This is a genomic window from Rhodanobacter sp. Root627, assembly GCF_001427835.1.
GTDB lineage: Bacteria > Pseudomonadota > Gammaproteobacteria > Xanthomonadales > Rhodanobacteraceae > Rhodanobacter > Rhodanobacter ginsenosidimutans.
Genome location: NZ_LMGW01000002.1, coordinates 284,055 through 745,427 on the forward strand (window position 1 = coordinate 284,055; position 461,373 = coordinate 745,427).

The following is a 461,373-nucleotide window of genomic DNA, read 5'->3' on the forward strand; positions in this document are numbered from 1 at the left end:
TCGTAGCCGGCGGCGATGCAGGCGCTGGAAAACGCGCAGGTGCCGCAGAAATGCGTCTCGTCACCGTCGTCGGCGATCGGGCTGGGCGGCTCAGGCAGGCGGCCTGCCGGGTACTTGGATGACATGATGTCGGGGACGCCGGTTCTGGAGCGCGGATCAGATCGCGCGTGAATAACGCGGTGTGTGCGACTGCCCATCGAGATAGGCATCGAAGCACATGGCGATGATACGCAACAGCAGGCGCCCCGGCGAGGTCACCTGTAGCGATGTGGAGTCTTCGAGCAGCAGGCCGTCGGCGATCAACGGTTGCAGCCGCTGGCGTGCGGCGGCGAAATATTCGTCGAAAATCAGCCGGTGGCGCTCGCCGAAACGCGGCTTGTCCACGCAACCGTGGCACATCAACTCGCCGATCAGCTCGCGCCGGATCACGTCGTCCTCGTCCAGCAGCAGGCCGCGGGCCACCGGCAGGCGGCCGGCATCCAGCGTGGCGTAGTAGCCGGTAAGGTCGCGCGCGCTCTGGCTGTAGCTGTCGCCGATGCGGCTGATGGCGCTGACGCCCAGGCCGATGATGTCGCAGTCGCCGTGGGTCGAGTAGCCCTGGAAATTGCGCTGCAGGGTGCCAGCGCGCTGGGCCACGGCCAGCTCGTCGTCGGCGCGGGCGAAGTGGTCCATGCCGATGTAGACGTAGCCGGCGGCGGACAACTGCGCCAGCGCGCGGCCGAACAAGGCCAGCCGCGTGCCGGCATCCGGCAGCTCCTCCGCGACGATTTGCCGCTGCGCCTTGAACATCTCCGGCAGGTGCGCGTAACCGTAAACGGCCACCCGGTCCGGGTGCAGCGCCACGACCTGGTCCAGCGTGCGGCTGAAACCATCCAGGTTCTGTTTCGGCAGCCCGTAGATCAGATCCACGCTGACCGAGCGAAAGCCCGACTCGCGCGCGGCCACGATGGCTTCCTGCGTCTGCTCGAAACTCTGGATGCGGTTGACCGCCTCCTGCACCGCCGGATCGAAATCCTGGATGCCGACCGACATCCGGTTGAAGCCCAGCTCGCCCAGCGCATGCACGTACTCACCATCGGCAAAGCGCGGGTCCAGCTCGATGCCGTACTCTCGCTCGGCCTGCTGGCTGAAACTGAAATGGCGCGCCAGCGACTCCATCAGCTCGCGCATGCGCGGCACGTCGAGGAAGTTGGGCGTGCCTCCGCCGAAATGCAGCTGGCGCACCGGCCGGTCGCGGTCGAACAGCGGTGCCGCCAGCTCGATCTCACGGTACAGGCGCTCCAGGTAGCGATCCGCCTGGCCGATGTCGCGGGTGATCACCCGGTTGCAGCCGCAGTAGAAACACGGGCTCATGCAGAACGGCACGTGCACGTACAGCGACAGCGGCCGCGGGATCGGCTCCTCGTTGGAGGCGCGGATCACCTGCCGCAACGCCGCCTCGTCGAACGAGGGCGTGAACTGCGGCGCGGTGGGATAACTGGTGTAGCGCGGGCCCGCCACGTCATAGCGGGCAACCAGCGCAGGATCGAATTCGGGAGGGATGATGGGAGTGGCCATGGAGCAAGTCTGTCGGGGTGCCCGCCGCGGCACCTTGATTCGGATCAATTCCCGCCATGATCGCGACAACCCACCGCAGGCTTTTCGCAGGAGTGCACCCTGTGCGCTATGTCTTTGTCGCAACGTGCTGAAGAGCTTCGCGCACAGGGTGCGCTCCTACAAAAACATACTGGACCCTCAGCGCGCCAGCGGCTCGACCCGCTGCTCGATCGAACCAAAGATCGAGCGGCCGTCGGCATCGGTGATGTCGATCTTCAAGCGATCGCCGAATTTCAGGAACGGCGTGCTGGGCTGGCCGTCGCGCAGGGTTTCCACCGTGCGCTGCTCGGCCAGGCAGGACGCGCCCTTGCCGGTGTCCTGGTTGGCGATGGTGCCCGAGCCGATGATGGTGCCGGCGGTGAGCGGGCGCGTGCGCGCCACGTGCGCCACCAGTTCGGCAAAGCTGAACTGCATGTCGACGCCGCACTCGGCCTCGCCGAACCACGCGTCGTTGAGCCAAGTACGCATCGGCAGGTGCAGCTTGTCGCCCTGCCATGCCTCGCCCAATTCATCGGGCGTCACCAGCACCGGCGACAACGCCGAACGCGGCTTGCTCTGCAGGAAGCCGAAACCCTTGGCCAGTTCGCCGGGTATCAGGCCGCGCAGGCTCACGTCGTTGATCAGGCCCACCAGCTGGATGTGTGCCGAGGCCTGCGCCGGCGTGGCCGCCATCGGCACATCGTCGGTGACCACCACCACCTCGGCCTCCAGGTCGATGCCGACATCCTCGGCGGGCACGACCACCGGATCGCGCGGCGCCAGAAAACCCGCACTGGTGGCCTGGTACATCAGCGGGTCGGTATAGAACGACGCCGGCACCTCGGCGCCGCGGGCGCGACGCACGCGCTCGACGTGCGGCAGGTAGGCGCTGCCATCCACGAATTCGTAGGCGCGCGGCAAGGGCGATGCCAGCGCGTGCATGTCCAGCGCGAACGCGCCCGTCGCGGTGCCCGCATTCAGATCCTCGGACAGCGCGTTGAGCCGTGGCGCGGTGTTGGACCAGTCGTCCAGCGCGGCCTGCAGCGTCGCGGCGATGCCGCTGGCGCGAACCGCGCGGGTGAGATCGCGGCTGGCCACCACCAGCGTGCCGTCGCGGCCGCCTTCCTTGAGAGTTGCAAGTTTCATCGGGACTCCGGATTCATCTAACCACAACCTTCCACGTAATCGATTTGTGGTGGCACACCGACGCGCCACCGCGTGATCCTGCCCTGCGCATCGGTCTCGAACACCAGCACCTCGTCGCCGTGCGGCACGGCGATGCGCAGGTAGTTTGCGCCGCTGACGTACTTGTGTGGCTGCGTCACGACGCGCGCACCGTACAGCGCGCGAATCTGCGCCTCGTCCATGCCGACCTTGCCGCCACCCGGTGCCGCCTCCTTCGCGGTACCGACGTCGTAGCGCACGAAACGGCCGCCCTCGAACATGAAGGCGATATCCGCCGGCGGCGTCACCCCTTTCGGGGTCTTGTAGAAACAGCCCGACCCCAGTGACGGTGCGCCCTTCAACTCACCACGCCAAGCCTCGGCGAACGCCGCTTCGTCCATGCCGAAACGCACATCACCGTAGCCGTCGTAGCGCGCCAATGAGGCAGGTGCGGTGTTCGCCACCGCTGGCTTGACGGCCGAGCTGACCGATGCCACCGGCACGGCCGCCGGCTGGTCGGGGCTGCTGCAGGCGGCCAGCAGCAGCGCGCCGGCGACGACGAAAGCCGTACGCATCACGGTTTGTTTCCACCATCGAAATGCTTCGCGATGCCCTGCCAGCAGGTGTAGTAATCGCCCTGCAATTGCGGCGAGGCCAGCGCCTGCGCGGTGGGGCGGATCACCTTGCGCGTCTCGAACATGAAAGCCATGGTGCCGCCGATCACGTCCGCTTTCGACAGGTCGGCGTTCGACGCCTTCTCGAACGTGGCCGCGTCCGGCCCGTGCCCGCTCATGCAATTGTGCAACGACGCGCCGCCGGGCACGAAACCCTCGGCCTTGGCGTCGTAGACGCCGGCGATCAGCCCCATGAATTCGCTGGCCACGTTGCGATGGAACCACGGCGGACGGAACGTGTGCTGCGCCACCAGCCAACGCGGCGGGAAGATCGCAAAGTCCACATTGGCCGTGCCCGCGGTATCGCTGGGCGAGGTAAGCACGGTAAAGATGGACGGATCGGGATGGTCGTAGCTGATCGAACCGATCGTGTTGAAGCGGCGCAGGTCATATTTGTACGGCGCGTAATTGCCGTGCCAGGCGACCACGTCCAGCGGCGAGTGATCGATCTTCGCCGACCACAGCGCACCCTGGAATTTCGCCACCAGCTCGAACGCGCCATCGACGTCTTCATAGGCAGCGCATGGGGTGAGGAAGTCGCGCGTGTTGGCCAGGCAATTGGAACCGATCGGCCCCAGCTCGGGCAGGCGCAGCAGCGCGCCGAAGTTCTCGCAAACATAGCCGCGCGCCTCGCCGTCGATCACGTCCACGCGGAAACGCACGCCGCGGGGAATCACCGCAATTTCCTGCGGCTCGATCTCGATCACGCCCAACTCGGTCGCCAGCCGCAAGCGCCCCTGCTGCGGCACGATCAGCAGCTCGCCGTCGGCATCGTAGAAAAACCGGCCCTGCATGGAACGGTTCGCCGCATACAGATGGATGCCAACGCCCGCCTGCTCGGCCGGCCCGCCGTTGCCGGCCAGCGTGGTGAGGCCGTCGATGAAATCGGTGGGCACGTCGGGCAGCGGCAACGGATCCCAGCGCAACTGGTTGGGCGTGGCCGGCGCTTCATCGAACCGGTTGTGGAAGGTGGCGTGCGCCAGCGGCCGGAACGGCTCGTGCACCGCGGCCGGCCGAATCCGGTACAGCCAGCTGCGCCGGTTGGCGTGGCGCGGCGCGGTGAACGCGGTGCCGGAGAGCTGCTCGGCGTAGAGACCGTGGGCTACGCGCTGCGGGGAATTCTGACCGACCGGGAGCGTGCCTTCGATGGCTTCGGTGGCGAACTCGTTGGTGAAACCGGATTGGTAGTGCGATGGCACGTTCACTGCTGATTCTCCGAATAGGCTGTTCGCTGGCTTGCCCTTCGACTTCGGCCCTGCGGGCCTACGCTCAGGGTGATCGGTGTGGTGCGGCTGTTGCTTTTCTGCCGTTCTCCCTGAGCGTAGGCCCGTAGGGCCGAAGTCGAAGGGCCGCCACCTAACGCTGATGCCTGTGTTTACCCTTGCCAAGGGCACCGATCTCCTTCCAGTCACCCGCCATGTACGCCAGCTTCTTCGCCCGACTCCAGCCTTTCAGCTTGCGCTCCATGGTCAGGGCTTCATAGCGCGTCTCGAAACCCTCAGCATGGATCAACTTCAATGGACGCCGAGTCGAGGTGTATGCGCAACCCTTGCCCTGATCGTGCTGCGACATCCGTTGATCGAGATTGTCGGTGTGACCGATGTAGAAGCTGCCGTCGGCGCATTCGAGGATATAGAGGGTGAATTCCATCTCTTTGGCTTCCTTGCCGTGTCAGTGATTCGCCAGCTTGCCCTTCGACTTCGCTGCTGAGCAGCTACGCTCAGGGGGATCGGTTTCTGGGACAACGGAATGTCTCCACACCGATCACCCTGAGCGTAGGCCCGCAGGGCCGAAGTCGAAGGGCCACGCGCCCCCGACCCTACAGCACCCCCCGCTTCATCTGATCCCGTTCGATGCTCTCGAACAGCGCCTGGAAATTGCCCTCGCCGAAACCCTCGTTGCCCTTGCGCTGGATGATCTCGAAGAAGATCGGGCCGATGCAGTTCTGGGTGAAGATCTGCAGCAATTTGCGCTGGTGCGTTTCCGGGTCGGCGTCGATGAGGATCTTGTTGCGCGCCAGCCGCGGCACATCCTCGCCATGGTTCGGCACCCGCTCGTCGATCACCTCGAAATACGCATCGGGCGTGTCGAGGAAGGCCACGCCGGCGGCGCGCATCTTTTCCACCGTGGCGTAGATATCGTCGGTGAAGCAGGCGATGTGCTGGATGCCCTCGCCCTTGTACGCATCGAGGTATTCGTTGATCTGGCTTTTCGGGTCGTCCGATTCGTTGAGCGGGATGCGCACGATGCCGTCGGGTGCGGTCATCGCCTTCGATACCAGGCCGGTCTTGGCGCCCTTGATGTCGAAGTAGCGGATCTCGCGGAAGTTGAACAGGCGCTCGTAGTAATCCGACCACTTCTGCATGTTGCCGAAATACAGGTTGTGGGTCAGGTGGTCGATGAAGGTGAGGCCGAAGCCGGCCGGTTTCTGCGCCGCGCCCTCGATGGGTTGGTAATCACCGTCGTAGATGCTGCCCGCGTCGCCGTAGCGGTCCACCAGGTACAGCATGCAATCGCCGATGCCCTTCACCACCGGTGTGTTCACCGCTCGGCTGTCGGCCTTCTCGGTGAACGCTTCGCCGCCATTGCCCAGCACGGCACGCAGCACCTCGGAGGCCGGTTTGCGGAAGCGGATGGCGAAGCCGCAGGCGCTGGGGCCATGCGCCTGCGCGAAGGCCACGGCGAAGGAGTCGGGGTCCTCGTTGACGAGGAAGTTCACGTCGTTCTGGCGATAGACGATAATCGGGCGGTGCTTGTGCCTGAGCACGGCGACGAAACCCATGCGCTGGAAAAGGGTATGCAGTTCGGCGGCGCGCCCGGGCGGGGCGGCAAATTCGACGAATTCGAAGCCGTCGATACCCATCGGATTCTCGAACGTGGCGACCTGCATGCCGGGATCGGGCTTGGTGTTCATGGCACTCTCCGGTTCAACACGGGCGAATTGACTCTGAGCGCCGCAAGGATGCGCTGCCGCCCGCGAAAGGATTTGCATGCCAATGTTATAGTTACAACTGAAACCAGTTGCAAGGAGCACTGCCGCAGTGTCGACCGACCGCAAACGCATTCCCGCCAGCGCCGAGCACGCGCCGCTCGAACTGGAACACTTCCTGCCGTACCGGTTGTCGATCCTGTCCAACGCGATCAGCCAGTCGATTGCCGACGACTACCAGCGCCGCTACGACCTCAGCATGACCGAGTGGCGGGTGATGGCCGTACTGGCCCGCTTCGATGGTTTGTCCGCCCGCGAAGTGGCCGAGCGCACCCTGATGGACAAGGTGGCGGTGAGCCGCGCGCTGGCACGATTGGTGGAAGCGGGCCGCGTCACCCGCGCCACCCATGCGGGCGACAAGCGCCGCTCCGTGCTCGGCCTGTCCGAAGCCGGCTGGGCCTTGCACGATGAAGTGGCGCCGATGGCGCGTGCGCGCGAGCGCGAAGTGCTGGCGAAACTGGATTTCGAGGAGCAGCACTGGCTGACGCGGATCATCGACAAGCTGATGGTCTGACCACCGCTCACGTCCCGGCCGCGGCCGGCGCAGGGTCCAGCAGTTGGCGCAGCATGTAGGGCAGGATGCCGCCGTGGCGGTAATAGGCCGCCTCGGCGGGCGTGTCGATGCGCACGATGGCGTCGAACGCGACCTCCCTGCCCTGCGGATCGATGGCTTTCACCCGCACCTCGCGCGCCGGCGCCTCGCGGCCGGCCAGGCCGGCGATCTCGAACGTCTCTTCGCCGGACAAACCCAGCGTGTCCGCGTTCTGGCCGTCATGGAACTGCAGCGGCAGCACGCCCATGCCGATCAGGTTGGAGCGGTGGATGCGCTCGTACGATTGCGCGATCACCGCACGCACGCCAAGCAACGCCGTGCCCTTCGCCGCCCAGTCGCGTGACGAGCCGGAGCCGTATTCCTTGCCCGCCAGGATCACCAGCGGCGTGCCGGCGGCGATGTAGTTGACCGACGCGTCGAAGATCGCGCTCACCGGTGCGCCCGCCCGGGTGAAGTCGCGGGTGACGCCGCCCTCGGTGCCCGGCGCCAGCTGATTGCGCAGGCGGATGTTGGCGAAGGTGCCGCGGATCATCACCTCGTGGTTGCCGCGGCGCGAGCCGTAGGAGTTGAAATCCTTGCGCTCCACGCCGTGCGCGACGAGGTACTGCCCCGCCGGTGAATCGAGCTTGATCGCACCGGCCGGGCTGATGTGGTCGGTGGTCACCGAATCACCCAGCCGGGCCAGCACGCGCGCGCCGCGGATGTCGGTCAACGGCACCGGCTCGCGACCCACGCCATCGAAATACGGCGGTTGCCGCACGTAGGTGGAATCGGCATTCCACTGGAAGGCATTCCCTCCGGGCAGCGGCAGGCTGCGCCAGTTGTCGTCGCCGGCGAACACGTCGGCATAGCCACGGGCGAACATGTCCGCCTTCACGCAGCTGTCGATCACATCCTGGATCTCGCGGTTCGAAGGCCAGATGTCGCGCAGGTACACCGGCTTGCCATCACTGCCGGTACCCAGCGCATCCCGCAGCAGGTTGACGTGCATCGTGCCGACCAGCGCGTAGGCCACCACCAGCATGGGTGACATGAGGAAATTCATCTGCGTCTGCGGATGGATGCGGCCCTCGAAATTGCGATTGCCGGAAAGCACCGAACACACATTGAGATCGTGCTCGGTCACCGCCGCCGCCACTTCGGGAATAAGCGGGCCGGAGTTGCCGATGCAGGTGGTGCAGCCGTAGCCGACCAGGTTGAAGCCGAGCTGGTCCAGGTACGGCGTGAGCCCCGCGCGGTCGTAGTAATCGGTCACCACGCGCGAACCCGGCGCCAGCGAGGTTTTCACCCAGGGCTTGCGGCGCAGGCCCTTCTCGACCGCGCGTCTGGCCAGCAGGCCGGCACCGATCATCACCAGCGGGTTGGAGGTGTTGGTGCACGAGGTGATGGCGGCGATGACCACGTGACCGTTGTCGAGCCGCGCGCTGCCGCCGTTGGCCAGGGCCACGTCGACCGGTGCGTGTGGCCAGTCGTGCTTTAGGTCGCAATGGCCGGGCGAATGCGGCGCGTCGCTGGCGCTGCTGCGCACGATCGACACCGGGTCGCTGGCGGGAAACGATTCATCGATCGCTTCGTCCAGGCGGCCCTGAATGGCATTTTCGTATGTCTGCCCCGCCAGCAACGCGCCGACGGCGCCGGGCGCCACCCGCACGGGGATGCGGTCCTGCGGCCGCTTGGGGCCGGCAATGGACGGCTCCAGCGTGCCCAGATCCAGCTCCAGCGTCTGCGAATAGTCGGCTTCCTGCCCGAGGTCGTGCCACAACCCCTGTGCCTTGGCGTAGGCCTCGACCAGGCGGACTTGCTGCTCCGAACGACCGGTCAGGCGCAGGTAGGCAAGCGTCTCGTCGTCGATCGGGAAGATCGCGCAGGTGGCGCCGTATTCCGGGCTCATGTTGCCCAGCGTGGCGCGGTTGGCCAGCGGGATGCGGGCCACGCCCGGCCCGTAGAAATCGACGAACTTGCCCACCACACCGGTCTTGCGCAGCAGTTCGGCGACGGTCAGCACCAGGTCGGTGGCGGTGGTGCCGGGCGGAAACTCGCCGGTGAGCTTGATGCCGACCACCTGCGGAATCAGCATGCTCATCGGCTGGCCCAGCATGGCTGCCTCGGCCTCGATGCCACCCACGCCCCAGCCCAGCACGCCCAGCCCGTTGACCATCGGCGTGTGCGAGTCGGTGCCCACCAGCGTATCGGGATAGGCCTGCAGGCCGTCGGGCCCTTCGCGGGTGAACACCACGCGCGACAGGTATTCCAGGTTCACCTGGTGGCAGATGCCGGTGTCCGGCGGCACCACCTTGAAATTGTCGAACGCCTGCTGCGCCCAGCGCAGCATCTGGTAGCGCTCCACGTTGCGCTCGAACTCAAGCTGCGCATTGGCGGAAAAGGCGCCGTCGTGGCCGAAGGCATCGACGATGACGGAGTGATCGATCACCAGCTCGCTGGGTACCAACGGGTTGATCCGCTGCGGGTCGCCACCCAGCGCGATGATCGCGTCGCGCATCGCCACCAGATCCACCACGCACGGCACGCCGGTGAAGTCCTGCATCAGCACGCGCGCCGGCGTGTACTGCACTTCCTTTTGATCGGTCGCCCCGGGTTGCCAATCCGCCAGCGACTGGATCTGCTCGCGCGTCACCAGACGGCCATCTTCGTTGCGCAGCAGGTTTTCCAGCAGCACCTTGAGACTGTAGGGAAGTCGATGCGCCGTCTCGACCCGATCAAGCCGGTAGATCTCGTAACTGGTACCGTCGACGACCCACTGGTCGCGCGCGCCGAAGCTGTCGCTGCTCATCGAAATCTCCTCATCGGGCTTGAACCAACCACTGCCACCCGCCTGCGGCGCCCCTGCCACAAGCGGGGTCAGCGAAATATCGGATGCATGCGGGTGAACACACCGATGGCCAGCAGTGCCACGCAGATAAGGACGACCGCGACCAGCGCCGCAAACTTCAGGACGCGCAGGCCCGGTTTCATGTGCCGAACAACGCCGCCAGCGGCACCGCCATGGTCGCGGTCACCGCGGATCGCCCAGTTCAGGCAGCGCTGTCTACCCGGCCATCGTGGTCTGGGGAGGGTGAAACCGCGGTCAAGAAGCGCGGTTCCGGCATCGTCGACAATGCACCGGCCGGTCGCGCGCCCGAACCGGCGACAGGCCGCGTCACGCGCCACCCTCGCGCGCAATCACCAGTGATCGGTTACCGGGGAGAACTGCGGCGCGCTCAGCGCACCCCGTGCATCAGCTTGTTGATCAGCGGGGCGATCAGGAACAACACCACGCCGCCGCCCAGCAGGATCCAGAAGCCCATGGTGTAACCGGACAGCGCCGATTCCACCGTCATGCCGGTCTCGCCGCTGACGTGGCCGGCAAACAGCCCGGCCAGGTTGTTGCCGATGGCGGTGGAGAGAAACCAGCCGCCCATCCCCAGGCCCACCAGCCGCAACGGCGCCAGCTTGGTCACCATCGACAGGCCGATCGGCGACAGGCACAACTCGCCGGCGGTCTGCAGCACGTAGCACAGCACCAGCGTCCATAGAGGGATCATGCCGTCGCTGCCGACCAGGTTGGACAACGCATACATCAGCACCGCAAAACCCAATGCGTTGCCGATCAGCCCCAGGCCGAACTTGCGCGGAATGGAGGGCTCGGCGCGACGCTTGTCCAACCATGCCCACACCAGCGTCACCAGCGGCGCCAGCAGCACGATGGCCACCGGGTTCACCGACTGGAACCAGCCGATGGGGAAGTCCCAGCCGCCAAGGTTGCGGTCGACGATGTGCTGGGCCAGGAAGTTGAACGAACTGCCGGCCTGCTCGAAGAACATCCAGAACAGTACGTTGAAGGTGAAGATGATCAGCATCGCGATCACCCGCTGGATCTGCACGCGGCCGGTGCGGATCGCCTCGGCCACCAGCATCACCGCCACGCCCAGGAACAGCACCGTCAACAACCACTGCAGCACCACCGCGCCGGCACGATCCATCAGCAGGTACACCAGCGGAATGGCCACCAGCACGCCCAGCGCCACCCACACCACGCGCACGCGGCTGGCGATTTCCGGTGCCGGGCGGCCCACCATGCCGAGCTGGCGGCGACCAAACCAGAACCACACCAGGCTGATCAGCATGCCCACGCCGGAGGCGGCGAACACCACGTGGTAGTTCTGGTGCCCCGGCGTGCCGAACACGCGCGTCGCCAGCAGGCTGGTCAGCACCGGCGCAATCAGCGCGCCCGCGTTGATGCCCATGTAGAACAACGTGAAGCCGCGGTCGCGGCGCGAATCACCCGGCGCATACAGCTGGCCCACCATCGAGGAAATATTCGGCTTGAACAGGCCGTTGCCCACGATGACCGTGGCCAGGCCGAACATGAACACCTGATGGTTCGGCACCATCACCATGAACAACCCCGCCGACATCACCACCGCGCCCAGCAGGATCGAACGCTGGTAGCCGATGATCTTGTCCGCCACGTAACCACCGAACACCGCGGTGGCATACACCAGCGCCAGATAGGCGCCGTAAGTGCGACTGGCGGATGCCTGGCCCGCATCGTCACCGCCGTAGAACTGCGCCACGATGTACAGCGTGAGCGCCCAGCGCATGCCGTAGAACGCAAAGCGCTCCCAGAACTCGGACATGAACAGCATCCACAGCGGCCGTGGATGGCCGAGCATCTGTGGGTAGGCGGGATCGCGCGGCGTGTTGTCGCTCTGAGTCATGGGTGTCCCCGTCATGTCGTCGGCCGCACCAGGGTGCAAGCGCAGGAAATCGTGCCCGACATGTACCCGAGCCGCGTCGTTGCCGTCAAATGCAACAAGTCATTCCGCCGGCGACCAGACTGCCTCCCAGGAGAAAAAGGAAAGGCAACCCGGAACGGGCATTACGCGCCAGGTCCACCTGCGCCTGCGCCGCCCAGCTCGCGATAGAGTATTTCCGCGGCTTGCTTGTCATCAAAAGCCGCAGCGGATTTCTGCAGCGATTCGAGCGTGGTCCGGGCGCCTGCCTTGTCGCCGGTGCGTGCCTGTGCCACGGCCAGGTGATAGTGGATTGCGGCCGCCTTGGGCGCCGCCTTGGCGGCCTTGACGAGGATCGGCAATGCCGCCAAGGCTTGGTCGCCCGCAATCAGAGCCCAGGCATACGTGTCCTGGACGCTCGGTGACGTCGGTGCCAGCTTGTAGGCGCGCTCCGCAATTGCCAGCGCCTTGCCATTGCCTTGCTGCGTGTAGACCCAGGCGAGGTTGTTGAGCGCATTGATGTCGGAAGGGTTGGCCTTCAACAGTTGTTCGTACTGGGCGGCTGCCGGCGCGTTTTGTTTGTGGGTCAGGTAGTGCTGGGCCAACAACATGCGCGTGGCAGCGTCGTCCGGATGCTTGGCCAGCCAGTCGCTCAGCACCGCCTCCGGCTTCTCGGCGCCATCCTCGCTGAGTGCCAGAAAGGTCTTGACCACCAACGAGCGGTCATAGCTGATCTTCAGGCCCTGCTGATAAGCCTTGGCGGCATCGCCATAAGCCTTGTTTGCCATGTACAGATCGCCTTCCAGGGCAAAACCGGCGGCCTTGGTGTCAGCTTGTGCCTGTAATGCCCGCGCCAGCGAAAGCGCGCCGGGAAGATCGTGGGCCTGCAACTTCACGGACGCTAGCAAGGCCACCGCCTGCAGCTGGCCCGGATCGGCCTTGATCACCTGTTCGAGATTGCTTTGGGCATCCTTGGTGTTCTTGTTGATGAGCTGCGCGCGCGCCAGATTGGTGCGATACAAGGGCGCCTCGGGTGCCAGCTTCACGGCCTGCTGCAGCGGCTTCAACGCCTCGCTGGCATGGCCCGCATTCATTTGCGCTGCACCCAGCGCATTGAGGGCCCCCGGATTGTCGGGGACGGCCTCCACCAAACGCGTGGCGGTGCCTACGGCTTCGTCGAACTGACCGCTCTGGCTGTACAGCATCATCAGCGCGATATAGGCCGTGGGGGATTTGGGGGCCGCGTCGATAGCCTGCTTGCACCACTTGATCGCCCCCGCCTTGTCGCCTTGCACCATGGCGAGTCGGCCCAGCGCCATCATCGCCGCTTCATTGCGCGGGTCCTGCTTCAATACCGCGTCATAGCGGCCAGCAGCATCCTTGTAACGGCCTTCGAGTGAATCCAGGCTGCCCAGACTCAGCAGCGTGGCCAGATCCTTCGGATCGAGCTTGGCGGCCTGTTCGTATTGGGCGCGAGCTTCGGGGCGCTGGCCTGCCGCAATCAACGCCGTCCCGTAAACCAGATGCGCCGCGCTGTCTTGTGGGTGTTTCGAGGCATATTCCGCCGCGACCTTGACCGCGTCCCCTGCGCGTTTCTCTCGCACATAGGTGATCACCTGCAAGCGGCTGCGCCGCGCCTCGCTGGCGGCATCGCCGGCTGGCATCGCCTGCAGCAGACTCAGCGCTTCGGAACCTTGACCGGCGGCAATGGCTTCTTCCGCCGGTGCGAACGGGTCACTGGAAACCGCCTTCTTGCCAGCGGCGCCAGCCTTGCCCTCAGGCGTGCCGGCTCCGGCGGCTGCCGCGCCCTGCAGCAACGCCAACAGTTCTGCATCCGATGGCGTGCCTTCGACTGCGGGCCGCAATGTGTTCAGCGCCTGGCTTGAACGCCCTTCGCGGTAGAACGTCAGCGCCAACAACCGACGCGCCTTGGTGTTGTTCCGATTGATGCCCATGACGTTGCTGAGATACATCTCGGCCTGCGCATAGTTGCCTTGGGCGTAGTTCACCGCGCCCATCAGCATCTGCGCCTGTTCGCTGTTGGGCGAGCCCTTGAGTACCTGCTGGAGCTGGGAAACCGCATCATCCAGATGCCCCTGCTTGTACAGAACCACCGCGTGCAGGTAGCGCGGATAAGGTTGCTCGGGTGACATTTTTTCCAGCGTCTGGATACTTTCCAGTGCCGCATCCAGCTTGTTCTGCTGTGCCTGCACGTTGGCCAGGCGCAGCAACGTGTAGAAATGCTCTTGCGGTAGCCAGTCGGGTTTGGTGAAACCCAGCACTTTCTGGTAATCCGATTCGGCCGCCGCGAATTCCCCGGCGTCGAACGCGAGATCGCCCTTGGCCACCCAGGCCTGCGGACTCTCCGGTGAAGCCGTCAGCGCCTGTTGCACGTACTGTCCGGCAGCATCCGGCTTGTTGGCGATACTGGCGAGCTTGGCCAACCCGAGCAGGGATTGGGGATCCTTGGGATCCAGTGCCAACGCCGCCTTGTAGGACTGTTCGGCCTGATCGAACTGCTCCAGCGCACGATAGGCGTCGCCGCGCAGCCGCAGCACGCTTGCCTTGATCGGCGTGTCGAGCTGTGCATCAAGCGACAAGGTTTTCAGCAACTTGTCGTATTGCTGGGTCACCAACAGCGCCTGCCCCATCGGTACCGACCATTCCGCTTCCGGCACACCGTTCGCCTGCGCCTTCTGGAGGTTGTTCAGGGCGTCCTTGGGGTCGCCTAGCATCAGCGAGGCGCGACCGAGCAGCAGCCAGGCCGGACCGTTCTTGCTGTCCTTCTGCAGGACTTTCTTGGCCTCGATATAGGCCGCGCGGTATTTTCCGTCGGCCTGATCCTGGACACCGGCAGCCAGCCCACGGTCGCCGCCGGTCAGGCCGCAGGCTCCGAGTAGCAGGCCCATGGAAAGGAGCAGCGAACCGTAACGAACGGTGCGGGTGTTCAGCTTGATTTTGCGCATTCTCTCAATCCCGGTTCGCGTGGAGTCATTCGGCATCTGCCGCTTTCTTCAAGCCATATTTGTCCAGCAAGTCATACAGCGTCGGCCGACTGACGCCGAGCAACTCCGCTACCCGCGAGAGATTGCCGCCTGCCTTGGCCATGGCCCGCTGGATGGCGTGTTTTTCGGCGTCGGCCCGCACTTCGCGCAGGCTCAGGAAATCCTCGCCGGTCGTGCTCAGCTGCAACTCCGCCAGCCCGATCTGTTTGGTCTCGGCCATGATCACCGCGCTGTTGACCGTGTTCTCCAGCTCGCGCACATTGCCGGGCCAGGAATGCCCCTCGATCGCCTTGAGCGCCTTGGCGGAAAAGCCGCGAATGGTGCGCCCGTGACGGCTGGCCGCCTGCCCCAGAAAATGCCGCGCGAGCAGCGCCGCATCACCGACACGATCCCGCAGCGGAGGCAGACGGATGCTCACCTCACTGACGCGGTAGAACAGATCCTCGCGGAACCGCCCTTGCTGGATCAGCCCGCGCAAGTCCTGATGGGTGGCGCAAACGATGCGAATGTCCACCGGGATCGACTCGCGCCCGCCGATACGCTCGATCGTTCGCTCCTGCAGAAAACGCAGCAACTTGGACTGCAACGCGGGTGGCATGTCGCCGATCTCGTCGAGAAACAAGGTGCCATTGACGGCCAGCTCGATCTTGCCCTTGGTCTGCTTGTGGGCGCCGGTATAGGCGCCTTTTTCGTAGCCGAACAGCTCCGCTTCAAGCAGAGGCTCGGGAATGGCCGCGCAGTTGATGGCCACGAACGGACCGTCGCGGCGCGAGCTCAAGCGATGCACCGCACGCGCGAACAACTCCTTGCCGGTGCCGGTCTCCCCGAGCAGCATGACGGTGGCGTTCGATGGACCAACTTTTTCAACCAGTCGGCACGCGTCGGCCATGACCTCGCTGCTGCCGATGATCCCTTCCAGGACGGCACTCGACTGACTTCTGAGCGCGCGGTTCTCGGCCTCCAGCTCGTGCACCCGGAACGCGCGACTCACGATCAGCCGGAGCATTTCCAGATCCAGCGGCTTGGAACAGAAATCGAAGGCGCCGCAACCAATCGACTTGACGGCGTTGTCGCGGTCGCCGTTACCGGTGGCCACGATGACCTTGGTGTGCGGCGCCTTCTGCAAGATATCCCCAAGCGTGGCGAAACCCTCGCTGGTGCCACTGGGATCGGGCGGCAAGCCAAGATCCTGCAGCACTACGGCGGGTTGATGGCGCTCCAGCAGGGCGAGCGCGGATGCACGGTCGCCAGCCACGAGCACGTCGTAGTCGTCGAAGCTCCAGCGCAACTGCGTCTGCAGGCCCGTGTCGTCCTCGACCACCAACAGATGGCGCTGCGATTTGCTCATGATGCCGCCGTCAACGGATCCGCCGCGTTCGAATTTCCTTCGCCTCCGGCCAGCGGCAACCGAATGGCGAAAACAGTGCCCTGGCCCGGCGCGCTGTTCACGCTCACCGTGCCGCCCAGCGACCGCACATATTCGCGCGCCTGGTACGCTCCCACGCCCATGCCCTTGCTCTCCTTGGTGGAGAAAAATGGCTTGAAAAGCCGGTTGCGAATGAAGTCCTCGTCCATACCTGCCCCATCGTCCTCGATTTCGATCACCGCTTCGCTCGCGACGCGCTTCAGGGTCAGCGTGACATGACCGTGGGCTTGCGCCGCATCCTGCGCATTGCGCAACACATGTCCCAGCACCGTGGCGAACTGTTCCGGATTCGCGCGTACCCACAGTTTTTCAGCTACCGGCTGGTAGGCCGGCCGAGGCAACTGCGCTTGGCATTCGACCAGCGCCTTGTCGATCACCACGGCCAGTTGCACGCGACCGAGCGTGGCAGGCGTCACGCCGCCACGCAACTGCTCAAGCAGCCGTGAAATGCGGCCCACCGAGTTTGTCACCGTCGTCAGCATGTCGTCGACGAACGCCGGGTTGCGCTTGTGGCGCTCGGCGTTCTGCAGCAGCAGCGATTGCTGGGCGGCAACGTTCTTGAGGTCGTGCATCAGGAAGGCAGTGAGCCGGTTGAAACCTTCGAATTGGCGCGCCTCAGCCAGTCGGCGGGCATTGACAGCCTGCGCCAGGGTGCCAGCCACCTGACTGCCGGCCGCCCGCAGCAAATCGATATCTTCCCAATCAAAGGTGCGGCGCGCGCGTGGCTGCGCCACCACCACCAGTCCGACAAGCCGCTCCTCCAACACCAGCGGCACCAACAACCAGGCACGCGGCAACGCCTGCAACTCGGCTGGCGCGCTCAACCGCGCCTCGTCCAGCGGCGGCGGATCGTCCAGATTGAAGATCCACTGGCGCTCGCGCATCCACTCGATCGCGGGCAACGTGGCTGAAACCGTCAAACCGGCGGGTATCGGCATGTTCCAGCGCGCTTCCGGCACGAGCTGACCGTCCTCGTCGCGCAGGAACAGCGCACCGGCCGGACTGTCCATGATCTGCGCCACCGCACGAACCGCGCGCAGCGGCAACTCGGTATCGCCGGCCGACAGCGTCGCGGTCAGCCGTAACCATTCCTCGCGGTAGTCGTGCCGGAAACTGAAGAAGTTCTTCTGCAAGATCACGCGGACGCGGGCGCGGGCCTGCCCGGACGTCGCGATCAACAACACGAACAACAGCGCAACGCAGATCAGCGTGATCTGCGCGACGCTGCCCCAGTCGCCCCCGTACAGGCGCACGTAATAACCACCGATCGCCGTGGCCACGAGGTAAACCGCGACCACCAGCAGACTCGTGGAATAGAACACGACACGTCGCGAGACGCCCACTTCCAGCGACCACCGCGGGTTGCGCGCTGCCGCCACCAGCAAGAGCGGCACCAGCGCGGCATCGATGAAACCGCGCGCCGCCCATGCGCTCAGGTTGAACTCCCGATACAGCACCGCGTAGGAATACAAAAAGATGTCGTAGGCAAACAGCACGCCGAGTGCGATCACCAGAAACTTGAGCGCCCAGCGCTGTTCCGGATCGACGTTTCGGTAGATTTGCTCAAGAAAAACGACGCCGATCAGAGCCAGTACCAGTATGCCCACCAGCGGCAGGCTGATATTGAGCGACATCGCGGCCGTCTTCGCCAGGGCCGTCATCGGCCACAGGCAGTAAAGGGCCAGCGCGATCCAGAGTGCGTGCACGCCAATGCGCCAAACGCGACGCGGATCGGACATCGACCGAGCGCCGAACAAGGCGCTTACAAAAACCAGCCACGCGCCAAAACGCAAAACCTCGGCCAGCAGAATCAGGTTGACCGGCACCGTGCGCTTCCACTCTGCGTAGGCCAGAAACATGGCCCACAGCACCGTGGCCAGGGTGGCGACAATCAGCAGCACGCCAGTTCGCTGGCCGCGCCAACTGACAGCCAGCAACACCGCACCCGCCAGAAACGCGGCGGCGCAGATCACGTAACTGGCAATGGCGATGACGTGCATAACAGGTCGTCCCTATGGCGCGGCGCGGCTATCTGCGCTCAACTGGCCGACCGCCCCGAGAATCCGACATTGTGCGGCGCGTGCTGAGTAGACGTCTACGACGCTGCCACAGCTTCGTCAATGTACGCTGACGCGACGCCCAATCGACGACGGATGTCGGCCACCACCCGGCCTGCGGCATGACCGTCCCATAGCTCGGGCTTGCGCCCATGCGAGCCGTTGTCGGCGAGAATGCTGGCCCGTGTGCACCAGCCGCAACTGGCACCAGGGCTCCTTGCGCAACGCATGAAACAGCGGCGCAACCTTCATGAAATTGGGCCGCGCGGCCGCAATCAAATCAATCCTGAGGCGCTTCATGACGGAGTATCTCCCTTGGGTTCCAGATAGCGTTCCAGTGTATCAGCGACGTTGCGTGGATTTGGGTTCTCACACGTTCGCGACAGCCATGGGACTGCCAAGGATCAAAACACTCGAGACAAAAAAATGGCCCACCAAGGCGGCGGGCCATTTTCAACGAAAAACTTCAGTGTGTTTCACATCTGCAGCGGATGCCTGCCTCAGACATTCTCGCGACGGCGACGGCTCACGGCAAAGCCGATCAGGAGCGCGCCGATGCCAAACATGCCAAGCACTGCCGGTTCCGGGACGGGATGGACCGATTCCACCATCACCACGAAATCGTTGTAGTCGAAGTCAGTACCGTCTTCCCAAGCCTGGAGGTATTCGCCGGCCGTGAACTTGCCATTGGTCATCGCGACCGTGTTCGATCCGTCGCCCGTGTAGGTAACAACGCGGGGGGTATCACCGTTCAGGGACTTGTCGGAGTAATAGAAAGTATTTCCGGACTTCAGGAAGTAGCCGAACAGATTGCCGCCACCGAAAGTTGCACCGGCGTGGCCTGTGGACGGAAGCAACGGATCCGACGACGCGAAATAGGTGGCAGCGAAACCACCGGTGCCATTGGTCTTCAGGGTCGTGGTGTAGCCGGCCGCGCCACCGTCGAACAGCACCAGCGTGTTGGTGATGTCGGTCGGATCGAAAATGCCGAAGCTCAGATTGGACGCATTCCCGGTGAGGGTCAGCATGACCGTGTTTTCGCTGCTGCCGGTGCCACCGATGGCCCAGTAACTGGCGGGGTTCAACTGCTGGGTGTACGGATTGATACCGTTGCCCGCGGAGAAGACACTGCCGGGTGTGCCAGCCGCGCCAAGGATGCTTTCCAGCGTGGGCTCGCCATAGGCGTTGGTGGTGGCGATGCAGGTGGGACCGCCCTCGAACCCGGCCGCACACGGAGTCGCGAAGGCTTGCGACGCGAACAAGCTCGCGGCGGCAAAACCAGCAAGCCCGAGATATTTGAACTTCTTCATGGTGTTGCTCCTTGGAGAATCAACTGAAAGATGATGCGTTTTTGCACCCAGAACAAAGCAAAGCCCATGCCATCACCTCAAGTCATTGATTCACATGCATATACAATTTCTATAATTATCGATAATCCGCAAAATGTAAGTATTATCGACACCGCTTGACGACACGGACGCGAGCATCCAGCGCCCCGTTGATGTGTCCAGCCACACCAAACAGCGCCAACGGTGCGCGACCGCCCCACGCCAAGCCGTGTAAAGAATTCCGACGCGGACAAACTGCGCCATCAGAACCCACAGTGCTGCCGAGGCATGGGCCGCTTCCAAGTCCCAGAACGACTACGCCGGAGTCGAAGGGATCGGCGCAAGCGATGCGACGCGCGGGCTCCAATCGACCATGCGCGCACGGCGGCCGCTCGTGACATGAAAAAAATGGACCGCCAGCATTGGCGGTCCATTTTTTTCAAACTGATTTCAAGTTGTTGCAGGTCGCGGGTGGAGCCAGGAATCAGGCCGCGAGGGAGCGGCGACGCAGCCCGACGAACCCGCCAATCAGCAGCGCACCGAGCCCGAACATGCCGAGCACGCCCGGTTCCGGGACTGGATTGACAGATTCCACCACGACCACGAAATCGTTGTAGTCCTTGTCCGAGTTCTGCAGAGCCATGTCTTCCCAAGCCAGCAGGAACTCGCCCGCGTCGAACATGCCGGTGTGACCGTCGAACGTGAGGCTGGTGCTGCTATCGCCCGCGTACGCCACCATCTGCGCATTCCCGCCATTCAGCGTTGGGTCGGAGAAGAAGAAGGTGCCGTCCGCCGCCTTCAGGTAGTAGCCGAAACTGTTCCCTGCACCGAACGTGGCATCGAGCAACGACACCTGATTGTGGCCGGCATCGTACTGGCCGGCGGTGAATTTACCGGCGCCATCGTTCCACAACTGCGAGGTCCAGCCGGTCGACGCGGGACCACCAAACAACTCCAGGTAGTTACCAGTATCCGTCGGATCGAAAATACCGAAGCTGTTGCTGTTGGCGTTGCCTGCAATTTCCATGACGACCGCGTTTTCGCTGGCGCCGGACCCGCTGATGGACCAGAAGGAGCTTGGGCTCGCCTGGCCGGTATAGACATTGATGTCGCCGGGACTGCTCGTGATGCCGTCGAACACGTCTTGCAGGCTGCTCTCGGCGCCATTGGCGCCGACGGTGGCGACACAAACAGGCGAGCCTTGTGTGCCCGGCGCGCACGGAGTGGCAAAGGCCTGCGTCGCAAACAGCGCGGTGGTCGCCATTCCAACCAGCGCGAGGGATTTGATCGAGTTCATAAAACCTCCAAAGCCGTTTGGTGAGAGGGGTGGTTCACCTGATACGCAGCAATCAGCGTGCCATGGAAGTAACTTCATGAAACATATGAGTATTCTTAATCAACAAGCGGCAGGAAATCAGCGGAAATGTAAGCAACGCCGACGGATCCGCGAGTGCATCCCGAGCAACGGACCAGTCGCCCCAGCGAGGAGAGTGCTGACCTTTCGCCACCGGCCGTCAGGTAAGGACCGGCCTTTCTGGCCGCATCGAACGGAAAACCCGGAATCAGTACAAAAATCCCTGTAGTTCCAAAGATGTGGACAACATCACAACGCCCCGTGAAACCCGGACCTATCGTCGACCCTGAGTTTGCGAGCGGTTCAAAAGGGCTGCACCGACATGACGCCGATACGACCTATGGAAAACCCCGGACGGTTTCCCGGACGTCTTGCGGCAGCGGCCCCAAGCACCGGCCATTACGAAAATAGCGAGACATAGCCAGCGAGTTTCCGGGCCATTGCCCCGGCACAGGGTAGATCACGATGCGTACAGTCCGACAGTCACGACTCTCAGGTCGCGAGAGCCGCCGTTTCCCACTGCGCGGTAAATTGATGGGTGCCAGCGCGGGCCTGATGTTGCTGCTGGCCATGCCTTGTGTGCATGCGGCAACGGTGGTGACGGATACCGTGGTGAGCCAGTCCACGCAAACGCAGGACAGCGTGCCGGTCAGCTTCGGCCAGGTGTTCAAAGCCGGTGATGTGCCCGACGGCGCGACACTGACAGCCAACCTCGACGGCCACCCCATCACCGTGCAGGTGGATGAGAAAGCCACCCATGCCGATGGCAGTCTGCGCCACGCCGTATTGACCGTGCTGGTTCCATCGCTGCCCGGCAGCGCCGCGCAGCCGTTGGCCTTGACCACGCAAACCGGTCCAGTGAATCCGGCCAGCGCCGTCACCCTGTCGCAACTGCTTTCGACGAACTACGACACCAACATCGCGCTCACCGTCAACGGCAAACCTTACACGGCCAGCGCCCGCAAGCTGTTGCAATCTGCCAGCAGTGCCAAGACGTGCGCGCCGTGGGGCACCCAGTGCAACCTGTGGCTTTCCGGTCCACTGGTGAGCGAGTGGGTGGTGAACGGTTTGGTGACGGCAGCCGACGGCACGCCCCATCCCGATCTACGGGTCTACTTCGCCGTGCGTGCCTATGCCGGTGCCACACCGGGCACGGTGGGCGACATCCGCACCGACATCATCGTCGAGAACACCGCGGCCTTTGCGCCCCAGGCGCAGCCGCAATACACCGCACAAGCAGCTGTGGTGGAACAACGCCCAACCGCAGGTCTACCTGCAGCAGGACACCCAATACATCCAGGCCAGCAAGGCGGTCTCCCGCTACATGCCGTTGACACCCGATGAGTCGTTCCTCGCCGGCCTGCGGCAGTCCTGTGCGCCGCTGGACCATTGCGACCAGACCCAAGCCATGGGCACGACCGGCGCACAGCCATCGATAGGTCCGCTGCCGCGCTGGACCAGCGTTTACATCGTCCACCCCGATGTTCGCGCCTACCACTGGATGCTCGCCAACACCGATGCGCTGGGCGCGTACAGCACCCACTACCGGGACGAAAAGACTGGCTTGCCTGTCAGCATCCAGAAGCATCCCTACGTCACCATCGTCGACTGGGCGTGGGCGAACCAGGCATCGAATGGAACCAGTGCAACGTCGAAGGCGTACAAGGCGGACCTGCTGCCAAACTGCGTCAACAATGCGCTCATCAGCACCTGCAAGGCGGGCTTCTACGGCACCGGCAATCCCAACGTGTGGGATGACGCACATCAGCCGTCGGCGGCCTATGTGCCGTATTTGGTGACCGGCGACTACTACTACATGTCCGAGCTGGCCTTCGGGGCATCGCACAATGCGCTCTGGTCCAATGAAACCTTCCGTGGCTTTTCCAAGGGCCTGATCGACGGCGCGCATGGCCAGGTGCGAGGCAAGGCCTGGGTGTTGCGCGAAATGGTCGATGCCGCCTGGTTGCTGCCCCCGTCCCACCCCCTGCAGCCGGAGTTCACCGCGAGCGTCGAGAACTCGCTGGCCGACTGGAACGCCAAATACACCCACAACGCGAATGCCAATCCTCTGGGGCTGATGGACCACGGCACCGTTTACAACATGAACGGCGGCAGTGCTAACGGCATGGCGCCGTGGCAGCACAACTTCCTCACCTGGTCGGCGGGGCATGCGGCCGAGCTCGGGTTCAGCGGTGCCGCACCGTTCCGTAACTGGTTGGCCAAGTTCGAGATCGGCCTGATGACCGACTGGCAGAGTGGCTCCGGCCGCGGTTTCTGCTGGCTGCAAGCGTCGGCCTACAACATCCAGGTCAAGGATGCCTCCGGCCAGTGGTTGCCGTCCTACTCCGCCGTCTACGCGGCAACCTACCCCACGCTTCCCGCGCTGGCCTGCAACTCGCCGGCCATGCTCACAGAACTGGCCAAGGTGCGAAAGCTGCCCGTCCAGGCCAATGAAATGGCCGGCTACCCCACCTCCAATACCGGCTTCCCTGCCAATTTCCAGATCGGTATCGCGTTGGCTGCCGACAGCGGCCTGGCGGATGCGCACAATGCATGGAACCTGTTCGAATCTCGCAGCATGAAACCTGCCGGCGCGGACAGCTACAACAATTTCCCCAATTTCGCCGTATTGCCACGCTCCATATCATCTGAGCCTGCTGACCAAGCTCCCATCAGCAACCCTATCCTGCCTACGGCACCAAACTTGCCGCCAAATTCCACTGTCGTGCAGCCCCCAACCACTTCGATACCTCCCACATCAACACCGATACAGCCAAATAAAGGCATACCGCTGAAGCGGGTCGGTCTTGACCCCTTTTTCCGCGTCATCCGCAGTGCATCCGAGGCAATTTCGTATTTTGGCTCTTTGCGAGCCGCCGCATCATACGAACGCGTTGCCACGATCCGTCCGGTTACACCGGTGGCTACGTCCGAACCACAATCCAGAGTCGCAGACTCTTCCCTGCACGAATCCACACCTGAAAAAGTAACATCCACAACGCATATTCGATCCTCGACGTGGATTAGCCCTTACCGGAACTGTCGGGCCCTTCCCGGAGCATCCCGTGATATCAATGACGCGCGCCCACTGGTAACCATCTGCGACCGACCGACCGCACCGGCTGACCGCGAGGCAGCACACAAGCCGAACGAGTCGGTATCTGCTCGAACCCGCACATTGAAAAGGTAGACCACCAAAGTTACTTGCGGCTGCTGAATCGACCGATCGGAGTTGTGAAAATCCCACTTTCTGTGGGATTTTTTTCACCTGTGCCTCGCTGAACGGCCGCATACCACCGACGTAGAGCCGCTGCAGTAGGACCACGACCACCCACAGTATCGCCCCAGCCCATTTTCAGCCTTATTCGGACATCTGTGGCCGGAGCCGGGAGGCTGGAAATCCACGAGCTTCCAAAGGAAGAAATCACCCAAGGCCACGAAATCGCGATCACATACAGCTCAACGCACTTCGTCCCGCCTACGCCAAACGCACTGTCCTGACAGTCCATACGCGCGGCACTGCCTTGCGTTACCCCCAGACCATTCGGACGGGTTGTGAAACAATCTCAAAACTGAGATGGTGCCCTTCCCCAGAAACCAGTGCTGATACGCACTTGACTGGCAGCAATAACCGACGGTGCATGATCGAGGCGGCCGCTGTATGGGTACGACACCTGTCGATGGGCAAGTCAGCGTGATCGACCCGACAGCATGATGGCGTCGGAACAGTTGATGAGGCGCAAGCTGGCATGAGCACGGTAATCGGAGCGGTACTGCCTGTGGTTGCCGGAAGCCTGCTGCTGTTGGCACAACAGGCGCACGCAGCAACAGTAGTAACCGACAATGTGATAAGTCAGGCCCCTCGGGCACAAAACAACGTTGCGGTCACCTTCGGTCAGGTTTTCAAGAACGGAGACGTGCCCAGAGGGGCGGCATTGGTCGCCACGGTAAAAGGCCAGCCGATCCCGCTGCAGGTCGATTCCAAGGCCATCAACCCGGACGGGAGCTTGCGCCACGCGGTGTTGTCGGTGGCTTTGCCATCTCTGCCAGGCAAGGAAAGCTTGCCTCTGACGCTTTCAGCGCAGCCAACTCCGACGGTGAACACTCAAGTTGGCACGGTCAGCTTGGCGCAGTTGCTCGCGACGGGGTACGACGCCACAGCCTCGTTCGACATGGGTGGAAACATCTACACAACGAAGGCCCGAACACTGCTGCAGCAGGCTCACGCGAAACACACCTGCAAGCCGTGGAGCAAGCAGTGCAACCTATGGCTGTCCGGCCCGCTGGTGAGCGAGTGGGTGGTGAACGGTTTGGTGACAGCCGCCGACGGCACGCCCCATCCCGACCTGCGGGTCTACTTCGCCGTACGCGCCTATGCCGGCGCCACGCCGGGCACGGTCGGCGATATCCGCACCGACATCATCGTCGAGAACACCTCGGCCTTCGCGCCCCAGGCGCAACCGCAACAAGCAGCTGTGGTGGAACAACGCCCAACCGCAGGTCTACCTGCAGCAGGACACCCAATACATCCAGGCCAGCAAGGCGGTCTCCCGCTACATGCCGCTGACACCCGACGAGTCGTTCCTGGCCAACCTGCGGCAGTCCTGTGCGCCGCTGGATCACTGCGACCAGACCAAGGCCATGGGTACCACCGGCGCGCAACCTGCGATTGGACCGTTGCCGCGCTGGACCAGCGTCTACATCGTCCATCCCGACGTACGTGCCTACCACTGGATGCTCGCCAACACCGATGCGCTCGGCGCGTACAGCATCCATTACCGGGATGAGCAGACCGGCTTGCCTGTCAGCATCCAGAAGCATCCCCAGGTAACCATTCTCAACTGGGCAGCAGCGGATCGAATGGCAGCAGAGGGAGGAAAAAAGGGCACAGCCTACAAGGCGGACACACTGCAAAACTGCCTCAACAATCATGTCGTCAACACATGCAAAACGGCCTGGTACAGCACTGGAAACCCCAACATCTGGGATGACGCGCATCAGCCGTCGGCGGCCTATGTACCGTACTTGGTGACCGGCGACTACTACTACATGTCGGAGCTTGCATTCAGCGCTTCCTACAACGAGCTCATCTCCAACGAAAGCTATCGTGAGTTTTCCAAGGGGCTGATCGACCGCGCGCACGGCCAAGTCCGCGGCAAGGCCTGGGTGCTGCGAGAGATGGCCGATGCCGCGTGGCTACTCCCAAACAGCCACCCCTTGCAAGCGGAATTCACTGCCGACGTCGAGAACTCACTCATCGACTGGAATGCCAAATACACCAACAACCCGAATGCCAACTCGCTGGGGCTAATGGACAATGGCACCGTTTACAGCATGAATGGCGGCAGCTCAAACGGCATGGCGCCGTGGCAGCACAACTTCCTTACTTGGTCGGCAGGACATGCTGCCGAGCTTGGCTTCACCGGTGCAGCAGAGTTCCGCAACTGGTTGGCGAAGTTCGAGATCGGTCTCATGACTGATTGGCAGAGCAACCCCGAAAAAGGCTACTGCTGGCTGCAAGCGTCAGCTTACAAAATTCAAGTAAAAGACAATGCCGGGAATTGGTTGCCGACCTATACCGCGGTCTATGCCGCAACCTTCCCGACACTTTCCAGCCTCAGATGCAACTCACCGGCCATGGTGGCCGAAGCAGGAACGTTGGCGAAGAAATCTTGGCGAATAGGTGAAATGGCCGGCTATCCGGATGCGGCAACCGGCTTCCCCGCCAACTTCCAGATCGGCATAGCCGCCGCCGCCGACAGCGGCTTGCCAAATGCGCAGGTAGCGTGGAATCTGTTTGATTCTCGCAGAGTGAAACCCTGGGGCAACACCGCTTACGACAACTACCCCAACTTCGCAGTAATGCCCCGTTCCGCGCCCCACTGACTCATCTCCATTTGGCTTGGGAAAGGGAACTTATCTCACGAAAACTCGCCACAACCCCACTGATATCAGTACCGTTCGAATGGCGTAAAGAGGAAACAATCTTTTCTTTACATATATCAATTGTAAAACAAGAAACGTGAATACATCTTAGTAATTCCGAAATCTCTCATAATGATCTTCATAAAATTACCAACTATATGAAATTGGCCATTTACGGTGCCGAACCAAGACCTCGAGTCTCGACGAATACGATTGCCACATTGATGCGATCCCTGAAACACGCTCACGCCTTCAGGCGCGATGCCAAATGCTTCCTGGGTGGCGACCTCGCTGACCTCGACTACCGAAACTATGTTTCGCCTCGCACCATCAACCAAGGTGACCTCGCGATTAGCCAGTCCGTGACGCGCTTCGTACATGCACACGCCCCAGAACCCGCCATCGAACTGATTCGTTGGGGGGAAACCAAGCTCAACGAAGCAACATGGTCGGATTTCATCATCGCGGGCAGCGGCTACGTTATTTTTGACACCAAGGGTCATGTAGGTCCTCGGTTAATAAGGGATATCGAGTTTTTCAAACTGAATGGCATCAGACCCATCTTATTCGGGGTTGGCATTAACCAACCGAGCTCGGCGGCGCAGAAAGACAGCGACATTGACATTACTCCTGCCACAGAAGCCAACCTTCGCGAACTATTGTCTATGGCGAAGGCTATATCCGTCCGCGACTCGTTTACCCAGGCTGTTTTTTCACGTTACACGGACAAAGTCGTGGAACTCATCGGCGATCCCGCTCTTCATTTAGGGCACCTCTACGACATACGCCATACGGCCCGACCAAACTCGCACAGAAGGCGTCCACTGATCGGTTTAAACCTGAACTTTCACGGCCCCTCTTCGACAAAACTGCTTCAGAGAAATCTCCCCATCTTCGCCAACGCCATTAAATCCATACGTGACGAGCACCATTGCGACTTTCGCTATTTCGTTCATTACGACACGTCACTGGTCATCCCGAAACTGCTCGCGCTGAAAGGCATCGAGATGGAAGTGATCCAGGGTGATCCGGAAGCGTTGATCCGGGGCTATGCTGAGCTCGACCTGAATATCGGCGGCATGCTGCATTCGTGCATTTTGGCTCATAGCGTGGACACGCCCGCCATTGCGCTGGCCTATGACATAAAACACCGGGGCTTCATGGAACTCTTTGGATTGGAGAGAAACTGCCTGCCCGCTGCCAGCTTGACGGCATCTGCTCTGATCGATCGTGTCCGAGACGTCCTGAATTGTCCTGTGCCCCACCGAGAAACCATCATAACGACGCGCCAGCACTTCGAGCGCATCACGCATGATTTTGCACGGGCCAGCCTCTCGCCTCACTGAGGCGCCAGCACCGCGTTGCATCTCCCACTGGTGGTTCGGCTTCCCGCCAAGCGTTATGCTCCGCGGCTTGGCAGACACTCAAGACCCAACCGGGTACGGGGTGTCGGAACAGCACGCGTGAACGTGCGTGCTGTTGGTCTCCGACCACTCCCAACCAAACTAGGCCGTCAAAGGCGTCTGATGTCAAGACTCAAATCCGCCGCCCGCACCATCGCATACCGATCAGGTTTGTTGGGTCTGGCGCATCGCCTGCGAAATAGACACACGCTGACGGTGTTCATGTTCCATCGCGTGCTACCTGCCGAATCAGATGACTATGCCTGCGCCGAACGGGAATATGCGTTTACCCGCGGTGGATTCGGTCAATGTCTGGATTTCATTCACAAGCATTACAACGTCATCGACCTCGGTGATCTCAAGACCCATGCGGAATCCAAGGGAGGCTTGCCTGACCGCGCGGGCCTGATTACCTTCGACGATGGCTGGCGGGATACCGCCCTTTACGCCCAACCTGAACTCGAAAAACGTGGATTGCCAGCGGTACTCTTTCTGGCAACCAGCGTGCTGGATGATGAGGATGATCGCTGGTGGCAGGACGCGCTCGTCGAGATACTCCTCTCGCCAGGCAACCTGGAGGGACTGGAGTCAACTCTGAATATTCCGGTTTCCGAGAAGGACAACCGGCGTGCCCGCATCTACCGGATAACCGCCTCCGTGGGCGGAATGGCGAAGGATGCGCGCCGAAGCTTTCTGCAATCGTGGAATGTGCGGGCCGCTGTCGGGCGCCAGATGCTCTCGCGCGGGGAATTACGCAATCTCGCCTTGATCAAGGTAGCCGGGCATGGACATTCGCATGTCCCGCTCACCTCGCTGCAAGACCCGCTTGCGGACCTCCAGCAGAGCCACGTTCTGCTGGAGGAACTCGGCGCTGAAGCAGACGTCATGTCATTTCCGCATGGAGCGGTCAGCGAAGCGGTGCGGGTACAGGCCCATCGTGCGGGATTCGCGATGTGCTTCAACAGTGAACCTGTTCTGATGGATACGCGTGTGCAATGGACCTCGGATATTGGACGCATCCATATCCCTGAAAACGAATGGACGACTGGGCCGGCAGGCATCGATCCGGCGAAATTGGCCACATTCCTGTTTTTTCGACCGGGTGCGGCATGAGTGCATTGAAGCTGGGCGTAAACCTCTTCATACGGAAGATGAACGAGCTGAGCCGGAGCGAGTCACAAGCCTGGGATGATTTGCACGCCGCCGCCAGCGACCTGAATCAAGCGTTTCTGAGTCGCACCTACATCGGCCATGTCGCCAGCGTGAACCCTGATGTTCGCATTCTTGTCGGTTACGACAATGGCGCACCGACCTTTTTCATGCCGCTCCAGCCGAGGCATGGCTTCGTGTCTCGCTTTGGTGTTTTCGAACCGGCGGGCGACGTCATGACAGACTACTTCGGCGTCGTGGCCGGACGTGGCACTCGCCTGTCGCCAGCACACCTCCTGGCGGCAACCCGTGGACAGATCAATGCCATCCTGTTCACGCACCTGGACCAGGCCCAAGCGCGATTCGGCTTGGAGGGCGATGAACAGCGAATCGGTTTACGCACCCGTCTGGGGACACCCGCGGACGACTATTGGGCATGTCTGCGCCGCACCGACAAGAAGCTCGTGACCGATACCGAGCGGCGGGAGAAGAAGCTTCATAACGAGGTCGGATCCGTTTCCTTCGAATGGCGATCCACGGCGTTGAAAGCGGATCTGGATTGGCTGATCGAAGCCAAGAAAAGCCAGTACTCACGAACTGGCAAAACGCATGCAGCCCTATTCGAAACGGCAAACGTCGAATTGCTGAAGCGACTGTCAGGCGCATCGGAAGCCGAATGCGGTGGCGTCCTTTCGCTGCTGCGATGCGACGACAAGATCGTTGCCGCCCACTTTGGCCTGCAATGCCGCAACGTGTTGCACGTCTGGTTTCCCGTCTACGACAGGAAGTTTGCGAATTATTCGCCCGGCCGAATCCTGCTCAAGCACATGTTTGCAGCTGCTGCGCATGAGGGAATCGAGGTATTCGACCGTGGCGAAGGCGATTCGCAAGCCAAGCGCGATTTCGCCAACGACGAACACTATTATTCAAATGGGCTGTGGCTGACCCCTGGCTTGCGCGGCCGCCTCGCCAGCCTGGCAATCAGCGTCGCTTGGCGGATGGGAAATGCCTGAAGTAGGTGAGGCAGCTGGCGACCCGCACTCCACAACATGTACGTGCGTTTCGCGTCGTTGTACCCCCTTGCCTTTCAGCACCCATGAACAGGATAGGATGACGGCTCACCGCAATCGGCTTCTCAGAACCGACAACCATCTGCGAAAGGGCAACAAGACAATGTAGGCTAGGGAGCGACCCGGACGAAAACCGCTCCGAAGCGCGACCAGCAGTGAACGCCGAGCGGCGGTCGCCGAACCATGCCAAAAGTGCTTATAGCCGTGGGCAAATTCGGTCGCCGCCAGCCGGGCCTCAAACTCATCCTGGTCGAGTTTGGTGCCATCCGGGTTGGACAGACCCCACCGCGAAACAGCCGCCTTCAGCATGAGGGCCAGGTGATTGGGCTCGTCCAGATGTCCCATGGCGCTCGATTCGTGAATTCTATACAGCGCGACGGTGCCAGCGAGTGCATGCATTTCGAAAACACGCGATACCTTCAACCAAAACAGATAATCCTCTCCCACGCGCATGGATTCGTCGAAACCGCCGAGCTTTTCGAAAACCTCCCGCCGAATCAACGCAGTGTTCATTCCGACCAGTTGCCCCATCAGCAATCGCGTATACATCCAGCCTGAACGAGCTGGATCAGCCCCCGTCAACGCGTGACAATCCGTCGTCAACAACGATGACGGCGGAAATTGATCAGAAGCATCGCGCTCCCACTTCGCGAAGCCGCCGAAGACACAACCCGCATGTGGATTTTTTTCGCAGTAATTAACCTGCGCAGTCAACTTTCCGGGAAACCAGATGTCGTCGGCGTCGAGAAAGGCGAAGTAGGATCCCTTGGCCATGGCCATGGCCACGTTTCGCGCATGAGAAACTCCCATGCCCGACAGCCGACGGACCGCTATCCGCCCATCCATCTTCTGCAGTTCCGAATACTCGTAATCGTCCGACCCGTCATCGATGACGATGATCTCCAGATTCGAGTAGTCTTGTCCCAGAACGCTGTCTATAGCCTCGTGAATATAATCACGACAATTGCGTACGGGGATAATGACCGAGACAAGTGGAAAAAAAGACATGCGGAATATGAGATCTCTCGCGGTTCGTGTTGGCGCCTATCACGAAGATTATTGCAGAAGCCAGGCGCCGCGCTTTTGACCAGCGTTGTTTGGGCTCGATCGACAAGACAAGGGACGCTACGCCCTAACCATGCGCTGCGCCAGACGTAAAGCGGATCACCGACTGCCGAGATGGAAGGCGATGAAAATCAAGCCTACGCCCATCATCCAGCCGATTGACATCATCGCAGCGAGCCAGCGAATGCTGGCGCTGCGCAACCGCCAGACAATATCGGTCAGCAGAAACCACAGCACGGTGAACACTATCAGCGCAAAGCTACCCCAGCCCAAGTGTCCGGATATCCAGAGGAAGTTGTTCATGATACAGCCAGGCCTTCGGCCACCGGCGTTTCGCCCGCCCAAACACGGTCGCCCTTGTGTACCAACAACCTTGCGGTCATGGGTAACTCGAGCACCACCGTACTGCCAAGCAGTATGCGACCGATCCGCTGACCACGCTGGATCTCCTCCCCTTGGCGTACCCATGCTTCGATTCGGCGGGCTGCCAGGCTGGTGATCAGACGCACTGCGACCTGTCCGCCATCGGTGGCAATCACAATGCGCTTTTGTACCGGGCAGGCCTTTTCCCGCAAAAATGCAAACTCGCGCCCCTCCCCGTCCATGAAGTCGTCGCCGCAGTCTCGTACGTCGAGCACGTTTCCTCGGATCGGGCTGCGCTGAACATGCATGTCCCAGAAACTCAGCGCAATCACGAGATAGCAAATGCCATCTCGAACTTCGGCACTGGTCACCGACCCATCTGCCGGGGCAAGCAGGCTATTCCCGGATGGTGGCGTTCGTTCCGGATCGCGGTTGAAATAGCGAAGAAACGGAGATTGGAAGCGCTGGCTTTTCAGCCAGCCGCGAATCTGCATTTCGGGCCAGCGTCGGCGTGGCGAAAGGAAGCGTCGAATCAAGGGTGAGGGATACGGGAAATAGACGGCCCACAGAACGAGCGCCATGACCAGGAACAGCAGAATCGTCGCCTGAGTGACTGCCACAAATGTCATGTTTTACTCAGCCTGGTGAAAGAGCTTGTTATGAGCCACAGCGACTGACACATACCCGGTCAATACGCGTTTAGAGTTTACGGAAACCAGGAAGCAAGCCCTGGAGGCGTGCCACTATCGAACGCAATTCCACGAGCAAAGGATGCTTCACCAGGACAATCCCTGCGATCCATCCGCAGCCTGCGCCAACAACCGCTACGGCAAATGACGGAATGAGGTATTCATCAAGCAGACTGGGCCAGGCCAGCACTATGACCGGTACGATACCAGTTGTAACAGTAATGGCTGCGCTCGGCATCAGTGCACGCGCACATTTTCCCAGTGCAAGTACGTCGAAGTCGCGCATTTTCCGGTAGTAGAGCAATGTGGCAATGACATAGACCAGCACCTGCGATGCTGCAACCGCCTCCACGCTGATGAACGCCGCCGCCACTGCAAGCAGTAAGCCGGCAAGCTGATATTGGATTTCAACAATGGTTGCAGCGTTGACCCGTCCGATGGCGACAAAAAATGAATTGCATTGATAGATCAGCGTTCCCACGATGGCAGCACCGCATAACCAGCGCATCAGCGGCACGGCCGCATCCCATTGAGTCCCGAACATGATCCGGATCATCGGAAACGCCATCAGTGCCGCAAAGGCGAAAAACGGCCAACTGATACCGGTGAGATAGACAAGCGCTCGCAAGAACAGCTGCGGCGCCATCGTTGTCTCACGGTGTTCAGCTGCAAAGGCCGGGAAGGCGACTGCTTTGACGGCAGCCACAACCTTTTCGCGAAACATGTTGACCGGGCCGTAGCCGCGCGAATAGAAACCTGCGTCGGCCATCCCGAGCATCCGGCCGATCACAATATTTGCTGATTGTTGCCCCAGGTCGAGAGCGATGTCGGAAACCGTCATCTTGGCTCCGAAGGGCAAGATATCCCGCCATCCGGAAATGCCCACCCCACGCACTCGGCGCTCGTGTCCCCAGACCACGCATCCGAGGACCATGACGAGCATCGCAACGACTGATGCCCAGGCCATGCTCATGTAGCTGAAGCCCAAGAACGCCAATCCGATGGTCATGCAGCTGTTCGCGACGTTCGAGCTGACATTGATTTTGTACAGCGTGCCGAACGCCATGTCCCGCCGCAACAACGCCAACGCCGTGATCCCGAACGGCACAAGAATGAAGGACAGACTCTGTACGCGCATGACATCGCCGACGCCGACACTGTGAAAGAAAGCGCCTATCTGCCAGCTCGAAGCGAAGATAATCAGCGCGAGCGACCACGCGATAAGAAGATTGATCGTGAAACAGGTACGAATGACATTGTCGGTGAGATCCTTGACCTGCACCAGGTAATTGCTGACGCCGAAGGTTCGCAGCGTGTTCGCCAATGTCGTCACACCGACCGCGACGGAGAAAATGCCGATTTCCTCGGGTGTAAGCAACCGGCTCACAATGACGATTGCAGCCAAGCTGACCGCAAACGAGGTGTATTTTTCAGCGAACGAGAAAACCAGAGATCTCCTCAAGCTCAGCTTCTGCGCAGGCATTTCAACATCCACTCTATGGGTAATTTTCTGGGTCCTGCCTGACGCACGGATCAAACCGCATTGGTGCCAGGCCGAACAGCCTTGATTTGATGCCGGGCTCACTTACGGCGTGCCCACCACGCTTGCCTGCCACATCGGATCGGTCACAATTTTTGTCCGGGGCCAATATGCCGACGACGCCGGAACAGTCTCAACCCGCCCGGATGCCACCCCGAGACGCCCGGTCAACGCGGTTGAACAGATCGGCCAGCGCCACTGCTCCTTGGTGCCGGGAGTATTCCTTGACCAAGCGGCCCGCAACGACCTGCGCTCGGCCCGCACGCAGTGCATCGATGAAATCGGCGAGGCCTCGCTCTATGGCAGGGACGTCATCTATCGGCACCATCTGTGCGCCCCCTGTCTTGTGCAGCAAGGCTGCGGTATCTCCCTTTGCGCCAACGAGTGCAAAAATCGGACGGCCGATACGCAAGTATTCGTATGTTTTCGCCGGTATCTGATGATCAAACCGGCCGCCCTGAAACAGCAACAGGGCATCGGCCTTCGCTTGTTCAACAAGCGCATCGCGACTGGAAACCGGGGGGGCGAAGGTGATCATGCGATCCAGGCCCAAGCGACATAGCTCCTTCCCATATGCGGCCTCTGATCCGCTGGCGCGCAAGACAATCCTTACATCCCCTTCGAGCAGACGGCCGGCCGCCTTGAGATTGGCCACCGCCTTGAAAAAAGGTAGCGGGTTTCGACCATCGGGATACATGATGCCGCTGTGAAGTAGCGTCAGTGGCATGCCGGGCTGGCGGACAGTCACGGCCGGAATGTCCGCAAATGTCGCCTCGTCGTACCCATTCGGAATGACGCTTAACCGCCCTTCCCGCTCTGCTTCTGGGTAGTGAGCCGCATACCCCAGCATCGCACCCCGGGTAGTGAACACGGTATGAGCCGCCTTGGCCGCGACCCGCTGTTCCCAACGGTTTTGCGACGTGATGGAGAACCTGTTCTCGGTTCCCACTGAACTGGCTACCGGATCCCTGAAATCCGCCACCCAGGGCAGCCCGGAAAGGCGGCTCAAAGTATGCGCGATGCAATGCGCGGTCATTATCGGGTAGGTAGACCAGATCACGTCGATCTGTTGTGTGCGGATCAGCCGCAAGCCTTGCAATACGGCTGCCGGCCACCAAGACGCCCAACCATCCGGTTGAGCCAGAAATCCGAAGTATTTCCCGCGAATGGACAGATGCCGCCGCACGTCCAGCGCGAACGCTCTGTGTACTCGACAACCCGGCGGGATCAGCTTGAGATTCTCGGCATCGATCCGCGGCAGGGATACCGCATTGGCCGACAGCACAACAGGGTCCCAGCCCAGTTCCGGCAGCGACCTGACGAAGCCCAGAGTGCGGAGGTGCCCGCTTCCGATCGCTGCCGGCGGAAAGTGGAACGCAATCATCAACACACGTTTCACGAGTCACCTCATCAACGCTTTGGGCGCTGCCATTGACCCCAAACGTTTGCTGGCCCCACTTGGACGGCGTTCGGTGACGGGCCGCGGCCCACGCTCCCGCACATGAAGTTCCAATACCGCACACAGGGCCATCAGTTGATATGCCAGGTCGAAATAACTCATGGGAAGGAGCGCGCCAGCTGTCATGAATGCCACCAGGCTCACCTGCAACATGGAGGCGAGATCAAAAGCCCATCGCATGTCCGGCATGCCACGCGTTCGCTTGCGTACACGGCTGCAGTTTCGCCAGCTCACAAACAGGAGTGCCAGGAACAGAAGCAAGCCCGGAAAACCTTGCTCACCCAGAATTCGGAAATAGATGCTGTGTATGGCGCGGGATATCGAGCCCGGCGGCGCGTAGTTCTGCCACGTCGACTCACTCTGGTAGACGTTGAGCCCACCGCCGAGCAACGGTTTATGCAAAGCGAGGTTGAGCGCGAACTTGTATGACTCGATTCGGGTTTCCCCCGAACTCGTCTGCTGAGCATCCTTCAAGGTGCCCATTCTTTGCGTCCACTCGGGTGGCATGAAGTGGTAGGCCGTTCCCGCCACGACGATGAAGATGATGAGAACGGCCAATCGGCCCCGGCTCTTCAGGAACAAGACCATGCACACTACCGCGAGCGCAACCAGTCCACCGCGCGAATAAGTACCCAGAACGGCGATGCCGGTGAGCAGCATGCCTACGGTCAAGCCCAGTCTCACGAATTTTCTGGTGGAATGCAGCTGCAAATAGCGCATGAGCGGCAGTGTCATGCACAGTGCGAGCGCCAGCGCATTGTTGTCGGCAATGAAGCTCGCGGGTGGGCCAATCACGTGGTTGGCCCCTCCCCCAACGATCGTGAAGATACCGCCACGGAAACCGTAGTACCCCAACGAAACCGCTATGGTCCAAACCAGCCAATGCATGCGCTCCCGGCTGTTGACCAGAACCAGCGTAATGAAGACCATCGCCAGAATCTTGGCAAATTCGAGCCACGCAGCCCATGCCGAATCGGGCACTACGGCAAAAACGGTAGTCAGCCCCGTCCAAAGCAGAAATGCTGCCAATAGCAGGCTGGTAGTCGACCAAGGAACACTCTTGCGTTCCTTGCTGAACAAGAAGCTCAACAGCGTGACAATGGCAACCAGTTGCACCCACGGAAAGCTGATCGCGAAGCCGTAGCACAACCGATGCGGGTTCATGTAGCCGATCCACGACCATACCAACAGACCCACGTAGGGCCGCGCCAGAATGTAGGGGAGCGTTCCGAAAATGAACAGCGCAAGGACAATATCGCGCATGGCTAACCCGCCCCCAGTTTCAGCATCAGCGCGTCCATGAAGAATTTGGCAGCCCAGTTTGGATAGCGATTCTTCATGTACCCGCCTGAAAGCGGATGCGAGCCGGACATGCCGCCACGAATGCCGACGTTAGTTGCCTCCACATCCTGGATCGACAAGTTGAAACGTATGGCGCGTTCCGCCGCCGGCTTCCAGATGGAGTCGCCGGTTTCCGCTGCCAGACGCAGCCAGATGATGGCCATCTGTGCGTTTCCGGTTACACAGGACCAGCGGCTCGCGGCGCGCCAAGCGGAATCGAGACGCCCCGGCAAGGCGCCGTCGCTACGCTGGCTTTGTGCTGCTGCGCGAGCGATGCGCATGGCCACTTCCACCAACTCACCATGTTTGGCGATAACGCCGACTTCGAGAAAGCCTCGCGCCGCGTAGGCAATGGTATGTGTGAGCGGGCGCTCATTGTCTTCCAGATCGTTGTTGTCCAACCAACCGTTTGCATGCATCTGGCTCATTGCCCACTGCACATTGCGTACGGCGGCGTCCAGGTAGCGCGGCTCACCAAGCATCTGACCGGCTTCGGCCAACGCGAAAGCAACGCGGGTGTTATAGGCATTCACCGTGTGTACGGCGAAAGGCGAAGCAAAGCGCCGCCAGGCACCGTCGGAATCCTGAGCCGCAACCAGCCAATCTGCCGCGCGCACAGCTGAATCGTGGAAGCGCCTTTCCTTCGTCTGACGCCAGGCGGCAAGCCAGCCGAACAACACTTGCCCGGTGTTGAAAATGGTCGGGACAATTTGCGTTGCGTCCATCGTGCCCGCGCGGACGCCGCCGTCGGGAAGCTGGATATCGGACTCCCACGCCGCCATGCGCAAGGCCCGTTCCCGGTATTCGTTGTTACCGGAGAATTCGGCATATCGAAAGAACGTCGGAATGATGTAGCCCGTGGTTTCGGGATAGGCACCAACCCACTGGCGCTTCGTCACATCGTAATAGGCACTGACACCGTCGCATCCGCTGGCGTCCTGTGCCCGCGCCAGCCACTCGGCCGCTGCCTGCAATCCGCGTGACGTATCTGGCGCTGGAAGCATCTTTGAGCGGGACAGGAACCTGACGATCCTATTCATGGCCTGCCCCTGACTGCGGGCGCCGGGTCAGCAGTTGTGAGGCCCGGCGATGAATAGCGCGTTCGATGTATCGAAAGCGCTCGACAACGGAGGGCATAGGGTCACCCCACCGCCACCAGGCATCGGCCACACGAACGCCAGGCGGGTATCCCTGCGCAAAATCCTGACCCTGTGCGGCTGCCGATTGCATATCTTCGGAGCGCACTCGCCATGCAACCGGCCGCTCACACACGGTGGCGGCCGGAATCGGACGGTCGAGCTCGGCGCACCAGGCAGCGTGCGGTAGATTGACGCCGTTCAAGGTGGCCACTTCTTCCTGATAATCGGTGCGCCCGATGGTTGGCTCGACCATCCGGAATTCAAGGCTGCGTGCGTCGCGCTTGTACTCCATGCTGGCCATGCCGACTACACCGGCCGCGTGGAAAAATTGCGTCGTCATGGCCGAAAGCTCTGCATGGACTTCCGGCGCGGGAATACAACTCGCGGTACCCCCAACCTGCGGCGGCCAGGAGCGGATCTTGCGGCCCGTGAACGACGCAGCCACCTGCCCTTCCCGGCCAATATATTGAAGACAGAAATGGATGTTGGCGTCCGGCCCCTCGATCCACTCCTGCACCACGACGTCCGCCATCACCGGCAGGATACGGCTGACCAGTTCGGCACTTTCTGCCGAATTGTTCGCCCGGTAAGCCTTTCTGAAGTGCTGCCCATAATCGGCGTTTCGTTCGCCAGGTTTGATCACCACCGGATAGCGCAATTTCTCCAGAGCCGGCAGGTCGGCGAATGCGCGAACGTGCACCAACGGCGGGATAGGGCTGCCCAGTTGTTCGGCAACACATTGAAAACCGCGTTTGTGCAGCAGGGTATCCACTACATCCCTTCCCGGCAGGCTGAAGCGATACAGGGAGGACAACCGGTCGCGATGATGCGATACCGTTTTGACGCTCTCCTCCTGAGTCAGAAGCAAGACCGGGCGCTGGCCCGAAAACCGTGTCGTACCTAGGTGCACCAGTTCTTCGATCAACACCTCCCCATGCAGGGACTGCACCGTTACGGGAACAGCCGCGCGGGTGCGCATTTCCGGCCGGCGGCCATCGGCGTCGAGCAGCCATACAGGAACACCTTCACGCGCAAGACTGCGCGCCACGCCCAGTCCGTTGACGCCGGCGCCGACCACCACTGCTGGCGTTTCGGCTGACATCAGGTTTTTCCCGCGGCCTCTTGAGCGCGGCCGAGCGCCGCAGCGTAGACCGCAGGGTAGCGCGCCACGCTCGTCTGCCAGTTGCGTTCGCCCTCGACATAAGCCCGGCCGTCGGCGATGAAATCGTTCCAGCTCTCCGGCGCCTGCAGCAGCTTGACCAGGCAATGGGCAAGCGCCTCATTCGACCCCGCAGGAAACAGATGGCCATTGTGGCCGTCGCGGATCAACTCGCGGTGGCCGCCCACATCCGACGCAACCACCAGCTTGCCCATGGCCATCGCTTCAAGCGGCTTCAGCGGTGTCACCAGATCCGTAAGTCGCATCGACGTGCGCGGATAAACCATGACGTCCATGGCGCTGTAATAACGCGCCATTTCGCTTTGCGGCACGCGGCCGGTGAAATGCACGGCGCCTTCGAGATGGAGTTCCGTCGCCAATGCCTTCAAGGCGGCCTCCTGCGGGCCGCCACCCAGCAGCAGCAGGCGCGCTTGCGGCACTGCGCGCAGGACCACCGGCATCGCGCGAAGCAGAAGGTCGAGCCCTTCGTAAGCGTAGAACGAGCCGGCGAAGCCCAGCGTGGCGCCCCGCGTGAGTCCGTACTTCTGGATGATCTCGGCGTCGGCGGTTGCGGTGAATCGGAAACGCGACAAATCCACGGCGTTGGGGATCACGGTGATTTTTTCGGCGGGTATGCCGCGCTCCAGCATATCGCCGCGCAGACCTTCGCAGATCGTGGTCACGGCATCTGCCCGGCGCAGGGCACGCGTTTCCATGGCGCGGGTCAGCCGATAGCGCACACCCCATTCGCGCGCCGTGCCCTGATCGACCGCCGCATCCTCCCAGAACGCGCGAACCTCATAGACCACCGGGATACCGGCCGCCCGGCCCACTGCCAGCGCGGGGAACGCGTTGAGCACCGGCGAGTGCGCGTGGATGATGTCGGGGCGCACCTCTTCCACCACCTCGGCGAGCCGCTTTTGCAGCGCCGACATCAGCGCGCGGAACTTCACGACCGGCAGCTTCGACGCCAACCCGGTCGCTGGCGGGGTGCGCTGGAACCTCCAGCCGTCGACGATTTCCTCGCGCTGTTGGCCACTACCCTGTTTGGGGCCGGTCAGCTGGAACGTTTCCCATCCAAGCGCGCGCTGCTCGTTGAGGATGGCCAGCGTGCGGAAGGTGTACCCACTATGCAAAGGCAGGGAATGGTCGAGGACATGCAGGATGCGCAACGGTCGGTCGCTTGGCAGAGGGCTGGAAGCAGGTTGCCGTGTGGCGGCTGATGTGTCGTTCATGTCATCGATCCGGTCGTCAGGTGAGCCGTGGCCGACAGCACGCGTGCATAGAGCGCGCTCTGTGCTTCGACTACGGGGCGCCATCCAAGTGATTCCGCAAAATGTCGGGTCACCATGCGGTCCGGCTGGCGCGCCCGCAACGTGTCCCATGCCAGTGCCAGCGCCTCGGGGCAACGTTTGCGCATGAGCTCACCGGCCTCGGGGGTGGTGATGAGCTCGGGTATGCCACCCACCGGTGTGGCCAGCACCGGTGTTCCGCAGGCGATGGATTCCAGCACGACGTTGGGCATGCCCTCCCGGCTCGAGGCCAGCACCATGGCGTCGGCGATGTTGTAGTAGTCGCACAACTCGGTGTGGGGAATCGCACCCAGAAAGCGTACCCGTGCAGACAGCCCGAGGCGCTCGACCAGCTCGCGCAGCTCGCGTTCCTGTGGACCCTTGCCCGCGATCAACAAGGTGACGTCGGGCACGCGCGAAAGCGCCTCGATGACGATGTGTATGCCTTTCAATTCGACCAGATGGCTCACTGTCAGCCAGACCGGCCCCTGGACACCGAACTTGTTGCGCAGCGCGGCCCGGTCGCGTGGAGCGAAACGATCCAGATCAACACCGTTGCGCAACACCGTGATCTTCGCGGGATCGACGTCCAGTGCAGCGAGGGTGTCCTTCAACGCTTGCGACACGGTGATCAAGGCAGCGGCGCTCTTGGCGGCCCGCTGGATCTGTCGACGGGGTCGGCGATAACGAGGTATCCATGTGACGTCACTGCCGCGCGCGCTGATGACCACGGGCTTGTCGATGGCCTTGCCCAGGCGCGCCGCCACCACGCCGTCGGGATAGAAGTAGTGGGCGTCGATCAGATCGAAGTCGGTATTCCCTGCGCTCAACTTCCGCACCGTCGACAACAGCGCGCGATACATGAGGGACGGCGTGAAATTCATGCCCAGCTTGGGAATGACGGGATAGCGCGGATGCAGGATGCGGATGCCATGACGCATCTCCTGCTTCGGCACCGCCGCAAACGTCGCGTAGGTACCAAATGCACGATGCCGGAACGGAAACCACGGCACCGGCGCCACGACAGTCGCCGCGATCCGTCCTGAATCCACCAGGTGACGTAGACGTTCTTCAATGAACACGCCATGGCCCGGTTGCGCGCTGTTGGGATACAGACTGGTGAAAACGAGCAGATGGATATTGCGTCCGCTGTGCACGTATAGCTGGTCGTGGGTGTCAACGGCGCTACCAGCCCTGACACCCGCCTTAGCCAAGGTCGACTCTCTCGTGTCGTCAACGACACTGGCCGGTCGCGTCGTCACGTGGCAACCCCCGTGTTGTCGCCGACAGGCTGCTGCGTGTTGCGCAAGAACGCATCCAGCATCAGCAACTTCCACAGCGTGGTGCTGTGGTCGGCGCGGCCGGACGCGTGTTCGCGCAACAACTGATCGAGCACCGATGGCTCGAAGTAGCCGCATTCGGCCACCGCCCCACCGAGCAAGGCATCGCGGGCGCGTTGCGCGAGTGGGCCGCGCAGCCAAGCTGCCAGGGGCACGCTGAAACCCATCTTGGTTCGGTACAACACGTCGTGAGGCAGGTCGGTTTCGAGCGCTTTCTTGAAGATGTACTTGCCCGTGGCACCCTTGAGCTTCAACGCCGGCGGCAGGGTGGATGCCCAGTCGACCAAGCGGTGATCGAGCAGCGGTACGCGTACCTCCAGGCTGTGCGCCATGCTGGCGCGATCCACCTTGGTCAGGATGTCGCCGGGCAACCAGGTCTTGAGGTCCAGGTACTGCGCCAGCAGCAGCGGGTGCCTGGTGGGCGCCTTTTTCGCATGGGCGCGAAACACTTCCAGCGCGGTGTAGCCTTGCAGCTCCTGCTTGAAGCGCGCGCTGTAAAGCCGTTGCCGCATCGCCACGGAGGTGGTGCTGACAGTGTGGAAATACGCCTCCACGTCATCGCGGGCAAGCGCCTGCAACGTGGTTTTCGCACGCAATGGACGCGGTGCCCAGTCGGCCTTGGGATAGAGTTTGCCCAGCAGCCCGAATAACGGTTTGCGCAACCCCAATGGCAAGCGCGCGCGCAGTCCGCTTTCCCACGCGTGCATGCGGTAACGCCGGTAGCCGGCGAAGTTCTCGTCGCCACCATCGCCCGAGAGCGCCACCGTCACCTGGGTGCGGGCCAGCTCGCACACCCGGTAGGTCGGCAGGGCCGAGCTGTCGGAAAATGGTTCGTCATATACGCCTGCCAACGTGTCGAGCAAATCGTAATCGCCGGCACTCACGCGGCGCTCGAAATGCTGCGTATGCAGATGCTGGGCAACCTGCCGGGCATAGACGGTTTCGTCGAAGCCGTCGTGGTCGAAACCGATGGAACAGGTACGCACCGGCTGTGGCGACGCCCGGCTCATGCTGGCCACCACGGCGCTTGAATCGACGCCACCGGAGAGAAATGCCCCGAGTGGGACGTCCGAAACCATCTGGCTTTGCACGGCACCATCGAACAATGCACGGAGCGTTGCCACGGCCTCGTCCGGTGTTTTGTCAGTAGCGCGATTGAAAGACACATCCCAGTATTGACAGGCTGTCGGCTCGGGTTCGCCGGCGTGCCAGGACAACCAGTGGCCGGGTGGCAGCTTGCGAATGCCGCGATAGATACTTTTCGGATCCGGCACATAGCCCAGCGCCAGATAGTCCTCCAGCGCCTGCGGATCGAGCTTGCGGTCCACATCGGGATGCGCCAGCAGCCCTTTGAGTTCGGACGCGAAGACAAGATCGCCGGAGCGGGTGAAACCGTAGTACAGCGGCTTGATACCGATCTGGTCGCGCGCCAGGAAAATGCGCTGGTTGCGCATGTCCCAGATGGCAAAGGCAAACATGCCCACCAGACGTGACAGGCAGTCTTCGCCCCAGCGCTGCCAGGCGCGCAACAGCACTTCGGTGTCGCTGTGACTTTCGAACACCACGCCGAGCGCTTCCAGTTCGACTTTGAGCGACTGGAAGTTGTACAGCTCGCCGTTGTAGATCAGCGCCAGCCCAGCGGCTTCATCCACCATCGGTTGCTGGCCGTGGGCCAGATCGATGATGGACAGGCGACGATGGCCCAGTCCGACACCTTCGCCCAGATGGATGCCTGCCTCGTCCGGGCCGCGGTGGCGCTGCACGTCGCGCATGGCCAACAGGGTCCGCTCATCCGGACGGCCTGGGTGCGACAACACGATTCCTGCCAGACCGCACATCTCAACTCTCCTTGTGCCCAGCCAGGCTGGACCCCGCGCGCGCTGACGCGGCGCCCGCCTGCCCGTCCAGCAACTCGTCATACAACGTCACGTAGCCGGCGACCATGGCGCTCAAACTGAAGCGCGCGGCGGCGCGCAAGCGCCCTGCATCGCCATGCTGTCGACGCAACTTTTCGTCCGCGACATAGGTCCTCAGCGCTTCCGCGAGAGCAAGCGAATCGCTGGCCGGCACCAGCGTACCGGTTACGCCGTCCTCGACCACCGAGGCGACACCCCCCACGTTGGTGGCAACCACCGGCAGCCCGGCAGCCATCGCTTCCATCAAGGTCACGGGCATGCCCTCGGCGATGGAAGACAGAGCGAACACGTCGCACTCCGCCAACAGCTCCGCCACGTCATCGCGATCGCCAAGCAGCCGCACTGTTTCCATCAGGTCAAGCTGGTCGATCTGTCGTTCCAGCGCCTCCCGTTGGGGCCCCTCACCGGCGATGATCAAGCGGCAAGGGAGATGTGCGTTTTCGTCACGCAGCAACGTGAATGCCGCGAGCAGGCCGGCTTGATCCTTGACCTTGTCCAGCCGCGCAACGTTGCCGACAAGCAAGCTGTCCGGTGGCGCAAAATCACCCAGCAGGCGGCGCGGTCCGGATGCGGCATGCGGCATATTGAACGCTGCCGCGTCGATGCCATTCGCGATGTACACCACCTTGGCTGGTCGGATGCCCGCGCGATCGATGAGCCAGCTCTGCAGGTCGGCAGACACCGCGACGTAACGACCGATGAAGGGCGCCATCCAGCGCCGCAGTCGGCGATATTTTGGATTCTCCCCTTTGGGATCTGCCGCATCGCGCCCGTGTTCCGCATGAACCTGGCGGCGCACGCCGGCCAGTTTCACCACCGGTGCCAGATCCAGCGTTCCGATGTTGTAAGTCTGCACCAGGTCCGGCTTCAGCATGCGCAGCGCGCGCCATAGGCGGACATAGCAGTGCCAGTCCTTGCCGGGCTTTTTATCGAGCGAGAGGCACGCCGTAACAGTATGTTCGATCTCGTCGCGCAGAGGGCCAAAACCGCACAGCGTAATCACCGCGTGCCGATAGCGATCCACGGTCGCATTGATCAGCGAAACAAGAATGCGTTCCATGCCACCGGTATCCAGCCGGTACAGCACGTGCACGATCAGCGGCTTGTCGTTCACGGCGTGCTCCCGGGTGTGGCGTGTTCGCGGCTGACCGGCGAACCCGCCACATCAGTCACCGGCAGCACCTCGATAAATGCGCGCAAACGTGCGCGCGCCTGATCGACACCGCCATGACCCACCGACGATGACAACGCCCACACTGACGACTGCGAAACTTCGCCGCGCAGCACGTCCCACGCTTGCAGCAATTTGGTCACCGTCGCAGAGCGGGTGCAGCGGCGATTCACGCAATACCAATGCCATACGAGCCGCGTATCCGTCGCACCACTCAGGCGCATTTCCCCGGCCGCCAGGCTTTGGCCATCGGTGAGCCTGACCTGTTGGCTGGCGCTGCTTAGAAGATGCGCCTGTGCCGGGTCGTACAGCTGGTTTTCGAAGGTCACCAGCGTATGCCCGTGGCGCGGCTTGCCGGTATAGACGGCATGAAACAGTTCGACCACCTCACCACCAGCGTCTGATCGATAAGCCGCCTTCACTCGTCCGGCCGCCCCGTTGAATGTTGGTCGCCAGCCGTCGGCCGCTGCTTGCGGGCCGCTCCAACCCGCGACAGACGGTGCGACCACATGCAACGTTTCCGCCGGTGCCGCCGATGAGAGCCCGCTGGCCATCAGCGGCGCGATGATCAGCAGCGCAAGCACCGCCGGCCAGACCAGAAGACGTGCGCGGTCCGGCATGAGGCCGCTGGCAGGAAGCTGCTCGCGCGGCACGATACGGTCGCGGAAAAACCAGCCGCCCAGCAACAGCAGCACCAGTACCGTGCCGAAGAACTGCCAGCCGAAAATCAGATGATCCACGCCGGTGGCGTATTCCAGCCCCCAGGTGTCGCCGATCAATATGGTGAAATACACGCGCAAGCCGTTCGCAATGATCGGAACCACGGCCGCCAGCGCCACGAACAGCACGCGTTTGCGCCAGCGCTGGTACATCAGGTACGCGTACAGGCAGCCGAGTGCGCCGCAGGCGATGAAGAATTTCACGCCGCTGCAGGCGTCGGCCACCATCCATACCGCCGCGGGCGTGGTGATTTCCCGACCGTTGAGCAGCACCGGTGTTCCCGTCAACTCAAGCGCACGCACCGCGAAATGGGCGGTAATGTCCTGCAGCGGACCGACCAGCCCATCGCCCCAGGGAACCGAAAACACCAGCAGATAACCAAGTGGAAACACCAGCACCCACAACGCGCGCCAACCCCAGCACGCCAGCACCAACGCCGGAAACAGCGCCACCAGCGCGAAATGCTGCGGCAGATTGACATCGAGCAAGTTGCCGACATACCAGACGAAGACCAGACCGGCTACGGCCAGCAGGCCCCAGACGCTCGGCTTGGGTGGATTGGCGCGGACTTCCCGACGCAGCTCAAAGGCCATCCAGAGGCTCAATGGGAGGATCAAAAACGCGTACTGATAGGTGCCGTCGTGATCCCAGACCCACACCAGCGAAAGCACCGTCTGCCAATAGCCAACCAGCACCACGACAACCGCGATACCGAACGCCACCCCGGCCAGCACCCAGCCGGAAACACGTGGGGTCATGCCGGCATTGATGGCCGACATCGGTTTCACGGGTGTGCCTCCAGCGCGTCAATGCCCGCAACATCGACGGAAGCTGCGCCGGCCTGCGCGTTGCTCAATACAGCTTCATAGGTGTCCAGGTTGCGTACCCAGTCGAAGCGTGACAGCACCATGGCGCGCGCCTCCGGTACGCGCGCGATCTGCGGCGCGTCCAGCCAGCGCAGGGCTTCGGTGGCCATCACCTCGGGCGAGTCGCTGACACAGCCTTGGCGGCCCTCGAAATCCTCGATGCCCTCCCACGCTTCGGGTGTCGCCAGGATGACCTTTCCCATCGCCAGCGCTTCCAGCACCTTGTTCTGGATACCCCTGGCAATGCGCAACGGTGCCGCCACGGCATGGGCATGCGCCAGCCAGGGCCGCACGTCTTCCACCCGCCCCGTGACCGTGATGCCGGCGGCTTCACCCAGCGCGTGGACCGCGGCGGTGGGATGGCTGCCCACGATGTAGAAACGCGCGTCCGGACACTGCGCCAGCACACTTGGCCACACCTCGCGCGCAAACCATTGCGCAGCGTGCACATTGGCGCGGTAATCCATGGCGCCGACAAACACCACGGCGCGCTCGCCCTGCCGGTAGGGACTGGCGTGGGCAAGTTGGGGATCCCAGTATCCGCCGTCCACGCCGTTGGGAATGCCGTATATCTTGCCGGCCGCCTCCGGCACCAGTTGCCGGAAGAATGCGGCCTCGGATTCCGACACGAGCACGCTGGCGTCGAACTGCGCAGCAACCGTGCGCTCGAACTGCGCCAGCCGCTGCGCCTCGCGCTGGTAAATCATGCGCTTCAGGCCGCGATGGGCCTGGGCGTATTGGCGCCACTTGTCGGAGTCCACATCCACGAAGTCCATGATCCGCGGCAGCTGCGGGTGCGCCATCACGAACGGTGCGACGCCCGATGAATAACACACCGCCATGTCCACCTTGCGCTCGGCCAGCAACCCTTCAACCCAGCGGCGCATCACGCGATCGCGATAAACCCCAACGGTCAGCGCTTCGCCTCGCGCCAACGAAGCGAGCGCCCGACGACGCGTCTGCCATGGTGTCAAGGGCTGGACACAGACTTCCGCACACAACGCCTCCACCGGCGCGAGATGCTGCCAGTCGGCCGGATCGTCCACGAACGTGCCCAGATACACACGATAGTGCTGCGCGAGCCGCCGCAACACGTGGTACGAGCGGATCTTGTCGCCCTTGCTGGGAGGCCAGGGCAGACGGTGGCAGAGGAAAAGTACCGAGCGCATGCGCTAACCCAGGTCCTTGGCCAACCACGGGCCCAGCGCGCGACTGACCGGCAGCGGCAGCCGCTGCCAGGCCTTGATGAACAAGCGGTACTTGCTGTTGGTGGGGCTGAGGTTGGGGACGGCCTCGGCGCGCACCAGATGGTAGGCATAGGGCAGCGGCTGCGGCTCGAAACCCCAGTGCTTCTTGAAGTGATAGGAGCCGGTATCCAGCTTGCTGCGGCCGAAATCGAACAAGCGTGCACCGCGCTCCACCGCACGCTGCATCACCGACCAGTACATGAAATCGTTGGCTGCCAGCTCACGCCCACGCGCCACGCTGCCACCGTAATAGGGATGCACTTCATCGCGGAAATACAGGCTCATCACCGCGGCCACAGGCTGGCCCTGATGAGTGACGATGGTGATCTCGCAATTCTCGCCGAATGTCTGCTGCAGCCGCCGGTAGTACTTGCGTGACAACACCGGCGTGCCCAGGTTGCGCACGCTCTCGGCGTAGATCCAGTAGAAGTCGTCTACCGTGCCGCGGTGCTTCGCCTCCAGGCCAAGAGCAATGCCCTTGCGAACCATGGCGCGTTGCTTGCGCGGGATCGCCTTCAAGTTCTTTTCATGGTCCGGATCAATCGTCTTGCGGAAGCTGACATACAACTCCTTGACCGGCCAGTCCGCATGGCGCAACTCGCGGTCCCGCAACTCGAGATAGTCCACACGCAACTCTTCGGCCAGCGCGCTCGCCGCTTCAGTGAGTCGTTTTTCACTGTCCGCGTCACCCGCCACGATGCCGCCGTAAACGCACAGCGGCGTCGAAATCAACGAGTGGCCGAATAGTCGGCTGCGTATTTCGGCGAGCGGCAATACACCGGTGATCACCCCGTTCCGCTCTGCGTACAGGTAATGGCAGCGATGGCCGAGTTCCTGCTCGATGATGTCGCGCCAGGCCGCGCGATGAAAAAACGTGGCCTGCGGCGCGTCGTTCACAAAGGCGTCCCAGCGCGCATGGTCACGACCTTCCAGACGCTTGATGGCGCAAGTGTCGGCAGAACGACCGGCGTCCGCGTGGTCAAGCATATCCCTGTTTCCCCTCAGTTCGCGCAGAGTTCGGCGGCCTGCAGCGCCACCGAAGGATAGTCGGCATGCCCATCGGCGAGAAATATCCGATCCATGCGATCGAAGCGGAAATCACGCATCAATTGCTCGAGTCGGGGCACCGTGCGCTGCAGATTCAAGTAATGCCGCACCCGATTCTTGAGCGTCACGCCGGGAACTCGCGGCTGCTGCGGATCGATTTCCCATGGATGGAAATAGAACACGCCGGAGGACTGCTCGTGCCGATTGACGCGGTGCAGGCCGCGCTTGAACAGCGCGTATGGCAACAGGCGAAAATAGCCACCGCCACCGCAGGGCCAGTTGCGTCCCCATCGCTGCACCGTGGTCACCGGGATTTCCAGCAACCCCGACGGCTCGGCGACAAAGGCAAACCTCGGCGCATCCGGCATCCCGTAAAGATCGTGATGAAGCGGCACGATACTGGAGCTGTAGCGGTAACCGGCTTCACGCAGTTCCTCATGGGCCCAGAGCGTGCCAGGAACAATCGAATAACTCGGCGCACGGTAGCCGAGCACCGCCGTGCCCGTCAGATCCTCGAGCAGCTTCCTGGAGTGCACGATGCTGTGGCGAAACTCCTCTCGCGTCATCGTGGTCACGCGCTCGTGACCATAGCCATGACTTGCCACCTCGTGGCCCGCCGCGCTGATGTCGCGCACCAGGGCGGGAAATCGTTCCGCCACCCAGCCGAGCACGAAGAAGGTGGCGTGCACATCGTTCCGTCCGAACAGCTCCAGCACGCGCCGGGTATTGTCTTCCACGCGCACAGGCCACTGCGGCCAGTCCTCGCGCCGGATGCACTTTTCGAATGCAGAAACCTGGAAATAGTCCTCCACGTCCACCGTCATGGCGTTGACGACGGAATCGACGGGGTGTGACGCGGCATTCATTTGCGCTTCCGCCTGAAACGCCCTTGTCGTGGCCCGGCAACCGGCTCCTCGTCAGCGGCGGTGGGCACCGGCATTGTCTTCAGCGATTTTCTGAGCTGGATGTTTTCATGGATCAGCTGCAGCATGATGTTGTTGCGTTGCCTGAGATCGAGCTCGACAAGCTCCGCTTGCCGCTCGGAGGGCGCAGCGGAAAAGCCTGGTTCCCTGTATGTAGGGACCATCGGCGCTTCCAGCGTCTGCGGCACATCGGCCATCTCTTCACTGATCTCGTCGAGCACAACCGTGATCGCCGCCTGGTTCAGGCTATGCAGCTCCTCCAGGTAACCGTGCAAAAGCAGACGGTCCATGATGAGGTTGACCTTGCGCGGAATGCCGCGGCCGGCGTGGTGGACCCGCGCGAAGATTTCGGGTGACAGCTCCGGGTCGTTGTTCCAGCCGACGGCACGCAGGCGATGCAGGATGTACTCGCGGCATTCCTCGGCACCCATCGGCTCAAGCTTGTGGGAGGCGATGATGCGCTGGCGCAACTGCTCCATGTGGTTGTCCACGATAGTACGCTGCAACTCAGCCTGGCCAATGAGAAAAACCTGCAACAGCGCGCGCCCGTTGACTTCAAGATTCGACAAGATGCGCAGCATTTCCAGCGCCGCGGGGGTGAGCGTTTGCGCTTCGTCCACCACCAACAGTGCGTGCGAATGACGCTCGCGCAACGTGATCAGGTGTTGCCTCACATCCTGCAGCAAGGCCTCCTTGCCGCGCCCCTCGTAGGGCAACTGGAACGCTGAAGCCACGGCCGGCAGGATGTCTTCACCATCGAGATTGGCCGAGGCGATGCCAGCTATCGCGATGTTGCGATGGGCCAGTTCCTGGAACAGCTTCTGGATAAGCAACGTTTTGCCGGTGCCGACCGCACCGGTGATCATCACAAAGCCTTCGCCCTGTTCCAGCCCGTAGAGCAGGTAGGACATGGCGCGCTTGTGACCCTTGCTCGGAAAAAGCATGGTCGGGTCCGGCGTCAACTGGAACGGCTTGTTGTGGAGTTTGTAAAACGCCTGATACATACGGATCTCAGAGCAAATGGGTCCACTGCACGAAGAACGCGCTTGCCCGGTAACCATGTGCGCCCGGCACTTCGGAATAAACGTTGCGCGAGTCTTTGCGCAACCGGAAACTGCCGAAATTCTTTGGATTCACCTGGTGCACGAGCGCCAGTTGGGAATAATGATTGTAGCTTGTCTGGCCATTCTGGAAGTGATGCCGCTGCCATCCCAACATGGGGGTAAGCGTGGTGAATGGGCCTATATCGAATTGCCAGCTTAGGTCGCCGTTCGTGACCTTTTCATCGAGATCATTCAGGGTGAAATAGGTGCGCCGCTCGTTGTAAAGCGCCAACCGCAGGTTGCCCGTCGGCATGGTGTAGGTGGCCGATGCCGTGGCGCGTTTCATGAGATAAACCTGACGGTTTCTCAGTGACCCAACGACAGGAATATTGACAGGCAAAGATATGGCTTGTGTCGGGCTCCGACCCAGCAACTGCTGGCTGAGATCGGTTGGTTGCTCTACATAACTCACGGATGTTGTCAGCAAGGCTGCCGTGTGCGACCAGGAAAAGTCGTAACTGCGGCCATAGAAGCGGTGCCCGACAAGCATTTTCAGATTGTCCCGGGTATTCGACCACTCGAACCCGGCATTCCAGAACGTCGCACCAAGCTTCCGCGATGTGCCGTCGGGCAAAAATCGGCTTTCCTTGCCACCTTCCGCCAGCAGCCTGACGGTGCTGCTGATTTGCCATGAGGTGCCCAGCTTGGCAACGCCGTATTCGATGTCCTGACCGACATCCGGCTCGATGCGCTGGTCCGAATAGCCTATGTTCCAACCCCAGGTCTGGTATTCAGGACTCGTCAGGCTGAACTGCAATGCATTGCTGGTGCTGTCGGTAATCCCGTTGAGCATGCCGGCATTCCGTCCAGAAATACCATGGTCGTCATACAGGACGCGGCCCCAAGTGTAACGCAGCAGCATCATGCCACCCTTGCCGAAATCCTGGACCCAATAAGGGCTGAGCGAACCCGTCGCGACATTCGCACGATTGTTGTCCAGAAAAAACGTGCCCGCCCCCGATGACAACTCGTTGTTGATGACCTCGCGCCCGTACGACGCCATGCCATCGACAAAAAGATGCTGTGGAACGATCGCAAGTGTCCCGTTGGCATCGAGGTCATGCGCAAGCTGATTGGAGCTCGACCGCCCTGCGTACACATACCCCGTCATCTCGTAATCGAGTGCGCCGGAAAAACGCGGACCACTTGTCGCGCCCCTGAAAAAAGGTTGCACTTGAGTGATCCAGCTCGATTGCTTCGGTTCACCCGTGGGCGCCAGCGTCAGGTTGTCCGTATAGAGTTCGCCCAGAGTGACGCCCATGACCATGCCCGGCGAAGCAGCGCTCGGTTGCGGGATGACTCCCACTGGCACGTCCCCGACAGCTTGCGCGTCCGGGCCCGAATCCCCCCCATTGGATGCACCGACGTCCACGCCCTGTGCCGCGGCGGCAGTCAACCATCCACCCAGGACAAACGACGACAAGACGGCGGAGGTCGCCAGCGCACGCATCTCACGCACCCCCTTTGAGCGCCCTGAGATAGTCACTGTGACTGTTGTAGTCATTCTCACCTGCGGGCGAGGAACTCATGTTGAGAACCAGACCGACGTACGGGAGGTCGCTAATCCGCCGCAATGCAGATGCAACCACCTGTCGCCCCGTGCGGCCGGCTGCCACCACCATGACAACCTGGCCCATGTGCGAAGCGAGCACCTGCGATTCCGACGTGGCCAATAGCGGCGAAGAATCGAATACCAGCAGGCGCCGCCGATTGCGGCCACCAAACTCTTCCAGCACATATTCCATGCGCCGACTGCGGAACAGCTCCGCGGCAAGCAGATGACGTTCGCCTGCCGGCACCACCAGCAGATTCGGCACATCGGTACGGATGATGACATCGGCAGGAGAGAGCTTGTCGTCAGCCAGCACATCCATCAGGCCGGGTTTGCCGCTGATTCCGAAAATGCGCGTGATGTCGGATTTCGGTATATCGCCGTCCACCAGCAGCACTTCGAAATCGGCCTCGCGCGCCAGGCTCAGCGCGAGGTTCACGGCGGTGAAGGTCTTGCCCTCACCCGACTCCGCGCTGGTCACCACGATGCGCTTGCCGCGGGCGAGCGTCTCCACCCCCTTCTCTGTCGCATTGGCAAGCAACGGCCGTTTTACGCCGCGCAATTCGTCTGCAAGCCGACGCTCCGCCTCCTCGTCTGCCGGGAGCAACCCCATCTGCTTCAGTGCAGTGGGGTCCACATGCAACGACGGCACTGCCTCCGCCGGCTGATCGACCACCTGTGTCCGCTGCTGCAACCGCTCGACGGTCGACACCGCGCGTGGTGGCGCTGCATGTGCCGGCGCCGCGTGGGTGGACGGCGGCTCGGCCGGTGGCGATGCCGGCGATTCCGGCGGCATCGCCTTGAGCTTTTCGGCGGCTTTTTCAACAATGCTCATACGACACCCATTACGAGAAAGTGCTGCACCAGGCGCGAAAGAGTCCCGTCAAACGCGAACGCAAGCATCAGCGCCATCGGCAACAAGCCTGCACCAGCAAAGAAACTGAATGCTTCCCGGCGCTGCTCCCGGCGTCGCAATCGCGACACAATCAGGCTGAGGCCGCCTAGCACCGGGTAATCGCCGAAGGACTGCAAATCCCTGATGCTCAGGAACACCGGTGTGATCTTGTGCAGAAGGTAGGCAAACCCGCCGCCCATACCCACCGCGAAAACGAATACCACGAGCAACAGCAATCCGCGGTTCGGGCTTACCGGCAGCAACGGGACAAGTGGCGGGCTGATCACGCGGAACTTCAGGTTGTTGCCGCTTTGTGTAGCATCCTGGGACAGCTGCGCCGTGTTCAGTCGTTCCAGCAGTTGGTCGTATTGTTTCTTGGTGACGTCGTAGTTGCGCGTCAATTGCTGCAAGGTCGCCTGCACATCGGTGATCTTGTCCGCCGCACCCTTGAGCTGGGCGATCTGCTGTTTCTGCAGCCCGATCTGGGTGGCCAGCGTCTGGATGTTGACCTGGGTGGTGTACATGGACTTCTGCATTTCCTGGTATACAGGATTGTCCGAAACCACACCCATCATCGAGCCGCTCGCGACATTTTTCTGCAACGAAGCACGGCGCGCCTTCAGTTGCTCGATCATACGGCGCGTCGCGGTCACGTCGGGATATTCATCGGTGTAGCTCAGCAGCAGCGTATTGAGCTTCTGCTGATACGTCGCAATCTGGCTGTCGATTTCTTGCGTGCGTGGATCGACTCCCGCGGAGGTGGATCCCGTAGCCATCGCGCGCATCTGCTGCTGGGTCGTTACGCGGCCGGCTACGGCCGTGTCGTACTGCGCCTGCAGGGCCTGCAATTGCGCCTCGGCCGCTTGCAACCGCGTGAAATACGTACTGCCACCCTGGCTGGGAATGTAGCCGAGGTTTGCTTTCTGGAAATCCGCGAGCTTCGTCTCCGCTTCGCTCAGGCGCTTGCCGTAATCCTCAACCTGCTGCGCCAGAAAATTCTGCGCGGTCGCCGTGGAGGCGCTGTTGGCGCCCACGGTTTCACTCATCAGTATCTGCAGGAACGCCTGCACAACCTTCTGCGACATTTCCCGGTCGGAGTCGCTGTAGGTGAGGTCGTAGAGATTCGACGTACCGGCGTCCCTGATCTGGACGTCCTTGCCCAACTTGAGCAACAGGGCTGCCTTGTCCGCCGGTGTGGATGCACGCAGAGACAAGCCGGTCTTGTCGGCCACGGTCTCGAGGTTGGGCCGCGACAGCAAGGTATGGGTGACAACCTGCAACCGGGCACGAACGTCAGGCTGCACCGCCACCCCGTGCAGCAATGGGCTCGTCAATGCATCCGTGTCGGCATACACCTGCGCGCTTGACTCATATTTGTTGGCCAGGCTGAAAACCAGCAGCGCCCCCACGACCATCACGCACCACGCGACAACCAGCGCACGCCAGCGATAGCGCCATGCAGCGCGAGCCTCCTGCAGTACATACTGGAACAGCTCCTGTAAATCGAATGATTCGGTCTGCATTACTTGTTTTTCCCGGTGGAGCCGGCCGTGGTCATGGGCCCGCCTGGTCGCTTCAAAACAGGGACTGGGGGATGATCAGGATGTCTCCGGGCCGCATGACGACGTTGTCCTTGATCTCGCCACCCATCAGCGCGCCGAGTCGCACCGGAATGCTCTGCTCGCTGCCGTCAGGCAGGTGGCGGATAATCTTGGCGCTATTGCCGGCGGCAAATTTGGTCAGGCCACCCACCTCGATCATCACGTCGAGAACGCTCATGCCACTGCGATAGGGAACAGCCTTGGGCGTGGCGGCCTGACCGACCACCCGCACCTGCTGGCTGTACGCACCCACGAAACTCTTGACGATGACCGTCACCAACGGAGCGCGGATGTAGCGGCTCAGATCCTTCTCCAGATCGCCTGCCAGCGCCTCCGGTGTCTTGCCGGCCGCCACTATGGTCTGCACCAGCGGGATCGACACACGCCCATCCGGACGCACCGGCACGGTGGTGGTCAGGGTGGGGTTGTCGCGCACGAAGATTTCCAGCGAATCACCCGGGCCGATGATGTAGCGCTCCACCGGCTGCGGTGCCGCAGAGGCCTGATCGTTGGCGACCGGTGCCGTACTGCAACCTGCCATCAGCACAAAAATGCCCAGCATGATCGACCGGAAAACGCGGTCCAGTGGTAGCGATTTCACTTGTTCTTCTCCTTGGATTTCAGCGGGCGCCGCGTCCGAACAGCACCACTTCCACCGTCTGGACGAGAATGGTCAGATCGAACACCAGATTCTGGTTTTTCACGTAGAACAGGTCGAACTTCAGCTTTTCCTCGGCATCCTCCAGGGAGGACCCATAGTTGTAACGCAGCTGCGCCCAGCCGGTCAGCCCGGGCTTGACGCAGTGGCGCAGCCAGTAATAGCCGATGCGCACATTGAAGTCGTCCACGAACTGGGGTCGCTCGGGGCGTGGGCCGATGATGCTCATGTCGCCACGCAACACGTTCCAGAGCTGCGGAAGTTCGTCCAGACGTACTTTGCGAATGAATCGCCCGACGCGCGTTACGCGCGCGTCATGCTTGGTGGCCCAGCGCGCGACACCGTCCCGTTCAGCATCGGTGCCCATGCTGCGAAACTTGAGCACTTGAAACGGTTTGCCATTTTCGCCGACTCGCTCCTGGCGATAGATGATCGGCGCTCCGCGACCGGATTCCAGCCGGATCGCGAGAACCGTCAACAGCATGAACGGCCATGCCACGATCAACACCAGGAACGCCACGGCCACATCGAAGGCGCGTTTGGTCACCCGCCGGCTGGCCGTTATGTTGAAGCCATCGGAAAATACCAGCCACGACGGGCTGGTGAGATCCATCTTGATCTTGCCCGCCTCGCGTTCAAAAAACTCGGCAAGTTCGGTCACGGCGATGCCCCGCCGCTTGCACTCCAGAAGGGCAGCAACCGGCAAAGTGCCACGGCGGTCGTCCGGCCCCACGACAATCTCATCGACCCCGAGCCTCATCGCCCATTCAAACAGGGCTTCATCGGGGTGGGAGAGCAGAGGGGCCGGCACGGATACCGGATCATCCCCGATGGGCACGCACCCCAGGATCTTGAAGCCACGCTGGTCTGACTTGCGCCGCATCATGCGGATCATTTCCGCGACGCGATCGCCGGCACCAAGCACAATGACGCGCCGCTTGAACAAGTCGGCGTCCACGAAACCCAGAAACAGCACGCGCCATACCGCCACGGCGATGTAACCGAACAACAGCGCAACCGCCAGAACCCCACGGCCAAGATAGGCAGGAGGTACCGAGTAATAAAGTACGGTCAGCGTCACCCCGCCCAATATGAACGCAACGCCTTGCCTGCTGAGTCGCCCCAACCAGCTTGCGCGCAAGTGGACCTGGTACAAGCCGAGCGACCCCATGGCGAGAATCAGCACCATCGCCACCAGCGGAGCGCGCCAGGGCAGCACTTCCTCATATGGAGCGTGCGTGTTGCCCCCCCCAAAACGCACCATCGCCGCAGCGTAAATACAGGCTACCAGCAGCACGAACTCAACCAGGACGAGCAGCAGTTGCCAGCGCACCGCCCTTTGCCGGAACAGTCGATTCATGTCACACCTCCCTCGCCGACGCAGTCCTTCCGTCAGCCCAACCCCACCGCAAGCGAACAGCCACACTATCACGAAGTGTGACCGGGTTCATATATTTCAAAGGCGTTAAGCGTTAAGCCCTAGGCGTTAAGCACGAGCCATGCCGAGCAGTAACAGGACCGGACCGCCCGGAACCATGCCCTGCTTCGTCATCCTCAAAGTCCTCCAGGCCATGACTGTCCAACCCCGGCCGATTCGGGGCGGCCCGCTTGAGGGTTGGTCCGGCCACTGATCGGACGCAAGGGTGCGACCGGGCACGCGTCGGACGTGCGCACGCCTCCCGCAGGCAGTTTCTTAACAAGCGCGGGCAGCACAGGAATCAATGAGCCGGCAGATTGTGACTAGGAACGTCACATTTTGACGGCGTCGTTCGTGGGCGCGGGCATGAAGCCACCTCTCAACAAGCAGGCGCGCTGAAGGGCGCAAGCGACTAGCCGTGGCTACGGCCATCCGGAAAGCCCCACAACGCGTGGTCGCGGGGTAAGGCTTTACGTGCCAAGAATGGTGCGCACGTCCAGCAGCTCGGGGAAGAACTCCAGCTCCAGCGCTTTTTTCAGGAAACCCACGCCGGATGAACCGCCGGTGCCGCGGCGATGGCCGATGATGCGTTCCACCGTCTTCATGTGGCGGAAACGCCACAGCTGGAAGCTTTCCTCCACATCCACCAGTTGCTCGCACATGTGGTATTCGGGCCAGAAATCGGCGCGATGCTCGTAGATGCGCTTGATCGCCGGCAGCAGCGCCTCGCTGCGCTGGTACGGCTGGGCCCAGTCGCGCTGCAGCAGGTTCGCCGGCACGGCATGGCCGCGACGCGACAGGTAGCGCAGGAATTCGTCGTACAGGCTCGGCGCCTCCAGGATCTCGCGAAGCGCGGCCTGGGCCACCGGATCGTGGGCAAACACGGCCAGCATCGCCGGCTGCTTGTTGCCCAGCAGGAATTCGATCTGTCGGTATTGCAGCGACTGGAAGCCCGACGACGGGCCCAGGGCGTGGCGGAACTCCAGGTACTCCGACGGCGTCAACGTCTCCAGCACCGCCCACTGCTCGAACAGCTGGCGCTGGATCTGCTTCACCCGGGCCAGCACCTTGAGGCAGGCATCGATCTGGTCATGCTGCAGGTGATCCACCGCCGCCTTCATCTCGTGGATCATGAGCTTCATCCACAGCTCCGCCACGTGGTGCTGCACGATGAACAACATCTCGTCGTGATAAGGCGGATCGCTCAACGGCCGCTGCGCCGACAACAGCGTGTCCAGCTGGAGGTAACCGCCGTACGTCATCCGCCCGTCGAGATCGGTCTGGATGCCCTCCTCAAGCTCACGCTGGTTGTCGCTCATGCCGGTTCCATGCGTCACAAAGCGGCCATGGTAACGGCTGCCCGGCGGCGCGGTCTTGACCTATGGCAGACGTATCGATCCGGGCGGGCAATTACAATGTTCGTTCCGCGCCCTGAGGAAGCGCCTGAAAACCTCCACACAACAGAGGCTTACACGATTTTCATACAGTGACCGATGTTGCGCTGTACCTTGCCGCCCCACGAACGGGCCTGTTATCAAGCGCGGTCTTGTCTGGTCGGTTTCGTGCGCCGGGATGATTTTTCAGCCGCCATGGCGCCATCCACCGCCTTTGTTCCCCCTAGATTCCCCACCTCGGAGCGAGTCGTGACTATCGCCGCCAAGTTTGAAATTGAATACCTGCAATACCTCGATGCCGAGGGCAAGCAGATCCGGGACGACCTGCCCGCGTTCGCCAATGACCTCGAACACATGGTCGGGCTGTACAAGACCATGCTGTCCACCCGCGTGTTCGACGCCAAGTCGGTGGCGCTGCAGCGCACCGGCAAGCTGGGCACCTACGCCAGCTGCCTGGGCCATGAAGCGGCGCACGTAGGCGTCGGCAGCGCCATGAAGCCCGAAGACGTGCTGACCTTGAGCTATCGCGAATACGGCGCCCAGCTGTACCGCGGCGTGCAGCCGCGCGAGGTCTACATGTATTGGGGTGGCGATGAGCGCGGCAACGATTACCAGCGCGAGCCCGCCCGCCACGATTTCGCCTGGTCGGTGCCTATCGCCACCCAGTGCCTGCACGCGGCCGGCTCCGCGCTGGCCTTCAAGATCCGCAAGGAGCCGCGCGTCGCCGTCTGCACGGTGGGTGATGGCGGTTCGTCGAAGGGCGATTTCTACGGCGCCATCAACATCGCCGGCGCGCAGAACCTGCCGATGGTGGCGGTGATCGTGAACAACCAGTGGGCGATCTCGGTACCGCGCCGGATCCAGTCCGGCGCCTCCACGCTGGCGCAGAAAGGCATCGCCGCGGGCCTCGACTGCATCCAGGTCGACGGCAACGACATCATCGCCGTGCGCAAGGCGATGGGCGACGCGCTGGACCGCGCCCGCAAGGGCGAAGGCGCCAGCGTGGTCGAGCTGGTCACCTACCGGCTGGGCGACCACACCACCGCGGACGACGCCCGCCGCTACCGCGGCGAGGATGAAGTGAAGGAAGCCTGGACCAAGGATCCGATGAAGCGCCTGCGCAACTGGCTGACCGCCAAGGGCGTGTGGGACGACGCGAAAGAGGAAGCCTGGAAAGCCGAATGCGATGAGTGGATGGACAACGAAGTGAACGCCTACCTGGAAACCCGCACCCAGCCGGTGACGGCGATGTTCGACTACATCTTCGCCGAGGTGCCCGCCGACCTGGCCAGGCAGCGCGACTATGTCCTTTCGCTCGAACAGAAGGGGCACTGAGATGGCACAGATCACACTGGTCGAAGCAGTCACCCAGGCACTGGCCTACGAGATGGCCCACGACGACAGCGTCGTGGTGCTGGGCGAGGACGTGGGCGTCAACGGCGGCGTGTTCCGCGCCACCCAGGGCCTGCAGGAAAAATTCGGCGAACTGCGCGTGCTGGACACGCCGCTGGACGAAGCCACCATCGCCGGCGTCACCGTGGGCCTGGCCGCGCAAGGCATGAAAGCCGTGGCCGAAGCGCAGTTCGAAGGCTTCATCTACCCGATGATGGAGCAGATCGCCTGCCACGCCGCACGCATGCGCAGCCGCACCCGCGGGCGCATCACCGTGCCGGCGGTATTCCGCGCGCCATGGGGCGGCGGCATCCGCGCGCCGGAGCATCACTCCGAGGCCAACGAACACCTGTTCACCAATATTCCCGGCCTACGCGTGGTGCTGCCCTCCTCGCCCGCACGCGCCTATGGCCTGTTGCTGGCGGCGATCCGCGATCCCGATCCGGTGATCTTCTTCGAGCCCAAGCGCATCTACCGCCAGTACAAGGAAGAGGTGCCCGACGACGGCGAGGCGTTGCCGCTGGACGTGTGCTTCGTGCTGCGCGACGGCACCGACGTGACCCTGGTGACCTGGGGCTCGCAGGTGAAGGAATGCCTGGAAACCGCCGATGAACTGGCGGCCGAGGGTATCAGCGCCGAGGTGATCGACGTGGCCACGCTGACCCCGCTGGATTTCGACACCATCGCCGAATCGGTGCAGAAAACCGGCCGCTGCGTGATCGTGCACGAGGCACCGAAAACCGCCGGCTTCGGCGCCGAGATCGCCGCGCGCCTGTCCGAGGAATGCTTCTACGACCTGCTGGCCCCGGTCGAGCGCGTCACCGGCTACGACACCCACATCCCGCTGTTCCGCCTGGAAATGAAATACATGCCCAGCGTGGAGCGCATCACCGCGGCAGTGAAGCGTACATTGGCGGTCAGCTGAGCTGACCGCCGGGAATCGGGAATAGAGAATGGGGAATAGGCAAAGCAAAATCGCGCTGCCAGCCCGCTCTTCCGATTCCCCATTCCCGATTCCCCATTCCCGGATGAAATCAAATGGCTGATCTCAAGACGTTCTACCTGCCCGACCTCGGTGAAGGCCTGCCCGATGCCACCGTGGTCGAGTGGCACGTGAAAGTGGGCGACAGCATCAAGCTGGATGCGCCGCTGTGCTCGATGGAAACCGCCAAGGCGATCGTCGACGTGCCCTCGCCGTACACCGGCAAGGTCACCAAATTGCACGGCGCCCCCGGCGACGTGATCGAGACCGGCGCCGCATTGGCCGAGTTCGAACCGGACCCCAACGCCAAGCAGCGCGCCGAAGCCGAATCCACCGGCCACCACCACGGCCCGCGCAAGAGCGTGGGCAGCCCCGCGCCGGACAATTCCCGGAAAGTCGTGGCCTCCGATGAAGGCGGCGAAGTCGCGGTGAAAGGCGTGGATCGCGAGGACGAAGGCACCGTGGTCGGCGCCATGGTCAGCGGCAACACCGTGCATGTGGAACAGGCCGCTTCGGTCGGCGGCGTGAAAGCCGTACCGGCCGTGCGCGCGCTGGCGAAAAAGCTGAAGGTCGACCTGACCCGCGTGGCACCCAGCGGCGCCGACGGCGTAGTCACGCTGAAGGACGTGAAGGAAGCGGCCGCCAACGGCAGCGCGCCCCTGCTCCCCTCTCCCTCCGGGAGAGGGGCTGGGGGAGAGGGTACGGCCGGAGCGCGGCGCTACGCTTCGCCCGAACCCTTATCCGCCCTTCAGGCACCTTCTCCCGAAGGGAGAAGGGAAGACCAGCGCGGCCCCGTCTCGCTCGCCGGCAAATCCGTACGCACCGCACCGCCCTCGCAGCAGGCCAGCGGCCAGCCCGAACAACTGAAGGGCGTGCGCCGCAACATGGCCCGCGTGATGGCCGACGCCCATGCCCAGGTCGTGCCCACCACCCTGGTCGACGACGCCGACCTGCACGCATGGATCGGCAAGCAGGACATCACCGCGCGCCTGATCCGCGCCATCGTGGCCGCCTGCAAGAGCGTGCCCGCGCTCAACGCCTGGTTCGACGGCAAAAACCTCAGCCGCACCCAGCACCCGCACGTGGACATCGGCATCGCGGTGGACACCGACGACGGCCTGTTCGTGCCTGCGCTGCGCAATGCCGACGTGCTGGACGCCGCCGGCGTGCGCGCCGCGATCAAGCGCCTGCGGGCGCAGGTGGAGGATCGCTCGATCCCCTCGTCGGAACTGTCCGGTCACACCATCAGCCTCAGCAACTTCGGCATGTTCGCCGGCCGCTATGCCACCCCGGTAGTGGTGCCGCCGACCGTCGCCATCGTCGGCGCCGGCAAACTCAGCCACGACGTGGTCGCAGTGATCGGCGGCATCGAAGTACACCGCCGCCTGCCGATCAGCCTGACCTTCGACCACCGCGCCGCCACCGGCGGTGAAGCCGCGCGTTTCCTGAAGGCACTGCTGGACGATCTGGCACAACCGAACTGATCGGGCCGGCTATTGCGACGTTGAAACCCGGGCATCCCACGATGCCCGGGTTTTTCTTTCCTACAGAAATCGCGCAATCAATAGTCGCGCACGTCCAGCACGATGAAGCTGCGGGCGGTATAGGCAAGCTCGCCGGCTGGCCACGCCAGCGCGGCCAGCGCTTGCGTGCCGGCGGTCCACGGCTCGTTGTCGAGCAGGGCCTCGCAGCGCACCTCGCCATCCCCCGTGCGGCGATAGGCCAGCCGCAACCAGTGCAGCTCGGGCTTCAACGCCTCGTTGTGCAGCGCGGCCTCCATCGCGGCGGGCACCTGGTCGAGCATCTCCATGTCGGTGATGTCCACGCCGCGCAGCGTGAACGGGCCGATGAACACATCCCAAGTGCGAACACCCATCTCCCAGGAGGTGATCTGCATACGGCGGCTGTCGGTGACGTACCAGCAGGCGGCCAGCAGTACATGGAACGCATCGCGTTCGAACCCTTGCAGCGCGTCGCGGCAACCAGCCTCACCGCCACCGAAGCCCGCGAAACTTTCCTCGATGCGGCGCTCCTCGCTCAGCACCACGTCCACGTCCAGCCGACCCGGTTCGCCGGCGACGCCTTCATGCCATTCGGCGCGGATCGCGGGGAAATCGTCGTCGGTGACCAGCCAGCCATCCTCGTCCGCCTCCAGCTCCACGCCGTGCTTCTCGAACAACCGCAACAGGTATTTTTGCAGCGCCGCACTTTCCATCGTCGTTCCGTTCGGTGGGTAAGGATTCCGCAGCCGTTCTCCCTGAGCGTAGCGCAGCGGAGTCGAAGGGCAATCACAGGGGAAAGCTCAGCGTTCGCCGCCCGACCCGGGCAGCTCGCGCCAGGTGAGGTAGATGCGCAAGTCCAGCTCGAGTTGGTGATAGTCCGGCAGCATGTAGGTGCACAACTGGTAGAACGCCTTGTTGTGGTCATGCTCTTTCAGGTGCGCCAGCTCGTGCACCACGATCATGTTGAGGAACTCCGGCGCGGCGGCCTTGAACACGCTGGCCACGCGGATCTCCTTTTTCGCCTTGAGCTTGCCGCCCTGCACGCGCGAGATCGCCGTGTGCAGGCCCAGCGCCCGCTGCACCACGTCGAGCTTGCTGTCGTACAGCACCTTGTCGATGCCGGGAGCGTTCCTCAAATGTTGCTGCTTCAATGCCGCCGTGTAGGCATACAACGCCTTGTCGCTCTGCACGTCGTGCCGGTCGGGGTAGCGCCGCGCCAGGTGCTCGCCCAGGCGCTGCTGCGCGATCAGCTCACGCACCTTGTCCTGCAACGCGACGGGATAGGCCTGGAGGTATTTGAGGGGGATCATGCCGGCCATTCTCGCATTGCCGGATGTGGTGCGGCCTCAGATGTCGAAGCGATAGCTCAGCTTCACCAGCAGTTGCTCGTCGTCGCGCAGCGAGAAGGTGTTGCCGAAGACGCCGCCGGTGCGGTACGGGTAATCCTCATCCTGCGCGTAGCCGCCGCGGCCGTAGACCACGTACAGGTACGACAGCGGCGCCAGCTCGTAGCGATAGCGGATCTGCAAGCCCAGGTTGCGCACGCTGAAATCATCGACGTCCTCGGCGCTGGCCACGGCACGGCCGTCGCCACTCACGCGATACGCATCGCGCAGCCGCGCATCCAGACCGATCGCCTGCAGTTTCAGGCGCAGCTCCTGGCGGTCGTCGATACTCCAGTCGAAACCCGCGTTGAGCTGCAGCGTGTGCTGGTCGAAGCTGCCGATCAGGTTGTCGCGCTGCCATACCAGCCAGTCCGGCGTGTGCTCGAAATACGGCCCGGCGTAAATGCTGAAGGCGTCGCTGATGAAATAAGTGGGAATGAACTCGATGTCGTAGCCGAGCCGCCGGTTGCCACTGAGCCCACCGCTGACCACTTCCGCCTCCAGCTCGAACGCCCAGTCGCCGTGGCGTGGGCTGCTGCGGTCGTAGGCCAGTGCCAGCGAGGGCGGCAGGAAAACCGCGCCATGGCCGCGCGTCAGCAGATCATCCCAGGCGGCCGTGTTGAGGTTGAGTTGCACATCCTCGGTGGCGCCGTTGCGCAGGTTGCTGGAGCGGCTGATGCGCAACTGGCGGCGCAGGCGCAGGCCGTGGTCGTTGTCCAGTCCGTCGATACGGAAGTGCCAGTCGTGCGAGCTGTAGGCCGAATCGGGCGACAGGCTGGTATTGCGTTTGCGCACTTCCCAGTGGCCGTAGTTGAAATTGTTGCGCTCCAGGTAGCCGAAGTCGTTGACCTGCAGCTGATCGCCGAAATGCATGCCCAGCCACTGCTGGCGCCAACCGTCGCCCATCTCGTAGTCGGCAAGCACGGTGCCGCCGCTGCCGCGGGTGTGGGTGCCGTGCTGCAGGATGTCGCTGGCCACCGCGTTGGTGGCCACGGTGAGCCGCGCCGTGGGTTGCCAGTGGTGGTCGACGCCGACCACGGTGGCGTGCCGGTCCAGCCAGGGGCGGTCGACGCTGGTCAGCATCGCGCCCAGGCTTTGCGTGCCGAAATCATGGGTGACGCGGGCGGCGCCGAAGAAACGGCCGGCCTCACCGTCCTCGTCCGCCGCGATCACGCCGTAACTGGTGCCGCCCACGCTGCCGTTGAGCTTGACCGCCGCGTTGATGTCGGCCGCGCCGTGGCCATCGTCGGCCAGCGCGCCGACGCGGCGGGTGTAGATCAGCTGGCTGTTGTCGTCCAGCAGGCTGAAATCGAAAATGCCCTGGTTCTCGGTGAAAAACGGCCGCTTGTCCCTGACATAGGTTTCGGTGGCGCCGAAATTCACCACCAGGTCGTCGCTTTCCACCTGGCCGAAATCCGGGTTCAACGCGGCGGTGAGCTGGAACTGCCCGCTAGGCTTCCACAGGATGTCGGCGCCTTCCTGGAAGTGGCTGCGACCGCGCACGTTGTCGTACAGGCCGGACACATACGGCGTCACTGCCAGCAGCGACTGGCTGTACGCCGGCACCTCCACGCGCTGGAACTCCGACAGGAACCGCGGCCGCTTGAAGCTGGCCGTGGGCCACGCGTCGCGCTCGCCGCTGGAGCCGGTGACGCGGTCGAGATAGATGCCCAGCGTGCGCTTGCCGTCGCGGCTGGCATGCATCGGCGCGATGTACCACGGAATCAGCATCTCCACCGTCCAGCCGGCGGCATCCTCGCTGACGGCGTGTTGCCAGTTGCTGTCCCAGTCCTTGTTGAAGTCGCTCTCGTTGGTGATGACGGCATCGTTGATGCCGCCGGTGGAGCTGACCACGAAGTTGTAGCCGGTACGGCCGGTGCCGTCGAAATCCACCATCAGGTTGACCCGGTCGACCTGATCCTCGAAATCGCGCTGCACGCGCTGCGGGGTGCGCGGCACGCCGGGCGGCTGGTCGCAACGAAACGCCACCGCCAGCCCTTCGGGCGTGGCCAGCAGCCACGCTTCGGTACGCAACGCGGCGGGTTCACCGGTCAGCGGCTGCACCTTGCGGAAATCAGTGATGTGCTGCGCGCCCTCCCATTCGGTTGCATCGATGCGGCCGTCGACATCCACCGCCAGAACAGGCGCGGATACGGCGGAAATGGCCATGGCGAACAGGCATGCAAGACGCATGTCGGGGATTCCGGAAGAAGGCGCTGGATTACGCGAAGGACGATGGCGCAGCGGGGACGTGCTCACCGGTAGATGCACAGCATGCCCAAAGCGTTTGAGCGTCTCGACGGCCACAAGTCATGCGCGATGCACGATGACTGTCACGGCAGGATCAGCGGCGACGCCCCCAACACAGATGACGCCAGACCATCGCCACCGCCAACACCGCGGCGAACGCGCCGTAGCCATACAGCGCGGGCAGCACCTGTTGCCAGATGGCACCGCTGGCGCGGCCGAACCCGTCCACCGACGGCAACGCCGCGTGATCGAAACCGAGCAACGCACACTGCACCGCAGTAACCAGTGCCAGCAGCAAGGCCGCCACGTCGAACGTGCGCCGGCCCGCCGATCGCGGCAGGCTTTTCGGATATGCCCAGTAACCCCAGCACAGGATCAGCAAGGGGGGCGCAAGCAGCATCAGGGCCAGATAACGCATCGATCAGATACTCCACCGCACCATGCGGTATGTCATGCCTTGGTGGCCAGTTGGCCGAGCGCCTCGCGCAAGCGCAGCAGCGCTTCATCGCGGGCGGATGCGTCGGCGTAATCGGGGGTTTCGGCCACCGCCTCGCCATCCACGTCCAGCGTCATGCCCTGCTCCTTCATCTGCAGCACGGCCCCGGTGGCGCCAAGGCTACCGATGCGCTTCTGCAAGGTGCCAGCTGCCTTCGGATCGGCGAACGCCATCGACAGCAGCAACTGCTCGCCATCAGCGGACAGCAGGCGAAAGCGGAACTTGCCATCGGCATCGCGGAAACTGGCGAAGCGCGGCAGCTTGCCCGCCCCGGCAACTTTCTTCGTCGTGCTCGACGCACCGGACGCGGCGCTGGAACGCAAGCCCAACGCTTCGCGCAACGCCGCCAGCTTGGGGGTGGCGATGGCGCGCGCCTTGGCGGCACCACGCAACAGGATCGTTTCGATGCCGGCCGGATCGGCCATCAGCGCCTCGTAGCGCTCACGCATCGGCGCCACGTCGGTTTCGATCCGTTCGTACAACACCTGCTTGGCCTCGCCCCAGCCCAGCCCTGCTTCCAGCGCCTGGCGATAAGCGACCGTTTCGGACTCATTGGCGAACGCGCGAAACAGGGTGAACAACGCGCTGCCGTCCGCATCCTTCGGCTCGCCCGGCGCGCGCGAGTCAGTGACGATGCGCATGATGGTGTCGCGCAAAGCCTTCTTACCACCGGCGAACAGCGGAATGGTGTTGTCGTAGCTCTTGGACATCTTGCGGCCGTCGAGGCCGGGCAAGGTGGCCACCTGCTCGTCGATCTGTACCTGCGGCAGCACGAAGAACTCGCCGCCGTGGAGATGGTTGAAGCGCTGTGCGATGTCGCGCGCCATCTCGATGTGCTGGATCTGGTCGCGCCCCACCGGCACCTGGTTGGCGTCGAACGCCAGGATGTCGGCCGCCATCAGCACCGGGTACATGTACAGCCCGGCGGTGATGCCCGCATCGGCGTCCTCGCCGGTTTCCGCATTGCGATCCACCGCCGCCTTGTACGCGTGCGCGCGGTTGAGCATGCCCTTGCTGGTGATGCAGGTGAGGAACCAGGTCAGCTCGGGAATCTCGGGGATGTCCGACTGCCGGTAGAACGTGGCTTTTTCCGGGTCCAGCCCCGCCGCCAGCCAGGTGGCGGCGATCTCCAGCCGCGAGCGTTCGATCCGCGCCGCATCGCCGCTCTTGATCAGCGCGTGGTAATCGGCCATGAAGAAAAACGCGTCCACGCCCGGCTCGCGGCTGGCCGCGATGGCCGGGCGGATCGCACCCACGTAGTTGCCCAGGTGCGGAGTGCCGGTGGTGGTGATGCCGGTGAGGACTCGTGTGTTCATGCCGTGCCGCGCGGGGAAAACGCCAGTTTACGACATACCCTCAACCGCGCAGCAGGGTGGACTTGCCGAACATCGATTCCACCAGATCCACCGCCACTTTTGCCGTCTGGTTGCGCTTGTCGTAGGCGGGGTTCAACTCGACGATGTCCAGTGACGCCAGAGCGCCGGTGTCGGCGATCATCTCCATGCACAACTGCGCTTCGCGGTAATTGGGCCCGCCGCGCACGGTGGTGCCCACGCCGGGCGCGATGCTGGGATCGAGAAAGTCGACGTCGAAGCTTACGTGCAGGTGGGTGTTTTCATCCATGCCATCGAGCGCCTGCTCCATCACCCGGCGCATGCCGATCTCGTCGATCTGGCGCATGTCATGGATCGCCACGCACGCCTCGCGCACCAGCTTCTTCTCGCCCTCGTCGACCGAGCGGATGCCAACCTGGCGAAACACGGCGGGCGTCACCGCGGGAGTGGTGCCGCCGATGCCCGTCAGCACGTCCGGCCCGTAGCCGCACAGGCACGCCACCGGCATGCCATGGACATTGCCTGAGGGCGTGGCCTGGGCGGTATTGAAATCGGTGTGCGCATCCAGCCACAGCACGCGCAGCGACTTGCCCTGCTCGCGGCAATGACGCGCCACGGCGCTGATCGAGCCGATGCCCAGGCAATGATCGCCGCCCAGCATGATCGGCAGCTTGCCGTTGGCAAGCTCCTCATAAATAGCCGTATGGACGGCCGTATTCCACGCCACCACTTCGGCCAGGTGACGATACCCATCCACCGGCGGCAGCCACGGATTGAACGGCCCTTGCAGATTGCCGCGATCGACCACCTGCAACCCCAGCTTCGTCAACTTCTCCGCAATCTGCGCCACCCGCAACGCCTCCGGGCCCATTGACGCACCGCGATGCCCAGCGCCGATGTCGGTCGGCACACCAATCAGGGAGAGGTTTTTGCTGCTCATGCCAGCGATCTCTTGATAACGAATCAAGAACCAGTCTAGCGGCTCGACCTGCACGATTTGGTGACAGACCCGTTGCCGCGATAGGCAAAACGTGAGCGGTGTGGGAGTGTGGTGCCGGCACCAGGAGTCGAACCCGGGACCTACTGATTACAAATCAGTTGCTCTACCAACTGAGCTATGCCGGCGCACTGGCGGCGGATTCTAGCAGGCGGGGCTATTCCCGGCCATGTGCGAGCGGCTCGCTTCAGAAACAGGGGATGCGGCGGGAATCGATGCCGCGCGGCACGCGGCTGCGCCAGCGGGTGCCGGCATCACCGGGCAGCACCAGGTCGAGCCAGTATTCGGCCACGGTTTCGCTGCGCTCGGTCACCTGGGCCGGGAAACCGGCGGCGATCACCTCGGCGCGGCGCTTGCGCGCATTCCCCTGATCCTTGAACAAGCCCAGCGAGATGGTGTTGGGCTGTTCACCGGAACTGACCACGAAATAGTCGTCGATGTGGTGCTCGGCCAGTTCGCGTGCCCGCGCCAGCGCCTGGGCGCGGGTGGCCATGGCGGGCAGATAAACCCACCAGCCATGCGATTGATTGACCTGCTCCTGCCGCGAGCGCATGCGCCGGGCCTGGCCCGAGAGGGCTTCCCGCGCCCGCCGCACATCCTCCGGCGTGGTGAACGGGCCCAGCGCCACGCACGATGGCGCGGGCGCCGGGCCTTCGATCTTCGCCGCGACCACCGGTTGGGGCGCGGAAGCGGGAGGTGCGGTGGGAGCCGGATCAGGCACGGTCGCGGGTGCGGCCGGCTCAGGCAATTCGGACAGCAGGCGCAGTTCGGGCACGCCTGGGTCGGTAGCCATGCCGGTGCGCGAATAAGGCTGGCCCAGCAGCAGCCACGCGCCCACGGCAATGTTGAGGGCGATCAGCAAGACGAACATCAAACGCAGAAACATCGAACCCCCATACCCGTGCCTAACGCCTTCACCGGATGCTACTCGTCCGCATCGGCCCACAACGCCAGGCCGCGCAACACCGCATTGTGGGTGACCTGCGCCGGCATGGACAGCAGCGGCACCAGTTGCTCCGCGTCGCCGCCGCTGAGGCACAGCGTGGGGCGGGCACCAAGGTCATCGGCCGACTGTCCGACAAAACGTTCGATCAGCGCCACGGCCGCCAGCCAGCAGCCGGACACCACCGCGTCGGTGGTGTTGTCCGCCCGCTCCTGGACCCGGCCCGCCGCGTCCATCCGCACCTGTGCGGTGGCGCTGAGCAGGGTCTGCTGCATCAGCATCGGTCCGGGTGCGATCAAGCCGCCCAAGTGGCGACCGTCGGTTGCCAGCGCATCCAGGGTCAACGCCGTACCTACGCCGGCCAACACGTGGGGCCCGCCACCATGCGCGTGCGCCGCGACCATCGTCAGGAACCGGTCCACGCCGAGCCGCTGCGGCTCGGCGTACGCATTGCGCACGCCGCAGGCCGCCGCGGGCGAACGTCGCCAGTGGATCGGCTGGGCGCACAATCGCATGACGATCGCGGCAATCAGGGCTTCACGAGTGGAATCCACGACCGAAGCGGCCAGCACGATGTCGGGGCGCGGCCACGACGTCAGTCCTTCGGTCAGCGCCGCGTCGAGGTCCTCGTTCCAACCCACGGCGCCGTGCGCCAGCCAGCGGTCCGACGTCAGCGCCCATTTCAGGCGGGTGTTGCCCATATCCAGCAGCAGTTTCATGCGCGGCGCACCGAGACGTCGGCGCTGTCGACCTTGCGCCTTTCGCCATCCGGCAGGCGCACCAGCAGGGCGCCGCGGCTGTCCACGCCGTCACCGATACCTTCGAATTCCCCTTGGCCACCGCTGACAGTGACCGGCTGTCCACGCAGCAGGTCGTAACGCGCGTAATCCGCGGCGAAGGCGTCAAAACCATCGCGCTCGAACGCTTGCAGACCGTCGATCAATGCCCCGACCAGCGCGGCGGCCACGCGGTTGCGATCCGGCGGTGTTCCATCAGCCAGTGCAGCGAGATCGCATACCGGCTGTCCCGCCTGCTCGCGCAATTGCGGCGTCAGACGCACGTTGAGACCTACGCCGATCACCGCCGCACACGGCCCCTGGTATTCCCCGCTCAGTTCCACCAACACACCGGCGAGCTTGCCTTTCGTGGCGAGCACGTCGTTGGGCCATTTCAGCCCGGCCCCCGCGATGCCCAGTTGCTCCAGCGCGCGCAGCACCATCACGCCGATGGCGAGGGAAAGGCCGGACAAGGCGGCGAAACCGGCATCGAAACGCTTCAGGCAGGACAGATGGATGTTGAGCCCGGGCGGCGACAGCCAGGTACGCCCGCGGCGTCCGCGCCCTGCGCTCTGGGTTTCGGCAAACACCATGCTGAGGTCCGCGGCGGCAGCGATGTGCCGCTGCAATTCGCTGGAGGTGGAATCGAGTTGCCAGTGCACCTCAAGCCCGCCCAGGGCGGCAACATGATCGGCGCTCAGCGAGGCACGAATGCGCGCGGCATCCAGCACCTGCAGCGGCCACGGCACCTTGTAACCGGCGCCGCCCGATTCCACCGGCAAGCCGAGCGCACGCAGGGTTTCGATCTGCTTCCAGATGGCCGCACGGGTCAATCCGGCCCGCGCCGCCAATTCCACGCCAGACACCGTCTCCCCGCTGGCCAACAGCGGCAGCAACGCCTCGATCGCCATCAGAAACCGCCGCTCGTGGCGGCGCGGGAACGGCGGGACCGTAGTGAAACGGAGAGAGAAATGCACATTGCGCAAATAGTAACGGGACAGTTCAGGGAGCGGCAGATCCAGTTGTTAAAACCAAGTTATTCAAGGCACTGGCACTGTCCGAACATTTCTGACACGATCCCGGACCTTCGCATGCGGATCAAGGATTTGAGTCGCCATGAATGTAAAACATTGGTTCATTGGCTGTGTGGTGGGCTTGGCGGGCGTAGCCGCCACGCTGACCGTGCACGCCAATCAGGCCGACCCCACCACCAGCGCGCGCATGTCGCCTGACCGTGGGGCGCGCATCGTGGCGGACGCCGATGGCGCCTGCCCCGCACGCGAATGCCCGACGCCGGACGAAGCGGCCGGAAACGACACCAATCGGCCGGATACGCACAGCAACCGTTCCGGCGGGGGATCGGCCACGCCATCCACTTCCGGCCGTCGTTCGCACCTGGGTTGGCAGTCGCTGCTGCCGGGCTCGATCCAGTAACCGAAAGCCGCCGCGCTCAGGCGTGGGTCAACTTCACGCAGAAGCGGGCACCGCCGAATTCCGGCGAGCGGTCCACGCCCAACTCGCCGCGATAAGCCCGCACGATGTCCTGCACGATGGACAGCCCGATGCCATGGCCCTGCACTCTCTCGTCGCCGCGCACGCCACGCTGCAAGACCTTGTCGATCTTGTCTTCCTCGATGCCGGGGCCGTCATCTTCCACGCTCAGCACCAGGTTCGGCCGCAGGCGACCGGGCTGCGGCTCTGATTTCACCACCAGCAACACATGGTGGTTGGCCCACTTGAAGGCGTTCTCCAGCAGGTTGCCGAGCAACTCCAGCAGGTCGCCCTGCTCGCCGTAGAACACGGCGCCTTCGTCGATATCGAATTCGCACAAGACGTTCTTGGCGGCGTAGACCTTTTCCAGGCTTTGCACCAGATCCTCGGCGTGGCCGGCGATCGGCACCGCGCTGGCGAACGTCTGCCGTCCTGAGGTGGCCGCGCGGGACAACTGGTAGGCCACCAGCTCGTCCATCCGGCGCACCTGGTCGAGCACGGCGCTGCGCCGCTCTTCTTCCTCGCCGGTGGTTTCCAGTTGCGAACGGATCACTGCCAGCGGCGTCTTCAGGCTGTGCGCCAGGTCGGCCAGGGTGTGCCGATAGCGCGTGCGCTGCTCGCGCTCGTTGTCGATGAAGGCGTTGATGCGGTGTGTGAGGCCAGTCAACTCCAGAGGATACTGGCTGTCCAGGTGCTCGCTGTCGCCGCGCTCGACCCGGCTCATGTCGTTGGCCACCTTGCGCAGCGGGGTGAGGCTCCAGCGCAGCAACAGCATCTGCAGCACGATCAGCATCACGCCCAGGATCGCCAGCCACATCACCAGGGTGCGCCGGTACACCGCGTTCTCGCCTTCGAACTGATCCTCCGTCTGCGCCACCATGAAGGTGAGCTTGACCGAGCGGTTGTCCGAGCTGTCGAAGGCCACGCCGTAAGCGTAGTAATAGAGCCGGCCCATGCGGGTATCGACGGGGCCCACGAACTGGCTTTCGCCCGGCTGCAGCGGCTTCAGGAAATGGAAATCACGGCCGATCGCCGACGAGGACTCCCAGTGGTAGCCACGCTCGCCCAGCGCCATCGCGTACAGGCCGGAGCCGGGCCGCATGAAATTGGGGTCGGGCGGGGAATCGGGCAGCAACACCTTGCCATACCGGGTCACCTCGGTGCCGGCCAGGTAGGCGATCACGAAATTCTGCAGCCGATCCTGCAGGCTGCTGCGCGCGGCCCGGTATTGGGCCTGCGACAGGGTCAGCCCGACGATGCCCAGGAACGCCGCCAGCGCAAAGCCGGTGGCGATCGCCGCGCGCGCCGCCAGCGACAGCGGGCGGCGCGGCGGTACCGGGTTATTCGTCGTCGCCGTCGGTGCGCGGGATGGCAAAGCGATATCCGCGTCCACGTACCGTCTCGATGGGTTTGAGGGTGCCTTCCGGGTCCAGCTTGCGGCGCAGGCGGCCGATGAACACTTCCAGCACGTTCGAGTCGCGGTCGAAATCCTGCTGGTAGATGTGCTCGGTGAGGTCGGCCTTGGACACCAGCTCGCCCGCATGCAGCATCAGGTATTCCAGCACCTTGTATTCGTAGCTGGTCAAATCCACCAGCTTGCTTTCCACCGACACCGTCTGGGCCGTGGTGTCGAGCTTGATCACGCCGCAGGCCAGTACCGGCTTGGACCAGCCGCTGGCGCGACGCACCAGCGCATTGATGCGCGCCAGCAGTTCCTCGACGTGGAACGGCTTGACCAGGTAATCGTCGGCGCCGTGCTTCAGCCCCTCGACCTTGTCCTGCCAGCTGCCCCGCGCGGTGAGGATCAGGATGGGATAACGCTGGCCGTGCTCGCGCAACGCCTTGACCAGCTCCATGCCCGACATCTTGGGCAGGCCCAGGTCGATGATCGCCAGGTCGAACGGCACCTCCCGCCCCAGGTAGATGCCCTCTTCGCCGTCCTGCGCCGCGTCAACCGCAAAACCGTCCCGCTTCAGGCGGGCCGCCAGCGTCTCGCGCAATGGCGCCTCGTCCTCCACCAACAGGATGCGCATCAGTGTTTCTCCTTGCTGCCTCCGGCCTTGCCGGACGAACTTCTGGTTGACCGGGTCGAGCCCGGTGTCTTTCCCGTTTCCGACGATACCGCGACCACCCGCACATGTCCTTCCGGCGTGAGCACCTTGATGCGGTACTCCAGGCGCCGACCGAGGCGATGCGGCTCGGCCGACAATACCTTGCCGCCGGTATCGCTCTGCACCTGCCTCACCGCCTGATCCAGCGTCACCGCCGGCGTCGCCGGTGGTTCGGCCATGGCCGCGAAGGCCCACATCAGCAGCGCCGTCAGCGCCACGCTCCTGCCCATGTTCATTCTCAACCGCCCGCACGTTACCTGCCCAATTGTGCAGCCTAGGTAACAAGGCCTGAATAGCGCCCGGCCGGGCGCGTCGACGCCACCCATCAATTGACCTGCAACGCCGCCTGTTCCAGCACGTTCCAGCCCGCCTCCGGCAGGTGCGCGTTCTCGCTGATGACACGGCGAAACCCGCGCGCACCCGGCTCGCCCTGATAAAGCCCCAGCAGGTGCCGGCTGACGTGCTTCAGCGCAGTCCCGCGCGCCAGCTCCGCCTCGATATAAGGCCGCATGTGCCCGAGGATGTCGCTGCGCGAAGGAAGCGGCTGACCGTAAAGCGCCGCCTCGATCTGCGCCAGCAGGTAAGGATCGTGGTACGCCGCCCGACCGAGCATCACGCCATCCACCTGGCGCAGATGCGCCTGCACCTGCTCCAGCGTGACGATGCCGCCATTGATGATCACGATCAGCTGGGGAAACTCGCGCTTCAGCCGGTAGACCCGTTCGTAATCCAGCGGCGGGACGTCGCGGTTCTCCTTCGGCGACAGCCCTTGCAGCCAGGCCTTGCGCGCATGCACCGCCAGCACGCCCACGCCCACCTCCAGCATGGTTTCGGTGAAATGCTGCAGATCGGCGTAGTCGTCCTGGTCGTCCACGCCGATACGGCATTTCACGGTGACCGGGATGTCCACCTCCTGCTGCATCGCCCGCACGCAATCGCCCACCAGCGCGGGCTCGCGCATCAGGCAGGCGCCGAAGCGCCCCGATTGCACCCGATCCGACGGACAGCCGACATTGAGGTTGATCTCGTCGTAACCCGCATCGGCGCCCAGCCGCGCCGCCAGCGCCAGCTCGCGCGGATCGCTGCCGCCCAGCTGCAACGCCAACGGATGCTCCTGCTGGCTGTGCTCCAGCAACCGCAGCTGCCCGCCACGCACCAGCGCCGCACTGGTCACCATCTCGGTATACAAGCGCGCCCGCGGCGACAGCAGGCGGTGGAAATAGCGGCAATGGCGGTCGGTCCAGTCCATCATCGGGGCGATGCAGACGCGCCAGTCGGCAGCAGCTAGCGACAGTGGCAGGGGGCGTGGGGAAACGGCAAACATGCGTGTATGTTCCCCGAAAACAGTGCCGCTGTCGCCTCGCCAAGTCGCCAGCATGCGGATAAGGATGCTATCGGGGCGGACGCCAAAAGTCGTGTGTCCCCTCCAGCGGCACGTGGCCAGATACCCGTGCGACCAACGAAGCTGCAGGTCACGCAGGCCGCTCGTCACTAACACCGGGCAGGCATTCGCCCAGCCTGACCAGACCGGCGCAGCATGCGTTCAGACCTGATTGGCTGTCTGTTGCCTGATGAAATTTACGTACCAGCGCATGGCCTCGCCCAAGCCTTGTTGCAAGGTGTGTGTAGGCGTGTAACCCAGATGCGCGCTGGCACGACCGATATCAGCCAGCGAATGGCGTACATCACCAACACGGAAATCACGATAGACAGGCTTCCTGTCGTAACTCACGCCTTCTCCGCCCAACTGGCTCGCCAGGCTTTCGAAAAGCTCGTTGAGGGTGGCGCGCTGGCCCACGGCAACGTTGAACACCGGCTCGCAATCGGGGTCGACCACCAGCGCCGCCAGCAGGTTGGCCTGCACCGCGTTGGCGACGTAGCAGAAGTCGCGACTGGTTTCGCCATCGCCGTTGATGAACACGTCGTCGCCGCGGATCATCGCCGCCAGCCACTGCGGGATCACCGCCGCGTACGCGCCATCGGGGTCCTGGCGGCGACCGAACACGTTGAAGTAGCGCAGCCCCACGGCCTTGAAGTCGTAGCAGCGGGCGAAGACTTCGGCGTAGAGCTCGTTGAACAGTTTGGTGGCGGCATACGGCGACAGCGGACGGCCGATGCGGTCTTCCACCTTGGGCATCGTCGGCTCGTCACCATAAGTGGAGCTGGACGCCGCGTAGGTGAAACTGGCCACGCCCGCGTCGCGCGCGGCCACCAGCATGTTGAGGAAACCGGTGACATTGGCCGAGTGGGTGTCCACCGGATCTTCGATCGAGCGCGGCACCGAACCCAACGCCGCCTGATGCAACACATGGCGCACGCCGGCGCAGGCGGCCTGGCAATCCTCGGGGCGGCGGATGTCGCCCTTGATGAAGCGGAACCGCGACCACGCCTCGGCGCCGACCAGCTGCTGCACCTCATCCAGATTGCGTTGATGGCCGGTGGCGAAGTTGTCCAGCCCGACCACGCGCTGGCCCAGCCGCAACAGCGTCTCGACCAGGTTGGAACCGATGAACCCGGCGGCACCGGTAACCAGCCACGGAGCGGTCTCGGCGCGCACCCGTGCCTGCAGTGTTGCCGGCAGCCCGGCTTCGATCGTGGTCATCACAGTCTCCCATCCACGGCTTCGCGTGGCAGTACGTATTTGACGTCGTAAAGCACCATGTCGGGCTTGCCGAATGCACGGATGCCTGTTTCACCCAGCGCCACAAACTGCTTGTGGCCCACCGCCACGACAACGGCATCGTAGGTGCCTTGCTGTGGCTCGGACACTGGCCGAATGCCGTATTCATGCTGCGCCTCATCGGCGCTGACCCAGGGGTCGTACACATCCACGTTGGCGTTGTAGCCGCGCAACGCGTGCACGATGTCGACCACGCGGGTGTTGCGCAGGTCCGGGCAATTTTCCTTGAACGCCAGCCCAAGCAGCAGGACGCGCGCACCGACCGGGTTGATCCCCTTGCACACCATCAGCCGCATCACCTCGTTGGCGATGTACGGGCCCATGCTGTCGTTGGTGCGGCGCCCGGCCAGGATCACGTCGGGGTGATGGCCCACTTCCTGCGCCTTGTGGGTGAGGTAGTACGGATCCACGCTGATGCAGTGCCCGCCGACCAGACCCGGCCGGAACGGCAGGAAATTCCACTTGGTACCGGCCGCCTGCAGTACTTCCAGCGTGTCGATGCCCAGCTTGTTGAACAGGATCGCCAGGTCGTTCACCAGTGCGATGTTGAGATCGCGCTGGGTGTTTTCGATCACCTTGGCCGCCTCGGCCACCTTGATGCAGCTGGCCTTGTGCGTGCCGGCGGTGATGATCGAGCCATACAGGTGATCGACGAAGTCGGCCACCTCCGGCGTCGAGCCGGACGTTACCTTGAGGATGCTGGTCACCCGGTGCAGCTTGTCGCCGGGATTGATCCGCTCCGGGCTGTAGCCGGCGAAGAAATCCTGGTTGAAGACCAGGCCGGAGCCCTTGGCCAGGATCGGCACGCACACTTCCTCGGTGCAGCCCGGATACACGGTGGATTCGTACACCACGACATCGCCACGCTTCAGTACCTTGCCCAGCGTTTCGCTGGCCTTGATCAGCGGCGTGAGGTCGGGCCGTTTGGCCGAGTCGATCGGCGTGGGCACGGTGACGATATAGACGTTGCAGTCGCGCAGATCGTCCATCTGCGAGCTGAAGCGCAAATGCGTCGCTGCAGCCAGCTCCTCGGCATCGACCTCCAGCGTGGCATCGCGGCCGGCGCGCAGCGCATCCACCCGCGCCGCATTGATATCGAAACCCATCGTCTTGTAGTGCTTGCCAAACTCGACGGCCAACGGCAAACCAACGTAACCGAGCCCGACAATGGCGATCCTGGCTTCTTCAAGATTCCGCATGCATAACTTCCCGTTCTGATGTCCATCGGAAAAGACGCCACGCCCACCAGCAACACCGCGAGCATTGCGGGTCAACGCAACATGATAGCGCGCTGTCTACTGAGTCTCACTTTCGAACTTTCCCTGTTCACCTGCCCTGAATGCGCCGTCGGCGACCGCGACATTTCCTGGCGACCACGGCCAATTCGCCGCACCCCGGCGGCGTGATGAAATCGTGGTGGCGGCCCCCGGCGTGGCATAATGCGCCGTCACGGTTGCGCGGCTGCGCAGCACTCGTCAGGCACCGCGGCCATGCCCGCCCTCCCCACGCGAGTTTGTCATCCGGCCCGGGCCGGACGCCACCGTATGGCACTCCTGTTCATCGACCGACGGTAAAGATCATGGTGGCAATGGCGACCGAGCACGTGATTGACGTGCACCACTGGAACGACACGCTTTTCAGCTTCCGCACCACGCGCGACCCGGGCTTCCGCTTCGACAGCGGCCATTTCGTGATGATGGGGCTGGAGGTGGATGGCCGTCCGCTGCTGCGCGCGTATTCGATCGCCAGCGCCAGCTACGAAGAGCACCTGGAGTTCTTCAGCATCAAGGTGCCGAATGGGCCGCTCACCTCGCGCCTGCAACACCTGCAGCCGGGCGACCCGGTGATCGTCAGCCGCAAACCCACCGGTACGCTGGTGCTCAACGATCTCAAGCCAGGCAAGCATCTTTATCTGCTGGGCACGGGCACCGGCCTGGCGCCGTTCCTCAGCCTGGTTCGCGACCCCGAAACCTACGAGCGCTTCGACCGGATCGTGCTGGCGCACGGCGTGCGCACGGTGAGCGACCTCGCCTATGCCGACTACCTCGAGCGCGAACTGCCGCAGCACGAATATCTGGGCGAACTCATCCGCGAGAAGCTGATTTATTACCCCACAGTGACCCGCGAAGCTTTCACCAACCGCGGCCGAATTACCGATGCGATCGCCGACGGTGTGATGAGCCGCGTCACCGGCCTGCCCCCGCTCAACCCGGAGACCGACCGCGTGATGCTCTGCGGCAGCCCGGCGATGCTGGAGGATCTAGCCACCCTGCTGGATGGTCGCGGCTTCCAGCCCTCGCCGCGCACGCGGGAGCCGGGTGATTACGTGATCGAGCGCGCGTTCGTCGAGAAATAAACCGCCTGTCGGCAAGCGGGAGACGCATGCAAACGGGTCACTCGCGCACGCGACCTTTCCCTTCGTTGTCCCAGTAGCCGAAAAGACGGCGCGCAATCAGCTTGTACAGGCGCTTTCCCGTGGCGCGCCACAAACGCGAATGCGGCGCGGGGGTGTTCAGGATCGCGCGCTGGCGAGTGCTCAACGCCTGCGGGCAATACGTACGCTTGTGTTTGAGCAGGTGGCGCAGGTCTTCCCGCGCCAGGATTCGATAAAGCGCGCCGCGGCGACCGCGCGTCCAGGCAATCTGGAAATCCACCAGCGCGGGGCTGCCGTCCTCGCTCACCAGCCAGTTGGGCTCCTTTGCCAGATCGTTGTGCACCACGCCACGACGGTGCAATTGCGACAGCAACAACAACCCCTGGCGGTAATAGTCGCGATCGGTCGGCCGTGCCTGCTGCATCGGCGCGCCGGGAATGTAGCTGCGCAACAACACCGCACCGTCCCAGCCGAGCAATCGCGGTACACCGGCCACGTCGGCAAGCCGCACCAGCGCCCGTGCCTCCCGCGCTGCCGCGCGACGCGCCAGCGGTCGCGCCCACCAGCGGGCGGCCCGAATGTCGCGCCGTATCACCGACACACCCTCGTGCACCGCCATCTCGATACGACCCAGTTCATCGGCTTTGAGTACAGTGGCCTCGGGAATGTTCAAGCTGACCTCGTCGACACGCGCATCGGCCCATGATGGCGCATCGTTGATGAAGGTTGCGGACTATCGCGCCGCATGAATCCGGCAGGGGGAGCTTCGATGGAACTGGCGTTGTACGTTCTGGCCGCCGCATTGATCGTCGGTGGACTGCTCGGCTCGATCCTGCCCGTGCTGCCGGGTATTCCGATGGTGTTCGGCGGCATCTGGCTGGCCGCGGCGGTCGACGGCTACCGACATCTTGGCGTGTGGTGGCTGGTGGTCATCGGCGCGCTCGGCGTTGCCGGCATCGCGGTCGATTTCGTCGCCAGCACGCTGGGCGCCAAACGCGTCGGCGCCAGCCGGCGGGCGTTGTGGGGTGCGGCGCTGGGTACGGTCGTCGGCATGTTTTTCGGTATCCCGGGGTTGCTGATCGGCCCCTTCGCCGGCGCGCTGATCGGCGAACTTGCCTCGGGCAACAGCGTGCTGCGGGCCACGCATGTAGGTGTCGGCACCTGGCTTGGCCTGCTGTTCGGCACGCTCGTCAAGCTGGTGATTTCGTTCGTGATGGTGGGGTTGTTCGGGTTGGCCCTGCTGTTCGGTTGAGCCGGGTCAGGCCACCGCATCCGGAATCACGTACAGCACCACCGCCAGAAAATGCAGCACGCTGCCGGCCAGCACGAAGACGTGCCACAAGGCGTGGTGATACGGCAGCCGCCGCCACAGGTAGAACGGCACGCCCAAGGTGTAGGCCAGGCCACCGCCGAGCAGCAGCAGCGTGCCGCCCAGCTGCAGGTGCTCGCTCAACGGTTTGAACGCCACCACGCCGATCCAGCCCATGCCCACATACAACACCACCGCCCACCGGTGATAGCGCTTGAGCAGGCCCAGCTCCAGCACGCTGCCCAGCAACGCCAGCGCCCACACCGCGGCAAACAGGCGCCAGCCCCAGGGATCGGGCATGGCGATCAGGGTGAACGGCGTATACGTGCCGGCAATCAGCAGATAGATCGCAATATGGTCGAGCGCCCGCAGCGTGGGTTTGGCGGAGGCGAGCGGGATCGAGTGATAAAGCGTGGACGCGGTGTACAGCAACACCAGCGTCGCGCCATAGACCGCACTGGCCACCACCACCCGGATATCACCGTGCAAGGAGGCGAAAGCCACCAGGATGGCCAGCCCCGCGATACTGAGCACGATGCCCACGCCGTGGATGATGCTGGCAGCCAGTTCATCACCGAAGCTGTAGCCGGTGTCGGTAGCGATGCGGGAGAAGGTGGGCATGGCGGCAAGAATACTGGAGCCGGATGCGAAGCGGAGATCCGCCCTGCCGGGCTTTCATGCGCGACGTCCCGGAATCGGCGTTTGCGCCCGATGCTCCGCTGCGGCGCGGGGCAAGTCCGCCAGGGACCAAAGCCGACAGACGGCGGGCAGAGGGCTGGAATGTGCGCAAAGTCTCAGGATCTTCGCGGATAAACACCGTTTTTACAGTATTTGAACGCTCGTTCGATATTCCTTAGGCGACACTAACTGTCGTGGATGCTTCAACCTCCCCGCATCCGCTTTCCCCGCCCCATGCGGGGATTTTTTTGTGCGCCGAAAGTCCGGCTCGCGATGGCGACCAAGCCACCAGGCATCGTCATTTGCTGCGGCGAAAATGACCGAGACCACCGTGCGGCGACAACAGCCACCCCATGGCTATGCCGACCCCCACGCCAAGGAATTCGCACAGCACCCGAAGGCCGATGCCGTCCGGGTCATGCACCATCGCCAACTTGGCCTTGAGCAACTGCAACGATTGCAGCTGGGCGTAATTGAAATAGAACAGATTCCACAGATCGCCACTGACCGTCAGCACCGCCGCCGACAGAAAGGTCCAGCCGATCTGCGGGCCGTAGCTCCATCCGTTGCGGCGACCCAACCAGTGGAAAAACCCAAACAGGAGCATGGCAGCCAGGGCGGCAATCGCGCCGGCCTGCAAACCACCGACGATGCCATAGCCCATCCACGTTTGGTCATACTGCATTTCGGCTCCGTTTGAGTGATTGGCTGCCGCATTATGCCTGCCGGTTCACGCACCCATCGGCCAAACCAGGGCTCAAGCTAGAATCCGTGATTGTGTCCAACCATGCGACGAAACCCTTCATGCCTGCCGATACCGCGCTGATCGTGGTGGATGTGCAGCCGGACTTCATGCCCGGCGGCGCGTTGGCGTGCCACCAGGGCGACGCCATCGTGCCGGGCATCGATCGACTGCTCCGTCATGGCCGCTATCGCCACGTGGTGGCCACCCAGGATTGGCACCCTTCGGGACACGCTTCCTTCGCCAGCTCGCATCCGGGCACCGAGGCGTTCGGCCAGATCCTGCTGCATGGCCAGCCGCAGACACTGTGGCCGGATCATTGCGTGCAGGGTACGCCGGGCGCCGCGCTGCATCCGGGCATCGACTGGTCGGCCGTCGATGCGGTGATCCGCAAGGGCAGTCATCGCGAGGTCGACTCCTACAGCGGGTTTCGCGAAAACCACGGCCCGCAAGGCGAACGCCCCAGTACGGGGCTGGCCGGCTGGCTGCGCGACCGTGGCGTCACCGAAGTGCACGTCTGCGGGCTGGCGCGCGACGTGTGCGTGTTGTGGACCGCACAGGACGCGGTCGCGCTGGGATTCCGTGCCAGCCTGCTGTGGGATCTCAGCCGCCCGGTCACCCCGCAGAGCGATGACGTCACGCGCGACGCGCTGCACGCCGGCGGCATCGCCGTTATCGGCACGACGTACTGAACGGCGCGCTGCCGTTCGTTCAGGCGTCGTTTTCGCCGCTGGCGTGGACGCTCGGCACGCCCTCCTCGTCCACGCTCACATCCAGCGTGATCGGCCGGCAACAGACCTGGCAATCCTCGATATAGCGCTGATGGGGAACCGAGGCATCGAGAAAAATATCGATCGGCTCGCCGCAATACGGGCAGTCGATGGTGTGGGGAACGAGCATCGGCACATCTCTCCGGCTTGGGTGCAGTTACGACACGCGATCGGTCGCACGAGGCGACGGTTCAACCAGCGACCACGCCTGCGGCTGCAGGATCGCAAACCGGCAGTCGCGCTGGGCGCGGCTGGCCAGCTTCAGCAATTCCTTGTCCTTGCTGAGCAGCCACCTTGCTCCCGTTTCCAGGGCCAGTTCCAGAAACTTCTGGTCGTCGGGATCGGCGCAGCGCGGCAACGGCAGCGCCACCGCATCCGTCAGCGGTGCAGGCGCAAGGTGGTTCAAGGCGTCGAAGGCGGCCACCAGCGCCGGCCGGGAAGTGTCATCCACCGGCAAGCCGGGATAGTGCAGCACGCGCAGCCATTCATCGCGGCAATCCGGCCGGGTCATGGCGTGTACCGCGCCGCGCTGCAGTGCGTCGTGCAACGGCATGCAGGCGGGGTCGCGGAACACCAGCAGGTCCAGACACACATTGGTATCCAGCACGATGCGCGGCACGGAACAGTCATCACCAATCATCCTTCCATGATGACGCACTGGCGGCGCGCTATACACTGCGGGTTTTCATCGGGACAGGAACCATGGCCGAACGCGAGTTCCCCAACTTCACGGTACGCTCGGGCGCCACGCTGGAAGGCTCGCGCTATACCGCCTACCTCGCGGTGACGCCGAGCAAGAACGGCTTTCCTGTCTATTACGCGATCTGCGAAAACCGCAGTTTCCGGGCAAGTGATGTGGCGGAAGCCGCCGCCGCCAAGGCGCTCACCGACATGCTGGGCCTGGAGGACGACGGTACGCCGGTCTTCCCCGAGGATTACACCGGGTTTGATGACGAGTAGCTGACGCGACCGGACGGCTGACAGCAAGAGGCCCCGCATGCGGGGCCTCTGCCGTTTCAATAATGATGCGCCGTGTACTTACTGGCCGATGTCACGCAGCGGCTTGCCGGACATCAGGTTGCGCTCGATCTGCTCCAGCGTGACGTTCTTGGTTTCCGGGATCAGGAAGAACGTGATCAGGATGAACACCACGTTCAGCGCGCCATACAGCCAGAACGTGGCCGCGTTGCCGATGCCGTTGAGCAAGGTCAGGAACGTGGCGCCCACGATCATGTTGGCGACCCAGTTGGTGAAGGTCGAGGCGCCGATACCGAAATCGCGGCCCTTCAGCGGCTGCACTTCCGAGCACAGCGTCCAGATCAGCGGACCGGCCGACATCGCGAAGCCCACGATGAACACCAGCAGCATGGCCACGGTGAAGATCTGCTCGCCATGCGTGGTGATGCCCAGATGCATCATCGTGCCGACCAGACCCAGGCCAATCGCCATCACGCTGAAACCCGCATACAGGATCGGCTTGCGGCCGAGTCGATCCACGAAGCCGATCGCGATGAACGTAGCCAGCATGTTGGTCAGGCCCACCGCGGCGGTAAACCACATCTGCGCCGCGGTGGCATAGCCCATGTCCTGGAAAATGCGCGGCGCGTAGTACATCACCACGTTGATACCGGTCAGCTGCTGGACCACCTGCAGCAACACGCCCAGGCCCACCGAGCGGCGGAAATTGCGGTTTTCGAGGAACAGGTGCCAGCCCTTCTGCGGCGTCTTCAGCTGTTCTTCGATGTCGGCCACTTCGTTGCTGACATGCTCGGCATCACCACGCAGCTTCTGCAGCACGTCGGTTGCCGCCTGCTTGCGTCCGCGCATCATCAGCCAGCGCGGGCTTTCCGGCAGGAAAAACAGGCCAAGCAGAAACAGGACGCCGGGGATCGCGATGATGCCCAGCATCCAGCGCCAGTTGCCGGTGTAGCTGAAGGCCGTGTCGGACAGGAACGCCACCAGGATGCCGGTGGTGATCATCAGCTGGTATAGCGAGATCATCGCGCCGCGGATGTTCTCCGGCGCCACTTCGGCCAGATACAGCGGTGCGGTGAAGGTGGCCACGCCGATGGCGAGGCCCAGGATCACGCGTGCCGCGATCAGCGTCTCCGGCGACCATGCGCCACCGCTGAGCAGCGAGCCGGCCACGAACATCACGGCGGCCAGGATCAGCGACCGTTTGCGCCCCAGCGTGGAGGACATCCAGCCCGCACCCAGCGCGCCGATCGCCGCGCCCAGCATCATCGAGCTGACGATCCACTCGATCATGTGGTCGTCGATCAGGAATTCCTTCTGGATGAATTGGGTGGCGCCCGAAATCACGCCGATGTCCAGGCCAAACATCAGCCCGGCCAGCGCGGCGAGCACGCAGGTAAACACCACGGTGGTTTTTGGACGCGCAGTAACCGGTTCAGCGATAGCGTTCATGTCATTCCCCGTATTCGATAAACGTTCGACTTCTATGGATTGTTGTTATGCAGGCGGCAGACAGACCTGCCGCTGCGGTCGAGCGGAAAAAGTCGCGCGCCCCGCACGCGCGACCGGATATTTCAATGGGTGGGGCAAGCTACCAGCTTGTCCACGTCCGTACCCAATGCCACCCGGGCAATCGACAGCGTGGCCTTGGCCGCGCTCTGCAGGCGGAACGGCACATCGATCCGCGTCATGTCCGCTCCGGCCTCGCGGAAGCACTTCAGCGGGACGCCAACGCGCAGCCATTCGCCCTTGGGCAAGGTCGCCAGCGTGGCATCCAGCGGTACGCTGGCGCCACACTTGGCACCGCAAGCGACGGCAAGGCTGACCTTGCCCGGAGCCAGCGCATCCACCTTCATGGTGGTCACCAGCAAAACGTCGCCATTGGTCTGGCGATCCTGATCCAGCTTCGATGCCGCATGCAGTGCCACCGAAGCGGCGCCAGCGCCGGACCACTCGACACGGCGGGCGTCTTCCTGCGCCTGGTAGTCGATGGCCGTGAGGCGAATGCTGCCGTCGCGCGAACGTGCCGGTGCGACAACCTCGTCGAGGGTGGCGCCATCGGCCCCCGTCAATTGCAGCGTCAGCCCGGTGACAGGCTTGCCCCGCTGCAGGTAAAGACCCGGTGCAACAGCACTGTTCTTGACGCCGGAAACTTCCGACAACGTGCCGAGCGTGTCCTTGTCCTTGTAGGTCAGGCCATAACCGAACGCGAACTGCGGGTTGTAGTTTTTCTGGCCCACGTTGAGCGGCGTCTGCACGGCCGTACGCGGCCACGAATACGCCAGCTTGCCGTGGAAATCATGGTTGATCGCGCCGGCTGCGGTGCGCAGGATCACGTCGGCCACGCCGCCGCCCTCGGAACCGGGCAACCATGCCGCCACGAACGCGTTGGACGCGTTGATTTCGGGGTTCACCCACAACGGCCGCCCGGACAGGAACACCGATACCACCGGAATCCCTTGCGCGCGCAGGCGCTTGATCATGTCCAGGTTGCTGCTGTCGCCAGGCGAGAACAACAGGTTGGGGATGTCGCCCTGGAATTCGGCGTACGGATTCTCGCCGTAGACCACGATGGCAACGTCGGGCTTCTGGGTGTACTTGCCGTCCACCGACAACTGCGCCGTACCACCGGCGGCCACAACCTGCTCGTGGATGCCACCCCAGATGGATTGGCCATTCGGGAAATCGGCGTTGGTGGTGCCGGTGCCCTGCCAGGTCAAGGTCCAGCCACCGGACTGCTTGGGAATGTTGTCCGCGCCATCGCCGGCCACCAGGATCCGCTGCTTCGGGTTCAGCGGCAGGATGCCGTTGTGGTTTTTCAGCAGCACCAGCGTTTCACGAACCGCGCGCCGTGCGATGGCACGATGCTCCGGGCTGCCCAGGGCATAGGACGGGTTGTTCGAAATCTGCGACGACGGCGAACCCTTGTCGAACAGGCCCAGGCGCATCTTTACGCGCAGGATGCGGGATACCGCGTCATCCAGCCGCGACATCGGAATCACCCCGGACTTCACTTCCGCCAGCGTGTTCTTGTACAGCCCGCGCCAGCTGTCCGGCGCCATGAACATGTCCATGCCGGCATTGATCGCCTGCGGGCAATCCTCATTGGTGCAGCCGGGCACCTGGCCGTGGCCATTCCAGTCGCCAACGACGAAGCCCTGAAAATCCATGCGTCCCTTCAGCACATCGGTCAGCAGGCCCTTGTGGCCGGACATCTTCTCGCCGTTCCAGCTGGAGAACGACGCCATGACGGTCTGCACGCCGGCGGCGATGGCCGGCGGGTAGCCGGCGGAGGCCACGTCGCGCAGGTTCTCCTCGCTGACTTCGGCGTCGCCCTGGTCCTTGCCGTCCTTGGTGCTGCCGTCGCCCACGAAATGCTTGGCCGACGCAATAACATGCGCATTGTCGAGGAAGTCGGCACTACCCGGCTTGCCCTGCAAGCCTTCGACCACGGCGGCGGCATAGCTCGCCACCACGGCCGGATCTTCCGAATAACCCTCGAACGCACGGCCCCAACGATCATCCTGCGGCACGGTGAGCGTGGGCGCGAACGTCCAGTTGATGCCCGTCGCACGCGCCTCCTCGGCGGTGGCGGCGGCGATTTCGGCAACCAGCGCGGGATCGCGCATGGCGCCCAGCGCGGAGTTCTGCGGGAAGATCGTGGCGCCGACCACATCGTTGTGGCCATGCACGGCGTCCACGCCGAACAGCACGGGTATCCCCAGGCCACCGTCGGAGGTGTCGACGGACGCGTGATAGAACGCGTCAGACAATTCCAGCCAGGCCTGGCCGCCGGACAGCTTGCCGCCGGGCTTGGAGTTGCCCCCCGCCAGGATCGAGCCCAGCCGGTACTTGCGCACCTCGTCCGGGGTAACGCTGGCGATGTCGGCCTGGATGATCTGGCCTACCTTGTCTTCGTCCGACATTTTGGCCAGCAGGCTTTTCACGCGCTGTTCCAGCGCCGCATCGTGCGCGAACGGCCACTTCACCCTGGGCCATGCGTCCGGGTGCACTACGGCCGAGTGCACCCCATCGGTCGGTGTGGGCTTGACGTCCGCGCTGCAGGCGCTGGCCACGGTGAAAGCGCAGACCAGCGCTCCTGCCGTCGTGAAAGCCCGTTTGATCGACACCCGTCGATCACGAAAGACAAGCTGCATGGTGACTCTCCCCAGCTGTGCGCCATGGCGTGATTGCCACACGACCTCGTATCCGTTCGAGTATTTGCCGAATGTGACAGCGCTGTCAATCAACCGCGGCGGCGCAACGCGTTCCAAAAAAACGCCCGGGCGAATCCTCCCTCGCGTCAGGGGCGCACGCGTCTGGGCGCCGCCCCCGTGGACTGTCGCAGGCGCAACGTATACGGCACCGACACCATCTGGCCCGGCTTCCCACTCTTGATGGTGCGAAGCAATTGCATCGCAGCGATCCGCCCCATGTCCTGACTGGGTTGACGCACCGTGGTCAGCGCGGGCCATACCTGGCGCGCAAGCGGGATGTCATCGAAGCCGCAAACGGAAAGGTCCTTCGGCACCTTGAGCCCCCGTTCGGCCGCCGCCCAGAGGATGCCCGCGGCCGTGTCGTCATTGGCGCCGAAAATCGCCGTGGGCCGGTGTTCCAGCCCAAACAGGCGACGCGCTCCCGCCACGCCCGAATCGAAAGAGAACCGGCCTTCGACAACCAGTTCCGGATCGTAGGCAAGGTGCGCCTGCTCAAGGCCGTCACGATAGCCGCGCAAGCGCCACACGTTGCCACCATGCGTCGGGTGCCCGGTGATGTGGGCAATCCGCCGATGCCCCAGCGACGCGAGATGCAGCACCATTTCGCAGGACGCCGAACGCTCGTCCAGCGTGGCACCCACACCTTCGGTGTAGTTTTTGGGCGAGATGCTCGCCCAGGGGACATTGCGGGTGCGAAGCATATCCAGCAACGCCGGATGGTCGCAGATAGGTGGCGTCAACAGCAGGCCGTCCGGCCTGAACTGCGATATCAACACGTCCACCCTCTCGACGAAATCGGGTGCGCCCGATACGAGCGGCCGAACCATCATGCTGTACTGATGCGCGTCACAAGCCTCCAGCGCCCCCTGCTGAACTTCCATGACGTAATGGGGTGACGGGTTGTCGTACAACAAGGCAACCAGGAACGCCCGGTTGCTGGCGAGACTGCGCGCGGACGGATTGGGGCGATACCCAAGCATCTCCACGGCCGCAAGAATGCGCTCGCGCATTTCATTCCGGACGTTCGGCTCATTGTTGAGCACGCGCGAAACCGTCTTCGGGGATACCCCGGCTTCCCGCGCCACGTCCTCGATGCGCGCCCTCATCGGCAACCTCCCCTGGTATCCATCAATGAAATGCCCCTTCCCCTGGGTTCAACCGAGGCTGCCGGCATAACCATTTGGCATATGCATATATCAGCCCGGCATCTTCCCCTGTTTGACGCTGCCATGCGGATTCCCGAAGGCCATATTACGAAAAATTGACAGCGCTGTCACACTCATGTACACCGTCGCTACAGAAGCGCTTTCGCGGGGAACTCACCGGAAATGGGTCATCGCTATTCCGCACATCCCGTTGCACGAGAGGCAACGATTGCCGCCAGTTCCGACAACATCGGCGCTGGCGTTTCGCGTGTCCTGATCACTGACGTGACAGCGCTGGACAGGGCATGTGGGCTGTGATAAAGATGTTAACGCTAACATCAGCTGCACTCGCCATCCGTCCAACGCACATATGCGTTCGGTGGGCGAGTCAACGGGACAAAGGGTGCCCACAGGCGTCCGACTGAGGTTGTTCGGGGAGTCCGAGGGAGGCAGAAAAGGCGGACCAGCGTCCGCAGGCGTTTCGGGGATGGAAACGTCTATTGGTCAACCAGCAGTCACCTGAATGCCGGACCGGAATTCGGTGGCGCGAACTTGGTTGAAGGCCATGAAGTGGGTGGACCCACAACGTGGATAAGAAACTTCGCACGCACCATTGTTTGCTATTGAGTTCAATTAATTGGAAGGGGAGTGCACACGAATGAACCACAACAAGTTTAAGCACCTCAGGTCGAAGGTGATGTTCACCATCGTCGGTGGTGCCGTCATCATCAACCCGCTCTACGCGCAGGACACGCAGCCGGCCGCACCGGCAGCGCAGACGGCGGGTACGCACAACGATCCGACCACGCTGCAGACCGTGACGGTCAGCGGCGTGCGTAACAGTCTCGAACAGTCGATGAACATCAAGCGTTACGCCATCGGCGGTGTCGATGCGGTCAGCGCCGAAGACATCGGCAAGATGCCGGACACCAACCTGGCCGAATCGCTGCAGCGCATCACCGGCGTGTCGATCGACCGCCGCAACGGCGAAGGCTCGCAGGTCACCGTGCGTGGCTTCGGCCCGGACTTCAACCTCATCACCATCGACGGCCGCACCGTTCCTGGCGCGGACGCCTTCGGTGCCGCCGGCCAGGTTCCGATCGGCGGCGTCAACGGCGGTACGCGTTCGTTCAACTTCGCCCAGCTGTCGCCCAACGGTGTCAGCTCGCTGGAGGTCTACAAGACCGGTCGTGCCGACGTCGCCAGCGGCGGTATTGGTGCCACCATCGACATCCGGACCGATCGCCCGTTCAACCATGAAGGCGGCAAGCTCATCGGTTCGGTCGGTTCGAAGGCCACGCTCGACAAGTCGCAGCCGTTCGATACCAGCATCACGCCGGAATTCTCGGGCAACTTCAGCTACGCGAACCCGGACAAGACCTGGGGTATCGGTCTCGACGCCAGCTTCGCCAAGCGTCACGGCGGCGCGGTGGAAGCGACCGAGAACAACTGGGCCATCCAGCCCTGGACTGGTTTCGCCAACGGCTTCAATTTCGACCCCACCAAGGGTGCCGTCACCAACGTCACCAACGCACCGGCTATCGGCCAGCTCTACGGCATGCCGAACGACGTTCGTTATGCGGTCAACGACTTCGAGAGCAAGCGCACGAACGCTCATGCCGTGCTGCAGCTTGCTCCGGTCGACGGCCTGACCATGACGTTGGACTACCTGTATTCCCGGTACGATCTCACCTCCAACCGCGGTGAGCAGTCGATGTGGCTGCAGCAGCAGCACTTCAGCGACGTGACGTTCGACACCAGCGGCGCTGTGGCTACGCCGACGTACATTCGCGATGTCGTGCAGACCAAAGACTTCGGCATGGAGCAGCAGCACAACGCCCAGAGGTACAAGCTGGACGATATCGGCTTCAATACCGAGTGGCAGGCCACCGACAGCCTCAAGCTGACGCTTGATCTGCACGATGCGAAGAGCCAGAGCGTACCCAATGACGGGCTTACCGGTGGCGGCGCCACGGCTGTAGGCCTCGCGGGCACCAACAATTGCGCGACCGGCCCGCAGTGCGGCGGCTCGTGGGCGCAGGAATACCATTTCAACAACAGCCTGCCCATTGCCACCCGCACCTGGTACCCGACCACGGACTCCACCGGTCCTGGCCTGGTCAACCAGCCGTTCGGCGTCAACAATCTCGGCATCCAGCCCGTGCGCATCGACGCGCAATCGCAGAAGACCGAAGTCAAGGAAGCGAAGTTCGGCGGTGAGCTGGAGTTCGACAACGGTCGGTTCCAGTTCGGTGCCGACATCATGAAGACCAAGCTGCATCGCACCCAGGCGGCCCAGAACTATCAAGCGATGGGCGACTGGAGCGTGAATGACGCTGGCGCATATCCGGACCTGGCAGATAGTCTCGTTCACCAGGTCAACACGGCCGGCCTGTTCAATGACTTCAACACCAACGGTATCGCGCAGAGCACCTGGATCGGCAACGCCGACGACCTGGCCAAGTTTGCGGTCAGCCAGTACCCGGGCACCAACTACATGGTCAGGGAGACCCTGGCGGCCGACAACACCGTGGTCGAGAACACGAAGGCTGCGTACGCACAGCTCGTGCTGGAAGGCCAGTTGGGCGACCTGCCGACCACCACGCGTTTCGGCATGCGCTACGAGCAGACCGACGTGAGCTCCAAAACGCAGCTCGCGTTGCCGAGCGGCATTCTCTGGTTGTCCAACAACGACTTCCAGAACCCGTCCGGCGCAACTGTGCAGCCCATCACCGGAAGCGGCAGCTACAGCAACCTGCTGCCTAACGTCGACTTCAGCATCGACTTCACCGACGCGCTGCAGGGCCGCGCTTCGTACAGCAAGACCCTTGCACGTTCGCCGTACAGCAACCTGTACGCGGGCTCCACCGTAGGCAACCCGAGCGGCTCCATCCTGGTCAACCCCTCGTCGCAGGCTACCGGTGCCAGCAACAACCCGGGCCTGAAGCCGCTCGAATCAGACAACCTGGACCTCGGCCTGGGCTGGTACTTCGCCAAGTCGAGCTACGTGTCGGTAACGTTCTGGGACAAGCGCGTCAGCAACTTCATCGGCACCACGGTGTCGGACGGAAGCCTGTACGACCAGCGTGACCCGACCTCGGGCCCGCGTGCTCTGCAGGCCCAGGCTTTCCTGGGAAGCGCACAGTGTGCAGCTCAGGTAGGGGCGCCATGCGCAATCAACGACACGACCCTGTTCGACGCGATCTCGTTGATCGACCTTCAGGGGTCGACCAATAAGTGGAACGGCGGTCTGGCCGATTTCAACGGCACCGACGCCCAGAACCTGGATCTGGAATCCAGCCACGACGTCACCGCCAACCCGGACGACCCGCTGTACATGTACAAAATCTCCAAGCAGGCCAACGTGCACAGCGCCATGCTGCACGGTTGGGAGCTTGGTGGTCAGTACTTCCTCGGCGATACCGGCTTCGGCATCCTGGCGAACTACACCAAGGTCGACGGCGACGTTCACTACAAAAATGGTGGCAACCCGAGCGTCGATCAGTTCGCGCTGCTCGGCCTCAGTGACAGCGCCAACGCCGTGCTGATGTACGAGAAGTACAACTTCTCCGTACGACTGGCCTACAACTGGCGTGCCTCGTTCCTGACGGCAGCCTCTGCCACCAACCCGACCTACGTCGCTCAGTACCACCAGACCGACCTGAGCGTGAACTACGACTTGAACGATCACCTGTCGTTCCAGTTCGAAGGCATCAACCTGACCGGCGAAGACGTGCGCTGGTATGGACGTACAGGCAAGCAGTTCGTGCGAGTGGTCGACCAGGATCCGCGTTACGGGCTTGGTGTCCGCTACAAGTTCTGATTGCGTCAGTAGGGTAAAAAACGGGGGCCACTGCTTGCAGTGGCCCCTTTTTTTGTGCCGCCTGCGGTAAGATCAAATGCTGACAACGATTCAAAATAAGTGTGCAAAAGCAATTCCTTGGGGGAGCCGAATGGCACGTTACGAAATGCTCAACAATGTGGCGCACAAGGGTTTGCGCGTTGCCACCCGCTTTGGGGCGTCCTACGGGGATGACATCGGCATGGTGCCGGCCTACCCCACTGAATATGCCGAGCTGGTGCGCGAATATCCGATCTTCTTCCGCAAGAACGAGGACGGTGAATACCAGTCGGTGGTGCTTCTTGGTTTCGGCGTCAACGAGAATCTTTTTCTCGACGGTGAACAGTGGAAAGCGACCTATTTGCCCGCTCACATTGCACGGGGTCCTTTCCTGATTGGTTTTCAGGAGCAGAACATCGACGGCGAATTGCGCCGCGAAGCTGTGATCAGCGTTGATCTGGACCACCCGCGCGTCAACTTCGAAGAAGGCGAAGCGGTGTTTCTTCCCCAGGGTGGCAACAGCCCGTACCTCGAACACGTCACCAGCATGCTGCGCGGCATTCGAGACGGCGTGGAAGGCGGCAAGGCCATGTACGCGGCCTTCGATTCCCTTGATCTGATCCAGCCCCTCACGCTTGATATCAAGTTCGACAACGAGCACGGCGCCAACGTCACTGGCCTGCTCGGCATCGACCGCGAACGACTGGCCGCCCTGGACGCGGAATCGCTGCATTCACTGCATCGCTCGGGTTATCTCGAGGGCGCCTACCTGGTGTTGGCCTCGATGCACAACATGCGCCGGCTGATGGCTGAAAAGCAGCGCCGCCTGAGCCAGGAGACAGTCGCCGCCAACGCGGGTTGATTGCCATGAGGGAACCAGTTGCCAGCGTCCGCGAGCGATCGGATGTTCGCGCCGACGCGCTTCCCGTCGACGAATTGCTCGAAGCAGGACAACCCGTTGTACTGCGCGGACTGGTGCGTGATTGGCAGCTGACCCAGGCGGGACAGCGCTCGACGAGCGACGTCATGGCCTGCCTGGCCCGTTTTTACAATCAGCGGCCAATCCAATACTCCTACGGCGCGCCCGATATCGCCGGGCGCGTGTTCTACAACGACGACTTCACCGCCATCAACTGCCAGGTGATGCGCGGTACGCTTACCGAACTCATTGACGAGATCGGCGCACATCTCGATGACCCGCAGCCGCCTACCTGGTACATGGCCTCGGCGCCGGTCGACGCCTTGCTGCCGGGCCTGCGCGATACCGACGATCTGAATTTCGCGGCCAGCGGTATCGATGCTCCGCCGCGCATCTGGATCGGCAACCGCACCATCGCCTCGGCACACTACGACGCGATGAACAATATCGCCTGCAACGCCGTAGGGCGCCGTCGATTCACGCTGTTCCCGCCGGAGCAGATCAAGAACCTGTATCCCGGGCCGCTGGAACCGACCCCGGGGGGCCAGGCGGTCAGCGTCGTCGATTTTGCCGCGCCCGATTTCGGGAAGTATCCGCGTTTTCGTGAAGCCCTTGCCTCGGCGCAACGCGTCGAGCTGGAGCCGGGTGACGCCATATTCATTCCGAACATGTGGTGGCACCATGTTGAAGGGCTCGAGCCATTCAACGTGCTGGTGAACTACTGGTGGAGCAGCGTGCCCCACTATGTGCCGACACCCATGCACGCGCTTTACCACGCGCTGTGGGCCATCCGCGACCGTCCTGAGGAGGAGAAACGCGCCTGGCGCGAGGTCTTCGATTATTACGTTTTCGGACCGTCCGAGCGTGCCGGCGAGCACCTGCCCGAAGGCGCACGCGGCGCGCTGGGGCCGCTCGACGAAACCAGTATCCGGCGGCTGCGCGCCATGCTGATCGACCGGCTCAACCGATGAACGCCATCGATGTTGACGGACGCTTCAAACCGCCCTAGAGCGGGCGCGGCAAAACGTCCCAAGTAATACGGATCCCTGCAAAAGCGGGGGAAAATGCAGTACGACCAAATGGGGAGGGGTAGACGTGGGCAACAACAGAATTCGCAAGGTGGTTATTGCCGGTGGCGGCACGGCGGGATGGATCGCGGCAAGCGCGCTGGCGTATCAGCTGAAGGACCAGATCGAGCTGACGCTGGTGGAATCGTCCAAGATCGCCACCGTCGGTGTGGGCGAAGCCACCGTGCCACCGGTTCGCAACTTCCACCGGTTCATGAACATCGACGAGCAGGAATTCCTGCGCGCGGTAGCCGGCACGTTCAAGCTGGCCATCTCGTTCGAAAACTTCGTCCGGCCAGGCCATCGCTACATCCATCCCTTCGGCAACACGGGCAAGGGAACACTGGTCGCCGGGTTCCAGCAGTACTGGCTGGAGAGCGTGCGCCGTGGCATGAAGTCGGATCTGGGCAATTTCAGCCTGGAAGCGATGGCTGCGCTGGAGGACAAGTTCGCGCTGACCGAAAACCCGGAGATCAACTACGCGTACCACATGGATGCTGCGCTCTACGTCGATTTCCTGCGCAAGAAATTCGAGCGTTACGGGATCAACCGGATCGAGGGCATGATCAAGGAAGTGCGCCAGAATCCCGATAGCGGCTACGTCGAGGCGCTGGTGCTGGACGATGGCCAGGTGATTGAAGGTGACCTGTTCATCGATTGCACCGGCTTCCGCGGCCTGTTGATCGAACAGACGCTGAAAACCGGTTACGAGGACTGGAACCACTGGCTGCCCTGCGACCGCGCGATTGCGGTGCAGACCCAGTCGGTCGATCCGTCGCCGGTGCCGTATACGCGCGCCATCGCCCATGAAGCGGGCTGGCGCTGGCACATCCCGGTGCAGCATCGCGTTGGTTGCGGGCTGGTATACGACAGCCGTTACATGTCCGACGACGAGGCGCGCGCCAAGTTGCTGCACGATGTCGGTGCCGAGCCGGTCAGGGATCCGTGGCAGGTGAAGTTCCGCACCGGCCGCCGGCTCAAGGCCTGGAACAAGAACGTGGTGGCGTTGGGCCTGGCCAGCGGCTTCATCGAGCCGCTGGAATCGACGAGCATCCACCTGGCGATGAGCGCGGTGATGCTGCTGGTTGAGCTGTTCCCGTCCGAAGGTATCCCGGATTCGCTGGTCAAGCGTTACAACGACGTTTGCCGTGGCGAACTGGAACATGTGCGCGACTTCATCACCCTGCACTATCACGCCAACCAGCGCGAAGAAAAGATGTGGAAGGACTGCCGCGAGATGACCTTGCCGGATTCCCTCCAGATCCGCATCGATGCCTGGCGTGACCGCGCGCATGTCTGGAAGGATCAGGGAGAACTGTTCGCAACCACCTCGTGGATGCACGTCTTGCTGGGCCAGGAAATCATGCCGAACCAGCATCACCCGGTAACGCGAGAGATATCCGACGCCGACCTGCGCCGCCTGCTCGACAGTATCCGCGGGCCGATCGATCGCACGCTGCCTCTGCTGCCCTTGCAGCAGGAGTTCATCGATCGCTACTGCAAGTCGCCGGATGGTATCTGGGACATGCACCGGTTGGGCTGAGAGGCTGGTTTTTTCAACCGCTCAACCCGCGGCCACGGCAACGCAAGGGCATGGCGGGGGTATGGCGAGGGCATGGCGAGGGCATGGATGCCCGAGTTGAGGCAACGCATGGAACAGTTGCCCGATGCCCGAGTTGAGGCAACGCATGGAGCAGTTGCCCGATGCTCGAGCGCGGATGGATCGCGCAAGTAACGAAATCGCGTGAACGCGTTCGGGCACGCACCGACGCGCCATGGAAAAAAGCCACGGAAAGTGGCTTTTTTCACAAACTCCGGGACCTTCATCATGCTGATCGAACGCCATGCCAACATGCGCATCGAGAAACGCACCTTCGGCAACGAAGGTGCGGTCCTGCTGGTCATCGACCATCTTGTCGCTGACCCCGAACGTCTGGTCCGCAAGGCCGCGCGGCGTCCCTTCGATCTCCGGAGCAACTACTTTCCGGGCCCGCGTACGCGGGCTCCGGCCATGTATTCGCCTTTTCTCGAGTCGGTGCTCAATCCGCTGTTGCCCGAGCATTTCGGGATGCAGCCCGGGCGCTTCAAATTCTCGATGTGCCATTACTCGCTGGTGGCCACGCCTCCGCAGGAACTGAAGTTCCTGCAACGGGTACCGCATATCGATTCGACCGGCAGCGACGGATTGGCAACCGTGCATTACCTGTTTCACGGCCATTGGGGTGGCACCGCGTTCTACCGCCACCGCCAGACCGGTTTCGAGTCCATCGACGATGCGCGCAAGGAAACCTATTTCCGTCAGCTTGAAACGGAAAGTCAGGGCGCCGACGCCCCGGCTCCCGGCTATATCAATGGCGACACCGCGCTGTTCGAGCAGACCGCCAAGGCCGATGCCGTGTTCAACCGCATGCTGGTCTACCGGCGCAATTCGCTGCACTCGGCATGCATCGAGAATCACGACATTCCACCACCCGATCCGGTATTGGGACGACTGTCGATCAACAGCTTCATCGACGTGATTTAGAGCAGCACGGCACAGCCGCGCCGCTCCATCAATGGCGACACCTGGACGCGGGCGAACGCACGGCCAATCCGACAGACAACGCGTTAGGCAATATTGAACAAACCCCAGGCGCAGGCTCGCTCCGCGCACTTTTAAGCCCTTCGTAAGCGAAGCCCGGGATAATCCGGCGACATGTCATGCTTGCCGCGGATCGGTTCGCGGACCTGACCTCGAAGGGAACACCGTGCACATCATTCTGGTGGAAGACGATACCCAGCTCGGCACCGCCATTGCGCGGGCGCTGGAACGTCTGGCCTATACCGTCACCTGGCTGCGTGACGGCCGCGAGGCGCTGAGCGCGCTGCGCGACCAGACCGCCGACCTGGTATTGCTGGACCTTGGCCTGCCCGGCAAGGACGGCATGGAGGTACTGACCGAAGCGCGCCGCAGCCACGTCACCACGCCGGTGATGGTGATGACGGCGCGCGACAGGCTGGATGACCGGGTTGCCGGCCTCGATGCCGGTGCCGACGATTACCTGGTCAAACCGTTCCACCTGGACGAGTTGGCGGCACGCATCCGCTCGTTGACCCGGCGCGCGCAAGGGCTGGCGGCAAACCGCATCGAGGCCGGCGCGCTGAGCCTCGACCTCGGCACGTCCGAGGTGAGCTTTCGTGGCGAAAGGGTGGAACTGACCAAACGCGAATTCGCCCTGCTGCAGATCCTGATGGAGCGCGCCGGACGGCTGGTGCGCCGCGAGAGCCTGGAGAATTCGCTGTACGGGCTGGACAACATCGTCGGCAGCAGCGCGCTGGAAGTCCTGGTGCACACGCTGCGTCGCAAGCTCAGCTTCGACACCATCCAGACCGTACGCGGCTTCGGTTACATGATTCCGCGCGAACCCAAATGACATCGACCAGCCCACGAAAAGCCGCGAGCCTGCACGGCCGACTGCGGCTGTTGATCATCCTCGTGTTGCTGGCCGTGCTGTTGCCGCTGGGCGTATTCAGCTTCCAGCGCACAATCACCGAGGTGGACGAGCTTTCCGACGGCCGGCTGGCGCAATCGGCACGTACCCTGCAGGTGCTGATCGAACACGCCGGCCTGTCCGCGCTGCAGGGCCGCGATGCCGCCGGCATGCTGGTGCCGATCGAGGTCAGCCAGGCCCAACAGCCCCGGCAACACCGAACCTACGAATCCGAAGTGGGCTTCCAGGTATTCGATCATGCCGGCCGCACCGTGCTGGCCACCACGAACATCGCGACCCTGCCACCACCGAACGATACCGACGCCGATTTCCGTGACGTGCGCCAGGGCAGCTATCGATGGCGCATATTCACCCTGCGCGACGACGTCGACAACGTGGTGATCCGCACCGGCGAGCGCTACGACAGCCGCAACGACATCATGCATGCGGTATGGCTGGAGCACAGCCTGCCGCTGCTGATCGGCCTGCCCTTGCTGGCCTGGTTGGTGGGTTGGGCGGTAAAACGCGGGCTGCGCCCACTGGAAACCCTGACCCGTGAACTCTCGACCCGGGAACCGGGCAGCCATGCACCGGTCCGCCTGCCCGCCGCGCCGCAGGAATTGCAGCCCGTACTCACCGCGCTGAACGGGCAACTGGCGCGGCTGGAGGATGCGCTGGAACGCGAACGCCGTTTCAGCGCCGACGTGGCGCATGAACTGCGCACGCCGCTGGCCAGTGCCATGATCAACCTCGAAAGCGCCATGATCGCCACCGATCCGGCGGAACTCAAAACCGGCCTGGGCAGCGCCCAGCACGGTCTCGCGCGGCTGGCGCGGCGAATCGAACAGCTGCTGGCGCTGGCCCGACTGGAAGCCGGCGCGGCATCGGGCCAGCGCAACAACGTCGACCTGGTCGCCGTGGCGATGGACGTGATCGAGGAGCTGTCGGCCGTGATCGCCGACAGCGGCGTGGATCTCAGCTTTGCGCGGCTGACCCCGCAGGTGCCCGTGCAAGGCTACGAGGCCGCGCTCACGGCGCTGCTGCGCAACCTGGTCGAGAACGCGCTGCGCCACGTTCCGCGCGGTGGCCAGGTGCAACTGGCGATCGAGCAGGGCCAGGGCATGGCGCTGATCGACGTCATCGACGATGGCCCCGGCATCCCGGCCGAACGCCGCGCCAGCGTGTTCGCCCGCTTCCATCGCGAAGCCGGCAGCCACGGCGACGGCTTCGGACTGGGCCTGTCGATCGTGCAGCGCGCCGCCCAGTTGCACGGCGCCACCATCGAATTGCTCGACTCGCCCTATGGCAGCGGCCTGCGCGTCCACGTGGCGATTCCGCAACAGTAGCCTTGCCGCCATGGTCACTGCCGAAAGTGGAGCTGCGACGATCTCGACCGGCGGGAAAAGCGCCATCGCCTGACCTGCCGCTGACCACCATCGACGATCTTTATTGAGCCCGATGCCATCCATTGGTTAAGCTCCGTGGGCTTTATCGCCTGTTGCGCAGGCTTTCCCCGGGGTTTCTCTTTGAGCGCCAACGCAGCAAAGCAGCACAGCCGGTTTCCGTTGCTCTCCGCCGTGGTGCTGGCGCTGATCGTGGCGTCAATGAATATCGGGCTGTGGTGGTGTGGCAACCTGCCGCACGGGCCGGAGGATTGGCATGGCAAGATCGGCGGCTTCGCGCTGTCGGCCTTCCAGCGCTACCAGAGCCCGCTGAAGAGCGATTTCCCCAGCGATGAGGAGATCGACAGCGACCTCAAGCTGGTCAGCAAGTACACCTCGCGCGTACGCACCTACTCGATGCTGCAGAACCCGCAGGTGCCGCGGCTGGCCGAGCGCGAGGGGCTGAAGGTGATGGCCGGTGCCTGGATCGACCGGCGGCTGGACAACAACGAGAAGGAAATCGAAACCCTGATCGCCCAGGCCCGGCACTACCCGGGCACGGTCAACCGGGTGATCGTGGGCAACGAGGTGCTGTTGCGCAACGACATCAGCCCCGAGCAACTGATGACCTATCTCGATCGCGTGCGCGCCGCGCTGCATCAGCCAGTGTCGACCGCCGAGCCGTGGCACATCTGGGAGGAATATCCCGAACTGGTGCAGCACGTCGACTTCATCACCGTGCACCTGTTCCCCTACTGGAACGGCATCGACCGCAAGGATGCGCTGGCCGACGCGCTGTCGCGCTACAACCATCTGCGCCAGCTGTATCCGAACAAGCCGGTGGTGGTGGGCGAAATCGGCTGGCCGTCCAACGGCGACCGTTTCCAGTACGCCACGCCGTCGGTGTCGAACGAGGCGATCTTCCTGCGCCAGTGGTTCAACGCGGCGCGCGAGCAGCACATCGACTACTACGTGATGGAAGCGTTCGACCAGCCGTGGAAGGAAGGCCTGGGCGAAGGCCGCACCGGCGCGTACTGGGGCATGTTCAATGCCGACCGGCAGCTGAAATTCCCGTTCACCGGCCCGGTCACCGAGGACACCGCCTGGCCGTGGAAGGCGCTGGCCGCCAGCCTGCTGGCGCTGCTGCCGATGATCCTGTTCGCGCGCCGCTTCAGCCGCTTCAAGCTGATGGGGCGGCTGTTCTTCTGCATGCTGATCCAGCTCGCCTGCGGCTTGATCACCTGGTCGGCCACGCTGCCATTCAACTTCTATCTCAGTTGGGTCGACTGGACCATGCTGGTGCTGTTGTTCCCGGCGCAGATCGCGATCCTGGCGATCCTGCTGATCAACGGCTTCGAGTTCACCGAGGTGCTGTGGCGACGGAAGTGGATGCGCCATGCCGGCATGCTGCGGCCCGACCCGCCGGAAAGGCAGCCGTTCGTGTCGATCCACCTGGCCTGCTACAACGAGCCGCCGGAGATGGTGATCGTCACCCTCGATTCGCTGGCCGCGCTGGATTACGCCAACTTCGAAGTGCTGGTGATCGACAACAACACCAAGAACCCGGACGTATGGAAACCGGTGCAGGCGTACTGCGAGAAGCTGGGCAAGCGCTTCCGCTTCTTCCACCTGGAGCCGTGGCCCGGTTACAAGGCCGGCGCGCTGAACTTCGGCCTGAAGGAAACCGACCCGGCCGCCGACGTGGTGGCGGTGATCGACGCCGACTACGAAGTGCGCCCCGACTGGCTGGCCACGCTCACCGGTTATTTCCATGACCCGAAGGTGGCGGTGGTGCAGTGCCCGCAGGCGCACCGCGAGTTCGAGAACAACACCTTCCGCCGCATGACCGCGTGGGAATACGACGGCTTCTTCCGCATCGGCATGCATCATCGCAACGAGCGCAACGCGATCATCCAGCATGGCACCATGACGATGGTCCGGCGCAACGCGCTGGAAGGCACCGGCGGCTGGTCGGAGTGGACCATCTGCGAAGACGCCGAGCTGGGCCTGCGCCTGATGCACGCCGGCTACGAGCTGGTTTACGTCGACGAATTGATGGGCAAGGGCCTGACCCCGGCCGACTTCAAGGCGTACAAGAGCCAGCGCTATCGCTGGGCGTTCGGCGCCATGCAGATCCTCAAGGGTCGCTGGAACTGGATGACCCAACGCGGCCCGCTCACGGCCGGCCAGCGCTTCCACTTCCTCACCGGCTGGTTCAGCTGGTTTGCCGATGCGCTGCACCTGATCTTCACCCTGATGGCGATTTTCTGGACCGCCGGCATGGTGGCGTTCCCGCAGTTGTTCAGCCTGCCGATGCAGCTGTTCCTGATCCCGGTGATCGGTTTCTTCTTCGCCAAGGCGATCTTCGGCATCGTGCTGTACCGCGCCCGCGTGCCGTGCGGCTGGTACGACACCTTGATGGCGTCGCTGGCCAGCATGGGGCTCTCGCATGCGATCGCCCGCGGCATCCTGCACGGACTGACGCGCGAGAAGACATCGTTCGTGGTGACCGCCAAGAGCCGCCGGCTGGGTGAATCGGGCTTCGCCGCGTTCGCACCGGTACGCGAGGAACTGCTGATGGCGATCGCGCTGGTGCTGTGCGTGATCGGCATGGCCACGGGCTTCGGCACGCGCTACATCGAGGGCACGTTGTGGATCTTCATCCTCAGCGCGCAGTCGATCCCGTACTTCTCGGCGGTGATTGGCGCGTGGATCGCGCACAAGGCCGGCGACAAGGCCGGTTGATCCGGCATCGCCAGTATCCGGATGGGCGCCAGGTTCATACGACGCCCACGCGCGCTTCGGTAAGCTGCCCTCACGTTCCTGAAGGTTGCCATCGCGGATGCGCCGAATGTTCCGACGCCTGAGTCTCCTGCTGCCGCTGTGGCTGGTGCCGCTGCTGGCACAGGCAAACGTGCAGTTGGTCGTCGATGGCGTGAACGATCCCCTGCGCAACGCGGTGGTGGCGGCGGTGGATCTTTCGCAGTACGCCACGCGCGACGTCAGCGATGCGCAGGTGCGGCGACTGGTGGAGCGCGCGCCGGAGCAGGTGCGCACCGCGCTGGAGCCTTACGGTTATTACGATGCCACCGTCACCAGCGATCTCCTGCCGCGCGGCAACGACTGGCTGGTGACGCTGCACGTGAAGCCGGGCGAGCCGGTGAAAGTCACGGCGGTGGAACTGCAATTGGATGACACCGCTTCGCGCATCGGTTCGATCCGCCGCGCGCGGCGCGTGATCGAACGATTGCAGGGCCAGGTGCTGAACCACGGCGTGTACGACGCCGCGCGCGATGACCTCTCGGCGGAATTGACCGCCCAGGGTTTCCTCGACGCACGCCTGCTCACCCATCGCGTGGAGGTGCGCCGTGCGGATCGCAGCGCGGTGATCAAGCTGGCCTGGCAGGCGGGCCCGCGCTACCGCTACGGCAAGGTGCGCTTCGAGGGCTCGCAGTTCAACGAAGGCTTTCTGGACCGCTACGTGCCGTTCAAATCCGGCGATTATTTCGAACAGAACGAATTGCTGGCACTGCAACAGGCGTTGAACGGTGCCGATTATTTCTCGGTGGTCAACGTGCTGCCCGATGTGGACGAAGCCCACGCCGGCGTGGTCGATGTCACCGTGCAGCTTGTGCCGGCCAAGCGCACGATCTACACCGGCGGCCCGTTCATCGGCACCGACACGGGCTTCGGCATGCGCGGCGGCATGGAGCGTCGCTGGGTCAACCGGCGCGGTCACAAGTGGAAGAACGAACTGGTGGTGGCGCAACGGCTGAAAACGCTGTCCACCCTGTATTCCATTCCCCTGCCCGGCCCCAACCAGCGCAGCTACAACTTCGGCGCCAATTTCCGCGATGCCGATACCACCACCTCGCAATCGCGCACGCTGGAGCTGGTGGGCAACGAGACGCGGCAATGGCACGGCTGGGTGCGCACCCTCGGCGTACATGCGCTGTCGGGCACGTTCACCGTGGGCAAGCGCGGCAACGAGCCGGACAACACCCCCGGCATCGACCACGGCCGCAGCACGCTGGTGTTCGGCGAGGCGTCGCTGTCGCGCAAGAAGGCCGACAACGCCACCTTCGTGCGGCACGGCTGGGCGGTCAACCTGGCCGCGCGCAGCACCGTGGGCACGCTGCTTTCCAATGCCAGCTTCAGCCAGTTCACCGCCGACGCCAAATGGATTCGCGCCTTCGGCGAACGCAGCCGCAACCGGCTGATCCTGCGCGGCAGCGCCGGCATCACCCGAACCAGCGACTTCTCCGCGCTGCCGCCGCAGCTGCGCTTCTTTGCCGGTGGCGACCGCTCCGTGCGTGGCTACGGCTTCCAGTCGATCGGCCCGCGCAACGGCGCCGGCCGCGTGGTTGGCGGGCGCAACCTGCTGGTCGCCAGCACGGAGATGGAGCACTACTTCACCCGTCGATGGGGCATGGCCGCCTTCGTCGACGCGGGCAATGCGTTCACCGGCACCGACTACCGACCGCGCATCGGCGCAGGCCTGGGCGTCCGTTGGCTGAGCCCGGTGGGCATGATCCGCGTCGACGTCGGCACGCCGATCCACGACGCGAATGCCCACGGTATCGAATTGCACCTGGTGATCGGGCCGGATCTGTGACCACGCCAACCGGGAAAGGCCAAAGCATGCATCGCATGTCCACCACCGATCGCACGAATACAAGCGGAACACATTGACGACATGAAGTGGTTCAAACGCATCGCCCTCACGCTCGCCGCCCTGCTGCTGGTTGCGGCGGCGGCGCTGTGGTGGCTGCTTGGCAGCGATGCCGGGTTGCGCTTTGCGCTGGACCGGGCCGAAGGCTTTACCCAGGGCGCGCTGACCGTGCAGCAAGCCCGCGGCCATCTGGCCGGACCTATCGATATCGCCGGCCTGCGGTACGACGACGGCAACGGCACCGTGGTGAAGGTGGAAAAGGCACACCTGCGCGTTCGCCTCTGGCCGCTGCTGGCCCGCCGTGTGCACGTGCTCGATCTCGATGCGGACGGCGTCGAGGTGGCGTTGCCGCAAAGCGCACCATCGTCGCAGGAGACGACACCGTTCTCGTTGAAACCGCCTGTGCAGCTGGTGCTCGACCGCATACGCGTGGGCTCGATGGCGATCCGCCAGGGCGGCGCGGTGGTGTTCATGTCCAATCAGCTCGATCTGTCCGGCAGCTGGACCGACAATGGGCTGGTACTGAAACAGCTGGCGCTGCAGGCGCCGAACGGCCACGTGCAGCTCGGCGGCACGCTGGCCATCGGCACCGGCTACGCCGGCAACAGCAAGGCCAGCTTTCGCTGGAAGCTGGGCGACATCGATCTTGCCGGGCAACTGGAGGCGCAGAGCGATGGCAAGCTCGCCCACATCGATCTGGCGCTCACCCGGCCGAGCGCGTTGCATCTGCGACTGGAGCTGACCCAGAGCGCTGATTACCCCTGGACCGCCGCGCTCGACGTGCCGCGTTTCAACCCCCAGGTACTGCTGGGTGACAGTTCGCTGGATACCGTGGGCGCCACGCTGAAAGGCCAGGGTGATCGCTACGGCGGCACCCTGGAAGGTCGACTCGACCTCAACGATTACCCGTTGCTGTTGCAGCCGCTGCGCGCCCGCTTCAACCCCGCGTTTGACACCTTGACGCTGCAGCAATTGAACCTCAGCTCGCCCCGGCTGAAGGGCAACCTGGCCGCCACCGGCACCGTACAGCTGACCGCGCAACCGGTCGCCGCGGCGCTGGACGTCCGCTGGAGCGACCTGCTGCTGCCGCAGGATCTGGTCGGGCAGGAGCTGGCCAGTCACGGCGCGATCAACGTCCACGGCAGCATGGCGAAATATCACGCCGATGGCGACGTCGCGATCGGACCGCCCGGCAAGTTGGCCGCGTTGTCGCTCGATCTGGATGGCGACACCCAGGCACTGGCGCTGCACACGCTGGCGCTGCAGCAGGCGCAAGGCAACGTGCGCGCCAGCGGCACGTTTACCCTGCAACCGACGCTGGCGTGGCAGGCCCAGGTCAATGCCGATCGCTTCGACCCCGGGCAGTTGTTCGCCGGCTGGAATGGCGCGCTGGATTTCGACCTTGCCAGCCATGGCTCGCTGCCCGACAACGGCCCCGACGCAACGCTGGAGATCCGCAAGCTGGGTGGCAAGCTGCGCCAACGTGCGGTCAGCGGCCACGGCAAGCTGCACCTGTCGCCAAACGAAGTTGTGGACGGCAGCCTCGACCTGGCCTCCGGCGGCAGCACGATCCGGCTGGATGCCAAACCCGGCGCCAGCAACGACGCGCAACTGAAACTGGCGATCGCCTCGCTGTCCGACTGGTTGCCTGATGCCAGCGGACGTCTGGACGGCCATTTCTCGATACGCGGCAAGCCGCCCGAACTCGCCATCAACGGACAACTCCATGGCCGCTCACTTTCCTGGCAGCAGCAAAAAGTCGACGCGCTGCAACTGATCCTTGGCGTGCCCGACATCAGCCGTCCCGCCGGGAAACTCGACGTGCAGGCCACCGGCGCCTGGCTGCAGGGGCTGGCGTTCCAGCAGATCCACCTGCTTGCCGAGGGCAGCCAGACCAACCATCGCCTGACCCTGGACGCGCGCGGCACGCAACTTTCCGGCCGACTGGCGCTGCATGGTTCAAGCAGGGGCGCGAACTGGGACGGTACGCTGGAAATGCTCGACCTTGCCCCGCAGGGCATGCCCGAGTGGCGCTTGCAGCAAACCGCGTCGCTGCGCTATCGCAACGGCGCCGCGAGCCTGTCCGAACTTTGCCTCACCGCCGGCGATCCGCACCTGTGTGTGGCCGCCAGCCGCGACAAGGGCGGCAACCTGGATGCCAGCTACCGCCTGCATGCATTGCCGCTGGCCTTGCTGCTGAGCGCCAGCGGCAACGCCGACCTGCCATTGCGTGCCGACGGCACGTTGGAGGGCGAAGGCAAGGTTCGCCGTAGCGCCGCCGGTGCACTCACCGGTACCGCCGGAATCAGCTCGACCCGCGGCTCCATCACGTATACCGATCGCAGCGAAGAGCCCCTGCTCCGCTACGATCAGCTGCACCTTGCCGCCACACTCGCGCCAGGCAGCCAGCGCATCGAGCTGCACAGCAACCTTGACGACAATGGGCGTCTGGACGGCCATCTCACGCTGAGCGGCGCTCAACAGAACCTGGCCGGCCAGCTCGACCTGCGGCTGCGCAACCTGGCCTTCATCGAATTGCTGAGCACCGACGTGGCCAACGCCAAGGGCCAGCTCGACGGCAGCTTCAATTTCGCCGGCACCTTGCAGCAACCGGCCGTTACCGGCCATGCCGACCTGGCGGAGTTCGCCGCCGAATTGCCTGCCGTCGGACTCAAGCTCAGCCATGGCAATCTCGCCATCAACACCATCAATGCGCAGCAGTTCCGGCTGGACGGCAGCGTGCAATCCGGCAAAGGCAGCGTCGCCATCAATGGCGTGGCCGGCATCGGCGCCGGCGCGACTACCGCCATCACGCTCAAGGGCAGCGACGTCACGGCCGCCGACATTCCCGCGGCCAAGGTGGTGATCTCGCCGGATCTGGTCGTGAAGCAGGACGCCCAGGGGCTGGATATCGGCGGCAGCGTGGGGATCGACAGCGCCGACATCAATGCCGACCGGCTGGCCGGCAACGGCAGCGTCAAGGCATCACCCGACGTCGTGGTGGTGGACGAGCAGCACGAAGAACAGGCGGCCAGCCGGTTGCCCATCACCGCCCACGTCAAGGTCGATCTGGGTCGGCGCACGCATGTGGTCGGAATGGGGCTGGACGGCCGCGTCACTGGCCTGCTCACCGTCAACGAGCGACCCGGTCATGCCACGACTGGGCAAGGCCAGGTCGCGGTGAGCGGCACCTATCGCGCCTACGGGCAGAACCTGCAGATCCAGCGCGGCCAGCTGCTGTTCGCCAGCACGCCGATCGACAACCCGGGCCTGAACATCCGCGCCACGCGCAAAATCAATCCCAACGCCACCATCGACGAGGGCCAGGAGGTTGGCCTGTATATCGCCGGCACCGCACAGCGGCCGGTGCTGACGGTTTTCTCCAACCCGGTGATGGAGCAATCCGATGCATTGTCGTACCTGATCACCGGCAAGCCGCTGTCCGACGTGAAGGGCGGGGAAGGCGACATGGTGGGCGCCGCCGCCCAGGCGCTGGGTTCGGCCGCGGGCAACCTGCTGGCCAAACGCATCGGCTCGGAGATCGGCGTGGACGACATCGGCGTGTCCAGCAACGAGGCGCTCGGTGGCGAGTCGGCCTTCACTGTGGGCAAGTACCTGTCGCCGCGGCTGTACCTGAGCTACGGCGTCGGCCTGTTCGAGCCGGGCACGGTGATCACCCTGCGCTACCGGCTCAGCCACCGCTGGAGTTTCGAGGCGCAGAACGCCACCGACTTCAGCCGCGCCAGCTTCAATTACCGGATTGAGAAGTAGCGCCGCCCGTCGGCAACGAAATCCGCCGACCAGGAATTTTCCTCCTGACAGCTTGACCTGAACTCGGCACACGCCTATATTCACCCTTATGGATGAATATCAAGCCGCTCACCTGGATGCGCTGTTCGGCGCCATGTCCGATGCCACGCGCCGCGCGATCCTGGCGCGGCTGGCGCAGTCGGACGCGCGCGTGACCGAGTTGGCCAGCGCATTCACGATTTCGCTGAACTCCACCTCCAAACACATACGCGTGCTCGAACGCGCCGGGCTGGTCACGCGCACCGTGCAAGGCCGCGAACACGTGTTGTCGCTCAACGCCGGGCCGATGGCGGAAGCCGCCGGCTGGCTTGAGTTCTATCGCCAGTTCTGGACCGACCGACTGGCTGCACTGGAAGACTTCGTCGTCAAGAAACGCCACACGGACAAACACGGGAGCAAGCAATGACACAAACACTAACCCCCGTCGCCAACGAAGGCGGCAAGGTCGTGGTCAAGCGGACCATTCCCGCCACCGTCGACGAATTGTTCGATGCCTGGCTCGACCCCGAAAGCCTGGCGCAATGGATGCGGCCCGGCACCGACGCGCTCAGCACGGCCACGGTGGACGCGCGCGTGGGCGGCGCTTTCGAGGTGCTGATGCACTACCCCGACGGGCCAAAGCGCCACCACGGCGAATACCGCGTGATCGAACGCAACCGCAAGCTGGTCTTTACCTGGATTTCCGACGCCACGCACCACGCCGAGACGCTGGTGACGGTGGACTTCCATCCAGCCCTCTCCAGCACCGAGATCGTGCTCACCCATGAACGCATGCCGGATCACGATGCCGCCCTCAGCCACAGCCACGGCTGGACCGCTGCGCTGCAACTGCTGGAAACCCTACTCGCCCGCTGAGTACCACGTGCACAAAGAGGAAACGAGATGACCACCGACACGCTCCCGATTACCGTCACCGCCTATCGCTGGGTGCCCGCCTTCGCGCAAGGCCTGGTACGCGACCTGCGCGTGCGCTGGGCGCTCGAAGAAGCCGGCCTGCCTTACCGCGTCGAGTTGATCGACCACAAGGAAAAGGACAGCGCGGAGTACCTCCTCTGGCAGCCATTCGGCCAGGTGCCCGCCTACGAACAGGACGGCATCAAGCTGTTCGAGTCCGGCGCCATCGTGCTGCACATCGCCGAGCAGTCAGACGTGCTGATGCCGCCTGACGCCGCCGGCCGCGCTCGGGTGCGGACATGGCTGTTCGCCGCGCTCAATTCGATCGAGCCCTCGGTGCAGGAACTGACGGGCATCGACCTGTTCCACGGCGACGAGGCGTGGGCCGGACAACGCCGCCCACAAGTGGAAGGTACCGTCAGGAAACGACTCGGCGCACTCGCCGCCTGGCTGGGCGAACGCGAATATCTGGAGACACGCTACACCGCGGCCGATCTGCTGATGGTCACCGTGCTGCGCAACCTGCGCCATACCGATTTGCTGGCGCAGTTTCCCACGCTGAAAGCGCATAGCGAACGCTGCGAGGCACGCCCTGCCTTCCAGAAAGCCTTGCGCGACCAGATGGCGGATTTCGTGCCGGACCCGGTGGCGGCCTAGTACCGTCGTTGCCGGTCACCTGACCTCCGGCCGACACGATGTTCGGGTTTATGCAGGGGTAGCCAGTGCGCTCGGCGCGGGGTTCAAACGCATTGCCTCCAATCTGCGGGTGCGTATAACATACGTTATAACCTGTCCGAAGCCGCCCATGAAACTGAAGATCACCACCATCGGCAACTCCGCCGGCGTCATCCTGCCCCGCGAACTGCTGGCCCGTCTGCGTCTGGAAAAAGGCGACGAACTGTTCGCGCTGGAAACCCCCGATGGCGTGCGGCTCACCACTTATGACCCCAAATTGGCACAACAGATGGAGGTGGCCGAGGAGGTTATGCGCAAGCGCCGCACCCTGCTGCACAAACTGGCGCAGTAGGCAGATGAACATGATCGTCTGGATCGAAAAGGCACTCACCGTCGCCATCCACGAACGCCAGTTGGCCGAGCATGGCGGCAGCGTCGGCGTGCGCGACGAAAGTCTGCTGGATTCCGCCCTTGCCCACCCACAGCAAAAGCATGCCTATGGCGACCCACCGCCAGACCTCGTCGACCTCGCAGCCAGTCTCGCCTTCGGCCTGGCCCGCAACCATCCCTTCGTCGATGGCAACAAGCGCACGGCTGCCGTGGTGTGCGAGGCCTTCATCATGCTCAACGGCGGCATCCTCGATGCTGACGATCTTGAACTTTATCCGTGCTATGTCGCCCTCGCCGAAGGCACCCCGACCGAAACCGACTTCGCCGACTGGTTGCGCGAGCATGTCCGGTTCGATGCCGGCGAACGCGTGAACGAGCCGCGCGTTCGTTACGGGCGCCGCTAGCATCTGTCGCTCCGCCCCAAGACAAACGAACGGGCCGCGATCCGATGGATCGCGGCCCGTTCGTTTAGCCATCCGTTGCGCGGAACATGCGGTCAGACATCTCGCCCAGATCCCGCGCAACAGGCCACCGCCGTCCCTACTGCACGCTGATCGAACCCTTCATCAACGCCGAGTGTCCCGGGAAGCTGCAGAAGAACGTGTACGGGCCGCCGTCCTTGATCTTGCTGACCGGGAAGCTGACCGAGGTGGTTTCGCCGCCACCGATCAGCTTGGTATGGGCAATGACCCGCGGGTCGTCGGCTTTCACGTAGCCATTGTCCTGACCGGCAGCGCGGCCATCGGCGTCCACCGCTTCCATGTCGGAGGTCTTGGTGATCACCACGTCGTGGCCCATCGCCGCCACCGGCAGCTTGCCGGTGTGTTTCAGGGTGATCTTGAAGTCCGTGCACGAGGCCGGCACCACGATCGACGAGATGCTGTATTGCATCGCATCCGTGCCTTCGAATTCGGTCGAGCAATCCGTGATCTGCGCGGTCGGTTTGCCGTTGGCCGCGGCGTTCACATCAGCGGCGGGAGTGGCCGGAGCGGCAGATGCGGCGGGGGTCATCGCCTGCATTGAATCCTGCGGCGCCGCTTCGGTCGGTGCCGGTGCCGGTGTCGCAGCGGTGGGTGCGGCTTGTGGCGCCTCCGCGGGTTGCTTGTCGCTGCATGCGGCCAGCGCGAACGCGCAGGCGGCGGCGAGAATGCCGAGCTTGGTATTGATCATCGTCTCTTCTCCGTGGCCAAAGCGACATCATCCGGCGGCAATGCTGTCGGCGACGTGAAGATGCGTTCTCCCGTGCGTAACGAATCGCTTGCATGTCGCTCGCTTGACAGCATTGGGCGCTCGGTTGATGGTGGCGCGACCACCTACAGGGGATCCGCATGAAACGTCTTGCCCTATTCGCTGTGTGCCTTTTGTTCGCCTGCGCCGCGTCCGCGCAGGAGCGCTTCCCGCTCTGGCAGGGCGGCGTGCCGGGCTTCGAGGCGCGCGCCTCCATCCCCGAAATCTCCAAGGACTACTGGACCAAGCACGTCAACAATCCCAGCGTCACCGCCTACCTGCCCGACGCAGCCAAGGCGAATGGCACCGCGGTGCTGGTCGTCCCGGGGGGCGGGCACACCTTGCTGGTGACGACGAGCGAGGGATCGGCGGTGGCCGAATGGCTCAATCAGCGCGGCGTCGCCGCGTTCGTGCTGCGCTATCGCCTGTTCCGCGAGGAGGGTTCTCCGTACAAACTCGACGACGCCCGCGCCGATACCGAGCGCGGCATGCGCTTCATCCGGGCACACGCAAAGCAATTCCATGTCGATCCGCAACGCGTGGGCATCATTGGATTCTCCGCCGGTGGCGAACTGGCGCGGATGGTGACCTTGAGCCCGCCCGTCGCCGCGCGCGGCAAGGGCGACAGCATCGACAAGCTGAGCGCGCGTCCGGACTTTTCGATCCTGATCTTCCCCGGGCCGTTGCACGCCGCCGAACACGTTACCCCCGACTCGCCGCCGATCTTTCTGGCCGCGGCCAATGACGACCAGTGCTGCTCGCAACCACCGATCGACCTGCTCAACGCCTATCGCAAGGGTGGCGCATCCGCCGAGCTGCATATCTACCGGGCCGGCGGCCACGCCTACAATCTGGGCGAGCGCACGGATCTGGTGTCGCTGAAACACTCGCCCCGGCAGATCGAGGATTGGCTCAGCGACAGCGGCTTCCTCGGCCACCCCGCGCCATCGACGTCGCCGCACCTCGATCCGCAGCCGAAGGCCAAATGACGGCAGGTTGATCGACTGCCCGCCGCTCATCATCAGGAGCGGCGGGCGCCCGCGTGCATCAGCGCGGATCATCCCGATCGTCCGCAGCCAGGTATCGGCCAGCACACGCTTCAGGTGGCCTGGCGCACGCCCTCGGGTTCGCCAAACCATCGGGATGCGGCCCGAAAGGCTTCATCCCGATCGAAGCGGCCTTCATCGACCCAGGCGATAAAGCCGTCCGGACGCACCAGCATGGCATTCACTCCCAGCCGGTCATTGACCTCGCTGGCGACATACGTGATCCGCCCGCTCCACCGGCTCGCCAGCGACTGCAACGACGCATCCGCAGCGAAGTCCAGCAGCAGGCCTTTCCCGTCCCGAAGGAGCTCGCCGAGCCTCCTGCCATCGAGCAATTCGTAATCGGGAGCGCTGCGTCCCACCAGCGGATGGCTGCTGCCGAGGTCGTAACGGATGGAAACGCCCCACACGCGCTCCGCGAAATACGTCGCGCCGTCGCGCGTGTCGATGACGTCCCGAATGATCGCCTCGAGCGCGCGCGCATTGCGGGTCGGACGCATCAAGGCGACCTGCGCGCGCGACCAGTCGAGTACCCGCTCGCCCACCGGCTGCCGCTCGCGCTCGTAGCTGTCGAGTAGATCGGCCGGTGCATCGCCGCGGATGACCGCAGCCAGTTTCCAGCCCAGATTCATCGCATCGCCCAGGCCCAGATTCAGCCCCTGACCTCCCAGTGGGGAATGGATGTGCGCGGCGTCACCGGCGAGCAATGCGCGTCCGTTGCGGTACGTCGTGGCCTGACAGGCGCGATCCGTCCAGGTGGTGCCCGCCTTCAACGCGGTCAAGGTCACGTCGACGCCCGCAACGCGCCGCAAAACGGCCTGCACATGCTCCTGCGTGAGCGGCTGGTTACGATGGAATGCGCCGCCATCGAATTCGACCATCGCGATATCGCCGGGCTGCCCCTGCGCATACATGCCCGTCGGGGTGTAATTGCGACCCGGACTGAGCTGGCCCGGATCGGCGAGCTCGACCTGGACGGAGTAGCCGGTGAACTCGGGCTCGGTGCCCGCAAACTCGAAACCGCCGGCCTTGCGCACCGTGCTGCGGGCGCCATCGCAACCGACCAACCAGCGTGCGCGAAACGATTCGCCACCGGCACGAACCGTCACGCCGTCATCGGACGACACAAAACCCTCCACCTCGATCCCGCGCCGGATCTCCACGCCCATTGCACTGGCGCGCGCGATGAGGCCGGCCTCGATGTGCGCCATGTCGGACGCCACATTCGTGATCGGCGAACCGGGCAGACGATAGAGCCACTTCGACGTATCAATGTTGTCGTAGTCGAACTGGATGCCCGCGAAATGCCCGGCTGGGCGGCGCGGCCGCCCGGAGCCTGGCCCGGTGGCCGACGCACCGCTGCCAAAGCCGATACCCGCCGCCTGCGGCATCATGATGTCGTCCAGCATGCCCCGCCGGTAGAGCGCGTCGGTGCTGGGCGCCCACAGGCCGCGCATGCCGAACGGCAGCCGCTTCAACGACGAATGCGGATCCTCGGCCCGCTCCAGCACCAGCACCGAGACACCGGCAAGGCGCAGCTCACAGGCGAGAAACAGGCCGACGGGGCCGGCGCCGGCAATCACAACGTCATGGGTCAAGGCATCATTCCTTACGCTTGGAGTCAACAACTGGCGACGACGCGAAGGCCCGATTGAGGCATACCACCGACCCGCCTGCATAATTGCACTGAGTGCAGTATTATTATTGCACCCAGTGCAACCTTGCAAGAAGGCGCGAGAAACATGGCTATGGAAACTGCGTCGGAACCGCCCCGGGGCCTACGCGAGCGCAAGCGTCATGAGACCCATGAACGCATCATCGAAACAGGCCTGAAGCTGTTCGTGAAGCACGGCTACGAAACCACCACCGTCGACACGATCGCCAGCGCCGCCGGCATTTCACGCCGCACCTTCTTCCATTACTTCAAGTCCAAGGAAGCGATTCTGCTGTCCGCCCACGACAGCGGTTTTCGCGAAGCACTCCGGCCCGCGATGCTCGCCGAGTCGCCTGACCAGGCACCCATCGATGCCGCCAGAAAGTGCCTGATCAAGCTCGCCGCCCGCTACGAGACAAAGGAATCCGTCGCCTTCGACCGCCTGATGCACTCCACCGAAGCCCTCCGCACCCGCAAGGAAGCCGTCTTCGTGGAAACCGAACAGATCCTGCTGGAAGCGATGTGCGAACGGTGGCCGTCGCCGGCACGACGGGAGGGGCTTCGACTGGTCGCCATGGTGGCGATCGGCACGCTGCGCCTGGCGTTGGAGAAGTGGAAGCAGAGCGATGCGGCGCGGCCGATGGCGTACTACGTCCGCCAAGGTTTCACGCTGCTGGCGAAGCAGTTCGGCCATGGCTCCTGACATCGGTCGCGAACCCATGCGGCTGGCGTCGGAACAGCGAAAGCATCGTGCGCGGATTACCGTCGGACAGCCTGTGCGGCCTGGTCAGTCGTGCGGACTTCCCTCGATACCCAGCCCGTCGATGCTGGCAATGTTTGCCGCATCAAAGCCGGCCAAGGCACTGAACCTCCGCCCGCGCTCCGCATAGTCCCTGAACTGGTCGAAACTCGGCGCACCCGGCGAGAGCAGGATCACACCGTTTTCGGGCGTATGGGTTTTGGCGGTTTCGACCGCACTGGCGAGATTGCCCACCAGCAGGACCGGACAGACGACCCCAGCCGTGCGCAGCGCGCTTTCGATGCGTGCGCCGTTGCTGCCCATGCAGATGATCGCGTGGGCCGGCGCGTGGCGCATCGCGTCGACGAACGGCGTCCAGTCCAGCCCGCGATCATGACCGCCGACCAGCACGGTCACCGCGCGGCCATGCAGGCTTTCCAGCGCGGCCAGTGTGGCCAGCGGCGTGGTGCTGATCGAGTCGTTGACCCAATGCCAACCGCCGTGTTCGCCCAGCGGTTGCAGCCGGTGCGGCAGTGGGCGGAAACGTGCAAGCGCGGGCGCAGCAGCCAGCGCATCCATGCCCAACGCTTCCAGCGCGGCCAGCGCGGCGCAGGCGTTCAGCGCGTTGTGCAAGCCTGGCGCGGCCAGTTGCGCGATCGGGAATACCTGCTGCGCGCCACGGCAGATGAAAGCGTCGACGACGTGCCAGCCTTCCGACCGGCCGAACAGCAGGCGATGAGGATGGTGTTGCGTGCGTTCCAGCAGCGCCGGCTGCAACGCGTTCACCAGACATTGGCGCGACACGTCGGCCAGGCGCAGTTTGTCGGTGACGTATTGCTCGCGCGAGCCGTGCCAGTCCAGGTGTTCCTCGTACAGGCTGGTGATCACGCCCAGTTCCAGCGGGCCGGCCTCGCCGGTCTGGAAGCTGGACAACTCGATCACCCACAGGTCAGCATGTTGGTCGAGCAACTCCAGCAACGGCAGGCCGATATTGCCGGCCAGCGCGGTGCGTACGCCCAGCGCGCGCGCCAGGTGCGCGATCAAGGCGCTGGTGGTGCTCTTGCCCTTGGTGCCGGTGACGGCGATCACGCGTGCCGCCGGATTCTCGCCGAACCACAGCGCGGTGCCCGACGTGAATCGCGTGCCTTGCGCCTGTGCGGCGAGCAGTGCCGGTTTGTAGGCGGAGATACCAGGCGATTTCACCACGATGTCGAATCGGGCCAGCGCGGCGGCATCCGGTTCGCCCGCGATCACCTCCAGCGCCGCATCGAACGCACGCACCGCCTCGACCTCGGCGGCACTGCAGAACACGGTGAAATGCTGGTCGGGGCAGCGCTGGCGCAGCGCGCGGAGGGCTGCGCGCCCTTCGCGGCCGAAGCCCCAGATGGCGACGCGATGGCCGGTTAGATCAGCGATGCGCATGGTAGCGGCTCCGTCACGCCGCGGAGTCCTGTAGGAGCGACTTCAGTCGCGACGCTTCTCGTCGTGTTGCGAAAGCAAGAGCGTCGCGAATGAAGTCGCTCCTACAAGGGGGCACCGAGGCGTTGGACACATCCATCAACCGATGGTCGCCATCGTGCCCTGCAACCGGACCGGTACGCGATGTTCGCCCAACGGCTGCAGCCAGGGTTCCAGCGCCAACTGCGAGACATCGAGCTGGGGCAGGATGGTGTTGATGAAACGGGCCACCAGGGCGTCTTCCTGCCATTCCGGTCGCTGGCTCAGCGCGTACATCGCGGCGCGCGCTTCGGCGCCCTCGCCCACGCATTCGAACGGTTTGTGGTCCTGGTACTCCAGCAGCGCATCGAAGCCGGCCGTCTGTGTTTCGTCATCCAGCAGGTTGCGGCCGAAGATCGACAGCAGCCGCGGCTTGGGCAGGAACGGCGCCAGCGCCAGGAACACGAAATGGCACTTCGGGCACTGCCCGCACCAGCGATCCACCGGCTTGGGGCCGAGGATCCTGAAGTTGCGGTTGCAGCTGGAGAACACGTCGAAATACGGCGTCAGCTTCGCGAACGCACGGGTGATCGCCAGCTCGGAATACGGGCGCAGCAGCGAGCAGTAATCGAGGTCCGCGGCGACATGGCTGTGCAGCCAGTCGTTGAGCAAGGTCTCGAACAGGTAGCCCTTGCTCCACTGATGATTCACTTGCTGGCCTTCGTATTCCAGCGTGGCCGCCGAGGCGGAACGCTCGTTGGCGAAGGCGATGGAATCGTGGCCGTACAGGATCGCCGCCACGGCGAGGATCGCCGAGTTCACCGCGGTCACCGGAATGTGGCCGTTCCACGCGCCGCGCTGGTTCAGCTCGAACAGACCCGGCGCCAGTTCGCGCTGGATATTCAGCAGGGTCAAGCCGGTGCGTTCGGCGCAGGCGGCGATCAGCGGCGAGTTGCCGACCCATACGGCGGTGGCGTCACCACCGATGGATTTGATCGCCTCCACCGCCACCAGCGAATCCTTGCCGCCGCCGATGGGGACGAGGGTGTTTTTGGGCAGGCCCAGCGTGGGGGCAATGCCCTCTCCCCCGGCCCCTCTCCCGCCAGCGGGAGAGGGGGGAAGATCGCGCGGAAACGCGATGCGGCCGCGCAGGTCCAGCCCGTTGCGGTAGGCGAACTCGGCCAGGCCGTGCAGATACAAGGTGTCGAGCAGATCGGCGGTGGCCTCGTCGAGCGGGCCATCGGCCAGCTCGATCTTCGGCGGCACGCCGGCCTTGTAGTAGCTGATGCCGGCGACCAGGTGCAGCAGCTTCAGCGCCGCCTCGAACGCAGCGGCGCGGGCGGCGGGGATGGCCGGCGCATTCGGAAAGCTGATCCGTTCGACCAGCTCCTCGCCATCATCGAACGCGTACGCCAGCTCGGCCACGCCATTGGCGTAGTTGGCCCGCACGAAGCGGAATACCTGGGTCAGGCGCGGTTGAATTGTCGTTGTCACTTTTCACTCTCCGGCATGCCAAGCCCCCTCTCCCCGATGGGGAGAGGGCTGGGGTGAGGGGCCGGGCTTGCCACGGCCTCCAGAATCACCTCAAGCACGCTCTCGATATTGGCCAACACATCATTGTTCCAGAAACGCAGCACGCGGTAACCCATGGAGTGCAGATACTGCGTCCGATGCTCGTCGTATTCCACTAGCTCGGCGTGTTGACCGCCATCCAGCTCGACGACCAGCATGGCCTCCGCACAGACGAAATCGACGATGTAATGGCCTACTTCGTGTTGCCTGCGGAATTTCCATCCCGACAAGTGGCGGTTACGCAGGTATCGCCACAACAACCGCTCTACATCCGTCATCGCGCGACGCAATCCACGCGCGCGATCCACGTTGATGCGTTTCATCCTTGAACGCTCCTTCGTTGGGTATTTACGGCGGCGTGGCCCCTCACCTCAATCCTCTCCCCAAAGGGGAGAGGAGGCAGAAGCGCTACTCGATCACCACCTCTTCCGCCTCATCGCGCAAGTTGTACGGCGACGACATCACCTTGCCGTAGGCGCCTGCCTGGGCGATCAGCATCACGTCGCCTTCGTTGGCCTCGGGCAGGCGGCGGTCGGTGCCCAGCACGTCGCCGCTTTCGCAAATCGGGCCCACCACCTGGTACAGCGCGGTGGCCGGCGCGTCGAGCTGGGTGAGGTTGACGATCTGGTGCCAGGCGTCGTACAGCGCGGGGCGGATCAGGCTGTTCATGCCGGTGTCGATGCCGAGGTAACGGAACGCGCCCTTGCCCTTCTGCTGGGTGGTGCGCGCCAGCAGCACGCCGGCGTCGGCCACCAGGTAGCGGCCCGGTTCCATCCACAACTGGTAATGCGGGTAGGCGGTCTTCACGTCGCGCAGCACGCGGTCCAGGCCGGCGATGTCCAGCGCCGCCTCACCCGGGTGCGATGGCACGCCCAGGCCGCCGCCGATGTCGATGAAGCTGACGCTGCCGATGCGCTCGGCGAGGCTGGCCAGCTGGCCGTAGACCTCGCCCCAGTGGCTGTCATCGAGAATGCCCGAGCCCAGGTGTGCGTGCAGGCCGCGCACGATCACGCCATGCGCATCGGCCAGGCGCAGGAAGCTGTCGAGCTGGTCGACCGGCAAGCCGAACTTGCTGCCGCTGCCGCCGGTGCGCACTTTCTCGTGATGGCCCAGGCCGCGGCCCAGATCCACCCGCAGCACGATCTCCTTGTCGCGGAACAGCTCGCCCCAGTACTGCAGCGGGTGCAGCGCATCCAGCGACACGGTGGCCCGGGTGGTCAGCGCGAACGCGTAATCCTCGCGCGGCGCGAAGTTGGGCGTGAACAGCAGCGGCGCGGATTCCGGCACCGCCGCGATGACCGCCCGCAGCTCGCCCGGCGACACGCACTCGAAGCCGAAACCTTCCTCGGCCAGTGCGCCCAGAATGGCCGGGTGCGTGTTGGCCTTCACCGCGTAATGCAGCCGGTCCACCGCCGCCAGCTTTTTCAGTTCGCGCGCCTGCTGGCGCACCGTGGGCAGATGGTAGACATAGCGCGGCGTGGCCTTGGCGGCGATGTCCAGCAGCCGTTGCCGCTCTTCGGTGCGCCACCACGATGCCACCGCGGGGGCCACGTCGCCGCGACCATAAAGCGCTTCCCAGCTGGGCCCGAACAGCGCGCTGTCGTCGGTGCGCAACGCGCCCGCGCCGATCAGCAGATCGTGCAGGTGCGGCACCAGCGCGTCGACCACCTCCTCGTCCACCACGAAGGTGAGGTTGAGGTTGTTCGACGACTGCGAGATCAGGTGCACGCGCAACTGGCCGAACTCCGCCAGCACGCCGGACAGCGTGTGCAGGATCGAACGCATGCCGCGCCCCACCAGCGAAATCGCGGCGCAGGGCGCGATCACCTTGACCCGGCACACCTTGGCCAGGTCGGTGGCCAGCGCGGCGATGGCGTCAGAATCGAGCAGGTTCTCGGCCGGGTCCAGCGACACGGTGACGTTGGTTTCGGCCGAGCCGATCAGATCCACCGACAACCCGTGCTGCTTGAAATAGGCAAACACGTCGGCCAGGAAACCCACTTCCTGCCACATGCCCACCGACTCCATCGAGATCAGGGTGATGCCCTTGCGCGCGCTGATCGCCTTGATGCTGGGCGCGTGCTCGCGCACCTCGGGGCCGATCACCGTACCCTCCAGCTCGGGCCGGTTGGTGTCCTTGATCAGCAGCGGCACACGCGGCTCGCGCAGCGGCGACAGGCAGCGCGGATGCAGCACCTTGGCGCCGGTGGAGGCGATTTCCTGCGCTTCCTCGTAATCCAGCCGCTGCAGCAGCCGCGCGCCGGTGACCTGGCGCGGGTTGGCGGTGAACATGCCGGCCACGTCGGTCCAGATCTCCACCCGCTGCGCCTTCAGCAGCGCACCCAGATAGGCGGCCGAGGTATCCGAACCGCCGCGACCCAGCAGCACGGTGCGGCCAGCGACGCCGTCGTCGCGGCCTTCGCGGGCGATGAAACCCTGGGTGATGAAAACTTCGCCCAGCCCCGCCAACCGCGCCGTCAGCACCGGATCGGGCTTCGCCTCCACCATCGCCGAGAGCAGGCGGGTGCGCTCGTTCTGGTTCGGCAAGGCGATCGCGGTGAGGCATTCGCGCGCGTCCAGCCACTGCGTGGCGACGCCGGTGGCACTGAGGAACGCCGCGCCCAACGTGCTGGACAGCAACTCGCCGTGCGCCTGCACCTGCGCCTGCCAGGCCAGTTCGCCCAGCACGCGCGAGCCGTCCTCGGCCAGTTTCGCCAAGTCGTCCAGCCGCGCCAGCAAGCCCTCGGGCGCCGCCAGCTGCATCTGCTCCAGCAGATCGTGGTGACGCTGTTTTATCGCCGCGGCCGCTTCGATCCGTTTGCTTTTGTCGCCCTGCGCGCACAGTTGTTTCAACGCGTCGGTAATGCCGGACAGCGCGGAAACGACGATCAGCACGCGTGCGCCTTCGGCACGGCGGCTGGCCACCAGTTCGCGGATGTTCTGCCAACGCGGCAGCGTCGCCACGCTGGTACCGCCGAACTTCATGACGATCCAGGGGGCGTGGGAGGGCAAAGCTTGGGAAACGGAAGCGGTCACGGTCAGTCGCCGTTGGTTGTTGGAGGGATTGGGAAGTCTCATGCGCTGGCGCGTCATTGCCGCGCCGGAGTCGAATCAGTGTTGCAACGCGTCATGATGAATGAACGAGCGAGGAACGGCAACCCGTTTGGACGTCCAAAGTGGTGGCGTGGCTTTTGGTGTGGACGGCAAGGGAGGCGAGGATGCGCGTGGCCTCGCCGCTTTCCCCCTCCCCTGCTCGCAGGGGAGGGCTGGGAAGGGGTGCTTTTGCTTTGATGGGTGCTGTGGCTACCTGGCGCTCCCCTCCTCAATCCTCCCCCGCAGGGGGAGGAGGCGAACGGGTGCGCTGCGCGCACGGTTTTATTTTATAAAAACGGGGATTTTCCCGATGCGGGCCTGCCACTCGCGCGGCCCGGTCTGGTGCACCGAGCTGCCGGCGGAATCGACGGCCACCGTGACTGGCATGTCTTCCACGGTGAATTCGTAGATCGCCTCCATGCCGAGATCGGCGAAACCCACGACGCGCGAGGCCTTGATCGCTTTCGACACCAGGTACGCCGCGCCGCCGACGGCCATCAGGTACACCGACTGGTGCTTCTTGATCGCCTCGATCGCGGCCGGACCGCGCTCGGCCTTGCCGACCATGCCCAGCAGGCCGGTCTGCGCCAGCACCTGTTCGGTGAACTTGTCCATGCGCGTGGCGGTGGTGGGGCCGGCGGGGCCGACCACTTCCTCGCGCACCGGGTCGACCGGGCCCACGTAGTAGATGAAGCGGCCGTTGAAATCGACCGGCAGCGGCTCGCCCTTGTTCAGCATCTCGACCATGCGCTTGTGCGCGGCGTCGCGGCCGGTGAGCAACTTGCCGCTGAGCAGCAGGGTTTCGCCGGGCTTCCAGCTGGCCACGTCGTCCTTCGTCACCGTATCCAGATTCACCCGACGCCCCTTCGAGGCGTCATAGGTGAGCTTGGGCCAGTCTTCCAGCGAGGGCGGATCGAGCATCACCGGACCTGAGCCGTCCAGCACGAAATGCGCGTGGCGGGTGGCGGCGCAGTTGGGGATCAGCGCCACCGGCAGGTTGGCCGCGTGGGTGGGGAAATCCTTCACCTTGACGTCGAGCACGGTGGTGAGCCCGCCCAGGCCTTGCGCGCCGATGCCCAACGCGTTGACCTTCTCGAACAGCTCGATGCGCAGTTCCTCGGCGCGATTGGCCGGGCCGCGTGCGATCAGTTCCTGGATGTCGATCGACTCCATCAGCGATTCCTTCGCCATCAGCATCGCCTTCTCGGCGGTGCCGCCGATGCCGATGCCCAGCATGCCCGGCGGGCACCAGCCGGCACCCATGGTGGGCACGGTTTTCAGCACCCAGTCGACGATCGAGTCGGACGGGTTGAGCATGGCGAATTTCGATTTCGCCTCGGAGCCGCCGCCCTTCGCCGCCACGATCACCTCGACCGTGTCGCCGGGCACGATCGACATGTTCACCACCGACGGCGTGTTGTCCTTGGTGTTGACGCGCTTGCCGGCCGGGTCGGCCAGCACGCTGGCGCGCAGCTTGTTGTCCGGGTCCAGGTAGGCGCGGCGCACGCCTTCGTTGGCCATGTCTTCCAGTGACATGGTGGCATCGTCCCAGCGCACGTTCATGCCCACTTTCAAAAATACCGTGACGATGCCGGTGTCCTGGCACAGCGGCCGGTGGCCTTCGGCGGCCATGCGCGAGTTGATCAGGATCTGCGCCATCGCATCCTTCGCGGCAGGGCTTTCCTCGCGCTCGTAGGCGGCGGCGAGCGCCTTGATGTAATCGACCGGGTGGTAATAGCTGATGTACTGCAGCGCGTCGGCGACGGACTGGATCAGGTCGGCTTGCTTGATGGTGGTCATGGCTGGCTTTGAATGGCGGGGACGAGGGCTGTGGGCGGTTTTTGCCGCATACAAGCCGCCTATTGTGCCGCAAGCGGGCCGCATCGTTCTGCTCCCGCACGGGCAAAACCGGGGCGCGCCAGCGTGCCGCACACGCCGAAAAAGCCGGCACAGCTTGCCGGGCGCGCAGCGCACCGCCATGCTGTCGCGCTTTTCAATTGCCGTCCGATTCGATGTCCACGCCCACGAAACCCGATACCTACCTGCGCAGCCTGCGCCCCTGGGACGCCGCGCTGATCGTGGTCGGCGGCATCATCGGTGGCGGCATCTTCCTCAGCCCGGGGGTGGCCGCGCAGCGTACGGAGTCGGGGCTGGCGCTGCTGCTGGTGTGGGCCGGCGCGGGCGTGCTGACCCTGATCGGGGCGCTGTGCTACGCCGAGCTGGGTGCGCGCCGGCCGCATGCCGGCGGTACTTACGTTTACTTGCGCGAGGCATTCGGGCCGCTGGCCGGGTTTCTGTTCGGCTGGACCATGCTGTTGGTGATCTACTCCGGCTCCAGCGCGGCGGTGGCGACGATCTTCGCCAGCTACACCGCGTCGCTGTTCGGACTTTCGACGGCGTGGTCGCTGCCGTTGACGGTGGGCGCGCTGGTGTTCGTGACCGGGCTGAACCTGTTCGGCCTGCGGCTCGGCGCGCAGATCCAGAACCTGTTTTCCGTGCTGAAACTGCTGGCGGTGGCGGCGCTGGTGGTGGCGGGCCTGTTCCTCGCCGGGGCCGGCCAAAGCCAGGTGCTGGCGGTTGACCCGGCGCGCCACGGGGTCGGCTTCGTCAGTGCGGCGTTGCCGGTGCTGTTCGCCTACTCCGGCTTCACCTACCTCAACAACCTGGCTGGCGAGGTGCGCGATCCGCAACGCACGCTGCCGCGCGCACTGACCCTGGGCATGCTGCTGGTGATTGTGGCCTACGTGCTGGTCAACGTGGCCTACCTGGCGGTGCTCGGCCACGACGGGCTGGCCGCCAGCACGGCGCCGGCGGCCGACGTGATGCAGCGCGTGCTCGGCCCCACCGGGGCGAAAGTGATCGCGTTGGGCGTGGCGATTTCCACCCTGGGCTTCTGCAACATCACCCTGGTGGCCGGCGCGCGCGTGTTGCAGGTGATGGGCGAGGATGGCCTGTTCTTCCGCGCGGTGGCGCGGCTGCATCCGCGTTACCGCACGCCGAACACGGCGCTGCTGCTGTTGTCCGGCTGGGCGGTCGTGCTGGCGCTGTCAGGCAGCTACGGCCAGTTGCTGGATTACGCCACCTTCGGCGACTGGCTGGCCTGCGCCGCGGGCGTGGCCACGCTGTTCTGGTACCGCCGGCGCGATGGCGGCACCGCCAGCTTCCGCGTGCCCGGTTATCCGTGGTTGCCGCTGCTGTTCATCGGCATCGTGGCGTGGGTGGTGGTGATGACCATGCTGGACAACCCGCGCAATGCCGGCATCGGCGCGCTGATCATGCTGGCCGGCGTGCCGGTGTACGTGGTCTGGCGCCGGCTGTTCAGCCGCGCGGCACCCTGAGCCCGGGGCGGCAATGTCACAATAGGGCGATACCCGCCAAGGAGATGATGGATGCCGCCCGCGCAAGATCAGGCCATGCCGACCCCGGACAGCAACATCGTGCCCGAGAAGATCCGCGATGGTATCGAGGTGGTCATCAACGGCGAGCCCTTCCGTCATACCGGCGATCCTGCGATGCCCCTGCTGTGGTACCTGCGCGACGTGCTGCGCCTGACCGGCACCAAGTACGGCGGTGATGCCCAGGCCGGCAACGGCGCCGACCTGGTGCTGGTGGACGGCAAGCCGGTACCGGCCATCGGGCAACCGATGAAGGCGCTGGCGGGCAAACGGGTCACCACGGTGGAGGGCCTGGCCGCCAACGACGGCACCCTGCATCCGCTGCAACAGGCTTTCATCGATGAGGACGCAATCGGCTGCGGCTATTGCACGCCGGGTTGGCTGATTTCGGGAGTGGCCTTGCTGACGCGCACCGCGCAACCCTCCGACGACGACATCGACCGGCTGCCCAACCTGTGCCGCTGCGGTTCGCAGACGCGCGTGCGTCGCGCCATCAAGCGGGCGGCCGCCGGCAAGGCGGGCCAGGCATGAGCGGGCAGATCCAGCTTTCGCGGCGCCGCTTCCTGCAGGTGCTCACCGGCACCGCCGGGGCGTTGATCGTGGGCATCCGCACCGCCGGGGCGGTCGACCTGCCGCCGGCGTTGCTGGGCGGCACGTTCCAGGCGCTGGGCCCCTACGTGCAGATCGACAGCGACGGCAACGTGCTGATCGGCGCGCGCGACCCGGATACCGGCACCGGCGTGGCCACCTCCCTGCCACGCATCATCGCCGACGAACTCGACGCGGACTGGAACCGCGTCAGCGTGATTCCGCTGGGCCTGGGCGTGGAAAACGACCACGGCCAGCCGCGCTGGATCTACGGCCGCCAGCTCGGCGGCACCGGCGGCTCCATCCCCGCCGCCTGGCAGGAGCTTCGCCAGGTCGGCGCGCTGGCCCGCTGGCTGTTGCTGCAGGCGGCCGCGCGCCGGCTGGGCGTCCCGGCTGACCGCTTGCGCTGTGAATCGGGAACGGTGATCGCACCCGACGGGCGCCGCGTCACCTACGGCAGCCTGGTCGAGGTAGCCGGCAAGATCCCGCTGACCAAGAGCGTGCCCCCGGTGAAAACGCCGGAGCGCTACACCCTGATCGGCGCGCCGGCCGGTGACGTGGATGCCCACGCCATCGTCACCGGCCAGGCCAGCTACGCCATCGATCACCACTATGGCGATGCGCTGGTGGCGGTGCTGGTGCATTGCCCCTGGCCCGACGGCACGCTGGCGCGCATCGACACGGCCGCAACGCTGGCGGTCAAGGGCGTGGTCAAGGTGCTGCAGTTGCAGCCGGAGAAGGATCAGCCGCTCGGCGAGACAGCGATCGCCCCGGCCGTGGCAGTGCTGGCGCAGGACACCTGGTCGGCCTTGCAGGGACGCGACAAGCTGGAGCTGGAATGGAAGCCCGGCGCCAGCGGCACGCAAAGCAGCTACGCGCTGGAACAACAGGCGCAGGCCCTGCTCGACGGCGACAACGCGCCCACCACGCGCGTGCGCAACGACGGCGACGTGGACGCCGCCGGCAAGAAGGCCGCCCGCCGACTGGAAGCCACCTACGTGCAACCGTGGCTGGCCCATGCCACCGCCGAGCCGATGAACTGCCTGGTGCGGCTGGACAAGGACCGCGCCAGCCTGGTCGTACCCACCCAGGCGCCGCAGCGTGCCTGGGCCGTGGTGCAGCGGCTGACCGGGCTGGCCCCCGACCGCATCGACATCCGTGTGCCCCGCGTCGGCGGCGGTTACGGTCGCCGGCTCGATCACGACTACGTGGCCGAGGCGGTGATGCTGGCCAAGCTGGTCGACAAGCCGGTGCGGCTGTTGTGGACGCGTGCGCAGGATTTCGGCCACGACTTCTACCGCGCCGCCAGCGTGCACCGCATCAGCGCCATCGTGGGCCGCAAGCGCGAACTCATCGGCTGGAACCAGCGCATGGCCAGCGCTTCGGCACTGGTGCAACGCGGCGTGCCGGACAACCGCCTGTGGACGTCCGAAACCCGCGCCGACCAGCTGCCCGCGGGTCTGGTGCCGAACTACCGCAGCGACTGGTACGGCCTGGAATCAGCCATGCCACGCGGCCCGATGCGCGGCATGCCGCACCTCAGCAACGCATTCGCGGTGGAAAGCTTCATCGACGAAATCGCGCACATGATGCGCGAAGACCCGCTGAAAACCCGCCTGCGCCTGCTCGGCGAACCGCGCACGCTGGCGCTGGCCGGCGGCGGCACGCTCGACCTCGGCCGTCTGGCCAACGTGTTGAAACTGGTCGCCGATCGCATCGAATGGAAAAACTGGTTGCGCAGCGTCAACGGCCTGGGCATCGCCTGCTGGCATATCGACGGCGCCTACGTGGCGCACGCGATCGAAGCGTCGATGCAGGGCGAAAAACTCACCATCGAACGCGCCGTGTGCGCGGTCGACGTGGGCCGCGTGATCAACCCGCTGGGCCTGCAAGGCCAGGTGGCCGGCGCCACCCTGGATGCGCTGTCCACCGCGCTGAACCTGGCGGTGACCTACAAGGATGGCCAGATCCAGCAACACGACTACAAGAGCTACCCGCTGGCCAGCATGGCGCAGCTGCCCAACGACGTGGAAGTGATCACCGTGCCCGGCGACCGCTCGCCCGCCGGCGCCAGCTTCCTGGCCATGCCCACCGCCGCCCCCGCCCTGGCCAACGCGGTGTTCCGCGCCAGCGCCGTGCGCGTGCGCCGGCTGCCGCTGATGAAGGAGTTGCTGCGGCTGTTGTAGCGGCGGACTGCACCCTGTAGGAGCGGCTTCAGCCGCGACGCTCTTTGCCTCGCGGACTCGAAGCAGGAGCATCGCGGCTGAAGCCGCTCCTACAGTGGTTGGCGGCGAGCTCAGCTGCCGCACAACCTCTCCAGCATCTCCGCCTGCGCATGCCGGCCCGGCATCGCTTCGGGCGCGGCGAGGCGCAGGTATTCGCCGTCGGGTTGCAGCAACGAGGCGCCGGTGTCGTCGGCGAGATAGCGCTGCAATGCACTGAACACGCGCAGCTGCAGCTTCTTGCCTTCGATCGGGAACGCGGCTTCCACGCGGCGATCGAGATTGCGTTCCATCAGGTCGGCACTGGCCAGGTACACCCGCGGCTCGCCATCGTTGGCAAACCAGTAGATGCGGCTGTGTTCGAGGAAGCGGCCGATGATCGAGCGCACGCGGATGTTTTCGGAAACGCCCTCGATGCCGGGGCGCAGGGCGCAGATGCCGCGCACGATCAGGTCGATCTGCACGCCGGCGATGCTGGCCTTGTACAGCGCGCGGATCACGTTGGGTTCGGTCAGCGCATTGATCTTGAGAATGATCTGCGCCGGCTTGCCGGCCGCGGCATGCGCGGCCTCCTGCGCGATCAGCTCCAGCAGGCTGTTCTTCAGCGTGAACGGTGCATGCAGCAGTTTCTTCATGTGCAGCACCTTGCCCATGCCGGTGAGCTGGCTGAACAACTTGTGCACGTCCTCGCACAGCGCCTGGTCGGAAGTGAGCAGGCTGTAATCGGTGTACAGGCGCGCGTTGCCGGTGTGGTAGTTGCCCGTGCCCATGTGCGCATAGCGCACCAGCCCGCGACCCTCGCGGCGCTGGATCAGCATCAGCTTGGCGTGCGTCTTGATGCCCACCACGCCGTAGATCACCATCGCGCCGGCCTGCTGCAGGCGCGAGGCGAGGCTGAGGTTGGATTCCTCGTCGAAACGCGCGCGCAGTTCGACCACCGCGGTCACTTCCTTGCCGGCGCGTGCCGCATCGACCAGCGCGTCGGCGATCTCGGAGTTCGCGTTGGTGCGGTACAGCGTCTGCTTGATCGTCAGCACCTGCGGGTCCTTGGCCGCCTGGCGCAGCAAGTCGACCACCGGCGTGAACGACTCGTACGGATGCAGCAGCAACACGTCCTGCCTGCCGACCACCTGGAACAGGTCCTCGGCGTGCCGAAGCGCCTTGGGCAGGCTCGGCGTGAACGGTGGGTACTGCAATTGCGGATAGCGGACGTCGGTGGCGATGCGGAACAGCCGCGCCAGGTTCACCGGGCCGTTCACTTCGTACAACTCCGATTCGGTGAGGCCGAACTGCCTGAGCAGGTAGCCGATCAGATCCTTCGGGCAATTGTCGGCCACCTCCAGCCGCACCGCGTCGCCGAAACGGCGCGAATACAGCTCGCCGCGCAACGCCAGCGCCAGGTCCTCGACGTCTTCCGGATCGAGCGTGAGATCCGCGTTGCGGGTCAGCCGGAACTGGTAGCAACCGAGCACGTCCATGCCCGGAAACAGTTCCGCCACGTGGGCGTGGATCATCGACGACAGCAAGACGTGGTTGTCGCCGCCATCGCTGATTTCCGGCGGCATCGGGATCAGCCGCGGCAGCACACGCGGCGCCGGCACGATGGCCAGGCCGGAGTCGCGCCCGAACGCATCGACGCCGTCCAGCTGCACGATGAAGTTGAGGCTCTTGTTGACCAGCAGCGGAAACGGATGGGTGGGGTCCAGCCCGATCGGCGTCACCAGCGGCGCCACCTCGTCGCGGAAATAGCGACGCACCCACAGCTTCTGCTTGTGCGTCCACTGCGTGCGGCGAACGATGCGGATGCCGTGCGCCGCCAGCTCCGGCAGGATGCGTTCGTTGAGGATCGCGTACTGCCGCTCGATCTGCCGATGCGCGATCTCGCTGATCATCGCCAGCGCGCGCTTGGGCCGGATGCCGTCCGGGCCGATCATCTCGTGATCCAGCGCCACCTGCCCTTTCAGGCCAGCCACCCGGATCTCGAAAAACTCGTCCATGTTGCGCGAGAAAATCAGCAGGAACTTCAGCCGCTCCAGCAACGGCGTGCGCTCGTCCAGCGCCTGATCCAGCACGCGGATGTTGAACTGCAGTTGCGACAGCTCGCGATGGATGTACAGGCGGTTGTCGCCCAGGTCCACCGCGGGCAGCACCGCGCCCGCATCGTTGGCCGCCGGCGCCGTGGCGTCAGGCGGTGATGTGTCGCGAATCAGGCGGCTGTTCATCACCGGCTCCGGCAAGAGGGATAAGGGTGGCGCGCATGCGCGCCGGACGCCCAGTTTGCGAAGTTTTCTTGACCGGAAGATGACAGTCGCGATGTTCGGCCGCAGCAGGCCTTTTGATGCCTATTGCCGGATGAACTGGTCGCTGGCCGGCACCCACGAACTGGAGGAGCGCGCCGGCGCGGCGGGTTTGACCGCAGGCGCGAAGGCGCTTTCGCAGCCGGGCGGCAACGGGCCGCCGGCGACGCGGGCGGCGGCGCATTCGGCATCGTTGGTGAACACGATGGCCCGCTTGGGCGCGCTGGCCGCGGGCGCCGGCACGGTGGGCACGCCCGCCGCGGTCGAGGGCAGGTTGAGCCGGCGATACACCTCCTGACCCAGCGGCTTGGCCGGCGGGTCAGGGTTGCCGCAACCGAGCAGCGCGATCGGCAGCAGCGGCGAGGCGGAGCATTCGACGCGGATGCCTTGCGGCAGGTTGAAGGTGTGCTTGATGGTGGTTTTCTCCACCGCGCGACGCAGGGCGGTGTCGATCGAGCTTTCGTTCTTCGGCGCCCAGTATTTGTCGAATGATGTCGCCTTGTAGGTGATGCCGGAAGAACGGTGGCTCATCACGTCGGTGTCGCCGCGGGGTTTCAGCTGCACGTAGTCGCCCAGCTCACCCTGCTTCTCGCCCTGCGCCGCACCGGCCTGCTCGGCGCCCTGCTCGCCGACGCCGCGGCTCTTGCCGGTGGCCGCTTTCGTGCTGCCCTGCGCCTGCGTGGGAGCGGGCTGGCCGGTGCCACTGGCGGCCGCCTTGGCGACGCCCGCGGGCTCGCCCGGCGTGGCGGTGTCGCTGCCTTGCGCGATGGCGTCGGGCGCGGTGCTGACGTCGCGACCGGCATCGGCCTTGCTGGTCGCGGCGGTGCCGGTTTCCGCGCTGGCCGTGGGCTCGCTGGTGTCGGGGGCGCTGGTGTCGGCGGCGCTGTTGTCCTTCGTCGCGGCCACCGCCTCGGCACCGGCATCAGCGACGGCAGCGGGCTTGGCCTCGGCAGCCGGCTCCGGCGCGGGTTGCTCGCTGAGTTGCGGGCGCGCCAGTACGGGGCGCTCGATCGCCGCCATGGCCTTGCGCGTGTCCTGCACCTTCACCGCCGACGCTTCCGGCGGCGCCACGGCCGGACGCGCCAATGCCGTCTGCGGCACCGCGTCCAGTTGCGCCTCGGCCACCTCGACGGCGGGTGCCTCGATCCGCGGCGCTTCGCGCTGCACCACCGGTGTGGGCACGCTGAAGGTCGCCTGCAGGTTGACCTGCGGCGACGGTTGCGCGGGCAAGGGCACGGCCTGCATGTCGGGCACCGGCGGCGCGGCCGTCACGGTGGCGCGGATCGGCTGCACGCTGGGCGGCTCGGCGCTGCGCGGCACTTTCATGTCCAGCGCGATGCTGGGCGCGCTCACCGGAGGCGGCGCTTGCGCTGGCAACGGCGGCAGCGCCAGCGAGGCCGGCGGCGGCATCGGCTGGGTGCCTTCGAGCTGCGGCGGGCGCACTGCCTCGGGCTGGAACTTTGGCGGCACCGGCGGCTGCATCGACACCACCGGCGGCGTCACGCTGGGCGGCTCGGCGGCCAGCGGTATCGGTTGCAACTCGGGCGTGGGCGCGGGTGTGGGCAGGCTGATCGGTGGCAGGGGTGCGGCCGATTTGTCCGGTGTCGGCGCGCGAACCGGCGCGGGCGGGCTGACCACCGCAGGCTCGGGCACGACCTTCGCTTCACTGACGCGCGCCAACGACGGCACCGCCGTGCTGGCGCTGGTGTGGCGCACGGGCGGACGCGTGGCAGTCGGTCGCACGCGGGCCTGGTGGCGGGGGCCGATCTCCTTGGGCGGCGTGCCGCGCACGGGCGGCGGCGGTGGCGGCTCGGGCGCATCGATCAGCCGCACCCGCAGTGCCTTTTCCTGCGATTCCGGCGGCAGTTTCACCTGGTAAGCCGGGCCCAGCACGAACACCAGCAGAAACACCACGTGCACCAGCATCGTGCCGACGATGCCAACGATGCGGCGACCCGTTTCGCGCGGCTCGACGCGGGTGCGCTGGCGGTAGGCAACGGCGCGGCGGGCCGCCAGCGGCGAATCCATCAGCACACGTGCCGGACGATCAGCTGGGGGGCCGGCAGGTTGGTCCGAAGGCGGCAAGGGCATGGGCGCAAGTGTAGCCGGGCGCGCCGCGCCGGTGCGGCGATCAATGGGCCCTGGCGGCACCTGCGGCGCGATCACGCAACTCGGCATCCACCGCGCGGTTCGGCGTGTCGGTGGGGCAACCCCAGGGCAACGGTTTGTTGGCCCGGTAGATCGCGATGCAAGCCTCCACGCTGGGCGGTTTCGCTGCCTTGGGGTCGGGTGCCAGCGGTTTGGATGGCGCCATGCTGAGGCGTGCGTCACCATCCTTGGCCGAGGGCGGTGGCGGCGGATTGATGCAGTCGGGAATGGGCACGCCCACGACCGTCTTGCACTTCAGGTGGATGCCGCCCGGCAGGTCCACATCCGTGTCCTTGACCACGGCATCCACCACATGCCGCAACGCGGCGCCGCCCAGGGTTTCGTTCGGCGGCGGAAAATACTTGTCCAGCGAGGTGCCCTTGTACTTGATCGGATCGCTGTTCTGCATGATCCGGCGATCACCCTGCAACGCGTGCGACACGTAACCGGGCGTTGCACTGCTGGCCGACGCGGCAGGCAGCAGCGGCTGGCCGTCGCGGCCGTACAAGGTCACCGGTTTGCGCGCCGGCGGCGTGGCCGGCAGCTGAATCGTCATCGCACGCCTGGTCGCAGGTGTTGTGCGTGCCGGTGGCTCCCGCGGCGGCAAGGGTGGCACGACCGGCGGTGGCGGCGCGGCCGTTTCCACCGGCGCACGCGTGATGAAACGCACCTGCAGGACCTGTTGCGATTCGGCCTTGATCACGCGACGCCCCGGCCGCAGTGCCTGCCATGCCACCAGCGCCATCACCACGTGCAGCAGCGCCACCAGGCACAGCAACCAGCGATTCCATGGCAGCACGCGCGGTGAAACCCGCCAGCGCCGCCGCCGCAAAAGCGCCAGCGTTCCGGCGTCCAGATCGTTCCAGTCGCCACCTTTTTTCCGCTGCATGGAAGCGATAACAATGTCCCGGCCACAAAGGGATGTCGGCAGCATGGCAAACCCTGCTTGAACCCGACCCTTCCCCGACCACCGCCAGCACGCGCGGGTTCCCGCACCAAGATGCGCGAGACATCGATTGACGCCCTCGTCATAACCACATGACGGAAGATAACTTCCGTCAGCGAACCGTTTGGATACCGTTGTGCCCACTGCGCGTGAAGCGCTGGCGCCCCCCAACGAGAATCCCCATGCACACCAGAACCCTGCTTGCCCTGAGCCTTCTCGGCCTTGCTCCCCATGCTTTCGCCGCCACCGACGAGTGGCCGACACGAGCGCATTTCGACGACGGCATCGAGCTCGGCGTGAAGGGCAATTTCCAGTACGACACCAACCAGTTCAGCACCGGCCACTTCGACGACGCCACCACCTGGCGACGCCAGGTCGTCACCCTGTACGGCGCAAAAAAGGGCGTTTTCAACGCGGACGTGGGCTACGACTTCCAGTCCAACGCGTGGCAGGACGTGTTCCTGGGCGCCACCACCGGCATCGGCAATTTCCGGCTGGGTGAATTCAAGACGCCGGTAGGCATGGAAGATGGCGCCACCTCGGCCAGTGCCACCACTTTCCTGGAAACCAGCCTCGCCGGCCAAGCGATATACGAGGGCCGGCGGCTGGGCCTGGAATGGAAGTACACCGGGCTGTCGCGCTGGGCGTTCCAACTGGCGTATTTCGGTCGCCACGATCTGAACGACGCAGCCAGCGGAAATACGGCAGCGGCCCGCGCCGTGTTCAATCCCGTCAATGAAGGCAACGACGTCATTCACCTGGGGCTGTCCGCCTCGCGCGAGGCGCGCGACGATCGCACGGCGCGTGTACGCGCCCGCCCGGAGGTGAACCTCACCGCGATCCGCCTGGTCGACACCGGCACCCTCACCGGCGTCGACCGCATCGAGCGCGCCGGGCTGGAGGCAGCGTGGCTGCACGGCCCGTGGCTGGCGCAAGCCGAATACCTCACACTCGACGCCCACCGCAACATCGGCAGCAACTACCGCAGCGACGGCTACTACGTATCGGGCAGCTGGCTGCTGACCGGCGAATCCCGGCGCTATCGCAACAACGCGTTCGGTGCCCCGACGCCCGCACGCGACTGGGGCGCACTGGAGTTTGCGCTGCGCTATTCCGCGGTGGACCTGGACGATGGCGTCGTGCGCGGCGGCGAGCAGCACGACTGGACGCTGGGCCTGAACTGGTACCTGCCCCGCGGTTTCAAACTGCAAGCCAACTACATCCGCGCCTGGAGCGACCGACGCGGAGCAAGCGTGGATCCGGAAATCTTCGCGCTGCGTGCGCAGCTGGCGTTTTGAGGAAAGCCGCTACTGGGCCCGCTGTAGGAGCGACTTCAGTCGCGATGCTTTTGCTCTTGGATCTGGCTCCAGAGCAAGAGCTTTCGATCGCCTGCGGCGCTCGAGTCACTTTTCTCTTGCGTGGCCAAGAGAAAAGTAACCAAAAGAGAAGGCCACCCCACTTGGCGCTTGCCGGGCTCCTGCCCGGCAAGTCCGTGAGTCGGGGTCGGGCTTTTCGACAGCACATCCATGTGCTGGCGAAAAGGCATCGGCATCCTGCCGATGCCCNCTTGGCGCTTGCCGGGCTCCTGCCCGGCAAGTCCGTGAGTCGGGGTCGGGCTTTTCGACAGCACATCCATGTGCTGGCGAAAAGGCATCGGCATCCTGCCGATGCCCTCTTCGGGGCCTTGTCGCCCCCGCCTCACCGCCGCACAGGGGCCCCGGGTAGAGCGACGGGCCATCCTGGCCCGTACTCGGGATGAAGCCAGGGCAAAGGCAAAGGCGAAAGCAGAAGCAGAAGCGAAGCTGCTCACCTCAGCCGTTCTCCCTGAGCGTAGGCCGCAGGCCGAAGTCGAAGGGCCGCTCGACTTCACCCTTCGACTCCGCCGCTGCGCGGCTACGCTCAGGGCGATCGGACGGTGAGGAAAAAAGCAGAGCTTCATGCGGCGACGCTCTCGCAGCGGCAACGCCGCTGCGCACCGAGTGCGCGCCACGATGGCGCGCTGCTTTATACCCGGGGCCCCTCTGAAGCGGCGGGCGGGCGAAGGATCAGCCCGMAGGGTGGTTCGCATGGATGCGAACCAGTTTGGCGTCAATCCATGGCGAGGGCATGGATGCCCGAGTTGAGGCAGCGCAGGAGCGGTTGCCCGATGGACTGTCGACAAACCCCGCAGCCCGACCGCGTACCTTGCGGGCAGGAGCCCGCAAGGCGCGCAAGCGGGGTGCTCTTTCTCTTTGGTTACTTTCTCTTTGAGCACGCAAAGAGAAAGTGACTCGAGCGCCGTAGGCGATCGAAAGCTCTTTGCTCTAAAGACTCACAAAACCCAAAAAGCATCGCGACTGAAGTCGCTCCTACAAAAACGGCAAGAGCATCCCGCACAGGCCCGCTCTAACGGCGAGGGTTGCTCTGTCTACGGAGCAGCTCGCGGTTGCAGCACGTGGCGCGCGGCCACATTGGCTTCACCTTCTGCGTCGAGCGGAAACGAGGTGATCAGTCGTGGTTGCACGACCAGCGATTGCCCCGGCTGCAGGCCGCGTTGGGCCACCTCGTCACTGGACATGTCCGCCTCCAGCACCTGCCCCAGCGCGGGCACATCCAGCTCGAGGTGCGCCACGCCGCCGGCCAGGTAGATGTGCCGCAGTTGCGCGGCCCAGCCATCCGCTGCTGGCGCCGACGACACCAGCAGATGTTCCGGGCGCACGTAGCCGATGGCGCTGCCGACGGCGTTGCCCGGCCAGGGATCGGCACCGAGTTGCCGTTGCCCGCCGGTCAACACGCCGTTCGCGCGCTGCAGCGGAATCCTGTTGTTCTTGCCGATGAACTCGCACACGAACGGCGTGGCCGGCTGCTGGTAGATCGCCTCCGGCGTGCCGATTTGTTCGATGCGGCCGCGATTCATCACCGCCACGCGATCGGCCAGCTCCAGCGCCTCCTCCTGGTCGTGGGTGACGAACACGCTGGTCAGGCCCAGCTCCTCGTGCAGATTGCGCAGCCAGCGGCGCAGTGCCACGCGCACTTGTGCGTCGAGCGCACCGAATGGTTCGTCCAGCAACAGCAGGTCCGGCTCGACGGCCAGTGCGCGCGCCAATGCCACGCGCTGGCGCTGGCCGCCGGAAAGCTGGCTGGTGTAGCGCTTGCCCAGGTCGTCCAGTTGCACGCGCTTCAGCAGTCGCTCCACGCGCTCGTTGATCTCCGCGCGGCTGGGACGCGACTTGCGCGGGCGGATGCGCAGGCCGAACGCCACGTTCTCGCTCACCGTGAGGTGGCGGAACAACGCGTAATGCTGGAACACCAGGCCCACCTTGCGCTGCCGCGCGTCGACCGCCAGCAGATCGCGGTCGTTCTGGCGCACGCTGCCGCTGTCGGGATAATCCAGCCCTGCCAGGATGCGCAGCAAGGTGGTCTTGCCCGAGCCGGATGGCCCCAGCAGCGCCAGGAACTCACCTGGTTCGATGCGCAGGCTGACGTCGTCCAGTGCGGCAAAGCCGGCGTAGCGGCGATGGAGATGGGACAGTTCGAGGGTCATGCGTTGTTTCTCAATGGCCACGCGTAGCACGCGCGGCAAGTTCGTCGCCGTAGCGCCATTCCAGCAGCGCCTTCACCACCAGCGTCAGCAGCGCCAGCAGGCCCAGCAGCGAGGCCACGGCGAAGGCACCCATGTAGTCGTACTCGTTGTAGCGCATCTCCACTTCCAGCGGCATCGTGGTGGTCAGGCCGCGGATGTGACCAGACACCACCGACACCGCGCCGAACTCGCCCATCGCCCGCGCATTGCACAGCAGCACGCCGTACAGCAGCGCCCAGCGGATGTTGGGCAGCGTGACGCGGAAAAACATCTGCCAGCCGCTGGCGCCCAGCGTGCGCGCGGCTTCTTCTTCCTCGCTGCCCTGCGCCTGCATCAGCGAAATCAGCTCGCGCGCCACGAACGGCAAGGTGATGAACACGGTCGCCAGCACCAGCCCGGGCACTGCGAAAATGATCGTGACGCCGTGATCGGACAGCCACGGCCCAAACCATCCCTGCGCGCCAAACAGCAGTACATAGACCAGGCCGGCCACCACCGGCGATACCGAAAACGGCAGGTCGATGAACGCGCCCAGCAGCGCCTTTCCGCGAAACTCGAAGCGCGTCATCGCCCATGCCGCCGCCACGCCGAACACCAGGTTCAGCGGCACCGCGATGATCGCCACCAGCAAGGTCAGCTTGATCGCCGACACCGTCTCCGGCTGCGCCAGCACGTCCATGAACGCGGCCACGCCCTTGCCCAGTGCCTCGATGAACACCGCCGCCAGCGGCAGCAGCACCAGCCCGGCCATGAACGCCATCACCAGCGCGATCAACGCGCCACGCAGCAGGCGATGGCGCCAGCTCAGCGGGCGGCTTGCATGCCGGCCACTCATGCGCCGCGCTCCGCCCAGCGCCCGCTCCAGCGTTGCAGCAGGGCGATGGCCACCAGCAGCAACAGCGAGAAGCCGAGCATCACCGTGCCCAGCGCGGCGGCGCCGGCGTAGTCGAATTGCTCCAGCTTCTGCACGATCAGCAGCGGTGCGATTTCCGAGCGCAGCGGGATGTTGCCGGCGATGAAAATCACCGAGCCGTACTCGCCCACCGCTCGCGCCAGTGCCAGTGCAAAGCCGGTGAGCAGGGTCGGCAACAGCGCCGGCACGATCACCCGCACGAAGGTCTGCAGGCGGGTGGCGCCCAGGCTTTCGGCGGCTTCTTCGACATCGCGATCCAGTGTTTCAAGCACCGGCTGCAGCGTGCGCACCACGTAGGGAAAGCCCACGAAAATCATCGCCACCAGCACACCGGCCGGCGCGTACGCGATCTTGATGCCAAGCGGCAGCAGGTATTGCCCGAGCCAGCCGTTGGGCGCGTAGATCGCCGTCAACGCGATGCCGGCCACGGCGGTGGGCAAGGCGAACGGCAGATCCACCAGTGCGTCGATCAGTCGCCGCCCGGGGAAGCGGTAGCGCACCAACACCCAGGCCACCAGCAAACCGGCCACTGCGTTGAACAGCGCCGCGACCAGCGCGCCGCCGAAACTCAGCTTCAACGCAGCCAGCGTGCGCGGCGCGGAAAGCAGTCGCAGCCAACCATCCACATCCAGCGCCGACGCCTTCCACACCAGCGCCGCCAGCGGCAACAGCACGATCAGCCCAAGATACGTCAGCGCGTAGCCCAGGCTGATGCCGAAGCCGGGCAACACCCGTCGTCGTTGGCGACCCATGCGTCAGCTGCCCGGGCCGATCTGATCGAACACGCCGCCATCGGCGAAGAAGCGCTTCTGCGCCGCACGCCAACCGCCGAAAGTGTCATCGATGGTGAACAATTTCAGCTTCGGAAACTGCGTGTCGTACTTGGCCTCCACCGAGGCCAGCCGCGGCCGGTAGAAATTCCTGGCGATGATTTCCTGCGCCGCGGGCGTGTAGAGAAACTTCAGGTAAGCCTCGGCCACCGCCTGGGTGCCATGCTTCTTCGCGTTCCTGTCGACCACCGCCACCGGCGGTTCGGCCAGGATGCTGATCGAGGGCACGACGATCTCGAAGGCGCCCTTGCCCAGCTCCTTCTGCGCCAGGAATGCCTCGTTTTCCCACGCCAGCAACACGTCGCCCACGCCGCGCTGCACGAAGGTGTTGGTGGCGCCGCGGGCGCCGGTATCGAGCACGGGCACGTGCTTGAACAGCTCCTTCACGAAAGCCTTTGCGCTGTCATCGGTGCCGCCGGGCAGCTTGCGCGCATAACCCCACGCCGCCAGGAAATTCCAGCGCGCACCGCCGGAGGTTTTCGGGTTGGGCGTGATCACCTGCACGCCCGACTTGATCAGATCGCCCCAGTCGCGGATGCCCTTGGGGTTGCCCTTGCGCACCAGGAACACGATGGTCGAGGTGTACGGCGTGGAGTTGTCGGGCAGCCGTTTCTGCCAGTCCGTGGCCAGCAGGCCGCGATCGGCCAGCGCGTCGATGTCGTAAGCCAGCGCCAGCGTCACCACGTCGGCGGGCAGGCCGTCCACCACCGAGCGCGCCTGCTTGCCGGAGCCGCCATGGGACATCCGGATCGCCGCCTTGTCGCCCGGGTGGCTGGCGTTCCATTGCGCCAGGAAAGCGGCGTCCACATCGCGGTACAACTCGCGGGTGGGGTCATAGGAAACGTTGAGCAGGGTCGCGGCGGCGACGGTTCCCGCCAGGGTCATTCCGCTCAGGAGGACAGCGGCCAGCAAAAGCAGTGATGGTCGTTTCATGGCGATTCCACGGGGATGGGGAGGGCTCAGCGTATCGGGGCCTTTCCGGCCCCGCGAAATGGTCAAAGGCGATGACGATATGCCGCCCTGCATGGTGCGGGCCTGATCGGGAGATGAATGCAATCACGTCGCCGGTTAAGGTTCCGCTAGGAACCCGCCGCGTGGAAAGTCGGGCACACCGATGCGGTGGCACTGCGTGTTTTTCCGCGCATCGCGACCGCTCCGCAGCCGCGCCGCACGCCCCTCCCTGCACTGCAGCTTGACCCGACCCGCGCTTCGCTCAAGTCTAGGCGGGCGGCATCTGCCGCTTCCGCCATGACCGTCCTCGCTGCGTGCGGGCGATGCGCGACCATGACGGCCCGCCATCGTCAGCCGCCAGCGCGGCCTCATGCGGCGCCGTTATGCCATGAGGCCACGCCCTTTCTGGGAGGGTCGCATCGTGTCGCATTCCACGGAACACATCCGCAACATCGCCTTGACCGGGCACGCGGCAGCGGGCAAAAGCACGCTGCTGGAAGCCTTGTTGCTGGCCGGCGGCGCGATCCAGTCGCCCGGCAGCATCGAGCGCGGCAATACCATCTCGGACAGTGACGCGCAGGAAAAAGCCCGCGGCCATTCCATCGACAACTGCGTGGCCAGCGTCGATCACGGCGATTGCCACCTCAACCTGATCGACACCGCCGGCTACGACGATTTCCGCGGCGGCACCCTGTCCGCGCTGGCCGCGGTGGAAACCGCGGCGATCGTGGTCAACGCCGTCAACGGCATCGAGCACGGCACCCGCCGCATGATGCTGCACGCGCGCCAGCGCGGTCTGGCGCGCATGCTGGTGATCAACAAGATCGATTTCGACGGCGCCGACCTGGCCGCGCTGGTAGATGCGTTGCGCCAGGAATTCGGCACCGAATGCCTGCCGGTGAACCTGCCCGCCGGGCACGGCAGCCGCGTGCTTGACTGCTTTTTCCACAAGGACGGCGTCACGGATTTCTCGTCGCTGACCGAGGCGCACCAGCGCATCATCGACCAGGTCGTGGAGATCAGCGAAACCACGATGGACGTCTATCTTGATGCCGGCGAGGCCGCGCTCACACCGCAACAGTTGCACGACGCGTTCGAGCAATGCCTGCGCGAGGGGCATCTGGTGCCGATCTGCTTCGTCAGTGCCCGCACCGGCGCGGGTGTACGCGAATTCCTGGAACTGGCCGAGCGGCTGCTGCCGAATCCGGCCGAGGGCAACCCGCCGCCGTTCGCGCGCGCCGATGGCACGCCGTTGTCCATCAGCGCCGACCCCGCCGGCCACGTGGTCGCCGACGTGTTCAAGATCGTCAACGACCCGTTCGTGGGCAAGCTGGGTGTGTTCCGCGTGTGGCAGGGCACGGTGCGCCGCGACAGCCAGCTGCTGATCGACGACAACCGCAAGCTGTTCAAGGTCGGTCACCTGCTGCGGTTGCAGGGCAAGACGCATGTGGAGATCGAGGACGCCATTCCGGGCGACATCGCGGCGGTATCGAAAGTGGAGGACATCCACTTCGACGCGGTGCTGCACGATTCCCACGACGAGGATGCCATCAGTCTCGCACCGCTGGCATTCCCGTCACCGATGTTCAGCCTGGCAGTGCGGACGCGGCACAAGGGCCACGAGCAGAAGCTGTCCAACGCGCTGACACGGCTGGCCGAGGAAGACCCCTGTTTCCGGGTGGAGCATCACAAGGAACTCAATGAAACGGTGGTGCGCGGGCTTTCCGAATTGCACCTGAAAGTGATGCTGGAACGCATGCGCGAGCGCTACGACGTGGAGGTGGACACGCACCCGCCGCGCATCGCCTACCGCGAAACCATCGCCGCCAGCGCGGATGGTCATCACCGGCACAAGAAACAGACCGGCGGTGCCGGCCAGTTCGGCGAGGTGTTCCTTCGGGTCGAGCCGTTGGCGCGCGGCGCCGGTTTCGAGTTCGTCGACGAAGTGAAAGGCGGCGTGATCCCCGGCCAGTTCCTGCCGGCGATCGAGAAAGGCGTGCGCCAGGCGATGGAGCACGGCGCCATCGCGGGGTTCCCGCTGCAGGATCTTCGCGTGACCGTTTACGACGGCAAACACCACGCCGTGGACTCGAAGGAAGTGGCCTTCATCAGCGCCGGGCGCAAGGCGTTCATCGACGCCGTGGGCAAGGCCAAACCGATCGTGCTGGAGCCGATCGTGAACGTGGAAGTGGCCGTGCCCGAGCACCACGTGGGCGACGTCACCGGCGCGCTGGCCGCCAAGCGCGCGCGCATTCTGGGCACCGATACGCAACGCGGCGGCGAGCGCGTGATCAAGGCACAGGCGCCGCTGGCCGAACTGACCGACTACCCCACCGAACTGAAATCGATGACCGGCGGCCGCGGCCGCTACAGCCTTGATCTGAGCCACTACGAAGCGGTGCCGCCGGCCGTGCAGAAGCAGCTCGGGGAGAGCTGGAAGCCGCGTGTCGAAGAGGATTGAGGCGAGAGGCTGTCCGTGGCCGACTGTCTTTCTGTAGGAGCGACTTCAGTCGCGATGCTTCGCTCAAAAGTTCGGGCAAAGAGCATCGCGACTGAAGTCGCTCCTACAAGGTCTTTTACGCCGCGCGAGGACGCTTGGGCTTCAGCAAGGTCCCGGTGCACTTGGGCGAACCGCACAGGCACTGCCACAGCTTCTTCAACCGCGGTGTATACGGCGCATCCAGCACGATGCCGTAGTCATAGGTGAGCTCCTCACCCGGCTTGATCTTGCGCAGCGCCTCGATCACCACCTTGTCGCGGCGACGATCGCCATCGGCATTTTCCTCCACCAGCGCGCGGCAATTGGGCGCGCAGCTGTGGTTGATCCAGCGCGCGCTGTTGCCGCCCTGGTTGGCGTCGATGATGTACTCGTCGTTCAACGTGAACAGGAACGTGTGCCCGGTTTCGCCACCATCGCCATACAGCGCGTCCGCCTCGGCGTGTGTCAGCAACTTGCCCTTGTACTCGACGACTTCCTCGCCCCGGGCAATCGTGTCGACAGCGAAAACGCCATTGCCGTGGATGGGAGAACGGCGGGCGACGAAACGTCGTGGCATGGAATGGAACCTGCGGGGGAAAAGAAACATGATGCCTGTTTGCGCTTGGCCAATAAACATCGCACTGGCGTGCGCACGGCCAAACATGGTTAGAATCAGAGTTCAAACGATCGTTTGGAGAATCTGCAATGTCCGTATTGCGCTGGATCGTCCCCGCCCTGTTGTGCCTGGCGCTGGTCGCCTGCGGGCCGCCGAAGAAAAGCGTGTTTCCGCCGACGGTCACCGTGCAGCAGTTGACGGTGCTTCCCGGCGGGCAGTGGCAGCTGACGGTGCGCATCCAGAACAACAGCTACTCCAGCATGGATTTCAGCGTGCTGGAAGGCAGCATGCAGGTGGCCGAGTTGATGCCGATCCGGCTGCATGCCAGCTTCAAGCGGGACATTCCGGCGTTTGCCGGCGACGTGATCCAGCTTGACGTCCTGCCCACGGCGGCGATGACCCAGACGCTGCAAGCCGTCGCCGCCAAGGGCAGCCGCGGGTCGCTGCCCTATCGCATCGGCGGCAGCGCCCGCGCCCAACCCGAGCAGGAAGACGCGCCACGCGACTTCGATTTCAGCGGCAAGGACTGGCTGTCCCCCGTCCCCGGCATGCCCGGCACCTTCCGCTAGCACCCTCTTCCCAAGGAACCGACATGACTGCTTACAAAGCCCCCCTCGATGACCTGCGCTTCACGCTTTTCGATGTGCTTGACGCGGAACAGACCCTGCTGTCGCTGCCCGGCGGCGACGCCCACAGCCGCGACCTGCTGGACGCGGTGCTGGAGGAAGCCGGCCGCCTCAGCGAACAACTGCTGGCGCCGACCAACGGCCCGGCCGACGCCGAGGGCTGCCACTTCGACAAGGCCACCCAGACGGTGACCACGCCGAAGGGCTTCAAGGAAGCGTTCAAGGCCTTCGCCGAAGGTGGCTGGACCGGCCTGACCAACCCCGAGATCTACGGCGGCCAGGCCCTGCCCGGCGTGCTCGGCACCGCCACAACCGAGATCTTCCAGTCCGGCAACCTGGCTTGGAGCCTGTACCCGCTGCTGTCCGAGGGCGCCACCCACGCAATGGCCATGCACGGCGAGGAATGGCAGCGCGAGCGCTTCATGAAGCCGATCGTGGCCGGCCGCTGGACCGGCACCATGTGCCTCACCGAACCGCAGGCCGGCTCCGACCTGGGCCTGCTGAAAACCCGCGCGGAACCCGCTGCGGCGGACGCCGACGGCCACGCCGTCTACAAGATCAGCGGCACCAAGATCTTCATCAGCGCCGGCGAGCACGACCTCAGCGAGAACATCGTGCACCTGGTGCTGGCGCGCCTGCCCGACGCGCCGGAAGGCAGCCGCGGCATCTCGATGTTCATCGTGCCGAAGTTCAAGCTCAACGCCGACGGCACGCCGGGCGAACGCAACACCGTGGCCGCCGGCGCGATCGAGCACAAGATGGGCATCCACGCCTGCTCCACCTGCGTGATGAACTTCGACGGCGCCGAGGGCTACCTGATCGGCAAGCCGCACAAGGGCCTGCCCGCGATGTTCACCATGATGAATGCGGCGCGCCTTTCCGTCGGTGTGCAAGGCCTGGCGCTGGCCGAACGTGCGCTGCAGAACAGTCTCAACTACGCCCGCGAACGCTTGCAGTCGCGCTCGCTGTCGGGCCCGAAATTCCCCGACAAGCCGGCCGACAACCTGCTGGTGCAGCCGGACGTGCGGCGCATGCTGCTGACCCAGCGCGCCTTCGTCGAAGGCTCGCGCGCGCTGGTGCTGTACACCGCGTTGCAGACCGACATCGAGCATCGTTCCACCGACGAAGCAGTGCGCCAGAAGGCCGGCGAGCTGGTGGCGTTCCTGATCCCGATCGCCAAGGGCATGACCACCGAGCTGGCGCAGGAGTGCACCAAGGAGGCGCTGCAGATCTACGGCGGCCACGGCTACATCGCCGAGAACGGCATGGAGCAGTTCGTGCGCGATGCCCGCATCATCACCTTGTACGAAGGCACCACGGGCATTCAGGCCGCCGACCTGCTGGGCCGCAAGATCCTCCAGTTGCAGGGCGTGGGCGCAAAGCATTTCCTGCAGGAGATCAGCGCGTTCTGCCAGCAGCAAAGCACCAACGCGGCGCTGCGCCATCTGATCGGCCCGCTGGCCGTTGTCACCAAGGAATGGAGCGACCTCACCGTGAGCCTGGCCCAGCGCGTGGCGGCCAACCCGGAGGAACTCGGCGCCGCGGCGACCGACTACCTGTACTACTCCGGCTACGTCACCCTCGCCTACCTGTGGGCGCGCAGCGTGGCGGCCGCCGAGGCCGGCAATCAATCCGCCGCGTTCAAGCAGGCCAAGCGCGACACCGCCGCGTTCTACTTCGCCCGCATCCTGCCGCGCACGCTGATGCACAAGGCGGCGATCGAAGCCGGCGTGGACACGCTGCCCGCGATCGACTGATCCATCGCTGGCATTCGCCATGACAAAAGCCCGGGGCGATCCCGGGCTTTTTTTCGACCGGGGCGGACCCCCGACGCCCGCTACGGCGTGTGCTTCACCGCCTCCAGCTGCAACCGGAGAATCCGGCGCAGCTCCAGGATCGCCGCCGGGGTTTCCTGCACGCTGTGCCAGGAGGGTATGGCCAGTTCGGAATCGGCGCCATCGAGATGGGCGCTCTTGTACGGCACCACGCCGTCGCTGCTGTCCTGCAGCGGTCCCTTGCTTTTGTAGACGCCCACGATGGTGTGGTAATGCACGCGCGGCGAGATCGGCAATCCGGCCGAGGCGATGATGAAGGGGTCGGTGTCACTGAGGTTGTCGATGCTGTTGGGGATGCGCAGCAGCGGCGCGTTGTTGCCTTCATCGCCGTCGGTCTTGATCAGTTCGGTGAGGCTGGCCATCTCCTTCAGCACGCCGACCGGCAGGCGGATCAGGTTGCCGATCCAGCGCGCCAGCCGATGCTGCGCATACGGCGTGCCGCGATGCGGCGAGGCGAGGAAGATGGCGCGATCCACCTGCGGCATCGGGGTGAACTGCAGGTAGCGGCTGAGCCGCGCGCGAAAGCGGGCGCGCCTTGCCGCCGGCAGGTTCGGCCGCAGCGGAATCAGGTCCCACAGCTTGTCGCCGCTGGAGGACACCAGCAGCCGTGCGATGACGCCGCCCATGCTGTGCCCGATCAGGGTCATGTCCCGCGAGGCGCGCGCCGTGCCGGTGGGGTCGTAGTGGTGCAGCGTGGCGTCCAGCGCCTTGCGGATGTTGGCGAGATTGACGGCAACCGGCGCGTTGGTCGGGTAGTAGACCTCCCACACCTGGTAGTTGCGACGCAGCGCCTCGTCGCCCATCACTTCGTTGGCAACGTTGATCCACGCCTCCGGGCTGCTGGCCAGGCCGTGCAGCATCACCACCACCAGACGGTTCGGATCGTACGGCTGCATCAGCAGCACGCGCGGGGTCTGGATGCCGCCTTCGCGCCCCAGCAGCGAGCGGATCGACTGGCTGGCGAAGCCCGAGCGCGCCAGCCACACGCCATAGGCGGCGGTGAAGTTGGCGCCCAGCGGAACGCTGCGGCCGGCGATCGTGAGGGTGTCGTCGCGATACGGGTCGCGCACCACCAGTTGCACCTGCCGCGTCGCCAACACCCGGGCCAGCGTATCGCCGTCGAAGATCAGCGCGCCGGTCATCGATACGTAATCCGGATCGCGCCATGCCACGTCATTGCCGGGCGCCTGGGGCGGTGCGACGGCAACGAAGTCCGAGCCGAAACCGTCACGTCGGTAGACATTGCGCAAGCCACGAAAACGCAGGCCCGCCGCGGGGATGAGTTCGGCCGGCACCCGCGCGTCGTCGGCCAGGCGCAGGTCGGTATCGGCGCGCAACACCGTCCAGCCGGCCAGCTCGGTCTTCGTCCATTGCCGACCCAGCTGCGGCAGCGCCTCGAAGAAGCGGCTCACCGCGCGCTGCACGGCGTAGTTGTAGAAGCCGATCACCTGCACCTGGCGCAGGTCGAAGGCGCGCGCGGCCAGCGGGCGCTCGGTGTGGAACAGATAGGCGTAGGCGTAGCGCGCGGATTCCAGGTACGCGTCGAGCGTCGCCGCGTCCATCGGCGTCTTGTCGTTCGCGTGATCACCGTCGATGGCGCGGCCCATCCACAGCTCGGACAAGGCCGAAAGCCGCTGCTCGTCGGTAAGCCCGGGCGACTGCGCCACCGTGTCCGTGCAACCGACGAACTCGTGCTGGCAACTGTCGGTGGTCAACGCCACCACATTCAGCGCCTGCACCGTGCCGTCGCTGAGGCGGGCGGCACCGATCACGTCGGCGCGCCGCTCGTTGGCGTAGTCGTTGTGCTTGACGCGGCTTACCTCGACCATCGCGCAGGCATTGAGGCACAACAGCACCGCGACGAGGGCGCAACGCGCCATCACGCGACCCCGGACCGGCAGGGAAAGCTGCATCGCTACACTCATCGGCCGAGTGTAGCCGCGAGGCGGGCACGGATTGCCTTGCCGCGGCCGAAGCCGCACGCTGGCGCCATGGATCGCTGGCCCGAGACGTGATGAAGCAGAGAATCAGGATGATCGCGCGGATGCTGCTGGTCGGCCTGCTCGCCCTGGCCACGCTGTGCTCGGGCGCGTGGGGTGCGCTGGCCCTGTGGTACCAGTTGCCGGGCGGCACCGTGGTGAGGACCCTGGGCAGCGTGGCCTGGTCGCTGGTGGTGATCGTGCTGGCCGGCATCGCGATCAGCCGTCGCAGCTGGCTTCCGGCGGGCATCTACCTGGCGCTTTACGCGCTGCTGCTGTTCTGGTGGAGCAGCATGGCGCCATCCAATCTGCGCGACTGGGCCGACGATGTCTCGCGCCCGCTCACCGGCCGCATCGAGGGCAACCAGGTGGTGTTGCACAACGTGCGCGACTTCGCCTGGCGCAGCAACACCGACTACGACGCGCATTGGGAAACCCGCCGCTACGACCTGGACCACCTCGCCAGCGCCGACGCCGTGCTGTCGTACTGGGGCAGCCAGGCGATCGCCCACGCGATGATCTCGTTCGGCTTCGACGACGGTCGCCACGTGGTGTTCTCGGTGGAAATCCGCCGTGAGCGCCACGAGCAGTACTCGCCGATCGGTGGTTTCTTCAAGCAGTTCGAGACCACCCTGGTGGCCGCCGACGAACACGACATCATCCGCGTGCGCACCAACGTGCGCGGCGAGGACGATTACCTCTACCCGCTGCGCATGGACAAGCCCGCGATGCGTGCGCTGTTCCTGTCCTACGTGCGCGCCGCCAACCACCTGGCAACGACGCCGGCGTTCTACAACACGCTCACCTCCAACTGCACCACGATCGTCTACCACATGGCCCGTCAGATCGCGCCGGGCCTGCCGTGGGACATCCGCCTGCTGCTCACCGGCTACCTGCCGGGATATCTGCACAAGGTCGGTGCGGTGGATCGCAGCGTGCCGGTGGATGTCTTGCGCGAACGCAGCCGGATCACCGAGCGGGCGAGAAGCACGCGAGCGACGGACGACTTCTCGCGGGCCATCCGCGAACGCACGCCGTGATCGAGCCCGGCGTCTTGCTCAGCCGTTCAACGCGAAACGCGTCACCCGCCTGACCGGATCGGCCTCGACCAGGCTCACCTTGACGTCGGCACCGAGTGGCAGCGCGCCGGTACCGGAAACGCCAGCCTCGATCGCCGGTTCGCGCACGATGACCGTGCCCTTGTGCGGGTCCTCGTGATCCACCTCCACGATGGCTCCCGGAAAAACTTCACCCACCCGCGACGCCAGCACCACCGCCTCGGCCAGGTTGAGCACCGCGCTTTCGTACTGGCCGGCGCGATGACCGCAGGACTGCATGGTGGTCGGCAACCCTGGCAGCGCCGCCAGCACCCATGCCGGCACGGGTTGCCCCGCGCACAAGGCCACGCAGATCTCGCCGGTGTACCGATCCACCAGCCGCCGCAGCGGTGCGGTGGCGTGGGTGTATTGCGCGGCCAGCGCCGAATGCATCGACTGCTCCGGCAGTGTGCCGTTGAAGGCGGCGTAGCCAGCCCCGCGCAGCACGCTGGTGCAGGCGGTGAGCATCGCCACATGCAGGCTTTTGGTCGGGTCCAGCGAGCGGATGAAGCCGGGGTAATCGAGCGCGGCCGGCCAGTCGATGGCCAGCGCCCGCGCCGTCACGCGCAGGCGTTCGATCGAGCGCGGATCGGGCGGCGGCAGCGTGCGCAGGATGCCGACCCCGGCCTGCACCATCAGATGCGCGGCAGCCATGCCGGTCAGCAGCGAGATCTGCTCGTTCCAGTCCTCCAGCGGCAGGCGCGCGCGAAAGGCCAGCTCCCATCGACCGTCCACCACGCCCACCTCCTGCTCCGGCAGCGGCAGGCTGACGCCGCCACGGGAAACCTCGCGCCGGCGGCGCAGCTCGCCGATTTCGCGCAGCACCGCCCACATCGGGTCGGTCGTGCCCGCATCGATGAGCTTCTGCACGCCGTCGTAGTCGAGCTTCGCCCGACTGCGCACCTTGGCTCGCCGCACGTCGACGGCGATGCCCTCGCCGGTGTGGTCCAGCTCGATCGTCCACAGCAATGCGGGGCGCAGCTGATCCGGCAGCAGCGACGCGGCGTCCTCAGACAACACCTTGGGGTGCAACGGAATCTTCGTCTGGCCTCCATACAACGTTTCGCCGCGCCGGTGCGCTTCCAGATCGATGGGGTCGCCCGCGCTGACAAAGGCGGCCACATCGGCAATCGCGTAGTACACGCGGTAGCCGCCCTCGGTGCGCTCCACATACATGGCCTGGTCCAGATCCATCGCACCTGCCGGGTCGATGGTGACCAAGGCGATCTCGCTGCGATCCAGCGCCGGCCAGCGCGGCTGGGCCGCGGCGGCAACCGCGGCCGCCTCCACCTCAGGTGGAAACGCCGACGGCAGTTTCAGGTCGCGCTGGATGTCATCCAGGCCCTGCGAAAACGCCGTGTCGGCTTCGGGCTTGATGTGGAGGCGGCGGGTGGTCGACATGAAGAGCTCCCTGGCTGGTGGGTTTCGGTGATTCACCGCACGATCCGTCGCGGCAGCGGCCTTTTCAAGATAACCCACACCGTTCGGGCTACCGCGCCGCGGCGGCAAGGTGTAGAAACGACAGCTTCAGTCCCGCCTGATGGACCCATGACCGACACCAGCCTGCTGATCCGCCTGGCCGAAGAGGAAGACGGTGATTTCATCCTTGCGCAGGTCACCCGCTTCGTGAATTTCACGCTGCCGCCGTGGCGGCGCAGGGAAGCATGCATCGGCGGGATCCGGCGCGACCTGTTGCGGCATCTGGACGACCAGCCACCCAACAGCTACCTGTTCGTGGCCGAGGATGCCGACGGCGAGCGGGCCGGGTTCATCCACCTGCAACGTACGGTGGATTTCTTCACCGGTTTCAGCAACTGCCACATTTCGGATCTGGCCGTCGCCTCGACGCATGAGGGCACGGGCGTGGGCAAGGCCTTGCTTGCGCATGCCGAAACGTGGGCGGCGGAACACGATTGCCGGCTGCTGACGCTGGCCGTTTTCCCCGGCAACGAGCGCGCGCGGGCGCTGTATGCGGCGGCGGGCTATGCCACGGACCTGTTGCGGCTGGCCAAGCCCGTGGGCTGAGCGGCTACCCGACAACGCAGCCGATCATTCCCCCCGAGCGGGGGAAGCAAAAGCCCGCTCCTTCCCTCGCTGCGCGGGGGGAAGCGAAAACCCGCTGTTCCTTCCCCCGCTTGCGGGGGAAGGTGCCGAAGGCGGATGGGGGGCGCGGCAAAGCTGCGCTGCTGTTGGCTTTCACAACAACCAAAGAGCGCCCCCTTCAGCCCTGCGGGCAGCTTCCCCCGCAAGCGGGGGAAGCGAAGGCCCGTCCCGTCCCCGTGGGTCGTGGGGGCGCGGGTCGCTCAGTTGGTGGTCTTGTTGGCCGCTTCGGTCAGCTCGCGCTGGCTCAGGCGCTGGGCCACGCGATCGATATTGATCAGCGAAAGCAGGTGCGCGTAGATCCAGCCCATCGCGCCGCTGACCAGCAGCTCCTGCGTGACGGTGGCGTCCAGCGCGCGCAGCTTGTCCTCGTTGACCATGAACAGGCCGTTGAGGTTGATCGTCTTGCCGCCCTTCTCCAGCCGCAGGCTGCGCGACTCCAGCAGGTCGTGCTTGACGAGCTGCTCCATGAACCACTTGGTACGCGACACCTGGTCCTGGAACTCGCCCAGGAAGCCGATCGCCTTGGTCAGCATCTCGCTGTTGGTGCCGTCTTCCTGGAACAGGCGCTCGCCTTCGCTGGGGTTGAAGCCGCTGTAGGCCTCATCCAGGAACACGGTGAAATCATCGCCCTCGGTGCCGGCCGGCTTCTCGGCCAGCACGAACGGGTAGCGGCGCACGAACGCGGGGATGTAGGTGTCCCTCTCCCACTTGCCCTCGGCGTCCACATAGAGGTTTTCGTTCTCGCGCAGGCCCAGCACCGCCATCGGGCCGGCCTCGGCAATGGTCTTGCCGCCGAACACGATCATCAGGTCGCGCGCGGCCACGGCGAATTCGGCACCGGTCAGGGGCACCGAATGCGCGTTGAGCGCGAATTTCAGGCTCTCAAGCGGTTTCAGCCGCAGATTCTTGTGTTCGTTGCGATTGAGCGGAACTGGACGCTCGTAGAAAAGGATTTCAGCCACGTTACTTACCTCTACCCCGCCGTGCCGGGGTCGCCACCGAAGCGCCCCCTACCAAACCCGGCGTCGGGGTCTGTGTTGATGGGCAACTATATCAGCGCCGATGCACGTCGGGAATCGCGGCAAGCCCTTGTAGAGACAGTGGCTTGCACGCGATGGAAGGGGCATTTGGTCTATGCTGGCTGCCGACTGCATCGCGCAAACGCTCTTTCGCTACCGCTGAAGGAATCCGTACATGCTGATGGAAGTAACGAATCAGCCTGATCTCCAGGCAACCCGGGTGCTGTCGCTGGATGTATCCGGCCGCATCCTGGACTGGATCAGCTGGCAGGACGCCGTCTGCCTGTACGTCCGCGAGGCCGTGGCCTGGACCCTGGGCGATCCCTGCCTCACCGTGCATGGCGGCATCAACCGCGTGCGCGGCGCGCAGAGCCTGCTGCACCTGCATCCGATCGTCGCCAGCACCGGCCACTGCCGCGACCACGCGGTGGACCCGGCGCCGGCGTTGACCAATACCGCCCTGTTCGCCCGCGACCGCCACCTGTGCCTGTACTGCGGCAACCACTTCACCCGTGCCGAACTCACCCGCGACCACGTGCTGCCGCTGTCGCGCCAGGGCAAGGACGAATGGGAGAACGTGGTCAGCGCCTGCGTGGCCTGCAACCTGAAAAAGAGCAACCGCACGCCACAGCAGGCCAACATGCCGCTGCTGGCGGTGCCATACCGGCCCAGCTGGGTGGAGCACCTGATCCTGTCCAACCGCAACATCCTGGCCGACCAGATGGAGTTTCTGGTCAGCCACCTGCCGCGCAGCCGGCGCGGGTTGATGGTGGAGGCGAACGCGGCATGACGGTCCGGTAGCCGAGGTGCCAGCTGGCTAGCTGGCTGGTTTCTCTTCGGCGGCGGCTTCGGCGGCCTTCTTTTCCTCTTCGGCGGCCTGACGCTGCTCGCGCAACTCGCGATCGATCTCCTTCATCTCTTCGCAGGCTTCCGTCTGTTCCTGCTCCACCTCCACTTTTTTTCCTTCGCGCGATCGGGTGGCTTCCTCCTTCCTCCGCGCGGCCAGCTTGCTGTAGTTCTCGCGGATGCGTTCCAGCGTGTCCTCGTCCAGGTTTTCCACGTCCAGCAGGCCGTTGTGCGCGGCGGTGGCGCGAATCAGCTCGTCCAGCTTGATCTGCAGCGCCGCGCTGTCGCGGTTCTGGCTGTTCTGGATCAGGAACACCATCATGAACGTGATGATGGTGGTGCCGGTATTGATCACCAGTTGCCAGGTGTCGCCAAAGCCAAACAGCGGCCCCGTAGCCGCCCACACCACGATCATGCCGGCGGCGAGCAGGAAAGCGCCCGGTTTGCCTGAATAACGCGCCGTGGACTCGGCAAAACGACGGAAAGATTGCGAAACTTTGCTCATGGTTCGATTACCGGTGCCTGGATCGGCGCCAGCTTGCCGTGACGATCGTGTGCCAAACGTGCAGGCGGAGCACCTTCGCACCGGGGATTTCACGGCTCCACGCTTGCCCCACTTCGCCGCTAGCCCAACAATACGCCGATGAACGACCTTTCCCGTTACCCCCATCTCGCCGCGATCGAGACCCCGGCGGATCTGCGCCGCGTGGCCGACGACGAGCTGCCCGTCGTGGCGGACGAACTGCGCCAGTACCTGATCGAATCGGTCGCCAGCTCGGGCGGCCACTTCGGCGCCGGCCTGGGTGTGGTGGAACTGACCGTGGCCCTGCACCGCGTGTTCGACACGCCGCATGACCGGCTGGTGTGGGACGTGGGCCACCAGTGCTACCCGCACAAGATCCTCACCGGCCGCCGCGACCGCATCACCACGATCAAGAAGAAGGATGGCCTGGCGCCGTTCCCGCGCCGCGCCGAGAGCGAATACGACAGCTTCGGCGTGGGCCATTCGTCCACCTCGATCTCGGCCGCGCTGGGCATGGCCATCGCGGCGCAGCGCCAGGGTGACCATCGCAAGGTGGTGGCCGTGATCGGCGACGGCGCGATGACCGCCGGCATGGCGTTCGAGGCGCTCAACCACGGCGGCGATGTCGAGCCGGACATGCTGGTGGTGTTCAACGACAACGGCATGTCGATCAGTGAGAACGTGGGCGCGCTGACCAAGATGATGGCCCGCGCCATGGCCAGCCAGCGGCTCAACGAATGGCGCGAGCGGGCCAAGCGGGCGATCCCGAAGCAGTCGTTCTTCGGGCGCCTGTTCAAGAACTGGGAGGAGCACGCCAAGGGCATGTTCGTGCCCAGCACGCTGTTCGAGGAGCTGGGTTTCCACTACACCGGCCCGATCGACGGCCACAACATGCCGCAGCTGCTGCAGGCGCTGCGCACGGTCAAGCAACTGCCCGGCCCGCAACTGCTGCACGTGGTCACCACCAAGGGCAAGGGCTACGCGCCCGCCGAAGAGGCGCAGATCAAATACCACGCGGTGGGGCCGTTCGATCCGCAGGCCGGGCTGACCAAGAAGGCGGCGACCAGGCCCACCTACACCGACATCTTCGGCGACTGGCTGTGCGACATGGCGGCGGCCGATTCGCGCCTGCTGGCGATCACCCCCGCGATGCGCGAAGGCTCGGGCCTGGTGCGTTTCTCGAAGGAATACCCGCAGCGCTATTTCGACGTGGCGATCGCCGAGCAGCACGCGGTGACGCTGGCCGCGGGCATGGCCTGCGAAGGCGCCAAACCCGTCGTGGCGATCTACTCCACCTTCCTGCAACGCGCCTACGACCAGGCGATCCACGACGTGGCGCTGCAGAACCTGGACGTGACCTTCGCCATCGACCGCGCCGGCGTGGTCGGCCCCGATGGCGCCACCCACGCAGGCAGCTTCGATCTCACCTTCCTGCGTTGCCTGCCGCACATGGTCATCATGGCGCCGGCCGACGAGAACGAATGCCGCATGATGCTGACCACGGCGTACCAGCATCCCGGCCCCGCGGCCGTGCGTTATCCGCGCGGCGTAGGCTCCGGCGTGGCGATTCATCACGAGCTGGAAACCCTGCCCATCGGCAAGGCGCAACGGCGTCGCCGCGGCCACGGCCTGGCCCTGCTCAGCTTCGGCGCGATGCTGGAGCCGGCGGCGGTGATCGCCGCCGAACTGGATGCCACCCTGGTCAACATGCGCTTCGTGAAGCCATTGGACGAGGCGATGATCCTGGAACTGGCCAAGACCCACGAAGGCTTCGTCACACTGGAAGACAACGCCGTCGCCGGCGGCGCCGGCTCAGCCGTGGCCGAGTGCCTTGCGGCCAACGGCATCACCCTGCCGATCCTCCACCTCGGCCTTCCAGACGTCTATCTGGAACACGGCAGCCGCGAGGAAGTGCTGAGCATGGCCGGACTGGATCTGCCACAGATCCGCGAGGCCATCCACGTACGGTTTCCCATGCTGACGACGACGCACGTGGCCCACGCGGGGTAAGCGGGATTCGGGATTCGGGGATTCGCAAGAACCGTCTTGCTTTCCGCTTTCCGCTTTCCGCTTTCCGCTTCTCGCCTTTTGCTTTTCGCTTTTTCGCTTCGGCTCCCCACCGAGTGCGGGCCAGGATGGCCCGCTGCTCTACCCGGGGCCCCTATGCGGCGGTGAGGCGGGGTCGACAGGCCGCGTAGCGGGCGAGTCCATGGATGGACTCGCCTTTTCGCGCGGGCAGGAGCCCGCTCGAAAAGCCCGACTCCGACTCACGGACTTGCCGGGCATGGATGCCCGGCAAGCGCCAAGTGGGGTGGCCTTTCTCTTTGGTTACTTTCTCTTTGGCCACGCAAAGAGAAAGTAACTCGGCTGCCGTAGGCAGACGAAAGCTCTCCAAAAGCGTCGCGACTGAATTCGCTCCTACAAACATCAAAGCATCGCGCACGACCGAAGGAAGTCCCTTGGACACGGTGCGCTCCTACGCCGGGTTGCGTGCCCCTGAAACACGGTCGCGCTGCTCCAGATCCTGCGCGGTGAACACATCGTCATAGCCAGCCTGATGCAGCAACGCCCTCGCCGCCTCGCCCTGATTCCAACCGTGCTCGAACAACAGCCAGCCGCCGGGTGCCAAATGTTCGCGCGCGCTGGCCACGATGCGGCGAATGTCGTCCAGTCCATCGCGCCCCGAGGCCAGCGCCGTAGCCGGCTCGAAGCGCAGATCTCCACGCGCCAGATGCGCGTCGTCCAATTCAATATACGGCGGGTTGGAAGCGATCAGTTCGAAGCGCGCATCGCCCAGCGGCGCCATCCAGTCGCCCTGCACGAAGGCCACGTTGTCGATCCCCAGCCTCGCCGCGTTGCGCCGCGCGACCTCAAGCGCCGCCGCGCTGGCATCGGTGGCGGTCACGCGGCAAAGCGGCAACTCGCTGGCCAACGCCAACGCCACCGCGCCACTGCCGGTGCCCAGATCCGCCACGGCGCAAGCCGAATCGCGCGACAGGTGTTCCAGCGCCAGCTCCACCAGCAGCTCCGTCTCCGGGCGCGGGATCAGCGTGGCCGGCGTCACCTCCAGGTCGAGCGACCAGAAGCCACGCAGGCCCGTGATGTAGGCCACTGGCTCGCCGCGCGCGCGACGCTCCAGCAGTTCCGCATAAGCCGTCTGGACGTCCCTATCGAGTACGTCGTCGGCGTGCGTGAACAGCCAGCTGCGCGACTGCTGCACGGCGTGCAGCAGCAGCAACTCGGCCTCGGCGCGGTCACCGAGTTGCCGCGCGGCATCGGCCAGCAGGTGGCGCACGTCAGGCATCGGGCGGCGACCCTGCGGCAGGCGGCAGCGGCGGCGGTGCCGCGACGGCTTTAGGCGTGTTCCTGCGCCAATAGCCGCCGTGCGTCCAGGCCTCGAAGCCCCAGCGCAGCCAGCCGATCAGCGCGTTCGCCAGCCACAGCGCCCACGCCAGCATGGCGATCTTGTAGACCCACAGCGAGACGCTGAGTACACCGGCGCCCGGCAGCGCGTTCGCACTCTGGTCGGCAAACCAGTGCAGGTTCCACGCGCTGGAACCCTGCCCGGCCACATGCATGTCAGGCAGGCCCAGCAGACCGGTCGGCACCGCCCCGATCAGCACGATCAGCGACAGCACCGTGAGCCCGGCAAGACCGGCCTGCAGCAGGTTGAACGTCGTCACGTTGAACCGCTCCGTCGACGCACGCGCACGCAAGCCCAGCAGGATCAGCCACAGCACCACCAGCGCATAGGCGCTCCAGGCAAACGCGGAGAAACCCAGCCCGAGCAGCAGCCAATGATGAAAGCGCAGCGGTGTGGGTGCGAACCGCGCCAGCAGCCAGGCGGCCAGCAGCAACACGATCAGCTGCGACCAGTACAGCACCGCCGGCCCCGCCGTCGGACCCCACGCCCACAGCACCCAGCGATCCTGCGGTAGTTGCAGGGTCAGGTCGACGTTGGCCACCGGCGCGTGCAGGGCGACGACCGGCGTGCCCACGCGGGTGGCGACGCCGTGCGGTTCGCGCAGCCGCAAACGGTAGCTGTGCTCGCCGGGCAGCAGCGGCAGGCTGAGCTTGCCGTCACGCACGGCGAGGTTGATCGGCTGCTCATCGCGATGCGCTTCCAACAGCTCGGAGCCCACCGGCAGGTCGATGGCATGTTCGCCACCACGCGTGCTGCGCGCCCGCAGGTTCAACACCGTTTCCGTTGCACGCTCGCCAGCCGTACTGGTGAGCTCGACACTGTCGAAGGCGAGGCTGTCGCCCTTCACGGCCACCGGCTGGTTGAAGGCGAGCTGCAGGGTTTCACCCGGCAGGGGCTGGTACAGCAGGCCATCGTCGCTGGCGCTGGTCGGCACCCCTTTCGCGTCGACATGCCACATCGGCGCCGCGTGGATCGCCCACACCTCCGCCCGCTCGCCCAGCGCCGGCGCCTTCAGCGCCAGCGCGGCGGCCTGGTCGAGGCGGCTGGCCCACCTGACCACATCGCTGTTGGCGTTGAAGGTGATGCTGATCCGGCCATCCTTGACCCGCACGTCATCGCCCTGCGGGTGCTCGCCCGGCAGCAGCGGCAGCGTGGTGCTGAAACCGCCTTGCTGTGGCGCGATGCGTTCCGCCACGTTCTGCACGGTCCAGTCCAGGCCCAGCACCAGCGTGCGGGTCAGCCGCACATACGGCGGAAAACTCTGGCTGGGCGGCAGGCTCTTGCCGTCGTCGGTAGTGCGCACGCGGTGCAGCGCGATGCTGTCGCCCAGCGCGCGGCCGCCGTCGACGCCGTCCAGCGACCAGCCTTCGCCACTGAACGTGACGCGCTGCGGCCGCGGTGCGAAACGCAGGCTGGCGCTATCCGTGTCGGCGATGCGGTAGCGCAGGCTGACGCGGTGCACGCCGCGATCCAGCCGCACCAGCACCTGCCCGGCGTCGCGGGTGAGCGGCGCATCCGCGCGACCGTCCACCGCCACCGCGAGCAGTTGCAAGGCGTCATCGGCCTGCGGCAACGGCAGCGCCACCGCCGCGCCGATATGCGCCTCCAGTTCGACGTCCAGCGCATCGCCGGTGGCGTGCAACTGCGCCTGCGCCAGCTCGGCGCAGTTCGGTGCGCACTTCGGCGCCTCGGTAAGGCGCGTGCGCAACTGATCCAGCAATTGCTGGCTCGGCATCTCCTGCGCCCGCACGCCGTGCGGCAACAGCGCCAGCGCCAGCAGCGCGGCACCCGCCACGCCGCGGCCGCGCCAGTGCGGCCAGCGACCACGCCACGGCAGTCCCAACACCATCACCAGCCGCCCCAGCAGCAGCGCCAGCAACAGCACCATCGCCACGCGGAGCACGCACACCAGCCACGCCGGCGCAATCACCAGCCGGCTGCTCTGCTCCACCGTCACCGGCCCGGACCAGCCGAGGCGGTAGTTGTTGCCCCGATCCCAGCGCGGCATGCCGGCGCCCGCCTGGATCACGCTGCGCGGGTCGATGCGATCGGCCGACTTGTCCCATGTCACCGCAGGAATGCGTGCATTGGATTCGGCCATGTTGGCTGACTCCATCCGCGGCATCGCCGATGTAGACATCGACTTGGCCGAAAGCGCGCGCGACTGTGAGGGTGGAGCTACCGGGGCGGGTGGTGGTGCGTTTTGCAAAGCCTCCTCGACCTCGGCTGGCTCGGGGAATCTCACCTGTACGGGATAATCGCGCGGCATAACCTCAAGCTGCGGATGCAACGCGTACTGCAACTGGCCGGCGGCAAACGGCAGGGTCGACAGCACGGTAAGCGCAAACACGACGATGGCGCCGATGCGCGCCGTCGCACGCAGGCGTCCTTCGGGCAGCGCACGCAGCAGCAGGGCCAGCGCCAGCACGATGGCGATGCCCCACAACGGCGCGCCGTTCTCGTGCTGCGCCAGCACCAGGTAGCCCGCCGCCAGCAGCGCCCACGGCCAGCCCAGCAACCGGCCGGCCAGCAGCGCGATCAGCGCCAGCACGAACAGGTCCAGCAAGCTCCACTGAGCCACCCACGAATCGGGCGAACGATCCACGCCGACCGTGCCCAACAGGCGATAGCCGGCCGGCAGGTGCAAGGTGGCGTCGATGCTTTCCAGCGGCACCTGCCAGCCGCCACTGGGAATCGCTCCTGCGTGCGCGGCGAGGCGCAAACCCGCGGAGAGATCGAGCGTGCGATCGCGCAATTCGACGCCGCCGGCGCCGTGCTCGCCTTGGGTAACCAGCAGCGGATCGCCCGCCTGGCTGGCGCGCTGCAATTGCCACGGTGCCGCCACGTTCAGCCGCTGGTGATGGCGCAGTTCGCCTGTCAGCGTGTCGGCGACGCTGAGGCCGCGGCCATCGAAATCGAGCCACATCTGCCGCTGCAGATGCAGCTGGTCACCCTGCCCGCCTTCATCGCCCCGGCTGCCCTGTTCGATCGCCAGACCCGCAGCGTCATCCAGCACGAAAGCCGGCAGCTCGCTCCACTTGCGCGGCACACCGGCTTGGGCGGCATCGGTGGCCTGGCCTTCGACGCGCGTGCTGCGCAGGTCGGTGTCGTCGGCATAGCTCCAGATTTCCTGGCGCGGCCACGGCGTCGCCGGCAGCTTCAGCGTCACCTTGTGCAGCGGCGCCACGCTGCGCGCGTCCAGCGACACGGTCCATTGCCCCGGACGCAGTTGCACGCGCAGCTGGCCATCGCTTTCCAGCCGCGCCGGCAGGTCGCCCGACAAGGCGGTGGCGACGAAGCCGGCCGGCAGCATCGGCCCCAGCAATTGTTCGCGCGCACTGCCGCTGACGGTGAGCTGCAGCTGTGTCTGCAACGTGGCCGGCAGGCCATCGCCGAGGCGGCGATAGACGCGCAGCGACAGCGCGTCGGCCGCACGCTGCGCCGCGGCCGCCTCACCCAGTGTGAGCTGATCGCCGTTGCGTTCGGTACGCGCCACCGCCGCGCCATCGACGCGCAACGTCACCAGCCCGATCGCGGCCGGCACGCGCAGGCGCGCGGGGCGCGCCGTCCAAGGCAGCGTGCCGCTCAGCTGATAGTCGCCCGGCACCAGCCACAGCATCGGCGCGCCGTCGCGCTGCAGCACCGTGGCCGCCTGCTTGTTGACGCTGACCTGTTGCGGCCAGGTCCTGGCGTCGCCCGGCAAGGCCACCCAGCTCGGCGCATCCACGTGCACGTCCAGGCTGAAGCGGCCGCCGTCCTTGTCCGCATCCACGGTCAGGCGGCCCGGCCACGCGCATTGGTAACTGCCATCGTTCGGCATCTCGCTGGCGAGAAACGGGCAGCCGTGCTGCGGCACGTCGTGCAGCACCCAGCCCTGCCAGTCGCGCAGCGGCGGCGGTACCTCCTGCGCCAGCGACGGCATGGCCATCAGCAACCACAGCAAACCCAACAGCCCGAGGCCGGGCAATCCTGGCGATCGACGACGCATGCATTTCTCCCTGTGTGCCTGCTGGCCGGCACAGTGTAGGTGGAACACGGCTTGGACGAGGCCCCACGGCCTATACAATCCGCGGCGATCGACCCGGCGATCACCACCGCCCCCCGAAACCCGCCATTTCAAATTCCCCCGGCTCGCACGTCTTTGACAGGAAGACGCCGAAAACCCGAGCCGAGCGCCATGAAACCCTGCTGATGGACGGTCCGTACCGCATGGAACATCCCCGCCCCGAGGCCCCGCGCGAAGGCGGCCCTTCCGCCCATGCCGGGCAGGTGGCTGCGCTGTATCGCGAGCATCACGACGCCCTGGTGGCGTTGCTGCAATGCCGTCTCAGTTCGCGCACCGACGCGCAGGAGATCGCCCAGGAAGTCTATGTGAAGTTGCTGACGATGAATGACCTCACGCACGTGGAATCCCCGCGCGCGTTCCTGTTCCGCATGGCGATCAACCAGTCGATGGACTACCTGCGCAAACGCGTGGTGCGCGCCAACGTGCCGCCCGACCCGATAGACGACAACGTGCACGCCACGCCGTGGCCGGAGCAGCATCTGTGGGCCAGCCAGCAGTGGAAGAAGGTGCAGGCCGCGCTGCGCGAGCTGCCCGCCAAGGCCAGCCGGGCGTTCGTGCTGCACGTGGTGGAGGGCCGCTCGTTTGCCGCGATCGCGGCCGACATGAAACTCAGCGAACGGATGGTCCGCTACCACGTCAGCCATGCCATGGCGCACTGTCGAGAACGCTGTTTTGCACCGGAGGCGCCGTAATGGCCAACACGACTGGATTCGGGGAAGACCCCATGCACGCAGCCGCGATCTGGTGGACCCAGTTGCGTGATCCCGAGCCGTCCGCGGACCTGCTCGAACGCTGGAGCGCGTGGATGGCCGCCGACCCCGGCAACGCGCAGGCCTTCGCCCAGCTCAACGCCTTGGGCGAGGCGGTCGCGCACGCGCCGAGTGAGCAGCGCCAGCAGTTGATCGACGAGTTCGCGCCACCCCGCGCCGCACGCCATCGCCGCCCGTTGATGGCCGCCGCCGCAGCCGCCGTGATCGGCCTGGCGCTGGGTGGCTGGTGGCTGCTGCGCGGCGGGCTCGACATGGCCGCGCCGTCACAGCAGTACGCCAGCGCCGTGGGCGAAGATCGCGATATCCAGTTGGCCGATGGCACAGCCATCCAGCTCGGCGCGGCGTCGACGCTGACCACCCGCTACGCCGCCGACCGGCGCGACATCGACTTGCGTACGGGCGAAGCGTTCTTCACCGTCACCCACGACAGCAGCCGCCCCTTCGTGGTCACGGCCGGCCCGCTGCACATCGAGGATCTGGGCACCGCGTTCAACGTGCGGCGTACCGGGCAACGTGTCAGCGTGGCGGTGACCGAGGGCCGCGTTCGCCTGTCGCCGTCTGATGGCGCCTCGCCCGGCACCTCGTCCGGCCGGCTGGATCTGGTGGCCGGACAGCGTGCCGAGTACGACCCGGCCACCGGCGCGATCAGCGTTTCCGAAGTGGCGGTCGAGCATGCGGCGGCGTGGCGCCAGCATCGGCTGGAGTTCATCAACGAGCCGCTGGCGGCCGTGCTGGCCAACGTCAACCGCTACAGCCACCAGCCGATACAACTGGCCGACCCGCAGCTGGGCGAGCTGATGTTCACCGGCACCGTCAACACCACTACCATCGACAGCTGGGTTGGCGCCCTGCCGCATGTTTTCCCCGTGCAGGTAAGCACCTTCGCCGACCACGTGGTGCTTTCGAGCACCGGGCACCCCTAACCGGATCACGCGTCGCATGCAGGGCAAGAAGGCAGTACGTCAACGGCGCCGCAGCGACCGGCACACGCCGGCCCTGCGCTGCCGGGAAACCGCTGCCCTGCGGGATGCGTCGACGTGCGGCGGATGACGTCGCGCCACCCAACACGATGGCGGCGGCAGGCGCTGATCGCCTGCATGGCGTGGGGCGTGGCGACTGCCTGGCCGGGGCCGGCCGATGCCGCGCCGGCGCTGGTGAGCGGCACGACCCACTTCGCGATCCCGGCGCAACCGCTGTCCAGCGCGCTGATGGCGTTGGGTCGGCAGGCCGATGTGCAGGTGCTCACTTCCAGCGCCGCGATCGCGGGGCGGCGCAGCACCCGCACTTCCGGCAGCTTGAAGGTGGAAGCGGCGCTCGCCCATCTGCTCAAGGGCACCGGCCTGGATTACGAGGTGATCGGCAAGCGCACGGTGGTGGTGCGGCAGCGCGATTTCACCCCGGCGATTTCCTACCGGAGCCCGCTCAGCGGCACCAAGCCCAGCGTGCCGATCGTCTCGGTGCTGGATGCCGTGCAGGTATCCGGCCTGGTGCTGTATGACGTCGGCTTCCTGGGCAAGACCACCCGCGGTGCCACCCGCACGGATGCGCAGCTGACCGACCTGCCGCAGTCGGTGAGCATCGTCACCCGCGACCTGATGGACTCCCGCCAGGCCTTCGAAGTGGCCGACGTGGTGCGCCATGTGGCGGGCGTGGATTACGTGGATGGCTTCGGCGGCCCGCCGCTGTTCCGCATTCGCGGCTTCAGCACCGGCAACGGCCTGACCGACGGCATGCCCAACGGCGTGGCGCGCATCGAGGATCTGCCGCCGCTGATCGGCATCGAGCGGGTCGAGGTGCTGAAGGGGCCGGAGACGATACTCGGCGAAGCATCGGTGGCGAATAATTTCGGCGGCTCGGTCAACATCGTGATGAAACGGCCGCAGGCCGAGCCGGTGCGGCACCTGCTGTTTTCCACCGGGCGATACGACGGCACGCGGCTGGGCATCGACCTGGCCGGCCCGCTGGATCAACAGGGGCGCCTGACCTACCGCATGGTCGCCGCCGGCAATCGCGCCGGTCGCACGGTGCAGGGCTACCACGGCCAGCGCAGCGGTTACCTGGCGCCGTCGCTGGCCTGGCAGGGCGACACCACGCAGTTGCTGCTGGGCCTCGAATACATCGACAACCGCGTACCGGTGGCGGATCACACGGTGCTGTTCGGGCCGTCGCTGGCGGAGTCCTCGTCATTCCATACGCTGCTCGGCAGCCCCGACGACCATGCGCGGTTCCGCACCCGGCGCGCGTTCTACATGGCCGAGCAGGCGCTGGGCGACACCTGGAGCCTGCGCAGCCGCGGGCAATACGTGAGCCAGCACAGCAACGGCCAGGCTTGGGCGTTCGCCGACACGCAGCGTTTCGGCCTCACCGAGGCGACGGCCAGCACCTACCGCTACGCCGACGCGTTCTACACCCTGCAGAACGAGCTGGCGGCCAGCTTCGACCAGGGCGCGCTGGTGCACGACGTGCTGCTGGGCGTCGACTACGCGCGCACCCACACCGGCAACAGCGCCGCTTCCGGCGTCGTTACCGGCGCCGCGATCAACGCCGAGTTGCAGCCGGACAACCTGCTGCCATCGGTGAACTCGCAGGACGTCACCCTCATGCGGACACGGCCGCTGGGCGGTTCCTGGTCCAGCAACACCGGGATCTTCGCGCAGGATCAGCTGTCGATCGGCGAGTCATGGAACGTGTTGGCCACCGTGCGCCACGCCACCTACGAACTGACCGGCGGCGACGCGCCCGCCACGCGCCGGTCGAAGTGGGTGTCACGGCTGGGCGTGGTCTACAAACCCGCGCCGGACGTGTCGCTGTATGCCTCCAGCAACACCGGCTTCCAGGTCGATGCCCTGCTGGGTGAGGATGGCCGCCCGCTGCCGCCCTCGGTGTCGCGCCAGATCGAGGTGGGCACCAAGCTCGACCTGTTCGACCAGCGCGCGCGGCTCACCGCCGCGTGGTACCGCATCCGCCTGGATCACAGCATCAACCGGATTTCGCCGGAGCCGCCGCACTTCGCCGAGCCCGGCCCCGGCCAGACCAACAGCGGCGTGGAGATCGAGTTCCAGGGCCAGGTGATGCCGGGGCTGGACGTGTCCACCAGCTACACCGGCGCGCGCGTCCGCAACCACGACGGCAGCCTTCCGTATGGCGCGCCCCGGCATCAATGGAACGCCTGGGCCAGCTACCGCTTCCAGCCCGGCGCGCTGCAGTCCTGGGGCGTGGCCGGCGGCGTATTCGCGCGCTCGCGCACCCGGGGCCGCGTGGAAAGCGGTGGCTATTTCGCCATCCCCGGCCAGCTCAGCGCCGAGGCCAACATCACCTGGTACGGCGACGCGTGGTCGGCCACGCTGGGCATGAAAAACCTGTTCGCGCGCACCTTGTATGCGGTCAACGCCGAGTCCTCGTTCGTGCCGGTGCGCGAAGGGCGTACGTTCCTGCTCAGCGCCACGTACGACTTCTAGAGCACGTCTCACAGCCCGGCCACCAGCATGCCGCCGTGTTCCGACGCCGGCCTCTGCGCGGCCGTGGATCGTGTCCGGCTGGCATCGCGTGAAGCCATTGCCATTGCAGCGGGGAGCCGCCCGTCCGTGGTGCGGAACGCGGCGGCAAAAGCCGCGCAGGCCTTCTGGCGGAATGCCTCCCGCTGCTGCCGCTTTTCGCGGCGGCTGCGCGGCCCATCGGCACACGGCGCCTGCACCAGCGACAACGGCAATTCATGGCAACCCGACTCCGCAGGTAAACCGCCTTGCCGTTGCCAGAACGCGTCATCGCCGTCCGCGTCCGCGCCTTGCCACGCGCCCGCGACACGCGCCGCCGCAGCCACCGCGCGGATGCGCTTCAAACCATGCAGCGCCGCCAGTTCGCGCACCAGCGACATCAGCAAATCAGTCGGATGCAGGCCGTGGCTGCCCTGGATGAATTCGCGCACCGCCTCGACCGGCGTGTGCGGACCGGCGCCGCCCACGGCGCCGATGATGACGCTGTCGCGGCGATCAAACGTCAGGATGCACGATGCCAGCACCTGCTTGTCCAGCGTCAGCAACAACAGGCTCAGCTCGCCCACCTCGCCCCGCGACGGCTTGCGCAGGCTCAGGTACGCCCCGGTCGCGCCGTCCAGCCGCAGCGTGGCCAGCCGCGCACTGCCGCCCGACACGATCCGCTCACACAGCCGCGCCGGAAAACGCCGCATCACAAACGCATAGTGCGAGCTGACGATACGGCGCCGGGTATCCCCATCGAAATGCGTCGAGATATACGGCCGATGCCAGCGCTCATAGAGCCACGGATCCGCCTGCGCCGCCCGCCGCAGGGTATCCCGCGCATCCAGCGCGCGCAGCCACCGCGTCTGCCGAACAAACAGCCGCACCCAGCCAGCCATCCGCAGGACAAACTGCCACCGACTCTCGCCAGCCGCCAGCCGCAGCGACCAGCGGCGCCGCAACGCCTCCAGCCACAATGTGCCAGCCGTATTCATTTGTGCCATGCGCATCGATCCACCTCGCAACACCGGGTTGACCTGTTAGACGCGCGGGCGGGGTAATTTTGAAATGGGAGTTGGTTTGCCGCCGATGTGGCCGGTGCGCAGCCCACCGGCAAATGCGCTGGGGCCTAGGTGCCCCCTCTTTCGTCCGTCATTGCAACACCTCTCGACAGCGCGGCTCATAAAGGTATTGCGGCAGGTGAAAGGCAGGACGTGCTCGCGTTTGGCCATTTCGGCGTTTGATCCAATGCTGATATTGGATAACTAAGCTTGATCCCGCGTTTTACTTCATTTTTGACGACGGCTTGGCTTTCGCCCAGATTTCCTCTATGAAAACACGAGCCTCTTGCAGCTCTGGATCGGTTTCTAAATTGCGTTCTTCCAGGACTTTCTCCACGAATCTTGGGCCATGCGACCCGATGCTTCGGCAGAAACCTTCGATCTCGCCAACCGGAACGATCCAGAGTCCATATTTGCTGCAAATGTTACTCAGAGCGTCGAAGTGTTTGATCGGCTCACCCGCTGGAAGCGCGCTACGCCCGCTCCGCTTCATCGCACTCCAAGGCGACACAGATTTGAATACATTATTAATGGCACGTTCCTTTTCATGCGGGAATTCTCCTGTTCCCGTAACTCCCTCCAGTTCTTTCCCGATGAGCCTCGCGATCTGCTCTGCGTTGAGCGGAGGACTTTGTTTCAGAACAGCGTCTGAAACGGTTTTCCAGTGCTTATTCACTGCTGTCCAGTCACCACCTAACTTCTGAAACAGATTCTTAAATGTGGACTCGTCATTGAGAATATCTATATCTGCTATGACGGTAACCGGCACATCAAGTGAGCGTAGCGTATCGGCAAGGTTCGCCATTCGGTGTTTGCCGGCTGTGTGAATGAAAAGAACATCTGGTCTACGATCACCGGAAATCGAGGGAATATCCAAGATGGATTGGTAGAACATGCAGTCGGCGTCTGCTTCACAGATCACTACATGCTCAAAGAATATGCCGTCGAATACACGCGAGAAGCGGGCCAAAGTATCTTTGGCCGTCGCCTGCGTTTGCTCATTATTAAGTTCCTTGACGCGATTAACACTGCCTTCGCGGCGAAGACGAACGATGCGGACCTTATCAGAGCCACCCGCGATCAATCCGTCTAGAATGTCCGTACTATGCGTTGAAATGAAAAGCTGCGAGTTTCCCGTTCTGTTTTCCGCGATGTAACGGCCAAGTAGCCTCGCCTGAGGGGGGTGAAGAAAGGCCTCGGGCTCGTCGAGAAACTGGATTGAATGTGTTTGTGCTGCCAGCACGTGCAGTGTGACCGCAGCAAAGCTTCGCATACCATCGCCTTGCTTTTCGAGAATCACGTTCGAGTTCTGTAGAGCGGTGACAAACTCCTTGCAGAGTTCATCCTTGCCTTCCGGCACCTCTGGCTTCTCGCCAACGTAGAGTGGGAAGTTGCCGCCACCGGCGCGGAATGGCGTGAGGTCACGGCCAAAGGCATGCCGAAACTTGTCACTGATGTCCTTGGATAAATCGGGGTTCATCAACAATATGTGGATAGGATGTGTCGGTGGAGACTGGAAGAGCGCGATAGCCGGCGCTGCGTTGGAATCTACTATGCGGCTTTCGGTAGTCAGCCGCTTAGCGAAAAATGGCGCCACCGGGTGCCTATCATCCGATCGGTCGAAGTACGGCAAGTGCGAGTGGTGAATGTTGTAGCCGATTCCGCCGTAGGAAAGGTTGACGCTATCTCCGTTTTTTTGTGCCTTCGCATCGAGATACACCCTCAGATCAGCGTGCGTGCCCACTTTGCGCATCGTTGCGTCTTTGATGACGAGTCCGGGAATGGACCTCGCGACCCATGCTTCGAGCTCGCGCAGCGCTGCGCTCTTGCCGGCATTATTGGGTCCTACAAAAACAACGATGTCGTCTCCCTCCAGTGTCAATGTTGTTCCATCTGAAAATGTGATCGTCTCGAACGAGAGCTGCGGACGCAATAACTCAACCTTCTCTCCTGGAAACACGTTATCGAGGATTTCTTCCGTCATCACTCCCCTCCGATCTTGTCTTGATAGGACCTGCAAAGAACAACGGACCGTCGCAGCGGCTTGGTTGTTTTGGTCGGTTACGCCCAGCATAGTGCCACTACGTCGCCATCAGAGTCGAAGTCTAGACATAAGCTCCTGGCCGAAAGCAGTCACTCCGAGGTCTCATTTCAGATCACTCACGGGTTGCAGCAAGACATTTCCGCGGCTGAAGTCGCTCCCACAGTTGTGCGCGTCAAGGGCGGCGTGGCGGTTGATAGCTGAACGACGTATGGTCGCTGTCCGGCACCTATCGGCTCATTCATGGCAACGGCAAAACCCTTTCCCCACGCGGGTTTTCTGCGCGACCTGGAGCATTCGGGTGCGGGCATTCCTTTGGTCGCGGCCACGTCGTTGTCGCCAGCATTGGCGCGCGCTCTTTTCCCTGCGGAAGGCGGCCTTTCCACGTCCGTGGTCGCGGATTTGATCGAGCTGCTGAAGGCGCGACGGGCGGTGCTGCAGGCGTCGCTGGACGGTGAGCTGGTGGCGGATGCGTTGCGGCGCTATCAGAAGTTCGCCAAGCCCGGCCAGCCATCTGCGCATATCGTGCAGTTGCGGCAGCAGCAGGCGGCGGCGCGGCAGGCGGGTAGTCAGGCGCGGCAGGCTTTCATCAAGGCGGCGGCGGCTTTCGTGCGGACGGCGGGTATCGATGTGCCGGCGCGGGTGGCGCTGGAGCGGTTTGTCATCGATTGGCTGGACGCCAATGTGCCGAAGGGGCCGCTGCCTCGCGACGAGGTGGCGGCCCCTTCGGGCTGACGCGATACCGGCGCGCGCGGCGCCGGTATCGATGCAGGGTGGCTCAGCGCAGGATGGCGCCGGCGTCCTGCTTTTCCTTCAACGCGCTGCACAGCTGGATCTTCTCGCTGGTTTGCGCGAGGCCGCGATCGACGCCGGCGGCGTCTTTCAGGCGCGGCTGGAAGAAGGCCTGCAGGCGGTCGACTTCGGCCTTGCTGCAACCGTCCTTGCCGGCCAGTGACGGCAGGCGTCCGCCGGCGAAGCTGCCGGTGCGATCAAGGATCGGCTGGTAGTGCGCAGTGAACCACTGCCACAGGGCGTCGCGCTGGGCCGGCGTATCGCGGCCTTCCTTCAGCAGACGCGCCATTTCGCCCACCTTGACCGGCTTGGTCAGCGAGAAGTCGCGTACCTGCTCCAGCACGGCGGGGTCCTGGGCCATGGCCATGCCTTCGAGCATGCCGTTGCGCAGGGCCGGGTCGCTGGTTTTCGGCAGTTCGGCCATCAGCGCATCAACCGCGCTCTTGCCGTGTTGCTGCACCGCCACGCCCAGCGCATCGCCGAGCAGATCGGGGTCGGCGGCGGCGAGATTCAGGTTGCCGTCGGCAGCGGGCTTCAGCGCCGCCTCACCTTGCTTGAGCAACGCGGCACGCACTTCGGGCAGCTTGAAATCGAGCGCCAGGCTGCTGGCCAGGCTGCTGCGCAACAGCGAATCGCTTTCCGACTCACCGGCCTTGCGTTGGTAGCCCAACTGCTGCAGACGCGGCAGGTAGGCCGCCTTGATCCAGTCGGCAAGGCGGGCGCGCTGGGCGTCAGTGCTGGCGATGTTCTGGTAGATCCACTGGATCTGGTCCAGCGGCGCGGTGGCGACTTCGCGGGTCTTGGAGGCCGTCAGCGGCTGCAGCGCGGTGAGCACGTCGCCGGCGTCCAGCTCGCCATGCTGGAAGCTGGCATTGACGGCATCGGCGTAGGCCAGCTGCTCGGCATCGCTGAGCTTGCCGACCTGGCCGACCAGGCTGCCCAGCGCCTGCTTGTCGAGGCTGAAGCGGTAGTAGCCGCTGGCGTTGGCGTTGGGCATCACCCAGGTCGACTTGCCGGCGCCGGCCAGCACCATCGAGCCGCTGGATTTGTCGAGCATCTCGCAGGCGACCTTGCTGCCGTCAGCCGTGCCATAGCGCACGCATACGGGCACGCCCCAAATGCGCTGCGCGTCGCCCGTGCTGCCCACCGGCAGGTAGCGGCTCTGGCTGAGGTGCAGCACGGTCTTGCCGTCCTGCTGCTCCAGTTTGGTGGCGATGTACGGCACGCCGGTCTGGTTGAGGAAGCTGTTGAAGGCCTGCTTGAACGCATCGCCCTTGCCCGCCGCGGTGGCGATGGCCGAGACCAGGTCATCGGCCACGGCGTTGCCGAACTTGTGCTTCTGCACGTAGGCGCGCATGCCCTTCTGGAAGGTCTTCTCGCCCACGTAGTTCTCGAACATGCCGATGACGCTGGCGCCCTTCTCGTAGGTGATGCCGTCGAACGCGGTCTCGATGTCGCCGTTGCCGGTGATCGGCTGGCGGATCTTGCGCGCGCTGACCAGGCTGTCGTTGGCCATCGCCATCTGCGCGCCATCCACGCGGTCGAGATCGGCGCGGTATTCGGGGTGCACCTGCATGGTGACTTTCTGCTGCATCCAGGTGGCGAAGGCCTCGTTGAGCCAGATGTCGTTCCACCAGTTCAGCGTCACCGTGTCGCCGCTCCACATGTGCGCCAGCTCATGCGCATTCACGTTGAACGAGGCGCGCACGTTTTTCGCGGGGGAATCCTTGTCCAGCAACAGCAGCCAGTCGCGGAAGGTGACCAGGCCGGGGTTTTCCATGGCGCCGGCGGAGAAGTCCGGCGCGGCCAGCAGATCGAGCTTGTCGAACGGGTAGCCGAAGCCGTAGTAGTTCTCCAGCGCGTGGATGATGCTGGGGGTTTCGCTCAGCACGTGCTGCATGCGGTGCGCCTCGCCGCTGGCGGCGATGCCGCGCAGTTGCAGCGGTTTGGCGCGGTAGGCGTCGGGTGCGATATCCGGGCCGGCGGCGATATCCCACGGGCCCACGGCGAAGGCCACGAGGTAGGTGGGCAGCGGCACGGTCTGCGCGAAGGTGACGGTCTTCCAGCCATCGCCGGCCGGTGTTTCCTTCACCTGCCTGGTGTTGGCCACGGCGGTCTGCGACTCGGGCACGGTGAGGCTGATGTCGAACGGCGTCTTGAAGCCGGGCTGGTCGAAACCGGGGAAGGCGAAGCGCGCGCTGATCGGCTCCATCTGGGTGACGGTGTACGGCTTGCCCTTGGCGGCGACCTTGTACAGGCCCTGCAACTGCGCGTTGAGCGGCGCGGTGTATTCGAACGCCAGCGTGATTCCCTGCGGCTGCAGGGTGCGGCCGAAGTCCACGCGCACCACGCCGGCCTTGGGCTCCACGCTGACGTATTTGCCCGGCTGCGATTTGCCGTTGGCATCCGTGACGGTCACCTTGGACACGTTCAATTCGCTGCCGTCCAGCCACACGTGGTCGGAGGCGCGGGTCAGCTTGACCTTGATCGTGGTGGTGCCGGAGAAATCCTTCTGCGTCGGGTCCACCTTGAACGCGAGGTTGTACGACTGCGGCACCGCCCAGTCGGGCAGCTGGCCCTGCGGCGCCTTGTCGGCAGGAGCGGCCAGCGCGGCACCGCAACAGGCCGCCAGCGCGGCCAACACCATGGGACGAACGAGACGGAACATCGGAACTTCCTGGGCAAAAAGCCCACGCTAGGGCGGGCCGCGGGTCCGGCCCAGTGCCATAGGGCACGTTGCTTCCTGCGCGAAACGGGCACCGTCGCAGGCGCGTCGCACGCAAAACGCATTGTTCGAGCCGATGGATGGCGCCACAATCATAGGCATCAACTATGACGATGCCTGAAGGCCGCCGATGAACCTGCGTGATCTGCACTACCTGCTGGCCCTGGCCGAACACCGGCATTTCGGCCGCGCCGCGGAAGCCAGCTTCGTCAGCCAGCCCACCCTGTCCACCCAGATCAAGAAGCTGGAAGAGGAGCTGGGCGTAGCCCTGGTGGAACGCACGCCACGCAAGATCCTGCTGACCGAAACCGGCCGCGAGATCGCCCGCCGCGCCCGCGCCGTGCTTGCCGAGGTGGAGGAGATCAAGGCGATCGCACAGCGCACCCGCGACCCGGAAGCGGGCACGCTGCGGCTGGGGATTTTCCCCACCCTGGGCCCGTACCTGCTGCCGCACGTGATCCCGCTGCTGCGCGAGCGCTTCCCGCGGCTGGAGTTGCTGCTGACCGAGGAGAAGACCGAGCACGTGATCCACATGCTGCGCGAGGGCGCGCTGGACGCGGGCATCCTGGCGCTGCCGCTGCACGAGGACAGCCTGCACAGCGAGTTCCTGTTTGAGGAACCGTTCGTGTTGGCGGTGCCGGACCATCACCCGCTGGCCGGCCACAAGAATCGGCTGAAACTGCACGACCTGGCCAACGAGAAACTGCTGCTGCTCGAAGACGGCCACTGCCTGCGCGACCAGGCGCTGGAGGTGTGCCAGCTGGCCGGCGCGGGCGAGAAAACCGGTTTCCGCGCCACCAGCCTGGAAACGCTGCGGCAGATGGTGGCGGCCAATGTCGGCATCACGTTGCTGCCCACGCTGGCCACCAAGCCGCCGATGGCGCGCACCGACAACGTGCACCTGATCGAATTCGCCGGCCATCCGCCCAGCCGGCGCATCGCCATGGTGTGGCGCAAGAGCTCGTCGATGGCGGGTTTCCTGCAGCGGTTGGCCGGCGTGTTTCAGAATCTGCCACCCGAGCTGTTCAAGCCCGACGTGGGCGCGCAACCGCGCGTGCAGGCGGACTGACCCATGCGCCTGCTGCCGGTGGTGGCGGTGGTGTTGATCGGCTGGGGCGGGCTGCACCATTGGCGGCACCGCGACGTGATCCAGCCGCCGGGCGTGCTGGCGCCCGATGCGCCGCACCAGGTGAACCTGACCGACGGCGCCAGCCTGCAACGCGACGGCATGGCCCTGGCCACGCGGGCGTACATCGACCTCACCGCCCGCGTGCTGTCGCGTGAGGATTACACGTGGGACGCGGGCGCCAAGCTGGCGCCGACGGACCTGGCGCTGGGTTGGGGTCGCATGTCCGACAGCGCGGTGCTGGCGAGCTTCGACATCAGCCAGTCCGGCCGCTTCTTCTACTGGCGCACGAAGACCTGGCCGATTCCCCGCAACGAGGTTGAGCTATCCACCGCCAACGTGCACATGATCCCGGCCGACGCCGGCGTGCGCGGCGCGTTGAAGCGCGTGCGCAAGGGCCAGCTGGTGCATATCGAAGGCTTTCTGGTGGACGCCAGCGGCCCCAACGGCTGGCGCTGGAAAACCTCGATGACGCGCGGCGATACCGGCGCCGGCGCCTGCGAACTGGTTTACGTGGAAAGCGTGCAGGTGGTCGACTGAGAGGTTGTGATTTTTCAACCTCTCAGGCCGGCCAGGGTTGGCCGGCCGCGGATCAGTCACGCAAGTGGCTGATTCGCGTGAGTACGTCCGGGCGTGTACCGGACGTGCGATAGAAGAAAACCACAGGAAGTGGTTTTCTTCACAGACTCTGAGCGACGCGACGCCTCAATAACGCAGCAGGCTGTGCAGCGGCTCGCGCGCCTGCCAGCGCAGACGCCCCTGCAATGCAGTCAGCTCCACCACCACGCAGGCGCCCACCGGCACCGCGTCGAAACGCTGCACCAGTGCCCATGCCGCCGCCAGCGTGCCGCCGGTGGCCAGCACGTCGTCCACCAGCAGTACGCGCTCGCCCGGGCGCAACGCATCGCTGCGCACTTCCAGCTGATCGCGACCGTATTCGAGTTGATAGTCGATCGACAGCACCGGCGGCGGCAGCTTGCCGGGCTTGCGCAGCGGTACGAAACCGGCGCCCAGTTTCTGCGCCAGCGCCGCGCCGAAAATGAAGCCGCGCGCCTCGATGCCGCACACCGCCTGCACGTCCTGCTCCAGCCAGGGCTCGGCCAGCGCATCGATGCAGCGGGCAAAGCCGCGCGCATCGGCAAGCAGCGGGGTGACATCGCGGAAGGTGACGCCGGGCTGCGGGAAATCCGCCACGTCGCGGATCAACGCGGCCAGTTCCGGCATGGATGCGGGCGCAGCCGTCATACCGCGCAGGCGCCCAGCGGATCGTCCAGCCCCCGGTCCTCATCGATGGCAAGGCGGGCGTCGCTGAGGCAGGCCTCGACCTCGCGCACGATGGCGCTGGCTTGGGGCAGGCTCGATTCGGGCACCATCACCGCCATGAAATCCATCGCCGGCAACTGGCCCACGCCGCCGGTGAGGTATTCGCCAGCGATGAACGCGGGGATGCCCTGAGCCTCCAGCGCATCCTTCACCAGGTGGGCGTCGATGAGGTTCTCGGCTCGGTAGACGGTTTGCATGACCCCAAGCTAACCCTCGCGCGCGCCGCGGGCAAGCACGCTGGGTGCGTCACGGGCGACAGGGTAAACTTGCATGTTTCCGCCTACGCACGCGAGCTTGCCCGATGTCGACCGAGACCCCCGCCAATCCGACGCCCGCCGTGCAGCACCAGGACTTCATCCGGCAGATCGTGCGCGACGACCTGGCATCGGGCAAGCACGTCGCCATTCACACCCGTTTCCCGCCCGAACCCAACGGCTACCTGCACATCGGCCACGCCAAGGCGATCTGCCTCAGCTTCGGTATCGCCAGGGAATTCAACGGCTGGTGCAACCTGCGCCTGGACGACACCAACCCGGGCAAGGAAGACCCGGAGTTTGTCGAGGGCATCAAGGACGACGTGCGCTGGCTGGGCTTCGAATGGCATGAGCTGCGCCACGCCTCGGATTATTTCGAGGTGTTCTACCGCGCCGCCTGCAAGCTGATCGAGGACGGCGTGGCCTACGTGGACGACCTCAACGCCGAGGAGATGCGCGAGTACCGCGGCACCCTCACCGCCGCCGGCCGCAACTCGCCGCACCGCGACCGCAGCGTCGAGGAAAACCTCGACCTGTTCCGCCGCATGCGCGCGGGCGAATTCGCCGATGGCAGCAAGACCTTGCGCGCGAAAATCGACATGGCCGCGGGCAACATCAACATGCGCGACCCGGCGATCTACCGCATCCGCAAGGTCACCCACCAGAACACCGGCGACGCCTGGCCGATCTACCCGATGTACGACTACGCGCACTGCCTGTCCGACGCGCTGGAAGGCATCACCCACTCGCTGTGCACGCTGGAATTCGAGGATCACCGGCCGCTGTACGACTGGTTCGTGGACAAGGTCGACCTGCCCAACCATCCCGAGCTGTGGCAGCCGCTGCTGGACGCGGGCCTGCCCACCCAGCCGGCGAAGCCGCGACAGATCGAATTCTCCCGGCTCAACCTCAGCTACTGCATCACCAGCAAGCGCAAGCTGGCGCAGCTGGTGGCCGACCATTACGTGGACGGCTGGGACGACCCGCGCATGAACACGCTGCGCGGCCTGCGCCGGCGCGGCTTTACCCCGGCCGGGCTGCGCCTGCTGATCGACCGCGTAGGCGTTTCCAAGCAGAACAGCGTGATCGACTACGCCGTGCTGGAAGGCTGCATCCGCGAGGATCTGGACGCCACCGCCGCGCGCCGCATGGCCGTGCTGGAACCGCTGAAGCTGGTGCTGACCAACCTGCCCGAAGGCCATGAGGAAACGCTGAGCTTCCCGAACCATCCCAAGAACGAAAGCTTTGGTACGCGCCAGGTGCCGTTCTCGCGCGAGCTGTGGATCGAGCGCGAGGACTTTGCCGAAGTGCCGCCGAAGGGCTTCCACCGGCTGAAGCCCGAGGGCGAAGTGCGCCTGCGCGGCGTGGGTATCGTGAAGTGCGAGCAGGTCATCAAGGATGCCGACGGCAACGTGGTCGAGCTGCACGGCACGCTGGATCCGGAAACCCGTTCCGGCCTGCCCGGCGCCGACCGCAAGGTGAAGGGCACCATCCACTGGGTCAGCGCGAAACACGCGGTGGCCGCCGAGGTGCGCGTCTACGACCGGCTGTTCAGCGTGGCCGCGCCAGACAGCGAGGACGACGGCAAGAGCTGGCTCGACCACGTCAACCCCGAGGCCAAGCGCGTGCTGCGCGGCTGGCTGGAGCCGGCGGCGGCGGACGTGGCGCCGGAGCAGCGCTTCCAGTTCGAGCGGCTGGGTTATTTCGTGGCCGACCGCGTCGACCATCGCGCCGACGCGCCGGTGTTCAACCGCACCGTCACCCTGCGCGACACCTGGGCCAGGCAGGCCGGAAACTGACGGAGCGATCGCATGCTGCCGCTGCAGATCCATCTGACCCTGCCGCCCTGGATCGGTGACGTTGCCGACGTCAACCGGCGCTATGAAACCGACGAAGATCGCATGGCGCTGGCGGTGGCATTGGCGCGCGAGAACGTGGATCGCGGCGGTGGCGGGCCGTTCGGCGCGGCGGTGTTCAACAACCACAGCGGACGGCTGGTGGCCGTGGGCGTGAACCGCGTGGTGCCGCAGCACTGCTCGCTGGCGCACGCGGAAAACATGGCTCTGATGATCGCCCAGCAGCGGCTGGGGCGGCATCGCATCAACGAGGACGGTGGCCATTACGTGCTGGCCACCAGCGCGCAACCGTGCTGCCAGTGCTACGGCGCCATCGTGTGGGCCGGCATCAACACGCTGCTGATCGGCGCCCGCACCGAGGACGTCGAAAGCCTCACCGAATTCGATGAAGGCCCGCTGCCGGCCGACTGGGCCGGCGAACTGGAGCGCCGCGGCATCGCGGTGCGGCGCGACATCCTGCGCGACGCATCACGCGACATCCTGGCCGCCTACGGCCAAAGCGGCCCATCCTATTGAGCCGTTGGCGTGCCGCGCTGCCGCTGATCCTGCTGCTGCTGGCCGGCATCGTGCTGTTCGCGTCCGGCTCACTGAAGCAGCTCAGCCCGCACCAGTTGGTGGCCAACCAGGCTGAGCTGCATGCGCAGATCAGCGCGCATCCCTGGCTGAGCCGGCTCGCCTACATCGGCCTGCTGACGCTGACCATGGCCACCGGCATCCCCGGCACGATCGTGGTGATCCTGGCCGGCGGCTTCGCGTTTGGCGTGGTCGATGCCACGCTGTGTTCCTCCATCGGGCTGACCCTCGGCTCGCTGATCCTTTACCTGGCCAGCCGTTACGCCTTCGGCGGCGGCACCCGCCAGCCACCCGCCGTGGTGGCGCGGCTGCGGCACGGCTTTGAACAGCATCCGGCCAGCTACACCTTGTTCCTGCGTTTCGTGCCGGTGGTGCCGTTCGGCGCAGTCACCGTGGCGCTGGCCTGGCTGCGCTGCCCGCTGTGGCTGTTCCTGGGCGCCAGCTGGCTCGGCGGCACCGTCACGCTGATCTTCGAAACCTCCATCGGCGCGGGTTTGGGCGATGCGCTGAGTCAGAGCGACTCCCTGGGTCTTGGCCTCTTCATGCACCGCGAAGTGCTGCTGCCGCTGGGCGCCATCGCGCTGCTGGCCTTGCTGCCGTTGCTGCTGGGGCGGCTCACGCGTCGGTACCGACGTTCGCATTGATCGTCGGCGCGCAATGCCGAACCGATCATTCGCGCTAGAACGGATGGCCGAGGCCATCGCCGGAAGCCGTACAGTCAGCGACCGTCTTTCGCGCTAGGCTGGCCGAGCAACGCCCGTTGCGGCGCGCCACGACGGCGTGGATCGGCGGGCATCGACGCGGCGCTGGCGGACCTGAAGCGACAATCGGGCGGTGACAGGCATGGGGAGCAGCAACTTCGCGATGCGCCTGTGGCGACGCACGTCGCTGATGCAGCGACTGGGCTTCGTCGCGCTGGTGCCCACCCTGGTCACCGCCGGGCTGCTGGTTACCACGCTGACGCGCCACCAGCTCGTCACGGTGCGCGTGATGGCTCAGGACACTGCCAACGCCATCGCGATCCAGGCAGCCGCCGTTTCCGCTGAACCGCTGCGCCAGTCGCACCGCCGGGAGCTGGCGCGCATTGCGCAGGCGACGGGTGACCTGCCGCATGTGTCGCTGGTACAGATCCGCTCGGTCGACGGCGAAATCCTGGCCGGCCACCACGATACGCAGGCCGGCGGCACCACCGGCGGCCTCACCGTCATTCGCGAAGTGATCGATCCGCACCGCCCGCTCGGCCCGTCGCTCGGCTCCGTATTGGTACGGGTCAGCCTGGCGGACGCGATCGCCGCCCAGCGATCGAGCCTGCACAACGCGCTGATCACGCTGGCGATCAGCCTGCTGGTGGCCGGCATCATCGGTTGGCAGGTCGCGCGCTGGCTGAGCGCACCGCTGCGCCGGCTGGTGGCCGCCGTCCAGCAACTGGGCCGCGGCGATGCGCCGGTGGCGGTGGAGATCACCGATCGCACCGAGATCGGCCAGTTGCAACGCGGTTTCAACGCCGCGTCGGCCACGTTGTTCGACATGCATCGCGACATGGAGCGCGAGATCGACCAGGCCACCCGCGCGCTGGCGGACAAGAACGCCGCGCTGGAGGCGGCCAGTATCGCCAAGGCGCGCTTCCTGGCCGCCGCCTCGCACGATCTGCGCCAGCCGCTGTACGCGCTCACCCTGTTTTCATCCGCGCTGGCCGTGGACGAGGACGACGTCGTCCGGCTGGACCGCATCGCGCATATCCAGGAGTGCGTGCAGGCGCTCGACCACCTGTTCAGCGAGCTGCTCGATCTGTCGCGGCTGGAAACCGGCACGATGGAAGTGGAGATCAGCGAGTTCCCGCTGGATCAGGTCTTCGATGAAGTCAGCCGCAATTTCCGCATGATCGCCGAACAGCACGACCTGCGGCTGGTGATGCGCACCACGGATGTGTGGGTGCGCAGCGACCGCACCATGCTGGGCCGCATCCTCAACAACCTGGTCAGCAACGCGCTGCGCTACACCCCCGAGGGCGGCGTGCTGGTGGCCGCGCGCCGACGGCCCGGCAACCAGGTTCGGGTGGATGTGTGGGACACCGGCATCGGCATCGCGGCGGAGCACCAGGCGCGCGTGTTCGACGAGTTCTACCGCGTTGAGAATCATTGCGACGCGGCGCCCAGCGACGGCCCGCGGCGCGGCCTGGGGCTGGGCCTCTCCACCGTCCAGCGACTGGCGGAACTGATCGGCAGCGACGTGCAGCTGCACTCGCGCCCCCACCGCGGCAGCGTTTTCAGTTTCGTGTTGCCGGAAGTCGCACCGCAAGCGCACGCCGACACGTCGGCCGCCATGCCGCTGGATGTTTCGGGCATGCGCGTGCTGGTGGTGGATGACGAGCCGGCGATCCTGTCGGGCATCCGCTACCTGTTGCGCAGCTGGGGTTGCGACGTGGCCACCGCCGAAGACGGCGCCCAGGCACTGGATGCCGTGGAACCCTGGCGAACCGCACCGGACCTCGTGATTTCCGACCTGCACCTGCGCCATGGCGAGAGCGGCCTCGAGGTGCTCGCCTTGCTGGATGCGTACTACAAGCGCGAAGGAACGCGACCGTTCGCCCGCCTGCTGATCACCGGTGAAACACGCCGCGACCGACTGCAACCGATCTTGACGGCCAACATCCCCCTGCTCTACAAGCCGGTATCGCCCGCGCAATTGCGCGAAAGCCTGATGGCCGTCTGGGCGTCCATACAGGAAGTGACATGAAAGCCGCCTCCACGCCACTCCAAGCGATGACAACCACCCTCGACCCTGATTGCCCGCGGCAATCGCCTCCACCTCCCGGAACACATGACATGCGCATATTGATCGCGGACGACCACCAGCTGATTGTCGAGGGAGCCAAGCTCAAGCTTGCCGAACTCGGCCCCGGCACCGAGTTCACGATCGCGCTGGATGTCGCCGAATTGCGCCTGGCACTGCACCAGGAATCGCCCCCCGCACTGGCACTGATCGACCTGACCATGCCCGGCGTGCATGGACGCGAGCATCTGGCCGAAGTAATCGCCGCGTGGCCCGGTGTGCCGGTGATCGTGTTGTCCGGCGCCGAGAGCCCGGCGCTGATCCGCGAGCTGCTGGCGATGGGCGTGCAGGGTTTCATCCCCAAGGCCTACTCCGCCGACGTCATGCTGTCGGCGGTGCGGCTGGTGCTTTCCGGCGGCGTCTACATCCCGCCGATGATGTTGCAGGCCGACGAACCGCTGGCGCCATCGCCGCCATCCACCACGGGGGACGGTGCCGCCGCGCGACTGGAAGATCGCCTGCACCAACTGCTGACCGAACGTCAGCTCGACGTGTTGCGGCTGCTGTCCACGGGCAAGCCGAACAAGGTTATCGCCAGTGACCTTGGCATCAGCGAAGGCACCGTGAAGATCCATCTGGCGGCGATCTTCCGCGCACTCAACGTACGCAACCGGGTGGAGGCCGTGGTCGCTTCACGCCGCATCGGCGAGGTTTGACGGAGCCGCCCACGGCTTTCCCGCAAGCACCGACCCCTCTCCTCTCTCCCCAAGGGGAGAGGAGGTCAAAGTATCCTCGGACTTCTCCGTTTACCGGAGGCCTGACAAGGCAACCCACCAAACCGCAAAACCGCAAAACCGGAAGAAGCCGTAATCCCCTCTCCCCCGCGGGGAGAGGGTAGGGAGAGGGGGACGCGCCGCGGGATAATCCCATCGAAGCGCTCGTCATAACACCACGCCGCTTGTATTTCCTCCCCGCCAGCCCGCAGACTCGACCGCAGGGGGACAAGGATGGCAGGGGACGAAAGGTGCAGGACATACACCACACGACATCCATCCTGGCGACTCACCGCCGGGTACCGGCCCGCCGCTGGGGGTTGCTTGCGAAGGCGCTGCTCCTGCTCGCGCTGACCGGCGCCGTGCCGGCGACGGCGGCTCTGCGCGGACCATCCGTGCCCACCCCGGCACCACTCACGTTCGGCATCCTGCCCATTGGCGGCCCGGCCGAATCGCTGACCGCCTGGCGCCCGATGCTGGACGACATGGAACATGCCCTGCGGCAACCCGTCCGCAGCATTTCCGTGAGCACCTACGAAGGCCTGGCGCAGGCGTTGAACGAGGAGCGGGTGGATATTGCGTTCGTCTCCGGCCGCCTCGCGCTGCAGGCCGTCACGCAGGACCGCATGCAGGTGATCGCCCAGTTGACCCGCGGTGACGGTTCGCACGGCTACAACGCCGTTCTGCTGGTCCGCCGCGACTCCCCGCTGCACAGCGTGGCCGACTTGCTGCGCAAACCCGGCCACTGGCGCTACGCCCGTGGCGAGGCGCTGTCGGTATCGGGCTATCTGGTTCCCGAGACCCAGATCTTCGCCAGCCGCAACCTGGACTCGGACACGTTTTTCGCCACCGTGGCGATCGACAACCACCAGAACAACGCGCTGGCCGTTGCCAATGGCGAAGTCGATGTGGCGACCAACAATACCGCCGACATGCAGCGCTTCGCCCAGCACTTCCCCGACCAGTTTTCCCGGCTGCGCGTCCTGTGGACGTCCACCCTGATTCCACACGCGGTGATCGTGGTTCGCCGCGATCTCGACCCGGCGGTGCGCCGGGCCATCGTCACCTTCGTGACCAGCTATGCCCGCACAGGCCCCCATGTCGCCGCCGAACTGGAGAAGCTCAAGCGGATCCACGACATCAGCGGCTTCGCGCCAGCCGGCAACAGCGCGCTGGCACCCTTTGCCGACATCGACTACCAGCTGGATCGTCGCCGCGCACTCAACGCCCAATGGGTGAGCCCGGCAGCCTTGCAGGCGCGCCTGGAAAAGATAGCCAGCGATCACCGTCAATTGTTGCAGCAACTGCGCGCGAACAAGCCGTAAGCCCCAACACCGAGCGCCACGGCGCCGATGCACGAAGCGACAAACAGGCCGCAAAAAAAACCCGCTCGGCTTGCACCGGCGGGTGGTATTGGTGGGTCGTCCGGGATTCGAACCCGGGACCAATAGATTAAAAGTCTACTGCTCTACCAACTGAGCTAACGACCCGTCGTACGAAACCGTGGCAAAACTCAAGCCGACAATTTTACGGGCTGGGCGCAAGGGGCACAAGCAAGCTCGGTTCAGACGTAGTGCGTGGGGTCGGGCAAACCCGCTTCGCGGAAGCCCTGCGCCCGCAACCGGCAGGCATCGCAATGGCCACAGGCGCGGCCTTCGCCATCGGCCTGGTAGCAGCTGACGGTGGCGGAAAAATCGACGCCCAGGCGCTTGCCTTCGCGCGCGATGTCGGCCTTGCTCATCTTCATCAACGGTGCGTGGATACGCAGCCCGGCGCCTTCCACGCCGGCTTTGGTGGCGACATTGGCGAGCGATTCGAACGCCTCGATGAACGCGGGCCGGCAATCCGGATAACCCGAGTAATCGACCGCATTCACCCCGCACCAGATGTCGCGCGCGCCCAGCACCTCGGCCCAGCCCAGCGCAATCGACAGCATGATGGTGTTGCGCGCCGGCACGTAGGTCACCGGAATATCGTCACCACCGGCGGCATCCAACGGCACGTCGATATCGGCAGTGAGCGCCGAACCGCCGATGCGACGGAGATCGACCGCCACCGTCTTGTGCTCGAACGCGCCAAGCATCTGCGCCACGCGTTCGGAGGCAGCCAGCTCGGAGTTGTGACGCTGGCCGTAAGCCACGCTCAGCGCGTGCACCTGATAGCCCTGCTCGCGGGCGATGGCGATGGTCACCGCCGAATCCATGCCGCCGGAGACGAGCACGACGGCCTTGCGGGAGAGTTTGTCGGTCATGGTTGTTGCATCCTTCGGTACGGCCGGTCACCGGCCGGAAAGCACCTGCGGCAGCACAGGCCGAAGCGCGTGAAACGGGAGTGGTCGAGGACGAAGGGAAGCACTTCCGGTTGCTGCCCGCCCCACCGCCCGGCTAGTGGCCGGCGGCGTCGTTCCAGAGCAGTTTGTGCAGCTGCAACTGGAAGCGCACGGGCAACCTGTCCTCGATGATCCAGTCGGCCAGCTGGCGCGGCGATATCGCGCCGTGAACGGGCGAAAAAAGCACCATGCAACGGGCCGCCAGCGCATGCTCGGCCAGCACGGCGCACGCCCAGTCGTAGTCGGCGCGGCTGGCAATGACGATCTTGACCTGGTCGCACTGATGCAGAAACGCCAGGTTCGACCACAGGTTGCGCGCACTCTCGCCCGAACCGGGAGCCTTCAGGTCCATGACCTTGCGCACGCGCGGATCGACCGTCGATACATCGAGCGCACCGGAAGTCTCCAGCGATACCTCGTAACCCGCGTCGCACAGCTTCTGCAGCAGGATCAGGCAGCGCTTCTGGGCCAGCGGTTCACCACCCGTGACGCAGACGTGGCCGACATCGTGCCTCGCCACCTCGGCGAGGATCGCGTCGATATCGTGCCATTGCCCGCCGTGGAACGAATACTCGGTATCGCACCACACGCAGCGCAGCGGGCAGCCGGTAAGACGCACGAAGACGGTGCGCCAGCCAATGGCGTCGGCCTCGCCCTGCAGCGAGTGGAAGATTTCCGTGATGCGCAATCGCTCGGCGCCAGCCGGCTCTGGCGTGGCGGCTTCCACGCGCGCGTCTGTGCCTGTCACCACAAGAACCTCAGTTGACCGACTGGATGCGCTGCAGCCGCTCTTTGGCGAGGTTTGCCGCATTGGTGCCGGGATACTTCGCACCGACCTCGGTCAATGTGGCCCTGGCCGCATCGACCTGCTTGAGCTCGTACTGGCTGTAGCCCACCTTGAGCAGCGCATCGGGCGCCTTCTCGCTCTGCGGAAACTGCTTCAGCAACTGCTGGAAAGCTTCCAGCGCCACCGGGTAATTCATGGTGACGTAGTACGACTCACCCAGCCAATAGTAGGCGTTGGGGGTGAGTGACTCGTTCGGGTACTGCTGCACGAACGAGCGGAAATCACGCGAAGCGGCGGCGTAATCGCCACCCCGCAAAGCCTTGAATGCAACGTCGTAGGCCGCCTGGACCGAAGCCGGATCGGCATTGCCGCCCTGGGCCTGGGTCGGGTTGCCCACCGCTGCGGAAGATGAAGTTGCCGGTGCGGTTGCGGCTGCGGCTGCGGAAGCCGTCGGTGCAGCGCCAGCGGCGCCACCTGCGTTGCCGCCCTCCAGTCGCCCGATACGTGAATCCAGGTCGACGTACTGGGCCTTGTTCTTGTCTTCCAGCTGTTGCAACTGATGCTGGAGCTCCTCGATGCGGCCCTGTTGCTGGCGCACCTGCTCCTGCAGTTGCTGCATCTGGTTGACCATGCCAACACCGCCCTGGTCCTTCTGCGCCTGCTGCTCAAGGCGTGAAACACGGTCGGCGAGGCTCAGGCGCGAATCCTGCGAAAAAGCGGGAAACGCAAACAGCATGGCGGATGCAATTGCACCCGCCATGCCGAACCTGGCTGTGAAACGATTAGCCAGTTGCTTCATGCTTACTGCGCCGTGTAGACGATCTCGGCGCGACGGTTCTTGCTCCAGCAATCTTCATTGTGCTCGCGGCAAACGGGCTTCTCTTTGCCGTAGCTGATGACTTCAAGCTGGCTGGCCGAGCCACCGTTGGCCTGCAGCGCACTGGAAACCGCATTGGCACGACGCTCGCCAAGGCCGAGGTTGTATTCGCGGGTGCCGCGCTCATCGGTGTTGCCTTCGAGGCGGATATGCGCGCTCGGACGATCCTGCAGGTACTTGGCGTGGCACGCCATGATCTGCTGGAACTCCGGCTTGATCTCGGTCTTGTCGAAATCGAAATACACGACGCGCTGACGCAGGCAGGCATCGGTATCGAGGTCGGCGGGGGTGTACTTGCCATCGGACTCAGGGGCCTGAGTCTGGGCAACGGGCTCCGGTGCGGGGGCCTGCGGTTTGACTTCCTGCTTCTTGCTGCAAGCGGCCGCGCCGACACAGAGCAGGGCGACCAAAGCGACGCGAACGGTCTTATTCATGGTGACGTTCCTTCAAACGGGTTAGGTTCCAAACATACGACGACGATTATGACTACGGTTACAGGACAGCGATCGCCGGTGATTCCGGCTGTTATTTTTACACTCGATAGATCGACACCGCGTGATGCTTCTTCGTCGATTCGCTGGCGATAGCATCATGAGCGCCACTGTCGAAAACCGAGACGGTGCCTCTCGGCGCGTCTGCGGGCCCTTCCATGGACATCATGCCGGCACGCTCGCGCGCGCCGGCTCAATAATCATTGTTGAATCATTGTTGCCGATAGGGCCCCCAGGCCGGGTCGCTCACGTCGCCATCGGCCAAGGCCAGGCGCTGGCGAACCATGCCATCGGCAGAAACGGCATACAACACGCTGCGCGGCCCCTCGGTGGCGCCGTACAGCAGCATGCTTGCGTTTGGTGCCCAACTCGGCGAGAAATCCAGCGAACCGGGAGAAAGGAAGCGCACTTGACCACCCAGGCTGCGATCCATGACAGCAATACGATACACGTTCCCGTTGCCTTGCACCATGGCGATCTGTTTGCCGTCATAACTGACTGCCGGGTCGGCGTTGTTCTGCCCTTGGAAGGTCACCCGCTCGGCGCTGCCGCCGCTCGCGGAGACTTGGTAAATCTGCGGGCGACCGGAGCGATCCGAGGTGAAATAGATGCTCTGGCCATCCGGCGCCCAGACCGGCTCGGTGTCGATCGCGAGGTTGTTGGTCAGGCGGGTTTCATGCCGGCTGGCCACGTCCAGCGAGAACAGCTCCAGGTTGCCCACGTAGGACAAGGCCACCGCCAGCTTGCTGCCGTCGGGCGACCACGCCGGTGCGCCGTTGATGCCGCGCGGATGCGCCGAGATCAGCTGGCGCGAACCGGTGGTGATGTCCTGTACGTAGATCGAGGAATTGCCGCTTTCGAACGAAACGTAGGCAATCTTCTTGCCGTCCGGCGACCATGACGGCGACAGCAGTGATTCCTTGGAACGCGCCACGACCTGCGGGTTGTAGCCATCGGAATCGGCCACGATCAGCGAATAGGTGGTGTTGTTGCCCAGGCCCACGGCGGTGATGTAGGCAATGCGGGTCCAGAACGCGCCACGCACGCCGGTGATCTTCTGGTAGATCTGGTCGGCGATCTGGTGGGCCACGCCGCGCAGGTCACCGGTGGGTGCCGTGAACGCCTGCGCCAGCAGGCTCTGCTGCTTGTTGACGTCCCACAGTTCGTATTCGATCCGCACCGTGCCGTTGCCCGCGTCGCTGATGCGGCCAACGGTGATGTAGTCCTGCTTCATCAACCGCCAGGTCGGGAACTTGATGTCGGCCCCGCGCGAGGGGAATTCCACGATGTCGCTCTTGGCCAGCGAGCGGAATTTGCCCGAGCGGTTGAAGTCGTTGCGGATCACGTCGGCCACGTCGGTGGGCAGCGGCGCGCCGCCAGCTTGGGCAAACGGCACCACCACGATCGGCGTGGCCGTCTTGACGCCACCGACGATATCGACGTTGAGCGACTGTGCCGCCGCCGGGCCGGCCAGCAATGCCGCGATGGCCAGCAGGACGAGGGCGAGAGCTGAGTTCAATTTGCGCATGGGCTTGATCATTGCGGCCTGAAGGTGAAAGTTAGGTTGCGACGGAACACGCTCTCAAAACCCGTGTACGGCAGAGTCTTGGTTCGCAGCACCGCATTTTCGACCGAACGACGGCCAGCCTCGTCATACGGGCAGCTCGGATCGACCGTGGCGCTCATCACGTCTCCCCCTGGCAACTGCACGATATGAACCTGGCATGGAACAGCGGGCATGTTATCCGGCCTTAACCAATTGGGTGTGACCGCATTCTGAATGGCCGCTGCGTACGCATCGCTCAGATCGCTGTGGTCGGCGTTGTTGCCCGTTTGCCGTTGGGCCGCTGCCGGCAGATCGGATTGGCCATCGTCCCTGGCGTTTTTCAGGTCCTCCAATTGCTGGCGCGCCTGCTTCGCCTTGTTGTCCAACTGCTTGGTGCGGTTGGCGGCGGCGTCCATCTTGGCGAACATCTCGTCGATCTGTTTCTGCTTCTCTTCCTTCTGCTTGGCCATCTTGGCGTCCAGCTCGGCCTGTCGCTGGCGCTGCTTTTCTTCCTGCAGCTTCTTGGCGTCCTCCGCTTTCAGCAGCGCATCGGCGACGATCCGCTCCTGGTCCTTCACGTCCGGATGCTCGGGCGGCGGCGGCAGGGTTTTCACCTGCGGCGCTTCCACCTGCGGTTTCGGCGGCGGCGTGGCGGGCGGTGGCGGCACCGTATTGGGGACCGGCTTGGTCTTGACCGACTTGGGCGGCGGACTGCCGGTGGGGCCGATCAGGGTGGCCTCGATGACCGGGCCCTGCAGTTGCAGCGGCTTGGAGCAGGTGATCGGGTTCATCCAGGCCGGCAGGCCCAGGGCGTTGAAGAAATTCTCGTAACTCGCGCACGGCAACACCGCGAGGAACAGAAACCCCACGATGCCGATGTGCAGGATGGCGGAAAGTACGACCGCCTTCGGCGTCGCCTTACTTTCGTCCATCGGAGCTGCTCTTGCCCTGGCCTTCCGTACCGGCGGGCTGCCCCATCAGGCCCACTTTGGCCACGCCGGCCTGCTGCAGGTCGGTAAGCACCTTGAACACGCCGCCATAGTTGCCGCGCGTGTCGCCGGCCACCAGCACGCTGACCTGGGGGTTTTCGCGCACGAACGCGCCCACCTTCAGCTTGAGGCCGTCCTCATCGATCGGCTCCTGCTTGGCGCCGCTCATGGTGAGAAACAGCGAGCCGTCCTGGCCGACCGAGACCACGATCGGATCCTTCTTGTCCTGCATCGACTTGGCGTCGGACTGCGGCAACTGCACGTCGACGTTGGAATTGAGCATCGGCGTGGTGACCATGAAGATGATCAGCAGCACCAGCATCACGTCGATGTAGGGCACCACGTTGATTTCGGATTTGAGCTTGAAGCGCTTCGGGCGCCGCGGATTTCGCATGGCTGCTGCTCCGCTCAGGCCGCGTCGTCGGTCTGGATCTGCCGCTGCAGCACGGAGGAGAACTCCTCCTGGAACACGTCGTAGCGCGAGGCAATGCGCTCGACCTTGTTGGCGTAGCGGTTGTACGCCCACTGCGCCGGGATGGCCGCGAACAGGCCCATGGCGGTGGCGATCAGTGCTTCGGAAATGTGCGGGGCGACCACGGCGATGGTCACGTCCTTCATTTCGCCCAGCCCCTGGAATGCGCCCATGATGCCCCACACCGTGCCGAACAGGCCCACGTACGGGCTGATCGAACCGACGTTGGCCAAGAATTCCAGGTTGCGCTCCAGCAGGCCGATTTCGCGGGTGCCGGTGACTTGCATCGCGCGCTCGGCGCCTTCGACCACGCTGCGCGTGTCGTGCGTCTTGCGCTGGCGCTGGCGGGCGAACTCGCGGAAGCCGGATTCGAAGATGTTCTCGATACCGCCTTCGCCGCCGCGATTGCTCACCTCGCGAAACAGCTGCGCCAGATCACCGCCGGACCAGAAGCGCTCCTCGAAGCGCTCGGCGTTCTCCATGGCTGTCTTGGTCTGCGAATACTTGCGGATGATGATCACCCACGACAGGAAGGAGAACACCAGCAGGACCAGCAGCACCAGTTGCACCGGCAGGCTCGATTGCGAGACCAGCGTGAAAATATTCAGTCCACCGTTCATTGCTTGAAGGTTCTCCGCCAGTCGGCTGGGTTGTGGAAGCCAAGGTTATCGTCGTCAGATGCCGGCGAGCGCCATCAGAACAACCGCGCCACGTCCGGGGGAATCGGCGCCGGTCGCATCTGATGAATGTCCACGCAGGCCACGCGCACGCTGGCGCGAATCAGGCAGGTGCCATCCGCGCGCGTGATCGTCTGGTCGAACAGGATACTGGCTGCGCGGCGCTCCATGACGGCGACCGTTGCCTGCAGTTCATCATCCAGCAGGGCCGGCTTGAGGAAGTCGATCTGCATGCCGCGCACCATGAAGGCCAGCCCGGTGGCCTGTTTCAGCGCGAACTGATCGACCCCGAGCGCGCGCAGCCATTCGCTGCGGGCCCGTTCCATGAAGCGCAGGTAGCTGGCGTGATACACCACGCCGCCCGCATCGGTGTCTTCCCAGTAGACGCGGATGGGCCAGGCGAAGGGGGCGGTCGAGGACATGGGTGGCTCGCGTTTCGACAAAGTCCGACAGCATGCAGCCTGCCTGCGCGATGTTCAAATCCCGGCGAATTCACCGGCGAGGCCCGGTGCAGCGCACGGTGGGAGCGACTTCAGTCGCGATGCTCCGAGTTGGAAAAGGCCAGAGCATCGCGGCTGAAGCCGCTCCCACAAGCAGCCTAGGGACCGGCGTCGAACAGGTCCGCCGCCTGCGCCTGGCGCGGCGGCGGCACCAGGCCCAGATGCCGCCAGCCCTTGGCGCTGGCCATGCGGCCGCGGGCGGTGCGGATCAGGTAGCCCTGCTGGATCAGGTACGGCTCGACCACGTCCTCCAGCGTGCCACGGTCCTCGCTCAGCGCGGCGGCCAGCGACTCCACGCCGACCGGGCCGCCGTCGAAATTCTCGATGATCACGCCCAGCAGGCGGCGGTCCAGCTCGTCGAAGCCTTCCGGGTCGATCTTCAGCATGTCCAGCGCAGCCTGCGCCGCGGCCAGGGTGATCTCGCCGTCGGCGCGCACTTCGGCGTAATCGCGCACGCGGCGCAGCAGGCGGTTGGCGATGCGCGGCGTGCCGCGCGAGCGACGGGCGATTTCCTGCGCCCCTTCCGACGCGCAGGCGATGCCCAGGATCTTCGCGGCGCGGCGCACGATCGCGGTGAGCTCGTCGGCGGTATAGAACTCCAGCCGCTGCACGATGCCGAAGCGGTCGCGCAGCGGCGCGGTGAGCATGCCGGCGCGAGTGGTGGCGCCGATCAGGGTGAATGGCGGCAGATCCAGCTTGATCGAGCGCGCGGCCGGGCCCTCGCCGATCATGATGTCGATCTGGAAATCCTCCATCGCCGGATACAGCACCTCCTCGACCACGGGCGACAGGCGGTGGATCTCGTCGACGAACAGCACGTCGTTCGGTTCCAGATTGGTCAGCAGCGCGGCCAGGTCGCCGGCGCGCTCCAGCACCGGGCCGGAGGTGGAGCGCAGGTTGACGCCCAGCTCGTTGGCGATGACATGGCTGAGCGTGGTCTTGCCCAGGCCTGGCGGGCCGAAGATCAGCACGTGGTCCAGCGCACCGCCGCGCCTGGCAGCCGCCTCGATATAGATCGACAACTGCTCGCGCACCGCCTGCTGGCCCAGATACTCGTTGAGCCGCTTCGGCCGGATCGTGGCTTCCAGCGCCTCGTCGTCGAGCTGGGCAGAGGCGGTGATGATGCGGTGGTCGGTCATTGGCGTTGCGGGAATGGGGAATGGGGAATGGAGAATGGGAAGAGCAACCGGCTCGACCCTCGCCCACGATACCTCAGCAGCAACGCTATACCGATTCCCTATTCCCTATTCCCCATTCCCGACGCCTCAGATCTCCACCTGCGCCCCCAGCTCGATCAGCCGGTTGCCGGGGATCTGGAAGAACGCGGTGGCCGGCAGCGCGTTGCGCGACAGGATCACGAACAGCTTGTCGCGCCACAGCGCCATGCCGGGGCGTCGCGCATCGGCCACCACGTTTTCGCGCGACAGGAAGAAAGTGGTGTCCATCATGTCGAAGCCGAGGCCTTCGCGACCGCACAGGCTCAGCGCCAGCGGCACGTTGGGGTCCTCGGCAAAGCCGAAGCGCAGTTCCAGGCCGTGGAAATCGCTGCCCATCGCGGTGATCTGCACGCGCTCGGACGCTTCGGCCACCGGCGTTTCCAGAATCTCCACCGTCAGCAGCACGTTGCGCTCGTGCAGCACCTTGTTGTGCTTGAGGTTGTGCAGCAGCGCGTGCGGCACCGCGTTCTGGTTGGCGGTGAGGAACACCGCGGTGCCCGGCACGCGCAGCGGCGGGTGCTCGGCGATGTTCTCGATGAAGGGCGCCAGGGCTAGGCCGGATTGCTTGATCTCGCGTACCACCAGTTCGCGGCCGCGGCGCCAGGTGGTCATCATGGTGAAGATCACCACGCCCAGCACCAGCGGGAACCAGCCGCCGTGCGCCACCTTCAGCAGGTTGGCGCCGAAGAACGACAGGTCGATGATCAGGAACAGCACGCCCACCAGCACCAGCGTGGGCCAGTTCCAGTGCCAGCGCTTGCGCGCTACCACCAGCGCCAGCAGCGTGGTCATGGTCATGGTGCCGGTCACGGCGATGCCGTAGGCGGCGCCGAGATTGTCCGAACTCTGGAAAAACAGCACCGCCACGATCACCAGCACCATCAGCATGCGGTTGACCCACGGCACGAAGATCTGCCCGGACATTTCGCGCGAGGTATGCACCACCGCCATGCGCGGCGAGTAACCCAGCGACATCGCCTCGCGGGTCATCGAGAACGCGCCGGAAATCACCGCCTGCGAGGCGATCACGGCGGCCGCCGTGGCCAGCACGATCATCGGGTACAGCAGCGCCTCGGGCACCATCCGGTAGAACGGGCTCTCGATCGCCAGCGGGTCGCTCAGCAGCAAGGCGCCCTGCCCGAAATAATTCAGCACCAATGCGGGCAACACGAAACCGAACCACGCCACGCGTATGGGTTTCTTGCCGAAGTGGCCCATGTCCGCGTACAGCGCCTCGGCACCGGTCAGCGCCAGCACCACGCCACCCAGCGCGATGAACGAGGTGTCGCCGTGGCGGATGAAAAAGCGCACCCCGTGCCAGGGATTGAGCGCATACAGCACTTCGGGATTGGCCAGGATCTGCCGCGCACCCAGCAGCGCCAGCACCAGGAACCACACCGTCATCACCGGCGCGAACGCCTTGCCGACCTTGTGCGTGCCGTAGCGCTGCACCGCGAACATGCACAGCAGGATCACCAGCGCGATCCACACCACGTACTGCCCCAGCCCGGGCGCGGCAATCTGCAGGCCTTCCACCGCACCCAGCACCGAAATGGCGGGAGTGATCACGCCGTCGCCGTAGAATAGCGAGGCGCCGAAGATGCCGAACGCGGCCAGCGTCCAGCGTGCCCGCGCCGAGCCGCTCATCGAGCGCTGCGCCAGCGCCATCAGCGCCATGATGCCGCCCTCGCCCTTGTTGTCCGCGCGCATCACGAAGGTCACGTACTTCAGCGACACCACGATGATCAGCGACCAGAACACCAGCGACAGCACCCCCAGCACGGCCGCTGGCGTGGGCGTCATGCCGTGGGTGCCCAGCGTTTCCTTCATGGTGTACAGCGGGCTGGTGCCGATGTCGCCGAACACCACGCCGATCGCGCCCAGCGCCAGCGCCGTCACCCGGCGTTTGGTCTCGGGCGATACTTCGCCGCCTGCGTTTTCCGTATGCACGGTCAGGCCCCCAGCGCGGCGCGCAGCGCCTTGCGGATGATGGCCTCGGCGCTGTCGCCCTCGGCGGCGACTTTCTGCACCAGCCGCGTGGCTTCCACCGGCTTGTAGCCCAGTTGCTGCAGCGCCACGGTGGCTTCGCCGGCCGCATCCAGCGGCGCACCGGCGCCGGGCAACGTGGTGCCGGGCAGGCTGGACAGGCCATCGACGCGGTCGCGCAATTCCACCACGATGCGTTCGGCGGTTTTCTTGCCGATGCCGGGAATCTTGGTCAGCGCCACCACATCGCCAGCTTGCACCAGTCGCGCGAAATGGTCGGTGGAGACACCCGACAGCACCGCCAGCGCGATCTTCGCGCCGATGCCGCTGACCTTGAGCAGATTGCGGAACAGCGTGCGCTCGCTTTCGCGCAGGAAACCGTACAGCGCAGCGCTGTCTTCCTTCACCGCGTAATGGGTCAGCAGGATCACTTCCTTGCCGATGCCGGGCAGGTCGTAGATGGTGGACATCGGCGCGTCCACCTCGTAGCCGAGGCCGCCCACCTCGATCAGCAGCGAGGGCGGTTGCTTCGACAGCAGCGTGCCGCGCAGACGGCCGATCACCGGCGCCGCCTCCAGGCCGTGCGCGGAATGCCCACGCGAGCCAGGCTGGCGCGGGTATGCGCATGCGTCACGGCGATCGCCAATGCATCGGCGGCGTCGGCCTGAAGCGGACCTTTCAGCCCCAGCAAAATGCCGATCATGTGCTGTACCTGCGCCTTGTCGCCGCGACCACTGCCGACCACGGATTGTTTCACTTCGGTTGCCGCATATTCGTGCACCGTGATCCCCTGGCTGACCACCGCGCAGATCGCGGCACCGCGCGCCTGCCCCAGCTTCAACGCCGAATCCGGGTTGCGCGCCATGAACACGCGCTCGATGCCGCACTCGGCCGGTTGATGGGCGGCGATGATGTCACACAGTTCGTCAAAGATGCGTTTCAGCCGCAACGGAAACGTGGCCTCGCCCGCCACCGCCAGCGCGCCGTGGAACACATGGGTCAACTTGCCCGTGCCATCCACGTCGATGATGCCCACGCCCGTGCGCTGGCTGCCGGGGTCGATACCCAGGATGCGTACCGCATGGGATTCGGGATTCGGGATTCGGGATTCGGTCAAAGCCACGGCTCGCACCTTCTCACTTCGCGAGCGCTGGAGCGAGCCGTGGGGCCCGCCTGGTCGCGCTTTTGCGAATCACGAATCCCGAATCCCGAATCCCGACGCCTTGCTGCTTCACGCCGGCAGCAAGGCGTTGTGCGACACGTCGCTCACATCATCCAGCGCATCGAGTTTTTCGAGCAGGTCGATCAGGGTTTCCTGAGCTTCCTCCGGCACCGCCACGCGATTGTTGGGGCGCATCACCACGCCGGCGTGCGAGGCATCCAGGCCCGCGGCGATCAATGCCTGCTGCACGGCTTCGAAGCTGTCCGGCGCGCACAGCACGGCACTTTCGCCGTTCTCGTTGATGACGTCGTCGGCACCGGCTTCCAGCGCCGCTTCCAGCACCTTTTCCTCGGCTGCCTCGTCGCCGCCGGTCTCGAACACCAGCTCGCCGCAGCGGTTGAACTGGAACGCCACCGAGCCGGTGGTACCCAGGTTGCCGCCGTGCTTGGTCAACGCGTGGCGCACGTCGGCCACGGTGCGTACGGGGTTGTCGGTGAAGCAGTCGATGATCAGCGCGATGCCGGCCGGGCCGTAGCCCTCGTAACGCAATTCCTGCATGTCGGCGCCGCCGTCGGTGCCGGCGCCGCGCTTGATCGCGCGGTCGATGGTGTCGCGGGTCATGTTGGCCGACAGCGCCTTGTCCACCGCGGCGCGCAGTCGCGGGTTGCCTCCAGGGTCGGCCACGCCGGCACGCGTGGCGACGGTGATTTCGCGGATCAGCTTGGTGAATACCTTGGCGCGCTTGGCGTCTTCGGCGTTCTTGCGACCTTCGATGGACGGGCCTCTACCCATGGCGTTGCCTGCACTCGACTCATTGGACAAGCGGCCAATTTTACCTGATTTCCGCCCCGGTGCCGGTACCTGCGTACGCGTGCCGCAGCCTGCTCACTCGACGGGGAAGTGGCCATCGCGCAGGAAAAGCCCCGCTCGCCGCGCCACGTCGGCCGAAAACAGCAGTCCGGTGTGGTTGGCTTCCACCACGCAATGCGCGGTCAGGCCGGCCAGGCGGGTTTCCTCGACCGCCACGGTGCCGTCGTGCTCGCCGTCCAGATGGCCGAGCACGGCCCCCAGGCCCAGCGGCGTGCAGCCGGCGATCACGCCCACTTCGCGGGTGCCGGTCCAGCGCTCGAAGCCCTGCTCCAGCAGCTCGCGGTTATGGCCGAGCAACACCTCGCCGCCGCGTCCCCACGCGGAAAAATTGCGGGCCGCGGCGCTGCCTTTCAGCGGCGAGCCCAGGCAGACGACACGCCCGGACGGCAACTCGGCGCCCAAGCAGGCGCGCAGCGCCAGCAGGCCGCCGAGGCTGTGGCCCACCAGATGCACCGGCTCGCCATCGGCACCCAGCGCGAGCATGCGGGCCTGCAACTTGTCGAGGATGCGCTGCTGGGTGGCGGCCACACTCAAGTAGTCGAAGCGATCGACCTGGAACCCCGCCTCGCCCAGCCGGCGATGCAGCATGGCCAGCGCGAAGCCGCGCATCCACAGGCCATGCAGCAGGATCACGTGATCGGACATCGACATCCGGGGAATGGGGAATAGTGAATGGGGGATCGCAAAAGCGGGACATGGCGAACCATGCCCCGCGTTCTACACCTTATTCCCTGACGGCCACGTGCAGCTCCTTGAGCTGCGTGGCATCCACCATCGAGGGCGCGTCGGTCATCAGATCCTGCGCGCTGGTGGTCTTGGGGAAGGCGATCACGTCGCGGATCGACTCGGTGCCGGCCATCAACGCGGCGATGCGGTCGATGCCGAACGCCAGGCCGCCGTGCGGCGGCGCGCCGAACTTCAAGGCTTTCAGCAGGAAGCCGAACTTGGCCTCGGCCTCGTCCGCGCCGATGCCCAGCAGTTCGAACACCGTGCTCTGCATCTCCGGTCGATGGATACGGATCGAGCCACCGCCGATCTCGTTGCCGTTCAGCACCATGTCATAGCCGCGACTCACCGCGTTGTGCGGGTCGGCGCGCAACTGCGCGGCGTCATCCACCTTGGGCGCGGTGAACGGGTGATGCAGGGCCACAAAGCGCTGGGCCTCGTCGTCGTATTCGAACATCGGGAAGTCGGTGACCCACAGCGGCTTCCAGCCTTCCTCGACCAGGCCGCGATCCTTGCCGACCTTCAGCCGCAGCGCGCCCATGAAATCGGTGACGGTTTTCCAGGCGCCGGCGCCGAAGAACACGATGTCGCCGGTCTGCGCACCGGTGGTTTTCAGCACACCATCCAGCGCCGCATCGTCGAGGAACTTCGCCACCGGCGAATTGATGCCGTCGCGACCTTTCGCCAGATCCTCGACCTTCAGCCAGGCCAGACCCTTGGCACCGTAGCGCGCGGCGTACTCGGTCAAGCCGTCGATGTCCTTGCGCGACAGCGTGCTGCCGCCGGGCACGCGCAGCGCGGCCACGCGGCCGCCCGCATCGTTGGCCGGGCCGGCGAACACCTTGAACTCGACATGCTTGACCGCCTCGGCCACGTCCACCAGCTCCAACGCAATGCGCAGGTCGGGCTTGTCCGAACCGAAGCGACGCATCGCCTCGGCCCAGGTCATGCGCGGGAAGCTGGCGTCCAGCTCCACGCCCTGCACTTCACGGAACACGTGGCGAATCAATTCCTCCACGAAGTCCTGCACGTCCTGTTCCTCGACGAAGGCGAACTCCAGGTCGAGCTGGGTGAATTCGGGCTGGCGGTCGGCGCGCAGGTCCTCATCGCGGAAGCAGCGGGCGATCTGGTAGTAGCGGTCGAAGCCAGCCACCATCAGGATCTGCTTGAACAGCTGCGGCGACTGCGGCAGCGCGTAGAACTGGCCCGGGTGCACGCGGCTGGGCACGAGATAATCGCGCGCACCTTCCGGCGTGGCCTTGGTCAGGATCGGCGTCTCCACATCCTGGAAACCGCGCTCGTCCAGATAGCGGCGCAGCGTCTGCACCAGACGGATGCGCTTGCGCATCATCGCCTGCATCTCGGGGCGGCGCAGGTCGAGGTAGCGGTAGGTCATCCGCATGTCCTCGTTCGGGTTCTCGTGCAGCGCGAACGGCAGGTCCTTGGCGGCGTTGAGGATCTCGACCTTGTCGGCCAGCAGCTCGATCGTGCCGGTTTTCAGCTTGTCGTTGACCGACAGCCGCGGGCGGATGGTGCCGGTGACGCGCAGGCAGTACTCGTTGCCGATCTCGCCAGCCACCGCAAACGCGTCGGCGTTGTCGCGCTCGACCACCACCTGTGCCAGCCCTTCATGGTCGCGCAGGTCGACGAAGGCCACATGGGCCTGCAAACGGATCTTGTTGACCCAGCCGCACAGGGTGACGGTCTGGCCGATCAGCGACTCGTCGATGAGGCCGCAAAGATGCGTACGCATGCGCTTGGAACTCCGGGCCGCGTTGGCGGCAAAAACGGGGGAAAAGACTGCGAATCTTACCACTGCCGTCATCACTGCGGCGGCGGCGACTCAGCTCTTGCTGCCGGCCGACGGCGCCGGAGCGGGCGATGGCGCGGGCGCCGGGGCCGGGCTGGCGGCCGGTTTCGCGGCGACGCTGTGGTCACCGGCGAGGTTGCGCTTCTTGTCGCCATCCTTCTTGAAGTCGGTCTCGTACCAGCCGCTGCCCGCCAGCCGGAACGACGGCGCGCTCACCATCCGGTGCAATTGCGGCTCGCCGCAGGCGGGGCAGACCGTGGGATCGGCATCGGACAATTTCTGCAGATGGTCGAAGTGATGGCCGCAATGCTTGCATTCGAATTCGTAGATGGGCATGAAAAACTCCGTAGTCGATCGATCGCGATGGCGATGGAAACTCGCCATTATCGACCCGCAACACCGGATTTCAACGTACCACCGTACCCATGGGCGCAGCCGCCCCGCCGGCGTAGTCTCGGCGCCCGGGCATGCGAAAGCGCGGCCATCGCCGGGGTCGCAGCTCCATTTGGACGTCTATACGTCTATTGACGCGCGCGACAAGTAAGCCTAACCTGCAGCCCGTTGCACCGCAGCAATTCCTTCCCCACGGAAATCCCCCATGAGCAAGCACTCCGATTCGAGCCGAACCGCCTGGCTGCCCGCACTGGCGTTGCTGGCGCTGTCCACCGGCGCCGCCGCGCAGGACGCCACCGCGCCATCCCCCACCAAGGCCCAGCGCCTGGACGCGGTGATCGTCACCGGCACCCGCGCCGACAACCGCACCGAAAGCAGTTCGCTGACCCCGATCGACGTGGTCTCCGCCAAGGTATTGCAGCAGACCGGCACCACCGAGTTGTCCACCGCGCTGGCCCGGATCATCCCGTCGCTGACCTTCCCACGGCCCACCGCCGCCGACACCGCCGATGCACAGCGCCCGGCGCAGCTGCGTGGTCTGTCGCCGGATCAGGTGCTGGTGCTGGTGGACGGCAAGCGCTGGCATCCGGGCGCCATCATCCTGACCAACGGCGTGCTGGGCCGTGGTTCGCAGGCGGTGGATCTGAACACCATCCCGATGGCCGCGATCGACCACATCGAAGTGCTGCGCGACGGCGCATCCGCCCAATACGGCTCCGACGCCATCGCCGGCGTGATCAACGTGGTGCTGAAGAAGGGTGGCGAGGGTGGCTCGCTCGACGTCACCGGCGGCCAGTATTCGGCCGGCGATGGCCGCTTGTGGAAGGCCGCCGCCAGCTTCGGGATTCCGCTCAACAACGATCAGGGCTGGCTGCGCTTTACCTTGCAGGATGGCAGCCAGAATTACACCAACCGTGCCGGCGTGGATCGCAACCGGCCCGAGGAAGGCGTGCGCCAGCGCTACGGCGACCCGGCGGTGAAGGACCACAACCTGTTCCTCAACGGCCAGTACGACCTCACACCCGGCGTGCAACTCTACGCGTTCGGCCATTACGGCAGGCGCCAGAGCGAGTCGACCGCGTTCTTCCGCAACACGGCACATTCCAACGCCGCCCCGTCGATCTACCCCACCGGCTACCTGCCGCTGGAAGATGCCGATTCCACCGACCAGTCACTGGTGCTGGGCCTGCGCGGCAAGACGGCCGGCGGCTGGCGCTGGGACGTGAGCGGCAACTACGGCGCCAACCGGGTGTCGTACGCCACGATCCACAGCGTCAACGTGGCCTGGCTCAACGACTTCGGCAGCAGCCCGACCAGTTTCCATGACGGCATCCTCAAGGCCACCCAGCAATCGTTCGACATCGATATCGCCAAGGAATTTTCGCTGGGCTGGCTGCCCAACCCGGTGACCCTGGCCTTCGGTACCGAGTACCTGCGCCAGACCTACGAGATCGCGGCGGGCGACCCGGCCTCCTACTACGTGGGCACCTCCGGGCGCAGCGGTGGCGCGCAGGGCTTTGGCGGCTTCCAGGCCGCCGATGCGGGCTCGCACGCGCGCCACAACGTGGCCGAGTACGTGAACCTCGAAACCAACCTCACCGATCGCCTGGGCACCTCGCTGTCGGTACGCCATGAGGATTACTCGGACTTCGGCACCACCACGTCGGGCTCGCTGGCCGCGCGTTTCGATTTCACCGACAGCTTCGCCTTGCGCGGCAGCGCCTCCACCGGCTTTCGCGCACCGTCGCTGGCACAGCAGTACTACACCTACACGTCGTCGCTTTATTACGGCGCGAGCAACGTGCCGGATGGCCTGACCCAGGGCATCTACAACACCGGCATCGTGTCCCCCACCAGTGCGATCGGATCGCTGCTGGGCGGGCAGCCGCTGAAGCCGGAGAAATCCAGGAACTACACCGTCGGCCTGGTATGGAACCCGACCGATGCGCTCAACCTCAGCGTGGATCTCTACCAGATCGAGATCGACGACCGGATCAGCCTGTCGAGCAATCTCTCGATCGCCTCGCCGGAGGCCCAGGCCTACCTGGCCGCCAACGGCGTCGCCAACACCAACTACAGCCGGGTGGCCTACTTCACCAACGCGGTGGACACGCGCACCCGTGGCGTCGACTTCGTGGGCAGCTACCAGTCGGATTTCGGTGATGCCGGTACGCTGCAGAGCACGTTGAGCTACAACTACAACAAGAACGAGGTCACCAGCGTCAAGCCCAACCCCGAAGCACTGAATGCGCTGGGGCTGGACCTGCAGCGCATCGACCGCCGCGACGAATTCGGCCTGCTGGCTGACAGCACGCCGCGCAGCAAGCTGATCGTCAACGAGCTCTACACGTTCGGCCGCTGGAGCTTCAACGGCACACTGACCCGTTACGGCAAGTTCACCTCCTACGCCACCAGCAACGCGGCACTGGACCAGACCTACGACAGCAAATGGCTGCTCGACCTGGCGGTGAACTACAACCTCGACAAGTGGACGTTCACCCTCGGCGGCGACAACGTGCTCGACACCTACCCCGACAGGACCATGGTCGGCAACGACAACAACGGCACCATGCCCTATTCGGTGCTTTCACCGTTCGGCTTCAACGGCGCCTATGTGTACGGCAAGGTGGCGTATCGCTGGTAAGGCCTGCGCAACGGCCGCATGAAAAAGCCCCGGCGCGAGCCGGGGCTTTTTTTGTGTCGCCGGCAAACGGCCGGCGGTCAACCGGGCTGGGCACCGATCTTGCGGAACTCCAGCTGGCCGTGTTCGGCCACCACCTCGATGGTGTCGCCGCTCTGGAACTGGCCCTGCAGGATCTGCCGTGCCAGCGGGTTTTCCAGCTGCTGCTGGATCGCCCGCTTCAGCGGCCGCGCGCCGTAGACCGGATCGAAGCCCACGTTGCCCAGCAAGGTCAGCGCCTCATCGCTGACGTCCATGCGCAACTGACGCTCGGCCAGGCGCTTCTCCAGGTACTGCAGCTGGATGCGCGCAATCGCACGGATCTGCGCCTTGTCCAGCGGACGGAACACCACGATCTCATCCAGCCGGTTGATGAACTCGGGCCGGAAGTGCACCTGCACCACGCCCATCACGGAGGCCTTCATCTGGGTGTACTGCTCTTCCGCGTCGCCGCCGTTTTCGGACGCGTCCTGGATCATCTGCGAACCCAGGTTCGAGGTCATCACGATCACCGTGTTGCGGAAATCCACGGTGCGGCCCTGGCCATCGGTGAGGCGGCCGTCGTCCAGCACCTGCAGCAGGATGTTGAACACGTCCGGATGCGCCTTCTCCACCTCGTCCAGCAGGATCACGCTGTACGGCCGGCGGCGCACGGCTTCGGTGAGGTAACCGCCTTCCTCGTAGCCGACATAGCCGGGAGGCGCGCCGACCAGGCGGCTCACCGAGTGCTTCTCCATGAATTCGCTCATGTCGATGCGCACCATGGCGTCGGTGGTGTCGAACATGAATTCGGCCAGCGCCTTGCACAGCTCGGTCTTGCCCACGCCGGTGGGGCCAAGGAACAGGAACGAGCCGTTCGGCCGGTTCGGATCGGACAGGCCAGCGCGCGAGCGGCGGATCGCATCGGCCACGGCGTGCACCGCCTCGTCCTGCCCGACCACGCGCTTGTGCAGCTCGTCCTCCATCTTCAGCAGCTTGTCGCGCTCGCCTTCCAGCATCTTGCTGACCGGGATGCCGGTCCAGCGCGCCACCACCTCGGCGATTTCCTCGGCGGTGACTTTGGTCTGCACCAGCTTGAAATCCTGCGTCTCGGCGGTCTGCGCGGCGGCGAGCTGCTTCTCCAGCGCAGGCAGCTTGCCGTACTGGATTTCACTCATCCGCGCGTAATCCTGCGCGCGCCGGGCGGCCTCCAGATCCTGGTTGGCCTGCTCGATCTGCTCCTTCACCTTGGTGGTGCCTTGCAGCGCGGCCTTCTCGGATTTCCAGATTTCGTTGAGGTCGGAGAACTCGCGCTCCAGCTTCTCGATGTCGGTTTCCAGATCGGCCAGGCGCTGCTTCGACTCGCTGTCCTTTTCCTTCTTCAGCATCTCGCGCTGGATCTTGAGCTGGATCAGCCGACGTTCCAGTCGGTCCAGTTCCTCGGGCTTGGAGTCGATCTCCATACGGATGCGCGAGGCGGCCTCGTCCATCAGGTCGATCGCCTTGTCCGGCAGTTGGCGGTCGGCGATGTAGCGGTGCGACAGCGTGGCGGCGGCCACGATGGCCGGGTCGGTGATCTCCACGCCGTGATGCACGGCGTAGCGCTCCTTCAGCCCGCGCAGGATCGCGATGGTGTCCTCGACCGATGGCTCGCCCACGAACACCTTCTGGAAGCGCCGCTCCAGCGCGGCGTCCTTCTCGATGTACTTGCGATATTCGTCCAGCGTGGTGGCGCCGATGCAATGCAGCTCGCCGCGTGCCAACGCCGGCTTCAGCATGTTGCCCGCATCCATCGAGCCTTCGCCCTTGCCGGCGCCGACCATGGTGTGCAGCTCGTCGATGAACAGGATCACGCGGCCTTCCTGCTTCGAAAGGTCGCTGAGCACGGCCTTCAGCCGCTCTTCGAACTCGCCACGGAATTTTGCGCCGGCGATCAACGCGCCCATGTCCAGCGCCAGCACGCGGCGGCCACGCAGGCCCTCCGGCACTTCGTCCTTGATGATGCGCTGGGCCAGGCCTTCGACAATCGCCGTCTTGCCCACGCCGGGCTCGCCGATCAGCACCGGGTTGTTCTTGGTGCGCCGCTGCAGTACCTGGATGGTGCGGCGGATTTCCTCGTCGCGACCGATCACCGGATCGAGCTTGTTTCGCTCGGCGCGTTCGGTGAGGTCGATGCAGTATTTCTCCAGCGCCTGGCGCTGCTCCTCGGCGTTCTCGCTTTGCACCTTTTCGCCGCCGCGCAGCTTCTCGATGGCCGCTTCGAGATTCGCCTTGTTCGCGCCCGCGGCCTTCAGCGCCGTGCCCAGCTCGCCCTTGTCCTCCAGCGCCGCCAGCACGAACAGCTCGCTGGCGATGAACTGGTCGCCGCGCTGCTGGGCCAGCTTGTCGGTGAGGTTGAGCAGGCGGTTGAGGTCATTGCCGAGGTTGATGTTGCCTTCCTCGCCGCTGACCCGCGGCAATCGTTCCAGCATGTCATTGACGCGCTGTTGCAGCGCCGGCACGTTGATCTGCGCCTGGGTCAGCAACGGCGCGGTGGAGCCGCCCTGCTGGTTGAGCAGCGCGGCCATGACATGGGCCGGTTCCAGCATGTTGTTGTCGCGGCCCACGGCCAGCGATTGCGCGTCGGCCAGCGCCTGCTGGAAACGCGACGTGAGTTTGTCCATTCGCATCGTGATGTCCACCATCGAGGTTGGCGCGAGGCGCGCCGCTGACATGCGACATGCGGACGGACGCCGATGATTCAAGCGCATCGGCAGCCATGCGAGTCGCTCGACCGCGCCTCCTCGCAAACTTCCTTTCACACCGCGTTTGCTAGAGTCATCCGGATGTCGACCGCGAATCCCGCCACCGCGACCGCGCCACCGGCCGCACTTCCACCGCCGCCCCTGCCCGCCGCCGATGCGCGCTGGGCGCTGTTCCTCGACGTCGATGGCACCTTGCTGGATTTCGTCGACGACCCGTTGGCGGTATCCGCCGGCGCCCCGCTGCGGGAGCTGCTGCACGCGCTGCATCGGGCGCTCGATGGTGCGATGGCGCTGGTCAGCGGGCGTGGTCTGGCTGACCTTGACCGCATTTTCGGCGCCTCGCACTGGGCCGCTGCCGGCCTGCACGGCCTGCAGTTGCGGCGCGTCGATGGCAGCGTTCGCGAGATCGCCACCGACCCCGCGCAGCAGGCGCAGCTGTGCCGCGCCGCGCAGGCGCTGGCCGCCCGTTTCGAGGGTGTGACGTGGGAGGACAAACACAACGGCGTCGCCCTGCATTGCCGTCGCGCGCCCGCGCAGTTCGCGCCGCTGCAGGCGGCGGCCATCGCCCTGCTGCCACAGCTGCCCGGCTACGAACTGCAGCCAGGCAACCTGGTGCTGGAGTTCAAGCCCGCGGGCATGGACAAGGGCAAGGCGCTGCTGGAGTTGCTGGACAGCGAGCCATTTTTCGGCCGCTTGCCGATCTACCTGGGCGACGACCTCACCGACGAGCATGCTTTTGCCAGCATCAACGAAGGTCATGGCATCAGCGTGCGCGTGGGCAACCGTGAACCCACCCATGCCCGTTTCACATTGTCTGGCCCTGCTGCCACGCAAGCTTGGCTGGATCGCGTCCTGGACGCCCTGATGCAAGGAACCCCCGCCCATGCCCCAATCCCCGGAGGCCACACTGCCCGCCAGCCTTGAGCTTGGCGTGATCGGCAACGGCAGCGTTGCCGCACTGATCGACAGCCACGCGCGCATCGTATGGTGCTGCCTGCCCCGCTTCGACGACGACGCCAGCTTCTGCGCGCTGCTGTCACCCACCACCGAGGGCGGCGACTGGTCGATCGAGCTGGAGGATTTCGACCACGCCGAGCAGTACTACCTGCAGAACACCGCCGTGCTGGTCACCCGCCTTTTCAGCCGCCACGGCGACGCGGTGGAGATCATCGATTTCGCGCCCCGGCATCGCTCCAACGGCCGCTTCTACCATCCGGTGATGCTGGCGCGCCGGGTCAGCCCGATCAGCGGCTCGCCGCGCATCCGCGTGCGCTTGCGCCCACTGTGCGACTACGGCGCGCGCGTGGCGCCCACCACGTCGGGCAGCAATCACATCCGCTACCTGCTGACCAGCGTGGTGCAGCGCCTGACCAGCGACGTGGCCACGCCGCTGATCGAGCGCGGGCTGGCGTTCGGGCTGGATCGTCCAGCCCATTTCATCTTCGGCCCCGACGAAACCCTCAGCGAAAGCCCGACGGTGTTCTTCCACCTGATGCTGGAGCGCACGCTGGAATACTGGCGCGAGTGGGTGCGCTACCTGTCGGTGCCGTACGAATGGCAGGACGCGGTGATCCGCGCCGCGATCACGCTGAAGCTGTGCCAGTACGAGGCCACCGGCGCCATCGTGGCGGCGCTGACCACCTCCATCCCCGAATCCGCCGGCACCGCGCGCAACTGGGATTACCGCTACTGCTGGCTGCGCGACGCCGCGTTCACCGTGCGCGCGCTGAACCGTCTGGGCGCCACCCGCACGATGGAGGAATACATCCGCTACGTGTTCAACCTGATCGCGGCGCAACCGGATCCGGAAACCGGCGACGCGGAGATCGGACCAGTGTTTGGCATCACCTTCGAGCGCGAGCTGACCGAGCGCCAGGTGCCCAGCCTGGCCGGCTACCGCGGCATGGGTCCGGTGCGCGTGGGCAACGACGCCTGGCGCCAGCGGCAAAACGATGTGTACGGCTCGGTGGTGCTGGCCTCGGCGCAGTTGTTCTTCGACCGCCGACTGGAGCACCGCGGCGACAAGCTCACCTTCCAGCGGCTGGAACGCATGGGCGCACTGGCGCTGCGCACCGCCGAGGAGCCGGATGCCGGGCTGTGGGAGTTCCGCGGCCGCGCCGCGGTGCACACCTACTCGGCGGCGATGTGCTGGGCCGCCTGCGACCGGCTGGCGCACATCGCCACCGAACTGGGGTTGGACGACCGCGCCCGCTACTGGCACGACGCGGCGGTGCAATTGCATGCGCGCATCGAGGCGCGCGCGTGGAACGCCGAGCTGGGCCATTTCGTGGATGCCTACGATGGCCATCATCTGGACGCCAGCCTGTTGCTGCTGGCCGACATCGGCTTCGTCGAGCCGATGGACCCGCGTTTCATCGCCACCGTGGACGCCATCGGCGCGGCTCTGGGCCGCGGCGAATACCTGTTCCGCTACATCGCCCCGGACGATTTCGGTGCGCCGGAAACCAGCTTCAACATCTGCACGTTCTGGTACATCGAGGCGCTGGCCGCCACCGGCCGCAGGGATCGGGCGCGGGCGATGTTCGAGCACATGCTGAAGAAGCGCACTGCGCTGGGGTTGTTGTCCGAAGACCTTGCACCCGACAGCGGCGAGCACTGGGGCAATTATCCGCAGACGTACTCGCTGGTGGGGCTGATCCAGGCCGCCATGCGCCTGTCGCGCCGCTGGGAGGATGCCTTGTGATGGCCAACCGCAACACCAAGGGGCGCCTCGTTGTCGTCTCCAACCGCGTGGCCTTGCCGCGACAAACCGCGACCGGCGGCCTTGCCTCCGCGCTGCAGGCGGCGCTGCATGAACTGGGCGGCCTGTGGTTTGGCTGGAGTGGAAAGCTGGCCGCGGAAACCGGTGCCGAGGTGCATCGCCTGCACGACGCCAAGGTGGATTACGCCACCATCGACCTGTCGCGCGCCGACCACGACGACTTCTACACCGGCTTCGCCAACGGCACGCTGTGGCCGATGCTGCATTACCGCCCCGACCTGGTGGATTACCAGCGCAGCCATCTGGAAGGCTATCTGCGCGTCAACGAGATCTTCGCCCAGCACCTGTGCAAGCTGATCACGCCAGAGGACGTGCTGTGGGTACACGACTATCACCTGATTCCGCTGGCCGCGATGCTGCGCCAGCGCGGCGTCAGGAACCGCATCGGCTTCTTCCTGCATACGCCGTTGCCGGCCGCCGGCCTGCTGATCGCCCTGCCCAACCACCGCGAGTTGCTGGAAACCCTGGCCAGCTACGACCTCATCGGCGTGCACACCACCCGCGACCTGCGCGCGCTGGAGGACTATTTCCTGCATGAGGCGGGCGCCTCCATGCGCCTTGGCGGACGCATGCGCTCGGCCGGCGGGCGGATATTCCGCGCCGCGGCGTTCCCCATCAGCATCGACACCGCGGGTATCGCCAGGACGGCCAGCGACGCCCGCGCGCACAAGGAGATCAACCAGCTGCGCACCAGCCTGGATGGGCGCGCGCTGATCATCGGCGTCGACCGGCTGGATTATTCCAAGGGCTTGCCGCAGCGCTTCGAGGCGTTCGCGCGGCTGCTGGAACGCGCACCGGAGCTGCACCGCCAGGTCACCTTCATGCAGATCGCACCGCCCTCGCGTGGCAGCGTGCTGGAATACCGGCAGATCCGCCGCGAACTGGAACGCAGCGCCGGCCACATCAATGGCAAGTACGCGACCCCCGACTGGGCGCCGCTGCGCTACATCAACAAGTCGTTTCCCCACCGATTGCTGGCCGGCTACTACCGCAGCGCGCGCGTCGGCCTGGTGACGCCGCTGCGCGACGGCATGAACCTGGTGGCCAAGGAATACGTGGCATCGCAGAACCCCGACGACCCGGGCGTGCTGATCCTGTCGCGCTTCGCCGGCGCGGCGCAGGAGCTCACCACCGCCTTGCTGGTGAACCCGGCCGATACCGAAGAGGTGGCCGACGCGCTGCAGCGCGCGCTCAACATGCCGCTGCCCGAACGGCGCGACCGCTGGCGGGCGATGATGAAGGTGCTGGAGCACAACGACATCACGTTCTGGCGCAAATCCTTCCTCAGCGCATTGACCGAAAAAGCGCCGGTGGCGCAACGGCGGGTTGCCGAGACGCTGGGCTGAGCGACGCGCGGTGCGTCAGCCGCGCCTGGACGGTTCCAGCCAGATCAGGCTGGCGAAACGGCCGCTGCCCGCGGCATCACGGCGGTACGAATAAAAGCGGGGATCGGCAAGAGTGTCGAAACCACCGCCGCTCACGTGCCGGACCCCGGCCACCTGCAGACGCTGGCGTGCCAGCCCGGCCAGATCGCACAACCAGTGGCCGGGATGCGTCGGCTCGAAGCACGCCGAGGCGACGGCATCGCTTGCCACGAAAGCCGCGCGCACCTCGTCGCCCACTTCATACGACGCCGCGCCGATGCACGGCCCCAGCCATGCCAGCACGTCGCCGCGCGGCGACGCCATCTGCTCCAGCGTCGCCTCCAGCACACCGCCGGCCAACCCGCGCCAACCCGCATGCGCGGCGGCGATTTCACGCCCATCCACGGCGCAGAACAGCACCGGCAGGCAATCGGCGGTGAGGATGGACAACACCGTACCCGGCACCCGCGACACCGCCGCATCGGCCACCGGCTCGTCGGCGCTGGGCAACGGCCCCAGCTCGGCCACCTCGCGACCGTGCACCTGCCGCAACCAGCGCGGCGCCGCCGGCAACGCCAAGGCCTGTTGCAAGGCACTGCGATTGGTCGCCACCGCCTCGGCCACGTCGCCATTGCGCAGGCCAAGGTTGAAACGCTCGAACGGCGCCGCGGACACACCCGGCCCGTGCCGCGTAGTGACCGCCGCATGCACCTGCGGCGGCGCGGGCCAGTCGGGGAAAATCCAGGATTCGGTCATTTTTTCGGGAATCGGGAATCGGGAATCGGGAATCGGGAATCGGGAATCGGGAATCGGGAATCGGGAGCGTCGCACGCCTTGGGGTTTTCTTCCCCTCCTCAGTAATGATCCGAGCCGTGTTCGGCCAGGTCCGCTCGCAACGCCTCGATCAGCAACCGCAGGTCGGCCGGCCGTTCGGCGCTGAAGGACACCGTTTCACCGGTGGCGGGGTGGATGAAGGACAGCTTTTCGGCGTGCAGCGCCTGGCGCCGAAAGCCGCGCAGCGTGGCAGCCAGTTCCGCTGAAGCGCCCTTGGGCAGCTTCAGCCCGCCGCCGTAGAGCGGATCACCGATCAGCGGATGCTGGACATGCGCCAGATGCACGCGGATCTGGTGCGTGCGCCCGGTTTCCAGCTGGCACTGCACCAGGCTGTGGGCGCGGAAGCGTTCGCGCAGCCGGTAGTGGGTGACGGCGCGCTTGCCGTCCTCCTCGTCGCGCACGGCCTGGCGCAGGCGGTCGCCCATGCTGCGACCGATGGGTTCATCGACCGTGCCGCCGGCCACCATCGTGCCCAGCACCACCGCCTCGTACTGGCGCTCCACCTCGTGTCGCGACAGCAGGTCGACCAGTGCCGTGTACGTAGGCAGCGTGCGCGCCACCACCATCAGGCCGGAGGTGTCCTTGTCCAGCCGGTGCACAATGCCCGCACGGGGCAGTTCGGCCAGCTTGGGATCGCGGAACAGCAACGCGTTGAGCAGGGTGCCCGCCGGATTGCCGGCGCCCGGGTGTACCACCAGGCCCGCCGGCTTGTTCAGCACCAGCAGGTGGTCGTCCTCGTGCACGATGTCCAGCGCGATGTCTTCCGGCGCGCTGGTGACCTCGTTCTCCAGCTCCGCCTGCAGCACCACCTGCTCGCCACCGCGCAGCAACTGGCGCGGCGGCACCTGGGCGCCGTCGAGCGTCACCGCGCCGGACTTGATCCAGCCGCTGAGACGCGAGCGCGAATAATCCGGGAACATCTCGGCCAAAGCCTGGTCGAACCTGCGTCCTGCGGCGGTCAATGGCACCGCCGCTTCCTGCCTGATGGTGGTCACGCCGGGCTCCGCGAGGCCGGGCCGGTTTCCGCTATCATGCCTTTTCGATCAAACATCTGAATTCTTTCCCATGCGCGTAATGAAGTTGCCGAAGTTCGACTTGCCTGTCCTGAAGGGGCTCGTCGTGATCGCCGTGGTCGTGTCGCTGAGCGCCTGCTCCATATTCCGGAGCAAGCATGACTCGCTCGACACGATGCCGGTGGACGCGCTGTACAACAAGGCGCACGTCTCGCTGGAGAAGTCCGATTACGCCGCCGCCGGCAAGGCCTACGAACGCCTGATCGCACGCTTCCCCTCGGGTGAGTACAACGAACAGGCGCAGCTGGAACTGGCCTATGCGCAGTACAAGGCCAACCGGCCCGACGACGGGCTTTCGACGGTGAACCGGTTCATCAAGACGTATCCGACCAACAAGCACGTCGATTATGCCTACTACCTGCGCGGCCTGATCAATTTCGATCGCACCAGTGGCGCGATCGAGCGCCTGCTCAAGCGCAGCGACCAGCAGTCGCGGCGCGACCAAGCTTACAACCTGCAGGCGTTCGACGATTTCTCCGAGCTGGCGCGCCGCTTCCCGGACAGCGCCTACACCGCCGATGCGCGCCAGCGGATGATCTACCTGCGCAACGTGCTGGCCCAGTACGAGATCAACGTGGCCGAGTTCTACCTGCGCAACAAGGCTTATGTGGCCTCGGCCGATCGTGCCCAGTACGTGATCGAGCATTACCAGCAGGCACCACAGACCGGCGACGCGCTGGCCATCCTCAGCCGCAGCTACCTGTCGATGGACCAGAAGGACCAGGCCGAGCAGGTGCGCAAGGTGCTGGCGCTGAACTATCCCGATCATCCGTATCTGGACGACCCCAAGTGGCCGCACCCGCCGTCCACCTTGCGCAAGATGGTGCCGTTTTCGGGGCATCATTGAGGGGGGCGGTTGGGTGAAGGAAAAAAACCGGCGTTGAGCCGGTTTTTTTTGTGTCGGGTGCGGGAAGAGGGGGCGATGGCGGTGGGCGGGATCGCTCCATAGGCATGATCGCGGTCGTCAGCGGTGAGGATGAATGGATTGCGGAGGATTTATCACTTCCATCCGGAAGTGATGGGGTACCTCCGCTCCCTTCCGAACGCCCGCGTGGTCACCCGCGGCCCCGGCGCGGACTGGCGGCGCTTGAACTCGTTGGCCAGCACCAGGCGCACGACGCGGTGCACGGTGTCGGCGTCGAAACCCTGCGCCACGATCTCCGCCTGCGACTGCTCGCGTTCGATGAAGCGGTTGAGGATGCCATCCAGTTCGTCGTACGCAGGCAGCGAATCCTGATCGGTCTGGTTGTCGCGCAGTTCGGCCGATGGTGGGCGGTCGATGACTTCTTCCGGGATTGGGGATTTGGGATTTGAGATTCGTGAAAGGCCGCCGTCTGGCGAGGATTCGCTCTGCCGAATCCCGAATCCCGAATCCCCAATCCCGGCCTTGTTACGCCAGCGCGCCAACCGGTACACCACCGTCTTGTACACGTCCTTCAGTGGCGCATACGCGCCGCACATGTCGCCATAGAGCGTGGCGTAACCCACCGCCATCTCGCTCTTGTTGCCGGTGGCCAGCAGCAGCTGGCGGTGCTTGTTGGACAGCGCCATCAGCATCACGCCACGGGTGCGCGATTGCAGGTTTTCCTCGGTGGTATCGGCCGCTTTGCCGGCGAACGCCGGAGCCAACGCATCCACGAAGGATTCGTAGGTGGCCTCGATCGAGATCACGTGATATGCCACGCCGAGCCGTTCGGCCTGCGCCTGCGCGCCGTCCAGCGACAGCTGCGAGGTGTAGCGCGTGGGCATCATCACCGCGGTGACGCGATCGGCGCCCAGCGCATCCACCGCCAGCGCCAGGGTCAGCGCGGAATCGATGCCGCCGGACAGGCCCAGCAGCACGCCGGGGAAGCCGTTCTTGTCGATGTAGTCGCGAATGCCGCGCACCAGCGCGCGATACAGCGTGGCGTCGGCGCTGGGGTCAGCGGCGAGCGGCCAGTCCTGCGCGGCCAGCATGCGCGTTTCGGTGTCGAACTCCGCCCACAGCAAGGCATCCACGAATGCTGGCGCCCGCGCAGCGATGGAGCCGTCGCCATTGACCAGGATCGAGGCGCCGTCGTAGACCACCTCGTCCTGGCCGCCGACCAGATTGAGATAGGCGATCGCGCAGCCGGTCTCCCGCGCGCGCGCCACCAGCACGGCCTCGCGCTCGGCCTGCTTGGCGTCGTCCCACGGCGAGGCATTGATTACCAGCAGCAATTGCGCACCGGCCGCCGCCGCCTGCGCGGCCGGTTCGCTGCGCCAGACGTCCTCGCAGATCAACAGACCCACGGTGACACCATCGATCACCGCCGTGGCGGTTTCGTGCCCTGGCTGGAAATAGCGCATGTCATCGAACACGCCGTAGTTCGGCAGCGCCTGCTTGTGCGCCGTCACCTCGATGCGGCCTTGGCGCAGCAGGCTGGCGGCGTTGAACACTTCGCCTTCGCTGTGCGGATGCCCGACCAGCACGGCGACGTCAGCGGAACCCGCGGCCAGCACCGCCAGTTCGCTCTGGCAGGCCGCCAGGAAACTGGGACGCAGCAACAGATCCTCGGGCGGATAGCCGCTCAGCGTCAGCTCCGGAAACGCCACCAGCGCCGCCCCGCCCGCCGCGGCCGCGGCGGCGAGCTGGCGCACGCGATTCGCGTTGGCAGCCACCGCGCCGACCGGGAAATCCTGCTGGGCCAATGCCAGACGCAACTTTGCCATGGCGAAAAACGTTTCCGGAAAAATGGACGGCCATGGTAATCCATAGCGTTGGTCAAGAACCTTATCGCAGCTGCGGGATGCCGCGATCGGCCGTCCAAATGGCTGCGGCCCAGGCATGCCAAGAGCGCCCTCATCCGCCCTGTCGGGCACCTTCTCCCGCGAGCGGGAGAAGGGAATGGTCGTGAGCCTTTCAACCGTGCCGGGAAACAAAAGGCCGCGCAATGCGCGGCCTTTCATCAACAACGTGCCATCACGGCTTACTTCATCAGCTTGGCGAGCGCCTTGCCCAGGTCGGCCGGCGACTTCACCGTGGTGACGCCGGCCTTCTCCAGCGCGGCGAACTTCGCTGCGGCGGTGCCCTTGCCGCCGGAGATGATCGCGCCGGCGTGGCCCATGCGCTTGCCCGGAGGGGCGGAGGCACCGGCGATGAAGGAAACCACCGGCTTCTTGACGTATTCGCCGATGAACTCAGCGGCGTCTTCCTCGGCGCTGCCGCCGATCTCGCCGACCATGATGATGCCTTCGGTCTGCGGGTCGTCCTGGAACAGCTTCAGGCAGTCGATGAAGTTCAGGCCGTTGATCGGGTCGCCGCCGATGCCGATCACCGTGCTCTGGCCCAGGCCTTCGTTGGTGGTCTGGAACACCGCTTCATAGGTGAGCGTGCCGGAGCGCGAAACCACGCCGACCTTGCCCTTCTGGTGGATGTGGCCGGGCATGATGCCGATCTTGCATTCGCCGGGGGTGATGATGCCGGGGCAGTTCGGCCCGATCAGCACCACTTCCGGATGCTGGGCCAGCACGTTTTTCACGCGCAGCATGTCCAGCACGGGGATGCCTTCGGTGATCGCCACGATGGTCTTGATGCCGGCGTCGATCGCTTCGAGGATGGAATCGGCCGCGAACGGCGGCGGCACGAAGATCACCGACGCGTCGGCGCCGGTTTCCAGCACGGCTTCGGCCACTTCGTTGTAGACCGGCAGGCCGATGTGCTCGGAGCCGCCCTTGCCCGGGGTCACGCCGCCCACGATCTGGGTGCCGTAATCAAGGCACTGCTGCGCATGGAAGGTGCCCTGCTGGCCGGTGAAGCCCTGCACGATCACCTTGGTGTTCTTGTTGACGAGTACGCTCATGTTTCGATTGCTCCTCAGGCCTTGGCCGCAGCCACGGCTTTCTGGGCCGCGTCGTTGAGATCATCCGCCGGCGTGATCGCCAGGCCGGAGTTGGCCAGCAGTTCGCGGCCCTTCTCCACATTGGTGCCCTGCAGGCGCACCACCACGGGAATCTTCAGGCCCACTTCCTTGACCGCGGCGATGATGCCCTCGGCAATCATGTCGCAGCGGACGATGCCGCCGAAGATGTTGACCAGGATGCAGTTGACCTTGTCCGAGGAGGTGATCAGCTTGAACGCCTCGGTCACGCGCTCCTTGGTGGCGCCGCCGCCCACGTCGAGGAAGTTGGCCGGCTCGCCGCCTGCCAGCTTGATCACGTCCATGGTGGCCATGGCCAGACCGGCGCCGTTGACCATGCAGCCGATGTTGCCATCCATCGTCACGTAGTTGAGGTTGCTCTGCTGCGCGGCGGCTTCGGCGGCGTCTTCCTGGGTCAGGTCGCGCATCGCGGCCAGGTTCGGATGACGGAACTCGGCGTTGTCGTCGGAGTTGACCTTGCCGTCCAGCGCGGCGAGGTTGCCGTCTTCCAGCACGGCCAGCGGGTTCAGCTCGACCAGGGCCAGGTCCTGTTCGTTGAACAGCTTGTACAGGCCCAGCATGATCTTGGTCAGCTGGTTGACCTGCTTGTTGTTGAGGTCCATCGCGAAGCCGAGCTGGCGGCACTGGTACGGCTGCAGGCCTTCGACGAAGTCGACCACGATGGTGTGGATGTCTTCGGGCGTGTCCTTGGCCACCTGCTCGATGTCCACGCCGCCGTGCTTGGAGGCGATGAACGAGACGGCCTTGGAATCGCGGTCGACCAGGATCGACAGGTACAGCTCGCGGGCGATGTCGGTGGCGTCGGTCACCAGCACCAGGTTCACCGGCAGCGCGCGGCCGGCCGACTGGTAGGTTTCCATGTTGGTGCCCAGCATCGCCTTGGCGGCGGCGCGCACGTCATCGAAGCTGCGGCAGAACTTGACGCCGCCGGACTTGCCGCGGCCGCCTGCGTGGATCTGCGCCTTGACCATCCATTGCGTGCCACCCAGTGCCTTGGCGGCATCGACGGCAGCGTCGGGGGAGTTGGCGACCTTGCCCGGCGGCACGGCGATGCCGTATTGCGCGAACAGTTCTTTGGCCTGGTATTCGTGGAAATTCATTCGATACCTCGAGCGAACGGGGGAACATGGTGGCCGCACACGGTGCGGCGGCGTGGGTCACGAAGGCGGAAAGCGGGAAGATCGATGCCGTTGAAACGGGCAAAATCCACGCGATTCGGCCCGCTATTTTCGCGGATGGGGGCCGCAATGGAAAGAGCCAGCCCCCAAAGCGAGGCCCGGCGCGGCCTGCGCGGCGCGAAAGCCCCGGCCCGGCCTAGCCGGCAGGGCTCGTGCCGCCCTCCGCGGCCGGCACGTAAACCGCCCCATCCGCCCGCAAGGTGCGCACGGGCACCGCGAAGGTCAGCTCAAGCGCTTCCAGCCGTTGCATCAATGCCAGGTTGATGCCCTGCTGGATATCCATGTAGACGTTGTAGTCGGGGCTTTGCACGATGTGCACCACCTCGAAATCCAGCGAACTGGGGCCGAATCGCTGGAAGTGGGCCCGGTCCAGCCTGGTGTTTTCCACGGCGCCGACGATATCGCGCACCGCCTCGACCACCTGCTCGACCTTGCCGCGCGGCGTGTCGATCGGCAAACCGAAGCCGAACACGATGCGCCGCGTCTGCATGCGGCTGTAATTGCGGATGGTCTGATCCAGCAGCATCGAGTTGCTGATGCTGATCTCCTCGCCGCTGAGCGATCGGATGCGGGTGGTCTTGATGCCCACGTGCGCGATCGTGCCCAGGAAATCGCCGAACTGGATGAATTCGCCGATCTCGAACGGCTTGTCCAGGCCGATCGCCAGCGAGGCGAACAGATCCTTCAGCACGTTCTGCAAACCCAGCGCCACCGCGATGCCGCCAATGCCCAGGCTGGCCACGAACGCGGTCACGTTGACGCCCACGTTGTCCAGCACCGCCAGCAGCAGCAACGCCCACACCATGGTGCGCGCAAACCAGCTCAGCATCGTCATCACGACCGGGTTGCCCGCGCCTGTGCCGGTACGGCGGAGGCTGCTGGCCGTCCATGCGCTGATCGCATGGCTGGCCCACAGCCCCACCTGCAAACCGACGACGAGAAACATCAGGCTGTCGAGCCAGCGCGCCACCTGTGGCGACGGCTGCAGCACATGCAGCCCGATCAGTACGAAAAGCAGGAAAAGCAGGGTGGCGCTGGTCAGTTTGAGTACCGAGGCCATGATCGTCAGCGCGGCGCTGCCGGTGCGCTCGGCCAGTTTGCGCAAGCGGGTCGACACCACGCGCAACACGCCGCGAGTCAGCAGGAAGCCACCCAGCGTCACCAGCGCGGCATAGGCCCAGCGCAATACCGGGATGTGGAAAAACTGATGCCCTGAAAGCCAGTCATGCATGGCGTTCTACCTTGTTCGGGGGAGAGGGGGCGGAGCAGCCGGATCAATCACGGCATGCGGTTGCGCAGACGGCCATGCTCGCAAATGCCCGCGCATGGCTCAACCCGCGACGCGGCAGCTGGCGCCTGCCAGTGCATCGAAAAACCGTGTTCCACGCACTGCGCGCCTGGCGCGCGCCGCTTATACTCGCGCAACTGCCACGGAGTGCCTTGCGAATGTCCAGCACGTCACTTTTGCCCGCCTCCAGCGGACCCGCCACGACGTTCTACAACGAACTTACCTTTCTCAACGTTTTCCGCCTGGTCCAGGCGCTGGTCTACATGGGGTTGGCCTTCAGCCCCACGGGACTGGGCTGGCCCAACGTGCCCGACCCCGCCTTCGCCCACCACGTGGCCGAGGCCTATCTGCTGTTCGCGCTGGTGTCGCTGCTGCTGAACCGGCGCAGCATGCCGCATGCCCGGCTCGCGGTTTCAGTGGCGCTGGTGGTGGATATCGGCGGCGCGCTGCTGGCGATCACCGCGATGCGCGAAGCCCACATCGGCATCGCCATGATGCTGGCAGTGAACCTCAGCGCGGGCGCGCTGATCCTGCCGCTGCGCCTGTCCAGCTTTTTCGCGGCGCTGGCCACGCTGGGCACCCTCGGCCACACCTTGCTGGACACCAGCTCCGCGGGTGCCGGCGACCGCGACCTGCTGGAAGCGGCGCTGTTCGGCCTGGCCTACTTCGCCACCACCACGCTGTGCCACGTGCTGGGCCGGCAACTGCGCGCCACCGAGGCATTGGCCGAGCAGCGCAGCACCGACCTGGCCAACCTGGCGCAGGTCAACGAGCTGATCATCCGCCGCATGAAAACCGGCGTGCTGCTGGTGGACGACGCCAACCGCATCCACCAGATCAACGAATCGGCCTGGATGCTGATGGGCAACCCCGGCGCCGACCAGCGCGACCTGGGGCAGCTGGCGCCGGAACTGTCGCGCCGCCTGTATCACTGGATGACCTCGGGCAAGCTGGACGAAACCGCCACCCAGCTGGCCGACGGCGTGCCCGAGGTGGTGCCGCGTTTCTCGCGCCTGGCGCCGAACGACGACTCCCACGTACTGATCTTCCTGGACGACACTTCGCTGCTGTCGCGCCGCGCCGAAGAGCTCACGCTGACCTCGTTGGGCCGGCTGTCCGCCTCCATCGCGCACGAGATCCGCAACCCGCTGGCGGCCATCCGCTACTCCGCGCAGCTGCTGGCCGAATCGAAAAGCATGGACAGCACCGACCAGCGCATGGTCGAGATCATCAACAACCACTGCATCCGCCTCAACGAGATCATCGAGAACATCCTGCAGCTGTCCCGGCGCGAACGCTCGCGGCCGGAAACGCTGGACCTGGGCCACTGGGCGCAGTCGTTCGTGGAGGAATACAAGCAAGGCAACGACATCGGCGCCGACACGCTGCGCGCAGTCACCAACAGCGATGTCGAGGTCGCCGCCGTGGCCGACCCGCAGCAACTGCAGCAGGTGATCTGGAACCTGGTGCAGAACGCGCTGCGCTATGGCCGCATGCCCGGCCAGGCGGCGCGGGTGCTGGTGGTGGCGCGTCGTGGCGAACATGGCGTGCCCATCCTCGAAGTGATCGATCGCGGCCCCGGCATCGCGCCGAAAGTGGCCGCGCAGATTTTCGAGCCGTTCTACACCACCCACGAATACGGCACCGGCCTGGGCCTGTACCTGGCCCGGCAGATGAGCGACGCCAACCAGGCCGCGCTGGAATACGTGCGCGTACCCGGCGGCGGCAGCTGTTTCCGGCTGGTGCTGACGCCGCCGGCGCGCAATCCGGCCGACGCGGAGGTAGCCGATCGCGCCGCCACGCGTTGACCTTTCGCCCTGCCCTAGTAACCTGCACAGCACCGTTGCCAACCAAGAAGCCCATGACTGCACAGACCGTTCTGGTCATCGACGATGAACGCGACATCCGCGAACTGCTGACCATCACGCTGGGCCGGATGGATCTGCAGGTTGACGCCGTGGGCACCGTCGCCGACGCGCGACGCGCGCTGGCCGAACGCACGTACGACCTCTGCTTCACCGATATGCGCCTGCCCGACGGCAACGGCCAGGAGATCATCGAGCTGATCGCCGAAACCTGCCCGGACACACCGGTGGCGATGATTACCGCCTACGGCAACGTCGACGCGGCGGTGACCGCGTTGAAAGCCGGCGCGTTCGACTTCGTCTCCAAACCGGTGGACATCCAGATGTTGCGCGGCCTGGTACGCACCGCGCTGCGGCTGGCCGAGGAAAAGCGCAACGGCGGCGGCGCCACCAAGGCCGGCGACTTCGGCTCGCGCCTGATCGGCGACTCGGCGGCGATGCAGCAAGTGCGCACCACCATCGCCAAGCTCGCCCGCAACCAGGCGCCGGTCTACATCGCCGGTGAATCGGGCGTGGGCAAGGAGCTGGTGGCGCGACTGATCCACGAGCAAGGCCCCCGCGCGGCCGGCCCGTTCATCCCGGTCAACTGCGGCGCCATCCCGTCCGAGTTGATGGAGAGCGAGTTCTTCGGCCACCGCAAAGGCAGCTTCACCGGCGCCGGCGCCGACAAGGAAGGCCTGTTCCAGGCAGCGCAGGGCGGCACCCTGTTCCTCGATGAAGTGGCCGAACTGCCGCTGCACATGCAGGTGAAACTGCTGCGCGCGATCCAGGAAAAAGCAGTGCGCGCCATCGGCGGTCGCGACGAGATCCCGGTGGACGTGCGCATCCTCTCGGCCACCCACAAGAACCTGGGCCAGCTGGTTGAGCAAGGCCAGTTCCGCCAGGATCTGTTCTATCGCATCAACGTGATCGAGCTGCGCGTGCCACCGTTGCGCGAGCGTCGCAGCGACGTGCCGCAACTGTCCGGGTTCATCCTGCAGGCACTGGCCAGCAAGAACGGCGGTGGCGTCGGGCAGCTGTCGGCCGAAGCGAAACAGGCGCTGGAAGCCTATGATTTCCCCGGCAACGTGCGCGAACTGGAAAACATCCTGGAACGCGCCATGGCCATGTGCGACGGCGAACGCATCGACGCGGCCGACCTGATGCTGCCGCAGCGGACAGCTCGCCCCAGCCCCGAACCCGCCGCCGAACCCGCGCTCGGCCAGCCGCCGGCAGCGCCGGCACCGGGCGCCGATGGCGGTCTCGACGACTACATCAGCAACCTGGAACGCACCGCGATCATCAAGGCGCTGGAAGAATCCCGCTACAACAAGACCGCCGCCGCCAGAAAGCTCGGCATCACCTTCCGCGCACTGCGCTACAAGCTGAAGAAGCTGGGTATCGACTGAGGCTGGATAACCTTCCCTCCTTCTCGTGGAGGATGAGCCAGAACCCGCCATCTGCTTCGCCCCCTCCACTGCTTGCAAGGGAGGGTTGGGGGTGGGGTTCGCTTTTGATCCTCTCCGCCAGCCCGTACAACCCACTCCCAACCTCCCCCTGCGCGCAGAGGGAGGAGACAAGAGGGCTGCACTGGCTCACGCGTTCGAGGCCACCGCCTGCAGCGCCTTGCGCAAGGTACGCAGCAGCACCTGGGTCACCACGGGCTTGTCGACCACGAACAGGTTTTTCAGCGACGGCAGTTCGTTCGGGTCGGGCGGCGCGTCGGGGCGGGCCAGCAGAATCACCGCGCCGGCGTAGCCGTGGTCGATCAGGGCGGCCAGGGTGCGCACACCGGTGAACAGGTTCATGTCGGCGTCGAGCACGACCAGGTCGGGCAGGCCGCAGGCCTCGATCCATTGCAGCGCGGCGGTACCGCTCTGGCTGGCGTGCGCCTCGTAGCCGTAGGCATCGAGGGTGTCGACCAGCAGGGACAGCTGGCCGGCCTCTTCCACCACCACCAGCACGCTTTCGGCGGCGCCATCCAGATCCTCTTCCAGCGCGGTGTCGGTATCGGCGGCCAGCGCTTCCAGCGGAATGTAGAGATCGAAACGGGTGCCGCGGCCCGGCGCGCTGTCCACCCGCATCACGCCGCCATGGCTGCCCACGATGCGCTTGCACGACATCAGGCCCAGGCCGGTACCGGTTTCCTTGGTGGTGAAGAACGGCTCGAACAGGTGCTCCAGCACGGCGCTGTCCATGCCCGGGCCGCTGTCGATCACGCTGATGCGCAGGTAGTGGCCGGAATGCGGCTGTTCGCCGGCCATGAAAAAATCGACGGGAAGCTCGGCCTGGCTGGTCTGGATGCGCAGCCTACCGCCGTCGGGCATCGCCTGGATGGCGTTGAGGCAGAGATTGAGCAGGCACTGCTGCAGCTCGGTGTGGTTGCCCTCGAACGTCAGCTCGGGGTCCTCGATCGCCAGCTCCATCGCCACCGAGCGGGGCACGCTGCCCTGCATCAGCAGGTCCAGCGCGCTGAACAGTTCGCCCAGCCGCACCTGTTCGGCGCGGCGTGCGCCGCGGGCGAACGACAGCATCGACTGCACCATGTCCAGGCCGCGCTTGCCGCAATCGCGCACCAGCTTGCCCAGCCGCGCCAGCCGCGGGTCGTCCTGGTAATCCTGCAAGCTGTCGCCGGCCAGCAGCAGGGGCTGCAGCAGGTTGCGCAGGTCGTGGCTGAGGCCACCGGCCAGCATCGCCAGGCTTTCGAAGCGTTGCGCGCGGATCAGTTCGGACTCGGCGCGGCGGCTCGCGCGGCGTGCGGCGGCCTCGGCCAGCGCGCGGCGCACGGCGCTGGCCAGCCGGGCCGGGTTCTGTTTCAGGATGTAATCGGTAGCGCCGTTGCGCAGTGCCTCGATCGCCGCCTCCTCGCCCAGGGTGGCGGAGACGAAGATGAAGGGCAGATCCTCGTCGTGCCGGCGCAGCAACTCCAGCGCGTGCTGGCCGGAGAAGCCCGGCAGGCTGAGGTCGGACAGCACGATGTGCGGCTTGAAATCGCGCAGGGCGGCGCTGAAATGGGCTTCGTCGTCGACCAGCAGCACTTCGTAGGGAAGGCCGTCGTCGTCGAGCTCGGCCAGGACCAACTCGGCATCGAGATGGTTGTCTTCGACCTGCAGCACGCGAACGACCGGCATGGTGCGCGACGTTTCGTTTGACCCGGTGTGCTCCGCCATGATCCTCGTCCTTTCAACCCGCACCTGCGCGTTTTCAGTAGCCACCCAGCGCGGCCGTATCGCCCTGATTCGCGTTCGCTCAGTCCTGTTCGGGCGCCTGGTTCAACACGGCCCAGAACTGGCCCAGCGTGCGCACGGCGTCGAAGAACTGGTCCACGTCGACCGGCTTGATCACGTACGCGTTGGCGCCCAGGTCCCAGCTGCGCGCCAGGTCGCTTTCCTCGCGCGAGGAGGACAGGATCACCACCGGTATACGCCTGAACTGCTCGTCATTGCGCATCTGGGTAAGTACGTCCAGGCCATTCATGCGCGGCATCTTGATGTCCAGCAGCACCACCGCCGGATCGCCGGGTTCGCGCGTCGCCCAGGCGCCGCGCGCATAGAGGTAGTCGAGGCATTCGACGCCGTCTTCCACGTGGACCACCGGGTTGGCCAGATGCGCCTCGCCCAGCGCATCCATCGCCATTTCCGCGTCGGCGGCGCTGTCTTCAACCAACAGGATGGTTCGCAGGTCTTTCTTGTTCATGCCTTGTCTCGGGTTTGTGAGCCGGCCAGGTCGGTGGCCGGCAACGAAAAGTGGAAGTGGGCTCCGTGCCCGGGTTCGGCTTCGGCCCAGACGCGGCCGCCATGGCGTGCCACGATGCGCCGGACATTGGCCAGGCCGATGCCATTGCCCGGAAACTCGGAAGCGCGGTGCAGGCGCTGGAACACGCCGAACAGTTTGTCCGCATACTGCATGTCGAAACCGGCGCCGTTGTCGCTCACAGTGAACTGGTACTCGCCCTGGCGACCCTGGGTCGCGCTGACCTCGATCTGTGCCACGTCGCAATGGCCGGTGTACTTGACCGCATTGCCCAGCAGATTCTGCCAGACGGTGCGCAGCATGTTCTCGTCGCCGATGACCATCGGCAGCGGCTTGATGGTCCACACGATGCGCCGGTCCGGTGCGCCCGATTCGGCCAGCGCGCTGGCTTCCTCCACCAGCGACTGCATGTCCACCGCCTGCAGCCGCAGCGCGCCACGGCCCAGGCGGGAAAACACCAACAGGTCGTCGATCAACAGCGCCATGCGCTGTGCCGAGCCGCCGATGACATCAATGTAGTGGCTGGCCTTCTCGTCCACCCGTTCGCCCAGGTGCTGCTCCAGCTTGCGGGCGAACCCGGAGATGTGCCGCAGCGGCGCCCGCAGGTCGTGCGATACCGAATAGCTGAACGCCTCCAGCTCGCGGTTGACGTCGGAAACCTGCGCCACCTTGCCTTCCAGCTGGCGGTTGAGGTCGTTCACCTGCTGCTCGGCCAGTGCACGCGTGGTGACGTCGCTGACCGTCAACAGCAGCGTGGGCGCGTCGGTGTCCAGTTTCTGCAGGCGGCGCGCATTGATCACCACGTGGCGATCCATGCCGTCGACGGTGCGCTGGATCATGTCGTAATCCCACAGCTCACGGTCGCGCAGCAGCACATCCTTGAGACGTTGCAGCAGCACGCTGTCCTGCCACGCGCCTTCGCCGATCTGCGCCAGCGGCATTGAGCGCTGCCCGGCGTCCATACCGTACAGCTCGCTGAAGGCGTTGTTCACCAGCAGGCTATTGAGGCTCTCGTCGAACAGCGCGATCGGCTCGCGCACGGCCTGGAAGATCAGCTGCGAGCGCAGCACCGCCCGGCCCTCACGGGTCTCGGCCAATCGCCGCTGGCCGATCTGCCGCTCGGACATGATCACGATGATCATCAGCAGCACGAGCTGGGCCAGTGCGGTGATCGACAACACCACCCGGCCCGTCGTGGCCTGATCGCCGGCGATGAGCTGACGCTCCGTCAGCAGGTTGTCCTCGTTGGCCACGATCGCACTGATCCGCGCGTTCATCCCGAACAGATCGTCGCCATCGCGCAATGATTGCCGCGCACCGGCGGCATCTCCCTTGTCCAGCCGGGCCTGCGCCTGGGTCATCAGGGCGATGCGACCGTTGACGCTGCTTTCCAGTGCACTGACCAGCGCCTGTTGCTCGGGGCTGTCGCGCATCATCGCGTGCAGGGCCGGCAACAACTCAGTCGCTTCGTTTGCTGCCCTTGCCGCCCGCTGACGCACGGCATCGGTGGCGTCGCCCGCCAGCAGGCGATAGCTGGCCGCCTCGCTGTCGTGGATCACGTACGCGATCCGGTAGGTAAGCGCCTTGACCTCGTTGGAATGAATGACCCACGCGTTGGCGCGCACGGTGTCGCGCTGACCGGACAGCGTCACGATGTATGGCAGGCCCACGATGATCATCATCGCCAGCAACAGCCCGGCCGTGCGCCAGCGCACGATACCGTTCAATTTCATGTGACTCGCGTCATCGGCACGACCTGCCGCAAAGGGAAATATTCTTCATTCTTGCATGCTTTTGCAGGCTGTCCAGCTGGCGAGGTAACGTTGCACACGGCCCGCGCCTCGTGCGGACGGCTGCCACAGGTGTCTGATTTTCGGGGAAAAGACCTGCCGTTGCCAGCACCCGGCACTATCCGCAAGCCACCAGGCGCGCGGCGTACGCCATGGCCTGTGGAGGTTGTGGATATCATCCCTGCCTTGCCCCTTTCCCCGAGGTATCCATGACTCCATCCACCGCGCGCGTCCTGTTCGGCAGTGTCCTGTTGTGGCTGGCCATGCCGGTCATGGCTGCCACGGCCGATAGTGCCGCGTTCAACCCGCAGCAGGCGTTCGCACCGTTCGATTACCCGCAGCCGGCAACGGCTTACCGCTCCGCCAGCGGCAAGCCCGGGCCGGCGTACTGGCAGAACCGCGCCGACTACCACATCACCGCCACGCTCGACCCGGCCAGCCGCGAGCTCGGCGGCAGCGAAGTGATCAGCTACACCAACAACAGCCCTGACGCGCTGGACGTGCTGTGGCTGCAGCTGGACCAGAACCGCTATCGCAAGGATGCCCGCGGCGCCTTCACCGGCGACAAGTTTCCCACCGAGTTCACCGATGGTTACCGGATCGCATCGGTGGCCGTCGAAGACGCGCACGGCCGCAAGCAGGCGGTGAAGTGGGTGGTCTCCGATACGCGCATGCAGGTGCGCCTGCCCGACGCGTTGCCGGGCCACGGCGGCAAGCTGCGGTTGCACGTCACATGGAGCTTCACCGTTCCCGGCGAGTTCGGCGGCCGCATGGACGTGAACGCCAGCAAGAACGGCGAGATCTTCGAGATCGCGCAGTGGTATCCGCGCATGGCCGTCTACGACGACCTGCGCGGATGGGACACCGCGCCCTACCTCAACAGCGAGTTCTATCTGGAGTACGGCGATTTCGATTATTCGGTCACCGTGCCGTCAAACATGATCGTGGTCGGTTCCGGCGAGCTGCTGAACCCCGAGGACGTGCTGACGGCCACCCAGCAGAAGCGGCTGGCGCAGGCGCGACACAGCGACAAGACGGTGATGATCCGCACGGCAGCGGAGGTGGTCCAACCATCCAGTCGTTCAAAGGCAGGCGGAACGCTGACCTGGCACTTCCGCATGCAGAACACTCGCGACGTGGCCTTCGGCGCCTCGGCCGCCTATGTGTGGGACGCGGCGCGCATCAACCTGCCGGAGGGCAAGACGGCGCTGGCGATGTCGGTGTATCCGGTGGAAAGTGCGGGCCCGCAGGCCTGGGGTCGGGCCACCGAGTTCCTCAAGGCGTCCACCGAATATTTCTCCAGGCAGTGGTACCCGTACCCGTGGCCAGTGGCGATCAACGAAGCCGGCACCGCCGGCGGCATGGAATATCCCGGCATCACGTTCGATTCCAAGCGGGCGAAGGGCAAGAGCCTGCACATGGTGATTGCTCACGAGATCGGCCACATCTGGTTTCCGATGATCGTGGGCAGCAACGAGCGCCGCGATGCGTGGATGGATGAAGGCTTCAACACCTTCATCGACGTGTACGAGGACGACGCCTTCAACCACGGCGAATACGCACCCAAGCGCGACAGCGAATACGCGCCCGGCGGCGGCAACCCCGCCGACGAAATCGCCCGCGTGCTGATGGACACCAACGCGCCGCCGCTGCTGATCGGCGCCGACATGGTGCCGGAGAAGTACCGCCACCCGATCACCTACTTCAAGGCCGCCTTCGGCATGGTGCTGCTGCGCGAGCAGATCATCGGGCCGGAACGGTTCGACCCGGCCTTCCGCCGCTACATCGCTACCTGGGCGTACAAGCACCCCAGCCCGTCGGACTTCTTCCGCTTCATGGAAAGCGAAACCGGCGAAGACCTTGGCTGGTTCTGGCGCGGCTGGTTCCAGCACAACTGGACGCTGGATCTGGCGGTGCAGAAGGTGGCTTACACCGATGGCGATTACCGCAAGGGCGTCGACGTCACCATCGCCAACCTGGACCGGCTGGTGTTGCCGGCCACGCTTGACGTGCTCTACGACGACGGCAGCAAGCAGCAGGTGCGCGTGCCGTGGGAAACCTGGCAGCAGCATCGCCACTACGTCGTGCACGTGGATGGCACGCGCCAGGTGTCATCCGTCAGTATCGACCCGGATCATGCCCTGCCCGATCACGACCGCAGCAACAACAGCCTGCAGGTGAAGTAGGCCGCTGACGGCAACGGTGTCCTGCCTGGCATGGGCACCATTGCTTGGCGAAACACTCAGTCGGTCAGGGTGCAGACGAACTCGAGGCGCGCCCCGCCCGGTTCGCGCACCATGCAGTGCATGCGTGATCCGCCGGCGGCCACCGGTTCCGGCGCAAATTCGGTCTGCACGCCGGGCCAGGCCGACACGCGGGCGTAGATGTTCTGCAGCGTCGACGCGTCGGGCACTTTCAATGCCAGGTGATGCAGGCCGATGTTCTTGCGTCGATCGAATGCGACCGTGGTCGCGGACTTGTCGACCTCCCACAGGGACAATCCGACGGTGCCATCGGAGACGAATACCGCCGGGTACGCCGGTACGCCGCCAATAACCTGCCACCCCAGGCATTCGACAAAGAAGCGGCGGGACTGCTCAAGGTCACCCACCGTGAGGCCGATGTGGTCGGCCCCCACTGTTTGCGCATGCTGCTCTTGCATGAATCAACTCCTTGCCCGGGGAAACCCGGACTGCAGGCCGCCCTGTGAATTTTGTACTTCGTCGGATAATATTTAGACCGGCGCCGCAGGTCAATGTTTCCATACGCAACGGTACAAAATGAACGAAACAGCAAAGAAGCCACGCGGACGACCGCGCGCCTACGAGCCGCAGGTTGCCCTGCGACAGGCCACGGGCGCGTTCTGGAAGTCGGGCTATGCCGCAACCTCGCTCGACGACATCACCGCGGCGACCGGCATGAACCGGCCCAGCCTGCGCGCGGCGTTCGGTGACAAGCGCGCGATCTACCTGCAGGCGCTGGCCGACTACTGGGAACTGCAGCTTGCCGCGATGCGCAAGGCACTCGACGGCGACCATGCGCTGGAAACCGCGCTGATGCGCGTCTACGACGCGGCGTTGGCCATCTATTTCTCCGGGGACGGCCCGGCGCGCGGCTGTTTCGTGGTGGGTACGGCCATCACCGAAGCGGTCGACGACCCCGAGGTGCGGCGCAGCGTGATGGATGGTTTTCGCACGCTCGACACCCGTTTCGAAACCCGCCTGCGCCGTGCACGCGACGGCGGCGAACTCGGCAGCGATACCGACCCGACCGCGCTGGCCCTGCTCGCCACCGCAACCCTGCACACCCTGGCGCTGCGCGCCCGCGCCGGCACCTCCCGCAAGGACCTGCGCACATTGGCGTCGAAGGCGGTCGGCGTGATCTGCGGATGAACCCTCGACGGCAAAGCATGCATGGCGAGGCCGAAGGCACATCGACCGCATTGCCGGACCTCATGGCGACGCAGCTTGCCGTGGTGTTCTGTGGCATCAACCCGGGCCTGATGGCTGCCGCCACGGGACATCATTTCGTCGGGCCGACGAACCGTTTCTGGCGCGTCATCCACCTGGCGGGCTTCACCCCGGACGAAATCCGGCCCGAGGACGATCGGCAGATTCTCCGTTACCACTGTGGCCTGACCACCGTTGTCAGCCGGCCCACCGCCAGCGCCGACCAGCTGGCGCCCGAGGAATTCGCCTCCGCTGCCGCTGAATTCCGGCGCAAGATCGAGCACTACGCGCCACGCTTCGTGGCCTTCCTGGGCAAGGCGGCGTATGCCGCGTTATCAGGCCGGCGAGAGGTCAGCTGGGGACGGCAGGCCGACCTCATGGGCGGCGCAATCGTCTGGGTGCTGCCCAACCCGAGCGGCCGCAATCGAAGCTTCCGACTCGACCGTCTCGTGGCGGCCTACCAGCAGCTTCGGCTGGCGGTGAGCGCCGCGCCATAACGCACCCTGCGTGAGTCACCTCACTGGTGCAGGGCGTCGATGCTGGCCGCCTTTGGTTGATCGGCAATGGTGAAACGCAAGGTCCGCGCGGCACGGTCGGACACCGCGTCGACGCGCCGCCCACCGACCATCGCGTGGCCTGCGCCATCCCAGCCGTGGATTGTCACTGCCAACTGCTTCCACCATGGCTTGAACCGGCCATCGCGCGCCGCGAAGTCGATACGCACGCCATCGGCGCCCACCGTGCAACGAAGCGTCTGGCGCAGGAAACCCTGCTTGCGGTACGCCATGCTGTGGCCGTCGTCGGCATACAGCTGGCCATGACAATCGGCGCCGGGATAGACGTCTATCTGCAACGCGCCGGTTGGCGTTTGCGCGGTGCTCTGCACCAGCGGCTGGCGCGGCAGGATGCTGCCGGCGCGCACGAACACGGGCAGCTTGTCCAGCCGCGGCGTCTCTTTCACCACGATGCTGCTGGAGCGTTTCTCGTTGGTGGCCTGCGATGCCGACTGGATGGTCGGGTTGGCTCCATCGACAGCCGCACCATCCACTGCCAGCCCGGTCCAGTAGTCGTACCAGCCGCCCGCCGGCAGGCAGACGTCGTAATCCTGCGGCGATTCCGGATTCGGCGGCGGCGCCACCAGCAGCTGGCTACCTACGGTGAACGCCATCGACTGATCGCACGAGGCGCTGATCGCTTCCGGGTAATCGTAGAAAACCGGCCGCATGATCGGATCGCCCAGACGCGCGTTCTGGTCGGCCAATGCATAGAGATAAGGCAGCAGGCGGTAGCGCTCCTCCACGTAGTGCCGGCGGATGGCCAGGTGTTGCGGCCCATCCACCCACGGCTCGGCCCGCGGCGTGCCCTTGGCTGCATGGTCGCGGAATACTGGCGTGAACGTGGCGATCTCGAACCAGCGCGTCAGCAGGTCGGCGCTGGGGCCGCCAGTGAAACCGCCGACGTCGGCGGCGCTGTATGAGAAGCCCGACAGGCCCAGGTTGATCAGTTGATGCACCGACAGCTTCAACTGATCCCAGGTGGAGCCGTTGTCGCCGGTCCAGGTCACTGCGTAACGCTGGCCGCCGGCGTAGCTGGCGCGCGTCATCACGAACGGCCGCTCGTCCGGGCGCAGCTTGCGCAGCCCGTCATAGGTGGCGCGCGTGTTCTGCATGCCGTAGACGTTGTGGATCTCGGCATGGCTGGCGTTGCGATGGGCGAAATCGTCGCTGGCGATGCGGTGGACGGTGTCCAGCGGCATGGTCTTGGTCGGCGTCTCGAACACTGCCGGCTCGTTCATGTCGTTCCAGAAACCGGCGATGCCGTCGGTCACGAACGGTCGGTACAAGGTGCCCCACCAGTCGCGCACGCTGGCCTCGGTGAAATCGGGAAACACCGACGGCCCCGGCCACACCGGCGCCACGTAGACCGAGCCATCCGGGTTGTGCACGAACGCATCGGCGGCCGTGCCGCTGTCGTACGGCGCGTAGCCCTCGCCCGGCGCGTGGGCGATGTGCGGATCGGTGATCGCCACCAGCTTGATGCCCTCGCCGCGCAGTTCGCGCACCAGCCCCGGCATGTCGGGAAACGCCTGCCGGTTGACGGTGAACGGGCGGTTGCGATCCTGGAAGTCGATATCCAGCCAGATCACGTCGGCCGGAAACCGGTCCGCACGCAAGCGCGCCGCCACCTGCCGCACCTCGTCGCCGCTCATGTAGCTGTAGCGCGACTGCTGATAGCCGAACGCCCACTTCGGCGGCAACGGGGCCTTGCCGGTGAGGTCGGTGTAGCGGCGCACCACGTCCGCCGTGGAGGGGCCGGCGATGAGGTAATAGTCGACCGGGCCATCCGGCGCGCCGAACGCCAGCGTGTCCGCATCGCGATGGCCGAAGTCGAACCAGCTGCGCCAGCTGTTGTCGAACAGGATGCCGTAGCTGCCGCCTGAACCGCCCACGCCGATGAAGAACGGAATCGACTTGTAGATCGGATCGGTGGCGCTGCTGAAACCGTAGGCATCGGTGTTCCAGTCCACGTAGCTTTGCCCGCGCCGATCCAGCGAACCACCGGTCTTGTCGCCCAGGCCGAAGATGTGTTCGGACAGCGGCAGCTGCTTGCGCAAGGTGAACGCGCGACCGTCCGCATCGAACGGTTGGGCCGTGTCGGCCGAAATCGTGCGGCCCTGCAAGTCCTCCACCCGCAGTCCCAGCGACTGGGGATCGATGCGCACGCGCAATGCCTTGGTGGAAAAGCCGTCAGCATGACTTTCCACGGCGACGCGCGCGCGGCGGACCTCGGCCGGCACCGCCCAGCTGGCGTCTTCGGGGAACACGCCGTCGCGCGCAATCCGCACGCGGATGATGTGGTCGGTCAACGCCGTCACGCGCAGCGACACGGCACCGCGCGCCAGCTCCACGCCATCGCGGCGATGGTCGAGGTGGGATGCGCGCTCCACGCTTCCGTTCGCGGCGATGGTGGAGGCAAGACTTCCGCCCGCCGCAAACAGCAGCGCGAGGGCGGCGATGACGTGAATCAACCGGATTTTTCTGGTCACGTTTCGATCTCCCCATGGCCAGGCATGGATGACATGTTTCGGAGGTGGCCGCGAGCGTCAGCAGCCAGCCATGCGGGCACAGACGCTCAGGCGGCCAGCCAGGGGAGTCTCGCATGGCAATCCGGCTTCGTTGCCCCCGACCGGCCATCTTCGCGCATGAATACGTATGCACTCGCCACGCAAGCACCGGCCTTCCCCATGCACCGGTCGCCACAACCAATCTCCGGACAAAAAAAGGCCGGCGCACCCGCCGGCTCTCATTGACCTCTGCTCACCCGTTCGCACAATTGGGCAGCAGGCTGCTGCCCGAATGCTTGCGGCGCTGGCGATTCACCGGAGAACGCTCACGCGAATCCATCACCTGTGTGATCAACCCGCTTCCGGCCATCCATGGCCGGGCTGAGAGGTTGAGAAATCACAACCTCTCAGCGCATCTCCAACTTCAGTACCTTGGCAATCGACTCCCATGGCACGTACTTGTAGTTCTGGTTTTGCGAGGGCAGGACGTTGCGACCGTCTTGCGCCACCATGGCGCCGTGCTCGAAGCCAGGGCCCAGGTTGCGGCTGCTGACGTCGAGGCCGTCGGTTTCGGAGATGCCATCGATGCCGCGCGCGCCGTCGGCCACCACGGCGAATGAGCCCAGGTAGGCGTGATCGCCTTCGCGGCGGTACACGGCGTACGTGTCGTTGCCTTGGCTGGAAACCACCACATAGCCGCGGCCATTGCCCAGGTCGTAGATGCCCATGCCTTCGATGTCATCCTTGATCGCGGGGTTGCTTTCCACGCGGTCGACCGCCGTCATCGCGCTGCCGCCGTCCGGTTCGGGATCCATCTTCCACAGCGCCACGTCTTCCTCGCCCACGAACAGCGCGCCGCCGATGTCATCAGCCACGCAGCCCTCGGCCTGGCTGGGGATCTTGAACTCGCGCACCTGCGCGGTACGCACCTTGCCATTGCCCGCATCCCGCAGTTCCCACTGCCGCATCAGGCCATCGCCGCTGTTGATGAAGACATACGTCTTGTGGCTTTTCGCGCTGCGGTACATGCACAGGCCGTACGGATCATCGAGGCCGGTGGGCTGCACGCCATCGGCCACGTTGACGAGTTGGCGCACGTCGCCATCGAGACGGTAGATCGCGATCGACTTGTGAGTGCGATCGCTGGCGGTCACCAGGGTGACCTTTTTGCCGCCCAGGCTGAAACCATCGCGCAGGTCGGTATTGTTCATCTTGCCGTCGGGCAGGAATTGCACCAGGTCACCCTGCATGTCGTACACCACCATGCCGGCCTTCTTGTCGGTGGCCACTACCAGGCTTTTCGCAGGATCGGTCGGGTGGGCCCAGATGGCCGGGTCGTCGGCCGCATCGCCGTAGCTGCCGACAGGGCGGGTTTCCACCAGGGCGGTCACCGTGGCGATGGCAGGTTTCGGTGCGTTGCGCGGGTCCTGCGGCGTGCCAGACGAGAGCTTCAGCGCGCTGGCCACGTCGGCCATCGATACCAGCTTGTAGTTGCTGCCGCCATCCTCGTCGCCGATCAGCAGCACGCCATGCGGAAAACCGCTACCAAGCGCGGCGCTGGTGGCAAACAGCGGGCCGAGATCGGCTACGGTGTCCTTCTGGTCGCCAGCCCTGACACTGAAGCTGCCCAGGAGCGCGTTGTCGTGGGCGCGGTCGTAGACATTGATGCGGCCCTCCGAGGTGTTCGACACCAGCAGCCACTGGCTGCCCTTGCCGCCGTCGTACAGCGCTACGCCTTCGTTCTCCTCGCCCAAATGGCCCAACCGCGGCGCGTCCACCAAGGTGGCGGCGAGGTCTGCCTCCGGATTGCCGTTCAGATGCCAGACGCCCACCGTCTGCTCGTTGATATAGACGTCACCGGCACTGTTGGCGGTGCACTGTTTCAGCTTGGAGGGCAAGTTGATGCGGCGTACCTGGCGCGCATCCAGCTTGCCCTGGGCGTTGGCGTAGATCATCTGTTGATCCACCTCGCCGCCGTCACCGATCACGAAGGCGTAAAAGGCGTTGTCCAACTGGCTGCGATAGAGGCAAACGCCCTCGACAGCAAAGTCGAGCGGAATGGCGCGGGCGCCGGCTTCGACGGGCGTGTCACCGTGCATGGTGAACAACCGCAGGCTGTTGCCGGTGGATTCGACCGCGGCCAGGATGGTTGTGGGTTTGCCGTTGAGCGAAAAGCCGTAGCCCACGTCCACTCCCGCCACCTCGCCGGCAGGGGTGCTGTGCTGGCTCGCGCCGTCCATGCCGAACACTTGCAGCCCCCCCAGCGCCGCGGCCGCAACGACGTGTGCCTGGCCGTCGGGACCAGCCACCACCACGGCCGCATTGGCCTTGCCGCTGCTGGTCGGCTGTGTCTGCACGCGTGCAGGGACGGTCGTCGTCCCCGTCGCTGGAGCGCTGCGTGTTGCGCCGCCGCAACCCACGGCGCCGAGCGCGAGGGTTGCCACCAAACCGTAAAGAAACAGTGCTTTCATCCCCAACTCCTCGCTATCGGCCACGCCCGTGCGCGGCCGTTTAGCCAACCATACGGGAGAAGATTACCATTTGCACGAAAAATTCCAAGAGTGTTGCAAATTAGAAAATTTATTCGTAATCTACGTTTGCCAGATGCTTCGCCATGGGGGCGCAGTCGAAGTTGGCACGTCTTCGGGGGTAGATGATCCATGACCACTTTTCGCCGAAATGCGTTGCACGCAGCCCTGCTTTTGAGCGGGTGCGTGCTCGCCACACCCGGCTTCGCTCAGGACGCCGGCGCCGGAACCACCGCCAGCGACAACGACCAAGCCGCAGCCACAGAAGATAAAAAGACCATCGACCTGCAGGGCATGGTCGTAACCGGCAACATCGAATACCGCAGCCACATCGACATTCCCGCGCCGGTGCTGGTGTACGACCAGCAGTTCTTCGCCAAATTCGAGCCGGTGTCGGTGGGCGACCAGTTGCGCCGCGTCCCGGGTGTGGCTTTCGTCGGCGACGTGGGCGAATCGGTGGCGCCGGAAATGCGCGGCCTGGGCAACGGCTACACACAGATCCTGATCAATGGCCGCTCGGTACCCGGCATCGGCAACGATCGTTCGGTGGCCGTTGACCGTATCCCGGCTGAAATCATCGACCGCATCGAGATTGTGCGTTCGCCGTCGGCGGAATTCGACAGCCAGGGCGTGGGCGGCACCATCAACATCATCCTGAAGGACGGCGCCACGCTGCCGCCGGGCGTGATCGTGCGCGTTGGCGAGACATGGGACAAGAAGACCGGCAGGATCCGGCCCAACGCTGCGTTTTCGTGGTCCGGCGGCAACGACGCGAAGAACCTTTTCTACTCGTTGACGTTAGACGCGCAAAAACGCTTCAACGAGAAGCATGCCATCCAGGAAGTAGTCGACGGCAATACCGTCGGGTTCGCCGACGCGATCGCCGCCCACAGCAACGGCCACGACCTGCAGAGCTGGAACAACGCCGCCAAGTCGCGTGCGGCGTCTCGCGAGGAGCAGGGCGATACGCGCGAATCGAGGGACCTTTCCTTCAATGGCGACCTGACCTGGCTGCTCTCCGACATGACCAGCCTGCGGGTGGACGCGTTCGCGATGCAGACGCGCCGCGATGAATACGAGAACACGCGTACCTACGAGGGCGACGGCACCGTGGGTGGCCTGGATCTGCAGAATCCGGAGCGCAAGTTCGAAAAAACGCCCATGGACGAAGACAGCTACGGCCTGTCGGCCGTGTTCAACACGTCGTTCAACGACCAGACCGATTTCGAGGCCTACCTGGGCCGCAACAGCACCAAGGGCAGCACCGTAAAGCACTACTTCAAAGACACACCCGATACCAAGGATAAGGTCAAAGGCACCTCGGCGGACGACAAGAATTGGCAGGCCGACGCCTCTGTCACACGCCGCATGCCGGGTCTAGCCAAGTCGCTGGGCATCGATGCGGCGACGCTGAAAGTCGGCGTGCAGCTGAAGAACAAGGACCGCACGTTCACCGAGTCGGAAATATCCGGCCTCAGCAAAGCGAAGCAGAAAGGCACGGCGGGCGATTACCAGTACGACGAAAACCGCTTCGACACGTATGCCAAGGTGGACTGGAACCTGTCTTCCGCGGTGACGTTAACCACCGGCGTGCGCGGCGAAAAAACGCGGACGAGCCAGAACTTCGTCACGACCGAATCCACCAACGGTGTGGCGGACGGGCAAACGAGGGGCAGTGCCGACAGCCACGCGTTCATGCTCAATCCATCAGCGCATCTGCAGTGGAAGCTGACTGACGCGGACCAGTTGCGTTTCAGCGTCGCGCGTACCGTGCGCCGGCCCGGCGTCGATCAGCTGGTGCCTTCGATCACACTCGAATCGCCGGGCGACTACGACGTTACAATTGGCAACCCGAATCTGAAGATGGAACGCGCGCTCGGCTTCGATCTGGGCTTCGAGCACAACATCGGCAAGAGCGGCGTGGTGGGCGTGAACCTGTTCCAGCGCAACATTACCGATCTCATCGGCATGGTGCGGACCCTGCGCCCGGTGACCGACGCTGGCCAGGACCCGGACGATTTCCCAGGCGGGCTGTACAGCTTCCAGAACATCGGCAAGGCCAAGGTCCGTGGTGCCGAGTTCGATCTGTCGATGCCGTTGACCTTCATGGGGATGGACCACACCGGCGTGTTCGGCAATTACACGCGGTTGTTCTCCAAGCGCCTCAATCCGATCACGAATCGCGACACGACCATCGATGACCAGCCCTCGTATGTCTACAACGTGGGCGTCACTCAGGAAATCCCTGCGTGGAAAGCCAGCTTCGGCGCCAGCTATCAGAAACAGGGCCCGGCCTACCAGCACAACTCGCCGGGCGAAATGCAGAGCACCATCTACGGCGGCAACCTCGAGCTGTTCCTGGAGAAGCGATTGGGCAAGTCGTACGTGGTTCGCCTGACCGGAAACAATCTGCTGGACTCTTGCAGCCAGCAGCTGGAGCAGGATTTTGCCGGTGACGATGCCGCCGAGATGATGGCCAACAACCGGGCATACAACGTCGATTTTATGGAGCTGGAACGTGAATGCTCCTCGCCACGTTGGTCACTGACGTTGCGCGCCGTATTCTAAATTACCGTCCCCACGGTGGCTGGCGGCGGTCCCTCGGGATCGCCGTTTTTTTCTGCATCCATCGCGAGCGAGGTCACGGCAACCTGCCGTTGGCCATGATCCACGAGGAATCCGACCATGCTCAAGACACGTCCGATGCTGCCTGCCCTGCTGGCAGGCGCCTTCGTGCTGGTAGCGGGCGCCTGCACGCGTCCGCATGAAGCGCCCCCCGCGCCGGCCCCCGCCGCTTCCACGCACGCCAGTTCCGCGCCCACCGTTGCCCCCAGCGGGTTGCGGCTGGAACGCGTGGTCATGTTGATGCGCCATGGCGTGCGCCCGCCCACCAAGCCGCAGGTCACCCCGCCAAGGACCAACGATCAACCGTGGCCCAAATGGACCACGGATTTCGGAGAGTTGACCACGCACGGTTACGACGCGGTGCGTCTGCTCGGCGAGTGGGACCGTGCCAACTGGGCGGCGCGCGGCCTGCTGCCCGCCGCAGGTTGCCCGGCAGTGGCCGACGTGGATGTGGCGGCGAGCTCCAAATCGCGCACCCAGGCGACGGCGCGTGCCCTGCTGGAGGGGCTTGCGCCGGGCTGCCACATCGACGTCTCGTTCCCCGCCGACAAGCACGACGACGTGGTGTTCCATCCTCTGGAGACCGGCGCGATGGCGATCGACGCCGACGAAGCCATGCGCGCGGTGGAGGCAGTGATGCCGCCCGGCGGCATGGCCGCGGAAGTGAAGGCCAACGCGCCACTCTTCGAATTGCTCAACCACGCACTGGGCTGCACGCCCGACGCCGCGTGCGATATCTCGACCATGCCGGCTGGCCTGGTGCGCAACGAGAACGATCGCCCGGATGTGGGCGACCCGTTCGGCATCGCCTCCACCGCCAGCCAGACCTTCCTGCTGGAATACCTCGAAGGCATGCCCATGAAGGATGTCGCCTGGGGGCGCCTCGATCGCAAACAGATCGCGACCCTGCTCGAGTTCCATCCGATCAAGTATCGCTATGAAGGCCGCGTGCCATACGTTGCCGATCGTGCTGCCTCACCGTTGGCCGCGCGTATGCTCGCCGCCGTGGAGCACGGCCCCAAGCTCACGTTGCTGGTAGGCCACGACACCAACATCGCCGACCTCGGCGGCATGCTCGACCTGCATTGGCAGGTGCCCGGCTATCCGCGCGACGATCCGCCGCCTGCCGGCGCGATCGGTTTCGAGGTCCTGGCCGATGCCGCCGGCGAGCAGTTCGTGCGTGCGTTCTACCGCTCGCAGACGATGGACCAGGTGCGTGAGCTGCAGAAGCTGGATGAAGGCAACTCGCCGTCCTACGAATATCTGTCGATCCCGGGGTGCGACCAGCGCTGCCCCATCGCGGACTTCGAGCGGATCGTGCGCGCCAAGCTGATCGAGCCGCTGCGTACGCCAGCGGCGAAGTGAGCGTTGCACCGGGGCGGCATCTCGGCCCCGGTGGATTCATGCACTTCCCGGCAGGTCCTGTTCGCTAACCCGCGCGCAATTGCGACGGGCGAACCGGCTGGGTCGCGGGCACCGCGCTCGGCCAGACCCGTGCCGTGTTCAGCCCGCGTAACCGCCGCCCACGACGACCACCTTCGCTTCGTGCCGACCCTGCAACGTGGCGTACAGCGCATGGGCATGGGCATGGGCATGGGCATGGGCATGGAGCACGGCGGTGTCGCGGTAATAGGAGGGAGGTGGCAAACCTCGGGTCATGTGGCGTACCCGACAACCGGTGCGCGCAAGGCGACGAGTGCCGGAAGGCTGGTTTGCCGCACTAGCCTCAGTTCATCGCTGCACTTGAATGCGTACGTGTCAGAACTTGTGAAGAAGACCACTTCCAGTGGTCTTCTTCCATCTCGCGTCCGGTACGTGCCCGGCCATCGGGCAACCGCTCCCTGCGTTGCCCCAACTTGGGCATCCTTGCCCTCGCCATGCCCTCTATGGCCGGGCTGAGAGATTGGAAAATCACAACCGCTCAGCCCGGCTTTCTGCTGGCGTCCCAGGTGAAGCAGACCTGCAAGCCGCCCAGTGCGGAGCGGGACATGCCGATGGCGCCGCCGGTGGCCTCGGCCAATTCGCGCGCGATCGCCAACCCCAGGCCACTGCCGCCCTGCGCCTCGTCCAGCCGGCCACCGCGTGCCAGCGCCGCCTTGGCCTGATCGGTGTCGATGCCGGGACCATCGTCCTCGATCGCCACGCGCGTCCACCCCGGCCCGGCCTCCGCTTGTATCCGCACTTGCCGACGCGCATAGCGCACGGCGTTTTCCAGCACTGCGCCCAGAATTTCCGACAGGTCATCGGGCAGCACCGCCAGCTGCAGGTTGGCGGGGATGTCCAGAGTGAACGCCAGTTCGCCGCCGCGATCGGTCTGCTCCAGCACCGTCACCAGCCGCTCCACCGTGGCGCGCACGGCCGCATTGCCACCGGGTTGGCGACGGATCGCGGCGATGCGTGCCCGTGCCAGTTCCGCCTCGACGGTGCGCTGGATGGCGGCGATGGCGCGATCCAGCCCATCGGCGGCCTTGTCGGCACCGGCGTCACGAGCGCGACGACTTTGCGCGGCCATGGCGGCCAGCGGTGTTTTCAAACTGTGCGCCAGATCCGCCGCGCGCTGGCGCGCCACCGCCAGGTCGCGCTCGCGCGTATCGGCCAGCGCGTTGATGGAATCGATCAGCGGTTGCACCTCGCGCAGGCGCGCTTCGGGCAGGCGCGCGCTGGCGCTGTCGCGCAACGCGGCCAACTCGCTGCGCACGCGGCCCAACGGGCGCAGACCCAACCGCACCTGCAACCACGCCGCGCCGGACAGCACCACCCACAGCACCGCCAGAAACGCTGCCAGTTCGCGGCCGAATTCCGCGCGCGCCGACGCGAGCGGGGCGCTGTCCTGCGCCAGTTGCAACAGCGCTGGCGCATCGTGGTCCGCCAGCGCCACGCGCCGTTCCAGCAGCGATACCGGTTTGCCGTAAGGCCCGTTTGCGTGACGCAGGCGCCAACCATCCAGCGGCGCGTCGGTGGGTGGCGGCAGGTCGCCATCCCACAGCGAGCGCGAGCGCAGCGTGCCAGCGGCGGTGGTCACCTGCCAGTAATAACCGCCGGCCGGCGTTTCCAGCCGCGAATCCACCGGCGGGCGCTCGATCCGCGGCGCCTCGCCGGGCGCCATCACCAGCCCGGCCACCAGGCGCAGGCCATCGCGCGTCATCTCCGCCTGCAGCCGGCGCTCCAGGTGATGTTCGAACAGCACGGTCATGAACAGCCACGCCAGCACCAGCGCCAGCAGGATCGCCGCCATGGCACCGCCGAGCAGGCGCCAATGCAGCGAGCGGGCGATCATGCGCTGGGCTCCAGCAAATAGCCGAAGCCGCGGCGGGTGACGATGATGCCGGCGCCGAACTTGCGCCGCAACCGCGCCACGATCGCCTCGATGGCGTTGGTGTCGCCATCCTCCGCCGCGCCGTAGAGATGCTCGGCCAACTCGCCGGCGGAAACCGCGCGGCCACTCTGGTGCGACAGGTAATCCAGCAGCCGAAATTCCAGCGGCGACAGCCGCGCCGGCGCGCCGTTGAACACCGCGCTCATGCGCATGGTGTCCAGCCGCAGGCCACCGATCGCCACCACGCTGGACACGCGCCCCGCGCCGCGGCGCACCAGCGCGCGCACCCGCGCCACCAGTTCGCCCATCTCGAACGGCTTGGCCATGTAATCATCGGCGCCCGCTTCGATGCCTTCCACCTTCTCGGTCCAGTCGCCGCGCGCGGACACAATGATCACCGGAAACGCGCGCCCGGCCGCGCGCCAGCGGCGCAACACCGAGAGGCCATCCAGTCGCGGCAGGCCCAGATCCAGCACGGCCGCGTCGTAATCCTCCACGTCGCCGCGATACCAGGCATCGTCGCCGTCGCCGGCGCGGTCGACGACGAAGCCGGCGGCCTCCAGCGCGCGCGCCAGATCGGCCTGGATGTCCGGATCGTCCTCGACGACGAGACAGCGCATCAGTCGTCCTCGACCTTGCGCACCTCGCCGCTGCGCGCGTTGAGTTTCACCTCGCGCACGCGACCCTGCGCGGTGAGCACCTTTACCTCGTACTCCCAACCGTGGTGCTTGCCGTGTTCCAGCTCCACCTCCACCACGTCGCCGGGCACGCGCTGCTGCACGATGGCGAGGATGCGGCTGAGCGGCAATATCTCACCCCGCTGCAGCAGCGCGCGTGCCTCGATGTGGTCATCGTGGTCGTGGCTGCCGGCCAGCGCGCGCTGGGACAGGCCCAGCGCGGACGCGCCCAGCAACAACGCGGCGAGCGAAAAGGGAATGGCGATGCGGCGGATCAGAGGGATATTCATGGGGTCGATCCTGCGGCAACCGCGCTGACAACAAGCTGACATCGGGCGTGGCGTGGATGTCAGCAACGCCGGCACAGACTGCGGGGAACTCCTGCGGAATCCAGTCTCCATGTCCATCGCTTCGCGTGCAAGCTGGCTCGTCCTGGCAACTATTGCCGAGCTGTCGATCACTCCCCGCACGGCACAGGCGCAACAACCGCCGGCCGCACGCGGCGGCGACGTCAGCCTTTACCTGCCCGCCGATTTCGCCGACAACGCCCCGGCCAACGCGTGGGACATGCTCTCGCGCCTGCCCGGCTTCGTCACCGTGGATGCCGACGAAGACGTGCGCGGCTATGCCGGCGCCCGCGGCAACGTGCTGATAGACGGCGCGCGCCCCACCAGCAAACACGAGGACGCCAAGACGCTGCTCAAGCGCATCCCGGCCAGCGCAGTGGCGCGCATCGAACTGATCCGCGGCGGCGTGCCCGGCATAGACATGTCCGGCTACGCGCTGCTGGCCAACGTCGTGCGTCGGCACGACGCCACCAGCCAGTCCGCCATCGAAGCCGGCATGGTGGCCGCCACCGACGGCTGGATGGCGCCGAAGGGCCAGTGGGAATACGGCCGCCGCTGGGACGGCCACACGCTGGATCTGGCCTTGAAGCTCGATCCCGAACTGGACGACGACAGCGGCCGCGGCCACATCGACACCTTCTCGCCGGACGGCACGCGGCAGCAGCGCGAGCGGCTGGACACCCGCACCATCAAGAACAAGGCCGAAGCCAGCGCCAACTGGCGCCAGCCGCTGGCCGGCGGCCAACTCACCCTCACCGGCGCCGCCCGCGGCGAACGCGCGCGCACCGACACCCGCATCGACGCGCTGGCGCCCGCCGAGGGCAGCGAGCGCGTGCACGAGAACGAGGACACCAACGAAGCCGAAGCCGGTGCCCGCTACGTGCGCCAGTTTGGCGAGCGCACCCGGCTGGAATTGATGGCCACCCGCCACCAGGCCTGGCTGGACGATCGCGAGCGCTCGCACGAAGACGGCGACGACGAAACCTTCGACGAGAACACCCGCACCGCCGAAAGCATCGGCCGCATCAACCTCACCCACGCCTGGTCCGATGCGCTCACCTTCAACGGCTCGTTCGAAGGCGCGCGCAACACCCTGCGCAGCACCACCCACTTGCAGCAGGACGGCGTCGACGTCGCCCTGCCCGGCTCCGACGTGCACATCGAGGAGCGCCGCAGCGAAGCCGCCGCCGGCGCCACCTGGAAACCCGCGCCCGGCTGGATGCTCGACGCCGACCTGCGGCTGGAGCAATCCACCATCGCGCAAACCGGCGACTCGCCGCGCCAGCGCCACTTCAGCTACCCCAAACCGCGCCTGTCCGTGCAATGGGACGTCGACCCCAACGACCAACTGCGGCTGGCACTCTCGCGCGAAGTCGGCCAGCTCGACTTCGAGGACTTCGTCGCCTCCGCCTCGCTGGAAACCGGCCGCGTCAGCGCCGGCAACGCCGAGCTGAAACCCGACCAAACGTTGCGCAGCGTCCTCACCTGGGAACACCAGCTCTGGCACGACGCCGCCTTCACCGCGAGCTGGACCCACGAGCGCATCAGCGACGTGGTCGACCGCGTACTGGTGATCACCGACGACGACATCTTCGACGCCCCCGGCAACATCGGCGACGGCCGCCGCGACACCCTGGCGCTGGACGTCTCGTTGCCGCTCGACGGGATCGGCTTCCACGGCGGCGGCCTCACCTCCTCCATGCAATGGCGCCGCAGTCGCGTCACCGACCCCACCACCGGCCTCGGCCGCTCCATCTCCGAAGAAAAGCCCGTCGAAGGCAGCATCGAACTCACCCAGGACCTCCCCACCTCGCGCACCCACTGGGGCATCCAGATCGAACACATCGCCGAACGCAAAACCGAATACCGCTACGACGAGATCAAACGGGAATCGGAAGGTATGGGCTGGACGTTGTTCGTCGAGCAGGAAGTGGGTGCGCATTGGCGCGTGCGGGCTGAGGCGACTGACCTATTCGGGCGCGGGTTTGACGAGACGCGGGAGAAGTACGACGGGCCGCGTTCGACCGAGCCGCTGGAAGAGATCGAGCGGCGTCGGCGGCGGTCGCCGGGGTTTGTGAGTTTGACGTTTCGGCGGAGTGTGGGAGGTTAGGGGCGGTCGTTTGCTATGTGGCGGCTTGCGTATGGCTGCTGTCAGCGCCTGATTGGTGGCAATGGTCAAACCTGAAGAACACGCTGCTTTGGACAGGCAGCTTTGCGCTGGTCGCGGCGTTCAAGTACGAGAAGGTCGAATCCGGAACGTCGTATTTCCGCGCAACCGTCCTTGAGGCAATCAGCATCACTGCTTTCCTTTCCTTCGTTTCATCTAGCTATACCTTTGGCCTGATTGCCGAAATGGCGATCGTTTTTAGCCTAATCGTGCTGGGCATAACTAGCGCCATCGCCGAACGCGCCGGAAAGCTGAAATACGTCCACAACATGGCAACCGGGTTGTTAATTCTGGCTTCGCTTCTGATACTTGGCAATTCCATCTATTACATCGTCATTGACTTTAGCGATTTCGCCACATCCCACACGGCCAGGGATTTCACCCTGCCAGTGCTGCTCACAATCATGTTTCTGCCATTCCTCGGCCGGGCTTTTCGACAGGACTCCTGTCCTGACGAAAAGGAGCCGACATCGGGCGACCGCTCCTGCGTTGCCTCAACTAGGCATCCATGCCCTCGCCATGTCGACTCCCCTGCGGGCCTGTCGACCACGACTCACCGCCTCACAAGTGAGTGGAGGATCAAGGGCAGCAGCAACGGCAACCTACAGGGCGAAAGGGGACAGAAGCTGAGGTTTCCCCGCGAACCTTCCTGTCCGATCACCTCGCCGCGGTACACGTCCAGTGCGGCGGCAGAGCGGGCGTAACTCTTCGCCTCAGCCTGATGCCTTGCCCGTAAAGGGCCGATCAGGCCAGCCTTCCGGCATGTCGGTGCCGTAGTAGCCACCGCCGCGCTTGAAGCGCTCCAGCCGCTTCAGTTCCTCCGGGTCGGATTTACTGTCCCAACTGCGCACGTCGTTGCGCAGGTCGTCCGGGGTCAGCACCAGCGGCTCCCACACCGGCTCGCCCAGCACGTCGTGCAGGGTGTACGTCATGCTGGGCTTGCCGCCAGTCATGCGGAAATGCATCAAGCCCACGTTGACGCTGCGCGTCCAGGTGTCGCGCACGCGCACCTCCGGCATCTGTCGCGTGTTCTTGTTTGCCGGCATCTGCGCCAGCGGCGATGAGCACATGTCGTAGATGTCGTAGCCACCCGCGGCAGAGCGCGGGATGCAGTTGAGCTCGCCCATGTGCGAGTCGCCGGAGATGCAGAACACGCCGCCGATGTCGTGGTCGCGGATGTGGTCGAAGATCTCGTTGCGCTCGGTCATGTAGGTGGCCCAGGAATCGCCACCCTTCTCGTTCTCCGCCGACGACCAGCCGCCACCGGATACCAGCACCTTGAACGGCGCGGTGCTGGCACTAAGCGCGCCCTTCAGCCAGCGTTTCTGACGCGCCCCGAGCATGCTTTTGGCGGCATTGTCCGGCTGGGTGATCGGGTCGCGGTTGTAGCGACCGTCGAGGAAGAAAAAATCCACGCCGCCATGGGAATGCCTGAAATACACGCCGGGCGAATCGGGCTCGCCATAGGACGGGTTGGCCCAGAAATTCTTGAATACCTTCAGCGCCTCCTGCTTGCGCGGATGCCTGCCATCGGCATCGTTGTAGCCGAAATCGTGGTCGTCCCAGATCGCCAGTTGCGGCGTGCTGCGCAATAGCGGCGTCAGCCGTTCGACCACGCGGCCACGGCTGTACAGATCGGTCAGCACCGCCGGATCGTCGCTGTCACCGTAGATATTGTCGCCCAACCAGAAGAACAGATCCGGCTCCAGCCCACGCACGGCATTCCAGATCGGCTGATCGGCGTCGTACTGGATGCGGCAGCACGAGCCGAAGGCCACGCGAAAATCCGCCGGTCCGGCCGGCGCGGTGCGCGTCTTGCTGTTGAACCACTGGTAGCGGTCCTGCTGGCCGTCGTATTTTAGCCGATACCAGTAGGGCGTATCGGGTTTCAGCCCTTGCGCGCGCAGCACCACGCAGCAATCGTCCTCGGCGCTGGCGCGGATCGTGGGGCCGTCGATGACGGTGCTGAAATTGCGGTCGGTGGAATATTCCAGCTTGACGTCGAACGCACCGCTGGCGCGCACCCATACGTTGAAATGGTCCGGCCCGGAGGCGCCGACCATCGGACCGTTCAGCGCACGCGGATAACCCATCGCGCGGCCGATCGCGCGCGGCACCAGGGCAAACAGGCCGGCAAGCACAGAGCCGGCAAGAAAGGCGCGCCGGTTCGGATTCAATGCGCTGACTCCATGGTGAGTGCACGGTTCAACTGCTGGATCAAAGCCTCCTGAATCACACCGTTGGAAACGCACACATTGCCGCCATGGATATCCACCGGCGCGCCGGTGACCGAACTGGCCACGCCGCCGGCTTCGCGCACCAGGATGATTCCCGGCGCCATATCCCACGCGTTGAGCGCGCGCTCCCAATACGCGTCCCAACGGCCAGCGGCAACGTACGCCATGTCGACCGAGCAGGCGCCGGTGCGGCGGATGCCAGCGACTTCACCGGACAACAGCGCCATCTCGCGGGCGAACACCGGGTGGTCCGGCTTGCCCGCAAACGGGATGCCGCAGCCCAGTACACTGTCCACCAGCCGGTGGCGGGTGGACACGTGGATGCGTTGCCCGTTCAACCAGGCGCCCTCGCCTTTCTCGGCCACGTACATCTCGTTCAGCACGGGCAGCCAGGTGACGCCGGCCACCACTTCGCCCTCGCGGGCCAACGCGACGTTGACGCCCCACAGCGGTGTGCCGAACAGGAAATTGGTAGTGCCATCGAGCGGGTCGACAATCCACGTCTGCGCGTCGTCGGTGCCGCCGGTAGCACCGCCCTCCTCGCCCAGAAAACCGTACGTGGGCCGCGCCTTGCCCAGAATCGCGCGGGTGGCGCGTTCGGCCTCTTCGTCGGCAATCGAGACCAGGTCGGCGGGGCCGCTCTTGGTGCGCACACCGAGCGAGGCGAGCTGGCTGAAGTGACGCATCAGGCCATCGCCGGCGGTCTGCGCCGCGTCGATCATCGCTTTCAAATCATCGGAAACATGCAGCATCGGAATCAGTCCCTTCGACGTGTGCGCCACAGGCTCAGCGCCAGCAGCATGGAAAGTACGGATGAGCCGATCCAGAACGTGATCGCCGGCCCAAAGTTGTAGTGACGCACGCCATCGATCATTTTCATGCCGTGCTGGATCAGCATGCCGGAGACCTGTTCCTGGATGCCCGCGCCGATGTAGCTGCAGATGCCGATCACGCCCATCGCGGCGCCGGCCACGCGCTTGGGCGCGATGTCCACTGCGAACAACCCGCCCAGCGAGGTCACCAGACCGGTCAAGCCCATGCCGAACAACACCATCGCGAGAATCAGCGACCACAAATGGTTCGGCCCGTAGAAAAACAGGCACAAGCCGACAAGCTCCAGCAGCGCGAAGATCAGGTTTACCGGCGGACGACGGGCGTCGAACAATTTGTCGGAGATGAAGCCGAACGTGATCGCGCCGACCATGCCGGCCAGCGTGCTGATCATCAACAAGGTGCCGGCCATGGTCAGCGAGTAACCATGAATTTCCTGCAGGTACAGCACACCCCACGAATTGATCGCGTAGCGCGTCACATAGGTGGTGGCCGAGGCCAGGCACAACACCCAGATCGCCGGCATTTTCAGGATCGACAACTGCAACTTCAGCACCGAGGCGATCTTCGGCTTCGATGCTTCGCCGAAGTTGTCGTTCTTCCAATCGTTGACCGCGGGCAAACCCAGTGTGGGTGGGCGATCCTGCAGCAACCAGTAGGCGCCGATCGCCGTGATCACACCGATCATGCCCGGCCCCCAGAAGCCGAAGCGCCAGCCGAAGGTGGCCACGGTGGCGCCGACCACCAGGAAGGTCAGCCCTTCACCGATGGAATGCGCGGTGCTCCAGATGCCATAGGTGCGGCCGCGTTCGCGATTGGAAAACCACGCCGTCATCGCCACCACGCCGCCGGGCGCGCCGAAACTCTGGAACCAGCCGTTCAGCCCCCACAGAATCACCGCCACCCACACCGTGGTGACAAAACCCATCGCCAGATTGCACAGCGCCGTAGCCAGAAACGCGAACGCCAGAAACCGCTTGATGTTGGCGTGGTCGGCCAGGAAACCGTTGGTGAGCTTGCCGATGGCGTAGGTGTAGAACAACGCCGAGCCGATCAGGCCCAGCTCGGTGGGCGTGAAAATGCCCGCGTCGATGATCGGCTTCTTGACCACCCCCAGCGCCAGCCGGCAGGTGTAGATCAGGCCGTAGCCCAGCGTGATCGCCAGCATCACACGCAAGCGATGCTTGCGGTACAGCCGGTCGATCGCGCCCCTGTCGGCCATCTCGGGCTGATCGGCGCCGGTTGCGAAAAGTGCCAGCCATCCACGCGCCATAGGATTCCCCCTTCAGCAGCCAGCGTGTGGGTACACTGGCATTGTTGCGATCAGACTATTTCATTTTTGAATGAATTGGAAGAATTATTCCATTAGTACCGATAACTTGCTTCCCCCGCCCGCGGGGGAAGCTGCCCGGAAGGCTGAATGGGGCGCCTTTTATGGGGTGAGAGAAGATCAAGAGCGCCCCCATCCGCCCTGTCGGGCCCCCTCCCCCGCAAAGCGGGGGAAGGAACATCCAGCTCTTTGCTGAAAGCACAGCCTCACAACGTCGGGATGACGAAACTCTGCTCGATCGCCTCCCCGCCCTTGGGCCAGCGTTGGGTCACGGTCTTGGTGCGGGTGTAGAAACGAATGCCGTCCATGCCGTACTGATTGAGGTCGGCGAAGCCCGAGCGCTTCCAGCCACCGAAGCTGTGGTACGCCACGGGCACCGGGATGGGCACATTGATGCCGACCATGCCCACTTCAACGCGGTCGGCGAATTCGCGGGCCGCGTCGCCGCTGCGGGTGAAGATGCTGACGCCGTTGCCGTACTGATGCTGGGATGGCAGCGCCAGTGCTTCCTCGAACGTGTTTGCGCGCACGATCTGCAGCACCGGGCCGAAGATTTCGTCCTGGTAGGTTTTCATCTCGGCGGTGACGTGGTCGAACAGCGTGGGCGCCAGGAAGAAACCGCCCTCGTGACCAGGCACTTTCAGGCCGCGGCCATCGACTACGAGCTCGGCGCCCTCGTCCACGCCGAGCTGGATATAGCCTTCGATGCGAGCCTTGTGCGCTGCCGATACTACCGGGCCGTAATGCGCGTTCGGGTCGCTGGACACGCCCACTTGCAGCGCGGCGATCGCCGGCAGCAGTTTGGCACGCAAGGCCTCAGCGGTGGCCTCGCCCACCGGCACGACCACCGGCAGCGCCATGCAGCGTTCGCCGGCCGAGCCGTAGGCCGCGCCCATCAGATCAGCGACAACCTGGTCGAGATCCGCGTCCGGCAGCACGATGCCGTGATTCTTGGCGCCGCCCATGCACTGCACGCGCTTGCCCTGCGCCGCACCGGCCGCATACACCGATTGCGCCACGTCGGAGGAGCCGACGAAGCTGACTGCCTTGATCAGCGGGTGCGCCACGATCGCGTCGACCACCTCCTTGTCGCCGTGCACCACGTTGAGGATGCCCGGCGGCAGGCCGGCCTCGATCATAAGTTCGGCGAGCCGCACCGGCACCGACGGATCGCGTTCGGATGGCTTCAGAATGAACGCATTGCCGGTGGCGATGGCCGGGCCAAACATCCACATCGGGATCATCGCCGGGAAGTTGAACGGGGTGATGCCAGCCACCACCCCCAGCGGCTGGTGCGCCGAATAGACGTCTATCCGCGGGCCGGCGCCCTGGGTGTATTCGCCCTTCTGCAGGTGCGGGATGCCGCAGGCGAACTCGATCACCTCCAGACCCCGCAACACGTCACCGTGCGCGTCGGAAACCACCTTGCCGTGTTCGCTGGCCAGCAGCTCGGCCAGTTCGTTCTTGTGCAGGTTGAGCAGGCGTACGAATTCCATCAGCACCCGCGCGCGACGCTGCGGATTCACCGCGGCCCAGGCCGGCTGTGCGGCGGCGGCATTGCACACCGCGCGATCCAGCTCGGCGGCGTTGGCCCGGGATACCTTCGCCTGCACTTTGCCGCTGTTGGGATCGAAGACGTCGCTGTAGCGGCCGGTTGTGCCGGCCACCGATTGGCCGTTGATGAAATGTTCGATGTTGCGCATGACTCACTCCTGGATGAATATTTTCTGGTGGGTGCCGAATCGCCGGCTCAAGAACCCGCTTCCCCGTGAACCGTGATTTTTTTGCTTCCTCCGCGTGCAGCGGGGGAAGCTGCGCGGAGGGCTCATGGGGGGGGTGCTTTGCTGGGTGAGAGGAGATCAAGAGCGCCCTCATCCGCCCTGTCGGGCACCTTCCCCCGCAGAACGGGGGAAGGAAGCTTGAGCACGCGAAATCCCGCGCTAATCCGGGCGTTGGGCGATCCAGTCGTGGGCCGGGTCGTTGCGGAAAATCCATTGGCGGTTCGGGCCCGCCATCACGTTGAGGTAGTACAGGTCGTAGCCGTGGGGGGCGCCGACCGGGTGGTAGCCGCGCGGCACCATCACCACGTCGCCGTCTTCCACCGCCACGGTTTCGTCCAGCGTGCGGTCGTCGGTGTAGACGCGCTGGAAGGCGAAGCCCTGCGGCGGATTCAAGCGGTGGTAATAGGTTTCTTCCAGCGCGGTTTCGGCGCCCGGCACGGCGGTGTCGTGCTTGTGCGGCGGGTAGCTGGACCAGTGCCCGCCGGGCGTGATCACCTCCACCACCAACAGGCTGTCGGCCGGCTCGGTCTGCGGCAGGATGTTGCGCACGTAGCGGGTATTGGTGCCGCTGCCGCGCACTTCGCGACTCATCGACGATTCGGCGATCAGCCGCGGCAGACCTTCGCCCGAGCCCGGGGCCGTGCATACGGCCAGTTCCACCGGGCCCCACGCCGTCACCGTGTAGGACGCCCCAGCCGGCACGTAGACCGCGCCCGGCGCCTTGTCCTCGAACGGCGTGGTGCGGTTGCCGACGTGCACGAAATGCGCGCTGCCTGCGTGCACGTCGGCGCTGCCGGACACGATCACCAGGCAGGCCTCGCGCGCCGTTTCGTGGCCGCTGTAGCGCTGGCCGTTCACCAGCTTCACGACCCGAAACCCGACGTGCTTCCAGCCCGCGCTGGCCGGTGTCACGTCCACCACGGTGCCGTCGGCGTCCGCCTCGTGGGGACGTATACGCAAGCCGCTCATTGCGACAGACCCGCCGTGGCGGCATCGCGCTTCAGCGTGGACAGGCCCAGCCGGGCGTATTCGAGCGGATTGGCGATGGCCGGATCCTGCTCAGCCTCGATCACGATCCAGCCGCTGTAGTCGATGGCGGCCAGCGCCGCCATGATGCGGGCGTAGTCCAAGCCGCCATCACCCGGTACGGTGAACATGCCGGCCAGCACGCCGTCCAGGAAACTGGCGCCGGCCAGTTGCATGCGGGTGAACACGTCGCCGCGCACGTCTTTGCAATGCACGTGCGCTATCCGCCGCGGATGGCGCCCGATCACCTCCAGCGCGTCGATGCCGCCGAGCGCAGCGTGGCCCGTATCCAGCGTCAGCCCCACCGAGGGGCCGGTGAGGGCCAGGAACGATTCCAGGTCCTGTGCCGTCTCCACCACGGTGCCCAGGTGGTGGTGATAGGCAAAGCGCAGGCCCTGGCTCTGCACGTAGTCCGCCACGTCGGTCATGCGCTGGCCGAACAATGCCCAGTCGCCGGGTCGCAGCCGCGGCGTGTCGCCCATGGATTGCGCGCGCCGGCCATGGATAGCGTTGCTGGTTTCGGCGAACACGAACACGGTGCTGCCCATCGCCTTGAGCAGCGCCAGGTGCGGTTGCAACGCGGTGATTTCGTCGGCCGACGTCTGCGTCAACAACGATCCGCTGTACCAACCACCGATCAGGTCCAGTTGGTACCGCGCCAGCAGCGGCGCCAGCGTGGCTGCATCGCGGGGAAACTTGCCGCCGAGTTCCACGCCTTCAAAACCAAGCTGTTGAATATCGCCCAGGATGCTTTCCAGCGGCGTGTCACCACCGAGCTCGGGCATGTCGTCATTGGCCCAGGCAATCGGGCTGACGCCAAAACGGATACTCATGACAAATCCCTCTTCATTCGTGTGCCTTGCTCGTAGGCGCGGCGCGCCGCTTCGACTTCAGGCCGTTGGGAAACTTCGGGCACCGCGACGTCCCACCACCAGCCGCCGGCTTCGGTGCTTTTCAATGGATCGGTATCGATGACGACCACGTAGCTGCGCTCAGCCTTGCGGGCGCGGACCATGGCGGCGGTCAGTTCGCCCAGCGAGGTCACGTGCTCGGACAGTGCGCCCAGGCTGGCCGCGTGGGCGGCGAAATCGATCTGCGGCAATACCTGATGCGTGGCGTCGGCCAGCAGGTTGTTGAAACCGGCGCCACCGGTGGCGTGCTGCAACCGGTTGATGCAGCCGTAACCGCGGTTGTCCAGCAACACTACGATCAGCTTGTGGCCCAGCATTACCGACGTCGCCAGCTCGGAGTTCGCCATCAGATAGCTGCCATCGCCGACCATCACCACCACGTCGCGATCGGGCGCGGCCATCTTCACACCCATGCCGCCGGCAATCTCGTAACCCATGCACGAGAAGCCGTACTCGACGTGATAGCTGCCCTGCCGCGCGGAGCGCCACAACTTGTGCAACTCACCGGGCAGGCCACCGGCGGCGCACACCACGATGGCGTCATCGCCACAGCTGCGCTGTACCGCACCGATCACCTGGGCATCGCTGGGCTGCGTCTGCGCATCGATGCCGGTGGTGGCGGCATCGACGGCGGCGTTCCACTCTTCGATTTCCTGCTGCCTGCCCACTTCCACGCCCGCATGCCAACCCGACAATTCCCGGGCCAGGGCCTGCAACACAGTGCGTGCGTCGCCCACCACCGCCAGCGCGTCGTGCTTGTGCGCATCGAACGCCTGCACGTTGATCTGCGCCACACGTGCATCGACAAACAGGCTGCGCGAGCCGGTGGTGAAATCCGCCAGCCGGGTGCCGATGCCGACCACCAGATCGGCACGTGCGGCGGCCGCGTTGGCGGCGCTCGATCCGGTGACGCCGATCGAGCCCAGCGCGTTGGGGTGGTTCCACGGCAACGCACCCTTGCCCGCCTGGGTTTCAGCGACGGCCAGGCCGGTGGCTTCGGTCAGCGCTGTCAGCTCCGCTTCCGCCTCGCTGTAGAGCACACCGCCCCCGGCGATGAGCAGGGGGTGCCTGGCCGACTTCAGCGCGGCGACCAGCGCCGCCAGCTCGCCGCTGTCCACACCCTGCCGCCGCTCGCGCCACAACCGGGGCGCGAAGAAGGTTTCCGGATAATCGAAGGCCTCGGCCTGCACGTCCTGGCAGAACGCGATGGTGGCCGGGCCGCAGGTGGCCGGGTCGAGCATCGTCGCCAGCGCTTTCGGCAGGGCATCCATGATCTGCTCCGGCCGCGTGATGCGGTCGAAATAGCGCGACACCGGACGGAAGCAGTCGTTGGCCGACACGCTGCCGTCAGTGAAATGCTCCACCTGCTGCAGCACCGGGTCAGGTTGGCGGCCGGCGAAAACGTCGCCCGGCAACAGCAACACCGGCAAGCGGTTCACGTACGCCAGCGCGGCGGCCGTCACCATGTTGGTGGCGCCGGGGCCGATCGAGCTGGTGCACACCATCGCGCGACGGCGACGCATCTGTTTCGCGTAGGCAATGGCGGCGTGCGCCATGCCCTGCTCGTTGTGCGCGCGCCAGGTGGGAAAGCTGTCACGCGCGGCATGCAGCGCCTCACCGATACCGGCCACGTTGCCGTGTCCGAAGATGGCCCAGGCACCGGCGAAGTAAGGTGCCTCGCGGCCATCCACCAGCACGTGTTGTGCAGCCAGCCAGCGCACGGTCGCCTGTGCCGCCGTCAGTCGTCGCGTTGTCATCTCACACCGCCTTGCGCGTGATGCCCTTGGATGTGTCGCCGGACGCCTCGGCACGTGCCGCGCGCCATGCATTCACCAGCGTGCCGAAACTTGCGGCGAGATCGGCCACGGCCGCGTCATCGTCGATGTCGCCGGCCAGCCAGCGCGCAGCGGCATCGGCGAAGATCGTTCGACCCACCGCAAACCCTTTCACGATCGGACTCGCCGCCGCCACCCGGAACGATGCCGCCAGCGCCGCCTCGCTTGCCTGCAGGCCCAGCAGCAGCACGCCGCGGCACAGGGGATCGTTGCTGCGGATGGCGTGTTCGACATTCGCCCACGTCGCGCTGTCCGCCGCCGGCTCGAGCTTCCACCAGTCCGGTTTCATGCCCTGAGCATAGAGACGCTGGATAGCGCGCGCCGCGGTGTGCTCATCGACGGCGCCGTGGCGCGACACGATGACCTCCAGCAGCAGCTCATGCCTCGTCTTGCGACAGGCATCCTGCAAACGGCGCAACTGACGCTCCTGCTGCTCCAGCAGGTCGATCGGGTCGTCCGGATGATAGAACACCAGGCACTTCACCACGTGGTTGCGCGGCCAGGTAGCCACTTCGGTGGCCACGTCCGCGGAGCTTTCAAAAGCCAGCGGGCGCGAACCCGGCAACTCGATGGGCCGGCCGATCCAGTACGGCGAATCGGCGGCCGCCTCCAGCCCGCGCATGCCATAGCGGCCATCGAGCAGCACGCCAAAATGTTCGCCGGGCTTTGCCAACTGGTTCACCGCGCGCAACGTCAGCGCCTTGAACGCCGGGATGCGCGCCGGGTCGGCGCCGGTTTCGCGGCACAGATCCTCGAACTGACTGCGATGATCCATCGCCAGCACGGTGAGGTCGTCGTAGACGCCGGTGCGGGTGGAAGCCCAGTGCACGTGTTCCAGCGCGGCATCGTCGCGCAGGCGGAAGGGTCGCGGCGTGCCATCGAGAAACTGCTGCAACTCGTCCCAGGTCGGCATTGCGGGCGCGCAGCCGTGGCGCGAAACCACGATGGCACCGCAGGCATTGCCGTATTCGCAGGACATCTCCAAGGGCTCGTCGCGCAACCAGCCGCGCAGGAAACCGGCCATGAACGCGTCACCCGCGCCCAGCACGTTGAACACCTCGATCTCGAAACCGCGCCCCACCACGCCATCATCAAGGCGGTCGGGGATGGCGTCTGGAAACGCGGAGCACCCGTGAGCGCCACGCTTGCAAACCAGCAGCGCAGGCGTCTTCTCGCGGATGGCGCGCATTGCGGCGATGGTGTCGGTGGAGCCGCCGAGGATGTGCATCTCCTCCTCGGTGCCCACGATCAGATCGCACAGCGGCAACACCTCCTGCAACCGGGCGGTGACGCCGGCATGGGCCACGAAGCGGTTCTCGCCCATGTCCTTGCTGGTCAACCCCCACAGCACCGGTCGATAGTCGATGTCGAAAACCACCCGCGCCCCGGCAGCACGTGCGATGCGGCAGGCCTGCACCGAGGCGTCGAACACGTTCAATTGCGACAGGTGCGTACCGTTGATCAGCACTGCGCCGGCCGAACGCACGTAGCTCTCGTCGATGTCGTCGGTGACCAGCGCCATGTCGGCGCAGTTCTCGCGATAGAAGATCAGCGGAAACGTATCGGGATCACTGATCCCCAGAAACACCAGCGCGGTCAGTCGCTCGTTGTCGATGACAACACCATCGGTGGCCACACCCTCGCGCGCCAGTTGCTCGGTGATGAATCGGCCAAAATGGTCGGCGCCCACGCGGGTGATCAGCCCGCTGCGCAATCCCAGCCGCGCAACGCCAATGGCGGTGTTGGTGGGGCTGCCGCCAACGTATTTGGCGAAGGAAATCATGTCTTCGAGCCGACCTCCGGTCTGCTCGCCATATAGATCAATGCTCGATCGGCCGATGGTGATCAGATCAAGCTGCTGCGCTGCCCCTGGCATATGCACGTTCTCTCACGGGTACCCGGCGCCCGTCGCGCCGAATGCACGTAAAATATATTCCATTTATTTCTTAAAAGCAACGTACGTTTCATTTTTTGGAACGCGTGTTCCCACCGAGTGTCGAACCATTGCGCGTCTGCGTGCTGGTGGCGAATGCGTAGGAGATCACCAGCGCCTGCGCCAGACACATCGATGCGGACAGCGAACGGAACGCACGGATCTCCGCCTCGCGCACCTGCAACACCACCGTCGCCGGCTTCGCCACCGGGCTGACCAGGCTGTCGCTGATCGACAGCACACGGCAACGCTGGGCGGTGGCCGCATCGATCAATTGCACGGCCTCCTCCGCGTACGGGTGATAGCTCACCGCAATCAGCAGGTCGCGTTTCGAGATGGCGTGCACCTGCTGCCGGGTCATGCCGCCGATGCTGTCGATGAACACGGTTTTCTTGTCGACCTGGTGCAACGAATAGGCAAGGTAGGCGGCCACCGGAAACGCGCGACGAAAGCCGGCCACGTAAATCGTCTCGGCCTCACGGATCAGCTTGACGGCGGCGGCCAGGTTTTTCTTGCCGATCGCATCGCCCAGGTTCTGCAGCGCCAGTACGTTGCCCTGCACGAATTCCGCCAGCACTTGCGCCGGGTCCCCTACCAGTTTGCTGTCCACGCTCTGGCTGAATTGGCGCACGCGCTCGCCATAACCCAGCGACGCATTGCCCGAGAGCAGACCGTCACGGAACAGGCGCTGCATCTGCGTGGCGCCCTCGAAACCGAAGGACTTGGCAAACCGCACGATCGCCGAGGGCTGCACGCCGCAACGCTCGGCAAGCACCGCCAGCGTTTCCAGCGCCACCGCGTTGGGTTCATCCAGGACATAGCGGGCGATCTGCTGCAGCCGCTTGCTGAGCCCTTCATAGCGCTCGAGGATGGCAGCGCGCAACTCGTCGGCGTTGGTCGGGGGTACGTCCACTTCAACCATGATTTCCTTCCTCCCTAAATGCGACGTGCATCCAGGCTGGACGCGCACGTTGAAAAAAAATACATCTTCCCAGAAATTCTATTACACTCGCAAACGGAACATACATTCTATTATCGCGCAACCCGATTTTCGGGGGGAGTGTACTCTTGGACCGGATCGACATCGCACTGATCGGAGCTGGCCGCATGGGTCAGATCCACGGCGGAAACGCCGCCCGCCACCCCCGGCTCCGCCTCAAGTACATCGTCGATCCGCGACCGGCCGCAAGCGCGTTCGCCGCGCAGTATGACGCCAGGTTGGTGACGCTTGAACGAGCGCTGGCGGATCCCGCCGTGGGCGGCGTGCTGGTGTGCAGCACCACCGATCTGCACCTGGAACATGCACTGGCGGCAGTCGGCGCGGGCAAGGCCGTGTTCTGCGAAAAGCCGATCGACCTGGACCTGGACAAGGTACGCGCTGCGCAACCGCGTTTCGACGGTGCGCGTTTCCTGCTCGGCTTCAACCGTCGGTTCGACCCGCAGTTCATACGCCTCAAGCAGCAACTGGATGCGGGCACGGTAGGCCAGCTGGAGTCGCTGCATCTGGTGAACCACGATCCCGCCGCGCCGCCACCGGGTTTCGTGCCCACCAGCGGTGGCCTGTTCAAGGACTTCACCATCCATGACCTGGACATGGCGCGCTGGCTGATGGGCGAGGAACCGGTACAGGTATTCGCCACGGCCAGTTGCCTGGTGGACCCGGACATCGGCCGCGAGGGAGACGTCGACACTGCCCGCTGCGTCCTGAAGACCGCCAGCGGCCGTCTGTGCGTGATCTCGAACACGCGCCGCAGCGGCTATGGCTACGACCAGCGCATCGAAGCACTCGGCGCCCTCGGCATGATTTGCGCGGGCAACGTGGCCTGCGACACCGTGCATACGCTCACCGAAAACGGCACCGTCGGCGCGCCGATCATGCCGGCGTTTGCGCAACGCTATCGCGACGCCTACCGCGACCAGATCGGCCATTTTGCCGACGTGGTGCACGGTCGCTCCGAACCTCTCATCGGTTACGCCGACGGCGTGGCCGCCCTGGTCCTGGCTGAGGCGTGCGGGTGGTCCGCGCGCCATCAGCAGGTCTTCAACCTCCCCAACGAGAATCCTCATGCATAAAGTCGTGCTTATCGGTGCTGGCCGCATTGGCCATATCCACGCGCGCAACGCCGCGCTGCATCCGCGCATCGAACTAGCCGGCGTGGTCGATGCGGTCGACGCTTCGGCCCAAGCGCTGGCCCGCGAATGGAATACCGCGGTAACGACGCTCGACGCGGCCATGGCCGACCCGACCGTCACCGGCGTGATCGTGGCCAGCTCTACCGACACGCACCTCGATTACAGCCTGCGCGCGGCTGCCGCCGGCAAGATGATCTTCTGCGAAAAGCCGATTGATCAGGATCTCGGCCGTGCCCGCACCGCCCATGCAGGCCTTTCGGGCGCCAACATGTTGCTGGCATTCAACCGACGTTTCGACCCCAATTTCCAGGCCTTGAAGGCCCGTCTGGACAGCGGCGCGGTCGGCGCGATCGAAACCCTCCAGATCACCTCCAACGACCCTGCCCCACCGCCGCCTTCTTATATCGCCGTTTCCGGAGGCCTATTCAAGGACATGGCGATCCATGACTTCGACATGGCGCGCTGGCTGCTGGGCGAGGAGCCCGTGCTGGTCTACGCCACCGGCAGTTGCCTGGTAGACCCGGCCATCGGCGAACTGGGCGATGTCGACACCGCGCGGACCGTGCTGAGGACCGGCTCCGGCCGCCTGTGCGTCATCTCCAACAGCCGACGCAGTGGCTTCGGTTATGACCAGCGGGTCGAGGCGTTCGCCTCCGCCGGCATGGTGCGCGCGGACAACGTCAGCGAAAGCACCGTACAGCTCTGGAGCGAAAGCGGCATCGCGACCGACCGCTTCCAAAACTTCTTCCTCGACCGCTACGCAGAAGCCTATCGTCGTGAAATGGATCACTTTGCCGCGATGCTCGATGGCGCGCCCGCACAGGTTGGCTACGCCGACGGCGTGGCCGCACTGGCGTTGGCCGAGGCGGCGGATGAATCCATGAGAACCGGAGCGCCGGTGCAGCTATGAAGCACACCATGCGCAGAAAAATTGTGGCCGGAAACTGGAAGATGTACGGCAGTCGCTCCATGGCTTCGGACCTCGCCGGCGCCATTGCCGCCAATATGCCGGCCGAAATCGATATCGCCGTGTTTCCCCCGCTTCCCTACATCGCTGGCCTGCGCGCGCAACTCTTCGGCTCGGGGCTGCAGTTCGGTGCGCAGGATCTCAGCGAGCGCGAAGGTCAGGGCGCTTTCACGGGCGACGTAAGCGCCGCGATGCTGGTGGATGTCGGTGCGAACTACGTATTGGTGGGCCACTCGGAGCGCCGCAAATACCACGGCGAAAGCAACGAATGCGTCGCACGAAAATTCGCTGCAGCGCGGGCGGCAGGGCTCACGCCCATCCTTTGTGTCGGTGAAACAAGGCAACAGCGAGACAGTGGCGAAACAGAGGCGATTATTGGCCAGCAACTGGATGCGGTATTGAAACTCAACGGCATCGCGAGCTTCGACACAGCGTTGATCGGATACGAACCGGTCTGGGCGATAGGGTCCGGTGAGACGGCGACACCGCAGCAGGCGCAAGACGTTCACGCGTTCATTCGTAGCAAACTCGAAAAGGAAGATATTTCAATTGCCCGTCGGACCCGGCTGCTTTATGGCGGCAGCGTCACCACATCCAACGTTGCAAAATTACTTGCGCAAGCCGACATAGATGGCGGATTGGTTGGCGGCGCGGCACTGACTGCAATCGACTTCCTTGAAATTTGCGCCGCGGCGCAACAGACGCCATAGGTTCCAAGACATCATTTTCGTGATTTTCAGTGTCTTCTACATTCTAGTCGCGGCGGCAATGACCGTTCTGATCCTGATGCAAAACGGGCAGGGCGAGGCCGGGTTCGGCGGGGGCGGGACGTTGACGGAGCCATCTGGCAAGCCTAGCCGAGGCCAATGCCGGTTCCGGTTCCGGTTCCGGCGGCGGCGCATCCGCTACCGTGTTTGGTGGGCGTGGCTCGGCAATGTTCATCGACCAGCATCGACAGGCGCCACCATCCAACACTACGAGCTGAATTTCAAAGAAGTGGTTCGCTTCATGGAGCAAAGTACATACGGTACCTGGTAGGAAGACACCCCCCGCTCCGTTGACCAGCCCCTGCTTGCCGTAAAGAAAAAGGCCATGAAAATCATGGCCTTTTGGTCATACGCGACAATTTAACTGACGGTAGAAATCAGAACGGAATTTCATCATCCGCGAAGCCGTTGTCGGCCGGTGGCGGTGAAGAGCGCGACGCGCCCTGGTCGTCGTTGCCGCGTGACTGGCCACCGTAATTGCCGCCACTCTGGCGCTGCCCGCCGCCCTGCGAGCGCGGCCCGCCGCTACCGCCGCCCTCATTGCCGCCCAGCATCTGCATCTCGCTGGCGATGATGTCGGTGCTGTAGCGCTCGACGCCGTCCTTGCCGGTGTACTTGTCGGTGCGCAGCGAACCTTCGATGTAGACCTGGCGGCCTTTCTTCAGGTAATCGCCGGCGATCTCGGCCAGACGGCCGAACATCTTCACCCGGTGCCACTCGGTCTTCTCGACTTTCTCGCCGCTCTGCTTGTCGGTCCAGCTTTCCGACGTGGCGATGTTCAGGGTAGTGACCGCGGTGCCGCCGCCGGTGTGGCGCATTTCCGGATCCGCGCCGAGATTGCCGACCAGAATGACTTTGTTGATGCCGCGTGCCATGGGATGTCCTCGGTGAGCCAGCCGTATATATAAGGATGATTACGGCCGGAGTGATGTAGCAGGCTGGCCATCATAACTGCGCGCGGGCCGCTCAAGTAGTGCTCGATGGCCCGCTTGCCGCCAGCCCTTGCCGGCACCTTTCGTGGGCGCCGAACCTCCGGCATGTGGGAGCGGCTTCAGCCGCGATGCCCTTGCTTCAAGCCCAGGGACAGGAGCATCGCGGCTGAAGCCGCTCCCACAGGGATTCCCGGCCCCCCCCCCCAACCTGCTAGATCGCGGGCACTTCGGCCGCGGCGGTCGCCCTGATGTCAGCACCGATCCGGCGCGCGCCGGCCACCACCAGCGGTAGCCACAGCAAGGTCATGGCGGCGGCGCAGATGAAAATGCCGCTCGGCCCCAACCGGCCCAGCGCGATGCCGCCGAAGGTACCGCCGACAAACGCGCCGATGAACTGGCTGGTGGAATACGCGCCCATGGCCGCACCACGCAAATGCGCCGGCGCCAACCGCGAAACCAGGCTGGGCAGCGCGGCCTCCAGCAGGTTGAACGCGGAGAAAAACACCGTGGCGGCCACGCCGAACGCGATCAGGTGGTTGCCCGACAGCGCGAAACCCAGCAACGCCAAGCCGATCGCCACCACGCACACCATCACGATGCGCAGGCTTTGGCCGATCTCGCGCATGTGGCGCAGGCTACCGCCCATCACCAGCGCCGCCACCACCATCACCGGCAGGTACAGCTCCCAGTGCCGGTTCACCGGCAGGTTCAAGGTGTTCGCCAGCAACAGCGGCAGGCCCACAAAACTGGCGGTCAGCAGTGCGTGCAGGAAGAACACCGAACCGTTCAGCACCATCATGCGGCTGTCGCGCAGCATCACCAGCACATGGCCGAAACCGGCTGCGGCCGGCGCCTGCGCCCGTTCCGGCGTGGGCACGATCAGCCACAGCAGCGCCAGCGAGATCAGCGCCAGGATCGAGGTGGCCGCAAACAGGCCCGGCAGGCCGTCGATGGCTTCCAGCGGCGGCCCCAGGATCAGCGCCAGCAGGAACGCCAACCCGATCGACACGCCGATGATGCCCATCACCTTGCCGCGGTTTTCCTCGACCGTGAGGTCAGCCGCCAGCGCGATGCCGGCACCGGCCACCGCGCCCATGCCCTGCACCGCGCGACCGATCACGATGCCGGTCAGCGTATGCGACATCGCCGCGATCAAACCGCCCAGCGCGAACAGCAGCAGCCCCAGGGTGATCGCCGGCTTGCGCCCGATCCGGTCGGACAACAAGCCCAGCGGAATCTGCAGCAGCACCTGCCCCAATCCATACACACCCAGCGCCAGCCCGATCATGAAGCCGGTGGCTCCCGGCATCGTCTTCGCGTACAGCGAAAACACCGGCATGATCAAAAACAGGCCGAACAGGCGCAGGCTGATCACGCAGGCCAGGGTCAGGGCGCTGCGCCGTTCCAGGCGGGAGAGTTTGCTCACCGGGGTACCGATTTCGGGGAAGGCATGGGCGGCATTATAGAGTCGCGGCCGACGCCGCGGTTTGTGGCGACATGTCGCGGCCGCGCATGGTGTGCGCTGATCAGACCATGCGGGTGGCCGCCCGGCCCTATAATCGAACCGATAGCCTCCTTGAATTTCCCCATGACCTCGATGCCAGCCGACGCCAGCCGCCCCGCCGACTTTGCCCGGGTGCGCGATCTTGCCGCCACCGACATGCAACGCGTCGATGCGCTGATCCGCCACCGCCTTTCCTCCGACGTGGTGCTGATCAACCAGATCGCCGACCACATCATTGCCGGCGGCGGCAAGCGCCTGCGCCCGATGCTGCACACGCTGGCTGCCGGCGCGGCCGGTTACACCGGCGATCAGCACGTGAAGCTGGCGGCGGTGATCGAGTTCATCCACACCTCCACCTTGCTGCACGACGACGTGGTGGACGAATCGGACCTGCGCCGCGGCCGCAAGACGGCCAACGCGCTGTGGGGCAACGCGGCCAGCGTGCTGGTGGGCGATTTCCTGTATTCGCGCTCGTTCCAGTTGATGGTGGAGCTGGACGACATGCGCATCATGCGCATCCTGGCCGACACCACCAACACCATCGCCGAGGGCGAGGTGCTGCAGTTGCTCAACATCGGCAACGCCGACGTCAGCGAGGCGGCGTACCTGGCGGTGATCGAGCGCAAGACCGCGGTGCTGTTTGCCGCCGCCACCGAGCTGGGCGGCATCCTGGGCGGACTGCCGCAAGTGCAGGTGGACGCGCTGCGCCGCTACGGCATGGAGCTGGGCTACGCGTTCCAGATCGCCGACGACCTGCTCGACTACGTCTCCAGCCCCGAAGCGCTGGGCAAGAACATCGGCGACGACCTGGCCGAGGGCAAGCCCACGCTGCCGGTGATCTACGCGCTGGAAAAAGCCAGCCCCGATCAGGCGCAGTCGCTGCGTCATGCGATCGAGCACGGCGGCCTGGATTCGCTGGACCGCATCATCGCCTCGATCCGCGACTCCGGCGCGCTGGAGCGCACCCGCGAGCGTGCGCTCGCCCATGCGCAGGCAGCCCGCGATGCCTTGGCCGCCCTGCCCGCTTCCGACTATCGCGACGCGCTGGCCACCCTCGCCGACTATTCGGTGCAGCGCACCTTCTGAGTCCGAGGCTTGCAGGAGCGGCTTCAGCTTCAGCCGCGATGCCCTTCGTCCATCTCGTCAGAAAGGCACCGCGACCGAATTCACCTTACGGCTTGCCCGCAAACGTCTCGTGCAGCCAGTCATGCATCAGGCGATAGCTGCGCTTGGCGATGGGCTCGTCATAGCGGCAACCGGGCGAGTTCTCGCCCACCTCGGTGAAGCAGTGCACCGCGTGGCCGATCACCACGAACTGCCAGTCGGCCGGGCTCTGGCGCATCTCATCCATGAACGCATCGGCGGCCGGCATGGTGCCCTTGTCGTCGGCACCGTTCAGCACCAGCACGCGCGCCTTGATGTTTTTCGCCAGCGCCGGGTTGTCGGTTTCCAGCCCGCCGTGGAACGACACCACCGCCCCCACGTCGGCGCCGCTGCGGGCCAGGTCCAGCACCGCGCTACCGCCGAAACAGAAACCGATCGCGCCCAGGCGGGCGACGTCGAGCGGCGCCGTGCCGGCTTGTGCCTTCAACTGATCGAGCGCGTGGCCGATGCGCTGGCGCATCAACGCACGGTTGGTGTACAGCGGCTTCACCGCGGCCTGCGCCTCGGTGAAGGAGGTGGGCCGCACCTTTTCACCGTACATGTCGGTGAGCAGGATCACGTAGTCGCTGCCGGCGATCGCCTCGGCCTTTTTCACCGCGCCATCGTTGACGCCGTACCAGTTCGGCACCATCACCAGGCCCGGGCGTTTCGCCGTGGTGGCGTCGTCGTAGATCAGCACGCTGTGGAATTTGGTGCCGTCCAAAGTCCAGTCCACGGCACGATGGACCATCTTGGCGTTGGCGGAAAACGCCGCGCCGGCAAGCACGAGCAGGCAACACAATCGAACGATGCGCATGAGGTTGGCTCCGGTGGGTGGTTATTGCCCTGCCGCGTGTCCCGACAGCAGGCGTTTCAAGGGCGTGAGGCGATCGAGCAGGCGGACACCGGCGCCGCGTGCGGCCACCAGCGGCGACGATTGCCAGGCGTAGACCCGCGCCAGCGCGTCGAAACCCAGCGCGTCCAGCGTGTCGGCGCTGCGGCGACGGCGGGCGTAGCGGCGCAGCACGTGCGCGGCGCCGATGTCCCGGCCGGCGGCACGCGCGGCCAGCAGCGTGTCGCGCAGTTCGGCCACGTCGCGCAGACCCAGATTGACGCCCTGCCCGGCCAGCGGATGCACCGCATGCGCCGCATCGCCCAGCAGCACGAAACGATCGGCCTGGTAGCGCTGGGCCAGTTGCAACTTCAACGGAAACGAGGCGCGCGGCGTGGTACCGGTGACGCAGCCCAACCGGAAATCGCTGGCCACGCCCAAGGCGTCGCGGAAGGCGGCATCGTCCAGCGCCAGTACCTGTTGCGCCTGCTCCTCGGGCAGCGACCACACCAGCGAGCTGCGGCCATCGGCCAGCGGCAGCAAGGCCAGCGGACCATCGGGCAGGAAACGCTGCCATGCGGTGCTTTCGTGAGGACGCTCGGTATGCACGTGGGCCACCACCGCGCGCTGCGCGTAATCACGACCACGCGTGCCGATGCCCGCCAGCTGGCGCAAGGGTGATGAACTGCCGTCGGCCGCCACCAGCAACGCCGCCGACAACGTTTCGCCGTCGTCCAGTTGCAGCCGGACGTGATCCTCGCGCGCCTCGAAACCGTGCACCGCCGACGGACACCGCCGCCGGACGCCGGCGGCTTCCAGCGCCTGCCACAGCGCCCACTGCACCAGATTGTTCTCGACAATGAAGCCCAGTTCGCGCCGACCTTCGGCCGCCGCATCGAAATCGATCGCCGCGCCGCTGGCCGCGTCCCATACGTGCATGTGCGCATAGGCGGACGCACGCGCGTCGCGAATGGACGGCCAGACGCCGAGATCGTCCAGCAGCGCGATCGACGAGGGCGCCAGCCCGACCACGCGCAGATCCACCTCGTCCTGCGACTGCCACGGCGTCGGCGCACGCGCTTCCAGCATCACTGTGTCGAAGCCCGCGCGCGCCAGCGCCAGCGCGGTGGCGGCGCCAACCATGCCGCCACCGACCACAGCCACGTCAGGCATCGCAGCGCGCCGGCGCGGCATTTCCCGCAAGGGACGGTTCATGGCAAGCGCTCCAGCACGGCCAGCGGCGGCTCGCCGCGAAAGCCCATGCCGCGCCGCGCCAGCGCGCGTTGCAAGGGCGGCACCCGATCGCAGGCCAGCAACGCCAGCGAGCGCAGCGGGCCCAGCAAAGGCTGCGGCAGGCAGGCAAGCTGCACCAAGCCATGGCTCATGGCCATGGTGCCTTCGCGATCCGCCGCACGCCGCGCCGCATAGCCTCGCAGCAGGTCGGCGGCGCCCGGATCGCTGGCGCTGGCCAGCAACTCGGACAGCGTCAGCGCATCGCGCAGGCCGAGGTTGAAGCCCTGCGCGCCGATCGGATGGATAGTTTGCGCCGCGTTGCCAACCAGTACCGCGCGCGGGCCGATCACCTGCTGTGCGGCAATGCGGTGGATGGCATAGGGATGCCGCCGGCCCGGCCGGCTCAGGCGACCCAGCCGCCAGCCAAAACGCTGCTGCGCCAGCGCGATGAAGTGCTCGTCGTCCATCGTCGCCACCGCCTCGGCCTGCGCGGCAGGCACGGTAAGCACCAATCCGCAGCGACGCTCGGCCAGCGGCAGCAGCGCCACCGGGCCGTCATCGGCGAAGCGCTCGTAGGCGCGGCCGGCGTGGTCGCGCTCCGGTGTGACGGTGCTGACAAACAGGGTCTGTTGGTAGTCGTGCCGTTCCGCATCGATGCCCAGTTGCGTGCGCACGAACGATTCGCTGCCATCAGCGCCCACCAGCAGCGCCGCATCGACGTGACGCACGCCATCGGCGGTGGCGATACCGGCACGCCAGCCATTCTCCAGCGGCTGCAGGGTCTGCAAGGTGGCGGGCGCAAGGCGCGTGAGATGGGTGCATTCGTCCAGCCGCCGCAACAGCGCGGCGCCCAGTTCGCGCGCGGGCAAGGTCCAGCCCAGCGCGTCCACGTCATGCCGCGCCGCGTCGATGCGCGCGCTGCCGAACTCGCCCGCGCGGCTCACATGGATATGCCGGATCGGCGTGGCGCGCGCGGCGGCATGGCGCCATACGCCGATGGCCTCCAGGCCGTTGACGGTGGCGCGCGCCAGCGCCAGGTTGCGCTCGTCGTAGCTGGGCTGCTGGTCGGCGCGCGGTGCGGCGGTTTCCACCAGGGTGGCGACGATGCCGGCCGCATCCAGCGCGATGGCCAGGCTGGCGCCGACCAGGCCGCCGCCCACGATCAGCACGCCGGAGTTCGAGTGGGGGAAAGGCAGCGGTGCGTTCATCCGCCGATGATACCCGCGGCTCTCGTCGCGGCCACATTGGGCTAAACTGCGCATCTCTCACCGCCGCACATGGAGCCTCCGCATGCCCAAGACATCAACCCAGCGCCTGGGCATTTTCGTGGCTCTCGCCGTGGTGATGGCCGCCACCCGCATGCACCACTCGATCCTGCATCACTTCGATGCGCTGCCGGACGCGTCGTGGGGCATCTTCTTCCTGGCCGGCTTCTGGCTGCGCGGGGCGGGCCGCTGGGCGTTCCCGCTGTTGATGGCCGAAGCGGTGCTGATCGATTACCTGGTGATTTCCGGCCAGGGCCTGGATTTCTGGAGTCATTACTGCGTATCGCCGGCGTACCTCGCCCTGCTGCCCGCCTACTTCAGCCTGTGGATGGGCGGCAGCCTGCTGGCGCGTTACCAGGTGGGCCTGCGGTTGCAGACGCTGGGCATGGCCGCGGTGGCCTTTCTGGCGAGCTGGGCCGTCTGCTATCTGTTGTCCAACGGCAGCTTCTACTGGCTGAGCGACAGCGTGCCGCTGCCCCGCAGCATGGCGGCGTGGTCGGCCAACATGGCGGACTGGTACCTGCCATTCCTGCAGACCACGGCCTTGTACGTGGGCATCGGCGCCGTGCTGCATGTGCTGGCGACGCAGGTGTCGCGCGCACTGAGCGGCGCGGCTCACTCGTCCCGCTGATCGGCGATGGGCAACCGGCTGTCGCGGATCTACACCCGGACCGGCGATGACGGCAGCACCGGGCTGGGCGATGGCTCGCGGGTGGGCAAGGATTCGCTGCGCGTCACCGCCTACGGCACCGTCGACGAGCTCAACAGCACGATCGGCATGGTGCTGGCCACCGATGGCGTGCCGGATGAAGTGCGCGAGGTCCTGACCCAGGTGCAGCACGACCTGTTCGACCTGGGCGGCGAGCTGTGCATTCCCGGCATGGCCACGGTGCAGGACAGCGATATCGCGCGGCTGGAATCGACCCTCGACGACCTCAACGAACCGCTGCCGCCATTGAAGGAATTCATCCTGCCGGGCGGCGGCATGGCGGCCGCCTGCGGCCACCTGGCGCGCACGGTCTGCCGCCGCGCCGAACGCGAAGTGGTGGCACTGGCACGCGCGGAAGACATCCGCGCGCAGCCGCAGCGCTATCTGAACCGGCTGTCCGACCTGCTGTTCGTGATCTGCCGCGTGCTGGCGCGCGCCAGCGGTCACGGCGAAGTGCTGTGGCAGCACGAACGCCGGCGGAAGCCCAAACCCGCCGCGGAATAGACCGCCGGATGATGCGGCTCTACACCCACGCCGATTGTCTGCAGCACGCTGGCGGCCTCGATCACGCCGAACGCCCGGCCCGCCTGCGCGCCGTGCTGCAGGCGCTGGATCACGACCGCTTCGCGGCACTCGACCGCATCGAGGCGCCGCGCGCCAGCCGCGAACAGTTGTTGCGCGTGCACAGCGCCACTCACGTCGACCGCATCCTGGCCCATGCCGGCGACAGCGAGTTGCATGCCCTGGATGAAGACACCTGGATCGGCCCCGGCTCGGTCGAGGCGGCACTGCGCGCGGCCGGTGCCGTGGCGGCGGCGGTCGATGCGGTGATCGGCGGGCAGTGCGAGGCTGCGTTCTGCGCAGTGCGTCCGCCGGGCCACCATGCCACCCGCGATGAGGCGATGGGGTTTTGCCTGTTCAACAACCTGGCCGTGGGCGCGGCCCAGGCGTTGGCCGTGCACGGCTTGAAGCGGGTGGCGATCGCCGACTTCGACGTCCACCACGGCAACGGCACCCAGGCCATCTTCGAGCGCGAACCGCGCGTGCTGTTCCTGTCCAGCCATCAGTCACCGCTGTATCCCTCCAGCGGTGCCGAGGACGAATGCGGGGTGGGCAATATCGTCAACGGCACGCTGTCGCCCGGTGCCGGCTCGCTGGAGTTCCGCGAGCTGTGGACGCACCGGCTGCTGCCACGGCTGCACGCATTCAAGCCACAACTGGTGCTGGTGTCGGCGGGTTTCGACGCGCACCGGCAGGACCCGCTGGCCGACCTCCGGCTGGGCCAGGAAGACTACGCCTGGATCACCGATCAACTGCAGGCGCTGGCCCGGCGCCATGCCGGCGGGCGGCTGGTCTCCACGCTGGAAGGCGGCTACGACCTCGGCGCCCTGGCCGCCAGCGTCAGCGCCCATGTCGGCGCGCTGATGGCGTGACGGGAACCGCCGAGGCCTTCGGCCATCAGACCGGCTTGAAATCCAGCGCCATCGAGTTGATGCAGTAGCGCAGCCCGGTCGGCGGCGGGCCATCGGGGAAAACATGGCCCAGATGCGAATCGCAGCGCGCGCACACGACTTCGGTGCGGTGCATGCCGTGACTGTCGTCGTCCAGCTCGGCCACCGCCGTCGGCGCGATCGGCTGGAAATAGCTGGGCCAGCCGCAGCCGGACCGGAACTTGCTGTCCGAACCGAACAGCTCGGCCTGGCAAGCCGCGCAAACATAGGTGCCCGCGGCATCATGCTCATAGAATTTGCCACTGAACGGCGCCTCGGTCGCCGAACAGCGACAGGTGGCATATTGCTCGGGGCTCAATTGCGCCCGCCATTCGGCGTCCGACTTGGTGATTTTCTGCTCGGCCATGCTGAATCCTCGCTCGGTTTCGGAAGTACCCGCCTGCCGTACATGGGGTCTTTCTGCTAGCTTAACGAGCCTTCGAAGTCGGCAGAATCCCATTGTGACGCGCAAGCTACCCCCACGACGCCTGCTGGCCGTTGCCGCCGCACTCGCCCTGATCGGCCATCAGGCCAAGGCGGAAACCGCGCAGCCGGGCCGCACCACCCCGGAAGACACGGATACGGCATGTCCGCTGGGCACCTTCCATTGCCCGCCCAAGCCGCCCAGCTACGCGATGTGCCGGCCCAACGCGATGCTCGATTTCTACGACCCCACGCTGAGCCGTGACCCGAGCCTACGCGAAACCAGCCCCACCAGCGTGCTGGCGCAGCACGTGGACAGCTCCGACCAGTCGGTCTACCACCTTTCCGGCGACGTGAAACTCGACCGCGCCGACCAGAAGCTGCAGGCCGACAGCCTCGATTACAACAACGTCAGCACCGACTACGACGCCCGCGGCAACGTGCGCTACCAGGAAGCCGGCCAGCTGCTGTCGGCCAGCCACATGCAGGGCAACACCAACGCCAGCCACGGCATCGCCCATGACGTGAGCTATCAGATGCTGGACGCACGCGGCAACGGCGTCGCCGAGCAGGGCCAGATGTTCGACGCCCAGCGCACCCGCTATACCCGCGCCACCTATTCCACCTGCGACGTGGGCCACCACGTGTGGGAATTCCGCGCCAAATCGATCGCCATCGACAAGACCACCGGCGTGGGTGTGGCGCGCAACGCCACCATGCGCCTGGGCAAGGTGCCGTTCCTGTACCTGCCGTACATTTCCTTTCCGGTGAACGACCAGCGCAAGAGCGGCTTCCTGTACCCGGTCTTCGGCAAAAGCAGCCGCGGCGGCTTCGAGCTGAGCACGCCGTATTACCTGAACCTGGCGCCGAACTACGACGCCACCCTGGACCCGCGCATCTACACCGCGCGCGGCCCGATGCTGGGCGGTGAATTCCGGTATCTGTTCCCGCGCACCCGCGGCCAGTTCAACGTGCAGTACGTGCCGGACGATCGCGGTGAGCGGGTTGGCCTGGAAGATACCAAGGACACGGAACGTTACCTGGTCAACTTCAGCAACGTCACCAGGCTGTGGGGGAGCTGGAATCTGATCAGCTCGATCAACCGGGCCTCGGACAGCGGCTACTACTACGATTACGGCGAAGACCTGGCGACCACGGGCGCCGTGGTGCGCACGCTCAGCTCCAACGTGGCCGTGCGCGGAGCGGGAAAGTGGTGGAGTGCGGCCGTGGGCGCCACCGTCTATCAGAACGTAAACCCGTTCGTGACCGACGCGTCGCTGCAGTACCGGCAACTTCCCTACGCAACCTTTTCGATGGATGTGCCGCTGACGCCATGGCTTGAATTCGGCATGGATACGCAAGCCGTCGCGTTCCGCAAGCCCGGCTACATCGAGGGCGAGCGCGAGGATCTGTACCCCTACCTGGCCGCCTATTTCGGCACACCCGCATGGTTCGTACGACCGAAGGTGGCGTACCGGTATACCGCCTACCAGCTTGACGGCGACTTCCAGAAATACGGCGGCTCACGCGGAGCCCTTCTGGGCGCGGGCGGGGTTTCGCAGTTCACCGAGCAATCGCCCACCCGTGCCCTGCCGATCGTTAGCGTCGACAGCGGGCTGGCGTTCGATCGCAGCACGTCGCTGTTTGGCAGCAGCTACACCCAGACGCTGGAACCGCGGCTGTATTACCTGTACGTGCCCTACCGCAACCAGAACAACCTGCCGGTGTTCGACACCCGGCTGATGTCGTTCGACTATTGGCAGCTGTTTTCGCCGAACCAGTTTTCGGGCGCCGACCGGCAGATGGACGCCAACAACCTCACCGCTGCACTGACCAGCCGGCTGCTGGACGAGAACGGCGTGGAGCGGATGTCGGTCAGCCTGGGGCAGATCCACTATTTCTCGCCGCAGCGTGTGGTCGGAAACGACTGGGTGCACTCGGCCTACGTGGCCCAGTTCGGCCTGCAGCTGAGCGACCGCTGGCGGTTGAACAGCAGCTACCAATGGAGCCCGAATACCCGGATGACCGAAATGGGCTCGTTTGAGTTGCAGCGCCGCGTGGGCGACGACGGCATCCTCAACGTGTCCTACCACTATCGCCGCAACCTGCTGGAACAATATGGCGTTTCGGGGGTCTACCCACTCTCCGACCGCTGGCGGCTGGTGGGCGCGGTGGCGTGGTCGGTGCCCGATGGCCATTCGGTGGAAGCCGCGGCCGGCGTGCAGTACGACAGCTGCTGCGTGGCGTTGCGGCTGGTTGAACGCAATTACGTGAAGCAGAGCGGTTACGGCCTCCCTGCCGGCAGCGGCAACCAGCGCGACAACGCGATCATGTTCGAAATCGTCTTCAAGGGCCTCGGCTCATCCGGCCATCAGATCGACTCGCTCTTGCAGCGTGATATTCTCGGCTATCAATAATCGCATTACGCGGGCTTTCATCGATGAAGCAACTCCTCGCCTCCCTGCTGCTCGCCCTGGCGATCGCGCTCCCGGCCCATGCCCAGTTGCTGGCGCCTGCTGCACCGGCCAGCCAGCCGCTGGATCGCATCGTGGCGGTGGTGGACGAGGATGTGGTCCTGCAGAGCGAGCTGGACCAGGCCGTGGCCTCGGTACAGCAGCAGTACGCGGCCCATCCCGAACAACTGCCGCCGCAGCAAGTTCTGCAGAAACAGGTGTTGAATCGCCTGGTACTGATGAAACTGCAGATCGCGAAGGCACACGAGCAGGGCATCCGCGTATCCGATGCCGACGTCGACCAGGCCGTTGCCGCCGTGGCAGCGCAGAACAGGATCACGCCGGAACAACTGCGCATGGAAGTGGAGCGCAGCGGCGACAGCTATGCAGCTTTCCGCAGCCAGCTGAGCGATCAGCTGATGGTGCAGCGCCTGCGCCAGAGCGTGGTGCAGAGTGCGGTCACGGTCACCGACAGCGAGATCAACAACCTGCTGAGCAGCCCCACCTACAAGGCCGGTGAAGTCCATCTGGCCCACATCCAGATCAGCATCCCCGGCGGCGCCGACGCGGCGGCCATCCAGGCCAGCGCGCAGAAAGCGCAGCAGGCGCTCGATGCCATCAAGGGCGGGATGGATTTCAACGCCGCGGCGATCCGCTACTCCGATGCCCCCGATGCGCTCGATGGCGGCGACCTGGGCTGGCGCAAGCTCGACGAGATCCCGCCTGCATTCGCCGAAACGCTGGCGCCCATGAAGCCCGGCGACGTCAGCAATGCACTGCGAGGCCCCACCGGCTTCCACATCCTCAAGCTGATCGGTCAACGCGAGCCGAGCAAGCAGATCGTCACCGAGTTCCACGCACGACAGATCCTGATCAAGCCCAGCGAACTGATGACGCCGGCCCAGGCCGAGCAGAAAGCCCGCGATCTGTACGACCGCATCGTCAACAAGCATGAGGACTTCGCCAAGCTGGCGAAGGAAGATTCCGACGACGACACCACCGCCAATGCCGGCGGCGACATGGACTGGTTCCCGCAGAAGGCCTGGGGCGCGACCATTGCCGCGCAGCTGGGCAGCCTGAAAGACGGTGAAGTGTCCCAACCGTTCCAGAGCGAAGCGGGCTGGCACATCCTGGAGCGTCTTGGCACGCGCCAGAGCGACCAGACCGTCGAACTCGAGCGCAACGAGGCCCGCCAGGCCATCGGCAACCGCAAGGCCGAGCAGGCCTACGACGACTATCTGCGCGATATCCGCTCCAATGCCTACGTGCACGTCGTCGTGCCCGAGTTGCGCGACGCCGACACCGACAGCGCTTCCTCGTAATACCCGCAGCATGCCGATGTCCCTGCCACGGCTCGCCCTCACCGCGGGCGAACCCGCGGGCGTCGGCCCCGAACTGCTGATCCGGTTGGCGGCCACGCCGCTGGCCGCCACGCTGGTGGCGATCACCGATCGCGCCCTGCTGCAACGCGCGGCCGCACGATGCGGCGTGGCGATCGAATTGATCGACGACGACGGCAGCGCCCCCGCCGACCGTGCGGCGGGTACTCTCCGCGTTCGGCACGTGCCGCTGGAGACGGAAGAAATCCCGGGTCAGCCCGATCCCCGCAACGCCGGGCATGTGCTGACCACCCTCGCCATCGCCGCCGACGGCTGCATGGCGGGAAGCTATGCCGCCGTGGTCACCGCACCGCTGCAGAAATCATCGATCAACGAAGCGGGTATCCCCTTCAGCGGACACACCGAGTTCTTCGCCGAACGGGCGCAGGCCGATGTGGTGATGATGCTGGCCAGCCCCGAGCTGCGGGTGGCGCTGGCAACGACCCATCTGCCGCTGCGCGCGGTCGCGGACGCGATCACCGCCCCGTTGCTGACCCGCGTATTGCGCATCGTGCATGCCGAGTTGCGCGTGAAGTTCGGCTTGCCGCATCCCCGTATCGCCGTGCTGGGCATCAACCCGCATGCGGGCGAAGGCGGGCATATGGGGCGCGAGGAAATCGACACCGTGATTCCCGTGCTGGACCAGTTACGCGCCGAGGGCATGCAGTTGCTGGGACCGCTCCCCGCCGATACCGCCTTCGTGCCGACCATGCGTCCCCGCTACGACGCCGTGCTGGCGATGTACCACGACCAGGCGCTGCCGGTACTGAAAAGCGAGGCGTTCGACCGCACCGTCAACCTCACGCTCGGGCTGCCGTTCATCCGCACCTCGGTCGATCACGGCACCGCGCTGGACCTGGCCGGTAGCGGCCGCGCCGACCCATCCAGCCTGATCGCCGCCGCCAACATGGCACTGGACCTCGTGGCACGTGGCTCCACGCAGCCCTCCTCGTCCCTCGGTGACGGGGAGCCCGGCGAGAGGCCAATCCTGCGGGGAACGACCCAGTGAACGCGCGCCCCAAGAAAAGCTTCGGCCAGCACTTCCTGCACGACAGCCGCTACATCGACCGCATCGTCAGCGCGATGGCGCCACGCGCCACCGACTTCGTGCTGGAGATCGGGCCTGGCGAAGGCGCGCTGACGCTGCCACTGCTGGCAGCGGCCGGCAAACTCACCGCCATCGAACTGGACACCGACCTGATCCCGGCGCTGCAGGCGCGCGCGGCCAGCGTCGGCGAGCTGCAGATCATCCACGCCGATGTCCTGAAGGTCGATTTCACCGCACTGGCGCAGCGCCATGGCATCGACCGGCTGCGCATCGCCGGCAACCTGCCGTACTACATCTCCAGCCCGATCCTGTTCCATTGCGTCGAGCACTCCGGCGCGATCGCGGACATGCACTTCATGCTGCAGAAGGAAGTGGTCGAACGGATGGCCGCCGAACCCGGCAGCAAGGTCTACGGCCGCCTGTCGGTAATGCTGCAACTGGCCTGTCGCGTGGAGCCGCTGTTCACCGTGCCGCCCGAAGCCTTCCGGCCACCGCCCAAGGTGGAATCGGCGGTGGTGCGGCTGGTGCCGCTGGCGCCGCAGGATCGCCACGATGCCGATGCGGGTGACGTCTACACCGTGGTCAAGGCGGCCTTCGCGCAACGGCGCAAAACCCTCAACAATGCACTCAAGCAGTTGATGGATACCGACGCCATCCGTCGTGCCGGCGTCGAGCCAGGTGCCCGCGCCGAAACGCTCGCGCCCGGAGATTTCGTGCGGCTGGCGAAAATCTACGGCGGCCAGTGACCGTTCCCGCATCCTCACGTGCAATTGCGCCACGCGCCGTGCCCCACGCGTGGCGACAAGCCCTACAATCCGGACATGACTGAGAAATCTTCCTACACGATCGATGTGCAGGTCGAAACACGTTTCGTCCCCGATCAATCCAAACCCGGCGACAACCGCTACGTTTTCGCCTACACCATCACGCTGCGCAACGCCGGCGACGTGCCCGCTCGACTACTCACGCGGCACTGGATGATCACCGACGCAAACGGCAAGGTCGACGAAGTGCGCGGTGACGGCGTGGTCGGCGAGCAACCGTGGATGCGCCCCGGCGACGCCTTCGAATACACCTCCGGCGCGGTGCTGGAAACCTCGGTGGGCACGATGGGCGGCAGCTACCAGATGCTGGCCGACGACGGCACCGAGTTCGACGCGCCCATTCCCACCTTCACCCTGTCCATTCCGCGTACGCTGCATTGATGGACGCGTTCTGACATGGCCACCTACGCCATCGGCGACGTGCAGGGTTGCTACCCCGAGTTGCAACGGCTGCTGGAGAAGCTGCGTTTCGATACGGCGCAGGACGAGCTGTGGTTCTGCGGCGACCTGGTCAACCGTGGTGGGCAGTCGCTGGAGACATTGCGGCTGATTCACGGCTTGCGCGAATCCAGCGTGGTCACGCTGGGCAATCACGACCTGAGCCTGCTGGCGATCGCCCAGCGCAGGCCCGAGGCGCAGGCGCGGGTGAATCCCGAATTGCGCGAAGTCCTGTTTGCCCACGACGCACCGGTGCTGTTCGAGTGGATGCGCTCGCAGAAGCTGCTGCACCACGACGAGAAGCTCAACTGGACCATGATCCACGCCGGCCTGGCGCCGAGCTGGACCTTGCGCCAGGCACAACGCGCAGCGCAGGACGTGGAACGCGAGCTTTCCAGCCCACGCCATCCGCGACTGCTGCGCAACCTGTTCGGCAACCGGCCCGCCGTCTGGTCCAACCGCCTGCAGGGTATGGATCGCCAGCGCGCCACCATCAATACGCTGACCCGCATGCGCTATTGCGACGTCAACGGCCGCATCGATTTCGATGCCAAGGGCGTACCCGGCACGCAGAAGCCTGGCCTGTATCCCTGGTTCGAAGTCCCCGGCATGCGCCGGCGCGATACGCGCATCGTCTGCGGCCACTGGTCGGCGCTGGATCGTTTCGCCGGCTTTGGCGTCCACGCCATCGATACCGGCTGCGTCTGGGGCGGAAAGCTCACCGCGCTGCGACTGGATGCGGAAGAGCTCCAGTACATCACGGTCGACGCGGAACCCCATCGCGTGCGTCCGCCCGGCGGCGGCGACTAAGTCGATCGCACCACCTGTTGCGCGGCATCGGCTGTAACCATTCGACCACCCCAGAACGCGGCGCATCGACCGGCGCACGCGCCTCGCATCGCGTGCTAGCTTTGCCGCTCCGCAACATGAGCGATGGCCATGGAACATCACGACAAGGTCGACCGGCAATTCGGTTCGCGCGCACAGGCCTACCTGGAAAGCGCCGTACACGCGCGCGGGCAGGATTTGCAGCACCTGGCGGCACTCGCGGCGACGCTGCCGACCGACGCGCGCGTACTGGACATGGGCTGTGGCGCGGGCCACGCCAGTTTTGCGATGGCGCCTCATGTGGGCGAGGTGGTGGCCTACGACCTCTCGCGCGACATGCTTGCGGTGGTGCGCGACGCGGCGGCGCAACGCGGGTTGTCGTCGGTGCGCACCGAGCAGGGCCCCGCGGAACAATTGCCGTTCGAGGCCCACGCGTTCGACCTCGTCGTCAGTCGCTACAGCGCCCATCACTGGAGTGATCCGGCCGCCGCGCTGCGCGAAGCGGCCCGGGTGCTCAAGCCGGGTGGGCACCTGTGCTTCATCGACGTGGTGGGCCCGCAAGGGCCCCACGCGACGCTGCTGGACACGCATCTGCAGGCGCTGGAGCTGCTGCGCGACACCTCGCATGTTCGCGACTACAGCCCCGCCGAATGGCAGGCGATGTTGCAGCGTGCAGGTTTCGAGTTGACCGCCGAACAGACCTGGCCGCTGGAAATCGAGTTCGCGAGCTGGGTCGCGCGCATGCGTACGCCGCCGGTACTGGAAGCGGCCATCCGCCATCTGTTGGCGGATGCGCCGATGGAAGTGCAGCGTTACTACCGTATCCGGGCGACGCTCGATTTCACGCTGGAATCGTCGATGTTCACCGCGCGCCGGGCGTAAAAAAAGGCGGCCACGCGGGCCGCCTTTCTCTTTCAATCACCCGACATGGTCAGGACAGCTGGCCATGGCAGTGCTTGTACTTCTTGCCCGAGCCGCACGGGCACTGGTCGTTGCGCCCGACTTTTTCGCCCGTGACCGGCCGCATGGATCCACCGCCGGCGGGCAACGGGGATTCGCCCGGCGCACCGCCACCGCTGGCGAGCATCTGCTTCTGCATGCGCTCGGCGAGACGTTGCTGCTCGGCCTCCATCGCGGCCACCTCCTCCTCGCTGCGAATGCGGATGCGCGCCAGCATCTGCACCACTTCGGTCTTGATCCGGTTGAGCATCTCGGAGAAGAGCTTGAACGCCTCGCTCTTGAACGCCTGCTTCGGATCCTGCTGCGCGTAGCCGACCAGGTAGATGCCCTGGCGCAGGTAATCCATGTTGGCCAGGTGGTCCTTCCAGGCGTTGTCGACCACCGTCAGCATGATGTGCTTTTCCAGCTGACGCATGGTTTCCGCGCCGATCTGCGCTTCCTTGGCCACGAACAAGGTGTCGAGCGCCTCGCGTACGTGCGCCAGGATGGCGTCCGCGTCCACTTCCGCCTGCTGTTCCACCCAGTGAACGAGGTCGAGCGACAGACCGAACTGGCCCTCGAGCTCACGGTTGAGCGCGGGAACGTCCCACTGCTCGTCGATGCTCTCGGGCGGCACGTGGGTGCGCACGATGTTGCCCACGACATCCTCGCGGATGTCGGCCACGGTAGCGGCCACTTCCTCGCCTTCGAGCAATTCGTCGCGCTGGCGGTAGATCACCTTGCGCTGGTCGTTGGCGACGTCATCGAACTCCAGCAAGTGCTTGCGGATGTCGAAGTTGTGCTGCTCGACCTTGCGCTGCGCCTTCTCGATCTGCCGGCTGATCATGCGATCTTCCAGCGAGTCGTCGTCCTTCATGCCGAAGCGCTTCATCCAGCGCACCAGGCCTTCGCCGCCAAAGATGCGCAGCAGGTTGTCTTCCAGCGACAGGTAGAAGCGCGAGGAGCCCGGGTCGCCCTGGCGACCGGAGCGGCCGCGCAGCTGGTTGTCGATACGCCGCGATTCGTGCCGCTCGGTACCGATGATGTGCAGGCCGCCGGAGGCCAGGACCTGGTCGTGCAGCTTCTTCCATTCGGCCTTGACGCGGGCACGATCGACCTCGCTGGCGCCTTCGGGCAGCGCGGCCAGCGCCACCTCCAGGCTGCCGCCCAGCACGATATCGGTACCGCGGCCGGCCATGTTGGTGGCGATGGTGACCTGCCCCGGCGCACCCGCCTGGGCCACGATTTGCGCTTCGCGCTCGTGCTGCTTGGCGTTCAGCACCTCGTGCGCCACGCCGGCCTTGTTCAACAACCCGGAAAGCAGCTCGGACACCTCGATCGACGTGGTACCCACCAGCACCGGCTGGCCGCGCTTGTGGCAGGCCTTGATGTCCTCGATCACCGAGTTGTACTTCGGTGTCTGCGACAGGAAGATCATGTCCGGGTTGTCCTTGCGGATCATCGGCTTGTGGGTGGGGATCACCACCACCTCCAGGCCGTAGATGCTCTGGAACTCGAACGCCTCGGTGTCGGCCGTGCCGGTCATGCCGGCCAGCTTCTTGTACATGCGGAACAGGTTCTGGAACGTCACCGTGGCCAGGGTCTGGTTCTCGCGCTGGATCGGCACACCTTCCTTCGCCTCGACCGCCTGGTGCAGGCCGTCGGACCAGCGCCGGCCGGTCAGGGTGCGGCCGGTGAACTCGTCCACGATCACCACTTCGCCATCGCGCACGATGTAATCGACGTCGCGCTGGTAGATGCCGTTGGCGCGCAGCGCGGCGTTGAGGTGATGCACCACCGCCAGGTTCTTGGAGTCGTACAGGCCGCTGTCCTGGTCGATCACACCGGCGGCGCGCAACAGCTCATCGGCGTGCTGCATGCCCTCTTCGGACAGGTGCACCTGCTTCTGCTTTTCGTCGACCCAGTAATCGCCGCTGCCGTCTTCCTCGGTCTGGCGGATCATCTGCGGCACGATCTTGTTCAGCGCGATGTACAGCTGCGGGGAATCCTCGGCCGGGCCGGAGATGATCAGCGGCGTGCGCGCTTCATCGATCAGGATCGAGTCGACCTCGTCGACGATCGCGTAATTCAGGCTGCGCTGGTAGCGCTGCTCCTTGCTGAGCGCCATGTTGTCGCGCAGGTAGTCGAAGCCGAATTCGTTGTTGGTGCCGTAGGTGATGTCGGCGGCGTACGCCGCATTCTTGTCGGCGTGATCCATGCCCGGATACACCACGCCCACCTCCAGGCCCAGGAAGCCGTACAACTGACCCATCTGGGCCGAGTCGCGCCGCGCCAGGTAATCGTTGACGGTGACCACGTGCACGCCCTTGCCCTCGAGCGCATTGAGGTAGACCGGCAGCGTACCGACCAGGGTCTTGCCTTCACCGGTACGCATTTCGGCGATCTTGCCCTGATGCAGCACGATGCCGCCGATCATCTGCACGTCGTAATGGCGCATGCCCAGCACGCGCTTGGCCGCCTCGCGCACCACGGCGAAGGCCTCGGGCAGCAGCTTGTCCAGCGACTCGCCCCCGGCGACGCGCTGCTTGAATTCCTCAGTCTTGCCGCGCAGTGCTTCGTCGCTGAGTTTCTCGAACTCGGGTTCCAACGCGTTGATGCGGGCGACGGATCGGGAAAGCTGACGCAGCACGCGCTCGTTGCGGCTACCAAACAGGCTCGTCAAGGCACGATTGAACATCGATCTTCCGGGTAGATAAACGGGATGCCCGCCGACTGGCGCAGGCCAATCGGGCATATTACTACACACCCCGAGGGCGATCGGGAATGTGGTGATTCGGAATGGCGGTCGCAGCGCCGGTATTCAAGGGCGATACGCCATGGTGACGGCCATCGGCCTCGGCCGAGCCATCACGAGGGGGATAGCGGGAGCTATTCAGCGATGGCTGCGCACGTAGGTGAGCGGGTTGACCACCCGACCACCGCGCCACACTTCGAAATGCAGATGCGACCCGGTCGAACGCCCGGTCGAACCCGCATCCGAGATCACCTGACCCACGCGTACGCGCTGGCCCGGATGCGCCAGCAAGGTGCTGTTGTGCGCGTAGCGCGTCATGTAGCCGTTGCCGTGGTCGATCTCGACCACCTTGCCATAGCCGCGACGCACGCCGGTGAACGTCACCATGCCCGCGGCCACGGCGTGCACGGGCGTGCCCTTGGGCACCGCGATATCAATCCCGGTATGGCGCGCCATGTGGCCGTCGAAGGGGTCGGGGCGCGTGCCGAAATACGACGAGATATAGCCCTGCACAGGCATGCCCGTGGGTTTCAGGCTTGATTCGATGCGCGCGTCCAGCAACAGGCTTTGCAGCGCGGACAACTGCGCCTGCTGGCTGTCGAACTGTCCGGCGAGCTGGTCGATGCTGGCTTCCAGCACCGGCGGCAGCGCATAGCCTGTCTCGCCGGCTTCCTCGATGCCGCCCACCGGGGGTGGCTGGTCGAAACTGAACTCGCCGTCATCGAGCTTGCCGACCTGGGCCAGCCGCACGCCCAGCGCATTGAGGCGGGTCGATTGCGCCTGCAGCTGGCCGAGTTTCAGCGCCAGCGCGTCCAGTCCGCGCTCGGCGTCCTGGCGGACCCCGCTCAATTGCGCATCCTGTTGCTGGATCTGCTGCTGCAATTCGTGGATGTGCGCCAATGTGCGGTCCTGCGGACTGGCGATGGTCAGTGCCAGCGCGGCCCCCACGCCAACGCAGCCAAGCAGCACGAATCCCGCGGCCGCATAGAGCTTCCAGCGCAGCCAGCGCCGGGAAAGATCGAGCGTGCGTGGCAACTTTCGATGACGTGAGACGAGTATGATTTGCATGAGTTTCCCAAGTCGAATCCCGCCGTGACGCAGCACGCCAACCCCGCTTCGCGCCGCCACGGCCACGGCCCGAAAGCCCTGGTCGATTGCGGCTCCTTCGCGGCCCTGGCCCGAAAGGCCGGCGCGCTGGAAGCGCTCGATCGCGCATTGCGTCAGACATTGCCCTTGCCGTTGCGCGACGAAATACGTTTCGCCAATGTGCGCTACGGACGCCTTGTCTTCCTGGCAACCTCACCAGCCTGGGCGGCACGTCTGCGATTGATGCAGACGCAGATCCTGGCCGCCGCCGATGCCATTGGCACCAACGCCAGTGCGATTACCGTGAAAGTGGTCCCCCAACCGCCGGCCCCTACCGAGCCGTCCCGATCAAAACCGCTTTCGCCTGCCGCCGCCGCCCATCTTCGGGCCGCCGCCGCGTCCATGACAGACCCCGAATTGCAGGGACTGTTCCTTGAATTGGCGTCCATCGCCGAACCCGCTGATTCCCCTTTTCCCGGGGCAGAGTAGCCACGAGTCGCTCATTGCGTCCTCGTCGGCTTGTGCGCCAGGAACCCCCCGTTGGCCGTCTGCGATCGCGGCCGAGGGGTTTTATAGCACGCGTTTGTGCCGCCAAGCACCTTGTCGATCACGAAAGTGTGAACTGACCCGGCCCGACGAGCGGGCATGGCGCATGCGAAAACGGCCCTGTCAGGGGGCTGACAGGGCCGTCGGGGTGTTTCGGTTAGCCGGGTGGCGTCAGATCGCCTGGGCCGGATGCGCGTAGGAAATCGGCGAGGTGGCCGGGTCGTCCTGGTAGCTGACTTCTTCCCACGCCGAGGCGTCGGCGATCAGCGTGCGCAGCAGCTTGTTGTTGAGTTCGTGGCCGGATTTGTGCGCGTCGTAGGCACCGATCAGGCTGTGGCCCAGCAGGTAAAGGTCGCCGATGGCATCGAGGATCTTGTGCTTCACGAACTCGTCCTCGTAGCGCAGGCCGTCTTCGTTCAGCACCCGGTAGTCGTCCAGCACCACCGCGTTGTCCATCGAGGCGCCGAGCGCCAGGTTGTGTTCGCGCAGCATCTCGATGTCACGCATGAAACCGAAGGTGCGGGCGCGGCTGACTTCCTTCACGAACGAGGTCGTGGAGAAGTCGATCTCGGCGCGCGAGGTGCGCTTGCTGATGATCGGATGGTTGAAGTCGATCGAAAAGCCCACCTTGAAGCCGTCAAACGGCGTGAAGCTGGCCCACTTGTCGCCTTCCTGCACCTTGATCGGTTTCTTGATCCGGATGAAGCGCTTGGCGACAGCCTGTTCCTCGATGCCCGCCGACTGCAGCAGGAACACGAACGGACCGGCGCTGCCATCCATCACCGGCACTTCCGGTGCGGAAAGGTCGACATAGGCATTGTCGATGCCCAGCCCGGCCATGGCCGAGAGCAGGTGTTCCACCGTGGAAACACGCACGTCGCCCTTGGCCAGCGTGGTGGACCGGCGCGTATCGCCGACATTGTCGGGTCGCGCGTGGATTTCCACCGGTGGTTCGAGGTCGGTACGGCGGAACACGATGCCCGTATTCGGCGCGGCCGGGCGCAGGGTCATGTAGACCTTGTCGCCAGTATGCAAACCCACGCCGGTGGCCCGGATGATGTTCTTGAGCGTACGCTGCTTGATCATTTTTGTTGGTACCTGTGTAGGTAGCAGCCAATCAGGGAGCGGATGCTAACACAGATTTAACCTGTGATAAAAGCAAACCGAACCGTACAGTCTGATTAAGCCTTCATGATTCCTTCATCCCTGCAGAGAGCGACCCACGAAGCCGGGTCGAGCGGTGGCGGCGAAGCCGTACATATGAGCGCGCCGCAAGAGCGAAATGACCGTAAGTGACGTACACGCTTGATTAGGCGTGACATCACACCATCCGCTTGTCGCAGTGAACCCACGCCGACTTTCGCCGCACGACAATCACGTCCGCGCGGCAACGACGCAACGCTACAGCGCCGGATGCAACCGACCGACGCCAGGCGATGCAGAGATGGACAAGCTGTGCGTATGTTTGTTCAGTCTATGTGATACCTCAGTCGGCCTGGCGACGCAGGAAAGCGGGAATGTCGAGGTAATCGATGTTCGGCTCGGCGTTGCGGGCCGGCGCGGCACCAGCATCTGCACGGTTGTGACCGGCCACCGCGTCAGGCTGCGCATAATCGACCACTTCGTTGCCGGTGCCGGTACGCAGCACCACCGGGCGCGGACGCATCTGCACCTGCTGCTGGGTCTCGACCGCACGGATCGGCTGACGCGATGCCGCAGCGCGGTTCAGGCCGGTGGCGACCACGGTGACGCGCACGTCGTCCTTCATTTCCGGGTCCATCGAGGTGCCGATCACCACGGTGGCGTCTTCGCTGGCAAAATCGTGGATAACCCGCCCAATTTCGTCGAATTCACGCATGGTGAGGTTCGGGCCGGCCGTCACGTTGACCAGGATGCCGCAGGCGCCGTTGAGGTTGACGTCTTCCAGCAGCGGGTTCTTGATCGCCGCTTCAGCGGCTGCCTGGGCGCGGTCGTCGCCGCATGCGGTGCCGGTGCCCATCATCGCCAGGCCCATTTCCGACATCACGGTGCGCACGTCGGCGAAGTCGACGTTGATCAGGCCGGGGGCGGTGATCAGGTCGGCAATGCCCTGCACGGCGCCTTGCAGCACGTCGTTGGCGGCCTTGAACGCATTCAGCAGGGTGACTTCGCGGCCCAGCACGCTGAGCAGCTTTTCGTTGGGAACGGTGATCAGCGAGTCCACGTGCTGCTGCAGATCCTCGATGCCCTTCAGCGCCACCTGCATGCGGCGGCGACCCTCAAACGGGAACGGCTTGGTGACCACGGCCACGGTGAGGATGCCCTTTTCCTTGGCCAGCTGTGCCACCACCGGCGCAGCGCCAGTGCCGGTGCCGCCGCCCATGCCGGCGGTGATGAACACCATGTCGGCGCCTTCCAGCATCGCCTCGATGCGTTCACGGTCCTCCAGCGCGGCCTGCCGGCCGACTTCCGGGTTGGCGCCGGCGCCGAGGCCCTTGGTGACGTTGCCGCCCAGTTGCAGGTGCGTACGCGAGCCGCAGCTGGTCATGGCCTGGGCGTCGGTGTTGGCGACGATGAATTCCACGCCTTCAATGTGGGCATTGAGCATGTGGGCCACGGCATTGCCGCCACCACCGCCCACGCCGATGACCTTGATGACGGCATTGGGTGCGAGTTTTTCGATCAGTTCAAACATTTCCCGTTCTCCGTGGAGTTGTTGTCGTTGTAACCGCGAGTACGGCTCCTGCCGTTTCGCGGTGGGTGGGTGAATCCGTCACCCGCGGTGGCGCGTCCCGCGCCCCCTCAGAAATTCCTGGTGAACCAGTTGCGCCATTTGCCGACCAGGCCGCCCACGCTGCCGCCCATCGGGTGGCTGACGCGGGTGCCGCCGGCGCGCGAACCGTGCAGCAGCAGGCCCACGCCGGTGGCGTGCAGCGGGCTGGAGACGACTTCGCCCAGGCCGCTGATCTCCTGCGGTACGCCGATGCGCACCATCATGTGGAAGATCTCCTCGGCCAGTTCCAGCGCGCCTTCCATCTTCGAAGCGCCGCCGGTGAGCACCACGCCGGCAGCCACGAGGTTCTCGTAGCCGGAGCGGCGCAACTGGTCCTGCACCATCTCGAAGATTTCCTCGTAGCGGGCCTGCACGCTCTGCGCGAGGGACTGGCGCGCCAGCCGGCGCGGCGGTCGATCGCCCACGCTGGGCACCTGGATGGTTTCGTCCGCGTGCGCCAGCCCGGCCAAAGCGCAGGCGTACTTGATCTTGATTTCCTCGGCATGCGCGGTGGGCGTGTGCACGCCCTGGGCGATGTCGCCGGTGACGTTGTCGCCGCCCACCGGCAGCGAGGCGGTGAAGCGGATCGAGCCGTGGGTATAGATGGCGATGTCGGTGGTGCCGGCGCCGATGTCGACCAGGCACACGCCCAGCTCGCGCTCGTCGTCGGTCAGCACGGATTTGGCGCTGGCCAGCGCCGAGGGCACCAGCTCGTCCACCGACAGGCCGCAGCGCTGGATGCACTTGGTGATGTTCTGCACCGCCGCCGCCGCGCCGGTGACCAGGTGCACATTCGCCTCAAGCCGCACGCCACTCATGCCGACCGGCGAGCGGATGCCGTCCTGGCCGTCGATGCGGTATTCCTGCGATTCCTTGTAGAGCACCTTGCGGTCGGCAGGGATCGCCACCGCGCTGGCCGCTTCCAGCACCTGTTCCAGGTCGCCCACGGTGACCTCGCGGTCGCGGATGGCCGCGTTGCCGTGCGAGTTGCGGGTTTCCAGGTGGCTGCCGGAAATGGAGGCGTAGACCGAGCGGATATCGCAGCCGGCCATCAGCTCGGCCTCCTCCACCGCGCGCTGGATCGAGTGCACGGTGGATTCGATGTCGACCACCGAGCCGCGCTTCATGCCGCGCGACACGTGGGTGCCGATGCCGATCACGGTGATCGGCTCGCCGATTTCGTATTCGCCGACGATCGCCACCACTTTCGAGGTGCCGATATCGAGGCCGACGACGAGTTGCTTGTCGTTGCGTGGTTTCATGAGGAAATGTTCATGGTGGGGGGCGAACCTCCAGCGTTGGCGGGGGCCGCTTGCGACCAGCGCACGGCGAATCCGTTGGTGTAGCGAAGGTCGGCGTAGGCAAACGGCTCGGTATGACCGGCCATCAGCTGCGGGTAGACATCCAGGAAACGGCGCAAGCGGCGGCCCGCCTGTTCGCGATCGCCGATCACGATGCGCGCGCCGGTGGCGGTGCTGATGCTCCAGCTGCCGCGCTCGCTCAGTGCCACGCCGTTGATGCGCAGCCCGCTGCCGCCAAACGCTTTCTGGGTCTGCGCGTAGAAGCTCACCACCTCGGCCAGGCGATCGTCCGGGCCTTGCAGATGCGGCAACGCGACCAGGTCGCCCGCACCGGGCGCATCGAACACCAGGCCCTGGCGGCTGATCAGCCGCTTGTCGTTCCAGCGCGCGAACGGCTGGCGCTCGTAGATGCGCAGCGACAAGGTATCGGGCCAGCGCTTGCGCGCCTCCACCGACTCCACCCATGGCAGCGCGGCGACGGCCTTCTGCACGTTGTCCAGGTTCAGCGCGAAAAACCCGCGACCGATGCCGGGCAACACCGCGGCGCGTACTTCCGCCGGCGTCACGTGCTTGAACTCCGCCTGCACGGTCAAATGGTTCACCGGCCACCGCGCCGCCGCAAACCAGCCGCGCAGCACGCCCACGATGGGCAGCGCCACCAGGGCGATGGCCAGGCACCAGGCGATCAGGCGGACGGAGCTTTTCACTGGGCGCCTCCTTCGGTGCCACGGGATTCGGGATGGGGGATTCGGGATTTGGAAGAGCTGGCGACCTGTGGCCCGAAACTCGTTTCCAGCACCCGCCAGCACAGTTCTTCGTAATCGATGCCGGCCGCGGCGGCGGCCTTGGGTACCAGCGAATGGGAGGTCATGCCGGGCGCGGTGTTCACTTCCAGCAGCCAGTTGCGGCCCTGGCGATCGCGCATCACGTCGACGCGGCCCCAGCCGTTGCAACCGAGCGCATCGAAGGCCTGCAACGCCAGCGCGCGCAGCGACGCTTCGGCCTCGCCGTCCAGACCCGGGCACAGGTACTGGGTGTCTTCGGCCACGTATTTGGCGTTGAAATCGTAGAACTGCGCCTTCGGCACGATATGGATGCTGGGCAGCACATCGCGACCCAGGATGCTGACGGTCAGCTCGGCGCCTTCGATCAGCGTTTCCATCAGCAGGTCGCCGGGATACTGCGTCGCCAGCGCCACCGCCTGATCCAGTTGCGAGGCATCGAACACGCGGCTTACGCCCACGCTGGAGCCCTCGCAGGCCGGCTTCACGATCAACGGGAAACCGATCGTCCGCGCCGCGGCCTGTACGTCGGCGCCGCGCGGCAACGGCATGAACGCCGGCGTGGGCAAGCCCAGCGACTGCCACACCCGCTTCGAGCGCGTCTTGTCCATCGACAAGGCGGAACCCAGCACGCCCGAGCCGGTGTATGGCACGTTCAGCGCTTCCAGTGCGCCCTGCAGCACGCCGTCCTCACCACCGCCATGCTGGCCGTGCAGGATGTTGAACACGCGGTCGAACCGGCCTGCCCGCAGCGCATCCAGCAAGGCCGGAATGCCGTCGACGGCATGCGCATCGACGCCGCGCGCCTGCAGCGCGGCCAACACGTTGCGGCCGGAATCCAGCGACACGCTGCGCTCGGTGGAACTGCCGCCCATCACCACGGCCACGCGGCCGAAGTCGGCGGGATTGTCGATGCGATGGCGTTGCATGGTGCTCATTTGCGTGTCCTCAGCTCACCGACCCGCCCCAGCTCGACCGCCACCGCACCGATATCGCCGGCGCCCATCAGCAGCAGCAAGTCGCCATCGCGCAGCAGCGCCGGCAGGGTGTCGGCGAATTCGCGCGGGTGATCAACCAGCACCGGATCGACCTTGCCGCGCGCACGCACCGCACGTGCCAGTGCGCGGCCATCGGCACCGGCGATCGGCGCTTCGCCGGCAGCGTAGACATCGGTCAGCACCAGCACGTCGACCTCGGCCAGCACGTTGGCGAAATCGTCCAGCAGGTCGCGCGTACGGCTGTAGCGATGCGGCTGGAAACCCACCACCAGCCGCCGCTCGGGCCAGCCGCCGCGCACCGCGGCGAACACCGCCGCCAGCTCGCTGGGGTGATGGCCGTAATCGTCCACCAGCAGGACCGAGCCCTCGTCGAGCGCGATTTCGCCACGCCGATGGAAGCGCCGACCCACGCCCTGGAACTTGCCCAGCGCATGCGCGATAGCTTCCGCCTCGACCCCGAGCTGCCAGCCGATCGCCGCCGCGGCCAACGCGTTCAGCACGTTGTGGCGCCCGGGCAGGTTCAGCATCACCGGCAAGGCTTCGCCACGACCCGGCAGATGCAGGTTGAAATGCATCTCGAAGCCGCTCTGCCGCAACCCGCTGGCGCGCACGTCGGCGTCCTGCGAGTCGATGCCGTAAGTCATCACCCGGCGGGTGGTGCGGCTGGCCAGTTCACGCACTTCGGCGTCGTCCACGCACAACACGGCCAGCCCGTAGAACGGCAGCCGGTGCAGGAAATCGGCGAACGCCTTCTTCACCAGGGCGAAGTCGCCGCCGTAGTTTTCCAGGTGATCGGCGTCGATATTGGTGACCGCCGCGATGATCGGCGACAGCAGCAGGAATGAACCGTCCGACTCGTCGGCCTCGGCCACCAGGTATTGACCGGTGCCCAGCCGCGCATTGGCGCCAGCAGCGTTCAACTGGCCGCCGATGACGAAGGTGGGGTCGTAGCCGGCCTCGGCCAGCACGCTGGCGGTGAGGCTGGTGGTGGTGGTCTTGCCGTGGGTGCCGGCGATGGCCACGCCACGGCGGAAACGCATCAGCTCGCCCAGCATTTCCGCGCGCGGCACCAGCGGGATGCGCGCCTCGCGGGCGGCCAGCAATTCGGGATTGTCCTGCGGGATCGCGCTGGACGTGACCACCACATCGGCATCACCCAGGTTCGCCGCCGCATGTCCGATGTGCACGGTGATACCCAATTCCTGCAACCGCAACGCCGTAGGGGACGCGTTGCGGTCGGAACCGGAAACGGCGTAACCCAGGTTGTGCAGCACCTCGGCAATGCCGCTCATGCCCACGCCGCCGATGCCGATGAAATGCACCCGGCGGAACGTGCTCATCAGATCTTCCTGAGCGGAGAGTCGACGCGGGTTCATGCGGCCACCTCCAGGCAGGCGCGGGCGATGACCGCGGCGGCATCGGGTTTGGCCAGCGTGCGAGCTGACTCGGCCATGGCCAGCAACCGGCTGCGGTCGCCAAGCAGCGCAGCGAGTTGCTGCGCCAGAAGTTCTACGTTCAAGCTGTTCCCTTTCAGATCGGATTCCGGCAGCAGTACGGCGGCGCCGGCCTGCACCAGTACGTCGGCGTTGCGGGTCTGGTGGTCGTCCACCGCGTGCGGAAACGGCACCAGCACCGCACCCAACCCGGCCGCCGACAGTTCGGCCAGGGTCAGCGCGCCGGCGCGGCAAACCGCCAGATCCGCCCAGGCATAGCTGGCCGCCATGTCTTCGATGAACGGCACCACCTGCGCGTGGACGCCAGCTTCGGCATAGGCCGCGTTGGTCTCGTCGATACCGCGCGCGCCGCACTGGTGCAGCACCTCGGGCCGCTGCGACGGGTCGAGCCGGGCCAGTGCCTGCGGCAGCGCCAGGTTCAATGACCGCGCGCCCAGGCTGCCACCCAGCACCAGCAACCGCGGCGGATCCTGGCGCTGCGCCATGCGCGACGCGGGCGGCGGCAGTTGGGCGATCGCCTGGCGCACGGGGTTACCCACCCATTCCGCCTGCGGCAGCGCATCGGCAAAACCGGTCAGCACACGGCGGGCCATGGTGGCCAGTTTGCGATTGGTGAAGCCGGCCACGCGATTCTGTTCGTGCACCAGCAACGGCCGCTGCAACAGCCACGCGGCCAAGCCGCCGGGCCCGGCCACGTAGCCGCCCATCGACAACACGCTGCGCGGCTGTACCCGCCGCAGCAGCGCCAGCGAAGCGAACAAGGCCTGCAGCAGCATCGCCGGCGCCAGCAGGCGGGCCTTCCAGCCTTTGCCGCGCAGCCCGCGCACCGCCACCGTGTGCAGCGGAATGTTGTGGGCCGGAACCACGCGGGTTTCCATGCCACCGGCCGCACCCAGCCACATCACCGGCACACCCTGCCCACGCAGCGTTTCCGCCACGGCCAGGCCCGGGAAAATGTGGCCACCGGTGCCACCGGCCATGATCAGCACGGGGCGGGAATCGGCAACACGGGATTCGGGATTCATGCGGCCACCTGCTCACGCGGGGTGACCGCGGCATTCGCATCGACGGCGGTCACCGCCGCCGGCATCCGGGTCGCCATGTGCCGAGCGTCCAGCGCGCGGTTGATCTCGAACGTGGCGCGCAGCAGCACGCCGGCCATGGCGCAGGTCAGCACCATCGAGGAGCCGCCGTAGCTGATCAGCGGCAAGGTCAGGCCCTTGGTCGGCAACGCGCCGAGGTTGACGCCCACCGAGACGATCGCCTGCATCGCCAGCATCAGCGAGATGCCGAACGCCACGTAGCCGGCGAAGCGCTGCCCCACTTCCACACCCTTGAGGCCCAGGTAAAGTCCACGCCCCACCACCATCGCGAACAGGCCGATCACCAGCACCACGCCCGCCAGACCCAGCTCTTCGCCGATCACGGCGAAGATGAAATCGGTATGTGCCTCGGGCAGGTACGACAGCTTCAACACGCTGGAGCCCAGCCCCACGCCAGTCCACTCGCCGCGACCGATCGCCATCAGCGACTGGGTCAGCTGGAAACCGTCGTTGAACGGGTCTTTCCACGGATCCATGAACGAGGTCAGCCGCTTCATGCGGTAGCTCTCGCCGGTGGCCGCGATATACAGCAGCGGCATCAGCGGCAGCCCCATCAGGAACAGGAAGATCGGCCGCGCGCCGCCCAGCCACACCATCGCGATGGTCACCGCGATCACCAGCGTGGCCGAGCCGAAATCCGGTTGCGCCAGCAGCAGCAATACGATCAACCCCGCCACCACCACCGGCTTGAACAAGCCAAGGAAGCGCGTTTCCACGTTCTCGCGGTGGCGCACCAGATAGCTGGCGATGTACACCACCAGGATCAGCTTCACCGCCTCCACCGGCTGGAAGCTGGTCACCAGCAGGTTCAGCCAGCGCCGCGCGCCATTGATGCGCATGCCCAGGTGCGGCACGAACACCGCCAGCAGCAACACGAACGCCAGCGCCAGCAGCGGAAACGCGAACTTCTCCAGCAGCTTCATCTCGGTGCGCATGGCCACGCCCGCCACCAGCAGCCCCAGGCTGAGAAACACCAGGTGCCGCTCCAGGTAATAGAACGCCCCCAGGTGCTGGCTGTCCGCCACCGAGATCGAACTGGACGCCACCATCACCACACCGATGCTGGCCAGCGCGATCAACGCCACCAGCAACAGCAGATCGAAGCTGCCGCGCGGGCCGTGCCGCCGTTTTGCCTGGGTGGTGTCAAACATGGGCGCCTCCAGCGCGGGATCCGGGATTCGGGATTCGGGATTCGCGGACGCAAGCGCGCGACAGCGCGGCGTGCGCGCTTTTCCGAATCCCGAATCCCGAATGCAGAATCCCGTCCATGCTCACCGCACCTTCAACGTGGCGAGGCCGATCAGCACCAGCACCACCGAGATGATCCAGAAGCGCACGATCACCCGGGGTTCCGGCCAGCCTTTCAGTTCGAAGTGGTGATGGATCGGCGCCATGCGGAAGATGCGTTTGCCGGTGAGCTTGAAGCTGGCCACCTGCAACATCACCGACACGGTTTCCATCACGAATACGCCGCCCATCACCAACAGCACGATTTCCTGGCGCACGATCACTGCCACGCAGCCCAGTGCCGCGCCCATCGCCAGCGCGCCCACGTCACCCATGAACACCTGCGCGGGATACGTGTTGAACCACAGGAAGCCCAGTCCCGCCCCCGACAACGCGCCGGTGAAAATCGCCAATTCGCCCGCGCCAGGAATGGAGGGAATGCCCAGGTATTCGGAGAACACCTTGTTGCCGGCCAGGTAGGCGAACACGCCCAGCGCGCCGGACACCAGCACCGTCGGCATCACGGCCAGGCCATCCAGGCCATCGGTGAGGTTCACCGCATTGGAGAAACCCACCATCATGAAGTACGCCACCACCACGAAGAACAGCCCCATCGGCAGCACCACGTGCTTGAACAGCGGCACGTACAGCGCGGTCTCTGCCACCGGCAGCGTGCCGGTCGCGTGGGGTGCGGTGTAGTACAGGAACAACGCGGCGCCGAGGCCGAACACGGACTGCCAGAAATATTTCCAGCGACTGGCCAGGCCGCGGCTGTCCTTCAGCACCAGCTTGCGGTAGTCGTCGTAGAAACCGATCACGCCGAAGGTCAGCATCACCGCCAGCACCACCCACACGTAGCGGTTGTGCAAGTCGGCCCAAAGCAGCGTGGCGACGCTCACCGACAGCAGGATCATCACGCCGCCCATGGTCGGCGTGCCGGCCTTGACCAGGTGCGTCTGCGGGCCGTCGCTGCGCACCACCTGGCCGGCTTTCAGCGCGCTCAGCTTGCGGATCAGTGCCGGGCCCAGCAGCAGCGACACCGACAGCGCGGTGAGCGCGGCCATGATCGCCCGGAAGGTGATGTACTGAAACAGATGCGGTGCCACGAAGTGGCGCGACATCCATTCGGCCAGTTCATAAAACATCGGACGTGCCCTCCTGCGCGGGGCCGGACGCGCCCGAAGGCTGCGCCAGCGCCACCACTACCTGTTCCATGCCGGCCGAGCGCGAACCCTTCACCAGACAGGTCACGCCCGGATGCAGTTGCGAGCGCAGCGCCGCGATCAGCGCGGGCTTGTCGGCGAAATGCGCCGCGCCATCGCCGAACGCCTCGACCGTGGCCGCGCCCAGCGGGCCGACCGCAAACAACCGTTCCACCCCGCGCTCGCGGGCGCGTTGTCCTACCGAGGCGTGCAGGGCACGCGCATCGGCGCCCAGTTCCGCCATGTCGCCCAGCACCAGCCAGCGCTCGCCTCCGGCCAGCAGCAGCGTGTCGATCGCCGCCAGCATCGAGCTGGGGTTGGCGTTGTAGCTGTCGTCGATCACCGTCCAGCCACCGGCCGTCACCTCGCGACGAAGCCGGCCGGGTACGCCCTCGGCCGATCGCAGCCCCGCCACGATGGTGGCCAGCGGCACCTCCAGCGCCAATGCGATGGCGCTGGCGGCCAGCGCATTGGCGATGTTGTGGCGACCGGGCAGCGGCAGCGAAACCTCGGCCTCGCCAGCCGGCGTCTGCAGCACGAAACGCGATCCGTCCGGGCGCTGTTCCACGATGCGGGCGCTCACGTCGGCCGCATGATCCAGCCCGAAATGCAGCAGCTTGCGGCCACCGGCCAGGCCATCGAAAAAGCTGGCGAACGCATCGTCGGCGTTGACGATCGCCACGCCGTCGGCGGGCAAGGCCTGATACAGCGCACCCTTGGTTTCGGCCACGCCTTCGATGCTGCCCATGCGCTCCAGATGCGCCGGCGCAATCAGGTTGACCACACCGACGTCGGGCCGCGCGATGGCTGCCAGATAAGCGATGTCGCCCGGTTTGCCTGCGCCCATTTCCAGCACGGCGAACTGGGTATCGAGCGGCATCGCCAGCAGGCTCAGCGGCAGGCCCAGCTCATTGTTGTAATTGCCCGCGCTGACGTGGGTACGGCCGTGCCGTGCCAGGATCGAGGCGGTCAGCGTCTTGACGGTGGTCTTGCCGTTGGAACCGGTGATGCCTACCACGCGCACATCGCGCTGCGCGCGCACCGCGCTGGCCAAGTCGCCCAGGGCCAGTGCGCTGTCGTCCACCACGATCTGCGGCAGTTCGTGCTCCAGCTTGTGCGTCACCATGGCGGCGACGGCGCCGCGGGCGGCCGCGTCGGCCAGGTAGTCATGGCCATCGACGTGCTCGCCCTTGATCGCCACGAACAGGTCGCCGGGCTTCACCCGGCGCGTGTCGATGACTACACCGGTGACCTTGGCGTCAGCGCCGTGCAGGCGGCCGTGGGTCCACATGGCGATGGTGTTCGCGGACATCATGCGCGTGGCTCCCGGCGTTCCAGCGCGGCTTTCGCCACGGCCATGTCGTCGAAGGGATGCTTGCCGGCGGCGTCTTCCTGGTAGGGCTCGTGGCCCTTGCCGGCGATCAGCACCACGTCGCCGGCGTGCGCGTCGCGCAGCGCGAGGGCGATGGCCGCGGCGCGGTCGCGTTCGATCGTCGTACCCTCGGGCATGCCGGCCACGATCTGCGCCACGATGGCGTCACCGTTTTCGCGGCGCGGGTTGTCGTCGGTGACGATGGCCACATCGGCCAGTCGCGCCGCGATTTCACCCATCAACGGGCGCTTGCCGGCATCGCGCTCGCCGCCGCAGCCGAACACGCAGATCAAGCGGCCGGCGCAATGCGCGCGCAGCGCGGTCAGTGCCTGATCCAGCGCATCGGGCGTGTGCGAATAATCCACCACGACCAGCGGCAGATCGCCCTGCCCGCCGAGGCGGCTCATGCGGCCCGGCACCGGCTGCAGGTTCTCAAGTGCGGCGACGATGCGCTCGAACGGCTCGCCCAGAGCACCGAGGCAAGCGGCCACCGTGAGCAGGTTCGCAACATTGAAACGCCCCAGCAGCGGGCTCTTGACGGGCGCGGCGCCCCACGGCGTGCGCAGGTCGAAGCTGAGCCCGTTGGACGAGGTGACGATGGTGCCGGCGGCGACATCCGCATCTGCGCTGTCGGCCATGCTGGTGCGCAGCGGCTGCACAGCGCCATCGAGCTGCGCCAGCAGTTCGGGACCGAACGCGTCATCCAGGTTGATCACGGCGGCGCCGAGGCTGGGCCACGCGAACAGCTTGGCCTTGGCCGCGCCGTAAGACGCCATGTCACCGTGGTAGTCCAGGTGGTCGCGGGTCAGGTTGGTGAAGGCAGCCACGTCGAAATCCACCGCGGCCACCCGATGCTGCGCCAGCGCATGCGAGGACACCTCCATCGCCACATGGCTCACGCCCGCGTCGCGGAATTCCGCCAGCAGCCGATGCACGGCCACCGCATCGGGCGTGGTGCGCTCGCCCTCGTGCAGCTGCCCGTGCACACCGGCGCCGAGTGTGCCGATGGTGGCGCTGCGATGGCCCAGGAAACTCAGCGCCTGCGCCAGCATCTGCACGCACGACGTCTTGCCATTGGTACCGGTGACACCCACCACGCGCATCGCTTCGCTGGCGTGCCCGTAAAAGCGCGCGGCGATCTCACCGACCTGCGAAGCGAGGTGGTCGATCCACACCACCGGCACGCCTTCGATCGCCTCCGAGGACGAGGTGTCGATGTCGGCCGGTACCGGCGCCTCGGCCAGCACCACCGATGCGCCGCGCTGCACGGCGACGGGGGCGAAACGGATGCCATGCGTCTGCGTGCCGCGCAAGGCGACAAAGGCATCGCCGCGCACGATCTGGCGCGAGTCGATGGCGAGCCCGGTGATCGAAAGGTCACGCGCGCCGGCTACCTGCGCCAGCGCCGTATCGCCGATGTCCAGCAACAGGCGGTCGAGACGATGCATGCTCATGGCGCACCCTCATCGATGGGTGCGTCATCGATCGGCACATCAGCCGGTGGGTTACTGCCAACCAGGCCACCTGCGCCCTGCAACGGTCCGCCCACGTACCAGCGGCCCACGTTGTCCGGCGGCACGTCCAGCAATCGCAGCGCGCCTTCCATTACCTTGGCGAACACCGGCGCGGACACCATGCCGCCGTAGTAGCTGCGCTTTTGCGGGTTGTCGATCACCACCACACCGACCAGCCGCGGGTTCGACGCGGGCACGATGCCGGCGAACGCGGCGGTGTAATTGCTCTTGGAATAGCCGCCGGCGTTGGCCTTGTGCGCCGTGCCCGTCTTGCCCGCCACGCTGTAGTTGGGGATGCGTGCCTGCGGCGCCGTGCTGCCGGGCCCGGTCACCGTTTCCATCATGCGCACCAGCTCATGCGCCACTTTCGGCGAGATGATCTGCTTGGTGGGGCCGTCGCTGTCCTTGATGAAGGCGGGCGTATGCATCAGTCCGCCATCGGCGATGGTGGCGTAGGCGTTCGCCAGCTGCAGCACGGTCACGTTGAGGCCATAGCCGTAACCGAGGATGGCCTTTTCCAGCGGCCGCCAGTCACGCCCGATCCGCAACAAGCCGGACGCCTCGCCCGGAAAGCCGCTGTTGGTGCTGTTGCCGAAACCGAAGCCCCGATAAGTGTCGTACATCAACGTGGTATCCAGCGACATCGCGATGCGCGCCGCGCCCACGTTGCTGGATTTGGTGATCACGCCGGTGGGCGTCAGCAGCCCGTAGTTGTGCGTGTCATGAATGTCGTGGCCCTGGAAATACCAGTGGCCACCGGTGGTGTCGATGATCGGCGTGGTGGGCGTGTACTGGCCGCTGGACAGCGCCGCCGCCATCAGGATCGGCTTGATCGTGGAGCCGGGTTCGAGCAGGTCGGTCATGGCCCGGTTGCGGCGCTGACCGGGTTGGCTGTCGTTGAGCGCGTTGGGGTTGTAGGCCGGCAGGTTGACCATCGCCAGCACTTCGCCGTTGCGCGCGTCGAGCACCACCATCGAGCCGGAGTCGGCCTCGAATTTCTCCAGCGCGTTCTTCAGCTCGTTGAAGGCGAGGAACTGGATGCGCCGGTCGATGCTGAGCGTGAGGCTCTGCCCCGGCTTCGGCGCACGCACCTGCTCCACGTCTTCCACCACGTGACCCATGCGATCGCGGATGACGCGCTTGGCGCCGGGCTTGCCGGACAGCCAGTCGTCATACGCCAACTCCAGCCCTTCCTGGCCGTGGTCATCGATGTTGGTGAAGCCGAGCACGTGCGCGGTCAGCTCGCCCGACGGGTAATAGCGCTTGAACTCGCGCTGGCCGTTGATGCCCGGGATGCCCAGATCCAGCACGGCCTGCGCCGCTTCCGGCGCCATTTGCCGGCGCAGGTACACAAACTCGCGCTCGGAGCGCTGCGCCAGCTTGTTTTTCAGCTCGGCGGCATCGACGCCCAGCGCCCGCGCCAGCGCGGGGATGCGCTCTTCATTGGCCAGCACTTCGGGCGGATTGGCCCAGATCGAGGTGACCGGGGTGGACACCGCCAGCGGTGCGCCGTTGCGATCGAAGATGGTGCCGCGCGATACCGGGATCGGCATTTCGCGCAGGAAGCGGGCGTCACCCTGACGCTGGTAGAACGCCTTGCGCACCACCTGCAGATCGAACGCGCGCGCCACCAGCCCCAGCCCGCTGAGGCTCAGCAGGGACACCACGATCAGCATGCGCTTGCGTGCGCTGGGGCCGGCCGCGTGGCGGCGGCCTTGCGGTGCGGCGATGTGATTGCGCCAGCCCATCAGCGCAGCAACCTGACATCTTGCGGACGCGGATCGACCATGCCGAGCTTCTCGCGCGCCTCGGCATTGATGCGGCTGGGGTCGGCCTTGGTGGCCTGCTCCAGTTCCAGCTTGCCGAACTCGATGTTCAACTCGTCGCGCTGGTTTTGCAGCGCCGTGAGGCTGACGAACAGCACGCGGCTTTCGTGGCGCGTCCACACCACGCCCAACGCGCTGGCCAGCACGGCAACCAGCAACAGCAGGGTGGCGATGGCGCCGACTGCCTTCATGCGCCTTCCTCCGCCAGCTTTTCCGCCACGCGCAACACCGCCGAACGCGAACGCGGATTGGCCGACAACTCGTCCGCCGAGGGGAATTGCGCCTTGCCCACTGCCTTCAGGTGCGCGGGCGCGGCCTGCACCGGCGGGCCGCGGCGGGAGTTCTGCACGCGGCCGGACTGATCACGGATGAACTGCTTGACCGCGCGATCCTCCAGCGAATGAAAGCTGATTACCGACAGGCGGCCGCCCGGGTTGAGCCGCGACAGCGCCGCATCGAGGCCGTCGTGCAAGGCATCCAGCTCGCCGTTGACGCGGATGCGCAGCGCCTGGAACGTGCGCGTGGCCGGATGCTTGCCCGGTTCACGCCGACCCACCACGCGTTCGCACAACGCCGCCAGCTGGCCGGTGCGGGTGAACGGCGTGGCATCCCGGTCAGCCACGATGGCGCGGGCGATGCGCCGGCCGTGGCGCTCCTCGCCGAAATTCCACAGCACATCCATGATCTCGCGCTCGCTGGCGTGGGCCAGGAACTCGGCCGCGCTTTCGCCGCGGCTGGTATCCATGCGCATGTCCAGCGGGGCATCCGCCATGAAGCTGAAACCACGCGCCGCTTCATCCAACTGCGGCGAAGACACGCCCAGGTCGAGCAGCACGCCATCGAGGCCGGCGGCGGTTTCGTCCCACTCGGCCAGGCTGGAGAAATTGGCGTGGCGGATGGACACGCGCGGATCGGCGGCAAACTCGGCCTGCGCCGCGGCGATCGCCTGCGGGTCACGATCCATCAACAGCAGCCGACCGTCGGGGCCCAGGCGCGACAGTACGGCGCGGGCGTGACCGCCGCGTCCAAAGGTTCCGTCGAGATAACGCCCGTCAGAACGCACGGACAGACCCTCCACCGCTTCGCCCAGCATCACCGGGATGTGCCGCAAAACTTGCTCGGCCATGCCGCACTCCCGCCCTCATCCCACGTGTGTTGCCGCGCCCGCTTACAGGCGCAGTTCGGCCATTTCGTCTGTGATGTCGTTCTCGCCGATCGTCTGGCGGGTTGTCTTCAGGTGCTCCTGTTCGCTCCACAACTCGAATTTGTCGCCCATGCCCAGCAGCACCGCCTTCTTCTCGATGCCGGTGGTGGTGCGCTGACTGGCGGGCAGCAGGATCCGGCCGGCCCCGTCCGGTTCGACCACGGCCGCCGCACCCACCAGCTTGCGTTGCAGGTTGCGGTGCTGGGCCCGGACGCTGGGGAGCGCATTGACCGAGTCGCGCACGCGCTCCCATTCGGCATACGGGAACAGCCACAAACAACCTTCGTCGAACGGGTTGTAGGTGATCACCAGACGGTTGCCACACTCGCCCGCCACCTGTTCCCGATACGCAGTCGGAATGGCCAGGCGGCCCTTGTCGTCGACGGTGATGGCGGTCTCGCCCTGGAACACGGTGTCAGAACTCCACTAAAACCCACGATTTCACACAGGAACCCACGATAGTCTCGCCCTATGAGACTGTCAAGGGAATTTCGCTTGTGAATCAAGGAGTAAAGGCAGAATGCTGACCGTACGTGCAGGAGTTTATGAGCTATGCCGGCAAGGTGGTTGAATGCAGGGAGTTTTCTTATCGGGAGCCGCCACCCTTTTCAGGCCAAATCGGCGCCGTTGCAGGGTTTTCCGGGGGTCGGGGATGAATCGGCGTTCACACAACAAACCGCCGGCGCGTGAATCCACGCGCCGGCGGTTTATCGGGCAAAAAAGAGGTGGAGTCGGCCTGTAAGCCGGGTTCTGTACGTCTTGCGACGCGACAGTCATTCCTCTCGGCCAGGCGTCGCCGCCTGGCTCCAGCAACCTACCCGGGAACAACGCGGGCCGCGTTATCGTTCCCCTATTTGGTCTTGCTCCGAGTGGGGTTTACCGTGCCGTACGACGTTGGCCCCGTACGCGGTGCGCTCTTACCGCACCCTTTCACCCTTACCTGTGCCCGAGCTACCCGAAAGTAGCCATGGCCATCGGCGGTCTGCTCTCTGTTGCACTGGCCGTCGGCTCACGCCGCCCAGGAGTTACCTGGCACTCTGCCCTGCGGAGCCCGGACTTTCCTCGATGCGCTTATCGCGCGACGCGACTGTCCGGCCGACTCCATCAGGAAGTGTAGCGCGAAGCGCCAACAACATTCCCCTCTCCCTCGGGCGACCTTGGGAGTCCCCTTGTGGGTGAGAGGGTGCCCGCAGGGCCGGAGAGGGCGCCCACGTCGCCGCACGCCCTCAACAGGCAAACCACAAAAAGCGTCGCGGCTGAAGCCGCTCCTGCAACAGTTGGCGGCTATCCCTCATACAGCAGCTTGCGCGCCGCCCCACTGATCGCCGCCGCCAGCTTCGCCGCCTTGGCCGGCGGCAGCTCCTCGCGCAGGATCGCGAAGATGCGCCGACCCTCGGCCAGCTTCGCGTCAGCCTCCTCGCCGCGGCCGGCCACCACGATCACATGCTCGCCGCGTTGCTGGTCGGGGTCGGCGGCGACGTGCGCGGCCAGCTCCGCCAGCGGCTCGCCCAGCACGGTCTCGAACATCTTGGTCAGTTCGCGCGCCAGCACCGCCTCGCGCTCGGCACCGAACACGTCGCGCATGTCGGCCAGGCTCTCGGCCACGCGGTGTGACGACTCATAGAAGATCAGCGTGCGCGTCTCGCCCGCCAGCTCCTGCAGACGACTGCGCCGTGCGGCGGCTTTCGATGGCAGGAAACCCTCGAACACGAACCGGTCACTGGGCAGGCCAGCCACCGACAACGCCGCGATGGCCGCGCAGGCGCCCGGCACCGGAATGCAGCGGATGCCGGCCGCCCGCGCCGCGCGCACCAGCCGGAAACCGGGGTCACTGATCAACGGCGTGCCCGCATCGGAAATCAGCGCGACGGATTCGCCGCCCTGCAGCCGCCGCACGATCGCATCCACCACCTCGCGCTCGTTGTGCTCGTGCAAGGCCACCAGTGGCGTCGCCACATTGTGGTGTTGCAGCAGCGGCCGGCTGTGGCGGGTGTCTTCGGCCGCGATCACCGCCACCGCGCGCAAGGTCTCGATCGCGCGGGCGGACAAATCATCGCGATGGCCGATCGGGGTGGCCACCACCCACAGGCATGCGGGTTGAATTGCTGACATCGGGGAAGCTCCTGCGCCGTGGGTCGCGCGAATACGATCGGCTATGATCGCGCATTGCCGACCATGACGAACAAGGGACCTCCCATGCACCTCATGCGCCCGATTCGCGCCGCCGGATTCTGCCTGCTGGCGGCGCTGGCCTTGAGCGCCTGCGTACCCGGCAACGTGCAGCGCACGCCGGAGGAAACCGCCGCGGCACAAAGCGCCAATGCGCTGGCCCAGCGCGGGCAGTTCGATCAGGCCGCACAGGCCTACCTCGCGCTGGCCGCGCAATCACCGGGGCGCGCCGATGAATACCGCCTGCTGGCCGCCGAAGCCTGGCGCCAGAACGGCCACATCGCGCAGGCCGCCCCCACCATGGCGGCCATCAACCGGCGGCGTTTGCGCGGTGACGAACCGTTTCGCCTGGACCTGTTGCAGGCCGAGCTGGCGCTGGAACGCAACGATGCGGCAACCGCATTGCAGATCACCCTGCACCCGAGCATGGGCGCGCCCGATGCCTACCTGACGCGGCTGCTGGAACTGCGTGCGCGCGCCATGGCCGCCAGCGGCGATCGCTGGGGCAGTGCGCGTACGCGGGTGGGGATGGATACGCGGCTGACCGGCCTCGACCAGAGCCAGAACCGCCAGCAGATCCTCGACCTGCTCACCCAGCTCGGCGTGGGGCCGCTGCAGCGACGCGCGTCCGCAATGCAGCCGGGCAGCCGCATGCTGCCGTGGGTCAATGAAGCGCTGAGCCAGCTCGGCGTGGCCGTGGCCCGTCCGCAGCCAACCCTGCAACAGCCGGTCGGTACCTTGTTGCCGGGGGCCGATGCCAACGTTCGCGAAGGCTACAAAGTCCCCGCGCACCTGGCCTTGCTGCTGCCCGCCAACGGCAACTACGCGGCGGCCAGCAGCGCGATCCGCCAGGGTTTCTTCGCGGCCTACCTCGACGCGGCGCGCAACCATGCGCCACGACCCAGCGTGCGGGTCTATGACAGTCTGGGCAGCCCCGACGGCGCCGTGAAAGCCTACCGACAGGCCGTCAGCGATGGCGCACAGCTGGTCGTGGGCCCGCTGACACGCACGGAAGTGGCGGCCGTATTCGCCCAATCGCCGCTACCGGTGCCGCTGCTGGCGCTGAACCACCCCGACGACAAACAGCTGCCCGCCGGCGACGTCAGCGAATTCGGCCTGCTGCCGGAAACCGAAGGCGCGCAAGCGGCCGACCACATGGTCGAACGCGGCATCCACCATGCCTATGTGCTGACCTCCGACGACGACTTTGCCCAGCGCGCGGCCAGCGCGTTCAAGGCCGAGATGGAATCCCACGGCGGCGACGTATCCGGCCGCACCATCCTGCCCAACGGCTCGGTGACCTATACCGATGCCATCGCCAGCCTCAAGATTCCGGGCGCCGGCACGCCAGCGACTCCTGTCGCAAACCCGGCCACCACTGACGACACCACCATCACCACCGTGCCGGCGCCTGTCAGCGACACCGGCATCTTCATCAGCATGCGGCCTGCTCAGGCACGCCTGCTGGTGCCGCAGTTGAAGATCGCCAACGTCACCCTGCCGATCTTCGCCACCTCGCACGTCTACGCCGGCGTGGACGACACCAGCGCCAATGGCGATCTGGACGGCGTGGAATTCTGCGACGCGCCGTGGCTGTTCGATGCCCAATCCGGCCTGCCGCGCCACGACGATGTGGCCAACCTGCTGCCCACCGCCCGCGGCGGCGCCGCGCGGCTGTTTGCGTTCGGCATGGACGCATGGAATCTGGTGCCCTACCTCGACTGGCTGCGCGACCACCCCGGCAGCTACCTGCCCGGCGCCAGCGGCCAGCTCACCGCCGACCAGTTTGGTCGCGTGCGGCGCGTGCTGATCTGGGCAAGATTCCAGGGCGGCCTGGCCCGGCCGCTGGGCGGCAGCCTGCAGATGGACGAGGTACCGGTCACCGTGCCGCCCGTCGGCGACACACCCGCACCCGCCACCAGCACGTCCGCGCCAGCCAGCCAGCCCGCCAACTACTGATGCGCGCCGCCGGCGACGTCTTCGAGCGACGCGCCCGCGCCGAACTCGAACGCGCCGGCCTCAGCTGCCTCGCGCAGAACTTCACCACCCGCCACGGCGAACTCGATCTGGTGATGCGCGAACGCCACACCATGGTCTTCGTCGAAGTGCGCTACCGCAAAAGCGCCACTCATGGCGATGCCGCCGCGTCGGTCACGCCGACCAAGCAGGCCAAACTGATCCTCGCCGCACAGCAGTGGCTGGCCGAGCATCCGCAACACGCAAAACTGCCGTGCCGGTTTGATGTGGTGAGTTACGACGGCCCGGCCGGGGCAATATCGCAACAGTGGTTGCGCGGCGCGTTCGAAGCGGCCTGATCCATCCCTGCCGGCATCCGCCGACTTCCCCGCCCACTCCGGGCCGCCCGTCCGTAGGAGTTGGACTACGTCCTTCGGCGCATTTCTATGACTGCCCCTACGCAAAACGCTTACTTGGCCGTCTAGACGTCTGTTCTATATTCACGGCTCCAAAACCGGGGCACGTTCAGCGGCTTTGTCGCCGATACACACGACGAAGTTTCCGCCGACCGGGGGCTTGCACGAACGTGCCCGACTCAACATGCAATTCGTGGCGCAGCTAGGGACCGGCTGTCGCAACGGTGAATCGGATTCGGGAAGGCCTTTCCCGGACAGGGGGATCGAATGGAATCGACGTGCGGGAGCTTGTTCTCCACCACCATCATGGCGAATCGGGAAGTAGCGACCGATGGCATCAGCCGAACCCGTCGCACCTCCCGTCCTTGCAGCTTCATCTTCAGGACCGGCCTGATCATCGCGGCTGGCGCCCTGGCCGCGTGCGGAACACCTCCCGCCAAGAACTTCGGTGGACGCTGGAAGGCCGTCAATCATTTTCAGGCACAACCCACCGAAATTCCGCTGGTCGCGGACTACACCTATTACGCGGCACCGATGGATGGAACGCTCAAGACCATGCTGGTGCGTTGGGCAAACGACTCCGGGCGCGAGCTGTCCTATCAGCTTCCCTTTGACGTCACCCTCTACACGCCGGTATCAAGTATCCGCACTACCAGCATCGACAGTGCCGCGCAGCAGCTGACACAGATCTACGCCGCGCAACACGTGCACGTTTCCGCAACCGATCAAAAAATACTGGTGCTCGCTTCCGACGCCGCCAGCCGTGGCAGCCCTCATCCGAAAATCGCTTCAACGGCACCCACTCCGGTCGAACACGCGGGTGCCAAGTGATGCCGAACAAGAAGCCTTCCACCGGTCGGAAAGTCGACGAAGCGGTTTCCAGGTCCGTCAATTTCGAGCTGACCCTTGCCGACATCGCCCGGCGCAGTGAACGACGAGCGTGGTACGTGGCGTTCGCTGCCATGGCGATGGCACTGATTCTTGCCGGCGGCTATTTCTACATGCTGCCGTTGAAGCAGAAGGTCCCTTATCTCGTCATGGCGGATGCCTATACCGGCACCGCCACCGTCGCCCGCCTCGATGGCGATTTCGCCATGCGCGGCATCACCACACGTGAGGCCGTCAACCGCAGCAACGTCGCCCACTTCGTGCTGGCCAGGGAGTCCTACGACCAGGCCCTGGTGAACCTGCGCGACTGGAAAACCGTGCAGACGATGGCGTCCGGCGGGGTCAAGGCCGAATACATGGCGATGTTCTCGTCGACCAACCCGGACAGCTGGGTCAAGCAGTACGGGCCGTATCAATCCATCCGGATCAAGTTGCTCAGTATCCAGCTGGTGGGTGGCGGTCGTGGCAAGACGCCCCGGGGCGCGACCGTGAGGTTCCAGCGCAGCCTTTTCAACAAATCGAGCGGGGCGACCCGGGCGATCGACAACAAGATCGCCACCATCGAATTCACGTACAAGCAGAACCTCGAAATGGATGACCAGAACCGCATCGAAAACCCGCTGGGATTCTGGGTCACCAGCTATCGCGTGGACGATGATTACGCCACCGCGCCACCGGCGGAGATTCCCGGGCCGCCCATCGCATCAACAGCTGGCGCGCAAACCGACATCGCCCCTGCGGCGCCGGCGGCTACCGCCGTTACCCTGCCAGGGCCGGCGATGGCCACTGACTCCGCCACGGGAGCATCACGCCAATGAATCGATCGGTCCTCTGGCGTCTTGGAGCCATCCTGTGCATCACCGCCACCGCCGCGCCTTCAGCGGCAACGGCACAGGTGCTGACGCGTTATCAATTCAAGCCGGACAGCATCTACCCGGTGAACACCGGCCTGGGCATCACCACCCAGATCGAGCTCAGCCCCAATGAAAAAGTACTCGACTACAGCACGGGTTTCAGCGGCGGCTGGGACCTTACCCGCCGCGAAAACGTGTTCTATCTGAAACCCAGAAACGTGGACGTGGACACCAACATGATGGTGCGTACCGCCACGCACTCGTACATCTTCGAACTGAAGGTGGTGGCCACGGATTGGAAAACGTTGGCGCAGGCCCGCCGCGATGGCGTGCAGTACAAGATCGCCTTCAGCTACCCGGCCGACACCAGCTTCGCCAATCAGAAGAAAAAGCAGCTGCAGGCGACGGCGCAGAACAGCGCCCTGTTGCCCGACCGCAGCTACAACTTCAATTACGACTACGCCACCAAGAGCAAAGCAGCCCCATGGCTGATCCCCGCCAACGTTTATGACGATGGCCGCTTTACGTACATCCGGATGAGTGACCTGAAGGCCTTTCCCACCGGCGACTTCCCTGCCGTCTACATGCGCGAGCAGGAGAAGAGTGAGGACTCGCTGGTGAACACCACGGTGGAGGGCAACACCATCGTCGTCCATGGCACCTACAACTATCTCGTCATCCGCCACGGCAGCGACGTGGTCGGCCTGCGCAGGAATACCAGAAAGTGAATACTCCCCCGTATCCCGACGGCGAGCGCATGGGCAACGACGCGGCGGCTCCAGCCAACCCCTACGCCAACCATTACCAGCGCAGCGCCGAACCCGACCTGGACGCCAGCGCCCCCTCGCTGCAGAGCAGCGAACTGAGACAGATGAACCGCCGCGCACTGTTCCTGCTTGGCGCGGTGGTGCTGTTGCTGTTGTTCCTGGCGTACTGGATGGTCAGCGGCGTCGGCAAAAAGGATGAACCTGCCAAGCCGCGCGAGGAAAAGGTGACGGTGGCGGACGCCCCCACATCGATGGCCTTGCCGCCACTGCCTCCCGCCGCAGCGCCAGCGGCGCCAACACCGCAGCCGGCTCCTCAACCCATCCCGCTGTTGCCTACCTCGACAGCCATGTCGGCGAGGCCGATGCCGGCGGCGCCCAGTGGCCCCACCTTGTTGCAGCGGCGCATCGCCGCCAGCAGCATCGATACCGGCGGTGGCGAACCGTCCAACCCACTCGCGGCAGCGGGGATCGTCGGAAAGAAGCTGCCTGGCGATGTTGATTCAAAACCCACCAGCGCCCAATCGCTGCCGCACCCCGACACACTGATGCAACGCGGAACCTACATCCGCTGCGTGCTGGAGACGCGCATCGTTTCGGATATCCCCGGTTTCAGCACCTGCCTGGTCACCGAGCCCGTCTATTCCTTCAACGGCCACACCTTGCTGCTACCCAAGGGCTCGAAGTTGTTGGGCAGTTACAGCGGCGGCCCCACGGGCGATCGCGAAGCCGTGATCTGGGATCGCATCATCACGCCCACCGGCATCGACGTGAACATGTCCAGCCCCGGCATCGACAACCTCGGCGGTGCAGGCCTGCCCGGCTATTACGACGCCCACTGGGGCAAGCGCATCGGATCGGCCTTGCTGATCAGCCTGCTCAGCGACGCCTTCAAGTACGAGGCCGCCGAACACGGGCCGCGCAACACCACCATCAGCAATGGCCTGGTGACCCAGACCCCGTTCGAAAGCAACACCGCCCAAACCATCCAGAACCTGGCCAATCAGGCCGTGCGCGAGGCCGCCAACCGGCCGCCGACCGTCACCATCAACCAGGGCACGGTCATCTACGTCTACGTGACCAAGGATGTGGATTTCAGCGGCGTGGTCGCCCGCTCCTGACGCCATCGTCAATCAACGGAATGACAGAAAGCACGTAATGGAAGACGTCACCACCCACATCTCGCATGACTTTCTCGACTACCAGTACGAGGTGCTGGGCGTGCGCGAATACATGGCATCTGCCGACGTCACCGAGATCTGCATCAACCGCCCGGGCGAGCTCTATCTGGAGAGCCGCGGCAACTGGCAGCGGGTGGAAGTACCCACGCTCACCTTCGAGCGGGCGCGGCAGTTCTGCACCGCGGTGATCAACGAAAGCAATACCGGCCAGCGCATCACTGACGTGGATCCGGTGGTGTCGCTGACCTTTCCCACCGGCCAGCGCGCCCAGTTCGTGATTCCACCGGCCTGCGAAGCGGGCTTCGTCTCGATCACCATCCGGCTACCGTCCAAACAGCTCAAGACGTTGCAACAGTACGAAAGCGACGGCTTTTTCGACCAGATCGTGGAAATAGGTCACGGCCTCAGCGAGTTGGACACCCAGCTCCTGGAGCTTCGCGCCGCACGCCGCTACGCGGACTTCTTTCGCCAGGCCGTGCTGGGCAAGAAAAACATTGTGGTTTCCGGCGCCACCGGCAGCGGCAAGACCACCTTCATGAAGTCACTGGTCAACCATATTCCCGCCGATGAACGTCTGGTCACCATCGAGGACGCGCGCGAGCTTTTCATCGACCAGCCCAACGTGGTGCACCTGCTTTATTCCAAGGGTGGGCAGAGCGCCAGCAACGTTACCGCCAAAAGCTGCATGGAAGCCTGCCTGCGGATGAAACCCGACCGCATCATCCTGGCGGAGCTGCGCGGTGACGAGTCGTTCTACTTCATCCGCAATTGCGCCTCGGGCCACCCCGGCTCCATCACCAGCTGCCACGCCGGCAGCACCGAGCAGACCTGGGACCAACTTGCGCTGATGGTCAAGGCCTCGGCCGAGGGCGCCGGGCTGGAATTCAACACCATCAAGCGTTTGCTGATGATGACCATCGACATCGTGGTGCACATCAAGGCGCACGGCGGGCGCCGCTGCATCACCGGCATCGACTTCAACCCGCAGCGCGCTCACGAGGAGCACTAAATGCTGCCCGGGATGGAAATGCTGGCCTGCCCCAACCTCGCGGTCTCGCCCGAGGTGATGCAGCACATCGTGCATGTCGAATCCAGCGCCAACCCCTACGCCATCGGCGTGGTCGGCGGCCAGTTGGAGCACCAGCCCGGAAGCCTGCCCGAGGCGTTGGCGACCGTCCGGATGCTGGACGCCAAGGGTTACAACTTTTCCCTGGGTCTTGCCCAGGTGAATCGCGCCAACTTTGATCGCTACGGACTCGATTCCTACACGAAGGCCTTCGACGCCTGCGCCAATCTTTCGGCCGGCGCACGGATTCTGGCGGACTGCCATACCCGCGCGCACGGCGATTGGCCCAAAGCCTTCAGTTGCTATTACTCGGGCAATTTCACCACGGGTTTCCGCGACGGCTACGTACAAAAGATCTACGCGTCGATCGACCACCAGGCCGGCAAACAGGTGAACCCGGCCGGTGCCTCACCGGCACCCGTCGGAACCACTGCGCGGCGCGCGCCACCAGCGGCCACACCGATGAATGTGGTGACAAGCCGCCATGTCGATCTCAAACCCGTCACCGTCTATGCCCCCCGCGAAGCCAACTATCGCGTGACTCTACGCAGCATGGCGATCGACGCCGCCGCTGCAGCAACGGTACCAGCGACTGCGGCGATGGCCGGCGCCCCCTCACCAACGCGGACGCCAACATCAGATGGTGGCAGGACTGCGTTGCCGGCATCCCGCCAGTCGAACGTGCCGGGAAAGCCGACTTTCCCCCAGCGGCCGGGCGCGGCCGACGGCGGTTCACCCGATGACGCCGTGTTCGTGCCCGAGGTGCGTGGACCTGATGATTTGCCTGGCATCTCCGCCTCCGCCCGAACCCGGATCACGGCACAAACAGGGCGTTCCAATCCCGGCGTTGATCCCGCCAACCCACGCCAGGAGCAGCGCGATGCCGCTTTTGTCTTCTGACGGGGCCAGACCCAGTCCATCCCATCACATTCTTTCCAACCAGCGTGCACCTCGGTTCGCGTTGTCCTGGCCTCACGGCCGTCCAAGCGTCACGGGGCAACCCGGGACTTCAATCATCAAGAAAAGGAAAACTTAGATGGCCATCCAATCACCCAACGAAAGCATTCTCCACTCGCAGCGCACGCGTCTTTTCATGGTCATGTGCATCATGGCCCTTATCGTGATGCCCGGTCTGGCGCTTGCACAGGACGCAGGCGCAACCATCGATACAACCTGCAACTTCGCCTCGAACATCCAGAAGATCCTCAATGCGCTGTCCATCGTCGTCGTCACCATCGCCGTGATTTTTTCCGGCTATCAGATTGCCTTCGCGCACAAGCGCATTGGTGATGTCGCACCCGTCATGATCGGTGCCGTGCTGATCGGCGCCGCCGGACAGATTGCCAAGATGTTCCTGGGTACCAGCGCGGGAGCTGACGCCTGCAAACCGACGGCGGACCTGCTCACGCACATCCTCACCAACTATGTATAAAAACCCGCTATTTCGCGGCTGCACCCGCCCGCCAATGTTCATGGGCGTGCCATATGTGCCCTTTTTCATGGGGGCGGGCGGGTGTTTTCTGCTGGCGGTCTACACCAACTTCTTCTATTTGCTGCTGCTGCCGGTGGTGATCTTCATCATGCGGCAAATGGCACGCCGCGATGAAATGATCTTCCGGTTGCTTGGCTTGCGCTTGCAGTTCCGCACGCGGGTAAGAAACCTGGGGGACAACGATGGCATGTGGGTATTCACCCCCAACAACCATCGCGGCCAAGGCAAGGACAAACCGTAGTTATCCCAGATGGCCTGGCCTTCAAGACCAGGCATCACCCCGGACCGGACCATGGCCAAACCAAGCTTTACACCCGACACCCCCATCGCGGAATTCCTGCCGTTGTCGACGCACGTCTCACCCACGGTGCTGAAGACGACCGGCGGGGATTTCCTGCTGGTGTGGCGCCTCGGCGGGCTGCCGTTCGTGGGGCGCGAAGAATGGGAGATCGAGCACCGCCACAACGGCTTCAACCGCCTCTTGCAGACATTACGGGCGCCGGATTTCGTCAACGTGGCGTTCTGGGTGCACGACGTACGTCGCCGTCGCCGCTTGAAGGATCACAGCCGCTTCCGCCAGAGCTTCAACCAGCAGATGTCCGATGCCTATTACGAGGCCTTGTCGACGCAAAAGCTGATGCAGAACGAGTTGTACCTGACCATGCTGTACCGGCCCATCGTCAGCGGCAAACGCTTCGCGGAAAAATCCAGCGATATCGGACGCCTGGAGTCGCAGCAGCTCGACGCCGTAAACACCATGCTGGAGCTGGCCGGCAACGTGGAAGCCGTGCTCAAGGACTACGCACCCTACCGCCTCGGCATGTACGAGGCGAGCAACGGCGTGGTGTTCTCCGAAGCGCTGGAGTTCTACGGCTATCTGCTCAATCGGATCGACGAGCCGGTGCCGGTACTTGACGCACCTGTCTACAACTACCTTGCCGTGAGCAAGCAGCGCTTCTCGGCCAAGACCGGCGATTTCGTCATCACCACGCCGGAAGGCAAGAATCACTTCGGTGCCATCCTCAACATCAAGGAATACACCGACAGCACCTACCCGGGCATTCTCAACGGGCTGAAGTATCTGGATTTCGAGTACGTCATCACCCATTCCTTCAGCCCCATGGGTCGGCAGGACGCGCTCAAGGCGCTGGATCGCACCAAGGGCATGATGGTGTCCTCCGGTGACAAGGCCTTCAGCCAGATCGCCGAGCTGGACCACGCCATGGATCAGCTGGCCTCAGGCAACTTCGTGCTGGGCGAGTACCACTTTTCCATGGCGATCTACGCATCAAGCCAGGAAGCGCTTTCGCAGCAGATCGCCACCACCCGCGCGGAACTGTCCAACGCCGGCTTCGTCACGGTGAAGGAAGACCTGGCCGTCACCGCGGCGTTCTACGCGCAGTTTCCGGGCAACTGGAAATACCGCACCCGGCTGGCCAACGTCAGCTCGCTCAACTTCCTGGGTCTGTCGCCCCTGCACAACTTCGCCACGGGCAAGAAGGAAAACAATCCCTGGGGCAACTGCGTCACCACCCTGCAGACAACCAACGGTCAGGCCTACCACTTCAACTTCCACGCCACCCACCCCGCGGAAAACTCGCTGGGGGAAAAGGCCATCGCCAACACCATGGTCATCGGCAAGTCCGGTACCGGTAAAACCGCACTGATCAACTTCCTGCTGAGCCAGGTGCAAAAGCTCGATCCGTCACCCACCATCTTCTTCTTCGACAAGGACCGCGGCGCGGAGATCTTCGTGCGCGCTTGCGGCGGCAACTACCTTGCACTGGAAAACGGCAAGCCCACCGGGTTCAACCCGTTCCAGTGCGAACACACCGAAGCCAACGTGCAGTTCCTGGCCGAGCTGGTGAAGGTGATGGTGGGCAAGAGCGTCTACAGCTCGCGCGAGGAAGAGGACATCTTCCGCGCCGTCGAAAGCATCCTCGACACCCCGATGCATCTACGCACCATGACCAACTTCCAGAAAAGCCTGCCCAACATGGGTGATGACGGCCTTTTCATCCGCATGCGCAAGTGGACGGCTGGCAATTCGCTGGGTTGGGTTTTCGACAACCCCATCGACACCATCGACCTGGAAAAAGCCAACATCATCGGCTTCGACTACACCGAGCTGATCGACAACCCCGAAGCGCGCGTACCCGTCATCAACTACCTGCTGCACAAGCTGGAAGCGCTCATCGACGGTCGCCCGCTCATCTACGTGATGGATGAGTTCTGGAAGATTCTCGATGGCAAGGGCGGCCTCAAGGACTTCGCCAAGAACAAGCAGAAAACCATCCGCAAACAGAACGGCCTGGGTATCTTCGCCACCCAGAGCCCCGAAGACGCGCTCGCCAGCGACATCGCGGCCGCCCTGATCGAACAGACGGCCACCATGATCCTGCTACCCAACCCCAACGCGAGTCGCGATGACTACGTGGGTGGGCTGAAGCTGACAGACGCCGAGTACCAGGTTGTCGTAAGTTTGGATGAGCGCTCGCGTTGCTTCCTGGTCAAACAGGGCCACGCCAGCGCCGTCTGCCAACTCAACCTGCGCGGCATGGACGACGCCTTGGCCGTGATCTCGGCCTCCACCGACAACATCGAGATCATGCACGAGGTGCTGTCACAGCGAGCCGAGGCCGAAAGCGTACCCGTCGACGCACTGACTCCCGAGCAGTGGCTCGGCGATTTCTACGAGAACCGCAAGGGCAGCGGCAAGGCCAGACCGATTCCGCCGCCGAGCCACACCCAAACCGCGCATACCGCCATCCAATCAACCTGACCCAAGACCGAGCGAGAAAACGCCATGAGCAAGCCAGTCCCTCGTTCCACCGGGCGCTACGCCGCTCTCACCATCGGACTGACGATCGCGGCGGTGGTAACCACATCGCCTGTGACAGCGCAGATTCTGGTTACCGATGGCGCATCGATCTCAGCGAACAATGCCGGTTTCGGGGCGCAATTGGCCAAGACCATCCAGCAATATGCGCAGCAGGTTCAGTCATACGCGACACAGGTTCAGCAATACGAACAAATGCTTACCAAGGTCATGAACCTTGGCACCGACTTCAGCATCATGCCGAACACCATGACGGAAATGGATGCGGGACCTTTAATTCAAGCCAACTGCAGCAGTAATAATGGGTCCATCATCGGCAACTTCGTGAGTCAGATTACTACTTCGCTGATGAGCCAGTCGGTCGTGAAAAGCCAGCAACAGATCTGCGCCGCAATCATCACCACCCAAGTGGACAAGTACAACACGACGGTACGAATGATGAAGCAGATTCAATCGAACCTGCCAGCAGTACAAAAGTTCACCGATCTGGCCAGCAGCTTCAGCAACCTCGGCGAAAGCAGCTCTGCCACCACCCAGATAAACAGCTACAGCGGACAACTATCTACCGCAATGAGCAACTGGAAGGCACACATGGATGCCGACGATGCCTATATCACTTCACTGCAACAGATGCAGGGCCTTCTGGCCAAGAAGGCATTGAACGGCAGCCACGTTAACTTAGGCGATATTGTGCAGGCTGCAGCATTCGCAGCGGCATTCAAATGAAATACCAACCGAAATCGCATCTACAAAGAACCAACGGTTTTACCTAGGATCACGCGTCATGGTCTATTTCGTCCTTATCTACAATTGGCTGCACGACAAGATCGACAGTTTCGGAGCCAATCTGATGGGCGCCGTGACCAGTTGGATGACGGCCCTCGCCCTGACCCTGGTCACCATCTGGATCATGATCCAAGGCTATCGTCTGATCACCGGCCAGTCGCGCGAGTCGATGATGGGTCTGGTGACCAGCATGGTGCGGGTCGTGGTGATCGTCACCGTTGCCACCACCGTCGGTGCCGCGGGCCACAACCTGCATACCCTCGTCACCACCGAGCTGACCACCGACATCAATCAATTGTTCACCGGCGACGACACCACGCTGGCACAGACCATCGACAAGAACCTCGCCTACACCCAACTGGCCATGGCGGCCATCGACACCGTACAGATACCGCCAGGCGATACCGAAAGTGCGTCAAGCAAAGCTCGCGCGCAGACGTTTGCCACCTTTGGCACCGCCAGCCCGCCCATGGCCGCCGCAGCCATGCTGCTGCTCTACGAAATCACCCTTGCCCTGGTGATCGGTCTGGCGCCACTGTTCATCATGTGTCTGATCTTCGAGCAGACCAAGGGCCTGTTCCAGAAGTGGCTGCTTTACGGCATCGGCACCCTGTTCTCCATGGGCGTGCTGGCCTTCATCAGCTCGCTGGTATTGCAACTCACATTGAACGTCGCCAAGGCACTCTGGGCTGCCGACATCATCAACGGCATCACCGGACTGGGCGCCGAAGGCTTCACCAACCAATCCATGCAGCAGGGCGGCATCGGCCTGCTGATGACCGTACTGATCGTCTCCTCACCTCCGCTGGCCGCGATGTTCTTCCAGGGGACCGTGGGCAACTTTCTTACTTACTCTGCATTTGGCATGGGTCATAACAGCAGGCTGGGACCGCAAGGGCAGCCGCCGGGATCGTATGGTGGTAGGCATAGCGGAGGGGGCTACGCGCCACCGACGTCGGGAACGGCGCTATCTAATGTGGGAAATCAAACGGGCGCTACCGGCTTCGACAATAGCCCCGGTGCTACTACGCGTCTACATGCAGCACTCAACCCCACCTACGCCGATACTATCAGGCCGGCACCCGTGCCGCCGACAGGAGGAGGGTGATGAAAACCAGTCGCTGGCTAATGTTCGGATTGCTCCTGCTATTGGGTGGTTTCGCGCATGCCGAGGGAAATTGCCCGCCTGGCTATTACCCGACCGGAGCTCCACAGGGTCAAGGTGGACCACAAAGTTGTGCCCCTATGCCTGGAGACGACAACCAGCAGCAGATGCAGCCACAAGCACTACCGCCCCCTCAATGGGTTAGCAGATGGGGGGCGATAGCGACCGATAAAGTCAAGGGGATTCTGGGTGCAGTAACCGGTTTGGCGAGCAAGAACGAAGCTCAACAAGCTGCATTAGCCGATTGTCAAGAAAAAGGCGGGTCACCCTGCAAACTTGAGATTGCCTACGACAATGAGTGCGCGGCGCTAGTTGTGGGTGACAACGGATACAACGTAGGCGCCGACGCCACACTAGACAAGGTCATTCAGTTGGGAATGAATATTTGTACCGACGCCAAGAATGCCAATTGCCACGTCTACTACTCCGGCTGCAGCCCACCGGAACGAATTCAATAGCAAGCCATAGATAAGTCTTTTCGTCTAAGCAAGCCACAAGCAACTACATCGGAGCATGTATGAAACTACACGCCCTATTCGCCATCTTCGTACTCGACACGGCGAGTTTGATCTTCACTCCCGCGTACGCCCAGACCGCAGATCCCTGCACTGTCTATATATGCATGGCCGGCATCTCCGGCGCGGGCGCAAGCGGCGGTCCGGCTTGCACTCCGTCCATTGCTTTTTGGCACACCGTTGCGCCTGCCGGCCTCGCCGTTTACGACGAAGAAGGTTTCGACGCACCAGCAAGCCTCGCCGCGCGCCAGACCTACCTGATGACCTGCCCCGGCGCTCAGGTGTCAAGCAACGCCGGCATCCTCAGCGCCATCATCGCCGAGTGGGGTAGTGTTCCTTGAGGGGAAAGCCGAGCCTGCGAGCCTGAATTCTCTCGATCTGACGCCAATAGAAACTCTCCTCGCTTCTGGTCGGGAGTTCCTGCAACGGCTGACGCGCCAGCTAAACCGGAACTCCGCCAAGGCTGCAGGAAGGGTTCAGCGTTAAACTTGGCCGATGCCGCTCCCGCCCGCACTGCTCACCACCCTCCACTCGACCTTCCCCGCCGACGCGCTTGCCGCCGGCGAAGCCGAGCGCATTGCCTATTCCTACGACAACTCGCGCCGGCATGCCTTGCCGGATGCGGTGGTGTTTCCGACGGAGCATGCGCAGGTCGAGGCGCTGGTGCGGGCGTGTCGGGAGCATGGCGTGCCAGTGATCGCGCGGGGCCGCGGCACCAACACTACCGGGGCCACGGTGCCGGTGGCCGGTGGCGTGGTGGTGAGCTTCGAGCGGATGAACCGGATTGTGCGCATTGATCCGGACAACCGCCTCGCGGTGGTGGAGCCGGGGGTGCTGAACGCGGATTTGCAGAAGGCGCTGGCGCCGCACGGTTTCTTCTGGCCACCGGACCCGAGCTCGGCGCCATGGTGCAGCGTGGGTGGCAACCTGGCGTGCAACTCGGCGGGGCCGCGCGCGGTGAAGTACGGCACGCCGCGCGAGAACACGCTGGGCTTGCGTGCGGTGGCGGGCAGTGGCGAGGGTTTTCGTTGCGGCACTTACACCAGCAAGGGCGCGACGGGTTACGACCTGACCCGGTTGCTGATCGGCTCGGAGGGTACGCTGGCGCTGATCACCGAGGCCACGTTGAAGCTCACGCCGAAACCCTCTGCGGTGCGCACGTTGCGCGCAACTTATCGCGATGTGGGCAGCGCGGCGCGGGCGGTGGCGCGGATCATGGCGCAGCCGGTGACGCCGTGCGCGCTGGAGTTCATCGACGACGTGGCGTTGAAACTGGCGCATGCGCATGGCGGCGACAGTGTGCCGCTGGCCGGTGCGATGCTGATGATCGAGGTGGATGGCGAACCGGCCACGCTGGACAGCGCGGTCGATGCGGTGGCTGCTGCCGCACGCGGCGACGGGCTGGAGGAATTGAGAGTGGCGCAGAGCGCCGACGAGACGCGCGCGCTGTGGGCCGCGCGCAAGGCGTTGTCGCCGGCGCAGCGCACGATCTCGCCCAACAAGATCAACGAGGACGTGGTGGTGCCGGTCAGCCATCTGCCTGCGCTGGTCGACGGGATCAAACGGTTTGCGGCGAAGCACGATGTTTTGATCGTGACGTTTGGCCACGCGGGCAACGGCAACCTGCACGTGAACCTGTTGCCGCGCGACGACGCCGAGCGCAAGCGCGCGCATGCCTGCCTGGCCGAGGTGTTTGCGCTGGTTATCGAGCTGGAGGGCACGCTGTCGGGCGAGCACGGCATCGGCCTGGCGAAGCGTGAGTTCATGCCGCTGGCGGTTCCGGCCACCACGTTGGAATTGATGCGCAACGTCAAGGCGGCGTTCGATCCCGATGGCATCCTCAACCCGGGCAAGTTGTTGCCGTGAGCACGGCGTTGCCCACGAAACTGGAGCGCCTGCTTCGCGAGATTCGCGCCTGCCAGATCTGCGCTGCCCACCTGCCGCATGGCCCGCGACCGGTGCTGCAGGCGTCGGCCACGGCGCGCTTGCTGATCGTGAGCCAGGCGCCGGGACGCAAGGTGCACCTGAGCGGCGTGCCGTTCGACGACGTCAGCGGCGACCGCTTGCGCGAGTGGGTGCAGATCGATCGCGACACGTTCTATGACGCCAGCCGCGTGGCGGTCGTGTCGATGGGTTTCTGCTTTCCCGGCAGCGCGCATGGCGGCGATCTGCCGCCGCGGCCGGAGTGTGCGCCCACGTGGCATCCGCGACTGCTGCCGTTGCTGAGCCAGGTGCAACTGACCCTGGTGATCGGGCAGTACGCGCAGATGGGCATGCTCGGCGTACCGCGCGGCACCCGGCTCACCGACACCGTGCAGCGCTGGCGTGACTATCTGCCGAGCGGGCGGTTGCCGCTGCCGCACCCCAGCCCGCGCAACCGGCCCTGGGTGATGCACAACCTGTGGTTCGAGGCGGAGCTGCTGCCGGTGTTGCGCCAGCGCGTGGCCGCCGCGCTGGTGGCGCCACGCTGAAGCGGGTCTTGCATAGTTCCAGTAACTCCTCATTCCAACGGGAGCTGGAATCCAGTAGCTCTGCTTTTCAAAAGCTTGAAGGCACTGGATTCCGGCTTGCGCCGGAATGACGGGCTTTTGGCATCCCTGAAACGGCACCACTGCGCTGCAGCGTGCCTTGCCGGTTTCGGGCCGCTTCTCTAACCTCCAAAATTTTATGGCCGTGTGCCGGATATCAGATGAGCATCAAGCTGCGCCTCGTGGCCATGAACTTCCTGCAGTTTTTCGTGTGGGGGGCGTGGCTGATCACCATCGGCGCCTACTGGTTCCAGTATCGCCATTGGTCAGGCGCGCAGTTCGGCGCGATCTTTTCCACCATGGGTATCGCCGCGCTGTTCATGCCCTCGCTGATGGGCGTGATCGCGGATAAATGGCTGAACGCGGAAAAACTCTACGGCCTGCTGCACATCGGCGGCGCGGTGGTGTTGTTCATGGTGCCGACGATCGACGACCCGAACACGCTGTTCTGGGTGATGTTGCTCAACATGATGTGCTACATGCCGACCCTGTCGCTGGCAATCACCGTTGCCTACAACGCGCTGAAGGAAAACGGCGCCGACGTGGTGCGCGTGTTTCCGCCGATCCGGGTGTGGGGCACGATCGGTTTCATCGCCGCGATGTGGACGGTGAGCCTACTGCACCTGGAAACGTCCGGCGGCCAGTTCCGCGTGGCGGCCGCGGCCGCGTTGCTGCTGGGGCTTTACGCGTTCACCCTGCCGCCCTGCCCGCCGCGCCTGCGCAGCACGGCGCGGCGCTCGTGGGTGGATGTGCTGGGGCTGACCGCGTTCAGCCTGCTGCGCAACCGCAAGATGGCGGTGTTTTTTGTTTTCGCGATGCTGCTCGGTGCGGCCCTGCAGTTGACCAATGCCTACGGCGACACCTTCCTGCACGACTTCGCCAACGTGGACGCGTACCGGGGCATGCTGGCGGTGCGTTATCCGGCGATCATCATGTCGATCTCGCAGGTATCCGAAACGCTGTTCATCCTGGCGATTCCGTTCTTCCTGAAACGCTTCGGCATCAAGACGGTGATGCTGATCAGCATGGTGGCGTGGGTGCTGCGTTTCGGCCTGTTCGCCTATGGCAACCCGGGCAACGGACTGTGGATGATCGTGATGTCGTGCATCGTGTACGGCATGGCGTTCGACTTTTTCAACATCTCCGGCTCGCTGTTCGTCGAGGGGCAGAGCGACCCGTCCATCCGCGCCAGCGCGCAGGGCCTGTTCATGCTGATGACCAACGGCATCGGCGCGATCCTGGGCAGCTCGATCAGCGGCTGGATCATCGACCTCTGGTTCACCGCCGCGGACGGCGCCAAGGACTGGCGCGGCATCTGGCTGACCTTCGCGGCCTACGCGCTGGTGGTGGCGGTGCTGTTCATGATCTTTTTCAAGCACCGGCATCATCGCGAGGGCGAGGCGGTGCCGCTGCCGCCGGAAGGCACGCTGCGGGTCTGAGCTGCGACCGCCGATCCAGCGCTGCCGCTACAATGGGCCGATGCGTATCGGCCCCTACCTGATCGACCCGCCGGTGGTGCTCGCCCCCATGGCGGGCGTCACCGACAAGCCGTTCCGGCTGCTGTGCAAGCGGCTGGGCGCGGGCCTTGCCGTGTCGGAGATGACCACCGCCGATCCGCGCCTGTGGCATACGCGCAAATCGCTGCAGCGGATGGATCACGACGGCGAACCGGAACCGGTCAGCGTGCAGATCGCCGGCTACGACCCCACGATGCTGGCCGAGGCGGCGCGTTTCAACGTGGCCAACGGCGCGCAGCTGATCGACATCAACATGGGATGCCCGGCAAAAAAGGTATGCAACGTGTGGTCCGGCTCCGCGCTGCTGCAGGATGAGCCGCTGGTGGCGCGCATCGTGAAAGCCGTGGTGGACGCGGTCGAGGTGCCGGTGACATTGAAAATCCGCACCGGCTGGAACCGCGACAACCGCAACGCGCTGAATATCGCCCGCATCGCCGAGGATGCCGGCATCGCCGCACTGGCCGTGCACGGTCGCACCCGCGCCGACAAATACGAAGGCGAGGCGGAGTACGACACTATCGCCGCGGTGAAGGCGGCCGTGCGCATTCCGGTACTGGCCAATGGCGACGTCTGCTCGCCGCAGCAGGCGAAACACGTGTTGGATGTCACCGGCGCCGATGCGGTGATGGTGGGCCGCGGGGCGCAGGGGCGGCCGTGGATCTTCCGCGAGATCGCCCATTACCTGGCCACCGGCGAACTGCTGCCCGAGCCGACGCCGGCCGAGGTCGCCACGATCCTGCTGGGCCACCTCGACCAGCTTTACGCGTTCTACGGTGAACAGCAGGGCGTGCGCATCGCGCGCAAGCATCTGGGCTGGTACGCGAAGGACCGACCCGAAAACGCCGCCTTCCGCCAGGTGGCCAACCGGGCCGAGACCGCTGCCGAGCAACGACGGCTGACGCGCGATTATTTCGCCGCGCTTGGCGACGCCAGCGCGCTGGCGGCCTGAGGCTTCAATCGGTGCCGGCAGGCACCCAGTGCCGGTGCAGCCGCTGCGCCAGCGCGTCCAGCAGGAAACCCAGCGCACCGATCAGCACGATCGCGGCCATCAATTCCGAATAGGCCAGCCGGTCGCGCGTGTCGAGGATGAAATAGCCCAGGCCGGAGCTGACGCCCAGCATTTCGCAGGGAATCAGCAGGATCCAGATCATGCCGATGGCGACCCGCACGCCAGTGAGCACGTGGCCCAGAGTGCCGGGCACCACGATGCGCCACAGAATTTCGCCGCGAGTGGCGCTGAGGCTGCGCGCCAGCAGCAACCAACGCGGGTTGAGCTGACGCACGCCCGCGGAGGTGTTGAGGATGATCGGCCACACCGCCGTGATGGTCAGCAGGAAATAGATCGGCGCATCGCCGATGCCGAAGATCATCACCGCGATCGGCATCCACGACAGCGGCGAGATCATGCGCAGGAACTGGAACGCACCGCTGGTGCCGCTGTCCAGCGCGCGCGAACTGCCCACCGCCACGCCGATCGGCACGCCCAGCGCCAACGCCGCCAGCAGGCTCACCATGACGCGCTTCAGGCTGGTCAGCGTGTGCCGGGTCAGCTCGTTCCGTGCCAGCAGGTCGTACAGGCTGTGAAAGGTATCGCTGGGGCTGAGCGCGCCGGCCAGCGGCATGCTCTTGCCCAGCACGTGGATGCCCAGCGACCACAGCACCAGCAGCACGAACAGGCCGAACAGGCTCAGCCCGATGCGGGCGCTGGAACGGTGGAGGGGAATGCTTGTTGCGTTCATGGAGTTGCAGCCTGCATGCGGACGCCGCGCCATGCGGCGAGCGGCGGCGGCATGGCGTTACGGGTTCAGGTGGTGATGTGTTCTTGGCGGGTGAAACCTTCGGGCAGGCCGAAGGCCGTCATGCCGCCCAGCCCGGCGATTGCCTTCTTCACGAAGCGGTCGTCGACCAGGTCGCGCGCCACGAAGGCGGGGTCCAGCCCGGGCAGGAAGTCGTTCTTGCCCTCGACGTAGGTGGTCTTGAGCATCGACACCAGGGTTTCGGTGTAGCTGGGGAACGGGTACGGCTGGAAGTCGATGCGGTGCTGCTTCCACTCCGGATGGTGGATCGCACCCGACGCGATGTAGGCCGCGTCATCGGACGGCGGCGGCGCCAGCACCTTGGCCAGGGTTTCGTAGCTGTGCGGGGTGTAGTGGTCGGCGGCGTCCTTGGCCAGCAGATGCGAAGTGTCGTCGCGATGGTCGCGTGCCCAGGCCTGCGCCTGCACGATGCCGTTGACCACTTTCTGCGACCACTCGGGGCGCTCGTTCAGATCGCGCTCGTGCATCTGCACAACGCAGCAGGCGTGATCCTTCCACACATCGCCGGTGAAACGCAGCACCTTGCCGACCTTGAGTATCTCGGCCAGCGCCACGAAGGGTTCTGCCACGATGTAGGCGGAAATCTGCCCGCCGGCCAGCGCCGGCAGCATGTCCGACGGCGCCATCACCACCAGCTTGACCTGTTTGGGCCCGGGCGTGCCGCTGCCGATGGACTCGATGCCGCGGGCTTTCAGAAGATGTTGCAGCACCACGTTGTGCACCGAATACCAGAACGGGATCGCCACCGTGGTGCCGGCCAGGTCGTCCAGCTGCTGGACGTCCTTCTTGACCGTCATCGCCAGCGCGGAGCCGCAGACGTGGTTCCACGCCACCACCTTCGCCGGCGCCTTGCTGCCGTAGCGCGCCCAGACCGTCATCGGCGACAGCATGTGCACGACGTTCACCTGGCCGCTGAGAAAGGCCTCCACGATCTGCGCCCAGCTGCGGAACATGCGCGGCTTCTCCACCGACAGTCCCTGTTTCTGGAACAGGCCGCGCTGATGCGCCACCAGCAACGGCGTGGCGTCGGTGATGGGCAGGTAGCCGATGCGCACGGGCGCATCGGGTTCGGCCGCCACGGCGCGGTTGAAGCCCTGCAACAGCGGCAGCGCACCGGCCACGGTGAACATCGCCGAAAGCTTGAGGAAGCGTCGGCGGGAGGCAGTGCTGTCGGAATCGTGGTCTGTGGTCATGACGGCTCGATGATCGGATGGGGTACCGAGGGGTTGCGGAAGGAAATCACCGCGGCGATTTTCTTCCGTCGCTCACGCCACGGCGCGCTGGAGCTCGGCGGGTGGTGAACCGGCGCGGCGGGCATCGCGCAGCGCCTGCACGATCTCCACGCGAACCCGGGTGAGTTCAGCAGCGACGGCATCGCGCGGATGCGGCTGCTCGATGCGCCACTCGCCGATCAGCCCGCCCGGCTGGCCGCCCAGCAGCACGATACGGTCGGCCAGCACCAGCGCCTCGTCGATGTCATGGGTCACCAGCACCGCCGCCGTCTTGTGGCGCGCGGTGATCTGCTGCAACAGGGTCTGCATGTCGCCACGGGTGATTTCATCCAACGCACTGAACGGCTCATCCAGCAACAGGATTTCCGGCTGGCGCGCCAGGCAGCGTGCCAGCGCCACGCGCTGCGCCATGCCGCCGGACAATTCACTTGGGTAGTGACCCAGCGCGTGCTGCAGGTCGACCTCGGCGATCGCATCGCGCACCCGCTCGCGCCGTGTCTTGGCATCGAGCACGGGTTGGTGACGGAAATCCAGGCCAAAGCCCACGTTCTCTTCCAGCGTCAGCCACGGCAGCAGGCACGGGTCCTGAAACACCAGGCCCACCCGCGGATGCGGCCCTTTCAGCGATTCACCATGCACCCGCACACCGCCGTTGTCCGGCGTCTGCAGGCCCGCCAGCACGCGCAACAGGGAGGATTTGCCGACGCCGCTGGGGCCGAGCACGGCCACCACTTCACCCGCCTTGAGCTGTAGCGAGAAATCGCGCAGCACCACGTTGGTCGCGCGCCCGGCATGGCCGTAGCTCAGCGCGATGTGGCTGGCTTCCAGCACGGCGGGATGCAGCATTGGGGTGGGCTTGCTCATGCTTGCACTCAATTCGGTACCAGGAAGAAATCGTCCTTGCTCACGCCGCAGTCCGGGCAGCTCCAGTCATCGGGAATCGACTCGAACGGCGTACCCGGCGCGATACCGTCCTCGGGCATGCCTTCCGCCTCGTCGTACACGAAGCCGCATGGCCCGCACATCCACTTCGCCATTACGCGGCCTCGGCTTGCTGTTGCCGCTGCTCGAGATCGCGGATTTCCTTGCGCAGATGCTTCAGCGCCGGCGTCACGATGGCCACGAAAACCGCCTCGCGCAGCTGGCGCTGGGCTGGGTGGCGCATCAGGTAACCACGCGCACCCGCATGCAGCACCGCCGAGTTGGCCGCACGCAAGGCCAGCTCCGACGCGGCCGCGCGCAGCTTCAGCACCGGCAGGATGGCGACTGCGCCGGCCTGCGCCTGGCGCGACAGCGCATCGGCTTGCGTCTGCAACGCCACCAACTCGGCCTGCAGATCGGCTTCCTGATCGTCCAGCAGAGCATTCACGTGCGCATGGGTTACGTTGCTTTCGCGCAGCGTTTTCAAACAGCCCTCGACCACGCCGAAGCCCATACCTGCCTGACCCAGCACGAAGCCGGCCTTGATCCGCGCCATGAAGGCCTCGAACTGTTCCGGATGCGCCAGCACGCTGTCGGCGCCCACCGCCACGTTCTTGAAACGCAGGTTGAGCGTGCTGGTGCCTTCCATGCCCGAGAAATCGGGGCACGGGTGCAGCTCCAGCCCTTGCGCACGGCCTTCCACGGCGAACATCAGGTAACCGCCGCCTTCGACCGCCGCGGCCACGATCACCAGATTGTCGGCGCCGGCGTTGGACACCCATGGCAGCACGCCGTTGACCACATAACCGTTGCCATCGCGACGCGCGTCAAGACGGATCTTCTCGATCCCGGCCAGATGCTTCACCGCATTGGACATGCCGGTACCCGCCAGCAGCGAGCCGCTGGCGACCTTGTCCAGATAGCGCTGCCGCACCGCGGCCGAAGGCGCATGTTGCAGGTACCAGGCGCAGGTGGACTGGCACCACACCAGGAACGCGGTGGAGCCGCAGACGCGGCCCACCTGCGTGGTGATGGCGATCTGCCGCGGGAGATCGAGCGCATACGCATCCGTGCCGGTCGCGCCGAAACCGCCCAGCTTGCCCAGCTCACGCATGAAGTCGACCGGATAGAAGCCTTCGCGATCGATGCTGTCGGCCAGCCGCGACAGCGACGCGTCGACCAGCGTGGCGATCGCCTGCAATGACGGGTTGTGGTTTTCGGACGGGCTCATGCCGTTCCCTCCGCTGATGACTCAGGCGTACGGTTGCAGTTCGGGGTTGATCGGGGTCTTCGCCAGGTTGTTGGCGTAGTTGCACAGCGTGGCCAGGCTCACGCCCAGCACCACTTCCAGCGCCTGGCCCTGGTTGTAGCCGGCGGCGAGGAACGCCTGCAGTTCGTCGTCAGACACCTGGCCACGCTCCTCGATCACGGCCAGCGTGAACAAGGCCAGCGCGTTGAGCTTCGGGTCATCCAGCGCCTGCTTGGCGCGCAAGGCCTCCAGCAAGGGCTCGGGCATCTGCAGCTTCTTGCGCGCGATGGCGGTGTGGCCGGCGACGCAGAAGCCGCAACCGTTGCGGGCAGCGGCGGTGATCTGGATCACCTCGCGCTCGGTGTCGGACAGGCTGTTGCGTGCATTGATGGCGCTGACGGTCTGGTAGGTCTCGATCGCGGTGGGCGCATTGGCCAGCACACCCAGAAGATTGGGCACGAAACCGCTGTTTTTCTTGGCGGCGGCAAGGCGCGGGCCGGCTTCTTCCGGGGCGCTCTCGATGGTCTGGATGGCAATGCGGCTCATGGACTTACCTTTACTAATAGACGGCTAGACGTCCGTCCACCTTATCCTGCGGATCGCCGTATCACAAAGGATCGGTTTCCATGTGCTTATAACCAACGAGCATGGTCGTGGCGGTGGGTGACGAGTAACGGGCAACGGCCCGGACGGAATTGACATGGATCATTGATTCGCCCCTTCCGCACCTCTATTCTGCGCTCGCTGGTTCAGATATCTCTCTATTCGAATAGAAAGATATATGGCAGGGAATCCCGGTTCTGAAGCCGGAGCTGCCCCGCAACGGTAGGTGGACGCGACGTTTTGAGACGCGTCCACGAGCCCGAATACCTGCTCCAGCCGGAAGCGTTCGCGCTTCCGCCCGACTTGGTCCGGGCGCGCCATCACGGCGCCCGGCTCGATCGCCCGCGGGGGCGAAGGTCGCGGGGCGGCGGACATTGCCCCACTCCTTCGTTCCTCTTTGCTCACTGTCTGCAAGAGGAATCACTACATGTCACAAGTCACCTACTCCGGTTTTCCGCGCATCGGCTTGAAACGCGAGCTCAAGCGCGCGCTGGAATCCCACTGGCGCGGCGAAATCACCGCCGACGCCCTGCAAGACACCGCCCGGGAATTGCGCCAGCGTCACTGGCAACTGGCATCCAGCGCCGGTGTCGACGTCGTCCCCTGCAACGATTTCAGCCTCTACGACCACGTGCTGGACACGGCGGTGTTGTTCGATGCGATCCCGGACCGCTATCGGCCGGTGTTTGAATCTGGCCATCTGGACGGCTATTTCGCCATGGCGCGCGGCCACAAGCGCAACGGCCATGACCTGCACGCGCTGGAAATGACCAAATGGTTCGATACGAACTACCACTACCTCGTGCCGGAGCTGCAGGCGGGCCAGCAGTTCCGCCTGGCCGGCGACAAACCCGTGGCCGAATTCCTGCAAGCGCGGGCGCTGGGGCATCAGGCGCGCCCGGTGCTGCTGGGGCCGGTCTCGTTCCTGCTGCTGGCCAAGGCGGTCGACGGCAGTGACCGGCTGGCGCTGCTCGACGCGTTGCTGCCGGCTTACGTCGAGCTGCTTGGCAAGCTGACCGCCGCAGGCGCGACGTGGGTGCAACTGGACGAACCGTGCCTGGTGCTGGATCTTGATGACGAGGCGCGGGCTGCCTACCGCCGCGCGTACGCCGCACTGGCCACAGCGGGCGGCCCAAAAATTCTGCTGGCCAGCTATTTCGGGGCGCTGGGCGACAACCTGCAGTTGGCCGCATCGCTGCCCGTCGACGGCCTGCATGTCGACCTGGTGCGCGCGCCAGGCCAACTCGACACCGTGCTGGATGCGCTGTCACCGACACAGGTGCTCAGTGCCGGCGTCATCGACGGCCGCAATATCTGGCGCAGCCGGCCGGACAAGGTGCTGGCGCTGCTGCGCAAGGCGCAGTCGCGGATCGGTGACGAGCGGCTGTGGCTGGCGCCGTCGTGTTCCCTGCAGCATGTGCCGATCGATCTGGAGGCGGAAACCGCGCTCGATCCGGCACGGTGTGCCTCCATGGCCTTCGCGCGGCAGAAGCTGGAGGAGCTGCGCACCTACGCCGACGCCCTGGCCGGACAGGCCGAGGCCACGGCCGCACTGGCCGCGCAGCAGGCATTGCTGGATGCCCAGGCGCAATCGGCAGGCGTGGTGGATGCCGGCGTGCGCGCACGGCTGCGCACCCTCAGCCCGCAGATCGCGCTGCGTCGTTCGGCCTACGCCACCCGCCACGCCGCCCAGGCCGAGACACTGAACCTGCCACCGCTGCCGACCACCACGATCGGCTCGTTCCCGCAGACCGACGACCTGCGCAAGGCCCGCGCCGCCCACCGCGGCGGCAAGCTCAGCGACGTCGCCTACGACGATCTGCTGAAGTCGGAAATCGCCCGGGTGGTGCGCTTCCAGGAGGCCATCGGGCTGGACGTGCTGGTCCACGGCGAGCCCGAGCGCAACGACATGGTCGAGTATTTCGGCGAGCAAATGGATGGCTATCTGTTCACCAAGCTGGGCTGGGTGCAGAGCTACGGCTCGCGCTGCGTGAAGCCGCCGGTGATCTGGGGCGACATCGTGCGGCCGGCGCCGATGACGGTGGCCTGGTCCAGCTATGCGCAATCGCTGACCAGCAAACCGATGAAGGGCATGCTGACCGGGCCGGTGACGATGCTGCAATGGTCGTTCGTGCGCGACGACCTACCGCGCGAAACCGTGTGCCGGCAGATCGCGCTGGCGCTGCGCGACGAAGTGCACGACCTGGAGGCGGCAGGCATCCAGCTGATCCAGATCGACGAGCCGGCCTTGCGCGAAGGCCTGCCACTGCGTCGCGCGGAATGGCCGCATTATCTGGCGTGGGCAGTGGAATGCTTCCGCATCACCGCCGGTGGCGTGCGCGATACCACCCAGATCCACACCCACATGTGCTACTCGGAGTTCAACGACATCATCGAGGCGGTGGCGGCGATGGATGCCGACGTGATCTCGATCGAGACCAGCCGCTCGCGGATGGAGCTGCTCGACGCGTTCGTGCGGTTCCGCTACCCCAACGGCATCGGCCCCGGCGTCTACGACATCCATTCGCCACGCGTGCCCGACCCGGCCGAAATGCTGGAATTGCTGCGCAAGGCGCTGGACGTGCTGAGCGTGGAGCAGCTCTGGGTCAACCCCGACTGCGGCCTGAAAACCCGCGGCTGGCCGGAGGTGGAAGCGGCCCTGCGCGGCATGGTCGGCTGTGCCCGGCAACTGCGCGGCGAGTTGGCTGAAAAGGCGTAGCGCGTCCAGGGCACCCTTGTAGGAGCGGCTTCAGCCGCGATGCTCTTGTAGCTTGATGAAAAGCATCGCGACTGAAGTCGCTCCTACAAGAAGGCAAGAAGGCACGCAGCGGGGTGGGCTGGATTTCGACGCCAGGCCTCACCCTAAGCAAAGAAAAACCCCGCCGAAGCGGGGTTTTTCGTGGATGCAGCTGGTGGAGCGGGACTTAGAAGCCCATGCCACCCATGCCGCCCATACCACCCATGCCGCCGGCGTCGCCGCCGTGGTTGTGGGCTTCTTCCTTCTTCGGCGCTTCGGCAACGATCGCCTCGGTGGTGATCGCCAGACCGGCAACCGACGCGGCGTGCTGCAGGGCCGAGCGGGTGACCTTGGTCGGGTCCAGGATGCCGAACTCGATCATGTCGCCGTATTCACCGGTGGCGGCGTTGTAGCCGAAGTTGCCCTTGCCTTCCTTGACCTTGTTCAGCACCACGGACGACTCTTCGCCAGCGTTGGCGACGATCGCGCGCAGCGGCGCTTCCAGCGCGCGGCGGGTGATCGCGATGCCCAGGTCCTGATCGGTGTTGTCGCCCTTCAGGCCTTCGACGGCCTTCAGCGCGCGGATCAGCGCCACGCCACCACCGGGGACCACGCCTTCTTCGACGGCTGCGCGCGTGGCGTGCAGGGCGTCTTCGACGCGGGCCTTCTTTTCCTTCATCTCGATCTCGGTGCCGGCACCGACCTTGATCACGGCAACACCGCCGGCCAGCTTGGCCACGCGCTCCTGCAGCTTCTCGCGGTCGTAGTCGGAGGAGGTCTCCTCGATCTGCGCCTTGATCTGGCCGATGCGCGACTGGATCTTCTCCGCCTCGCCCGCGCCGTCGATGATCGTGGTGTTTTCCTTGGTGATGACGATGCGCTTGGCGCGACCCAGGTCGGCGACCGTGGTCTTCTCCAGCGACAGGCCCACTTCCTCGGACACGACCTGGCCGTTGGTGAGGATGGCGATGTCTTCCAGGATGGCCTTGCGGCGATCACCGAAGCCCGGCGCCTTGACGGCGGCGACCTTGACGATGCCGCGGATGGTGTTGACCACCAGGGTGGCCAGCGCCTCGCCTTCCACTTCCTCGGCCACGATCAGCAGCGGCTTGCCGGCCTTGGCGACGGCTTCCAGCACCGGCAGCAGGTCACGCACGTTCGACACTTTCTTGTCGTGGATGAGGATGTACGGGTCATCCAGCTCGACCTGCTGGCTCTGCTGGTTGTTGATGAAGTACGGCGACAGGTAGCCGCGATCGAACTGCATGCCCTCGACCACGTCGAGCTCATTGTCCAGGCCCGAGCCTTCCTCGACCGTGATCACGCCTTCCTTGCCGACCTTCTTCATCGCGGTGGCGATGATGTCGCCGATGTTGGTGTCGGAGTTGGCCGAGATCGTGCCGACCTGGGCGATTTCCTTGTCGTTCGCGGTCGGGTTGGACAGCTTCTTCAGCTCGCCCACGGCGGCCGAGACGGCCTTGTCGATGCCGCGCTTCAGATCCATCGGGTTCATGCCGGCGGCGACCGCCTTGAGGCCTTCCTGGATGAACGCCTGCGCCAGCACGGTGGCGGTGGTGGTGCCGTCACCGGCCACGTCGGAGGTCTTGGAAGCGGCTTCCTTGACGATCTGCGCGCCCAGGTTCTCGTACTTGTCGGCCAGCTCGATCTCCTTGGCGACGGACACGCCGTCCTTGGTGATCGTGGGGGCGCCGAAGCTCTTCTCGAGCACCACATTGCGGCCCTTGGGACCGAGGGTCACCTTGACCGCATTGGCCAGGGTGTTGACGCCTTTCAGCATGCGGGCGCGGGCGTCTTCGCCGAAACGTACTTCTTTAGCGGCCATAATTTTTTTGCCTCAAAAAAATTGAATTAAGAATGGAGAAAATCTTGCGAGGTACTACCGGAAGGAGCCAAAGGCGACTGGCAAGCGCGCTTTTTTGCTTCGCGCTCAGCCTGTCGCAGCCCCAGCCCATCAGCCCTCGATCACCGCCACAATGTCGTCTTCCTTCAGGAACACCAGATCCTCGCCATCGATCTTGATTTCCTGGCCGGCGTACTTGCCGAACAGCACGGTGTCGCCAGCCTTCAGCGACATCGGGCGCACCTTGCCGTCGGCCATGATCAGGCCGGTGCCGGCGGCGACGACCTTGCCGCGGGTGGGCTTTTCGGTGGCGCTGTCGGGGATGACGATGCCGCCGGCGGAGACGCGCTCCTCTTCCAGACGCTTGACGATGACGCGGTCGTGCAACGGACGCAGTGTGCTCATGGATGACTCCAAACGGTTGAGGTGGAACAAGGCTTCGAAGACCCGATCCTCGGTCTTGTTAGCACTCGGGGTATATGAGTGCCAATTTTAGCGATACAGCATGCCACTGCAAGCGGTTTGATCGGGTGACCCGACAGCTAATTGGGTGAATGGGCGACGCTTTCAAGGGCACCGGGGCAAATGACCTGGCGGCGACGGCAGCATCGCGTTTTCCGGTTACGCTGGCATGATGGTCGCCACCCCACCACCCGCCGATGCCGTGCTGCTTTGCTATTGCAGTTGTCCCGACGCGGCCAGTGCCAAGGCCATCGCCGCGACGCTGGTGGACGAGAAACTGGCCGCCTGCGTCAGCTGCCTGCCTGGGGTCACCTCCACCTACCGCTGGCAGGGCGCGGTCACCACCGATGACGAGCATCTCCTGCTGATCAAGACCACCGCCGCCCGCTTCGAGGCGATGAAGACGCGGCTGCTGACGCTGCACCCGTACGAGCTGCCGGAGCTGGTGGGTGTACCCGTGGCGCAGGGCCACGATGCCTACCTCGACTGGGTGCGCGAACAAAGCGCGGGATGATGAGGACACCAGCGGCCGGGCGCGCATAACGCCGCACGACACGGCTCGATCCCCGCCACTGCTCCATAATGTGCAAGGGAGCGTATCGACGGCGCCGCTGCGGAACCGTTGCGGACACGCCGCCATCCATAGCCCGCCTTTACCTGTTGTCTGCCCGCGTCACCCGCCGGAGTTGTAATGCAAGCGCTGCATTTCCCCCGTTTCCACCGCCTGCCGGTCCAGTTGATGCTGTTGCTGGGCCTGCTGTTCGCCGCGCTGCCCACCTGGGCGCAGGAGGACAACCTGCTGCCGGTGACCGAGGCCTACCAGCTCAGCACCGACGCCTCGACTCCCGGCGTGCTGAAGCTGCACTGGACCATCGCGCCGGACTATTACCTCTACCGCGGCCGCATGAAATTCAGCGCCGGCCCCGGCGTCACCCTGGGCACGGCACAGCTACCCGACGGTGAAAAGCATCACGACGAATACCTCGGCGACGTGGAGACCTACCACCACGGCGTGGATGCCACGGTGCCCTACACCGTGGCCGCCGGCACCACCCGCCTGAAGCTGGATGTGCAGTACCAGGGTTGCCACGAGGTCGATCCGAAGATCTGCTATCCGCCCCACACCGAACACCTCGACCTGCCGCTGCCAGCCAATGCGGTCGCGTCCCCGCCGGCCGCGCAAAGCCTGGGCGCGGCATTGACCGGGCTGGGCAGTCGCGGCGCCAGCGCGCCGGCGGGCATGGCCGCCGCACCGCTGCCCGAAGATGAGGCGTTCCGCTTTGAAGCCGTCGCACCGGACCCCAGCCACCTGCTGCTGCGCTGGTCGATGCCCAAGGGTTATTACCTGTATCGCGACCGCACCACGCTGAAGCTGGTCGACGCCGACGGCCTGCGCCTGCGGCCGCCCGAATGGCCCGACGGCGTCACGCACGCCGATCCGCAGTTCGGCAATGTCGTGGTCTATTTCGACCAGGTCGATGTGCCGGTGGCGGTGGATGGCGACCTGGCCGGCCGCAAGCAGCTGACCGTGCAGGCCACGTTCCAGGGCTGCCAGGACGGCGGGCTTTGCTATCCGCCGATGACCCGCACGGTTACGGTCGATCTGGGCGGCGCCGCCACGGCTGCCGCATCGGCACCTGTCGACACCACGCCCTCCTCCCCGATTCGAACCGGCCTGTTTGCCGCGCTGGCGCTGGCGTTGCTGGGCGGACTGGTGCTGAACCTGATGCCCTGCGTGTTGCCTGTGCTGTCGATCAAGGCGGTCAGCGTGCTGGAAAGCGGCGAGAGCCGGGCCGCGGCGCGGCGGCATGCCTTGTTCTATACGGCGGGCGTGCTGTGCAGTTTCGCCGCGCTGGGCATGGGCATCCTGGCGCTGCGTGCCGCCGGCCATTCGCTGGGTTGGGGTTCGCAATTGCAGCAGCCGCTGCTGGTGGGCGTGCTGGCCTGCGTGATGCTGGCGGTGGGGTTGTCGCTGTCCGGCGTGGTGCAGCTCGGCGCCTCGCTGGGCAATACGGGCGCCGGGCTGGCGTCGCGCTCCGGGCCAGCGGGCGATTTCTTCACCGGCGTGCTGGCCGTGGTGGTGGCCAGCCCCTGCACCGCGCCGTTCATGGGTGGCGCGCTGGCCTATGCGTTCGCGGCACCGATGCTGTCGGCGCTGGGGGTGTTCCTGGCGCTGGGCGTGGGCCTGGCGTTGCCGTTCCTGGCGATCGGCTTCGTGCCCGCGTTGGGCCGGCTGCTGCCGCGACCGGGCCGCTGGATGGAAACCCTGAAACAGGTGCTGGCGTTTCCGATGTACCTCACCGCCGCGTGGCTGGTGTGGGTGCTGGCCAACCAGCGTGGCGCGGACGCGGTGGGCCTGGTGCTGGTGGCAATGGTGCTGCTGGCGATGACGCTGTGGTGGTTCGAGCGCAGCCGTTCGCGCGGCATCGCCGGCCGCGCGTGGGTGCTGCCGCTGGCGTTGGCCACGCTGGCACCGCTCTATCTGCTGGCCCACGTGCCGCCAGTGGCGGCCGGCGCCGTGGCTGAGGAAGGCGTGGTGGCGTACAGCCCCGAGAAGCTGGCCGCGCTGCGCGCTGCCGGCACGCCGGTTTTCGTCGACATGACCGCCGACTGGTGCGTCACCTGCAAGGCGAACGAACACACCGTACTCAACACCGCCGCCTTCCGCGCGCTGCTGCAGCGCACCGGCGCGGTCTACATGAAAGGCGACTGGACCGACGTCAACCCGGTGATCAGTGCCTTCCTGCAGCAATACAACTCGCCCGGCGTGCCGCTATATGTGGTGTTTCCGAGCGACGGCGGGCCGGGCCGCCAGCTTTCCACCGTGCTGACCTCCTCGATGGTGGAGCAGGCACTGACGGAGGCGGCGAAATGATCTTCAGCCGCAGCAACTGGATCATCCTGGGGATGGCGGTGCTGGTCGCCGGCGTGGGTGGTTACTGGCAACGTCAGGCCGACGCGCCGCCAGCATCCACGCCCCTGGTCGGACAACCGGCGCCCGCGCTCAAGTTGCCCGACCTTTCCGGCACGACACACGACCTGGCCGACTACCGCGGCCACCCGGTCGTGCTGAATTTCTGGGCCAGCTGGTGCCTGCCCTGCCGTGAGGAAATGCCGGCACTGGATCGCGCCCAGCAGCGCCACGGCGCCGGCGGCGTGACCGTGATCGGCGTCGCGATGGACCAGCCGGCGCCCGTCCGTGCGTTCCTGGCCGCCCACCCGGTGAGCTACCCGATCGTGCTGGGGCAGCTGTCACACCCGAGCTCGGCCTACCGGTTTGGCGACGTCAGCGACGTGTTGCCCTACAGCGTGCTGATCGGCGCCGATGGCCGCGTACGGGCCCAGCATGCCGGCCCACTGGACGATGCCCAGCTGCAGCAATGGCTGGCGCCGCAGGCCGATTGAGGCGGCCAAACGTACGATTGCGTATCGTCGACGTCGCTGGGAGCGGGACTTCTTCTTCAAACATCGCCGATCTGCGCCGAACTGGACAACTTTGATGCCGACGCGCACACTGCGCGGCATTCCGGGCGTCCGGAGCAAGCAGTCGGGTGGTATGTGGCAAAGATCCTGGTTCTCCATGGGCCCAATCTCAACCTGCTGGGCTCGCGCGAGCCCCATATCTACGGGCACCTGACCCTGGTCGACATCAACGCCCAGCTCGCCGCGCAGGCGCAGGCGGCCGGCCACGAACTGGTCTGGTTCCAGTCCAACGCCGAGCATGAGCTGGTGGGGCGCATCCAGCAGGCGCGCGACGATGGCACCGCGCTGATCCTGTTCAACCCCGCCGCGTTCACCCACACCAGCATCGCCCTGCGCGACGCGCTGGCCGCGGTGGCGGTGCCGTTCATCGAGGTGCACCTGTCCAACGTGCATGCACGTGAGCCGTTCCGCCACCACTCGTATTTGTCGGACCTGGCCATTGGCGTGATCTGCGGCTTCGGTGGCGACAGCTACCGCCTGGCGCTGGAGGCGGCGATTCACCGCCTGCAGCCGGCCGCGACCGCCTGATTTGGCCGTCAACATTTTTCCAGCCACCCACCGGTGGCATTCACTGAAACTGAAGGGCTGATCCGATGGATTTGCGCAAAATCAAGAAGCTGATCGACTTGCTGGAGGAATCCAACCTCGCCGAGCTGGAGATCAAGGAAGGCGAGGAAGTGGTACGCCTCTCGCGCGTCCCCAAGGGCACCGCGCCCGTCGCCGCCCCGGTCGCCGTGGCCGCACCGGCCCCGGTTGCCGCCGCGGCACCGGTGCCCGTCGTTGCCGAAGCCCCCGCCGCCAACGCCCTGCCCGCCGGCAACGTGGTGAAGGCGCCGATGGTGGGCACGTTCTACGCTTCCGCCTCACCGGGCACACCCGCCTTCGTCAAGGTCGGCCAGCAGGTGAAAGTCGGCGACACGCTGGGCGTGATCGAGGCGATGAAGATGTTCAACCAGATCGAGGCCGAGGTCTCCGGCACGGTCAAGGCAATCCTGATCGAGAATGGCCAACCGGTTGAGTTCGACGAACCGATGTTCGTGATCGCCTGAGGGCCACCGGCATGCTAGAAAAAGTCGTCATCGCCAACCGCGGCGAAATTGCGCTGCGCGTGTTGCGCGCCTGCCACAGCCTCGGCATCAAGACCGTGGCCGTGCACTCCACCGTCGATCGCAACTTGAAACACGTAGGCCTGGCGGATGAAAGCATCTGCATCGGCCCGGGGCCGTCGACGGACAGCTACCTCAATATCCCCCGCATCATCGCGGCGGCGGAAATCACCGACGCCCAGGCGATCCATCCGGGCTACGGCTTCCTGTCCGAGCGGGCGGATTTTGCCGAGCAGGTGGAGCAATCCGGCTTCATCTTCATCGGCCCGACCGCCGACGTGATCCGCCTGATGGGCGACAAGGTCGAGGCGATCCGCGCCATGAAAGCCGCTGGCGTGCCCTGCGTGCCGGGTTCTGGTGGCCCGCTGGATGACAACGTCGAGGAAAGCCTGCGCATCGCCCGCGAGATCGGCTATCCGGTGATCATCAAGGCCTCCGGTGGTGGTGGCGGCCGCGGCATGCGCGTGGTGCGCACCGAGGCGCACCTGGCCAACTCCATCGTGATGACCAAGCAGGAGGCCAAGGCGGCCTTCGGCAACGATCAGGTGTACATGGAGAAGTACCTGGAAAATCCACGCCACGTGGAAATCCAGGTGCTGGCCGACGGCCAGGGCAATGCGATCCATCTGGGCGAGCGCGACTGCTCGATGCAGCGCCGTCACCAGAAAGTGGTCGAAGAGGCCCCCGCACCGGGCATCACGGCGGAGCTGCGCGCCGAGATCGGCAAGGTCTGCACCGATGCCTGCATCCGCATCGGCTACCGCGGCGCCGGCACGTTCGAGTTCCTGTTCGAGGGCGGCAAGTTCTACTTCATCGAGATGAACACCCGCATCCAGGTCGAGCACCCGGTGACGGAGTGGATCACCGGTGTCGATCTGGTGCGCGAGCAGTTGCTGATCGCCGGCGGCGAGAAGCTGTCGATCAGGCAGGAAGACATCGTGATCCGCGGCCACGCCATCGAATGTCGCATCAACGCCGAAGACCCCGACACCTTCATGCCCAGCCCCGGCACGGTGAAGCGCTTCGAGGCGCCGGGTGGCCCGGGCGTGCGCGTGGATACGCATCTGTACGACGGCTACCGCATTCCACCCAATTACGACTCGATGATCGGCAAGCTGATCGTGCACGGGCCCGACCGCGAAACCGCCATCGCCCGCATGCGGCTGGCGCTGGCCGAGACGGTGATCGAGGGCGTGAAGTGCAACATCCCGCTGCAGCAGCGGATCATGAGCGACGTCGGATTCCAGCACGGCGGCCAGAACATCCATTACCTCGAAAAGCGCATGGCTGAGCAGAAAGAGAAAGCCGCCAGCGGCCAATAAAGACGCTTTTTTGCGTTCGCCTCCTCTCCCCTCCGGGGAGAGGATTGAGGAGAGGGCCGGGTGCTCGCGGAAGAGTTGATCAAAGCCAGCTCTGGAACAAGTTCATCGCACGATCGCCACCTCACCCACCCCTCTCCATTGAAATGTAGCCGGGAGAGGAACAACGCACCCACGGATCCCATGCCTTTCCTCGAACTATCCCTCGTCGTGCGCACCGAACAGCAACCCCGCGCGGAAGAGGCGCTGGAGGATCTGGGCGCACTCTCGGTCACCTTGCGCGATGCCAACGCGGAGACACCTGATGAACAGGCGATCTTCGAGCCCGGCGTGGGCGAGTTGCCGTTGTGGCCCACGATCACGCTCGATGCGCTGTTCGACGAGCACACCGACCGCCGCGGCCTGGGCGCCGCGCTGGGCGAACTGCTGCCCTGGCTGGAGCCCGACCAGCTCGGCTTCACCGAGGTTGCCGACCAGGATTGGGAGCGCGCCTGGATGGACCAGTTCAAACCGATGCCGTTCGGGCGCCGGCTGTGGATCTACCCCTGGAACATCGAACCGCCGGCCGACGACGACCTGGTGGTGGTGCGGCTCGACCCCGGCCTCGCCTTCGGCAGCGGCACCCATCCCACCACCGCCTTGTGCCTGGAATGGCTGGACGGGCTGGAGCTGGCCGGCAAGACCGTGACCGACTACGGCTGCGGCTCGGGCATCCTGGCGATCGCGGCGCTGAAGCTGGGCGCCGCCAGCGCCGTCGGCGTGGACAACGATCCGCAGGCGCTGACCGCGTCGCGCGACAACGCGGAACGCAACGGCGTGGCCGACCGGCTCGCCCTGTTCCTGCCCGACGACGTGGAAGCCGACCTGGCCGACGTCTTCGTCGCCAATATCCTGGCCGGCCCGCTGGGCGCATTGGCGCCCACCTTTGCTGCCGCCGCGAAACCCGGCGCGCCGTTCGCCATCTCCGGCATCCTCGACGGCCAGCAGGATGAACTGCTGCAGCGCTACGACGAATGGTTCGACGCACTGCGCATTGACACCCGCGAGGGCTGGGTGCGCATCAGCGGACGGCGCCGCTGAGCATGCGGGCTCGGGCCCGCTGGCCGCTGGCCGCTGGCCGCTGGCCGCTGCGCTAAGCTTGCGGCTCACCGAACGAAGGCGCCCATGTATACGCAGTGTCCCGCTTGCCTCACCGTGTTTTCGCTGGACGTCGGGACACTGACGCTCGCCGGCGGACAGGTGTCGTGCGGGCATTGCGGCGATACCTTCGACGCGCTGGCCAACCTCACCGACCAGCTGCCACCGGAGCCGTTCCGGGAACTGCCGCTGCACCCAAGCCTGATGCGTCCGCCGCTGCTGGAGCTGGCGGTGTATCGCCCGCCGGTGGAGCCGATCGCGGTCGTCGTGGCCGATGCCGCCGGCAACGCGACAGCCAATGCATCCGGGCCGCAGGCCTTTGCGCCACGCTTCGCGCGCAACCGGCGCGAATCGACCGAACGGTTCTGGCCCTGGGTCTTCGCCTGCACCTTCCTGACCTTGCTGCTGGGCAGCCAGCTGGCCTGGGCCAAGCGGGATTTCCTGATCCGCGATCCGCAAAGCGGGCCCATGCTGCAGCAGATCTGCAACACCTTGCATTGCCAGCTGCCATTGGTGGCCGCACCCGGGCAATTGCGGCTACTCGCCAGCAACGTGCAAACCCACCCCAGCGTACCGGGCGCGCTGGTGATCAGCCTCGGTGTGCGCAATGACGCCCCCTTCAGCCAGCCCTATCCGGTGGTGGCGCTGACGCTGTCCGATGCACAAGGCAAACGTGTGGCGATGCGGCGCCTGCAACCGGCCGAATACCTCGATGACCCGCAGGCCGTGCAGCGCGGGCTGGCGCCGGGCAGCCGCACCGCCTTGTTGTTCGAGGTGGAAGACCCGGGCACACGTGCCGTCGCGTTCGCGTTCGATTTCGAATAGGCGGCATCCCGCCGCACGAACATGACTGCACACGTCATGGCGAACGCGAACTCCCGCATCAGCACTTAAAATTCCTGCCGCGCGCGGGTAGACTCGGTCCCTTCCCGCATGCGGCACATCGCCTTGCATGCGCGCCGCCATCGGCGGAGTCGAAAGAACTATAGCCAGCGGCCTATGCAGCCGCGCTTCGCATGCCAGAGGAAATGCTCGTGAACGCCGTCAGACTGCCTGTTGCCGAGGCCGCAAAACAGCCCCCGTCGCAGAGTACTTCGCAAAGCGCGTTGAGCGAGTGCGTCAGCCGCACCGTGCGCCGCTATCTCGCCGACATCGGCGATGCCGAATGCAGCGAGGGCCTGCACGCGATGGTGCTGCGCGAAGTCGAAGGGCCGCTGCTGCGCGAGGTGATGGCGTTCCACGAAGGCAACCAGAGCCGCGCCGCCACCGCGCTGGGCATCAACCGCGCCACCCTGCGCAAGAAGCTGGCCATCTACGGGCTGCTGTGATCGCGTCACCCCGCGCCACGTTTCCTCGCTGAAAACCGGGCAATCGTTCAGACGGCTATACTGTGACGTTTTCCCCGCTGGAAAACGTCATGCCCACACCCGATCTCGTCCCCGTCCGCCGCGCCCTGCTCAGTGTTTCCGACAAGAACGGCCTGATTGACCTGGGCCGGCGATTGAGCGCGCGCGGCGTGGAGCTGCTGTCCACCGGCGGCAGCGCACGCGCATTGCGTGAGGCCGGCATCGCGGTCACCGACGTCAGCGACGTCACCGGTTTCCCCGAGATCATGGATGGCCGCGTCAAGACGCTGCACCCGAAAGTGCACGGCGGCCTGCTGGGCCGGCGCGGCACCGACGACGCGGTGATGGCCGAGCTGGGCATCGCGCCGATCGACCTGCTGGTGCTGAACCTCTATCCGTTCGAAGCCACCGTGGCCAAGCCCGACTGCACGCTGGAGGACGCGATCGAGAACATCGACATCGGCGGCCCGGCGATGCTGCGTTCGGCGGCCAAGAACTGGAACGACGTGGGCGTGCTGACCTCGCCCGACCAGTACGTCGACGCGCTGGCCGAGATCGAAAGCGAGGGTGGCCTGCGCCGCGCCACACGCTTCAAGCTGGCCGTGGCCGCGTTCAACCGCGTGGCCAACTACGGCGGCGCCATCAGCGACTACCTCTCCGGCCTGCAGCTCGATGACGCACACACCGCGGTAGCCGGCCACGCAACCTTCCCGGCGCAGGCCAACGGCCGCCACGAAAAGGTGATGGATCTGCGCTACGGCGAAAACCCGCACCAGCAGGCCGCGTTCTACCGCGACCTCGCACCCGTGCCCGGCACGTTGGCCACGTTCCGCCAGTTGCAGGGCAAGGAGCTTTCGTTCAACAACATCGCCGACGCCGACGCCGCGTGGGAGTGTGTGCGCAGCTTCGTGAAGCCGGCCTGCGTGATCGTGAAACACGCCAACCCCTGCGGTGTGGCAGTGAGCCTGGACGGCATCGGCAAGGCCTACGACCTGGCCTACCAGACCGATCCCACCTCGGCGTTCGGCGGCATCATCGCGTTCAACCGCGAACTGGACGGCGCCACCGCGCAGGCCATCGTGGAGCGTCAGTTTGTCGAAGTGGTGCTGGCGCCGGGTTACGCCGACGATGCGCTGAAGGCGTTCGCGAAGAAGGGCAACGTGCGCGTGCTGGAAATCCCGCCGCCGGCAGATGGCGACCTGCGTGCGCCGCATCCGGGCATGAACGTGAAGCGCGTGGGCTCGGGCCTGCTGATCCAGACCGCCGACACCGGCATGATCGGCGCGGGCGACCTCAAGGTGGTGACCCGGCGCGCGCCCACGCCGGCGCAGATCGACGACCTGATCTTCGCCTGGAAGGTGGCCAAGTTCGTCAAGTCCAACGCCATCGTCTACGCCCGCGACCGCCAGACCATCGGCGTCGGCGCCGGCCAGATGAGCCGCGTCTACAGCGCGAAGATCGCCGGCATCAAGGCCGCCGACGAGAAGCTCGAAGTGCGCGGTTCGGTGATGGCGTCCGATGCGTTCTTCCCGTTCCGCGACGGCATCGACGCCGCCGCGGCGACCGGCATCAGCGCGGTGATCCAGCCCGGCGGCTCGATGCGCGACAGCGAGGTGATCGCCGCCGCCGACGAACACGACATCGCGATGGTGTTTACCGGCATGCGCCATTTCCGGCACTGATGCCCTTGTAGGAGCGCACCCTGTGCGCGACCGCTTTTCCGGCGGAGCCCGATTCGGGATTCGCTAAAGGCGATCGCGCACAGGGTGCGCTCCTATACGTTCCGTGGAAGCTGCGCGGTCCAGCATGGGCAGCTCAAGCAGGAGGCCGCCATGCGTTACGCGCTCTACTACTGGTCCAGTATCCAGGGCCGCGGTGAATTCATCCGGCTGGCACTGGAAGACGCCGGCGCCGATTACGACGACGTAGCCCGCGACCAGGGCGACGATGCCATGACGCCATTTCTCGAAGGCAAACACGAAGGCGCGCTGCCATTCGCGCCACCGTTCCTCAAAGCGGGCCGGCTGGTGATTGCGCAGGTGGCGGAAATCCTGCAATACCTGGGGCCACCGCTGAAGCTGGTGCCCGATGGAGAGCCGCGTCGGCTGTACGCGCACCAGTTGCAGCTGACCATCACCGACGTCGTGGCCGAGATCCACGACAGCCATCATCCGATAGCCAGCAGCCTCTATTACGAGGACCAGCGCAGCGAAGCACGACGCCGCGCCAAAGACCTGCGCGAAAACCGCCTGCCGAAGTTCCTGGGCTATTTCGAGCAGGTGCTGGAACGCAACGGTGGCCGGCATGCGCTGCGCCAGCACTCGTACGTCGACTTGTCGTTGTTCCAGTTGATGAGCGGCCTGGACTACGCCTTTCCCCGCGCAATGCAGCGATTGAAGCGCGAGCTGCCGCTGCTGTGCGCGTTGAGCCAGCGCGTGGCGGAGCGGCCGCGGATTGCCGCCTACCTGGCATCGCCGCGCCGCCTGGCGTTCAACAAGGACGGCATTTTCCGCCACTACCCGGAACTGGACGACCCGCGCTGACCTGCGCTCAGAACAGCGCGATCACCATCGCGCCGGCCACGATCAGCACGCCACCGATCAGCAGCGGCCAGCTTGGCCGCTCGCCCAGGAACACCAGCCCCAACACGATCGCCAGCGCCACGCTGAGCTTGTCGATCGGCGCCACCTTGCTCACCGGGCCGAGTTGAAGCGCGCGGTAGTAGCACAACCACGACAAGCCGGTGGCGATGCCGGACAACACCAGGAACAGCCAGCTGTGCAGCGGCAGGCCGGCAGGCCTGGCCCATTCGTGGCGCAGGCTGAGAATGCCGGCAGTGACCACAAGAATCACCACGGTGCGGATGAACGTGGCGAGGTTGGAGTTGATACCGACCACGCCGAGCTTGCCGAACAACGCAGTCAGCGCCGCGAACAACGCCGAGCCCAACGCAAACAGCAACCAGCTTTCACGCAATGGCATGGCGCGTCTCCGCTTCCAGTTGTCGCTCCTGGGCTTACGCGGTCAGGACGATCAGCGGCCGGTGTCGGCGGGGGTCGAGTCATCCGTGGCCGGCGGGCTCTTGCCCCACTCCAGCACCTTGTACATCACCGGGCGGGTGGGCTTCTGGCCATGCTCATCCACCAGCCGGCCCTGCGGGTCGACGGTGTAGGTGTGGGGAATGCCGGTTTTCGGCGTCACCACCACCATGTAGAGCTGGCCGTTGCGGCGGTATTCCTGGATGGTGTTGTCGCCCTCCTTGCGCACGGCGACGTCGGGCAGCGCATCGCTGGTGTCCGGCGCCGCAACCACGTTCGCCTGCGTTGACGGCACCGCGTGCGGCTTCAGGTCGAGCGGCTTTTTGGCGGGCGTGGCGGCGGGAGCCGTGGCGTGCACGCCCGGATCGTTGATGCCCGGCGGTGGCAGCGCCTTGGTCGGCGGTGTCTGCGCGAACGCGCTGGCGGCGAACAGCAAGCTGGAGGTGGCCAGCAGGACAACGGATTTCATGACGGTATCCTCGATCGGAGCCCGCAGAATAACAGCGCCCATGCCCGCCAACCGTGAAGCGCAGCTGGCCACGCGTGCGAGAATGATCGGCCAACGGCCAGCGCGAAGCCGGCCGCCAGCAACGGTTGCCCTGTCATGCCCAAACTTGTCCTGATCGACGGCTCGTCCTACCTGTACCGCGCGTTCCACGCGTTGCCGCCATTGACCAACGAATTCGGCGAGCCTACCGGCGCGCTGTTCGGCGTGGTCAACATGCTGCGCGCCACCTTGCGCGAGGCGCCGGATTACCTGGCGTTTGTCTGCGACGCGCCCGGCCCCACGTTCCGCAACGAGCTGTACGACCAGTACAAGGCCAACCGCCCGTCGATGCCTGACGACCTGCGCAGCCAGGTGCAGCCGATGCTGGCGATCGTGGGCGCGCTGGGCTTCCCGATCCTGTGCGAGAACGGCGTCGAGGCCGACGACGTGATCGGCACCATCGCGCTGCAGGCGCAGGCGCAAGGCATCGAGGTGGAGATTTCCACCGGCGACAAGGACCTGGCGCAACTGGTCGGATCGCAGGTGACGCTGGTCAACACGATGACCAATACCACGCTCGACATCGAGGGCGTCACCGCGAAATTCGGCGTGCCGCCCGAGCGCATCATCGATTTCCTGGCGCTTACCGGCGACACCGTGGACAACGTGCCGGGTGTCAACAAATGCGGCCCCAAGACCGCCGCCAAATGGCTGGCCGAATACGGCTCGCTGGATGGCGTGATGGCCAACGCCGACAAGGTCGGCGGCAAGATCGGCGAATACCTGCGCGACGCGCTGCCGCAGCTGCCGCTGTCGCGCGAGCTGGTCACCATCAAGACCGACGTGCCGCTGCCACTGGCGCCCACCGACCTCACCCTGCGCGAACGCGACACCGACACCCTGCGCGCGCTGTTCACCCGCTACGGTTTCAAGGCGGCGCTGAAGGATCTGGATGCGGAAGTCGGCGGTGGTGGTGTGATCGTCGAAGTGGTGGCTGTCACCACCGCTGCCCAAACGCCCGCTGCCTCCGACGCGCCCGACCCTTCGCTGTCGCAGCCGGGCGACTACGAACTGGTGACCACGCCCGAACAGTTCGCGATCTGGCTGCAGCGACTGCACGATGCCGAGCTGATCGCGTTCGACACCGAAACCACCAGCATCGACGCGATGCGCGCCGACATGGTCGGCATCAGTTTTTCGGTGGAGCTGGGCAAGGCCTGCTATATCCCGCTGGCGCACGACTATCCCGGCGCACCCGCGCAGCTCGATCGCGACACGGTGGTGCGTGCACTGAAGCCCATCTTCGAGGATCCGGCCAAGCCCAAGCTGGGCCAGCATGCGAAATACGACATCAACATCCTGTCGCACTACGGCGTCACGGTGCAGGGGCTGAAGTACGACTCCATGCTGGAGTCCTACATCTGGAACGCCACCGCCACGCGCCACGACATGGATTCGCTGGCGAAGAAATATCTGGGCTACGACACCGTCAAATACGAAGAGGTGGCCGGCAAGGGGGCGAAGCAGATCTCGTTCTCGCAAGTGGATCTGGACACCGCCTGCCGCTACGCCGCCGAGGACGCGGACATCACCTGGCGCCTGCACCACGCGCTGTGGCCGAAGCTGCAGGTGGAACCCAGCCTGCGCAGCGTTTACGAGGACATCGAGATTCCGCTGGTGCCGGTGTTGGCGGCGATGGAGCGGCGCGGCGTGCTGATCGACGGCGACGAGCTGCGCCGGCAGAGCCAGCAACTGGGCAAGCGCATGCTGGAATTGCAGCAGCAATGCCACGGCCTGGCCGGGCGCGAGTTCAACCTCGATTCGCCCAAGCAACTGCAGGCAATCCTGTTCGATGAACTGGGCCTGCAGGCGAAACTGAAAACGCCGAAGGGCCAGCCATCGACCAACGAGGAGGCGCTGGAGGCGATCGCCGACATGCACGAGCTGCCGCGGCTGATCCTGGAATACCGCGGCCTGGCCAAGCTGCGTTCCACCTATACCGACAAGCTGTCCGGCATCGTCAATCCGCGCACCGGCCGCGTGCACACCAGCTACCACCAGGGTGCGGTGGCAACCGGGCGGATTTCCTCGTCCGACCCGAACCTGCAGAACATTCCCGTGCGAACTGAGGAGGGCCGACGCATCCGCCAGGCCTTCATCGCGCCGCCCGGCTGGAAGGTGATGGCGGCGGATTACTCGCAGGTGGAGTTGCGCATCATGGCCCACCTGTCGGCCGACGAAGGCCTGCTGCGCGCCTTCCGCGAAGGCGGCGACGTGCATCGCGCCACCGCGGCGGAGGTGTTCGGCGTGGCACCGCAGGAGGTGACCACCAACCAGCGGCGCGCGGCCAAGGCGATCAACTTCGGCCTGATGTACGGCATGAGCGCGTTCGGCCTGGCGCGCGCGCTGGGCGTGGATCGCGGCGAGGCCAGCGATTACATCGGCCGCTATTTCACCCGCTATCCCGGCGTGCGCGGCTACATGGATGCCACCCGCGAGAAAGCTCATCGCGATGGCTATGTGGAAACCATCTTCGGCCGCCGGCTGTATCTGGAAAACCTCAACTCGCGCAATCACGGCCTGCGCCAGGGCGCCGAACGCGCCGCGGTGAATGCGCCGATGCAGGGCAGCGCCGCCGACATCATCAAGCGCGCCATGATCGCCATGGCCGGCTGGATCGACGGCCGCGACGACGTGCACATGCTGATGCAGGTGCACGACGAACTGGTGTTCGAAGTGCGCGACGACGCCGTGGACACCGTGCGCGCCGCGGTGATCGAGCGGATGTCCGGCGCGGCGGAACTGGACGTGCCGCTGCTGGTGGACGTGGGCGTGGGCGCGAACTGGGACGAGGCGCATTGATGGGGAGAGCGATTCCCATGGCGCACAACGGCTTGCAGGTTAACGTTCCGTAAGCATGAATCGGCTCTGAATTCTTTCGGCCATCGTGCAACTTTGTGGCTGCGGCGCGTTCCAATCCATCGGATGCACGCAATGGCATCCACGGTTGGCTCACCTCCCTGAACCACCCGACCGGAATGCGAGCCTCTCCCCTGGGCCTCGCCTTCCCCCGGCCCCGAAGGTCCCCCCTGGCCTTCGGGGCCTTTTTTGTGGCGCATCTCCACCTTTCCTGCACACCCTCGGCCGGCATACTCCGGTGCACATCCACAGAGGGGACGTATTCATGCGTATGGGACTGATCATCGCCGGCATCATTCTGCTGATTGCCGGCATCTGGGTAAGCGTGGGCAATGCCAGCTACAAGGACACCGACACGGTGGCGCAGCTTGGGCCGGCCAAGATCGAAGCCACCCACGACCGTGCCGTGCCGCAATGGGTCGGTATTGCCGGCATCGTGGTCGGCGGCCTGCTGTTGGTGGGCGGCATCGCCAACAAGAAACGCTGATCGGTGGCCGGGGCTGAGAGGTTGAAAAAACACAACCTCTCAGCGACCGCACGAAAAACCGCCGCTTTTGCGGCGGTTTTTCGTTTGTGGCACAGCGCGCCCTTACAATGGCGTGATGGATGTTTCGTACCTGATCGACCCGCTCAACGATGCGCAGCGCGAAGCCGTCTGCGCCCCGCCCGGCCACTACCTGGTGCTGGCGGGCGCCGGTTCCGGCAAGACCCGCGTATTGACCCACCGCATCGGCTGGCTGACCCAGGCCGAGCGGGTGCCGCCATGGGCGATCCTGGCCGTCACCTTCACCAACAAGGCCGCCGGCGAAATGCGCGCGCGGCTTGGTGCGCTGATCCCCGGCGGCACGCAGGGGCTGACCGTGGGCACCTTCCACGGCATCGCCCACCGCCTGCTGCGCCGGCACTGGCGCGAAGCCGGGCTGCCGGACACGTTCCAGATCCTCGACGCCGACGACCAGCTGCGTTTGATCAAACGGGTAATCGCCGGCCTGGGCCTGGATGACGCCAAGTTCCCCGCACGCCAGGCCAGCTGGCAGATCAACAACTGGAAAGACGAGGGCAAGCGCCCGGACGGCATCGAACACCGCGACCACCCCGTCACCCGCACCTTCGTGCAGATCTACCAGGCCTACGAAGACGCCTGCCGCCGCGCCGGGCTGGTCGATTTCGCCGAATTGCTGCTGCGCGCGCACGAACTGTGGCTGAAGAATCCCGCCGTGCTTGAGCATTACCAGCAACGCTGGCGCTACTTGCTGGTGGACGAATTCCAGGACACCAACACGCTGCAATACGCATGGATTCGCGTGCTGGCGGGCGCCACCGGCCAGGTGTTCGTGGTCGGCGACGACGACCAGGCGATCTACGGCTGGCGTGGCGCCAAGGTGGAGAACGTGCAGCAATTCCTGCGCGACTTTCCTGGCGCGCGCACCATCAAGCTGGAGCAGAACTACCGCTCCACTTCCACCATCCTGAAAGCCGCCAACAGCGTGATCCAGCGCAACGGCAGCCGCCTGGGCAAGCAGTTGTGGACGGCCGGCGACGAGGGCGAACGCATCGCGTTGTACGCGGCCTACAACGAGCAGGACGAGGCGCGTTTCGTGATCGAACGCATCCGCGAGTTCATCGCCGAGCATGGCGACGCGAAGGACTGCGCGATCCTGTACCGCTCCAACGCGCAGTCGCGCAACTTCGAGGAGCAACTGGTCCAGCGCAACATCGCCTACCGCGTCTACGGCGGCCAACGCTTCTTCGACCGCGCCGAGGTCAAGGATGCGCTGGCCTACCTGCGCCTCACCGCCAACCGCCATGATGACGCCGCGTTCGAGCGCGCAGTGAACACACCCACCCGCGGCATCGGCGATCGCACGCTGGACGCACTGCGGCGCCGCGCCCGTCGCGAGGATGTCTCGATGTGGGAAGCCGCGTTGGGTGAATTGAGCAGCAGCGGCGAACTGGCGGGGCGGGCGAAGAATGCGGTGAAGGCGTTTCTTGGCCTGATCGATGAAATGGCGCGCAGCTTCACGGGAATCGGGAATGGGGAATCGGGAATCGATAAAGCAGATGCCGCGCTTCCCGCTGTTGATCCTCCCATTCCCGGTTCCCCATTCCCGATTGCCGTCCTCACCCTCGCCGAGCAGATCGACCACGCCATCATCCACAGCGGCCTGCGCGACTTCTACGAAAAAGACAGCCGCGGCAACGGCGAAGCCCGCGTCGAGAACCTCGACGAACTGGTCAACGTGGCCAGCCGCTTCGAGCGCACCGACGAAGACAACGAACTGGGGCTCAGCGAGCTTTCCGCGTTCCTGGCGCATGCCACGCTGGAAGCCGGCGAACACCAGGGCGAAGCCGGCGACGACTGCGTGCAGTTGATGACGCTGCATTCGGCCAAGGGCCTGGAATTCCCCGTGGTGTTCCTGGTCGGCATGGAAGAAGGCCTGTTTCCCAGCCAGCGCTCGGTGGACGACGAAGGCCGGCTGGAGGAAGAACGCCGCCTGGCCTACGTGGGCATCACCCGCGCCCGCGAAAAACTCATCGTCAGCCACGCCGAATCACGGCGCATGCACGGCACCGAAATGCTGGCCCGCCCGTCGCGTTTCCTGGGCGAAATGCCGGCCGAACTGATCGACGAAGTCCGCCCACGCGTGCACGTGACTCGCCCGATGTTCGCCGGCCGCCCCAGCGAGGTGTCCTCGTCGCTGGAAGAATCCCTGCCAGTAAAACTGGGCCAGCGCGTGAACCATCCCAGCTTCGGCGAAGGCGTGGTGATCAGTGCCGAAGGCAGCGGCGCGCACACCCGATTGCAGGTGAATTTCGAAGGCGCGGGCAGCAAGTGGCTGGTGGCGGCGTACGCCAACCTCACGCCGCTGTAGCGAACCGCTTTTTTGTAGGAGCGACTTCAGTCGCGACGCTCTTGCCTGGAAACCTCAGAGCAGAAGCATCGCGACTGAAGTCGCTCCCACAGGCCGCTCCTGCAGATCACTCCCGCAAACGCGGCACGCCATGCACGTCGCGTTCTTCCACCGCCGTCGGATGGGTATCAGGGTAGGCCGGATTGGCGGCTTGTGTGGACGGCACCACGGCTTCGCCGCGGGCCACGGCCAGCGCATTGCGATAGCAGCGCTGCGCATTGGCAAGATCGCCCTGCCCTGCGAAGGCGTCGCCGGAGGCTTCCCAGGCGGCACCGCTGGGGGCGAGCGCCAGCGACCGGTCCAGGTATTGATGGGCCTTGCCCCACAGCTTCAGACGTACGCACATGCGGCCCAGGGTGAGCAGCAGGTTCGCGTCGTTCGGGTGTGCGTCCAGCCAGCTTTCGGCGCGATGCAGGCGCGCCTCGATGTCCTCGCCGGCCAGCGCGCCGTAGGTTTCGATCAGCAATGGCGACCATTCGCGGCGCAGCGCGGATTCCACTTCGTCCATGGCTGGCAAGGTCAGGCCGAAGCTTGCGGCGCGGCGGGCATACGCATCGATGATGGCGGGTACACGACGCTGTGCCTTGGGCAACTGCGACCACAGCGTGTTGAGCGTGGCGCCATCGGCGGCGGCGTTGATGGTGGCGGACAGCACCTGGATTTCCAGCGCGGCGTAGCCGCGCGTGCCCAGTGCGGCGCTTTTCTGCAGTGGCGCCAGGGCCTCGCGGGCGCGGCGCAGGTCACCGCTGGCCAGTGCGGCCAGTGCCAGTTCACGCCATCCGGCCGGTGCCAGGCTGCCCTTGTCCGCCTCGGGTGCCAGCAGGGCCAGCGCCTCGGCCGATTTGCCTTCGCGGCGCAATACGCGGGCCCGCAACACGCGTGCTGCCTGCGGCGCCGACTGCGCCGCCTGGTTGAGCGCTTCCAGCGCGCGACCGTGTTCGCCGCGGCGTGATGCGGCCTCGGCGGACGCCAGCAGGGCCGGGCCGCGCACGCTGTGCAGGCGCGAGGCGCGGTTCAGGTCGCGCTCGGCGTCGCCATGGCGGCCTTCGAAAAGGGCGATGAGACCTTCGCCCAGGCGTTGCTGGCTGAGCCGCCGATGGCGTCGCGAGAGCGCGCCGAACGGCCAGCGCAGCAGCCGCCACGCCAGGCTGAGCAAGGCCCACACCAGTACCAGGATGACCACGGCCGCCACCACCGTGGTCTCCACCCGCCAGCCGCGCAGGCGCAGCAGGACATAGCCGGGGTCTTCGGCAATCCAATGCCAGCCGAAGGCAGCCAGCGCCGCCACGACCACCAGCAGCAGGATCCAGCGCCAGAGCTTCATCGCCGCGCTCCGCCCGCCGCCGCGCTGCTGCCAGAGCGCGCCGGTGCCGCATTGCTGGCCGCATGGGCGGGGCCACTACCGCCCGCATTCAACGCATGCACGGCGCGCAGGTTGTGCAACTCGATCAGGGCCGCGCCCAACACCACTTCGTCGCCGGCAGGTCGCGCGGCGATGAGCTTCTTGATGGTGGCCCGCGCCTGCTGCACGGCGTTGGCATCGGGGTCGAACCAGGTGGACAGGCTGGCGTCCACCCGCTGCAACGCCTCGGCGTAGGCCTTGCCGTCATGGGCCAGCAAAGCGGCTTGCGCCTGGGCCAGGTCGATCGCGGTCAACTCGCGCGCAAAGCGCGCGTCGGCCACGGCCAGCGGGGCACCGTTATCACGCTGCACGCTGACCACGCTGGCGAGCGCGCGACCGATGCGCGCCCAGCCATCCGCCGCCGGTGCCGAGGCGGCGGTATCCAGCGGTTTCAGCGGCAACTGGGTGAACGTGCCGCGCAAGTCATTCAGCTGCTGCAGCGTGCTGGTCAGATCGACCGGCTGGCTCTTGGCCAGCGCGTCGCGCTCGGCATCGATGCTCTGGCGCAGACCGGTGAAAGCGCCATCGTCCACGCCCGCCAGGGTCTGGTCGGCCAGCGTGTACGCGGCGGCGGCGCCTTGCGCGTCATGGAACAGGGTGTAGCGCTCGCTGGCCATCCGCAGCAGCGATTCGGTTTCGTCCAGCAACATGGCGTCATGGCCGGACAGGCTCTTTTCCGCCAGCTGCGCCACCGCGTCTTCCAGATGCCGCGTGCGCTGGGCCTGGCTGAGCAGGCTTTCGCGCAGTGACTGGTTGACCTGCGCCGCCTCGTTGAGGCGATGGTCGACGCTGCCGCGCTCGCCGCTGATGGTGGCCACGGTGGTCTCCAGCGCGTCGATGCGCTGGGTCAGCGCTACGGCGCCGCGACGGCTGGCGTCGCTGCCCTGCTCCTGTTGCCACTGCCGCCAGCCCACGTACGCGGCCACGGCGATGGCGACCAGCGCCAGCAGGATCGCCAGCGCCAGCATGCCGCCACCGGGGCGCGCGGGGCGCGCGGCGGCGGGAGTCCGGGCGGGACGTGCCGGCACGGGGTCGGGGCGGGAATCGCGGGGCGCAATCGGTTCGTCTGGAGTGGTCATAACGGCATGCTAAGAGGCTGGAAGGGAGAAAGCGAGCGAGGATGAAACGCGAAACGCCGCGCGCTTTTTTCGACGTGGAAGGGTGGCGGATCGACGGCCCCGGCAGCACACCGCGCGCCGTGGCTACCGCCAGCGACCTTAACCCGTCAGCCTGGCGACCCGGCGTGAAGACAGCGGCAAGTCATTTGCCCATGGCCGCCGCCAGCAGGTCATCCGCCATCGCCGAAGCGGCCTGCCTGATCCGCCCAAAGCCGGCCGCGGCCGCGATGCCTGCCAACCGCTCGCTGCTCACCACCGCGGTGGTGGCGCACAGGCGGCTCAACGCATCCGGCGGTAGCGCGGCAACAAGGTTGTGCCAGCTCTCGGCGCTGGACAGCAGCAGCAACGCCGACGCCGGCAATCGCCGCACGGCGTCGACATGGCGCCGGTCCAGCCGCGCCGGCACGCGTCGATAGACATGCACCTCGCGCAAGGCGGCGCCGCGCTCAGCCAGCGTCGTGCGCAAGATGCCGCGGCCGCCGGGTGCACTGATCAGCGCGACGGCGCGGCCATCCAGCTCGCGCAGTTCAGCCAGCGCCAGCAAGCCCTCGCTGTCCTGCCGCTGCGGCGCACGCACGTCGTTGAAACCGTGGCGCCGCAATGCACGGGCGGTGCCCTGGCCCACCGCCAGCACCAACGCGGCCGTTCGCGGCGGCGCCAGCGCCACGGCGTAGCGCACCGCCGCCGGGCTGGTGAAAATCAACATCTCGCCGGCGCATGCCGCCTGCCATTCCTGGCGCGCCGCGGCTTTGTCCACCACCTCGCGCAGGGCAAGCCCGGGCAGCAGCAGCGGCAGCCCGCCCAGCGCACGCACCTTGCGCGCGAGCCCCGCGCCACTGCCCACCGGGCGCGTGATCACCACCGTGCGGCCGCGCAAAGGCCCCGCTGGCGACGTGCCGGCAACAGCGCGCGCGTGATTCGATTCACCGATAATCATGGTGACCAGTGTAGCGGCGCCCTACACTATGCGGTTTGCTCCTTTGGTTTGGATTCCACCGACGTGACCTTGCCCGATACACCGTTGCTGGCCCGGCAGCTGATCCAGTTCATGCGCTCGACGATTCCGCTGGCCAAGGCCATGGATCTGCAGCTTGGCGGCTGTGACGCCGACAGCCTCACCCTGTTCGCGCCGCTGCAACCCAACATCAACGACAAGGGCTGCGCGTTCGGTGGCAGCCTGGTGAGCGTGATGACCCTCAGCGGTTGGGCCCTGGTCGAGTTGGCCCTGCGCCAGCGCGGCGATGATTGCGACGTTTTCGTGGGCGAATCGACGGTGCGCTACCTGAGCCCGGTATGGGCCGACTTCACCAGCGTGGCCCGCTTGCCGGTCGATGTCAGCTGGACCAGCTTCTTCCGTTCGCTGGACAGCCGCGGCAAGGCACGCATCGAGGTCAGCTGCGTGATTCCGGGCGACAACGGCAAGCCCGCCGCCACCCTGATCGCGCGCTTCGTGGCCAAACGCCGCGACGCGGCGGCGGCCGTCGCCGACGGCACGCACTGAGAGCCGCGCGCAGCGACGCACGTCTTGCGGCAGAATGCAGGGTATCGCGCTTGCCGGGGGAGCCATCCATGCGTCGCATCCTTATCGTCGTTGCCGCCGTCGTTTTGCTGGCCGGCTGTGCCACGGCCCAGCGCAAAGACGCGCTGACCAGCACACTCAACACCTACGCCGCCACCTTGCGCTGGGGCAATTTCCAGAGCGCGCTGAAATTCGTCGACCCCAAGGTGCTGGAGACAAACCCGCCCACCTCACTGGACATGGCGCGCTACCAGCAGGTGCGCGTGAGCGACTACGACGAGGGCGCCGGCCCGAGCGTGGTGGCGGAGAACGAGGTGCAGCAGGTGGTGCAACTTCACCTGATCAACATCCACACGCAGTCCGAGCGCACCGTGATCGACCGCCAGACCTGGCGCTACGACCCGGAAGCGAAGCGCTGGTGGCTCACCAGCGGCCTGCCGGACGTCACCCAGGAATAAGCCCGGCCACGGCGGCGCTGCCGCCACGCTGCCCGTATAATCGCCGGTTCACCCGAACCCGCGCGGTCGCCGCGCCTGTGGACACACGATGAACGAAATACTGCACAAGCTGCCGGAATTTGTCGGCAACCACCTGGCCTTGTCGGCCCTGTTCGTGATTCTGCTGCTGGCGCTGATCGTGATCCAGGTCAGCATGCTTTTCAGCAAGACGCGCGAGCTGACCCCGGCCGGCCTGACCGCGCTGATCAACCGCGAAAGCCCGCTGATGATCGACCTGTCCGCGATCAACGATTTCGAGAAGCGGCATGTACCCGGCGCCAAGCACCTGCCGATGAGCCAGTTCGACCCCGAGAAAAAAGACCTCGCCAACGCGCGCGACCTGCCCGTGGTGTTGATGGACAAGGACGGCCGCGGCAACGCGCCGAAGGCGGCGCAGCGGCTGGTGAAGGCCGGCTTCAGCAAGGTCCACATCCTCGCCGGTGGCGTGCTGGCCTGGCAGGCGGCGCAGTTGCCGATGGCCAAAGGCAACAAGTAAGCGGCAACAAATAACCGCCGCGTGGCGGCGAACAGCGCCGCCGGTCAGAAGCCGGTGAAACCCGCGCGACCGGTGATGATGCGCGCCAGCACCTCGGGCGCGTAATCGAACGAGTCGTAGTACAGCCGCTCCTCCGGCAGGCCCGCCTCGACGAAAAGCTGGTGGCCGGCGTCGATCATGGGCGGCGGGCCGCTCATGTAGAGATCGTGGCCGGACAGGTCGGGGTGATCGGCCAGCACTGCCTCGTGCACCAGGCCGGGCCGCTCGCCGGCACCCACGTCGGCCCCTGAAATCACCGCGTGGAAACGCACGTTTTGCGTACTCGCCGCCCAGCGCTCGGCCAGCGGTCGCAGGTACAGGTCGGCCGCGCTGCGCGCGCCCCAGTACACGTCGATCGGGCGGCGCGAACCCAGCCCGATGAAGTGTTCGACGATGGCCTTGACCGGCGCAAAACCGGTGCCGCCGGCCATGAAGATCATCGGCCGCTCCGAATCCTCGCGCGGCACGAACGTACCCAGCGGCCCTTCGATGCGCAGCCGGTCGCCGACCTGCAGCTTGCCGTCCACCCAGGAAGTGAACTCGCCGCCGTTCACGTGGCGCACGTGCAGCTCGATCATGCCGTCGTCCTGTGGACCGTTGGCGATCGAGAACGGACGATGCTGGCCATCGTCCAGCACCACATCAAGATACTGGCCCGGCAACCGCAGCAGGCGGCGCTCGCCGGGGGCCGGCACCAGGCGCAAGCCGATCACGCCGGACGCCAGCGTCCATTTCTCCACCACCATCACGCTGAGCTGGCGACGGGCGATGTCCTCGACCGAGGTGACTTCGCGCGCGCGCAACAACATGTCGCTGGTGGCTACCGCCTGGCACGGCAGGATCGCGTGCTGCGCCAGCTCGCCCGCACTCAGTGCCAGCGGCGGATTGCTGGGATATTCACAACTGCCTTCCAGCATGATCGCCTTGCAGCTGCCGCACACGCCGGCGCGGCACGAATAGGGCAAGGCCACTCCGGCTTGTTGCGCCGCCCCCAATACGGTTTCACCAACGGCCACGGGAAACTGGCGGCCAGACGCTTGGAGAGTGACGGTAAACAAGGCAAGCCCCGAATGATCCGCTGCACGCGGCAGCGTAAATACAACGACACAGGTGACGTATCGCATTGCTGCGGCGATATCAGCGATCAACAATACGGTTTCGACCGAGAGGAAGCAACGATGAGCATCTGGAAACAGCCGACCGATCTGGCCCGCATCAACGGCTGGAGCAAGGCCACCATGATGGAGACCCTGGGCATCCGCTTTACCGCCGTCGGCGACGACTGGCTGCAGGGCACCATGCCCGTCGACCACCGAGCCCACCAACCCTACGGACTGCTGCACGGGGGCGCCTCCGTGGTGCTGGCCGAGACGCTGGGCAGCACCGCGGCGATGCTGACGCTGGACCCGGAGAAGGAGGTGGCGGTCGGCCTGGACATCAACGCCAACCACGTCCGCGGCGTGCGCGAAGGCACCGTCACCGGCACCGCGCGCATGCTGCACCTGGGCCGCACCACGCAGGTGTGGGAGATCCGCATCGAAGGTGACAACGGCGTGCTGGTGTGCATTTCGCGCATCACCATGGCGGTGATCCCGGCACGTGTGGTGGCGCCGCGTTGAACGCGCCTCGCCACGCTCCACCCAACCTCTCGGCGTGCGGCACGCCATGACCGCGCAAGCACCCTATGCGCGGCTGAGCCCCGACCTGGTGCTCGATGCCGTCGGCGCCTGCGGCCTGTGGCCCGATGGCCGGTTGCTGGCGTTGAACAGCTACGAGAACCGCGTGTGGCAGGTGGGGCTGGAAGCGACGGGCGACGCGCCGGCGACGCCGGTCATCGCCAAGTTCTACCGGCCCGGTCGCTGGAGCGATTCAGCGATCGAGGAGGAACACACTTTCGCGCGGGAGCTGGCGAACGACGAGCTACCCGTCGTGGCGCCGCTGGCGTTCGATGGAAAGACGCTGCTGCACCACGACGGTTTTCGCTACGCGCTGACACCGCGGCGTGGCGGACGGGCGCCGTCACTGGAATCGGCCGAACAGCTGCAGTGGCTGGGTCGGTTGATCGCACGCATGCACGTGGTGGGCGCGCGCCAGCCGTTCGTCCATCGCAGCCGGCTCGATCGCGACACGATGGTGCAGCAGCCGATGCAGGCCGTACTCACCTCCACATTGTTGCCCGCGTCGCTGCAGGGCAACTATCGCGCGGCCGCCCATCGGCTGGATAACGCCATCGCGCAGCGACAGGAGGCGGTGGGCGAGGTGCGGCAGATCCGCCTGCACGGCGATTGCCATCCAGGCAATGTGTTGTGGACCGACAACGGCCCGCACTTCGTCGATTTTGACGACGCGCGCAGCGGCCCGGCGGTGCAGGATCTGTGGATGCTGGCCGGCGACGATGCGGCGATGGAGGCGCTGCTCGAGGGCTACCAGCAGTTCCGCGATTTCGATCACGGCGAGCTGGCGCTGGTCCCCGCGCTGCGTGCCATGCGCCAGCTGCACTACGCCGGCTGGATCGCCGAACGCTGGCACGATCCTGCCTTCCCCGCCGCCTTCCCGTTCGCCGCCGAGCCACGCTGGTGGGAGCAGCACGTGGCCGACCTGCACGAGTTGGCCGACGATCTGGAATAGGTGCCACGCGCGCGAAAACCGGGCTTTCCCCCACGCGCGCGAGCAGGCATGCTTGGCCGGATACTTTCCCCGAGCATCCCCATGAAGCGATCCAAGACCGCCGCCCTGTTGCTGATGAGCGCGGCCCCCTTGTTGTTGACCGCCTGCGACAGCGAAAGCCCGGCGCGCGAAGGCCTGTACACCTCGGTCGAGGCCTGCGTGGCGCAGACCAACGACAGCTACACCTGCCAGCAGGCCTATGCCAAGGCCGAGCAGCAAGCCGCCACCACCGCGCCGCGCTTCGCCAATCGCGAAGAGTGCGAGGCCAACTACGGCAAGGAAAAGTGCGCCGAACGCAGCGACGGCGCCCAGCATTCGTTCTTCGGGCCACTGATGACCGGCTTCTTCCTGTCGCAGATGCTGTCGCGCAACGGCGCACCGATGAACGGTTTCAACAGCGGCCCGGCCTTCCGCGACAGCAGCGGCAGCTGGCAGCGCCCGGCCGCCGGTGGCGCGACCGGCAGCGTGTATCGCGGCAGCAGCCGCACGGCGATGGTGCCGATCAGCGCCACGCCAAACCGCGCCGTCACCACCAGCCGCTCCGGCTTCGGCACCTCCGGCCACAGCCGCGGCTTCGGCGGCTGATGCGCCGCGTCGCCACGGCCGAGCGCCCCGATTGGCGCGACAAGGCCGCCGCGTGCGGCTTCGGTTTCCATACCATCGACGATGCGCCGTACTGGGACGAGTCGGCGTATTACGCGTTCAGCCTGCGCGAGATCGAGGATGACCTCGAAGCGCCCACCGAAGAGCTGCACACGATGGCGCTGGACATGGTCGACCGTATCGTCGGCAGCGAAGAACACATGCAGCAGCTGGCGATCCCCGAACCGTACCGCGACTGGATTGCGCAGAGCTGGCGCGACCGCCAGCCGCACCTGTACGGCCGCATGGATTTCGCCTACGACGGCAGCGGCCCGGCCAAGCTGTACGAGCTGAATTACGACACACCGACCTCGCTGTTCGAGGCGGCGTTCTTCCAGTGGCAATGGCTGGAAGACCAGCTGGCACGTGGCCAGTTGCCCGCCGGCAGCGACCAGTTCAATTCGATCTACGAAACCCTGGTGGAAGCGTTCGGCACCATCGCGCGCAACATCGCGCGGCCGTTCCATTTCGCCGCGGTACGCGACTCGATGGAAGACCAGGGCACCGTGGATTACCTGCGTGACTGCGCGCTGCAGGCCGGCATCGAATGCGGCGCGCTGGCGATCGAGGACATCGGCGTCTCCGGGGACGGTCGTTTCACCGATCTGGACGACAACGTGATCGGTTGCCTGTTCAAGCTGTATCCGCTGGAAGACATGTTCCGCGAATCGTTCGGCCAACACCTGCCGCGTTCCGGTCTGCAGCTGATCGAGCCGCCGTGGAAGGCGCTGCTCAGCAACAAGGGCATCCTGCCGCTGCTGTGGGACGCGCACCGCGGCCACCCCAACCTGCTGCCGGCCGAGTTCGACAACGGCGGCGCGTTGCCGCGCGGCTGGGTGCGCAAGCCTCTGCACTCGCGCGAAGGCGCCAATATCGCGATGCACCTGGACGACGGCCGCGAGCTGCGTACCGACGGCCCCTACCTGCATGGCGCGAGCATCCGCCAGGCCTGCCATCCGCTGCCACGCTTCGACGGCCATTACCCGTTGATCGGCAGCTGGGTGGTCGGCGATCGCGCTTGCGGCATCGGTATCCGCGAGGACAGTTCGCTGATTACCAAGGACACCGCCCGCTTCGTGCCGCACCTCATCGTCGAGGAACCCAGCGGCGTGTTGATCGCGTAACCGCCCGCTGCGGCATCGGCTAAGCTCGTCGTCTTTTCTGGACAGGACCCAAGCGTGCGCACTCTTCTGTTCCGCCTGATCGGCATCTTCGAAATCGCTGGCGGCCTGTACGGCGCGGTGAAGATGTTAAACCGCCTGCTGCCGCTCGGCTCCCATGACAGCGTGCTGGCGCTGATCGGCCTGGCCGTGTTCACCTTCGTGCTGGTGGCAGGCGTGCTGCTGGTGGAGGGCAGCGAACAGGGCGTGCGGCTTTCACGCTGGGCGCAACTGCTGCAATTGCCGCTGATCGCCACGCCGGTATTCAGCTACGCACTGCACAGCGGCGCCTTCATCAATGTGTTTGCCACCTTGCAGGCGACCCCGCGGCTGGGCATCGACTGGCATGTCGGCTCGCAGGGTTTCGTGCTTGCGGTGGCCGGGCCGTCGGTCTCGCGGCTGGGCATCAACCTGCTGGCATTGGTGTCGTGGTTGGTCCTTCGGCTGCGCTAGGCGGTCACTCCCCGGAAGTTTTCACGTACCGTCACAAAAGGGTTGAGTACGCTTCCGCGCCAGTCGCCCTCGGCTGCGAACGCATAGCGGAGCCTATGGCAGACGAGGGCGTAGCCGCGTCAACTCGCCTTCCCGGAGCTAATCTTGACCAATCTTTCATCTCCCCTGGTTTCCACCGGAAATGCGGGCCTGGATGCGATCCTCGGCGGCGGATTGCCGGCGAACCGGCTGTACCTGCTGGAAGGGGCGCCGGGCTCGGGCAAAACCACGCTGTCGCTGCAGTTTCTGCTCGAAGGTGCGCGACGCGGCGAGCGGGCGCTCTACATCACGCTGTCGGAAACCTATGACGAACTGACCGTGGTGGCCGCTTCGCACGGTTGGGATATCAAGGCGTTCGACGTGTTTGAGCTGGAATCAGCCGCCGATGTGCTGGGCGGCGGCACCGAGCAGTCGATCCTGCACCCGTGGGAGATGGAGCTGGGTGAGACGATCCGGCTGATCCAGCAGGAAGTCGAGCGTGTGAAGCCGTCGCGGATCGTTTTCGACAGCTTGTCGGAAATGCGCCTGCTGGCCCAGGACTCCTTGCGCTATCGCCGCCAGGTGCTGGCGCTGAAGCAGTTTTTTGGCAGACGTAACGCCACCGTCATCCTCGTCGACGACATGACCGGCGGCGAGAAAGGCGCGGACGCGCACCTGCACAGCCTCTGCCATGGCGTGATCACGTTGGAGCGGCTGACCCTGGATTTCGGCACTGCGCGGCGACGGTTGCAGGTGCAGAAGCTGCGTGGTGTCGATTTCGTCGCCGGCTACCACGACCTGGCCATTCGCAAAGGCGGGCTGGAAATCTGGCCGCGCCTTACCGCGTCATCCCACCACAGCCCGTTCAACGGCGAACCGACCCCCAGCGGGGTGGCGGCGCTGGACCGCTTGCTGGGTGGCGGCCCGCTCCGCGGCACCTGCACGCTGGTCACCGGGCCGGCGGGTACCGGCAAGACCACGATCGCCCTGCAGTACATCGACTCAGCCTGCCGCCGCGGCGAACGTTGCACCATTTACGAGTTCGACGAGCGCATCGGCACGCTGATGGCGCGTGCCAAGGCATTCAACCTGGATCTGGACAAGCACGTCGAGGACGGGCTGCTGGTGATCGAACAGATCGACCCGGCCGAGCTGTCGCCGGGCGAGTTTTCGTGGCGGGTGCGCCAGCAGGTGGCGGAGCGCCACGCGCGAATGATCGTGATCGACAGCCTGAACGGTTACCTGGCGGCCATGCCCCAAGAGCAGCATCTGATCCTGCAGATGCACGAGCTGCTCTCCTATCTCAGCCAGCAGGGCGTGGTGACCTTCCTGATCAATCCGCAAAGCGGCTTGCTCGGCAGCATGGCGACCAACCTCAATATCTCCTACGTGGCCGATGCCGTGTTGCTGTTGCGGTTTTTCGAGGCGGAAGGGCGCATCCGCAAGGCGATCTCGGTATTGAAGAACCGCGGCGGCATGCACGAGGACTGCATCCGCGAGTTGCGCATCGACTCCCAGGGGCTGCGTGTGGGCGATTCGCTATCGCAATTCAAGGGCGTGCTTACCGGCACGCCCGAGTACATCGGCGCGGCATCGCCCTTGCTGGAAAGCCGCGACGATGACCGTCGCGGTGCCTGACATGAACGCCGGGATGATCCCGATGCCAGAGGGACAACGCGTACTGATCGCCGCCCCGTTCGGCCGCGATGCGCAAAGCGTGGCGCAGCTGCTGGAACACGCCGGGCATGAAACCATGATCTGCGCCGACCTGCGCGAGCTTGGCGCACGGATCGACGTACAGACGGGCGCCGTGCTGCTCACACAGGAAGCCCTGGTCGGCAACATGGCCGCACTGAATGAAGCCCTTGAGCAACAGCCGCCATGGTCGGATGTGCCGTTCGTCCTGCTGATCGCGGCATCGGCCGGTCGCAGCGGCTGGGCCGAGGCGGCACGTCTGCAGTTTCTGGAACTGGCCACCAATTGCGTGATCCTGGAGCGACCGATCGGCAAGGGCTCGCTCACCAGCGCGGTTGCCTCAGCGCTACGCCTGCGCCGCAAGCAATTCGAGATGCGCGACCGTCTTGTCGAGCTGCGCGAGAGCGATCGACGCTTCAAGGCCATCACCAATTCCGTCGACCAGATGATCTGGACCACCCTGCCCGACGGTCTTCACGACTACTTCAACGACCGCTGGTACGAATTCACCGGTATGGCTCCGGGCACGACCGATGGCGACGGCTGGAGCGCCGTGTTCCACCCCGACGACCGGGAGCGTGCTTGGCAGCGCTGGCGTGCGTCGCTGGCAACCGGTCAGCCCTACGAGATCGAGTACCGGCTGCGCCATCACTCCGGTACCTACCGATGGGTGCTTGGCCGCGCCCAGGCGCAGCGCGACGAGGAGGGACACATCGTGCGCTGGTTCGGCACCTGCACCGAAATCCAGGATTTGGTCGAGGCACGTGAAGTGCTGTCCCGTTCGCGCGAAGAGCTGGAACAGCTGGTGGCCGCGCGCACGGCTGCACTGGAGGCCGAGATGGCCAGCCGCAGCGAGGTGGAAGCCGCGCTGCGGCAAAGCCAGAAGATGGAAGCGGTGGGTCAGCTCACCGGTGGCATCGCGCACGATTTCAACAACATGCTGGCCGGCGTGATCGCCGGGCTGGACCTGATCAAGCTGCGTATCGACAGCGGCCGTTTCGATGACGTCGAGCGTTTCATGGAAGCCTCCATCGCCTCGGCGCAACGAGCCGCCAGCCTCACCGCGCGTCTGCTGGCGTTCTCGCGCAAGCAGTCGCTGGATGCCCGGCCGCTCGACATCAATGCGCTGGTGGTCTCGCTGGAGGACTTGTTCCGCCGCACGCTCACCGAGTCGATCCGACTGCGCGTGGTGCCCGGCAAAAACCTGAGCCTGGTGGTCGCCGACAGCAACCAGCTTGAAAGCGCCCTGCTCAACCTGGCCATCAATGCCCGCGACGCGATGCCCCAGGGTGGCGAGCTGACGGTCGAGACGTCGATGGTGGAGCTGGATCAAGCCCATGTCGCGGCCGAGCCTGACATGCAGGCCGGCCGCTACGTGGCCATTGCCGTGTCAGACACCGGCGTGGGCATCAGCGAGGACATGCTGGAAAAGGTCTTCGAGCCGTTCTACACCACCAAACCCATCGGACAGGGTACGGGCCTGGGCTTGTCGATGATTTACGGCTTCGCAAGGCAGTCGGGCGGACGGGTGCGCATCCACAGCCAGCCCGGCCAGGGCACCACGGTCTCCCTCCATCTGCCCGCCAACGACGCCGCCAGCCTGGAGCAGACGCCCTCGGCCGTGGGGTGGGTGCGCGAGGGAAAGGGCCAGAGCGTGTTGCTTATCGAGGACGATCCGTCGGTGCGGATGATGGTGCGCGAGCTGCTCAATGAGCTGCAATACGAGGTGCACGAGGCGCCGAACGCGGACGCCGCACTGCCGATACTCACCTCGAATCGCACCATCGACCTGATGCTCTCCGATGTCGGCCTCCCCGGCATGAATGGGCGCCAGCTGGCCGAGATCGCCCGACGCCACCGCCCAGCGTTACCGATACTGTTTCTCACCGGTTACGCCGAGAGTGCGGCGCACCGGCCGGACTTCCTCGGCAACGGCATGGCCATGATGACGAAACCGTTCTCGCTGGAAACGCTGGCGGGCAAGATCGACGAGATGATCGCCTCGGCAACCAGCGAGCATTCGGCCCCGGCCATCTGACATATCCGCCGGATCGCGTCACGGGCGACCACGGCGACCGGCTATCATGCACGGATGTCCACGCCCGCCTTGCCCATCATCCGCCTCAAATCCGACCGCGCCCCCGGCCACCCCTGGGTGTGGTCCGCCCAGGTGCACAAGCCCGAGCAGAAATTGCCGCCCGGCAGCCTCGTCGACGTGCACGACGCGCGTGGCCGCCTTGTCGGCAAGGCGTTCTGGAACGGCCACGCGCGCATCGCGCTGCGCCTGCTGGAAACGCATCCGGATGAAACCGTCGACGCCGCATGGGTCGCCGCGCGCATCGCCCGCGCCGTACAGCTGCGTCGCGACTGGTTGCAACTGGACAAGGTCAGTGACGCCTGGCGCGTGGTGCACAGCGAGGGCGACGGGCTTTCCGGCCTGATCGTCGACCGCTACGCCGACGTGCTGGTGATCGAGTATTTCGCCGCTGGCATGTGGAAGTTCCGCGAGGCCATCCACGCCGCGCTGCTCACGCATTTCCCCGGCGCGCAGTTGTACTGGTTCGCCGAATCGCACGTGCAGAAGCAGGAATCCTTCGACTGCCGCAGCCCCGACGTTCCCGCCGCGTTCGAAGTGCACGAGCACGGCTTGCGCTTCCACGCTGCGCCCGGCTCCGGCCACAAGACCGGCTTCTTCGCCGACCAGCGCGACAACCGCAAGCGCTTCGCCGAGCTGGCCAAGGGTCGCCGCGTACTCGACCTGTGCTGCAACGCCGGCGGCTTCGCCGTGCATGCAATGGCGGCCGGCGCGCGCGAGGCGGTGGGCGTGGATCTGGACGCGGGCATCCTCGACGTCGCCCGCGCGAATGCGCAGGCCAACAACGTGTCGGTGACGTTCGAGCAGGCCGACATCTTCGACTGGGTGCGTGCGGCGGTGGCGCGCGGCGAGCAATACGACGCGGTGATCCTGGATCCGGCAAAGCTCACCCGCGACCGCAACAAGGTGATGGACGCGCTGAAGAAATACTTCGCGATGAACCGCATGGCGCTGGACATCATCCCGCCCGGCGGCCTGCTGCTGACGTGCTCGTGCACCGGTCTGGTCGGCGAAAGCGAGTTCCTGGAAATGCTGCGCCGGGTGGCACTCAACGCCGGCCGCGAGATCCAGGTGCTCGAAGTGCGTGGTGCCGGCGCCGACCATCCGTTCCGCACCGACGTGCCCGAAGGGCGCTACCTGAAGGCGGTGTTCTGCCGGGTGGATTAAGGCGACGCCCTAAGGCTCACATCGGCTTGACCGTGGCCTCGCGCACCATCCGCGCATGGCCAGCCCTCCCGATGACATCGACCCCGCCCTGCGCCGCGAAGTGCGCGCCGCCGGCCTCGTCTACGTCCACGACGACCAGCCCGGCATCCGCCGGCAGCGGTGCGGCAAGGGCTTCAGTTATCGCGACACCGATGGCCGTTGCGTGCGCGACGAAGGCCATCTGCAACGCATCCGCGCACTGGCCATTCCGCCGGCCTACGTGGACGTGTGGATCTGCGCCAACCCGCGCGGCCACCTGCAGGCCACCGGACGCGATGCGCGCCAGCGCAAGCAATACCGTTATCACGCGCAATGGCGGGCGCTACGCGACCACGGCAAGTTCGATCGCGTGCTGGCCTTCGGTGCGGCGCTGCCGGGATTGCGCCGACGTGTGCGCCGCGACCTGGCCCGCCCCGGTCTGCCGCGCGAAAAGGTGCTGGCCCTGGTCGTGCGGTTGCTCGACGACACCCTGATCCGCGTCGGCAACGAAGGCTATGCGCGCGACAACAAGAGCTACGGGCTGACCACCTTGCGCTCGCGCCACGTACGCGCCGAACGCGGCCGCCTGCGTTTCGCGTTCCGCGGCAAGAGCGGCCAGGAGCAGGAAGTGGAACTGAGCGACCGCCGCTTGGCGCGTATCGTGCGCCGCGTGCAGCAACTGCCCGGCCAACGCCTGTTCCAGTACCTGGACGACGACGGCCAACGGCAGCCGATCGACTCGGGTGAGGTGAACGACTACCTGCATGAGGCCTGCGGCGAGGACTTCAGTGCCAAGGACTTCCGCACCTGGGGCGGCACCGTGAACGCCGCCGGCGTGCTGGCGCGCACGCCGCTGCCCAAAACCGGCGGAGAGCGCGCCGTACGCAGCACGCTGGCCGCGGCGATCAAGGAAGTGGCCGCGATCCTCGGCAATACACCGGCGGTGTGCCGCGCCTCCTACATCCACCCGCTGATCCTGCAGGGTTGGCAGGACGGCAGCCTGCAACGGGCCATCGCGCCCACCGTGGCGGCCCATCCGCGCCAGCTTGAACAACACACGCTGCGCTACCTGCGCCGCCAGCTGCGGCTTGCCCGTCGCGGCGGCTGAGGCACGCCTCAGCCCGCAGCTGGCAATCGCCCGCGCAGACTCGCCGCGTCGAACGGGCCGGGTTCGGCCAGCAAGGCGCGGGCGGCGTCGACCTGGTCCCACACGTTCCACAGCAGCACGCCGCGTACGCGACCGCCGTCGAGGTAATAGATCACGCCCTCGCGGTTGGGCTCGCGCCAGTCCTCGACCACCTGCAACCGGGTGTCGAGCAGGCCCACCGCCTCGTAGCCCAGGTCGAACAGGTCCGAGTAGAAGAACGGCTGGCTGACGTAATCCCCGGCGACGCCGGCCATGGCGCGGCCGGCGTGCCGGCCCATGCCGATGGCGGCATCCTCGTGTTCCACCCGCATGCGCCGGTCCAGCGCCACGCTGTGGAAGTTGGCCACGTCGCCGGCGGCCCAGATGTCCGCATCGCTGCTGCGCAACTGCGCATCCACCACGATGCCGTTGTCGACGGTCAGGCCCGCCTGTTCGGCCAGGGCGGTGTCCGGTGTCACGCCGATGCCGGCCACCACCGCGTCCACGCGCAAAGTGCCGCCTTCGGACAGCTCCAGCTCCACGCCACTGTCGACGGCGCGCCCGCCGGTCACCTTGGTGCCCGCACGCAGCTCGACGCCATGCTCGCGATAGTAGGCATCGAGATAACTGCACAACCCGTCCGGGTAGCGGCCCGCACCGATCGACTTGCCGGGAAACAGCATCGTCACCTTGCAGCCGATGCCGCAAAGCGACGCGGCCAGTTCGCTGCCGATGAAGCCGCCGCCGATCACCGCTATGTGCGCGCCGGGTTTCGCATAGCGGCGCAACGCCTCGTAGTCGGCCAGGGTGCGGAAATCGATCAGCCGCTCGCCGCCATCGAAGCCCAGCGCGCGCGGCGTGGCGCCCGTGGCCAGCAACAGGCGGCGATAGCGATAGGTATCACCCTGTTCGTCGCGCGCCACGTGGGCCGCGCGATCCAGCGAGACGATGCACCGGCCCAGGTGGAAGCTCGCCCCGGTCTTCGCCGTGGCCAGGTCGATGTCCGCAGGCGACTTGTCGCCCTTCCACAACGCCTTGCTCAGCGGCGGGCGCTGATAGGGCGGCGACGTCTCATCGCCCACGATGCCGATATTCGCGCCGCGCTCGACCTCGGCAATGGCCTTGGCCGCCGCGTCGGCCGCCATGCCGCCGCCGATGATCAGGTAATCGTGTACGTATTCCATGATGTTCTCCTGGCTGACGTCAGCCCATGATGCGCCTATGTGATGGCGGCGGAGCGGCAAGCCCGACGCAGCTGGTGAGACGGCGCGACGTACACTGGATGCATCTACCCGGGAAAACGTTCCATGCCGCTCATCCAGATCCTGCTGATTCTCCTCGTTGTGCTGGTCGCCGCCGTGCTGCTGCTTCAGGTGGTGGCGCTGCTGCGTGGCCGCGGCGATCCCGGCCTGGGCGTGAAACTCGACGCACTCAAGGACGACAGCGCCCGCGTGGAACGCACCTTGCGCGAGGAGCAGCGCGCCGGCCGCGAAGAGCTGCAGCAGGGTTTCGATCGCTTCCGTGGTCATTTGGGTGAACAACTCGGCAACGCCTCGCAACAGCAGGCCGAGCGCATCGAAGGTTTCGCCCAGCGCCTGACCCAACTCACCGAACGCACCGACAACGGCCTGCAGTCCCTGACCCAGCGCCTGATCGACGACGCCCGCAAGGGCCGTGAGGAAGTTGCCGCCACGCTCAACCGGCTGGGCGAGCAGCAACAGCAACGGCTTGCCGCGCTCACCGCCGACAACGAAAAACGCATGGGCGAGATGCGCGCCACGCTGGAAGCCAAGCTCGGCGCGATCCAGCAGGACAACGCCGCCAAGCTGGAGCAGATGCGCGCCACCGTCGATGAAAAACTGCACGCCACGCTGGAAACGCGCCTGGGCGAATCGTTCAAGCTGGTGTCCGAACGACTCGAAGCGGTGCAGCGCGGGCTGGGCGAAATGCAGAACCTGGCCACCGGCGTGGGCGACCTCAAGCGCGTGCTGACCAACGTGAAGAAACGCGGCATCTTCGGCGAAGTGCAGCTCGGCGCGCTGCTGGAAGATATGCTCACCGCCGAGCAGTACGCCTCCAACGTCATCACCATTCCGGGCAGCAACGACCGGGTGGAGTTCGCCATCCGCATGCCGGGCCAGGACGAAGGCGACCACGTCTACCTGCCGATCGACGCGAAATTCCCGGTCGAGGATTACCAGCGCCTGCTCGACGCGCAAGAGGTCTCCGACGCCGAAGGCGCGCTGGCCGCCGGGCGCGCACTCGAACTGCGCGTGCGCGAGGAGGCCAAACGCATCCACGGCAAATACGTGGCGCCGCCGCACACCACCGATTTCGCCGTGCTGTACCTGCCCACCGAAGGCCTCTACGCCGAAGTGATCCGCCGCCCCGGCCTGTTCGAAAACCTGCAACGCGAGCACCGCGTCACCGTCGCCGGCCCCACCACGTTGAGCGCCCTGCTCAACAGCCTGCAGATGGGCTTCCGCACCCTGGCCATCGCCAAACGCTCCAGCGAGGTCTGGAAAATCCTGGGCGCGGTAAAGAACGAATTCGGCAAGTTCGGCACCGTGCTGGACCGGACCCGCAAACAACTCGACGCCGCCCGCAACAGCATAGACAGCGCCGGCCAGCGCACCCGCGCCATCGAACGCAAACTGCGCGACGTGGAATCCTTGTCCGGCGGCGCCGGCGAGGCGTTGCTGGAAGACATGCCGGCCTTGAACGATGGCACCGAGGAAGCGGGCGACGATTGAGGGGTACGTCCCTCGCGGATCACACCCCGCGGCGGGCACGCCACGGCCAGACCCGGCCCGCATGCGGGTAAACTGCCTGCTCGATCATTCAAGGATCCGGCATGAGCGACCACGCCAACCAACCCGATGTCACCCGCGAGCAGGCCGAAGAGGCAGTCCGCACCCTGCTGCGCTGGGCCGGCGACGATCCCGCGCGGGAGGGTCTGATCGACACGCCCAAGCGCGTGGCCAAGGCTTACCGCGACTGGTTTTCCGGCTACGAATCCGACCCGGCCGAATTCCTGCTGCGCACCTTCGAGGAGGTGGGCGGTTACGACCAGATGGTGGTGCTGCGCGATATCCAGTTTGAAAGCCACTGCGAGCATCACCTGGCGCCGATCATCGGCCGCGCGCATGTGGGCTACATGCCGACCAACCGCGTGGTCGGCATCAGCAAGCTGGCGCGCGTGGTCGATGGTTTCGCACGGCGGTTGCAGGTGCAGGAGAAGCTCACCGCGCAGATCGCCCACTGCATCCAGGAAACCCTGCAGCCGGCCGGCGTGGCGGTGGTGATCGATGCCAGCCACGAATGCATGACCACCCGCGGCGTGCACAAGCGCGGCGTGTCGATGGTGACCAGCCAGATGCTGGGCTCGTTCCGCGACGACGCCCGCACACGGATGGAGTTTCTGCAGTTCATCGGCCTGCAGGGCGGCCATCACTGAAGAATTTCCGGCACCGGCCGATGAGGAGCCACCGGCTGTAGCACGGCCGCCCTGACCCCTCCCCACTGTGCACATTGATCTGGTCACCCTGAGTCTGGTCGGCGCGCTGCAGGCCTTGCTGCTGGCGCCTTTGCTGCTTGCCGCCACCCGCGCCTATACCGGCGTGGCGCGCCAGAGCCTGCGCATCTGGGGCACGGTGCTGGTGTTGCAGGCGCTGGGCTGGGCGCTGATGGGTGCGCGCGACCAGATCAGCGGCTGGCTGTCGATCGTGCTGGCCAACGGCGTATTGATGATCTCCTACGCCGAGACGACGCGCGCCTTGCGCCTGCTGCTGGGCGTGCCGCCGCGACGCGGCCTGCTGGCGGCCATCGGCATCAGCGGCTGGCTCGGCATCGTGTGGTTTGCCCAGGTGCAGCCGGATTACCCGATGCGGGTGTATATCGCGACCGTGTCGCTGGGCGGCTTTCTGCTGTTGTTGCTGTGGCCGCTGCGGCATGCGCTGCGACCGGGCGGGTCGACCGCGCAGCGGGTGATGCTGCTGGTGTTGCTGGGTGCAGCGGCGGGCTGGTTTTTCCGCGTGTGCGAGTTGATATTCGGCGACGTGCCGACACCGGGCCTGCTGACCGCCACGCCGGGCAATATCGCGCAGATGATCTACAGCGCGATGGAGCCGGTATTCGCCAGCGTCGGGTTCCTGCTGATGTACAACGAACTCGCGCAGGTGGAATTGCGGCGCCTGGCGCGCACCGATGCGCTCACCGGCATGCTCAACCGGTTTGCGCTGGACGAGATGGCGCAGCGGCTTTTCCAGCAGACTTCACCGCATTCCGGCGCGGTGTTGATGATCGACATCGACCACTTCAAGACGATCAACGACCGCTTCGGCCACGCCGGCGGTGACCGCATGCTGGCTGCGCTGGCCCGCGGTATCAGCCAGTGTCTGCGCGCGGACGACGTGCTCGGCCGCGTGGGCGGCGAGGAGTTTCTGGTGCTGCTGCCCGGTACCGGCATCGACGACGCGCTGACCCTGGCCGAACGGTTGCGCACGGCGGTGTCCGGCATCCAGGTGACACTGGATGGCGAGCCGCAGACGGTAACGATATCGGTCGGCGTCGCCGTGCGGCAGGCGGAAGACAAAGGCCCCGGCGCCCTGGTTCGACGCGCCGACCGCGCGCTTTACGCGGCCAAGAACGCCGGCCGCGATCAGGTGGCCACGCTGGACGCCACGCAGCCCACCCCGACCCGCGGCGTCGCGGAATGCAGCGGCTGATGGCAAGCGCGCGGCCAAACTGATCCAATGCGCCGATGCGCTTACCGCCGACCCTGCCGCTGACCCTGCTGTTTTCCCTGTGCTGCACCGGCGCGGCCCACGGGCGCGATTATCCGGCCACGCCGTCCGGCTACCTGGCCATGATCGATGCGAGCGGTGACGGCCGCATCAGTGAGGCGGAATATGTGGGCTACCTGAGCGCCGGCTTTCGCCGCATGGACCGCAACGGCGACAACGTGCTCGATGCCGATGAACTGCCGCCCAGCCCGCGCCATACGCCGCGCAGCCTGGCGGCGTTCCAAGCCGACCTCGCCGCACAATTCCACCGGCTGGACCGCAACGGCGACGGCTCGCTGAGCGCGAAGGAACTGGCCCAGCCGCCGCGCTGAACATTCGGGCAGCGTCCACATGCGAGCGTACGGCGCGGATGGCGAATGCGCGCCATGCCGCCATGATTCCGCTATCGTGCGCTTCTTTTCCTGCGCCACCCCATGAACCCGCCGACCGCCACTCGCCATCGCGCCGCGCTGGCTTTCATCTACGTCACCGTGCTGCTGGACATGCTGGCGTTCGGCATCATCATCCCGGTGTTGCCGCACCTGATCGAGCAGCTGGCCGGCGGCGGCATTGCCAAGGCCGCGTGGTGGGTAGGCATTTTCAGCACGGTGTTCGCGATCGTGCAGTTCGTGTTTTCGCCGGTGCAGGGCGCGTTGTCGGACCGCTTCGGACGGCGGCCGGTGATCCTCGTCTCCAATCTCGGCCTGGCGGTGGATTTCGTGGTGCTGGCACTGGCGCCCACGCTGTGGCTGCTGTTCGTGGCGCGCATCCTGCTGGGCATGACCGCGGCCAGCTTCAGCACCGCCAATGCCTATATCGCGGACATCACGCCCAAGGAGAAGCGCGCGGCCGCGTTCGGCATCCTGGGCAGCGCGTTCGGGCTGGGCTTCATCATCGGCCCGGGGCTGGGCGGCTTTCTGGGCGGCATCGCGTTGCGGCTGCCGTTCTGGGTGGCAGCGGGGCTGGCGCTGTGCAACTTCCTGTACGGCTGTTTCATCCTGCCCGAGTCGTTGCCGAAGGAACGTCGCACCGCGCGCATCGAGCTGCACAGCGCGCACCCGTTCGGGGCGCTGAAGCTGCTGCGCCGCCAGCCGCAAGTATTCGGGCTGGCGGTGGTGCTGTTTCTGGTTTACCTGGCGCATTACGTGTTGCAGACGGTGTTCGTGCTGTACGCGGATTACCGCTACAGCTGGGGCCCGCAGGCGGTGGGCTATGTGCTGATGCTGGTCGGCGCCTGCGACGGTTTCGTGCAGGCGGTGCTGACCGGCAAGCTGGCGCCGCGCTTCGGCGAGCGCCGCGTGTTGCTGGCCGGCATGGCATTCGGCGTCGGCGCGTTCCTGGTGATGGGCGTGGCCGACAGCGGCAGCGTGTTCCTGTTCGGCGTCCCGTTGCTGGCGCTGTGGGGACTGGCGATGCCGCCGATCCAGTCGATCATGACCCAGCATGTGGAGCCCTCCGAACAGGGCCGGCTGCAGGGCGCGATCGGCAGTCTCGGCAGTTTCGCGGGCATCTTCGGGCCGTATCTTTTCGCGCAGGTTTTTGCGCTGTCGATCGCACCCTCCGCGTCGATCCACCTGCCCGGTGTAGCCTTCGTGCTTTCGGCCACGCTGATGCTGGTGGGCCTGGTGATTGCCGCCCGCGTCACCCGGCATCCACCGCCGGCGGTGGCCGCGCCCCTTCTCCACGAAACCCAGGAACAACCATGACCCTGTCCATGTACCAAGCCTCCGCTCCCGTCTTCATCCGCGCCCTGGGCAACCTCACCCATGTGCTGAAAAAAGGCGAGGCCCACGCCAAGGCCAAGAACGTCACCGATGAAGCCCTGCTGCAAACGCGGCTGATCATCGACATGCTGCCGCTGATCAAGCAGGTGCAGATTGCCTGCGACATGGCGACCCGCGGCATGGCCCGACTGGCCGGTGTGGAACCGCAGAGCTTCGAGGACAACGAAACCACGCTGGAGCAGGCGTACGACCGCATTGCGCGCGCCACCGACTACATCAAGAGTTTCACGCCCGAGCAGATCGACGGCAGCGAAAGCCGCGCCATCCAGCTGAAAATGCGCAGCGGCGAATTGAATTTCGAAGGCCAGACGTACCTGTTGCACTTCCTGATCCCGAACGTCTTTTTCCACTGCACCACCGCGTACAACATCCTGCGCGAGGCGGGCACGGAGATCGGCAAGATGGATTTCGTCGGCCAGGCGTAAGCCCTGCTCCCTCTCCTCCGACGACGTCCGGGGAGAGGGTTGGGGTGAGGGGCGCTTTGATCCCACCCCACCCACATCTGCGAAAATGCAGTACCCATGCGCCGGATTTACCCATGTTGCGATTGACCGACCTCAAGCTGCCGCTCGACCACAGCGAGGCGGCACTCACCGCCGCGCTGCTCAGGCGGCTGGGCATCGAGGCGGCCGACCTCACCGGTTACCAGGTGGCGCGGCGCGGCTACGATGCGCGCAAGCGCGGCGCGATCGTGCTGATCTATGCACTGGATATCGACACGCCGCGCGAAGCCGAACTGCTGCAACGCTTCGCCGACGACACACATGTACGACCCACGCCGGATACGAATTACCACTTCGTGGCCAAGGCGCCACCGCGAATCGAACACCGTCCGCTGGTGATCGGCTTCGGGCCCTGCGGTCTGTTCGCGGGGTTGATCCTGGCGCAGATGGGTTTTCGCCCGATCATCCTGGACCGCGGCAAGGAAGTGCGCGAGCGCACCAAAGACACGTGGGATCTGTGGCGCAAGCGCGAGCTGCATCCGGAATCCAACGTGCAGTTCGGCGAGGGCGGCGCGGGCACGTTTTCCGACGGCAAGCTGCACAGCCAGATCCGCGACCCGCTGCACCACGGCCGCAAGGTGCTGACCGAATTCGTCAAGGCGGGCGCGCCGGAGGAAATCCTCTACGTCAGCAAGCCGCACATCGGCACGTTCCGACTAGTGTCGATGGTGGAGAACATGCGCGCCACGATCGAGTCGCTGGGCGGCGAGATCCGCTTCAGCCAGCGCGTGGATGATCTGCTGCTGGAAGCGGGTGCGGATGGCCAACAGCGGATCCGTGGCGTCGCGCTGGCCAGCGGCGAGCAGATCCGCGCCGATCACGTGGTGCTGGCGCTGGGCCACAGCGCCCGCGATACCTTCGAGATGCTGCATGCGCGCGGCGTGTATCTTGAAGCCAAACCCTTCTCCATCGGCTTCCGCATCGAGCATCCGCAGTCGGTGATCGACCGCGCCCGCTTCGGGCCGCAGGCCGGCCATCCGATGCTCGGCGCGGCCGACTACAAGCTGGTGCATCACGGCAAAGGCGGACGCTCGGTCTACAGCTTCTGCATGTGCCCCGGCGGCACCGTGGTCGCGGCCACCAGCGAGCCCGGCCGCGTGGTCACCAACGGCATGAGCCAGTACTCGCGCAACGAGCGCAACGCGAACGCCGCCGTGGTGGTCGGCATCGAACCCGCCGATTTCGCGCCGTATGGCGAAGGCCCGCTGGCCGGCATCGCCTTGCAGCGCGCGCTGGAGAGTCACGCCTATGTCCTGGGCGGTGAAAACTACAGTGCTCCCGCGCAGCTCGTGGGTGATTTCCTGGCCGGCCGCGCGTCGCGCGACTTCGGCGACGTGCAGCCGTCGTATCAACCTGGCGTGACGCTGGGCAACCTGGACAGCGCGCTGCCCGATTACGCCATCGCCGCCATCCGCGAAGCGCTGCCCGCGTTCGAACGGCAGATACGCGGTTACGCGATGCCCGACGCCATCCTCACCGGCGTCGAAACCCGCACCTCCTCACCCGTGCGCATCACCCGCGACAACGACAGCTTGGAAAGCCTCAACACCCACGGCCTGTATCCCGCCGGCGAAGGCGCCGGTTACGCCGGCGGCATTCTTTCCGCCGCCGTGGATGGGATCAAGGTGGCGGAAGCGGTGGCGCGGGATATCGCGGCGCGAGGCTTGTCCGCATGATTTCAACCCAAGGGTTGAAATGCCTCATTTAAACCTGTAAGTTGAACACCGCCATATCAACCTATAGGTTGAGTACATGCATTCGACGCCAATCCTCCTTCCCACTCAGTTGGGCGATATTCTGCGTAGTGCCCGGCTGAATCGCGGTCTGACCCAAACCGATATCGCCCGGCAACTCGGCATCAGTACCCAAGCCGTATCCAAGCTGGAGAACAATGCCGCCCGGGTCTCGTTCGACCGGATCCACCGGTTATGCCAGGTGCTGGGGCTCGAACTGCTTGTGCAGGACAAACCCACAATGAACTTGCGCGACGCAGGCGCGCCGGAGTGGTAACCACGCCGCGCTCGCTGGCCCTGGACCTATGGATGAACGGCCAGTACGTCGGCACCTGGGAACGCTCCAAAGGTGCCGCCGATCGGCTGACCTACGACGCCGGCTGGATCCAGTCCGAAGCAGGACGCCCGTTGTCACTGTCGCTGCCGTTCGGACACGCCCATGGACGCAGCAATGACATACCGGTCTTGCGCGGCGACAAGGTCGCGGCCTATTTCGAGAACCTGATTCCGGACAACGAGCGCATCCTGCAACGCTTGCGCGATCGCCATGGCGCGCGCTCCACGACCCCCTTCGACCTGCTCGCGGCGATCGGCCGCGACTGCGTCGGCGCCATCCAGTTGTTGCCCGCAGGAATGGACCCGGGCGACATCCGCCACATCGAGGCCACGTCGCTCAACGAAGCGGGGGTCGCGGATGTATTGCGCAACACCACGCTGTCCCGATACCCGGGCCAAACGGCCGACGACGACGCGTTTCGCCTGTCGATTGCCGGTGCGCAGGAAAAAACCGCGCTGCTGCGGCATCGCGGACGCTGGTGTATCCCGCACGGCGCCACGCCATCCACCCACATTTTCAAGTTGCCCCTGGGATTGGTCGGCAATGTGCAGGCCAACATGCGCATGTCGGTCGAACTGGAATGGCTTTGCATGGCCTTGGTGCGCGAATACGGCCTGCCCGTTGCCCATGCTGAAATTGGCCGTTTCGAAGACCAGAAGGCCCTGATCGTCGAGCGCTTCGATCGCGTTCGCGCACGCGACGGCCACTACTGGCTGCGCATTCCGCAGGAGGATTTCTGCCAGGTCACCGGATTGCCGCCGAACCGCAAGTACGAAAGCGACGGCGGCCCGGGCATTCGTCAGATCATGGATGTCCTGCGCGGTTCCGAGAACGCCGACACGGACCGCGAGAACTTCTTCCGGACGCAAATAGTGTTCTGGATCATGGGCGCCACCGACGGCCACGCCAAGAATTTCAGCCTCACCCTGCTCGCCGGCGGCCGCTATCGACGCACGCCGCTATACGACATCCTGTCCACTTGGCCCATCCAGGGCCGCGGCGCAAACCGCATGGATGCGCGCAAGGCGCGGCTGGCGATGGCGGTGGAAGGCGGCAACCGCCACTACCTGATTCACGACATCCATCGCTGGCACTGGGTCGGCATGGCCGAAAGCCTGGGACTCGGCGATCGTATTTCGGCGATGATCGAAGACCTCATCAACCGTACCCCGCGGGCACTCGATGCCATGGCAAAGCGCTTGCCGGAGGATTTCCCCGCGGAGCTGTTCGACCGTGTGGCAAGCGGCATGACCGATGCCGTCAAACGGCTGGCCAGAGAGCCTGATCGTCGATCAGCAACGTCGATCGGCAAACATTGAGCTGAACCTCGCCCAGGCCGCACGCGCACACGCCTGTGGTTGCCATGCAGGTCGTCGCAAAGCGTCTGCCGGGCGCCGTGCAATTCGCTGCGCTTCCTGCAATGGGCGTCGCTGCAGCGCCTTGAAGCAGTCAGCCCCACCCCCAATCTCCTGTCTGTTCACTTCATTGGCAGACAAACCATGACCACTCCCGCCTCCGTCCGCATCGACTTCGTCTCCGACGTTTCCTGTCCGTGGTGCGCGATCGGACTGGCGTCCTTGCAGCAGGCGTTGGCGACGCTCGATGGCGAAGTGGCCGCCGAGATTCATTTCCAGCCGTTCGAGTTGAATCCGCAGATGGCGGCCGAGGGCGAGGATTCCACCGAGCATCTGGTGCGCAAGTACGGCAGCTCGGCCGACCAGATCGACGCGAACCGCGCGATGATCCGCGAGCGTGGCGCCGCGCTGGGCTTCACCTTCAACATGGATCGGCGCAGCCGCGTCTACAACACGTTCGATGCGCACCGGCTGCTGCATTGGGCCGAGCTGGAAGGGCTGCACATCGCGTTGAAGCAGATCCTGCTGCGCGCGTATTTCACCGACGGCGAAGACGTCAGCGCGCACGACACGCTGGTGCGGCTGGCGGTTGAAGCGGGCCTCGATGCGGAGCGTGCGCGGCAGATTCTCGCCGGCGACGAATTTGCCGACGAGGTGCGCGCGCAGGAGCAGTTCTTCCAGTCGCGCGGCATCCATTCGGTGCCGGCCACGATCGTCAACGGCCAGCACCTGATTTCCGGCGGGCAGCCGCCGGAGGCCTTCGAGCAGGCGCTGCGTCAGATCGTTGCGGCAGCCTGAAATCCCCGCGCGGGTTGCTTTCGCTGACCGCGCAGGTACGTACTAGTCCAGCGTTTCAGGGGTGCTCGATGCCCATGTCGCGATGCGACTGGCGCTTCACTTCCTCGGCGCCTTTTTCCTTTTTGTCATCGCGGCGATCCTGCAGCTTCTCGTCGTGTTTAGCGACGTTGCTCTCGTTGCGATCGCCGGTGCCGTGCTTGCGGTCAGCGGGTGGACGGGTCATGGCGCTTCTCCGGGGTTTTCGCCCAGATTAGGCCGCCGCCGCTGATGGATTCGTGATGCCGTGCGAGCGTCAGGCGCTCTCGGACGTCAGCCAGTGCGCGATGGGCGAGGGGTAGCCCATCAGATAACCCTGCCCCAGCTCGCAGCCCATCGCCTGCAACGCACCGTATTGCACGTCGGTTTCGATGCCTTCGGCGATCACCTCGATACCCAGCGCGCGCGACAGCGCCAGAATCGCGGCGACCACCGTGGTGCTGTTGGTGTTGGCGCCCTTGTCCAGCTCGTGCACGAAGGCGCGATCGATCTTCAGCATCCGCAGCGGCAGCGAGTGCAGGTAGCTCAGCGATGAGTAGCCGGTGCCGAAATCGTCCAGTGCGGCGCCGACGCCGGCGGCGCGCAGGCGCTCCAGCGTCGCGCGCACGCGTTCGGGGTTGTCCAGCAACGCGCCTTCGGTGACCTCGGCGATCAACCGCGCGGGTGGCAGGCCGGTGCGTTCCAGCAAGGCGATCAGTCGCTCGTCGAAATCGGCGTGGCGCAGGTGCAGCGCCGAAACGTTGATCGTCATGAAAGTGTCGGCGGCGCCGTCGCGCATCAGATGCGTGCAGCTCAGCTCGAACATGCGCCAGTCGATCGCCTCGATCAGGCCGCTGTCCTCGGCGATCTTGAGGAAGTCGGCGGGGCGCAACACGCCACGTTGCGGATGGTTCCAGCGGATCAGCGCCTCGTAACCAACCACCTTGCCACCATCGAGGTGGCAGATCGGCTGGAAGTACGGTTCGAACTGATCCTGCGCCAGCGCCTGGCGCAACTCGCCCTCCATTGCCAGCACGTCGATCACGTTCCTGGCCAGCGTCTCGTCGAACAACGCATAGCGCTTGCGACCCAGCGCCTTGGCGCGGTACAGCGCGATGTCGGCGTCGCGCAACATCTCGTCGGCCGCGTTGTACTGCCCGTCGCCGATGGCGATGCCCACGCTGGCGGTGGTCTGCAGCTCCTTGCCGGCGATCATCATCGAGGCGCTGAGGGCGTCGAGCACGCGTTGCGCCACCATCATGGCGTCGGCGGGTTTGTCCACCTCTTCCACCAGGATGGCGAACTCGTCGCCGGACAACCGCGCTACCAGGTCGGGGTAACGCACGCAGTTGGCGAGGCGGTTGGACACCTCTTTCAGCACCTCGTCGCCGGCCAGGTGACCGAGGCTGTCGTTGATGATCTTGAAGCGATCGACATCAAGGTAGAGCAAGGCGCAGCGGCGCGAGGGCTCGCGCCGGATGGCGGCCAGCACGCGATCCATGCGATCGCGCAGGTAGCCACGGTTGGGCAAGCCGGTGAGCAGGTCGTGCATGACCTGATGCTTGAGCTGGTCCTGCACGCGTTCGCGCTCGATGATCTCCTTGCGCAGCGCCAGCGTGCGCTCCTCGACGCGCTGCTCCAGCTCTTCATAGGCGCGACGCAACGACTCGGCCGAGCGCCGCCGCATCAGGCTGCTGGCGATCTGGGTGGCGACAAAGCTGAGCAGTTCCTGGTCCGCCTGGTCATAGACGACATCGCGCGAATAACTCTGCACGGTGACCACGCCGATCACCTCGTCACCCACGATCAGCGGCACGCCCAACCAGCAGGTCGCCTTGGCACCGGCCTGCGCCGACGATGCCTCGCCGCTGCGCACGAGCTTGCGGATGTCGGCCTTGTTGGCCAGCAGCGCCTTGCCGTGGCGCAATACGTATTCGCTGAGGCCACGCCCCAGCGGGCGCTCCGCCAGCTGCGGATTGGCCGCATCCACCGAGTATGGAAACATCAGCCGCTTGCCGTCGTCGGACACCAGCGCGATGTAGAAATTCTTGGCGTTGAGCAAATCGTCGACCACCGCATGCACGCGGCGATAAAACTCGTCCTGGCCGATGTCGGCGGTCGCCAGCTGCGCGATCTGGAACAGCGCCGCCTGCAGGTGCTCGGCGCGCTGGCGCTCCACGATCTCCAACTGCAAGCCGCGGTTGGCTTCGGCCAGTTCCAGCGTGCGCAGTTGCACGCGCTGCTCGAGATCGGCCTTGGATTGCTTGCGCTCCAGCGCCGTGAGGATGTGGCTGCCGACGAACTCCAGCAGGGCCAGGTCCTCATTGGTGAAGCCCAAACCTTGCTGGTAGTTGTGCACCACCAGCGCGCCGCCCAACTGGCCGTCGCGCAGCATCGGCACGCCCAGCCAGTCGTAACTTTCCGGGCCTTGCAGATTCATCGGGCCGGACACCTGGCTGCGCAGCTCGCGGGTGTTGCCCATGCGCGCCTTGCCGTCGCGGATTACATACCAGGTGAGCGTGTGCTCGATGGCGCTCAGCGGCAGGTCCTGGCCATCGCCAGGTACGGCCGGCTCCTCCACGTCCACGAAATACAGGAAACGGATCGTGTCGTTGGCGGGGTGGTACATCACGATGCAGAAGTTTTCCGCGTACATCAGCGTGCTGACGATGCCGTGGATGTCGCTGAGCATGTCCGGCATGTCGCGGTCGGAACCGGCCAGGTCGGAAATGGCGAACAGCGCACGCTGCAGGGTTTCCGAGCGCGCCAGTTGACGGTGGGAATCCTGCAGTTCGAACCATTCCAGCGCCCGGCGCAGGTGCTGACCGGCCAATTGCAGCGGCGCCGCCAGGCCATCGAGGAGCGCGGTGCCGTCCTGACCTTGCGCGATCGTCAGTACCAGCAGCACCGGCTCGGGCCGCTGGCAGATGCGCAGGGCCACGCGGTTCTGTTCCGGATGCGGGCACGCCGAACTGGAGCGCGCGGCATCCTGCAACCATGGCCAGTCGGAAGAATCGACCCAGCATGGCGGCGCGCTGTAATGGTTGGCGGGGTCACCGAGCCCCCACACCACGAACGCCTTCTCGCAACCGGGCTGGGCCTGCGCCAGTGAAGCAATCGTCACGCCGACTTCGTCGGGCGTGTGCGCAGCGGCGAGGCGCGCCAGCCATATCAGCTGCAAAGAGCCTTCTGACGGCGTCGATCGCACAGCACCCGCCTGCATCATTCTGAGGTTCCCCAATCGCGGCCCGCCAACGCCTGTTGGCCGCCGACGGCTTATTGTCGCGCATCGCTCCCTTGCGCGTCGCATGAGCGTGCCCGCAAGCGGGCGTCGGCGCAATACCGATATAAACTGTGCTGCTCGCACCGCGCGCACGGCCGGTGCCCGCGGCATCATCCGCGCCTGCCATCATCGGCCGCGGCGATGCCCTTCCAGCGTCACAGGTTTACCCACGCATGCTTGCCGACACCACCAAAGATGCCATCCGCGCCGCCTATGCACGCCTGAAAGACGGCCTGCCGGGTTTCCGCGCGCGCGCCTCGCAGGGCCGGATGATCGCCGAGGTGGCCAAGGCGTTCGGCCAGGCAGGCGGCGTGGCGGTGATCGAGGCGCCCACCGGCACCGGCAAGTCGATGGCGTACCTGATTGCCGGGGTGGAAGTGGCGCGCTTCCAGAAAAAGAAACTGTTGATCGCCACCGCCACCGTGGCGCTGCAGGAGCAACTGGTACAACGCGACATCCCGCTGTACCTGCAGCTCAACGGCATCGAGGCGAAAGTGGCGCTGGCCAAGGGTCGCGGCCGCTATCTGTGCCCGCGCAACCTGGCACTGGCCGCCAACAGCATCAACGACACCGCGCAGATGGGCCTGGCCGGCTTCGATGCCGACCTGGTGCTGTGGACCAAGCCGCCGCAGCCACGCGACAAGCAGGCACTGGTCAAACTCGGCGCCGCGTTCGAGAGCCACGAGTGGAATGGCGACATGGACAGCGCACCGGAGCCGGTCAGCGACCTGCTGCGCCCGATGCTCACCACCAGCGCCGGCGGCTGCACCAACCGCAAATGCGCGCACTTCATGAACTGCCCGTTCTTCACCGCGCGGCGCGCGGTGGAAGATGCCGAGATCATCGTGGCCAACCAGGATCTGGTGCTGGCCGACCTGACCATGCCGGGCGAGAGCGCCAGCAACGGCGAGCCAGCTTGGGGCGGCGTGATCCTGCCGCGACCGGACGAGACGCTGTACATCTTCGACGAAGGCCACCACGTGCCGGGCAAGGCGATCGATCGAGGCGCCGCCGAGGTGTACATGAACGTCACCGTGCGCCAGCTGAGCCGGCTTGGCCGGCAGGTGCACGCGGCCTATTCACTGACCGACAAGGAAACCCTGGGCAAGCTCAGCCTGGACAAGGGCGACGAGAAACTGCAGGACCTCAGCAATACGCTGGAGGAACTGGAGAAGGAAATCCGCCTCGGCTGGCTGCCCGATCCATCCGAGACCGAGCCGATGTACCGTGGCTCGCTGGGCCAGTTGCCGGAGGCCTGGGTGGCGCACGCGCAAGTGCTCAGCGCGTACACCAACGAGGTGCAGCGCTGGCTGGCCGCCGTGCGCCGCGCGGTAGTGGAAATGACCGACGGCGGCCCCACCCAGGAGGCGCTGTCGCGCGAACTGGGCATCGCGCTGGAGCGGATCGACAAACAGGCCCGCTGCTGGCGCGCATGGGCGGCGGAGGACCCCGACAACGCCCCACCGATGGCGCGCTGGGTCACCCTGGGCGGCGATCAGCAACTGGTCTGCCACGCCTCGGCCGTCTCCGCCGGTGGCCTGCTGCGCAGCGTGCTGTGGGGCAACGCCAGCGGCGTGGTGCTGACCTCCGCCACGTTGAGCGCGGGCGGCAACTTTCGTGGCTTCGCCGACGCGGTGGGGCTGCCCGGCGATGCGGTGACCTTGAGTTTGCCTTCGCCATTCGACCTCGCCGCGCAGGCACGGCTGGAAGTGCCGATGATGCGCACACTGCCCGACGCACGCGAGGCGCACGCCGAGGAAATCAGTGAATGGCTGGCCGAGCATCTGGACTGGGATGCGGGCAATCTGGTGCTGTTCACTTCGCGGGTGAAACTGGACCGCGTGTTGCAAAAACTGCCCATCGCGATGGTGCGCAAGGTGCGCGCCCAAGGCTCGCTGGGCAAGTCGCAACTGGTCGCCGAGCACTGCGCCGACATCGAAGCCGGCAAGGGCAGCACGCTGTTCGGGCTGGCCTCCTTCGGCGAAGGCCTGGACCTGCCCGGCAAGCTGTGCGAGACAGTGGTGATCACCCAGCTGCCGTTCGCCGTACCCACCGATCCGGTGGGCGCCACCTACGCCGAGTGGCTGGAATCACGCGGCCGCAACCCGTTCATCGAAGTCAGCATCCCCGAGGCCACGCGCCTGCTCACCCAGTATTGCGGCCGCCTGATCCGCGCCGAAACCGACCAGGGCCGCATCGTGCTGCTGGACCGGCGGGTGGTCACCAAGCGCTACGGCAGCGGCATGCTGAAGGCGTTGCCGCCGTTCCGGCGGGTGATTGAGCGCACCGCCTGAACGGCGCGCGCCTTGCTGCATCCCCTGCTCGCAGGGGAGGGCCGGGTTAGGTCGCTCTTGATCTCGCGCTCCCGCAACCCGGAGGTACCGAAAGTCATCTACGCCACACGACGGCCCTGCGCTAGAGTGACCGCATTCTCCGATCCGCGAGGCACACGACATGGCCGGTTTCCTGCTTTGGTTGTTGCTGCTGGTGTTCTGCTGGCCGCTGGCGCTGCTGGCGCTGGTGCTGTACCCGATCGTGTGGTTGCTGTTGCTGCCGCTGCGGTTGGTGGGCATTACCGTGACGGCGGTGTTTGCCTTCCTCGGTGCGCTGATGATGTTGCCGGCGCGCGTGCTGCGTGGGCGTCCCGCCTGAGCGCGACCTGCACAATGCCGCCAAACCGGGTACAAGTGCGGCATGAAATCCATCGACACCATGACGCCGTGCCCGTGCGGCAACGACGCGGGCTACGCCGCTTGCTGTGGCCCGCTGCACGACGGCAAGCCGGCTGAGTCGGCCGAGCAATTGATGCGCTCGCGCTACAGCGCGTATGTGCTGTTGCGTGAGGATTACCTGCTGGCCAGCTGGCATGCCGACACAAGGCCCGCGTCGCTGCGATTGTCCGCGCAGCAACCGGCGCCGACCTGGCTGGGGCTGGATATCCGCCAACATCGCGTGATCGACAGCGATCACGCCACCGTCGAGTTCGTGGCCCGCTACCGGCTCGGTGGAGGTCGCGCGCAACGCCAGCACGAAACCAGCCGCTTCGTGCGGGAGAACGATCGCTGGTTCTATCGCGATGGCGAGATCAAGGCCTGACCGCCCGCAGCGACGCGGCGGCTTTCTTCAAAACCCGATCACGCCCAGGGCATGGAGGTGCGCTGCCAACGCACGCACGTCGGCATGCCGGAAGAACGCCAGCAGGTGCTGCGCCCGCCCCGGCCCGATGCCTCCGCTGGCTTGCCACTGATCATCGTTGCGCGCCGCCAGAGTGTGCCAATCAGTCAGTGCGATGGTGCCGCTGGCAGGCATGCCCAGCGCACGCAGCCAACGTTTGAAAGGACGCGCACGGGCGGCGGCGAACGCGTGCAGCAGTGCCTCCGCACGCGCATCGCCGACGCCGGGCACGGCCGCCAACTGCGCGGCCGTGAGATCCATCCAGTCGAGCAACCCGTGCACCAGTCCGGCGTCGATCAGGGCTTGCCACGTATCGGGACCCAGGCCATCCAGCTGCAATCCGGATTTGCCGCCCAGCCAGACCAGCCGCGCCAGGAACTGCAGCTCGCAGCCTGGCACCCATCGCCAGCAACTGAGGGTATCGTGCTGCGCCGGATCGGGCGGTATCACCGGCGGGCGCTGCTGTGCCCGCCACGCCACCGATTGCAGGCGCGGGATGGTCAGCCCCGCCAGCGCCACTTCCACCTGATCACCCGGACGAATATCCAGCTGCTGCCAGCGTCGCAGCGAACCCACGCTGACGCGTTGCACGCGGTGATCGTCCAATTGCACCGGCTCCAGTTCCAGCACGGGCGTGATGCGGCCGCTGCGACCAACGGTGAAGGTCACCGCACGCACTTCGGCCAGCGCCTGGGCGGCAGGATATTTCCACGCCACGGCCCATTCCGGCGGCTCGGCCCGCCAGGTCGAGGCTCCCGGCCGCCGGCTCTGGCGCAGCACGGTGCCATCGGCGGCAAACGGCATCGGCTGCCGGTACCACCGCCGACGCCAACGCTGGACATCGGCAAGTGTGCCCACCGGCTGGGTGTAATCCGCGCTGTCGATCAGGCCCATCGCGCGCAACCCGGCCAGCCGCGAGGGCATGTCGGCCGGGCCGCTGGGCCAGTCCCACACGAACAAGCCGATGTGTGCCGCGGTCGCCGCGTCCAGCGTGTCGCGCGCCATGGCGCCAGCCACCGCCGAACGTGCGTTGACGCCACCATCGCGCGCCTGCACATGGCTGGGCAGGCGCCAGTAGAGCTCACCCTGCAATACCACCCGCGACGGCGCGTTGGGCAGGTGGCGCGGGATCGCAGCGATCCGCAACGCCTTGGCGGTCCAGTTCGATCCATGCAGGCCATCGCCGCGGCTGGTCGCCTGGTGCAGTTCACCATCGCGATATAGCAAGGTCACCGCCACCCCGTCGGCCTTGGGCTGCACCCACAGATTGCTGCCGTGCGACCGCATCCACGTCGCCACCGCGGCGGCATCGGGCAACTTCGCCAGCCCCGTCTGCGCCACTGGCGCGGTGACCGCACCGCTCGCGTCAGCGAGATGCGCGAGGGGTGCGGGTGCCTGCTGGGGAAAACAGGCGCGCCAGCGGTCGAACCGCTGCAGCGCCTGGTCGTACACCGCGTCATCGACCGGCGACTGGCCGGTCACGCGGTAGGCGTGGTTCCAGCCATCCAGCCGGTCATGCAGCGCGCCGAGTTCCTGCCGGGCCTGCGCCGCAGTCCACTGGGGACAGGTCGCCCCCGCCATAGTGGCCACCAGGAAACCGGGCACGCCCAGCCACCGCCATCGCTTGCGCATGTGCGTTCCGCATCGTGATCGTCACCGCAGCGTGACGGGCACGCCCGGTTGCGGAGTAGCGGCCCATGACCTGACCCGTCGTAGTCGGTCGCCGCAACGCGGCGCAGTCGATCGCTAGCCCGCGTCGCCGATGGGTATCGATGATTGGTCGTCCATACGGCCATTCGGTCCGTAGCGACGTTCGACGATCACGCCCGCACCGTGGCGGTCGATCGCCACCACCGTGCTGGCGCGCGTGCCGTAGTGTTCGCCGCGGATGAAGGCGGCCGAAAGCAGCCGCTCGCGCTCAAGCCCCACGCCGGTCTGCGGCAGTTCCGCATCGGCGGCGGGCTGTTCGTCCGCCAATGCCGCGAACAGCGGCTCGAAGCCATCGTCACCGCCGTCATCGATCCACTGCCGCACCCGCTGCATCAGGTTGCGCGTCTTGGGCCACGGCGTATTGAAATCGGCGTTGGACAAGCCATGCACGCCCGGGGTGATCGCCTGCGCCCGTGGCTGCGGCCGGTTGCCCAGGTAGAAGCCGTCACGGCCGTCGAAGGTAAGCAGATTGAATGGCCGGAACGTGGCCGCCGATGCCAGCAATTGGGTGGCGTGGGTGGCAGCATCGGCGGCACCGGCCAGATAGTCGGTGGCCAGCATGCCGCGCGACACACCCAACTGCGGATCGCTGGGATCGCGCACATTGGTGACCACGCAGCAGCGCCCCGCATCGGTGACGCCCAGCCAGGTGCCACCGGCCTGCAAGTCGCGCCCGCCGATGATCGGCAGGTCGTCCCAGCGCGCCAGCGCGGCGCTGGGGCGTGCGTGCATTTCGTCGCGATTGCCTGCCAGCAGCAGGCGCCAGCGCGGATGGGCATCCCAGGCGAAAGCGATCAGGCACATGGCGGAACAATGATGGTCGACATGCCGACCATTGTGGGCGATGCGCCACGGCTCGGCCAGCCGTGGCCGGCCTCAAGGCGACGGCACGACGGCATCCGTGGTGGAGAACGCATACACGATGTGGTTGCGGTAGGTCTGGCCGGGCATCAGGCGCGCCGAACCGAACGCCGGCTGGTTCGGCGTGTCGGGAAACAGCTCCGGCTCCAGCGCGAACCCGGCGTTGTGCTGGTAGTGCGTCCCGCTGGTGCCGATCGAGGTGCCGTTCAGATGATTGGCGGAATAGAACTGCAGGCCCGGCTGGTTGGAATGCAGGGTCAGCACGCGGCCGGAAGCGGGATCCTCCGCCCGCGCCATCAGCCGCATTTTGTTGTCGGGATGGCGGCTGATCACCCAGTTGTGGTCGTAGCCATGGGCAATCAGCAACTGCGGCTCGCCGTTGCGATGGATGTCCTGGCCGATCGGCTTGCCCTGGCGGAAATCGAAAGCGGTGCCGGTCACGTCGGCGAACTTGCCGGTGGGGATCGCGCCCGCATCGACCGGCAGATAAGTATCCGCGGGGATCGTCAGGCGCTGGTCCAGCACGTTGCCCGACGCCTCGCCCGCCAGGTTCCAGTAGATGTGGTTGGTGATGTTGACGATCGTGGGCTTGTCGGTGGTGGCGGTGTAGTCGATCGTCAGCCGGTTGTCCGCACCCAGCGTGTAGACGGCGGTGGCGGTCAGCTTGCCCGGAAAACCCATGTCGCCATCGGGGCTGACATAGCGCAGGGTGACGCTGGCGCCGTTGGCGTCGTGCGCGGTGTCGACCACCGTCCACAACACCTTGTCGAAACCGATCGGGCCACTGTGCAGCGAATTGACGCCGTCAGTGAGCGGCAGCTGATAGGTGTGGCCGTCCAGCGTGAAGCGGCCCTTGGCGATGCGGTTGGCATAGCGCCCCACCGTGGCGCCGAAGCACTGCGGCCTGGCCAGGTACTCCGCCAGGTCGATCGAGCCCAGCACGATATTGGCCGGCTTGCCGTCGCGATCGGGCGCGCTGAGCGAGCGCACCGCGGCACCCAGCGTGATCACCTGCGCCACCAGGCCATGACCGTTGTCCAGCGTGACCTCGCCCACCTTGCGGCCATCCGGCATGGTGCCGAAATCGCCACGGGTGACGCTGGTGGCCGTGCTGGCCACCGCGGTCAATGGCAGCGCGACCACCGCCCAACCCAACCACCGCCTGATCCGATTCGCTCGCTTCATGTCCGGCCTCGTTGAAGGGCACAGCACCATGCGCGGCCGGCCCGTGTGATAATATTGTATGACTAATTGAACTATCCGCCGGGCCGATACCCAACGCCATCCGGCCTTCCGCACACCCTTGCCAGCGCCCCTTCCGATCATCGTACTTACTATGACGACTGCACCCCGCTCTCAGCAAGGCGACCGACAGCGAGTGGCTGGACGCCCGCTCGTCCGGCCACCCATCGATGCCGGTGCGGCAGGCCTGCGACCATGATCAGGTCGACATCTCCCCGAAACCTGCACGGCCACGTCATGCACGAGCTTGGGCGGCGCATCGTGGGTGGCGAGTTGCGCCCCGGCGATGTGCTGCCGCGCGAGGAACTGCTGGCCGAACAGATGAACGTGAGCCGCACCGCACTGCGCGAGGCGATGAAGGTGTTGTCGGCCAAGGGGCTGGTGGAGTCGCGCACCAAGGTCGGCACCCGCGTGCGCGACCCGCGCTACTGGCATCAGCTGGACGCCGACGTGCTGGCGTGGCGTTGCGCGCTGATGCCCACCGAGGATTTCGTGCAGAAGCTGGCGGAGATGCGCGAGATCATCGAACCCAGCGCCGCTGCCGCCGCCGCGCGGCGCGGCAGCGAGGAACAACTCAAACGACTCGAAGCCGCCTACGCCGCGATGGATGCCGCCCAGACGCTGGACGCCTGGGCCGAGGCCGATCTCGATTTCCACGAGGCGCTGCTCAGCGCCACCAACAACGAGCTGATGATTTCGCTGTTTTCGGTGATCGAAACCGCGCTGGGCACGTTCTTCGTGCTGTCCGCGCGCACCGTGAAAAATTTCAAATATTCATTGCCCCACCATCGCAAGGTGCTCGACGCGGTGCGTCGCCGGCAACCCGAAGCCGCCCGGCGCGCCATGCAACGCATGATCGCCGACTCCAGCGCCCCCACGAACAAGACGCGCCGCCATGTGGAGAAAGGTTGAAACCATGGGCTGGCTGATCGGCCTCGACTGGGGCACCACCAGCCTGCGCGCGATGCTGTTCGACGGCGAAGGCGGCGTGCACGAAACCCGCCACCGCGCCTGGGGCATCCGCCAGTTGCCGCAAGGTGGGTTCGAGGCCGCGCTGTCATCGATCTGCAAAGGCTGGCCGTCATGCCCGGTGCTGGCCGCCGGCATGGTCGGCAGCCAGCAGGGCTGGCACGAAGCGCCCTATGTCGACACGCCCGCCGACGTGCACGCGTTGGCTGCCCATCTGGTAACGGTAGCGGCCGCCGACGGACGCCGCATCCACATCATTCCGGGCGTGCGCGACGGCGTGGGCCCCAATGTGATGCGGGGCGAGGAAACCCAACTGATCGGCGTGCTGGATGCGCAGCCACGCCTCGCCGAAGGCACGCCGCTGGTGTTGCCCGGCACGCACAGCAAATGGGTGCAGTTGCACCGGCGCCGCATCACCGGTTTCACCACGATGATGACCGGCGAGTTGTACGGCTTGCTGCGCACGCACTCGATCCTTGGCACCGGCCTGCCCGATGCACGCGCCGCAGCACGCCACCTCGAAAGCTTCGATGACGGCGTGCGCGCCGCCCGCGCCAGCGGCTCGGCCGGCGTGCTGACGCGGCTGTTTTCCGCGCGCACGCTGGTGCTCGAAGGAAAGCTGGATGCCGCCGCCGTGCCCGACTATCTGTCCGGCCTGCTGATTGGCGAAGAGTGGCGCGCTGCGCTCGCCGCCGGCTGGCTCGATCGCGGCGAGATCCCGGTATTGATCGGCGATGAAGCGTTGTGCCTGCGCTACCGCCGCGCCGCCACCTTGTTCGACCTGCCCGACCCCACCTGGATCGCCGACGCTACCGCGCGCGGCCTGTGGCGCATCGCCCGCGTCGCCGGCCTGGCCGTCGATCGCACACCTCCCGTCCCCATGGAGCTCCCCGGATGATCCGTTCCTGGCTCGACCCGTTACCGCTCATCGCCATCCTGCGCGGCCTCACCCCACGTGAGGCCGTCGCCATCGGCGAAATGATTGCCGACGCCGGCTTCCGCATGCTGGAAGTGCCGCTGAATTCGCCCGACCCGCTGGAAAGCATCCGCCTGCTGCACGAGCACTTCGGCGAACGCTGCCTGATCGGCGCCGGCACGGTGATGACGCCGGCGCAGGTCGACGACATCGCCGCCGCCGGCGGCAAGCTGATCGTGATGCCGCACGCGGACACGCAGGTGATCGCCGCCGCCAAGCGCGCCGGCATGGTCTGTACACCCGGCGTGGCCACGCCCACCGAGGCGTTCGCCGCGCTGGCCGCCGGCGCCGATGCGCTGAAGATCTTTCCCGCCGAACAGGTCAGCCCGGCCGTGGTGAAAGCGTGGCGTGCGGTCTTGCCGCGCGATCTGGCGCTGCTGCCGGTGGGCGGCATCACGCCCGACAACATGCACCCCTACGTCGACGCGGGCGCCAACGGTTTCGGCATCGGGTCGGCGCTGTACGCACCCGGCCGCGACGTGGCCGACGTGGGCCGCCGCGCGCAGGCGTTTGCGCGAGCGTGGGCTGCGCTGCCGCGGGGAGAACGCGCATGAAGATCACCAAGCTCACCACCTTCCTGGTGCCGCCGCGCTGGTTGTTCCTGCGCATCGACACCGATGCGGGCATCAGCGGCTGGGGCGAGCCGGTGGTGGAAGGCCGCGCGCATACCGTGGCAGCCGCCGTGGATGAGCTTTCCGATTACCTGATCGGCAAGGACCCGCGCCACATCGAGGATTTGTGGAACGTGATGTATCGCGGCGGCTTCTATCGCGGCGGCCCGATCCTGATGAGTGCCATCGCCGGCATCGACCAGGCGCTGTGGGACATCAAGGGCAAGGATCTGGACGTGCCCGTGCATGCGCTGCTGGGCGGCCCGGTGCGCGACCGCATCCGCGTGTATTCGTGGATCGGCGGCGATCGGCCGGCCGATACGGCCAGGGCCGCCAGCGAGGCGGTGGGGCGCGGCTTCACCGCGGTGAAGATGAATGCCACCGAGGAAATGCAGTATGTCGACACGCACGACAAGGTCGAGCACGTGCTGGCCAACGTGCAGGCGGTGCGTGAGGCGGTGGGGCCGAACGTAGGCCTTGGGCTCGATTTCCACGGCCGCGTGCACAAGCCGATGGCCAAGGTGCTGATGCGCGAACTGGCGCCGTACAAGCTGATGTTCATCGAGGAGCCGGTGCTGTCCGACCATCTGGAGGCGATCCCCGAACTGGCCGCGATTTCGCCCGCGCCGATCGCGCTGGGCGAGCGGTTGTACTCGCGTTACGACTTCAAGCGGGTGCTGCAGCGTGGTGGCGTGGACATCATCCAGCCCGACCCCTCGCACGCCGGCGGCATCACCGAAACCCGCAAGATCGCCGCGATGGCCGAAGCCTACGACGTGGCCTTGGCGCTGCATTGCCCGCTGGGCCCGATCGCGCTGGCGGCCAACCTGCAGATCGACGCGGTGTGCCACAACGCGTTCATCCAGGAGCAGAGCCTGGGCATCCACTACAACGCCGGCAACGACCTGCTCGACTACATCAGCGACCGCAGCGTTTTCGCCTATGAAAAGGGCTTCGTCACCATCCCCGGCGGCCCCGGCCTGGGCATCACGGTGAACGAGGAATACGTCGCCGAACGCGCCGCCGTCGGCCATCGTTGGCGCAACCCGATCTGGCGCCACGCGGATAACAGCGTGGCGGAATGGTGACCCGGATGAAGCCCGCCTACGCCAGCTATCCCAGCCTCGCCGGTCGCGCGGTATTGATCACCGGTGGCGCCAGCGGCATCGGCGCCGCCTTCGTCGAGCACTTCGCGCGCCAGGGTGCGCGGGTGGCGTTCCTGGACGTCGATGCCACTTCGGCACAACAACTGCTCGATGGCCTGGGCGAGGTGAATCACACGCCGATCTTCATCGCCTGCGACCTCACCGACCTGGATGCGCTGAAGGGCGCGATCGAGCAGGCACGTTCGCACATCGGCCCAATTGCGGTGCTGATCAACAACGCCGCGAATGACGTGCGGCACGATTTCGCCGCCACCACCGCGGCCGACTTCGAGCGCAGCGTGGCGGTAAACCTGCGCCACCAGTATTTCGCCACGCAGGCGGTGGTCGAGGACATGAAATCGCTGGGCGGTGGCTCGGTGATCTGCCTGGGCTCCACCGGCTGGATGATCAAGAACGCGGGCTATCCGATGTACACGATGGCCAAGGCCGCCATTCACGGCCTGGTGGCAGGGCTGGCCCGCGAACTGGGCCAGCACCACATCCGCATCAACTGCCTGGTGCCCGGCTGGGTGATCACCGAGAAGCAGCAGCGGTTGTGGCTGGACGCCGAGGGCGAAGCCGACATCGCCCGCAATCAATGCCTGCCCGGCCATGTGATGGCCGAAGACCTGGCCCGCGGCGCGCTGTTCCTGGCGGCCGACGACAGCCGTATGCTGACCGCCAAGGATCTGATCATCGACGGAGGCTGGACATGAGCAACGCGGCACAACCCGTCGTCGAGGCGGCCAACCGGCTGGGTGAGGGCGTGCAGTGGTGCCCGCGCACGCAGGCGCTGTACTGGACCGACATCCTCGCCTCGACGCTGTGGCGCTACACGCCGCATGACGGGGCCACGCGCCAATGGGCGATGCCCGAGCGGCTGGCTTCGTTCGCGCTGTGCGAGGCCGATGGCTGGCTGCTGTTGGGACTTGCCTCGCGGCTGGCGTTTTTCAACCTCGACAGCGGCGAATTGCAACCCATCGCCGAGGTGGAAGGCGATCTGCCCACCCGCCTCAACGACGCCGTCTGCGACCGCCAAGGCAGGTTCGTCTTCGGCACCATGCACGAACCCGAAGGCAATGCGCCGAAACAGGCCATCGGCGGCTTCTACCGGTTGAACACCGACCTGTCGCTGGAACGCCTGCCGCTGCCGTCGGTGGCGATCAGCAACAGTCTGGCCTTCAGCCCCGACGGCACCACGATGTATTTCTGCGACTCGCCCACCCAGCGCATCCAGTGCTGCGATTACGCGGCCGATGGAAGCCTGGGTGCCCCGCGCACCTTCGTCGACCTGGCTGGCATCGAAGGCGATCCCGACGGTTCCACGGTGGATGCTGAGGGTGGTTTGTGGAATGCGCAATGGGGCATGTCGCGCGTGGTGCGCTACCGCGCCGATGGCCGCGAAGACACCATCGTGCCGCTACCCGCACGACAGCCGACGCGGCCGGCACTGGGTGGTGCGGCGCTGGACACGCTGTACATCACCAGCGCCCGCGACGGCCTGTCCGCCGCTACGGTGCGCGATGAACCTCGCAACGGCGCGCTGTTCGCCACACCTGCTCCTGCGGGCGTGCGCGGCCTCGCCGAGGCCCGCTTCGGCGGCAACCCTTCGCTCAGGTGAGCGGCTCGAACTGAGTCGTGCCAAACCCGGCGCGTATCGTTCGTGCCGGGTTTTGGCGAAACAGCCGTCTAGAGGGCTGCTTTGCGCAGCGCCACTGCTTCGGCCCAGCGCGCGGCCACCTTTGGCGAGGTCATGCAGACGGTGGCGTCGGTCACCGTGGTCACTGCACGCTCCAGCAGCTGGATATCGGCCTCGTGCTGGCGCGCCACGTGCGGGTCCTCGAAGAAGATCGCGCGCTGGCAGCGGCGTTCCAGCACCAGGTCGGCGATCTGCGCGTCACCACCCATCGGGCCGCTCTGGTAGCGCTGCACCCACAGCTTGTCCTGCGGCCAGCCGCGGCTCCAGGCCAGTTCGTTGAGCCGCTGGCCGGTGGTGCCGGTGGCCACGCGGGCGGCGAAGCGCGACAGCAGGTCGAAGTGTTCGGCGGCAAAGGCCAGCATCTGCGGCTTCATCGCATCATGGGCGATCAGCGCCAGCGTATGCGTCTCCAGCGCATGCAGGTCGCTGGCGCCGGGGTCCGGCGCGAAACCGGCGTGGATGCGCTCGATCTCCACCCAGTCGCGCGCCGACGCCACCGTCGAAATGAACGGCTTCTGGTGGATCACGCACTGGCGCTTCAACGCGATCGCCTCGGGGAAGATCGAGGACGGGTCGACCGGATCGATCAGGTAGATCGCACCATCCAGCGCGCGCTCCGATTCCTGCAGGCCGACGACCTCCGCCACCAGCTTCATCAAGCCGCCATCGCGGCCATAGGGATAGCGGCGCAACGCCGGATAGTTGTTGAGCCAGCCGGCGCGGACGATGGCGTCGCAGGTTCGGCCCACCGCGTGCAGGCCCAGTTCCAGCTCGCGGATACCCGGCTCGCAGGCACGCAGCCAGCGAAACAACGCCGCATCGTCGTGACCGTGGTGGCGTTGGTTGGCAGCCAGGCCCATGCGCATAGTGCTCTCCTTGAACATGCATCGATTGAGTTGCGTCGATCCATCGGCCAGCGCCGGGCGCCGCGCCATGAACATCTCGACAGACGGGAAGCTTAACCAACCTGCGTGACAATCGGCACGCCATGGCCGCTCGCTCCCATCGGCCGGCTCGGTGATAATCATCCGATGCCCAGTCCCGCCCGTTTCCTTCGCCTGCCCGCCTGCCTGGTAATCGCCGCGGTGCTGTTCGGCGCAGCGCCCACGCTCGCCGCCAGCCCGCAGAGCAGCACGGAGCAGGCCGCCGCCCGCAAGAAGCTGGCCGACGTGCACAACAAGATGCAGGCCCTGGCCAAGCAGCAATCGGAAACCGCCGCGCGGCGCGAGCAGCTCAATGCGGAACTCGCCAAGCAGGCCACGGCGCTGGCCGTCGCCGCCCGCGCCCTGCGCCAGACCGAGGCCGAGCAGGCGGCCAAGCAGCAACAGCTCGACGACCTGCAGCAACAACGCAGCGCGCTGCAGGAAAAACTGTCGGGGCAGCGCGCCGCCATTGCCGCGCTGCTGCGCGCCACCTACACCCTGGGCCGGGGCTCCGACCTGCGCCTGCTGCTGGGCGACGAGGATGTGGGCCGGATCTCGCGGGCGCTGGTCTACTCCACCTATTTCCAGCGTGACCGGGTCGAGCGCGTGCGCCTGCTGATGACCGACCTGGCCCGCCTGCAGCAGGTCGAAACCACCATTACCGCCGAGCAGCAGGCCTTGCAGGCGGTACGCGAAAAGCGCGAGGAACAGGCGCAAGCACTGAAAAAGCAGCGCGCCGCGCAGCAAAAACTCGCCCGCGAGGCCGACGCCACCTACCAGGACCAGGCGCAGCGGCTGGCTGCGCTGAAAGAGAACGCGCAGGCCTTGAACACATTGGTCGACAAGTTGCAGAAGGCCATCGACGAAGCGGCCCGCAAGGCCCGCCAGGCGGCGGCGCGCGAGGCGGCGAAACAGAAACGGACCGGCCACAAGGCGCCGCCGGTGGAAGTGGGCAATGCCGGCGCCAATATCCGCGGCAACCTGCCGTGGCCGGCGGCCGGCGACGTGCACAGCTACGGCAACGGCGTGCTGATTCGCGCCAGCGGCGGCAGCGAGATTCACGCCGTGGCGCGTGGCCGGGTGATCTACGCGGGCTTCCTGCGCGGTTACGGCATGCTGTTGATCCTCAACCACGGCGACGGCTGGATGAGCATGTACGGCAACAACGAAACCCTGCTGCACGGCGTGGGCGACGCGATCGAAGCGGGCCAGGCCATCGGCACCGCCAGCGCACCCACCGGCGTCAACACCGGCGTGTATTTCGAGCTGCGGCACAACAGCAAACCGGTCGATCCGCGCAGTTGGCTGAGCAAGCACCGTTGACGCCGAAGGCGTGGCGCCGCAGGCTGGCCCGAACCGCGTCCCCGGCGACGCACCCCGTTTTCCTGGAGTCTTGCGTCATGCGTGTTTTCCTTCGCGGATCCCTCGCCGGCCTGGCCGGCCTGCTGCTGGCCGCACCGCTGCTGGCGCAGACAGCTGCACCGGCGGCCGCCCGCAGCGCCGCCGCCCCGATCGACCTGCCGGCCACCGCCAGCTCCGCCTCCGGGCCGAATGAGGATGCGATCGACCTGGACGACGTGCGGCGCTTCAGCCGCGTGTACGAGGTGGTGCGCCAGGCCTACGTGGAGAAGGTCGACAACAAGACGCTGATGAATGCGGCGATCAGCGGCATGCTCAGCCAGCTCGATCCGCACAGCGCCTACCTCGACAAGGAAGGCCTGCAACAGCTCAGCGAGGACACCACCGGCCAGTACAGCGGGCTCGGCATCGAGGTGTTGCAGACCGACGGCGGCCTGCACATCGTCACCCCGATCGACGACACGCCCGCCGCGCGCGCCGGCATCCAGCCGGGCGACGACATCGTGAAGATCAACGGCACCGCCATCGCCCCGCAGAATGTCGATGAGATGTTCAAGCAGCTGCGTGGCGACCCCGGCAGCAAGATCAGCCTGACCATCGTGCACGCCAACAGCGACAAGCCGATCGACCTGGATCTGGTGCGCGAGAACATCTCCATCGCCAGCGTCAAGACGCGCCAGCTGGAGCCGGGCTATGCCTATATCCGGCTGACCCAGTTCCAGAGCGACACCGCCGCCGACCTGGAAAAGAAGCTGCCCGAACTGCTGCAGAAAACCGGCCCGCTGAAGGGCGCGGTGCTGGACCTGCGCAACAACCCCGGCGGCCTGCTGACCGCCGCTGTCTCGGTCAGCGACGACCTGCTCGATTCGGGCGTGATCGTCACCACCCGCGGCCGCCTGCCCGACGCCAACCTGCGCTTCGCCGCGCACCCGGGCGACCTGCTCGACGGCGCGCCGCTGGTGGTGCTGGTCAACAACGGCACCGCCTCGGCCGCCGAGATCGTTTCCGGCGCATTGAAGGACAACCACCGCGCGCTGATCATCGGCCAGCGCACCTTCGGCAAGGGCGTGGTGCAAACCGTGCTGCCGCTGGACGCCGACCACGCGGTGAAGATCACCACCGCGCGCTACTACACGCCCAACGGCACCTCGATCCAGGCCAAGGGCATCACGCCCGACATCGTGCTGGCCGACCTGGCGGTGCGCAAAGCCGATCGCGCCACCGGCCCGGTGAACTTCGAGTCCGACCTGCCCCATCACCTGGCCAACGAAAAAGCGGTGACCTCCCATGGCGACAGCGCCGACGAGGGGGCCAAGCTGGCCACGCAGGATTTCGCGCTGTCGCAGGCGCTGAACGTGCTCAAGGGCATGTCGCTCAACCGTGCGGCGGTCAAGCCGGCGCGGTGAAGTTCACGCGTCGGGCGACGCCGCCTCGCGCGGCTTTACCAGCCAACCCACCGCCAGCACGCCCAGCTCGTACAGCAGGCACATCGGGATCGCCAGCATGATCATCGAGGTGATGTCCGGCGGCGTGATGAACGCGGAGATGGCAAACGCGCCGACCACCGCATAGCGACGGCCGCTGCGCAGTTGCTTCACGTCGACCACGCCGACGGCGGCCAGGATCACCACCCCCACCGGCACCTCGAAGCACAGCCCGAACGCGAAGAACATCAGCATCACGAAATCGAGGTAATGGGAGATGTCGGTCATCATCTCCACGCCTTGCGGCGTCACCGCCGTGAGAAAGCGGAACGCGGCCGGCAGCACCAGGAAATAGGCAAAGGCGCAGCCCAGATAGAACAGCCCCATCGCCGCCACCAGCAGCGGCCGCGCCAGGCGCTTCTCGTGCTTGTACAGGCCCGGGCTGACGAACGCCCACAGCTGGTAGAGGATCATCGGCATGCCGATGAACAGCGCCGCGTAAAAAGCCAGTTTCAGCGGCGTCACGAACGGGCTGGCGACTTCGGTGGCGATCAGGTGCGCCCCCTCCGGCAACCGGGCCACCAGCGGCGCGGCCAGCTCGGTGTAGAGGCGGTTCGCGAAGGGGATCAGCACCAGCAGGATCACCACCACCGCCGCCACCGCCTTGAGCAGGCGCGAGCGCAGTTCGATCAGGTGCGAAAACAGGCCTTGCTGCAGGTCGTCGACGGGATCGTCAGGCGTGGTCATGCGGGGTGATCCCTGTTCGGTTCGGCCGGCGCCGGCGCGCTCAGCGGCAGTTCCGCCTGCACCTGGCTGGACGGATCATCGCCTGCTTCCGTGCCCGTTTCCGCGCCATCCCCGGTCGCCGGGGCCTTGGGGCGCACCATTGCGGCCGCTTCGTCCAGCGCGCCGGCCAGCGGCTCGCGAACCTTTTGCACGCCATCATTCAACTGGCTCTGCAGCGCTTCGGCGCGCGCCGCGGCCTCGCGCGCGGTGCGCTTGATCTCCTCGATCTCGAACTCCCGCTCCACTTCGGCGCGCACGTTGTCCCAGCCGCTGCGTACCCGCCGCAGCAAGGCACCGGCGGTGCGCGCCACGCCGGGCAGCTTCTCCGGGCCGAGCACGATCAATGCAACCAGCGCCAGCAGCACCAGCTTGCCGAAGCTGATCTCGATCATCGCGATGTATCCCGCCGCGCCCGCGCGCGGTTACTTCGATTCGGTGGAATCAGGTTGCTTCTGCTCGGCAGGTTTCGCGACCGGCGGGTCGGCCTGCAGGCGCTGCTCGTCCTTGGGCTTGTCCTCACCCTCCAGGCCCTTCTTGAAGTCGCGCATGGCGCCGCCCAGGTCCGAGCCGATGTTGCGCAGCTTCTTGGTGCCGAAGATCAGCACAACGACGATCAGCAGGATGATGAGATGGGTGATGCTCATGGTTTGACCTCAAAACGGCGACGGACAGCGATGTGCCGGAGCGCGCCGCAGCGCCGACGGCTCATCGCTGAGTGTACTCTTCCAGCCGGTCGCGGAAATCGACCACCGGCGCGGGGATATTGCTCACGCCACCTTCGAAAATGCGCCGCGGCGTGATGCCGGGGCCGTAGATGGCAGCATTCGCATCATAATCGATGCGCAGCGCCGAACCATCCAGTGCCACGCCGGCAAACAGCCCGCGAGTGCGCGAGTAGGAATAGATTTCCGCCTTCAGCTGGCCATCGGTGGCGGCGCTGGCGGTGCGGCCGACGGGGCCGGCGGCGGCCGACGCATCGGCGCCCAGCGTGAACTTGCCGTTGACGATGGAATCGACGCCGCGCTGGGTGCGAAACACCAGGATCACGTCGGTCGACGACACGCCCGCCTGGAAGCCCACGCTGCCGCCGGTCATGGTGATGAAGCTGGGGTTGGACCAGGTGCCGTCGCGGGTCTTCACCGAGATCAGCCCTTCGCCGCGGCGGCCGCCGAAGATGAAGCCGGCCTTGATCATGTCCGGAATCACCGCGATCGCCTTGGCTTCGCGCAGCAGATCGCTGGGGATCGCCTTGTCCGGCGCCTGCATGATTTCGCCCAGGACGCGCACGGCATTGTTGGCACGGACCAACGGCGGATCTTCGGCGTGCACGGCCATGGCGGGCAGCAGCAGGGCAGCGCCGATCACAAGCAGACGATGCAGCGGGATCTTGAACATTGGCTCAGCTCCACGTGGGGTTGGGATGCGGGGCGACGATAGGCGTGCTCACGGCCCGGATGGGCGCTTGTGGCAGACTGCGCGATTGATCGCCTTCGACGCCATCGCCCTCGTCACGATGCCACCCAATTACTATACCGGCCCCACCGGCCATTCCCACACAGCCGACGTTCAGTCCGTTCAGACAGCCGTTTTGCTGGTCAACCTGGGCACGCCGACCGCACCCACCGCACAGGCGGTGCGGCCCTATCTGGCGCAGTTTCTCGGCGACACGCGGGTGATCGATTACCCGCGCTGGCTGTGGTGGCTGATTCTGCACGGGGTCATCCTGCGCATCCGGCCGGCGCGTTCGGCGCATGCCTACGCGCGGATCTGGACCGAGCGCGGCTCGCCGCTGCGCTTCGAAAGCGAGGCGCTGGCGGCGGCACTGCAGGCCAAGCTGGAGCGTGAGCAGCCCGGCACGCTGCGCGTGGCACTGGCGATGCGCTACGGCGAGCCCGCCGTGGCCGATACCATCGCCCAGTTGCATCGCGAAGGTGTACGCCGGCTGCTGGTATTGCCGCTCTATCCGCAATATTCGGCCACGTCCACCGGCTCGGTGATCGATGCCGTGGCCGACGCGATGAAGGCGATGCGCTGGCCGCCCGAGCTGCGCCTGATCAACGATTACCACGACGACGACGCTCACATTGAGGCGCTGGCGCAACGCATCGAGCGCTGGTGGGCCGAGAACGGTCGCGGCGACAAGCTGCTGCTGTCCTTCCACGGCATCCCGGAGCGCTACGTACGGCTGGGCGATCCTTACGCCGACCAGTGCCAGACGACGGCGCGGCTACTGCGCCAGCGGCTGCAACTGGGCGAAGGCGAACTGCTGGTGAGCTTCCAGTCGCGCGTGGGCCGAGAGCGCTGGCTGCATCCCTACACCGACGCCACCGTGCGCCAACTGGCAGCCGACGGCGTGAAGCGCCTCGACGTGGCCTGCCCCGGTTTCGCGGTGGATTGCCTGGAGACACTGGAGGAAATCGCGATGCAGAACCGCGATTTCTTCCTCGCCGCCGGCGGCCAATCGCTGCGCTACATCCCCGCCCTGAACGACAGCCCCGAGCAGATCGACAGCCTGGCCGCGTTGTTGCAGCGCCATCTCCGCGGCTGGCCGGCATCCCGCACCGACGACGGCGCGGCGTGATCGAACCACGCGAACGGCGCATCACGCTGCCGCACCTGACCCTGGCCGCGCAGGTCTGGGGCGACGACACGCTGCCGCCGCTGCTTGCCCTGCATGGCTGGCTCGACAACGCGGGCAGTTATGCACGGCTGGCGCCCCTGCTGGCCACGCGGTTCCAGCTGATCGCGCTGGATCTGCCCGGGCACGGGCACGCCGACCATGTGGCGGCGGGCGCGCAGTATCACTATGCGGATTACGTACGCACCGTGCTGGCCGCCGCCGATGCGCTGGCGCTGGATCGCTACAGTCTGCTGGGGCATTCGCTGGGCGCCGGCATTGCCTCGCTGGTGGCGACAGCCGCGCCGTCGCGGATCGAACGGTTGTGGTTGATCGAAGGGCTGGGACCCCTTGGCGACGATGGCACGCGTACGCTGCAACGCTTTCGCGAGGCGCTGGCGCCGCAGGCCACACGCAAGCCGCTGCGGCTGTTCCGCAGTGTCGAACAGGCGGTCGACGCTCGCAGCATCGCCAGCGGTTTGCGCGGCGACCTGGCGCGACCGATCGTCACGCGCGGCCTCGTCGACGTCGACGGCGGCTGGCGTTGGCGCAGCGATCCGCGCCTGACCCAGCCCAGCGCCACGCGGTTGGCCGAATCGCAAGTGCGTGCCTTGCTGCAAGGCATTGCGTCGCCCACCGCGCTGCTGCTGGCGCGACCGTCGACATCCTACTTGCCGGCCGCCTTGATGCAGGCGCGCATCGACTGTGTCGAGGACATCGCCGTCAGCCATATGGATGGTGGCCACCATCTCCATCTGGAACATCCCGCCGCCGTGGCGACCTGGATCAAGGCCGCGGACGAACCCGCGCGTTAGCATCGATCACGATCGCCAGCGCACCTGAAGGTGTCGCGGCATTCGACCGCGCATCGACACCCGGGCTGCAAGGATGCAGCGACTGGCACCCGCCATCGCCGAAGGAGCCCCCATGCCAAACCGTCCGACCGATGATCCGGACACCCACGCGAACTGGCCGCATGTGCTGATCCTGGGCGGCGGTTTTGGCGGGCTCGCCGTGGCGCGGCGGCTGGCCGGCGCGCCGGTGCGGATGACGCTGGTGGACCGGCGCAACCATCACCTGTTCCAGCCGCTGCTGTACCAGGTGGCAACCGCCAGCCTGGCGGCACCGGCCATTGCCGCGCCCTTGCGACAGATCCTGCGCCGCCAGCGGGACCTCACCGTGCTGCTCGACGACGTCATCGGCGTGGACACGTCGGCACGCGAGGTACGGCTGGCGCACGGCACCCTGCATTACGACATGCTGGTGGTGGCGACCGGATCGACGCATGCCTATTTCGGCCACGACGAATGGGCGCCCTTCGCACCGGCGCTGAAGACACTCGACGATGCCTTCCTGATCCGCCGCCGCGTGCTGCTGGCCTTCGAGCACGCCGAGCGCGAAAACGATCCGGCGCGGCGTCAGGCCTGGCTGAATTTCTTGGTCGTGGGCGGCGGCTCCACCGGCGTCGAACTGGCGGGCACGCTGGCCGAACTGGCGCGACGCACCCTGCCGCGCGATTTCCGCCGCAGCGATCCGCGCCGCGCCAGCGTGCGGTTGATCGAGGCCGGGCCGCGTCTGCTGCCCGCGTTCGATCCGCTGTTGTCGGAACGCGCCCGCCGCCAGCTGGAACGCCTGGGCGTGGCCGTGCATACCGGCACGGCGGTGACCCACATCGATGCGCAAGGCGTGAACCTGGGCGATCAACGACTGCCGGCGCGCACCGTGTTGTGGGCTGCTGGCGTGGCGGCCTCACCACTGGGTCGCATGCTGGGAGCGCCGCTGGATCGCGCCGGCCGGGTACAGGTTCGCCCCGATCTCAGCCTGCCGATGCATCCGGAGGTATTCGTCATCGGTGACCTGGCGGACGTGCAGCAACCAAACGGCAAACCAGTGCCGGGCGTGGCGCCGGCGGCCAAGCAGATGGGTGAATACGTGGGCGCGGCTATCCGCGCGCGACTCGACGGGAAGGACAGCCCCACGCCGTTCCGCTATCGCGACGCCGGTTCGCTGGCCACCATAGGCCGCATGGCGGCAGTGGCCCAGTTTGGCCGTCTGAAACTGTCGGGCTTTCCCGCGTGGGCGGTGTGGCTGCTGGCGCACATCTACTTTCTGATCGGCTTCCGCAACCGACTGGTGGTGATGCTGGACTGGGCATGGGCGTACTGGACCCACGAACGCCACGCCCGCATCGTCAGCGGGCAGGACGAAACGGACGAAACGGAAAATCGCTGATCGTTTCGGCCACCGATCCCTCCGCGTTGCCCGCCAACGCAAACGGCCCCTTGCGGGGCCGTCGGTCAGTGCGTTTCGAGCCGCTCAGGCTTCGGCGAACAGCCCGCGCATCTTCTTCATCGCGTTGGCCTCGACCTGACGGATGCGCTCGGCGGACACGCCGTATTCGTCGGCCAGATCCTGCAGCGTGGCCTTGTTGTCGTCGTCCAGCCAGCGACGCTGGATGATGTCGCGCGAGCGGGCATCCAGTTGCACCAGCGCGTCGGACAAGGCCTGCAGACGGTTGTCGCTGGCATCGGCATCGGACACGTTTTCGTACGGATCGGCACCGTCGTCGACCAGGAACGCGGCCGGGGCAGGCTTGGCATCCTCGTCGTCGCTCACCGGTTCGAAACCGATGTCACGGCCGGACAGACGCGATTCCATCTCGCGCACCGTCGCCTCGGGCACGCCCAGATCATTCGCCACCGTGCGCACTTCGGCGGCATTCATCCAGCCCAGCCGCTTCTTGCTCTTGCGCAGGTTGAAGAACAGCTTGCGCTGCGCCTTGGTGGTGGCGACCTTCACGATGCGCCAGTTCTTGAGGATGAACTCGTGCATTTCGGCGCGAATCCAGTGCACCGCGAAGCTGACCAGGCGCACGCCCTGGTCGGGGTCGAAGCGCTTGACCGCCTTCATCAGGCCGATATTGCCTTCCTGGATCAGGTCGGCCAGCTGCAGGCCGTAGCCGCTGTAGCCGCGGGCCACGTGCACCACGAAGCGCAGGTGCGACATCACCAGTTTCTTGGCCGCATCGAGATTGGCGTCCTCGAGGTAGTCGCGCGAGAGCGACTGCTCCTCTTCGGAGCTCAGTACCGGGATGCGATGCACGGCGGAAATATAGGCATCCAGACTTCCGACCACGCTTGGCAGCGGGAAGTTGGCGGTTACCAAGGCTTGAGACATGGTTGGAACCTCCAGAATGGCAACAAAGTTTAGCACTCGGTGGGTTCGAGTGCTAAGTCCGGACATTGGTTCCGGGCCTTTAATGAACTATATGGTACATATATTGGCGGGCGTTGTCCATCACCCTTCTCTTCGTCGCCAGTCTGGTCAGAGTTACGTTCAGAACGCGTCATGCCCAGGTGTCCGTTTCCTGCACCGACGCCAGCCAAGGACGCCAGGCGCGCTTGACAGCGCGCAACCGGGGCCACCATCCTGCCGGCCATTCCGAGGGGTGCCCCGAGAGGGGCTGAGATAGCGCGAGCTGACCCTTGAACCTGATCCGGGTAATACCGGCGTAGGAACGGGAATCACCACCATGGGCGGCCGGCTGCGGCGCGCCCGTGCGCCGTTGCAGCGTCGTGTCCCGGATCTCCATCGAAGGAGGAGATCCATGAATCATCCCGCTGTCGCTGCACCCCTCAAGGTTACGACCGGGCCGATCGGCGGTTCGCGCAAGGTCTACGTGTCGCCGCCCGCGCATTCTTCGTTGCGGGTGCCGGTGCGCGAGATCGCGTTGAACGATCCGCTCTCGCCCGCGCTGCACGTCTACGATTCGTCCGGCCCGTATACCGACGAGGCGGTGCAGATCGACCTGGCTGCGGGCCTGCCGCCGGTACGCGATGCGTGGATCGCGGCGCGCGGCCTTCCGATCACCGAAGGGCGCACCACTCGTCCGGAAGACAACGGCGGCGTCGGCCCGGACCGGCTGGTAGCACCCTGCCCCGCGCACCGCACATTGCGACGGGGCGAAGCGGGCCAGCCCGTGACCCAGCTGGAATTTGCCCGCGCCGGCATCATCACCGAGGAAATGATCTACGCCGCCCAGCGCGAGAACCTGGGCCGCACGCAGATGCATGAAGACGCGTCCGCCCGGCTGGCCGACGGCGAAGCGTTCGGTGCGGCCCTGCCCGCCTTCGTCACGCCCGAGTTCGTGCGCAGCGAGATCGCGCTGGGGCGCGCCATCATCCCGGCCAACATCAACCACGGCGAGCTGGAGCCGATGGTGATCGGGCGCAACTTCCTGGTGAAGGTCAACGCCAACATCGGCAACTCGGCGGTGTCCTCCGGCGTGGCCGAGGAGGTCGAGAAGCTGGTGTGGGCGATCCGCTGGGGCGCGGACACCATCATGGATCTCTCCACCGGCCGCAACATCCACAACATCCGCTCGTGGATCATCCGCAACGCGCCGGTGCCGATCGGCACCGTGCCGATCTACCAGGCGCTGGAAAAAGTCGGTGGCGATCCCGCGCGGCTGACGTGGGAAGTCTTTCGCGACACCCTGATCGAGCAGGCCGAGCAGGGCGTGGACTATTTCACCATCCATGCCGGCGTGCGCCTGCACCACGTGCCGCTGACCGCGCAGCGGGTCACCGGCATCGTGTCGCGTGGCGGTTCGATCATGGCGCGCTGGTGCCTCAGCCATCACTGCGAGAGTTTCCTGTACGAAAACTTCGCCGAAATCTGCGACATCATGCGCCGCTACGACGTGGCCTTCTCGCTGGGCGACGGCCTGCGCCCCGGCTCGATCGCCGACGCCAACGACGCGGCCCAGTTCGGCGAACTGGAAACCCTGGGCGAGCTGACCCGGATCGCCTGGGCGCACGGCTGCCAGGTGATGATCGAAGGGCCCGGCCACGTGCCGATGCACAAGATCAAGCTCAACATGGACAAGCAGCTGGAGCACTGCGCCGAGGCGCCGTTCTACACGCTGGGCCCGCTGACCACCGACATCGCGCCGGGTTACGACCACATCACCTCGGGCATCGGCGCGGCGATGATCGGCTGGTTCGGCACCGCAATGCTCTGCTACGTCACGCCGAAGGAACACCTCGGCCTGCCCGACCGCGACGACGTCAAGACCGGCGTGATCACCTACAAGATCGCCGCCCACGCCGCCGATCTCGCCAAGGGCCATCCCGCCGCCCAGCACCGCGACAACGCACTGTCGCGCGCGCGCTTCGAATTCCGCTGGGAGGACCAGTTCAATCTCTCACTCGATCCCGACACGGCGCGCGCCTACCACGACGCCACGCTGCCGAAGGAGGCGCACAAGGTGGCGCATTTCTGCTCGATGTGCGGGCCGAAATTCTGCTCGATGAAGATCACCCAGGACCTGCGCCGCGAGGTGCGCGAGATGGAAGCCTCCACGGTCCGCGCGGGCATGGATGCGAAGTCGCGCGAGTTCGCCGCGCAGGGCGCCACGCTCTACGTGCCGGCTGCAGAATGAGCGCCATGCGTGTCACCGTCATCGGCGCGGGCGTGGCCGGCATGGTCACGGCCATCGAACTGGCCAGCCGCGGCGCCCGGGTGGAGATCGTGGAACGCGGCGCCGGCCCGGGCGCGCAGGCCTGCGCGTGGTTTGCCGGCGGCATGCTGGCGCCGTGGTGCGAACAGGCCACCGCCGAACCGCAGGTGGCGGCGTTGGGCGCCGCTTCCATCGCGTGGTGGCAACGTCATTTCGCCGATACCGTGCAGCGCGGCACGCTGGTGGTCGCCGCCAGCCGCGATGCCGGCGAACTGGAGTTGTTCGGCCGCCGCACCGACCGGTTCGAAGCAGCCGACGCCGCGCTCATCGGCGCGCTCGAACCGGACCTGGCCGGACGGTTTCACCGAGGCCTGTTCTTTCCCGACGAGGCGCACCTGGACCCGCGCCGCGCGCTGCAGGCGTTGACGGCGCAACTGGATGCGATGGGCGTGGCGATCCGCTACGGCGTGGACGCCGATGTCGAACGGGTGGTGGCCGATCGCGTGATCGATTGCCGCGGCATCGCCGCACGCGACACGCTGGAGGACCTGCGCGGCGTGCGCGGCGAAATGATCATGTTGCGCGCACCGGACATCCATCTCACCCGTCCCGTGCGGCTGCTGCATCCGCGCTTCGGGGTGTATGTGATCCCCCGCGGCCAGGGCGTTTTCATGCTCGGCGGCACCTTGCTGGAAAGCAGCAGCCACGGCCCGGTCACCGTGCGTTCGGCGATGGATCTGCTCAACGCCGCCTACACGCTGCACCCGGCGTTTGCCGAGGCGCAGATCCTGGAACTGGGCGTGGGCGTGCGTCCCGCCTTTCCCGACAACCTGCCGCGGGTGTCCCGTCGCGGCAACGTCATCCACGTCAACGGCCTCTATCGCCACGGCTTCCTGCTTTCGCCTGCGATGGCGCAGCAGGCCGCGCAGATGGCGCTGGCCAACATCCCGGAGGCAAGCGCATGCATCTCCTCGTGAACGGCGCCGCGCACGACGTGCGCGCCACCACCTTGTCGCAGGCGCTAGATGCGCTCGGTTACCGGCAGGCCATCGTGGCCACGGCGCTCAACGGCGTGTTCGTGCCCGCCGACCGACGAGAAACCACCACGCTGGCCGACGGCGATGCGCTGGAAATCCTCGCGCCGATGCAGGGAGGCTGAGCCATGCAGCTTTATGGCATCGAACTGGCATCGCGCCTGCTGCTGGGCAGCGCCCGCTACCCGTCGCCGGCGATGCTTGCCGATGCGGTGCGCGCCTCGGGCACCGAGGTGGTCACCGTGTCGCTGCGGCGCGAATCGGGCGGACAGCGCAGCGGGCAGGGATTCTGGTCGCTGATCCGCGACCTGGGCGTGCACGTGCTGCCGAACACGGCCGGCTGCCATTCGGCGAAGGAGGCGGTGACCACCGCACGGATGGCGCGCGACATCTTCCAGACGCCGTGGATCAAGCTGGAAGTGATCGGCGACGCCGACACGCTGCAGCCGGACGTGTTCGGCCTGGTCGCGGCAGCGGCCGAGTTGTGCGCCGATGGCTTCGAGGTATTTCCGTACACCACCGAAGACCAGGTCGTGGCCGACCGGCTGCTGCAGGCCGGCTGTCGCGTGCTGATGCCGTGGGGCGCGCCGATCGGCAGCGGGCGCGGGCTGAACAACACTTTCGGCCTGCGCACCTTGCGCGCGCACTTTCCCGACGTGCCGCTGATCATCGACGCCGGCATCGGCCGGCCATCGCACGCGGTGGAGGCGATGGAGCTGGGTTTCGACGGCGTGCTGCTGAACACCGCGGTGGCGCTGGCGGGCGATCCGGTGGCGATGGCCGCGGCGTTCGCCCGCGCGATCGAGGCGGGCCGCGCGGGCTTCGAGGCGCAACCGATGGCACCGCGCGATCTCGCCGAACCCTCCACGCCGGTCACGGGCAAGGCGTGGCTGGCGTGATCACCCTGCCCCCGTTCTACCCCATCGTGGACAGCGCCGAGTGGGTGGGCCGGCTGGCGCCGCTCGGCATCGAGCTGGTGCAGTTGCGGCTCAAGGCGCAGCCAGCGGAGGTGATCCGTCGCGAGGTTCACGCCGCGCTGGCGGTCTGTCGCTGGCAGGGGGTGCAACTGGTGGTCAACGACCATTGGCAGATCGCGCTGGACGAAGGCGCCGACTTCATCCACCTCGGCCAGCAGGACTTGCTCGACGCGGACCTGAAGGCAATCCGCGGGCGCGGCATGCGGCTGGGCATCAGCACGCACGACCATGCCGAACTGGATCGCGCACTGGCCGCGTCACCCGACTACGTGGCGCTGGGGCCGATCTATGCCACCACGCGCAAGCAGATGCCGTGGGCGCCGCAAGGCCTGCCGCGCGTCGCCGAGTGGAAGCGGCTGATCGGCGATCGACCACTGGTGGCGATCGGCGGCATCACGCTGGAACGCGCCGCCGGCTGTTTCGATGCGGGCGCCGACAGCATCGCCACCATCGGCGACGTGACCGGCCACACCGACCCGCTGGCACGCGCGGCCGCGTGGCTCACCGCGACGGCGGCGCACCCGTGAGCGACCGTTACGCGCGCCAGGTCGTGCTGCCCCACGTCGGCAAAGCAGGCCAGGCGCGGCTGGCGGCGGCGCATGTGCTGGTGATCGGTGCGGGCGGCCTGGGCTGTCCCGTGCTGCAGTATCTGGCGGGCGCCGGCATTGGTCGGATCACCGTGATCGATCACGATTACGTCGAGGAGAGCAACCTGCATCGGCAGCCGCTGTATGCGATGTCTGATATCGGTTCGTTCAAGGCGCAGGCGGCGCGCGCCGCCCTGCTGCGGCTCAACCCGACCATCACCGTGGAAGCGCTGGCGCAACGGCTGACCCCGGCCAACGCGGCAGCGCTGGTGGCCGGCGTCGATGTCGTCGTCGACGCGGCCGACAGCCTCGCTGTCACCTACACCGTGAGCGACGCCAGCCTGCAACTTGGCAGGCCGCTGATCAGCGCGTCCGCCGTGGGCCTGGCCGGTTATGTCGGTGGCTTTTGCGGCGGCGCGCCCAGCTATCGCGCCGTATTTCCCGACATGCCCACGCGCGCGGCCAGTTGCAGCAGCGCCGGCGTGCTGGGCAGCATGGTCGGCATGATCGGCAGCCTGCAGGCGCAATGCGTGTTGCAACTGCTGCTGGACATCGCGCCGTCGCCGCTGGGTCGACTGCTGAGTTTCGACGCGGGCCGCCTGGCGTTCGGCGGCTTCGACTTCCACGGGGCGAGCGAACCCGAGGACGACGTGTTGCGCTTCATCGACGTTGGCGACGTGGCGCGGGGCGATCTTGTGATCGACCTGCGCAGCCAGGACGAAGCCCCAATATCACCACTGGCAACGGCCCTGCGTTTCACCCCAGAACACATCGACGCTTTCATCGACGCCCATCCACCCGCCGACCGCCGCGTGGTGCTGTGCTGTCACAGCGGCGTGCGCGCATGGCGCGTCGGTCGGCAATTGCAGTCGCGCGGCTACGCCAATCTGGCCTTGGCGACGCTCGCGGGGATACCGGCATGACGCAGGTATTGTCCATCGCCGGCTCCGACTCCTGCGGCGGCGCCGGCCTGCAGGCGGACCTGAAAACGTTCGCGGCCTTCGGCGTCGACGGCGCCACCGTGGTGACCGCCGTCACCGCCCAGAACACCGCGGGCGTGCGCGCCATCGAGACCATGTCCGCGGTGATGGTGCAGGCGCAGATGGACGCGGTATTCGAGGAGCTGGCCATCGACGCCGTGAAGCTGGGCATGCTGGCCAACGCGGACATCGTGGCCACTGTCGCACAGCAACTCGAACGCCGGCGGCCACCGTTCGTGGTGCTCGATCCGGTGCTGCTCGCCACCTCGGGGGCGCAACTGCTGGAAGCCGCGGCGGTGGATCTGGTGCGTACGCGCCTGTTGCCGCTGGCCGATTGCCTCACCCCCAATCTCGCCGAGGCCGCTGCGCTGCTGGATACGTCGCAAGCAACAGACGAGGCGGAGATGGCACGGCAAGGGCAGGCGCTGCTCTTGCTGGGACCTCGATCGGTGTTGATGAAAGGCGGCCACGCCGCCCTGCCCGAAGCGGTCGATCTCCTCGTCACCGCGCACGGCACGCAGCGTTTTGCCGCGCCGTGGGTGGTCACCACCCGGCTGCACGGAACCGGGTGCATGCTCGCGGCCGGCATTGCAGCGGGGCTGGCAAAAGCATGCCCACTGCACAAAGCCATTGATCGTTCCCGACGCCACCTGCGCCAGGTGCTGATCCAGCGGGCGCGCGGCTGACCGCCTGACGTCTGCTGCACCGCGCGTTTCCCCGCCAATCGGCGCCCGATACAATGATTTGCGCATCGAACGCGCCCTTCCCTTCACTGCGTCCAGGCGGCACCCCGTGATCCTTTGCGTACCCAACGTGTTGACGGCCGACGAGCTCGGCACCCTTCGCAGCGAACTGCGCGACGCGTCGTTCACCGACGGCGCGCGCACCGCGGGCTGGTCGGCGCGGGAGGTAAAGAAGAACCTGCAGGCCAGCGACGACAACCCGAATCAGGAGCGTTTGCGCGACATGGTGCGCAACGCCTTCATGCGCAATGGCATGCTGCAGACGGCGTTGCTGCCGTCGGCATCGACGCTGCCGCTGTTCAACCGCTACGACATCGGCATGGAGTACGGGCAACACGTCGACGCGCCGGTGATGGGCGGCATGGGCAATGCGGTGCGCACCGACGTGGCCATCACGCTGTTCATTTCCGAGCCGACGAGTTACGACGGCGGCGAGCTGATGATCGATTCCGGCGGCATGGAGTACGCGTTCAAGCTCGACGCGGGTGCCGCCATCGCCTACCCCGCCAATTCGCTGCATCACGTGACCCCGGTGACGCGCGGCAGTCGCCATGCGGCGATCATCTGGGTGCAAAGCCTGGTGCGCGACCCGGCCCGGCGCGAATTGCTGTGGGATCTGGAAAACGCCAAGCGGCAGCTCTTCGGCCGCGAAGGGAAGAGCGTCACCTTCGACACGGTCAGCCGATCCCACGCCAACCTGCTGCGCATGTGGGCGGACGTCTAGGACGCGAAACCCGGCGCGGTTTTCACATCGCGGCCCGCGGCGGCAGCGACCAGTCGATCGGCGCCTGACCGCGGCTTTCCAGATACCGGTTGGCCGCCGAGAAATGGCCACAACCCAGAAAGCCTCGATGGGCCGACAACGGCGAGGGGTGCACCGAGGTCAGCACGCAATGGCGGTTGCGGTCGATCAGGCTGCCCTTGCGCTGCGCATAGGCGCCCCATAGCAGGAACACCAGGCCCTCGCGCTCGTGATTGAGTGCGGCGATGGCCGCGTCGGTGAAGCCTTCCCAGCCCTTGCCCTGGTGCGCGCCGGCGCGGCCTTCTTCCACCGTCAGCACGCTGTTGAGCAGCAGCACGCCGCGATCGGCCCAGGGCGTGAGGCAGCCGTGATCGGGGCGCGCGATATCCAGGTCGCGCTGGATTTCCTTGAAGATGTTGTCCAGCGAGGGCGGCACCCGCACGCCCACCGGCACGGAGAAGCACAAACCATGCGCCTGCCCCGGGCCGTGGTACGGGTCCTGCCCCAATATCACTACGCGCACGGCATCGAACGGTGTGTGGTCGAAGGCCGAGAAAATCGCCGGGCCGGGCGGGTAGATGCGTTTGCCCTCCGCCTTCTCCGCCCGCAGGAACGCCGCCAGTGCCTGCATCTCGGGGCGTCGCAGATAGTCCTCCAGCCGCGCCTTCCACGAGGCTTCCAGCCGGATCGGGGCGTCACTCATCGCCGGCCGCTTCACGCAAATGGCGGGCCACCCGCAGCTGGAACAACAGCTTGGTCACCAGCAGTTTTTCCTCCACCGGTTTCTCCACCAGGTCGTTGGCGCCGGCCTTGATCAGCGCCGCCTGGTTGACCGGGTTCTCGTCGCCGGTCATCACCAGCACCGGCAGCCGGCCCTTGCCGTAACCGTATTCGGTACGGATGCGCTCGAGCAGGTCGCCGCCGGTCAGCTCGCCCTTCAGGCTGACGTCGGTCAGCACCACGTCCGCACCGATCCGCCCCTGCGCGCGGGCGGTTTCCAGCAGCACCAGCGCGTCTTCCACGCTGATCACGTGACGCACGGTGAGGCCGTATTTCTCGAGCATGCGACGGGTGGCCAGCGCCACCACGCGGCTGTCTTCCACGTACAGCACGGTGCCCTCGACGCTGCTTTCGGGCCGTACGTAGCCGCGGATGAACTCGGCCAGCGCCTGGAAACCCAGGGACTTGTCGAAGTAGTCGGTGACGTGTTCGCCCAGCTCGCGGCGGTGCAGGCGCGAATCCACGTCGCCGGAAACCACCACGATGGGTACATAGAATTGCGGCGCCGACTCGCGCACGAATTGCGCCAGCTCCAGCCCGTCCATGTCGGGCAGGCGCAGCGCGATGGTGATGAAATCGAACACGCCCACGCCCAGCAGTTGCTGCGCCTCGTTGCCGCTGCCGCAGCCGACGATCTCGACGCCCGGCAATTCCGCCTGCAGTACCCGGGTGATCAACTGCCGCACCACCCGCGAGCCGTCAACCACCAGCACCCGCGGCGCGGTGGTCAGCAAGCGGTTGCTGATCGCCTGGGGTACTTCCTGGTTGTCCACTCCATTCATGACGATCCCGATTCACGTCGCGGCACGACCCTGTCTGCCACCATACTTTACCGACACCGGGCGGGGTGTCGGCGCAAGTCACAAGTTCAGGCGGCCTTGCGCAATTGCCACGCGCTGACCAGTCGCGCGCCCAGCCAGCCCAGCGCGGCGGCAGCCAGCGGCACGGCCAGCAGCAGCCAGGTGGGAAGGCCGGCCACTTGCAGTTTGCCGTCATAGGTCTGGCTCAACTGCGCCACCGGCGCGGCCAGGCCCAGCTCGATCACCACCGCCAGCGCGGCGGCGAAAATACCGCTGAACAAGCCGTACCAGATGCCGGCGTACAGATAAGGACGGCGCACGAACGCATCGCTGGCGCCCACCAGCAGCAGCACGCCGATTTCCTCGCTGCGGCTGGCGATGTCCACCCGCACCGTGTTGCCCACCACCAGCAGCGCCGCCGCGGCCAGCATCAACGCCAGCATCAGCACCACGCGGTTGCCCACATCGAGCAGCGCCTCCAGCCGTTTGCGCCAGCTGTCGCTGTCCTGCACCAGCTCGACCCCGCGCATCGCGCGCACGTCGGCCACCAGCGTCTCGACGGCGGCGGCACTGACGTCGGTTCGCGGCTGCAGTTGCACCACATAAGGCAACGGGTTGTCATCCAGCAATTCCAGCGCGCCGGAGAAGCCCTGCATCTTCGCCAGCTCTTCCATCCCTTGCTGCGGGCTTTTCACGGCGACGGACGCCACCTCCGGCCGATTGCCCAGCTGCGTGGCCAGCAACTGCGTGGCCTGGCCACTCTGCCCGGTTTGCATGAAAACACTGATCGCCTGGCTCTGGCCCATGGCGTCGCCCAGCTTCTGCACGTTGCCCAGCAGCAGGTAGAACGCCAGCGGCAAGGCCAGCGCCAGGCCCATCACGGCAATGGTCAGCAGGCTGCCCAGCGGGCGCGTGGCCAACCGGCGCAGGCTGGCCGCGGCGCTCCAGCCGTGGTGTTCCTGCCAGCTGGCGAATCGCTGTGGCCGCGGCGTCTGCGCCGACGGCCCGTTGTGCCCCGAGGGGGATTCCGGCGACGCGTTCACAGCACCTCCTGCGCGGCAAGGTCGGCCACCAGCCGGCCGTGATCGAGCACGATCACGCGTTTGCGCATGCGCTTGATCAAGGGCAGGTCATGGCTGGCGATCAGCACGGTGGTACCCACCTGCTGGAATTCGGCGAACAGCCCCATGATTTCCACCGCCAGCTGCGGATCGAGATTGCCGGTGGGTTCGTCGGCGATCAGCAAGGTGGGCCGCGCCACGATGGCGCGGGCGATGCCCACGCGCTGCTGCTCGCCGGTGGACAAGGTGGCTGGCAACTGCCGCTCGTAGGCCAGCAGGCCCACTTTCTCCAGCGCGGCGCGCACGCGGCGTGCACGTTCGGGCCGCGCCACGCCACCGATCATCAGCGGCAGTTCGACGTTGGCGAATACCGTGCGCTCCATCAGCAGCCGGTGATCCTGGAACACCATGCCGATCCGGCGACGCAACTTGGGAATGCCGCCCCGGCGCACCCGGGCCAGGTTCTGGCCATCCAGGGTGATCACGCCGTGCGAGGGGCGCTCGATCAGGCCCAGCAATTTCAGCAGCGTGCTCTTGCCGGCGCCGGAGTGGCCGGTGACGAAGGCCATCTCGCCGGTAGGCACCTCGAAGGACAACTGCGAGAGCGCCTCGTGGCCGCCTTCGTAGCGTTTGCTCACTTGCTCGAATTGGATCACCGGTTTCCCCGCACCTGCATGGCCTGCCAGCGACAAGGATAAGGGAAGCGCATGCGAAGTGGCGGACTCCGACAGCGGCGGCGACCGATCCCGGCCGCCGCACGCGGGGGCCGATCAGCGGCCGGTCAGCAACCGCGTCAGGCGGCTGAGCAAACCGGGCTTTTTCGCCGGGGCGTTGTCGCGCGCCTTGCCCGCCGTCACCGCCACCTGCCGAGAGGGCCGATGGTAGGCAACCGCTTCGGCCGGCGCGGCGTTCGACTCGCGCGCGGGACGATCGGCACGCGGTGCGCGCTCGGCGCCCGCCTGGGCCACCGATGAGCCGCCGGCATCCGCGGCGACTCCGTCACGACGGCGGTTGCGGCCACCACGACGGCGGCGCGGCTTGCGCGGCGCGTCACCACTGGCGTCGGCGCCTGCCTCGGTGGCGTGCACCGGTACCGGAATCGGCTGCGCGGCGGCCACCTCGGCGCTGGCATCGGCGGCGGGAGCCGGCCGCGGCTTGCGCGGCGGGCGCGGGCCGGAGCGATCCGACCCGCGTTCACCACCGTGACCACTGCGACTGCCGGAGCGGCGCGGCTTCTCGCCCGGCCGCGGCGGCACCACGTCGCCGAACGCGGCGCTGTCGGCAGCAGCATTGGCGGCGAATTCGGCATCGATGGCACGCGGTTTGGGCATCACCAGCAACTCGGCATCCATGTGCGCCACCGGAATGCTCTGGCCGATGTACGCCTCGATATCCGGCAGGCTCATCGCATACAGGTCGCAGGCGAAACTGATCGCGTCGCCCTCGGCACCGAGCCGCGCGGTGCGGCCGATGCGATGCACGTAATCCTCGGCCTCGTGCGGCAGGTCGTAGTTGAATACGTGGCTGACCGCCGGGATGTGCAGGCCGCGCGCGGCCACGTCGGTGGCCACCAGGATGTCGAGCTGACCGTCCTGGAAACGCTGCAGCAGCTTTTGCCGCTTCAGCTGCGGCACGTCGCCGGAGATCGCGCCCACGCGGCAGCCGTGGCGCTTCACCCGCTCGGTGACGCGCTCGGCGGCGGCCTTGGTGTTGACGAAGATGATGCTGCGGGTGGGCTGGTGCTTGTCGATCAGGTTCAGCAGCAGCGGCATCTTTTCTTCCTTGGCCGGGAAGTAGACCAGCTGGCGCACCTTGTCGGCGGTGACGTTGTCGCTTTCCACCACCAGCTTCTCGGCCTCATGCATGTGCTCGTAGGCCAGCTCCAGCACGCGGTGGCTCAGCGTGGCGGAGAACAACAGCACCTGGCGCTGCTCACGCGGCGGCAGCTTGCGGAAGATGAAGCGCACGTCCTTGATGAAGCCGAGATCGAACATGCGATCGGCCTCGTCGATCACCATCACCTCGACGCTGTTGAGGTTGAAAACCCCCTGCTTGTGGTAATCGAGCATGCGGCCGGGCGTGGCGATGATGATGTCGCAGCCGTCTTTCAGCTGCTGGCGCTGCTTCTCGTAATCGACGCCGCCGTAGATCAGGGCGATCTTCAGGCCGGTGTGACGGCCGATGGCCTGGGCGTCCTTGTCGATCTGGATGGCCAGCTCGCGGGTGGGCGCGATGATCAGCGACCGCGGGTCGGCATCCTTGCGCTCGGCCACGGCTGGCGTGGTCAGCAGGCGGTTCATCAGCGCCACCAGGAAGGCGCAGGTCTTGCCGGTGCCGGTCTGTGCCTGGCCCGCGACATCCTTGCCGGACAGCGCCAGCGGCAGGGTCATTTCCTGGATCGGCGTGCAGCGGGTGAAACCGCTGTCGTCCAGGCCCTGCTGCAGCAGCGGGTGAAGATCGAAGTTGGTGAAAAAGGTGTCGGTGAGTACGGTTTGGGACATATGCGGATGGTTGACCTGGCCAGACGGCGGCGTGAAGCGCTGCACCCGCTTGATGCCGGATGTCGGCGCAGGGCGGTGCAGGACGGGATGCGCGGGTGAAGCGAGCGACCCAGCGCCAGGCCCGACGGGCCGCGCCGCAACGGGCGGCACCGGAGGTTGTCGGCTCCCTGGCTGGCGGCCTTCGCAGGCCGCCCTTGAATCGTGCCCGGAGTTGCGCTGGAATGAAGAACCTGCCGCAAGGCAGACCATCTTCCGGCTCGACCCGCGCTTCATGGGCACCCGAGTGTAGCTGATGACGGCTCCCGGAGTCTTTACCGGCCCGGCCGCCGCCGGCGCGGCACGCCTGCCGTGACCGAGTTGCATCCGAACGTGTTGCATTCGAGCGCGGCCGCCCCATTTTTCAACCACGCGGTTTACTTATCGCGTTTTGCCCAGTCACGGAGATCCCCGGTGAGCGACCTGATTACCCATGTGAACGACGATGCCTTCCAGCAGCAGGTGCTGGAATCGGATGTACCCGTATTGCTTGATTTCTGGGCGGAATGGTGCGGCCCGTGCAAGGCCATCGCACCGATGCTCGAGGACCTAGCCAAGGATTACGAAGGCAAGCTGCGGGTGGTCAAGGTCAATATCGACCACAACCAGCAGACCCCCCGCACCTATGGCGTCCGCGGCATTCCCACCCTGATGGTGTTCAAGAACGGCAAGGTCGAGGCGACCCAGATCGGTGCCGTCAGCAAGGGCCAACTGGCCCAGATGATCGACAAGGCCATCTGAACCGCTCCACCTGAACCATCCAGTGATTCCCGCCGCGTGCTTTACGGCCGCACGCGGCGGATGCTAGATTCATCGCGTCCGTCGGGACAGTCCTGTCCCCCAGCGCCCTCCGCGCGACGCACATCCTCCCTCCTGTAATTCAACGGCGCCCCGCGAGGATTGCCCGTGTCCGATACCGAAAACCACACCCCGAACGACGCCGTTGGCGCCGACGCCAAACCTGTTGCCGAAGGCAAGCCCGAGCCGCGCCCGCGCGCGCCGCGCCGCACGGCGGCAGCCATAGCGGCGGCAAACGCCGAGAAAGCGGCCAAGTCATCCGCGGCGGAAAAACCGGCCGCCGAGACCGCCGACCGACCGGCCCCCGCGCCAGCCCCGACGCCGTCCGCCCCCGTGCAGGGCAACCTGCCCGTAGCGCCGCCGGCCGCCGCCTCATCCAGCGAGGCGCCCGCTCCACGCGCGCCGCAGGAACCACGCGAAGCGGGCCCGGCCGGCAACGCCAACCCCCAACAAAACCAGGGCCAGGCGTCGAACCCGAACCAGGGACAGAACCCGTCGTCCAACCAGGGCCAGAATCAGGGCCAGGGGCAGAACAACGGCAACGGTGGTCGCGAGGGTCGCGAAGGCCGTGGCCGGCGCCGCCGCAACGAGCGCAACCCGCAGCAGCAACCGCCGCGCGGACAGAACAACAACCCGCGCCACAACAACCCGAACGGCTTGCCGGTGGACGACGACAACGCCGATCCGGGCAGCAACGACCGCGTCATCAACCTCACCGAGCTGAAGCGCAAGAACGCGCCGCAACTGCTGGAATTCGCCGAGTCGCTGGGCATCCACGAAGGCATCGCCCGCGCCCGCAAGCAGGACGTGATCTTCAACGTGCTCAAGGCGCACGCCCGCTCCGGCGGCGGCATCTGGGCCGAAGGCGTGCTGGAAATCCTGCAGGACGGCTTCGGCTTCATGCGCTCGGCCGACGAAAGCTACCTGGCCGGCCCCGACGACATCTACGTCTCGCCCAGCCAGATCCGCCGCTTCAACCTGCGCACCGGCGACTACATCACCGGCCGCGTGCGTCACCCGAAGGAAGGCGAGCGTTACTTCGCCATGCTGCGGGTGGAGACGATCAACGGCGATCCGCCGGAAGCATCGAAAAACAAGATGCTGTTCGAGAACCTCACCCCGCTGTTCCCGCGCAAGGCGTTCAAGCTGGAACGCGGCAACGGTTCCAGCGAGGACATCACCGGCCGCATCCTCGATTTGATCGCACCGATCGGCAAGGGCCAGCGCGGCCTGATCGTCTCCCAGCCGAAATCCGGCAAGACGATGATGCTGCAGAACATCGCCCAGGCCATCCAGTACAACCACCCCGAAGCGCACCTGATCATCCTGCTGGTCGACGAGCGGCCGGAGGAAGTCACCGAAATCGCCCGCACCGTGCGCGCCGAAGTCATCAGTTCCACCTTCGACGAGCCGGCCGTGCGCCACGTGCAGGTCGCCGAGATGGTGATCGAGCGGGCCAAGCGCCTGGTCGAGCACAAGAAGGACGTGATCATCCTGCTGGATTCGATCACCCGCCTGGCGCGCGCCTACAACACCGTGATCCCCAGCTCCGGCAAGGTGCTCACCGGTGGCGTGGACGCGAACGCGCTGCAGCGCCCGAAGCGCTTCTTCGGCGCGGCCCGCAACGTCGAGGAAGGCGGCAGCCTGACCATCATCGCCACCGCGCTGACCGAAACCGGCAGCAAGATGGACGAGGTGATCTACGAGGAGTTCAAGGGCACCGGCAACATGGAAGTCCATCTGAGCCGGCGCATCTCCGAGAAGCGTGTCTACCCGGCCATCGACATCAACCGCTCCGGCACCCGCCGCGAAGACTTGCTGATCGACCCGGACATGCTCGCCAAGATCTGGATCCTGCGCAAACTGCTGCACCCGATGGACGAGCTGTCGGCGATGGAGTTCATGCTGGACAAGATGAAGAACACCAAGTCCAACGACGAGTTCTTCAACTCGATGAAGCGCTGAAGAGCCGGGAATAGGGATTCGGGAATAGGGATTCGCAAAAGCCTCGAAGCCGAGCTTCTGCCCCCTATCCCCCAAGCGACGCTTGGGGGATAGGGCTGGGGTGAGGGGGCGCTCTCCGCAAAGGCCGGCTTGTCGCCGGCTTTTTTTGTGCCGTAAGCTCTGTGCTGGAACGCCGCCACCGGCCAGGAACGTCACTGGCCACGATTGGCCGGAAGAATGGATTGCCCGAACCGCCCGTACAGCGACTGGCGTGTCCCGCCATCGCAGCGCACTGAACGCATACCGCCTGATCCAGCTCAGGGCGTACGCGGCCCCGTGTTGGTTCAATGAGCTGTCCGACCCCGCATTCCACGACACCCCTTTTCGTCGCCTTGCGCCGCCCCCATAGTGTCGGCTTCCCCTGCGAGGCTATGCCGTGTCCATACCCAGTGCCGCCAAAAGCACGCCGATCGGCGGTCGCCAGCAACTCGCTGATTACCTGGCTGCCGGCGAAAAGCCCCGCGAAGCCTGGCGCATCGGTACCGAGCACGAGAAGTTCGGCTTTCTCACCGACAGCCTGCGCCCGCCCACCTTCGAGGGTGATCGCGGCATCCGCGTGTTGCTGGAAACGCTGGCCAGCCGCTACGGCTGGCAGATCGCCCGCGAAGGCGACATCCCGGTGGCGCTGACCCGCGGCATGGCCAACATCACGCTGGAACCGGCCGGCCAGCTGGAGCTTTCCGGCGCACCACTGGAAACGGTGCACGACACCTGTCGTGAAGTGAATTCGCACCTGGACGAAGTGCGCTCGGTGGCCGACACGCTGGGCATCGGCTTCCTGGGCATGGGCTTCCAGCCGAAATGGCCGCGCGACGAAATGCCGTGGATGCCCAAGGGCCGCTACAAGATCATGCACGAGTACATGCCCAAGGTCGGCTCGCTGGGCCTGGACATGATGACCCGCACCTGCACCGTGCAGGTGAACCTGGATTTCGGCAGCCAGGCCGACATGATCAAGAAATTCCGCGTCAGCCTGGCACTGCAACCGATCGCCACCGCGCTGTTCGCCGACTCGCCGTTCACGGAAGGCCGTCCAAACGGCTATCAGTCCTACCGCTCGCACATCTGGACCGACACCGACAACGATCGCACCGGCATGCTCGATTTCGTGTTCGAGGACGGCTTCGGCTACGAGCGCTATGTCGACTACATCCTCGACGTGCCGATGTATTTCAGCCTGCAGAACGGCAAGTACCTCGACCTGGCCGGTCAGGATTTCAAGCAGTTCATGGCCGGCAACCTCGCCGCCCTGCCCGGCACCCGCGCCACCATGAAAGACTGGGCCGACCATCTCACCACCGCGTTCCCCGAAGTGCGGCTGAAGCAATACCTGGAAATGCGCGGCGCCGATGGCGGTCCGTGGAACCGGCTGTGCGCCCTGCCCGCGTTCTGGGTCGGCCTGTTGTACGACGATGAGGCGCTGGATGCCGCCTGGGACCTGGTCAAGGATTTCAGCCTCACCGAGCGCCACGCGCTGCGCGACGGCGTGCCGAAGCATGCGCTGAAGCTGCCATTCCGCAACGGCACCGTGCGCGACCTGGCCGAGCAGGCACTGAAGATCGCCGCCCACGGCCTGCAACGCCGCGCCCGCCTCAACCCCAACGGCGCCGACGAACGCATCTTCCTGGAGCCGCTGCTGGAAATCGTGCAGGCCAACCAGACGCCGGCCGATCGCAAGCTGGAGCTTTTCCACGGCCCGTGGAACGGCAGCGTGGACCCGGTGTTCCGCGAATTCGCGTACTGAAACGTGTAGGAGCGCACCCTGTGCGCGATGCTTTTCGTTGCGACGAAGAGCCATCGCGCACAGGGTGCGCTCCTACCGACGCTGTATCGAGCAACGGAAAAGGCCGGCTTTCGCCGGCCTTTTCCTCATGCGCCAGGCAACATCACTTTGCCGCCGGCGCATCCTTCAAGCCACGATTCTCCAGCATCGGCTCGATCTGCGGCTCCTGCCCGCGCCAGTTGCGATACATCGTGGCCAGGTCTTCGGTGTTGCCGCGCGAGAGCACCATCTTGCGGAAGCGGTCGCCGTTGGCGCGGGTCATGCCGCCGTGGTCCTTGAACGCCACGAAGGCGTCGTCGGCCAGCATTTCGGTCCACAGGTAGGCGTAGTAGCCGGCGGCGTAGCCGTTGCCCCAGATGTGCTGAAAGTAGCTGGAGCGGTAGCGCGGCGGCACGTAGCTGAGGTCGGTCTTGTCCTTTTTCAGCGCGGCGGCCTCGAACGCGTCGGCGTCCTGCAGCGGCGCGCTGGCGGGTAGCGTGTGCCAGTTCATGTCCAGCAGCGCGGCGGAGACCAGCTCGGTCATGTTGTAGCCGGAGTTGAACTTGCCCGCCTTCTTCATCTTGTCGACCAGCGGCTGCGGCATCGGCGCACCGGTCTTGTAGTGCTTGGCGTAGTGCGCGAACACCTTGGGGTTGGTCGCCCAGTGCTCGTTGAACTGCGAGGGGAACTCGACGAAGTCGCGCGCGGTGTTGGTGCCGGACAGGGTCGGGTACTGCTCGTCGGCGAAAATGCCGTGCAGCGCATGGCCGAACTCGTGGAACATGGTGATGACGTCATCGAACGACAGCAGTGCCGGCTGGCCCGCGGCCGGTTTGCTGAAGTTGCCGACGTTGTAGATCACCGGCTTGGTGCCCAGCAGTTTCGACTGGGTGACCAGGTTGTCCATCCAGGCGCCGCCGTTCTTGTTGTCGCGCTTGAAGTAGTCGCAGTAGAACAGCGCCAGCGAGCTGCCGTCCTGGTCGAACACCTCGAACACGCGCACGTCCGGCTGCCACACGGGGATGTCGTGGCGCTCCTTGAAAGTCAGGCCGTAGAGCTGGTTGGCGGCGTAGAACACGCCGTTCTCCAGCACGTTGTTCAGTTCGAAATACGGCTTGATCTGGTTTTCGTCGAGGTCGTACTTCGCCTTGCGCACCTGCTCGGCATAGAAGTTCCAGTCCCACGGCGCCACCTTGAAACCACCGTGCTGCTGGTCGATGACGGCCTGGATGTCCTTCGCCTCGGTTTCGGCGCGGGCGGTGGCGGCAGGGACCAGCCGCTGCATGAAGGCGATCGCCGTTTCCGGCGTCTTGGCCATCTGGTCGTCCAGCTTCCACGCGGCGTAGTTCTTGAAGCCCAGCAGCCTGGCCTGCTCGGCGCGGATCTGCGCCAGCCGCTCGATGGTCTTGCGGGTGTCGTTGGCATCGCCTTGTTCGGCGCGGTTCCACGAGGCCTTGAACAAGGCCTCGCGCGTGGCGCGATCGTTCAGATCCTGCAGTTCCGGCTGCTGGGTGGTGTTCTGCAGGGTCAATACGTACTCGCCATCCAGCTTGCGGTCCTTGGCGGCCGCGGTGGCGGCGGCCAGTTCGGCATCGGACAGGCCGGCGAGTTTCGATTTGTCATCGACCACCAGCGCGGCAGCCTTGGTCGCGGCCAGCAGCTTGTTGGTGAAGGCGGTGCTGAGCGTGGATTCCTCCTTGTTCAGCGCCTTCAGCTTGGCCTTGTCGGCGTCGGAAAGCTTGGCGCCCGCATGGACGAAATCACGGTAGACCACCTCGACCAGCCGCTTCGATTCCGGGTCGAGCTTGAGCGTGTCGCGCTGGTTGTAGACGGTTTCGATACGATGGAACAGCTTGTCGTTGAACGAGATCGCATCGCGATGTGCGGACAACCGCGGCGCTTCCTGCTCCTGGATTTTCTGCAGCGTGTCGTCGGTGTTTGCGCCGGTGACAGTGTCGAACGCGGCCATCACGCGGTTCAGCATGGCGCCGGACTTCTCCATCGCCACGAAGGTGTTTTCAAAGGTGGGTGCGGCGGGGTTGTTGGCGATCTTTTCGATTTCCGCCAGATGCTGGCGCATGCCCTCTTCGATCGCTGGCTGGTAGTCGCCATCACTGATCTTGTCGAACGGCGGCGCCTGGAACGGCAGCGTGCTGGCGGCGTAGAACGGGTTGCTGCCGAGGTCGGCGCCAGCGGTGTTCACGGCAGCCTGGGTGTAGAACGCGACAAGCGACATGGTGGTGGCGATCACTAGAGTGCGAAGGGGAAACATCGTGCTTACTCCGTTGGGTACACCCAAACGTGCAACCTGGCAACAATGGGGTCAATGCCACTAACGGCACTGGTGATCACCACGACCAACCGCGCGTTCAAGCCGCCCGCAGATCGCGCAATTGCCACGCCGAGCCCACCAGCAGGTACAGGCGATGACGCACCACGCTCATCGGCAGTGAGGTCACCAGGTCAACCTCGGTGTGCAGGCCGGCCAGGTGCGCGCTGACCTGCGCTTCGGGATCGGCATTGCCCAGGCTCGCATCCACGGCGTCCGGATCAGGCTGCACGGCGCGCCAGCGCTGGAACAGGCCATCGGCGCGCAATGATTCCTGCAGGATGGCGGCAAAACTGCGCGGATCGACGCCGTCGTAGCTGAAACGCGGGTCATCGCCACGTGCGTGGGCCAGGTCGGCGATGGAGAGGTAGTAGTGGTGTCGACTCATGTTCACTCCGGTGGGCATCGGGGATGTGCCCACCGGATATCGACGCATAGTGGCCGTGAAGCGCGCCTGACGGCGGCGCGTGAAATGCGCGACCGCAGCGCTGGAAAGGTCGTTACGCGGCCGCCATCCGGTTGGCATCCTGCACCGCGGCGACGGCGGCAGTCAGTTGCGCAGCGGCCAGCGCCGGCACGACGCCATGCGGCAGCACGCCGAGGCAAGGAGCAGGCAACAGCTCGCGCAGGGTGGCCAGGTTTTCGTCCAGCGCATCCATCGCCGGGTCGATCCGGTTGCCGATCCAGCCGATCAGCCGGCAACCATCGGCGACGATCGCCCGCGCGCTCAACTGCGCATGGTTGAGGCAACCCAGTCGCAAGCCCACCACCAGGATCACCGGCAACTGCCACTGCCGTGGAATGTCCGCGGCGGATAGCCCGGGCGCCAGCGGCACCATCCAGCCGCCCACGCCTTCCACCACCACGCAGTCGTGCGTGCGTTCCAGTTGCTCGAACGCGGCGCGCAGCGGCGGCATCGAGATCAGCACGCCATCGTGGGCGGCCGCCAGGTGCGGCGACAACGGGTCGCGCATCGCGAACGGGTTGATCACCGCATACGGCAACGGCGCGCTGCTGGCCGCCTGCAGCGCCAGCGCATCCTCGTTGCGCAGGCCGTCGGGCGTTTCCTCGCAGCCGCTGGCCACGGGCTTCATGCCGCACGCCACCAGGCCGGCGGCGCGCAGCGCATGCAGCAGGGTGCAGGAGCTGTGGGTCTTGCCGATGCCGGTATCGGTGCCCGCGATGAAGACGGCGCTCATGCTGCTTGCCCGTAGCGCCGGTTGAAACGGCTCACCACCGGGCCGATCAGGAACAACAGCGCATACATGAAGCCGGGCAGCGCCCACATCCAGCCCGGCGCCGACAGCGGCAGCAGCAGCGCCACGAGGGCGGACGCCAGCCCGATCACGGCCGGCACGCTCCACACGCGCATCTCGCGGCGCGCGCCCAGCGTGTCGAAGCCCGCCCTGCCCGCGCGACGCGCTGCATGCCCGAACAGCGCCGTCAGCGTGCCGGCCATGCAGGCATAGGCCAGGCCGTAGCAGGCGAACAACGTGCGCATGTCGGCGGTGCCGCCGACGAGGTGGAAGTCGCTGGGCAGGCGGCCCGCGCTCAAGCCGTTGAACAGTCCCGCAAACACCATGTGCAACGGGTACACGAAGATCATCGCGAAAAACACCAGCAGCAACGACAGCCACCGGCCGGTGGTGGTGGCTTCATGGCAGCGTCGGCGCCAGCGCACGTGGCCATGCCAGAAGAACGCGATGTGGAAAAAGCACACCGCGAAAGCGGGAATGCCGCCCAGCATCAGCAGCAGTTTGTCGGTGCTGTCGGGGATGGAACTGCCGCCGATCAGCAGCAAGGTAAGCGTGAACGCGAAAGCGCCGTCCACGAACGCATCAAGCCGCCCGGCCTCGATTCCTTCGCGTTGCCCGATCAGACTCATGCTCCCTCCCGTCACGATGGCTCGGCGCATAATACGAGCTTTGCCGCCGGACGCGTCGCATGTTCGAACTGAAACCACACACCTATGCCAGCAAGCGCGAGCATTACGACGACCTGGTGTCGCAGGCGCGCGGCCTGCTCGCCGGCGAGCGTGACCTGATCGCCAACGCGGCGAATTTCAGCGCACTGGTCTACCACAGCCTGCCCGACATCAACTGGGCCGGCTTCTATCTGTACGACGGCAACGAGCTGGTGGTGGGGCCGTTCCAAGGCAAGCCCGCCTGCATCCGCATCGCGCTGGGCCGCGGCGTCTGCGGCACCGCCGCGCAAACGCGGGAAATCCAGCTGGTGGCCGACGTCAACGCCTTCGACGGCCATATCGCCTGCGATGCCGCCTCGCAATCGGAAATCGTGGTGCCGCTGGTTCGACCCGATGGCCGGTTGCTTGGCGTATGGGACGTGGACAGCCCGCATACGCGGCGCTTCGACGAGGACGACCGCGCCGGCATGCAGGCGCTGTGCGCGGTGTTCATCGAAAACCTGGGCGACTGAGCGCGGCCCTCAGGCCGGATCCAGTGGCGTGGTGCCACCGGTAAATTGCAGCCGCGCCTGCGCCAGGCGATATTTGCGCTCGCGCCGCGCCCGGCGCCAGTCGCGCAGCGTGTAGACGGCATACACCAGCTTGAACAGCCGCAGTTTGCGCAGCACCAGCGGCATGTCGAACAAGTCGCCGGCCAGCATCGAGATCACGCCCTGCTCCAGCCGCCAGATGTTGCGCGGCTGGCGAAACATCTGCTGCATCACCGGGCCGTTGAAACGGTAGATGAAGAACGCGAAGCGCTTCATCGCCGCGCGCTGCCGCTTTTCCAGCTTGCGCATCAGCACCATTTCGCAGGTGGGGTCGCGCAGCGCCTGGTCGACCAGCTCGACTGCCTTTTCCGCGCCGCTCATGGCCAGGTACACGCCGGAGGAAAACACCGGGTCGAGAAACGCGAACGCATCGCCCACCAGGATCCAGCCCGGCCCGCCCATCGCGGTGGCGTCGTAGGAGTAATTGCCGGTGACGCGCACTTCGTCGCCGATCAACTCCGCCTGCTGCAGCCGCTGCCACAGCGCCGGCACCTGCTGCAGCGTCTGCAGCAGGAATTCGCGGGGGCTGCCCTTGCGCTGCTTCAGGTATTCCGGCCGCGCCACCGCACCCACGCTCATGCTGCCGTTCGGCAGCGGGATCATCCACATCCAGCCGTAATCGAAGTTGTAGATGCTGATATTGCCCGCGTCCGCGCCCTCACGCGTCTGCGCGCCGCGGAAGTGGCCGAAGATGGCCGCGCTCTGGTGGGCGGTATTCTTGCGCCGCAGCTTCTTGCGGCTGGCGAAGAACGCGTCGCGGCCGCTGGCGTCCACCACGTAGCGGGCGCGCAGGCGGTAGCTCTCGCCCTGGTCGGTGCGCACGTCGAGCAGGGAGTCACGCGGTCCGGCCTGCTCGACCTGCCTCACCTCGTGGCCCTCGCGCGCATCGGCGCCGCACTCGCGGGCGTGCTCGTAGAGCATCTTGTCGAAATCCTGCCGCCATACCTGGAAGGCGTGCGGCGGGCTGTTGCCGATCGCCCGGTTGAACGCGTAGGTGTTGTAGCCGCGCTCGTTGTCCGCCTCGAAATCCGCGCCGGCCTTGAACAGGCCCATCGCGCGCACTTTTTCCAACACGCCCAGGCGCTCGAACACCGGCAGATTCATCGGCAGCAGCGACTCGCCGATATGGAAACGCGGGTGATGATCCTTCTCCAGCGCCACCACCTTGTATCCGCGCCGCGCCAGCAAGGCCGCCGCGGTGCTGCCGCCCGGCCCGCCGCCGATCACCACCACGTCGCATTGCTCATCGGCATCCGCTGCCTGTGTGTCGTGTGCGTGCCCGTCCTGTGCCTGAGCCGTCATGCCTTTTTCCCCCTGTGGATTGTCGGTCGCGGCATGGCCGCCAGCGGGTGATTATGCCCAAGCGTCCGCGGCCCGCCCAGATCGCATGGACGCCTCTGCTACCATCGGTCGCCCACCGATCCATCGTCCCGGCTGCCTCGATCCATGCTCAACCCGCAACAACAGGCCGCCGTCGAACATTGCGACACGCCGCTGCTCGTCCTCGCCGGCGCGGGCTCCGGCAAGACCTCGGTGATCACCCAGAAAATCGCCTACCTGATCCAGCGCAAGCGGCTGGCGCCGTCGCGTATCGCCGCGATCACCTTCACCAACAAGGCGGCGCGCGAAATGCGCGAGCGCGTGGGCAAGCTGGTAAGCGCCGACGATGCCGCCGCGCTCACGGTCAGCACGTTCCATGCGCTGGGGCTGAAATTCCTGCAGATCGAGCACGAGCGCGCCGGCCTGCGCCGCGGCTTCTCGGTACTGGACGCGGACGACAGCGGCGGCATCGTGAAGGAGCTGGCGCCCAAGGGCGTCAAGAACGATGTGCTGTTCGGCATACGCAATCTGCTCAGCCGGGCCAAGAACGGCGGCCTGTCGCCGGAGGAAGCGCTGGCCGCCGCACGCAGCCCGCGCGAGCTGGAAGCGGCCACGATCTACGATCTGTACCAGCAGCGCCTGGCGGCCTTCAACGCGGTCGATTTCGACGACCTGATCCGGCTGCCGCTACGCATCCTGGAAAGCGACGCCGAATGCCGCGACGCCTGGCGCGAGCGCCTGCGCTACCTGCTGGTGGACGAATACCAGGACACCAACGACGCGCAATACCGGCTGCTGAAGGCGCTGACCGGCGAGCGCGGCGGCATCACCTGCGTGGGCGACGACGACCAGTCGATCTATGCCTGGCGCGGCGCGAACCCGGAAAACATCGACCAGCTCGGCCGCGACTGGCCCAACCTGCGCGTGATCAAGCTGGAGCAGAACTACCGCTGCGGCAAGCGCATCCTGCGCGCGGCGAACAAGCTGATCGCCAACAACCCGCACCTGCACGAAAAGAAGCTGTGGAGCGAGCATCCGGAAGGCGCGCCCATCCGCGTGCTGGAATGCAAGGAAGCCGAGCACGAGGCCGAGCGCATCGCCGCGGTCGCCACCACGCTGGCCGAGAAACACAAGGCGCGCTGGGAGGACATGGCGATCCTGTATCGCGGCAATTTCCAGGCACGTCCATTGGAAAAGGCGCTGCGGCTGGCGCGCATCCCGTACCACCTCACCGGCGCGCTGAGCTTCCTCGACCGCGCCGAGGTGAAGGACCTGCTGTGCTATCTGCGCCTGCTGACCAACCCCAGCGACGACGCGGCCTTCCTGCGCGTGGTCAACGTGCCCAAGCGCGAGATCGGCGCCACCACGCTGGAGAAGCTGGGCCAGTTCGCCCAGTCGCGCCACTCGTCCCTGCTCGACGCCACCCGCAGCGACAGCGTGCTGCGCCAGCTCACGCCGCGCCCGGCCGCGGCGCTGGCCTCCTTCGCCACCCTGCTCGACGAACTGCGCAGTGCTTCGTTGCATGAAAGCGCCGCCGACCTGGTGGAACGCATCCTGAAACGCACCGGCTACGCCGCCCAGATCGCCGCCAGCACGCCCGACGCGGCCGTGCGCGAACGCAAGCTGGGCAACCTCAAGGAGCTGGCCGACTGGTTCCGCGCGATGCAGAAGGGCGGCAACACCGCCGGCGACCTGGCCTCGCAACTGGCCCTGCTCAGCCACGCCGACCGCGACGAGCCGGGCAATGCCGTGCGCATGATGACGCTGCACGCGGCCAAGGGGCTGGAGTTCCGTTTCGTCTTCATCGTGGGCTGCGAGGACGGCACCCTGCCCCACGAAGGCGCCATCGACGAAGGCCGCACCGACGAGGAACGCCGCCTGATGTACGTGGGCATCACCCGCGCCAAGGAGTTGCTGACCCTGTCGTGGTGCGCGCAGACCAAACGCTGGGGCGATATCCACCGCAACCAGCCCAGCCGCTTCCTGCACGAACTGCCGCAGGACGACCTGCACTGGCAAGGCAAGGACCCGGAAGCGGACAAGGAAATCACCCGCGAGACCGCCGAATCGCACATGGCGAAGATCAAGGCGATGCTGGCGGGCGGGTGATCACTCGGGTGATCACTGCAGGAGCGCACCCTGTGCGCGATGGCTTTTGCAGGTAGCGGAAATCGGAAAAGCGTTCGCGCACAGGTGCGCTCCTGCAGCAAATTCTTCGCCTCGAGCTCACTTTTCAGATACGCGTAGTGGATCGATGCGGCGACCACACCGCTTTAGCGTTGAGGTTTCTGCGCTTCAAAGTCGAATCCCCCTTCCCATTGTTCGTGGGAAAGGCTGACGTCAAGCGCTTCTGCAAACAACGCAAGGATCAACCGCATGGATTGGCGGATAATTTCCTTGTTGCACCGGAGCCCGGCTGAACGAATGGAAGCATGCCCCCGACGTAAGCGTCCGCACCCCCTTGAATCAAGCTCATGTCATAAACCCAGAAAAGCACCAGGTCGTTATATTTCGTATAACGACTCAACTTGGGAAATGATCTTGATAGATTTATTACGCCTGAGACCGAACTTCCGGGTGAAATGGTCACTTCCTTGATCGGAAAGTCTTCAATTAACCCAACCTCCTCGAGAGGTTGTCCTGCCACGGGCCCAGCGGCATAGACAACGATTCCGGTCGCATCTTGGCCCCATGGCAGATCCGCCAGCTGCTCGACGACGCGGTGGCCAGAACAATTCCAGACGCTCATGTCAAGATACACCGAGCCCTGGTCAACCCTCACCTGATCCGCCCGCACAAAAAGTTCCCCCGCCGCTGCCATTGGGAAAAAATACAGGAGAGCTAGAGCAAGTAAACACACCATCCTGCCTGAGTGGACTATTCCCTTGAAGCTATCGGCCATAAACCTTCCAGATTGGGAGAGTGTCGACCATGCATTGACGCCCGCTCCCGTGGAACCAAGAGCCATATCCGTGCGTCATCGGGTCGCCATAGAGAACGCGGTTCGTTCTGCCCAGATGATCCCTGGTCGTCGTGGAAAATACGGCGCAGAGCTCGTATGTATGTTTTCCGCGGATAGCGTATTCGTACTGCCTACCAGTTTTCGGATCGTTAGGGGCATCACCACTTGGCCCATCCGAAAGCGCGGAAAGATCAGCCGGCAGATGATGATGCGCATGATCGAAGTTCATTATTCTCCACGCGATTTCAAGCGTCTGGCGTTCCCGCTGAGTATCATAGTCGACCTTTCGTTCGTAACAGTATAAATAAACAGCAGCCACTATGACTACGACGCCACAAAGCATCGCGGCCATCTTACGAACTGTTAGATTGGACATTGTCATTTCGGCGCCTAATCGTCAGGCCTAGTCATCGACAGAACCGTAGCTCCCGCCCAAAACTCTTGGAATATAGTACTGCTTTATAGTGCTTTCTCTCCACTCAATCAGCGGTCGACACCCATCACCCTCACATTTCTCTTGCTTAAGTAACCTTTCAAGGCAATCGAGCTCAGCGTTGAAAGCCTTATATTCCGTTGCCATGGCTTCTGCGTCCGTATCTTCAGCCAGAAATAGACCTCCTATTAGATGGCTGTACCAATGACACAGGCCGGGATTATCTCGATCAACATCTTCGATATGGGATTGCTCATGTGCAACGGCGCAAATGCCGATTTGCGGACAGGACTTGTACTGATCCGGAACCTTGACCCAAATTTTCCAAGCACCATGATCACACCAAACGCCACCCTCGGGGCCAGATTTGCGTGATAGATGAAACAGGCCCAACAAGTCGGATGCGTTGACAGGATTTGAACCAACATAGGCATAAGAGCTGAGGCCACCCCGCAGCCCAATAGGATCGCTCTCTACATACCGCCCCGTCGCGGCGTCGTAATCCCTGTGCACGTTATAGTTCAGTCCCGACTCTGAGTCGTGATACTGCCCCGGAAAGCGCAAGGCCAGGTCGTACGACCCCAGCGCTGGCGTATCGCCGAAGGCCTCGCCGGCATAGGCCTAGCCCCACACGGGATAACCGCCAGTATTCACCACCCGGCGCGGCGTACCGAGAAAATCGGTGGCCACGTAGTGGACCGACATGCCCTGGGTTGAGGTATCCAGCGTGGCGACCAAGGTGCCTTCCAGCCAGAGATATTCGCGCTTTTGCTGGAGGTCGGGCGCGTAATCGCCCAGCAGATGCGCCTGGTCATCGTAGATGAACTGAGGGGTATGGCTACCCGTGGTCTTCTGGGCCCGCAGCCCATTGGCATCGTAGAAATAGCTGCCGACAACCCGACCGGCCTTGGCTACCTGCGTCAGGCGATTGTTGGCGGCGTAATCGAGATCCAATGCCTGACCCTGCCGGTGCATGCGCACGATGTTGCCTGCGGCGTCGCTCAGCACATTGGCTGTCTTCCAGCCGCGCCAGCCGGGCGTGGCGATGCCACCGAGGCGGTGGGTGCCGGGTTGATAGGCGTAGCGCTCAGTCAGCAGCCCCGCCCGCTCACGCGATTGGCGATCGCCGGTGGCGTTCTAGTCGTGGCGAAGCTGAGCTCGATGGCATTTAACTTCCTCCGTCCCATTTTCCGGCCCCTTTTTCCGGCCGTAAGTGAACCTGAAGACTCATGTCGCCGCCTCCCGCGCTTGGCGGTACGTTGGAACTACCACGGTTTCAACGTCGCCCAGCGACAGGAGGCAGCCATGTCACTTTACGCAGCCATCGATTTGCATTCCAGCAACAGCGTGTTGGCCGTCATGGATGGCGACGGCAAACCGGTGCTGCGGTGTCGACGACCCAACGATTTGCCGCGCCTGCTCAGCGACCTTGCGCCATACCGGGACGATCTGGTCGGCGTGGCGGTGGAGTCCACTTACAACTGGTACTGGCTGGTCGATGGCCTGATGGATCACGGTTATGTCGTGCACCTGGTCAATACCACCGCGATCCCGCAGTACGACGGACTCAAGCACGGCGACGACGACAGCGACGCCCTGCATCTGGCCCAGCTGATGCGGCTGGGCTTGCTGCCCGAAGGCTACATCTATCCGCGCGAACAACGTGGCACACGCGACCTGCTACGCCGTCGCTTCAGCTTGGTGCGGCAGGCAGTGCGTTTGATGCTGTCGATCCAGTCCAGCTTCAGTCGCAGCACCGGCAAACAGCTATCGGCCAACAAGCTACGACAGCTGTCGCCGTCGCAGCTTGTCGACCTGTTTCCCGAGCTCTCCACCCGCTACGGCGTGTTGATCCAGTTCAAGCTGTGGATGACAGTGCAGGATCAGATCAAGGCACTTGAAACGTGGATTCGCAAGGATCTGGCACGACCGGATTTGCTGGCGCGTTTGCAGAGTGTGCCGGGCATTGGCCCGATCCTGGGCATGACGATCCTGCTGGAGAGTGGCGCCATCGAGCGCTTCGAATCTGTCGGCGACTACGCCTCGTACTGTCGCATGGTCGAGAGCGTGCGACTGTCCAACGGCAAACGGAAGGGGCACGGCAATCGCAAGTGCGGCAACCGATATCTGTGCTGGGCGTTCATGGAGGCGGCAAACTATGCCGTGCGCTACGACCCGTTGATTCGACGCTGGTACGAGCGCAAGCGGGCGCGCAAACATCGCGTCGTCGCCATCAAGGCGGTCGCGCACAAGCTGGCACGCGCCTGTTACCACATGCTGCACGAAGGCACGACGTTCGATCTCACGCGTGCCTTCGGCTGATCACGCTGACGGTCGCAGGCCGGAACTGGGGTTTGGCTTCGAGCCAGTCACTCTGAAAGGTCGCGACCGTCGGCACCCGTGTTGTACGCAAGACCGCACGCGGACCGAGCCATCAAGGGGGGGGCTTGAGCCCGTGATTCTGTGCCACGCATGACGTGCACCTGGACGGGATCCGCGATGACCGATGAGTGTTTGGCAAGCAGCAAGGACCGCTGACGCGGTTCTAACCAGAACGGTGACTGGCGCGATCTTGGCGCCGCATGAAACACAGCGGCTGGTGGTCAGCGACAAGACGGGCACCTACTCCTCGCGATCACCGGGGAAGAGCAAGTGCGGGCCTATTGACTACGGACGGCGAAATGGTGACACCGTTTTCGTCAGCGACTCCAATGGATAGCCCTATTTCTCTCCCACATTCCTCCAATAAATCCTGACATCCTCCAACGGCACAGTTGTTGAAATTCTCAACCTATCATAACGAGCGTCCGAAGGAATTTTCGTTGATGGCGTCAACATAAGTCTTAAGCCATCCTTGGTGAAAATGCTTTCGCCAGAGTAATGAAGGATTACCGAAGATTGACCACCACTTTGCGACAGGGTCGCCTCAATAGAATTTTTTGGGAATATGTCAATCGCTCGGGACCATGATTCGAAGGGGCCCAGCGATGCGGGGATTCTTGAGGATACATCCAGCTGCAGGCTTCCATATCCATCAATAGAGGAAACGGGCTTTATCGTTATATTTTCGGTGTTCACGATGGTTATCGTCCCAGAAATCACCGAAACTGTCCCACCAAAGAGTAGAGCAAGGATAAACTTAATCATAATTTTTTGCACTTGGGGCAAGCTTCATTCTCATAATATAGCGCCCGCGCGCGGTGCAAAACCTCTACAGCCCAGGTCTGGCAATTCTCTGCGCCAAAAACGCCGGCAAGCCCTCCTGCGGCAATGGAGTAATTTGGTAGCCCGATTTGTTGGATTGCCTCACGAACATAACCATCAAATAACGGGTCGTCACATACTTCATCGCAATTATCCAATGAGGGCTGTTCATTCCTCTCGTAGCTCCCGCCCCCCCATAAGGCGCTAGAAGACGGCCCGAAGCCAATGGTGTCGCCACTTATATTTAGATAGTAGTGGCTCAAAGGATTGAAGCGGCTCGTGTAGTGAGGCGGCACTCCTAGACCTTTCAGCCATCTAACACAAAGTTTCACCCATAAGCCCAGCTGATCTGTTGCATTCAGGGGGTTGGCTTCAACATAGGCGAAGGTACTGATTCCTCCATTCAAACCGATCGGATCACTCTCCACATACCTCCCCGTCACGGCGTCGTAATCCCGATGCACGTTGTAGTTCAGCCCCGACTCCGCGTCGTGATACTGCCCCGGAAACCGCATGGCCAGGTCGTACGACCCCAGCGCTGGCGTATCGCCGAAGGCCTCGCCTGCATAGGCCCAGCCCCACACGGGATAACCGCCGGTATTCACCACCCGGCGCGGCGTGCCGAGGAAATCGGTGGACACGTAGTGGACCGACACACCCTGGGCTGATGTATCCAGCGTGGCGACCAGTGTGCCTTCCAGCCAGAGATATTCCCGCTTTTGTTGGGTGCCGGGCGTGTAGTCGCCGAGCAGGCGGGCTTGGTCATCGTAGATGAACTGCCGGGCATGGTTGCCTGTGGTCTTCTGGGCGCGCAGCCCGTTGGCATCGTAGACATAGCTACCGACGATCCGACCTGCCTTGGCTATCTGCGTCAGGCGATTGTTGGCAGCGTAATCGAGGTCCAGCGACTGGCCTTGCCGGGGCATGCGCACGATGTTGCCTGCGGCGTCGCTCAGCACATTGGCTGTCTTCCAGCCGCGCCAGCCGGGCGTGGCGATGCCACCGAGGCGGTGGGTGCCCGGTTGATAGGTATAGCGTTCGGTCAGCAGCCCCGCCCGCCCGCGCGATTGGCGATCGCCGGTGGCGTTGTAGTCGTAGTGATCGCTGAAGAGGCCCCAGGGGCCGATCTTGTCGGTAAGGCGCTGCAGGGCGTCGTAGCGGTAGCGCTGCTCGGCAGCGTGAGTGATGAACCGGCCTTCGTGCAGGGCGACGATATTGCCGTTGGCGTCGCGGCGTACGTGCAGGTCCAAGCCGAGTCCCTGAATGTCCGTACCCTGGTAGTTGAGGTCGTAGGTGCGCTTGAGGGTGAGTGAGCGGTCACCGTACACGACGTTCTGAACCGGTCCAAAGGGCAGGTAGCTCACAGCGCTGACCACCGGGGTGGTGGTGGTTTGGCCGGCCGATTGGGCGCTGATGGTGTTGACCCTGCCGCTCGCATCATGGCCATAAGTGGCGACCGTGCCACTCGGATAGACGATACCGCCAAGGCGGTTGCCTGGCGTGTAGTTATAGGTCGTGTCGTAGGCGACGCCTGCGATCACACGGTGCTGCGCGATCACGTTGCCGCGTCGATCGTAGCAATAGCTGGTGGTGCCAGAGGCATCGACCATGCGCGATACGCGGCCAACCGGCCAGGACATGGCGCATCCCGTCGTGTCTGCCGCCTCGTCATAGTGATACGCCGCGTTGAGCGCGGGCTGGGAGGGATACGTCACCGCGGTGACCCGATGCAGCAGGTCGTAGCTCCGATCGGTTTCAACCTGGCGGGCATCGACGGTACGGATGCGGTTGCCGACGGCATCGTAGGCATGGGTGGTGATGCCGGTGTCCGGGCTTTGCTGCCGCACGAGTTGGCCGGCTGGATCATAGCCGTAGACGGTGGCGAGATTGCCGGGATCCACGACCCGGATCAGTTGTCCGGCGGCATCGTAGACGTACCGGGTCTGGGCGGTGGCATCTCCTGCGTCGCCAGAGTCGCCATGGCCGTGAGCGGGATTGGAGCCGTAGTGATCACCGCGACCGCTATCATGGCCATGATCGTGGCCGTAGTCGTAACGGCGGTCGCGGTCGCGGTGATCGTAGGCGACCCGTTGGGCGGTGGAATGTTCATCCCGGTCATGGCCCGGACCACCTCGCTTCCAGTGGCCAATATCGGCATAGCCTTGCCCCATGCGGATCAGGTGGCCCACGGGGTCATAGTCATAAATCGTGTGTATATGCAGCGGGTCACTTACGTCGTGCGCACGACCACTGGCGTCGTAATGGGTTCGGGTGACGTGATTGTCTGCATCAATGGTGGCCACGCGCTGGTTGGCGGCGTCGAATGCGTAGGACCTCAGCCAACTGGGATCGCTGCTGCCTGCGGCCGCCATGGCCTCGGTGGTCAGGTTGCCTGCCGCATCGAAATCCTTGGTCCGGATATTGCCCTCGCTGTCGCTGGTGGCGATCTGCCGCCGATTGGCGTCGTAGGTAAATGTGGTGCTGACGCCATCCGGATCGGTCACCTGGATGAGATTGCCGACGGCGTCATAGCTCATGGCCGTGGTGGCATCGTCGGCCGACGGGCTTCCGTCGGCGTTGGCGCGCAGGCTGCGTGTGGCCAGCCAACCGCGCGGTGTGTAGGTGCTGTCGGTGACCACGCCATTGGGGTCGACCGTACGAACAAGCCGATCCTGTGCGTCATACGTGAATGTGCTGGTTTGGCCCAGTGCGTTGGTAACGCTGCTGCGCCGGCCGGCCGCATCGTAGGCAAAGGTTGTGGTGGCTCCGGCCGCATCGACAATGGCGGTTACCCGGCCTTGCAGATCGCGCTGCCAGGTGGTCACGTTGCCATTGGCATCGGTCCTGGTTGCCAGCAGACCATTGGGGTAATACGTGCTGGTGGTTGCGTGGCCCAACGGATCCACCTCGCCGACGCGTTTGCGGGTGGCGTCGTAAGCGTAGGCCGTGGTGTGCCCATTGCGATCGCGGAAAGCCGCCCGATCGAGCTTGTCCCAAGTGGTGACTTCGTCACTGTTATCCGGGTAGATCGTGCGCACTTCGCGGTTCAGCGCGTCGTAGACGTGACGCGTCACCCGGTTCAACGGGTCTGTTTCGGCGACAAGCCGGCCCACCACGTCGTAGTCGTAACGGGTGGTGTGATCGTTGGCGTCCACCACGGAACGCAGGTAGCCCTGTGCGTCGTAGTTGTAATGGTTAACGTGGGCAAGAGGGTCGGTGGTCGATAATTTTTGGCCTGCCCCGTTGTAACTGTTTTGCGTGACGGCACCGTTCTCGTCGGTATGACTCAGCACGTTGTGCTGGTTGTCGTAGGTGAAGGTTTCGGTGGTACGGCTACCGTCGGGGGAAAGGCGGTCGATTTGCACCACGTCGATCTGGTTGGGGGCGTAGGTGTAATCCGTCTGCAACCCTGCCGGATCGATGCTGCGAACCAGTTTGCCCCTGGCGTTGTAGCTATTGCTGGTCAGCTGCGTACCGCCGCTCGGCAGTATTCGGCCAATCGCGGAAGGGACGTTGAGTTTGCCTGAGCCACCCGCGATGTCGCCCGGGTGGTTGTACCAGATGCGGTTTTCCAGCGGGTATTTGATGCTTTCGAGCGAATCGGCGGTTACGGAGGAAAGGCCCCCATTTTTGCTGACGTGCGACCAGTGATAGATCACGGCCTTGGTGTAATCACCCGGGTATTTCTTGTAGGCCGCGGCGTCCCAGTAGAAGCTGTCGCGGCTGTTGATGTAGCGATTGAAGGCCTTGATGCCACCGGGCACATGGCTTTCACTGAAGGGCACGCCCGATACCGCCTGGTTGAATTCCATGCGCGAGGTGTGCCCCTCAGCGTCGGTGATATTGATCCATCGCTGGGTGCCGGATTGCCCGGTGGCGAACGTGGTGGTGCCATAAGGCGTGGTCAACCCGGTGATCGACGTACCCGCGTTGTAGGCAACGGCGGATGCCATGCCGATGGTGTCAGTGATTCCACTCAGACGCCCCGCGGCGTCGTAGGCCAGGCGGGCGGTGCGGCCGGCAACATCGCTGACGCTGGTGAGGCGAAGCGGCTGCCCGGCATCGTCGTAGTGAAACGTCAGTGGCTGGCCCAGCGCATCGGTGGCGGTTGCCAGACGCAACTGGCTGTCGTAATCGAGCGTGACTGCATTGCCATGCGCATCCACGTGTTGGGTCAGGAAGATTCGCCGTGGATAGAAGGTGCTGGCGTCGCTGGCCGCGAAGATGTCCTTGCTGCCGTCGGGAAAGCGCCGCTCGTACGTTACCGGCGAGGCTGAGACCTCCACCAATTGCGCGCCGGTTTCCGGTTCGGAGGCGAAGCTGCCGGTAGCGCTGTCGAACCCTGTATACAGTCGTCCAGGGCCACCAGGCAGGTAGACAAGTACGCGGGCGCCGCGGGCCGTCGGATCATCCTGCACATAGCCCAACCAATTGTGCGTCCATTTCGGCCCGACGTTGCCGTAGGTGAACGTCGACGGTTGGTCGATATCCAACTGGTTGTAGGTCAACGTGAAAGCCATCGCCGGCCCTTTGGGGGGCGCATAGCTGAGCGGCGTATCGCGCAGGGTCAGGCTGATCAACATGGGGCTGATGCTGTAGGTGGGCATGCCAGGCGAGGGCGTGGAACCGCCGCCGGGCGTCGCGCCACCGGTGCCACCCGCCGCACCGCCAATACCGTTGGACGAGCCCCCTGCACCGCCACCACAGCCACACTCGCAACTACCGCAAGGAGGAAAGCCGTGCGGATCGTTGGAACTGGTGTAGCCGGCGCCATGAACGGTTTGAGCCTCATTATCGCCAACCGCCAACATGCCCGCAGCCAGTGCAGCCGAACCGGACACCAGGAAATAGCCACTGCTTTCGGCCTCAACGGCGCCCTTCGATATCCATACCGTACCGTCCATTACCGGATCGGCCACCTGGTAGCGGCCGTCCGTTTCGGCCAACACGGCAACGAAGTGACCGCTCTTCCAATGCGCAATGGATGGCACCGGGATGGGTGCCCCATGGATTCGCTGAACTGCCTTCATCGGCCGCTGGTGCTGCGATGCGATGTCACTCAACTGCGCGAGGCTGTAGCCCGGCTGTGCCGGATTCATCGCCAGGTTGGGGCGCAGCCCGCTATCCAGGCCTTCGGCATGCCACAGAGCAGTCAACGCGGTCCACCCGCACTGGAACGCGGTTTCCGGATGGTGGCGCATGTCCCACAGGCCCGTTTTGGCAATCGCCACGGCCGCTTCGTTGCCCGCGGCCGGCCCCAGCTGCTGCACCTCTTTCAGCAGGTCGGCGACCTGCGTGGCATGGCCAAGTCGCGTTTCCAGCACAAGCTGTTCGCTCAAGGCCCTTGCACCTACGGCGCGCAGAGATTTGTTGTCCATCACTTGGCGGCGCGCATGCGCAAACGCGTGCAAGGCCTGCGTATAGCGCCCTGCTGCACGGTCGGCCAGACCCACGTTCAGCCACAGTGATGCTCGCCATACGCTGTTCGGATGATCGGCGAGGAAATGCTCGAGGGAACGCGTATCGCTGGCATTGTTCGTACGTCGATAGGCTTCAATCGCGCGTTCCAGTGCAGCCTTTTCCGCAGATGAAGGTGCGGAGGCCGCAAGCAACGGCTCCTCGAAAACGCCATGGCGTTGCGGGCCAGCCATTCCTGGCGTTGCTGCCCAGGCGCTGGAGGGCAAACCGAACCACACCAGGAAACCAGCGAAAAGGGTACGGATGAACATCTTGCCTGTGTGCATGACCAAATCCTTTTTGGAACACGAAGCAGCAGAGAGAGGTGATGAAATGTCTAGCGGGACATGTCCCGCGGACGCTGCAGCAAGGTATCGGGATCGATTAGCGCGCCGTTGGATAACGGACGGAACGTTCGGGCGGAAATCTCCATGCCATCGGCCGTGCGGAAAATGCCGGCGGCATAACGCTTGAAACAAGCTTTGTCCTGCGCCCGGCACAGAACGGCGACGCAGCCATCGATGGCCCACCAGGCAAGCTCGGCTGGATTCTCGGGCGGCAGCTCATACTTGCCCCGATGCGGCGAATAGCGCACGAGATCGCCGGGCATGGGACGTGCTACACGTACTTCATCCTGGGCCATCAACACCGCCAGCGAGGTGTCGTCAGGCAACTGGATGGCGACAGGCTGCAGGGCGGTATGGAACGCTACCGCATCATCCGGAAGGGACTGCCAGAAATGGCGAGCGCGCATGTCGGCGAACAGTTGGCGACTTTGCGCCGCTGTTGCCGATGATTTGAAGATGCCTACGATCAGGTGGGGGTATGAGCCGGCCGACGGCATGGCACACGCCTGACCGTCACACCGAAAGATGTCGGCGCGATGGGTTGGTACGGGCAAGACATTTGTCGGCTGCGCGGCCGACGCGCACGTGGTGATCAGCGTCGCCGCCACAAGCAGCCATCCCTGCAAACACTGACGCATTCCATTCCCCTGGGCCTCAGTCGCCGGGCAACCTTAGACCATTCGACATTCGAGGAACAGTGCCAGCCCTGGGCCGTCATCACAGTTTTTGGTGTTGGACGTCTGGATGGCCAGGCGTCCAATCGCCCTGGCAAACATTCGATCGCCCCTCTTGAACAAGGGCATCGTCCGACGGCTGGTTCCTGTGAGTCGCAGCGTTACAGCAACTTCTCCGCCTCAAGCTCGCTTTTCAGGTACGCGTAGTAGATCGGCGCGGCGATGACGCCGGGCAGGCCGAAGGCCGCTTCCATCACCAGCATCGCCACCAGCAGCTCCCAAGCGCGGGCGCGGATCTGGGTACCCACGATGCGGGCGTTGAGGAAGTATTCCAGCTTGTGAACCAGGATCAGGAAGACCAGCGCCGCCAGGCCCACGCCCAGCGATACCGACAACCCGGCGATGGTGATGGCGGTGTTGGAGATCAGGTTGCCGACCACCGGCAGCAGGCCGACGATGAAGGTCACCACCACCAGCGTCTTGGCCAGCGGCACGTGCACGCCGAACAACGGCATCACGCCCAGCAGGAAGACCGCGGTGAACACGGTGTTGATCAGCGAGATCTTGACCTGGGCGAACACGATGTTGTGAAACGCGTCGGCCAGGCGGCGGCAGCGCAGGCTCAGTGCGGCAGCCAGCGGCCCGACCTGATGCGCCGGCCGGGTGCGGCTGAGCGCGATGATGGCGCCCAGCACCAGGCCGATCAGCACATGCACGAAGGTACGCGCCGCCTCCTTGCCTGCCAGACGCAAGGTGCCGGCGTGCCGGTGGGTCAGCTCCATCACGCTGACCCGCAGGTCGTCGACGCTGTCGGGCAGGTGGTTGATCAGCACCGCGGGCAGTTGCTGGCGGGCCTTCTGCACCAGCGGCATCAGCTGCTGTTGCCACAGCAGCTCGGGGTTACCGATCTCGGCGCGGAAAAAGCTGATGGCGCCCAGGATCAGCAGCAGCAACAGCCCCACCACCAGCGCACCCAGCAGGGCCACCACCACCACGCGGGCGCGGTCGCCGGAGATGCGCCGGCCCAGCAGCGGCGTCATCGACTGCACCAGCTCGAACACCAGCAAGCCACCCAGCAGCGCGGGCAACAGGTGCAACTCCACCACCAGCAGCAAGGCGATGGCGGCCAGCACGTAACTGATCTTGCGCAACATCGGGGACGGCGGGCGCCAGACGGGCGGCGAGGGGAAGGACGACGCGGGATCCATGCATATCACTGCGAGGTGGGGCGGCCAGTGTAATGCCTGGACGGGCTTCGCCTGGCGGACCGATGCATGCCGATCGGCCGATGTTTCGCACCCACCGGTTCGGCGATCATGGCGGCTTCACTCCACGCTTCAGGAACGCCATGACTCTTCGTCTCCCCGCCGGCTTGCTCGCGTTTGCCCTGCTGGCCGGTTGCGCCAGCGTACCGGTGCCGACGGCCACGGTGCCGGCCGATGACAACCTCAACGCGGTGGCGTGGAGCCAGACGGCCATCGAGCACGACCTGATCTACCTGCAGACCTATCGCGATGCGCAATCACAATTGCTCGCCGCCTTGAACGATCCGCAGTGGGATGCACTGGCGAGTTCCGACCGGGTCGCGCCGCTGGCGCAACTGCCGCCCGCCGTGGTGCTGGATATCGACGAGACGGTGCTGGACAACTCGCCCTACGCGGCGCGCCTGGTGCGCAGCGGCAAGGAGTACGACGAGGCAAGCTGGCAAGCCTGGTGCCGCGAGGAAAGCGCCCGCGCGTTGCCGGGTGCGGTCGCGTTCACGAAATTCGCCGCCAGCCATGGCATCGCGGTGATCTACATCTCCAACCGCAGCCGCGAGCTGGACCAGGTGACGCTGGCCAACCTGCGCAAGGTCGGCCTGCCGGTTTCCGGGCCGGACGCGTTCCTGGGTCTGGGCACGGTGGTGGCTGGATGCACCCAGGTGGGCAGCGACAAGAGCTGCCGCCGCCAACAGGTGAGCCGGCATTACCGGGTGCTGATGCAGTTGGGCGACCAGCTCGGCGACTTCGCCGACTTCCCCACCGATCGGACCGCGCGCCCCCAGGCCATGGTCCGCTACCTGCCGTGGATCGGCACGCGCTGGTTCGTGCTGCCCAACGCCACCTACGGCGCGTGGGAATCGGCGCTTTTTCACGACCAGTGGAGCGCTCCGCGACAGCAGCGTCGGCGGCAGAAAATCGAGGCGCTGCGCTACTGATCGAACACGCCAATCAAAATCAACATGTTACGTAACAATAGACAAGCGTTGCCTTAACTTTCACACCAAAGTAATATCTGCCTTGCCGATCCTGCTCACCGCGAGTTTGCAGACGAGGCCGTTTCCCATCCGGTTTTGCCGGATTTCCCCGTGAGGCTCCAGCCCGCGGGGTTTTCTTTTTGGGCCGCGCCTGCTGCAGCGGTCGGCGCCATTACAATACGCGTTCGCACTCAGTTGACGAACGCATGGACAGACAGCCGGGCACCACGATCCTCAATCCCAGCGTGCTCGCGTCCGCGGAAGAGCTGCAGGCGCAGTTCCGGGGCAATCCGCCGTTTCCCCACGTAGTCATCGACGACTTCCTCGACGCATCCTTCGCCAACGCGTTGCTGGCCAGCTTTCCCGACTTCAACCGCGGCAACCACATCGGCGACGACGGGAAGCCCGGTGGCAAATCGACGCTGGACAAGATCCGCGCCGTGGGGCCGGCCTACCAGCAACTGGACGACGCGATAAAAAGTCCGGCGTTCCTGCAGGCCATCGGCAAGATCACCGGCATCGACGGCCTTCTCTACGACCCGTGGTATCTCGGCGGCGGCACGCACGAGAACCGCAACGGGATGAGCCTCGACCCGCATGTGGACTTCAACTTCCATCCCAGCGAGCGCTGGCATCGCCGCCTCAACCTGATCGTCTACCTCAATCCGCAGTGGGATGGCGCCTGGGGTGGCAAGCTGGAGTTGTTCGACGATCCGGCCAAGAATGTCACGCCGGCCCGGTCGATCGGGCCGGCTTTCAACCGCTGCGTGATTTTCGAGACATCCGAGCGGTCGTGGCATGCGTTCGACAGGATCCAGGTGCCACCGGAGCATGCCGGGATCACGCGTCGTTCGATTGCCTTGTATTTCTACACGAAGGATCGGCCCGCCGATGAAACCGCCGATCGGCATACCACGTATTACGTCAATCGGCAGCTCCCCGAGCATCTCACCGAAGGGCACACACTGACCGCTGCCGACGCCGCCCTGATCAAGTCCATGATCGATCAGCGTGACGGCCATATCCGCCTGCTGTATGCCGAGAACACCTCCTTGCGCAAAGCCCAGGACGGCGGCCTCACGGGCCATCTCCTTTACCTGGCCAAACGCGCTTACGTCCGTTTTCGCCGCTGAGCGACGAATAGCCGCCCGGAAGCCTGCCACGGGCGCCAGGCTGGCGCAGGGGATGAAAACTCCGCCCGCCCTTGTTCCGCATCGCGCCGGCCCTTAACCTGCCCGGTCACGGCGCGCACCGGCGTTTCGCCCTGCTGCCACCCACCGCGAGAATCCGCCCATGCGCATCACCCTTGTTCGTCACGCCCTGCTGCCGTTGCTGGCCGCGTTCGTCCTGGCCGGCTGCCATGGCAAGGACGATCCGACCCAGCCCGGCGGCAGCACGCCGGTAGCTTCCGTGCAGAGTTCGGTCGAGCTGCTGAAGAAGGGCGACCTTGCCGGCCTGTGGAAGCACGCACTGCCGCCGGCGGATTACGCCACGCTGCGCGCCGACTGGAGCAAGCGCGACCCCAACCAGCCGCCGATCACCGAGCAGGACCGCGCCCGCTTCAACGAGACACTGCAGAAATTCACCGCGCCCGATGCCGAGCAAAAGCTGTACGCCGAGCTGGAGCCCAAGCTGACCCAGATGGAGCAGCAGTACAAGGATCAGCTGCCGGTGCTGATCAGCATGGGCGACGCCCTGGTCAAGCGCGGCATTGCGCAGAACACCACGCTGGATGCGCAGCAGAAGACCCAGGCCAATGCGGTGGTCGACGTGCTGGCGCCGTGGGCGCAGAAGACCCCATGGTTCGACCAGGCCAAGGCGAAACAGGCCGTGCACGTGGCCGTCACCACCGCGCGCCAGCTCGACCTGAAAAGCCCGGAAGAGCTGCGCGCGATGGATTTCGACACCGCCATGAAGAAATACGCGACCGGCTATGACGGCGCCAAGCAGTTGCTGGCCATCTACGGCCTGTCGGTGGATGACACGCTCGATTCGATCAAGCTCAGCGAGCTGGAGAACAAGGACGGCCACGCGAAGGTGAAGATCGACTACACCCTGCTGGGCAAGCCGCTCTCCACCGAAACCGCGATGGTCGAGGTCGACGGCCGCTGGTACAGCGAAAGCATGCTGAAGAACGCCCGCCAGTCGCATCAGCAGCACGAAGACAACGCGGCAACCGCCGAGCCGGCACCGGCCGGCAGCACCGCTCACACGGACTGATCGGCGCAACCGTTTAGAATAGGCGGATGCCAAATCATTCAAACGCGGACGCCCCGCGCAGCCGTGCACCCTGGTGGTTCACCCTGGCCGGGCAGTTGTTGCAGTCCTGGGTGCGCATCCGCCGCGACCCGGCCGAACCGGCGACCTTGCTGCAGGCGGGCGTGCCCGTCTGCTACGCGATCGAGCGCGACGGCTTTTCCGACGCCCTGATCCTGCAGCGCGCCTGCCGCGAGGCGGGCCTGCCCAGCCCGATGCAGCCGCTGGCCGGCACCCGCCGGCGGCGCTCGGTGTTTGCGCTGGCGCGCCGCGACGGCTGGATCTTCGGCCGCATCCGCAGCCGCACGCCGAACGAACCACTGGGCCAACTGGTGCACTCACTCGAGGGCTTCCCCGAGCGTGACATCCAGATCGTGCCGGTATCGATCTACGTGGGCCGCGCACCCAACCGCGACACCGGCTGGTTCCGCGTGCTGTTTTCGGAAAACTGGGTGATGGTCGGCAGCTTTCGCCGGCTGCTGGCGCTGCTGTTGAATGGCCGCGACACGGTGGTGCAGTTTTCCGCGCCGGTGTCGCTGCGCAAGGTGCTGGACGAATCTGGCGACATCGCGCCGGAGCGTTTCGCGCGCAAGATCGCCCGCGTGTTGCGTACCCATTTCCGCCGCATCCGCACTGCCGTGGTGGGGCCGGACCTGTCGCACCGGCGCACCGTGGTCGATTCGGTACTCAATGCCGAGCCGGTGCGCGCGGCGATCGCCGCCAGCGCCGCCAAGGAAAAGATCAGCCACGCCAAGGCCTGGCGCAAGGCGCACAAGATGCTGCTGGAGATCGCCGCCGACTACTCGCACCCGGTGGTGCGCTCGGCGTCGTTCGTGCTGTCCAGCTTCTGGAACAAGTTGTACGACGGTATTGCCATGCACCACTTCGACAAGGCGCGCGCGGTGGCGCCCGGCCACGAAGTGATCTACGTGCCCTGCCACCGCAGCCACGCCGATTACCTGCTGCTGAGCTACCAGCTGCACGTGTCTGGCGTGGTGGTGCCGCACATCGCCGCGGGCGTGAACCTCAACCTGCCGGTGATCGGGCCGATCCTGCGCCGCGGCGGCGCGTTCTTCATGCGCCGCAGTTTCAAGGGCAATGCGCTGTATTCGGTGGTGTTCAACGAATACCTGGCGCAGCTGATCGACCGCGGCGTGCCGATGGAATATTTCATCGAAGGCGGCCGCTCGCGTACCGGCCGCCTGCTGGCGCCGCGCGCGGGCATGCTGGTGATGACCATACGCGCCTTCCTGCGCGCGCCGCGCCGGCCGGTGCTGTTCCAGCCGGTCTACATCGGCTACGAAAAGCTGATGGAAGGCAACGCCTACGCCGGCGAACTCAGCGGCAAGCCGAAGGAGAAGGAATCCCTGCTGGGCCTCCTGCGCGGCCTGAAGGTGCTGCGCCAGCGCTACGGCCATGTGGCGCTGAACTTCGGCGAGCCGATCGAACTGAACCCGCTGCTGGACGCCACCGGCACCGACTGGCGCGCCGCCAGCGGCGACCCGGACGCCCGCCCCGAATGGCTCAACGACGTGGTCGACCAGGTGGCCGAGCGCATCCAGGTCAACATCAACCGCGCCGCCGACGTCAACCCGATCAACCTGCTAGCGCTGGTGCTGCTGGCCACGCCCAAGCACGCGATGGCCGAGAGCGACCTGCTGGCACAACTGGAACTGAGCAAGGCGCTGCTGGAGGAACTGCCCTACTCCGACCGCGTCACGCTGACCCCGATGAACCCCGCCGGGATCATCGCCTACGGCGAGCAGATGGCCTGGATCCAGCGGGTCAAGCACCCGCTGGGCGACGTGCTGACGGTGAGCGGCGAGCAGGCGGTGCTGCTGAGCTATTTCCGCAACAACGTGCTGCACCTCACCGCTACCGCGGCGTGGGTGGCCTGCTGCTTCCTCAACAACCGGCGCATGGCGCGCGCGACCGTGGTGCGGCTGGGCACGCTGATCTACCCGTTCATCCAGAGCGAGCTGTTCCTGCCGTGGGACAGCGACGGTTTCGCAGCGCAACTGGAAGCCACGCTGGACTTCTTCATCCGCCGCGGCCTGCTGGAATCGCGCAGCGACGGCCGCACGGTCGAGCGCGGCCCGGGTCAGGAAGACAGCGCCTTCCAGCTGAAGGTGATCGCGCGCGGCCTGCTGCAGGCGTTCGAGCGCTACTACATCACCCTGGCGGCGCTGGCCAAACACGGCCCGCACACCATCACCGGCGCCGAGCTGGAAACCACCTGCACCCTCACCGCGCAGCGGCTGGGCCTGCTCAACGAATTGTCCGCGCCGGAGTTCTTCGACAAGGCGCTGTTCCGCGGCTTCATCCAGAAACTGCGCGAGCAGCGCGTCGTGTGGACCGACGAAGGCGGCAAGCTCGATTACGACAACGCGCTGGAAGGCATGGTGCGCGACGCGCGGGTGATCCTGTCGCGCGATGTGCGCCACTCAATCCTGAAGATCACGCAGGGCGCTGGCGAGAAGGAGCCGCCGGCGGGCGGCGACGCGGCGGAGCAGGCGGCGTAGCGCTGGCTTCAAGAGCGGCCCCCTTCCGCCCTTCGGGCACCTTCCCCCGTAAACGGGGGAAGGAAGTATCCGGGCCTCCTCGAAACAGCCAGCTTCCTTCCCCCGCTTCGCGAGGGAAGGTGCCCGAAAGGGCGGAAGGGGGCGCTTTTCCCATAACCACTTCAACCCATCCTGTAACATCGCACCCCATGACCGACCAGCCCACACCCGCTCCCACGCCAACCACCCATTTCGGTTTCCGCGACGTACCCGTCGGCGACAAGCAGAAGCTGGTGGGCCAGGTGTTCACCTCGGTGGCGCGCAGTTACGACCTGATGAACGACCTGATGTCGTTCGGCGTGCATCGGCTGTGGAAGCGGCATTTCGTGGCGATCAGCGGCGTGCGCCGCGGCGATCGCGTGCTGGACCTGGCCGGCGGCACCGGCGACATCGCCGCGCTGCTGAAGCCGGTGGTGGGCGCGGACGGTGAAGTGGTGGTGGGCGACATCAACGCCGCCATGCTGGGTGTGGGCCGCGACCGGCTGACCGACCGCGGGCTGGTGTCCGGCCTGCGCTGGGCGCAGCTCAACGCCGAGGCGCTGCCGTTTCCCGACAACAGCTTCGACGCGGTGACCATGGCCTTCGGCCTGCGCAACGTCACCGACAAGGACAAGGCGCTGGCCGACATCTGCCGCGTGCTCAAGCCCGGCGGCCGCCTGCTGGTGCTGGAGTTCTCGCGGGTGCAGAACGAGCTGTTCAACAAGCTCTACGACTTCCACTCGTTCAAGGTGCTGCCGAAACTGGGCCGCCTGTTTGCCGGCGACGCCGACAGCTACCAGTACCTGGCCGAATCGATCCGCAAGCACCCCGACCAGCAAACGCTGAAGGGGATGATGGAACGCGCCGGCTTCGGCAAGGTCGAGGTGCGCAACCTCACCAACGGCGTAGTGGCGATCCACCGCGCGTACAAGCTGTAAACCGCGAGCGCGGCCCCGCTGATCCAGATCAGGGGCCCGGCGCGGATCGCGGCGTATGTTGATGACCTCCTGCAACGAGGTATCAACACCATGTCTATCGACGCCCTACCCGAAGCCAATGTCCACACGTTCGACGCACGCGGCGTGGCCCGGCGTTTCCGCCATTCGGCCATCTTCGCCGCCATCGGCGTGCTGCGCTCGGGCGAGACGATGCGCTTCATCAACGACCACGACCCGATCCCGCTGATCGCGCAATTGAACGACCGCCTCGGCGAAAACCTCACCGTGACCTACCGCCAGCGCGACCCCGGTGCGATCGTGATCGACTTCGGCATCGTCGGCCTGCCGATCGAGTGAGCGCCGCGATGCATTACCCCGCGTTCTACGACGAAGCCCCGCGCATCGCGATGCACGATCCGCTGGCCGCCCTGCTGGGTGCCGCCGACGACGGCCTGATCGACTACGGCTACGTTGATGCCGTGCGCCTGGCCGGCCACTCCTGCCCCACCGTAGCCGGTGCCTACCTGATGGCGCGCGCGGCATTGCGCGCGTTGTATCCGGACCAGCCGGCCGAGCGCGGTGGCATCTGCGTGCGCATGCCGGCGGCGGAAGACGAAGGTGTCACCGGCGTCACCGCGCAGGTGTTGACGCTGATCACCGGCGCGGCCGCCAGCAATGGTTTCCACGGCATCGGCGGACGTTTCGTGCGGCAATCGCTGCTCAGTTACGCCGCAGTGCGGGGCGCCAGCGCCGTGCAGTTCCATCGTCGCGACAACGGCAACGCCGTGTCCGTCGAACTGGACCTGAGCCGCATACCGCCAGCGCCGCAACTGCGCGAATTGATGGGCGCGGCACTCGACCCGGCCGCCACCGCGGCACAACGCACGGCATTCGGCCAGGCCTGGCAGGACCGCGTGCGGCGGCTGTTGCTCGATCACGCCGACGACCCCGAGGTACTGCGGCTCACACCGCTGCACTGAATCGCCGGCATACACCTCAGAGGGTGTGAAAAATTCGGGCCAGGAATGGAAGCGCTATACCGTCCCTTCCCCCGCTTGCGGGGGAAGGAATCAAGGCTTGGCCAGCCCCAACACGTCCAGGCCCTGCTCGAAGCGGATATCGACCGGGATGTTCGCCTCGGCCAACCGGTTCAAATCACCCGCAAGCTTCGCATCGGCCGCGCCCAGCTGGTCGGTCAGCTGCTTGGCCGCGTCGTAGTCGCCATCGCCCTGGATGGTCAGCAGCTTGGTCGACAGCGAGCTCATCGCGGCGGTCATCTTGTCGAAATCGACGCGGTAGCGGCCGGTCTTGTCGTCGCGCGTGAACGCGCCCGCCTGCTTGAAATAGTTGAAGCGCACCATGTTTGCCCGTGCGTGCGCATCGCTGGCGCCGAAACGCACCGAGCGCAGGATGCCGGCCAGGAAGGTGACGTAGTTGTCCATCAACTTGGTCTTGTCCAGCTCGCCCTTCCCGGCCAGCCTGGTCACCATGTACAGGCCCAGCACATCGGCCTTGCCTTCCTCGAAGCTGGAGGCCTGATCCTTCAGCGCCTTGCGCACCGTGCCCTTGCCGTCCAGCGTCTGCTTGATGCCCAGCCCGTGCGCCACCTCGTGGAACATGGTGTTCTGGAAGAACGCGTCGAAGGTGAGGTTCTGCTGCTGGTCGTCGGCGATCAGCAGCTTGCCGATCGGCAGCATGATGGTGTCGAACTTCGCCTTCATCACGTTTTCCAGCTGCAGCCGGCGCGTACCCTTTTTCAGCTGCACCTGCTCGTCGTTGGGCAGGTTGATGGCGATGGTCTTGGCACCCGCGTTGGCGTCGCCGCCGTAGTACACCGCGAAGTAGGCGTTGAGGTCGGCATCGGAACCAGGCTTTTCCGCCTTGTAGCGGTCGGGCACGGGCAGGCCTCGCTGCAGCTCGGGCAGGTATTTGGCGAAGCGCGCCAGCTTGGCGCTCCAGGCCTGGTCCTTGATCAGCACGTAGGATTCGTAGCTGGCCTTGTAGCCGTAGAGCTGGTCTTCGTAGGTTTCGATCGGGCCGATCACGATGTCGATCGGGTTTTTCTTCATGTCCATCCAGGCCAGGTCGCTGGGCTGGTAGTTGTCGTCAAGCAACGCGTCGGCGCGCAGCGTGAGGTATTTCCTGAAGCCCGCGTCCTGCGCCAGCTTGGCGGCCTCGCGCAGCAGGCCGGCGGCTTTCTGCAGCTCGGCCTTGTACGCCTCGTGATAGGGCACGGTGATCAGCTGGCCCTGCGCATCGCGGCGCAGCAGGGTGTACAGCGAGGTCTTGTCTTTCAGCGGCGACTGGTCGAACTGCTCGCGAGTCATGTCGGCCGGATAGAACTGCGCGCCGGGCGGTCGCTCTTCGATGCCCCCGACGAAGGGCTTGTCGTTGTTCAACCGATCCCACGGGCCGTAGTTGAGCTGGGCGAACTCGCGCGTGGCCGGGTCGGTGATCCGGCTCATCAGCGCATCCTTGTCGCCCCACGACTGGCGCCAGTAGATCGCGTTCATGCTGTCGGCCGCCTCGACCAGCAGGGCAATCATCTTCTTCTGGCGCTTGTTGAACGCGGACAGGTCGGCTTCCAGTTTCACCGGCGCGTAGCTGGCCAGGCGCTGCGCCACGCTGCCCTCTTCCGCCGTCGCGGCGGCCGCACTCGCGGCCGTGGCCGGCGCCGAGCTGGCAGGGGCCGGCGCCAGTTCCTCTTTCGACACCGGTGCGATCGGCGCCGCATCGTGGCCGGATGAACAGCCCGCCAGCGCGAGCAGCAGGCACAACGGGAGCAGGCGTCGATACATGGAAAGTCCTCCGGCGAAAGGGCCATGGTATCGCCTGCGCCGGTGTCCGCAATGCGATGGTGATCGCATGCGGACGCGCGCTGTTCAGCCGGAAATGGCCAACCGCTCCGAGCGGTACAACTGCATGCCGATCGCCACCGCCACCAGTGCGGCCGCCGCGGTACCCGCCAGACACAACAGCATGTGCATCGGCGCCACGCCGGTGCCGCGCAGCAGGTCGATGATGCCCAGGTGCTGGCCCAGCAGCGGCACGGCGTACATCCAGTCCTGTGGTTTGACCGGCATCACCATCAGCAGGATGCTGGGCAGGATCGGCAGCATCATCAACAGCGACAGATAGGTCTGCGCCTCGCGATAGCTCTTGGCGAACGCGGCCACCAGCGACTGCAACGCCGCCAGCAACACGATCATCGGCCATTGCAGCAGCAACACGTTGGCGGCGAAGTGCCAGCCCAGGTTGATCTCCATGCCCAGCTTGTCGGTGGGCAGGAAGCGCCCCACCAGCGAGAACGCCAGCAGGCAGATCAGCAGGCTCGCGGTGGAAAACGCGCAGATCGCGGCCAGCTTGCCCAGCAGGATTTTCCAGCGCGGCACCGGGTTGGCGAACAGCGGCTCCAGCGATTGCCGCTCGCGCTCGCCCGCCGTGAGGTCGATCGCCAGGTACATGCCGCCGATGAAGATGGTCAGCACGAACAGGTACGGCAGCATGTTGAACAGCAGCACCGCTCGCGATTCCGCCGTGGCCTGGTCGCGCCGCGCCACCTGCACCGGCCACGCCGTACCGGGTGACAGGCCGCGCGCCACCAGCCGCATCACGCCTTGCTGGCGTGCGTACGACTGCACCAGCTGGTTTACGCGGTCCACCGAACCGCCGGCATCGCGCTGCGAGGAGTCGTAGATCATTTCCACCTGCACCGGCTCGCCCTGGCGCCAGGCCTTGGGGTACTCGGCGCTGAGGCGCAGCACCAGGTCGGCCTCCTGTTCGCGCACGGCTTTTTCGGGGTCGGCAATGGCCGGCTGCGGCACGATGCCACCGGCTTTCAGCGCATCGATCAGGTTGGGTGCGTACTGCGCGCCGATCACCGGCACTTTCAGCGGCTGCTCGGCCTTGTCCAGCTGGCGGTGGATGGACACGCTGATCAGCATCACGAAGATCAGCGGGGTCAGCAGCGGGCCGGTGACGAAGGCGCTGATCAGGGTGCGGCGATCGCGCAGGTTCTCGCGCACTTCCTTCAGGAACACGGTGACGAACGCGCGGCTGCGGCGTACGCGGGTGGGCTGGATGGCATTCATGCGGCCAGGCCCTCGTCGCTGCCGATGATTTTCACGAAGGCATCCTCCAGGTTCGCTTCACCGGTTTGCGCGCGCAGCGCATCGGGTGTTTCATCGGCCACCACACGGCCGCGGGCGATCACCACGATGCGATCGCACAGCGCACCCACCTCTTGCATGATGTGGCTGGAAAACAGCACGCAACGGCCTTCGGCGCGCAGTTTCAGCATGAACTGGCGCAGCGCGCGGGTGGCCATCACGTCCAGCCCGTTGGTGGGTTCGTCGAGGATTACGTTGCCGGGATCGTGGATCAGCGCGCGGGCGATCGCGGTCTTCACCCGCTGGCCTTGCGAGAAGCCTTCGGTGCGGCGGTCGGCGATGTCACCCATCTCCAGCGCCTGCACCAGCGCTTCGCGGCGCGTGCGCAGCTCGTCCTCGGGCAGGCCTTGCAGGCGTGCGAAATAGTCGATGTTCTCGCGCGCGGTGAGGCGCTTGTACAACCCGCGCGCATCCGGCAGCACGCCCAGCCGGCGACGCACCGCCAGCGGATCGACGGCGGCGTCGATGCCGTCCACCAGCACCTGGCCGCGGTCGGGCGTCATCAACGTGTAGAGCATGCGCAGCGTGGTGGTCTTGCCGGCGCCGTTGGGGCCCAGCAGGCCGGTGATCTCGCCATCGCGGGCGCTGAAGCCGACACCATCCACGGCGCGCACGTCGCCGAATGCCTTGTGCAGATCCTTTACTTCGATCATGGCGGCGCTCCCTTAAGGTGTTGAACCGTTGAAATCGATGAACAGCGGCGGGGCCTGCAACCGGTCCAGGCAACTGGCGTCCAGCGCCTTCGGCTGCAGATCCTCGATGAACTTTTTCACCAGCCGCGGCGCGCAGCCGGCCCCCATCACGTTGTGACCCTGGCCCTTGAGCACCAGGTGGCGCGCGTCGGTGAGCCCCTTCAGCACGGCCTCGCCATACGCCGGCGGTGTCACCGGATCGTATTGGCCCGACAGCAGCAAGGCCGGCGTGGCGCTGCGCAACGGCTGGTGGAAATCGGCCGGCCGCGTGCCCCGCGGCCACACGGTGCACACCGCCTGCAACGCGGTGATCATCCGCGTGCCCAGGATGGTGTCCTCATCCTGCGGGCGCGGGCGCAGCAGATCGGCATCCTCGCTGCAGATCACCGACGACTGCATGCCGCCATCCATCGAATCGACCAGGTCGCCCTGCAGCAGTTTCGCCTGGCCCAGCAGCGGTCCCACGTCGCCGTGCGCGGCCGCGTCGATCGACAGCGGCAGCAGCGCGGCGGTGAGCGGCGTGTAGGCGAACATGCGCACCACGCTGGCCAGCGAATCCTCGCTCAGCACGCGCTGCACGCTCTGGTAGCTCTGCGGGTCGCGAAAACTCACCTTGTGCGGGTTGGCGCGCAGCGCATCGCGCAGTTGATAAAGCGTCTGGTACGGGTCGCCAAAACGCGCCTTGCAGGCAGGTTGCGCCGTGCAGCGGGCGAACTGCAGCTTCAGGGCCGCGTCGAGGTTCTGCGCAAAATCCTCCCCCAGCACCAGCGGGTTGGGCACCACGCCATCGAGCACCAGGCTGCGGATCGCGTCCGGATGATGCATGGCGTATTGCTGCGCCACGCGGGTGCCGTAGGACACCCCGACCAGATCGAAACGTGGCGAACCCAACGCACGGCGCACGTCTTCCAGATCCTGCACCGCGATGGTGGTGGTGTAGTAACGCGGATCGGCACGCGCCTGCACCTGCTGCAGGCAACGCGCCGTTTCCGCCCGCAACGCCTCCGGGTCGAAGCCCACCTTTTCGTCGGTGGCCGCCTGCTCCGGCCCCTTGCAGCTGAGCGGATTGGAATGGCCGGTGCCGCGCTGGTCCAGCAGCAGCACGTTGCGGTGCGCCAGCAGCGGATCGAGCGCATTCGCCACCCCGGACCAGCTTTCCGTGGCGGCCTGGCCGGGGCCACCGGCCAGCAGCACCACCATGTCTTTCGCCGGCAGCTGCGCCGCCGAACGAATCACCGCCAGGTTCAGGCTGATCTTGCGGCTGCGTGGGTCGGCGCGGTTTTCCGGCACCTCGAACGGTGCACACCACGCCGCGCTGGACAGCCCGGTATTCGGCTGCGGCAATTCGCAGGCGGTCAGCGTGAGCGAGCCCAGCCGCCAGGTGCGCGGCTTTTGCGGCACGCTGGGGGCGGTGGGCTGGGTACTGGCAGCGGTCGAAGCCGTGGCGTCGGATGGCGCCTGATCCGTATGGAAATAGCTCCAGGCGAACCAGCCCAGGCCCGCTGCGGCGAGCACGATGCGAAACACGGTACGGGGTGCGAGCTTCATGGCATGGGCTCCTCGTGGGACCGGAAAGGAATGATGGCGGCATGGCGGCGCGTTGACCGCTCGGGCCTGTAGGCCATGCTTTCGCCGTACATCGTCATCGCGGGGTTGCTCATGGACAGGCCCTCATTCGCCCGGATCGAAGATCGATTCGATCGGGCGGCCAAACAGGGCGGCAATCTTGAACGCCAGCGGCAGGCTGGGATCGTACTTGCCGGTTTCGATCGCGTTGACGGTTTGCCGCGAGACGTCCAGCCGCTCGGCCATTTCCGCCTGCGACCAGCCCTGGTCACCACGCAATTCGCGGACATGGTTATTCACGGTCGCGGTAACGCCTGGCGACCAGCGGCTTGGTGATACCGAAGATGGCGAAAAGGCACGGCATCACCCAGACCGCGACCGTATGGCCACTCACCTGCCACCCGATGTCCGCCAGCGGCAGCAGGCCGAAACTGAAGAAGCCGAATGCCGTCGACATTGCGGCGATCGCGATGGCCTCCAGGTCGATACGCCGCTCCAGTTCGTCCTGGTCGCGCAGCACGCGAACCATGGCGCGAACCAGCAGCGCGATCGGCAGCAGCGGCAGCGCAGCCAGCGCCGCCCGTGCGGCGACACTTTCCATGCGGGGCACCAGCGCGCCGGACACCATCATCAGCACCACATAGCCCGCCATCGCCGGAAAAAATTCGCGCAGGTAGCGCACATGCACCGGGCGCATCACCTCCTCGCGGGCGAAGCGTGCGCACAGCAGCCACGCTGCACCGGTGGCGGCAACCACAAGGCCCAGGGTGACCAGCCAGCGGCGACCGGTGAGCATACCCGCGAGCAGACAGGGCAAGGCGCAAAGTACGGCCACGCCCCCCATCATCGCCAGTGCGCGGCGGTTGGTGAGTTTCGACGGTGATTTCGATGGTCCGGACATGCGGCGGCTCCTGTCATCTTCCATGCTGGCAATCATGGCCTAGTCTCCCAGCGCTGCCAGGAAGCCATCCAGCGTCTGCTGGAATTCCGTCGGCTGGTCGAGCATCACGAAATGCCGCGAAGGCGAGATCGAGACCACTTTCGCCTGCGGAGCCTGTGCCAGCAGGCCCTCGTAGTATGCGGTCTTCTGCGCTTCGCTCATCGCCTTCGGTGGCTGACTGAAGTCCGGCGCGTTGTACGGCGAGATCTCCAGGATCGGCACGTTCGCATTCTTCAACAGCGGGCGATAATCGGCCGCCATGTCTTCTGCCATGTACTGCGCGCTGGCCTTGATGTCGCTGCGCGCATTCATTGGCGCATAGCGCGCGGCCAGTTGCGGATCGATCACCCCGACGTTCTGCATGTAGGCCAGCGACTGCGCCGCAAACTGCCCGGGCGAGAGCGCGGCCACCTGCTGCTGTATCCGCGCGGCCATGGCCTTGCGCTGATCCACGCCCATCCACTCCATGCCGGGGAAGACGGGCAACCCGTCGACCGCCACCACGCCGGAAATCATTTGCGGATGCTCCCCGGCAAAGCGCAACGCCAGCGTGCCGCCCAAGCTGTGGCCCACCAGCACCGGCTTGTCGATCTTCCGCCGCTCGATCAACTGCTTCAGCGACGCATCCGCCTGATCGAACAGGTTGCCGCCGCCGGCCGGAGGCGGCACGCCATCAAACCCGGCCAGCGTCACCGCATACACCACGTGGTCGTTTTGCAGCGCCCGAATCGTCCGCTCCCACACCCACGGCCCGCCCTCCAGCCCGGGAATCAGGATCACTGGTTGGCCATGGTTGCCATGGCGTTCGACTTTCAGCGTGCCGACCTTGCCTGTCGCCGCGAGCGGTTGCGCATACGCGGGGCCATGCGACAGCCATGCCGCGAACCCGAGCAACAGCGGGACCATCATCCGATATCCGATCTTGTTCATGGCCATGCCTCCACCTATGTCAAGTAAACTTGACACAAGACTAGAAGCACCACGATCGTGGTGTCAAGCAAACTTTACATGACGCGAAAGGGTGCGGAGGTCATCGCGCCATCGCCATGCCAAGGCCATTCCGATCGATACGAAACGCCTCTCAACGCGACGAGATGTATTTCTCGCGCCTGATCTGCGACACCGGCAGGCCGAATTCCTTCAGCGCGCTGAAGGCGGCGTCGACCATGTTGGGGTTGCCGCAGAGGTAGGCGATGTCGCGCTCGGCGGCGGGGCCCAGCTCGGCCAGCACGTTCTGCACGTGGCCGCTGCGATCGCCGGGACGCGGCACGGCACGCGCCTCGCGGCTGAGGCAGCCGTGGAACAAAAAGCCCGGGTGCGTCTGCGCGAACGCCTCGAATTGCTCGCCGTAGAGCAGCTCGGTTTCGTTGCGCGCGCCATACAGCAACACGACCTCGCGCTCACCGCGCGCCAGCAATTGCTCGATCTGCGGCAGCATGGCGCGGTAAGGCGTAACCCCGGTGCCGGTGGCCAGCAGCAGGTAGCGCGGATGCGTGTCGGTGGCTTGCAGGCAGAAACGGCCGTAGGGGCCGCTGGCGTCCACGATGCCGCCGACGGGCAGGTCGCCGAGCAGCCTGGTGGCCGCACCGCCTTCCACGTAGCTCACGGCGATCTCGATGCGCGACACCGGCGAACTGCCGTCGCCCACGCTGGCCACTGAATAGCTGCGCTTGGTGGCCGTGCCGTCGTCGTAATGGAAATGGATCTGCAGGAACTGGCCGGGCGTGAACGCCAGCGGTTGCCCGTCGACCCGCTCGAACACCAGGTGGCGTACGGCGGAGGCCAGCATGTGACTGTCGACGAGGCGGAGCTGGAAGTGATCGGCCATGGTGATTCCGGAAACGGTGTGTGCTTCTGGCACGGCCAGACGGCAGGATGTAGCCCGCTATAATAAGGGGCTAGCCTTTTCGGTGCAGCCCATGTCATTGCAGTCCCTTTCTTCCGCACCCGCGCTCGTGGTCGACAACCTGCGCAAGGTCTATGGCAACGGCGTGGAAGCGCTGAAGGGCATCAGCCTCACCGTGCAGCCGGGCGATTTCTTCGCCCTGCTCGGCCCCAACGGCGCGGGTAAATCCACCCTGATCGGCATTCTTTCCTCGCTGGTCAACTCCACCAGCGGCGACGCGAAGGTGTTCGGCGTGTCGGTCAACGACGACCGCAGCGCCGCGATGCGGCTGATCGGGCTGGTGCCCCAGGAAATCAACTTCAACCAGTTCGAGAAGCCGTTCGACATCTGCGTCAACGAGGCCGGTTTCTACGGCATCCCGCGCAAGGAGGCCGCCCGCCGCGCGGAGAAATACCTGAAGGAGCTGCGCCTGTGGGACAAGGCGCAGATGCAGGCGCGCACGCTGTCCGGCGGCATGAAGCGGCGCCTGATGATCGCCCGCGCGATGATGAACGAGCCGAAGCTCTTGATCCTGGACGAGCCCACCGCGGGCGTGGACATCGAGATCCGCCGCTCGATGTGGCAGTTCGTCAGCGCCATCAACGCGGCCGGCACCACGGTGATCCTCACCACGCATTACCTGGAGGAAGCCGAGTCGCTGTGCCGCAATATCGCGATCATCGACCACGGCACCATCATCGAGAACACCAGCATGAAGCGGCTGTTGGCGACGCTGGACGTGGAGACCTTCGTGCTCGACGTGATCACCATCCCCGACGAGCTGCCGAACCTGCCCAACGTCACCCTGCGCCGCCGCGACGACCACACGCTGGAGGCCGAAATGGCCCGCTCGCACGACCTCAATTCGCTGTTCGCGCAGCTCTCCACGCACGGCATCATGGTGACCTCGATGCGCAACAAGACCAACCGGCTGGAGGAGCTGTTCGTGCGGCTGGTGGAAGGTGGACGGGGAGCAGGCCGCATGAGCGCATCGAACAAAAGCGAGATCCGCGCATGAGCAACACCACCGCCAACCTGGTCGCCCTCAACACCCTGGTGCGCCGCGAGATCGTGCGCATCATGCGCATCTGGACGCAAACGCTGATTCCGCCGGCGATCACCATGACGCTGTATTTCGTGATCTTCGGCAAGCTGATCGGCAGCAAGATCGGCCCGATCCAGGGTCACTTCAGCTACATGCAGTACATCGTGCCGGGACTGGTGATGATGAGCATCATCACCAACAGCTACGGCAACATCTCCAGCTCGTTCTTCGGCGCCAAGTTCAGCCGCGCAGTGGAGGAGATGCTGGTGTCGCCGATGCCGAACTGGGTGATCCTGCTGGGCTACGTCACCGGCGCGGTGGCGCGCGGTCTGGTGGTGGGCGTGCTGGTGCTGCTGATCGCGCTGTTCTTCACCGACCTGCACGTGATGCACCCGCTGATCACGTTCGCCTCGGTGCTGCTGGGCGCCACCATCTTCTCGCTGGCCGGCTTCGTCAACGCGGTGTACGCGAAGAAATTCGACGACATCGCGCTGGTGCCGACTTTCATCCTGACCCCGCTGACCTACCTCGGCGGCGTGTTCTACTCGGTCAACATGCTGGCCGAACCGTGGCAGGCGATCTCGCGCGCCAACCCGATCCTGTACATGGTCAACGCCTTCCGCTTCGGCGTGCTCGGCATCAGCGACGTGCACCTGGGCGTGGCGTTCGCGGTAATGCTGGGCTTCGTGGTCGGCCTCTCGGCGCTGGCGCTGCAGCTGTTGAAGCGCGGCGTGGGGCTGAGGTCTTGAAAGCCGGGATTTGGCATTCGGAATTCGGGATTCGCAAAAGCCACAAGCTCGCGAGAACGCGCCTTGCCGAATCCCAAATTCCGAATCCCCAATCCCAGCCCTAATCCATGCGCGTAAACAAATACATCAGCGAAGCTGGCCTGTGCTCGCGCCGCGAGGCGGATGAGTTGCTGCTGGCCGGGCGCGTCACCATCAACGGCGAGGTGGTCACGACGGGCGCCAAGGCGCTGGACGGGGACGAGGTGCGCGTGGATGGTGAGGTCGTCAAGGCGCGCATCCTGGCCGCCACGCCAGCGGCGAAGAAGGCGGTCTACATCGCGCTGAACAAGCCGGTCGGCATCACCTGCACCACCGATCAGGGCGTGGACGGCAACATCGTGGATTTCGTGGATCACCCGCAGCGGATCTTTCCGATCGGCCGGCTGGACAAGGATTCCGAGGGGCTGATCCTGCTGACCAGCAACGGCGACATCGTCAACGAGATCCTGCGCTCGGAAAACCACCACGAGAAGGAATACCTGGTCGGCGTGAACAAGGCGGTCACCGACGACTTCCTCAGCGGCATGAGCAAGGGCGTGCGCATCCACAACCAGATGACGAACCCCTGCCGCGTGCGGCGCATCGCCAAGTTTGGCTTCTCGATCGTGCTGACCCAGGGCCTGAACCGGCAGATCCGGCTGATGGCCGCCGCCTTCGGCTACCGCGTCACCCAGCTGCGTCGCGTGCGCATCGACAACGTGAAGCTGGCCCACCTGAAACCCGGCCAGTGGCGCAACCTCACCGAAGCGGAATTGAAGGGCCTGCTGCCCGGGCGCACGCAGTGGTGATGCCGCGCCGATCTTCTGTAGGAGCGGCTTCAGCCGCGATGCTTTTCGGGCAGCCCCAAGAGCATCGCGGCTGAAGCCGCTCCTACAACAACGATCCGCTAGGCGGCAGGCAGCGTCTGCAGATCCCAGCGCGGGCGCACCTGCACGGTTTCGTCCTGATGCTGGTCGCTGGCCAGGCGGATGGCGCCGGCCAGCGCGATCATCGCGCCGTTGTCGGTGCAGAACACCAGCCGCGGGAAATACACCTGGAAACCGTCTTTCTCGCCGGCCTTCGCCAGCTCCGCGCGCAGGTGCCGGTTGGCGCCCACGCCGCCGGCGATCACCAGCCGCTTGGCGCCGCAGGCCTGCAGCGCACGACGGCACTTGATGATCAGGGTGTCGACGATCGCCTCCTGGAACGCGCGGGCGATGTCGGCGCGGGTCTGCTCGCTCTGGTCCGATTTCTGCCAGGCCAGCAGGACCTGGGTCTTCAGGCCGGAGAAGCTGAAATCCAGCCCGGGCCGATCGGTCATCGGGCGCGAGAAGCGGAACGCGCCGGCCGTGCCCTGCTCGGCCAGCTTCGCCAGCGCCGGGCCGCCGGGATAGGGCAAGCCCATCATCTTGGCGGTCTTGTCGAAGGCCTCGCCCGCGGCGTCATCCAGGGTATCGCCCAGGATGGTGTACTGGCCGATCGCCTTGACCTCCACCAGCAGCGAATGGCCGCCGGACACCAGCAAGGCCACGAATGGCGGCTCGGGCGGGTTTTCCTCCAGCAACGGCGCCAGCAGGTGGCCCTCCATATGATGGACACCCACGGCCGGTACGCCCAGCGCCCAGGCCAGCGCGCGGCCCGCCGAGGCGCCCACCAGCAGCGCGCCGACCAGGCCGGGGCCGGCGGTATACGCCACCCCGCCCAGGTCCTGCACGGTGAGGCCCGCCTGGGCCAGCGCCTCGCGGATCAACGGCAGCAGCTTGCGCACGTGGTCGCGGCTGGCCAGCTCCGGCACCACCCCGCCGTAATCGGCGTGCAGCTTGATCTGGCTGTACAGCGTGTGGGCCAGCAAGCCACGGCCCGGCGCGTCCGGCTCCCAGCGCAGCAGGGCTACACCGGTCTCGTCGCAGGAGCTCTCGATGCCCAGGATTGGCCGGTTGTTGACCGGCTTTGAAAATTCTTTGTTATCCACGGTATAATTCGCGGCTCGCTCTATCCAACAGTCCCGACAGCGGGACAGATTACCACTCGGAGTTTCCATGCCCAACGTAAAAGTTCGCGAGAACGAGCCGTTCGAGATTGCACTGCGTCGTTTCAAGCGTACCTGCGAAAAGGCCGGCGTCCTGGCTGAAACGCGCAAGCGCGAGTTCTACGAAAAGCCCACCCAGGAGCGCAAGCGCAAGCGCGCTGCCGCCGTCAAGCGTCACCTGCGCCGCCTGTCGCGCGACGTGTCGCGCAAAGTCCGCCTGTACTGATTCCTGTCTCGATCCACCGCCCGTCGGTGGGTCCGCACACAGGAAGCGCGGTCGGCGCCAGCTCTTTGACGAGAGCCGCTCGCAGCCACCGCAAGCACTCGGATGCGAATTGGCCGGTGTTGTCCTCGGGGCAACGCCGGCTTTGCCGTTTCCGTAAAATCGATTTTTCGCCCTACCCCACGAGGCTTTCGCCATGACGCTCAAGCAACAGCTTACCGACGACATGAAAACCGCCATGCGCGGCGGCGACAAGCACCGGCTGGGGGTGATCCGGTTGATGCTGGCCGCGATCAAGCAGCACGAAGTGGATGAGCGCGTGGAACAGACCGACGCCATGGTGCTGGCCACGCTGGAAAAGATGCTGAAGCAGCGCCGCGATTCGGTCAGCCAGTTCGATGCAGCCAACCGCGACGACCTGGCCGCGATCGAGCGCGCCGAGATGGTGGTGATCGAGGCCTATCTGCCGGCCAAGCTGAGCGAGGCGGAGATCGACACGCTGATCGACGCCGCCATCGCCGAAACCGGCGCCAGCTCGCCGCGCGACATGGGCAAGGTGGTGGCCGCGGTGAAGGACAAGGCCGCCGGCCGCGCCGACATGGCCGTCGTCTCCGGCAAGATCAAGGCACGCCTGGCACCCTGACCCGCCGCGGCGCGCCGATGCGCCGCATTCACGCCGATCCCGCTAAAACATGACGGCATCTGCCGGCATACCGCCGCGCGAGACCTCATGGGTGGGAGAAACGCATGCTGAAGTGGGCCATCATTTTCGCCATCGTGTCGCTGATCACCGGCTGGCTGGGTTTTGGCGGCGTCTCCGGCGCCACCGCCACGATCGCCAAGATCCTGTTCGCCTGTTTCGTGATCCTGTTCCTGCTGGCGATACTGGCGGTCATCGGCGTATTCCACATCCTCTGACCATGCCCTGCCTTGGCTGTGGGAGCGACTTCAGTCGCGATGCTTCTGCTTTGGAGCTCCAGAACAAGAGCATCGCGACTGAAGTCGCTCCCACTGGCAGGATCCGCGCTACACCGGCGGCAACCGACTAAACTAGGCCGCTTATGCGCGGCCTGATCCCCGACAGCTTCATCGATGAACTGCTTGCCCGCGTCGACATCGTCGACGTGGTCGAGCGGCGGGTGCCGCTGAAGAAGGCCGGTCGCGAATGGACCGCCTGCTGCCCTTTCCACGACGAGCGCACGCCGTCGTTCTACGTCAGCCCCGCCAAGCAGTTCTTCCACTGTTTCGGCTGCGGCGTCAGCGGCAGCGCGATCAAGTTCATCATGGACTTCGACCGCCTGGAATTCCCCGATGCGGTGGAGGAATTGGCGCAGACGGCAGGCATGACGGTGCCGCGCGAAGCGGGCCGCGACGCCGCACCGCGCGAGGACAAGACCGATCTCTACAGCTTGCTTGAGGACGCGGCCAGCTGGTACGAGCGTGAACTGCCACGCCACGCCGACGCCCAGGCGTATTGCAAGAAACGCGGCCTGGACCCCGACACCATCAAGCGTTTTCGCATCGGCTGGGCGCCCTCCGGCTACGACGGCGTGATGAAGGCGCTGGGCAACAGCACCCGTCGACGCGACCTGCTCGATCAGGCGGGCATGCTGGCCAGCGGTGATCGCGGCAAGTACGACCGCTTCCGCGAGCGGCTGATGTTTCCGATCCTGGATCGCCGCGGCCGCGTGATCGCGTTTGGCGGCCGCGTGGTGCAGGCCGCGCCGGCGTCGGGCCAGGCGCCGCCGAAATACCTCAATTCGCCCGAGACGCCGCTGTTCCACAAGGGGCGCGAACTGTTCGCCCTGTGGCAGGTAAAGCAGGCCAACCAGAGCCTGGCGCGCATCGTGGTGGTCGAGGGCTACATGGACGTGATCGCCCTGCACCAGGCCGGCCTGCCGATCGCGGTGGCCACGCTGGGCACCGCGACCACGCCCGACCACACCGAGATCCTGTTCCGCGCGGCGCCCGACGTGGTGTTCTGCTTCGATGGCGACCGCGCCGGCCGCGCCGCCGCGTGGAAGGCGCTGGAGGCCGCGCTGCCGCGGCTGCGCGATGGCCGCCAGGCGTATTTCCTGTTCCTGCCCGATGGCGAGGACCCCGATTCGCTGGTGCGCAAGGAAGGCAAGGACGGCTTCGAGAAGCGCATCAAGGAAGCGATGCCGCTGTCCGATTATTTCTTCAGCGAGCTGTCACACGACGTGGACATGGGCAGCCTCGACGGCCGCGCGCGGCTGGCCGAACGGGCGCGCCCGCTGATCGGCAGGCTGCCCGATGGTGCGTTCCGCGACTTGATGGTGCAGGAATTGGAGAAGCGCAGCGGCGTGGGCGCCAACCTCCCCGCCAGCGCGCTCCATCGCGCCGCGCACCAGCCCACCACGGTGCAGCGCAGCCTTGTGCGCAGCGCCATCTCGCTGCTGCTGGCCCAGCCGACGCTGGCCGACCGGGTCGAGAAACCCTACCGCTTCCTGCGCCTGGACAAGCCCGGCGTGGGCCTGCTGGCCGAGTTGCTGGACATGGCGCGGGCACGGCCGGGGATCAACTCGGCGATGCTGGTGGAGCATTTCGCCGAGCGGCCCGAATATGCCGCGCTGAAGAAACTGATGGCCACGCTGTCGGTGGGCGAGCCGGAAGCGCAGGCGATGGAATTCTTCGACGCGCTGGCGCGCATGGACGACCAGGCCACCACCCAGCGCCGCGACAGCCTGCTGGACAAGAGCCGCAGCGGTGCGCTGGACAGCGCCGAAAAGGCCGAGCTGCGCGAATTGCTGGCTGCTCGCGCGCGTCCACCCGTGGCGTCGACATGACGGTGCTGCACAGCCGCATCCGGGTATACGCACCGCGTCATCGTGCCTCGCCTCCCCTCCCCCGCCGACCGACTGTGGGATCATGCCGGCCCGCGATGCATGTCGCGCGTGGCGCGCAAGGATATCGATGGATCTTCTGCAACAACTGATTACGGTGTTTGCCGAGAACGGCTACGTTGCCGTGTTCATCGCGCTGATGATCTGCGGTGCGGGCCTGCCGTTGCCGGAGGACATCACCCTGGTGGCCGGTGGCGTGATCGCCGGGCTGGGCTACGCCAACGTGCATGTGATGTTCGCGCTGACGATGTTCGGCGTGCTGCTGGGCGACGCGGCGATCTTTCTGCTGGGTCATCACTATGGCGCGCGCATGCTGAAATGGCGCCTGGTGGCGCGCGTGCTGACGCCGACGCGCTATGCACAGGTGCAGGAAAAATTCGACCGCTATGGCAACCGCATGCTGTTTTTCGCGCGCTTCCTGCCCGGCATGCGCACCACCGTGTACATCACCGCCGGCACCACGCACCGGGTGTCGTTCTGGCGCTTTCTGCTGATCGACACGCTGGCGGCACTGATCAGCGTGCCGTTCTGGGTTTACCTCGGCTACATCGGCGCCAACAACCACGAGTGGCTGGTGAAGTGGATGCACCGCGGCCAGACCAGCCTGTGGGTGGTGCTGGGCATCCTGCTGGTGACGCTGCTGGTGTTGTGGTGGCGCCATCGCTGCCGCGCGCGCTGCAACCTGCCTTGATCGCCACCCGCCGCAGGCCGCGTTGCCGCTCGACCGGGTACTGATCCCATGTCGCTGCGACGCCTGCTCCCGGACAACTTCACCCTGGCCCTGCTGGCCACGGTGGTGCTGGCCTCGCTGCTGCCCTGTCGCGGCGAGACGGCACGGGTATTCGACCTCATCACCGACGGCGCGATCGCGCTGCTGTTTTTCCTGCATGGCGCCAAGCTGCCGCGTCAGGCGATCGTGCAGGGCGTGACCCACTGGCGATTGCACCTGACCGTGTTCGCCAGCACCTTCGTGCTGTTTCCGCTGCTGGGACTGGCTTTGCAACCACTGGGCCAGGCGCTGCTGACGCCACAGCTTTATCTTGGCGTGCTGTTTGTCTGCGCGCTGCCATCCACCGTGCAGTCGTCGATTGCCTTCACCTCGATCGCCGGCGGCAATGTACCGGCAGCGGTGGTCAGCGCCTCGGTGTCCAACCTGATCGGCATCGTGCTGACGCCACTGCTGGTGGGCTTGTTGCTGGCCAGCCATGGCGGCGGCATCTCATGGCACGGCGTGCTGGATATCGTGCTGCAGCTGTTGCTGCCGTTCGTGCTGGGCCATGTCGCACGGCGCTGGATCGGCACGTTCGTGGACCGGCACAAGCCGCTGCTGCGCCTCACCGACCAGAGCACGATCCTGCTGGTGGTGTACACCGCGTTCAGCGCCGCCGTGGTGCAGGGTCTGTGGCATGACACGCCGGTCGGCGCGCTGGTTTCCACGCTGGCGCTGAGCGCGCTGCTGCTGGCGCTGGTGATGACCACCGTGACCTGGGCCGCGCGACGGCTGGGCTTCTCGCGCAAGGACGAGATCGCCATCGTGTTCTGCGGCTCCAAGAAAAGCATGGCCAGCGGCATCCCGATGGCCAAGATCCTGTTCGCCGGCCAGCTCGGCGGCCTCGGCGCACTGGTGCTGCCGTTGATGATCTTCCACCAGCTGCAGTTGATGGTGTGCGCGGTGGTGGCGCGGCGGTACGCGATGCGTGGTGATCACCCGAATTCCGAAGACCAAGCCACTTGAAGGTGTTGTGGGAGCGACTTCAGTCGCGATGCTCCTGCTCTGGAGCCCCAAGGGAAAGGCATCGCAGCTGAAGCCGCTCCCACACAAGAAGCCACTACAGCCACCGGCCATAGCGGCGGATGTAGATCACCTTCACCAACTGGGTGAGCACGCAGTAACTCGCCAGGGTGAGCGCCAGCCACGCGAAGTAGATCGGCGGCAGTGGCACCATGCCGATCTTCGCGCCCAGCGCGCTGAACGGAATCAGCATGCCGGCGATGATGATCGCGATGGTCAGGCCCAGCACCGGCGCCGCAGCCGTGCTTTGCAGGAACGGGATGCGACGGGTGCGAATCATGTGCACGATCAGGGTTTGCGACAGCAGGCCCTCGATGAACCAGCCGGACTGGAACAGCGACTGCTGCGCCGGTGAGTTTGCGCCGAAGTAATGCCACATCAGCCAGAACGTGGTGATGTCGAATATCGAGCTGACCGGCCCCACCCACACCATGAACCGACCGATGTCGCCGGCATCCCACTGGCGCGGCACGGCCAGGTAATCCTCATCCATGCGGTCGAACGGGATCGACAGTTGCGAGATGTCGTAGAGCAGGTTCTGCACCAGGATCTGCAACGGCAGCATCGGCAGGAACGGCAGGAACGCGCTGGCCACCAGCACGCTGAAGACGTTGCCGAAATTGGAGCTGGCGGTCATCTTGATGTACTTCATGATGTTGCCGAAGGTGACGCGCCCTTCCAGCACGCCCTCCTCCAGCACCATCAGGTTTTTTTCCAGCAGGATGATGTCGGCCGACTCCTTGGCGATGTCGGTGGCGGTATCCACCGAGATGCCCACGTCGGCATCGTGCAGCGCCGGCGCGTCGTTGATGCCGTCGCCGAGAAAACCCACCGTGTGCCCCAGCCGCTGCAGCGAGCGCACCACCCGCGACTTCTGCAGCGGCGACATCTTGGCGAACACGGTGACGCGCGCCACCTGCGCATCCAGCGCCGGGTCATCGAGCGCCTCGATCTCGCTGCCCTGCATCGAGTGGCGGACATCCAGCCCCACCTCGCGGCAGATCTTGCGCGTCACCGCCTCGTTGTCGCCGGTGATCACCTTCACCGCGACGCCGTGCTGATGCAGCGCGCGGATCGCGGTGGCGGCCGAATCCTTCGGTGGATCGAGAAACGCCAGGCAACCGACGGCAATCAGGCCGCTTTCGTCGGCCACGCTGTAGGGCTGCCCGCGCGCGCTCTGGCGCTGCATGGCCACCACCAGCACGCGCAAGCCGTCCTCGTTGAGGCGGTGGGTCATGGCCTTGATGGCGCGGCGACGGGCATCGGTCATCGGCTCGATCGCGTCGCCGGTCCGGGCGAAATCGCAGATCGCCAGCATCTCCTCGACCGCGCCCTTGCAGATCAACAAATGATCGCCATCGCCTTCGGCCACCACCACCGACATGCGCCGGCGCTGGAAGTCGAACGGGATCTCGTCGATCACCCGAAAGCGTGCCGCCGCCGTTTCCAGCTCGCGGTGTTCCAGCACCGCCTTGTCCATCAGGTTGCGCAGGCCGGTCTGGAAGCGGCTGTTGAGATAGCCGTACTCCAGTGCCTCACCGGAGGCCTCGCCATCCAGGTCGAGGTGGCGCTCCAGCACGATGCGATCGAGCGTGAGCGTGCCGGTCTTGTCCGTGCACAACACGTCCATCGCGCCGAAGTTCTGGATCGCGTTGAGCCGCTTCACCACCACCTTGCGCCGCGACATCGCCATCGCGCCGCGGGCCAGGTTGGCGGTGACGACCAGCGGCAGCATCTCCGGGGTCAGGCCCACCGCGATCGACAACGCGAACAGGAAGGCCTCGGTCCAGCTGTGCTTGTCCAACCCGTTGATCAGGAAAACCACCGGCACCATCACCGCCATGAAGCGGATCAGTAGCCAGCTGACCCCGCTCACGCCGCGATCGAAACTGGTCTGCACGCGCTGGCCGGTCATGCTGTGCGACAGCGACCCCAGATACGTGCGCGGGCCAGTGGCAAGCACCACCGCCACCGCGGTGCCGCTCACCACGTTGGTGCCCATGTAGCAGATCGTGGGCAACTCCAGCGGATCGCCATCCGCCTGCGCTTCGGCGGCAGTGACAGGTGAGGATTTTTCCACCGGCAGCGATTCGCCGGTGAGGATCGCCTGGCTGATGAACAGATCCTTGGCGCTGAGCAGGCGCACGTCCGCGGGCACCATGTCCCCCGCGCCCAGGTGCACGATGTCGCCCGCCACCAGCTCGGCCACCGGCACCTCGATCATCTCGCTGTGGCCGTCGGACGCGCGCCGGGTCAGGCTGGCGGTGTTGCGCACCATCGCCTTAAGGCTGTCCGCCGCGCGCGACGAACGGTATTCCTGGCTGAAGCTCAGCGCCACGCTGATCGCCACCATCACCGCGATGATCGCCGGCCCGGTCAGGTCCGTGCGATCGGTGAACAGCTGCACCCCGGCCAGCACCAGCAGCACCACAATGAAGGGGTTCTTGAACGCACGCAGCAGCTGCCGCGCCCAGTGCGGCGGCTTCTCGTGCGCCACCTCGTTTGGCCCGTCACGATGCAGTCGCGCCCTGATCTGCGCCTCGTCGAGGCCGCCGTGCGTGGTCTCCAACGCCCGCAGCAACGCATCGACGGGACGAAACGCCTCCGCCGCGGCGCCTGCCCGCGCCCCCTTCTTTTCCGGTCGCTGGATCGTGAAGTTGTTCATCGGATACTGCTTTGGATGCGGTGAGGTCGCAGTCGCCACGCGTCATCACGAATGGACGTATGGACGTCCATTCGATGAAAAAACGGAAAAAGCCGTGATATCGCGCAGCGGTCAAGGCCCGTCTGCCGGGCAGTCGCCCGTCAGTGGCTGAGTGGCGCGAAAGACGGGCCAGTCGCAGGTGGCGTCACCGGCTCGGCGGCATGCACGCCATCGGCCACCGGCGCGGCCAGCGGCGGCGGCACGGTCACCACAAAGCCACGCTCGCGCCGGTCGGCGCCAACGGTCAACCAGGGCCGGCCGGCGAGGCGCCGGCGGCAGAATTCACGTATGAGCTTCATGGGCCCATCTCCTCGTAACGGCGCCAGCGGCGTCGTCAGGGGGAGGGCCGGACTTCCCTAGCGGAAAGCACCAACCGTCCGCAGGCGATCGCTGCAGGCGTTCAATGTGAAATGCGACGCCGGCACCCGAAGCAAGCGGATGTCGACGGTGCGACTAGGGTAGACGTCCATAGGCCTTGATCAGTCAGGACTGGATACTCGCCGGCGCGGGCGCGCCGGAGGGCGCGCGCATTGTTGTGCTGCATTGCGCGGCTGTCAATCCATTTCGCGGCGACCGTCGATCGCCGCCATGAACCCGTTTGCTAAGATGCGCCGCTACCGGTTCATTCCTCATGGCGCAGTTTGGGCGGCTGTGGAATCCACGGTCGCTGCCGAACGACACGTCTCATCTGGAAGCCCATGACCCCACCCGCCCCACCCAAGCCGCAGGCCGCGAAGTTGCTTGCCGAGGCCCACGCCGCCCTCCTGCAGGGAGGCCCGGGCAAAGCGAGGGAGCTTGCATTGCAGGCGCTGCAGATGGATGTCGACCAGCCGGAAGCACGCTACATCGCAGGCAAGGCCGCGCTGGCGCTGCGGCGCTTGCCAGAAGCGCTGGATCATCTGCACCGCGCGGCCAGCGCCGTGCCCCGGCACGCGGCGTACGCCGTGCACTTCGCCCGCGCGTTGGCGGCGGCGCACCGCACCG

At 65.5% G+C, this 461,373-nt stretch carries 390 protein-coding genes, 2 tRNA genes, 1 other RNA gene, 3 pseudogenes and 2 riboswitches (2 of these 398 running past the window's edge); of the genes and pseudogenes, 187 read left to right on the top strand and 209 right to left on the bottom strand.

Annotated elements, in window-relative coordinates; all coding sequences use genetic code 11:
• The 7 genes from ASD68_RS08675 to hppD all read right to left on the bottom strand — a co-directional run.
• Positions 1–125, bottom strand: partial view of a helix-turn-helix domain-containing protein gene (locus ASD68_RS08675; RefSeq protein WP_056081737.1) — the 5' end (the start) only. Its footprint begins 637 nt before the window's first position; 125 of the gene's 762 nt are visible here — the first part of the coding sequence; its start codon is at positions 123–125; its stop codon lies beyond the left edge, outside the window.
• 31 nt (positions 126–156) lie between these two features.
• Positions 157–1,557, bottom strand: coding sequence for an oxygen-independent coproporphyrinogen III oxidase (gene hemN, locus ASD68_RS08680; RefSeq protein WP_056081740.1), 1,401 nt, complete (start codon positions 1,555–1,557; stop codon positions 157–159).
• A gap of 177 nt (positions 1,558–1,734) precedes the next feature.
• Complete coding sequence (locus ASD68_RS08685) at positions 1,735–2,721, bottom strand: fumarylacetoacetate hydrolase family protein (protein WP_056605776.1); 987 nt, start codon at positions 2,719–2,721, stop codon at positions 1,735–1,737.
• Between the two features lie 17 nt (positions 2,722–2,738).
• On the bottom strand, positions 2,739–3,314 hold the full coding sequence (locus ASD68_RS08690; RefSeq protein ID WP_235578688.1) for a lectin: 576 nt from the start codon (positions 3,312–3,314) through the stop codon (positions 2,739–2,741).
• Positions 3,314–4,618 (bottom strand): homogentisate 1,2-dioxygenase, encoded by a 1,305-nt coding sequence (gene hmgA, locus ASD68_RS08695; protein WP_056605780.1) that lies wholly within the window; start codon positions 4,616–4,618, stop codon positions 3,314–3,316. Before hmgA ends, ASD68_RS08690 begins: the two co-directional genes overlap by 1 nt.
• A gap of 151 nt (positions 4,619–4,769) precedes the next feature.
• Positions 4,770–5,063 carry a GIY-YIG nuclease family protein gene (locus ASD68_RS08700; RefSeq protein WP_056605781.1) on the bottom strand — a complete coding sequence of 98 codons (294 nt, stop codon included), beginning with the start codon at positions 5,061–5,063 and terminating at the stop codon, positions 4,770–4,772.
• A 169-nt stretch (positions 5,064–5,232) separates the two neighbouring features.
• Complete coding sequence (gene hppD / locus ASD68_RS08705) at positions 5,233–6,327, bottom strand: 4-hydroxyphenylpyruvate dioxygenase (protein ID WP_056605783.1); 1,095 nt, start codon at positions 6,325–6,327, stop codon at positions 5,233–5,235.
• Between the two features lie 127 nt (positions 6,328–6,454).
• Between hppD and ASD68_RS08710 the strand changes: the two genes are divergently transcribed.
• A complete protein-coding gene (locus tag ASD68_RS08710) occupies positions 6,455–6,916 on the top strand; it encodes a MarR family transcriptional regulator (RefSeq protein WP_007080440.1) in 462 nt (153 codons plus the stop codon).
• A gap of 7 nt (positions 6,917–6,923) precedes the next feature.
• Here the strand turns inward: ASD68_RS08710 and ASD68_RS08715 are convergent, their stop codons facing one another.
• The 7 genes from ASD68_RS08715 to ASD68_RS08745 all read right to left on the bottom strand — a co-directional run bounded on the left by ASD68_RS08715 (position 6,924) and on the right by ASD68_RS08745 (position 20,801).
• Positions 6,924–9,746 carry an aconitate hydratase gene (locus ASD68_RS08715; RefSeq protein WP_056607424.1) on the bottom strand — a complete coding sequence of 941 codons (2,823 nt, stop codon included), beginning with the start codon at positions 9,744–9,746 and terminating at the stop codon, positions 6,924–6,926.
• Between the two features lie 427 nt (positions 9,747–10,173).
• Complete coding sequence (locus ASD68_RS08720) at positions 10,174–11,673, bottom strand: peptide MFS transporter (RefSeq protein ID WP_056605785.1); 1,500 nt, start codon at positions 11,671–11,673, stop codon at positions 10,174–10,176.
• Between the two features lie 161 nt (positions 11,674–11,834).
• A complete protein-coding gene (gene prsT / locus ASD68_RS08725; protein WP_235578689.1) occupies positions 11,835–14,690 on the bottom strand; it encodes an XrtA/PEP-CTERM system TPR-repeat protein PrsT in 2,856 nt (951 codons plus the stop codon).
• Entirely contained in the window at positions 14,680–16,014 is a 1,335-nt protein-coding gene (prsR, locus tag ASD68_RS08730) for a PEP-CTERM-box response regulator transcription factor (protein ID WP_235578690.1), read from the bottom strand. Before prsR ends, prsT begins: the two co-directional genes overlap by 11 nt.
• Positions 16,015–16,037: 23 nt before the next feature.
• Positions 16,038–18,119 (bottom strand): XrtA/PEP-CTERM system histidine kinase PrsK, encoded by a 2,082-nt coding sequence (gene prsK, locus ASD68_RS08735; RefSeq protein WP_056605792.1) that lies wholly within the window; start codon positions 18,117–18,119, stop codon positions 16,038–16,040.
• 557 nt (positions 18,120–18,676) lie between these two features.
• The gene (locus ASD68_RS08740) at positions 18,677–19,486 is read right to left on the bottom strand and encodes a PEP-CTERM sorting domain-containing protein (protein ID WP_056605795.1); all 810 of its coding nucleotides are present in this window, start codon (positions 19,484–19,486) and stop codon (positions 18,677–18,679) included.
• A gap of 502 nt (positions 19,487–19,988) precedes the next feature.
• Positions 19,989–20,801 carry a DUF4114 domain-containing protein gene (locus ASD68_RS08745; RefSeq protein ID WP_056605796.1) on the bottom strand — a complete coding sequence of 271 codons (813 nt, stop codon included), beginning with the start codon at positions 20,799–20,801 and terminating at the stop codon, positions 19,989–19,991.
• A gap of 612 nt (positions 20,802–21,413) precedes the next feature.
• Here ASD68_RS08745 and ASD68_RS17115 point away from each other — a divergent pair.
• The 7 genes from ASD68_RS17115 to ASD68_RS08770 all read left to right on the top strand — a co-directional run bounded on the left by ASD68_RS17115 (position 21,414) and on the right by ASD68_RS08770 (position 30,348).
• Positions 21,414–22,202: a hypothetical protein gene (locus ASD68_RS17115; protein ID WP_200945360.1), complete on the top strand. Its 789-nt coding sequence runs from the start codon at positions 21,414–21,416 to the stop codon at positions 22,200–22,202.
• Positions 22,183–24,048, top strand: a complete 1,866-nt coding sequence (locus ASD68_RS17120) for a hypothetical protein (RefSeq protein ID WP_200945361.1) — start codon at positions 22,183–22,185, stop codon at positions 24,046–24,048. Before ASD68_RS17115 ends, ASD68_RS17120 begins: the two co-directional genes overlap by 20 nt.
• A gap of 559 nt (positions 24,049–24,607) precedes the next feature.
• A complete protein-coding gene (locus ASD68_RS17275; protein ID WP_235578691.1) occupies positions 24,608–25,645 on the top strand; it encodes a hypothetical protein in 1,038 nt (345 codons plus the stop codon).
• Positions 25,593–26,744 (top strand): hypothetical protein, encoded by a 1,152-nt coding sequence (locus ASD68_RS17280; RefSeq protein ID WP_235578692.1) that lies wholly within the window; start codon positions 25,593–25,595, stop codon positions 26,742–26,744. The genes ASD68_RS17275 and ASD68_RS17280 overlap by 53 nt, the downstream gene beginning before the upstream one ends.
• A gap of 263 nt (positions 26,745–27,007) precedes the next feature.
• Positions 27,008–28,129 carry a polysaccharide pyruvyl transferase family protein gene (locus tag ASD68_RS08760; protein WP_056605799.1) on the top strand — a complete coding sequence of 374 codons (1,122 nt, stop codon included), beginning with the start codon at positions 27,008–27,010 and terminating at the stop codon, positions 28,127–28,129.
• Positions 28,130–28,309: 180 nt separating this feature from the next.
• Positions 28,310–29,299, top strand: coding sequence for a polysaccharide deacetylase family protein (locus ASD68_RS08765; protein ID WP_082546013.1), 990 nt, complete (start codon positions 28,310–28,312; stop codon positions 29,297–29,299).
• Positions 29,224–30,348 (top strand): GNAT family N-acetyltransferase, encoded by a 1,125-nt coding sequence (locus ASD68_RS08770; RefSeq protein WP_082546014.1) that lies wholly within the window; start codon positions 29,224–29,226, stop codon positions 30,346–30,348. Before ASD68_RS08765 ends, ASD68_RS08770 begins: the two co-directional genes overlap by 76 nt.
• Before the next feature lie 105 nt (positions 30,349–30,453).
• Here ASD68_RS08770 and ASD68_RS08775 read toward each other — a convergent pair whose 3' ends face one another.
• The 23 genes from ASD68_RS08775 to ASD68_RS08885 form a co-directional block, all read right to left on the bottom strand.
• Positions 30,454–31,413: a glycosyltransferase family A protein gene (locus tag ASD68_RS08775; RefSeq protein ID WP_056605806.1), complete on the bottom strand. Its 960-nt coding sequence runs from the start codon at positions 31,411–31,413 to the stop codon at positions 30,454–30,456.
• Between the two features lie 156 nt (positions 31,414–31,569).
• Entirely contained in the window at positions 31,570–31,773 is a 204-nt protein-coding gene (locus ASD68_RS08780) for a hypothetical protein (protein ID WP_056605807.1), read from the bottom strand.
• Positions 31,770–32,462: a phosphatidylserine decarboxylase gene (locus ASD68_RS08785; RefSeq protein ID WP_056605810.1), complete on the bottom strand. Its 693-nt coding sequence runs from the start codon at positions 32,460–32,462 to the stop codon at positions 31,770–31,772. Before ASD68_RS08785 ends, ASD68_RS08780 begins: the two co-directional genes overlap by 4 nt.
• A gap of 70 nt (positions 32,463–32,532) precedes the next feature.
• The gene (locus tag ASD68_RS08790; RefSeq protein ID WP_056605814.1) at positions 32,533–34,005 is read right to left on the bottom strand and encodes an oligosaccharide flippase family protein; all 1,473 of its coding nucleotides are present in this window, start codon (positions 34,003–34,005) and stop codon (positions 32,533–32,535) included.
• Between the two features lie 190 nt (positions 34,006–34,195).
• A complete protein-coding gene (locus ASD68_RS08795) occupies positions 34,196–35,461 on the bottom strand; it encodes a glycosyltransferase (RefSeq protein ID WP_235578693.1) in 1,266 nt (421 codons plus the stop codon).
• Between the two features lie 3 nt (positions 35,462–35,464).
• Complete coding sequence (locus ASD68_RS08800; protein WP_235578694.1) at positions 35,465–36,784, bottom strand: putative O-glycosylation ligase, exosortase A system-associated; 1,320 nt, start codon at positions 36,782–36,784, stop codon at positions 35,465–35,467.
• Between the two features lie 2 nt (positions 36,785–36,786).
• On the bottom strand, positions 36,787–37,902 hold the full coding sequence (locus ASD68_RS08805) for a hypothetical protein (protein ID WP_235578695.1): 1,116 nt from the start codon (positions 37,900–37,902) through the stop codon (positions 36,787–36,789).
• Entirely contained in the window at positions 37,895–39,103 is a 1,209-nt protein-coding gene (locus ASD68_RS08810) for an FAD-dependent oxidoreductase (protein ID WP_056605830.1), read from the bottom strand. The genes ASD68_RS08805 and ASD68_RS08810 overlap by 8 nt, the downstream gene beginning before the upstream one ends.
• Positions 39,103–40,395: a TIGR04063 family PEP-CTERM/XrtA system glycosyltransferase gene (locus ASD68_RS08815; RefSeq protein WP_082546015.1), complete on the bottom strand. Its 1,293-nt coding sequence runs from the start codon at positions 40,393–40,395 to the stop codon at positions 39,103–39,105. The genes ASD68_RS08810 and ASD68_RS08815 overlap by 1 nt, the downstream gene beginning before the upstream one ends.
• Positions 40,392–41,714 (bottom strand): glycosyltransferase family 4 protein, encoded by a 1,323-nt coding sequence (locus ASD68_RS08820; RefSeq protein WP_082546016.1) that lies wholly within the window; start codon positions 41,712–41,714, stop codon positions 40,392–40,394. Before ASD68_RS08820 ends, ASD68_RS08815 begins: the two co-directional genes overlap by 4 nt.
• Positions 41,711–43,630 (bottom strand): XrtA/PEP-CTERM system amidotransferase, encoded by a 1,920-nt coding sequence (locus tag ASD68_RS08825; protein ID WP_056605839.1) that lies wholly within the window; start codon positions 43,628–43,630, stop codon positions 41,711–41,713. The genes ASD68_RS08820 and ASD68_RS08825 overlap by 4 nt, the downstream gene beginning before the upstream one ends.
• Before the next feature lies 1 nt (position 43,631).
• A complete protein-coding gene (locus tag ASD68_RS08830) occupies positions 43,632–44,822 on the bottom strand; it encodes a TIGR03088 family PEP-CTERM/XrtA system glycosyltransferase (RefSeq protein ID WP_056605842.1) in 1,191 nt (396 codons plus the stop codon).
• The gene (locus ASD68_RS08835; RefSeq protein WP_056605845.1) at positions 44,819–46,378 is read right to left on the bottom strand and encodes an EpsI domain-containing exosortase; all 1,560 of its coding nucleotides are present in this window, start codon (positions 46,376–46,378) and stop codon (positions 44,819–44,821) included. Before ASD68_RS08835 ends, ASD68_RS08830 begins: the two co-directional genes overlap by 4 nt.
• A gap of 5 nt (positions 46,379–46,383) precedes the next feature.
• Positions 46,384–47,634 (bottom strand): TIGR03087 family PEP-CTERM/XrtA system glycosyltransferase, encoded by a 1,251-nt coding sequence (locus ASD68_RS08840; RefSeq protein WP_056605847.1) that lies wholly within the window; start codon positions 47,632–47,634, stop codon positions 46,384–46,386.
• 3 nt (positions 47,635–47,637) lie between these two features.
• The gene (locus ASD68_RS08845; protein WP_056605849.1) at positions 47,638–48,699 is read right to left on the bottom strand and encodes a FemAB family XrtA/PEP-CTERM system-associated protein; all 1,062 of its coding nucleotides are present in this window, start codon (positions 48,697–48,699) and stop codon (positions 47,638–47,640) included.
• A 14-nt stretch (positions 48,700–48,713) separates the two neighbouring features.
• Positions 48,714–49,625 (bottom strand): XrtA system polysaccharide deacetylase, encoded by a 912-nt coding sequence (locus tag ASD68_RS08850; RefSeq protein ID WP_056605855.1) that lies wholly within the window; start codon positions 49,623–49,625, stop codon positions 48,714–48,716.
• The gene (locus tag ASD68_RS08855) at positions 49,622–50,743 is read right to left on the bottom strand and encodes an AAA family ATPase (protein WP_235578697.1); all 1,122 of its coding nucleotides are present in this window, start codon (positions 50,741–50,743) and stop codon (positions 49,622–49,624) included. The genes ASD68_RS08850 and ASD68_RS08855 overlap by 4 nt, the downstream gene beginning before the upstream one ends.
• Complete coding sequence (locus ASD68_RS08860; RefSeq protein ID WP_056605857.1) at positions 50,694–52,235, bottom strand: TIGR03016 family PEP-CTERM system-associated outer membrane protein; 1,542 nt, start codon at positions 52,233–52,235, stop codon at positions 50,694–50,696. The genes ASD68_RS08855 and ASD68_RS08860 overlap by 50 nt, the downstream gene beginning before the upstream one ends.
• Position 52,236: 1 nt before the next feature.
• Positions 52,237–53,172: an AAA family ATPase gene (locus ASD68_RS08865; protein ID WP_056605859.1), complete on the bottom strand. Its 936-nt coding sequence runs from the start codon at positions 53,170–53,172 to the stop codon at positions 52,237–52,239.
• A complete protein-coding gene (locus ASD68_RS08870) occupies positions 53,169–54,755 on the bottom strand; it encodes an XrtA system polysaccharide chain length determinant (RefSeq protein ID WP_056605863.1) in 1,587 nt (528 codons plus the stop codon). Before ASD68_RS08870 ends, ASD68_RS08865 begins: the two co-directional genes overlap by 4 nt.
• A gap of 52 nt (positions 54,756–54,807) precedes the next feature.
• On the bottom strand, positions 54,808–55,434 hold the full coding sequence (locus ASD68_RS08875) for an XrtA/PEP-CTERM system exopolysaccharide export protein (RefSeq protein ID WP_235578698.1): 627 nt from the start codon (positions 55,432–55,434) through the stop codon (positions 54,808–54,810).
• 19 nt (positions 55,435–55,453) lie between these two features.
• On the bottom strand, positions 55,454–56,851 hold the full coding sequence (locus tag ASD68_RS08880) for a TIGR03013 family XrtA/PEP-CTERM system glycosyltransferase (protein ID WP_056605867.1): 1,398 nt from the start codon (positions 56,849–56,851) through the stop codon (positions 55,454–55,456).
• Between the two features lie 527 nt (positions 56,852–57,378).
• Positions 57,379–58,227 (bottom strand): tryptophan 2,3-dioxygenase family protein, encoded by an 849-nt coding sequence (locus ASD68_RS08885; RefSeq protein WP_056605869.1) that lies wholly within the window; start codon positions 58,225–58,227, stop codon positions 57,379–57,381.
• A gap of 324 nt (positions 58,228–58,551) precedes the next feature.
• Between ASD68_RS08885 and pdhA the strand changes: the two genes are divergently transcribed.
• The 3 genes from pdhA (at position 58,552) to ASD68_RS08900 (ending at position 62,160) form a co-directional block, all read left to right on the top strand.
• Positions 58,552–59,637, top strand: a complete 1,086-nt coding sequence (pdhA, locus tag ASD68_RS08890) for a pyruvate dehydrogenase (acetyl-transferring) E1 component subunit alpha (protein WP_056081760.1) — start codon at positions 58,552–58,554, stop codon at positions 59,635–59,637.
• A gap of 1 nt (position 59,638) precedes the next feature.
• Positions 59,639–60,619: an alpha-ketoacid dehydrogenase subunit beta gene (locus ASD68_RS08895; RefSeq protein ID WP_056081762.1), complete on the top strand. Its 981-nt coding sequence runs from the start codon at positions 59,639–59,641 to the stop codon at positions 60,617–60,619.
• Between the two features lie 113 nt (positions 60,620–60,732).
• A complete protein-coding gene (locus tag ASD68_RS08900) occupies positions 60,733–62,160 on the top strand; it encodes a dihydrolipoamide acetyltransferase family protein (protein WP_056605870.1) in 1,428 nt (475 codons plus the stop codon).
• Positions 62,161–62,237: 77 nt separating this feature from the next.
• Here ASD68_RS08900 and ASD68_RS08905 read toward each other — a convergent pair whose 3' ends face one another.
• The 10 genes from ASD68_RS08905 to ASD68_RS08950 all read right to left on the bottom strand — a co-directional run bounded on the left by ASD68_RS08905 (position 62,238) and on the right by ASD68_RS08950 (position 71,270).
• Complete coding sequence (locus ASD68_RS08905; protein WP_056605873.1) at positions 62,238–62,891, bottom strand: DUF6348 family protein; 654 nt, start codon at positions 62,889–62,891, stop codon at positions 62,238–62,240.
• An 87-nt stretch (positions 62,892–62,978) separates the two neighbouring features.
• Complete coding sequence (locus ASD68_RS08910; RefSeq protein ID WP_056084018.1) at positions 62,979–63,488, bottom strand: M48 family metallopeptidase; 510 nt, start codon at positions 63,486–63,488, stop codon at positions 62,979–62,981.
• A 36-nt stretch (positions 63,489–63,524) separates the two neighbouring features.
• Positions 63,525–65,756: a DUF5916 domain-containing protein gene (locus ASD68_RS08915; protein ID WP_056605876.1), complete on the bottom strand. Its 2,232-nt coding sequence runs from the start codon at positions 65,754–65,756 to the stop codon at positions 63,525–63,527.
• A gap of 151 nt (positions 65,757–65,907) precedes the next feature.
• Positions 65,908–66,231: a hypothetical protein gene (locus ASD68_RS08920; RefSeq protein ID WP_056081774.1), complete on the bottom strand. Its 324-nt coding sequence runs from the start codon at positions 66,229–66,231 to the stop codon at positions 65,908–65,910.
• A gap of 32 nt (positions 66,232–66,263) precedes the next feature.
• A complete protein-coding gene (locus tag ASD68_RS08925; RefSeq protein WP_056605878.1) occupies positions 66,264–67,625 on the bottom strand; it encodes a tryptophan--tRNA ligase in 1,362 nt (453 codons plus the stop codon).
• Between the two features lie 40 nt (positions 67,626–67,665).
• Positions 67,666–68,583 (bottom strand): arginase, encoded by a 918-nt coding sequence (gene rocF, locus ASD68_RS08930; protein ID WP_056081780.1) that lies wholly within the window; start codon positions 68,581–68,583, stop codon positions 67,666–67,668.
• Positions 68,584–68,692: 109 nt separating this feature from the next.
• A tRNA-Thr gene (locus tag ASD68_RS08935) sits at positions 68,693–68,768 on the bottom strand.
• A gap of 59 nt (positions 68,769–68,827) precedes the next feature.
• The gene (locus ASD68_RS08940) at positions 68,828–69,526 is read right to left on the bottom strand and encodes an SPOR domain-containing protein (protein ID WP_056605880.1); all 699 of its coding nucleotides are present in this window, start codon (positions 69,524–69,526) and stop codon (positions 68,828–68,830) included.
• A gap of 38 nt (positions 69,527–69,564) precedes the next feature.
• Positions 69,565–70,302, bottom strand: coding sequence for a type III pantothenate kinase (locus ASD68_RS08945; protein ID WP_056605883.1), 738 nt, complete (start codon positions 70,300–70,302; stop codon positions 69,565–69,567).
• Positions 70,299–71,270: a biotin--[acetyl-CoA-carboxylase] ligase gene (locus ASD68_RS08950; protein ID WP_056605886.1), complete on the bottom strand. Its 972-nt coding sequence runs from the start codon at positions 71,268–71,270 to the stop codon at positions 70,299–70,301. The genes ASD68_RS08945 and ASD68_RS08950 overlap by 4 nt, the downstream gene beginning before the upstream one ends.
• 205 nt (positions 71,271–71,475) lie before the next feature.
• Here ASD68_RS08950 and ASD68_RS08955 point away from each other — a divergent pair, with 205 nt between their 5' ends.
• On the top strand, positions 71,476–71,793 hold the full coding sequence (locus ASD68_RS08955; RefSeq protein WP_056605889.1) for a hypothetical protein: 318 nt from the start codon (positions 71,476–71,478) through the stop codon (positions 71,791–71,793).
• 16 nt (positions 71,794–71,809) lie between these two features.
• Here ASD68_RS08955 and ASD68_RS08960 read toward each other — a convergent pair whose 3' ends face one another.
• From ASD68_RS08960 to tviB, 6 genes are all read right to left on the bottom strand, one after another.
• A complete protein-coding gene (locus ASD68_RS08960) occupies positions 71,810–73,225 on the bottom strand; it encodes an ATP-binding protein (RefSeq protein ID WP_056605892.1) in 1,416 nt (471 codons plus the stop codon).
• Complete coding sequence (locus ASD68_RS08965; protein WP_056081797.1) at positions 73,191–73,883, bottom strand: response regulator transcription factor; 693 nt, start codon at positions 73,881–73,883, stop codon at positions 73,191–73,193. Before ASD68_RS08965 ends, ASD68_RS08960 begins: the two co-directional genes overlap by 35 nt.
• On the bottom strand, positions 73,883–74,197 hold the full coding sequence (locus ASD68_RS08970) for a PepSY domain-containing protein (RefSeq protein WP_056605897.1): 315 nt from the start codon (positions 74,195–74,197) through the stop codon (positions 73,883–73,885). Before ASD68_RS08970 ends, ASD68_RS08965 begins: the two co-directional genes overlap by 1 nt.
• Positions 74,198–74,286: 89 nt before the next feature.
• A complete protein-coding gene (dusA, locus tag ASD68_RS08975; RefSeq protein WP_056605899.1) occupies positions 74,287–75,285 on the bottom strand; it encodes a tRNA dihydrouridine(20/20a) synthase DusA in 999 nt (332 codons plus the stop codon).
• Between the two features lie 219 nt (positions 75,286–75,504).
• Complete coding sequence (locus ASD68_RS08980) at positions 75,505–76,563, bottom strand: SDR family oxidoreductase (protein WP_056605900.1); 1,059 nt, start codon at positions 76,561–76,563, stop codon at positions 75,505–75,507.
• Positions 76,563–77,840 carry a Vi polysaccharide biosynthesis UDP-N-acetylglucosamine C-6 dehydrogenase TviB gene (gene tviB / locus ASD68_RS08985; protein ID WP_056605901.1) on the bottom strand — a complete coding sequence of 426 codons (1,278 nt, stop codon included), beginning with the start codon at positions 77,838–77,840 and terminating at the stop codon, positions 76,563–76,565. The genes ASD68_RS08980 and tviB overlap by 1 nt, the downstream gene beginning before the upstream one ends.
• Positions 77,841–78,220: 380 nt before the next feature.
• Here tviB and ASD68_RS08990 point away from each other — a divergent pair, with 380 nt between their 5' ends.
• Positions 78,221–78,997: a ferredoxin--NADP reductase gene (locus tag ASD68_RS08990; protein WP_056081905.1), complete on the top strand. Its 777-nt coding sequence runs from the start codon at positions 78,221–78,223 to the stop codon at positions 78,995–78,997.
• A gap of 37 nt (positions 78,998–79,034) precedes the next feature.
• On the opposite strand, the gene ASD68_RS08995 is transcribed toward ASD68_RS08990, so the two are convergent.
• Positions 79,035–79,688, bottom strand: a complete 654-nt coding sequence (locus ASD68_RS08995; protein WP_235578699.1) for an RIO1 family regulatory kinase/ATPase — start codon at positions 79,686–79,688, stop codon at positions 79,035–79,037.
• Positions 79,689–79,784: 96 nt separating this feature from the next.
• On the opposite strand from ASD68_RS08995, the gene ASD68_RS09000 reads away from it, so the two are divergent.
• Complete coding sequence (locus ASD68_RS09000; protein ID WP_056081907.1) at positions 79,785–80,267, top strand: DUF456 domain-containing protein; 483 nt, start codon at positions 79,785–79,787, stop codon at positions 80,265–80,267.
• A 6-nt stretch (positions 80,268–80,273) separates the two neighbouring features.
• Here ASD68_RS09000 and ASD68_RS09005 read toward each other — a convergent pair whose 3' ends face one another.
• Both ASD68_RS09005 and ASD68_RS09010 read right to left on the bottom strand, forming a co-directional pair.
• Entirely contained in the window at positions 80,274–80,945 is a 672-nt protein-coding gene (locus ASD68_RS09005) for a hemolysin III family protein (RefSeq protein ID WP_056605903.1), read from the bottom strand.
• A gap of 355 nt (positions 80,946–81,300) precedes the next feature.
• Positions 81,301–81,666, bottom strand: coding sequence for a hypothetical protein (locus ASD68_RS09010; protein ID WP_235577600.1), 366 nt, complete (start codon positions 81,664–81,666; stop codon positions 81,301–81,303).
• 140 nt (positions 81,667–81,806) lie between these two features.
• Here ASD68_RS09010 and pncA point away from each other — a divergent pair, with 140 nt between their 5' ends.
• Entirely contained in the window at positions 81,807–82,436 is a 630-nt protein-coding gene (gene pncA / locus ASD68_RS09015; protein ID WP_056605905.1) for a bifunctional nicotinamidase/pyrazinamidase, read from the top strand.
• A gap of 19 nt (positions 82,437–82,455) precedes the next feature.
• Here the strand turns inward: pncA and ASD68_RS09020 are convergent, their stop codons facing one another.
• Both ASD68_RS09020 and ASD68_RS09025 read right to left on the bottom strand, forming a co-directional pair.
• Positions 82,456–82,644: a CPXCG motif-containing cysteine-rich protein gene (locus tag ASD68_RS09020; RefSeq protein WP_056607429.1), complete on the bottom strand. Its 189-nt coding sequence runs from the start codon at positions 82,642–82,644 to the stop codon at positions 82,456–82,458.
• Between the two features lie 27 nt (positions 82,645–82,671).
• Positions 82,672–83,154, bottom strand: a complete 483-nt coding sequence (locus ASD68_RS09025) for a PIN domain-containing protein (RefSeq protein ID WP_056605909.1) — start codon at positions 83,152–83,154, stop codon at positions 82,672–82,674.
• Between the two features lie 62 nt (positions 83,155–83,216).
• Between ASD68_RS09025 and ASD68_RS09030 the strand changes: the two genes are divergently transcribed.
• On the top strand, positions 83,217–83,474 hold the full coding sequence (locus tag ASD68_RS09030) for a hypothetical protein (RefSeq protein ID WP_056081917.1): 258 nt from the start codon (positions 83,217–83,219) through the stop codon (positions 83,472–83,474).
• Positions 83,475–83,552: 78 nt separating this feature from the next.
• Here ASD68_RS09030 and ASD68_RS09035 read toward each other — a convergent pair whose 3' ends face one another.
• From ASD68_RS09035 to ASD68_RS09045, 3 genes are all read right to left on the bottom strand, one after another.
• Positions 83,553–84,941: a sugar porter family MFS transporter gene (locus ASD68_RS09035; RefSeq protein WP_056081920.1), complete on the bottom strand. Its 1,389-nt coding sequence runs from the start codon at positions 84,939–84,941 to the stop codon at positions 83,553–83,555.
• Between the two features lie 122 nt (positions 84,942–85,063).
• On the bottom strand, positions 85,064–87,646 hold the full coding sequence (locus ASD68_RS09040) for an exo 1,3/1,4-beta-D-glucan glucohydrolase (protein ID WP_056605912.1): 2,583 nt from the start codon (positions 87,644–87,646) through the stop codon (positions 85,064–85,066).
• Between the two features lie 146 nt (positions 87,647–87,792).
• Positions 87,793–88,812, bottom strand: coding sequence for a LacI family DNA-binding transcriptional regulator (locus ASD68_RS09045; protein WP_056605914.1), 1,020 nt, complete (start codon positions 88,810–88,812; stop codon positions 87,793–87,795).
• Between the two features lie 736 nt (positions 88,813–89,548).
• Between ASD68_RS09045 and ASD68_RS09050 the strand changes: the two genes are divergently transcribed.
• The 15 genes from ASD68_RS09050 to ASD68_RS09120 all read left to right on the top strand — a co-directional run bounded on the left by ASD68_RS09050 (position 89,549) and on the right by ASD68_RS09120 (position 110,375).
• A complete protein-coding gene (locus ASD68_RS09050; protein ID WP_235578700.1) occupies positions 89,549–92,674 on the top strand; it encodes a TonB-dependent receptor in 3,126 nt (1,041 codons plus the stop codon).
• 130 nt (positions 92,675–92,804) lie between these two features.
• Positions 92,805–93,554: a SapC family protein gene (locus ASD68_RS09055; protein ID WP_056605918.1), complete on the top strand. Its 750-nt coding sequence runs from the start codon at positions 92,805–92,807 to the stop codon at positions 93,552–93,554.
• A gap of 5 nt (positions 93,555–93,559) precedes the next feature.
• A complete protein-coding gene (locus ASD68_RS09060; RefSeq protein WP_056605920.1) occupies positions 93,560–94,582 on the top strand; it encodes a cupin-like domain-containing protein in 1,023 nt (340 codons plus the stop codon).
• Between the two features lie 124 nt (positions 94,583–94,706).
• The gene (locus ASD68_RS09065) at positions 94,707–96,221 is read left to right on the top strand and encodes a tryptophan halogenase family protein (RefSeq protein ID WP_056081935.1); all 1,515 of its coding nucleotides are present in this window, start codon (positions 94,707–94,709) and stop codon (positions 96,219–96,221) included.
• Between the two features lie 285 nt (positions 96,222–96,506).
• On the top strand, positions 96,507–97,202 hold the full coding sequence (locus ASD68_RS09070; RefSeq protein WP_056081937.1) for a DUF6445 family protein: 696 nt from the start codon (positions 96,507–96,509) through the stop codon (positions 97,200–97,202).
• A 223-nt stretch (positions 97,203–97,425) separates the two neighbouring features.
• A complete protein-coding gene (locus ASD68_RS09075; RefSeq protein WP_056081941.1) occupies positions 97,426–98,091 on the top strand; it encodes a response regulator in 666 nt (221 codons plus the stop codon).
• Entirely contained in the window at positions 98,088–99,494 is a 1,407-nt protein-coding gene (locus ASD68_RS09080; protein WP_056605925.1) for an ATP-binding protein, read from the top strand. The genes ASD68_RS09075 and ASD68_RS09080 overlap by 4 nt, the downstream gene beginning before the upstream one ends.
• A gap of 180 nt (positions 99,495–99,674) precedes the next feature.
• Positions 99,675–102,275 (top strand): glycosyltransferase family 2 protein, encoded by a 2,601-nt coding sequence (locus ASD68_RS09085; protein ID WP_056605926.1) that lies wholly within the window; start codon positions 99,675–99,677, stop codon positions 102,273–102,275.
• Between the two features lie 97 nt (positions 102,276–102,372).
• Positions 102,373–104,145: an autotransporter assembly complex family protein gene (locus ASD68_RS09090; RefSeq protein WP_056605927.1), complete on the top strand. Its 1,773-nt coding sequence runs from the start codon at positions 102,373–102,375 to the stop codon at positions 104,143–104,145.
• An 81-nt stretch (positions 104,146–104,226) separates the two neighbouring features.
• Complete coding sequence (locus tag ASD68_RS09095) at positions 104,227–107,973, top strand: translocation/assembly module TamB domain-containing protein (protein ID WP_056605929.1); 3,747 nt, start codon at positions 104,227–104,229, stop codon at positions 107,971–107,973.
• An 88-nt stretch (positions 107,974–108,061) separates the two neighbouring features.
• Positions 108,062–108,418, top strand: a complete 357-nt coding sequence (locus tag ASD68_RS09100; RefSeq protein ID WP_056605931.1) for a metalloregulator ArsR/SmtB family transcription factor — start codon at positions 108,062–108,064, stop codon at positions 108,416–108,418.
• Entirely contained in the window at positions 108,415–108,867 is a 453-nt protein-coding gene (locus ASD68_RS09105; protein WP_056081961.1) for an SRPBCC domain-containing protein, read from the top strand. The genes ASD68_RS09100 and ASD68_RS09105 overlap by 4 nt, the downstream gene beginning before the upstream one ends.
• Before the next feature lie 27 nt (positions 108,868–108,894).
• Positions 108,895–109,563 (top strand): glutathione S-transferase family protein, encoded by a 669-nt coding sequence (locus tag ASD68_RS09110; RefSeq protein ID WP_056605934.1) that lies wholly within the window; start codon positions 108,895–108,897, stop codon positions 109,561–109,563.
• 148 nt (positions 109,564–109,711) lie between these two features.
• The gene (locus ASD68_RS09115; RefSeq protein ID WP_056605936.1) at positions 109,712–109,933 is read left to right on the top strand and encodes an AbrB/MazE/SpoVT family DNA-binding domain-containing protein; all 222 of its coding nucleotides are present in this window, start codon (positions 109,712–109,714) and stop codon (positions 109,931–109,933) included.
• 10 nt (positions 109,934–109,943) lie between these two features.
• Positions 109,944–110,375, top strand: a complete 432-nt coding sequence (locus tag ASD68_RS09120) for a type II toxin-antitoxin system death-on-curing family toxin (RefSeq protein ID WP_056607431.1) — start codon at positions 109,944–109,946, stop codon at positions 110,373–110,375.
• A gap of 136 nt (positions 110,376–110,511) precedes the next feature.
• Here the strand turns inward: ASD68_RS09120 and azu are convergent, their stop codons facing one another.
• Positions 110,512–111,141: an azurin gene (gene azu, locus ASD68_RS09125; protein ID WP_056081969.1), complete on the bottom strand. Its 630-nt coding sequence runs from the start codon at positions 111,139–111,141 to the stop codon at positions 110,512–110,514.
• Between the two features lie 158 nt (positions 111,142–111,299).
• Between azu and ASD68_RS09130 the strand changes: the two genes are divergently transcribed.
• The gene (locus ASD68_RS09130; RefSeq protein ID WP_056605938.1) at positions 111,300–112,187 is read left to right on the top strand and encodes an alpha/beta hydrolase; all 888 of its coding nucleotides are present in this window, start codon (positions 111,300–111,302) and stop codon (positions 112,185–112,187) included.
• 110 nt (positions 112,188–112,297) lie between these two features.
• Here the strand turns inward: ASD68_RS09130 and ASD68_RS09135 are convergent, their stop codons facing one another.
• On the bottom strand, positions 112,298–113,827 hold the full coding sequence (locus tag ASD68_RS09135) for an FAD-dependent monooxygenase (RefSeq protein WP_200945362.1): 1,530 nt from the start codon (positions 113,825–113,827) through the stop codon (positions 112,298–112,300).
• Between the two features lie 138 nt (positions 113,828–113,965).
• Between ASD68_RS09135 and ASD68_RS09140 the strand changes: the two genes are divergently transcribed.
• Positions 113,966–114,601 carry a TetR/AcrR family transcriptional regulator gene (locus tag ASD68_RS09140; RefSeq protein ID WP_200945363.1) on the top strand — a complete coding sequence of 212 codons (636 nt, stop codon included), beginning with the start codon at positions 113,966–113,968 and terminating at the stop codon, positions 114,599–114,601.
• A gap of 84 nt (positions 114,602–114,685) precedes the next feature.
• On the opposite strand, the gene murD is transcribed toward ASD68_RS09140, so the two are convergent.
• The 5 genes from murD to ASD68_RS09165 form a co-directional block, all read right to left on the bottom strand.
• Positions 114,686–116,059 (bottom strand): UDP-N-acetylmuramoyl-L-alanine--D-glutamate ligase, encoded by a 1,374-nt coding sequence (gene murD, locus ASD68_RS09145; protein WP_056081980.1) that lies wholly within the window; start codon positions 116,057–116,059, stop codon positions 114,686–114,688.
• A gap of 135 nt (positions 116,060–116,194) precedes the next feature.
• Complete coding sequence (gene murL, locus ASD68_RS09150; RefSeq protein WP_056605950.1) at positions 116,195–117,568, bottom strand: UDP-N-acetyl-alpha-D-muramoyl-L-alanyl-L-glutamate epimerase; 1,374 nt, start codon at positions 117,566–117,568, stop codon at positions 116,195–116,197.
• Entirely contained in the window at positions 117,565–117,969 is a 405-nt protein-coding gene (locus ASD68_RS09155) for an endonuclease domain-containing protein (protein ID WP_056605954.1), read from the bottom strand. Before ASD68_RS09155 ends, murL begins: the two co-directional genes overlap by 4 nt.
• A gap of 85 nt (positions 117,970–118,054) precedes the next feature.
• Entirely contained in the window at positions 118,055–120,682 is a 2,628-nt protein-coding gene (locus ASD68_RS09160; protein ID WP_082520257.1) for a bifunctional aspartate kinase/diaminopimelate decarboxylase, read from the bottom strand.
• Positions 120,683–121,021: 339 nt separating this feature from the next.
• Entirely contained in the window at positions 121,022–122,539 is a 1,518-nt protein-coding gene (locus ASD68_RS09165; protein WP_056605958.1) for a fumarate hydratase, read from the bottom strand.
• 212 nt (positions 122,540–122,751) lie between these two features.
• Here ASD68_RS09165 and ASD68_RS09170 point away from each other — a divergent pair, with 212 nt between their 5' ends.
• From ASD68_RS09170 to ASD68_RS09180, 3 genes are read left to right on the top strand one after another with little or no spacing between them, the layout of a single operon-like run.
• Positions 122,752–124,077 (top strand): amino acid permease, encoded by a 1,326-nt coding sequence (locus ASD68_RS09170; RefSeq protein ID WP_056605961.1) that lies wholly within the window; start codon positions 122,752–122,754, stop codon positions 124,075–124,077.
• A 51-nt stretch (positions 124,078–124,128) separates the two neighbouring features.
• Positions 124,129–124,665 carry a (2Fe-2S)-binding protein gene (locus ASD68_RS09175; RefSeq protein WP_056605962.1) on the top strand — a complete coding sequence of 179 codons (537 nt, stop codon included), beginning with the start codon at positions 124,129–124,131 and terminating at the stop codon, positions 124,663–124,665.
• A complete protein-coding gene (locus ASD68_RS09180; RefSeq protein ID WP_056605965.1) occupies positions 124,662–126,908 on the top strand; it encodes a molybdopterin cofactor-binding domain-containing protein in 2,247 nt (748 codons plus the stop codon). The genes ASD68_RS09175 and ASD68_RS09180 overlap by 4 nt, the downstream gene beginning before the upstream one ends.
• Before the next feature lie 110 nt (positions 126,909–127,018).
• Here the strand turns inward: ASD68_RS09180 and ppk1 are convergent, their stop codons facing one another.
• From ppk1 to ASD68_RS16825, 3 genes are all read right to left on the bottom strand, one after another.
• Complete coding sequence (gene ppk1, locus ASD68_RS09185; protein WP_056605968.1) at positions 127,019–129,166, bottom strand: polyphosphate kinase 1; 2,148 nt, start codon at positions 129,164–129,166, stop codon at positions 127,019–127,021.
• Between the two features lie 120 nt (positions 129,167–129,286).
• Positions 129,287–131,269, bottom strand: a complete 1,983-nt coding sequence (locus ASD68_RS09190; protein ID WP_056605971.1) for a hypothetical protein — start codon at positions 131,267–131,269, stop codon at positions 129,287–129,289.
• Positions 131,270–131,372: 103 nt separating this feature from the next.
• The gene (locus ASD68_RS16825; protein ID WP_235578701.1) at positions 131,373–132,278 is read right to left on the bottom strand and encodes a hypothetical protein; all 906 of its coding nucleotides are present in this window, start codon (positions 132,276–132,278) and stop codon (positions 131,373–131,375) included.
• Between the two features lie 239 nt (positions 132,279–132,517).
• On the opposite strand from ASD68_RS16825, the gene ASD68_RS09200 reads away from it, so the two are divergent.
• On the top strand, positions 132,518–133,633 hold the full coding sequence (locus tag ASD68_RS09200) for a porin (RefSeq protein ID WP_056605974.1): 1,116 nt from the start codon (positions 132,518–132,520) through the stop codon (positions 133,631–133,633).
• Between the two features lie 1,109 nt (positions 133,634–134,742).
• Here ASD68_RS09200 and ASD68_RS09210 read toward each other — a convergent pair.
• Genes ASD68_RS09210 through ASD68_RS09225 form a run of 4 tightly spaced genes read right to left on the bottom strand, consistent with a single transcriptional unit; the run spans position 134,743 to position 138,573 of the window.
• Positions 134,743–135,858 carry a TOBE-like domain-containing protein gene (locus tag ASD68_RS09210; RefSeq protein ID WP_056605980.1) on the bottom strand — a complete coding sequence of 372 codons (1,116 nt, stop codon included), beginning with the start codon at positions 135,856–135,858 and terminating at the stop codon, positions 134,743–134,745.
• A 10-nt stretch (positions 135,859–135,868) separates the two neighbouring features.
• Positions 135,869–136,732, bottom strand: coding sequence for a sulfate ABC transporter permease subunit CysW (gene cysW / locus ASD68_RS09215; protein WP_056605983.1), 864 nt, complete (start codon positions 136,730–136,732; stop codon positions 135,869–135,871).
• Positions 136,729–137,562: a sulfate ABC transporter permease subunit CysT gene (gene cysT / locus ASD68_RS09220; protein WP_056605986.1), complete on the bottom strand. Its 834-nt coding sequence runs from the start codon at positions 137,560–137,562 to the stop codon at positions 136,729–136,731. Before cysT ends, cysW begins: the two co-directional genes overlap by 4 nt.
• A gap of 3 nt (positions 137,563–137,565) precedes the next feature.
• On the bottom strand, positions 137,566–138,573 hold the full coding sequence (locus tag ASD68_RS09225) for a sulfate ABC transporter substrate-binding protein (RefSeq protein ID WP_056605990.1): 1,008 nt from the start codon (positions 138,571–138,573) through the stop codon (positions 137,566–137,568).
• A gap of 439 nt (positions 138,574–139,012) precedes the next feature.
• Here ASD68_RS09225 and fusA point away from each other — a divergent pair, with 439 nt between their 5' ends.
• The gene (gene fusA, locus ASD68_RS09230; protein WP_056607435.1) at positions 139,013–141,052 is read left to right on the top strand and encodes an elongation factor G; all 2,040 of its coding nucleotides are present in this window, start codon (positions 139,013–139,015) and stop codon (positions 141,050–141,052) included.
• Between the two features lie 115 nt (positions 141,053–141,167).
• Here the strand turns inward: fusA and ASD68_RS09235 are convergent, their stop codons facing one another.
• Positions 141,168–141,647: an SET domain-containing protein-lysine N-methyltransferase gene (locus ASD68_RS09235; protein ID WP_056082029.1), complete on the bottom strand. Its 480-nt coding sequence runs from the start codon at positions 141,645–141,647 to the stop codon at positions 141,168–141,170.
• A 128-nt stretch (positions 141,648–141,775) separates the two neighbouring features.
• Here ASD68_RS09235 and ASD68_RS09240 point away from each other — a divergent pair, with 128 nt between their 5' ends.
• Positions 141,776–142,255, top strand: coding sequence for a hypothetical protein (locus ASD68_RS09240; RefSeq protein ID WP_056082035.1), 480 nt, complete (start codon positions 141,776–141,778; stop codon positions 142,253–142,255).
• Between the two features lie 23 nt (positions 142,256–142,278).
• Positions 142,279–144,069: an acyl-CoA dehydrogenase C-terminal domain-containing protein gene (locus tag ASD68_RS09245; protein ID WP_056605993.1), complete on the top strand. Its 1,791-nt coding sequence runs from the start codon at positions 142,279–142,281 to the stop codon at positions 144,067–144,069.
• 80 nt (positions 144,070–144,149) lie between these two features.
• Here ASD68_RS09245 and ASD68_RS09250 read toward each other — a convergent pair whose 3' ends face one another.
• Positions 144,150–146,060: an alpha/beta fold hydrolase gene (locus ASD68_RS09250; RefSeq protein ID WP_156458372.1), complete on the bottom strand. Its 1,911-nt coding sequence runs from the start codon at positions 146,058–146,060 to the stop codon at positions 144,150–144,152.
• Positions 146,061–146,161: 101 nt separating this feature from the next.
• Here ASD68_RS09250 and ASD68_RS09255 point away from each other — a divergent pair, with 101 nt between their 5' ends.
• Positions 146,162–147,166 carry a DUF4105 domain-containing protein gene (locus tag ASD68_RS09255; RefSeq protein ID WP_235578702.1) on the top strand — a complete coding sequence of 335 codons (1,005 nt, stop codon included), beginning with the start codon at positions 146,162–146,164 and terminating at the stop codon, positions 147,164–147,166.
• Positions 147,167–147,184: 18 nt separating this feature from the next.
• Here ASD68_RS09255 and ASD68_RS09260 read toward each other — a convergent pair whose 3' ends face one another.
• On the bottom strand, positions 147,185–148,624 hold the full coding sequence (locus ASD68_RS09260) for an RNB domain-containing ribonuclease (protein ID WP_056606001.1): 1,440 nt from the start codon (positions 148,622–148,624) through the stop codon (positions 147,185–147,187).
• A gap of 147 nt (positions 148,625–148,771) precedes the next feature.
• Here ASD68_RS09260 and ASD68_RS09265 point away from each other — a divergent pair, with 147 nt between their 5' ends.
• The gene (locus ASD68_RS09265; protein ID WP_056082050.1) at positions 148,772–149,248 is read left to right on the top strand and encodes a GNAT family N-acetyltransferase; all 477 of its coding nucleotides are present in this window, start codon (positions 148,772–148,774) and stop codon (positions 149,246–149,248) included.
• Positions 149,249–149,526: 278 nt separating this feature from the next.
• Here the strand turns inward: ASD68_RS09265 and ASD68_RS09270 are convergent, their stop codons facing one another.
• Entirely contained in the window at positions 149,527–150,288 is a 762-nt protein-coding gene (locus ASD68_RS09270) for a SapC family protein (RefSeq protein ID WP_056082053.1), read from the bottom strand.
• 232 nt (positions 150,289–150,520) lie between these two features.
• Here ASD68_RS09270 and ASD68_RS09275 point away from each other — a divergent pair, with 232 nt between their 5' ends.
• On the top strand, positions 150,521–151,135 hold the full coding sequence (locus ASD68_RS09275) for an HNH endonuclease (protein ID WP_056606003.1): 615 nt from the start codon (positions 150,521–150,523) through the stop codon (positions 151,133–151,135).
• Between the two features lie 192 nt (positions 151,136–151,327).
• Here ASD68_RS09275 and ASD68_RS09280 read toward each other — a convergent pair.
• A pseudogene (locus ASD68_RS09280) lies at positions 151,328–151,696 on the bottom strand (low affinity iron permease family protein); the annotation flags it as partial.
• Positions 151,697–151,834: 138 nt separating this feature from the next.
• Between ASD68_RS09280 and dxs the strand changes: the two are divergent.
• Positions 151,835–153,724: a 1-deoxy-D-xylulose-5-phosphate synthase gene (dxs, locus tag ASD68_RS09285; RefSeq protein ID WP_056606006.1), complete on the top strand. Its 1,890-nt coding sequence runs from the start codon at positions 151,835–151,837 to the stop codon at positions 153,722–153,724.
• A gap of 466 nt (positions 153,725–154,190) precedes the next feature.
• On the opposite strand, the gene prmC is transcribed toward dxs, so the two are convergent.
• The gene (prmC, locus tag ASD68_RS09290) at positions 154,191–155,018 is read right to left on the bottom strand and encodes a peptide chain release factor N(5)-glutamine methyltransferase (protein WP_056606008.1); all 828 of its coding nucleotides are present in this window, start codon (positions 155,016–155,018) and stop codon (positions 154,191–154,193) included.
• Positions 155,011–159,126: a hypothetical protein gene (locus ASD68_RS09295; protein WP_056606011.1), complete on the bottom strand. Its 4,116-nt coding sequence runs from the start codon at positions 159,124–159,126 to the stop codon at positions 155,011–155,013. Before ASD68_RS09295 ends, prmC begins: the two co-directional genes overlap by 8 nt.
• Positions 159,127–159,347: 221 nt before the next feature.
• Here ASD68_RS09295 and ASD68_RS09300 point away from each other — a divergent pair, with 221 nt between their 5' ends.
• From ASD68_RS09300 to ASD68_RS09310, 3 genes are all read left to right on the top strand, one after another.
• Positions 159,348–159,896 carry a sigma-70 family RNA polymerase sigma factor gene (locus ASD68_RS09300; RefSeq protein ID WP_056607437.1) on the top strand — a complete coding sequence of 183 codons (549 nt, stop codon included), beginning with the start codon at positions 159,348–159,350 and terminating at the stop codon, positions 159,894–159,896.
• Positions 159,897–159,928: 32 nt separating this feature from the next.
• A complete protein-coding gene (locus tag ASD68_RS09305) occupies positions 159,929–160,897 on the top strand; it encodes a FecR domain-containing protein (protein ID WP_082546022.1) in 969 nt (322 codons plus the stop codon).
• Between the two features lie 123 nt (positions 160,898–161,020).
• Positions 161,021–163,432 carry a TonB-dependent receptor gene (locus tag ASD68_RS09310; RefSeq protein WP_235578703.1) on the top strand — a complete coding sequence of 804 codons (2,412 nt, stop codon included), beginning with the start codon at positions 161,021–161,023 and terminating at the stop codon, positions 163,430–163,432.
• Positions 163,433–163,440: 8 nt separating this feature from the next.
• Here the strand turns inward: ASD68_RS09310 and ASD68_RS09315 are convergent, their stop codons facing one another.
• Complete coding sequence (locus ASD68_RS09315; RefSeq protein ID WP_235578704.1) at positions 163,441–164,454, bottom strand: DUF535 family protein; 1,014 nt, start codon at positions 164,452–164,454, stop codon at positions 163,441–163,443.
• A gap of 280 nt (positions 164,455–164,734) precedes the next feature.
• Positions 164,735–166,495 (bottom strand): AAA family ATPase, encoded by a 1,761-nt coding sequence (locus ASD68_RS09320; protein WP_056606020.1) that lies wholly within the window; start codon positions 166,493–166,495, stop codon positions 164,735–164,737.
• Positions 166,496–166,942: 447 nt separating this feature from the next.
• Between ASD68_RS09320 and ASD68_RS09325 the strand changes: the two genes are divergently transcribed.
• Complete coding sequence (locus ASD68_RS09325) at positions 166,943–167,287, top strand: hypothetical protein (protein ID WP_235578705.1); 345 nt, start codon at positions 166,943–166,945, stop codon at positions 167,285–167,287.
• Between the two features lie 43 nt (positions 167,288–167,330).
• Here the strand turns inward: ASD68_RS09325 and ASD68_RS09330 are convergent, their stop codons facing one another.
• On the bottom strand, positions 167,331–170,012 hold the full coding sequence (locus tag ASD68_RS09330; protein ID WP_056606025.1) for a M1 family metallopeptidase: 2,682 nt from the start codon (positions 170,010–170,012) through the stop codon (positions 167,331–167,333).
• A 187-nt stretch (positions 170,013–170,199) separates the two neighbouring features.
• On the opposite strand from ASD68_RS09330, the gene oxyR reads away from it, so the two are divergent.
• Together oxyR and ASD68_RS09340 are read left to right on the top strand one after the other, a co-directional pair.
• Entirely contained in the window at positions 170,200–171,138 is a 939-nt protein-coding gene (gene oxyR / locus ASD68_RS09335) for a DNA-binding transcriptional regulator OxyR (protein ID WP_056082091.1), read from the top strand.
• A gap of 3 nt (positions 171,139–171,141) precedes the next feature.
• Positions 171,142–171,735, top strand: a complete 594-nt coding sequence (locus ASD68_RS09340) for a hypothetical protein (RefSeq protein ID WP_056606028.1) — start codon at positions 171,142–171,144, stop codon at positions 171,733–171,735.
• A 165-nt stretch (positions 171,736–171,900) separates the two neighbouring features.
• Here the strand turns inward: ASD68_RS09340 and ASD68_RS09345 are convergent, their stop codons facing one another.
• Entirely contained in the window at positions 171,901–172,419 is a 519-nt protein-coding gene (locus ASD68_RS09345) for an adenine phosphoribosyltransferase (protein WP_056606031.1), read from the bottom strand.
• 17 nt (positions 172,420–172,436) lie between these two features.
• Positions 172,437–172,715, bottom strand: coding sequence for a DUF2007 domain-containing protein (locus ASD68_RS09350; protein WP_056606033.1), 279 nt, complete (start codon positions 172,713–172,715; stop codon positions 172,437–172,439).
• 104 nt (positions 172,716–172,819) lie between these two features.
• Between ASD68_RS09350 and ASD68_RS09355 the strand changes: the two genes are divergently transcribed.
• The 6 genes from ASD68_RS09355 to phnD all read left to right on the top strand — a co-directional run bounded on the left by ASD68_RS09355 (position 172,820) and on the right by phnD (position 180,071).
• Positions 172,820–174,571 (top strand): glutamine--tRNA ligase/YqeY domain fusion protein, encoded by a 1,752-nt coding sequence (locus tag ASD68_RS09355; protein WP_056606035.1) that lies wholly within the window; start codon positions 172,820–172,822, stop codon positions 174,569–174,571.
• 12 nt (positions 174,572–174,583) lie between these two features.
• Positions 174,584–175,144 (top strand): nucleoside deaminase, encoded by a 561-nt coding sequence (locus ASD68_RS09360; RefSeq protein WP_056606037.1) that lies wholly within the window; start codon positions 174,584–174,586, stop codon positions 175,142–175,144.
• Positions 175,141–175,845, top strand: coding sequence for a VTT domain-containing protein (locus tag ASD68_RS09365; RefSeq protein WP_056606039.1), 705 nt, complete (start codon positions 175,141–175,143; stop codon positions 175,843–175,845). Before ASD68_RS09360 ends, ASD68_RS09365 begins: the two co-directional genes overlap by 4 nt.
• Before the next feature lie 199 nt (positions 175,846–176,044).
• A complete protein-coding gene (locus tag ASD68_RS09370) occupies positions 176,045–177,937 on the top strand; it encodes a hybrid sensor histidine kinase/response regulator (RefSeq protein ID WP_056606041.1) in 1,893 nt (630 codons plus the stop codon).
• A gap of 89 nt (positions 177,938–178,026) precedes the next feature.
• Positions 178,027–178,689 (top strand): response regulator transcription factor, encoded by a 663-nt coding sequence (locus ASD68_RS09375; RefSeq protein WP_056082113.1) that lies wholly within the window; start codon positions 178,027–178,029, stop codon positions 178,687–178,689.
• Between the two features lie 308 nt (positions 178,690–178,997).
• A complete protein-coding gene (phnD, locus tag ASD68_RS09380; RefSeq protein ID WP_235578706.1) occupies positions 178,998–180,071 on the top strand; it encodes a phosphate/phosphite/phosphonate ABC transporter substrate-binding protein in 1,074 nt (357 codons plus the stop codon).
• An 89-nt stretch (positions 180,072–180,160) separates the two neighbouring features.
• On the opposite strand, the gene ASD68_RS09385 is transcribed toward phnD, so the two are convergent.
• The 18 genes from ASD68_RS09385 to ASD68_RS09470 form a co-directional block, all read right to left on the bottom strand.
• Positions 180,161–180,236, bottom strand: a tRNA-Lys gene (locus tag ASD68_RS09385).
• A gap of 74 nt (positions 180,237–180,310) precedes the next feature.
• Entirely contained in the window at positions 180,311–180,997 is a 687-nt protein-coding gene (queC, locus tag ASD68_RS09390) for a 7-cyano-7-deazaguanine synthase QueC (protein WP_056082116.1), read from the bottom strand.
• A 133-nt stretch (positions 180,998–181,130) separates the two neighbouring features.
• Positions 181,131–181,823 carry a 7-carboxy-7-deazaguanine synthase QueE gene (queE, locus tag ASD68_RS09395; RefSeq protein WP_056607442.1) on the bottom strand — a complete coding sequence of 231 codons (693 nt, stop codon included), beginning with the start codon at positions 181,821–181,823 and terminating at the stop codon, positions 181,131–181,133.
• 10 nt (positions 181,824–181,833) lie between these two features.
• A complete protein-coding gene (gene ybgF, locus ASD68_RS09400; RefSeq protein ID WP_056606044.1) occupies positions 181,834–182,622 on the bottom strand; it encodes a tol-pal system protein YbgF in 789 nt (262 codons plus the stop codon).
• Between the two features lie 41 nt (positions 182,623–182,663).
• Positions 182,664–183,173, bottom strand: coding sequence for a peptidoglycan-associated lipoprotein Pal (gene pal, locus ASD68_RS09405; RefSeq protein WP_007080163.1), 510 nt, complete (start codon positions 183,171–183,173; stop codon positions 182,664–182,666).
• A 268-nt stretch (positions 183,174–183,441) separates the two neighbouring features.
• Entirely contained in the window at positions 183,442–184,758 is a 1,317-nt protein-coding gene (gene tolB, locus ASD68_RS09410; protein ID WP_056084062.1) for a Tol-Pal system beta propeller repeat protein TolB, read from the bottom strand.
• An 8-nt stretch (positions 184,759–184,766) separates the two neighbouring features.
• Positions 184,767–185,708, bottom strand: coding sequence for a cell envelope integrity protein TolA (gene tolA, locus ASD68_RS09415; protein WP_056082123.1), 942 nt, complete (start codon positions 185,706–185,708; stop codon positions 184,767–184,769).
• Positions 185,695–186,159 (bottom strand): protein TolR, encoded by a 465-nt coding sequence (tolR, locus tag ASD68_RS09420; protein WP_056606048.1) that lies wholly within the window; start codon positions 186,157–186,159, stop codon positions 185,695–185,697. The genes tolA and tolR overlap by 14 nt, the downstream gene beginning before the upstream one ends.
• A 14-nt stretch (positions 186,160–186,173) precedes the next feature.
• Positions 186,174–186,857 carry a protein TolQ gene (tolQ, locus tag ASD68_RS09425; RefSeq protein WP_056606051.1) on the bottom strand — a complete coding sequence of 228 codons (684 nt, stop codon included), beginning with the start codon at positions 186,855–186,857 and terminating at the stop codon, positions 186,174–186,176.
• Positions 186,858–186,931: 74 nt separating this feature from the next.
• On the bottom strand, positions 186,932–187,336 hold the full coding sequence (gene ybgC, locus ASD68_RS09430; RefSeq protein ID WP_056606055.1) for a tol-pal system-associated acyl-CoA thioesterase: 405 nt from the start codon (positions 187,334–187,336) through the stop codon (positions 186,932–186,934).
• A gap of 176 nt (positions 187,337–187,512) precedes the next feature.
• Entirely contained in the window at positions 187,513–188,553 is a 1,041-nt protein-coding gene (gene ruvB, locus ASD68_RS09435; protein WP_056606058.1) for a Holliday junction branch migration DNA helicase RuvB, read from the bottom strand.
• Positions 188,554–188,679: 126 nt separating this feature from the next.
• Positions 188,680–190,581 (bottom strand): potassium transporter Kup, encoded by a 1,902-nt coding sequence (locus ASD68_RS09440; RefSeq protein ID WP_056606061.1) that lies wholly within the window; start codon positions 190,579–190,581, stop codon positions 188,680–188,682.
• A gap of 2 nt (positions 190,582–190,583) precedes the next feature.
• A complete protein-coding gene (gene ruvA, locus ASD68_RS09445; protein ID WP_056606064.1) occupies positions 190,584–191,180 on the bottom strand; it encodes a Holliday junction branch migration protein RuvA in 597 nt (198 codons plus the stop codon).
• Entirely contained in the window at positions 191,177–191,740 is a 564-nt protein-coding gene (gene ruvC, locus ASD68_RS09450) for a crossover junction endodeoxyribonuclease RuvC (protein ID WP_200945364.1), read from the bottom strand. Before ruvC ends, ruvA begins: the two co-directional genes overlap by 4 nt.
• A 108-nt stretch (positions 191,741–191,848) precedes the next feature.
• Positions 191,849–192,571, bottom strand: a complete 723-nt coding sequence (locus ASD68_RS09455) for a YebC/PmpR family DNA-binding transcriptional regulator (protein ID WP_056082139.1) — start codon at positions 192,569–192,571, stop codon at positions 191,849–191,851.
• 93 nt (positions 192,572–192,664) lie between these two features.
• Entirely contained in the window at positions 192,665–193,294 is a 630-nt protein-coding gene (locus ASD68_RS09460) for an alpha/beta hydrolase (protein WP_056084068.1), read from the bottom strand.
• Between the two features lie 79 nt (positions 193,295–193,373).
• Positions 193,374–195,128 (bottom strand): aspartate--tRNA ligase, encoded by a 1,755-nt coding sequence (gene aspS / locus ASD68_RS09465; protein WP_056606067.1) that lies wholly within the window; start codon positions 195,126–195,128, stop codon positions 193,374–193,376.
• A 90-nt stretch (positions 195,129–195,218) separates the two neighbouring features.
• Positions 195,219–195,521 carry a zinc ribbon domain-containing protein gene (locus tag ASD68_RS09470; RefSeq protein WP_056082145.1) on the bottom strand — a complete coding sequence of 101 codons (303 nt, stop codon included), beginning with the start codon at positions 195,519–195,521 and terminating at the stop codon, positions 195,219–195,221.
• Between the two features lie 262 nt (positions 195,522–195,783).
• On the opposite strand from ASD68_RS09470, the gene ASD68_RS09475 reads away from it, so the two are divergent.
• A complete protein-coding gene (locus tag ASD68_RS09475; protein WP_056606070.1) occupies positions 195,784–198,222 on the top strand; it encodes a TonB-dependent receptor in 2,439 nt (812 codons plus the stop codon).
• A gap of 77 nt (positions 198,223–198,299) precedes the next feature.
• On the opposite strand, the gene clpB is transcribed toward ASD68_RS09475, so the two are convergent.
• Positions 198,300–200,906 (bottom strand): ATP-dependent chaperone ClpB, encoded by a 2,607-nt coding sequence (gene clpB / locus ASD68_RS09480; protein ID WP_056607444.1) that lies wholly within the window; start codon positions 200,904–200,906, stop codon positions 198,300–198,302.
• Positions 200,907–201,062: 156 nt separating this feature from the next.
• On the opposite strand from clpB, the gene otsB reads away from it, so the two are divergent.
• The 3 genes from otsB to otsA are packed head-to-tail and all read left to right on the top strand — an operon-like array spanning position 201,063 to position 205,109.
• On the top strand, positions 201,063–201,905 hold the full coding sequence (otsB, locus tag ASD68_RS09485) for a trehalose-phosphatase (RefSeq protein WP_056606073.1): 843 nt from the start codon (positions 201,063–201,065) through the stop codon (positions 201,903–201,905).
• Positions 201,865–203,685 (top strand): glycoside hydrolase family 15 protein, encoded by a 1,821-nt coding sequence (locus tag ASD68_RS09490; protein ID WP_056606075.1) that lies wholly within the window; start codon positions 201,865–201,867, stop codon positions 203,683–203,685. Before otsB ends, ASD68_RS09490 begins: the two co-directional genes overlap by 41 nt.
• Positions 203,685–205,109 carry an alpha,alpha-trehalose-phosphate synthase (UDP-forming) gene (gene otsA, locus ASD68_RS09495; RefSeq protein ID WP_056606077.1) on the top strand — a complete coding sequence of 475 codons (1,425 nt, stop codon included), beginning with the start codon at positions 203,685–203,687 and terminating at the stop codon, positions 205,107–205,109. Before ASD68_RS09490 ends, otsA begins: the two co-directional genes overlap by 1 nt.
• A 15-nt stretch (positions 205,110–205,124) precedes the next feature.
• Here otsA and pgeF read toward each other — a convergent pair whose 3' ends face one another.
• Together pgeF and rluD are read right to left on the bottom strand one after the other, a co-directional pair.
• Complete coding sequence (gene pgeF, locus ASD68_RS09500) at positions 205,125–205,883, bottom strand: peptidoglycan editing factor PgeF (protein ID WP_056606081.1); 759 nt, start codon at positions 205,881–205,883, stop codon at positions 205,125–205,127.
• 98 nt (positions 205,884–205,981) lie between these two features.
• Positions 205,982–206,956 carry a 23S rRNA pseudouridine(1911/1915/1917) synthase RluD gene (gene rluD / locus ASD68_RS09505; RefSeq protein ID WP_056606085.1) on the bottom strand — a complete coding sequence of 325 codons (975 nt, stop codon included), beginning with the start codon at positions 206,954–206,956 and terminating at the stop codon, positions 205,982–205,984.
• A 70-nt stretch (positions 206,957–207,026) separates the two neighbouring features.
• On the opposite strand from rluD, the gene ASD68_RS09510 reads away from it, so the two are divergent.
• A complete protein-coding gene (locus ASD68_RS09510; RefSeq protein WP_056606088.1) occupies positions 207,027–207,881 on the top strand; it encodes an outer membrane protein assembly factor BamD in 855 nt (284 codons plus the stop codon).
• Between the two features lie 152 nt (positions 207,882–208,033).
• Here ASD68_RS09510 and ASD68_RS09515 read toward each other — a convergent pair whose 3' ends face one another.
• From ASD68_RS09515 to ASD68_RS09530, 4 genes are all read right to left on the bottom strand, one after another.
• Positions 208,034–209,725, bottom strand: coding sequence for an NAD+ synthase (locus ASD68_RS09515; protein ID WP_056606089.1), 1,692 nt, complete (start codon positions 209,723–209,725; stop codon positions 208,034–208,036).
• A gap of 257 nt (positions 209,726–209,982) precedes the next feature.
• Positions 209,983–210,855, bottom strand: coding sequence for a succinate--CoA ligase subunit alpha (sucD, locus tag ASD68_RS09520; RefSeq protein WP_056082207.1), 873 nt, complete (start codon positions 210,853–210,855; stop codon positions 209,983–209,985).
• Between the two features lie 14 nt (positions 210,856–210,869).
• Positions 210,870–212,033: an ADP-forming succinate--CoA ligase subunit beta gene (gene sucC, locus ASD68_RS09525; RefSeq protein WP_056606091.1), complete on the bottom strand. Its 1,164-nt coding sequence runs from the start codon at positions 212,031–212,033 to the stop codon at positions 210,870–210,872.
• A 214-nt stretch (positions 212,034–212,247) separates the two neighbouring features.
• The gene (locus ASD68_RS09530) at positions 212,248–213,342 is read right to left on the bottom strand and encodes a mechanosensitive ion channel family protein (protein WP_056082215.1); all 1,095 of its coding nucleotides are present in this window, start codon (positions 213,340–213,342) and stop codon (positions 212,248–212,250) included.
• A gap of 215 nt (positions 213,343–213,557) precedes the next feature.
• Between ASD68_RS09530 and ASD68_RS09535 the strand changes: the two genes are divergently transcribed.
• Both ASD68_RS09535 and ASD68_RS09540 read left to right on the top strand, forming a co-directional pair.
• On the top strand, positions 213,558–215,207 hold the full coding sequence (locus tag ASD68_RS09535) for an ATP-binding protein (protein ID WP_056606098.1): 1,650 nt from the start codon (positions 213,558–213,560) through the stop codon (positions 215,205–215,207).
• A 53-nt stretch (positions 215,208–215,260) separates the two neighbouring features.
• Positions 215,261–216,652 carry a sigma-54 dependent transcriptional regulator gene (locus ASD68_RS09540; protein WP_056084080.1) on the top strand — a complete coding sequence of 464 codons (1,392 nt, stop codon included), beginning with the start codon at positions 215,261–215,263 and terminating at the stop codon, positions 216,650–216,652.
• Between the two features lie 186 nt (positions 216,653–216,838).
• On the opposite strand, the gene ASD68_RS09545 is transcribed toward ASD68_RS09540, so the two are convergent.
• The 3 genes from ASD68_RS09545 to ASD68_RS09555 all read right to left on the bottom strand — a co-directional run bounded on the left by ASD68_RS09545 (position 216,839) and on the right by ASD68_RS09555 (position 220,729).
• On the bottom strand, positions 216,839–218,413 hold the full coding sequence (locus ASD68_RS09545) for a response regulator (RefSeq protein ID WP_235578707.1): 1,575 nt from the start codon (positions 218,411–218,413) through the stop codon (positions 216,839–216,841).
• A 79-nt stretch (positions 218,414–218,492) separates the two neighbouring features.
• A complete protein-coding gene (locus ASD68_RS09550; RefSeq protein ID WP_056082222.1) occupies positions 218,493–218,939 on the bottom strand; it encodes a response regulator in 447 nt (148 codons plus the stop codon).
• Entirely contained in the window at positions 218,936–220,729 is a 1,794-nt protein-coding gene (locus ASD68_RS09555) for an ATP-binding protein (protein ID WP_056606100.1), read from the bottom strand. The genes ASD68_RS09550 and ASD68_RS09555 overlap by 4 nt, the downstream gene beginning before the upstream one ends.
• 266 nt (positions 220,730–220,995) lie before the next feature.
• On the opposite strand from ASD68_RS09555, the gene ASD68_RS09560 reads away from it, so the two are divergent.
• Positions 220,996–222,972, top strand: a complete 1,977-nt coding sequence (locus ASD68_RS09560; RefSeq protein WP_056606104.1) for a M1 family aminopeptidase — start codon at positions 220,996–220,998, stop codon at positions 222,970–222,972.
• 56 nt (positions 222,973–223,028) lie between these two features.
• On the opposite strand, the gene ASD68_RS09565 is transcribed toward ASD68_RS09560, so the two are convergent.
• Positions 223,029–223,448: a VOC family protein gene (locus ASD68_RS09565; protein ID WP_056606106.1), complete on the bottom strand. Its 420-nt coding sequence runs from the start codon at positions 223,446–223,448 to the stop codon at positions 223,029–223,031.
• A 118-nt stretch (positions 223,449–223,566) separates the two neighbouring features.
• Between ASD68_RS09565 and ASD68_RS09570 the strand changes: the two genes are divergently transcribed.
• Both ASD68_RS09570 and mug read left to right on the top strand, forming a co-directional pair.
• Positions 223,567–224,178 (top strand): TetR/AcrR family transcriptional regulator, encoded by a 612-nt coding sequence (locus ASD68_RS09570; protein ID WP_056606109.1) that lies wholly within the window; start codon positions 223,567–223,569, stop codon positions 224,176–224,178.
• 17 nt (positions 224,179–224,195) lie between these two features.
• Positions 224,196–224,732, top strand: a complete 537-nt coding sequence (gene mug, locus ASD68_RS09575) for a G/U mismatch-specific DNA glycosylase (RefSeq protein ID WP_235578708.1) — start codon at positions 224,196–224,198, stop codon at positions 224,730–224,732.
• Between the two features lie 20 nt (positions 224,733–224,752).
• Here mug and ASD68_RS09580 read toward each other — a convergent pair whose 3' ends face one another.
• Positions 224,753–227,281, bottom strand: a complete 2,529-nt coding sequence (locus ASD68_RS09580; protein WP_056606111.1) for a TIM-barrel domain-containing protein — start codon at positions 227,279–227,281, stop codon at positions 224,753–224,755.
• Positions 227,282–227,706: 425 nt separating this feature from the next.
• Positions 227,707–229,770: a phytase gene (locus tag ASD68_RS09585; protein ID WP_082546024.1), complete on the bottom strand. Its 2,064-nt coding sequence runs from the start codon at positions 229,768–229,770 to the stop codon at positions 227,707–227,709.
• A gap of 243 nt (positions 229,771–230,013) precedes the next feature.
• Between ASD68_RS09585 and ASD68_RS09590 the strand changes: the two genes are divergently transcribed.
• Complete coding sequence (locus ASD68_RS09590) at positions 230,014–232,395, top strand: TonB-dependent receptor (RefSeq protein ID WP_162247413.1); 2,382 nt, start codon at positions 230,014–230,016, stop codon at positions 232,393–232,395.
• Positions 232,396–232,512: 117 nt separating this feature from the next.
• A complete protein-coding gene (locus ASD68_RS09595) occupies positions 232,513–233,817 on the top strand; it encodes a histidine-type phosphatase (RefSeq protein WP_200945365.1) in 1,305 nt (434 codons plus the stop codon).
• 138 nt (positions 233,818–233,955) lie between these two features.
• Here ASD68_RS09595 and ASD68_RS16835 read toward each other — a convergent pair whose 3' ends face one another.
• The 4 genes from ASD68_RS16835 to ASD68_RS09610 form a co-directional block, all read right to left on the bottom strand.
• Positions 233,956–234,111, bottom strand: coding sequence for a hypothetical protein (locus ASD68_RS16835; protein ID WP_156458374.1), 156 nt, complete (start codon positions 234,109–234,111; stop codon positions 233,956–233,958).
• Between the two features lie 262 nt (positions 234,112–234,373).
• Complete coding sequence (locus ASD68_RS09600; protein WP_056082252.1) at positions 234,374–235,729, bottom strand: HAMP domain-containing sensor histidine kinase; 1,356 nt, start codon at positions 235,727–235,729, stop codon at positions 234,374–234,376.
• Complete coding sequence (locus ASD68_RS09605) at positions 235,726–236,388, bottom strand: response regulator transcription factor (RefSeq protein ID WP_056082255.1); 663 nt, start codon at positions 236,386–236,388, stop codon at positions 235,726–235,728. The genes ASD68_RS09600 and ASD68_RS09605 overlap by 4 nt, the downstream gene beginning before the upstream one ends.
• Positions 236,388–236,735, bottom strand: coding sequence for a PepSY domain-containing protein (locus tag ASD68_RS09610; RefSeq protein WP_056082257.1), 348 nt, complete (start codon positions 236,733–236,735; stop codon positions 236,388–236,390). Before ASD68_RS09610 ends, ASD68_RS09605 begins: the two co-directional genes overlap by 1 nt.
• A gap of 109 nt (positions 236,736–236,844) precedes the next feature.
• On the opposite strand from ASD68_RS09610, the gene ASD68_RS09615 reads away from it, so the two are divergent.
• Together ASD68_RS09615 and ASD68_RS09620 are read left to right on the top strand one after the other, a co-directional pair.
• Complete coding sequence (locus ASD68_RS09615; RefSeq protein WP_056606120.1) at positions 236,845–238,902, top strand: TonB-dependent receptor; 2,058 nt, start codon at positions 236,845–236,847, stop codon at positions 238,900–238,902.
• A 17-nt stretch (positions 238,903–238,919) separates the two neighbouring features.
• Entirely contained in the window at positions 238,920–239,663 is a 744-nt protein-coding gene (locus ASD68_RS09620) for a hypothetical protein (protein ID WP_056606123.1), read from the top strand.
• A 9-nt stretch (positions 239,664–239,672) separates the two neighbouring features.
• Here the strand turns inward: ASD68_RS09620 and ASD68_RS09625 are convergent, their stop codons facing one another.
• The 9 genes from ASD68_RS09625 to ASD68_RS09665 all read right to left on the bottom strand — a co-directional run bounded on the left by ASD68_RS09625 (position 239,673) and on the right by ASD68_RS09665 (position 251,765).
• A complete protein-coding gene (locus ASD68_RS09625) occupies positions 239,673–241,136 on the bottom strand; it encodes an alkaline phosphatase D family protein (RefSeq protein WP_156458375.1) in 1,464 nt (487 codons plus the stop codon).
• Positions 241,133–241,948, bottom strand: coding sequence for an inositol monophosphatase family protein (locus ASD68_RS09630; RefSeq protein WP_056607454.1), 816 nt, complete (start codon positions 241,946–241,948; stop codon positions 241,133–241,135). The genes ASD68_RS09625 and ASD68_RS09630 overlap by 4 nt, the downstream gene beginning before the upstream one ends.
• A 5-nt stretch (positions 241,949–241,953) precedes the next feature.
• Entirely contained in the window at positions 241,954–243,300 is a 1,347-nt protein-coding gene (locus ASD68_RS09635) for an MFS transporter (RefSeq protein ID WP_056082271.1), read from the bottom strand.
• Between the two features lie 263 nt (positions 243,301–243,563).
• Positions 243,564–245,060: a CoA-acylating methylmalonate-semialdehyde dehydrogenase gene (locus ASD68_RS09640; protein ID WP_056082274.1), complete on the bottom strand. Its 1,497-nt coding sequence runs from the start codon at positions 245,058–245,060 to the stop codon at positions 243,564–243,566.
• Between the two features lie 237 nt (positions 245,061–245,297).
• On the bottom strand, positions 245,298–246,107 hold the full coding sequence (iolB, locus tag ASD68_RS09645) for a 5-deoxy-glucuronate isomerase (protein ID WP_056606129.1): 810 nt from the start codon (positions 246,105–246,107) through the stop codon (positions 245,298–245,300).
• Positions 246,104–246,997 carry a myo-inosose-2 dehydratase gene (gene iolE, locus ASD68_RS09650; RefSeq protein ID WP_056082280.1) on the bottom strand — a complete coding sequence of 298 codons (894 nt, stop codon included), beginning with the start codon at positions 246,995–246,997 and terminating at the stop codon, positions 246,104–246,106. Before iolE ends, iolB begins: the two co-directional genes overlap by 4 nt.
• Entirely contained in the window at positions 246,994–248,832 is a 1,839-nt protein-coding gene (gene iolD, locus ASD68_RS09655; protein ID WP_056606132.1) for a 3D-(3,5/4)-trihydroxycyclohexane-1,2-dione acylhydrolase (decyclizing), read from the bottom strand. Before iolD ends, iolE begins: the two co-directional genes overlap by 4 nt.
• Position 248,833: 1 nt before the next feature.
• Positions 248,834–250,786: a 5-dehydro-2-deoxygluconokinase gene (iolC, locus tag ASD68_RS09660; RefSeq protein ID WP_056607455.1), complete on the bottom strand. Its 1,953-nt coding sequence runs from the start codon at positions 250,784–250,786 to the stop codon at positions 248,834–248,836.
• An 88-nt stretch (positions 250,787–250,874) separates the two neighbouring features.
• Complete coding sequence (locus tag ASD68_RS09665) at positions 250,875–251,765, bottom strand: MurR/RpiR family transcriptional regulator (protein ID WP_056606135.1); 891 nt, start codon at positions 251,763–251,765, stop codon at positions 250,875–250,877.
• Positions 251,766–251,911: 146 nt separating this feature from the next.
• Here ASD68_RS09665 and iolG (ASD68_RS09670) point away from each other — a divergent pair, with 146 nt between their 5' ends.
• The 4 genes and pseudogenes from iolG (ASD68_RS09670) to ASD68_RS17285 all read left to right on the top strand — a co-directional run.
• Positions 251,912–252,916 (top strand): inositol 2-dehydrogenase, encoded by a 1,005-nt coding sequence (gene iolG, locus ASD68_RS09670; RefSeq protein WP_255357726.1) that lies wholly within the window; start codon positions 251,912–251,914, stop codon positions 252,914–252,916.
• Complete coding sequence (iolG, locus tag ASD68_RS09675; protein WP_056606139.1) at positions 252,909–253,886, top strand: inositol 2-dehydrogenase; 978 nt, start codon at positions 252,909–252,911, stop codon at positions 253,884–253,886. Before iolG (ASD68_RS09670) ends, iolG (ASD68_RS09675) begins: the two co-directional genes overlap by 8 nt.
• A gap of 8 nt (positions 253,887–253,894) precedes the next feature.
• Positions 253,895–254,653, top strand: a complete 759-nt coding sequence (tpiA, locus tag ASD68_RS09680) for a triose-phosphate isomerase (RefSeq protein ID WP_056084101.1) — start codon at positions 253,895–253,897, stop codon at positions 254,651–254,653.
• A gap of 13 nt (positions 254,654–254,666) precedes the next feature.
• Positions 254,667–254,780, top strand: a pseudogene (locus ASD68_RS17285) (preprotein translocase subunit SecG); the annotation flags it as partial.
• Between the two features lie 307 nt (positions 254,781–255,087).
• Here the strand turns inward: ASD68_RS17285 and ssb are convergent.
• Both ssb and ASD68_RS09695 read right to left on the bottom strand, forming a co-directional pair.
• Positions 255,088–255,585: a single-stranded DNA-binding protein gene (gene ssb / locus ASD68_RS09690; protein WP_056082294.1), complete on the bottom strand. Its 498-nt coding sequence runs from the start codon at positions 255,583–255,585 to the stop codon at positions 255,088–255,090.
• Between the two features lie 268 nt (positions 255,586–255,853).
• A complete protein-coding gene (locus tag ASD68_RS09695; protein ID WP_056606145.1) occupies positions 255,854–257,068 on the bottom strand; it encodes an MFS transporter in 1,215 nt (404 codons plus the stop codon).
• Between the two features lie 162 nt (positions 257,069–257,230).
• Between ASD68_RS09695 and ASD68_RS09700 the strand changes: the two genes are divergently transcribed.
• Entirely contained in the window at positions 257,231–258,232 is a 1,002-nt protein-coding gene (locus tag ASD68_RS09700; RefSeq protein WP_056606150.1) for a polyprenyl synthetase family protein, read from the top strand.
• A gap of 85 nt (positions 258,233–258,317) precedes the next feature.
• Here the strand turns inward: ASD68_RS09700 and ASD68_RS09705 are convergent, their stop codons facing one another.
• Genes ASD68_RS09705 through ubiH form a run of 3 tightly spaced genes read right to left on the bottom strand, consistent with a single transcriptional unit; the run spans position 258,318 to position 261,562 of the window.
• Complete coding sequence (locus tag ASD68_RS09705; RefSeq protein ID WP_056606153.1) at positions 258,318–259,106, bottom strand: dienelactone hydrolase family protein; 789 nt, start codon at positions 259,104–259,106, stop codon at positions 258,318–258,320.
• A 21-nt stretch (positions 259,107–259,127) separates the two neighbouring features.
• Positions 259,128–260,336: a UbiH/UbiF/VisC/COQ6 family ubiquinone biosynthesis hydroxylase gene (locus ASD68_RS09710; protein WP_056606154.1), complete on the bottom strand. Its 1,209-nt coding sequence runs from the start codon at positions 260,334–260,336 to the stop codon at positions 259,128–259,130.
• Positions 260,333–261,562 (bottom strand): 2-octaprenyl-6-methoxyphenyl hydroxylase, encoded by a 1,230-nt coding sequence (gene ubiH / locus ASD68_RS09715; RefSeq protein WP_056606157.1) that lies wholly within the window; start codon positions 261,560–261,562, stop codon positions 260,333–260,335. The genes ASD68_RS09710 and ubiH overlap by 4 nt, the downstream gene beginning before the upstream one ends.
• Positions 261,563–261,644: 82 nt before the next feature.
• Between ubiH and ASD68_RS09720 the strand changes: the two genes are divergently transcribed.
• From ASD68_RS09720 to ASD68_RS09730, 3 genes are read left to right on the top strand one after another with little or no spacing between them, the layout of a single operon-like run.
• Positions 261,645–262,250 (top strand): hypothetical protein, encoded by a 606-nt coding sequence (locus ASD68_RS09720; RefSeq protein WP_056606160.1) that lies wholly within the window; start codon positions 261,645–261,647, stop codon positions 262,248–262,250.
• Positions 262,251–262,256: 6 nt separating this feature from the next.
• Complete coding sequence (locus tag ASD68_RS09725) at positions 262,257–262,832, top strand: cob(I)yrinic acid a,c-diamide adenosyltransferase (protein WP_056606162.1); 576 nt, start codon at positions 262,257–262,259, stop codon at positions 262,830–262,832.
• Positions 262,833–262,840: 8 nt separating this feature from the next.
• On the top strand, positions 262,841–263,761 hold the full coding sequence (locus ASD68_RS09730; RefSeq protein WP_056606165.1) for a histone deacetylase family protein: 921 nt from the start codon (positions 262,841–262,843) through the stop codon (positions 263,759–263,761).
• Between the two features lie 25 nt (positions 263,762–263,786).
• Here the strand turns inward: ASD68_RS09730 and msrB are convergent, their stop codons facing one another.
• On the bottom strand, positions 263,787–264,185 hold the full coding sequence (msrB, locus tag ASD68_RS09735) for a peptide-methionine (R)-S-oxide reductase MsrB (protein ID WP_056606168.1): 399 nt from the start codon (positions 264,183–264,185) through the stop codon (positions 263,787–263,789).
• Positions 264,186–264,279: 94 nt separating this feature from the next.
• On the opposite strand from msrB, the gene lptD reads away from it, so the two are divergent.
• The 7 genes from lptD (at position 264,280) to ASD68_RS09770 (ending at position 272,093) form a co-directional block, all read left to right on the top strand.
• Complete coding sequence (gene lptD, locus ASD68_RS09740) at positions 264,280–266,658, top strand: LPS assembly protein LptD (protein WP_056606171.1); 2,379 nt, start codon at positions 264,280–264,282, stop codon at positions 266,656–266,658.
• Between the two features lie 23 nt (positions 266,659–266,681).
• Complete coding sequence (locus tag ASD68_RS09745) at positions 266,682–268,016, top strand: peptidylprolyl isomerase (RefSeq protein ID WP_056606174.1); 1,335 nt, start codon at positions 266,682–266,684, stop codon at positions 268,014–268,016.
• 16 nt (positions 268,017–268,032) lie between these two features.
• The gene (gene pdxA / locus ASD68_RS09750) at positions 268,033–269,082 is read left to right on the top strand and encodes a 4-hydroxythreonine-4-phosphate dehydrogenase PdxA (protein WP_056607459.1); all 1,050 of its coding nucleotides are present in this window, start codon (positions 268,033–268,035) and stop codon (positions 269,080–269,082) included.
• Positions 269,079–269,867, top strand: a complete 789-nt coding sequence (gene rsmA, locus ASD68_RS09755) for a 16S rRNA (adenine(1518)-N(6)/adenine(1519)-N(6))-dimethyltransferase RsmA (protein WP_056606177.1) — start codon at positions 269,079–269,081, stop codon at positions 269,865–269,867. The genes pdxA and rsmA overlap by 4 nt, the downstream gene beginning before the upstream one ends.
• A gap of 75 nt (positions 269,868–269,942) precedes the next feature.
• Positions 269,943–270,326, top strand: a complete 384-nt coding sequence (gene apaG / locus ASD68_RS09760; RefSeq protein WP_056607461.1) for a Co2+/Mg2+ efflux protein ApaG — start codon at positions 269,943–269,945, stop codon at positions 270,324–270,326.
• 15 nt (positions 270,327–270,341) lie between these two features.
• The gene (locus ASD68_RS09765) at positions 270,342–271,193 is read left to right on the top strand and encodes a symmetrical bis(5'-nucleosyl)-tetraphosphatase (protein WP_056082335.1); all 852 of its coding nucleotides are present in this window, start codon (positions 270,342–270,344) and stop codon (positions 271,191–271,193) included.
• A 129-nt stretch (positions 271,194–271,322) separates the two neighbouring features.
• Positions 271,323–272,093 carry a class I SAM-dependent methyltransferase gene (locus ASD68_RS09770; RefSeq protein ID WP_056607463.1) on the top strand — a complete coding sequence of 257 codons (771 nt, stop codon included), beginning with the start codon at positions 271,323–271,325 and terminating at the stop codon, positions 272,091–272,093.
• 49 nt (positions 272,094–272,142) lie between these two features.
• Here ASD68_RS09770 and secA read toward each other — a convergent pair whose 3' ends face one another.
• Both secA and ASD68_RS09780 read right to left on the bottom strand, forming a co-directional pair.
• Complete coding sequence (gene secA, locus ASD68_RS09775; RefSeq protein ID WP_056606180.1) at positions 272,143–274,848, bottom strand: preprotein translocase subunit SecA; 2,706 nt, start codon at positions 274,846–274,848, stop codon at positions 272,143–272,145.
• Between the two features lie 195 nt (positions 274,849–275,043).
• Positions 275,044–275,973 (bottom strand): M23 family metallopeptidase, encoded by a 930-nt coding sequence (locus ASD68_RS09780; RefSeq protein ID WP_056082341.1) that lies wholly within the window; start codon positions 275,971–275,973, stop codon positions 275,044–275,046.
• 24 nt (positions 275,974–275,997) lie between these two features.
• On the opposite strand from ASD68_RS09780, the gene ASD68_RS09785 reads away from it, so the two are divergent.
• Positions 275,998–276,480, top strand: coding sequence for a DUF721 domain-containing protein (locus tag ASD68_RS09785; RefSeq protein ID WP_056082344.1), 483 nt, complete (start codon positions 275,998–276,000; stop codon positions 276,478–276,480).
• A 228-nt stretch (positions 276,481–276,708) separates the two neighbouring features.
• On the opposite strand, the gene lpxC is transcribed toward ASD68_RS09785, so the two are convergent.
• The 17 genes from lpxC to rsmI all read right to left on the bottom strand — a co-directional run bounded on the left by lpxC (position 276,709) and on the right by rsmI (position 295,384).
• Positions 276,709–277,623, bottom strand: coding sequence for a UDP-3-O-acyl-N-acetylglucosamine deacetylase (lpxC, locus tag ASD68_RS09790; protein ID WP_056082347.1), 915 nt, complete (start codon positions 277,621–277,623; stop codon positions 276,709–276,711).
• Between the two features lie 400 nt (positions 277,624–278,023).
• Positions 278,024–279,211 carry a cell division protein FtsZ gene (gene ftsZ / locus ASD68_RS09795; protein ID WP_056082350.1) on the bottom strand — a complete coding sequence of 396 codons (1,188 nt, stop codon included), beginning with the start codon at positions 279,209–279,211 and terminating at the stop codon, positions 278,024–278,026.
• 107 nt (positions 279,212–279,318) lie between these two features.
• Positions 279,319–280,551, bottom strand: a complete 1,233-nt coding sequence (gene ftsA / locus ASD68_RS09800; RefSeq protein ID WP_056082352.1) for a cell division protein FtsA — start codon at positions 280,549–280,551, stop codon at positions 279,319–279,321.
• Entirely contained in the window at positions 280,548–281,297 is a 750-nt protein-coding gene (locus ASD68_RS09805; RefSeq protein WP_056606183.1) for a cell division protein FtsQ/DivIB, read from the bottom strand. Before ASD68_RS09805 ends, ftsA begins: the two co-directional genes overlap by 4 nt.
• Entirely contained in the window at positions 281,294–282,310 is a 1,017-nt protein-coding gene (locus ASD68_RS09810) for a D-alanine--D-alanine ligase (RefSeq protein ID WP_056606187.1), read from the bottom strand. Before ASD68_RS09810 ends, ASD68_RS09805 begins: the two co-directional genes overlap by 4 nt.
• On the bottom strand, positions 282,307–283,746 hold the full coding sequence (gene murC / locus ASD68_RS09815) for a UDP-N-acetylmuramate--L-alanine ligase (RefSeq protein ID WP_056606191.1): 1,440 nt from the start codon (positions 283,744–283,746) through the stop codon (positions 282,307–282,309). The genes ASD68_RS09810 and murC overlap by 4 nt, the downstream gene beginning before the upstream one ends.
• The gene (murG, locus tag ASD68_RS09820; RefSeq protein ID WP_056606193.1) at positions 283,743–284,849 is read right to left on the bottom strand and encodes an undecaprenyldiphospho-muramoylpentapeptide beta-N-acetylglucosaminyltransferase; all 1,107 of its coding nucleotides are present in this window, start codon (positions 284,847–284,849) and stop codon (positions 283,743–283,745) included. Before murG ends, murC begins: the two co-directional genes overlap by 4 nt.
• On the bottom strand, positions 284,846–286,078 hold the full coding sequence (ftsW, locus tag ASD68_RS09825) for a putative lipid II flippase FtsW (RefSeq protein WP_056082369.1): 1,233 nt from the start codon (positions 286,076–286,078) through the stop codon (positions 284,846–284,848). The genes murG and ftsW overlap by 4 nt, the downstream gene beginning before the upstream one ends.
• Before the next feature lie 120 nt (positions 286,079–286,198).
• The gene (gene mraY / locus ASD68_RS09830; RefSeq protein WP_056606196.1) at positions 286,199–287,299 is read right to left on the bottom strand and encodes a phospho-N-acetylmuramoyl-pentapeptide-transferase; all 1,101 of its coding nucleotides are present in this window, start codon (positions 287,297–287,299) and stop codon (positions 286,199–286,201) included.
• Positions 287,289–288,671 (bottom strand): UDP-N-acetylmuramoyl-tripeptide--D-alanyl-D-alanine ligase, encoded by a 1,383-nt coding sequence (gene murF / locus ASD68_RS09835; RefSeq protein WP_056606199.1) that lies wholly within the window; start codon positions 288,669–288,671, stop codon positions 287,289–287,291. The genes mraY and murF overlap by 11 nt, the downstream gene beginning before the upstream one ends.
• Entirely contained in the window at positions 288,668–290,182 is a 1,515-nt protein-coding gene (locus ASD68_RS09840; protein WP_056606202.1) for a UDP-N-acetylmuramoyl-L-alanyl-D-glutamate--2,6-diaminopimelate ligase, read from the bottom strand. The genes murF and ASD68_RS09840 overlap by 4 nt, the downstream gene beginning before the upstream one ends.
• Positions 290,179–291,990 carry a penicillin-binding protein 2 gene (locus tag ASD68_RS09845; protein ID WP_056082382.1) on the bottom strand — a complete coding sequence of 604 codons (1,812 nt, stop codon included), beginning with the start codon at positions 291,988–291,990 and terminating at the stop codon, positions 290,179–290,181. Before ASD68_RS09845 ends, ASD68_RS09840 begins: the two co-directional genes overlap by 4 nt.
• Positions 291,990–292,259, bottom strand: coding sequence for a cell division protein FtsL (ftsL, locus tag ASD68_RS09850; protein WP_007080234.1), 270 nt, complete (start codon positions 292,257–292,259; stop codon positions 291,990–291,992). The genes ASD68_RS09845 and ftsL overlap by 1 nt, the downstream gene beginning before the upstream one ends.
• Positions 292,256–293,194 carry a 16S rRNA (cytosine(1402)-N(4))-methyltransferase RsmH gene (rsmH, locus tag ASD68_RS09855; protein ID WP_056606205.1) on the bottom strand — a complete coding sequence of 313 codons (939 nt, stop codon included), beginning with the start codon at positions 293,192–293,194 and terminating at the stop codon, positions 292,256–292,258. The genes ftsL and rsmH overlap by 4 nt, the downstream gene beginning before the upstream one ends.
• 42 nt (positions 293,195–293,236) lie before the next feature.
• Entirely contained in the window at positions 293,237–293,683 is a 447-nt protein-coding gene (gene mraZ / locus ASD68_RS09860) for a division/cell wall cluster transcriptional repressor MraZ (protein ID WP_056082387.1), read from the bottom strand.
• Between the two features lie 312 nt (positions 293,684–293,995).
• An RNA gene (rnpB, locus tag ASD68_RS12895) (RNase P RNA component class A) lies at positions 293,996–294,375 on the bottom strand.
• A 181-nt stretch (positions 294,376–294,556) separates the two neighbouring features.
• Complete coding sequence (gene rsmI / locus ASD68_RS09865) at positions 294,557–295,384, bottom strand: 16S rRNA (cytidine(1402)-2'-O)-methyltransferase (protein ID WP_056606207.1); 828 nt, start codon at positions 295,382–295,384, stop codon at positions 294,557–294,559.
• Positions 295,385–295,468: 84 nt separating this feature from the next.
• Here rsmI and ASD68_RS09870 point away from each other — a divergent pair, with 84 nt between their 5' ends.
• The 19 genes from ASD68_RS09870 (at position 295,469) to dusB (ending at position 314,357) form a co-directional block, all read left to right on the top strand.
• A complete protein-coding gene (locus tag ASD68_RS09870) occupies positions 295,469–297,400 on the top strand; it encodes a penicillin-binding protein activator (protein WP_056606210.1) in 1,932 nt (643 codons plus the stop codon).
• A complete protein-coding gene (locus tag ASD68_RS09875; RefSeq protein ID WP_056606212.1) occupies positions 297,400–297,756 on the top strand; it encodes a YraN family protein in 357 nt (118 codons plus the stop codon). The genes ASD68_RS09870 and ASD68_RS09875 overlap by 1 nt, the downstream gene beginning before the upstream one ends.
• Positions 297,757–298,149: 393 nt before the next feature.
• Complete coding sequence (locus tag ASD68_RS09880) at positions 298,150–298,644, top strand: toxin co-regulated pilus biosynthesis Q family protein (RefSeq protein ID WP_235578734.1); 495 nt, start codon at positions 298,150–298,152, stop codon at positions 298,642–298,644.
• The gene (locus ASD68_RS09885; protein WP_056606215.1) at positions 298,644–299,519 is read left to right on the top strand and encodes a type IV secretion system protein; all 876 of its coding nucleotides are present in this window, start codon (positions 298,644–298,646) and stop codon (positions 299,517–299,519) included. Before ASD68_RS09880 ends, ASD68_RS09885 begins: the two co-directional genes overlap by 1 nt.
• On the top strand, positions 299,516–300,283 hold the full coding sequence (locus tag ASD68_RS09890; protein WP_056606217.1) for a TrbG/VirB9 family P-type conjugative transfer protein: 768 nt from the start codon (positions 299,516–299,518) through the stop codon (positions 300,281–300,283). Before ASD68_RS09885 ends, ASD68_RS09890 begins: the two co-directional genes overlap by 4 nt.
• On the top strand, positions 300,280–301,440 hold the full coding sequence (locus tag ASD68_RS09895) for a TrbI/VirB10 family protein (protein ID WP_056606219.1): 1,161 nt from the start codon (positions 300,280–300,282) through the stop codon (positions 301,438–301,440). The genes ASD68_RS09890 and ASD68_RS09895 overlap by 4 nt, the downstream gene beginning before the upstream one ends.
• A 37-nt stretch (positions 301,441–301,477) precedes the next feature.
• A complete protein-coding gene (gene virB11, locus ASD68_RS09900; protein WP_056606221.1) occupies positions 301,478–302,509 on the top strand; it encodes a P-type DNA transfer ATPase VirB11 in 1,032 nt (343 codons plus the stop codon).
• 12 nt (positions 302,510–302,521) lie between these two features.
• Entirely contained in the window at positions 302,522–303,466 is a 945-nt protein-coding gene (locus tag ASD68_RS17475) for a lytic transglycosylase domain-containing protein (RefSeq protein ID WP_200945395.1), read from the top strand.
• Between the two features lie 136 nt (positions 303,467–303,602).
• Positions 303,603–303,998, top strand: a complete 396-nt coding sequence (locus tag ASD68_RS09910) for a TrbC/VirB2 family protein (protein WP_056606227.1) — start codon at positions 303,603–303,605, stop codon at positions 303,996–303,998.
• Entirely contained in the window at positions 303,991–304,299 is a 309-nt protein-coding gene (locus tag ASD68_RS09915; protein ID WP_056606230.1) for a VirB3 family type IV secretion system protein, read from the top strand. Before ASD68_RS09910 ends, ASD68_RS09915 begins: the two co-directional genes overlap by 8 nt.
• A gap of 51 nt (positions 304,300–304,350) precedes the next feature.
• Complete coding sequence (locus ASD68_RS09920) at positions 304,351–306,840, top strand: VirB4 family type IV secretion/conjugal transfer ATPase (RefSeq protein WP_056606233.1); 2,490 nt, start codon at positions 304,351–304,353, stop codon at positions 306,838–306,840.
• A gap of 24 nt (positions 306,841–306,864) precedes the next feature.
• The gene (locus ASD68_RS09925; RefSeq protein ID WP_056606236.1) at positions 306,865–307,623 is read left to right on the top strand and encodes a hypothetical protein; all 759 of its coding nucleotides are present in this window, start codon (positions 306,865–306,867) and stop codon (positions 307,621–307,623) included.
• 58 nt (positions 307,624–307,681) lie between these two features.
• Positions 307,682–308,791 (top strand): type IV secretion system protein, encoded by a 1,110-nt coding sequence (locus ASD68_RS09930; RefSeq protein ID WP_235578710.1) that lies wholly within the window; start codon positions 307,682–307,684, stop codon positions 308,789–308,791.
• Complete coding sequence (locus tag ASD68_RS16620) at positions 308,791–309,306, top strand: DUF4189 domain-containing protein (protein ID WP_082546027.1); 516 nt, start codon at positions 308,791–308,793, stop codon at positions 309,304–309,306. Before ASD68_RS09930 ends, ASD68_RS16620 begins: the two co-directional genes overlap by 1 nt.
• 59 nt (positions 309,307–309,365) lie before the next feature.
• The gene (locus ASD68_RS09935) at positions 309,366–309,704 is read left to right on the top strand and encodes a hypothetical protein (RefSeq protein WP_056606239.1); all 339 of its coding nucleotides are present in this window, start codon (positions 309,366–309,368) and stop codon (positions 309,702–309,704) included.
• A gap of 154 nt (positions 309,705–309,858) precedes the next feature.
• Positions 309,859–311,229, top strand: a complete 1,371-nt coding sequence (locus ASD68_RS09940) for an FAD-linked oxidase C-terminal domain-containing protein (protein WP_056606242.1) — start codon at positions 309,859–309,861, stop codon at positions 311,227–311,229.
• Between the two features lie 20 nt (positions 311,230–311,249).
• Complete coding sequence (locus tag ASD68_RS09945) at positions 311,250–311,834, top strand: uracil-DNA glycosylase family protein (RefSeq protein ID WP_056607469.1); 585 nt, start codon at positions 311,250–311,252, stop codon at positions 311,832–311,834.
• 218 nt (positions 311,835–312,052) lie between these two features.
• On the top strand, positions 312,053–313,330 hold the full coding sequence (locus ASD68_RS09950; RefSeq protein WP_056606246.1) for a nucleoside permease: 1,278 nt from the start codon (positions 312,053–312,055) through the stop codon (positions 313,328–313,330).
• Positions 313,331–313,370: 40 nt separating this feature from the next.
• Positions 313,371–314,357 carry a tRNA dihydrouridine synthase DusB gene (gene dusB, locus ASD68_RS09955; RefSeq protein WP_056082435.1) on the top strand — a complete coding sequence of 329 codons (987 nt, stop codon included), beginning with the start codon at positions 313,371–313,373 and terminating at the stop codon, positions 314,355–314,357.
• A gap of 4 nt (positions 314,358–314,361) precedes the next feature.
• Here the strand turns inward: dusB and ASD68_RS09960 are convergent, their stop codons facing one another.
• The 6 genes from ASD68_RS09960 to ASD68_RS09985 all read right to left on the bottom strand — a co-directional run bounded on the left by ASD68_RS09960 (position 314,362) and on the right by ASD68_RS09985 (position 319,173).
• Positions 314,362–315,147 (bottom strand): ABC transporter permease, encoded by a 786-nt coding sequence (locus ASD68_RS09960; protein ID WP_056606250.1) that lies wholly within the window; start codon positions 315,145–315,147, stop codon positions 314,362–314,364.
• Positions 315,148–315,212: 65 nt separating this feature from the next.
• Positions 315,213–316,418, bottom strand: coding sequence for an ABC transporter substrate-binding protein (locus ASD68_RS09965; protein ID WP_056082441.1), 1,206 nt, complete (start codon positions 316,416–316,418; stop codon positions 315,213–315,215).
• A gap of 72 nt (positions 316,419–316,490) precedes the next feature.
• A complete protein-coding gene (locus ASD68_RS09970) occupies positions 316,491–317,321 on the bottom strand; it encodes an ABC transporter ATP-binding protein (protein ID WP_082546028.1) in 831 nt (276 codons plus the stop codon).
• An 8-nt stretch (positions 317,322–317,329) separates the two neighbouring features.
• On the bottom strand, positions 317,330–317,494 hold the full coding sequence (locus tag ASD68_RS09975; protein WP_007081516.1) for a rubredoxin: 165 nt from the start codon (positions 317,492–317,494) through the stop codon (positions 317,330–317,332).
• On the bottom strand, positions 317,494–318,609 hold the full coding sequence (locus ASD68_RS09980; RefSeq protein WP_056082447.1) for an acyl-CoA dehydrogenase family protein: 1,116 nt from the start codon (positions 318,607–318,609) through the stop codon (positions 317,494–317,496). Before ASD68_RS09980 ends, ASD68_RS09975 begins: the two co-directional genes overlap by 1 nt.
• Before the next feature lie 21 nt (positions 318,610–318,630).
• Positions 318,631–319,173 carry a carboxymuconolactone decarboxylase family protein gene (locus tag ASD68_RS09985; RefSeq protein ID WP_056606256.1) on the bottom strand — a complete coding sequence of 181 codons (543 nt, stop codon included), beginning with the start codon at positions 319,171–319,173 and terminating at the stop codon, positions 318,631–318,633.
• 182 nt (positions 319,174–319,355) lie between these two features.
• A riboswitch (cobalamin riboswitch) is annotated at positions 319,356–319,522 on the top strand.
• 135 nt (positions 319,523–319,657) lie between these two features.
• Here ASD68_RS09985 and metE point away from each other — a divergent pair.
• Complete coding sequence (gene metE / locus ASD68_RS09990) at positions 319,658–321,949, top strand: 5-methyltetrahydropteroyltriglutamate--homocysteine S-methyltransferase (protein WP_056606259.1); 2,292 nt, start codon at positions 319,658–319,660, stop codon at positions 321,947–321,949.
• 205 nt (positions 321,950–322,154) lie between these two features.
• Here the strand turns inward: metE and groL are convergent, their stop codons facing one another.
• Entirely contained in the window at positions 322,155–323,810 is a 1,656-nt protein-coding gene (gene groL / locus ASD68_RS09995) for a chaperonin GroEL (protein WP_056082455.1), read from the bottom strand.
• Between the two features lie 129 nt (positions 323,811–323,939).
• Entirely contained in the window at positions 323,940–324,233 is a 294-nt protein-coding gene (locus ASD68_RS10000; RefSeq protein ID WP_007081521.1) for a co-chaperone GroES, read from the bottom strand.
• Positions 324,234–324,459: 226 nt separating this feature from the next.
• On the opposite strand from ASD68_RS10000, the gene cutA reads away from it, so the two are divergent.
• The 11 genes from cutA to ASD68_RS10055 all read left to right on the top strand — a co-directional run bounded on the left by cutA (position 324,460) and on the right by ASD68_RS10055 (position 335,224).
• On the top strand, positions 324,460–324,804 hold the full coding sequence (gene cutA, locus ASD68_RS10005) for a divalent-cation tolerance protein CutA (RefSeq protein WP_235578711.1): 345 nt from the start codon (positions 324,460–324,462) through the stop codon (positions 324,802–324,804).
• Between the two features lie 177 nt (positions 324,805–324,981).
• Complete coding sequence (locus ASD68_RS10010) at positions 324,982–327,165, top strand: protein-disulfide reductase DsbD (RefSeq protein WP_056606261.1); 2,184 nt, start codon at positions 324,982–324,984, stop codon at positions 327,163–327,165.
• Positions 327,162–327,695 carry a TlpA disulfide reductase family protein gene (locus tag ASD68_RS10015; protein ID WP_056082461.1) on the top strand — a complete coding sequence of 178 codons (534 nt, stop codon included), beginning with the start codon at positions 327,162–327,164 and terminating at the stop codon, positions 327,693–327,695. The genes ASD68_RS10010 and ASD68_RS10015 overlap by 4 nt, the downstream gene beginning before the upstream one ends.
• 153 nt (positions 327,696–327,848) lie before the next feature.
• Positions 327,849–328,301 (top strand): type II 3-dehydroquinate dehydratase, encoded by a 453-nt coding sequence (aroQ, locus tag ASD68_RS10020; protein ID WP_056082464.1) that lies wholly within the window; start codon positions 327,849–327,851, stop codon positions 328,299–328,301.
• Between the two features lie 65 nt (positions 328,302–328,366).
• On the top strand, positions 328,367–328,822 hold the full coding sequence (gene accB, locus ASD68_RS10025) for an acetyl-CoA carboxylase biotin carboxyl carrier protein (RefSeq protein ID WP_056606264.1): 456 nt from the start codon (positions 328,367–328,369) through the stop codon (positions 328,820–328,822).
• Between the two features lie 11 nt (positions 328,823–328,833).
• Positions 328,834–330,201 (top strand): acetyl-CoA carboxylase biotin carboxylase subunit, encoded by a 1,368-nt coding sequence (accC, locus tag ASD68_RS10030; RefSeq protein ID WP_056606266.1) that lies wholly within the window; start codon positions 328,834–328,836, stop codon positions 330,199–330,201.
• 180 nt (positions 330,202–330,381) lie between these two features.
• Positions 330,382–331,278, top strand: a complete 897-nt coding sequence (gene prmA, locus ASD68_RS10035) for a 50S ribosomal protein L11 methyltransferase (protein ID WP_056606269.1) — start codon at positions 330,382–330,384, stop codon at positions 331,276–331,278.
• Between the two features lie 84 nt (positions 331,279–331,362).
• Positions 331,363–332,160 (top strand): zinc-ribbon and DUF3426 domain-containing protein, encoded by a 798-nt coding sequence (locus ASD68_RS10040; protein ID WP_056606270.1) that lies wholly within the window; start codon positions 331,363–331,365, stop codon positions 332,158–332,160.
• 203 nt (positions 332,161–332,363) lie between these two features.
• Entirely contained in the window at positions 332,364–332,663 is a 300-nt protein-coding gene (locus ASD68_RS10045; protein WP_056082481.1) for a helix-turn-helix domain-containing protein, read from the top strand.
• An 89-nt stretch (positions 332,664–332,752) separates the two neighbouring features.
• Positions 332,753–334,363 (top strand): bifunctional phosphoribosylaminoimidazolecarboxamide formyltransferase/IMP cyclohydrolase, encoded by a 1,611-nt coding sequence (gene purH / locus ASD68_RS10050; RefSeq protein WP_056606273.1) that lies wholly within the window; start codon positions 332,753–332,755, stop codon positions 334,361–334,363.
• A 150-nt stretch (positions 334,364–334,513) separates the two neighbouring features.
• A complete protein-coding gene (locus ASD68_RS10055) occupies positions 334,514–335,224 on the top strand; it encodes a glutathione S-transferase (RefSeq protein WP_056606276.1) in 711 nt (236 codons plus the stop codon).
• A gap of 7 nt (positions 335,225–335,231) precedes the next feature.
• On the opposite strand, the gene ASD68_RS10060 is transcribed toward ASD68_RS10055, so the two are convergent.
• Both ASD68_RS10060 and ASD68_RS10065 read right to left on the bottom strand, forming a co-directional pair.
• Complete coding sequence (locus ASD68_RS10060; RefSeq protein WP_056082489.1) at positions 335,232–335,663, bottom strand: EamA family transporter; 432 nt, start codon at positions 335,661–335,663, stop codon at positions 335,232–335,234.
• Positions 335,664–335,714: 51 nt separating this feature from the next.
• Complete coding sequence (locus ASD68_RS10065; protein WP_056606279.1) at positions 335,715–336,188, bottom strand: DUF2782 domain-containing protein; 474 nt, start codon at positions 336,186–336,188, stop codon at positions 335,715–335,717.
• A 135-nt stretch (positions 336,189–336,323) separates the two neighbouring features.
• Here ASD68_RS10065 and polA point away from each other — a divergent pair, with 135 nt between their 5' ends.
• The 3 genes from polA (at position 336,324) to ASD68_RS10080 (ending at position 341,998) form a co-directional block, all read left to right on the top strand.
• On the top strand, positions 336,324–339,068 hold the full coding sequence (gene polA / locus ASD68_RS10070; RefSeq protein ID WP_056606282.1) for a DNA polymerase I: 2,745 nt from the start codon (positions 336,324–336,326) through the stop codon (positions 339,066–339,068).
• 322 nt (positions 339,069–339,390) lie between these two features.
• The gene (locus ASD68_RS10075) at positions 339,391–339,612 is read left to right on the top strand and encodes a hypothetical protein (RefSeq protein WP_056606285.1); all 222 of its coding nucleotides are present in this window, start codon (positions 339,391–339,393) and stop codon (positions 339,610–339,612) included.
• A 115-nt stretch (positions 339,613–339,727) separates the two neighbouring features.
• Positions 339,728–341,998, top strand: a complete 2,271-nt coding sequence (locus ASD68_RS10080; protein WP_056606288.1) for a 3'-5' exonuclease — start codon at positions 339,728–339,730, stop codon at positions 341,996–341,998.
• Positions 341,999–342,104: 106 nt separating this feature from the next.
• On the opposite strand, the gene ASD68_RS10085 is transcribed toward ASD68_RS10080, so the two are convergent.
• From ASD68_RS10085 to ASD68_RS10095, 3 genes are all read right to left on the bottom strand, one after another.
• Positions 342,105–343,361, bottom strand: a complete 1,257-nt coding sequence (locus ASD68_RS10085) for a heme biosynthesis HemY N-terminal domain-containing protein (protein ID WP_056606291.1) — start codon at positions 343,359–343,361, stop codon at positions 342,105–342,107.
• Complete coding sequence (locus ASD68_RS10090) at positions 343,358–344,518, bottom strand: uroporphyrinogen-III C-methyltransferase (protein ID WP_056606294.1); 1,161 nt, start codon at positions 344,516–344,518, stop codon at positions 343,358–343,360. Before ASD68_RS10090 ends, ASD68_RS10085 begins: the two co-directional genes overlap by 4 nt.
• A gap of 181 nt (positions 344,519–344,699) precedes the next feature.
• Entirely contained in the window at positions 344,700–345,494 is a 795-nt protein-coding gene (locus tag ASD68_RS10095) for a uroporphyrinogen-III synthase (protein WP_056606297.1), read from the bottom strand.
• 63 nt (positions 345,495–345,557) lie between these two features.
• On the opposite strand from ASD68_RS10095, the gene ASD68_RS10100 reads away from it, so the two are divergent.
• The 3 genes from ASD68_RS10100 (at position 345,558) to ASD68_RS10110 (ending at position 347,069) form a co-directional block, all read left to right on the top strand.
• A complete protein-coding gene (locus ASD68_RS10100) occupies positions 345,558–346,058 on the top strand; it encodes a YiiD C-terminal domain-containing protein (RefSeq protein ID WP_082546064.1) in 501 nt (166 codons plus the stop codon).
• A 68-nt stretch (positions 346,059–346,126) separates the two neighbouring features.
• Complete coding sequence (locus ASD68_RS10105) at positions 346,127–346,534, top strand: hypothetical protein (RefSeq protein ID WP_056082516.1); 408 nt, start codon at positions 346,127–346,129, stop codon at positions 346,532–346,534.
• An 88-nt stretch (positions 346,535–346,622) separates the two neighbouring features.
• Positions 346,623–347,069, top strand: coding sequence for a rhodanese-like domain-containing protein (locus ASD68_RS10110; RefSeq protein ID WP_056082518.1), 447 nt, complete (start codon positions 346,623–346,625; stop codon positions 347,067–347,069).
• A 44-nt stretch (positions 347,070–347,113) separates the two neighbouring features.
• Here ASD68_RS10110 and ASD68_RS10115 read toward each other — a convergent pair whose 3' ends face one another.
• Positions 347,114–348,166, bottom strand: a complete 1,053-nt coding sequence (locus ASD68_RS10115) for a 2Fe-2S iron-sulfur cluster-binding protein (RefSeq protein WP_056082521.1) — start codon at positions 348,164–348,166, stop codon at positions 347,114–347,116.
• Between the two features lie 120 nt (positions 348,167–348,286).
• Between ASD68_RS10115 and ASD68_RS10120 the strand changes: the two genes are divergently transcribed.
• The 9 genes from ASD68_RS10120 (at position 348,287) to ASD68_RS10160 (ending at position 358,131) form a co-directional block, all read left to right on the top strand.
• Positions 348,287–348,727, top strand: a complete 441-nt coding sequence (locus ASD68_RS10120) for a hotdog fold thioesterase (protein ID WP_056607475.1) — start codon at positions 348,287–348,289, stop codon at positions 348,725–348,727.
• Positions 348,728–348,773: 46 nt separating this feature from the next.
• Complete coding sequence (locus ASD68_RS10125; protein ID WP_056606300.1) at positions 348,774–349,736, top strand: serine/threonine protein kinase; 963 nt, start codon at positions 348,774–348,776, stop codon at positions 349,734–349,736.
• An 81-nt stretch (positions 349,737–349,817) separates the two neighbouring features.
• Complete coding sequence (locus tag ASD68_RS10130) at positions 349,818–350,360, top strand: DUF1190 domain-containing protein (protein WP_056606303.1); 543 nt, start codon at positions 349,818–349,820, stop codon at positions 350,358–350,360.
• A complete protein-coding gene (locus ASD68_RS10135) occupies positions 350,360–351,541 on the top strand; it encodes a glutathionylspermidine synthase family protein (RefSeq protein WP_056606305.1) in 1,182 nt (393 codons plus the stop codon). The genes ASD68_RS10130 and ASD68_RS10135 overlap by 1 nt, the downstream gene beginning before the upstream one ends.
• 54 nt (positions 351,542–351,595) lie before the next feature.
• Positions 351,596–352,030: a hypothetical protein gene (locus tag ASD68_RS10140; protein WP_056606308.1), complete on the top strand. Its 435-nt coding sequence runs from the start codon at positions 351,596–351,598 to the stop codon at positions 352,028–352,030.
• 144 nt (positions 352,031–352,174) lie between these two features.
• Complete coding sequence (locus tag ASD68_RS10145; RefSeq protein ID WP_056606310.1) at positions 352,175–353,686, top strand: ATPase domain-containing protein; 1,512 nt, start codon at positions 352,175–352,177, stop codon at positions 353,684–353,686.
• 22 nt (positions 353,687–353,708) lie between these two features.
• Positions 353,709–355,781, top strand: a complete 2,073-nt coding sequence (locus ASD68_RS10150) for a PAS domain-containing hybrid sensor histidine kinase/response regulator (RefSeq protein ID WP_200945367.1) — start codon at positions 353,709–353,711, stop codon at positions 355,779–355,781.
• A gap of 54 nt (positions 355,782–355,835) precedes the next feature.
• Positions 355,836–357,005: a class I SAM-dependent rRNA methyltransferase gene (locus ASD68_RS10155; protein WP_056606313.1), complete on the top strand. Its 1,170-nt coding sequence runs from the start codon at positions 355,836–355,838 to the stop codon at positions 357,003–357,005.
• Positions 357,006–357,060: 55 nt separating this feature from the next.
• Positions 357,061–358,131: a DNA topoisomerase IB gene (locus tag ASD68_RS10160; protein WP_056606316.1), complete on the top strand. Its 1,071-nt coding sequence runs from the start codon at positions 357,061–357,063 to the stop codon at positions 358,129–358,131.
• 8 nt (positions 358,132–358,139) lie between these two features.
• Here ASD68_RS10160 and ASD68_RS10165 read toward each other — a convergent pair whose 3' ends face one another.
• Positions 358,140–359,333, bottom strand: coding sequence for an FAD-dependent oxidoreductase (locus tag ASD68_RS10165; protein WP_056606319.1), 1,194 nt, complete (start codon positions 359,331–359,333; stop codon positions 358,140–358,142).
• A gap of 123 nt (positions 359,334–359,456) precedes the next feature.
• Between ASD68_RS10165 and rmuC the strand changes: the two genes are divergently transcribed.
• The 10 genes from rmuC to ASD68_RS10215 all read left to right on the top strand — a co-directional run bounded on the left by rmuC (position 359,457) and on the right by ASD68_RS10215 (position 369,443).
• On the top strand, positions 359,457–360,902 hold the full coding sequence (gene rmuC, locus ASD68_RS10170; protein ID WP_056606322.1) for a DNA recombination protein RmuC: 1,446 nt from the start codon (positions 359,457–359,459) through the stop codon (positions 360,900–360,902).
• Between the two features lie 101 nt (positions 360,903–361,003).
• Complete coding sequence (gene folE, locus ASD68_RS10175) at positions 361,004–361,606, top strand: GTP cyclohydrolase I FolE (RefSeq protein WP_007081559.1); 603 nt, start codon at positions 361,004–361,006, stop codon at positions 361,604–361,606.
• A gap of 67 nt (positions 361,607–361,673) precedes the next feature.
• Positions 361,674–362,876 carry a GGDEF domain-containing protein gene (locus tag ASD68_RS10180; protein ID WP_056606326.1) on the top strand — a complete coding sequence of 401 codons (1,203 nt, stop codon included), beginning with the start codon at positions 361,674–361,676 and terminating at the stop codon, positions 362,874–362,876.
• 35 nt (positions 362,877–362,911) lie between these two features.
• Positions 362,912–363,265, top strand: coding sequence for a hypothetical protein (locus ASD68_RS10185; protein WP_056606329.1), 354 nt, complete (start codon positions 362,912–362,914; stop codon positions 363,263–363,265).
• 102 nt (positions 363,266–363,367) lie between these two features.
• Positions 363,368–364,639 carry a TCR/Tet family MFS transporter gene (locus ASD68_RS10190; RefSeq protein WP_056606332.1) on the top strand — a complete coding sequence of 424 codons (1,272 nt, stop codon included), beginning with the start codon at positions 363,368–363,370 and terminating at the stop codon, positions 364,637–364,639.
• Entirely contained in the window at positions 364,636–365,142 is a 507-nt protein-coding gene (locus ASD68_RS10195) for a DUF1993 domain-containing protein (RefSeq protein WP_056606335.1), read from the top strand. The genes ASD68_RS10190 and ASD68_RS10195 overlap by 4 nt, the downstream gene beginning before the upstream one ends.
• Positions 365,143–365,255: 113 nt before the next feature.
• A complete protein-coding gene (locus ASD68_RS10200) occupies positions 365,256–366,896 on the top strand; it encodes an NAD(P)/FAD-dependent oxidoreductase (protein ID WP_056606338.1) in 1,641 nt (546 codons plus the stop codon).
• Positions 366,897–366,972: 76 nt separating this feature from the next.
• Entirely contained in the window at positions 366,973–367,230 is a 258-nt protein-coding gene (locus tag ASD68_RS10205) for a helix-turn-helix transcriptional regulator (RefSeq protein ID WP_082546030.1), read from the top strand.
• Positions 367,231–367,262: 32 nt separating this feature from the next.
• Positions 367,263–368,609 (top strand): type II toxin-antitoxin system HipA family toxin, encoded by a 1,347-nt coding sequence (locus ASD68_RS10210; RefSeq protein WP_056607478.1) that lies wholly within the window; start codon positions 367,263–367,265, stop codon positions 368,607–368,609.
• Positions 368,610–368,789: 180 nt separating this feature from the next.
• On the top strand, positions 368,790–369,443 hold the full coding sequence (locus ASD68_RS10215) for a DsbA family oxidoreductase (protein WP_056606344.1): 654 nt from the start codon (positions 368,790–368,792) through the stop codon (positions 369,441–369,443).
• 55 nt (positions 369,444–369,498) lie between these two features.
• On the opposite strand, the gene ASD68_RS16845 is transcribed toward ASD68_RS10215, so the two are convergent.
• Together ASD68_RS16845 and ASD68_RS10220 are read right to left on the bottom strand one after the other, a co-directional pair.
• The gene (locus ASD68_RS16845; protein WP_156458376.1) at positions 369,499–369,666 is read right to left on the bottom strand and encodes a hypothetical protein; all 168 of its coding nucleotides are present in this window, start codon (positions 369,664–369,666) and stop codon (positions 369,499–369,501) included.
• Between the two features lie 69 nt (positions 369,667–369,735).
• A complete protein-coding gene (locus tag ASD68_RS10220; RefSeq protein WP_235578712.1) occupies positions 369,736–372,639 on the bottom strand; it encodes an EAL domain-containing protein in 2,904 nt (967 codons plus the stop codon).
• Positions 372,640–372,914: 275 nt separating this feature from the next.
• Here ASD68_RS10220 and dinG point away from each other — a divergent pair, with 275 nt between their 5' ends.
• The 3 genes from dinG (at position 372,915) to ASD68_RS10235 (ending at position 375,837) form a co-directional block, all read left to right on the top strand.
• Positions 372,915–375,035, top strand: a complete 2,121-nt coding sequence (gene dinG, locus ASD68_RS10225) for an ATP-dependent DNA helicase DinG (protein WP_056606351.1) — start codon at positions 372,915–372,917, stop codon at positions 375,033–375,035.
• A gap of 160 nt (positions 375,036–375,195) precedes the next feature.
• Positions 375,196–375,393, top strand: coding sequence for a hypothetical protein (locus ASD68_RS10230; RefSeq protein WP_056082576.1), 198 nt, complete (start codon positions 375,196–375,198; stop codon positions 375,391–375,393).
• Between the two features lie 42 nt (positions 375,394–375,435).
• Positions 375,436–375,837 carry a YchJ family metal-binding protein gene (locus ASD68_RS10235; RefSeq protein ID WP_056606354.1) on the top strand — a complete coding sequence of 134 codons (402 nt, stop codon included), beginning with the start codon at positions 375,436–375,438 and terminating at the stop codon, positions 375,835–375,837.
• A gap of 27 nt (positions 375,838–375,864) precedes the next feature.
• Here ASD68_RS10235 and ligB read toward each other — a convergent pair whose 3' ends face one another.
• From ligB to ASD68_RS10250, 3 genes are all read right to left on the bottom strand, one after another.
• Positions 375,865–377,547 carry an NAD-dependent DNA ligase LigB gene (gene ligB, locus ASD68_RS10240; RefSeq protein ID WP_056606357.1) on the bottom strand — a complete coding sequence of 561 codons (1,683 nt, stop codon included), beginning with the start codon at positions 377,545–377,547 and terminating at the stop codon, positions 375,865–375,867.
• 114 nt (positions 377,548–377,661) lie between these two features.
• Positions 377,662–378,429, bottom strand: a complete 768-nt coding sequence (locus ASD68_RS10245) for an NRDE family protein (RefSeq protein ID WP_056606364.1) — start codon at positions 378,427–378,429, stop codon at positions 377,662–377,664.
• A 72-nt stretch (positions 378,430–378,501) separates the two neighbouring features.
• Positions 378,502–379,671: an aldose epimerase family protein gene (locus ASD68_RS10250; RefSeq protein WP_056606368.1), complete on the bottom strand. Its 1,170-nt coding sequence runs from the start codon at positions 379,669–379,671 to the stop codon at positions 378,502–378,504.
• A gap of 294 nt (positions 379,672–379,965) precedes the next feature.
• On the opposite strand from ASD68_RS10250, the gene ASD68_RS10255 reads away from it, so the two are divergent.
• The 6 genes from ASD68_RS10255 to ASD68_RS10280 are packed head-to-tail and all read left to right on the top strand — an operon-like array spanning position 379,966 to position 385,050.
• Positions 379,966–380,640 carry a FadR/GntR family transcriptional regulator gene (locus ASD68_RS10255; RefSeq protein WP_082520210.1) on the top strand — a complete coding sequence of 225 codons (675 nt, stop codon included), beginning with the start codon at positions 379,966–379,968 and terminating at the stop codon, positions 380,638–380,640.
• 4 nt (positions 380,641–380,644) lie between these two features.
• Positions 380,645–381,595 (top strand): 2-dehydro-3-deoxygalactonokinase, encoded by a 951-nt coding sequence (locus ASD68_RS10260; protein WP_056606371.1) that lies wholly within the window; start codon positions 380,645–380,647, stop codon positions 381,593–381,595.
• Positions 381,592–382,227 carry a 2-dehydro-3-deoxy-6-phosphogalactonate aldolase gene (locus tag ASD68_RS10265; RefSeq protein WP_056606374.1) on the top strand — a complete coding sequence of 212 codons (636 nt, stop codon included), beginning with the start codon at positions 381,592–381,594 and terminating at the stop codon, positions 382,225–382,227. The genes ASD68_RS10260 and ASD68_RS10265 overlap by 4 nt, the downstream gene beginning before the upstream one ends.
• Positions 382,224–383,372, top strand: coding sequence for a galactonate dehydratase (gene dgoD / locus ASD68_RS10270; protein ID WP_056606377.1), 1,149 nt, complete (start codon positions 382,224–382,226; stop codon positions 383,370–383,372). The genes ASD68_RS10265 and dgoD overlap by 4 nt, the downstream gene beginning before the upstream one ends.
• A 5-nt stretch (positions 383,373–383,377) precedes the next feature.
• Positions 383,378–384,145, top strand: a complete 768-nt coding sequence (locus ASD68_RS10275; protein ID WP_082546031.1) for an SDR family oxidoreductase — start codon at positions 383,378–383,380, stop codon at positions 384,143–384,145.
• Positions 384,142–385,050 (top strand): SMP-30/gluconolactonase/LRE family protein, encoded by a 909-nt coding sequence (locus tag ASD68_RS10280; protein WP_056606384.1) that lies wholly within the window; start codon positions 384,142–384,144, stop codon positions 385,048–385,050. Before ASD68_RS10275 ends, ASD68_RS10280 begins: the two co-directional genes overlap by 4 nt.
• A 68-nt stretch (positions 385,051–385,118) precedes the next feature.
• Here the strand turns inward: ASD68_RS10280 and ASD68_RS10285 are convergent, their stop codons facing one another.
• Positions 385,119–385,994, bottom strand: a complete 876-nt coding sequence (locus ASD68_RS10285; protein ID WP_056607480.1) for a methylglyoxal synthase — start codon at positions 385,992–385,994, stop codon at positions 385,119–385,121.
• A gap of 165 nt (positions 385,995–386,159) precedes the next feature.
• Between ASD68_RS10285 and ASD68_RS10290 the strand changes: the two genes are divergently transcribed.
• Both ASD68_RS10290 and ASD68_RS10295 read left to right on the top strand, forming a co-directional pair.
• Positions 386,160–387,374: a peptidoglycan DD-metalloendopeptidase family protein gene (locus tag ASD68_RS10290; protein WP_056606387.1), complete on the top strand. Its 1,215-nt coding sequence runs from the start codon at positions 386,160–386,162 to the stop codon at positions 387,372–387,374.
• Positions 387,375–387,451: 77 nt separating this feature from the next.
• Complete coding sequence (locus tag ASD68_RS10295; protein WP_056606391.1) at positions 387,452–388,816, top strand: S41 family peptidase; 1,365 nt, start codon at positions 387,452–387,454, stop codon at positions 388,814–388,816.
• Positions 388,817–388,819: 3 nt separating this feature from the next.
• Here the strand turns inward: ASD68_RS10295 and tatC are convergent, their stop codons facing one another.
• The 4 genes from tatC to ASD68_RS10315 all read right to left on the bottom strand — a co-directional run bounded on the left by tatC (position 388,820) and on the right by ASD68_RS10315 (position 391,015).
• Positions 388,820–389,581 (bottom strand): twin-arginine translocase subunit TatC, encoded by a 762-nt coding sequence (tatC, locus tag ASD68_RS10300; RefSeq protein ID WP_056082614.1) that lies wholly within the window; start codon positions 389,579–389,581, stop codon positions 388,820–388,822.
• Positions 389,578–390,012 carry a Sec-independent protein translocase protein TatB gene (tatB, locus tag ASD68_RS10305; RefSeq protein ID WP_056606394.1) on the bottom strand — a complete coding sequence of 145 codons (435 nt, stop codon included), beginning with the start codon at positions 390,010–390,012 and terminating at the stop codon, positions 389,578–389,580. The genes tatC and tatB overlap by 4 nt, the downstream gene beginning before the upstream one ends.
• A 30-nt stretch (positions 390,013–390,042) precedes the next feature.
• A complete protein-coding gene (gene tatA / locus ASD68_RS10310; RefSeq protein WP_056606398.1) occupies positions 390,043–390,264 on the bottom strand; it encodes a Sec-independent protein translocase subunit TatA in 222 nt (73 codons plus the stop codon).
• 61 nt (positions 390,265–390,325) lie between these two features.
• On the bottom strand, positions 390,326–391,015 hold the full coding sequence (locus tag ASD68_RS10315; RefSeq protein WP_056082623.1) for a lipid-binding SYLF domain-containing protein: 690 nt from the start codon (positions 391,013–391,015) through the stop codon (positions 390,326–390,328).
• A gap of 118 nt (positions 391,016–391,133) precedes the next feature.
• Here ASD68_RS10315 and hemH point away from each other — a divergent pair, with 118 nt between their 5' ends.
• The 3 genes from hemH (at position 391,134) to ASD68_RS10330 (ending at position 394,469) form a co-directional block, all read left to right on the top strand.
• Complete coding sequence (gene hemH, locus ASD68_RS10320) at positions 391,134–392,201, top strand: ferrochelatase (RefSeq protein ID WP_056607482.1); 1,068 nt, start codon at positions 391,134–391,136, stop codon at positions 392,199–392,201.
• On the top strand, positions 392,198–393,052 hold the full coding sequence (locus ASD68_RS10325; RefSeq protein WP_056606401.1) for an alpha/beta fold hydrolase: 855 nt from the start codon (positions 392,198–392,200) through the stop codon (positions 393,050–393,052). Before hemH ends, ASD68_RS10325 begins: the two co-directional genes overlap by 4 nt.
• A gap of 112 nt (positions 393,053–393,164) precedes the next feature.
• On the top strand, positions 393,165–394,469 hold the full coding sequence (locus ASD68_RS10330; protein ID WP_056607484.1) for an NAD(P)/FAD-dependent oxidoreductase: 1,305 nt from the start codon (positions 393,165–393,167) through the stop codon (positions 394,467–394,469).
• An 84-nt stretch (positions 394,470–394,553) separates the two neighbouring features.
• Here the strand turns inward: ASD68_RS10330 and rpoH are convergent, their stop codons facing one another.
• Complete coding sequence (rpoH, locus tag ASD68_RS10335) at positions 394,554–395,414, bottom strand: RNA polymerase sigma factor RpoH (protein WP_056082628.1); 861 nt, start codon at positions 395,412–395,414, stop codon at positions 394,554–394,556.
• 257 nt (positions 395,415–395,671) lie between these two features.
• Positions 395,672–395,772: riboswitch (TPP riboswitch) on the top strand.
• Between the two features lie 72 nt (positions 395,773–395,844).
• Here rpoH and thiC point away from each other — a divergent pair.
• The 8 genes from thiC to ASD68_RS10375 all read left to right on the top strand — a co-directional run bounded on the left by thiC (position 395,845) and on the right by ASD68_RS10375 (position 402,743).
• Positions 395,845–397,680 carry a phosphomethylpyrimidine synthase ThiC gene (thiC, locus tag ASD68_RS10340; protein WP_056606404.1) on the top strand — a complete coding sequence of 612 codons (1,836 nt, stop codon included), beginning with the start codon at positions 395,845–395,847 and terminating at the stop codon, positions 397,678–397,680.
• A 5-nt stretch (positions 397,681–397,685) separates the two neighbouring features.
• Positions 397,686–398,675: a glycine oxidase ThiO gene (gene thiO / locus ASD68_RS10345; RefSeq protein ID WP_056606407.1), complete on the top strand. Its 990-nt coding sequence runs from the start codon at positions 397,686–397,688 to the stop codon at positions 398,673–398,675.
• Positions 398,660–398,857 carry a sulfur carrier protein ThiS gene (gene thiS, locus ASD68_RS10350; protein ID WP_056606411.1) on the top strand — a complete coding sequence of 66 codons (198 nt, stop codon included), beginning with the start codon at positions 398,660–398,662 and terminating at the stop codon, positions 398,855–398,857. The genes thiO and thiS overlap by 16 nt, the downstream gene beginning before the upstream one ends.
• Positions 398,858–398,860: 3 nt before the next feature.
• On the top strand, positions 398,861–399,631 hold the full coding sequence (locus ASD68_RS10355; RefSeq protein ID WP_056606414.1) for a thiazole synthase: 771 nt from the start codon (positions 398,861–398,863) through the stop codon (positions 399,629–399,631).
• Positions 399,628–400,236, top strand: coding sequence for a thiamine phosphate synthase (locus ASD68_RS10360; protein WP_082546066.1), 609 nt, complete (start codon positions 399,628–399,630; stop codon positions 400,234–400,236). Before ASD68_RS10355 ends, ASD68_RS10360 begins: the two co-directional genes overlap by 4 nt.
• On the top strand, positions 400,233–401,219 hold the full coding sequence (locus ASD68_RS10365) for a HesA/MoeB/ThiF family protein (RefSeq protein WP_056607488.1): 987 nt from the start codon (positions 400,233–400,235) through the stop codon (positions 401,217–401,219). Before ASD68_RS10360 ends, ASD68_RS10365 begins: the two co-directional genes overlap by 4 nt.
• Positions 401,216–401,962 (top strand): bifunctional hydroxymethylpyrimidine kinase/phosphomethylpyrimidine kinase, encoded by a 747-nt coding sequence (thiD, locus tag ASD68_RS10370; protein WP_056606417.1) that lies wholly within the window; start codon positions 401,216–401,218, stop codon positions 401,960–401,962. Before ASD68_RS10365 ends, thiD begins: the two co-directional genes overlap by 4 nt.
• 106 nt (positions 401,963–402,068) lie before the next feature.
• Complete coding sequence (locus tag ASD68_RS10375; protein WP_056606420.1) at positions 402,069–402,743, top strand: Fe2+-dependent dioxygenase; 675 nt, start codon at positions 402,069–402,071, stop codon at positions 402,741–402,743.
• Positions 402,744–402,765: 22 nt separating this feature from the next.
• On the opposite strand, the gene ung is transcribed toward ASD68_RS10375, so the two are convergent.
• From ung to ASD68_RS10400, 5 genes are all read right to left on the bottom strand, one after another.
• Complete coding sequence (gene ung / locus ASD68_RS10380) at positions 402,766–403,464, bottom strand: uracil-DNA glycosylase (protein WP_056606423.1); 699 nt, start codon at positions 403,462–403,464, stop codon at positions 402,766–402,768.
• On the bottom strand, positions 403,457–404,323 hold the full coding sequence (locus ASD68_RS10385) for a response regulator (protein ID WP_056606426.1): 867 nt from the start codon (positions 404,321–404,323) through the stop codon (positions 403,457–403,459). Before ASD68_RS10385 ends, ung begins: the two co-directional genes overlap by 8 nt.
• Before the next feature lie 86 nt (positions 404,324–404,409).
• Positions 404,410–405,384: a permease-like cell division protein FtsX gene (gene ftsX, locus ASD68_RS10390; RefSeq protein ID WP_056606429.1), complete on the bottom strand. Its 975-nt coding sequence runs from the start codon at positions 405,382–405,384 to the stop codon at positions 404,410–404,412.
• Entirely contained in the window at positions 405,381–406,058 is a 678-nt protein-coding gene (gene ftsE / locus ASD68_RS10395) for a cell division ATP-binding protein FtsE (RefSeq protein WP_056607490.1), read from the bottom strand. Before ftsE ends, ftsX begins: the two co-directional genes overlap by 4 nt.
• A gap of 114 nt (positions 406,059–406,172) precedes the next feature.
• Complete coding sequence (locus ASD68_RS10400; RefSeq protein ID WP_056606432.1) at positions 406,173–407,903, bottom strand: DEAD/DEAH box helicase; 1,731 nt, start codon at positions 407,901–407,903, stop codon at positions 406,173–406,175.
• 450 nt (positions 407,904–408,353) lie between these two features.
• On the opposite strand from ASD68_RS10400, the gene trxA reads away from it, so the two are divergent.
• The 3 genes from trxA (at position 408,354) to ASD68_RS10415 (ending at position 412,485) form a co-directional block, all read left to right on the top strand.
• Positions 408,354–408,680: a thioredoxin TrxA gene (gene trxA, locus ASD68_RS10405; protein WP_007081605.1), complete on the top strand. Its 327-nt coding sequence runs from the start codon at positions 408,354–408,356 to the stop codon at positions 408,678–408,680.
• Positions 408,681–409,070: 390 nt separating this feature from the next.
• Positions 409,071–410,702, top strand: a complete 1,632-nt coding sequence (rho, locus tag ASD68_RS10410) for a transcription termination factor Rho (protein ID WP_235578735.1) — start codon at positions 409,071–409,073, stop codon at positions 410,700–410,702.
• Between the two features lie 415 nt (positions 410,703–411,117).
• Positions 411,118–412,485 (top strand): glutamate--cysteine ligase, encoded by a 1,368-nt coding sequence (locus ASD68_RS10415; RefSeq protein WP_056606435.1) that lies wholly within the window; start codon positions 411,118–411,120, stop codon positions 412,483–412,485.
• A 142-nt stretch (positions 412,486–412,627) separates the two neighbouring features.
• Here ASD68_RS10415 and dcp read toward each other — a convergent pair whose 3' ends face one another.
• The 4 genes from dcp to ASD68_RS10435 form a co-directional block, all read right to left on the bottom strand.
• Positions 412,628–414,775 carry a peptidyl-dipeptidase Dcp gene (gene dcp / locus ASD68_RS10420; RefSeq protein WP_056606438.1) on the bottom strand — a complete coding sequence of 716 codons (2,148 nt, stop codon included), beginning with the start codon at positions 414,773–414,775 and terminating at the stop codon, positions 412,628–412,630.
• A gap of 97 nt (positions 414,776–414,872) precedes the next feature.
• On the bottom strand, positions 414,873–415,220 hold the full coding sequence (locus ASD68_RS10425) for a hypothetical protein (RefSeq protein WP_056606440.1): 348 nt from the start codon (positions 415,218–415,220) through the stop codon (positions 414,873–414,875).
• Between the two features lie 112 nt (positions 415,221–415,332).
• Positions 415,333–416,031 (bottom strand): dethiobiotin synthase, encoded by a 699-nt coding sequence (gene bioD / locus ASD68_RS10430; protein WP_056606443.1) that lies wholly within the window; start codon positions 416,029–416,031, stop codon positions 415,333–415,335.
• Positions 416,028–416,717: a TMEM175 family protein gene (locus ASD68_RS10435; RefSeq protein WP_056606446.1), complete on the bottom strand. Its 690-nt coding sequence runs from the start codon at positions 416,715–416,717 to the stop codon at positions 416,028–416,030. The genes bioD and ASD68_RS10435 overlap by 4 nt, the downstream gene beginning before the upstream one ends.
• Before the next feature lie 59 nt (positions 416,718–416,776).
• Between ASD68_RS10435 and ASD68_RS10440 the strand changes: the two genes are divergently transcribed.
• Positions 416,777–417,268, top strand: a complete 492-nt coding sequence (locus ASD68_RS10440) for a GAF domain-containing protein (protein WP_056606448.1) — start codon at positions 416,777–416,779, stop codon at positions 417,266–417,268.
• Between the two features lie 9 nt (positions 417,269–417,277).
• Here the strand turns inward: ASD68_RS10440 and ASD68_RS10445 are convergent, their stop codons facing one another.
• Positions 417,278–418,648 (bottom strand): NAD(P)/FAD-dependent oxidoreductase, encoded by a 1,371-nt coding sequence (locus tag ASD68_RS10445; protein WP_082546032.1) that lies wholly within the window; start codon positions 418,646–418,648, stop codon positions 417,278–417,280.
• A 144-nt stretch (positions 418,649–418,792) separates the two neighbouring features.
• On the opposite strand from ASD68_RS10445, the gene ASD68_RS10450 reads away from it, so the two are divergent.
• Positions 418,793–420,775 carry a UvrD-helicase domain-containing protein gene (locus tag ASD68_RS10450; RefSeq protein WP_056082683.1) on the top strand — a complete coding sequence of 661 codons (1,983 nt, stop codon included), beginning with the start codon at positions 418,793–418,795 and terminating at the stop codon, positions 420,773–420,775.
• A gap of 259 nt (positions 420,776–421,034) precedes the next feature.
• Here the strand turns inward: ASD68_RS10450 and ASD68_RS16850 are convergent, their stop codons facing one another.
• The 3 genes and pseudogenes from ASD68_RS16850 to ASD68_RS10460 form a co-directional block, all read right to left on the bottom strand.
• Positions 421,035–421,568, bottom strand: a complete 534-nt coding sequence (locus tag ASD68_RS16850; RefSeq protein WP_156458377.1) for a hypothetical protein — start codon at positions 421,566–421,568, stop codon at positions 421,035–421,037.
• A 463-nt stretch (positions 421,569–422,031) separates the two neighbouring features.
• Positions 422,032–422,655, bottom strand: a pseudogene (locus tag ASD68_RS16625) (RHS repeat-associated core domain-containing protein); the annotation flags it as partial.
• A 27-nt stretch (positions 422,656–422,682) separates the two neighbouring features.
• Positions 422,683–423,069: a hypothetical protein gene (locus ASD68_RS10460; RefSeq protein WP_056606454.1), complete on the bottom strand. Its 387-nt coding sequence runs from the start codon at positions 423,067–423,069 to the stop codon at positions 422,683–422,685.
• Between the two features lie 297 nt (positions 423,070–423,366).
• Here ASD68_RS10460 and ASD68_RS10465 point away from each other — a divergent pair, with 297 nt between their 5' ends.
• Positions 423,367–424,383, top strand: coding sequence for an IS110 family transposase (locus ASD68_RS10465; RefSeq protein WP_056606457.1), 1,017 nt, complete (start codon positions 423,367–423,369; stop codon positions 424,381–424,383).
• An 821-nt stretch (positions 424,384–425,204) separates the two neighbouring features.
• Here the strand turns inward: ASD68_RS10465 and ASD68_RS10470 are convergent.
• From ASD68_RS10470 to ASD68_RS10480, 3 genes are all read right to left on the bottom strand, one after another.
• Positions 425,205–431,009: an RHS repeat-associated core domain-containing protein gene (locus ASD68_RS10470; protein ID WP_056606461.1), complete on the bottom strand. Its 5,805-nt coding sequence runs from the start codon at positions 431,007–431,009 to the stop codon at positions 425,205–425,207.
• 50 nt (positions 431,010–431,059) lie between these two features.
• A complete protein-coding gene (locus ASD68_RS10475) occupies positions 431,060–431,707 on the bottom strand; it encodes a hypothetical protein (RefSeq protein WP_156458379.1) in 648 nt (215 codons plus the stop codon).
• A gap of 197 nt (positions 431,708–431,904) precedes the next feature.
• A complete protein-coding gene (locus tag ASD68_RS10480; protein ID WP_056606469.1) occupies positions 431,905–432,897 on the bottom strand; it encodes an AI-2E family transporter in 993 nt (330 codons plus the stop codon).
• A gap of 194 nt (positions 432,898–433,091) precedes the next feature.
• On the opposite strand from ASD68_RS10480, the gene ASD68_RS10485 reads away from it, so the two are divergent.
• The 7 genes from ASD68_RS10485 (at position 433,092) to ASD68_RS10515 (ending at position 440,693) form a co-directional block, all read left to right on the top strand.
• Entirely contained in the window at positions 433,092–433,940 is an 849-nt protein-coding gene (locus ASD68_RS10485; protein WP_056607496.1) for an HAD family acid phosphatase, read from the top strand.
• A gap of 245 nt (positions 433,941–434,185) precedes the next feature.
• Positions 434,186–435,112, top strand: coding sequence for a 2OG-Fe(II) oxygenase (locus tag ASD68_RS10490; protein ID WP_056606471.1), 927 nt, complete (start codon positions 434,186–434,188; stop codon positions 435,110–435,112).
• Between the two features lie 160 nt (positions 435,113–435,272).
• Positions 435,273–436,199, top strand: coding sequence for a hypothetical protein (locus ASD68_RS10495; RefSeq protein ID WP_056606474.1), 927 nt, complete (start codon positions 435,273–435,275; stop codon positions 436,197–436,199).
• A 26-nt stretch (positions 436,200–436,225) separates the two neighbouring features.
• On the top strand, positions 436,226–438,757 hold the full coding sequence (gene plsB, locus ASD68_RS10500) for a glycerol-3-phosphate 1-O-acyltransferase PlsB (protein ID WP_056606477.1): 2,532 nt from the start codon (positions 436,226–436,228) through the stop codon (positions 438,755–438,757).
• A 188-nt stretch (positions 438,758–438,945) separates the two neighbouring features.
• Positions 438,946–439,713 (top strand): bifunctional demethylmenaquinone methyltransferase/2-methoxy-6-polyprenyl-1,4-benzoquinol methylase UbiE, encoded by a 768-nt coding sequence (gene ubiE, locus ASD68_RS10505; RefSeq protein ID WP_056606480.1) that lies wholly within the window; start codon positions 438,946–438,948, stop codon positions 439,711–439,713.
• 90 nt (positions 439,714–439,803) lie between these two features.
• Positions 439,804–440,070 carry a DUF2249 domain-containing protein gene (locus ASD68_RS10510; protein WP_056082698.1) on the top strand — a complete coding sequence of 89 codons (267 nt, stop codon included), beginning with the start codon at positions 439,804–439,806 and terminating at the stop codon, positions 440,068–440,070.
• Positions 440,071–440,078: 8 nt separating this feature from the next.
• Positions 440,079–440,693 (top strand): FmdE family protein, encoded by a 615-nt coding sequence (locus ASD68_RS10515; protein ID WP_056084156.1) that lies wholly within the window; start codon positions 440,079–440,081, stop codon positions 440,691–440,693.
• A gap of 90 nt (positions 440,694–440,783) precedes the next feature.
• On the opposite strand, the gene ASD68_RS10520 is transcribed toward ASD68_RS10515, so the two are convergent.
• The 8 genes from ASD68_RS10520 to ASD68_RS10555 form a co-directional block, all read right to left on the bottom strand.
• The gene (locus tag ASD68_RS10520; protein WP_056606483.1) at positions 440,784–442,511 is read right to left on the bottom strand and encodes a Zn-dependent hydrolase; all 1,728 of its coding nucleotides are present in this window, start codon (positions 442,509–442,511) and stop codon (positions 440,784–440,786) included.
• 84 nt (positions 442,512–442,595) lie between these two features.
• Positions 442,596–443,804 carry an ABC transporter permease gene (locus tag ASD68_RS10525; protein WP_056082705.1) on the bottom strand — a complete coding sequence of 403 codons (1,209 nt, stop codon included), beginning with the start codon at positions 443,802–443,804 and terminating at the stop codon, positions 442,596–442,598.
• On the bottom strand, positions 443,801–444,535 hold the full coding sequence (locus ASD68_RS10530) for an ATP-binding cassette domain-containing protein (RefSeq protein ID WP_056606486.1): 735 nt from the start codon (positions 444,533–444,535) through the stop codon (positions 443,801–443,803). The genes ASD68_RS10525 and ASD68_RS10530 overlap by 4 nt, the downstream gene beginning before the upstream one ends.
• 12 nt (positions 444,536–444,547) lie before the next feature.
• Positions 444,548–446,122, bottom strand: a complete 1,575-nt coding sequence (locus ASD68_RS10535) for an alpha/beta hydrolase (protein WP_056606489.1) — start codon at positions 446,120–446,122, stop codon at positions 444,548–444,550.
• Positions 446,123–446,245: 123 nt separating this feature from the next.
• Entirely contained in the window at positions 446,246–446,440 is a 195-nt protein-coding gene (locus ASD68_RS10540) for a helix-turn-helix transcriptional regulator (protein WP_082520214.1), read from the bottom strand.
• Positions 446,433–447,041 carry a hypothetical protein gene (locus ASD68_RS10545; protein WP_235578714.1) on the bottom strand — a complete coding sequence of 203 codons (609 nt, stop codon included), beginning with the start codon at positions 447,039–447,041 and terminating at the stop codon, positions 446,433–446,435. The genes ASD68_RS10540 and ASD68_RS10545 overlap by 8 nt, the downstream gene beginning before the upstream one ends.
• Positions 447,042–447,080: 39 nt before the next feature.
• Positions 447,081–448,010: an alpha/beta hydrolase gene (locus tag ASD68_RS10550; RefSeq protein WP_056606492.1), complete on the bottom strand. Its 930-nt coding sequence runs from the start codon at positions 448,008–448,010 to the stop codon at positions 447,081–447,083.
• A 151-nt stretch (positions 448,011–448,161) separates the two neighbouring features.
• Positions 448,162–448,908 carry an FAD-binding oxidoreductase gene (locus ASD68_RS10555; RefSeq protein WP_056606495.1) on the bottom strand — a complete coding sequence of 249 codons (747 nt, stop codon included), beginning with the start codon at positions 448,906–448,908 and terminating at the stop codon, positions 448,162–448,164.
• 91 nt (positions 448,909–448,999) lie between these two features.
• Between ASD68_RS10555 and ASD68_RS10560 the strand changes: the two genes are divergently transcribed.
• The 3 genes from ASD68_RS10560 to ASD68_RS10570 all read left to right on the top strand — a co-directional run bounded on the left by ASD68_RS10560 (position 449,000) and on the right by ASD68_RS10570 (position 451,586).
• Positions 449,000–449,983: an ABC transporter ATP-binding protein gene (locus tag ASD68_RS10560; protein ID WP_056606498.1), complete on the top strand. Its 984-nt coding sequence runs from the start codon at positions 449,000–449,002 to the stop codon at positions 449,981–449,983.
• The gene (locus ASD68_RS10565) at positions 449,980–450,759 is read left to right on the top strand and encodes an ABC transporter permease (protein WP_056606501.1); all 780 of its coding nucleotides are present in this window, start codon (positions 449,980–449,982) and stop codon (positions 450,757–450,759) included. Before ASD68_RS10560 ends, ASD68_RS10565 begins: the two co-directional genes overlap by 4 nt.
• A 107-nt stretch (positions 450,760–450,866) precedes the next feature.
• Entirely contained in the window at positions 450,867–451,586 is a 720-nt protein-coding gene (locus tag ASD68_RS10570) for a pseudouridine synthase (RefSeq protein WP_056082727.1), read from the top strand.
• Between the two features lie 98 nt (positions 451,587–451,684).
• On the opposite strand, the gene tsaD is transcribed toward ASD68_RS10570, so the two are convergent.
• Positions 451,685–452,749: a tRNA (adenosine(37)-N6)-threonylcarbamoyltransferase complex transferase subunit TsaD gene (tsaD, locus tag ASD68_RS10575; protein ID WP_235578715.1), complete on the bottom strand. Its 1,065-nt coding sequence runs from the start codon at positions 452,747–452,749 to the stop codon at positions 451,685–451,687.
• Positions 452,750–452,816: 67 nt separating this feature from the next.
• Between tsaD and rpsU the strand changes: the two genes are divergently transcribed.
• The 6 genes from rpsU (at position 452,817) to ASD68_RS10600 (ending at position 457,628) form a co-directional block, all read left to right on the top strand.
• Positions 452,817–453,032 (top strand): 30S ribosomal protein S21, encoded by a 216-nt coding sequence (gene rpsU, locus ASD68_RS10580; RefSeq protein WP_007081639.1) that lies wholly within the window; start codon positions 452,817–452,819, stop codon positions 453,030–453,032.
• A gap of 193 nt (positions 453,033–453,225) precedes the next feature.
• On the top strand, positions 453,226–453,672 hold the full coding sequence (locus ASD68_RS10585; RefSeq protein WP_056082730.1) for a GatB/YqeY domain-containing protein: 447 nt from the start codon (positions 453,226–453,228) through the stop codon (positions 453,670–453,672).
• A 104-nt stretch (positions 453,673–453,776) separates the two neighbouring features.
• Positions 453,777–453,947, top strand: a complete 171-nt coding sequence (locus ASD68_RS16630) for a DUF1328 domain-containing protein (protein WP_007081641.1) — start codon at positions 453,777–453,779, stop codon at positions 453,945–453,947.
• 143 nt (positions 453,948–454,090) lie between these two features.
• Entirely contained in the window at positions 454,091–455,836 is a 1,746-nt protein-coding gene (gene dnaG / locus ASD68_RS10590) for a DNA primase (RefSeq protein WP_056606504.1), read from the top strand.
• Between the two features lie 127 nt (positions 455,837–455,963).
• Entirely contained in the window at positions 455,964–456,584 is a 621-nt protein-coding gene (locus ASD68_RS10595; protein ID WP_056082736.1) for a DedA family protein, read from the top strand.
• Positions 456,585–456,632: 48 nt separating this feature from the next.
• Complete coding sequence (locus ASD68_RS10600) at positions 456,633–457,628, top strand: bile acid:sodium symporter family protein (RefSeq protein WP_056082737.1); 996 nt, start codon at positions 456,633–456,635, stop codon at positions 457,626–457,628.
• Between the two features lie 94 nt (positions 457,629–457,722).
• On the opposite strand, the gene mgtA is transcribed toward ASD68_RS10600, so the two are convergent.
• Both mgtA and ASD68_RS16860 read right to left on the bottom strand, forming a co-directional pair.
• Positions 457,723–460,350, bottom strand: coding sequence for a magnesium-translocating P-type ATPase (gene mgtA / locus ASD68_RS10605; protein WP_056606507.1), 2,628 nt, complete (start codon positions 460,348–460,350; stop codon positions 457,723–457,725).
• 140 nt (positions 460,351–460,490) lie between these two features.
• The gene (locus ASD68_RS16860) at positions 460,491–460,688 is read right to left on the bottom strand and encodes a hypothetical protein (RefSeq protein ID WP_156458380.1); all 198 of its coding nucleotides are present in this window, start codon (positions 460,686–460,688) and stop codon (positions 460,491–460,493) included.
• 399 nt (positions 460,689–461,087) lie between these two features.
• On the opposite strand from ASD68_RS16860, the gene ASD68_RS10610 reads away from it, so the two are divergent.
• Positions 461,088–461,373 carry the 5' portion of a sulfotransferase gene (locus tag ASD68_RS10610; RefSeq protein ID WP_082546035.1) on the top strand. Its footprint extends 1,313 nt past the window's final position, so 286 of the gene's 1,599 nt are visible here — the first part of the coding sequence; its start codon is at positions 461,088–461,090; the stop codon falls past the right edge of the window.

What these genes read in the sequence shown, in the direction of transcription:
- ASD68_RS16860 (WP_156458380.1), bottom strand. Translation starts at nt 460,688, where the DNA reads ATGAAGCTCATACGTGAATTCTGCCGCCGGCGCCTCGCCGGCCGGCCC.
- ASD68_RS10480 (WP_056606469.1), bottom strand. Translation starts at nt 432,897, where the DNA reads ATGTTGCGCAAGATCAGTTACGTGCTGGCCGCCATCGCCTTGCTGCTG.
- rpsU (WP_007081639.1), top strand. Translation starts at nt 452,817, where the DNA reads ATGCCCAACGTAAAAGTTCGCGAGAACGAGCCGTTCGAGATTGCACTG.
- rsmH (WP_056606205.1), bottom strand. Translation starts at nt 293,194, where the DNA reads ATGGCCGAGCAAGTTTTGCGGCACATCCCGGTGATGCTGGGCGAAGCG.
- ASD68_RS09460 (WP_056084068.1), bottom strand. Translation starts at nt 193,294, where the DNA reads ATGTCCGATCACGTGATCCTGCTGCATGGCCTGTGGATGCGCGGCTTC.
- ASD68_RS10125 (WP_056606300.1), top strand. Translation starts at nt 348,774, where the DNA reads ATGACCGCGCAAGCACCCTATGCGCGGCTGAGCCCCGACCTGGTGCTC.
- ASD68_RS10600 (WP_056082737.1), top strand. Translation starts at nt 456,633, where the DNA reads ATGTCGCTGCGACGCCTGCTCCCGGACAACTTCACCCTGGCCCTGCTG.
- ASD68_RS09035 (WP_056081920.1), bottom strand. Translation starts at nt 84,941, where the DNA reads ATGAACGCTATCGCTGAACCGGTTACTGCGCGTCCAAAAACCACCGTG.
- iolD (WP_056606132.1), bottom strand. Translation starts at nt 248,832, where the DNA reads ATGACAACGCGACGACTGACGGCGGCACAGGCGACCGTGCGCTGGCTG.
- ASD68_RS10490 (WP_056606471.1), top strand. Translation starts at nt 434,186, where the DNA reads ATGGACAGACAGCCGGGCACCACGATCCTCAATCCCAGCGTGCTCGCG.
- queC (WP_056082116.1), bottom strand. Translation starts at nt 180,997, where the DNA reads ATGACCGACAAACTCTCCCGCAAGGCCGTCGTGCTCGTCTCCGGCGGC.
- ASD68_RS09235 (WP_056082029.1), bottom strand. Translation starts at nt 141,647, where the DNA reads ATGCCACGACGTTTCGTCGCCCGCCGTTCTCCCATCCACGGCAATGGC.
- ASD68_RS10165 (WP_056606319.1), bottom strand. Translation starts at nt 359,333, where the DNA reads ATGGAATACGTACACGATTACCTGATCATCGGCGGCGGCATGGCGGCC.
- ASD68_RS10235 (WP_056606354.1), top strand. Translation starts at nt 375,436, where the DNA reads ATGAAATCCATCGACACCATGACGCCGTGCCCGTGCGGCAACGACGCG.
- dcp (WP_056606438.1), bottom strand. Translation starts at nt 414,775, where the DNA reads ATGTTTCCCCTTCGCACTCTAGTGATCGCCACCACCATGTCGCTTGTC.
- iolC (WP_056607455.1), bottom strand. Translation starts at nt 250,786, where the DNA reads ATGCCAGGGGCAGCGCAGCAGCTTGATCTGATCACCATCGGCCGATCG.
- ftsL (WP_007080234.1), bottom strand. Translation starts at nt 292,259, where the DNA reads ATGAAGGCAGTCGGCGCCATCGCCACCCTGCTGTTGCTGGTTGCCGTG.
- ung (WP_056606423.1), bottom strand. Translation starts at nt 403,464, where the DNA reads ATGAGTGACGCCCCGATCCGGCTGGAAGCCTCGTGGAAGGCGCGGCTG.
- ASD68_RS09640 (WP_056082274.1), bottom strand. Translation starts at nt 245,060, where the DNA reads ATGCGCAACATCGAACATTTCATCAACGGCCAATCGGTGGCCGGCACA.
- ASD68_RS09935 (WP_056606239.1), top strand. Translation starts at nt 309,366, where the DNA reads ATGAAACTACACGCCCTATTCGCCATCTTCGTACTCGACACGGCGAGT.
- tpiA (WP_056084101.1), top strand. Translation starts at nt 253,895, where the DNA reads ATGCGCAGAAAAATTGTGGCCGGAAACTGGAAGATGTACGGCAGTCGC.
- dgoD (WP_056606377.1), top strand. Translation starts at nt 382,224, where the DNA reads ATGAAGATCACCAAGCTCACCACCTTCCTGGTGCCGCCGCGCTGGTTG.
- ASD68_RS10570 (WP_056082727.1), top strand. Translation starts at nt 450,867, where the DNA reads ATGCGCGTAAACAAATACATCAGCGAAGCTGGCCTGTGCTCGCGCCGC.
- ASD68_RS09780 (WP_056082341.1), bottom strand. Translation starts at nt 275,973, where the DNA reads ATGCAAATCATACTCGTCTCACGTCATCGAAAGTTGCCACGCACGCTC.
- ASD68_RS10065 (WP_056606279.1), bottom strand. Translation starts at nt 336,188, where the DNA reads ATGAAATCCGTTGTCCTGCTGGCCACCTCCAGCTTGCTGTTCGCCGCC.
- pdxA (WP_056607459.1), top strand. Translation starts at nt 268,033, where the DNA reads ATGTCCCTGCCACGGCTCGCCCTCACCGCGGGCGAACCCGCGGGCGTC.
- ASD68_RS08860 (WP_056605857.1), bottom strand. Translation starts at nt 52,235, where the DNA reads ATGCGTGCGCTGGCGACCTCCGCCGTCTTGTCGTCGTTTGTCCTGGGT.
- ASD68_RS10560 (WP_056606498.1), top strand. Translation starts at nt 449,000, where the DNA reads ATGTCATTGCAGTCCCTTTCTTCCGCACCCGCGCTCGTGGTCGACAAC.
- ASD68_RS08855 (WP_235578697.1), bottom strand. Translation starts at nt 50,743, where the DNA reads ATGGTTACCGGGCAAGCGCGTTCTTCGTGCAGTGGACCCATTTGCTCT.
- ASD68_RS08965 (WP_056081797.1), bottom strand. Translation starts at nt 73,883, where the DNA reads ATGCGCATCCTGTTGGTGGAGGACGAGGCGCCATTGCGCGAGACGCTG.
- ASD68_RS09720 (WP_056606160.1), top strand. Translation starts at nt 261,645, where the DNA reads ATGCCCAAGACATCAACCCAGCGCCTGGGCATTTTCGTGGCTCTCGCC.
- ASD68_RS09155 (WP_056605954.1), bottom strand. Translation starts at nt 117,969, where the DNA reads ATGAAACGCATCAACGTGGATCGCGCGCGTGGATTGCGTCGCGCGATG.
- ASD68_RS10545 (WP_235578714.1), bottom strand. Translation starts at nt 447,041, where the DNA reads ATGTCCGGACCATCGAAATCACCGTCGAAACTCACCAACCGCCGCGCA.
- ASD68_RS10215 (WP_056606344.1), top strand. Translation starts at nt 368,790, where the DNA reads ATGACCACTCCCGCCTCCGTCCGCATCGACTTCGTCTCCGACGTTTCC.
- ASD68_RS09165 (WP_056605958.1), bottom strand. Translation starts at nt 122,539, where the DNA reads ATGACCACCATCAAGCAAGCCGACCTGATCCAGTCCGTCGCCGACGCG.
- ASD68_RS09550 (WP_056082222.1), bottom strand. Translation starts at nt 218,939, where the DNA reads ATGAACAAGAAAGACCTGCGAACCATCCTGTTGGTTGAAGACAGCGCC.
- iolB (WP_056606129.1), bottom strand. Translation starts at nt 246,107, where the DNA reads ATGAGCGGCTTGCGTATACGTCCCCACGAGGCGGACGCCGACGGCACC.
- sucD (WP_056082207.1), bottom strand. Translation starts at nt 210,855, where the DNA reads ATGAGCGTACTCGTCAACAAGAACACCAAGGTGATCGTGCAGGGCTTC.
- ASD68_RS08870 (WP_056605863.1), bottom strand. Translation starts at nt 54,755, where the DNA reads ATGCAGACCGAATCATTCGATTTACAGGAGCTGTTCCAGTATGTACTG.
- ssb (WP_056082294.1), bottom strand. Translation starts at nt 255,585, where the DNA reads ATGGCACGCGGCATCAACAAAGTCATTCTGGTCGGCAATCTCGGCGCG.
- cutA (WP_235578711.1), top strand. Translation starts at nt 324,460, where the DNA reads ATGATGGTCGCCACCCCACCACCCGCCGATGCCGTGCTGCTTTGCTAT.
- ASD68_RS10160 (WP_056606316.1), top strand. Translation starts at nt 357,061, where the DNA reads ATGGCCAGCCCTCCCGATGACATCGACCCCGCCCTGCGCCGCGAAGTG.
- ASD68_RS09930 (WP_235578710.1), top strand. Translation starts at nt 307,682, where the DNA reads ATGGTCTATTTCGTCCTTATCTACAATTGGCTGCACGACAAGATCGAC.
- ASD68_RS10230 (WP_056082576.1), top strand. Translation starts at nt 375,196, where the DNA reads ATGGCCGGTTTCCTGCTTTGGTTGTTGCTGCTGGTGTTCTGCTGGCCG.
- ASD68_RS10445 (WP_082546032.1), bottom strand. Translation starts at nt 418,648, where the DNA reads ATGACGGCTCAGGCACAGGACGGGCACGCACACGACACACAGGCAGCG.
- ASD68_RS09115 (WP_056605936.1), top strand. Translation starts at nt 109,712, where the DNA reads ATGAAACTGAAGATCACCACCATCGGCAACTCCGCCGGCGTCATCCTG.
- sucC (WP_056606091.1), bottom strand. Translation starts at nt 212,033, where the DNA reads ATGAATTTCCACGAATACCAGGCCAAAGAACTGTTCGCGCAATACGGC.
- ASD68_RS09070 (WP_056081937.1), top strand. Translation starts at nt 96,507, where the DNA reads ATGCTGATCGAACGCCATGCCAACATGCGCATCGAGAAACGCACCTTC.
- ASD68_RS10080 (WP_056606288.1), top strand. Translation starts at nt 339,728, where the DNA reads ATGGATGTTTCGTACCTGATCGACCCGCTCAACGATGCGCAGCGCGAA.
- tatC (WP_056082614.1), bottom strand. Translation starts at nt 389,581, where the DNA reads ATGACCACGCCTGACGATCCCGTCGACGACCTGCAGCAAGGCCTGTTT.
- ASD68_RS10200 (WP_056606338.1), top strand. Translation starts at nt 365,256, where the DNA reads ATGTTGCGATTGACCGACCTCAAGCTGCCGCTCGACCACAGCGAGGCG.
- ASD68_RS09320 (WP_056606020.1), bottom strand. Translation starts at nt 166,495, where the DNA reads ATGACGGAAGAAATCCTCGATAACGTGTTTCCAGGAGAGAAGGTTGAG.
- ASD68_RS08990 (WP_056081905.1), top strand. Translation starts at nt 78,221, where the DNA reads ATGGTGGCAATGGCGACCGAGCACGTGATTGACGTGCACCACTGGAAC.
- ASD68_RS09565 (WP_056606106.1), bottom strand. Translation starts at nt 223,448, where the DNA reads ATGCAAGAGCAGCATGCGCAAACAGTGGGGGCCGACCACATCGGCCTC.
- ASD68_RS10045 (WP_056082481.1), top strand. Translation starts at nt 332,364, where the DNA reads ATGCTCGTGAACGCCGTCAGACTGCCTGTTGCCGAGGCCGCAAAACAG.
- ybgC (WP_056606055.1), bottom strand. Translation starts at nt 187,336, where the DNA reads ATGTCCTCGACCGCCCCCTTCGCCTGGCCCATCCGCGTCTACTGGGAA.
- apaG (WP_056607461.1), top strand. Translation starts at nt 269,943, where the DNA reads ATGACTGAGAAATCTTCCTACACGATCGATGTGCAGGTCGAAACACGT.
- ASD68_RS09375 (WP_056082113.1), top strand. Translation starts at nt 178,027, where the DNA reads ATGCGCATATTGATCGCGGACGACCACCAGCTGATTGTCGAGGGAGCC.
- ASD68_RS09595 (WP_200945365.1), top strand. Translation starts at nt 232,513, where the DNA reads ATGCTCAAGACACGTCCGATGCTGCCTGCCCTGCTGGCAGGCGCCTTC.
- ASD68_RS09225 (WP_056605990.1), bottom strand. Translation starts at nt 138,573, where the DNA reads ATGAAACGACCATCACTGCTTTTGCTGGCCGCTGTCCTCCTGAGCGGA.
- ASD68_RS10285 (WP_056607480.1), bottom strand. Translation starts at nt 385,994, where the DNA reads ATGCGCATGGGCCTGGCTGCCAACCAACGCCACCACGGTCACGACGAT.
- ASD68_RS09570 (WP_056606109.1), top strand. Translation starts at nt 223,567, where the DNA reads ATGAACGAAACAGCAAAGAAGCCACGCGGACGACCGCGCGCCTACGAG.
- ASD68_RS09840 (WP_056606202.1), bottom strand. Translation starts at nt 290,182, where the DNA reads ATGAGCATGCATCGTCTCGACCGCCTGTTGCTGGACATCGGCGATACG.
- ASD68_RS09340 (WP_056606028.1), top strand. Translation starts at nt 171,142, where the DNA reads ATGCGCCTGCTGCCGGTGGTGGCGGTGGTGTTGATCGGCTGGGGCGGG.
- murC (WP_056606191.1), bottom strand. Translation starts at nt 283,746, where the DNA reads ATGAACCCGCGTCGACTCTCCGCTCAGGAAGATCTGATGAGCACGTTC.
- ASD68_RS17115 (WP_200945360.1), top strand. Translation starts at nt 21,414, where the DNA reads ATGTTGCTGCTGGCCATGCCTTGTGTGCATGCGGCAACGGTGGTGACG.
- dusA (WP_056605899.1), bottom strand. Translation starts at nt 75,285, where the DNA reads ATGTTTGCCGTTTCCCCACGCCCCCTGCCACTGTCGCTAGCTGCTGCC.
- ASD68_RS09355 (WP_056606035.1), top strand. Translation starts at nt 172,820, where the DNA reads ATGTCGACCGAGACCCCCGCCAATCCGACGCCCGCCGTGCAGCACCAG.
- ASD68_RS09265 (WP_056082050.1), top strand. Translation starts at nt 148,772, where the DNA reads ATGACCGACACCAGCCTGCTGATCCGCCTGGCCGAAGAGGAAGACGGT.
- ASD68_RS10185 (WP_056606329.1), top strand. Translation starts at nt 362,912, where the DNA reads ATGCGCTTACCGCCGACCCTGCCGCTGACCCTGCTGTTTTCCCTGTGC.
- thiD (WP_056606417.1), top strand. Translation starts at nt 401,216, where the DNA reads ATGACGCAGGTATTGTCCATCGCCGGCTCCGACTCCTGCGGCGGCGCC.
- pgeF (WP_056606081.1), bottom strand. Translation starts at nt 205,883, where the DNA reads ATGACCGAATCCTGGATTTTCCCCGACTGGCCCGCGCCGCCGCAGGTG.
- ASD68_RS10585 (WP_056082730.1), top strand. Translation starts at nt 453,226, where the DNA reads ATGACGCTCAAGCAACAGCTTACCGACGACATGAAAACCGCCATGCGC.
- tatB (WP_056606394.1), bottom strand. Translation starts at nt 390,012, where the DNA reads ATGATCGAGATCAGCTTCGGCAAGCTGGTGCTGCTGGCGCTGGTTGCA.
- ASD68_RS09845 (WP_056082382.1), bottom strand. Translation starts at nt 291,990, where the DNA reads ATGGGCTGGCGCAATCACATCGCCGCACCGCAAGGCCGCCGCCACGCG.
- ASD68_RS08740 (WP_056605795.1), bottom strand. Translation starts at nt 19,486, where the DNA reads ATGAAGAAGTTCAAATATCTCGGGCTTGCTGGTTTTGCCGCCGCGAGC.
- ASD68_RS08715 (WP_056607424.1), bottom strand. Translation starts at nt 9,746, where the DNA reads ATGAGCAGCGACAGCTTCGGCGCGCGCGACCAGTGGGTCGTCGACGGT.
- dusB (WP_056082435.1), top strand. Translation starts at nt 313,371, where the DNA reads ATGCGTATCGGCCCCTACCTGATCGACCCGCCGGTGGTGCTCGCCCCC.
- ASD68_RS10450 (WP_056082683.1), top strand. Translation starts at nt 418,793, where the DNA reads ATGCTCAACCCGCAACAACAGGCCGCCGTCGAACATTGCGACACGCCG.
- polA (WP_056606282.1), top strand. Translation starts at nt 336,324, where the DNA reads ATGCCCAAACTTGTCCTGATCGACGGCTCGTCCTACCTGTACCGCGCG.
- tviB (WP_056605901.1), bottom strand. Translation starts at nt 77,840, where the DNA reads ATGCGGAATCTTGAAGAAGCCAGGATCGCCATTGTCGGGCTCGGTTAC.
- ASD68_RS09105 (WP_056081961.1), top strand. Translation starts at nt 108,415, where the DNA reads ATGACACAAACACTAACCCCCGTCGCCAACGAAGGCGGCAAGGTCGTG.
- ASD68_RS09020 (WP_056607429.1), bottom strand. Translation starts at nt 82,644, where the DNA reads ATGCTCGTTCCCCACACCATCGACTGCCCGTATTGCGGCGAGCCGATC.
- ASD68_RS10010 (WP_056606261.1), top strand. Translation starts at nt 324,982, where the DNA reads ATGCAAGCGCTGCATTTCCCCCGTTTCCACCGCCTGCCGGTCCAGTTG.
- ASD68_RS10425 (WP_056606440.1), bottom strand. Translation starts at nt 415,220, where the DNA reads ATGAGTCGACACCACTACTACCTCTCCATCGCCGACCTGGCCCACGCA.
- ASD68_RS09310 (WP_235578703.1), top strand. Translation starts at nt 161,021, where the DNA reads ATGACGTCGCGCCACCCAACACGATGGCGGCGGCAGGCGCTGATCGCC.
- ASD68_RS08955 (WP_056605889.1), top strand. Translation starts at nt 71,476, where the DNA reads ATGAATGTAAAACATTGGTTCATTGGCTGTGTGGTGGGCTTGGCGGGC.
- ASD68_RS09080 (WP_056605925.1), top strand. Translation starts at nt 98,088, where the DNA reads ATGACATCGACCAGCCCACGAAAAGCCGCGAGCCTGCACGGCCGACTG.
- ASD68_RS08800 (WP_235578694.1), bottom strand. Translation starts at nt 36,784, where the DNA reads ATGCGCGATATTGTCCTTGCGCTGTTCATTTTCGGAACGCTCCCCTAC.
- ASD68_RS09200 (WP_056605974.1), top strand. Translation starts at nt 132,518, where the DNA reads ATGCACACCAGAACCCTGCTTGCCCTGAGCCTTCTCGGCCTTGCTCCC.
- ASD68_RS08940 (WP_056605880.1), bottom strand. Translation starts at nt 69,526, where the DNA reads ATGTTTCTGCGTTTGATGTTCGTCTTGCTGATCGCCCTCAACATTGCC.
- ASD68_RS10515 (WP_056084156.1), top strand. Translation starts at nt 440,079, where the DNA reads ATGCATTACCCCGCGTTCTACGACGAAGCCCCGCGCATCGCGATGCAC.
- ASD68_RS10440 (WP_056606448.1), top strand. Translation starts at nt 416,777, where the DNA reads ATGTTCGAACTGAAACCACACACCTATGCCAGCAAGCGCGAGCATTAC.
- ASD68_RS10470 (WP_056606461.1), bottom strand. Translation starts at nt 431,009, where the DNA reads ATGCACACAGGCAAGATGTTCATCCGTACCCTTTTCGCTGGTTTCCTG.
- ASD68_RS08865 (WP_056605859.1), bottom strand. Translation starts at nt 53,172, where the DNA reads ATGAGCATTGTTGAAAAAGCCGCCGAAAAGCTCAAGGCGATGCCGCCG.
- mgtA (WP_056606507.1), bottom strand. Translation starts at nt 460,350, where the DNA reads ATGAACAACTTCACGATCCAGCGACCGGAAAAGAAGGGGGCGCGGGCA.
- ASD68_RS08945 (WP_056605883.1), bottom strand. Translation starts at nt 70,302, where the DNA reads ATGAAACTGCTGCTGGATATGGGCAACACCCGCCTGAAATGGGCGCTG.
- ASD68_RS09350 (WP_056606033.1), bottom strand. Translation starts at nt 172,715, where the DNA reads ATGCAAACCGTCTACCGAGCCGAGAACCTCATCGACGCCCACCTGGTG.
- ASD68_RS10040 (WP_056606270.1), top strand. Translation starts at nt 331,363, where the DNA reads ATGTATACGCAGTGTCCCGCTTGCCTCACCGTGTTTTCGCTGGACGTC.
- ASD68_RS10120 (WP_056607475.1), top strand. Translation starts at nt 348,287, where the DNA reads ATGAGCATCTGGAAACAGCCGACCGATCTGGCCCGCATCAACGGCTGG.
- prsT (WP_235578689.1), bottom strand. Translation starts at nt 14,690, where the DNA reads ATGCCGAATGACTCCACGCGAACCGGGATTGAGAGAATGCGCAAAATC.
- otsB (WP_056606073.1), top strand. Translation starts at nt 201,063, where the DNA reads ATGTCGACCGCGAATCCCGCCACCGCGACCGCGCCACCGGCCGCACTT.
- ASD68_RS08835 (WP_056605845.1), bottom strand. Translation starts at nt 46,378, where the DNA reads ATGTCGGCCATCAATGCCGGCATGACCCCACGTGTTTCCGGCTGGGTG.
- ASD68_RS09890 (WP_056606217.1), top strand. Translation starts at nt 299,516, where the DNA reads ATGAATCGATCGGTCCTCTGGCGTCTTGGAGCCATCCTGTGCATCACC.
- prsK (WP_056605792.1), bottom strand. Translation starts at nt 18,119, where the DNA reads ATGCACGTCATCGCCATTGCCAGTTACGTGATCTGCGCCGCCGCGTTT.
- ASD68_RS09970 (WP_082546028.1), bottom strand. Translation starts at nt 317,321, where the DNA reads ATGAGCAAGCCCACCCCAATGCTGCATCCCGCCGTGCTGGAAGCCAGC.
- lpxC (WP_056082347.1), bottom strand. Translation starts at nt 277,623, where the DNA reads ATGATCAAGCAGCGTACGCTCAAGAACATCATCCGGGCCACCGGCGTG.
- ASD68_RS09050 (WP_235578700.1), top strand. Translation starts at nt 89,549, where the DNA reads ATGTTCACCATCGTCGGTGGTGCCGTCATCATCAACCCGCTCTACGCG.
- ASD68_RS10205 (WP_082546030.1), top strand. Translation starts at nt 366,973, where the DNA reads ATGCATTCGACGCCAATCCTCCTTCCCACTCAGTTGGGCGATATTCTG.
- tatA (WP_056606398.1), bottom strand. Translation starts at nt 390,264, where the DNA reads ATGAGCATCACCCATCTCATCATCCTGCTGATCGTCGTTGTGCTGATC.
- virB11 (WP_056606221.1), top strand. Translation starts at nt 301,478, where the DNA reads ATGGAAGACGTCACCACCCACATCTCGCATGACTTTCTCGACTACCAG.
- ASD68_RS09515 (WP_056606089.1), bottom strand. Translation starts at nt 209,725, where the DNA reads ATGGCAAAGTTGCGTCTGGCATTGGCCCAGCAGGATTTCCCGGTCGGC.
- ASD68_RS09630 (WP_056607454.1), bottom strand. Translation starts at nt 241,948, where the DNA reads ATGCTGCATGTTTCCGATGATTTGAAAGCGATGATCGACGCGGCGCAG.
- ASD68_RS17280 (WP_235578692.1), top strand. Translation starts at nt 25,593, where the DNA reads ATGCTCGCCAACACCGATGCGCTCGGCGCGTACAGCATCCATTACCGG.
- ASD68_RS09000 (WP_056081907.1), top strand. Translation starts at nt 79,785, where the DNA reads ATGGAACTGGCGTTGTACGTTCTGGCCGCCGCATTGATCGTCGGTGGA.
- ruvB (WP_056606058.1), bottom strand. Translation starts at nt 188,553, where the DNA reads ATGACCGACCACCGCATCATCACCGCCTCTGCCCAGCTCGACGACGAG.
- ASD68_RS09585 (WP_082546024.1), bottom strand. Translation starts at nt 229,770, where the DNA reads ATGAAAGCACTGTTTCTTTACGGTTTGGTGGCAACCCTCGCGCTCGGC.
- ASD68_RS08905 (WP_056605873.1), bottom strand. Translation starts at nt 62,891, where the DNA reads ATGGAAAGTGCGGCGCTGCAAAAATACCTGTTGCGGTTGTTCGAGAAG.
- secA (WP_056606180.1), bottom strand. Translation starts at nt 274,848, where the DNA reads ATGTTCAATCGTGCCTTGACGAGCCTGTTTGGTAGCCGCAACGAGCGC.
- ASD68_RS09110 (WP_056605934.1), top strand. Translation starts at nt 108,895, where the DNA reads ATGACCACCGACACGCTCCCGATTACCGTCACCGCCTATCGCTGGGTG.
- ASD68_RS10105 (WP_056082516.1), top strand. Translation starts at nt 346,127, where the DNA reads ATGCGTCGCATCCTTATCGTCGTTGCCGCCGTCGTTTTGCTGGCCGGC.
- ASD68_RS09940 (WP_056606242.1), top strand. Translation starts at nt 309,859, where the DNA reads ATGCCGCTCCCGCCCGCACTGCTCACCACCCTCCACTCGACCTTCCCC.
- pal (WP_007080163.1), bottom strand. Translation starts at nt 183,173, where the DNA reads ATGAATAAGACCGTTCGCGTCGCTTTGGTCGCCCTGCTCTGTGTCGGC.
- ASD68_RS17475 (WP_200945395.1), top strand. Translation starts at nt 302,522, where the DNA reads ATGGAAATGCTGGCCTGCCCCAACCTCGCGGTCTCGCCCGAGGTGATG.
- ASD68_RS09875 (WP_056606212.1), top strand. Translation starts at nt 297,400, where the DNA reads ATGCGCGCCGCCGGCGACGTCTTCGAGCGACGCGCCCGCGCCGAACTC.
- ASD68_RS08915 (WP_056605876.1), bottom strand. Translation starts at nt 65,756, where the DNA reads ATGCGTCTTGCATGCCTGTTCGCCATGGCCATTTCCGCCGTATCCGCG.
- ASD68_RS17120 (WP_200945361.1), top strand. Translation starts at nt 22,183, where the DNA reads ATGCCGTTGACACCCGATGAGTCGTTCCTCGCCGGCCTGCGGCAGTCC.
- ASD68_RS09725 (WP_056606162.1), top strand. Translation starts at nt 262,257, where the DNA reads ATGGGCAACCGGCTGTCGCGGATCTACACCCGGACCGGCGATGACGGC.
- ASD68_RS09360 (WP_056606037.1), top strand. Translation starts at nt 174,584, where the DNA reads ATGCTGCCGCTGCAGATCCATCTGACCCTGCCGCCCTGGATCGGTGAC.
- ASD68_RS10435 (WP_056606446.1), bottom strand. Translation starts at nt 416,717, where the DNA reads ATGAGTCTGATCGGGCAACGCGAAGGAATCGAGGCCGGGCGGCTTGAT.
- ASD68_RS08910 (WP_056084018.1), bottom strand. Translation starts at nt 63,488, where the DNA reads ATGATCCCCCTCAAATACCTCCAGGCCTATCCCGTCGCGTTGCAGGAC.
- ASD68_RS10495 (WP_056606474.1), top strand. Translation starts at nt 435,273, where the DNA reads ATGCGCATCACCCTTGTTCGTCACGCCCTGCTGCCGTTGCTGGCCGCG.
- ASD68_RS09510 (WP_056606088.1), top strand. Translation starts at nt 207,027, where the DNA reads ATGCGCGTAATGAAGTTGCCGAAGTTCGACTTGCCTGTCCTGAAGGGG.
- ASD68_RS09010 (WP_235577600.1), bottom strand. Translation starts at nt 81,666, where the DNA reads ATGGGCTATGGCATCGTCGGTGGTTTGCAGGCCGGCGCGATTGCCGCC.
- ASD68_RS10485 (WP_056607496.1), top strand. Translation starts at nt 433,092, where the DNA reads ATGACTCTTCGTCTCCCCGCCGGCTTGCTCGCGTTTGCCCTGCTGGCC.
- ASD68_RS08700 (WP_056605781.1), bottom strand. Translation starts at nt 5,063, where the DNA reads ATGGAATTCACCCTCTATATCCTCGAATGCGCCGACGGCAGCTTCTAC.
- ASD68_RS08825 (WP_056605839.1), bottom strand. Translation starts at nt 43,630, where the DNA reads ATGTGCGGTCTGGCAGGAATCGTGTTGTCGCACCCAGGCCGTCCGGAT.
- ASD68_RS09920 (WP_056606233.1), top strand. Translation starts at nt 304,351, where the DNA reads ATGGCCAAACCAAGCTTTACACCCGACACCCCCATCGCGGAATTCCTG.
- ASD68_RS09275 (WP_056606003.1), top strand. Translation starts at nt 150,521, where the DNA reads ATGCTGATGGAAGTAACGAATCAGCCTGATCTCCAGGCAACCCGGGTG.
- ASD68_RS09545 (WP_235578707.1), bottom strand. Translation starts at nt 218,413, where the DNA reads ATGGCGGAGCACACCGGGTCAAACGAAACGTCGCGCACCATGCCGGTC.
- ASD68_RS09190 (WP_056605971.1), bottom strand. Translation starts at nt 131,269, where the DNA reads ATGGATTCGCCGCTGGCGGCCCGCCGCGCCGTTGCCTACCGCCAGCGC.
- ASD68_RS09810 (WP_056606187.1), bottom strand. Translation starts at nt 282,310, where the DNA reads ATGAGCACCATGCAACGCCATCGCATCGACAATCCCGCCGACTTCGGC.
- ASD68_RS09025 (WP_056605909.1), bottom strand. Translation starts at nt 83,154, where the DNA reads ATGATTGGTGATGACTGTTCCGTGCCGCGCATCGTGCTGGATACCAAT.
- ASD68_RS10385 (WP_056606426.1), bottom strand. Translation starts at nt 404,323, where the DNA reads ATGAATGGAGTGGACAACCAGGAAGTACCCCAGGCGATCAGCAACCGC.
- cysW (WP_056605983.1), bottom strand. Translation starts at nt 136,732, where the DNA reads ATGAGTGGCCGGCATGCAAGCCGCCCGCTGAGCTGGCGCCATCGCCTG.
- ASD68_RS09055 (WP_056605918.1), top strand. Translation starts at nt 92,805, where the DNA reads ATGGCACGTTACGAAATGCTCAACAATGTGGCGCACAAGGGTTTGCGC.
- ASD68_RS10550 (WP_056606492.1), bottom strand. Translation starts at nt 448,010, where the DNA reads ATGAACAAGATCGGATATCGGATGATGGTCCCGCTGTTGCTCGGGTTC.
- ASD68_RS09470 (WP_056082145.1), bottom strand. Translation starts at nt 195,521, where the DNA reads ATGCCCATCTACGAATTCGAATGCAAGCATTGCGGCCATCACTTCGAC.
- thiS (WP_056606411.1), top strand. Translation starts at nt 398,660, where the DNA reads ATGCATCTCCTCGTGAACGGCGCCGCGCACGACGTGCGCGCCACCACC.
- ASD68_RS10135 (WP_056606305.1), top strand. Translation starts at nt 350,360, where the DNA reads ATGCGCCGCGTCGCCACGGCCGAGCGCCCCGATTGGCGCGACAAGGCC.
- ASD68_RS09710 (WP_056606154.1), bottom strand. Translation starts at nt 260,336, where the DNA reads ATGAACCGTCCCTTGCGGGAAATGCCGCGCCGGCGCGCTGCGATGCCT.
- ASD68_RS09295 (WP_056606011.1), bottom strand. Translation starts at nt 159,126, where the DNA reads ATGCGTCGTCGATCGCCAGGATTGCCCGGCCTCGGGCTGTTGGGTTTG.
- ASD68_RS09260 (WP_056606001.1), bottom strand. Translation starts at nt 148,624, where the DNA reads ATGTCGACCACCCGCCGCCTCCACATCAAGCCCGAAGCCGACACGGCG.
- ASD68_RS09770 (WP_056607463.1), top strand. Translation starts at nt 271,323, where the DNA reads ATGGAACATCACGACAAGGTCGACCGGCAATTCGGTTCGCGCGCACAG.
- ASD68_RS09490 (WP_056606075.1), top strand. Translation starts at nt 201,865, where the DNA reads ATGCCCCAATCCCCGGAGGCCACACTGCCCGCCAGCCTTGAGCTTGGC.
- ASD68_RS08810 (WP_056605830.1), bottom strand. Translation starts at nt 39,103, where the DNA reads ATGTCAGCCGAAACGCCAGCAGTGGTGGTCGGCGCCGGCGTCAACGGA.
- dxs (WP_056606006.1), top strand. Translation starts at nt 151,835, where the DNA reads ATGAACGACCTTTCCCGTTACCCCCATCTCGCCGCGATCGAGACCCCG.
- ASD68_RS08815 (WP_082546015.1), bottom strand. Translation starts at nt 40,395, where the DNA reads ATGAACGACACATCAGCCGCCACACGGCAACCTGCTTCCAGCCCTCTG.
- oxyR (WP_056082091.1), top strand. Translation starts at nt 170,200, where the DNA reads ATGAACCTGCGTGATCTGCACTACCTGCTGGCCCTGGCCGAACACCGG.
- hppD (WP_056605783.1), bottom strand. Translation starts at nt 6,327, where the DNA reads ATGAACACCAAGCCCGATCCCGGCATGCAGGTCGCCACGTTCGAGAAT.
- tolA (WP_056082123.1), bottom strand. Translation starts at nt 185,708, where the DNA reads ATGGACGAAAGTAAGGCGACGCCGAAGGCGGTCGTACTTTCCGCCATC.
- ASD68_RS08920 (WP_056081774.1), bottom strand. Translation starts at nt 66,231, where the DNA reads ATGCGTTATCTGGCCCTGATGCTGCTTGCGCCCCCCTTGCTGATCCTG.
- ASD68_RS09915 (WP_056606230.1), top strand. Translation starts at nt 303,991, where the DNA reads ATGTATAAAAACCCGCTATTTCGCGGCTGCACCCGCCCGCCAATGTTC.
- ASD68_RS09210 (WP_056605980.1), bottom strand. Translation starts at nt 135,858, where the DNA reads ATGACCCTCGAACTGTCCCATCTCCATCGCCGCTACGCCGGCTTTGCC.
- ASD68_RS09330 (WP_056606025.1), bottom strand. Translation starts at nt 170,012, where the DNA reads ATGTTCCGTCTCGTTCGTCCCATGGTGTTGGCCGCGCTGGCGGCCTGT.
- aspS (WP_056606067.1), bottom strand. Translation starts at nt 195,128, where the DNA reads ATGCGTACGCATCTTTGCGGCCTCATCGACGAGTCGCTGATCGGCCAG.
- ASD68_RS16850 (WP_156458377.1), bottom strand. Translation starts at nt 421,568, where the DNA reads ATGGCCGATAGCTTCAAGGGAATAGTCCACTCAGGCAGGATGGTGTGT.
- ASD68_RS16630 (WP_007081641.1), top strand. Translation starts at nt 453,777, where the DNA reads ATGCTGAAGTGGGCCATCATTTTCGCCATCGTGTCGCTGATCACCGGC.
- ASD68_RS09600 (WP_056082252.1), bottom strand. Translation starts at nt 235,729, where the DNA reads ATGATCGCCCGCTCGCTGCATTGGCGCCTGCTCGGCGGTGCCATGGCG.
- ASD68_RS10155 (WP_056606313.1), top strand. Translation starts at nt 355,836, where the DNA reads ATGTCCACGCCCGCCTTGCCCATCATCCGCCTCAAATCCGACCGCGCC.
- ASD68_RS10525 (WP_056082705.1), bottom strand. Translation starts at nt 443,804, where the DNA reads ATGAATGCCATCCAGCCCACCCGCGTACGCCGCAGCCGCGCGTTCGTC.
- rpoH (WP_056082628.1), bottom strand. Translation starts at nt 395,414, where the DNA reads ATGTCTCAAGCCTTGGTAACCGCCAACTTCCCGCTGCCAAGCGTGGTC.
- ASD68_RS09980 (WP_056082447.1), bottom strand. Translation starts at nt 318,609, where the DNA reads ATGAGCCCGTCCGAAAACCACAACCCGTCATTGCAGGCGATCGCCACG.
- ASD68_RS08880 (WP_056605867.1), bottom strand. Translation starts at nt 56,851, where the DNA reads ATGAATCGACTGTTCCGGCAAAGGGCGGTGCGCTGGCAACTGCTGCTC.
- ASD68_RS10150 (WP_200945367.1), top strand. Translation starts at nt 353,709, where the DNA reads ATGCCAGAGGGACAACGCGTACTGATCGCCGCCCCGTTCGGCCGCGAT.
- ftsW (WP_056082369.1), bottom strand. Translation starts at nt 286,078, where the DNA reads ATGTTTGACACCACCCAGGCAAAACGGCGGCACGGCCCGCGCGGCAGC.
- ASD68_RS09475 (WP_056606070.1), top strand. Translation starts at nt 195,784, where the DNA reads ATGAGCAAGCACTCCGATTCGAGCCGAACCGCCTGGCTGCCCGCACTG.
- ASD68_RS08765 (WP_082546013.1), top strand. Translation starts at nt 28,310, where the DNA reads ATGTCAAGACTCAAATCCGCCGCCCGCACCATCGCATACCGATCAGGT.
- ASD68_RS08685 (WP_056605776.1), bottom strand. Translation starts at nt 2,721, where the DNA reads ATGAAACTTGCAACTCTCAAGGAAGGCGGCCGCGACGGCACGCTGGTG.
- ASD68_RS09730 (WP_056606165.1), top strand. Translation starts at nt 262,841, where the DNA reads ATGATGCGGCTCTACACCCACGCCGATTGTCTGCAGCACGCTGGCGGC.
- ASD68_RS10330 (WP_056607484.1), top strand. Translation starts at nt 393,165, where the DNA reads ATGCCAAACCGTCCGACCGATGATCCGGACACCCACGCGAACTGGCCG.
- metE (WP_056606259.1), top strand. Translation starts at nt 319,658, where the DNA reads ATGTCACAAGTCACCTACTCCGGTTTTCCGCGCATCGGCTTGAAACGC.
- ASD68_RS10530 (WP_056606486.1), bottom strand. Translation starts at nt 444,535, where the DNA reads ATGATCGAAGTAAAGGATCTGCACAAGGCATTCGGCGACGTGCGCGCC.
- ASD68_RS08785 (WP_056605810.1), bottom strand. Translation starts at nt 32,462, where the DNA reads ATGACATTTGTGGCAGTCACTCAGGCGACGATTCTGCTGTTCCTGGTC.
- ASD68_RS09040 (WP_056605912.1), bottom strand. Translation starts at nt 87,646, where the DNA reads ATGCAGCTTGTCTTTCGTGATCGACGGGTGTCGATCAAACGGGCTTTC.
- ASD68_RS10290 (WP_056606387.1), top strand. Translation starts at nt 386,160, where the DNA reads ATGCCCAGTCCCGCCCGTTTCCTTCGCCTGCCCGCCTGCCTGGTAATC.
- folE (WP_007081559.1), top strand. Translation starts at nt 361,004, where the DNA reads ATGAGCGACCACGCCAACCAACCCGATGTCACCCGCGAGCAGGCCGAA.
- ASD68_RS09180 (WP_056605965.1), top strand. Translation starts at nt 124,662, where the DNA reads ATGAGCGGGCAGATCCAGCTTTCGCGGCGCCGCTTCCTGCAGGTGCTC.
- ASD68_RS16845 (WP_156458376.1), bottom strand. Translation starts at nt 369,666, where the DNA reads ATGACCCGTCCACCCGCTGACCGCAAGCACGGCACCGGCGATCGCAAC.
- ASD68_RS10245 (WP_056606364.1), bottom strand. Translation starts at nt 378,429, where the DNA reads ATGTGCCTGATCGCTTTCGCCTGGGATGCCCATCCGCGCTGGCGCCTG.
- ftsZ (WP_056082350.1), bottom strand. Translation starts at nt 279,211, where the DNA reads ATGTTTGAACTGATCGAAAAACTCGCACCCAATGCCGTCATCAAGGTC.
- ASD68_RS09060 (WP_056605920.1), top strand. Translation starts at nt 93,560, where the DNA reads ATGAGGGAACCAGTTGCCAGCGTCCGCGAGCGATCGGATGTTCGCGCC.
- purH (WP_056606273.1), top strand. Translation starts at nt 332,753, where the DNA reads ATGCCCACACCCGATCTCGTCCCCGTCCGCCGCGCCCTGCTCAGTGTT.
- ASD68_RS08895 (WP_056081762.1), top strand. Translation starts at nt 59,639, where the DNA reads ATGGCACAGATCACACTGGTCGAAGCAGTCACCCAGGCACTGGCCTAC.
- tolQ (WP_056606051.1), bottom strand. Translation starts at nt 186,857, where the DNA reads ATGAACGGTGGACTGAATATTTTCACGCTGGTCTCGCAATCGAGCCTG.
- ASD68_RS08850 (WP_056605855.1), bottom strand. Translation starts at nt 49,625, where the DNA reads ATGAATGCCGCGTCACACCCCGTCGATTCCGTCGTCAACGCCATGACG.
- ASD68_RS09560 (WP_056606104.1), top strand. Translation starts at nt 220,996, where the DNA reads ATGACTCCATCCACCGCGCGCGTCCTGTTCGGCAGTGTCCTGTTGTGG.
- cysT (WP_056605986.1), bottom strand. Translation starts at nt 137,562, where the DNA reads ATGGGTCGCCAACGACGACGGGTGTTGCCCGGCTTCGGCATCAGCCTG.
- tolR (WP_056606048.1), bottom strand. Translation starts at nt 186,159, where the DNA reads ATGCGAAATCCGCGGCGCCCGAAGCGCTTCAAGCTCAAATCCGAAATC.
- ASD68_RS10110 (WP_056082518.1), top strand. Translation starts at nt 346,623, where the DNA reads ATGAACGAAATACTGCACAAGCTGCCGGAATTTGTCGGCAACCACCTG.
- ASD68_RS09885 (WP_056606215.1), top strand. Translation starts at nt 298,644, where the DNA reads ATGCCGAACAAGAAGCCTTCCACCGGTCGGAAAGTCGACGAAGCGGTT.
- ASD68_RS09745 (WP_056606174.1), top strand. Translation starts at nt 266,682, where the DNA reads ATGAAGCAACTCCTCGCCTCCCTGCTGCTCGCCCTGGCGATCGCGCTC.
- ASD68_RS10400 (WP_056606432.1), bottom strand. Translation starts at nt 407,903, where the DNA reads ATGTCCCAAACCGTACTCACCGACACCTTTTTCACCAACTTCGATCTT.
- ASD68_RS09910 (WP_056606227.1), top strand. Translation starts at nt 303,603, where the DNA reads ATGGCCATCCAATCACCCAACGAAAGCATTCTCCACTCGCAGCGCACG.
- ASD68_RS09635 (WP_056082271.1), bottom strand. Translation starts at nt 243,300, where the DNA reads ATGGCGCGTGGATGGCTGGCACTTTTCGCAACCGGCGCCGATCAGCCC.
- ASD68_RS10255 (WP_082520210.1), top strand. Translation starts at nt 379,966, where the DNA reads ATGCACGAGCTTGGGCGGCGCATCGTGGGTGGCGAGTTGCGCCCCGGC.
- pncA (WP_056605905.1), top strand. Translation starts at nt 81,807, where the DNA reads ATGCCTGCCGATACCGCGCTGATCGTGGTGGATGTGCAGCCGGACTTC.
- ASD68_RS10085 (WP_056606291.1), bottom strand. Translation starts at nt 343,361, where the DNA reads ATGAAGCTCTGGCGCTGGATCCTGCTGCTGGTGGTCGTGGCGGCGCTG.
- ASD68_RS16825 (WP_235578701.1), bottom strand. Translation starts at nt 132,278, where the DNA reads ATGCAGCGGAAAAAAGGTGGCGACTGGAACGATCTGGACGCCGGAACG.
- ASD68_RS09700 (WP_056606150.1), top strand. Translation starts at nt 257,231, where the DNA reads ATGACCTCGATGCCAGCCGACGCCAGCCGCCCCGCCGACTTTGCCCGG.
- iolG (WP_056606139.1), top strand. Translation starts at nt 252,909, where the DNA reads ATGCATAAAGTCGTGCTTATCGGTGCTGGCCGCATTGGCCATATCCAC.
- ASD68_RS10280 (WP_056606384.1), top strand. Translation starts at nt 384,142, where the DNA reads ATGAGCAACGCGGCACAACCCGTCGTCGAGGCGGCCAACCGGCTGGGT.
- ftsA (WP_056082352.1), bottom strand. Translation starts at nt 280,551, where the DNA reads ATGAAACCACGCAACGACAAGCAACTCGTCGTCGGCCTCGATATCGGC.
- tolB (WP_056084062.1), bottom strand. Translation starts at nt 184,758, where the DNA reads ATGCGCAAATTGAACTCAGCTCTCGCCCTCGTCCTGCTGGCCATCGCG.
- ASD68_RS09605 (WP_056082255.1), bottom strand. Translation starts at nt 236,388, where the DNA reads ATGCGCTGTCTCGTCGTCGAGGACGATCCGGACATCCAGGCCGATCTG.
- ASD68_RS09610 (WP_056082257.1), bottom strand. Translation starts at nt 236,735, where the DNA reads ATGAATATCCCTCTGATCCGCCGCATCGCCATTCCCTTTTCGCTCGCC.
- ASD68_RS10060 (WP_056082489.1), bottom strand. Translation starts at nt 335,663, where the DNA reads ATGCCATTGCGTGAAAGCTGGTTGCTGTTTGCGTTGGGCTCGGCGTTG.
- clpB (WP_056607444.1), bottom strand. Translation starts at nt 200,906, where the DNA reads ATGCGAATGGACAAACTCACGTCGCGTTTCCAGCAGGCGCTGGCCGAC.
- ASD68_RS09305 (WP_082546022.1), top strand. Translation starts at nt 159,929, where the DNA reads ATGCACGCAGCCGCGATCTGGTGGACCCAGTTGCGTGATCCCGAGCCG.
- ASD68_RS10055 (WP_056606276.1), top strand. Translation starts at nt 334,514, where the DNA reads ATGCGTTACGCGCTCTACTACTGGTCCAGTATCCAGGGCCGCGGTGAA.
- ASD68_RS10210 (WP_056607478.1), top strand. Translation starts at nt 367,263, where the DNA reads ATGAACGGCCAGTACGTCGGCACCTGGGAACGCTCCAAAGGTGCCGCC.
- ubiE (WP_056606480.1), top strand. Translation starts at nt 438,946, where the DNA reads ATGACCGACCAGCCCACACCCGCTCCCACGCCAACCACCCATTTCGGT.
- ubiH (WP_056606157.1), bottom strand. Translation starts at nt 261,562, where the DNA reads ATGAACGCACCGCTGCCTTTCCCCCACTCGAACTCCGGCGTGCTGATC.
- ASD68_RS09045 (WP_056605914.1), bottom strand. Translation starts at nt 88,812, where the DNA reads ATGAGGGCGCGCATCGAGGACGTGGCGCGGGAAGCCGGGGTATCCCCG.
- accB (WP_056606264.1), top strand. Translation starts at nt 328,367, where the DNA reads ATGGATTTGCGCAAAATCAAGAAGCTGATCGACTTGCTGGAGGAATCC.
- ASD68_RS10275 (WP_082546031.1), top strand. Translation starts at nt 383,378, where the DNA reads ATGAAGCCCGCCTACGCCAGCTATCCCAGCCTCGCCGGTCGCGCGGTA.
- plsB (WP_056606477.1), top strand. Translation starts at nt 436,226, where the DNA reads ATGCCAAATCATTCAAACGCGGACGCCCCGCGCAGCCGTGCACCCTGG.
- ASD68_RS16620 (WP_082546027.1), top strand. Translation starts at nt 308,791, where the DNA reads ATGAAAACCAGTCGCTGGCTAATGTTCGGATTGCTCCTGCTATTGGGT.
- mraY (WP_056606196.1), bottom strand. Translation starts at nt 287,299, where the DNA reads ATGTTTTATGAACTGGCCGAATGGATGTCGCGCCACTTCGTGGCACCG.
- ASD68_RS09095 (WP_056605929.1), top strand. Translation starts at nt 104,227, where the DNA reads ATGAAGTGGTTCAAACGCATCGCCCTCACGCTCGCCGCCCTGCTGCTG.
- ASD68_RS09455 (WP_056082139.1), bottom strand. Translation starts at nt 192,571, where the DNA reads ATGGGTAGAGGCCCGTCCATCGAAGGTCGCAAGAACGCCGAAGACGCC.
- ASD68_RS09615 (WP_056606120.1), top strand. Translation starts at nt 236,845, where the DNA reads ATGTCCATCGCTTCGCGTGCAAGCTGGCTCGTCCTGGCAACTATTGCC.
- ASD68_RS09555 (WP_056606100.1), bottom strand. Translation starts at nt 220,729, where the DNA reads ATGAAATTGAACGGTATCGTGCGCTGGCGCACGGCCGGGCTGTTGCTG.
- ASD68_RS08885 (WP_056605869.1), bottom strand. Translation starts at nt 58,227, where the DNA reads ATGAGCGACAACCAGCGTGAGCTTGAGGAGGGCATCCAGACCGATCTC.
- ASD68_RS10250 (WP_056606368.1), bottom strand. Translation starts at nt 379,671, where the DNA reads ATGAAGCGAGCGAATCGGATCAGGCGGTGGTTGGGTTGGGCGGTGGTC.
- ASD68_RS10130 (WP_056606303.1), top strand. Translation starts at nt 349,818, where the DNA reads ATGAAGCGATCCAAGACCGCCGCCCTGTTGCTGATGAGCGCGGCCCCC.
- ASD68_RS09315 (WP_235578704.1), bottom strand. Translation starts at nt 164,454, where the DNA reads ATGGCACAAATGAATACGGCTGGCACATTGTGGCTGGAGGCGTTGCGG.
- ASD68_RS09975 (WP_007081516.1), bottom strand. Translation starts at nt 317,494, where the DNA reads ATGGCGAAGTGGATGTGCGGGCCATGCGGCTTCGTGTACGACGAGGCG.
- ASD68_RS09765 (WP_056082335.1), top strand. Translation starts at nt 270,342, where the DNA reads ATGGCCACCTACGCCATCGGCGACGTGCAGGGTTGCTACCCCGAGTTG.
- ASD68_RS09965 (WP_056082441.1), bottom strand. Translation starts at nt 316,418, where the DNA reads ATGACCACAGACCACGATTCCGACAGCACTGCCTCCCGCCGACGCTTC.
- ybgF (WP_056606044.1), bottom strand. Translation starts at nt 182,622, where the DNA reads ATGGCGGGTGCAATTGCATCCGCCATGCTGTTTGCGTTTCCCGCTTTT.
- ASD68_RS08970 (WP_056605897.1), bottom strand. Translation starts at nt 74,197, where the DNA reads ATGAACATGGGCAGGAGCGTGGCGCTGACGGCGCTGCTGATGTGGGCC.
- ASD68_RS08760 (WP_056605799.1), top strand. Translation starts at nt 27,008, where the DNA reads ATGCGATCCCTGAAACACGCTCACGCCTTCAGGCGCGATGCCAAATGC.
- murF (WP_056606199.1), bottom strand. Translation starts at nt 288,671, where the DNA reads ATGATGTCCGCGAACACCATCGCCATGTGGACCCACGGCCGCCTGCAC.
- ASD68_RS08840 (WP_056605847.1), bottom strand. Translation starts at nt 47,634, where the DNA reads ATGCGCTCGGTACTTTTCCTCTGCCACCGTCTGCCCTGGCCTCCCAGC.
- ASD68_RS09175 (WP_056605962.1), top strand. Translation starts at nt 124,129, where the DNA reads ATGCCGCCCGCGCAAGATCAGGCCATGCCGACCCCGGACAGCAACATC.
- ASD68_RS09240 (WP_056082035.1), top strand. Translation starts at nt 141,776, where the DNA reads ATGTCCGTATTGCGCTGGATCGTCCCCGCCCTGTTGTGCCTGGCGCTG.
- ASD68_RS09100 (WP_056605931.1), top strand. Translation starts at nt 108,062, where the DNA reads ATGGATGAATATCAAGCCGCTCACCTGGATGCGCTGTTCGGCGCCATG.
- ASD68_RS08720 (WP_056605785.1), bottom strand. Translation starts at nt 11,673, where the DNA reads ATGACTCAGAGCGACAACACGCCGCGCGATCCCGCCTACCCACAGATG.
- ASD68_RS08900 (WP_056605870.1), top strand. Translation starts at nt 60,733, where the DNA reads ATGGCTGATCTCAAGACGTTCTACCTGCCCGACCTCGGTGAAGGCCTG.
- ASD68_RS08980 (WP_056605900.1), bottom strand. Translation starts at nt 76,563, where the DNA reads ATGACCACGATCGAAGCCGGGCTGCCGGCAACACTGCAGGCACGGGTG.
- ASD68_RS08925 (WP_056605878.1), bottom strand. Translation starts at nt 67,625, where the DNA reads ATGAACACACGAGTCCTCACCGGCATCACCACCACCGGCACTCCGCAC.
- ASD68_RS10000 (WP_007081521.1), bottom strand. Translation starts at nt 324,233, where the DNA reads ATGAGCACACTGCGTCCGTTGCACGACCGCGTCATCGTCAAGCGTCTG.
- ASD68_RS09245 (WP_056605993.1), top strand. Translation starts at nt 142,279, where the DNA reads ATGACTGCTTACAAAGCCCCCCTCGATGACCTGCGCTTCACGCTTTTC.
- ASD68_RS08775 (WP_056605806.1), bottom strand. Translation starts at nt 31,413, where the DNA reads ATGTCTTTTTTTCCACTTGTCTCGGTCATTATCCCCGTACGCAATTGT.
- ASD68_RS09300 (WP_056607437.1), top strand. Translation starts at nt 159,348, where the DNA reads ATGGAACATCCCCGCCCCGAGGCCCCGCGCGAAGGCGGCCCTTCCGCC.
- ASD68_RS10090 (WP_056606294.1), bottom strand. Translation starts at nt 344,518, where the DNA reads ATGACCACTCCAGACGAACCGATTGCGCCCCGCGATTCCCGCCCCGAC.
- bioD (WP_056606443.1), bottom strand. Translation starts at nt 416,031, where the DNA reads ATGAGCGCCGTCTTCATCGCGGGCACCGATACCGGCATCGGCAAGACC.
- ASD68_RS09950 (WP_056606246.1), top strand. Translation starts at nt 312,053, where the DNA reads ATGAGCATCAAGCTGCGCCTCGTGGCCATGAACTTCCTGCAGTTTTTC.
- ASD68_RS09925 (WP_056606236.1), top strand. Translation starts at nt 306,865, where the DNA reads ATGAGCAAGCCAGTCCCTCGTTCCACCGGGCGCTACGCCGCTCTCACC.
- ASD68_RS09985 (WP_056606256.1), bottom strand. Translation starts at nt 319,173, where the DNA reads ATGAGCCGCATTGCCATCCAGACCATCGAGAGCGCCCCGGAAGAAGCC.
- ASD68_RS10075 (WP_056606285.1), top strand. Translation starts at nt 339,391, where the DNA reads ATGCGTATGGGACTGATCATCGCCGGCATCATTCTGCTGATTGCCGGC.
- ASD68_RS09870 (WP_056606210.1), top strand. Translation starts at nt 295,469, where the DNA reads ATGCACCTCATGCGCCCGATTCGCGCCGCCGGATTCTGCCTGCTGGCG.
- azu (WP_056081969.1), bottom strand. Translation starts at nt 111,141, where the DNA reads ATGATCAATACCAAGCTCGGCATTCTCGCCGCCGCCTGCGCGTTCGCG.
- ASD68_RS09540 (WP_056084080.1), top strand. Translation starts at nt 215,261, where the DNA reads ATGACTGCACAGACCGTTCTGGTCATCGACGATGAACGCGACATCCGC.
- ASD68_RS10015 (WP_056082461.1), top strand. Translation starts at nt 327,162, where the DNA reads ATGATCTTCAGCCGCAGCAACTGGATCATCCTGGGGATGGCGGTGCTG.
- ASD68_RS09370 (WP_056606041.1), top strand. Translation starts at nt 176,045, where the DNA reads ATGGGGAGCAGCAACTTCGCGATGCGCCTGTGGCGACGCACGTCGCTG.
- ASD68_RS09665 (WP_056606135.1), bottom strand. Translation starts at nt 251,765, where the DNA reads ATGGTTGAAGTGGACGTACCCCCGACCAACGCCGACGAGTTGCGCGCT.
- ASD68_RS09960 (WP_056606250.1), bottom strand. Translation starts at nt 315,147, where the DNA reads ATGAACGCAACAAGCATTCCCCTCCACCGTTCCAGCGCCCGCATCGGG.
- ASD68_RS10095 (WP_056606297.1), bottom strand. Translation starts at nt 345,494, where the DNA reads ATGATTATCGGTGAATCGAATCACGCGCGCGCTGTTGCCGGCACGTCG.
- accC (WP_056606266.1), top strand. Translation starts at nt 328,834, where the DNA reads ATGCTAGAAAAAGTCGTCATCGCCAACCGCGGCGAAATTGCGCTGCGC.
- ASD68_RS10510 (WP_056082698.1), top strand. Translation starts at nt 439,804, where the DNA reads ATGTCTATCGACGCCCTACCCGAAGCCAATGTCCACACGTTCGACGCA.
- rsmI (WP_056606207.1), bottom strand. Translation starts at nt 295,384, where the DNA reads ATGTCAGCAATTCAACCCGCATGCCTGTGGGTGGTGGCCACCCCGATC.
- murD (WP_056081980.1), bottom strand. Translation starts at nt 116,059, where the DNA reads ATGCGCATCGCTGATCTAACCGGCCATCGCGTCGCCATCTGGGGCTTC.
- rocF (WP_056081780.1), bottom strand. Translation starts at nt 68,583, where the DNA reads ATGAGCAGCAAAAACCTCTCCCTGATTGGTGTGCCGACCGACATCGGC.
- ASD68_RS10295 (WP_056606391.1), top strand. Translation starts at nt 387,452, where the DNA reads ATGCGTGTTTTCCTTCGCGGATCCCTCGCCGGCCTGGCCGGCCTGCTG.
- ASD68_RS10475 (WP_156458379.1), bottom strand. Translation starts at nt 431,707, where the DNA reads ATGCGTCAGTGTTTGCAGGGATGGCTGCTTGTGGCGGCGACGCTGATC.
- ASD68_RS17275 (WP_235578691.1), top strand. Translation starts at nt 24,608, where the DNA reads ATGAGCACGGTAATCGGAGCGGTACTGCCTGTGGTTGCCGGAAGCCTG.
- otsA (WP_056606077.1), top strand. Translation starts at nt 203,685, where the DNA reads ATGGCCAACCGCAACACCAAGGGGCGCCTCGTTGTCGTCTCCAACCGC.
- ASD68_RS10195 (WP_056606335.1), top strand. Translation starts at nt 364,636, where the DNA reads ATGACCCTGTCCATGTACCAAGCCTCCGCTCCCGTCTTCATCCGCGCC.
- ASD68_RS09345 (WP_056606031.1), bottom strand. Translation starts at nt 172,419, where the DNA reads ATGCCGGAACTGGCCGCGTTGATCCGCGACGTGGCGGATTTCCCGCAG.
- rmuC (WP_056606322.1), top strand. Translation starts at nt 359,457, where the DNA reads ATGCCGCTCATCCAGATCCTGCTGATTCTCCTCGTTGTGCTGGTCGCC.
- ASD68_RS09005 (WP_056605903.1), bottom strand. Translation starts at nt 80,945, where the DNA reads ATGCCCACCTTCTCCCGCATCGCTACCGACACCGGCTACAGCTTCGGT.
- ASD68_RS09530 (WP_056082215.1), bottom strand. Translation starts at nt 213,342, where the DNA reads ATGCATGACTGGCTTTCAGGGCATCAGTTTTTCCACATCCCGGTATTG.
- ASD68_RS08805 (WP_235578695.1), bottom strand. Translation starts at nt 37,902, where the DNA reads ATGAATAGGATCGTCAGGTTCCTGTCCCGCTCAAAGATGCTTCCAGCG.
- ASD68_RS10260 (WP_056606371.1), top strand. Translation starts at nt 380,645, where the DNA reads ATGGGCTGGCTGATCGGCCTCGACTGGGGCACCACCAGCCTGCGCGCG.
- ASD68_RS10190 (WP_056606332.1), top strand. Translation starts at nt 363,368, where the DNA reads ATGAACCCGCCGACCGCCACTCGCCATCGCGCCGCGCTGGCTTTCATC.
- ligB (WP_056606357.1), bottom strand. Translation starts at nt 377,547, where the DNA reads ATGCGCAAGCGATGGCGGTGGCTGGGCGTGCCCGGTTTCCTGGTGGCC.
- murG (WP_056606193.1), bottom strand. Translation starts at nt 284,849, where the DNA reads ATGAATCCCGAATCCCGTGTTGCCGATTCCCGCCCCGTGCTGATCATG.
- ASD68_RS09030 (WP_056081917.1), top strand. Translation starts at nt 83,217, where the DNA reads ATGGCCGAACGCGAGTTCCCCAACTTCACGGTACGCTCGGGCGCCACG.
- ASD68_RS09705 (WP_056606153.1), bottom strand. Translation starts at nt 259,106, where the DNA reads ATGCGCATCGTTCGATTGTGTTGCCTGCTCGTGCTTGCCGGCGCGGCG.
- ASD68_RS09250 (WP_156458372.1), bottom strand. Translation starts at nt 146,060, where the DNA reads ATGCAGCTTTCCCTGCCGGTCCGGGGTCGCGTGATGGCGCGTTGCGCC.
- ASD68_RS08790 (WP_056605814.1), bottom strand. Translation starts at nt 34,005, where the DNA reads ATGCCTGCGCAGAAGCTGAGCTTGAGGAGATCTCTGGTTTTCTCGTTC.
- ASD68_RS09170 (WP_056605961.1), top strand. Translation starts at nt 122,752, where the DNA reads ATGTCCACGCCCACGAAACCCGATACCTACCTGCGCAGCCTGCGCCCC.
- msrB (WP_056606168.1), bottom strand. Translation starts at nt 264,185, where the DNA reads ATGGCCGAGCAGAAAATCACCAAGTCGGACGCCGAATGGCGGGCGCAA.
- ASD68_RS09090 (WP_056605927.1), top strand. Translation starts at nt 102,373, where the DNA reads ATGCGCCGAATGTTCCGACGCCTGAGTCTCCTGCTGCCGCTGTGGCTG.
- dinG (WP_056606351.1), top strand. Translation starts at nt 372,915, where the DNA reads ATGCTTGCCGACACCACCAAAGATGCCATCCGCGCCGCCTATGCACGC.
- ASD68_RS10535 (WP_056606489.1), bottom strand. Translation starts at nt 446,122, where the DNA reads ATGAAGCTCGCACCCCGTACCGTGTTTCGCATCGTGCTCGCCGCAGCG.
- ASD68_RS10465 (WP_056606457.1), top strand. Translation starts at nt 423,367, where the DNA reads ATGTCACTTTACGCAGCCATCGATTTGCATTCCAGCAACAGCGTGTTG.
- ASD68_RS08950 (WP_056605886.1), bottom strand. Translation starts at nt 71,270, where the DNA reads ATGGCGATCGAGGCGTTGCTGCCGCTGTTGGCCAGCGGGGAGACGGTG.
- ASD68_RS10595 (WP_056082736.1), top strand. Translation starts at nt 455,964, where the DNA reads ATGGATCTTCTGCAACAACTGATTACGGTGTTTGCCGAGAACGGCTAC.
- ASD68_RS09255 (WP_235578702.1), top strand. Translation starts at nt 146,162, where the DNA reads ATGAAGCAGAGAATCAGGATGATCGCGCGGATGCTGCTGGTCGGCCTG.
- ASD68_RS09130 (WP_056605938.1), top strand. Translation starts at nt 111,300, where the DNA reads ATGAAACGTCTTGCCCTATTCGCTGTGTGCCTTTTGTTCGCCTGCGCC.
- mug (WP_235578708.1), top strand. Translation starts at nt 224,196, where the DNA reads ATGCATGGCGAGGCCGAAGGCACATCGACCGCATTGCCGGACCTCATG.
- ASD68_RS08845 (WP_056605849.1), bottom strand. Translation starts at nt 48,699, where the DNA reads ATGCTTGACCACGCGGACGCCGGTCGTTCTGCCGACACTTGCGCCATC.
- hemN (WP_056081740.1), bottom strand. Translation starts at nt 1,557, where the DNA reads ATGGCCACTCCCATCATCCCTCCCGAATTCGATCCTGCGCTGGTTGCC.
- ASD68_RS08690 (WP_235578688.1), bottom strand. Translation starts at nt 3,314, where the DNA reads ATGCGTACGGCTTTCGTCGTCGCCGGCGCGCTGCTGCTGGCCGCCTGC.
- ASD68_RS08780 (WP_056605807.1), bottom strand. Translation starts at nt 31,773, where the DNA reads ATGAACAACTTCCTCTGGATATCCGGACACTTGGGCTGGGGTAGCTTT.
- iolE (WP_056082280.1), bottom strand. Translation starts at nt 246,997, where the DNA reads ATGAGTATCCGTTTTGGCGTCAGCCCGATTGCCTGGGCCAATGACGAC.
- hemH (WP_056607482.1), top strand. Translation starts at nt 391,134, where the DNA reads ATGCCACCCAATTACTATACCGGCCCCACCGGCCATTCCCACACAGCC.
- dnaG (WP_056606504.1), top strand. Translation starts at nt 454,091, where the DNA reads ATGCGCGGCCTGATCCCCGACAGCTTCATCGATGAACTGCTTGCCCGC.
- ASD68_RS10315 (WP_056082623.1), bottom strand. Translation starts at nt 391,015, where the DNA reads ATGTTCAAGATCCCGCTGCATCGTCTGCTTGTGATCGGCGCTGCCCTG.
- ASD68_RS08770 (WP_082546014.1), top strand. Translation starts at nt 29,224, where the DNA reads ATGGACGACTGGGCCGGCAGGCATCGATCCGGCGAAATTGGCCACATT.
- ASD68_RS10555 (WP_056606495.1), bottom strand. Translation starts at nt 448,908, where the DNA reads ATGGCCGATCACTTCCAGCTCCGCCTCGTCGACAGTCACATGCTGGCC.
- thiC (WP_056606404.1), top strand. Translation starts at nt 395,845, where the DNA reads ATGAATCATCCCGCTGTCGCTGCACCCCTCAAGGTTACGACCGGGCCG.
- groL (WP_056082455.1), bottom strand. Translation starts at nt 323,810, where the DNA reads ATGGCCGCTAAAGAAGTACGTTTCGGCGAAGACGCCCGCGCCCGCATG.
- ASD68_RS10265 (WP_056606374.1), top strand. Translation starts at nt 381,592, where the DNA reads ATGATCCGTTCCTGGCTCGACCCGTTACCGCTCATCGCCATCCTGCGC.
- ASD68_RS09120 (WP_056607431.1), top strand. Translation starts at nt 109,944, where the DNA reads ATGATCGTCTGGATCGAAAAGGCACTCACCGTCGCCATCCACGAACGC.
- ASD68_RS10520 (WP_056606483.1), bottom strand. Translation starts at nt 442,511, where the DNA reads ATGTATCGACGCCTGCTCCCGTTGTGCCTGCTGCTCGCGCTGGCGGGC.
- ppk1 (WP_056605968.1), bottom strand. Translation starts at nt 129,166, where the DNA reads ATGAACAGCCGCCTGATTCGCGACACATCACCGCCTGACGCCACGGCG.
- prmC (WP_056606008.1), bottom strand. Translation starts at nt 155,018, where the DNA reads ATGCCTGACGTGCGCCACCTGCTGGCCGATGCCGCGCGGCAACTCGGT.
- ASD68_RS10355 (WP_056606414.1), top strand. Translation starts at nt 398,861, where the DNA reads ATGCAGCTTTATGGCATCGAACTGGCATCGCGCCTGCTGCTGGGCAGC.
- prmA (WP_056606269.1), top strand. Translation starts at nt 330,382, where the DNA reads ATGCCTTTCCTCGAACTATCCCTCGTCGTGCGCACCGAACAGCAACCC.
- ASD68_RS08745 (WP_056605796.1), bottom strand. Translation starts at nt 20,801, where the DNA reads ATGAACTCGATCAAATCCCTCGCGCTGGTTGGAATGGCGACCACCGCG.
- ASD68_RS16835 (WP_156458374.1), bottom strand. Translation starts at nt 234,111, where the DNA reads ATGACCCGAGGTTTGCCACCTCCCTCCTATTACCGCGACACCGCCGTG.
- thiO (WP_056606407.1), top strand. Translation starts at nt 397,686, where the DNA reads ATGCGTGTCACCGTCATCGGCGCGGGCGTGGCCGGCATGGTCACGGCC.
- ASD68_RS09535 (WP_056606098.1), top strand. Translation starts at nt 213,558, where the DNA reads ATGTCCAGCACGTCACTTTTGCCCGCCTCCAGCGGACCCGCCACGACG.
- ASD68_RS10565 (WP_056606501.1), top strand. Translation starts at nt 449,980, where the DNA reads ATGAGCAACACCACCGCCAACCTGGTCGCCCTCAACACCCTGGTGCGC.